We start from the raw sequence: 448,964 nt of genomic DNA on the forward strand, positions 1-448,964 counted from the left end.
GCCCGGCTGCTCTTCAATACGGATGCCCGGATCGTCGTCCTGGCCGAAGAGCCGGAAAGCGATTTCGCCCGCTTCATCGCCGACAAGGGCCTCGTTCTCGTTCGCGCGCCCTTTTCAAGGGATGCCATCGCGGATGCGACGCTCGTCTTCGCGGCAACGGGCGACCCGGCCGCCGACCGGGCCATCTCGACCGCCGCGCGCGACCTCGGCATCCCGGTCAATGCCGTCGACCAGCCCGATTATTGCGATTTCTTCACGCCGGCCCTCGTCAACCGCGCGCCCGTCGCCGTCGCGATCGGCACGGAAGGGGCGGGCCCCGTCCTCGCCCAGATGATCCGCGCGCAGGTCGACCAGATGCTTTCCCCGTCGCTCGGCCGGCTGGCCAGCCTTGCCAACGGCTACCGCGCGGCCGTCGACCGTGTGTTGCCGCGCGGCGTGACGCGCCGTGTCTTCTGGCGCCGGTTCTTCCAGGGCGCCGTCGCCGATGCCGTCAATAATGGCGATATCGAGCAGGCTCGCCGCGCCGCCAACGCGCTTTTGAACGCGCAGGGCAAGGCCGCGGGCCATGTCTGGCTCGTCGGCGCCGGCCCCGGCGCGGAAGACCTGCTGACGCTGCGCGCGCAGCGCGTCATGATGGAAGCCGACGTCATCGTCTTCGACGCGCTCGTGCCGCAGGCCATCGTCGACATGGGCCGCCGCGATGCAGAGCGCCTTTCGGTCGGCAAGCGCAAGGGTTGCCATTCCAAGTCGCAGGAAGAGATCAACGACCTGCTGGTCGGGCTCGGCAAGTCGGGAAAACGCGTCGTGCGCCTGAAATCCGGCGATCCGCTCGTCTATGGCCGCGCCGGCGAGGAAATGGCCGCGCTCCGCCAGGCTGGCGTCACCTACGAGATCGTGCCCGGCATCACGTCCGCCTTCGCCGCCGCCGCCGATTTCGAGCTGCCGCTGACGCTGCGCGGTGTCGCTTCCTCGCTCGTCTTCACCACCGGCCACGACCTCACCGGCGCCGTCCTGCCGGATTGGGCGCGGCTTGCGATCTCCGGCGCCACCGTCGCCGTCTATATGGGCCGCACCGTGGCCGCCTCCGTCGCCGCTCGGCTGATGGATGCGGGCCTGCCGGCCGAGACGACCGTCGCCGTCGTCGAAAATGCCAGCCGCCGCGAAAAGCGGCTACTGCACGGCACGCTCAAGGACCTGCCGGGCCTCGAATATCGCGACGAACTCGCCGGCCCGGTCATGGTGATCATCGGCGATGCCGTCGCTGGCGCCAATTTCGAACATTCCGCACCGCTTGCCGCGCGCGAGCTCGTGCGCAGCAAAGCAGCATTGGGAGCATGACATGGCCGACAAGGTTCTGACAGCCAACCGCCTTTCCGACGGTGTCTCCGTCTGGCTGGATGCCGCCGGCAACTGGAACGAGCGGCTCCAGGCTGCTTTCGTCGCCCGCCACAAGGAGGCCGTCGAGGCGTTGGAAGCGACGGGCAAGCAGGCCTATGCCGACAACAAGGTGGTTGACGTCAACGTCGTCGATATCGAAGAGGTCGATGGCGTATTGAGGCCGCTGCGCATGCGCGAGCGCATCCGCGCCGAAGGCCCCACCATCGCCTATGCCGCCGGTTATGCCGGCTTGATCGCGACGGCCGCGCCGGCCGCCTGAGGACCATTGCATGTACCGCTACGACGAATTCGATCACGCCTTTGTCTCCGGCCGCGTGGAACAGTTCCGCGATCAGGTCGGTCGCCGCCTGTCGGGCGAGCTGGCAGAGGATGCCTTCAAGCCGCTGCGCCTGATGAACGGCGTCTACCTGCAACTCCATGCCTATATGCTGCGCGTCGCCATTCCCTACGGCACGCTGAACGCGCGCCAGATGCGCATGCTGGCGTACATCGCCCGCAAATACGACCGTGGCTACGGCCATTTCACCACGCGCCAGAACATCCAGTACAACTGGCCGAAGCTCTCCGAGCTGCCGGATGCGCTGGCCGATCTCGCGACGGTCGAGATGCATGCGCTGCAGACCTCGGGCAACTGCATTCGCAACGTGACGGCGGATCATTTCGCCGGCGCTGCGGCCGATGAGGTCGCCGATCCCAGGCCCTATGCGGAAATCCTGCGCCAGTGGTCCTCCGTCCATCCGGAATTCTCCTTCCTGCCGCGCAAGTTCAAGATCGCCGTCACCGGTGCGGAGCGTGACCGCGCGGCCATCCAGGTGCACGATATCGGCCTGCACCTGAAGCGGGGCGAGAAGGGCGAGATCGGCTTTGCCGTCTATGTCGGCGGCGGGCAGGGCCGCACGCCGCTGATCGCCAAGAAGATCCGCGACTTCCTGCCGGAGGAAGATCTCCTGTCCTACACGACGGCGATCATGCGCGTGTACAACCTGCACGGCCGGCGCGACAACAAGTACAAGGCGCGCATCAAGATTCTCGTGCATGAAATGGGCGCGGAGGAGCTGTCGCGGCAGGTCGAGGCCGAGTTCGCAGAACTCAGGGACACCGAACTGAAACTGCCGGAAAAGGATGTCGCCGCCATCTCCGCCTATTTCGCGCCGCCGGAGCTTGCCCCCCGCGCCGAGGGCTGGGCCAACCTTGCGCAATGGAAGAAGGCCGACCCGGACTTCGCCCGCTGGGTGCAGCAGAACGTTGCGCCGCACAAGCATCCCGACTACGGCATGGTGACGATCTCGCTGAAGCCGATCGGCGGCATTCCCGGCGATGCGACCGACGGACAGATGGAGGCCGTCGCCGACATCGCGGAAGAATATGCCTTCGACGAAATCCGCGTCAGTCACGAGCAGAACCTGATCCTGCCGCATGTCGCGCTGGCCGATCTCGAACCCGTCTATCGCGGTCTCGTGGCCGCGGGGCTTGCGACCGCCAATGCCGGGCTCATCACTGATATCATCGCCTGTCCCGGGCTGGACTACTGCGCGCTGGCCAACGCCCGCTCGATCCCGGTCGCGCAGGAGATTTCCACGCGCTTCGGCTCGCCGGAGCGTCAGGCTGAGATCGGTGAGCTGAAGATTAAGATCTCCGGCTGCATCAATGCCTGCGGCCATCACCATGTCGGTCATATCGGTCTGCTCGGCGTCGAGAAGAAGGGCGAGGAACTCTACCAGATCACGCTCGGCGGCTCGGGTGACGAGCACACGTCGATCGGCGAGATCATCGGCCGCGGCTTCGAGCCGGAGAAGGTGACGGATGCCATCGAGGTCATCGTCGACACCTATCTCGGCCTTCGCCTCGATCCCTCGGAAACCTTCCTTGTCGCCTATCGTCGCGTCGGGCCGCAGCCTTTCAAGGACGCACTCTACGGCGACAAGACGGCAGCGGCGGCCTGAGGAGATGGTCATGACGAAAATCTGGAACGAATCCGGCTTCGTGGCCGACGATCCCTGGATCATCGAGACGGAAGAAACCAAGGCGGGCTCGAACGAGAAGGCGCTGCTCGGCCTCGGGGATTTTCTGGCGAAGGTTTCCGAGACGGACGAGACGGGCCTCGGCGTGGTGATCAATCCGGCTGATGACGTGCGCAAGCTGGAGGGGCATCTCGACCGGCTGGCACTGGTCGCCGTCGCTTTCCCGGCCTTCAGCGATGGCCGCGCTTTCAGCCATGCTTCCCTGCTGCGCTCGCGCCTCGGCTTTACGGGCGAGGTGAGGGCGGTCGGTGACGTTTTGATCGACCAGATTCCGCTGATGCTGCGCTGTGGCATCGACAGCTTCTCCGTCAGCAATGCGACCGCGCTGAAGCGCCTTGCCGAAAACCGCCTGCCGGGCATCGACAATCACTACCAGCCGACCGCGCGTCCCTCGCAGGATGTCGGCTCCTATAGCTGGCGCCGCCGGGCCTGATTTTTCAGGCCCGACCGGCGAAAGGCCGCAATCGTGGTGTAGTCTTGCGCCACATCAAGGACAGGCGCCGGCCGTTGCGCGAAAAGGAAGCTCGCGGCAAACTATTGCGCGGCCAATCGGCGCATTGGAACGGAATACCTTCCTTTGCCGGTCAAGATGTAATATCTGCCTATCGTCAAATTTATTCCGACGCAGCCAGGATCGATCCCGAAATGAACGCACCTGCCAAGACCGAAGATTTCGTTCCCGCCATTCCCGCCGGCGTTTTCGCCGAGACGGTGACGAGCGTGCAGCATTATACGGATCACCTGTTCCGCTTCCGCATGACGCGCCCGGAAAGCTTCCGCTTCCGCTCCGGCGAATTCGCGATGATCGGCCTGATGGTAGGCGAGAAGCCGGTTTACCGAGCCTATTCGATCGCAAGCCCCGCCTGGGACGAAGAACTGGAATTTTTCTCGATCAAGGTGCCGGACGGCCCGCTGACCTCGCATCTCCAGCAGATCAAGCCGGGCGATACCGTGCTGATGCGCAAGAAGCCGACCGGTACGCTCGTTCTCGACGCGCTGACGCCCGGCAAGCGGCTCTACATGTTCTCGACCGGCACCGGCATCGCGCCCTTCGCAAGCCTCATCCGCGATCCGGAAACCTACGAGAAGTTCGACGAAGTCATCCTGACGCACACCTGCCGCCAGGTCGCCGAGCTGAAATACGGCTTCGACCTCATCGAGGAAATCCGCAACCACGAATTCCTGGCGGAAGTCGTCGGCAACAAGCTGCGCCACTATGCGACGGTGACCCGCGAGGACTATCCGTTCCAGGGCCGCATCACCGACCTCATTTCCAGCGGCAAGATGTTCGCCGACCTCGGCGTGCCGCATTTCGATCCGGCGATCGACCGCGGCATGATCTGCGGCTCTGCCGCGATGCTAAAGGAAACCAAGGCCCTGCTGGAACAGGCGGGCCTTACCGAGGGCGCCAACAACAAGCCCGGCGAGTTCGTCATCGAGCGCGCCTTTGTCGACTGAGGCGTTCGGCATCAATGCGAAAGGGCGGCCCTCGGGTCGCCTTTTTTGTTTTCAGTTCGACAGGTAATCGAGCAGGTCCGTCATGGCGGCGGCAGCGGCCGCTCCGTCGGCGTTGCGGATCGCGCGTATGACCTTCACATGGAGGTCCACCGAACGGTCCATATGCCGGTTGTCGGCGCGGGCGAACCAGAGCCGGCGCGCATGGGTCTGCAAGGGGGCGAGGGCGGCCGTCAGGAAACGGTTGGGGCAGGCTTCCTCGATGATCTCGTCGAAGGCCTTGTCGGCGGCGAGGAACCCTTCCATGTCGGAGCGGATCGAACAGGCGGTCATCGTCTGCGCGCAGGCGACCAGCCGCTCCCTGTGCTCGTCTCCGGCATGGCGCGCGACGAGGTCTGCGGCGAGCGGTTCGAGCTGCCGACGCGTCGCCATGACCTCGGCATGATCTTCCGGCCGGATCGCCGAAATCTGCAGGCCGGCGCGCGGACGCACGGCGATCAGTCCCTGCCATTCCAGCTTCTGGATCGCCTCGCGCACCGGCGTGCGGCCGTGACCCGCTAGATCGATGAGCTGCTTTTCCGTGACGAGCGAACCCGGCTTCAGCCGGAGCGTCACGATCAATCCTTCGAGGGCGAGATAGGCGAGGTGAGCTTGCGACGCCGCGGTTTCCGTCATTCCAAGTGTCCAGCTGATATATCACATGGTGGCATGTCGCAAATCGGATGACAAGCTGGCTGGTATATCAGAGCGGTTGAGGGCGTCTTTCGTGGTGGGATTTGGCCGGAAAGGCAAAACGGTCTGGATATAGTGCGCAGAGACGTTCAAACGGGGTGATGGCGAGGGACACGTACCGACCGAAAACGGGAGCCATCGCGAAATGATGCACGTATAAGCTGCTGCCTCCGCTGTTTCTATGTGCTTCGTTCCGTTGGCATATTAGGTGTCGGCAAGGGTTTTGGCGGTCTTGCACAAATGCACCCGAATAAAGCCGCAAGCCCGCCCGTCGATAGGAGGATTGCGGTTGACGAATGCCATGGGCCTTGCCAGCATGCCCTTCGTTCGAACCGTCCAGTTGCATTTGTGGGGGCATACGTTGACTGCGGGTTCTATCATCGCGACGATTCTGATTGTTTTTGCCGGCCTGCTGGCCGTGCCGGCCGTCAGCCATACCAATGCGGGCACGACCTTTTCGCTGATGGCGTCTTCCATGGCCTTCGTCGCCATGGGGATAGCGCAGTTCATGGCCACGCGCCCGCCCTTCATCGAAAGGCTGTTCGGCGGCCTCGACCGCATCTACCAGTTCCATCGCAAGATCGGCATCGCGGTGCTCTGTCTTATCCTGGTGCACTACTTCGTGGCACCGGACTTCCAGGGGCTTTCCGTGACGAGCGGCCTCAACGTTCTCGCCAAGACCGCCGGTGAATGGGCCTTCTACGGCTTCGTCTTCCTGCTGGTCCTCAGCCTCGTGAAGGTGATCCCCAAGACGCGCTTCCAGATTCCCTATCAATACTGGCGCATCACGCATCGCTTCATCGGCCTGCTCTTCGTGCTCGTCGCCTTCCACCAGATGTTCATCAAGCGTCCCTATGACGGCACGGCGTTCCTCGCTACCTATCTCAACCTCTTCGCGTTGGTCGGCATCGTCAGCTACGCCTACACGCAACTGCTGCCCTGGCTGCGCACGCGAAAATACGAGGTGGCGAATGTCGAGCGTCACGATGGCGCGACGATCATCACGGGAAGGCCGAAGGGCCGCAAGCTTAAGGCGCTGCCGGGGCAGTTCGGTTTCTTCCGGGTCGACAAGTCCGGCCTGCGCGAGCCGCATCCCTTCACCATCGCCGGCATCGAGGATGACGGCACGGTCCGCTTCGCCATCAAGCCGCTCGGCGACTACACCAAGGCGCTACGTGAGGCGGTGGCGGTCGGCGACGGTTTGACGCTCGAAGGCGGCTACGGCCATTTCAATCACAAGCGCGGCGGCAAGAAGCAGATCTGGCTTGCCGGCGGCATCGGCGTCACGCCGTTCCTCGCGATGGCAAGCCGGCTGAAGGGCGACGAGGGGCAGGATATCCACATGGTCTACTGCGTGCGCGACGGGGCCGAGGCGATCGGCCTCGATACGTTCCGCGCGCAGGCGGAAAAGCTCGAGAACTTCAACTTCGTGCTGCACAACTCGGCGACGGACGGCCGCTTCGATGCGACGAAGCTGGTCTCCAGCACCAGCATGAACCCGGCGGAAGCCGACCTCTGGTTCTGCGGCCCGCCGCCCCTGCGGCTGGCCATAGAAAAGGGATTGAAGGAGCTCGGCAAGGCCCCGCGCCGCGTCGAGTTCGAGCGTTTCGAGTTTCGGTAGAGCATCCAGCAGCAGGACGAAGCGGTTTCGTCCTGAATTGTGTGAAAAGAGCGAATTTCCAGCCGGTGCGCCGGCCTCTTGGAGCGAAGGGAACAAGCCATGCGCGTGTTCAACACATCACTTATCCGACCGGGCACGCGGCTCGCGGCAGCGCTTGGCTTGGCGCTGGCGGTCTTCTGTCCCGCCGGGGCTTTCGCCATCGACCAGTTCGCGCCGGATGCCTACGGCACCTACAAGGCGGATGCGGAGAACGGCAAGGTCCTGTTCGGCGCTGCCGGCTGCGGCGCCTGCCATGGTTCCGGCGATAATACGGAACTGCTTTCGGGCGGCATGGAAATGCAGACGGCGATCGGCAAGTTCTTCGCGCCGAACATTTCCGCCCATCCGAACGGCATCGGCGGCTGGTCCAATGCGGACTTCCTGAACGCCGTGATGGTCGGCCTCAAGAAGGACGGCGACAATCTCTACCCGGTCATGCCCTACACCTCCTACGGCGGCATGAAGCCGGAGGACGTGCTCGACATCAAGGCCTACATCGAGACGCTGCCGCAGTCGGACGCCGCCTCGAAGGAGCACGAGATCGCTTTCCCCTTCAGCCGCCAGACGACGATCACGCTCTGGAAGCGCAGCCACTTCACCGTGCAGGCCTACCAGCCGCGTGAGGAAACGCAGATGGAGCGCGGCCGCTATCTCGTGGAAAATGTCGGCGGCTGCGGCGATTGCCACACGCCGCGCACCACGACCTACGGTCTCGATCTCGCCCGCGCCTATGAAGGCGAGAAGGGCCTGACCGGCGCGGTCGCCCCCGATATCACCAAGGCGCGCATGAGCGGCCTTGCCTCGCATGAAGTGTTCACCAAGGGCCTCATCGAAGAGGGCAAAAAACTCTCCGGCTCGCCCCTGTCGGATCCGGTCATGCGCCGTTTCGCACAGGGCCTTTCGGCACTGTCCGACGAGGACAAGCAGGCGATGTACGCCTTCCTTGCCGACCGCGAGGTAAAGGTGACGCCGGTCGCCTCAAGCGCCACGCCCGTCTGCAGCGAGGCGACGGCCGAAACCGCGCTGGGCGCGGGCGGTGGCAACGCCGAGTTCGCCTCGGCGGCGGATGCCTTCATCGGCAAATATTGCCGCAACTGCCACGGTCCGGGCGAAAGCTCGCAAGGGTCCTTCCCCTCGGGCGACCTTGCCTCGATCGCGGCCAATGCTGCCTTCGTGACGCCGGGCGATGCCTCCAAGTCGCTGCTCTACACCAGCGTTACAAGCGGGCGCATGCCGCTCGGCAAGCGCCCCAGCGACGAGGAAGTGCAGAGCCTTGCCAACTGGATCAATTCGCTGAGCCAATCCTCCATCCCGACCGCGGTCTCTGCGACGCAGACCCAGCGCGTTCGCCCGATGCTGAAATATCTCGACTTCGTGGAACTGGCGCTACGCGATATTTCCCAGGTCGACGAACACGACCAGCCGTTCATGCGCTACTTCAGCTATCGTGACCAGTACAACGGCATGATGAGCTGCGAAACGCATGAGACGTTCCTCAAGCGCATGACGGTGCTGGCCGGCGGCTTCAAGAAGCTGCTGAACTCGCTGTCCTATGGTCCCGAACTCGTCCTGCCCGAGGAAGTGGAAGGCTCGGATGGCCTGCTCGTGCGCGTCGATCTGCGTGATCTCGAATGGAGCCAGGAAGACTACGACTTCCTGATCAATGAATATTTCTACGGCGTCGATCCGACGAGCGATGCGCAACTGCATTCCCTCGCCAAGGCGACGCAGACGCAGCTTCCGATCATGCGCGTCGACTGGTTCATGAGCAACGGCGCCCGGCCGAAGGTCTACAACCGTCTCATGAAGCTGCCGACCAACATCATCGAGCTGGAAAAGCGCTTCGGAGTGAATGTCGACGAGAACATCGAGCGCCGCCGCATCGTTCGTGCAGGCTTCGCCGATGGCTCTTCGGGCGTTTCCGACCACAACCGCATGCTTGAGCGCCACGACATGCCCTTCGGCGGCTATTACTGGAAGTCCTACGACTTCGCCGGCGATGTCGGCCGCCAGTCGCTCAAGCGCTTCCCGGCAGGCCCTGACGGGGTTCGCCTGAAGGCCGGGCTCGAACCCTTCGAGCACGACGGCGGCGAAATGATCTTCTCGCTTCCGAACGGCATGCAGGGATACTACCTGTCGACGAACAAGGGCGACCAGCTCGATATCGGCCCGACGGCGATCGTCTCCTTCCGCAAGAGGCCGATCGGCAAGGGCGTGGAGATCATCAACGCACGGTCCTGCTTCGACTGCCATTTCGACGGCATCCTGTCCAAGCGTGACCAGCTTCGCGAGCACATCGAGACATCGACGCTGTTCTCGAAGGACCAGCAGGACGAACTGCTTGCCGTCTACGTGCCGCAGGAAGAGCTCAACGAGGTCTACAAGCGCGATACTGACCGTTTCGTCGCCGCGCTCGATCGCCTCGGCATCACCGAACCGACGGCCGGCGGCGGCAAGACCAGCCTGAAGGCTCCCGGCGGCGCCGAGATCTTCACCTATTTCGCCGACAAGTATGAGGACGAGTTGAATTTCGAGCAGCTCGCTGCCGAATTCGACATGACGCCGGAAGAGTTCGCGTCGGACATCCGCCGCCTCACCGACGTCAATGCGCTGCGCATCGGCATCGACTGGGTCGCGACGCTCGAATCGGGTGCCACGATCCCGCGCGTCGAGGTCGAGGAGCAGTTCGCCTTCATGCTGCAGCCGCTGCTGCAACTCGAGCCGCTGAAGCGCGGCGTCAACCCGGAGGCCGTTGCCACCAACAACACCGGCTACACCCAGCCGGCCGTCGACAACACCGCCGGTCAGCAACCCGAGCAGAAGCAGGAGCCGGTTTACGACAAGCCGACGCAGACCGATACGGCCTATGTCGTGCCGGCCTACAAGCAGGACGACAAGGCGCAGGCCGACAAGGTGAAGCTTGCCCTGCACGTGCCGTCGACGAGCGCGAAGGTTGGGGACTATCTGAGCTTCGAACTCAGCACGAACCACGCCTGCGAGCTTCAGGTCGTCTATGTGGAGGATACCGGCAATGTCGAGATCATCCCTGATGTGATGATCGGCAGCACGACGCTCAATCCCGGTGAACGCCGCCTCATCCCGCAGCCGGGCACGGGCAACCTGACCTTCGATTCGCCGTCGCCCGGCGAGACGATGATCGCCTTCTGCAAGATCGGCGGTCTCGGCGACCAGAAGCTGACGGCCGAGAAGGCCAAGCAGCTGGTAGCCGGCTCGAAGCAGCCGACGACCCGCGGTCTTGCCGTCAACCTCGCCAAGCAGGCGGAGGCGGACAATGGCGCGGCCGGTCTCCAGATGGTGACCTTCGAGATCAAGTGATAACAAGGGCAGGGGCCTTCGGGCCCCTGTCCATTGATTTGCAAGAAAATGGAGGGCTGGACCGACAATGCTGATGCGATCCTTTGATATTATCCCAAGCGCAAAACCGCTCGGCAGCCTTGCGGGGATCGCTCTCGCATCGACAATCTTCGTCCTGGCCGGGGCCGCACCAGCCACTGCTGCCTGCGATGCCTTCACCGGCGTCATCGAGGCGTTCAATGCGGGCGACGAGCAGAAGGCACGCTCCATCGCCGAAACCGCTGGCACGGCCAATTGCAGCGCCAACGAGCGCACGCTGGTCGGCCGCGTCGCCGCGCTCGCCACCTTCAACCGCATCGCGACCGCGGTCGGAAACGGCGAGAAGCTTTCCGATCACCAGCAGGATCTGGAAGCGCTTCAGAAACAATATGGCGGTCCCTGGCAGGTTTACGATGCGCTCGGCGATCTCGCCCGCGAGCGCAAGGACTACGAACAGGCGGCCCGCCTTTACCAGCTCGCGCTGGAGGACGGCTCGAACGAGACGCTGACGCCCGACTGGATGGCGCCGGACGAGCAGTACATCCTTCGGCTCGACAAGCTCGCCGGCGAAATGCGCCTTGCCTCGCCGCGCCCGGTACAGCTCTCCATGCGCGGCGGCTGCAAGGTCTCTTTCCGCGGCGTGTCGATCAAAAAGAAATCGACGCCGGTGCGCTACGTCTTCGGCACCGCGGATTTCACGCCGGAGGGCGTGACGGCGGCAAAGGACCTCTCCGAATGCCTCAAGTCCGTCAAACCCGTCTCGATCACGCTGATCGGTCATACGGACCCGGTCGGCTCGGCGGATGCGAACTACAAGCTGTCGCTGGCGCGCGCCGAAACGCTGAAAACCTATCTCGCCGGGGCCGGTTATGCCGGCACGATCGCCACCGTGGGCAAGGGCGAGGACGAGCCCTTCAAGCCGGACGATGCCAGCGCCTATGATACCGAGATGCTGAACCAGCTTCATCGCCGGGTGGAAGTGGACGTGAAATGATGAAGGCTCTACCCCGGCTTCTCGCGCTTTCCCTTGCCGTCGCGCTTCCCGGCCCGGCATTCGCGGCGCAGACCTATGCGCTCGTCGTCGGCGTCGATCAGTATCCGAACGATGTCAGCCTCGACGGGGCGGTGCGCGATGCCGAGGATGTCTATCGCTCGATGAGCGCGGCCGGGTTCAAGGTCGTGAAGTTCACCGATGCCGAGGCCCGCAAGGACGACATCCGCAAGGCCTGGACGGACATGGTGGCGACGGCGGCGGCGGGCGACACGATCATCTTCACCTATGCCGGCCACGGCGCGCAAATGCCGGAACTCATCGCCGGCGACGAAGCGGACGGGCTGGACGAATTCCTCCAGCTGCCGGGCTTCGACCGCAACCGCTACGAGGAAACCTCCGGCGAAATCATCGTCGACAACGAAATGAATGCCTGGTTCTCCGAGGCCGAAGGCAAGGGCGTGCATGTGCTTTTCGTTTCCGACAGCTGCTTTTCCGGCGGCATGAGCCGGTCCATCAAGGGCAAGAGCCGGCTGGCGCCGGCCGTGACGGTCAAGCTCGCGCCGCCCTCACAGGAGGCGATCGAGGGCGCGAATCTCAAGGAAATCAATTTCAAGCAGGTGACGGTTCTCGCCGCCTCGCTGGAGAGCCAGCCGACGCCGGAGGTCATCATCGACGGCGAGCCGCGCGGCGCGCTGAGCTGGAGCTTCGCCCGCGCCGTGGAAGGCAGCGCCGACCGCGACGGCAACGGGATCATCACTCGCATCGAGCTGGAAGACTATATCTTCTCGAATGTGAAGAACCGTTCCGAAGCCTTGCAGGTGCCGAACTTCATGCCGCAGGTGGCGCGCTCGGAGAGCGAGGTCGTGGTCACGCTGACGCGCGGCATCCCGGTCGCGACCGCAGACACCGGCACAGCCACGACGACGAGCGATGCAGGCGGCGCCGCCGGGACGGACAAGGTCATCAAGCCGGCGAGCGATCTCGGCTGGACCGGCAAGATCGCCCTTGAGATCGACGGAGACGCGCAGAAGCCCGCCAATACGGACGGCATAGGCACGCCGTTCCGCTGGGACGTGGCGAGCGGCGTGTTCTACACGCCGAACGGCGACGTCGCCGCCGAAAACGTCGGCCCGGACCGCATCCAGGCGGTGGTGGACAAGTTCGTGCTGCTCGATTTCCTGAAGGCGATGGCGAGCCAGAACCCCGGCTCGGTCTCGCTGACACCGGTGAAGGACATCTATGCGGCCGGCACGCGCCTGCGCTTCGATGCGCCGCCCGGCCGTTACCCCAACATGCTTGTCTTCAATCTCGCCAATACGGGCGAGGTGCAGTTCCTCGACATGCAGGCGGCCGGTACCGACAGCGCGCAGTTCAAGCTGACGGACGTCGAGGTGGTGAAGCCGTTCGGCGCCGACCATCTCATCACGATCTGGACCGCCGAACCGGTCGATGCCATCGGCGCGGTGCTTGCCGACCGCAACGTGACCGCCGCAACCCTGCTGCAGGCGCTGCAGACGCGCCTCGACGGCAAGGAGGCGAGCGTCGCCATTCAACCTCTTTACACGCGGGAAACGCTCTGATGATCCGTTATGCCGCCGCTCTCCTGTTTTCGCTCTCGCTATTTTCCGCCGCCGGCGCCGCGGATCGCGCGCTCCTGATCGGCATCGGCACCTATGCCTCGCTGCCGGAAAAGATGTTCCTCGAAGGCCCGAAGAACGACGTGCCGCTGATCGAGAAGCTCTTGAAGGAAAAGCAGGGTTATGCCGCCGATTCGATCCGCGTGCTGCTCGACAAGGATGCGACGCGCGCGGCGATCCTGGCGAGCATCGATGAATGGCTCATCGCCGGCACGCAGCCGGGCGACCGCGTCTACATCTATTTCTCCGGCCACGGTCTCCAGGTGAAGGACCAGAGCGGCGACGAGGAGGACGGGCTCGACGAGGCGCTCTCGACCTATGACATCGCCGCCGGCGATGGTGACTGGAACAATGTCATCCTCGACGACGAAATCGACGCCATGCTGGCGAAGCTGAAGGACCGCGACGTCTCCATCGTCATCGATGCCTGCCATTCCGGCACGATCTCGCGCTCCCTGTCGACGCAGGTCGGTGAGGCCATGGAGAGCGCGCGCTTCCTCCCGCGGCCCCATGCCAAGCCGGTTGAAGAGGTGAAGATGCGCGGCCTGCGCATCGACGTCGCCGTCGTGGACAAGCCCGATATCGTCAAGGAGAACGGCGTCGAGGCCTGGAGCGCGGCATCGTCATATCAAGTCGCTTGGGACGATACACGCCTGCCGCCGGAAGAGCGGCACGGCGTCTTCACGCTGTCCTATGTCAACGGCCACGAGATTTCCACCGCCGACAGCAACGGCAACGGCATCGTCTCCAATGCCGAACTGCTCGAATATGTGAAGAAGCAGTCGCAGACCTATTGCGCCGCGCAGAGCGCCTGCCAGGGCCTCGATCCGCAATTGGAGGTCAACTACGCGCTGCTCGGCGCCAGCGCCGTCACTCCGACCGCCGAGACGACCGGCCAGCAGACGCAGCAATACCAGCAGCCCCAGACGGGCGGCGATACCCAGCAGCAGACGCCCGACTATAACCAGCAGCAGGCCCAGAGCGCGGATTATGGCAAGGTCGAGCAGGTGAAGGTCGAAAACACCCAGCAGACCGCCTATGTCGCCGCCAATCCGGTGGATGCGGTGGGCGACATTCTCGGCAAGGCGCAGACCGGTGAGGTCACGGTGGCGCTGTCGTCGGACTACCTCAAGAGCGGCGAAAGCTTCCGCATCACGGTCACAAGCAAGACCGGCGGCCATCTCATCCTCTACGACGTCGACAAGGACGGCAAGGCGACGCAGATCTTCCCGAACGAGGCGGCCCAGAAGATCACGCCGCTGACCGCGGGCATGCCGCTCACCATTCCGGACGACTATTACGGCTTCGACTTCGAGGCGGAAGGCCCGAGCGAGAACGTGCTGGTCGCGATTGTCGTCGCCGACGACGTCGATCTCACCAAGATCGCGCCGAACGACTATGGCCTGAGCAAAGAGCTCGACGCCCGCACGACCATCGCCGATATCGCCGGCACCCTGAAGCAGACATGGACTCGGGACGCCGAAAACCGCAGCGTCAACTGGTCGCTCGGTCTGCTGAAATACACGGTCTATTGATGAAATCGGTCACGCCATTTCCGCAGGAATGCGGCGTGGCCGACCGCCCGTTGTAAAAGCTGTTTCGGGTGCATTTTCCGGGTTGACCCGACACTACCTCCTGCATATGTTCCGCGCACTTCCGCGGGGCGCCTTCTGTCCCGCTCGGGAGCGCGTAGCTCAGCCGGTAGAGCAACTGACTTTTAATCAGTAGGTCCAGGGTTCGAATCCCTGCGCGCTCACCACCTTCCTCCTGAAAAGACATTTCGCCGCGTTCTCCAAAAGGTGATTGGCACGAGTGGTTCGGCGCGGCTATCAGAGGTCGCAAACGAAGGTGCGGGCAGGGCCGCTTCGGGCTCTAGCCGCTTCCTTCGGACGTCGCGGAGTAGTTCCTTGTCGATTGCCGATATTTCCCTTCTGAGCGCGCTTCTGGCAGGGGCGTTGTCGTTCCTCTCGCCCTGCGTGCTGCCGCTCGTGCCGCCCTATCTCTGCTACATGGCGGGCATTTCGGTCGATCAGTTCCGCGGCAACGAGGCGGTGGCGGTGCGGCGCGACACACGCGGCGCGGTGCTGCTGGCGGCATTCTTCTTTACGCTCGGCTTTGCCACGGTCTTCGTCGCGCTCGGCGCCGGAGCCTCGACGATCGGCATGGTGCTGCGTCGGCATCTCGATATCCTCGCGCAGATCGGCGGCGTGATCATCATCCTGATGGGCCTGCATTTTCTCGGCCTGCTGCGCATCGGCCTCTTTGCCCGCGAGGCGCGCTTCCAGGGTGGCGGCAAGCCGGCGACCGCCTCCGGCGCCTATATCATGGGCCTTGCCTTCGCATTCGGCTGGACGCCCTGCATCGGTCCGGTGCTCGGGGCGATCCTCGGCATCGCGGCGGCGCGCGAGACGGTCGGCGATGGGGCGATCCTCCTCGCCATCTATTCGCTGGGCCTTGCCGTGCCGTTCTGGATCGCGGCGGGCTTTTCCGGGGCCTTCATGCGCTTCCTCGTGCGCTTCCGCCGCCATCTCGGCGCCGTCGAGAAGATCATGGGCGTGCTGCTGATCCTGACCGGCCTTGCCTTCATCTTCGGCTATATCAGCGCCGTCGCCATCTGGTTCCAGCAAACGTTTCCCATTCTCTCGCAAATCGGCTAGTCGGGTTCATCAGCCTCAGCAAGCGGGAGCAGGGCTCGGCCCATGGCGGATATCATCGGACTGGTCCTGCCGTTCTTCGGCATGATTCTCCTCGGCTACGTGGTCGCGAAGATCACGAAGCAGCCGGTCGAGGCGCTCGGCTGGCTCAACACGTTCATCATCTACATCGCCCTGCCGGCGCTGTTCTTCAAGCTGGTGGCCAAGACGCCGATCGAGCAATTGACGCGCGTCGATTTCATCGTCGCCAATATCAGCGCCACCTACCTGATTTTCGGGTTGATCTTCGCCATCGGTCTCTGGCTGCGCCGCGCGACGATCGGCGAGGCGACCATCCAGGGGCTTGCCGCGGCCTATGGCAATATCGGCTATATGGGCCCGGGGCTGGCGCTGCTTGCCTTCGGCGAACCGGCGGCAGTGCCCGTGGCGCTTGTCTTCTGCTTCGAGAACATGCTGCATTTCATGGTCGCGCCGGCCCTGATGGCTCTGGCGGGCGGCGAGAAGCGGCCGATGCTCCAGATCGTCGGCGGTATCGTGCACAAGATCGTCACGCATCCCTTCATCATCGCGACGGCCGCCGGTTTCGTTGCGGCCTTCGCCGGCTTCGAGCCGGCCGCGCCGCTGCAACGGCTGATCGACTACCTGGCGCAGGCCGCCGCGCCCTGCGCGCTCTTCGCCATGGGCGTCACGCTGGCGCTGCGGCCGCTGAAGCGCGTGCCGGTCGAGATCGGCTACATCGTGCCGGCAAAGCTGCTCCTGTTGCCCGTCACCATGTATCTGGTGCTCGGGCTTGCCGGCAATTTCGATCCGGTCTGGGTGTTCACGGCCGTGCTGCTCGCGGCCCTGCCGACGGCGACCAACGTCTTCGTCATCGGCCAGCAATATGGTGTCTGGCAGGAGCGCGCGTCCGCCACCATCCTCATCACGACGGTGCTATCAGTCGCGACGGTGACGATCCTGCTCTACCTGATCAAGTCAGGCCTGCTTGCGGGCGACCCTTTCCCGTAAACCATCGCGAAACGCCTTCAGCGAACCGAGCGGCTCGATGCCCTCGCGCATGACGATGCTGCGCAGCGGCCCGAGCGCCGACAGAAGATGCAGGCCGGCGGAACGCAGGAACTGCACGGGCAGGAAATCCGAAAGCAGCGAGCGGTTGAGCAGATCGACGCTGAGCGTGCGCGAACGGATGTCCGCCTGCCGCTTGCGGTCGAAACGCTCGCCGATGGAAGCGTAGGCCGACGGCTCGCTGTCCTGAAGAAGGTCTTTGAGCGCCATGATATCGCGCAGGCTGAGATTGAGGCCTTGCGCGCCGATCGGCGGGAAGGCGTGCGCGGCCTCGCCGACAAGTGCAAACCGCCCCTTGCCGAACCGCTCGGCCGTCATGCCGGAAAGCGGAAAGCTCTGCGCGCCGCCTTCGACGGTGACCTTGCCAAGCATGGACTGCATGCGCTCTTCCACCGCCTGGCCGAGGTCGGCGGCGGGGAGGTCGCGCAGCCGCGCGGCTTCCTTCGGCGGCAGGACCCAGACGAGGCTGGAGCGCCGGCCGGGCAGGGGAACCTGGGTGAAAGGACCGCTTTCCGTGTGGAACTCCGTCGAGACATTGCCGTGCGGCCGCTCGTGCGAGAAATTGAGCACGAGCGCTGTCTGCGGATAGGACCAGGCGCGCACGCCGATGCCGGCGCTTTCGCGGATCTTCGATTTCCGGCCATCGGCGCCGACCACGAAGGCGGCCATGACGCGCTCGCCGTCGTCCAGCACCAGTTCGACGCCGGTATCGAACGTGTTGGCGGCCGTCACGCCGTTTTCCAGCCGCACGATGCCGGCCTGCGCCGCAAGGCGGGCATCCAGCACGGCCAGGAAGGGGGCGTTCGGAATATTGTAGCCGAAGGCGTCGAGGCCGACCTCGCTGGAGCGGAAGGCGACGGGCGGCGCGCGCAGGAGCCGCGATGTCCCGTCGACGATCTGCATGGTCTCCAGCGCGGCGGCGTGGCGCGCGATCTCGTCCCACAGGCCGAGCGTCTTCAGGAAGGCGATGGACTGGTCCATCAGCGCCGTCGTGCGGCCGTCGCCGGCGCGCGCGGGCGGGGCGATCAGCACGACGCTGCGCCCCGATTCGGCAAACGCCAAGGCGGCAAGGCTGCCCGCAAGACCGGCGCCGACGACCGCGATATCGAATTGTCTCATGACCGATCTCCGAAGGGGCAAGCGTTTCCCACAGCTTTGCTGTGCTTCTACCGGTCAAGACTAGGGCCGCAAAGAGGCAATTTCCATGGGATGAATCGGCGCAGGCCGCCGAACCGGCCGATGGCCGGCCGATTTTCGCTGGCGATGCCGGTCAATCAATGCATATTACCGGCAGTGACCGCACAAGAGGGCGTGTTCGGCGGATCGCGGCCGAGGAAAAGCCCCAAGGGATGGACAGCGAACGGCAATGAAGTTCTTCAACTACAAACGCGTACCCTACGCGGAAATCCGTGCCTTTTCCGTCCATATCCTGACGGCATCCGGTTCGTTCCTCGCCTTCCTCGGTGTCGTGGCCGCAGCGGAGCACCGCTTCGTGGACATGTTCTGGTGGCTGGGCCTGGCGCTGCTCGTCGACGGCATAGACGGGCCGATCGCGCGAAAGGTGCGCGTGAAGGAAGTGCTGCCGAACTGGTCCGGCGACACGCTGGACAATGTCATCGACTACGTGACCTATGTGCTCCTGCCGGCCTTCGCGCTCTACCAGAGCGGCATGATCGGCGAGCCCTGGTCCTTCGTGGCGGCGGGCGCCATCGTGATGTCGAGCGCCATCTACTATGCCGACATGGGCATGAAGACGGACGAATACTTCTTCTCCGGCTTCCCGGTCGTCTGGAACATGGTGGTGTTCACCCTCTTCGTGATCAAGGCGAGCGAACTGACGGCATCGATCGTCGTCTTCGTTTCGGTCTTCCTCACCTTCATGCCGATCAACTTCCTCCACCCCGTGCGTGTCGAGCGCTTCAGGGCGGTCAATCTGGCCGTCTTCTTCCTGTGGGCAATCCTCGGAATCTACGCGCTTCTCCTGCATTTCGACACGCCGGCCTGGGTGGTCTGGGGCGTCGTGGCGACGGGGCTCTATCTCTATGTCATCGGCGCCGTGCTGCAGGCCTTCCCCGGTCTCGGCCGACGCTAGAGCAAAAGGGAGAATGACATGACCAAGGCGATCGTCGTCCGCAGTCTCGGCGGACCGGACGTGTTGAAGCTCGAGGATGTGCCGCTCGCCGCGCCGGGCCCCGGCGAAGTGCAGATCCGGCAGGCGGCCGTCGGCCTCAACTTCATCGACGTCTATTTCCGCACTGGGCTCTACAAAGCGGAGCCGCCGTTCATTCCGGGCAAGGAAGGGGCGGGCACCGTCACGGCGCTCGGAGAAGGCGTGACGGATTTTGCCATCGGCGACCGTGTCGCCTATGCCTCGGCGGATGGCGCCTATGCGGCCGAACGCAATGTCGCGACGAAACATCTGGTGAAGGTGCCGGACGGCATTTCGCTGGAAACCGCCGCGGCCATGATGCTGAAGGGCATGACGGCGCAGTACCTGCTGCTCCAGACCTATCAGGTGAAGCCCGGCAGCGTGATCCTGTTCCATGCGGCGGCCGGCGGCGTCGGCCTGATCGCCGGCCAGTGGGCGAAGGCGCTCGGCGCCACCGTGATCGGCACAGCGGGCTCGCAGGCGAAGATCGACCTGGCGCTGGCGCATGGCTACGACCACGTCATCGACTACGGCAAGGACGATTTCGTGGCCCACGTGCGCGAGCTCACCAACGGAGCGGGCGTCGATGTCGTCTATGATTCCGTCGGCAAGGACACGTTCCCCCAATCGCTGGACTGCCTGAAACCGCGCGGCCTGTTCGTCAGCTTCGGCAATTCGTCCGGCCCGGTCGACGCCTTCAACATGGGCCTGCTGTCGCAGAAAGGCTCGCTCTACGCGACACGGCCGACACTGTTTGCCTACATCGCCACGCGCACGGCGCTCGATGCATGTGCAAACTCGCTCTTTGATGTTGTGCAAGGCAACAAAGTGCGTATCAATATTAATCAGACTTATTCGTTGGCGGATGCTGGGCGCGCGCACACGGATCTGGAAGCAAGAAAAACGAGTGGAACGACATTGCTCATTCCCTGACACGACCCGAATGGGCGGCAAGGGCTGGGATTGCAGGAAAGAGGGGCAGATTTGTCAGCCGTTGGAGCGTCCGAGGGCAGGGGCAGTCCGTTGCTGGCTGTTCGCAGCCTGACAAAACTATTTGGCTCGTTTGCCGCCTGTAACGGCATCGACCTCGACATCCAGCCCGGCGAGATCCACGCCCTTCTGGGCGAAAACGGCGCAGGGAAATCCACCCTCGTTAAAATGCTCTTCGGCGTGCTGTCGCCGACCAGCGGCGAGATCCTGTGGAAGGGCGAGCCCGTCCGCATCCCGAGCCCCGGCGCCGCGCGGCGCCTCGGCATCGGTATGGTTTTCCAGCACTTTTCGCTGTTCGAGGCGCTGACGGTGGCGGAAAACATCGCCCTGTCGCTGAGCCCGGGCATTTCGCTTTCCAAGGTGGCCGAAGAGGCTTCGCGCCTCTCCCATCTCTACGGCCTGCCGCTCGATCCGAAGGCGCATGTCGCGGACCTTTCGGTCGGCGAGCGCCAGCGCATCGAGATCGTGCGCGCTCTCCTGCAAAACCCTGAACTCATCATTCTCGACGAACCGACCTCCGTGCTGACGCCGCAGGAGGCGGACCGCCTGTTCGAGACGCTCGCCAAGCTGAAATCCGAGGGCCGCTCCGTCCTTTACATCAGCCATCGGCTGGAAGAGGTGCAGCGCATCTGCGACCGCGCGACGGTGCTGCGCCACGGCAAGGTCACCGGCGCCTGCGATCCGCGCAAGGAAACGCCGGCCTCGCTCGCCCGCATGATGGTCGGCAGCGATGTCGCCTCGGTGAGCACGGCCGGCACCAACACCAAGGGCGAAGTGTTGCTGGAGGCGCGGCATCTCAGCGTGCCGGCGCGCACGCCCTTCGCCGTCGCGCTCAAGAATGTCTGTCTCAAGGTGCGGGGCGGCGAGGTCCTGGCCATCGCCGGTGTCGCGGGCAACGGCCAGGGCGAGCTTTTCGATGCGCTGTCCGGCGAATATCCGGTGTCCGACGCATCCGCCGTCTTCATTCGCGGCAAGGGCGCCGGCAATCTCGGCATCACCGCCCGGCGCCTGATGGGCGCGGGTTTCGTGCCGGAGGAGCGCCATGGCCATGCCGCCGTGCCGGGCCTGCCGCTTTCCGACAATCTCGTGCTGGCGCGCAACCAGTCGGACCGCAAGACCTTCCTGTCCGGCGGCGTGCTCGGCATCATCCGCCATGCCGTCGTGCGCATCGCGTCGCGTCGCATTTCCGAGACGATGGATGTGCGCAAGAGCGGCGAGGACCCGGCGGCGGGCTCCCTTTCGGGCGGCAACCTGCAGAAATACATCGTCGGGCGCGAGCTGGACCGCCAGCCGGCCGTGCTGATCGTCAACCAGCCGACCTGGGGCGTCGACGCCGGGGCGGCAAGCCGTATCCGGCAGGCGCTGGTGGACCTTGCAAAGGCGGGCTCGGCCGTGCTGGTCATCAGCCAGGATCTCGACGAGATCTTCGAGGTCGCGACGGAGATCGCCGTCATCAGCGAGGGCCGACTGTCCGATGCCTATCCCGCGCACGAATTGACGCGTGAAAAGATCGGTCTCCTGATGGGCGGCATGTACGGCAAGACGGAAGGCGAGGAGGCGGCCCATGCGCATTGAACTCGAAAAGCGCGCCAACCCCTCGACGCTCTATTCCATCCTGTCGCCCTTCCTGGCGCTGGGCCTGACGGTGATCGCCGGCGGCATCATGTTCGCCCTGCTAGGCAAGAGCCCCGTCGCCGCGCTCTACAGCTTCTTCATCGAGCCGCTGCTCGACGTCTGGTCGCTGCACGAGATCGCCATCAAGGCCGCGCCGCTGATCCTGATCGGCGTCGGCCTTTCCGTCTGCTACCGCTCCAACAACTGGAACATCGGCGCCGAGGGCCAGTTCATCGCGGGCGCCATCGCCGGCTCCATCGTGCCGGTCGTCTTCCATGAATGGCATTCGCCGCTCGTGCTGCCGCTGATGCTGATCTGCGGCATGATCGGCGGCGCGCTCTATGCCGCCGTTCCCGCCTTCCTCAAGGCGCATATGAACACCAACGAGATCCTGACGAGCCTGATGCTGGTCTATATCGCCCAGCTCTTCCTCGACTGGCTGGTGCGCGGTCCCTGGCGCAGCCCGGACGCCTACAATTTCCCGGTGACGCGCGACTTCGCGCCGGAAGCGATCCTGCCCGAGCTCATCGCCTCCGGCCGGGCCAATCTCGGCTTCGCCTTCGCCATCATCGCGGCCGTCGCCCTCTGGATCATGATGCGCTACACGCTGAAGGGCTTCGAGATCACCGTGCTCGGCCAGTCGGAACGGGCAGGGCGCTTTGCCGGCTTCTCCTCCAAGCGCATGATCTGGTTCTCCATGCTGCTGTCGGGCGCGCTGGCCGGGCTTGCCGGCATCTCCGAGGTCAGTGGCACCATCGGCAAGCTGCAGCCGATCATCTCGCCCGGCTACGGCTTCACCGCCATCATCGTCGCCTTCCTCGGCCGCCTCAATCCGCTCGGCATCATCGCCGCCGGCCTGTTCCTGGCGCTCACCTATGTCGGCGGCGAGGCGGTGCAGCTGACCCTGAGCGTTTCCGACAAGGTCACCCGCGTCTTCCAGGGCCTGCTGCTCTTCTTCGTGCTCTCCTGCGACACGCTCATCCAATACAAGATTAGGCTGGTCTTTTCCCGCCTCGGCCGCACCAGTGAAGGGGGAGCGCACTGATGGGTATCGTCGAAGCGATCCTCCTGACCGTCATCACCGCGGCCACACCGCTGGTTCTGGCGTCACTCGGCGAACTCGTCGCCGAACGCTCGGGCGTGCTGAACCTCGGCGTCGAGGGCATGATGGTGATGGGCGCCGTGCTTGCCTTCGCCGCCACGCAGGTGACGGGCTCGCCCTATGTCGGGATCCTCGCGGGCATCGCCTGCGGCGCGCTCTTCTCGCTGCTCTTCGGTTTCCTGACGCTGACGCTCGTCGCCAACCAGGTGGCGACCGGCCTTGCGCTCACCATTCTCGGCCTCGGCGTTTCCGGCCAGATCGGCGAACCCTATGTCGGCATGTCCGGCACCAAGCTGCAGCCGATTGCGATTCCGCTGCTTGCCGATATCCCGTTCCTGGGACCGCTGCTGTTCCGGCAGGACCTGATCTTCTACCTGTCGATCGCGCTGATCTTCGGCGTGAACTGGTTCCTGTTCAGGAGCCGCGCCGGCTTGAAACTGCGTGCGGTCGGCGACAGCCACGCCTCGGCCCATGCGCTCGGCGTCCACGTCATCCGCACGCGCTATCTTGCCGTGATGTTCGGCGGCGCCTGTGCCGGCCTTGCCGGCGCGCAGCTCTCGCTCGTCTATACGCCGCAATGGGTGGAGAACATGTCCGCCGGACGCGGCTGGATCGCGCTGGCGCTCGTCGTCTTCGCCTCCTGGCGGCCCTGGCGCCTGCTTGCCGGCGGCTACCTCTTCGGCGCTGTCTCGATCAGCCAGCTTCACGTCCAGCCGCTGAACCTCGGCATCCCCTCGCAGTTCCTGTCGGCGCTTCCCTATGCCGCCACGGTTGTCGTATTGGTGCTGATATCACGCAACCGACGCACCACGTTGATCAATACACCCGCCTCTCTGGGCAAGCCCTTTGTGCCAGACCGGTGAAAAGAACAAGAAAACGGGAAACAACCACTTCCAACCTACAGAGGATAAAATGAAGAAAATCATTCTCGCTCTCGCAACATCGGCCGCCGTGCTCGGCTTTGCCGCCGCAGCCAGCGCCCAGGATAAGACGAAGATCTGCTTCATCTATGTCGGCTCCAAGACAGATGGCGGCTGGACGCAGGCGCACGACATCGGCCGCCAGGCGCTGCAGAAGGAGTTCGGCGACAAGATCGAGACGCCGTTCCTCGAAAGCGTTCCGGAAGGCCCCGACGCCGAGCGCGCGATCGAGCGCATGGCCCGCTCCGGCTGCGCACTGGTCTTCACCACCTCGTTCGGCTTCATGGATGCCACCGTCAAGGTTGCCGAAAAGTTCCCGGACGTGAAGTTCGAGCACGCGACGGGCTTCAAGTCCGCCCCGAATGTCGCGACCTACAATTCGCGCTTCTATGAAGGCCGCTACATCCAGGGCCTGATCGCCGCCAAGATGTCCGAGAAGGGTGTCGCAGGCTACATCGCCTCGTTCCCGATCCCGGAAGTCGTCATGGGCATCAATGCCTTCGTGCACGGTGCGCAGTCGGTGAACCCGGACTTCAAGGTCAAGGTCATCTGGGCCAACACCTGGTTCGACCCCGGCAAGGAAGCCGACGCCGCCAAGGCGCTGATCGACCAGGGCGTCGACATCCTGACCCAGCACACGGACACGACCGCGCCGATGCAGGTCGCCGCCGAGCGTGGCATCAAGGCGTTCGGCCAGGCGTCCGACATGATCGCTGCCGGCCCGAACACCCAGCTCACCGCCATCGTCGACACCTGGGGCGCCTACTACATCAAGCGCACCAAGGCCGTGCTCGACGGCACCTGGAAGTCGGAGCAGGTCTGGGATGGCCTGAAGGACGGCATCCTGACCATGGCGCCCTACACCAACATGCCCGACGACGTGAAGAAGCTCGCCGAAGAGGCCGAAGCGAAGATCCGCTCCGGCGAACTGCACCCCTTCACCGGCCCGATCAAGAAGCAGGACGGTTCGGATTGGCTCGCCGAAGGTGCCGTCTCCGATGACGGCACGCTCCTCGGCATGAACTTCTACATCGCCGGCGTCGACGACCAGCTGCCGAAATAAGCGGCGAACGCATTCGACATGCGGGAAGGCGTCTCGAAAGGGACGCCTTTTTCGTCTGTGACAGGGATGCGACAGATCATCCTTTGCGGAATCGGCGGGGCATTCTATACCTGCCGGATGGTTCCGGGACAAAAGGGGTGGTCCGGAACGGAGGAGGGGAAGGTTCTTGCGCAAGGGTTTGCTTGAGACGGTCATCAGCGGGATGAACACGCGCACCAGCCATGCGCAGGTCGTCAACGCGCTGGGCCGGGCCATCATCGCGGGCGAATATCCCGTCGGCGCGACTTTGCCCGGCGATGCGGAGCTTGCCGCCCGCTTCAAGGTCTCCCGCACGGTACTGCGCGAGGCGATGAAGACGCTGGCCGCCAAGGGCCTCGTCGTGCCGCGCGCGCGCATCGGCACCCGCGTGACACCCAACACGCAATGGAACCTCTTCGACAGCGATATCCTCACCTGGTATTTCGCCGTCGGCATCAACGAGGATTTCCTGCTGCACCTTTCCGAAGTGCGGCTCGCGTTCGAACCGCACGCGGCAGCGCTCGCGGCCCGTCACGCCACGGAGGCCGATATCAGCCAGATGATGCGGCTTGCCGTCGCCATGGGCGATCTGGAGCATACGGCGGAATCGCTCGCGCTCGCCGATCTCAAGTTCCATCTTTCGGTGCTGGAAGCATCGCGCAACCCGTTCCTGCGTACCGTCGGCAGCCTGATCGAGGCAGCGCTCGTCGGCGCCTTCAAACTCAGCTCGCCCGCGGCCGATCGCGGCAAGATGGGCGACGTCGCGGCCACGCATATTCGCATCGTCGAGGAGATCGACAAGCGGGACGAGGATGGCGCGCGGCGCGCGATGGAGAATGTCATCAAGGTCGGCCGCGAGCGGGTGGTGCAGGCGCTGCGCGACGGAAAATAATCACCTCCCGTCGCGTGGACCGCTCAGTCGTCGTTGCTGGCGTTCAGCTCTTCCGGCCGCTTGCCTTCATCCGCTGCCCGGATGGCGACCTGGGCCGCTCCCATTGCCTGATAGAGATTGAACAGCGCCTCGCTTGCCCGCGCGGCCAGCCGAAACCATTCGGTATTGCCGGCAATGGCGGGATGATGCAGCAACTGGTCGTCGACAAGATCGAGCACGATGGAGGTCGTGTGCACCGCCTCGTGGAAGCCGAAGGAGCCCGAGGCGTAATGCGCGAGCAGGTCCGGCGGCGTCATGGCGCGCTCTTCGGCCAGGATGTCGAGCTGCTTCAGCCGTTCGTCCTCAAGTTCGATGTCTGTGCTTTCCAGCATGGTCGCCTCCGTTGCCTTGTCGCGTCAGAAGTAATCGATTCGTACACGCCGGTGGACCAAAAGAAGCGAACGATCCGGCTGGATGCGATAGGTCTCGACCACCCGCCGCCCGAAACTGTCGTGGAAGATATGCTCGAACGTGCTGCCGACCGGCGCCTTCGTGAGCTTCGTGCGCGGCTGGCCGCCATAGGTGATGCTGCCTGGGATGGGCTCGACGCCGACGCCGGTGCCTCCCGTCGTGCAGGAGGCAAGGAAAAGAGCGGCAAGCAGGGGCAGGGCGATACGCATCATGGCAAGCTCCTTCGCGCGCATCCTAGCAGATCGGGCGTCATAGGAAACGGGCGGCCGAAGCCGCCCGCTTGGTTGTGTCAGCCCTGCGGCGTAAGCGTTACCGACGTGCCGGTGGCCGCGAGATTGAGCCCGATCTGGCCGCTGACGCTGACCGTCTGCAGGTGGATCGATCCCGACGTGCCGCCGATGAGGATGTTGGTGCCGACACCGACACCCACCGTCGCTTCCGCTGTCGCGCCCTGGTAGAGGCCGCCGAGCGAACCCTGATGGTAACCGGCCGTCGGCGCGAAGACCGCCCAGACGATGCGGCCCTGCGTGGTGAAGCCTAGGTCGACGCCCATCTTGCGGATCACGCCGGAATAGGCGTCCTGCTCGCCATTGGTCGCGCTGAACACGCAGTCCACGTTCTTGGCCGAGCCGATCACGTAGCCGACGCCGCCGCCGACATCGCAGCTCAGCATGCCGATCTTGACGCCGTCGCGGGCGCCCCGGTCGACATAAACAGGCGTTTCATCGCGGATCACCATGTCTGCTGCGCCAGCCGTCGTCGCGAAAGCCTGCGCAAGGGTAAGCGCGAGGGCAGTTCCAAGCTTCTTGTTCATCTGTGCACTCCTTCTAACTGGCACGATAATGGCGAATCCGGTGCATTGGTTCCCGGCCGCCCGTCATCTCATGGCGAAGATCGTGGCGGAGTGTGGGCGCGCAAGCCGCCGCCCACAGCAAGAAAACCCGCGTTCACGCCTTTCCCGTCACACCTGGTTGATCGTCGGCAGATGCGAGATCACCTCGTCGCGGCTCCGCTCGGCGAGCGGGGCGATATGCGCGTTCCAGAATGATTCGGCGGCCGGACTGTCATGTTCCCACTTGCGGGTGGTCAGGTGATTGTCGTCGATCTTCGCAAGCCGCCCGCCGCCAAGGCGACGATATTCTGCAGCGAGTTTTGCGGTGCTTGTCTGTTCCATGGCCGGCTCCTCTTCATGAGAAAACCGAAAGCGGCGGGTGGCCCCATTGTTCCGGGCAACAAAAAAGGCCGGGGCGAAAACGCACCGACCTTCCTCATTCATCACCTGTTCACCCGTGCCAGTACATCCGTGGTCAAAAGCATCAGGCGATGACGGCAATTGCGAGCGGCAGACGCTTTCCAGCGCTCTCAAGCAATGCCGATGACGGTGATATAGGAGGCCATTGTGTCCAAAACAAGGGCTTGGCTTTAAAAGCTTTCTTCCGGTGTCGCGCCGCACGTTGACGGAATGGGCAAAACTGCTAAAAAGCCGCTTCGCTTGAAGGAGCGGCGAACGGGCGCAACCAGGCCGCGCGGCTTTTCCGAAACCGGGAAAAGATTGCTCCCTTGCCAGCGGAAGAGTGTCCGAGTGGTTTAAGGAACCGGTCTTGAAAACCGGCGTGCGGGAGACCGTACCGTGGGTTCGAATCCCACCTCTTCCGCCAATTTCGGCTTCCATCTCTTCCCTATCGTGTCCAAACGTCCTATTTTTCAGGCGTTGCGGTTGGACCGACGTTTCCATGCCTTTCCCATTATGCCCGCCGATACCCGCCAAAAAGGGGGTATGCGAGCGGGTATCGGGAAACGGGAAAGCGGGTATTTTGGAAAAGCGATGCTGACGGACGCTCAAATCAAGAAGGCCAAGCCAGCTGAGAAGGCGTATCGCCTTGTCGACGGCAACGGCCTGCACCTCTTCGTGACGCCTTCGGGAGGAAAATTGTGGCGCTACCGCTACAAAGTCGAGGGGGTAGAAAAGCTCCTCACGCTTGGTAAATACCCGCTCGTCAGCCTTCAGGATGCACGTGCAGCTCGTGACACCGCCAAGTCCCATCAGCGCGCCGGGAAAGATCCTGGCGTCGTCAAGAAAATCCAGAAACTGACCGGCGGCCGAAGCGGCAAGGCCACTTTCGAAGAACTCGCCCGCGAATGGCATGCCTTGCAAAAACCTCGCTGGGTTGAGCGCCACGCCGACGACGTTCTAAATTCTCTGGAGCGCGACGTCTTTCCTCACCTCGGCGACCTGATACCCGCCGAAATAACACCCGCTACCGTGCTCGGCGTCCTGCGAATGACCGAGAACCGGGAAGCAAAGGAGACCGCCCGCCGTCTCCGGCAGCGAATATCCGCTGTGTTCGTCTATGGCATCGCGTCGGGCCGCGCTGATCACGACCCTGCAGCCATCGTTACCAAGGCAATGGCGCCCTTGAAAAAGGGCAAGCAGCCCGCAGTGATCGATCTGGAAGGCGTACAGGGGATGCTAAGGCAGACCGAGGGCGTTCCCGCCTACGGAGTAACGAAGCTCGCCGTTCGCCTCCTGGCGCTTACTGCGGTGCGTCCTGGCACGCTGGCGACGACGCCCTGGTCGGAATTCAACGACTTGGATGAGAAGGAACCGATCTGGCGTGTACCTGCCGAACGGATGAAGGTGAAACTAGAGCACAAGAACGACGAGGCGCGCGACCATCTCGTGCCACTCTCGCGCCAGGCCGTCGAGGTTATTGCCGCAGTTCGGTCTATCACAGGAAAGGGGCCTTTCGTCTTCCCGAACGCCAGGCACGCGCACAAGCCGATGAGCGAGAACGCCATGGGTTATTTGCTGAACCGCGCCGGCTATCACTCCAAGCATGTGCCGCACGGCTTCCGGTCCAGCTTCTCGACGATCATGAACGAGCGGTTCCCCGCCGATCGCGCCATCATCGACTTCATGCTGGCCCATGTCCCGAAGGACAAGGTCGAAACCGCGTACAACCGAGCCCTCTATCTGCAGCGCCGAATTGCTTTGGCGCAGGAGTGGGCAGATCTCCTCATGAAGGAAGCCCCGCCAGCGGTGGACTTGCTGAAGGGGCCAGTGAAGATACTGAAGCGGAGGTAAACCTATTCGGGGTGGTGGATCGGCAAAGCGCTGATCCACCTCTGCACGTCCGACATTTTCCACCGAACGACGTTGCCGCCGAGGTTAAGCGGCCGCGGGAATTCGCCGGCATCCATCTTGCGATAGATGGTCGTCGAGCCGAGCGTGGTCACTTTCATGACGTCCCTCAGGCGGAGCAACGTTTCAATCGGCTCGCCCGCCGGCGCCGGTGAGGCTTCGGGCGAAACGCTCATCGGCCGTTCTCCCCTGCCATGAGTTTGTATGCCGGCGCGTACACGCGGACGTCCTCGATCTCGTCGTCTTCGAGGTCGAAGTCATCATCCATGGCGTCGAGAAGGTCGATTGCGTCGTGGATCCACCGCTCCAGTTCGGAACGGCGGAAGTTTTCGATGGCGAGGCTTCTCATTCCGCCGCCCTCTTCATGAACCCCGGCCGGTCCAGAGGCTCGGCCAGAACCGCCAGCATTGCGACTTGGCCGGAGACGATCTTGGCGAGGGCATAGGCGCGGTCGAGTTCGTGGTTGCGTACCTCGCCGGTGCCGAAATCCATCTCGGCCATATGAAAGACCATGCATTCGGTCAGGTGGTGCAGATCGTGCAGCGCATAAAAGAGATCGGAGAGTGACAGCTTTTCCTCGTCGACCGTCACAGAAAGAGAGGGGAACAGGTTGGAGCTCATAGGCTTGTCCTCCGCTTGTACTCGGCATCGAGCCACCCGAGCGCTGCCTTCATCATTGCGGGAATGCGCGGCGTGTCGCCGGCCTCGTAGTCCTCGATGGCGAGCTTCAGCGCGTCGATGGCCTCGCACAGGTCGACCGCCGGCCGATCCCATTTTTCGATCTTCTCGATGAGCGGCCAATAGGTGACGGGAAATTCTGTGTCGGTGCCGCGCTCTTCCGCCTCCCTTTGATTGGCGAGCTGTGTGAACATCTCCGCCCGATAGCGGTAGATGGTCGCGGTGAGGGAAAGTTCGGTCATGCCGATGCCCTCCCATCCAGATAGGCCAACGCGGCACGAAGGGCGCCCTCAGCGACCATGTCGTGGATAGCATCCTCGTCGAACGCAAGACGGATTGCTTCACGGACGCCGGCAACGCTGGTGACTGTCGGTGCCGCCTCGATCAGCAAGTCTTTTTCCTTGCCGTAGACCGCATCAATGAGGGCGTTCTCCTCGGCGAGGCTCACGTCTTCGCCGATTTCCAGATCGTTAAGCGCGACGACTGCTTTCCGATAGGCGGTGATCGCCACCAGAAGCGGGTCCTCAGCCGGCGCCATGGCCGGAGCCAGATCGATGAAGGAGGCGACGAACTCCACTGCTTGCTCAAAGCTGAGATCGCCGGAAGCCTTCCGCGCGGCGAGGTATCGCGCCTTGAGCAAGATCGTGTTGATTGAGGTTGCCGGGTGGCTGGCAATCTCGAAGTATCCGTCGTTTCCCTTCTGCGACAGCGCGTCCCCGCCGGCATTCTTGAACGCCACGGTGTCGTCGTCGTGCTTGCATAGAAGCGCCGAGAATCGCGCTTCGATTTCGATATGCTCGTTGATGAGCTTGGTCAGGCTTTCCAGCTCGGCCGGGTTGTCCATCGGAAGAACCGGGAGCGTCGGGTCAAAGACAAAGGGTTTCATCGAGCGCCCTCCAAATCCAAGACGGTGACGCTGAGCTGCGCGGACGCTGCGACAAACCGGGGAAGGTCTTCAGAATATTCCGCGGCGCGCTGGATCAGCAGCCACGCGCGGTCCTCTGCGTCTTCCGCGGTGCGCGGCCTTGCATCCTTGGCAACCTGTTCGACCATGGCGATGCAATCGTTGAAATGGTCGAGTAGGCCGTCGCCGATCTGGCCGGCGGCATTGTAGCCGTAGGTTTTGCCGGCAAATCGCTCCTGGTTGAGGAGCCCGAGGGCAACTTCGCTGACGGTGACAAACATCGCCATCAGCGCGCGCAGTTCCTTCATGGAGAGTTTCTGTACTTCCTCCACGCTGAGCCGGTGCCGGATCTCGGGCCGATCGGTCCCCATGATCAGCGTTGAAATTTCGGGCACAGTTGTGCTATTGGACTGCTTGTCCATTTTTGACATCCTATGTGTCGATGTGGATCTCAGCAGCGGCGGGGATCGGTCGCCAAACTTCTTCCCCGCCTGCTGCTCACTCTCCGGCCGGTGCCGGCATTTCCTTTTCCAGTCCGACCTTTATAAGCTGGCGGATCGCTTCCGACCGGCTCCCGATGCGTTTGCCGAAACGGTACGCCTCGATTCGCTGGAGCAAACTCGCCTCCATGACCATCGGGACGCGTTCCTCTTTCGGTTCCTTCTCCATGCTGCGCTCCGTAAATCGTTAAATGATTAAGTTGCGCAAGAAAACGTTAACCTCTGTGTGATATCCCGTCAATCGTTTTCTTGCGCAACTTAATCAGAGGTGTATAACTCTCCCATGGCCAGACCCAAAAAGACCGAGGGCGAATTGAAAGATCAGCGTGTTCCGCTGGTCATGTCGCCGTCCGAACTTCAAGAACTCGATGATTGGATGCACGAGAACCGCATCCGCTCTCGCGGCGAAGCGATACGGCGACTTTGTCAGATGGGCATGGCGTTTGATCGGAACTACGAACAGATAGATCAGGCTCTGAACGAAGTTGGCGAGCTCATCGGGAAATATCTCGATATTGTGCACGACGAGAAGGCCACTGCCGAGATGCTCGAAGAGTTCGTAAGCGGTGCGATCTACCCGTTCTATGAGGCGCACAGAAGGTTTGCAGCCGCTGCCGTTCCTGCGGAACTTTACAAGGGCGGGCCAAACGTTAGCGCGGCGCGCGAGAAGGTTCTTGCCTGGGTTGAGGGCTCCCAACGAATTCACGACGATCTCCTCGCAAAATTCGAGGAGATTGATGCCGAGGCGGACGACTGACGCATCAGGCCTCCTCCTCTCGTGTGCTTGCGTATGCGGGGGCGTTGACTAGCGTTGATGCGGCGTCGGTAAATGGCACGTCGACGTCCTGCGCAGCCGCGACGAACGAGGAGTGCGGCCAAGAGTTTGGCCATGGTGGTCAGTACGTTCATAACGGCTCCGGTTGCGGATTTAGTACATTATGTACGCACACCAAGTTTTGCGAGTCAAGTACGTTTTGTACGATGTGGGGCCGAAAAAATATTTCCACATTCGGCCGAGAATCGATTCGACTCACCGCGCATGTTCTGCTTTCAATAGGAACGAAAGGAGAACGAAATGGGCTTGGCGGTTCCTGCGGCGACAGCGCCGTTTACACTTCACTTGCGGTGCGACAACTGCATGCGGGAGAGCACGAGAGACATTCGCTTGCCGGTGGGCGAGGGCATTCCTCGCGATGCCGACGAGCTAATCGAGAGCGCCTTTCTCGGCGATCTGAAGTTCAATTGCCGGCCGTGTGGCGGCGTTATCGCGCAGCTCGTCGGCATCGAAGGAGGATACAGCTGTGGCTATTGAGCAAGACGTCCTGGAATTCATCATTGTGCCGCCGTACGAGCGCCGGGCGGCGATATTTGCGTCCAAGGAGAGGATGGAGGCCTATTTGGGCAACCGGTTCCCTGGCTACAGCTTCAAGATCGCGCGGCTTGGCCCGGTCGGCGATGATGAGGATTTTTGCATTCTGCCGGTAATGAACTTCATCGACGGGGAGGGCGTGTCGAGGATGTGCAATGAACCGAAGCCCTGGCTGATTGCGGAGATTGGCGTGACGTGCAGGGAGTTTGATGCCTGCGGCAGGCGTTCATTCGCGGCCTGACGCCCACTAGAAAGTCCGCCGGAAGGGGCGGGCTAATGAAGGGAGCTAAAGAACCATGCCAGAGCGAGAATCCGCTCAGCGCTTGATGTGAAGTGTCGGAGTGCTGCAGTAGTGATCGAACTGCGAGGCAACGCAATTGCAGACGCTTCTCATCTGACGGAGCATTTTTCGGACGTCCGCGTGTGTGTACCTGCGACCGATGTTTGCCGCAGTATCCCGCCCGTGGGCAATTTGATTTCGATGGTCAACGACCTCATTGATCCGGGAGATGTGCTGCAGGTCGCGCACGAGACGGCGGCGTATATTGAAGACTGCAGCTATAGTCTGCAGGTGGCTATATCGGAAATGCGAACCATCATCGGGGATGTTGGTGTCCAACGCTATCTCTGCAGGTGTCTTCGCGGACGCTTTTGCGAACAGCTTTTGCCTCGCTCCCCAGACCCCTTTGGACCCCACATCGCGCACGGATCGAAGTTCAGGGTCTAGGTAGAGTGATAGCAGCGTCGGCGTGAGGTCACTTACCCGATATCTTCGAGAGTTAACGGCATCAATTGCGAGCCGTACAGAACTTCGGACTGTAAACTCATAAATTGAGTACGCCTCCACAAACATATGACCTTTGGCTGTTGCCCCAACCTGTCCTTTGAACGGTTTTGTTTCCGAAAAATACGCGTCCGCTACTTCGAACCTTGCAGAAACCTCAGAGATTAGCGACTGGAACATACGGCAGACCCAAAAAACGATCCCTGCAGAACTCAATACGCTCCCTTACTGCAGACCTGGTGTTTGTAGCTCCAGTTGTTGCCTTGCGAAGCTCAGGCGATGCCATCCAAACTTCGGTTTGGATGTTGTTAATTGTTCCAGCCTGACGCATTGCAAGCGCCGCCCCCACAGCCACCCCTTCAAAAAGGTTCAGAGGTGTTGTCCCCTTTCTCCCTGGCCGCAATATTCCGCCCGGGAAAACTGTAGCGAGCGCGCTGAATACACTCATGAACTCAGACTTGCGTGACAGCAGGTGGGGGCCGGTAAAATTCTCGCTGGCGTCCCGCATGTACCCGTCGAGGAAATCTTCAACGCTATGATCGAATTTCTGATATCGATCTAGGAATGCGAAGAACCTCAGGACACATTCTTCGCGCGTTCCATCCATATCCTGCTTTGCTGTTAGCCTCACTGCGGTGTGGCATTCTGCGGTAGCCGCCAATTCCTCCAGCATACTGGCAAATGGACCATGGAAAACGCTATCTCGTATTTCCTGTTTTGTTAGTACAATCCCGCCCGTGTTCAATCGCTCAAACAAGTCAATTCGAAGAATTTTGTCGCTTTTGTCGTTAAGGACAACAACCTTAAGAGGGCGTGTTCGGAGGTGTTGCTGCAGGTGAGGGGGGAAATCATCAAAGGTGAGATCGTTGAAATGCGATAATTTCTCCAGCCCCGTAAGGACCAGCTTCTGGCCGACCTTCAGTTTGGAGCGCAGCTGCTCTGACCCAGCAAACTTCGCGACAGCGCTTAGGCGTTGAACACCGTCCACCACTTCCCAAGTATTGTCGGTATTTGTCGCCATAAAGAGGTTAGGAATAGGAATGCCTAATGCGAGAGACTCGATCAATTGAGAGCATCTTACTGGGTCCCATCGAAAATGACGCTGATATACGGGAGCAACTGATATTTGCTCATCACCCAACATTCGAAGCAACTCTTGCAGCTGAATATCGAATGTGTCGAAATCAACCGATCGGCGCTGCTCACTTAGCTGTAGGGCCAGCTTCTCAGTGCTAATTTGTGCCATTTACCCTCCTTGCCGCCTTTATACGGCGCTCAATCTGGTTCGCTGACGCTAAGGCCGCCCCCTTACGCATCGCCGTCCGGCCGAAGATGAATCTCAATCAATTCCCGTGCCGCATCGAACACGCCAGTGTCGTCATCGCCTTGGCCTTCCTCAAGCATTAGCAACGCATGCTCGTAGATTTCCCGCTCGCCTTGTTCGTCTAGGATGCCCATACGTCGAAGGCGGAAGACAAGGGCAGCTGCTATTGCAGATGTGGCGAGCCCTACAGCTCCGGCGGAGAGGATGGCGGGATCGCGGGGCGGTATGGGTTTGCTCATCTCTGGAACCCCGGCATCTCGTTCATAACCCGCCGCACAAGGCCGATAACCTGCACCGTCACGCCGTCGTCGGCTTCGTGCTCCCGCTGGATGACGATCGGCTTATGCTTCGGATTGGTAGACCGCGGATGGAATTCCGTCCGATCGGAGTAAAGCTCCAACTGCTTCACGGACCATTCGCGGAAATGCCCACTGTCGCGCGTGCGCTCGACGACCACAACCATGCCGGATTTCAGTTCGACCAGGTGCTCCACGTCATCGTAGGCGAGGCAGACGAGCCGATCGCCCTCAAGGATCGGACGCGGCTTCAAGTCGTTCATGCTATCGCCCGAGCAGTCGAAGAGAAGTTGTCGAGCGTTCGGGAAAAGATCGTCGCGAGGTAGGGCCACCTCGATCCGTTCGGACTGGTCGAATTCATCTATTTCGCGGAACGTGCCCGCTTCCACCCTTCCAGCGACGAGGCCGGCCGTCATGCCGACGCGCGATAATGATACTTCACTTAAAGCGCTATCGGTCATCGTCGCCTCGCCGTCGTTGAACAATATCCAGCCGGCGGAGACCCCAAACAGCTCGCCGTACTTTTCGGCGGCCTTCCTGGAAATCGGCCGGTTGCCGTTCTCATGACTAATAAGCGTGTTCCTGTTTATGTCTCGCGGGAAAGCACGAGCGGCTTCGCTCGGGCTGCTGAAGCCGGCCTTGGCTCGGGCTTCCTGAAGGCGATATCGCGGTTCGTTTTTCATTCGTACATCCTGCCCCAATTTCGTCGTACAAGGCGCACGATTGACGCTTGCATTTCGTTCGTACGATATGTACGATTACAAAATGATTAACGCCCCAAAGACGATTGCTGAACTTATCGGCGAATGGCCGACCGTCCGCGAATTCGCGTCAGACATCGAATGTGGCCTTGAGGCCGCATTCCAAATGAAGAAACGAAACCGCATCGCTCCGCATCACTGGGCGCGTGTGATTTCCGCTGCCGAGGCGCGCCGGATCGCTGGTGTCAACTACGGGTGTTGATTGCCACTGAGAACTGACCCGGCATAGCCCGATATTTCCATTGAGAATTGACCCATGTTTCAACCGTCCCTCGCGAGTTTTCAGCGGGGGCTGTGGAGTGATCGACATGGCGTTACTGAGCGTGATCCGGCGCTGGCATCTTCGAGAGCATCTATCGATCCGAGAGATATGTCGCCGGACTGGCCTTTCGCGGAACACGGTCCGCAAATACCTGCGCCTTGATGGCGGGGAGCCGAAGTTTAAGGTGCCGGAGCGACCGAGCAAGCTCGATCCGTTTGCAGATCGGCTGTCGGCATGGATGAAGACGGAATCGAAGAAGGGCCGCAAGCAGAAGCGGACGATCAAGCAACTGCATGCCGATCTGGTCGGCCTCGGTTATGAGGGCTCTTATAATCGGGTTGCAGCCTTTGCCCGAGAGTGGAAGGCGGACAGGCAGAGGGAACTTCAGACCACAGGACGCGGCACGTTCGTGCCTCTGGCCTTCGAACCGGGCGAAGCGTTCCAATTCGATTGGTCGGAGGACTGGGCCATCATCGGCAATGAGCGCACCAAGCTGCAGGTCGCGCATACGAAGCTGAGCTACAGCCGCGCCTTCATCGTGAGAGCCTATCTCCTCCAGACGCACGAGATGCTGTTCGATGCCCACAACCATGCCTTCCGCGTCTTTGGCGGCATTCCTGGCCGTGGCATCTACGACAATATGCGCACGGCGATCGACAAGGTTGGTCGCGGGAAGGATCGCGACGTCAACGTGCGCTTCATGGCGATGGCCAGTCACTATGTGTTCGAACCCGAGTTCTGCAATCCGGCGTCCGGTTGGGAGAAAGGACAGGTCGAGAAGAACGTTCAGGATGCCCGTCATCGTCTCTGGCAGCCCACGCCGCGCTTTCCGTCGCTGGAAGCGTTGAACGTCTGGCTGGAGCAGCGCTGCAAGGAATTGTGGGCGAATACCCCGCACGGACAGATGCGCGGCACCATCGCCGACATCTGGGCTGAGGAGGCTTTGGCATTGATGCCTGTCTCCCGGCCGTTCGATGGCTTCGTCGAGTATACCAAGCGCGTCACGCCGACCTGCCTCGTTCATCTGGAGCGCAATCGCTACAGCGTTCCTGCCTCCTTCGCCAATCGGCCGGTGAGCCTGCGGGTCTATCCGGATCGTGTCGTTGTCGCCGCGGAGGGCCAGATCGTCTGCGAGCATCGCCGGGTCATCGATCGCTCTCATGACCGACCGGGACAGACCATCTACGACTGGCGGCATTATCTGGCGGTGGTGCAACGCAAGCCGGGCGCTCTTCGCAATGGTGCACCCTTTGCCGAACTGCCCGATGCGTTCCGAGCCTTGCAGCAGTACCTCCTGAAGAAGCCGGGTGGTGACCGCGAGATGGTCGATATCCTGGCCCTTGTTCTCCAGCACGACGAACAGGCCGTGCTATCGGCGGTCGACATGGCGCTGAAGTCCGGCGTCCCCACGAAGACGCACGTGCTGAACCTGCTGCATCGCCTCGTCGACGGCAAATCCTTCACACCACCGACCATCGACGCGCCTCAGGCCCTGACGCTCACCAACGAGCCGAAGGCCAATGTCGAACGCTACGATGCGCTCAGAAAGACGGAGGCTCGCCATGCGTCATAATCCAGCAAGTGGCGCTGTCGTCATCATGTTGCGGCAACTGAAGATGCACGGCATGGCCCAGGCCGTCGGCGAACTCACCGAACAGGGATCGCCAGCGTTTGAGGCCGCCATCCCGATCCTGTCGCAGCTTCTCAAGGCCGAGACGGCGGAACGCGAAGTTCGATCGACCGCCTACCAGCTCAAGACGGCACGCTTTCCAGCCTATCGTGACCTGAACGGCTTCGACTTCGCCAGCAGCGAGGTCAACGAGGCGCTGGTGCGTCAGCTTCATCGCTGCGACTTCCTCGGCGACGCCAACAACATCGTCCTCGTCGGCGGTCCCGGCACGGGCAAGACGCATATCGCCACAGCGATCGGTGTCCAGGCTATCGAGCATCATCACAAGCGGGTTCGGTTCTTCTCGACCGTGGAGCTGGTCAACGCGCTCGAGCAAGAAAAGGCACAAGGGCGTTCCGGCCAGATCGCCAACCGCCTGGCACACTCCGATCTCGTCATCCTCGACGAACTCGGTTACCTGCCGTTCAGCGCTTCAGGCGGGGCGCTGCTCTTCCATCTGTTAAGCAAGCTCTACGAGCACACGAGCGTCATCATCACGACCAACCTGAGCTTCAGCGAATGGGCCAGCGTCTTCGGCGATGCCAAGATGACCACCGCGCTGCTCGACCGCTTGACCCACCATTGCCACATCCTCGAAACCGGAAACGACAGCTTCCGCTTCAAGAATAGTTCGGCTCATGAGCCCAAAATGACGAAGGAGAAAAGGAAGAGCTTGACCGCAACCATCGACCCGAACGACATCTAATAAACGGGTCAATTCTCGGTGGAAATGCCGGGTCAGTTCTCAGTGGCAATCAACAGTTGAAACTCTCGACATAGCCGTTTTGCATTGGCCTTCCCGGCGCGATGTAATGCCACTCGACCTTGTGATCCTTCGACCAGGCCAGGATGGCATTCGAGGTCAGTTCGGTCCCGTTGTCTGAAACAATCATGCCGGGCTTGCCTCGTCGCTCGATAAGCGTCGTCAGTTCCCTCGCGACACGGCGACCTGATATCGATGTGTCCGGGATCGCCGCCAGGCATTCGCGCGTAACATCGTCGACCACATTGAGGATGCGGAAGCGCCTGCCGCAGGCGAATTGATCGTGGACGAAATCCAGTGACCAGCGGGCATTCGCCTTTGCTTCGACGAGGATCGGCGTACGCGTGCCAACAGCACGACGCCTGGCTTTGCGCTTGCGCACGGAAAGACCTTCCTCGCGATAGAGCCGGTAGATGCGGTTGACACCGGAGGCCTCTCCGTCTCGCCGAAGCAGAATAAACAGCCGTCGGTAGCCGAACCGTCGTCGCTCATTGGCCAGATCGCGCAGCTTCGTTCGCAATTCGACCTCAGTCGGTCGAGAGGATTGATAGCGGATCGTCTTTCGGTCGGCGGATATGATCTGGCAGGCCCGCCGTTCCGAAAGGCCCATGATGGCCTTCAGGTGCGCGACAGCGTCGCGCTTGGCGGCAGGCCCTACCATTTTTTTGAAAGAAGCTCGCGGAGTGCGGCTGTATCCAGCATTTGTTCGGCGAGCAACTTCTTCAGCTTGGCATTCTCGTCTTCAAGCGCCTTCAAACGTTTGGCCTCCGACACCTCCATGCCGCCGTATTTGGCTTTCCAGTTGTAAAAGGTCGCCTCGGAAATCCCGTGCTTGCGGCAAAGATCAGCGGCCTTAACGCCCGCCTCCTGCTCCTTCAGCACCCCAATAATCTGCTCTTCCGTAAATCGCTGCTTCTTCATAAGTCCGTCCTCGATGGGCCGAACTCTAATCCAATCTGGAGGAAATTCTCAGGGGCAGGTCATCACCCACCAGGGCAAGGTCGAACTGCTGCTGGAACTCTTCGGCCGCGCGACGCTCGCGTCGTTCGATCCAGACGACCTGGCGCCTGGGGATAAATTCCCAAAAGCGAGTTAGGGTGTTGAATATATTCCTGCGACTTGCTACATTCCGAAAATCACGCGAATGGCTGCCGCCGGACCTCTCGAAGGGAATACTCGCCGGGCCAATGCTGGAAATCGCGTCCAGCGGAGTGCGAAGCTTTACCCAAAATCAGGCAAGCCAGACATCCAGAGCGATCAGGCACGCCACGGCGACATTCACAGAGACGTAAGACGCCAAGTCTTCGTATATGCGCTGACGGTGGTTCATTATCATGTCCTTCCTGCCTGTGAACTCGCAGGATGGCGCGTCGTTCCGTCTGGTAGAGCTTGGATTTGCGTTTTGCAGAGCCTACCAGCCAATCACGAAGGCAGCCACCAGGAAGGCCACAGTGGCCAATCCGGTGATGAGAAGCACGAGGATTTCCTCCCCAGCGGGATAGAGCCATCGGCTGAGACGATCGGCATATGAGCGGCGCTGAGACTCGTTCGACATGGGAGGACGGTAGGGCAGGCCGAGCGCGGAGCGCAACGCCTCGTGGTCCTTTGGGTTAAGAACCACAACTGTGTGTCCCGGTTCGGGACTCTGCTCATCCAGAAGACGTAGTGCGTCGCATCAATTCATTGATCGGTCGACAAACGTTCTGCGACTGTTCGCTTCATTTTAGCAAGTGAATTTAGCCGGGTAATCATGCCAAGGGGCTATTCGGAGCGATTGATCGCGTTGGATGTCGGTGCGACGTTCGTCTCGCCCGGTGTCCAAAATATGAAATACACGGCGGCAATCAGCAGGGCGATGCCCAGGATCGTGACTACGAACCGGCTCATACCTGCCTTAGCTTTCTCATCAGTGTCCTTCATTTCGGGGGCAACCACCAATAGCAGGGAATGTTCCTCAAGCCGGTTCAAAGCCACTGCCACGCGGCCCACAAGATGCAGTATACGGCGACACCGATAACGAGACACATCACGAAGTCCCGAGCCATGACGAGCACCCCCGCGCCCTGACAGGGAAACTAGGATGCGCGAGATTAGGGAAGAAGTCGAGCCAGAGACCGAGCAGCAAAGAGATCGGGACGGCGGAAAGCCATTCGTGATAGCCAGGGGGATGTCCTAGGCGTTACTTGCCGACTTATGCCGCAGCCGAGCCCGGGCGGCTACCTGCGGGATCGGAACCGGTCCTCCGTCGCGTTGAGGCAATTCGTATGAGCAGCTTAATTCGCGTTGCCGGCGGCTATGGACGACCGTATCCCTGCCCAGCTATCGGCCCCGGGCGGCATTCCCCTTTGTGGTCAAGCACACCCACCATGAAGCGCCGAAGAATCCCGCAGGACTGCTCTGCCAAAGGACCGGCTAACGGTGTCATCCGGGATGTAACGTATCCAGCCTTGTGAAGCATCTGATTGAGGATGCGATTACTCGCCGGGTTAAAGTCTACGTTGCAGATCATGGAAGACATTGCGTCATCCTTTCGATAGAGCGGGCCTGGCCCGCCTTTCAGGGAGAAGGGTCGGGACGGTCGCCAGTTGCTTGCTTGGCATCGACGGCGAGAGCTCGGTAGATTTCGTCGTACGAAACCTGAAGACGTTGACGCGCCATCGAAGAATCGGAGAGACGTGGTATCTCTAGATGGGTGGCCACACGCTTGTACGCAGGAAAGCTCAACCCAGCTATGAGTTCTTCATCGACGATAAGTCGATAGGTCCCAGCCTCCAGCGGTTCGATTAGCGGCTCAAGGTGGAACGGACGCGTAAAACTGATTTCGGTCTCTGTAGTCCTCATGACAAGTCCGTTCCAAGATTGAGGGGCGTGCGCCGCAGCTCCGTTGTCTGCCGTCGGCGGCGCCCTGTAGGCTGCGCTTCGAAATCGCGCTGCTGTTTTTCGGCCTGTCAGGCGGAGGCCTACCAAAGCCAGCCGTCCATGAGAATGTAGACGATCATAAGTAGGCTTGCGCCAACAACGAACTGCGAAGCTGTGGTAGTAATGAAATATCGATTTTGACGAATAGCAAAGTCGGAAGACATATCGTCCTCCTCTCGTTTGGGGCCAGGGTAGCAAGCCCTCAAACAGCAGCGCCCGTAATGATGGCTGCTGGAATAACCACCTTGCGCGCTTACCGAGACGTTAGCAAGGAATCAATTAAGGTCATTTGGAGCCCGCTCCAGCCTGTCGTCCGGTGGCCGGTTTTCGGCAACCGTGTGTAGTCGCCGATGTAAGGTCCTCCATCTCACGATCCGTAGGCGCCCTTATTGGGATGGCGCGGCGCTTCTGAATTTACCGGTGTTTGCCCCTCTCTGAGGTCCGGCTTGCCAGCGGTGCCAGACACACGTTCGGCGTCGCCGCTTCCCTTGGTCGGCGTCGGTTGTCTATGTTCCCTAGCCGAGGGATGTGTCCCGTCAGAGATGCTGCCGGGGTGAGGGTCCTCAACGATAGGCGTTGGCGTTACGAGTTTGTGGTTTTCGGTCTTGGCCATGACTGCTCTCCTTTTGGGAAGAATGCAGGCATGTCCTTGCCAGTTCCGTAGGGGAACATATCCAAGCATTCCCTAGGCCTTCACGACGTGACGAGAGGACATCGTCAATGGGTCATCTCAACGGGGAATGCCTCCTTAAGAGAGTTGGCTACGGTGCAGATCCGCCATGCTTCTTCGATGATGGGACTTGGATCGTCACCGTCCCGCATTTGCACACGAACTGACAACACGGCTCCAGTGGCGACCAAGGGCGCTCCATCAAGTTCGATCGTGACGGAGACGGCAAGCTCATCGATGTCGCGGCCGAGCTCGTGGGACACATATCGAAGGTCGTTGCAGTAGCATCCGCCGATAGCCAATGCGAGTAACTGCGCACCATTAAATCCGATGCCTGCGCCGCCTGCTTTGCCACATGGCCGATCAACGACAACCGTGTGGCTTCCGGCCCAACCGATGGCGGCCTGGGTCCCGGCAATGTTCCGCAGCTCCACTGTTGATGCAACCACTCGAGCCTCCCAGGGTTTTGTCTGCGGAACAAACTGCGACACATAGTGGGAAGAGTCGATAGCTATGCCGTCACCCCCTCCCACCCATCGCCCTCCTACGCAAGGCGACGATCAATAGGAAATCGACATGATCGGTATGAACCTTCGTTGCCCCATCAACCGTATCGCCGGAACAGTCGACGCTCAAGCCGTCCAGGCCGACGGCAGAGCGCTGGTCCGCATCAATGATCATTGGCTTGAGGTCGAGAACTTGCGTGGTGCCTAAGCGCTATAGGCCAGAGCACCAGGCGCTCTACAAGCATCCAGCTTGGCAGTCGCTCCGCAAGAGGGGCTTCCTTCGCGATAACTACACCTGCCAATGGCATGGCTGTAGCAAGTTGCTGATAGGGAAGGGCAAGGAGCCGAACGCTCCTGTTGCTCATCACAAGCAGGACCACAAGGGCGACCTTTCGCTCTTCCTCGATCCTGAGAACATTATGGCTGTCTGCAACGAATGCCACGACGGCCCCGTCCAGCGGCACACCAATCGCGGCTATGTGCAGGGGCACGATGAGAACGGGCGGCCGCTCGATCCTGATCATCCCTGGAACCGGAGCACACCATGAACGAAGAGCTTGAACTGGCGCTGACCTACTGGCGGACCATGGCCCCTCAGCCGAAGGCACTCGTCTATGTGGCTGCCATCAAGGCCAAGCTGAAGGGCGAAGAGACCGACGCCATCGTCGTCGACCACGAGCTTGCCAACGCTATCAGCCGCGGAGCTTCTGTCGCTCGCGCCAAGGGCATCATGGCAGATGTCATTAAAGCCGATAAGCCGATCGAACGTGATGAGAAGGGCGATGACGCGCCGAAGGGCAGGCGAGGCCGGAAGGTGAAAAGCGCTGCGGCGTGAAACACGATGTTTCACAGGGGGCACCCCCTCGAAGTTTAAAGAGGGGTCGATTCCTCCGCATCCGCGTCCCCCCTTCATTTGCACTCAGATCAGCATCGAAAGGGGGGTAGGGTGGTCAAGGTAGTTCAACCCGCCTATGGCCGGGTCTTCGCATCCGACGAGGCAGCCGCGGAGCTTGCAAAAGTGCTCTGGAAAGAGACGGTCGCGGCGCTCAAGGAATGCGACGCGGTGACAGCCCCGAACCTCGCGCGCGCCGATCGCTATGTCCGAGCGAAAGTCGAGTTCGAAACCATTCATCCGATCGCATTCGAGCAAGGCCCTGTCCTGAAAGGGGAGGAAGGCGGCGAGTATTTCAACTACCGCTGGGCTGCCTGCGAAAAGCTGAACGAGCGGATGCTGAAATTGGAAAAGGCGATGTTCGGTGAAGCAGCAGTCAAAGCGAGCACGAAAAAGCCCGCCGCCGGCTCCACTGCCGCCGACGAGTTCCTTGGACCAAACCACGGCCTACGCCAGTAAGGTCGTCAAGGGCGAGATCATCGCCGGCCGGTTCGTCCGCGCCGCATGCAAGCGCCACCTCGACGACCTGAAGAACGGTCACAAGCGCGGGCTCCGCTTCGACGTCGACCAGGCCGGCAGAGCGCTCCGGTTCTTCCCGGCCATGTTCACGGTCACGGCCGGCGAGAAGGTCGGTCAGCCGTTCCATCTGCTGGACTGGATGACGTTCGTCGTCGGGTCGCTCTTCGGATGGCGCGATGCGTCCGGCACGCGCCGCTTTCGGCACGCGTGGATCGAGACAGGGAAGGGGCAAGCCAAATCCCCGCTCATGGGCGCGATCGGCCTCTACATGATTGGCTTTTGCGGTGTGAAGCGCGCGGAGGCTTACGCCATCGCCAACGACCTCGATCAGGCGAAGGTGCTGTTTTCCGACGCTGTGGCGCTGTGTCGGGCACCGATTCCTGGCAAGGACGGGGCGAACCTGCTTACGGAAAAAAGAGTTCTGATCCGGGGCACGTCCGACAACGCGTGGAAGATAGAATTTCCGGCCTCGGAATCCAAATTTCTCCCGATGGCCTCCAGTGACACGATTTCAGGCCCGAAGCCGATCGCGGTCTTCGGTGACGAGATCCACGAGATGAAGACTGATAAGGCCATCCAGTTGTGGAAGGCCGCTATCGACAAGATGCCAGGCGACCCGTTGATGGTACTCGGCACCAACACACCGGCAGTTGACCAAGCCGTCGCAACGGACCTTTCGCAGTTCTACCAGCGGGTGGCGGAGGGCGTGATCAAAGACGACAGCGCCTTCTCGTATATCGCGCGTGTCGATGAGGCGGACGATCCGTTCAATGATGAAACGTGCTGGGTGAAAGCTCTCCCGGCGCTGGGGATCACCTATCCCATCGACAATGTCAGGCGCCGTGTAGAGACGGCCAAACACATTGCATCGGAAAGGCTGGCAACAGAACGCCTCTATTTCGGAAAGCCGGTCGGTTCATCCGGCTTCTGGCTGCCTGATGAGCAGGCTTGGCGGGCTTGCTTGGGGCCGGTGGATGAGAAGGATTACCGCAAAATTCCGTGTTTTCTTGCACTGGATTTGTCGCAGAAAAACGATTTGACCGCTCTTTCGGCTTGCTGGCGGGCGGACGACGACACGCTCACCGCCAAGACTTGGTATTGGACGACAAGGAAGGGATTGGCGCGGCGCGAGGCAGAGGACCGCATTCCCTACACGGCTTACGAGGCCGAGGATTACCTGACGATCTGCGAAAGCGAGACGATCGATTACACCTTTATCGCGGGGCAGGTCGCGAAGCTCAAGGCCGAGCACATGGTCGACAGCCTGACCGTCGATCCGGCCTACGTCTCATCCTTCATCACTGCATGCGATGACATTTCGCTTCCTGTTTGGCGGTACATGGGGCCGAAGGAGAAACCGGGCTCCGGCCTGAAGATCGTCACCCACGCACAGGGCACCAAGATTGCCTTCGAGGATCGGCAGCTCTGCATGCCGCATTCGATCAGCCGCATGACGGACAAGATCCTGAAGGGCGAAATCCTGGTCGACGACAACAAGCTCACGGATGTCTGCGCTTCGAACGTGGTTCTGAAGGCCGACGGGATTGGAAATCAGATGTTCGACAAAAGCCGCTCCCGCGGACGCATCGACGGCATGGTGTCGAAGGCTATGGCTGTCGGCGCGTCGAAGTCCGACAAGAAAACCAAGGGCAGCTACATGTCGCGCGGGGTGCGCGTCGCATGAAGTGGCCTTCTCTCTTCCGGAAAAAGGATCGGGACCTTAACGGCAACCGGTTCTATCAGGAGTATGTCATCGAGCGCGAAATCATCGCGACCGAAAAGCACCTGAAGGTGACGGCCGCGCTGGCTGCTGGCCTCCGCATCGCCGAGGGTGTCGCGGCGATGCCGATCATCACTGGCCTGAAGTCGTACGACGACATGGGGCGGATGATCCGAATGCCGGTGGTCGAGGGCGAGTTGGCGGAACGGCTCGGGCACAAGCCCAACGACTACATGACGCCGATCGAATTCGTAGAGTGCCTGACGCTGCATGCCGTCTTCGACGGTGTCGGCCGCGCCTATATCGATCGCGGCTACCGGGGTCGCATCAAGCGCCTGATCCCGATCGTTGACGGACAGGTTCGTGCGGTCCGAGACCCCGAGACGGCGAAGGTGACCTATAGCGGCACCATTCCCGGCATCGGCTCGGTCGACGGCCTGACTCGCGAAGACTTCATCGAGATTTCAAATCCACGCTGGGACGATCTCGAAGGTTTGGACATCACCTCCGAGATCAAGAAGGTTCTCGGGCTTTCGATGGCGCTTGAAGAACGCCAGGTCGATGACAGCAAGCAGAAGATGGTTCGCGGGTATATCACCAGCGAGCAGGTACTTGGTGACGAGGCGGCGGCAGCGGTTGAAGCGGCGCTGAAGGACAGGCTTCCCGGCACGCCAATATTTGACAGCGGCGCCAACTATAAGAGCATCGTGCCGACACAAGCCGAAATGGAGCTTCTGTCCACCCGCAAATTCATTATCGAGGAAGTGGCGCGGGCCTACGGCATTCATCCCATTTTCCTTGCACATGACGCCGCGGGTCAGTCGCTCACCCGTATCGCCGACGCGATGGACTATCACGTCACGGTCACGCTTCAGCCGTGGGCGCGGCGCTGGGAGCAGGGCATCGCGTTTTCAATGCTCAAGTCGGACCAGTTCGTGAACCTCGACGAGACGCAATTCTATCGTGGCGACCTCAAGACCGTTGGTGAATACGCCGCCAAGGCGCTCGGCAACAACACAGCCTGGGAAACCCAGAACGACATTCGCGTGCGGATGGGTAAAAACCCGCTCAAGGGCGGCGACGAACTACCGAAACGAAGCGAGGCAAGAAATGGACCTGGAAACCAAGTTCTCCCGGCTTGAGGAGCAGTCGGTCAAGGAGGACGGCACGTTCTCCGGCTATGCCTCGAAATTCCATCTGGTCGACCTGGGCGGTGACATCACGTTGCCCGGTGCGTTCAAGAAGAGCCTGGCGACTCGTCGGCCCAAGATGCTGTGGGGCCACGACCCAGACCAGCCCATCGGCGTTTGGTCGGTCGTCGAAGAAGATAGCGTCGGCCTGCGCGTCGAGGGCAAGCTCCTCCTCAAGACGGCGAGAGGGCTTGAAGTCCATGAAATGATGCGGGCCGAAGTCGTCGACAGCCTGTCGATCGGCTACCTGACGCGCAAGTCGGAAACGCGTGGCGGAAATCGCGAGCTGATCGAGGTTGATCTCTTCGAAATCTCGGTGGTGACTTTCCCCATGCTGGAAGCCGCCACGATCGATGCGGTGAAGAGCATCAATGACGTAATTCAGGCGACGAAGACGTCCGGCGACTTCGCGCCCCTCAAACGTGCGGTGGAAGGTGCCTTGCGTGACGCAGGCTTCCCGGCATGGCTGGCCAAGGCCCAGGCGGCTCTTGCGCCGCAAGCTCTAGGCGATGGACAGCGCGACGCGTCCGCCTCGGAGATCGCAAAGCTGATCAAGGAAAAGCTCAGCTTCTAAACCTTCCATCGACCACAGGAGTTTATGATGGACCTTGAAATCAAGGCCGCGCTGGATGCTGCGGCAAAGGAAATCGGCGACAAGCTCAAGGAAGTCACCAACGAGCAGAAGTCGCTTTCGGAAAAGCTGGCGGAGCTTCAGACGAAGCAGGCGTCGGGTAATGACATCACCGACATCAGGGGCCGCGTCGAGGACAGCCGCAAGGAGCTCACGGAGCTCGGTGAGACGGTTACCGACCTGACCAAGAAGCTCAACGCACGCCGTGACGACACGAAGTCGATCGGCCGCGTCATCGCGGAGACGAAGGACTTCGCCGCCAGGATTCGTGGCCGCGAAACCGTCGAGATCAAGGACATTACGTCCGCCTCGTTCGGCACGGTCACCCTCCCGGCCGGCGTCCGTCGTCAGAACCGCGGTATAATCGAACCGGTCAACCAGGCGCTGTTCCTGCGCGACGTCATTCCGACGCTCGCAACGACCGCCGCCGTCCTCGAATACCTCCAGGAAACCGGCTACACCAACAACGCAGCGACGGTCGCCGCTGGCGCCCTCAAGCCGCAGTCCGACATCACCTTCGCCGCCAAGACGGCGCCGATGGTCAAGATGGCGCACTGGTTCCGTGTGAACGAGGAAATCCTCGATGACGTTGACGGTATGGAGGGCTACATCAACCAGCGCGGCATCTACGGCCTCCAGCTCAAGGAGGAAGGCGAGGTCATCAATGGCGACGGCACAGCAAACCATGTCGACGGCCTGATTGCCAACTCCACCGTCTACAATCCGGCCATCGTTCCCGGCATCACGCCCGCGAACGCCATGGACGATATCCGCGTTGCCATCGCGCAGGTATCGGAAGCCGATCTCGTGGCAACCGCCGTCGTCATGAACCATCTTGACGCCGCGGCGCTCGACCTCGCGAAGGATGCCGATGGCCGCTACCTGCATCCCGCCTTCGCCGGCAATACGGCCTGGGGCCTGCCCGTGGTCCGCACCAAGGGTGTCGCACAGGGCAAGTTCCTTGTCGGCGGTTTCGTCGGCAACACAATCCTCTGGCAGCGCAAGGGCATCGAGATCCGCCGCTCCACCGAGGACCGCGATAACTTCATCGCGAACAAGGTGACGATCCTCATCGAGGAGCGCATCCAGCTCGAAACCCTCCGTCCGGAAGGCATCGTCTACGGCGACCTTACCGAGCCGACCCCGTAAGCACCCAGCGAGGGCAAGATGAAGATTGAGCAATCCGGCGAGCCGGTAGGCGAAGTCCTATCGCTTGCCCTCGCCAAACAGCATTGCCGCGTCCGTCATTCCGATGACGACACGATATTGCAGCATTACCTTGAAGCCGCGGTCGATTGGGTGGAGCGCGCCTGCCAGACGGTTTTTCTGGAGACGGAATTCACCGCGAAGGGCCGCACCTTCGACCTGATTTTCAAGGGGTATCCGAACGCCGATATCCAGTCCGTCACCTATCTGGACCCCGTCGGCGTGGCCGGAACGGTGACGGATTACGAGATCCGCGACGGTGCGCTCTACATCGAAAACGCGCCCGAGATTTCGGAAGCAACGGTCGTATTCAAGGCCGGCCTCGGCGCCGGCAACATCCCGCCCAAGTTGGCGCAGGCGTGCTTGATGCTCGTCGCCAGCTTCTATCTCCACCGCGCTGACGTCACCGCCGACATGACCGGTAGCGTTCCGATGGGCGTAAAGGCCATGGTTGCCATGCACAGGAGCTTCGCATTCGCATGATGGACGCGGGAAAGATGGATTACCTCGTCGCGTTCGAGCAACCCATGAAGGTTGACGACGGACATGGCGGCAAAGAGCAAGGGTGGGGGAACCCGGTGACGGCCGATGCTTCCTTCCGCTTCCTGCGCGGCGGCGAGACAGTGCAGGCCTCGCGGCTTGCCGGCAAGCAGCCAGTCGTCGTCACGGTGTATGACAATTCACAGACGCGGGCCGTCAAGACGTCCTGGCGGATGCGCGACCAGCGCAGCGGTGAAATCTACAACGTCCGCTCCGGGCCTGTGCCGACCGATGATAGGCAGTATCTGGAATTCACCGTCGAAGGCGGGGTTGCGGTATGAGCGTTTCCGTCTCGTTTCAGGATCTTGTGCTCGCCCGTCTCAAGGCCGCGCCCGCTGTCACAGCCATCGTCGACGACCGTATCGTCGATGGGAATGATGATGGACTCGATTTTCCGAACATCACCTTCGGCGCATCGGATTTTACGCCTGGCGATGCGGACTGCATCCGCGGCCGGGAAGAAACCTTGCAGATCGATTGCTGGACGCGCGAAGGCGGAAAGAAGTGGCCGTGCCGCAAACTGGTAGATGCTGTGAAGGGGGCTCTTCATGACGCCGAGGCGGAACTCGGCTCCGGCGCCCTTGTCTTGATGCGTGTTGGTCTCGTCCGCGTCTTCAGCGATCCGGACAATGTTACCACTCACGGCGTCGTGCAGGTTACCGGTGTCATCGAGGAGTAGGGCAGATGGCAAGAGTGAAATTTATCGAAGATTTCGACTACAAGCCAACCGCTCAAGTAACTGTCGCATATCTGGCTGGCTGGAGCGGTACGGTTAAACACGACTGCGCCGAAAAGGCCGTCGCGGCGGATAAAGCTGTATTTCTCGACGGCAAGTCGAAGAGAGATGTCACGGTTGATCGTCAGGCCTCCGACGCGTCGCGTAATCAGCTTCTTGCGCATAGCGGGCGGGCAACGTGACAGCCAACATCAAAGGGCTGAAACAGCTTCAGAGAAAGCTTGATCGCCTTCCTTCCATCGTCAAGGAACGCATCCGTGAAGCCTTGGAGGATGGAGCGAATGAAATCGTCAACATGGCGAAGTCTCTCGTTCCTTCGGACACCAGCGCATTGCGCGACAGCATCGGATGGACATACGGGCAGGCCCCGAAAGGGGCAATGACCCTCGGGAAAGTCCAGGCCATCGGCGGCGATCTGACAATCACGATCTACGCCGGCAATAGCGAAGCCTTCTACGCCCGCTGGGTCGAGTTTGGCACGGCGGCGCATACGGCCGGCGGGAGGTTCGAAGGCGCCACCATCCCGGCCATTCCCGCGAGCCCATACTTCTACGTCAGCTTCCGAGCCTTGCGCCGCAGGGTGAAGAGCCGCGTCACCCGATCGATCAACAAGGCCGCGAAAGACGTTGCGGCCGGTCGATAAGTCAAACCCGTGCGGCTCGCCGCTCTTCACCGCCATAAAGGAGTAAGACCATGGCACCTCCCGTAACCGCGCGCTTTGGAAAGTTCCGAGTTCTCCTCGGCAACAGCGCCGATCCTATCGTCTATGCTGCACCTTGCGGCTTCACGTCCAAGTCTCTGACGCTCGGCAAATCGCTTTCAGAGGTGTCCATTCCGGACTGTGACGATCCCGACAAGCCGATCACGATCGGCCGCGACGTCGAAAGCACGACCGCATCGATTTCGGGTGACGGCGTGCTGGCTGCTTCCGCTGTTCCCACCTGGATCGCCGCCTACAAGAGCACCGAATCCGTGCCGGTGAAGGTGGAGATCGAGTTTTCGACTGGCACCGTGACGTTCACTGGCCGCATGCATGTCGAAACCCTCGAACTCGGCGCCGAGCAGGGTGGCCGCGTCACCATCTCGGTCTCGCTCCAGTCCGACGGCGAGCTCGTCGACACGAATACCTTCACGCCATGAGTCGCGACGCCTCGATCACGCTCACCTGGGCGGACGGCGACTTCAAGTTTCGCCTCGGATGGGGCGAGCTTGAGGAGCTTCAGGAAAAGACGGACGCTGGCCCGCAGGTGGTTTTGCAGCGTCTCTATGCCGGCACATGGCGCGTCGAGGACATCTCGAATACGATCCGCCTTGCGCTGATCGGTGGAGGCATGTCCCCGGAAGAAGCGGTGAAGAAGGTTCGGTTCTATGTCGAGCAGCGGCCACCGGCTGAGAGCGTGCCGATCGCCCTCGCTGTCCTGTCTGCCGGGCTGATCGGCGCACCGGATGAAAAGCTGGGGGAGCTAGAAGCGCCAAGTCGGAAGCGCGGGAAGTCGAGCTCCCGAACGGCAAAATCCGATTTGGCGCCATCTACGGGACTGGTGCAGCGATAGGCTTCTCTCCCCAGCAAGTGCGCGCGATGTCAATGTGGCAGTACGCGGCGGCGGTCGAGGGCTACATCAAGGCCACCACGCCAGAAGACGGCAAAATGTCGTCGTCAGAAGTCGATGAAGTCTGGCGGTGGATGCAGGATATGGACGGCACCCGTTAGTAGTCGGATGCAGTAATTTGGCAGTCAGCCTTTTCGGCATCGTCCGGCTGCAACACATAGGTCTTTCCATAATCCGAAGCTCTTGCGGCGATGTTCTGAGCAACTACGTTCTCGGTCGTGACCGCCTTCATCTCCTTGTTAAGGAATGCGCAAGTAGCACGAACGAAGGCCAATTCCTTATCCAGGTTGTTTGTGAACTTCACCACGATTTCCAAGGAGCCGTTCGAAAGCTTGCGGAAGTTGTCGACGTTCATTTCCACATCAGCCGCACTTGCCTGCGTGGCCGCCAGAACGGCCAGCCCGAACGTCGCATACTTCATCGTCAATCTCCTCCCGAATCTAAAGCAACGGTGAACCGTTCATGGCCGCAACTGATCTCGAACGCCTTGTGGTGCAGCTCTCGGCTGACATTAAGAAGTATGAGAACGCGCTCAGCCGCGCAATGGGGCAAACCAACAAGCAGGCGAGGCAGATCGAGGCGCGCTTCGCGAAGATGAACAAAAACATCACCACCGGCTTCTCGGCTCTAAGTCAGAAGATGGTAGGAGCATTCGCTGTCGCCGGTGGGATCAAAGGGCTTCAGACGCTCTTGGACAGTGCAACGCGCATCGACAACGCGCTGAAGGTCGCAGGCCTTTCGGGCGCCGAGTTGGAGAAGGTATACGATCGGCTCCGCGACAGTGCTGTCAAGAACGCCGCGCCTTTGGAGACGATGGTCGAACTGTATGGCCGTCTTAAGCTTGTGCAGGGCGAGCTGAATGTTTCGGGAGCGCAGCTAGAGGGGTTCGTGGACCGGATCGGTGTCGCGCTCCGGATCAATGGTAAGTCAGCGGCCGAGACGAGTGGCGCGCTAACGCAACTCTCCCAGGCACTCGGCGCCGGAACGGTTCGTGCAGAGGAGTTTTCGAGCATCCTTGAGGGCGCTCTGCCGATCGCGCAGGCCGCCGCCGCGGGGTTGAAGGAGGCGGGCGGATCAGTCGCCAAGCTTAGACAGCTCGTAGTTGACGGGAAAGTCTCGTCTGAAGCGTTCTTTCGAGCATTTGAAGCTGGCTCCGTCATCCTTGAAGACAAAGTTGCCGGCGCGACCCTCACAACGTCACAGGCGCTTGAGAACGTCCATACCGCTCTCATCAATGCAATGCGCGACTTTGCCAAAGGCAGTCTTGCCGCAAAAGATTTGGGGGACGCCTTTCAAATCATGGCCGACCGTATAAACGCGGCGGATTTTCAGGCTTTCGGGGAGGAAGTTCGCACGGCGATCAAATGGATCAGCCAACTAAAGAACGCCCTCAGTTTCACGGAGAACCTGGGCGCAAACTTCGGCGCCGCCACGGGTCTTGATCAGTTCGGTGTCTGGCTCTCCGAGAAGACGGGACTGGATATTGCAACTGATCGCGCGAAGGAGCGGAAGGGCTATTGGGAGAAGCTTGCCGAGGAGGACATCAAGGCCCGCAATGAGGCGTATGCCGAAGTCTTCAAAGACCCGACGAAATACGGCCCGCAGTTGCCCAAGACTGCGAACTTCCAGGTTCCGTTCGATCCGCTCACAGGCCTGCCGTCCGCTCTGAAGTCTCCCGTCAAACAGGTGTCCATTGAGGAGTATGCCGCCGCATCTTCAGGCAAGAAGGGCAGGAAGGGGTCAAAGCGCGCCGATGACTACGCGCGCGAGACCGAACAAATCCGTGAGCGTACCGCAGCTCTAAACGCAGAGACCGCTGCGCAGGCCGGCATCAATCCTCTGATCGACGACTATGGCTTCGCGATCGAGAAAGCCCGCGCCAAACAGGAACTGCTCACGGCGGCGCAGAATGCCGGCAAAGAGGTTACCCCAGAGCTGGCAAAGGAGATTGAGACCCTGGCAGGCGCTTATGCCACCGCGACGGTCGCCTCGGAGCAGCTTGCCGAGAAGCAGGACGAAATCCGCGAGCGCGCGGATGAGGCCTTGGCGACCGCGAAAGACGTCGTGTCCGGCATGGTCGACGGCTTCATGGAGGGCGAGAAGGCAGCCGACATCTTCGCCAATTCGCTCAAGAAAATCGGCAGGGCGCTCGTCGACGACGTGCTTTCCAACGTCTTCAAGATCCAGAAGGCCGGCAGCGGTGGCGGCCTCTTTGGTGGCGGCGGTGGGTTTTTTAGCTCACTGCTCGGCATGTTCTCGCCGCAGTGGCAACTGGCCTCCAGCGGAGGCATCGGCCTCTACGACAAGGGCGGCTACACCGGCGGCGGCGGAAAATACGAGCCGGCCGGCGTTGTCCACAAGGGCGAGTATGTCTTTGATCAGGAAGCAGTGCGCAGGGCTGGCGGCCCGGCCGCTCTCGACGCCGTTCGCCGCGCTCTCAAGGGGTACGCGAACGGCGGCTATGTCGGCGCAAGCATTCCGGCAAAGCTCCCCTCGGCATCGCCGGGCATCTCGATCGACGCGCGCACGACCTTCCAGGCCAGCGGCAACGCGCAAACGGACGGCGAGATGATGCGGGCGCTTGCTCGTAGAGACGCGGAGCTTCCGGGCCTTATCATCAAGACGGTTCGCGAAGCTCAGAAGCGGCGGGGCCTGTAGCCATGGCAATCACATTTCCGCGCGAGCTGCCAGCCGTCGACTTTGTGACGGCGGATATGATCTTGCGCATGGGCGTGACAGCCTCACCGGCCGGCGGCGGTCTCATCAACTACACGGACGTAATCCCGCCAGCATGGGAGGTCACGTTGACGACGCGACCGCTGCTCATGTCGCAATATGCCGAGGTGGAGGCCTGGTGGCTTTCGCTTCGCGGCGGCTTGCGGCGGGTGCTCTTCCGGCATCCGCTGGTGTGCTACCCGACAGCGCACGGCCAGAACAAGGCGCCGGCCGAAGATGCCGGCAATCTCGTCAGCGTGGCCAGCGGAAACATTCTTTCCGTCGATAACGTGGCGGCAGGTCTCGTTCTAGGCCCGGGTGACCGCCTAGGATTGGAACGGGCTGGACGTTACCACCTCGGCCGCGTGACGGAGGTTGCCGGCGCCGGAACTTCGCGCACGATCACGATTGAGCCTCCGCCCTTCGCGACGGTCTCGCAGGCCGGCGCCGTCGTGCGCTTCGCCCAGCCGGCGCTTGTCATGCGCCCCGTGCCGGACAGCTTCCAGGCGCCGCGCAGCGGGCGGTTCTACACGGTCTCTTTCAAGTTGGTGGAAAGCGCATAGGTCAGGGATTAGTTAGATGGCGATCCACTTTCTGCTTGCTCTATCAGAGCAAGCGCCACCTGCATGGCCTCCCCAATGGACTGTCTCCTTTCAGGGGTCATGTTCCGAACTGGAAGCGAAAAGGATACTGGAAAGCTTTCAACGGCTAACCGCACCAATAACACGTCCAGATCGTCGGAAACCTGATGCATACTGAGCGCCAGTCCGTTGGCTTGAACTAAGGTGCCAGGCCCGCCTTCACGGGTCGAAGGTTCACCCAAACATTGCGCGACCCAAACCAGAAACTCTTGAGGTGACGTTACAGGGATCGTCACTGACGACTTGTTGCCGGCTACAGTCTTCCCAGAAATCGTGAACTGCTTCTTCTCGGCGTCATAGTCGCCTTCGAACGGTAATGCGAACTTCATCTTTCCCCTCCTAGAGCGCGCCGCTCAGGGGAGCACGCAATCAACTCAGAGTCGAGTCATCCAATGCTCTCTAACGACGTGAAGGCTCTCTATGACGAGGGCCGCATCCGTACCCGGCAGATGCTCCGTTTCGACTTCGGCACGGGCGCCTATGGTTTCATCGCCGACAATGACGAGCTGACCTATGCCGGCCTCGTTTACAAGCCGTTCGGCTTGATTGAGGTTTCCGACCTCGGCGGAGGGACAGGCACCACGGCGGACGGCAATTTCACGCTGCGCCTTGCCGAAAGCCGCGACGATGGCCTGACGCCAGCCGTGTTGACCCAGATCGAGGCGGAGGACTACCGCGACCGGCCGGTGCGCGTGATGGATGCCCATTTCCATCCGGATACCGGCGCGCTTCTTCAGGTCGAGACGGTTGCCCGCGGCTATCTCGACACCATCTCGCACCACTTTGCCGAAGACGGCGGCGCATACATCGAGGCGCAGTGCGAAGGTCGCCAGCTCGACTACAGCCGCAAGAACGGCCGTTTCCGCAGCTCGGCCGATCAGCGCCGCCGCGACGAGGGCGACAAGTTCTTCGAGCATGCCGGCATGGCTGGGCGCGTCGCCATGATCTGGGGGCGCGCAGGGCCGAATGGCGCGCAATCCGCTCCCTATCGGGGCGACTGGAACGGCGCGGTGGCGCGCGGCTTCCTCGGACTATTCAGGTAGGCATTCATGAGACATCCGGACTGGATTAAGCGCCTCAACACTGTTGTGGCGAAGCACCAGGCGTTGCCTGCGCAATATGGCGTGTCGGACTGCTATCTGATCCCCGACGACGCGGTCGAGGCCGTGACGGGCAAGCAGATGTATCCGGGCGCCCGTCGCTACAAGACGCCGGCTGGCGCTGCCAAGCAGCTTCGCAAGCGCGGGTTTGAAACCGTGCGCGACGCCTTCGCTGCGAGATTTCCCGAGGTCGAAGGCGGGCCGCTGCGAGCACAGCGCGGCGACATCGGCGTCTATGACAACAAGGGCGAAATCTCCGGCGGCGTCTTCACGGCGCTGGGCTTCATGGTCCGTGGGCAGGAGGAAATCATCTTCCTCCCGCCGACCGCCGCTCTCGCAGCCTTCAGGGTGGAATAATGCCTTTTCTTGTTCCGCTTGTTGGCGCCATCACGACCGCGGTCGCCAGCATAGGCATCGTCGGCCAGCTCGCGCTTGGTCTCGGCCTGCAATTCGTTGCCGCGAAGATCGAGAAGAGCCGCGCGAAGAAGGCGCAGCAGCAGGCGGGCGGCGTCCAGTTTGAGCGCCAATACGGTGAGAATGTGCCGCGGCAGGTGGCTTGCGGGCGTATCGGCATCGCCGGGCACGACTGCTACGTCAACACCTATGGCAACGCGAACAACGTCCTACAGCAGGTCTATGCTTTCTCGGACTTCCCTTGCGACGGTCTCGCTAAGGTCTGGGCCGACGGCAAGGAGCTGAACATCGTCGATTTCGGCGGCGGCTACTACAAGGTGGTTGGCGGCGACTATGACGAAATCGTCGCCTTCCAGTGGTACGACGGAACGCAGACGGCGGCGAGCGGCCCGCTGATCGCCAACTCCAACCCGTCCGGGCGCTGGACCAGCGACCATGTCGGCACGGGCATCTGCTACCTCATCGTGTTCCTGACCTATCAGAAGGACAGGCTCAACCAGCCACCGGAGTTCTTCTTCGAGCTTCGCGGCGCTCGCCTCTATGACCCGCGCAAGGATTCGACGGCCGGTGGTGTTGGCGCGCACCGCTGGGGCAACTACGCCACCTACGAATTCACCGAGAACCCCGTCGTGATGGAGTACAATTATCGCCGGGGCTTCGCGGTCAACGGCGACCTGTTTCTCGGCATGGGTATGCCGGCCTCCGATCTCCCGGTCGATCGCTATGCCATCGCGGCGAACATCTGCGACGAGACCACCTCGGACGGCCCGCGCTATCGCTGCTCGGTGATTTTCAACGCCGACGTCGAGCATGGCGACAACATCGATGCCGTCATGCAGGCTTGCGGCGGCATCGTCGTTGATGGCGTCGATGGCTCCTGGCCTCTCATCGGAACGGACCAGCCGATCGTCGAGACGATCACCGATGACGACCTGATCAGCACCGAGCCGGTACGCTACCAGCGCTACCGCTCCATGGCCGATCTTGTGAACTCGGTGCAGGGCACTTATCCGGAGCCTGCAAACATGTGGTCTCCGGTCGGCTACGATGCGCAGAGCAGCGCGTCTCAGGTCGCGCTTGACCGCCGCACCCGCGACTTCAAGCTCGACTTCCAGACCGTGCCTTACAAGCCGCAAGCCAACCAGCTTGCCGCCATCTATTACAAGGAGAACCGCTTCGAGGGCACCGCAGAGATCGTGGTTCGTCCGCGCTTTCAAACGGTGAGGGCCGGCGACTGGATTCGCTGGAACTCTGAACTCTATGGCGATCGGACGTGGATGGTTTCCAGCCGGGCCATCAAGGCGCTTTCGAGCGACGGGCCTCGCAACGTCGTCCTGTCGCTGGTGGAGCGCGGCGGGTCGATTTATGACCCGGTGGGCGTCCTGCCGCCGACTGTCCCATTTCCGCCGGGGGAACCCATTTATGTCAACGCGCTTCCGGACTTCGCGATCATCCCGACGATTGCTGTCGGCGCGGACGGTCGGAGCTATCCCGCGTTCCGTCTATCCTGGTCCGCAAGCGTCGATCCGACCGTTGCGTCCGTCGAATTCCAGTGGCGGATCAAGACCGAGCCGACGAACATCTTCCGGCGCATCGTGCCGGCCGACGCCCTAATTGCATTCATTCAAGAGGGTATCCTCAGCCTGACGGAATATGAATTCCGCTACCAGCTTCTTGTTGAGGGCCGCGTTCCGCCGCCGGCCTCGGCATGGATCAGTCGGACGTCGCTCGATGGCGGGCACGCGGACCTTGCCGTGGAACTGGACCGGCTTGGGCAGAGTGCGCTAGACCGTTTCGAAGAGATTCAGGCCGAGATGGACGATTTCTTCCGTCCGCGTCTGGTGGAGCTGACGGAGGCGTTTTCGCTTCAGGGGGCGCTCGGCGAGACGCGGCGGCAGGAACTGCTTGCCTCAATCGGCCAGTCCTTTGCGGAGATCGTGCAGGAGGCCCGTGTACGGGCGAGCGAGGACGCTGCCCTTGCGCAGTTTTACACCTCGCTCTCGGCGCAGGTCGGGAACAATCTTGCCCGCCTTATTACCGAAGAAACGGCGCGGGCTACCGGTGACAGCGCGCTTGCCAACAGCCTGGGCATCCTCTCGGCGGACGTCGGCGCAAACCTCGCTCGGCTCATCACGGAAGAGACTGCCCGTGCGAACGGCGACAGTGCGCTTGCCAGCAGCGTCAGTGACCTATCGGGGCAAGTCGGCACCAACCTTGCCCGCCTGATCACGGAGGAGACGGCGCGCGCCAACGGTGACAGCGCTCTGACGACAAGCGTTTCGGACCTGACGTCGCAAGTCGGGACGAACCTCGCTCGGCTCGTTACGGAGGAGACCACGCGCGCGAATGCGGACAGCGCTCTTTCGTCCTCGGTTACCGGCGTGTCCGCCGACCTTAACGGGCGTTTCGCGCAGGGTCTCATGACCTTGCAGGCGGCCGCCAGTCAGGCTGGGGTTGATGCTCGCTTTGCGATCATGCTGCGCGCGGGCACGGGTGCGACGTTCAAGGAGAGCGGGCTCTATCTGGAGCTTTACACCGAAGGCGGCGTCCAGAAGAGCCGGGTGGCGATTATCGCCGATCAGTTCATTGTTTCCGATGGAATGACTTCCGCCAAGCCGCTCGCGTTCGTCGGCGGCATACTGAAGCTGATCAATGCACAGATCGAGCAGGCGCAGATTGAAAATCTGATCGTCGGCACGCACAACATCGCGCCGGAAGCGGCGACGGCTATGGCGGCGGGGGATGGCTATAGCGTCACCTTCGGCAGCTCTTTCACGACGATCGCTGCAGTTGATCTCGTTCATGGTGCCGGCAATCCGAAGGTCACAATTGATTGGGCAGTTTTAACGCCCGGCGTGGCGGTGGAATATAGGGTTGTCAACGCCAGCACTGGGTACGTGATGTTCACCTACAGCTTCCCGGCAACAGCGAACAACTGGTGTTGCCTTGCCCAAGACGTATCAGACAAGTCGGCGCTCCTTTCGAGCCTGTACTATCTGCAAGCAAGATCATTTTCGGCCGGTAGCTTTACGCATCCGTTCGCGATCATCCGAGCAATCGCGCTCAAGCGCTGAACTCATCCCAACATCATCGCAGGATTGAACAATGACCCTCGCCTATACCACGGGGACCATCACTCTCACGAACGGGTCCAAGGCCGTGACCGGCATCGGCACGGGCTGGCAGACCGCCCTTATCGCCGGGGGCGTCATCTACCCCGACGCCTCGGGCAATGCCCTGCCGATCAAGACGGTCAACAGCAATACCAGCATCACGGTGGACGTCGCCTGGAAGGGTGCCACGGGTACCTACAGCTATGCCATCGTCCGCGATACCGCCTATCTGCAACAGCTCTCGGTCAATGCGCAGGCGCTGGCGACCTATATTTCCCGGCTGGACAGCGCATCCCTCGGCGCGCTCGCGGCGCTTGCCGGCACGCTCGGGGCGGGAAAGGTGCCGCGCGGCCTCAGCGGCACGACCATGGAGTGGTTCACGGTCAGCGACTTCATGAAAACGGTGCTCGATGACGCCGATTTCGCCGCCGCGCTCGCTACGCTCGGCGCGGACAGCGCCGCAAATCTCATCAAGGGGATAATCCCGGACGCGCGCTTGCCGACGCGCCTGATTAACTCCACCAGGGTTCTGGATGCCGTACCGGGTGGTTGGGATACGGCGACAGAGCCGGGTTGGTATACCGGCCGCGCCGGGACGGAGAACGCCCCTGGCGGCCAATCCTACATGGGGCAGGTCATGCGCCATAACTCGGCGGGGTTTATCCGGCAGGAGCTATGGGATTCCACCGGAACGCTTGCCTTCTACAGGTTCCAGATCAACAGCGTTTGGCAGGCTTGGCGGCCGACGCTTTGGCGGAGGACGGCTGTTGGTACGGTTTCGCAGGACGAGAGCAGTGCCGCCATTGTCCAGCGCGGCAGCAACGCCAATGGCGAATTCGTCAGGTTCGCGGACGGGACGCAAATTTGCTGGAAGACCATCAACAACCTCGGCCCGATCAATCAGGCATCGGGGACGCTCTTTATCTCGGGCGCCTATTCCGTCGGGGTTACTGCCGCCTCGTTCGTCGGCACGCCTGTCCATAATTTCAACGCGGCCGGTAATGGCTTTTCGGCGCTGATCTACCAGGGGGGCGCGACGAGTTTCTATCTCGCCAGACCGAACTCTTCGCCCGCTACAGACTACGGGGTGGCTGTCGTTTCAACAGGGAGGTGGTTCTAATGATCATCAATCTTTCTCCGTCCTTCGGGGCAGCGCCAATTGCCGTCACCAAGGTGGGCGACCTCCTGGAGATCAACGGGGCGTCTTTCGATTTCTCATCTTTGCCGGAAGGTGCAGAGCTGGAGGAGGCCACGGTTGAGGCTATTCCGGGGGGCTACTTCACCGGCCCTGTCCGGCGCGTCAACGGCGATCTCTCCCTCACGATGATCCTTCCTTACGCCTCGGAAAATCCATCGCCGGCTGTGGCTTTCCCGTCGCCGATCGTCGACCCTCCGGATGGTGTGATTGTGCTGCCGGAGGACGCGCCGCCGCCGGAAGAAGAGTTTATTGAACCACCACATGGGGAGGAGAACGACGATGTGGACGCCTGATCCCGCAACGATCATCACGGCCGAGCACAAGGCCACTGCCGCGCGCGCCGAGCTGGAGCGCGCCATTGACACCGAGCGAGATCGTCGCATTGACGCCGGGTTCGTCTTCGTCGGCACGCACTTCCAGTCCCGGCCGGGCGACCGCGAAAATATTGCCGGCGCTTCGACGGCCGCGCTTGCGGCGATCTCGGCCGGCGCGGCTGAAGGCGACCTGCGCTGGCATGGCGGCGATACCGATTTTTGCTGGATCGCCGAGGACAACGGCCTCGTGCCGATGGATGCGCAGACGATGTTCAACTTCGGTCAGGCGGCCATGGCACACAAGCAGGCGATGATTTTCGCGGCCCGGGCCCTCAAGGATCGCGAGACGATCCCCGACGACATCACGGCCGATATCTATTGGCCGTAGCTCGACCTCAAACGGGCGGCGGAAGAATGACCCATAGCGCGACGATTGCCGCCCCGACGACATAACCGACAATCTGCCATCTGCTGACTTCGCGCATGTGAAGTTCTCCGTCCCCAGCCCATCGCCATACAACGTCTGGTGGGCCTTCGCTATGGCGCGAAAGCCACAGGCGCTTCGCATCTTAGAAAAAAGGAAATTACCATGACAACGATCTTGGTTATCCAAGAGCGCTTGATTGCGCTCGGCTATAAACCCGGGACGGCCGACGGCATCGACGGGCCGAAGACGCGGGAGGCGGTGAAAGCCTTCCAGCGTGACAAAGGCGTGACAGCGGATGGCAAGGTCGGCCCGGTGACCCACACCTTGCTGTTCGAGACAGAGACGCGGTCGGCCGCCGCTTCAACGTCTGCTGCCGCTGTTATTGAAAAGCAGGCGAAGGCGACACGGAAGATCGTCGAGATCATCGTGCATTGCACGGCCACCCCGGAACGGCGGGACTATTCGCTCGAGACAATCCGCAAGTGGCACCTCGAACGCGGCTGGAACGATATCGGTTATCACTATGTCGTTCATCCCGACGGCGTGATCGAGGCGGGACGGCCGGAGGCTAAGGTCGGCTCTCACGTCGCCGGCCACAACTCCGGTACTCTCGGCATCGTCTATGTCGGCGGCGTGGCCGCAGACGGGAAGACGCCCAAGGACACGCGCACGGCGGCGCAGAAGGCAGCGCTGCTGGATCTCGCTAAGGCGCTGATCGCCAAATATCCAGCCATCAAAAAGGTGACCGGCCACAACCAGTATGCCGCCAAGGCCTGCCCGTCGTTTGACGTGCGCAGGGACCCGCTCGGCGCTCTCGTCTAACCCCATCAGAAGGAAAACCAGCCATGAAATCCGTCGCACTCATCGTCGCGGCATGGGTCGCGCTGTCCGCTTGCCAGACTACCAAGCTTGACGACGCGGTCAGCAAGAGCCTGCCGAAGGCCTGCGCCGCGCTCGATACCGCTTACGTCGCCTTCACGGCCGCTGCTGCGGCCGACGCCGTGGGCGAGCGCACCGTCGGCAAGGTTGAAGCCGCCTATGCCGGCGTCGCCATCGTCTGCGAAGACCGGGCCAGCGCGACGGCGACCGATGCGCTCGTGCGCGTGATCGCCGCCTCGGCCGTCGTCGCCGCGGCGCTCAAGCAGGCCTCCTGATCCCCTCAACTCACGAAAGGACACGACCATGAACAAGGTATCGAAAGCAATCGCGGCTGCTGCTGGCGGCGCCATCGGCGGCGGCGTCTCGGGCGCCGTCTTCCTGCCCGAGGGCTCGCCCTGGTACGCCTACGTGCTGATGGCAGCCATCACGACGGCGCTGCCGACCCTGCTGACCTATTTCGCACCCAAGAACGCTGCCTGACAGGGACGAGGAGCGGATGACCGAGGAGAGAACCATGGGCATCACCCGTGCGAGAACGATGGAATGGAACTTGAATACGGTCATCCAGCTCGTCACGCTGATCGGCATGTGTGTCGGCGGCGTCACGATTTGGGTCGACAAGAGCCGGGACATCGAGGAGCTTCAGAATTGGCGCGGTGGGCACGAACAGTACCACAAGGAGCGCCTAGCCGAAGTGAAGGCCGGGGAGGGCAGGGCGGAGGAGCGTTTTCGCTCTATCGAAAGCGAGGTCCGCAAGATCGACCAGCTCAGCTACCGCGTGACGGTGGTGGAGCAATCGACAACGACCACCGCGACTGCGATCAAAGAGCTGCAGAGCCTCGTCAGCCAGCAGGCGGGTGACATCAAGGTTGTGCGCGAGATCCTCCAACGCATCGAGGCCGGGCAACGGGAAGGGATTGATCGGCGCTAGAATGAGAACGCCCGCGGCGAGGCATTTGACCCCGCCAGAAAAGCCACGTCTCGACTTTCAAGTAGAGGCTCAAGTGCAAGCGCCATCTTTTCGAGCCGCTTAGCGACTTCACTGGAATCGGCGGGCGTTCGAGTTTCGAGGCGCATGGTAACCTGCATCGTCGTCACTAGTTTTTTTCGACGCCGGTTCCAGCGTCACCGAGTAATGCACGCGCGCGGCCAGTCGTGTTCAGGGCGATGTTTTGCACGTATGAGAGGCCCGCGCAAAGCAGGCCTTTCAAGTCGACGTAGAAAAAAAGAAGAAGCCTAGTTGTGGACGTACAGGTAATACCTGCCGTTTTCATACCTCGGTGGAGCGTACTGAGCGCCGACACACGCCCCTGTGTCGTTGTACCTCACGCGAACTTCGGTGGATTGATTGGCGCCGAGAGTGAAATTCGAGTGGCCGTTTGCGCCATCGTTATACCAAACAGTGCATCCGACTGCGTAACTGAACGGCCCATACTTGGTAAAGCCTTCGCATCCGCGCACATTCGTGTAGCAATTCGTGGTTAGTGCGTCTATCTTGCCGCCTTTTTCTACCTGCTGCGGCTCCTTATCATCCAAAAGAGGAGATATCTGCTTGTCTTCCTGCGCGTAGGCAGCGCTCGCGACCAGGAGAGAAGCCGAGAATGTCAATGCAAGCAATTTCATCATGACGTTCCCCTATTTTTGCGGTCAATTTGAAAGAATGCTCAAAGGAATTTCACTGATCTAATTCTGTTTCGCCAATCTCCCGCGCCAGTGAAGCAATTGTCGAGATCGCAAGCAATTCTGTCGTTGCGAATGATCATGCATATTCGTCCATAGGACGGATTCTCACAAAGAGAAACCGGTCCTCCATTTATAAAAACTCTGATTGATTTAGCATCTATTTCGGTCGGCAAAACGGGAGTGTCTTGCGTCACTTTAACGCGAACGCCGCCTTGTCCAACGAGTGTTACAGAACGCTCCTGCGCGGAAGCCGCTACAAGATGTTGTCCCAGAAATATTACTGCCAGTAATCCAGTGCGCAAAATGAGCTTGACGCTCATCCCCGAAGAAGCATGTGTCATTGCTTCACCCTCTCACATGAGCGAGTATAGGCAACCAGATATCTTCGCTTGAGTCAACATTACGTAGAGCTAATGCGAAAAAATTCCCGCACGGCTTGTGCCTTCAATCGACTTGTTGGCTGTTCGGATCTGAACGTGACCTGCCCATGTGATCTCGTGATGGTGCCGTCGTCGCGGTGACCGTATCTCGTTTCGGTATGCGGAAGCTTCGGCTTCTTTGGCATGTCGTCACCTCAAGCCAGAATATCGTGATACACAACCGGCACAATAGCGGGGGGCGGCTCGCTGTGGAGGCCGCCATCAACCCTCGCGGGCGTCGTCTCTTCGCAGAGCGGTTTTCGGCAGTCAATCTCGGCCGGGTAGACCGGAAAAATACTTCCGCGCGACGTCCTCGATGACGGCACGGTGGATGATCGGATCGTATGATCCATCGGGGTAGTTTTCGAGCAGGTACTTGGCAAACGATTTGCGTGCTTCAGGGCGTCGATCGAACCAAAGCTCCGAAGTTATTTCCTCGAAGACCCTCTGCATTTCTGCGAGTTCTTCGGGCTGATAGACACCGCGTCCGACCCCAAATGATGTCATTTCTGTCGCCCCCGTCATTGCTGAGCGGATTGTAGGCAGTTTGAGCAGCGCCGCAAGGAACAATGGCGGGAGGTATCCATTCCCAACCGCGCCGAGACGGTGCTGATTAACCTGAATCGTTTGGGTTAACCGACGCTAGCAGTGGTCTGTTGGCGGTCACTGACCGTATATGCAGGTCGGAGGACACGGTCATGCAATATGAAAATGGAATGCAGATCATCTATGACGTCCTGAAGAAGGGCGTCTTCGTCGAGTTTCGCGGCAAGTCCGAATACCTGGCCGGGCCGTTTGCAAACCAGCGAAGTGCGGTCGCTGCCGCGGAAGCTTATTGTCGGGAACGAGGTTGGAGTTCAAACCCGGAACGAACCTGACGTTTCATTGTGCTCCTTAGAATATTCTGGAGCCTTCGCGTCGCGCTCCAATCGCAGTGCTCGTAGCCTGTTCGTCTTCGCTTCTCGGGCTTTCCGCGCCTCTTCACCTAGCTGGCGAGCGACACGCGCGCTCTCGTCGAAATTACCCCAAAGCGAACCCGTCGGTGCTCGCTTTCGCTCTTTTTCCATCGGATCGAACTCCTGACATCCCGCGCCTGGCACGCTGCCTCACTCCTTTCTCCAGATAGGGCGCGAATATATTGGGCCAAGAAAGAAAAAAGCCCCGCGCGGGGCGGGGCTAGTCGCTGTCAAAAAGTGGCGCCTACGAAACGACCGACGAAGGAATTTGTTCCGCACGGCCCGGTCCATCTTCGTACCGAGGAAGACAGAGCCGGCGCGTCAGACCGGCAAGGCCGCGTATTTCGCTCTGATTTCGGCCGGCCAATAAGGGTAGTGCCGTTCGCACCACCACTGCGTCGTCGCAGCCCTGCCGGACGTATATCCGAGGCCACCCCATTTGGCGCAGCCAGGATGCTCGCAAAGGTGCTCTGTAACGCCGGCTGCGGTCGGCTGCTTGCTGTTGATCTCATCGGACATGAATTTGGTCTACGCCGAGTCGGTTATCAGCGCCAGCCGCGCGGGCTGAGGTGAGCGAGCCAGCGGATTTCGTTTTCGACACTCGCCGGCCGTGGCCCCGAGCGAGCCAATCATCGTACCAATCGTGGACAGCCTTCGCGTCCCCTCTAGCTTCGGCGCGAGCAAACGTCGATTTGCAGGCGGCCACTTATTGGGCTCAAATAGTAGCACATACCTGGCTGCCCGACGACCGGCTTCGGCTTGCATCGGCCCCCCGCCCGAACCTGAGATTTATTGCACTCCTTGCAAACGCCAACGGCGGCATTTCGTGCTATTTTCAACGCAGCGACCGTAGGCGCGTCCAGTCGTTTCCGTGTTGCGCGCGCAAATCTCGAAAGGGCGGCTTGTGATGCTGCGCCCCAATTTCCGTCGATAGCACCGCGATAACAGCCCGCTCTTCGCAACTCCTTCTGAAGGGCGACGGCCACCTTCTCTTCTTCAATCTCATTTTCAGCGGACTCTTCAACAACGGTCGAGGTGACGGGCGAAAACGCATCGTCTGGCAAGGCGCTGCTCGACAGATAGAACTCCTCCTCAAGTGAGCTCAGCAACTGAGGAGATTGGCGGCTATCTGTCGCTAACCTCACCTGCTTTATTACTCTCTTGAAACTGGTGCCGATTTCCAATCCCGGGGCGCCTAAATGATCGATGAGAGCGCGGGTGAACGGCGAGTTTTGTCCATCTCCGTCCGATGCGACTTGGCCGGGAGATGCCGCGAACGCCACCATTGTCCCCGCGCTCGAGGCAGCGATTGGCGCCAAGCCACGCGAGGATACGCTCCTGAATGTTCCGTCGGTGTTTCTATTCAGGGCTTCGGCGAGTGGATTGTTTCGACAAGCATCGAGGAAAACCAATGTAGTCTTCGCCCGGCTTTCAATCGCACTTATGATGCTGGCAAGAGGCACAGTTTCTGCAGGGATATCGAGTTCTGAGCCCAGCGTGGCGTCAACACCCAGCAGGTAGTTTTCACCTTTGAACTGCATTCCGTGGCCTGCAAAATAGAAGAGCGCTGTATCGGTTCTGCCAAGTTCCTTTGCAAAACGACTGAGTTCTTCTGCCAACTTTCTGCGGTCCGCGTTCAGAACCAGCTTCGCATCGAAGCCGTTCTGCTGCAAAAATGAAGCAAAGTCTGTCGCATCCTTTGACGCGTTGGGCAACTGTCCTACTTTGGAATAGTCGCTGCTACCCACCACAAGCGCTAACCTACGCGCATTCGCGGGTGCGGGCGCGAAACTTACACAAAGAGCAACTACAAAACTCAAAGCGACGAGGAAGATCTTCATGCAGACCCCACTTTAGGCAAGCCTCACAATGAGACAGAACGTACATGAAGCGTGTAAAATTCGGAACAAGCGTTATGCTGATCGCTATCAACTCTTGCAGAAAGCTCCGAACTTCGACCCGCGATCCGGTGTGTCTAGCGCGATGGACCCATCCCATTTCTCTGGGCGCACATGAAACCCGGCAGTATAATTGACGCTTGGTGAAGCGTCCGCACATCGTCGCTACAACTCAGGCCGGATCGTCGGCCGGGTCAGGATCTTCCCGGTAGCAAAGCTCTTGCTGATCGGCAATATTTCTGACCGCGGCGAAAGCAACTGCCGGCGGCCAACCCGCCTGAATTATCTCGTCGATGAGCGTGCGGACCGGCCCCTCGATGACGAATTCGCAGTCGATCTGCATATCGGCGTCGCCGAGAGGCTTTCGAGGAGAGGGTATGCGCTGTGTCATGTGATCCTCCATTGCTTTGGAGGATAGGGCGGCGCATCGAACCCGACAAGGCCCGCGGGAGCTACGGAGCCAGTCTGTCACTTATGTCTATCTGTGGCACCCATCGACCGCGTGAGCGCATCCGCAACAGTTTTACGTCGACCATAAGGCCGGCTACGTGAGCGCGCCGGATTGCCCAATTGAGGATCCGCATAGCTTCGGCCATGTGCTCAATGGCTTCGGCCTGTTCTTCGTCTCTCGAATAATAGTTGTTCGCTTCCATCGGCCCACCTTTCGAGCCACACGGGTAGTCCGTTCGCGTCGAGTGGCCCTATCTTGCGCGCGACGGATTCTGGTCTCTCGCCGCTCCTGGCAAGTCCTTCATCATACCAGTCTTCGACCGCCTTTGCGGCTTCCCAAGCCTCCACGCACCTTCCCGAGTGCGGCATAGGCCGCTGAAACTTTCCCCACGCCGAGCAATTTCCGCTCCACAGGAACATGCCGCGCTTAAGACTGGTTCGATCTCGCGACACCCGACCGATGCAAAGCCCGTCGTGGTAGGCTGACCAGTCTTCCTTCTCTTCGCCCGGCCAAGTCAGGACCCAGTGGTATTTGCGGCGCCATGTGGGTTTGGCATCGTGATTCACTCCCGATCCGTCTGTGGCCGCCAACCTCGGACGAAGCCGCGACTGTAAGCCCGGCCGGCTAGCTCAAGCTGCCAACGCAGGTAGGCGCAATCGGCAAGCAGTGTGGCGATAGCGGCGCGGGCGTTACCATCGTGCCAAGCCAATGCGTCATCAATCTCGTTTCGGTCATCAACTTGTTTGTCGAGCGGGCGCACGTCGTCGTTCTCCTGTGTCTATGCCATAGCAAGGCATCATATCTTCGGGATCAGATTAGCGGCCGCATCGCCGGTGTGTTCTCAATATGTTCTGGTGGCGGAAAGAGTCAACCGCTATCCAGACGCCTATGCTTTTCCCTTTGGCCTACTTTGTTTCCCCAGCGCCTTGCGCCCACGTTTCGCTGAGCCCTCTTTGGCCGGCTTCGTCAGGCGCCATTGAAGTTCAGCAACTAATCGCTGCTCTTCCTCTTCATCCACTTTGTCCCAAAAGTCTGTGTCGTCGTTCCACGTTTTGAGAACGTTCAGCATTTGCGGAGAAGTCTCGATGTCACGAAGTATCAGGACCCAGCCGCCCGGATTAAGAAAATAGCGACGGAGTACGGAGTGAAAAACAGGTGGACGGTGAAGCGGGGAGCATAAGGTGTCTCCAACATTGGGACATGCGCCCATGACCTCAAAGGGTTGATCCCACCAGAACTCCAACTCGGCATCTTTGCCTAAAATGTATGCTCGAATGCGCGTCACTGGCTACGTGCCCCTGATGCTTATAGGGAGATTGCCATGCAATGATCGTCGGGCGCGAAATGAGGGCGGATATAAGTCAAAACTCACTCAAGCGATGTGTCGTTTTGGTGGCTCGGAGTCTGTTGGCTTCAGGCGCGCCCGTTCCCTCCTTCTCTACGCGCTCGACTTCGTTGAGGAGAATCCGAACTAATTTTCCGTCCAGCCTAAAATGCGCCAGTAGCCCAGCCTTGATGAGATTTCGCACGTGTTGCTCGGAGCAGTGCCAGCGTTTCGCGAGGGTCGTGGGGGAAAAGACTGGTGGCGCTTCAACACTGGTAGCTTCCAGGTCTTCTGTGGGCGCAACGAATGGCTGTTGATGGACGTCGATCTGAATTGAGCCATCCGAGCGTAGGTACACAGAAACGCCTTTTTCGATGGCAATATCCGAGGCTGCGCGAACTTCATCTGCCGACCATTTGCCGACCATCTGTGCCATGATTATCCTCCAAAATCGGCAGGCCCCCCCGCCCGGGTTTCGCTTCTTGGAACGTTATGCCACCAATTAGGAAACGCTCACATGAAAATACGATATTGACCAGACCTCTCCTCATTACGCAGGTCCAAGTCGCCGCCATCTGCAGAGGCGCAGCAAAGGCAGGTTTCGTCGCAGAACTTACCATCGGGGAAGTTACCGTGCGTTTGATGCCGGAGGCCATGGTGAATTCAGAACGGCCGTGGGAGCCCAAGGTAAACAAGGGGCGAGGCTATCTTTGACTTAGTATCGGCACGGGGAATGTACCCTGAGTAAAAAAGTTAGCCGTGCGTTCTACTCCGCAGCGTCTATTGGCGGCATCTGCGCAAAATTGCGCACATCCCGCGACCGGCTTAGTTTTCAGCCGGTTGCTCTTCCTGTTGGTCGCCCTCGGTGAGGAGATACCCTTGCCCGATCAACCAGTCTCGGGCGATCACCGCAAGCGCTTCCTCGCGCGTGATGTCCTGTTCCAAGGCAAAGCGGTCTAGGGCTTCTTCGACCTCCGGCGTCAGTTCCATCATTCCATCTCCCGAAACGATCATAACGGAAGCCGCTCGGCAGGACGTGCGGAACGCTTTGCGGCTCCCGGCCTGCATCGCAGCAAGCATTTTGAGATATGGCGCTGTTTGCGCGGGAGGCAATTGAGCGTCCCGCGCAATTACACCGGAAGAAGGCGGGTATTTAAGCGGGTATTTTTATTGACGAGGTATAAAATAGTTCTCTGAAATCAAACATTAACCGCGAATAGATTTACGGTCACCTCTTCCGCCATTGCGTTCTTATCGTGCTCGAAGGTTCGCATAGTGGCACCGGGGCGAGGAGTAGCCGTTACACGGTGCCGGTCCTGAAACTCAAGGCAGATTTCAGTCTGGTCGCAAGCTGCTTGTGACGCCGTTCGCCGATGTGAGCTATTGCGATCGCAACCGGGATCGGAATGAGGATGGCGGCCGTGGCGCCATACCAGGCGCTATCGGGCCAGAGCCTGAACAGCGCCTCCTGAATCGGGTGGTGAACCAGATAAAGCGAGAAGCTGAAGTCGGCGACGTAGCGGATGAACGACCTGAGCTGCCTGCGATCCGCCGTAAAAGCCGTCGACTGCGTGAAAGCGCATATTCCAGCGAACGCGACGGCGACCCAAATATAGGCCGGCAGATTGTACTCGGCTTCCGGTTCGATCGATTTTCGCAGGAGATACAAGCCGATGGCGACCATCGCGATCGCGGTTGCCGGCGGGATTCTGACTCTGGACACCAAGTAGTAGGCGACGAAACCCAAGAGCCACATATACGATATCTGGTTGCCCGGCCGGATCTCGAACGCGATGCCGAGATAGATGTACGGCACCCACGAGACGAGGATGGCGCCGAGGATCAGGACAGCCGACTGTTGCCTCAGGCCGAAGAACAGAAACCCCGCAAAAAGGTAGATATGGAATTCGACCGCGAGGGACCAGAGATGCGAGGCGGTCTGCATGCTCGGCACGCAGGCGATTTCACACCATGTAGTGCCAAACGCGTTCAGCATCAGCACGTGTTGCAGCCAGTTGGCGAACGTGAATGGATCCTCAAGTCTTCCGGCTTTCTGAAGTCCCCAGCCGATAATTCCGATGAGCAGCATCGCTGGGAAAAATGAGCTGTAGATTCGTGCGAACCTGTCGATCAGGAACGATGCGACGCCTTTGTCCTGCGAGCGGTCCAGAACGAAGGCGATCAGGAATCCGGATAGAACGAAGAAGCCGATAACCGCGAGGTTCTGGATATACGGAAACGCCGGCGGCTGAAGGAACAGTGCCACGCCGAAAAACGAAGTGGCATGCCCGATCAGCACGGCAAATGCGGCAAGGCTGCGCAGAAGATCGAGTATTAGTGACGTGTCGTTGTGTTCCGGATTGAGGTCTAGTGCCATTCTCACGATATCCGCTTGCCCAGTCTGTCCCGCTATATGACGAGCGTGCGACGAGCAACCGATTTTCATGCCTTTGAACGTTCAACATGCGTCATTCCCGCCGTTCCGCATTCCATGCGTCGGCGCGTCAGATCGAGGTCGTTCCCGATGGTCCCGTGATGCTAGCGAGCGCTATCCGTCACCTGGGGCTGGATCGTGGATCCGTCGTCCGGTTGGGCGGGGGGCGGCTCGGCTTCTATGAGAAGCACGCTGACGATGAGGGCGGCGAGGGTGCCGAGGAGGATGACGAAGAGAAGGCCTGATTTGTCCATGGTTCGAATTCTAGGGCGCAATGCGATGGATTCGAGGCAAGGACGGGCTTCGATGCGCAATCGACGCCGTAGGGAGGCAGCGCGAACCGCGCAGTGTTGTCTCGCTTCGTGCCACCTTGCGGCGATCGGCGCGCGAGCGGCTACAACTTTTCCCGACTTGTTGCTGACGCATTGTCGTCTTAAGGTTTTTGCGCAACCGAAAGCAATGTTGCCGGCTGGATGCGAAAAAAAGGGGAGGACGCAATGGACGTGCTTCGAGACCCCACGCATATCGGCATGTTTGAGCCCCAGGACCTTACGGTTCTGAAAGGCGTGTTCACGCGATTGACGGCATCGAACGATCTCGGCCTCGACGAGGCGCGGGCCCGTTCGCTCGCCCGCTCGATCATTACGCTCTATCGACACGGCGTGCGTGATCCCAACCAGCTTTTCGACGTTCTGCAAGTAGAGGCGTCCTGACGCCGAAGAGATGGTAGAAACAAGCGCTCGCCGCGTATTCGGCGGGCGCCTTTAACCATGTGGAAACCATAAATCATTGATCCTTGCCCTCGGGCTCCCATTCATTCGCAATTTTGCCATCTTATTGGCATGATTAACGTACTGTTATTTACTGAGTGACATTGACGGCTAACTTGCAGGGGCAAGGCAGTTGGCTGGCGCATCGTCGGGGACAATAGCGGCGTGGGACATAAAAACTTCGAGAAGAACGCGAGCCGGCTCGGCAAGGGCCTTCGGCTCATCGCAATTCCTCTGGTCTGCGCAGGCCTTGCCGCCTGTGCGACGACGACGCCCGCCCCCAAGAAAAAGGTCCGCAGCAAGGAGTTCTTCTCCGAATCCGAATATGGCGTGAAGGCAAGCCCGCGCGTCGTGGAGGAGGGGCAGGCGGTGCCGAAGGGTGGCGGGCGCTACCAGCTCGGCAAGGCCTATCAGGTCCGCGGCAAGTGGTATAAGCCGAAGGAAGAGCCGGGCTACAGCAGGACGGGCCTCGCATCCTGGTACGGTTCGGCCTTCCATGGCCGCAAGACGGCGAACGGCGAGGTCTACGACAAATACCACCTGTCTGCCGCACATCCCACATTCCCGCTGCCGAGCTATGCGCGGGTCACCAACATGGAAAACGGCACCTCCGTCGTGGTGCGCGTCAACGATCGCGGCCCGTTCCATGAGGGCCGCGTGATCGACGTTTCGTCCAAGACCGCCGATCTGCTCGACATGAAGCGCACCGGCACGGCCAAGGTACGCGTGCAATATGTCGGTAAGGCGCCGCTCGAGGGCAACGACATGCCCTATCTCATGGCGTCCTACGTGACCAAGGGCTCGCGCGTTCCGGCGGTCGATCCGGGCGGCCAGATCGCGACGGGCGTCATGGTCGCTTCGGCAGACAACAGCACCTTGCCGGGCGTCGGCGCAGGCGAGGGCACCTTGACCGTTCCCGCCGAAAGCACGATGACGGCGCTTGCCAAGACAACCCCGGCAAGCGAAGCGTTCCAGGCGATGGAACAGTTTGCCCTGCTGCCCGAAATCGGCCCGCTGCCGATCGAACGGCCGAACTTCGTTCCGCAGCTTTCCGCCGACCCGAGCTATGCGGCAGCCTATGCCGACGAGCGCGTGCGTGATGCAGCCGGCGCCTTCGACGCTATCCTGACGATCGACGGCACGCTGACGCGGCTTTCCGCGCTCGCCGACAACGCGGGCTGATGAACGGGCTTTACGGCCGCATGCCCAAAGCCGTTTGCGCAATGCGCGCGGCTGTGGGAGGGTGATGCATCCGGAGTCGCCATGCATCGCCGCCTATTCGCCTGCCTCGTCCTTTTCCTGTGTTTTTTCACCGCCGCGCATGGCCAGTCGGCGGCGCCGCAGGCCGGTTTCGACGTCAAGGCGAAGCAGGTCTACCTGATCGAGGCGGAAACCGGCACGGTGCTGTTCGCCCGGGCGGAAGACGACGCTGTTCCCGCTGCCTCGCTTGCCAAGCTGATGACCGTGGCGACGGTGCTCAAGGCGATCGCCGGTGGGGAAACGACGCTCGAAACGCAATACCCCGTCACGGAACATGCCTGGCGGACCGGCGGCGCGCCCTCGCGCACCTCCACCATGTTTGCCGCGCTGAAATCGAGCGTGCGCGTCGAAGACCTGATCCGCGGCATCACGGTGCAGTTCGCCAACGACGCCTGCATCATCCTCGCCGAAGGCATTGCCGGGTCGGAGACCGCCTTTGCCGAGCGCATGACGGCGGAGGCGAGGGCGCTGGGCCTGCAAAAATCCACCTTCGCCAATGCCACCGGCTTGCCGAACCCGGCCAACAAGGTGACGATGCGCGAGATGGTGACGCTCGCCCGACACCTCCAGACAACGTATCCGGGCTCCATGCGCTACTATCTCGAACCCGAATTCGAGTGGAACAAGATAAAGCAGCGCAACCGCAATCCGTTGCTGGCGCTCAATATCGGCGTGACGGGCTTCGTCACCGGCTTTTCGGAGGAGGGCGGCTATTCCATCGTCGCGGCGGTGAACCGGGATGGCAAGGACCTGCTGCTCGCCATGGGCGGCATGGAGAGCGAGAAGGCGCGCATCGAGGAATCCCGGCGTATCATCGAATGGGCGCTTTCCTCCTTCGAGCGGCGCACGCTCTTCAAGGAGGGCGAGACGATTGCCGATGCCAGCGTCTATGGCGGCGATCGCTCCGTCGTGCCGCTGGTCGCGGGCGAGCAGGTGGATGTGTTCCTGCCGAAGGACAATTCGCAGCGGCTCGTCGCCCGCGTCGTCTATACTTGGCCGGTGCGCGCGCCGGTGGAGCCGGGAAAGACCGTCGGCACGCTGAAGATCTGGAACGACAAGCAGCTTCTGCGCGAGGTGCCGGTCAAGACGGCCGGGACGGTGAATGTCGGCACGCTGCGCGCCCGCGCGCTCGATGCGCTGATCGAACTCTTCTTCTTCTGGATTTGACGGGGTGGGGCGGGCTGAAAAGCGTTTCGTCTGCCGGAAACATGGGTTAGTAGTGGTCCGACTCGGCTCCGGCCCATCGGATTTTGTCAAAGGGCGACCCTGGCGCCCACTGGAACGGAAGTAGGATTTGTCTGCCGCACCCGGTTTGTTTGTCACGTTCGAAGGCGGCGAAGGCGCTGGAAAGTCGACACAGATCCGGCTTCTGGCAAACGCATTGCGTGAGCGTGGCCTGACCGTGCTGATGACGCGCGAACCGGGCGGCTCCAAGGGTGCGGAGGCGGTGCGCCACGTTCTTCTCTCCGGCGCGGCCGAGCCTTACGGCATCCGCATGGAGGCGATCCTCTTCGCCGCCGCGCGCAGCGACCATGTCGAAGAGGTCATCCGCCCGGCGCTGTCCGCCGGCACGGTCGTGCTGTGCGACCGTTTCATGGATTCTTCCCGCGTCTATCAGGGCATCACCGGCAATCTGGAACAGCCCTTCGTCGAGGCGCTGGAGCGCGTGGCGATCAACGGCGTCGTGCCCGACTGTACCGTCATCTTCGACCTTCCCGCCGCCGTCGGCCTCGAGCGCGCCCGCAAGCGTGCCGCCGGGCCGGACGAACAGCCCGACCGCTTCGAGAAGGAAGAGCTGGAAACGCACGAGAAGCGCCGCGAGGCCTTCCTCGATATCGCCGAGCGCGAGCCGCTGCGCTGCCGGGTGATCGACGCCACTAGGACGCAGGAGCAGATCGCCGCCGAGGTGCTCGCCATCATCGAACCGCTGCTGCCGATCAACGCCCACGGCCAGCCGGATCCGGAGCCCGTATCGTGAGCGAGGAGCGTCCCGGCATTCTCGACGGCGCCGTGCACCCGGCCGAGCAGACGAAGCTCTACGGTCATGCCGAGGCGGAGCAATTTCTGGCGCGCTCCTACCGCTCCGGCAAGGGCCATCACGCTATCCTGATCGAGGGGCCGGAAGGCATCGGCAAGGCGACGCTTGCCTTCCACTTTGCCAATCACGTTCTGCACCACCCGGAGCCGGCGCAGGCGCCGGAGACGATCGCCGATCCGTCGCCCGCGTCGCCCATCACCCGTCAGCTCGCCGCCGGCGCCTCCCACAATCTGCTGCATCTGACACGGCCGGTGGACGAGAAGACCGGCAAGGTGAAATCGGCCATCACGGTGGACGAGGTGCGCAAGGCCGGGAAATTCCTCGCCCAGACCTCCGGCACGGGCAACTGGCGCATCGTCATCATCGATCCGGCGGACGACCTCAACCGCAATGCCGCCAATGCCATCCTGAAGATCCTCGAAGAGCCGCCGAAGCGCTCGCTCTTCCTGGTGCTGACCCATGCACCGGGAAAACTCTTGCCGACCATCCGCTCACGCTGCCTGCCGCTCGCGCTCTCGCCGCTGTCGGAAAGCGACCTTGCCAGCGCCCTCGACAGCCTCGGCGCCGCGCCGTCGGGCGCGCGGGCAGGGGAGGTTCTCTCCGCCGCCCATGGCAGCGTCTCCGAGGCGCTGAAGCTCACGAACTACGGCGGCTTCGATATCGTCGAAGCCTTCCGAGCCATCGTCGACGCTCCGGCCGAACCGCCACGGCGCGACGTGCACAAGCTCGCCGACGTGCTTTCCGCCAGGGACAGCGACACCGTCTTCTCGTTCTTCTGCCAGCACGCCACCGATTTCGTCACCGCCGCCGCCCGCGCCGCCGCCCTTTCCGGCGACATCGCCCGCGCCGACCGCCTCGCGCACCTTTCCTCGCAGCTCGGTGAGCGCATCGCCATCGCCCAGGGCTACAACCTCGACCGCAAGCAGACGATCATCACCATGCTCGACGACCTCCGGGCGTCGCGCTAGATCAAAGCGGAAACTTGCTGTTCCCCTCTGCGCCCGCATGGTCTAATACCTTGCGGCATTGCACAACCGAAGACAGATACGCTCCCATGACCGATACGAACCGCTTCTACATCACGACCGCCATTTCCTATCCGAACGGCAAGCCGCATATCGGCCACGCCTACGAGCTGATCGCGACGGATGCCATGGCGCGTTACCAGCGGCTCGACGGGCGCGATGTGTTCTTTCTGACCGGCACGGACGAGCATGGCCAGAAGATGCAGCAGACGGCGCGCAAGGAAGGCATCGAGCCGCGCGATCTCGCTGAGAGAAATTCTGCCGAATTCAAGCAGATGGCCGTTCTTCTTAATGCATCGAACGATGATTTCATCCGCACGACCGAGGAGCGCCACTACGAGGCCTGCGCCGAGATCTGGCGCCGCATGGAAGCCAATGGCGATATCTACAAGGGCGGCTATGCCGGTTGGTATTCCGTGCGTGACGAAGCCTACTATCAGGAAGGCGAGACGGAGAAACGCGACGACGGCGTGCGCTACGGCCCGCAGGGCACGCCCGTCGAATGGGTGGAGGAGGAGAGCTATTTCTTCCGCCTCTCCGCCTATCAGGACAGGCTGCTGAAGCACTACGAGGACAACCCGGACTTCATCGGCCCCGCCGAGCGCCGCAACGAGGTGATCTCCTTCGTCAAATCCGGCCTCAAGGACCTCTCGGTCTCGCGCACGACATTCGACTGGGGCATTCCGGTTCCGGGCGACCCGGCGCATGTCATGTATGTCTGGGTCGACGCGCTGACCAACTATATCACCGCGACCGGCTACCTCACCGATCCCGAGGGTCCGCGCGCCAAATACTGGCCGGCGAACATCCACATCATCGGCAAGGACATCATCCGCTTCCACGCCGTCTACTGGCCGGCCTTCCTGATGTCGGCCGGCCTGCCGCTACCGGGCCGCGTCTTCGCCCACGGCTTCCTGCTCAACAAGGGCGAGAAGATGTCGAAATCGCTCGGCAACGTGGTCGATCCGGTCAACCTGGTGAACCATTTCGGCCTCGATCCGATCCGCTACTTCTTCCTGCGCGAAGTCTCTTTCGGCCAGGACGGCAGCTATAGCGAGGAGGGGATCGCGACGCGCATCAACTCGGACCTTGCCAACGGCATCGGCAACCTCGCCAGCCGCTCGCTGTCGATGATCATCAAGAACTGCGACGGCAAGGTGCCGGAATGCGGCGACCTCTCGGAGGCCGACCGCGCCATGCTCGCCTCCGTCGATGCGCTGCATGCCATCACCCGCGAGGACATGGGCAGGCAGCAGATCCACAAGGCGCTGGCCGCGATCATCGCCGTCGTCTCGGAAGCCGACCGCTATTTTGCCGGCGAGGCACCCTGGGCGCTCAAGAAGACCGATCCCATCCGCATGGGCACCGTGCTCTATGTGACGGCGGAGGTCGTGCGCCAGATCGCGATTCTCCTGCAGCCCTTCATGCCGGAATCCGGCCGCAAGCTGCTGAACCTCGTCGCGGCCCCTGTCGACAAGCGCGATTTCGCGGCGCTCGGCGAAGCCGGCCGTCTCGTCAGCGGCACGCCGCTGGAAGCGCCGTCCCCGGTCTTCCCGCGCTATGTCGCACCCGAGGCGTGACGCCGAGATGCTGATCGACACCCACTGCCATCTGGATTTTCCGGATTTCGAAGCGGAGCGCGACGATATCGTCGCGCGGGCGCACGCGGCCGGCGTGAAGCAGATGATCACCATCTCGACCCGGGTACGAAAGTTCCCGGCCATCCTGGCGATCGCCGAGAAATATCCGTCGGTCTTCTGCTCGGTCGGCACGCATCCGCACAATGCCGACGAGGAGCTGGACATTCCGGTTTCCGAACTCGTCGAACTGTCGAAGCATGCGCGCGTGGTGGCGATCGGCGAGGCGGGTCTCGACTACTTCTACGACAACGCGCCGCGCGACGCGCAGGCCATCGGCCTTCGCAACCATATCGCGGCGGCGCGCGAGACGGGCCTGCCGCTCGTCATCCACAGCCGTTCGGCGGACGAGGACATGGCGGCGATCCTGACCGAGGAGATGGGGAAGGGGGCGTTCCCCTTCCTGCTGCACTGCTTCTCCTCCGGTGCGGACCTCGCCCGTGTCGGCGTCGAACTCGGCGGCTATGTCTCCTTTTCCGGCATCCTGACCTTCCCGAAGTCGGAAGAGCTGCGCACGATCGCGAAAACCGTGCCGCTGGAGCGCATGCTGGTTGAGACCGACGCGCCCTACCTCGCGCCGAAGCCGTTCCGCGGAAAGCGCAACGAGCCCGCCTATACGGCGCATACGGCGGCCGTCCTGGCCGAAACCATGGGCGTCAGTACGGACGAGATCGCCCGCATCACCACCGAAAACGCTTTCCGCATCTTCTCCAAGATGCCGCGGGTGTAGCCGTGGCCTATACGCGGCGCTTCACCATTCTCGGCTGCGGCTCGTCTCCGGGCGTGCCGCGCATCACAGGCGACTGGGGGGCCTGCGATCCCGCCAACCCGAAGAACCGTCGCACCCGCGCCGCCTTCCTCGTCGAGCAGTTCGGCCCGCAGGGCGTGACGACCGTCGTCATCGACACCGGCCCCGATTTCCGCATGCAGATGATCACCGCCGGCGTCGAGGCCATCGATGCGGTGCTCTACAGCCATCCCCACGCCGACCATATCCACGGCATCGACGACATAAGGGGCTTCGTGCAGCAGAACCACGCGCGGGTGCCGATCTGGGCCGATGCGGCGACGATGGAGCGCATCCGCGAAGGCTTCGGCTATTGCCTGAGGACGCCCGCCGGCAGCATGTATCCGCCGATCGTGACGGAGAACCTGATCGAGCCGATGGACGCGCCCGTGAAGATCGAAGGGCGAGGGGGCCCGATCACCTTCCAGCCCCTCCTCCAGATCCACGGCTCCATCCATTCGCTCGGCTTTCGCATCGGAAATGTCGCCTATTGCAGCGACATCAGCGATTTCCCCGACGAGACCATGCCGCGGCTTGCCGGTCTCGACATGCTGGTGATCGACGCGCTGCAATACCGCTATCATTCGAGCCACCTGTCGCTGAGCCAGGCGCTGGACTGGATCGAGCGGCTGAAGCCGGCGCGCGCCATTCTCACCCATATGCACGTGCCGCTCGATTACGACACCGTGCAGAAGGAAACGCCCGACCATGTGGAGCCGGCCTATGACGGTCTTAGCTTCGAGGTCGCGCTTGCCGATGATCAGGTGAAATAAGGCGCCAGGTTCGTGCGGATGCGGTCCAGAACCGTTTCGCCGGAAAGATCGGGCGTAAACGTCTTTCCGGTAATCTGTTCAAAGGCTTGGATGTAAACCTTCGAGGTCTGCTCGACGAGCCCGCGCGGGATTTCCGGGATCGGATCCTTGTAGGGATCGCAACGCTCCGTGACCCAGGCACGCACGAAATCCTTGTCGAAGCTGGCCGGCCGGCCGCCCTTGGCAAAGCTCTCTTCGTAGCTGTCGGTGATCCAGTAGCGGCTCGAATCCGGCGTATGGATTTCGTCGGCGAGCACGATGCGGCCGTCCTTGTCCGTGCCGAACTCGTACTTGGTGTCGACGAGGATGAGGCCGCGCTCGGCCGCACGAGCCTGTCCGCGGGCAAAGAGCGCCAGCGCATAGCGCGAGACCGTTTCCCATTGCTCCGGCGTCAGCAGGCCCTGGCTGAGGATTTCGTCGCCGGAGAGCGGCTCGTCGTGGCCGCCGTCGAAGGCCTTGCTGGTGGGCGTGATGATCGGTTCGGGAAGCTTCTCGTTGTCCTTGAGACCATCCGGCAGCGTGATGCCGTACATCTGGCGTTCGCCCTTGCGGTACTTCGTCAGGATCGAAGTGCTGGTCGTGCCGGCGAGATAGCCGCGCACGACGATCTCGACCGGCAGGATGTCGAGGCGCGTGCCGATGACGACGTTCGGATCCGGATAGGCCAGCACATGGTTCGGGCAGATGTCGGCGGTTTCCTCGAACCAGTAGCGCGCCGTCTGCGTCAGTACCTGGCCCTTGAAGGGAATCGCCGTCAGGATGACGTCGAAGGCGCTGAGGCGGTCCGTCGCGATGATGATGCGGCTGCCGTCCGGCAGGTCGTAGTTCTCGCGGACCTTGCCGTTGTAGCGGTTCGGCAGTTCCGGGATATGGGCGTCGGAGAGAATGCGCAAATCGCTCATGGAGGAGGCTTTCGCTGTTGGTTCCGTCTGCCGTTTCGCTTAAGACTGCCGATGGTTCCGGGTCAAGGCGGAAACCGGATTTCCAGAGGCTTTCAGGGCTTTTGGTGTGTTATATAGTTCCATAATCTATCTTATGTGATTTAGGTATCACAAGGGGGTGGCTTCCCTTTCGACCGTCACCGCGCCAATATCCCTCAGCTCTCGAATCTCCCGATTCCGTCTCGTTATCGCCAGTTCCCTAAGCCGTGATGCCGAATGCCTGACACGCCTGTGCTCGAAACCGACCGTCTCATCCTGCGTGGCGCCCGGCTCGATGATCTCGATGCCGTGACGGCGCTATGGGCGCTGCCTGAAATGGTGCGCTACCTTGGTGGCGTGCCGCAGTCGCGCGAGCAGTCCTGGGTGCGGCTTCTGCGCCATATCGGTATGTGGGATGTCATGAAGTTCGGGTTCTGGACTGTCACCGAGAAAATCTCCGGCCAGTTCATCGGGCAAGCCGGATTCCACGAGATGCGACGCGCCCTCACACCCAGCATCGAAAATACAATGGAAACCGGCTGGGGTTTGCATCCGGATTTTCAAGGTCGCGGCTATGCCAGCGAGGCGCTACGGGCGATGTTGTCCTGGGCGGTGGAAAACCATCCGGACAAGAAGGACACCTGCATCATCAAACCGGAGAACGCGGCGTCTATACGTCTTGCCGAGCGGCACGGATTCCGGGAGTTCGCGCGCTCGCCCTATCTGGAGGGCGAGGTCATTATCTTTCACAGGCAGTAGTGGCGTACCCCTGCCCTTTATAAGTCTGTAGCGATAGCTTAGCTAGGCGCGACATCATATTGTTTTTAAATAGCAAAATAAATACGCATTGGTAATTTCAGCTTCATGAAATACGCCGCGACCCTGTGCCCCCTGGTGTGTTATTCTGTCGCCTTCGGAAAAGGAGTGTGCGCCATGAAATCGCCTGCCGCCGTTTTCCTTTGCGTCTGCTTGTCCCTGATCCCGTTTGCCGCGCGGGCCGAAGAGCCGGTCGATACTGCGCAAGGCATCATCCAGAGTCAGATCGAAGCCTTCCTAAACGACGATGCGAAGACCGCCTATTCCTTCGCCTCTCCCACCATTCGTGGAAAATTCCAGAGCGAGTCTGCCTTCTTCGACATGGTCAAGAAGGGCTATGCGCCGGTCTACCGGCCGGGCAATTTCGCCTTCGGACGCTCCAAGGTCGAGGGGGACATGGTGGTGCAGGAGGTGCTGATCTCCGGGCCTGATGGCAAGGACTGGACGGCGCTCTACCAGCTCGTTAAGCAGCCGGACGGCAGCTACAAGATCAACGGCGTGCACATGGTGCGCGCCGCGCCGGGACCGGAAATCTGAGCCGGCCCGTCAGAGGGGCGCCAGATCGCCCCTCGCCCATTCCTCCTGTGTCTCGGCCATGAAGTCGGCGAAGCGGCCTTCCTCGATCGCCTTGCGGATGCCGGCCATCAGGTCCTGGTAATAGGCGAGATTGTTCCAGGTCAGCAGCATGCCGCCGAGGGATTCGTTGGCGCGGATGAGATGGTGCAGGTAGGCGCGCGAATAATCGCGCGCGGCCGGGCAGTTCGATTCCTCGTCCAGCGGGCGCATGTCTTCCGCGTGGCGGGCGTTGCGCAGGTTGATGCGGCCGCGGCGGGTGAAGGCAAGGCCATGGCGGCCCGAGCGGGTCGGCATCACGCAGTCGAACATGTCGATGCCGCGTGCGACGGATTTCAGCATGTCATCGGGCGTGCCGACACCCATCAGGTAGCGCGGCTTTTCCGAGGGCATATGGGCGATGGTCGTGTCGATCATGTCGAGCATGACCTCCTGCGGCTCGCCCACCGCAAGGCCGCCGATGGCGTAGCCCTTGAGGTTGAGGCCGGCGAGCGCCTGCGCGGATCGCTCGCGCAGATGCGGGATATCGCCGCCCTGCACGATGCCGAACATCGCCTTGCCCGGCTGGTCGCCGAAGGCCACCTTGCAGCGCTCGGCCCAGCGCAGCGACATTTCCATGGCACGCTCGATTTCCTTTGGCGATGCCGGCAGCGCCACACATTCGTCGAGCTGCATCTGGATGTCGCTGTCGAGCAGGCCCTGGATCTCGATCGAGCGTTCCGGCGACATGTGGTGCAGCGCGCCGTCGACGTGGCTCTTGAAGGTGACACCCTGCTCGTCGAGCTTGCGCAGGCCGGAGAGCGACATGACCTGGAAGCCGCCGCTGTCGGTGAGGATCGGGTGCGGCCAGCGGATCAGCTCGTGCAGGCCGCCGAGGCGCGCGACACGCTCCGGGCCGGGACGCAGCATCAGGTGGTAGGTGTTGCCGAGGATGATGTCGGCGCCGAGTTCGCGCACCTGGTCGAGATACATCGCCTTGACCGTGCCCACCGTGCCGACGGGCATGAAGGCCGGCGTACGGATCGTGCCGCGCGGCATGGAGACCTCGCCGCGCCGTGCCTTGCCATCGGTGGCGATGAGTTTGAACTGGAAGGTTTCGGTCATCGGTCGTCCCGGAAAAGCAGGCTGGAGTCGCCGTAGGAATAGAAGCGGTAGCCGGTCGCGATGGCATGGGCATAGGCGCCGCGCATCGTCTCCAGCCCTGAGAAGGCCGAGACGAGCATGAACAGCGTCGACTTCGGCAGGTGGAAATTGGTCATCAGCATGTCGGCCGTGCGGAAGCGGTAGCCGGGCGTGATGAAGATACCCGTCGCGCCGGACCACGGCTTGATCGTCCCGTCTTCTGCGGCCGCGCTTTCCAGCAGCCGCAGCGAGGTCGTGCCGACCGAGATGATGCGCCCGCCCCTCGCCCGCACGGCATTGAGCGCGGCGGCCGTCTCCTGCGAGACGTAACCGATCTCCTCGTGCATGACGTGGTCCGTCGTGTCGTCCGCCTTGACCGGCAGGAATGTGCCGGCGCCGACATGCAGCGTCACGAAATGCCGCTCGACGCCGAGCGCATCGAGCTTTTCAAAGAGTGCGTCGGTGAAATGCAGGCCGGCCGTCGGGGCCGCGACGGCGCCCTCCTCGCGGGCATAGATCGTCTGGTAGTCACGCCGGTCGGCCTCGTCGTCCTCACGCTTGGAGGCGATGTAGGGCGGCAGCGGAATATGGCCGACGGTGGCGATGGCGCGGTCGAGTTCCGGCCCGGAGGCGTTAAAGTGCAGGGTGACCTCGCCGCCCTCGCCCTTCTCCTCAATGATCGCCGACAGACTGTCGCCAAAGGCGATGCGATCGCCGAGCTTGATCCGTTTTCCCGGCTTGGCGAAAGCCTTCCAGCGGTCGCCGGCAATGCGCATATGCAGCGTCGCGGAAACCTTCTGGCCGCCGGCGCCTTCGCGGTGGCGAATGCCCTCCAGCTGGGCGGGAATGACGCGCGTATCGTTGAAGACCAGCGCATCGCCCGCGCGCAGCAGCGACGGTAGATCGCCGACGGCGCGGTCCTCGTAGGGCTTATCGGCGCCCGGCTGCACGACGAGCAGCTTCGCCGCCTCGCGCGGCGTCACCGGGCGCAACGCGATGTTTTCTTCCGGCAGATCGAAATCGAAAAGGTCGACACGCATGGCTGACCTCAGAGGAAGCGGATCATGAGGGCGCCGGCAACGAGCAGCAGGGCGCCGCCAATGCGGCCGACGGAGATTTCACGAACCGCCATGCCGAGGAAGCCGATGCGATCGAGCAGGATGCCGGCAAGAAGCTGGCCGGAGACGGCAAAGGCCATGACGGCGGCAGCCCCGATGCGCGGCGTCAGGAAGATGGCGGTCGTGACATAGACCGTGCCCAGCGCGCCGCCGGCGATGTAGAGCCAGAGGTCGGGGCCGCGCCAGTCGGGCGAGCGGCCCTCGAACGAAGCGGTGGCAACGACGACGAGCGCCAGGATGATCGCACCCGACAGGAAAGAGACGCAGGCGGCAGCCACCGGCATGCTGAGCCCGCGGCCGAGCAGCGCATTGATCGGAGCCTGAATTGCGATGCACGCGCCGGCCGCAATGCCGAGCAGCGCCCAGAGGAAAGCAGCCATATCGACGTCTCTTGAAAAAGGGCAAAGAAAAACCGCGCCCGCCGGGGCGAGCGCGGTCGAAATCGAGGGTTTTCTATCAGGCCGCTACGTCTGCGGCAACCTTCATCGAGACGATGGTGTCGGGATCGCGCACCGGCTCGCCGCGCTTGATCTTGTCGATGTTTTCCATGCCTTCGATGACCTGGCCCCAGACGGAATACTGCTTGTTGAGCCAGGGGGAATCCGTGAAGCAGATGAAGAACTGCGAATTGGCGGAATTCGGCATCTGGCTGCGGGCCATGGAACACGTGCCGCGCACATGGCTCATGTTGGAGAATTCGGCCTTCAGGTCCGGCTTTTCGGAGCCGCCCATGCCGGCGCGGGCCGGGTTGAAGTCCTTGCCGCCGGTCTTGCCGTACTGCACGTCGCCGGTCTGGGCCATGAAGTCTTCGATCACGCGATGGAAGACGACGCCGTCATAGGCGCCTTCGCGCGTCAGTTCCTTGATGCGCGCTACGTGCCCGGGCGCAAGATCCGGAAGAAGCTGGATGACCACCTTCCCCTTCGTGGTCTCCATGATGATGGTGTTTTCCGGATCCTTGATCTCGGCCATGGTCTTTCTCCTTCTAAAGCCTGCCCCGCAAATGGGTCGCGATTGCGCGATTGCAACAGGCGGAAAATCAAAATATGAGGCTTACTTGCCGACGGTGACCTTGACCATGCGGTCCGGATCGGTGACCGAGCCGTTGTTGGCGTCGTCGCCGCGCTTGATCTTGTCGACATTCTCCATGCCGGAGACGACCTTGCCGACGACCGTGTACTGGCCGTTCAGGAAGTCGCCCGGGGCGAACATGATGAAGAACTGCGAATTGGCGGAATTCGGGTCCTGCGCGCGCGCCATGCCGACCGTACCGCGCTCGAAGGGCACGTCGGAGAATTCGGCCGGAAGGTCCGGCTGGCTGGAGCCGCCCGTGCCGGCAGCCTGCGCCTGATAGCCGTCCGCCATGTCGCCATACTGCACGTCGCCGGTCTGGGCCATGAAGCCCTCGATCACGCGGTGGAAGGCGACATTGTCATATTCGCCGGCGGCGGCGAGCGCCTTGATGCGTTCGGCGTGCTTGGGCGCCTTGTCGTTCAGCTCGATGACGACAGGGCCGTCCTTCAGCTGGATCGTGATGAAATCGGCGGCCTGGGCCATGGCGGTGCCCGCGAGGAACAGGGCGCCTGCGAAGGCGAGACGGAGGATGTTCATGATAGCTCCCTTGAGGGGTTCAGGATGATTGCGCTCAGCCCTTCTTGCGGGCCTTGAGGGCCGTAAAGACGGGCGCCGGAACGAAGGCACTGACATCGCCGCCCATCGCCGCGATCTGGCGGACCAATGTGGCGGTAATGGGCCGAGAGAGGGCGCCCGCCGGCAGGAAGACGGTCTGCACGTCCTCCGCCATCTGGCGGTTCATGCCGGCCATCTGCATTTCGTAGTCCATATCCGTGCCGTCGCGCAGGCCCCGGATGAGGAGCTTGGCCTTGTGGGCACGGGCGGCATCGACGACCAGGTTGGAGAAGGAGACGACGCTGACATCCCCTGCCCGCTCCGGCAGCACTTCGGCGATCGAAAGACGGATGAGCTCGGCGCGTTCCTCGAAGGAAAAGAGCGGTGTCTTGCCGGGGTGGATGCCGATGGCGACGATGACCTTGGGCGCCACGTTCAGCGCCTGGACCAGCACGTCGATATGGCCGTTGGTAATCGGATCGAAAGAGCCAGGGTAGAAGGCGACTGTCATCGGCGGGGTCCCGTTTGCCGCCTTTTGTCACGGACCGTGCCGTTTCGCAAGGGTGCGGCCCGTCGCATCCCGAACTGTCCCCTGTGAAGAACATGAACTGTGCGTGAATGGGCCGTTCAAGACGATTTCAGGCAAGCCATGTCTAAATGGCGGCATAGGGGTCGGGAACAAAGGTCGCAGTCGCGCATTCTCCTGACCGAACACAGTGGAACCAGTAATGCGTTTCCTTAGGCTTGAAGGAACACAAAAATGGCACTCGCTCTACTCTGCATGACCATGTTCATCGCGCTCACCGCTGCAACGATCCATGCTTTGCGCGAAGAGGATCGGCCGGCTACGCCCCGGGTCGCCGCACGCGGCAAGTGGCTGCGTTGATCGGGTAAAGTAGGATGGCCGCACTCACGATCCTATTCACAGTCTTCATCAGCGCCGTGTTCACCTTCGACTTTGCGCGCACGATCCTGGAACTCAAACGGGACCGCGCGGAACTGAAGGCGGCAAGACTGAAAACAGAAGCAGGCGGCTTCGGCGTCTAAGAACGCCTCCCTGCAACGCCATGCGCCGTAAGGCGCAAAGGATGATGCAGCACGTATGCCGCCGTCAAAGCGGGCAGCCTTCCCTCCGGGTTGCCCGCGTCAAATGAAAAGCCGGACGGTCGTTCCCTGCCCGTCCGGCTTTTCCATGTCTAGAATGGCCCGAGGCGTTTATTCCTCGGTAGGCGTCGCTTCCGCGGCGTCGATATCGTCCTCGATCATCTCCGCATCGTCCTCGCCTTCCGGCTCGCTGATGCGCTCGACCGAAACCACCTTCTCATCCTTGGCAGTGGAGAAGATCGTCACGCCCTTGGTCGCGCGGCTGGCGATGCGGATGCCGTCCACCGGCACGCGGATCAACTGGCCGCCGTCGGAGACGAGCATGAGCTGGTCCTTGTCCTCAACCGGGAATGCGGCGACCACTTCGCCGATCTCGTTCGTCTTGGACGTGTCGGTAGCGCGGATGCCCTTGCCGCCGCGGCCCGAGGTGCGGAAGTCGTAGGAGGACGACCGCTTGCCGAAGCCCTTCTGCGAAACCGTCAGCACGAACTGCTCGCGCGCCTTGAGCTCCTGGTAGCGCTCTTCCGTGAGGTCGCCGATCTCGCCTACCTCTTCGCCGACCAGCGCGATATCCTCCTCGTCGACGCCGCTGGCGCGGCGCTCGGCGGCGGAACGCTTAAGGTAGGCCGCGCGCTCCCATGGCTCGGCATCGACATGGCTGACGATGGTCATCGAGATGATGCGGTCGCCCTTGCCGAGCGAGATGCCGCGCACGCCGACCGAATTGCGGCCGGCAAAGACGCGAACGTCATCGACCGAGAAGCGGATGCACTGGCCGAGCGCGGTCGTCAGCAGCACGTCGTCGCTCTCCGTGCAGGTCTCGACGTTGAGGATCTCATCGCCGTCTTCCTCCAGCTTCATCGCGATCTTGCCGTTGCGGTTGACCTGGACGAAGTCGGACAGCTTGTTGCGGCGAACCGTGCCGCGGGTCGTCGAGAACATGACGTCGAGGTTTTCCCACGTCGTCTCGTCCTCGGGCAGCGGCATGATCGTCGTTATGCGCTCGCCGGGTTCCAGCGGCAGCATGTTGATGAGCGCCTTGCCCTTCGACTGCGGCGTGCCGATCGGCAGGCGCCAGACCTTCTCCTTGTAGACGATGCCGCGCGAGGAGAAGAACAGGACCGGCGTATGCGTGTTGGCGACGAAGAGGCGGGTCGCAAAATCCTCGTCCTTCATGGCCATGCCGGAGCGGCCCTTGCCGCCGCGGCGCTGCGCGCGGTAGGTGGCGAGCGGCACGCGCTTGACGTAGCCGGCATGCGACACGGTCACCACCATGTCTTCGCGGGCGATCAGGTCCTCGTCGTCCATGTCGGGACCGCCCTCGGCGATCTCGGTGCGGCGCGGCGTGCCGAATTCGTCCCTGATGGCGGCGAGTTCGTCCTTGACGATCGTCATGATGCGCAGGCGCGAGGAGAGGATGTCGAGATAGTCCTTGATCTCCTCACCGATCTTGTTGAGTTCCTCGTCGATCTCGTCACGGCCGAGCGCGGTAAGGCGCGCCAGACGCAGCTCGAGGATGGCGCGGGCCTGCTCCTCGGAGAGATTGTAGGTGAGGTCCTCGTTGATGCGATGGCGCGGATCGTCGATGAGACGGATCAGCACATCGACGTCCTTGGCCGGCCAGCGGCGCTCCATCAACTGCTCGCGCGCCGTCTGCGGATCGGGCGCGCGGCGGATGAGGCTGATTACCTCGTCGATATTGGCAACCGCGATGGCAAGGCCCACCAGGACATGGGCGCGGTCGCGCGCCTTGCGCAGCAGGTATTTCGTGCGGCGGCTGACGACCTCTTCGCGGAAGGCGACGAAGGCGCGAAGCATGTCGAGCAGCGTCATCTGCTCCGGCTTGCCGCCGTTCAGCGCCACCATGTTGCAGCCGAAGGAGGTCTGCAGCGGCGTGTAGCGGTAGAGCTGGTTGAGGATGACCTCGGCATTGGCATCGCGCTTCAGCTCGATGACGACGCGGTAGCCGTCGCGGTCGGATTCGTCGCGAAGGTCGGAAATGCCCTCGATGCGCTTGTCGCGCACGAGTTCCGCCATCTTCTCGATCATCGACGCCTTGTTCACCTGGAAGGGAATCTCGGTGACGATGATCTGCTCGCGGTCCCCGCGCATCGGCTCGATCGTGGCGCGGCCACGCATGACGACGGAGCCTCGGCCGGTCTCGTAGGCCTGACGGATGCCGGCGCGGCCGAGGATCAGCGCGCCGGTCGGGAAGTCAGGCCCCGGAATGTGCTGCATCAGGTCGAGCAGATCGATCGCCGGATTGTCGATCAGCGCGATACAGCCGTTGATGACTTCGGAAAGGTTGTGCGGCGGAATGTTGGTCGCCATGCCGACCGCGATGCCGCCCGCCCCGTTGACCAGGAGGTTCGGGAACTTGGCCGGGACGACGACGGGCTCGCTCATCGTGCCGTCGTAGTTGTCACGGAAGTTGACCGTTTCCTTGTCGAGGTCGTCGAGCAGGGAATGGGCGGCCTTTTCTAGGCGGCATTCCGTGTAGCGCTGGGCCGCCGGCGGATCGCCGTCGACGGAGCCGAAGTTGCCCTGGCCGTCGATCAGCGGCAGGCGGAGCGACCAGTCCTGCGCCATGCGCGCCAGCGCGTCGTAGATCGCGCTGTCGCCGTGCGGATGGTATTTACCCATCACATCACCGGTGACGCGGGCCGACTTCACGTATTTCTTGTTCCAGTCGACCCCCATCTCGCTCATCGAGTAGAGGATGCGCCGGTGCACGGGCTTGAGGCCGTCGCGCACATCGGGCAGCGCGCGGGACACGATCACGCTCATGGCGTAATCGAGATAGGACCGCTGCATTTCCTCGATGATGGAGATCGGCTCAATGCCGGGAGGGTTCTTGCCGCCGGGTGTCGATTGTTCTGTCAATTTCGGTCACGATCGTTGTTCAGAATCAGATGCAATTTTATAGCCTACCGATGCTCCAAGCGCCAATTTCGCCAGGGGTTTTGAACAGGCTTTTCCTGTAAATCCGCCAATTTGCGCATTTTCATGGTCTTGCCGGCAGGACTTTGTCACCGCCCTTCCCTTGCGGCTCGCCCTCGCCTAACAATGCGGGCACAAGGCCATCGCAAACGGCCGCGCAACGGCGAGGGGAAACGCCTTCCATGCTGAACATCGATCTCGTGGTCAATGCGATCACGACCCTGCTCGTGACCATCGACCCGCCCGGCCTCGCCCCGATCTTCCTGGGGCTCACCGTGGGCATGACACGCCCGCAGCGCAAGCAGGTGGCGCTGCGCGGCTGCATCATCGCCTTCTGCATCCTCGCCGTCTTCGCGGTGACGGGTTCCGGCGTCCTCTCGCTGCTCGGCATCTCCATCGGCGCCTTCCGCATTGCCGGCGGCCTGCTCCTGTTCTGGATCGCCTTCGAGATGATCTTCGAGCGCCGCAACGAGCGCAAGGAGAAGACCAGCGAGGTGGCGATCACCCGCGACCACATCCACAACATCGCCGTCTTCCCGCTCGCCCTGCCGCTGATCGCCGGCCCCGGCGCGATCTCCGCGACGATCCTCACCTCCGGCTCCTTCCCTTCCGCGCTCGAACGCGGCGTCCTCATCGGCGTCCTGGCGCTCTGCATCGGCATCCTGTTCCTGTCGCTGGTCATCGCCGAGCGCATCGACCGTTTCCTCGGCAATACCGGCCGTGCCATCCTCACGCGCCTGCTCGGCGTCATCCTCGCGGCGCTGGCGGTGCAGTTCGTGGTCGACGGCGTGAAATCCGCCTTCGCTCTCTGAGCGGGCGGAGAATGGTCGCGCACGCCGGTTGCTAGTGCCGCCGTGCTTTCCATTCGCGTGCCAGAATGGCGTAGATATATTCGTCGCCCCAGGTGCCGTTGAAGCGGTCGTTTTCGACCAGATGAGCCTCGCGCCGCAAGCCGAGGCGTTCGACGACCCCGACCGAACCCTTGTTCCCGGTATCCAGCCGCGCGAAGATGCGATGAAAGCCGAAGGCGGAGAAGCCCAGGTCGATCATCGCGGCAACGGCTTCCGTCGCATAGCCCTGGCCGGCATGGACGGGGTTGAAGATATAGCCGACTTCGCCCTGCAGCGCGTCCTTGCTCTCCAGTTTCAGCAGCACCTCGCCGAGCAGCATGTCATCGCCCTTGCGCGTGACGGCCAGCTTGAACACATCGCCATCCTGTTCGAACTCAGCGTTCAGCAGCCTCGCGAACCGCTCTTCCAGCGCCGTTGCCTCCGGCGGGTCGGCATAGAGGTAACGATAGACGTCCTGCCGGGAATGGTAGGAAGCGAAGGCGGAAAAGTCGCCGGGGGCAAATTTCCGAAGCACGAGCCGTTCGGTCGTGATGGGCAAGTCTGGAAAAGCGATCATGCCGGCTGATCTAGGTGGCCATGGCAACGCATGCAAGGGAACGGCCTGTCGCCACCGCGGAACATGTTCAAGGGTTGTCGGCGAACCATTTGACGATGGCCGGCATGTTCTCCTCGAAGCCGCCGGGCAGGAAAACGTTGAGCAGACCGACCCGCGCGTCCGAGCGGTTCTCGAAGTCGTGCAGCACGGTCGCCGGAATGCGCACGAAGCTGCCGGCAGGGGCCTCCAGCCATTCCTCGCCAGCAAGGATACTGGCGGTGCCCGCAATCACATAGAAGAGTTCGACATTCGCCGCGTGGGAATGGGCGCCGGGCCCGGTCGTATGCGGCTCCAGCCACCATTCGGAAACGCTGTAGGCGTCAGCGGTTTCCCCGTGATCCGCCTTGAAGACCGCGTGCATGCGCCCGAGCGGATAGGCCCGCCCTTCGCCAGGCCGCAGGAAAAGCACGTCCGCAGCCGTCTTCTCGTCCCTCATGACACGCCCTCCTCCGGCGCTGCCCGTCATGAGCACCAAAGAAAAAGACCGGCGCGCGGGCCGGTCTTTCTTTCGTATCCTCAGAACGGGATGTCGTCGTCCATGTCGCGCGACAGCGAGCCGCCCGAGCGGCTTGCACCGCCGCTGCTGCCGCTGCCCGAGGACGGACGCGAGCCGTAATCGTCGTAGCTCGGCGCACCGCCGCCGAAATCGCTGCCGCCACGGCGATCGCCGCCGCCTTCACCACGGCCGTCCAGCATGGTCAGCGTCGAGCCGAAGCCCTGCAGCACGACTTCCGTCGAATAGCGGTCGTTGCCGGTCTGGTCCTGCCATTTGCGGGTCTGTAGTGCGCCCTCGATATAGAGCTTGGCGCCCTTCTTCACATATTGCTCGACGACCTTGCACAGGCCCTCGTTGAAGACGACGACATTGTGCCATTCCGTCTTCTCGCGGCGCTCGCCGCTGTTGCGGTCGCGCCAGGTCTCGGAGGTAGCGATGCGCAGGTTGGCGATCGGCCGACCGTCCTGCGTGCGCCGGATTTCCGGGTCCGCCCCGACATTGCCGATCAAGATCACCTTGTTGACGCTTCCAGCCATACCCTTGCTTCCCGTTGTCGCGCGGGCGACGGTGCCCGACATCATTTCACTATACGAATGCGGCATCTTATAAGCTGCCGTTGTCAGGCGCCGCCCCGCGCAAGTGGTAATCCACAGATCAATTGCAAATTTTGTTCTTTTTTTGTTCTAATAATTCCCTACACTCTTGTCAACCGAATCGGAAACGGGCACGGAATCCTCTGACGACGCATGGACAGGCTCGAACCTGTTCCTACATAGGGGGGCCAACCCTATTTAGGATGCGCAACGACTTCTGACGCTGGATATCATGAGCGAACTCAAGACTATTTCCATTCGCGGCGCACGCGAGCACAATCTCAAGGGCATCGACCTCGACCTGCCCCGCAACAAGCTGATCGTGATGACCGGGCTTTCGGGCTCCGGCAAATCGTCGCTTGCCTTCGACACCATCTATGCCGAGGGCCAGCGTCGCTATGTCGAAAGCCTTTCGGCCTATGCGCGCCAGTTCCTCGAAATGATGCAAAAGCCTGACGTCGACCAGATCGACGGCCTGTCGCCCGCCATTTCGATCGAGCAGAAGACGACCTCGAAGAACCCGCGCTCGACCGTCGGCACGGTCACCGAGATCTACGACTACATGCGCCTGCTCTTCGCCCGCGTCGGCGTTCCCTATTCGCCGGCAACCGGCCTGCCGATCGAGAGCCAGACGGTCAGCCAGATGGTCGACCGGGTGCTGGAATTCGGCGAAGGCACGCGCCTTTACATTCTCGCGCCGATCGTGCGCGGCCGCAAGGGCGAGTACCGCAAGGAACTCGCCGAGCTGATGAAGAAGGGCTTCCAGCGCGTCAAGGTCGACGGCCAATTCTACGAGATCGCCGACGTGCCGGCGCTCGACAAGAAGTACAAGCACGATATCGACGTAGTGGTCGACCGCGTCGTCGTGCGCGCCGATCTCGCCTCGCGTCTGGCGGACAGTCTTGAAACCTGCCTCAAGCTCGCCGAGGGCCTGGCGATCGCGGAATTCGCCGACAAGCCGCTCCCGCCGGAGGAAACCGCGGCCGGCGGCTCGGCCAACAAATCGCTGAACGAGACGCACGAGCGCGTGCTGTTTTCCGAAAAGTTCGCCTGCCCGGTCTCCGGCTTCACCATCCCGGAAATCGAGCCGCGGCTCTTCTCGTTCAACAATCCCTTCGGCGCCTGCCCGACCTGCGACGGCCTCGGCAGCCAGCAGAAGATCGACCCGGACCTGATCGTGCCCGAAAGCGAGCGCACGCTGCGCGACGGCGCCATTGCGCCCTGGGCGAAATCTTCCTCGCCCTACTACAACCAGACGCTAGAAGCCCTCGGCGCCGCCTACGGCTTCAAGCTCTCCAGCCGCTGGTCGGAGCTGTCCGAGGAGGCACAAGGCGCCATCCTGCACGGTACGAAGGAAAAGATCGAATTCAACTATAAGGACGGCGCCCGCTCCTACAAGACGGTCAAGACCTTCGAGGGCATCGTGCCGAACCTGGAGCGCCGCTGGAAGGAGACCGACAGCGCCTGGTCGCGCGAGGAGATCGAGCGCTACATGTCGGCCGCCCCCTGCCCGGCCTGCGACGGCTATCGCCTGAAGCCCGAAGCGCTGGCGGTGAAGATCAACAAGCTGCATATCGGCGAGGTCACGCAGATGTCGATCCGCGTGGCGCGCGACTGGTTCGACGTCCTGCCGGAAAAGCTCAACACCAAGCAGAACGAGATCGCCGTCCGCATCCTCAAGGAGATTCGCGAGCGCCTGCGCTTTCTCAACGATGTCGGCCTGGAATATCTCTCGCTCTCGCGCAATTCCGGCACGCTGTCGGGCGGCGAGAGCCAGCGCATCCGCCTCGCCTCGCAGATCGGTTCCGGCCTGACGGGTGTGCTCTACGTGCTGGACGAGCCCTCCATCGGCCTGCACCAGCGCGACAATGCGCGCCTGCTCGACACGCTGCGGCACCTGCGCGACATCGGCAACACGGTGATCGTCGTCGAGCATGACGAGGACGCGATCCTGACGGCGGACTACGTGGTCGATATCGGCCCGGCCGCCGGCATCCATGGCGGCGAGGTCATCGCGCAGGGCACGCCCGGCGAAGTCATCGCCAATCCGGCATCGCTTACCGGCAAGTACCTGTCCGGCGAGCTTTCCGTCGCCATTCCCGGCGAGCGCCGCAAGCCGAAGAAGAAAAAGGAAATCAAGGTCGTCGGGGCGAAAGCTAACAATCTGAAGAATGTCACCGCCTCCATACCGCTCGGCGTCTTCACAGCGGTGACGGGCGTTTCCGGCGGCGGCAAGTCGACCTTCCTGATCGAGACGCTCTACAAGTCCGCCGCCCGCCGCATCATGGGCGCACGCGAAATCCCGGCCGAGCACGAGCGCATCGACGGTTTCGAATATATCGACAAGGTCATCGACATCGACCAGTCGCCGATCGGCCGCACGCCGCGCTCCAACCCGGCGACCTATACCGGCGCCTTCACGCCGATCCGCGACTGGTTCGCGGGCCTGCCGGAGGCGAAGGCGCGCGGCTACCAGCCGGGCCGCTTCTCCTTCAACGTCAAGGGCGGACGCTGCGAGGCCTGCCAGGGCGACGGCGTCATCAAGATCGAGATGCACTTCCTGCCCGATGTCTACGTCACCTGCGACGTCTGCCACGGCAAGCGCTACAACCGCGAAACGCTCGACGTCACCTTCAAGGGCAAGTCGATCGCCGACGTGCTGGACATGACCGTCGAGGAAGGCGTCGAGTTCTTCGCCGCCGTTCCCGCCGTGCGCGACAAGCTGGTGACGCTGAACCAGGTGGGCCTCGGTTATATCAAGGTCGGCCAGCAGGCCAACACCCTGTCGGGCGGCGAGGCGCAGCGCGTCAAGCTCGCCAAGGAGCTGTCGAAGCGCTCGACCGGCCGCACGCTCTACATCCTCGACGAGCCGACGACGGGCCTGCATTTCCACGACGTCGCAAAGCTGCTGGAAGTGCTGCACGAGCTGGTCAACCAGGGCAATTCGGTCGTCGTCATCGAGCACAATCTGGAGGTCATCAAGACCGCCGACTGGATCATCGACTTCGGCCCCGAGGGCGGCGACGGCGGCGGCGAGGTGATCGCGGAAGGCACGCCGGAAGATGTGGTGAAGGTGGAACGCTCCTATACCGGCCATTTCCTGAAGGAGCTGCTGGAGCGCCGGCCAATGAAGCGGGCGGCGGCGGAGTAGCCGATGATCCTGATCGGCCAGTACGATTCGTCCTATGTGCGCCGCGTGGCCATCGCCATGCGGCTTTACGATCTGCCGTTCGAGCACCGGCCCTGGTCGGTGTTCAGCGAGGGCGACAAGGTGCAGGCGCTCAACCCGTTGATGCGCGTGCCGACGCTGGTGCTCGACGATGGCGACTTGGTGGCCGACAGCGCTTCCATCCTCGATTACGTCGATGGCCTCGTCCCGGCGGAAATGCGCCTGTTGCCGCAGGCCGAGCCGGAGCGCCGCCAGGTCTTGAGGATCATGGCGTTTGCGACCGGTTTGGCGGACAAGGGCGTCAGCCTGTTCTACGAGCAGCACCTGCACGAAACACCTTCCGCCTATTTCGTCGAGCGCTGTCGTGCGCAGATCCTGGCCGTGCTTGCCGCGCTGGAAGCGGAACGCGCCACGCGCCCGGGACCGTACTGGTTCGGCCGCATCACCCATGCGGATATCGCTGTCACCTGCGCCTGGCGCCATGTGGGCGAGGCCCATCCGGGCCTCATCGATCCGGCCGCCTTCCCGGCCCTCGCCGCGCATGCAGCCGGCATGGAAGACCTGCCGGTGTTTCAGGAGATTGCACAACCGTTCATCGCGCCGGCTTGAGGCGCCGCCATCTGTCTGTCGAGGAGAATTGACATGAGCACATCCGGCACCATCAGAACCGGCATCGGCGGCTGGACCTTCGATCCGTGGGAAGGCACTTTCTACCCGGAAAAACTGCCGAAGAAGCGGCAGTTAGAATTCGCCAGCCGGGAACTGACGGCCATCGAGGTGAACGGCACCTACTACGGCTCTCAGAAGCCGGAGACCTTCGCCAAATGGGCCTCCGAAGTGCCCGACGGCTTCATCTTCTCCCTGAAGGCGAGCCGCTTCACGACGAACCGCAAGGTGCTCGCCGATGGCGGCGAGTCGGTCGAAAAATTCCTGACGCAGGGCCTTACCGAACTCGGCGACCATCTCGGCCCGATCCTCTGGCAGTTCCCGCCGACGAAGAAGTTCGAGCCGGAGGATTTCGAGGGATTCCTGAAACTCCTGCCGGAGAAGCTGGACGGCCTCGCGCTGAAACATGTGCTCGAGGTGCGCAACGATACGTTCCTTGTGCCGGAATTCGCCGCGCTCGCCCGCAAGCACAAGGCCGCCATCGTCTATGCGCAGCATGAGGACTATCCGGAGATCGCCGACGTGACGGCGGATTTCGTCTATGCGCGCCTGCAGAAGGGCTCGGACGACATCAAGACCTGCTATCCGGAAAAGGCGCTCGACGAATGGGCGGCACGGCTCAAGGACTGGGCCGCCGGCGGCGAGCCGTCCGACCTGCCGAAGATCGACCCCGACACCAAGCCGGCAAAGAAGGCCCGCGACGTCTTCGCCTTCTTCATCACCTCCGGCAAGGTGAACGCGCCGAACGGCGCGCGTGAACTGCAAAAACGGGTGGGCTGAAGCTTAGCCGCCTGTACGGCCGGTCGGCAGGTGGAGACCGGCCATAGCGAAATTCGAGTCTTCTCGACCGCACCGATGACGCCTCATGCCGTCGGCCAAGGCGGAATAGCGCCCGGCAGGTCTTCCGCCGTCAGCCCCTCGCCCGCAATGCGCCCGGCCTGGCCATGACGCCAGACGGCGCTGGCGGCGGCCTCGAAGGCGGGCAGGCCCTGCGTCAGATGGGCGCCGACAATGCCGGCCAGGACATCGCCGGAGCCCGCCGTCGCCAGCCATGGCGGCGCGTTCTCGTTGACCAGCACCCGGCCGTCCGGCGCGGCGATGACCGTATCGGCGCCCTTGAGGATCATGACGGCGTTGCTGCGTGCGGCGGCCTTCTGCGCCCGCTCGATCTTCGAGAGGGTCTTGTCGCCGGCAAGGTCGGGAAACAGCCGGGCGAATTCGCCATCGTGAGGCGTCAGCACCAGCCGGGGCCCTCCTTCCGCGAAAAGCTCGAAGAGCGCGCTCGGATCGTCCCGGAAGGCACTGATGCCGTCGGCATCGAGCACGAGGCGGCGGCCGCCTTCGGCAAGGCGCCGGACATAACCCCTCGCCTTGTCCGCACCCCCGAATCCGGGACCGAGAACGAAGGTCTTCAGGCGCTCATCCTCCAGGAGGGATTTGAGATCGTCGTCGTCATCGAGCGGTTTGAGCATGATCCCGGTCAGGTGTGCCGCATTGGCGGAAAGCGCATCGCCCGGCGACAGGATGGTGACGAGGCCGGCGCCCGCGCGAAGACCGGCCATGGCGGAGAGCCGCGCCGCGCCGGTGGCGGTCGCCGGGCCGGAAAAGACGGCGAGATGGCCCCGCACATATTTGTGCGTCGCGCCCGTCTGCGCCGGCGACGCAAGACGCCAGATGGCCGGCATGTTCACCCGCATATGGCCGGCATGACCGGCAAGAATCCGCCCGGGAATGCCAATATCGAAAACTTCCATCTCGCCGGCAAGCGTTCGTCCCGGCAGGAGAAGGTGGCCGGGCTTGCGGCACATAAAGGTGACGGTCGCTTCCGCCTCGAAGGCCGCACCCCTCACCTGTCCCGTGCGTCCATCGACGCCGGACGGCAGATCCACCGCCAGCACCGGCAGGGCATTCCGGCGGACAGCCTCGATGAGCCGGATGACGTCGGCCGGAAGGTCGCGCGCCAAACCTGCGCCGAACAGCGCATCGACCACGACATCGCCCGGCTGGGGTTCATAGTCCGCGAGCGGCGCGACCGTGCCGGTAAAATGAAGGAAGGCCGCTGCGGCATCGCCCTTCAGCGTGGCAATATCTCCAAGGACGTGGACCGCTATGACCGCTCCCGCCGCCCGCAGGGCGCGCGCGGCGACAAAACCGTCGCCGCCATTGTTGCCGGGGCCGCAGAGCACGGCGAACCGCAGGGCACCAGGAAAGCGGCGCAGCGCCGCGGCGGCGACCGCCTGCCCCGCCCGCTCCATCAGCCCGTAGCTCGACAGGCCGGATGCCGCGGCCATGCGGTCGATGCGGCCCATCTCCGCGGGCGTTATGATCAGCGTGTCGATTTCCTTGTGCATGGCCCACCATGCCTGCAAAGGCACGACCGAGACAAGCGCGATCTCCGCCTTTGCCGAAAGCCCTTTAAATAGGCATTTGCATATTCAATATGCTCAAATTTGCGCCTTTTCGCGCGAAGCCTGCCCGCCTTCGCGCCATGCCGTGTCTACCGAGACGGAAAGAGACAATTTTTAGGCAGATTTCCCTTCCCCTTTTTCCCGGAAAGCCGCAGTATCGCCGCCGTGAGGACGAGCGGGATCGTAGCGGAAACGGATTTCATTCCATCTGGCACGCATCCTGCTTCAAGTTGGCATGCTACATGCATTCAAGTGAGCAGCGGGCGCAAACCTCGCGCAAACGGGAGAAGCGGAGAGACATTTTCTCATGAAGAAGATCGAAGCGATCATCAAGCCTTTCAAACTCGATGAGGTGAAGGAGGCTCTTCAGGAAGTCGGCCTGCAGGGTATCACCGTCACCGAGGCGAAGGGCTTTGGACGCCAGAAGGGGCACACGGAGCTTTACCGTGGCGCCGAATACGTTGTCGACTTTCTGCCCAAGGTGAAGGTCGAGGTCGTGCTGGCGGACGAGAATGCGGAGGCCGTCATCGAGGCGATCCGCAACGCGGCCCAGACCGGCCGCATCGGCGATGGCAAGATCTTCGTCTCCAACGTCGAGGAAGTCATCCGCATCCGCACCGGTGAAACCGGCGTCGACGCCATCTAATCCGCCCGGCCGTCCGGCCGCGGCTTCCACTCGTCATCACACACAGGAACCATACTAATGACGACTGCCAATGAAATCCTCAAGCAGATCAAGGAAAACGACGTAAAGTTCGTCGATCTGCGCTTCACCGACCCGAAGGGCAAGATGCACCACGTCACGATGGACGTCGGCTGCGTCGATGAGGACATGTTCGCCGACGGCGTGATGTTCGACGGTTCCTCGATCGGCGGCTGGAAGGCCATCAACGAGTCCGACATGGTGCTGATGCCCGACCCGGCGACGGTTCACATGGACCCGTTCTTCGCGCAGTCCACCATGGTCGTCATGTGCGACATCCTCGATCCGGTCTCGGGCGAATCCTACAACCGCGACCCGCGCGGCACGGCCAAGAAGGCCGAAGCCTACCTCAAGGCCTCGGGCATCGGCGACACCGTCTATGCCGGCCCGGAACCCGAATTCTTCGTCTTCGACGACGTCAAGTACAAGGCCGACCCGTACAATACCGGCTTCAAGCTGGACAGCTCCGAACTGCCGTCCAACGACGACACCGACTACGAGACGGGCAACCTCGGCCATCGCCCGCGCGTCAAGGGCGGCTACTTCCCGGTCCCGCCGGTCGACAGCTGCCAGGACATGCGCTCCGAAATGCTGACGGTACTCACGGAAATGGGCGTCACCGTCGAAAAGCAGCACCACGAAGTGGCGGCCGCCCAGCATGAGCTCGGCGTCAAGTTCGACACGCTCGTGCGCAGCGCCGACAAGGTGCAGATCTACAAATACGTCGTACACCAGGTCGCCAATGCCTATGGCAAGACGGCAACCTTCATGCCGAAGCCGATCTTCGGCGACAACGGCTCGGGCATGCACGTCCACCTGTCGATCTGGAAGGATTCCAAGCCGCAGTTCGCAGGCGACGAATATGCCGGCCTTTCGGAAAGCTGCCTCTACTTCATCGGCGGCATCATCAAGCACGCCAAGTCGATCAACGCCTTCACCAACCCGACGACGAACTCCTACAAGCGTCTCGTCCCCGGTTATGAAGCGCCGGTCCTGCTGGCCTACTCGGCCCGCAACCGCTCGGCATCGTGCCGCATTCCGTTCGGCACCGGTCCGAAGTCCAAGCGCGTCGAAATCCGCTTCCCCGATCCGCTCGGCAACCCCTATCTCGGCTTCGCCGCCATGCTGATGGCCGGCCTCGATGGCATCAAGAACAAGATCCATCCCGGCAAGGCCATGGACAAGGATCTCTACGATCTGCCGCCGAAGGAGCTCAAGAAGATCCCGACCGTCTGCGGCTCGCTGCGCGAAGCGCTGGAAAGCCTCGACAAGGACCGCAAGTACCTGACCGCCGGCGGCGTGTTCGACGACGACCAGATCGACTCCTACATCGAACTGAAGATGGCGGAAGTCATGCGTTTCGAAATGACCCCGCACCCGGTCGAGTTCGACATGTACTACTCGGCCTGATCGGCCGGTTTCCTCCCGTCTCCGGACGGGAGGTTGCCCACATGGAAAACCCGGCCAGTGGCCGGGTTTTTTGTTATGGAATAAATAAACCTCCACCTACGGTGGAGGACTGGACTGGTTCTACATTGTCGTTGAGAGACCTCCGCGCTTGGACCGCTAGATTGGCCGAGACATAGAACGGAGGTTTTATGGACGAACGATCGCAATCACACGCGACGTGGGACTGCAAATATCATGTGGTCTTCGCGAGTAAGTACCGAACGAAGCGCCTTTACGGGGACGTAAGGCGTGAGTTGGGTGATCTGCTGCATAATCTTGCTCGACAAAAGGGATGCGAGATCAGGGAAGGGCACTTGATGCCCGACCATGTGCACATGCTGATATCGATCCCGCCGAAATACTCGGTGTCTTCGATTGTCGGCTTTTTGAAAGGCAAGACGGCCCTTTACGTGGCCAACAAATATGCCCGCAAGCGGCGCTACAAGGGCTATCACTTTTGGGCGCGTGGGTACTTCGTCTCTACGGCTGGCTATGATGAGCAGGTCGTCAGACGTTATATCCGTAATCAGGAAAAGGCCGACAAAGCTTCCGACTTTGCCGACCTCTTTAACCGTAGCTACTAACACATAGCAAAACCGCTTCTAGCGGTTCAAGCGCAGCGTTTCAAACCTCCACCTCTGGTGGAGGTCATGACTTGTCTGAAACGTGCAGCGCCGATCTTGCGATGGGCCTATTGCTGCAGCCTCTGCTTGAGCAGGTTCAGGTATTCCTCGTTGGAATCGTCGGTATTTTCGCCGGAAGCCGCGCCGCCCGCCGGCTTGCAGGACGGCTTGTAGTCGAGCGCCATGCCCGCCTTTACGCAGACGCCCACCTGCCAGCCCGGCGGCAGCGCCGTCAGGTCGACCGTCTTCCATTTCGGATGACCCGTCGTCTTCAGCTTGTCGAGGCCGCCAATGATGAGGTTCGAGAAATCCGCCACCGTCTTGCAGCTGTCGCGATGATAGGCGTTGCGCTTGGTGTCGTAGTCGTAGGTCATCATCACGGCCTTGACCGCGACGAGGTCGACCGGCTGGTCCTGGAAGGAATAGGTGCCGGCCTCGATGCGCGAGGGCGTGTAGGTGGCGAGCAGCGGCGCCTCGGTGATCGGCACGAGATGGAACTTCGCCTTGTCGATCGTATTGCCTGTGAAGAGCGATGCGGGCGCGCCGGCCACGTAGAAGAAGGCGTCGATCTCGCCGGAGAGCAGCTTGGGCAGCGCCTCGTCCGGGTTGATGTCCATACGCGCGCCGGCCCTCACCTGCAGGATGTCCATGATGAGCGTCGCGGTCAGGAACGTGCCGCTGTCCTTCTTGCCGACGGCGACCTTCTTGCCGGTAAGGTCCTTCATGCTGGCGATGTCCTTGCGCGCCAGGACATGGATTTCCTCGTTGTAGAGCGGGAACATGATGCGCACGCCCTTAACCGCCTTCTGCACCTCGGGGTCGTTCGCCTCGAACGTCTTCAGATATTCCAGCACGTCGCTCTGCACGATGCCGAACTGGGTGTTGCGCCGGTTGCGCACGCCGACGAAGTTTTCAAGCGATCCGGCACTTTCGACGACGTTCAGCTTCAGGCCGCATTCGGCGCCGAGCGATGCGATATCGCGGCCGATCTTGATATAGGTGCCCTGCGGGCCGCCGGTCATGATGTTGCGCTCGAATTCCTGCGCCGATGCGCCGCCCACCGAAAGCGCAAGGCCGAGCGCGGCCGCCAGAACAGATCGCTTCATCCAAGATCTCCTTCCCAAAGCAGACGGCCAAGCCGCCGCAGAACTAGCAGTCGCTGTCGAGCCCGCGCATCAGGTTGCGCAGCGTCAGGACCGGCACGCGCTTGAACACGCCGCCAAGCGCGTTGGTGACGCATTCTCCAGAGACCAGCGTGCGCTCGAGCTGGTCGCGTTGGCTGCTGGTCAGGCGGTCGAGGCCGGGCGTGCCCTGCATCGCGTCGGCCACCAGCGCAGCGTTGCGCGGGTTGCGGCCGTCCGCCGGCTTGGCGTTGTCGCGCGCGGGCTTCTGCGCGCTGTCCTCCGGCCCGTTCGGCTGCGCGGACCGGGCGGCGATCTCCAGCGCGCTGATCCGGGCGGTAAGCGCGCCGTTGCGTGCATTGAGCGTGGCGATCTCCCGGTCCTTGCGGGCGATCTCCGCACGCAGCGCCGGCAGGTCCTGCGTGCGGATTTTCTCTTCGGCGCGCTGGGCTTCCTCAAGCTGCGCGCGCAGCGTATCGGCTTCCGCTTCCAGCCGCTCCGTTTCGGTGCTTTGCGCCGCAACCTGCTGGCTGCGCGCCTGGTCCAGCGCCTTTTCCAGCCGCGCGATCTGGTCGCCTCGGACGGAAAGCTGGCGTTCGCGGTCGAGCACCGTTTCCTCGGCCCGCTTCTTCAGCGCTTCGGCATCGGCGACGCGCTGTGCGGCAAGTTCCAGGTCGTTCTTCAGCCCCGGTACGATCTCCTGCGTCAGCTTGGCATTTTCTGCGGCCGTCGCCGCGGCATCCGTAGTGCCGGCATCGTCGCTGTTGCGCAGGGTCTCGACCTGACGCTTGAGGCTTCCGTTTTCCTCGGCCAGGGCCTGCGCCTTCTGCGTGCTTTCCTCGACCTGTGCGACGCGGGCATCGAGTTCCCGGGTGAGATCGGCGATACGCTGGTCGCGCTGTTCGATTTCGTTGGTGGGAACCGCGCCGTCCATCATGCGGAAGGCGCCGTAGCCGCCGGCAGCGCCGAGCGCCAGGCTCACCACGGAGGCAAAAAGCACGCCGCCGAGCCCCGAGCCGCTGCTCGCCGCCGGTCCGTTGCTGCTCCTGCCCCACTGATTGTTCATGCCATCCGATCCGTCCGAGACGTTGTTCTTCGAGGTACGCCGAAACGGCGGGAGGTGCAAGCGCCGCACGTCTCTGCCTGTAAAACGTGCGAGGCATCGGAACTATTGATGTTTCAGCGAAATTACCCAAATATAAGAGGAAAGGTAGGTACGCCATGAAGATGCGTGACGCAAAATTTGCCATCGGCGATGTGGTCCGCCACCGGGTTTTCCCGTTCCGTGGCGTGGTCTTCGACGTCGATCCGGAATTCGCCAACACCGAAGAATGGTGGAACGCCATTCCGGCCGAAATCCGGCCCTCGAAGGATCAGCCCTTCTACCATCTCTTCGCGGAGAACGACGATTCGGAATATGTCGCCTATGTCTCCGAGCAGAATCTTGTCGCCGATGACAGCGGCATGCCGATCCGTCACCCGCAGGTCCGCGCGCTGATGGATGTGGACCAGGGCCATTATCGCTGGAAGGAACAGAGCGGTATCTTCCACTAGGGCACACTGCGCTCTAGCCGCTCCGACCACCCCCCAAATGCAAAAAACCCGGCCGATGGCCGGGTTTTTCGTATCGGATGAAGGTCCCGATTACTGGCTCTTGGCCGCCTTCTGGGCGTCTTCGAGCTTCTTGCGAGCTTCCTCGGCCTTCTTCTGCATTTCTTCCTGCAGCAGGCGCTGGCGCTCTTCGAGCTGCGACTGTTCGATCGGCTCGCCGTCGAAGACACCGGTGAAGCCCTCGAGCGAGATCTTGATCGGGTTCGGGGCGCGCTGGAAGTTGATCGAAGTGAAGACCACCTCGCCGCCCTTCTTGAGGCTTGCGATCATCTGGTCGGTCAAGAGCATTTCCGCGACGCACTTGTCGGGCATGCAGATCGCGTAGTCGATCCGCTGGCCCTTGCCGCCGTCGATCTGCATCTGGACGCCGGCCGGGATGAGGCGTGCGCTCGGAACCGAGATCTGCATGATTTTGCGGTTGGTCTTGCCGGTGACGGTGATGAGGCCGACGGCCGTGATGAGCTGGCCGCTGTTTGCCGTCAGCAGGTTCTGCACGATGCAGACATCGTTGTCTTCCTGCTTGGTGCAGACCTTGAACCAGCCCTTCGGCGGCGCGGCCTGCTGCTGCTGTGCCAGCGATGCGGACGGCGCAGCCGCCATGGCAACGGAAGCAGCAAAGGCGGAAAGCACGGTCCGCTTGATGAGTTTGGATGTGAAGATCATAACGAGTTCGGTCTCCTGAAAATCCGGTGCCGGAGCGACGACGCCCCTCCTGGGCCCCTCTAGGGCGTTTTGGTCAGCCGTGCGCTCTCCTGTCGGCGAAATGAGGCATTTGCATGACCCGCTTCGGCGTAACCTGTTACAATGGGCCGCGCCGGATATCCAGCCTTTCCTTGCGAAAATCCCGCATGCCTTCTATTTCCCGCCCCGTCACGCTACCGTCCCGTTCCGGGCGGCTATAATGAACGAGAATCATCCGGACCTGACGAGGAGAGACCCTTGCGCGCCTTCCCGATGGCTGTTGCCGTCTCAATGCTTTGCCTTGCCGCCACGCCCGGCTTTGCCGCGCCCGTGCACGGGATCGCGATGCACGGTGAACCGGCCCTGCCGCCGGATTACAAGCATTTCAGCTACGTCAATCCGGATGTGAAGAAGGGCGGGCGCATCGCCTATGGCGTCGTCGGCACCTTCGACAACCTCAATCCCTTCATCCTCAAGAGCATGCGCACGACCGCACGTGGTGTCTGGGATCCGGAATTCGGCAACCTCGTCTACGAATCACTGCTGCAGCGCTCGCGCGACGAAGCCTTCACCATGTACGGCCTGCTCGCCGAAACGGTGGAATGGGACGACGACCGCACCTTCGTGCAGTTCAACCTCAATCCGAAGGCGCGCTGGTCGGACGGCGAGCCCGTGACGCCCGAAGACGTCATCTTTACCTTCCAGCTTCTGCGCGACAAGGGCCGCACGCCCTTCAACCGGCGCCTCGAAAGCGTGGCCAAGCTGGAGAAGGTCGGCGAACGCGGCGTGCGCTTCACCTTCAACGATAAGGCCGACCGCGAAATCCCGCTGCTTCTCGCCCTCTCGCCGATCCTGCCAAAGCATGCGATCGACGTCGAAACCTTCGAGCGCACGTCCCTCGCCGCTCCCCTGGGCTCCGGCCCCTACAGGGTGACGCAGGTGAAGCCCGGCGAGAAGGTCGTTTTCGTCCGCAACCCGGACTATTGGGCCAAGGACCTGCCGTCGAAGATCGGCTTCGACAATTACGACGAAATCTCCGTCGAGTATTTCCTGCAGGACAACACGCTGTTCGAGGCCTTCAAGAAGGGCGAGATCGACCTCTACCAAGAGGGCAATCCGACGAAATGGGCGCGCGGCTACGATTTCCCGGCCGCCGTGTCCGGCGCCGTCGTCAAGGACGCGGCCAAGCCGAAGACGCCTTCCGGCATGCTCGGCTTCGTCTTCAACACGCGCCGCCCGGTCTTCCAGAACAGGGAATTGCGCAAGGCATTGACGCTGGCCTTCGATTTCGAATGGGTGAACCGCAGCCTTTTCGAAAACGCCTACAAGCGCACGGAGAGCTACTGGCAGAATTCCGAGCTCAGCTCGATGGGCGTGCCGGCCGACGCGCGTGAGCGCGAGATCGTCGGCACGGCCATTTCCCGCATAGAACCGGACATCCTCGCCGGCACGCACCTGTTGCCCAAGACGGACGGCTCCGGCCGCGACCGCAAGGTGCTGCGCGAGGCGATGGATTATTTCGAGAAGGCCGGATACGCCATTAAGGGTGGTCGCATGGTCGATGCCAGCGGAAAGCCGCTGACCTTCGAGATCATGACGCAGAATGCCGACCAGGAGAAACTGGCGCTCGCCTACCAGCGATTCCTCAAGGCGCTGGGCGTCAGCGCCGGCATCCGCACGGTCGATGATTCGCAGTACCAGAGCCGCAGCCAGACCTTCGACTATGATGTGATCATCAGGGCGTTTCCCTCGTCGCTCTCGCCGGGTGTCGATCAGATAAGCTATTGGAGCTCGATCACCCGCGACCGGCAGGGCAGCTCGAACTTCGCGGGGCTCGCCGATCCCGATGTCGACCGCATCCTCGAGGCCATGCTGAACGCACGCACGGCGGAGGATTTCCGCTCGGCCGTGCGCCTGCACGACAGGATGCTGCTTTCGGGCTACTATGTCGTTCCGCTCTACCATCTCGGCGAGCAATGGGTCGCCCATTCGAAACGCATCGCCCGGCCGGAAACGGTTCCGCTCTACGGCTTTCAGTTCCCGACATGGTGGGACGAGCGGGCACAGTAAAGAGGCTATCCCCAGAATTGGGGTTACCTCCAGGTAACCTGTTGAAAGCGGCGGCGGGCGCGACTATCTCGGCGGTAAGTTTGAACCGGAATTTTCCGGCGTCTCGAAAGGATAACCGGATGGAAGCCATTACGATCGATGTCGTCTCCGACGTCGTCTGCCCCTGGTGCTACCTCGGCAAGAAGCGGCTCGACAAAGCCATCGAGAGCGTGAAGGACGAACTGGCCGTCGCGGTGACCTTCCGCCCCTATCAGCTCAATCCCGACATGCCGCCGGAAGGCGTCGATCACAAGAAGCACCTCGCCGAAAAACTCGGCGGGGCCGATGCCGTCGAGCGCGCACACGACATGCTGGCCGGTCTCGGCCACGAAGCCGGCATCGATTTCGATTTCCCGGCGGTGAAGATCAGCCCGAACACGCTCGACGCCCACCGCCTGCTGCGCTGGGCGATGATCGAGGGCTCCGAGGTGCAGGGCCGTGTCGCGCTCGCGCTTTTCAAGGCCTATTTCGAGGAGGGCCGCAATGTCGGCGACCGCGCCGTGCTGCTTGACGTCGCCGAAGCCGCCGGCATGGACCGCGCCGTCGTGACAGCCCTCTTCTCGGCCGGCGCGGATGTCGATTCGGTCAAGGAGGAGATCGACATGGCCCGCGACATGGGCGTCACCGGCGTTCCCTGCTTCATCATCGACAACAAATATGCCGTGATGGGCGCCCAATCGGTGGACGTCCTGACCGATGCCTTCCGCGAGATCGCCGCGATGAAGGCGCAGGAACGCGTCGGCAAGAACTGAGAGGCGGCAGCCGGATGAGGGGCAATCCTGACCTCAGCCCCCCTGCTTCGCTAGCCCTGCAAGCTGCGTCATCACCTGTGCCGCGCCCGTCAGGCGCTTTTCCGGCGTCGGGTAGTCGCGCGCAAGGAAGAGGCTCTGGTCGGGCCTGATTTTCGCCAGCGTGCCCTGCTTGGCGATGTAGCCGACCAGTGCCGCCGGATTCGGGAATTCCTTGTTGCGGAACTGCACGACGACGCCCTTCGGCCCGGCATCGAGTTTTTCGACATTCGCCACGCGGCAGAGCGACTTGATGTACACGATCTTCAAGAGGTGCTGCACCTCGATCGGCAACGGGCCGAAGCGGTCGATCAGTTCAGCGCCGAAGGCGTCGATGTCGCCGAGCTCCGTGATTTCCCCGAGGCGGCGGTAGAGGCCGAGGCGCAGGTGCAGGTCCGGCACGTACTCGTCGGGGATCATGACCGGCGTGCCGACGGAAATCTGCGGCGACCAGCCGCTGTCGGCGACTTCCTCATCGCCCTTGATCTCGGCGACGGCCTCTTCGAGCATCTGCTGGTAGAGCTCGAAGCCGACCTCCTTGATATGGCCGGACTGTTCCTCGCCGAGCAGGTTGCCGGCGCCGCGGATGTCGAGATCGTGGCTCGCAAGCTGGAAGCCGGCGCCGAGCGTATCGAGCGATTGCAGCACCTTGAGGCGGCGTTCGGCCATGCCCGTCAGCGTGCGGTTGACCGGCAGCGTCAGCAGCGCGAAGGCGCGCACCTTCGAGCGTCCGACGCGGCCGCGAAGCTGGTAGAGCTGCGCAAGGCCGAACATGTCGGCGCGGTGGATGATCATCGTGTTTGCCGTCGGCACGTCGAGGCCCGATTCGACGATGGTCGTCGACAGCAGCACATCGTACCGGCCTTCGTAGAAGGCGTTCATGATGTCCTCGAGCTCCGTCGCCGGCATCTGGCCATGCGCGACGGCGACCTTCAGCTCGGGCACGTCCTGCCGCAGGAAATCGTGGATTTCCGAGAGGTCGCTGAGGCGCGGGCAGACGTAAAAACTCTGGCCGCCGCGATAATGCTCGCGCATCAGCGTTTCGCGGATGACGAGCGGATCGAACGGCGAGATGAAGGTGCGCACCGCCATGCGGTCGACCGGCGGCGTGGTGATGAGCGAGAGCTCGCGCACGCCCGTCATGGCGAGCTGCAGGGTGCGGGGGATCGGCGTCGCCGAGAGCGTCAGCACATGCACGTCGCTCTTCAGTTCCTTCAGCCGCTCCTTGTGTTTCACGCCGAAATGCTGCTCCTCGTCGATGATAAGCAGGCCGAGATTGGCGAACTTGATCGATGAGCCGAGCAGCGCATGGGTGCCGACGACGATGTCCGTCTTGCCCTCGGACAATTCCTTCTTCGTCAGCGCCAGTTCCTTCGAGCCGACAAGGCGGGAGGCCTGTTGCAGGCGGATCGGCAGGCCGCGGAAACGATCGGAGAAGGTCTTGAAGTGCTGGCGGGACAGGAGCGTCGTCGGCACGACGACGGCGACCTGCACGCCGTTCATCGCGGCGATGAAGGCGGCGCGCAGCGCCACTTCCGTCTTGCCGAAGCCGACGTCGCCGCAGACGAGCCGGTCCATCGGCCGGCCGGCGCCGAGATCCTCGCGCACCGCATCAATGGCGTTCGCCTGGTCGTCCGTCTCGTCATAGGGGAAGCGGGCGGCGAATTCGTCATAGATGCCGTCGGGCGCCGACAGCACCGGCGCGTGGCGCACGAGGCGCGCGGCGGCGATCTGGATGAGGCCATTCGCCATGTCGAGCAGGCGCTTCTTGAGCTTGGCCTTGCGCGCCTGCCAGGCGACGCCGCCAAGCTTGTCGAGCAGCGCATCGGTGCCCTCGCCGCCGTAGCGCGAGAGCAGGTCGATGTTCTCGACCGGCAGGAAGAGTTTCGCTTCGTCCGCATAGACGAGCTCGAGGCAGGCATGCGGCGCCCCCGCCGCCTCGATGGTGCGAAGGCCGACGAAACGGCCGATGCCGTGCTCGGCATGCACGACGATAGAGCCCTCGTCGAGGCCGGCGACCTCGGTGATGAAGTCCGCGCCGCGCTTGCGCCGCTTGGCGCGCCGCACCATGCGGTCGCCCAGGATGTCCTGTTCGCCGATGACGACGATATCGCCGGCCTCGAAACCGCTTTCGAGGCTGAGCACCGCAGAACCCGCCTCGCCCGGCTTCAGCTTGCGCAGATCGGAGAATTTCCCGACCGGCACGATATTGCCGAGGCCGTGTTCGGAAAGCACCTGCAACAGGCGGTCCAGAGAGCCCTCCGACCATCCCGTCACCAGGACCTTCGCGCCGGCGGCCCGCTTGTCGGCAATGTGCTTGACCGTCTGGTCGAAGACGTTGACGCGGCTGCCGTCGGCATCCTCGCTGCCCGCCGGTCGCGCCCAGCGCATGCCCGGCCGCGCCGCGACGGTTTCGACATGCCGCGCCTCGCCTTCATGCTCGTTGAAGGGCGAAAGGCGGATGGCGTTGCGTTCGTCGAGTTCGCGCGCGAAACGCTCGGCATCGAGATAAAGCTGGCCGGGCGGCACGGGCTTGTAGGGCGTGGCCTGCGCCACCTGCCCCTTGCCGGGCGTCGCGGACGCCGTACGGGCGTCGTAATAGTCGCGCACGAGCCGCGAGCGCTCGACGGCCGCCTCCCGCACCGTATGGTCCGTGACGATGCGGAAGCCCTGCAGGTAGTCGAACGCCGTTTCCAGCCCGTCGTAGAACAGCGGCAGCCAATGTTCCATGCCGGCATAGCGCCGGCCCTCGGAGACTGCCTGATAGAGCGCGTCGTCCCGCGTCGCCGCGCCGAAGGAGGCGAGATAGTGCTTGCGGAAATGCGAGATCGTCTCCGGCGTCAGCGTCACCTCGCTCATCGGGTTGAGGTCGAGGGAACGCGCCTGGCCGGTCGTGCGCTGGCTCGCGGGGTCGAAGGAACGGATGCTTTCCAGCGTGTCGCCGAAGAAATCGAGGCGTACCGGCTCGAGGCTGCCGGGCACGAAGACGTCGAGAATGCCGCCGCGCACCGCATATTCGCCGACTTCGCGCACGGTCGCCACACGGTCGAAGCCGTTGCGCTCCAGCCGCGCGGCGACATCGTCCATGCGGATCTGATTGCCGGGCCTTGCCGAGAAGGCGAAGCTTTCGATGATGTCACGCGGCGCCGTCTTCTGCAGCATGGCATTGACGGTGACGAGCACGATGGCCGGATGCGGCTTCTTCTGGTGGGCGATCAGCGCCGAAAGCGCGGAAAGCCGGCGTGCGGACACTTCCGCGCTCGGCGAGACGCGGTCGTAGGGCAGGCAGTCCCAGCCGGGCAGGGTCAGCACCGGAATGTCGGGCGCGACGAAGCCGAGCATCTGTTCGAGGTCGGAAATGCGCTGGCCGTCCGACAGCACGTAGGCGACGGGGCCGGAAGCGCGGGCAAGGTCGGCAAGGATCAGCGGCTCGACGCCCGAGGGCACCGCGCCGATCGTCATCGGCCGCCCGGCGGCCGCGACGCGTTCAGGGGAAAATCCGGGAATCATGCGCTGATGTCTTTGAAGAGGGGCGAAAAATCGGGGCGGTAGGCGGCGATGCGCGGAAAGAGGCCGTCCTTGAATTCGCCCGGCACCGGCTTTTCGCCGGTCACCCATTTGACGAGGTCGTTGTCCTCCTCGGCCATGATGCGTTCCAGCTCGTCGAGCTCCCTTTCGGAGAGCGTCGCGATCTCGGCATCGGCGAAGCCGCCGAGCACCAGGTCCATCTCGCGGATGCCCCTGTGCCAACAGCGGAAAAGGATGCGCTTGCGGCGCGCGTCGATCCCGGCGCTCGAGCGTGTCGTTCCCGTCATGATCGTTCTCGCTTTCCAACCCGCAATGCAATTTTCCGTAGGCAATTCCGGACGGAAAACCGCCCGCACTTTTCCTAGAATTGCTTTCGTCGCGCTTCTATAGACCGGCAAAAGCCGCTTGTCAGCCTTGCCAAAGCGTCCTTCTCCGGCGATTTTGGCCGCCATGCGTCCCGCCCTTCTCGATCCGCTCTTCGCTCCCCTCTCCTCGCTTCCGGGCATCGGCCCGAAGCTGGGAGATCTGTTCGCGCGCCTGCTCGGCCAGGAGAGCATCGAGGACTGCCGCGTCATCGACCTCGTCTTCCATTTCCCGCACTCGATCGTCGACCGGCGCAACCAGCCGGGCATCGCCCATGCGCCGCAGGGCGTCATCGTCACGATCACCGGGCGCGTTGACCGCCACCAGCCGCCGCCGCCCGGAAAGTCGAGCCAGCCCTACCGGGTGTTCCTGCACGACGAGACGGGGGAACTGGCGCTCACTTTCTTCCGGGTCAAGGGCAACTGGCTGGAAAAGGCGCTGCCGATCGACGAGACGATCGTGGTCAGCGGCAAGGTCGACTGGTTCAACGGCCGCCCCTCCATGGTGCATCCCGACTACATGGTCCGGCTCGGCGAGGCGGAAAACCTGCCACTGGTCGAGCCCGTGCATGGCCTCACCGCAGGCCTCACCGCCCGCGTGTTGCGCAAGGCGGTAGAGGCGGCCATCGCCCGCGTGCCCCACCTGCCGGAATGGATCGAGCAGACGCTGTTGCAGCGCCAAAGCTTTCCCTCCGCCTTCGACGCCATCCACCGACTGCACGACCCGCGCGACGAGACGGACCTCGATCCGCAGGCTCCCGCCCGCCGGCGGCTTGCCTATGACGAATTCCTCGCCGGGCAGATCTCGCTCGCCCTCGTTCGCCAGCGCCTGCGCAAGGTCGCCGGCCGCCCGGTGAAAGCAACGGGCGCCCTCAGCCGTCCGGTCATAGATGCCCTGCCCTTTTCGCTCACCAACAGCCAGCGGGCCGCGATCGCCGAGGTGCTGAAGGACATGGCCGGCGAGCAGCGCATGCTGCGGCTGCTGCAAGGCGATGTCGGCGCCGGCAAGACGGCGGTCGCGCTGATGGCGATGCTCGCGGCCGTCGAATCCGGCGGGCAGGCCGTGCTCATGGCGCCGACGGAAATCCTCGCCCGCCAGCATTTCGCCACGCTCTCGCGCATGGCGGCGCCTTCGGGCGTCACCATCGACGTGCTCACCGGCCGCACGAAGGGTCGCGAGCGCGACGCGATCCTCGAACGCATCGCTTCCGGTAAGACGCAGATCGTCATCGGCACGCATGCGCTCTTCCAGGACAACGTCGCCTACAGGGACCTCGTGCTTGCCGTCGTGGACGAGCAGCACCGCTTCGGCGTGCACCAGCGCCTGCGCCTGACCGCCAAGGGCATCTCGCCGCACATGCTTGTGATGACGGCGACGCCCATACCGCGCACCCTCGTGCTCGCCGCCTTCGGCGACATGGACGTGTCGAAGCTCATGGAGAAACCCGCCGGCCGCAAGCCGATCCAGACGGTCGTGGTGTCGCAGGAGCGTGTCGGGGATATCGTCGATCGCCTGCGCGCCGCGCTCGCCGAGGGCAAGAAGGCCTATTGGATCTGCCCGCTGGTCGAGGAGACGGAGGAAAGCGAACTGATGTCCGTCGAGGAACGGCATGCGACGCTCGCCGGTATTTTCGGAGATGCCGCCGGCCTCGTGCACGGCCGCATGAGCGGACCGGAGAAGGACGCCGCCATGCTGGCCTTCAAGAATGGCGAGACGCGGCTTCTGGTGGCGACGACCGTGGTGGAGGTCGGCGTCGACGTGCCGGACGCCTCCATCATGGTGATCGAGCACGCCGAGCGCTTCGGCCTCGCCCAGCTTCACCAGTTGCGCGGCCGTGTCGGGCGCGGCGAAGAGGCGTCGAGCTGCATCCTGCTCTACAAGGGACCGCTCAGCGAAAACGGCCGGGCCAGGCTCTCCATCCTGCGCGAGACGGAGGACGGCTTCCGCATCGCCGAGGAAGACCTGAAGCTGCGCGGCGAAGGCGAGCTTCTCGGCACGCGGCAATCCGGCACGCCCGGCTTCGTCGTGGCGAGCCTCGAAGCCCATGGCGACCTGCTGGAGATCGCCCGCAGGGATGCGGCCTATGTGCTGGAGCGTGATCCCGACCTGACGGGAGAACGCGGCGAGGCGATCCGCACCCTGCTTTACCTCCACCGCCGCGACGAGGCGATCCGCTTCCTGCGCGCCGGCTGAACAAGCGAGCACGCCCCACAAAATCGTGATTTCGCCGGGAGCGCGCGTGAAGGCATACTTCCCATCGCACCAGCGAAGAAGGAGAAATGCCATGAAGACAGTTCTCGTAGTCGCAGCAATGCTCGGCCTCTCGGCATCCGCAGCCTTTGCGGATTGCGCCTGGCACAACCAGACGTCGGCGGAAGCCAAAGTCGACAAGACCATCACGACCGCGAGCGTGACCACCACCGAAAAACAATCCCGCCTCTCGGCGGAGGCCGATCGGATCGTTCTGGACGAGCAGCAGGACGCTGACGTCAAGGAATAGGTCGTTCCGGGCCGCCCCGCTTATAGAGTTTGTCAGGGAAAAGTGGGAACCGGTTTTCCCGAAAAGACAAACGAAAACAAAAGAATTTAGAGCATGTCTGGTTCAACCTGAACCTGATATGCTCCAGGGGCGGCTCGCCCTACCCTTTCTTCTTGGTCTTTGCCTTGGCCTTGCGCTGCTCGTCGCTCTCGACGAGTTGCAGCGACTTTTCCGGCGGCGTGACGAGGCCGACGGAAATGATCAGCTTGGCGGCATCTTCCGCACTCATGTCGAGCGGCACGATTTTTTCCCGCGGTACGTAGACGAGGAAGCCGGCCGTCGGAAACGGCGTCGGCGGCAGGAAGCAGGCGACCATGTCCTTGCCCATCGCCTTGAATTTCGTCGCGATCTCGCCGCGCGCATCCGTCGCCACGAAGACGATCGCCCAGAGGCCGGCGCTCGGATATTCGATCATCGCCGCCTTGTTGAAGGAATTGCCCTTGTCCTTCAGCACCGTCTCGAAGATCTGCTTCAGGCTGCGGTGCACCGTGCGCACCAGCGGCGTGCGGTTGAACAGCGAATCGCCGAACTCCACGACGGTACGCCCGATCAGGTTCTTTCCGAGGAATCCGACAAGCGTGATCAGCACGAGCGCGATGAGCAGCCCGAAACCGGGGATCGCAAATTGCAGGTAGTTTTCAGGGTTGTAGGAGGCCGGGATATAAGGCTTCACCCAGCTGTCGGCCCAGCGGATAAACGTCCAGGTCAGCCATATGGTGATGGCGATCGGCGCGCAGATGACGAGCCCGGTCAGGAAATTGTTGCGCAGCCGCATGGCCAGCGACTGTCTCGGAACAAGGTCGGTCATCTAAGGTCCAGTGCAGGGCGAGCGTGGGAGTCTGCTCAGCCGTAGAAACCCGGATGATAGGAAACGGTTCCCCCGCCGTAAACCGGTGAAAATGCCATACGCATGAAATACTCCGGCGGCACGCCGTCGAGCGTCAGCTTCGGGTCCGGCGCGAATCCGAAACGGCTGTAATAGGCGGGATCGCCGAGCAGCACGCAGCCCGTCGCACCGAGCGCCTTCAACCGGTCCAGCCCCTCGCGCACTAGCCTGCCGCCTATTCCCGCGCCCTGCCGGGACGGGGCGACCGCGATCGGGCCGAGGCCATACCAGCCCCGGCTGCCGTCGGAGACGGAAACGGGCGAAAAGGCGACGTGGCCGACGACAGCGCCTTCCACTTCTGCGACCAGCGAAAGCGTCAGCGCTCCGGCCGCGCGCAGCCGGTCGATGATCACATGTTCCGTCCCGTCGGCATGCGGTGCGCTTTCGAATGCCGTCTGCGTCAGTACGCGGATGGCGTCGATATCCGCCGCGCGCTCCGGGCGGATGATCATTCGACCGTCACGGACTTGGCAAGGTTGCGCGGCTGGTCGACATCCGTGCCCATGAAGACCGCCGTATGGTAGGCGAGCAACTGGATCGGCAGCGAGTAGATCATCGGCGCGATGATCTCGTCGACATTGGGCAGCACGATCGTCGCCATCGTGGGGAGCTTGGAGGCGGCCGCCCCCTTCTCGTCGGTGATGAAGATGATCCGGCCGCCGCGCGCAGCCACTTCCTGCATGTTCGACACGGTCTTCTCGAAGAATCGGTCATGCGGCGCGATCACGATGACCGGCATGTTCTCGTCGATAAGCGCGATGGGGCCGTGCTTCAGCTCGCCGGCGGCATAGCCCTCGGCGTGGATATAGGAGATTTCCTTGAGCTTCAGCGCGCCTTCCATGGCCAGCGGATAGCTGGTGCCGCGGCCGAGATAGAGCACGTCCTTGCACTTGGACAGGTCGCGCGAAAGCTGCTCGATCGCCGGCTGGATGGTGTTCAGCACGCTTGCCATGATGCGCGGCATCTCGGCGAGATGGCGCACCAGTTCCTTCTCTTCCGCCGTGCCGAGCGTGCCGCGCGCCCGGCCCGCGCCGATGGCGAGCGCCGCCAGCACGGAAAGCTGGCAGGTGAAGGTCTTGGTGGAGGCGACGCCGATTTCCGGGCCGGCAAGGATCGGGAAGACCGCGTCGGATTCGCGGGCAATGCTCGATTCTTTCGCATTGACCACCGCGCCGATCTTCAGGCCCTGCTCCTTGCAATAGCGCAGCGAGGCGAGTGTGTCGGCGGTCTCGCCGGACTGCGAAATGAAGAGCGCGGCCGAGGCCGGGTTGAGCGGGATTTCGCGGTAGCGGAATTCGGAGGCGACGTCGATCTCGACCGGCAGTCGGGCATAGCGCTCGAACCAGTATTTGCCGACCAGACCTGCGAGATAGGCTGTGCCGCAGGCCGTAATGGCAAGGCTCGGTACCTTGGCGAAGTCGATGTCCGCGGCGACCGGACGGACCGTATGCGCGAGGAAATCGACATAGTGACTGAGCGCATGGGAGATCGCCTCCGGCTGCTCATGGATTTCCTTCTCCATGAAATGCCGGTGGTTGCCCTTGTCGATGAGATAGGCGGCCGCCGAGGAAATCTGCTTCGCGCGCTCGACGCGCTTGCCGTCGAGGTCGAAGATATGCGCACCATCGCGGCCGATCACCGCCCAATCGCCGTCGACGAGATAGCTGATCTCGTTGGTGAAGGGCGCGAGCGCGATGGCGTCGGAGCCGAGGAACATCTCGCCGCGGCCGTGGCCGATGGCGAGCGGCGGGCCGCTGCGGGCGGCCATGATGGTCGACGGATCGTCCTCGAAGATCACGGCCAGCGCATATGCGCCGGTGACGCGGCGCAGCATGGCTTGCATCGCCTCGCGCCGGCCGAGACCTTCGCGGCGGTATTTCGCGACGAGCTGCGCGACGACTTCCGTGTCGGTCTGCGTCGTGAAGGTCGCACCGGCCGCGGACAATTCGTCCTTCAGCTCGGAAAAATTCTCGATGATGCCGTTGTGGACGACGGCGACACCCTCGACGAAATGCGGATGGGCATTGCCTTCCGTCGGCGCGCCGTGTGTCGCCCAGCGCGTGTGGGCAATGCCGATGGTGCCGGCGAGCGGCTCCTCGGAAAGGCGCTTCTCCAGGTTGAACAGCTTGCCTTCGGCGCGGCGGCGCGCCAGCCTGCCGTCGACGATGGTGGCGACCCCGGCAGAATCGTAGCCCCGATATTCAAGGCGCTTCAGGGCATCGACAAGGCGACCCGCAACAGGCTGGTTTCCAACGATACCGACAATTCCACACATGGTCTGCTCCGCTTTTGCGAGATGCTTCGATTGCGCTCTTTCGTAGAGCTTTTTTACCGTGGTGCAACACGCCCGCACTCACTTTCGATTGCAAGCGTTAATCTGGGCGCGCCCACTGGAGGAGATTATTCGGCCGCCTTTTTCTTCGCGTCCTTGATCGCCTGGTTGCGCGCGCGAATCTGCGCGGCGCGGCCCTCCTTGTTTTCCTGCCGGGCGCGGCCGAAGGCGACCGCGTCATCCGGCACATCGGCCGTGATGACGCTGCCGGAGGCGACATAGGCGCCGCTGCCGATGGAGACGGGCGCAACGAGGGCCGTGTTGGAGCCAATGAAGGCATCGGCGCCAATGCGCGTCACATGCTTGTTTATGCCGTCGTAATTGCAGGTGATGGTGCCGGCACCGACATTGGTATGCGCGCCGATGAAGGCGTCGCCGATGTAGCTGAGATGGTTGACCTTGGCGCCCGCGCCGATCTCCGCCTTCTTCACCTCGGTGAAATTGCCCACCTTGGAACCCGCGCCGAGATTGGCGCCCGGCCGCAGGCGCGCATAGGGGCCGACCTCGGCGTCCGCCGAGACATGCGCGCCTTCGATATGCGAGAAGGAATGGATCAGCGCGCCGCTCTCGACGGTCACGCCGGGGCCGAACACGACATTCGGCTCGATCGTCACGTCGCGTCCGATTTTCGTGTCATGGGAAAGGAAGACGGTTTCCGGCGCGATCATCGAGACGCCGTCGATCATCATCTCGTGCCGGCGGCGCTGCTGCCAGAGCCGTTCGATGACGGCGAGCTCGGCGCGCGTGTTGCAGCCGGTCAGCTCCTCCTCGGGCGCTTCCACCGCGATCGCCCGGCCGCCGGCGGCGCGCACGACCTCGACGATGTCGGTGAGATAATATTCGCCCTTGGCGTTCTCGTTGCCGATCCGGTCGATGAGGTCGAGCGCCTTGCGGCCATCGATGGCCATCAGGCCGCCGTTGCAATAGGTGATGGCCCGCTCGGCCTCGCTGGCGTCCTTGTGCTCGCGGATCGCCAGCAGTTCGCCATTCTCCACGAGCAAACGCCCGTAGCCGGTCGGGTCGGCCGTCCGGAAGCCAATGACGACGACGTCTGCGCCACGGGCAAGACCGTCGCGCGCGGCGATCAGCGGCGCCTCGGTGATGAGCGGCGTATCGCCGAAGACGACGAGCACGTCGTCATATCCCTTGGCGATGGCATCGCGCGCGGCGAGCACGGCATGCGCCGTGCCGAGCCGCTCGGTCTGGATATGGACGGTGCTGCTGACCGCCGCGCTCCTCGCTGCGGCCTCGACCTTCTCTGCGTCGCGGCCGAGCACCAGCGCGATATCGGAAATGCCGGCCTTGGCGAGCGCATCCACCACATGGGCGATCATCGGCCGACCGGCGACGGGGTGCAGCACCTTCGACTGCGACGACTTCATCCGCGTGCTCTCGCCGGCCGCCAGGATTACGGCAAGGCAGGTGCGTTTCGTCCGGTCTGCGGTCATGGGAATTCCTCGTTCATCCGTATGCGTCGCCGTTCCTTAGCAAAAAGCCACGCAGGGAGACAAAGGGATTTCTCGGGTCTCAGCTGGTGCTGTTGCGCAGGCGGCTTTCGGTGAGCAGGCCGCTCTCGTCGAGGATCGGATAGGCGACGGAGACGAGATGCGCGTTGACGCGCTTCAGGTCGCGCAGCATGTCGAGATGCAGCGAGCTGGTCTGGAGGCTGTCGAGACGGCCGTCGCGCAGCCGCTCCAGGTGCCGCTCGGAGGATTGCTTCTCCATGCGCCGCACATCCACCTTCACCTCCATGAGCTGACGGGCAAGGCCGGCATCGCGCGTGACGAAGATCGTCTGGGCGATGCGCAGGTTCTCGATGGTCAGGTTGAAGAGATTGTCGAGTTCCTTGTAGCCGTCGTCGGAGAATTTGAGGCCGTTGACGATCTTCTTGCGCACCTGCTCCTGCAAGCCCTTCTCGATGATGTCGCCAACATGTTCGAGATTGATCGCGTAATCGATGATGATGATCGAACGGGCCGCGCATTCGCCGCTGACGCCCTGCCGGCCGAGGCGGGAAAGGTAGATCTTCACCTCCTGCTGCAACGCATCCACCTGCCGCTCCAGTTCGCCGATGTCCTTCAACGGCGTCAGGTTGTTGTCGTTGAAGGCGCGCATGGTGCGGATCAGCATCGCTTCGATGAGATCGCCGACGCGCAGCACTTCGCGCGTTGCGCCCGAAAGCGCCACGACCGGGCTCGAAAGCGCGGTGTCGTCGAGATATTTCGGACCCGTCTCCTCCTTCTTATCCTCTGGAACGAGCTTTTCCATGAGGCGCGACAGCGGCCCGGAAAGCGGCCAGAGCACGAGCGCGACCACCAGGTTGAAGACGAGGTGCACGTCGACCGGAAGCTTCGCGGCAGGAACCGGCAGCAGGGCGAGGAGATCGGCGACCTGCCCCGCGAAGGGCAGGACGGCGAGACACCCGACCCCGCGCACCAGGAGATTGCCGAGCGTCACGCGCCGCGCGGAGGCGGCCGCCTTGAGCGTCGCGATGACGGGCGGCACGGCCCCGCCGAGATTGGCGCCCAGCACGAGGATGACCGTGAGCGCCGGCGACAGGATGCCCATCGCCGAGAGCGACAGGATGAGCACGACGACGGCAAGGCTCGAGGAGGAGACGATGGCAAGCACGGTCGAGAAGGCGAGTGCCGCCGGCCACGCCCCATCGAGCAGCTGAAGGAAGGCGGCCAGCGCCGGCGATTGGCGCATCGGCTCCGTCGCAAGGCTTAGCAGATGCAGCGACAGCAGCATGAGGCCGATGCCGACGAGCGCGGAGCCGAGCCCCTGCCGGGCGGTGGAGCTGGAGGATTTGTAGAGGACGACCCCGACGAGGATGATCAGCGGCGAAATCGATTCGATGCCGGTCGCGACCAGCCAGGCGGTGACGGCCGTGCCGACATTGGCGCCGAGCAGCACGATCTGCGCCATGCGCGCCCGCACGAGGTTCTTTTCCACGAAGGAAGCGATCATCAATGCCGTCGCGGTGGAGCTTTGCAGGGCCACGGTGGCGACGAAACCGGCGAAGAAGGAGCGGAAGGGCCCGCGTGTGCCGAGCGCCAGTCCGGACCGCAGCTTGACGCCGAACGCCCGCGTCATGCCGTCCTTCACCTGCGCAAGGCCGAACAGCAGCAGCGCGACCGCGCCGAAAAGGTTGATCATGACGATCGTGGATTCCACGTCTGCTGTCCTCCCTGCCTGCCGATCGCGAACGGACTCAACCCGGCGATCGCGCATCCGATCACGAATTTTCAAATTATGACAGTGCAATTCAGCCGGAATATGCCAATAATTTCAAAAAAATTTCATTCGCCGGCAAAGGAAATCGGCGAATTCAGGTCGATTTGCGGCAGGGTCGATTTTCCCGCGCATTGCGCGCATGTTGCGCACTTCAATTCGCGCGAACTTTCGGTTAAGAGACGACGTCCGGCCATGCGGCCGCATATATGAGGAAATTTAGACGATGCTCGACGCCCTGAGACGCGCTTCCCAGACCTGGGTGGCAAAAGCCCTGCTGATCGTACTGGTCGGTTCCTTCGCGGTCTGGGGTGTTTCGAGCTCTCTCGTCACAGGCACGTCGAACGCCGTCGTCACCGTGGGCGACGTCAAGGTTTCACCGACGGACTTCCGCCTCGCCTACGAGCGCCAGGTCGCCACCATGTCGCAGCGCTTCGGCACGCGGCTAACGGCCGAGCAGGCGCGCGCCTTCGGCATCGAGAACCAGGTCTTCGCCGAACTCGTCGCCGGCGCCGCGCTCGACCAGCTTTCGCGCGACATGAATCTCGGCCTCTCGGAAGGCCGCCTCGCCCAGTTGATTGCCGACGACCCGGCCTTCCGCGGCGTCAACGGCCAGTTCGACCGCACCGCCTTCTCGGCCGTGCTGCGCAATGCGGGCCTGCGCGAAAACGACTATATCAACAACCGCAGCCAGGTGGCCATCCGCACGCAGGTCGTGGAAGCCGTCTCGGACGGGTACAAGGCCCCGGATGTGCTGACTAGTGCGCTGCGCCAGTACCGCAGCGAAGCGCGCACCATCGATTTCCTGTTGCTGTCCAACGCCAATATCGATCCCGTCAAGGCGCCGGGCGACAACGTGCTCGCCCCCTGGTTCGAGCAGAACAAGGCTAAATACCGCGCACCGGAATACCGCAAGTTCGTCTATGTCTCGCTCGAGCCGAAGGACATCATGGACACCGCCGCCATCACCGACGAGGCGCTCAAGGCCGATTACGAGAAGAACAAGGAAAAGTACCGCACGCCGGCAACGCGCACCATCGAGCAGCTGACCTTCAAGGATCGCGCCGCCGCGGACGCAGCGGCTGCCAAGCTCGCCTCGGGCACCACGTTCGATGCCATCGTCGCCGAGGAAGGCAAGACCTCGACGGACGTCCTGCTCGGCGACTTCACGCAGGCGAACGTGCCGGACCAGAAGCTGGCTGAACCCGCCTTCGCGGTTGCCGCCAACGGCGGCACGACGCCGGTCATCGACGGCACTTTTGGCCCGATCATCCTGCGCGTGACGAACATCCGCCCGGAAACCCTCAAGACCTTCGACGAGGTGAAGGAAGAGCTGCGCAACGAGCTTGCGCTCTCCGAGGCGGCCGACGGCATCCTCGCCGTCCATGACCGCATCGAGGACAGCCGCGCCGAGGGCCTCACCCTTGCCGAGGCGGCCGCGAAGAACAACCTGAAGGCCGTGACGGTCGATGCCGCCGATGCCCAGGGCAACGACCAGAAGGGCGAGGAGATCAACGGCCTGCCGGAAGAGGCCGCCCTTCTCGGCGAGGTCTTCAAGACGGAAGTCGGCATGGAAACCCAGCCGCTCAATGTCGGCCGCGAAGGCTATGCCTGGTTCGAAGTGCTCGACGTGATTCCCGATCGCGACCGCACGCTGGACGAGGTGCGCGAGCGCGTCGTCGCCGACTGGACGGCCGAACAGCAGCGCCAGACGCTCGCCAAGAAGGCGGAAGAGCTGGCCGAGCGCGTGCGCAAGGGCGGCGACCTCGCCGCGATCGCCACCGAACTCGGCATGGTCGTCGAAAACAAGACGGGTGTTCATCGCGGTGCACAGGATCCGGTCCTCGGCCCGGCGGCCGTCGCCGCTGCCTTTGGAGGCGCCGTCGGCCACGTCGCCAACACGCCCGGCGTCGATGGCGAAGGCCAGATCCTTCTCAAGGTGACCGAAGTGAACGCGGACACGGCCACCGATGCCCTTTCCAACGAAGACCAGCAGATCGCGGCCGTCGCGCGCGCCAGCGGCGACGATATCCTCGACCAGATGGTCAACTCGCTGCAGACGGCCTACGGCGTCTCGATCAACCGCACGCTCGCCGAGCAGAGCATCGCGCGATAAGGGAGGAAGGAACCGCATGTCCGACCTGAAATCCTATATCGCCAAGGTCGCCGCCGGCAACGCGCTCGACCGCGAGGAGGCCCGCGGCGCCTTCGAGATCATCATGTCGGGCGCGGCCACGCCCTCGCAGATCGGCGGCTTCCTGATGGCTCTGCGCGTGCGTGGCGAAACCGTGGACGAGATCTACGGCGCCGTCGGCTCCATGCGCGCCCGCATGCTGCCGGTCGCCGTGCCGACTGACGCCATCGACATCGTCGGCACCGGCGGCGACGGCGCGGGCACCTACAATATCTCGACGCTCGCGGCGATCATCGTGGCGGGCGCCGGCGTCCCCGTCGCCAAGCACGGCAACCGGGCGCTCAGCTCCAAGTCGGGCACCGCGGACGCCCTCTCCTGCCTCGGCGTCAAGCTCGACATCGGCCCGGCGGAGATCGCCCGCTGCGTACACGATGCCGGCCTCGGCTTCATGTTCGCCCAGCTCCACCATCCCGCGATGAAGCATGTCGGCCCCTCGCGCGTCGAACTCGGCACGCGCACGATCTTCAACCTGCTCGGCCCTCTTTCCAATCCCGGCGGCGTCAAGCGCCAGCTTCTCGGTGTCTTCGCGCCGCAATGGCTGGTGCCGATCGCCGAAGTGATGCGCGATCTCGGCTCGGAAAGCATCTGGGTCGTGCATGGCGAGGGCCTTGACGAGATCACCACGACGGGCACCACGCAGGTCGCGGCGCTGGAGGACGGCAAGATCCGCACCTTCGAACTGACGCCCGCCGATTTCGGCCTGCCGCAAGTCGCGCTCGACGACCTTCGCGGCGGCGACGGCGCGCACAATGCCGCCGCCCTCCTCTCCGTTCTCGGCGGTGCGCACATGCCCTATCGCGACATCTCGCTTGCCAACGCCGCCGCCTCGCTGGTCGTTGCCGGCAAGGCGCAGACGCTTGGCGAGGGCATGAAGCTTGCGACCGAAGCGCTCGAAAGCGGCCGCGCCCGCACCGTGCTGGAACGCCTTGTCTCGGTTTCCAACGAAGCTTCGGCGGAGTAGGATTGGCCATGACCGATATCTTGAAGAAGATCGAAGCCTACAAGTTGGACGAGATCGCCGCCGCGAAGGCGCGCGTCGCGCCCGCAGAGCTTCGCGCCCGCATCCGCGACCAGGAGCCGCCGCGCGGCTTCTTCGCGAGCCTCAAGGGCAGGAAGGCCGAAGGCCGCTTCGGCCTGATCGCCGAGATCAAGAAGGCAAGCCCTTCCAAGGGCCTCATCCGCCCGGATTTCGACCCGCCGGCGCTCGCGAAGGCCTATGAGGCGGGCGGTGCCGCCTGTCTTTCTGTGCTGACCGACACGCCGAGCTTTCAAGGCGCCCCGGAATTCCTGACCGCCGCGCGTGAAGCCTGCGCGCTGCCCGCGCTGCGCAAGGACTTCATGTTCGACAGCTACCAGGTGCTGGAAGCCCGCGCCTGGGGGGCGGACTGCATCCTCCTCATCATGGCTTCGCTCAGCGACGATGCGGCGAAGATGCTGGAAGACGCCGCCTTCTCGCTCGGCATGGACGTCCTGATCGAGGTCCATGACGAAGAGGAGATGGAACGCGCACTGAAGCTGAAATCCAAGCTCGTCGGCGTCAATAACCGGAACCTGCGCACCTTCGAGGTCGATCTCGCCGTTTCGGAGACGCTGGCCCGCATGGTGCCGGACGACCGGCTGCTCGTCGGCGAAAGCGGCATCTTCACCCATGCCGACTGCGAACGCCTCGGCAAGGTCGGCATTTCCACCTTCCTCGTCGGCGAAGGCCTGATGCGCAAGGACGACGTAGCGGCCGCGACGCATGAACTCCTGACCGGCAAGGCCGGCATGCTGGCAGCGGAATGATGACGGGCGACGATCGCACGCTCACCCATATCGATGCGTCGGGCGAAGCCAACATGGTGGATGTCGGCGACAAGGCGGAAACGGTCCGTATCGCCGTCGCCGAAGGCTCCATCCGTATGGCGCCGGCAACGCTCGACCTGATCCTCAAGGGCGATGCCAAGAAGGGCGACGTGATCGGCACGGCGCGTCTTGCCGGCATCATGGCCGCCAAGCAGACGTCCAGCCTCATCCCGCTCTGCCACCCGCTGATGCTGACCAAGGTGTCGGTGGAAATCCGCGAAGACCGCGCCCTGCCCGGTCTCAGGGTCGAGGCCATGGCGAAGCTGACCGGGCGTACCGGCGTCGAGATGGAGGCGCTGACCGCCGTCAGCGTCGCCTGCCTCACAATCTACGACATGGCCAAGGCGGCCGACCGCGAGATGGAAATCGGCGGCGTGCGGCTGCGCGAAAAATCCGGCGGCCGCTCCGGCGATTACAAGCGGGAAGACACCTGATGTCGCTTCTGCCCGTTGCCGACGCCCTCGAACGCCTTCTGACGGCCGCAAAGCCGATGCAACGGACGGAGAGGGTTCCCCTGCACCAGGCAGAGGGCCGCGTGCTGGCGGAAGATATCGCCGCCCGCCTCACCCAGCCGCCCTTCGACAATTCCGCCATGGACGGCTACGCCGTCCGCCACGCGGACATCGCCGAACTGGGTTCAGTCCTCAGCGTTGTCGGCACTTCGGCCGCCGGCCATGCCTTCGAGGGAACCGCCGGCCCCGGCGAGGCCGTGCGCATCTTCACCGGCGCCCCGCTCCCCGGCTTTGCTGATACGGTGCTTCTGCAGGAGGATGCGGAGGTGCTGGAGGGCGGCCGCATCCGCACAACCTATCTCACGCCGAAGGGCCGCCATATCCGCCCGCGCGGCCAGGATTTTACCGAAGGCGAGGTGGTGCTGAAGGCCGGCGCCGTGCTCGATCCCGGCCGCCTGACGGTCGCCGCCGCGATGAACCACCCCGAACTCACGGTCTACGCCCGCCCGCGCGTCGCACTGCTGGCGACCGGCGACGAGCTCGTCACGCCCGGAACACCGCCCGGCGCAAGCCAGATCATCGCGTCCAATACCTACGGCGTCGGCGCCCTCGCCCGCGCGGCCGGCGCCGAAATCGTCGACCTCGGCATCGTCGCCGACGACAAGCAGGCGATCCTCGAAGCGGTGCGTGGCGCGCTAGCGCGCGATATCGACGTGCTCGTCACGCTTGGCGGCGCCTCGGTCGGCGATTTCGATCTCGTGCAGCCCGTGCTCGGCGAAGCCGGCATGGAACTCGATTTCTGGCGCATCGCCATGCGCCCCGGCAAGCCGCTGATGGTCGGACGCCTCCGCGCCGTCCAGGTCGTCGGCCTGCCCGGCAATCCGGTTTCCAGCCTCGTCTGCGCTCTGCTCTTCCTCGAACCGCTCGTCCGCCGCCTTGCCCACCTGCCGCCGGCAAGCCGCCTGCGCCAAGCGGTGGCCGCCGTGCCGCTCAAGGAAAACGACCACCGGCAAGACTATATCCGTGCAAGCATCGCCCGCGCGAACGGCGAGCTTGTCGTCAAGCCCTTCGACAAGCAGGATTCGTCGATGATGAAAATCTTCGCCGCATCGGAAGGCCTGCTGGTCCGCCTGCCGCATGCCCCGGCCGCGCCCGCAGGCGCGGCTTGTGAAGTCCTTCTGCTGCGCGATCCCACCGCCTGAACAGTATTATTGTTCCCTCGGCCTCTTGCGGAACACATATGGAACAGATAGTGTCTGTTCTGGATTTGTTTCACGATTCTCGCTGGAGAGGCCATGCTGACGCGCAAACAACAGGAACTGCTCCTGTTCATTCATGAGCGTATGAAGGAATCCGGCATTCCGCCGTCCTTCGACGAGATGAAGGACGCCCTGGACCTTGCCTCCAAGTCCGGCATCCATCGCCTCATCACGGCGCTGGAGGAACGCGGTTTCATCCGGCGCCTGCCCAACAGGGCGCGCGCATTGGAGGTCATCAAGCTGCCGGACGCCTATTCCCCGAGCCTGCAGCCCCGTCGCGGCTTTTCCCCCTCCGTCATCGAAGGCAGCCGTGGCAAGCAGCCCGCGCCCGCCGCCCCGCCTCAGCGCACGCCACAGGAAATGTCCTCGTCGGTCTCCGTGCCGGTCATGGGCCGCATCGCCGCCGGCGTGCCGATTTCCGCCATCCAGAACAACACGCACGAGATCACCGTCCCCGCCGAGATGATCGGTAGCGGCGACCACTATGCGCTCGAGGTCAAGGGCGATTCGATGATCGAGGCCGGCATTCTCGACGGCGACACGGTTATCATCCGCAATGCGAGCACCGCCAATCCGGGCGAGATCATCGTCGCGCTCGTCGACGACGAGGAAGCCACGCTGAAGCGCTTCCGCCGCAAGGGCGCCTCCATCGCGCTGGAAGCCGCCAACCCCGCCTACGAGACCCGGATCTTCGGGCCGGATCGCGTCAAGATCCAGGGCAAGCTCGTCGGGCTCATCCGCCGCTACCATTGATCGCCGGTTCGGCTTCGAACTGCCCGATGCGCCAGTCATAGGTGCGATGGCGCGACCAGGGCCGGTCGAGCGTTTCGACGGCCGGCAGGAAGGTTGCTTGCGATAGGGAAGCGTTTGCCATTCCGTCCGCGGGCATGATTTCCAGAGCGCCCGTCCGGCGCAGATGCCGGGCCGTCACCAGCCGGGCGCCCGAGCGGCACGTATCGATGCGCAGCGGAAACGGTACGACGACGAGGTCTGCGGCGTCGCAGGCCGTGCCGAGAAAGGCGCTGTCTTCCAGCGCCACGACGCGCCAGCCGCTCGGCGAGATGGCGGCGCAGAACGCCTTTGCCTCGCACACGAAGCCGCCGCGCTTCCCCGCAGTCTCGAAGGCTGCGGACAGGGCATCCTTAGCCTTCTGCCGATCAGCCTTGCGGCGGGGGCGTTTGCGCTCTCCTACGGCCGGCATTTCTTCCGTCGCCTCCTCCAGCGTCAGCCCTGCCGTCTTGCGCATGTCCGGTTTCACGAGATCGCCGAGCCGCAGGGCGCGGCGCCATTGGTCATAGATGAAATCCGGCGGCCGCGTGCGGTTCGTCGCAACCCTGTCGCCGCGCAGGACGGCGACGAGGCGGCCGTCCTCGGAGACCAGAACTTCCGGCCCAGCCCGGCCGCCCGGCCAGAAGGCGACGCCGAGCCCGAAGAGAACGAGCACCGTCCCGGCATGGCGCAGCCGCGTACGCAGCAGGCAGACCAGCCCGCCGCCGACGCCGATGAGGACGAATGCGAGCGGCGAAATGCGGCCGGTCACGATCTCGCCCTTCCACCCGGCGACCCACGTCGACAGGGCGATCATCCATTCGATGCCCTTGCCCATGATCTCAAAGGGGATGGCGTCGAGACCGAAGGGCATCAGCAGCACGGCGATCAGGCCGAACGGCATGACGATGACGCTGATGACGGGCATGGCGAGCAGGTTGCCTGCAAGCCCATAGGCGGGAATGCGGTGGAAGTGGCCGATGGAATAGATCAGCGTCGCAAAGCCGCCGATCAGCGAGGAGAGCAAAAGCCCGCCGAAGAACCGGCCCGCCGCGCCGCCGAAGAGCTGGAACGGCCCGCCCCGGCTCTCCGTCCGCACCGGCCGCTCCCGCCAGGCGGCATAGCCCGCGACAAGGCCGAGTGTTGCCGCATAGGACATCTGGAAGCCGGGATTGGTGACGGCCGACGGCGTCAGCAGCAGGATGAGGATAGCCGAAAGCGCCACGTTGCGCAGGCTGATGGCCGAGCGGCCGAAGAGCACGGCGATCAGCATGACGCAGATCATGATCCACGAGCGCACGGCCGAAATCGCCCCGCCCGAGACGAGGATATAGAGCGTCACCATGACGAGCGCGCCCGCGGCGGCGATCTTCTTCGACGGATACCGCTCGGCAAAGCCGGGGATCAGCGCCATCGCCATGCGCGCGCCGACGAGGAAGGTGCCAGCCGCGAGCACCATGTTGAGCCCCGAAATGGCGAGCACATGGGCAAGCCCTGCCTGCCTCAGCGCCTCCACCGTCTCCGCGCCGATCGCCCGCTGTTCCGCCGTCACCAGCGCGGCGGCGATCGCCCCGGCATCGCCACCGATACGGCCGCGAATATGCTCGGTAAGATTGTTTCGCCAGGTAGCGATCGTTTCGCGAATCCGCCCATCGAGCCCGGTATCCACGGAAGCGACGGTGCTCGGTGCACCGTAGAAATAGCCGATGGCGCCATTGCCGGCAAAATAGGCGTCGAAGGTGAAGTCGTTGAGGCCGGAAAGTGCCGGCCCGGAGGGCGGGCCGAGCCGGGCGCGGCCGCTGATGCCGTCGCCGATGGCGATCGGCGCATGCCGGCTGCGCGCAAGGAGCGTCACGATCCGCGGCGCACGCTTCAGGACCGGATCGCGCGTCGTCTCGAGTGCGATGCGATAGCGGATCGCCCCGCGCTCGTCGCTCTCGCGCGACAGGACGCGGCCGCTGATCTCGCTCGTCACCGGCGCATCTAGGATGACCGTGTCCAGCCTCGCACTTTCGAAAGCGGCGAGCAGCATGCCGACGGGAACGAGGAAGGCAGCAGCGGCGGTAAGCGCCGTCCAGTCCTCCCGATGCCGCAATCGCAGGGCCGGCCAGAGCGTCGCGCAGGCAAGCAGCGCGAGAGCAAGGAGCGACGGGTCGGATACGCCGGCGAACCAGAGGGCTGCGCCGATGCCGAGAAAAACGGGAACGAGGAGGAAGAAATGGCCATGCGCGCGCTCGGCAGCGAAGGCCGTCGCGATGGGCCATTCCGATACCGCCAGCCGAACGCGGCCCGCCGTCTGGAGAACTGCGGCAACGGACATCCTCCGGCTTGGTGTCTCGCGCAGCGGCGCCGGCAAGACGCCGTCGTCGGCCACCGCCCGGAAGGCATAGGCCTCGGGCACGTCCCTCCGCTCCCCGACATCCACCTTGGCCATGGCCCGGCCCCGCTTTCCCCATTCCATCATGCAATCGAACGGAGAAATCTGCAATCGGCAGTAGGCTCCAAAATTGCTAAGCCTGCCAGAAGGGATGCGCCCTCCATGATTTGAGGGACACTCTCAAAGGTTGCTTGCAAGTTCACGGAAACGGTAGATATTGCGTTGCCGGAACGTCCATTTCCGCACTGCACAATTTGCCTTTGGTATTGCTTGGCAGGGCATCGCAAATGGGTTAGCAAAACGAGCATGTTCACGGCCCGGCACAACTTCGTGCCGCCATTCGAAACAACGGAGGATCGTTATGACAGGAAACAGCGCGGATGTATCGTTCGGTGGCAAGACAGTCGAACTGCCGACGCGGTCTGGGACGATCGGCCCCGATGTGATCGACATCGGCACCCTCTACAAGAACACCGGTGCCTTCACCTACGACCCCGGCTTCACCTCCACCGCGTCGTGCGAATCGAAGATCACCTATATCGACGGCGACGAAGGCGTGTTGCTGCACCGCGGCTACCCCATCGAGCAGCTTGCCGAACACGGCGATTTCCTCGAAGTCTGCTACCTTCTGTTGTACGGCGAACTGCCGACCAAGACCCAGAAGGACGATTTCGACTATCGCGTCACGCACCACACCATGGTGCACGAGCAGATGTCGAAGTTCTTCACCGGCTTCCGTCGCGACGCCCACCCGATGGCCGTCATGTGCGGCGTCGTCGGCGCGCTCTCGGCCTTCTACCACGACTCGACCGACATCACCGATCCGCACCAGCGCATGGTCGCCTCGCTGCGCATGATCGCCAAGATGCCGACGATCGCCGCCATGGCCTACAAGTACCATATCGGCCAGCCCTTCGTTTACCCGAAGAACGACCTCGACTATGCGTCGAACTTCCTGCGCATGTGTTTTGCCGTTCCCTGTGAGGAATACACGGCGAACCCGGTGCTCTCGCGCGCCATGGACCGCATCTTCATCCTGCATGCCGACCATGAGCAGAACGCCTCGACCTCGACGGTCCGCCTCGCCGGCTCCTCGGGTGCCAACCCGTTCGCCTGCATCGCGGCCGGCATTGCCTGCCTCTGGGGCCCGGCCCATGGCGGCGCGAACGAAGCGGCCCTCAACATGCTCGCCGAAATCGGCTCGGTCGAGCGCATTCCGGAATATGTCGCCAAGGCCAAGGACAAGAACGATCCCTTCCGCCTGATGGGCTTCGGCCACCGCGTCTACAAGAACTACGATCCGCGCGCCCGCATCATGCAGAAGACGACGCACGAGGTTCTCGGCGAACTCGGCATCAAGGACGATCCGATGCTGGAAGTCGCCATGGAGCTCGAGCGCATCGCGCTGACGGACGAGTATTTCATCGAGAAGAAGCTCTATCCGAACATCGACTTCTACTCCGGCATCACGCTGAAGGCGCTGGGCTTCCCCACCACCATGTTCACCGTGCTCTTCGCGCTCGCCCGCACGGTCGGCTGGATCGCCCAGTGGAACGAGATGATCGAAGATCCGGAACAGCGCATCGGCCGTCCGCGCCAGCTCTATATCGGCGCACCGAAGCGCGATTACACGCCCGTCTCCAAGCGTTGATTCCAGCGCACCGAACAGAAGAAAGCCCGGTCAGTTTCGACCGGGCTTTTTCTTTGCGAGAAGATCGAGGACGACCATCGCCCCGGTCTCGCCCGGTGGCCGCTCGGTCTGCATGCGTGCGTTGACGAGGTCGTAGCCTTCCAGCATGGCGCGGCGGTGCGCGGTGTCCACCGAATGGCGCTCGAACCAGCGCGTGAGCGTCCCGGGCCGCACCTGCTCGTTGAGATATTCCGGCACCACGGCATAGTCGGCGATGAGGTTCGGGATCGCCGCCGTCCAGACCTTTATCTTCTTCACGAAGAAATTGGCGATCCAGTCGAAGCGGTAGGTCGAGACAACAGGCACGCGCGCCAGCGCAAGCTCCAGGATGACCGTGCCGGAAGCGGCGATCGCCGCATCGGCCTCGGCAAAGGCCTGCCACTTCGCCTCTGGGGTAACCGTGATATCGGGCTTTACCGGCCAATCCGCCGTCAGTTGCCGCACCAGCGCCTCCTGCCGCGGCACGGTGGGCAGGGCGAAGCGCATGCCGGGATGGCGCGCGGACAGTTCTTTCACCGTCTCGCCGAACACCGGCAGCAGCCGGTTGATCTCCGTGCTGCGCGAGCCGGGAAGCAGCAGGCAGAGGCGCTCGCTGGCATCGCGGTCCACGCGCGTGAGCCGGGCGGCGCGGATCCGCTGGATATCGGGATCGCCAATCAGCCTATGACCGACATAGGTGGTCGCGGGTCCTCCGAGACGCTCCATCGTTGCCGGCTCGAATGGCAGCAGCGCGAGAACATGATCGACATAGGCGCGCATGCGCGGCGCGCGCTCTTCTTTCCACGCCCAGACGCTGGGGCAGACATAGTTGACCACCGGCAGGTCCGGCAACGCCTTGCGCACCCGCCTTGCGACCCGGTGGGTGAAATCGGGGCTGTCGATGATCAGAAGCACGTCCGGACGCGCGGCGATCAGCGCATCCGCCGTCTGGCGGATCCGGCGAAGCAGCGACGGCAGGCGCTTCAGCACCTGGGAAATGCCCATGATGGAGAGTTCGGAGAAATCGAACAGGGATGTCAGCCCCTGCTTTTCCAGCGCCTCCCCGCCGACGCCGACGAGTTCGACATTGCCGGGATAGGCCGCACGCAACGCCGCGATGAGGTCACCACCGAGAAGGTCGCCGGAGACTTCGCCGGCAATGACGCCGATCCTGATCGTCCCGTCCGTCATTGTACGATCTCCGTTCTTTCCGGCACGATCCCCGTCACGAAAAGGCCGTGCGCATCCGCCTCGGCGACGAGCGCCCCGCGCTCCAGCACCAGCGAGCGACCGGCCTCGACGGCGATACCGGCAAGCCCGGCGGCCTCTGCCCGCCGCAGGGTTTCGAGGCCGATCGCCGGCAGGTCGGCCCGCAGATCCTGCCCGGGCTTGCAGAGCTTGACCAGCACGCCCCTGCGGCGCTGCGAGATGCGGCCGGCGGCGCGAAGCGCGGCGACACGCTCCAGCATCCCGTCGGTCCCTTCCGCGCCTTCGAGCGCCACCACGCGCCCGCCGACGGCGACAGCGCCCTGCCCCACGTCCAGCCGGCCGAGCGCCAGCGCGGCCGCGGAAGCAGCGGCAATATCGGCCTCAGCCGCCGTATCCGGCGTGACCACGCCGAGCGGCCCCTCGGTGCCGAGAAGGTCCGGCACGATTTCGTGTGCGCCGACGATGCGCACGCCCTCGGCCTCGATGAGCCGTATGACCATTTTCAGCACGGCGTCGTCACCGCCGCGAAGCAGCGTGCGCACGACCGCGGGGACGGCGAGCAGCGCCTTGAAGGGCGCATGGATGTCGCGCCATTCCGGCCGGCGGCGCACCCAGCCGGAAAGAACCGCGCGGCCGATGCCGTGCCGGCGGAAGGCGGCGCCGATGCCGGCATAATTTCCGATGGAGATGATCTCGTGGTCGAAGCCGGACCAGTCTTCGCCGGATTCGTTGCTGAGCGCGAGAATATAGGGGCTTTCGCCGCGTGCCCGGGCGGCATCGGCAACATAGCGCGGCAGCATGCCGCCGCCGGCGATGATGGCCAGCCGGTCGCGCAATTCGGGCCGGCTTTCCGCCATGGCGGTCAGCCCTTGCCCCGGTTGGGGGACGAGAGCGCCCGGTCGCTTTCGGCGGCGATGAAATCGAGGATCTGCATGACGGGAACGCTGTGCGCATAGTCCGCACGGATCGCCGCCGCATTGTTCCTGACCGAGCCCTCGCCCTCGAAGATCTGCTTGAAGGCGCGGCGGACCTCGTGGATCGCCGGCTTGTCCATGCCGGCGCGCGCCATGCCGACGACGTTGAGACCGCCGAGGATGCCGGGATTGCCGTTCAGCATGCCGTAGGGGATGACGTCGTAGGAAACCGCCGAGAGACCGCCGATGAAGGCCTGGCGGCCGATGCGGGTGAACTGGTGCACGGCCGAGCCGCCGCCGAGGATGACGCGGTCCTCGACCTTCACATGGCCGGCCAGCATGACATTGTTCGACATGACGATATGGTTGCCGAGGATGCAGTCATGCGCGACATGGGAATTGGCAAGGAAGAGGTTGTTGTCGCCGACGATGGTCTTGCCGCCGCCCTCGGTCGTGCCGGTGTTGACCGTCACGCCCTCGCGGAAGGTGCAGTTCTCGCCGACCGTCAGCGTCGTCTCGGCGCCGTCATGATGCAGGCTCTGCGGGTCGCCGCCGATGACGGCGTTGGCGAAGATGCGCGTGCCACGCCCGATGACGGTGCGGCCGGTGACCACCACATGCGTCAGAAGTTCCACGCCATCGTGGAGAACGACCTTGGGCCCGACATGGCAGAAGGGACCAACGACGACGTTCTCACCGATGACCGCGCCGTCCTCGATGACGGAAAGCGGGTGGATCTTCGCACTGGCGGCAATCATCTTCAGGCATCTTCCTTTTTCACGATCATCGCGCCGATATCAGCTTCGGCGGCAAGTTGCCCATCAACTTTTGCGTCGCAGTGAAACTTCCAGATATTGCCGCGCTGCTTCTGCTTCGTGACATGGAATTCCACCCGGTCGCCCGGCACGACGGGCTTGCGGAAGCGGGCATTGTCGATCGTCATGAAATAGACGAGGTTCGAGCCCGTGCCGGCCTTGCGCGCGCAGATCGCGCCCGCCGTCTGCGCCATGCCCTCGACGAGCAGGACGCCCGGCATGATCGGATGATCGGGGAAATGGCCCATGAAGTGCGGCTCGTTCACCGTCACGTTCTTGATGCCGATCGCCGATTGGTCCCCATCGATCTCGATGATCTTGTCGACCATCAGGAAAGGATAGCGGTGGGGAAGAAGCGTGAGGATTTCACGCAGGTCGGCTACACCAAGCGTCGCCTTGGTCTCTTCACTCATCATTGCCCCCTTTCTTCTGGGTTCGAGTACCGGAACGCATGACGATCTCCGCCATGTCGCGCAAGAAATCACGCATCGGCCGCGCGGGAATGCCGCCGTATTTTTCACCGGCCGGGATGTCCGACACCACGCCGCTCATCGCCGCGATCTGGACGCCGTCGCCGATGGTGATGTGGCCGTTGATGCCGGAAGCGCCGCCGATCATCACGCCGTCGCCGATCCGCGTGCTGCCGGCGATGCCGACGCCGCTGACGATGCCGCAATGGCGGCCGATCCGCACGTTGTGGCCGACCTGGACCTGGTTGTCGATCTTGGTCCCCTCGCCGATCACCGTGTCGTCCATCGTGCCGCGGTCGATCGTCGTGTTGGCGCCGATCTCGACATGGTCCTGGATGATGACACGGCCGATCTGCACGATCTTGATCATGCCCGGCTTGGGGCCCGGCGCATAACCGAAGCCGTCCTGGCCGATCCGCGCGCCGGGATGGATGATGACATTGTTGCCGATCAGCGCGTACTGCACCGTCGCCCCTGCCGAGATCGTGCAATCGCGGCCGATCCGCACATCCGCGCCGATGACGGCGCCGGGGCCGATATGGCTGCCCTCGCCGATCTCAGCGCCCTTGCCGATCACTGCCATGGGTTCCACCGTCACGCCCGGTTCCAGGCGCGCCTCGGGATCGACATAGGCGCCCGGCGCAATGGCGGACGTCGAAGTCATCACGTCGGGGCTCATGGCGGAGGAATGCAGCAAGGCACCGGCCTGGGCGAAGGCGGTATGCGGGCGCTTGGAAAGGAGTACGGAAATGTGCGCCGGCACGAGGGAGGCTAGCGACGGGTCGCAGAGGATCGCGGTGGCCGCGCTGGTGTCCAGCTCGGCGCGCATTTTTCGCGACAGGATGTAACAGAGATCGCCTTCCTTCGCCCGGTTGACGGGCGAAACGCTGCGCACGATGCGATCGGCATGCGCAGCATCGGCAAGTTCCGCCCCAAGCGCTACAGCCAGGTCACCCAGACGAATCCCGTCATGGGGCGGAAAAAACCAGTTATGCTCCATGGCACGGCTCCAGAACGTCTATGTTCTCGCAGTTCTGGACGAAATGCCTCAGAACTGGGTTGCGATGCCGAACTTGAAGCGCTGGACCTCGTCGAACGATTCCTTCTTGAAGGGAACCGCATAGTCGAACCGCAGCGGGCCGAACGGCGACGCCCAGATGATGCTGGCGCCGACGGAGGCGCGCAGGCTCATGTCCGTACCGACGACCTTGTCCGCGGCAACAACATTCACATCGTTGCCGTACAGTGTGCCGGCATCGACGAAGACGGCGCCACGGAAGCCCGAGTCGCGCGGCAGGATCGGCAGCGGGAACGACGCTTCGGCAGAAGCCGTGAAGTAGGTCGTGCCGCCGAGCGAGTCGCCCGTCGAGGTCGCGCGCGGACCGATGCCGCCGGACTCGAAGCCGCGGATTTCGGAAGCCTTCAGCGTGAACTGGTCGTAGACCTTCGTGTCGTCGCCCGTGCCCCACATATGGCCGCCGGCGACGGCGATCGAGCCGATCACGTCGGCATCTTCCATCAGCATATGGAAGTAACGCGCCTTGCCCGAGACCTTGTAGTAGTCGGAATCACCGCCGAGACCGGCAAATTCATGCGTGATCTGCGCGAAGATGCCTTCACGCGGCAGCTGGCGGTCGTCCAGCGTGTCGTAGGTCAGGCTCTGCGAAACGGCAGACCGGGTCCACGGACCGTCGGTGACGACGTGCTGGTAGGGCGATGCAAGCTGGCTGAGGTCGCTCGACGTGTAGTCAAGCTTCGCATAGCTGTAGCGGAACGTGGTCGACAGCTCTTCCGTGATCGGCGCCGTCACGCGCAGCGTGAAGCCCTTCGTATTGACGCTGTAGAAGTCTTCGCTCTCGTCTTCGTCGCTGAATATGTCGAAGCCGGCTGCCAGACGGTAGCCGAGGAAATACGGCTCCGTGAACGACAGGCTGTAATTGCGCGATTCGCCGCCACGGCCCGCGGAGACACGGATGTACTGGCCGCGGCCGAGGAAGTTCTTCTCCTCGATGGAGGCTTCGAGTTTGAAGCCGCCGCTGTTGCCGGTTTCATAGCCTGCGCCGATACCGAACGAACCGGTCGACTGATCCTGGACGTCGACGACCAGCACAACGCGGTCGGGCTGGCTGCCCGGCGCGGTCGTGATGTTGACCGACGAGAAGAAGCCAAGGGCTTCGAGGCGGCGCTTCGCACGCGCGATGACTTCCTGGTTGAAGGCGTCGCCTTCACCGATATCGAACTCGCGGCGGATGACGAAGTCGCGCGTGCGGGTGTTGCCGCGGATTTCGATACGTTCGACATAGGCGCGCTCGCCCTGGTCGACGAGATAGTCTACGGCGATCGTGCCATTGCCGAGGTCGCGGTTGCCGCGCGGCGTCACGCGGGCGAACGGGTAGCCCTTCGCGGCGACGCGCTGCGAAATCTCCGACATCGTCTCCTGGACGTCCTTCGCGCGGTAGACCTTGCCCGGACGGGATTCGATCAAGCCCTGCAGCTCTTCGGCATCGACGCCTTCGACAGTCGATTCCACGTTGACGTTGCCGAAGTCGTAGCGCTGACCTTCCTCCACCGTGAAGGTGACGACATATTCGTTCGAGGCTTCGTCAAGCACGGCTTCCGAGGAAATGACGCGGAAGTCGGCATAGCCGGAGTTGAAGTAGAACTGGCGCAGCGCCTCTTCGTCGGCGCGCAGCTTCTCTTCGCTATAGACATCCTTGCGGGTCAGGAACGAGAGGAAGTTCGACTTCTTGGTCATGATGACCGAACGCAGGCGGCTGTTGCTGTAAGCCTCGTTGCCGACGAAGTTGATCTGCGAAATCTTCGTGCGGTCGCCTTCGTCCACGACGAAGGCAAGGTTCACGCGGCCGTTGCCGAGCGGATAGGTCTGCGTGGTGACGGTGGCGTCGCTGCGGCCGATCGCGGCATAGGCATCGCGGATCGCCTGCTTGTCGGCCTCGATCGTCGTTTCGCTGTACGGGCCGAGCGAGCGCGAACGCAGCACGTTCTGCAGCTTGTCGTCCTTGATCTTGCGGTTGCCGTTGATGACGACTTCGTTGATCAGCTGGTTTTCATTGACGACGACGACGAGCGTGCCGCCGGAAACCGAGATCTTGACGTCCGAGAAGTAGCCAGTCGCATAAAGACGGCGCACGGACTCGTCGATGTCGGCATTGGAGAAGTTCTTGCCAGGCGCGATGGAGATATTGGCCTTGACCGTATCGGCGCTGACGCGATCGGCGCCGCGCACCTGGATGCTACGGATCACCGCAGCCTCGGCGCCCGTGGCGGAGACAAGCGTGGCAACCGAGCCGCCCGTGACAACCATACTCGCCGACAATGCAACGGCAGACACGGCGTTCAAAAAGTTTGAACCAGCTTTCATCTTCACTACTTACCTTCGTTTTATCGCCCGGCAGGCATGCCCGATTCCGAACACGTTTGCCGTTTTAACCGCTTTTGCCATCTAAGCAAGGTCACGTGTTAATTTCTGTTTACTTCAATTCAAACCGTGGCCTGAAGGCCACTACATGCTTTTCATTACGGTAAACAAACCCTTAGCGTGATTGCCTTCTGGTCTGCGGCTCCCCTTATCGAATTCTCGCCGGCTTTGCCGGCCTCTCAGCCGAGAAGCATGGATATGTCGTTCCAGGTCGCGAAGACCATCAGCATGAGCACCAGCGCCATGCCGATGCGAAATGCGATCTCCTGCGCCCCGGGGCCGACAGGCCTGCCTCGGATAGCCTCCACCGCATAGAACATCAAGTGGCCGCCATCAAGTACCGGAACCGGCATCAGGTTCAAAAGTCCAATGGAAACAGAGAGCACGGCGGCAAGCTGCAGCAATGCGGCAACACCTAGCGTCGCCATCTGGCCGGAAGCCTGAGCCACACGGATCGGTCCGCCGAGCTGATCGGCCTTCATCCGGCCCGTCACGAGGTTCGAAAGATAGTCGAACGTGCCCGTCACGATGTGCCAGCTCTGCAGCGCGCCCTGCCCCACGGCTTCCAGCGGTCCGTATTCGACCACACGGAAATTGCCGGTCTCCTGGTTGGTGACGATGCCGATCAGGCCGAGTTCGATCTTGTTGCCGAACTGGTCGGTGATCTCGGTGCGCTTGGGCACCATGGGAAGGTCGAGATCCGCACCGTCGCGGCGCACCGTCACGGTGATCGTCAGCTCCGGGCGCACGCTGACATAGCGGCGAACGTCGTCGAAGGTGGCGACCGGATTGCCGTCGAGGGCGACGAGGAGGTCGCCGGGGCGCACGCCCGCCGCTTCCGCCGCGCTGTCGGGGCGCACTTCCGCAACAATCGGATCGGCGACCTGCCGGCCGTAGATGGAGAACATCACGGCGAAGATGGCGATCGCGAGGATGAAGTTGGCGATGGGGCCGGCAGCGACGGTCACCGCCCTTTTCCACAGGGCCGCGCCGAGGAAGGTGCGCTTGCGCACCTCTTCCGGCAGGCTAGCGACGGAGTCATAGTCCGGAATGGAGGCCGGATCGTCGTCGCCGAGGAATTTCACATAGCCGCCGAGCGGAATGGCAGACAGCTTCCAGCGCGTTCCGTGCCGGTCGGTGAAGCCGAGCAGCTCCGGGCCGAATCCCACCGAAAAGGCCGTGATGCCGATGCCCGACCAGCGGCCGGCAAGGTAGTGGCCCATCTCGTGCACGAAGACGATCAGCGTCAGCACGAGCAGGAAAGGAACGATATAGCCCGTCAAGAAACCGACGGAGCCTGCCAGCATATCCATTCTTTACAATCCCCAGTCTTTCGGGATCACGGGCCGAAAAGGAACACGCCCGCAGGCGAATTCGCGGTACCCGATACGATCGCGTCGCCAAGCGCAATGAGGAACGCGGCGAAGCAGGCGAAAACAAGGCCGTCGACGCGATCCATGACGCCGCCGTGTCCCGGAATGAGGCGGCTCGAATCCTTGACGCCGAAACGGCGCTTGATGAAGGATTCGAAGAGATCGCCGATCTGGCTGAACACCGAGAGCACCAGCGCGATCAGCGGCACCCAGAGGCCGTTCAGCGAAAAGAACGCCATGTGCACCAGCGTGCCGGCGATGACGGCGGCGATCGTGCCGCCGATCGCGCCCGACCAGGTCTTGCCGGGCGAGATGGGCGGCGCCAGCTTCGGTCCGCCGATGGCGCGTCCGACGAAATAGGCAAGGATGTCCGTCGCCCAGACGACGGCGAAGATGAAGAGCATGGCGGCGAAACCATGGGCCGTGTCGCCGCGGATGGCGGCCAGCGAGATCACCGTAAGCCCGGAATAGACGATGCCGCCCGCAAGCCAGCCGCTCCCCTTCATCGCCAGCGCATAGACAATGCCGGCGGCGGTAGCGGCGAGGAGAACGGGCAGCGCGAGGTCGTCGAAGCCGAAGAGAACCAGCGCGGCGATGAGCGAGACCGACAGCCAGCCGAAGGCATTGCCGCGGAAATCCGTTTCGGGAAGCCGCGTAATCGTCGACCATTCGTAATAGACGAGCAAGGCGATGGCGGCGGCAAGCGCGCGGAAGGCGAGCCCGCCGAACCACGTCGCGGCAAGCACGACGACGGCCAGGACGATGCCGGACACGATGCGCAGGCGCAGTTCACTCTGCATCATGAACCCACCGCCAGCGTGGCCGCAGGCTGCAGACCGCCGAACCGGCGTTCGCGCATGGCATAGCGCGAAAGCGCGGACAGGAAGGTTTCGCGGGAAAAATCCGGCCAGAAATCGGGAATGAACATCAGTTCCGCATAGGCTGCCTGCCAGAGCAGGAAATTGGAGAGCCGTTCCTCGCCGCTGGTGCGGATGATGAGGTCGGGATCGGGAATGCCTGACGTATCCAGGCTGGCGCCGATGCGCTCCGGCGTGATGTCACCCGCATCGAGCCGGCCGGCGGCGACGTCGGCGGCCAGCGCGCGCATGGCGCGGGCGATCTCGTCGCGAGAGCCGTAGTTGAAGGCGATCACCAGCGTGATGCCGGTGTTCGCGCGCGTCGTGTCCTCGGCCTCCAGCAGCAGCGGCAGAATGTCACCGGAAAGGTTCTCCCGGTCGCCGATGACGCGGATGCGCACGTTCTGCTTGTGCAGCACGGCAAGGTCGCGCCGGATGAAGGTCTTCAGGAGACCCATCAGGTCCGACACTTCGCTCTCCGGCCGGTTCCAGTTTTCCGAAGAGAAGGCGAAGAGCGTGAGATAGGAGACGCCGCATTCGCCGGCGGTCCGCACCGCCTCGCGCACGGCCTCGACACCCTTGCGGTGCCCCATGGCGCGCGGCAGGCCGCGGGCGTTCGCCCAGCGTCCGTTGCCATCCATGATGATGGCGACGTGTGCCGGTACGGTGCTGGGCGAAAGCTGGTTCATGGGCAATCCGGAAAAGAGAAAGGAATGCAGGCGGCCGGAGCCTTAAACCTGCATGATTTCCTTTTCCTTGTCGGCAAGCAAGCGATCGACGTCCAAAATCGTCTCGTCGGTCATCTTCTGCACCCTTTCCGACTGGCTACGGGAGAGATCCTGCCCGATATCGCCATCCTTTTCGGCTTTCTTGAGGTCGTCCATGCCGTCGCGGCGGACGTGGCGGATCGCCACCTTCGCCTTCTCGGCATAGTCGTGGGCGACCTTGACGAGCGACTTGCGGCGCTCCTCGTTGAGCTCGGGCAGCGGAATGCGCAGGTTCTGGCCGTCGATGATCGGGTTGAGGCCGAGGTTCGATTCGCGGATGCCGCGCTCGACCGCGCCGACCATGCCCTTGTCCCAGACGGAGACCGACAGCATGCGGGGCTCGGGAACGGAAATGTTGGCGACCTGGTTCAGCGGCACGCGCGAACCGTAGGCTTCGACCTGCACCGGATCGAGCACGTTGGCCGAGGCGCGGCCGGTGCGCAGCGACGCGATGTCGTTCTTGAACGCGTTGATCGCGCCGTCCATGCGGCGCTTCAGTTCCTTCAGGTCAATACCTTCACTCATCGGAATACTCCCGTTTTCAGTCGTGGCCGCACGCAAGGCGCGTGCACGCCTCCAGAATCAGTTGTCGGTTACGATGGTACCGCGTCCGCCGCCGGTCAATATTTCGGCAAATCCGCCCTTTTCATGGATGGAGAAGACGATGATCGGGATGTGGTTTTCACGCGCCAGCGCGACGGCGGCGACGTCCATGACGGCAAGGCCCTTTTCGAGCACTGCGCTGTGCGTCAGGCGGTCGAACCGGGTGGCGGCCGGGTCTTTCTTCGGGTCGGCGGAATAGATGCCGTCGACCTGCGTACCCTTGAAGATCGCCTCCGCGCCCATTTCGGCGGCGCGTAGCGCTGCGGCCGAGTCGGTCGTGAAGAACGGGTTGCCCGTGCCGCCGGCGAAGATCACCACGCGGCCGAGCGACAGGTGATAGAGCGTCGCGCGCTGGGAAAAGCTTTCGCAGATCTCCGGCATGGCGATGGCCGAGAGGACGACGGTGTCGATGTCGAGCTTGCGTAGCGAGGTGGCGAGCGCCAGCGCGTTGATCACGGTCGCCAGCATGCCCATGTGGTCACCGGTCACCCGGTCGCCGCCCTTCGAGGCCACGGCGACGCCGCGGAAGATGTTGCCGCCGCCGACGACGACGCCGACCTCGACGCCGAGCGCGCGGGCTTCCGCGATGTCGGATGCGATGCGATCGGCGACGGCGACGTCGATGCCGAAGCCTTGCGATCCCATCAGCGCCTCGCCCGAGGCTTTCAGCAGAACACGTTTGTAGATTGGCTTGGCCGTCATGGTCGCTCCTGAACTTGCGCGCCTGCTCGCCCGATCCCGCAGCCGGGCAGAACCGGTAGCGGTCCTGCGAAGGGCAGCCCTCGCCGCAGATGAGATTTCGGGGCAGGCATTTCGGCAAGCCGGATACACGAAGGGCGCCGCGTTGTCACGCGGCGCCCTCACCTTTTCCCAATGGGGCCGTCTATTTCCCAAGAAGAATGGGAAAATCAGCCCTTGGCGACGGCTGCGACTTCGGCGGCGAAGTCGGTTTCTTCCTTTTCGACGCCTTCGCCGAGCAGGAGACGGGCCATGCCGACGACTTCGATCGGTGCGCCGACGGTCTTTTCAGCTTCCTTGACGGCAGCGCCGACCGTGAGGTCGGGGTTCATGACGAAGGCCTGCGACAGCAGGGCGACTTCCTCGAAGAACTTGCGCATGCGGCCTTCGACCATCTTCTCGATGATGGCTTCCGGCTTGCCGGAGGCGCGGGACTGCTCGATGAAGACATTGCGTTCGCGCTCTGCGACGGCGGCGTCGACTTCTTCGGCGCGGATGGCGAGCGGCGCGGTCGCGGCGACGTGCATGGCGACCTGGCGGCCGATCGTGTTCAGGGCTTCCTTGTCGCCGGTCGACTTGAGCGCGACGAGAACGCCGAGCTTGCCGAGGCGGTCAGCGGCAGCGTTGTGGATGTAGGTCGCCACGACGCCGTCTTCGACCGACAGCAGCACCGAGCGGCGCAGGTTCATGTTCTCGCCGATGGTGGCGACGGCGTCCTTGATCGTCTCGGTGACCGACTTGCCGGTCGCCGGATAGGTGGCCGCGCCAACGGCTTCGACGGTGCCGTCGGTGGTGAGCGCTACGTCTGCAACGCCGCGGACGATCGTCTGGAAGGCCTCGTTGCGGGCAACGAAGTCGGTTTCGGAGTTGACTTCGACGACGACAGCCTTGGTGCCGGCGCTGGCGACGCCGATCAGGCCTTCGGCTGCGGTGCGGCCCGACTTCTTGTCGGCCTTGGCGATGCCCTTGGCGCGCAGCCAGTCGATTGCCGCTTCGATGTCGCCGTTGTTTTCAGCCAGCGCCTTCTTGCAGTCCATCATGCCTGCGCCGGACTTTTCGCGCAGTTCCTTCACCAGTGCAGCGGTGATTTCAGCCATTGTGAGCCTCTTGTCGGTTCTTGTTGCGTGCCGCCGGAAAACCTCGGCGAACTCAAGGTTTTGGGAACGAATGTACCCGGAAATATGACAGGGTGATGAAAACCACCTCCGACCTGTCCGATCCGTCGGATCGTCAAAGACAAGGTCGTAAAACAAGCCGAGGCCAGGGATCGTCTCTCTGGCCTCGGTTGAACAGGAAAGCAGGAACGAAGGTTTCGTTCCGACCTTGGCCTTACGCTTCGGCTTCGAGAGCCGGCTCGACCGGAACTTCAGCCGACGCGCCGAGGTCACGGCCCGAGGCGCCCTGCTGGCGCGCGATGCCGTCGATGGCGGCGCGGGCGATCAGGTCGCAGTAGAGGGCGATGGCGCGCGAGGCGTCGTCGTTGCCGGGGATCGGGAAGTCGATCGGGTCCGGATCGCAGTTCGAGTCGATCACGGCGACGACCGGGATGCCAAGGCGCTTGGCTTCTTCGATCGCGATCGATTCCTTGTTGGTGTCGATGATGAACATCAGGTCCGGCGTGCCGCCCATGTCGCGGATACCGCCGAGGGCCTTGTCGAGCTTGGCGCGTTCGCGCTCGAGGTTCAGGCGTTCCTTCTTGGAGTAGCCCGAGCCTTCCGAAGCCAGGATCTCGTCGAGCTTGCGCAGGCGCTGGATCGAGTTGGAGATCGTCTTCCAGTTCGTCAGCATGCCGCCGAGCCAGCGGGCATTGACGTAGTACTGGGCCGAACGCTTGGCAGCGTCAGCGATGATGTCGGATGCCTGGCGCTTCGTGCCGACGAAGAGAACGCGGCCGCCGCCGGCGACCGTGTCGCTGACGACCTGAAGGGCGCGCGACAGCATCGGAACGGTCTGTGCCAGGTCGATGATGTGAACGTTGTTGCGGTCGCCGAAGATGTAGGGCTTCATCTTCGGGTTCCAGCGGTGGGTCTGGTGGCCGAAGTGAATGCCGGCTTCGAGGAGCTGGCGCATAGAGAAATCGGGCAATGCCATGCCTAGTTATCCTTTTCCGGTTGAACCTCCGCAAGGCAAACAGCATCCCGTCAGGAATGCCACCGGGCGGAACGGTCCGGATTTCTCCCGGACAATCCCATGCCTCACGTGTGGAATGGCTGCCCCTTAACCGCAGTTTCCCGGCAAATCAAGGGCAGCGGGATAAAAAACACGATCGAGCCGCGCTTACTTGCAGTCCTGCGCCTTGAACATCTCCAGCTTGGCGAGCTTGCCGCTCAGCACGAACTCGCCGTAGTCCATGGTGAGGTCGCGCGTGATGCCGTTTTCGTAGAGCTTGAAGGACATGCGGTAGACGGGCAGCGCGTCGCCCTCGCTCGTGTCGTTGTAATAGGCGATGGAGACAGGCCAGACGGCCTCGCTCGAGAAGCCGCCCGCCTTGTCGGCATCCGGGTCGCCTGCCTTCGGCGTTTCCTTCTTGCCGACGACGGCGGTCGTCATCAGCGTCTTGTCGCCCGAATCCGAGCCGTCGAAGATGCGCGATTCGAAGAAGCGCTCGCCCTTCTTGGCACGCGCGATAACCTCCAGCATGTGCTCGGTCGGGAAACGGCTTGCGGCAAGATCCACCTGCTTGGCATCGGGCGCGGTGAGGTCGACGCTGACGCCTTCCTTCTCCTCGCGCGCCGAGCCGCGCACTTCCTTGTCCAGCTTCTCGTCGGTGAAGGAGCGGGTGAGGAAGCGGAAGCTGCCGCTCTTCAGGTCCTCGTAGGTCGTCGTCTGCTGGTCGGTGAGGCGCGTCTCCTCGCCGGTGTTGATCTGCGTGACGAAGCGAAAGCTTACCGTATAGCCGTCGCAGGGGCTGCCGTTGAACTCGTAGACCATGCGGCCGTACATGCCGACGATGCCCGAGCGCTCGGTCGCATCCTTGAGCTGGAGGTCATAGACGGCGCGGTGCGGCGCAAGCCCGGTCGCCGGCGTGGCAAAGGCGCTTGTCGTGCCGCTGCCGGCGAAGCATGCCCCGGCCGCAAGAGCCGTGACAATGGCTGAACGAAACATCCGTTTCCTCCTGTTGAAGTCGGTCGCGATGTTATATGAACTCTTTCGGCAAAAGCGAGGCAATAACCACGCGATGCAACATTCATTTCGATATCGCGACGGCACGCCGCAGCGATACGTAAAACAGGCCAGCAACGGAGACTGCAATGTCCGCTGAAATCGAAAAACGCGTCAAGGAACTGGGCTACGACATTCCCGTGGCGGCGGCGCCCGCCGCCAATTACGTGCCCTTCGTCATCAGCGGCAACGTGCTTCACATCTCCGGCCAGCTGCCGATGCAGGACGGCAAGCTCGCCTTTACTGGCCATCTCGGCCGGAACGTCGATGTCGCCGGCGGCCAGAAGGCGGCGGAACTGTGCGCGCTCGGCCTGCTCGCCCAGGCCAAGGCCGCGCTCGGCGATCTCTCGCGCATCAGGCGCGTCATCAAGATCAACGGCTTCGTCGCCTCCACGCCCGATTTCGTCGAGCAGCACCTCGTCATCAACGGCGCGTCCAACTTCCTCGTCGGTGCGCTGGGCGAGGCCGGAAAGCATGCCCGCGCGGCCGTCGGCATGGCCTCGCTCCCGCTGAACGCCGCCGTCGAGATCGACGCCATCATGGAAATCGCCTGATGCACAAGTTCAACTGGCTGACCGAGAGGCCGATCGCCCATCGCGGCTATCACGACCTCAACCGGAACGTCTGGGAAAACACGCTCTCCGCCTTTGCCCGCGCGGTCGATGCGGGCTTTGCCATCGAATGCGACCTGCAATATGCCGCCGATGCCATCCCCGTCGTCTTCCATGACGACGACCTGAAGCGGCTCTGCGGCATCGAAGGGGACGTCCGCCAGCGCACCGCCGCCGAACTCGGGCTGCTGACCATCGGCGGCACGGCCGACAAGGTGCCGACGCTGCGCCAGCTCCTCGATCTGGTGAAGGGCCGCGTGCCGCTCGTGCTGGAGCTGAAGGGCCGCAAGGGTGACGACGACGGCTTCGCCATGGCCGTGCTCGACGCCATCGAGGACTATGACGGCCCCGTCGCGCTGATGAGCTTCGACCAGTGGCTGCTGAAGGACCTCAAGGAGATCGGCACCAGCCGCCCCGTCGGCCTGACGGCGGACGGCCCCCGCCCGGAGAATTTCGCCGTGCACGAGCAGGCGATGCAGCTCGGCCTCGACTTCATCTCCTATTATTACGGCCACCTGCCGAACGCCTTCGTCAGCCGGCAGCGCGACCTCGGCCGGCAGGTCATCACCTGGACCGTGCGCGACGACGAGGCACGCACGATCACGGCCAACAATGCGGACCAGATGACCTTCGAGGGTTTCGATCCGCGCGAAGCCCTGACGGCCTGACGTGGCGGAACCGGTGCGGATCCGCGTCGAAACGAGCTTCGCCGACATTGCGGCGGAGGACTGGGGGCGCCTTGCCGGTGCCTCCAGGGCCGATGCGCAGACACCCTACAATCCCTTCGTCAGCCATGCCTTCCTCTCCTCGCTGGAGGAATCGGGCTGCGCCGTGGCCGAGACCGGCTGGCTCGGCCAGCATCTCCTGCTGGAAGGCGACGACGGCGCGGTGCGCGGCGCCCTGCCCGTCTATCTCAAGAGCCACAGCCAGGGCGAATATGTCTTCGACCATGGCTGGGCCGATGCCTTCGAGCGGGCGGGCGGGCAATATTATCCCAAGCTGCAGGCCTCCATCCCCTTCACCCCCGCGACCGGCCCGCGCCTCCTCCATCGCGCCGATCAGCCCGTCGTCGAGACGCAGGCCGCGCTTGCCGAAGGCCTGAAGGAGCTGACCCGGCGGCATGGCGCGTCCTCGGCGCATGCGACCTTCGTGCCGGAAGCCGAGATGCCGGTCTTTGAGGCGGCGGGTTATCTGCACCGCACCGACCAGCAGTTCCACTTCATCAACGAGGGCTACGGCTCGCACGACGACTTTCTCGCAACGCTCGCCTCCCGCAAGCGCAAGGCCTTGAAGAAGGAGCGCCGGTCCGCGCTGGAGCACGGCATCGAAATCGACTGGCTGACGGGAAAGGACCTCACCGAAACGGTCTGGGACCAGTTCTTTGCCTTCTACATGGACACCGGCAGCCGCAAATGGGGCCGGCCCTATCTCAACCGGCGCTTCTACAGCCTGATCGGCGAGCGCATGGCGGAGGACATCCTGCTCGTCATGGCGAAACGCGACGGTCGCTACATTGCCGGCGCGATCAACTTCATCGGCGGCGACACGCTCTTTGGCCGCCACTGGGGCTGCATAGAGGACCACCCCTTCCTGCATTTCGAGGTCTGCTACCACCAGGCCATCGATTTCGCGATCGCCAAGGGACTGGCGCGCGTGGAGGCCGGCGCGCAGGGCGAGCACAAGCTGGCGCGCGGCTACCTGCCCGTCACCACCCATTCCGCCCACTACATCGCCCATGCGGGCCTGCGCCGCGCCGTGGCCGATTATCTCGAACGCGAGCGCCGCGACGTCGAGATGATGGGCGACTATCTTGCCGACCACAGCCCCTTCCGCCGCAATGCGGACCATGAGACAGACTAAGCATCATTGGGAGACGAGCATGACCGCCTATGACACAAACAACATCTTCGCGAAGATCCTGCGCGGCGAGATCCCCTCGCACCGCGTCTACGAGGACGAGCACACCGTCGCCTTCATGGATGTGATGCCGCAGGCGAACGGCCACACGCTCGTCATACCCAAGGCCCCCTCGCGCAACATCCTCGATGCCGATCCGCAAACCCTCGCCCGCCTGCTGCCGGTCGTGCAGAAGGTGGCGGTCGCGGCCAAGGAAGCCTTCGAGGCCGACGGCGTCACGGTCATCCAGTTCAACGAGCCGGCCGCCGGCCAGACCGTCTACCACCTGCATTTCCACGTCATCCCGCGCATCGAGGGCCTGCCGCTGAAGCCGCATTCCGGCACGATGGAAGACCAGGGCGTGCTGGCGGCAAATGCCGAGAAGCTCAGGAAGGCATTGGCCCAATGAGCGCCTTTACCCGCCGCACGCTCCTGCTCGGGCTCGCGGGCATCGCCCTCGCCGCCGCGCTGCCGGCTTTCCCCGTCTTCGCGGCGGAGCGCCCGGAAGCGATCGTCGAGACGATCTACGCCGCCTACGACAACAACGGCAACGGCCCGCAGGACGTGCCCTACCTCCCGGAGATCGCCGAGCAGCTTTCCGGCGAGAACCATCCCGGCTTCGATTTCTTCATCGACGCACAGGACTTCGACAAGGTCTCCGCCACCGTCTCGCTCGTTTCGGAGAACGACAAAGGTGCCCTCGTGCGTGCCGAGGTGACGAATTTCGGCGAGAAGAAGACGGTCGAGATCGATTTCGTGAAGACCGGCGGGGACTGGAAGATCGCCAATGTGCGCTATCCCGTCGCCAACGGCTTCGACCTGCGCCAGAGCCTCGGCCTTTCGCCGCTCTGATCAGGTTCCCGTCAGCGCCAGTCCCGCGGCCAGGAATGCGATGGCCGCGGCAATGCCGAGGATTTGCCGGAAGCGCCCGCCAAGGAAGAAACACAGCGCGCCGAACACCACTGCGCCCAGCCGCAGCCAGAGCGGCGAGGTTTCGAGCGTGCCCGTCGGGAAGAAGATCATCTTGGCGATCACCGCGGCCACCAGCGCCGTCGCGACCGCCCTCACCCAGTTGAGGATTTCGGACCGCTCGTCGATCCGGTTGCCGGCGAGCACACCCGCCCAGCGCCAGAGATCGGTCGCCAGCCAGCCGGCGATGGCGATGTAGATATAGGGCCAGAGACCGTCGAAACTCATCGGCTGCCCTCCTTGCGGCGCAGCATGCGTTCACCCCACCAGGCCAGCGTGCCGCCCAGGACGCCGGCAAGCAGGATGTCGTATTCCGGCGCGATCACGGCAAAGAGCCAGCCGAGCGCAAGGCCGATTCCGAGCGCCCAGTAGATCACGCGATGGCGCGCGGAAATCCAGATCGAGGTGAGGAAGTAGACCGGCGTCAGGAAGAACAGGCAGCCGGAGACGATCGGCGGGAACTCGGAGACCGCACCGTAGACAAGGCCGACCAGCAGGATGTTGGTCAGGGTCAGCGTCATGCCGAAGCCGGCGAAGAAGGCGACGCGCCCGTTGCGCGGCACGTCCCGCACCCGCTCCATGGCGAAGACCCAGGCGGTGATGGCGACGAAATGGGAGACAAGCAACAGCAGCCAGGTCGGCGTGCGGCCAGTGCGGATTTCCGGCACCAGCGCCGCGACCATCGGCATCATGCGCACGGAAGAGAGCGTCACGGCGATGAAGGCCGTCGCGACATGCGCGCCCGACAGCATCGAGCCGACAAGGATCACCTTGGCCGGCAGCGCCCAGACCATGCCGGTCATGAACATCACCTGGTCGACCGGCACCCCCGCCTCCGCCGTGAAGGCGGCAAAGCCCACGAAGGACAGCATCAGGATGATCGCCGGCAGGCTGAAAAGGCCGCACATGCCTTGAAGAAACCAATGCGTCTGGGAATGGGGGTCTGGCGCGGCGGTCATGAACGTCTCTTGCAGCGAGGAGCCCCCCTCATCCGGCCCTTCGGGCCACCTTCTCCCCGAGGGGAGACGGGAGGAAGGAGATGCGCCCTCTCGTTTTTCTCCTTCTCCCCTCGGGGAGAAGGTGCCGGCAGGCGGATGAGGGGGTATCGACAAGGCAAGGCCGAGCAGTTTCCCGCCCGGCCCCTGTCATCTGCAAAACCGTTATTTCTTGCGCGGCACCTTCGGAACCGTGCCGGACTTGCGCGTCGGCTCGTCCTTCGGCTCCTCGGTCTTGGCTTCCGCCGCCTTCTTCGACGACTTGGCCTTTGCCGGCGCTGCCTCGGCGGCGACGGTTTCCTTGGCCTTGCGCGGCTTTGCCTGCTTGGCGGGGCGTTCGGCGATCTCGGCCTTCGGCTTGATCGGCGCGGTTTCCGGCACGGCGTCGAGGATCAGGCCCTTCGAGCCGTCTTCCTTCGGGCCGACGGAGACGCGCACGACGCCGCCCTTCTTGAGCTTGCCGAAGAGGATTTCGTCGGCGAGCTTCTTCTTGATGTTCTCCTGGATGACCCGCGCCAGAGGACGGGCACCCATCTTCTCGTCGTAGCCCTTCTCCGCCAGCCAGGCGATTGCGTCCTGCTGAAGGTCGAAGGTGACGTTGCGCTCGGCAAGCTGGGTTTCGAGCTGCATGACGAACTTCTGCACGACCTGATGGATGACCGGCGTCGGCAGCGAGCCGAACGGGATAATCGCATCGAGACGGTTGCGGAATTCCGGCGTGAACAGGCGGTTGATCGCCTCCATGTCCTCGCCCTCGCGCTTGGACGAGCCGAAGCCGATGGCGGCCTTGGCCATGTCGGACGCGCCCGCATTGGTCGTCATGATCAGGATGACGTTGCGGAAGTCGATCTTCTTGCCGTTATGGTCGGTCAGCGAGCCGTGGTCCATGACCTGCAACAGGATGTTGTAGAGGTCCGGATGGGCCTTCTCGATTTCGTCGAGCAGCAGCACGCAATGCGGATGCTGGTCGACACCGTCGGTCAGCAGGCCGCCCTGGTCGAAGCCGACATAGCCGGGAGGTGCACCGAGCAGACGCGAGACCGTGTGCCGCTCCATGTATTCCGACATGTCGAAGCGCAGCAGTTCTACGCCGAGGGAGCTCGCAAGCTGCTTGGCGACTTCCGTCTTGCCGACGCCAGTCGGGCCGGAGAACAGGTAGCTGCCGATCGGCTTGTTCGGTTCGCGCAGGCCCGCCCGGGCAAGCTTGATCGCCGATGCCAGGGCTTCGATCGCGAGGTCCTGGCCGTAGACGACCGAGCGCAGTTCCTTCTCAAGGTTGGAAAGCACCTGCTCGTCGTCCTTGGAAACCGTCTTCGGCGGAATGCGGGCCATGGTGGCGACCGTCGCCTCGATCTCCTTCTCGGTGATCAGCTTGCGGCGCTTGCCGGCCGGCAGCAGCATCTGGGCCGCACCGGTCTCGTCGATCACGTCGATCGCCTTGTCCGGCAGCTTGCGGTCGTTGATGTAGCGCGCCGACAGTTCGACGGCCGACTTGATCGCCTCGTTGGAGTACCGCAGCTTGTGGTATTCCTCGAAATAGGGCTTCAGGCCCTTCATGATCTCGATCGTGTCGTCGATGGTCGGCTCGTTCACGTCGATCTTCTGGAAGCGGCGCACGAGTGCCCGGTCCTTCTCGAAGAACTGGCGGTATTCCTTGTAGGTCGTCGAGCCAATGCAGCGGATCGCGCCGGAGGAAAGCGCCGGCTTCAAGAGGTTCGATGCATCCATCGCGCCGCCGGAGGTGGCGCCGGCGCCGATGACCGTGTGGATCTCGTCGATGAACAGCACGGCGCCCGGATAATCTTCCAGCTCCTTGACGACCTGCTTCAGGCGTTCCTCGAAATCGCCGCGATAGCGCGTGCCGGCAAGCAGCGTGCCCATGTCGAGCGAGAAGATCGTGGCATCGGCCAGCGCTTCCGGCACCTTGCCTTCGACGATGCGCTTGGCAAGGCCTTCGGCAATGGCCGTCTTGCCGACGCCCGGATCGCCCACATAGAGCGGATTGTTCTTGGAACGGCGGCAGAGGACCTGGATCGTCCGGTTCACTTCGGCATGACGGCCGATGAGCGGGTCGATCTTGCCGCCCCTCGCCTTCTCGTTGAGATTGACGCAATAGGCGGTCAGGGCGTCCTGCTTCTTGGCCGCCTCTTCCTGTTCGTTGCCGTTGCGGGCCTGCTTCGGTTCGTTCTCGCCGTCCTCGGCGCCGCGCACCTTGCGCTCCTCGGTGGAGCCGGGACGCTTGCCGATGCCGTGCGAGATGAAGTTGACCGCGTCGTAGCGCGTCATCTCCTGCTCCTGCAGGAAATAGGCGGCATGGCTCTCGCGCTCGGCGAAGATCGCCACGAGCACGTTGGCCCCGGTCACTTCCTCGCGGCCGGACGACTGGACATGGATCACCGCACGCTGGATGACGCGCTGGAAGCCGGAGGTCGGCTTGGAATCTTCCTCGTATCCCGTCACCAGGTTGGCAAGGTCGTGATCGACATAGTCGGTGACGGTCTTGCGCAGCACGTCGAGATTGACGTTGCAGGCGCCCATCACGGCGGCCGCATCGCCGTCGTCGATCAGGGCGAGCAGGAGGTGCTCGAGCGTCGCATATTCGTGGTGGCGCTCGTTCGCGTAGGTCAGTGCCTGATGGAGGGCCTTTTCAAGGCTTGCAGAAAATGTTGGCACGTTCGTTCCTCATTTCTTTTCCATGACACATTGCAGCGGGTGCTGGTGCTGGCGGGAGAAATCCATCACCTGTGTCACTTTGGTTTCGGCAACCTCGTAGGTGAACACGCCACACTCGCCTACGCCATGATTGTGCACATGCAGCATGATCCGCGTGGCCGCTTCACGGTCCTTCTGGAAGAAACGTTCCAGAATGTGAATCACGAACTCCATGGGAGTATAATCGTCATTGAGAAGCAGGACGCGATAGAGGCTCGGCTTCTTGGTCTTGGGCTTCGTGCGGGTAATGACGGAGGTGCTGCGACCGGGAGTGTCGCCGCCCTCGTCACCGTCCTGCATCCGGACCCGTCTCACATCCATGCGTGCTCATTCCCTTGATTACAGTCATTTGCCTTGGCGCATTTCGCCGGGGCTGCCTTCTGGAACTGTTATCTAATGTCTCGGCCCACGATTGTAAGACCCTCGCTTCGCACTGCAATCATAATCGCGGGCCATCCGAAGGAAATAGCGAAATTTGCCGCCGCTACGTCAGCCTCGCGCAATCCCCGAAACGCGCAAAGGCCGGCTGCGGTTGCCCGCATCCGGCCTGTAAACGTTATGCGCGCAGGCTGATCGGGAAGGATCAGGCCGCGACGGCAGCCTTGGCGGCAGAGGTGGCCTTGGCGACCGGTGCTTCGTAGGGCTTGTAGGCGCCCTTGGCGAGGTCGGCATACATTTCCGTAAGCTTCGTGGCTTCGGCGACGAAGCCTTCGTAGGAGGACTTCACGAATGCCGTCTGCAGCTCGAGGGCAGCTTCGACGCTCTTGACGCTCGAGAGCTTTTCGAAGTGGGCAAGACCGTTTTCGAAGGACTTCTTCGAGTAGTCGGTCGTCTCGCTGGCGATTGCCTGCCAGCCCTGGGCGGCCGTCGTGTAGCTCTTGACGAGCGTGTCCACGGCTTCCTTGCCCTTCTTGTTTGCTTCATCGAAATTGAACATCGAAGTCTCCTTTGGATCCCGGGGATATGGCAGGAAACTATATGCAACGCACAAAAAAGTCAATGCGAATGCTGCAATGCAATATTTCGCAGGCAAAGCAAGGCCTTGCGAGATAGGTATGATCATTGACGCTGACAAACCGCAATCTGTCGCAAAACAATAATAGAAAGGCCCGGCGCCAAGGGCTGCCGGGCCTTATAGTCCTGCAGGACGCGACAGATCAGAGATCGATGTCGAGGATCGCCATGGAGAAATTGTAGGACAGCTCGCCGTCCTCGTCGTCGCGGAAGATCACGCCCAGGAACTCGTCTGCGAGATAGACTTCCGCCGATTCATCCTTGCGCGGGCGGGCCTTGATGACGATCTCCTTGTTGAGATTGCGCTTGAAGTAGGCCTCGAGCTTCCTGATTTCTTCCGGCTTCACGATATGTCTCCGTAACGGTTGGGTTGGCGCGCTTCTCGCACCTGCTCCGGGGTGTGTAAACCCTCGAATTCCACGAGAAAGCGACTTTTCCCTGTTAAGGGCGGACCGATATCGAGTTCAGGCCGGCATTCGCCGAATGGCGATCCGTCCTAGAGATCGTAGTCGAAGGCGGCCAGCAGCTGGTCCATGGCGCGCGACGGCTCGTTGCAGCCGGCCTCGCCAACGACCCTCGCCGGCACGCCGGCGACCGTCGATTTCGGCGGCACGGGCTTCAGCACCACCGAGCCTGCCGCGATGCGCGAGCAATGGCCGATATGGATGTTGCCGAGGATTTTCGCGCCGGCGCCGATCATCACGCCGTCGCCGATCTTCGGATGGCGGTCGCCGCCCTCCTTGCCGGTGCCGCCGAGCGTGACGTTGTGGAGGATCGACACATTGTCGCCGATGACCGCCGTCTCGCCGACGACCAGGCCCGTCGCATGGTCGAGGAAGAAACCCTTGCCGATATGCGCGGCCGGGTTGATGTCGGTCTGGAAGACACTGGAGGACCGGCTCTGCACGTAGAGCGACAGGTCGCGCCGGCCCTTGCCGTGCAGCCAGTGCGCCAGGCGATGGGTCTGGATGGCGTGAAAACCCTTGAAGTAGAGCACGGCATCGAGGAACCGCAGGCATGCCGGGTCGCGGTCGTAGACGGCCTGGATGTCGACGCGCAGGATGCTCCCCCATTCCGGCCAGTCCTCCAGCATCTCGTCGAAGATCTGGTGCAGCAGGTTTGCCTGCAGGTCCGGATGGTCGAGGCGCTCGCAGACACGATGGATCACGCTTTCCTCCAGCGAGCGGTGGTTCAGCACCGTCGAATAGAGGAAGGCTGCCAGCAGCGGCTCGACCTGCGCGGCAACGCGCGCTTCCTCGCGCAGGCTGTCCCAGATCGGATCCATGGCCTTGAGCTTGTCGTCGGCCCGCAGTTCGTTCGTCGCGACCATCGCCGCACTCCTTGGTATCGTACTCGTCAGAATATAGAGCAAAGCCCGGCCGAACGAAATGGCTGGGCGACTATTGTCGTAAACGCCGCATCAGCGGCCGCCGATCTGCGCATAGAATTCCAGCACGGCGCGCTTGAACACCTTGTCGCCGACCGCCAGCATATGGTCGCGGCCGGGAATGTCGAGGGCGCGGGCGTCGGGCATGAGGTCGGCGAGCGGCTGCGGCGCGCCGGCGATATCGTCCTTCGTGCCGACGCCGATCAGCGCGGGCACGTCGATGCGCGCCATGTCCGCTTCGGTCAGGAGATCGCGCGAGGTCATGATGCAGGCGGCAAGCGCCTGCCGGTCGGATTTCGTCTGGTCGGCGAAGGCGCGGAACATGCGGCCGCGCTCGTGGCTCACCACGTCCAGCGAAGGCGCCAGCAGCGCGTCGGCGATCGGATCCCAGTCGCCGACACCCTCGACCATGCCGATGCCGAGGCCGCCGAAGACGACCGAGCGCACACGGTGCGGATGGGCGAGCGCCATGAAGGCCGTGATGCGCGCGCCCATGGAATAGCCGAAGACATGCGCCTCGGGAATGGCGAGGTGATCGAGCAGCGCCGCCGCGTCGCCCGCCATCAGCGGCGGAGTGTAGAGCGCCGGATCGTGCGGCTTGGCGCTGGCGCCATGGCCTCGGTTGTCCAGCGCGATGACCCGGTAGCCGGCGTCGCCCAGCGTCTTCAGCCAACCGGGAAACACCCAGTTGACACTGGCGCTGGAGGCAAAGCCGTGGATCAGCAGCACCGGATCCCCGGACGGCTCGCCCTCGTCGAAGAAGGCAAGCTCCAGGCCGTCATGGGTAAAGCGGGAAAAGGGTGGGTTGTCGAGGTTCATCGCGGGCGTCTTTCGTTTTCCTGCCTTGCACATAATGCCGTTCGGCCATCGAGAAAACCTGAGGCGGCCGAAATCTCGCAAGGCGCGACGGTTTTGCATCTACACATTTCAGGCGAACGCGACTATGGTCCGCGCCAGAAAAGACGGTATTGCGACGGAGCATGACATGGCTGGGCACAGCATTCCCCATTTCCAGAACGACGGCGGCCATCGCACGATCGAGATCGGCGTGAAGGAATTCATGTGCGTCGGCGCGTCCGTGCCCTACGACCATCCGCACGTCTTCCTCGACATGGGCGACGACAACGAGAAGGTCTGCCCCTACTGCTCGACCCTCTTTCGCTTCAACCCGGCCCTGAAGGCCACCCAGACCGATCCGGTCGGCTGCACCTTCACCAACCAGGTCGCGGCGTAACGGCCGAAAGGCCGGTATCCTCATGTCGTCCGTAAGATCCACGACCATCGTCGGCGCCGGCATTGCCGGCCTGACGGCGGCGCTGGCGCTCGCCCGCAAGGGCATCGCCTCGCACATCCTGGAACAGGCGCCCGCCCTCGAAGAGGTCGGCGCTGGCCTGCAGCTTTCCCCAAACGCCTCGCGCATCCTCGCCGAACTCGGCCTTCTCGATGCGCTCAGCGCCCGGTGGACGGAGCCGGACCATATTCTCCTGGCTTCGGGACTATCGCTGGCGCCCCTCGCCTCCGTTCCCGCCGGCCAGGCCGCCCGCAGTCGGTGGGGTGCTCCCTACGGCGTGCTGCACCGCGCCTCGCTGCAAGCCGTGCTTCTCGATGCCGTTCGCGCAGAACCGCTGTGCACACTCACGATGGGCGAGCGAATCGAAAGCGCCGACGCGGCCCGTGCTGCCGCTCCTGCGGACGTCCTGATCGCCGCCGATGGTGTCTGGTCGCGGCTCAGGCAGGCGGTGCCCGGCGCCCTGCCCGCGCGCTACTCCGGCAATGTCGCCTGGCGTTTCCTCGTGCCCTATGCCGCCGCGCCGCGCTTCCTCGATCCGCGTGCCGTCACCGCCTTTCTGGGACCGCGCGCCCATCTCGTCGCCTATCCGCTCGCGGAAACGCAGGCCTTCAACATCGTCGCGATCCATGCCCAGCCGAAGGCGCCGCCCGAGGGCTGGCTGCGCAAGGGCGACATCGCGGCCCGCGAAAGCCTGGTCGCCGCCTTTGCCGGGTGGAACACGGAAATCCGCCGCCTCCTCTCGGAGGCGCGCGAACCGCTGATCTGGCCGCTTTTCGGCTGCCCGGATGGCGCATGGACGGATGGAAAGACCGTGCTGATCGGCGACGCCGCCCACGCCATGACGCCCTTCGCCGCACAGGGTGCGGCGATGGCCATCGAGGACGCAGCGCTGCTCGCAAGAGTACTTGGACAGGCATCTGATACCGGAGAGGCCCTGCGGGACTTCGAGAAGACGCGCCGTGCGCGCGTCGCCCGCGTGCGCAGCCGAGGCGCGTTCAACCGCTTCGCCTATCACGCCCGCGGCCCGGTCGCGCTCGCCCGCAATCTCGTGCTGTCCATGCGAAAGCCGGAGAGCCTTGCCGCCGATTTCGACTGGCTCTACGGCTACCGCACGCCGGATTGAGGATGCCTTCCGTCATCCCTCTGCCGGGACCTTCTCCCCGCGAGCGGCAGGGCAATCGCATATGAAGTGAACTATTGCGGCTTGTCCCCTTCTCCCCGGCGGGGAGAAGGTGCCGGCAGGCGGATGAGGGGGATGCCGAAGGCAAAAGGACAACGTTTCCCGCCGCATCACCCCCTTGCATGTTCATTTTGCATTGATTGCTTGATGATCGATGCGCACTCCGGCGGATGGCCATCCGCCGGAGTGCGGACGGTCGGGACCGCGACCCCCTTGGCTTGAACCGGGGATGAGCTTGGTCCGGCCGTCCTTCGCGTTTGTCCTGAACAGATGATGGGGAGCAAGTCCCGCATGCAAGGCAAGGTATCGTCAAAACCAAACGCGGCACCAGTTTATGTCGGTGTCGATGTCTGTAAAGAGTGGCTCGACATTCATTTGCATCCGCTGGGCCGCGACCTCAGGCTCGCCAATGGCAAGGCCGGGCTGCAAGCGCTGAAGCGGCTACTGCGCGGGCTGCAGCCGGCCTCTATCGTGATGGAGGCGACGGGCAAGTTTCACCGACTGGCCCATCGCAGTCTGCATGAGAGCGGCTTTCCGGTCGCTATCGTCGATCCGTATCGCGCCCGCATGTTCGCCAGAGCCTGCGGCCACTTGGCCAAGACCGATCGGCTGGATGCCCGCTTTCTCGCCATTCTCTCGCAAATGCAGCAGCCAGCGCCCACCGCGCCTCCCGACAAGCTTCTGGAAACACTTGGCGAACTGATCAATGCGCGCTGCGCGGCCGCAGCCGATCTGGCGGCGCACAAGAACCGCCTGAAAGCGACGGATAGTGCTTTCCTGCGCCAGCAGCTCGGCAAGCTGGTCATAGCCTTGCAGCGGCATATCGAAAGCTTGGACAAGGAGATCGCCCAGCGCATCGCCGAGGATCCCGAGCTTTGCCGCAGGGTGGAAATCCTGACCTCCGTTCCCGGCGTCGGCGCCGTCACGGCTCATTGCCTGGTCATCGGCCTGAGCGAGTTGGGGCACTGCAATGCCAAGCAGGCGGCCATGCTGGCCGGCTTGGCGCCGATCGCCAACGACAGTGGCGCGCGCCAGGGGCAGCGCTCGATCAGTGGCGGCCGCAAGACGCCGCGCAACGCCCTCTACATGGCGGCGCTGTCGGCCTGCCGCTACAATCCGGATATGAAAACCTTCGCCACACGGCTGAAGGACAACGGAAAGCAGGCCAAGGTCGTTCTCACCGCCGTCATGCGAAAACTCGTCGTCCTCGCCAACACGCTTCTTACCCAAAATCGATGCTGGACGCCAAATCCACCTTGACCTTCAACACAGATGCTCATCCGACCCTTCGGGCCACCTTCTCCCCGCCGGGGAGAAGGGAAAACCGCAAAGCCCTGTCATAGGCGATAGCCCTGCCGCGAGCGGGGAACAGTTACCTTCTTCTTCCTTCTCCCCGTTTGCGGGGAGAAGGTGGCCGGCAGGCCGGATGAGGGGCAACGGCGCCCCTTAAACCGCCCGCGCCGCGGCAAGGCCGCGTTCGATGTCGGCCTTGATGTCCTTGACATCCTCGAGCCCGATCTGGAGGCGCAGCACCGGCCCCTCTTCCGGTCCCTTCGCGACGCGGCGGTCGGAGAGGTTCACATGCACCGCGAGGCACTCGAAACCGCCCCAGGAATAGCCGAGGCCGAAAATGCCGAGCGCATCGAGGAAAGCATGCGCCTTCGCCTTGTGGCGCTCCGGCGAGCCGCCGTCGAGCACGATGGAGAAGATGCCGCTCGCGCCCTTGAAGTCGCGCTTCCAAAGCTCATGCCCCGGAAAGCTCGGCAGCGCCGGATGCAGCACGCGGGATACGTCGTCGACACCCTCCAGCCAGCGCGCCAGCGCCAGCGCGCTCTCCTGGTGACGCTCCAGGCGCACGCCCATGGTACGAAGGCCGCGCAGCACCTGATAGGCGTCATCGGGCGAAGCGCAGGTGCCGAGCGTGATCTGCGTGTCGTGCAGCTGCTCCCAATGGGTCGCATTGGCCGACACGGTTCCGAACAGCACGTCCGAATGGCCGGCCGGGTATTTCGTCGCCGCATGGATGGAGATATCGACGCCGAAATCGAGCGGGCGGAAATAGAGCGGTGTCGCCCAGGTATTGTCCATGGACACGACCGCGCCGTGCTTGTGCGCGGCGGCGGCGATGGCCGGGATGTCCTGCATCTCGAACGTATTGGAACCCGGTGCCTCCGTGTGCACGAGCTTCGTGTTCGGCCGGATCAGCGCCTCGATGCCCGCGCCGATCGTCGGATCGTAGTATTCGACCGTCACGCCGAGGCGCTTCAGCATCGTGTCGCAGAAATGGCGTGTCGGGTGATAGACCGAATCCACGATGAGCGCATGGTCGCCGGCCGAAAGGAAAGCGAGGAACGGCACGGTGACGGCGGCAAGCCCCGAGGGCACGAGGATAGTGCCGGCCGAGCCCTCCAGCTCGTCGATCGCCGCGCAAAGCGCGTCGGTCGTGGGCGTTCCGCGCGTGCCGTAGGTGTATTTCTGCGCGCGGTTCTCCATCGTCGCCGCATTCGGGAAGAGCACCGTCGAGGCGTGCACGACCGGCGGATTGACGAAACCGTGATAGTCCGCCGGGTCGTTTCCGGCATGGGCCAGGCGGGTGTTCACGCCGGCGCCGGCGAGGATTTCGTCTCTGTTTTTCATGGGGTTCAATCCGGAGAATGCGAGGAGTTTGGAAGGGCCGACTTTTCGCCAGCGGGCCGTCGAGGTCAACCCCATATGACAGGATGAAACGGCGCCCAAAGCGCTTCCGGTGCGCGCGACGCGGATTTTCTGAGCGATTTATTGCACAAATCCCCGATCATTCGCCCAAATTTCGAACAAATGCCGACAAATTTAGGTTACCGACCGGAAAATGGCGCCCCTCCCTTGACCCTGCGGAAATTTGAGAATGAGATAAGCAACCTCGCGCCGGGAGGGTGGCGAGTTCCATGGGCGCGCCCGAAAGGGTGCGGGGCCTGCGGACAAAACAAAGACAACAGAAAAAGGTTGTGAAAAAATGGCAAAAAAAATCGTGACGGCGCTCGTCGGTGCCGCCGTACTGGGGCTTGGCGCAACGGCAGCACAGGCGGACACGCTCTCTGACGTGAAGGCCAAGGGCTTCGTGCAGTGCGGCGTGAACGGCTCGAACCTCGCCGGTTTCGGCGCGCAGGATTCGACGGGCAACTGGGCCGGTCTCGACGTCGATCTCTGCAAGGCCGTGGCGGCAGCCGTCTTCGGCGACGCCACCAAGGTGAAGTACACGCCGCTCTCGGCCAAGGATCGTTTCCCGGCCCTGCAGTCCGGCGAAATCGATATTCTTGCCCGCAACACCACCTGGAGCGTCAGCCGCGATTCGCAGCTCGGCTTCGATTTCCGCGCCGTGAACTACTATGACGGCCAGGGTTTCATGGTGAAGAAGGAACTCGGCGTGAAGTCCGCGCTGGAGCTCAGCGGCGCTTCGGTCTGCGTCCAGTCCGGCACGACGACCGAACTCAACCTCGCCGACTACTTCCGCTCGAACAACATGGACTTCAAGCCGGTCGTCTTCGAAGCGCAGGATGAAGCGGACGCCGCCTACAATGCCGGCCGTTGCGATGCCTACACGACCGACGCCTCGGGCCTCTACTCGATCCGCCTGAAGATGGCCAACCCGGACGACCACATGGTTCTGCCGGAAATCATCTCCAAGGAGCCGCTCGGCCCGGCCGTTCGCCAGAACGATTCCAAGTGGTTCGACATCGTGACCTGGTCGCACTACGCGATGGTGGCCGCCGAGGAATTCGGCATCACCACGGCGAATGTCGAGGAAATGAAGAAGTCCGCCAACCCGGACATCAAGCGCTTCCTCGGCGAAGAAGCTGACTCGACCATCGGCGCCGATCTCGGCCTGCCGAAGGACTGGGCCGTGCAGATCATCAAGGCGGTCGGCAACTATGGCGAATCCTTCGAGCGCAATGTCGGCGAAGGCTCGCCGCTCAAGATCGCTCGCGGCCTGAACGGCCTGTGGACGAAGGGCGGCCTGCAGTACGCACCGCCGGTCCGCTAAGCGGTCGCTTGACGCCATTGCGGGAGGGCAAGTCGTTGCCCTCCCCTTTAAACCAACGTCCGGAAAACAGGACGAGAACAACGTCAGGGGAAATGCATGGCACTTGCGGATGCCCGAACAGGGTCCGGCGAACCGCCGAAGGTATCGCTACTCTACAATCCAGCGCTGAGAAGCGTCGTTTATCAGGTCGTGACGATCGTCGTGATCGTCGGCGCCGTGTGGTATGCGTGGAACAACGTCGTCCAGAACCTCGCCCGCGCCAACATGTCGGCCGGCTTCGGTTTCCTGAATAGCCGCGCCGGTTTCGACCTCGCGCAGACGCTGATCGCCTATTCCAGCGACTCGACCTATTTCCGGGCGCTGCAGGTCGGCCTCATCAACACGCTGGTCGTTGCAGCCGCCGGTATCGTCACCGCGACGATCGTCGGCCTTCTGGTCGGCGTCGGGCGCCTGTCGCATAACTGGCTGATCGCGCGGCTGTGCACGGTCTATGTGGAAATCTTCCGCAATATCCCGCCGCTGCTGGTCATCTTCTTCTGGTATCTCGGCGTCCTTGCCCTGCTGCCGTCGATCCGCACCATCTTCCAGCACCTGAAGGACGATCCCGACGCAATCTTTTTCATCTCCAACCGCGGCATCTACATGCCCGCGCCAGTGTTCGGCGAAGGCTTCGGCACGGTGCTGGCTGCCTTCGCGATCGGCATCGTCGCCGCGATCGCCTTCACGATCTGGGGCAATGCCCGTCAGCGCGCCACCGGCAAGCGGCCGCCCGTGCTCTGGGGCAATCTCGGCCTGATCGTGCTGTTCCCGCTCATCGTCTTCGTCCTGATGGGCAGCCCGCTCACCTTCGACTATGCGGTCCCGGGCTCCTTCAACATGAAGGGCGGCATGGTGATCGGGCCGGAATTCCTCGCGCTCTACCTCGCGCTGTCGCTCTACACGGCCTCGTTCATCGCCGAGATCGTGCGCGCCGGCATCCGCGGCGTCTCCAAGGGCCAGTCGGAAGCCGCCTTCGCCCTTGGCCTGCGGCCGGGCCACACCACCCGCCTCGTCGTGCTGCCGCAGGCGCTGCGCATCATCATTCCGCCGCTCACCTCGCAATATCTCAACCTCATCAAGAACTCCTCGCTCGCGGTGGCCGTCGGTTATGCCGATCTCGTCGCGGTCGGCGGCACGATTCTCAACCAGTCCGGCAAGTCGATCGAGATCATCTCGATCTGGATGCTGATCTATGTCTCGATCAGCCTCATCACCTCATTGCTCATGAACTGGTTCAACGCCAAGATGGCCCTGGTGGAGCGCTGAGATGACCGAGAGCACTACTTACGTTCGCGATCGGTTCCTCGAAGCCGAAAAGCCGCCGGCCTCCGAGAAGTCGGCCATCGCCTGGATCCGCAACAATCTCTTCGCCTCGTGGAAGGACAGCATCCTGTCCATCCTCGCCATCACGGCGATCCTCTACTATGTGCCGAAAGCCCTCAACTGGCTGTTCGTCTCGGCCGTGTGGACGGGTGAGAATCGCACCGCCTGCCTGACCGTCGATCAGGGCGGCGCGCTTCCGTCCGGCTGGAACGGCGCCTGCTGGGCCTATGTGAACGACCGCTTCGTGCAGTTCATGTTCGGCTCCTATCCGCGTGACGAGCTGTGGCGGCCGCTGCTGGTCGTCGCCATGTTCGTGGCGCTGCTCGTCCCCTTCCTGATGCCGAAGGTGCCGCGCAAGGGCCTCAACGCCCTATTGCTGCTGGCCGTCTTCCCCGTCGTTTCCTTCTTCCTGCTGCTGGGCGGCACGTTCGGCCTCAGGCATGTGGAGACGTCGCTCTGGGGCGGCCTGATGGTGACGCTCATCCTCTCCTTCGTCGGCATCGTCGTCTCGCTGCCGGCCGGCATCCTCCTGGCGCTCGGGCGGCGCTCGCAGATGCCGATCATGAAGACGGCCTGCATCGTCTTCATTGAGCTGATTCGCGGCGTGCCGCTGATCACCGTGCTTTTCATGGCGAGCGTGCTGCTGCCGCTCTTCCTGGAACCGGGCAACAACATCGACAAGTTCCTGCGCGCGCTCATCGGCGTGTCGATCTTCGCATCGGCCTATATGGCGGAGGTTATTCGCGGCGGTCTTCAAGCCATTCCGAAAGGACAATATGAAGCGGCCGATGCACTTGGTCTAAACTACTTCCACAAAATGACCTTCGTCGTGCTCCCGCAGGCCATCAAGCTCGTGATTCCCGGCATCGTGAACACCTTCATCGGGATGTTCAAGGATACCTCGCTGGTCACGATCATCTCGATGTACGACCTGCTCGGCATCGTGAAGGCGAGTTTTGGGGATTCGGGCTGGATCACGCCTGTCACGCCGTTGACCGGCCTGATCTTCGCCGGCTTCGTGTTCTGGATTTTCTGCTTCGGCATGTCGCGCTATTCGGCCTTCGTGGAACGCCGGCTCGACACGAGCCACAAAAGATAACTGAGAGGAAACAACAATGGCCAACCAAGCCCAGGCACAACAGATGGCAGTCTCCGCGACGGACGTCGCCGTCGAGATCGCCAACATGAACAAGTGGTACGGCGAGTTCCACGTTCTGCGCGACATCAATCTCAAGGTGATGAAGGGCGAGCGCATCGTCATTGCCGGCCCTTCGGGCTCCGGCAAGTCGACGATGATCCGCTGCATCAACCGCCTCGAAGAGCACCAGAAGGGATCGATCGTCGTCGACGGCATCGAGCTGACCAACGACCTCAAGAAGATTGACGAAGTGCGCCGCGAAGTCGGCATGGTGTTCCAGCACTTCAACCTCTTCCCTCACCTGACGATCCTGGAGAACTGCACGCTCGCCCCGATCTGGGTGCGCAAGATGCCGAAGAAGGACGCCGAGGAAGTGGCGATGCACTACCTCAAGCGCGTCAAGATCCCCGAGCAGGCCCACAAATATCCCGGCCAGCTCTCCGGCGGCCAGCAGCAGCGCGTGGCGATCGCCCGTTCGCTCTGCATGAAGCCGAAGATCATGCTGTTCGACGAACCGACCTCGGCGCTCGACCCGGAAATGGTCAAGGAAGTGCTCGACACCATGGTCTCGCTCGCCGAGGAAGGCATGACCATGCTGTGCGTCACGCACGAAATGGGCTTTGCCCGCCAGGTCGCCAACCGCGTCATCTTCATGGACCAGGGCCAGATCGTCGAACAGAACTCGCCGGCCGAGTTCTTCGACAATCCCCAGCACGAGCGCACCCGGCTCTTCCTCAGCCAGATCCTGCACTAGGCGGATCGGCAGTCGGAATAAGGAAAGGCGGGCTTACGGGCCCGCCTTTTTCATTTCGCCCGCAACTCTGCCCGCAGCTTCAGCGGGCTTGCGCCGAAATGGTTGCGAAAAGCGCGGGAGAAGGCCGACAGGCTGTCGAAGCCGCTGCGCAGCGCCACGTCCTGAATGGAGAGCGACGTATCGCGCACCATCCGTTGCGCGGCCGTCAGCCGCAGCCGCAGGTAATACCTGCCTGGCCCGATGCCGAGGCCCGCCGTGAACAGGGTTTCCAGCTTGCGCGTGGAGAATCCGAGACGCCGCGCAAGGGCCGCGATGGTCAGCGGCCGGTCGATCGTGCGTTCCATAAGGCGGATGGCGGCGGCAAGGTCCGGCTGGTGCTCGCCGAGCCGCCCCAGCGAGACGAGCGGCTGTGCATCGGTCGCCGCGTGGACTTCGTCATAGACGAAGACGCTCGCCACATCGAGCGCGACGGCCGAGCCGAATTGCTCGCGCACCAGATGCAGCATCATGTCGAAGGTCGGCGAGGCGCCGCCGGAGGTCCACAGCGGCCCGTCGGTGACGAAACGGTCGGCCCGCACATTGAGGGCGGGAAACGCGGCGGCAAAATCCTCCAGTTCCTCCCAGTGCGCCGTCGCGTCCCGCCCGTCCAGAAGGCCGGAGCGGGCAAGCAGCCAGCAGCCCGATTCGATGCCGGCGACGACGCCGAACCGGCGCGACACCTTCTTGAGCCGGGCGACGAAGGAACGGTCGGCATGGCGGTCCTGGTTGAAGCCGGCGATGAGGAGCAGCGCGTCGCCGCTCGTCACGTCGGCAAAGGCCCCGTCCACGCGGATCTCCACGCCACAGGTCAGCGTGACGGGCTTGCCCTGCGGCGACAGGATCTGCCAGCGGAAAACCGGCTCCGGCACGACGCGGTTGGCCGCGCGCATGGGATCGAGCGCCGAGGCGAGCGACATGATCGACGACTCGGGCAGAAGGACGATCGTGACGTCGAGCGGCCCCTGCCGCGGCGGTTTCTTGCTCATGTGGAAATTGTCAAAAAAGATGCGCTTTCTGTCAATCGGTAAAAACCCGTTCGGGCATGATCGGCCTCACAGGAGATCTGGAGATGCAGCCGGATCATGGTGAGAACCCCTGTACCCCGAACACCCTGATCCGAGACTTACCGGAACGGGTTGGCGAGCCGAAAGGCGGACCAACCCGTTTTTTTTGGCATTTTTCAAATGAAATCAGGGGCCGTGGAACACGGACGGCTTTTTCGCGTTATCGCTTCGAACAGCCAGAAAGGTCTATCCATGTTGAAGCTCAGGACGTGCCTTGCCGCAGGCACTCTCTCCGTCGCCCTTGCCCTCACCTCGATCGTTCCCGCCCAGGCGATCACCTTCGCCCGCGTGCCGGTGCCAGAGGCGTCCTCTGTCGAAAAGGTCCAGTATCGCTATGATCGCCGCGAACGCCGGGCCGAGCGCCGGTGGCATGGACACCGCGGCTACCGGGACCGCCGGCCGGGCTATCGCCGCCATTCGGATGGCTGGTGGTATCCGCTGGCAGCCTTCGGTCTCGGCGCGGCAATCGGCGGCGCTCTCAGCAACGACCGCCAGGCCGGCGGCTCGCACGTAAACTGGTGCTCGAACCGCTACCGTTCCTACCGGGCCTACGACAACACGTTCCAGCCCAACTACGGGCCCCGCAAGGCTTGCATATCGCCCTATTCGCGATAAGCCGCATCACCACCGACGGGGCCCTTGAGGCCCCGTCATTCCTTTGATCCGCAACCCATCCAGCAATGTCCGGAAGCCGTCGACGGCACGCCTGGATGTCTCCTCGGGCTTTTCCGATTTCGCGATCCACAAAGCGGCATGGCTGCTCGCGCCATTGATCAGCCGCGCGGCCGCCTCCGTATCGATCTCGGCCATCACGCCATCCGCCTTGAGCTGCTCGATGCTGCGGCTGAGCGCGGCGATGCAGCCATTGTTGGTCGGCCATTGCGACACGTCGCCGAGCACGGCCGGCCCGTCGCGGAACATGATTCGCTGGATTTCCGGCTCCAGCGCCATCTCGATATAGGCGACGCATTCGGCGACAAACCCTTCCCACCGGTTCGCCGCCGCGGCTGAAATCCGGTTTAGCCGGGTCGTCATCTCGGCGTCGATCTCCTGGATGACCGCCTGCAGAAGCCCCTTCTTGTCACCGAAATGATGATAGAGCGCGCCGCGCGTCAGCCCCGCGCCCGCCGTGAAATCGTCCATCGACGCTTCGGCATAGCCCACCGTGCCGAAGGCGGCTCGTCCCGCGGCAATCAGCTTGGCGCGGGTTTCGGCGATCATTTCCTCGCGCGGCTTGCGCATGGCTTCTCCTTTTCACATACGCCGCGTATTTTATTTGACATACGTTCCGTATGCAACTATTTCTCCAACATACGCCACGTATGTAAGTGGTGGAACCGCCCGTTTACAGGAGCAGGCCATGTCCAATCCGTACAAAGAGATTTTCAGCGTACCGGGAACGCGCGGTTTTTCCGCCGCCGGTTTTCTTGCCCGCCTTCCCATCGCCATGGCGCCGATCGGCATTGTCGCCATGCTGTCGCAGACCCACGGCGAATACTGGCTTGCCGGCGCCGTATCTGCCACCTTCGCGCTCACCAACGCCCTCATCGCGCCGCAGGTCTCCCGCTTCGTCGACCGCTTCGGCCAGGCTGCGGTGCTGACGCCCGCGACCATCGTTTCCGTCATCGCCTTTCTCGCGCTGATCGCCAGCGCCAACCAGCGTTGGCCGGTCTGGACGCTGTTCGCTTCCGCCTTCCTCGCCGCCGCCATGCCCAGCATGCCCGCCATGCTGCGCGCCCGCTGGACAGATATCTTTCGCGATCGGCCGGAACTGAACACCGCCTTCGCCTTCGAATCGGCTGCGGACGAGCTGGTCTACATCGCCGGCGCCTCGCTCTCGGTCGGCCTTGCCGTGGCGCTCTTCCCCGAGGCCGGCATGCTGATCAGCACCGCCTTCCTGGCGGTCGGCACGCTCGCCTTCGTGCTGCAGCGGTCAACCGAACCCGCGATCCGCCACGTCGCCGGCAGCGCCCCGCAGAAATCGGCGATCCGCCTGCGTCCCGTGCAGATCATCACGCTCGCTCTCGTCTTCGTCGGCTCGACCTTCGCGACGGCCGAGGTCAGCGCCGTGGCGATCACCAAGGAACTCGGCCAGCCCAGCGCAGCGAGCCTCGTCATCGGCGTCTATGCTGTCGGCTCCTTCGCCGTCGGCCTCATCCTCGGCGCGCTGAACCCGAAGATGGCGCTCCAGAAGCAATTGATGATCGCCGTCTCCGTGCTGGCGCTCACCGCACTGCCGCTGCCCTTCGCCGGCACGGTGCCGCTGCTGGCCGTCGCCGTCTTCGCCAGCGGCATCGCCATCTCGCCGACCTTCATCACCGCCTTCGGCCTCGTCGAGCGCCGCGTGCCGGAAAGCATGCTGACGGAAGGCGTCACCTGGGTCACCACCGGCATCGGCATCGGCATGGCCCTCGGCGCCTTCGCTGCCGGCTGGGTGGTCGACAACTTCGGGGCGCAGAACGGCTTCTGGGTCTCCGTCGTGGCCGGCATCGCCACCGTCCTCACCATCACCCTCGGCCAGCGCACGCTAGCGGGCGAGGATTGCGACGACGGTGGCGTCTGCCCACTGCCGCAAGCCGCAGAATGACAAAAGCCCGGCGCGAGCCGGGCTTTTCGTATTCCGTTGATTGATATGCCGAAAATGTCCTCAGACGAGGCGGCTCTGTTCCAGCGCCGCTTCCACGAAGCTCGCGAAGAGTGGGTGCGGATCGAGCGGCCGGCTCTTCAGTTCCGGGTGGTACTGCACGCCGATGAACCACGGATGATCGGGATATTCGACCGTCTCCGGCAGCACGCCGTCCGGCGACATGCCGGAGAAGACGAGGCCGCAGCTCTCCAGCTTCTGCTTGTAATCGACATTCACCTCGTAGCGGTGACGGTGGCGCTCGGAAATCTCGGTCGAGCCGTAGATGTCGGCGATCTTCGTGCCGCCCTTCAGCGCAGCGCGATAGGCGCCGAGGCGCATCGTGCCGCCGAGATCGCCGGAAGCGGAACGCTTCTCCAGCTCGTTGCCCTTCACCCATTCCGTCATCAGGCCGACGACCGGCTCGGCTGTCTTGCCGAATTCGGTGGACGAGGCCTTCTCGATGCCAGCGAGGTTGCGGGCGGCTTCCACCACCGCCATCTGCATGCCGAAGCAGATGCCGAAATAGGGCACCTTGCGCTCGCGCGCAAAGCGCGCCGCATTGATCTTGCCTTCCGAGCCGCGCTCGCCGAAACCGCCAGGAACGAGAATGCCGTGCACCTTTTCGAGATAAGGCGCCGGGTCTTCCTTCTCGAAGACCTCCGATTCGATCCACTCCAGCTTGACCTTGACGTGGTTGGCAATGCCGCCGTGGTAGAGCGCCTCGATCAGCGATTTGTAGGCGTCCTTGAGACCGGTATACTTGCCGACGATGGCGATCGTCACCTCGCCTTCCGGCGTCTTGATGCGGTCGGAAACGGTCTGCCAGGCTTCGAGGCGCGGCTTGGGCGCCGGCTCGATGCCGAAGGCGGCGAGCACTTCGTCGTCGAGGCCTTCCTTGTGGTAGGCGAGTGGCACGTCGTAGATCGACGCCACGTCGAGCGCCTGGATTACCGCGGTCGGGCGTACGTTGCAGAACAGCGACAGCTTCTTGCGCTCGGCCTCCGGGATTTCGCGGTCGGCGCGCACCAGCAGGATGTCCGGGTGGATGCCCATCGCCTGCAACTCCTTGACGGAGTGCTGCGTCGGCTTGGTCTTGAGCTCGCCGGCGGCCGGGATATAAGGCATCAGCGTCAGGTGGACATAGACGGCCGTGCCGCGCGGCAGGTCGTTGCCGAGCTGGCGGATCGCCTCCATGAAGGGCATGGCTTCGATGTCGCCCACCGTGCCGCCGATCTCGCACAGCACGAAGTCGTAGTCGTCGTTGCCTTCGGTGACGAAGTTCTTGATCTCGTTGGTGACGTGCGGAATGACCTGCACGGTCGCGCCGAGATAGTCGCCGCGGCGTTCCTTGTCGATGATGTTCTTGTAGATGCGGCCGGTGGTGATGTTGTCGGTCTTGGTGGCCGAGCGACCGGTGAAGCGCTCGTAGTGACCGAGGTCGAGGTCGGTTTCCGCGCCGTCGTCGGTGACGAACACCTCGCCGTGCTGCGTCGGGCTCATCGTGCCCGGATCGACATTGAGGTAGGGGTCCAGCTTCCTGAGGCGCACGCGGTAGCCGCGGGCCTGAAGGAGAGCTCCGAGTGCAGCGGCCGCGATGCCTTTTCCGAGGGAAGAAACCACGCCGCCTGTGATGAATACATATCGCGCCATGGGAGTCACCGGATACCTTTTCAAAATCGATTGCGCCACCGAAAAATCACCTTGGGCGTGATTTCGGAAGTCGCAATCGGCGTTTTACACAGAAGAAGGCCGGTTGGTTTGAGCCAACCGGCCGGTTCGTTTTTGGTTCTTGCGGCTTACTGGCCGCTCGGGACGCCGGAGTTCTGCTCCGTGCCGGTCGCGCCGCCCGTCGTCCCGGTGCCCGTCGTCGTGGACGTGTTGCCGGTGCCGGTTGCAGCGCCGCCTTCGGTCGGAACGGCATCCGTGCCGGTCGTCGCGGGCGTCTGGTTGGTCGTGTTGTTCTGCGTGCCCTGGTTCTGCTGGCCGCCATTGGTCTGTTCGCCGCCGCCGAGCGCGTCGAGGACGCCGCCCGTGCCGGTCGTGCCCGGAATGCGGTCGAGAATGTCGGTCGGCTGCGTCTCGTAGCGGGCGTAGATGCCCATGCCGAGCGCCAGGACGAAGAACAGCGTGGCGAGGATCGCCGTCGTGCGCGTCAGGGCGTTGGCCGTGCCGCGCGCCGACATGAAGCCGGAGCCGCCGCCGATGCCGAGGCCGCCGCCTTCCGAGCGCTGGATCAGCACGACGCCGATCAGCGCGACGACGACCATGAGATAGATGACGAGCAAGATGGTCTGCATGTTTTCCAAGATCCCGGCCAGGCGGCCCAATTTTCAGGTTTGCGGCTCAATATACCAAGCCGTGCGCCATTCCAAGCCCTTACCCGTCAATCGGCCCGCCCTTTTGCGCAAAGGCGAGCCGTTCGGTCTCAGGCGGTCAGCGCTTCGTATGCGCGGTAGATGGCAAGGAAATCGTCCGATTTCAAGCTCGCCCCGCCGATCAGCGCGCCGTCGACATTGGCGACGCCCATCAGTTCCTGTGCATTGCCGGGCTTGACCGAGCCGCCGTAGAGGATGCGCATCTTCGCGCCCTCGCCGGCAAGGCGGGCTGTCAGCTCGGCGCGCATGAAGGCGTGGGCTTCCTCCACGTCCGCCGCCGTCGGCGTCAGCCCGGTGCCGATCGCCCAGACCGGCTCGTAGGCGATCACGGTGTTCTCGGCCGTCGCGCCGTCCGGCACGGAGCCGGCGAGCTGGGTCTTCAGCACGTCGAGCGTCTTGCCGGCCTTGCGCTCGTCGCCGGTCTCGCCGATGCACACGATCGCGACGAGGTCGTTCTGATGCGCGATCTCGGCCTTGGCGCGCACGAGCGCGTCGCTTTCCGCATGGTCCGTGCGGCGCTCGGAATGGCCGACGATGACATGGGTGCCGAAGCAGTCGGCGATCATCTCGGCGGAGACGTCGCCGGTATGGGCGCCGGACGCATTTTCATGGCAGTCCTGCGCGCCGATCTGGAGCGGGCTGTCGTCGCAGAGCGCGGTTGCCACGTAGAGCAGCGTCGCCGGCGGGCAGATCAGCGTCTCGACCTTTTCGGAGAGCGGTCCCTTCACCCCCTCGGCCATCGCCTTGATCTGGTCGAGCGATGCGCGCGTGCCGTTCATCTTCCAGTTTCCGGCAACGAGCGGTGTAACGTCCGGGGTCATGAGGCCTCTCCATCCACGAATATCGGTCGGCATGGGGCGTAGCAAATCGGCGCCGCCAAGAAAACAGGAAAAGCGGCGCTCCCCGCCCTCGCTACCGGGCAAACAGCCAGTTGAGCGTCTCGCGCCAGTCGGTCATGCGCACGGGCGTGCCGTGCCCGCCGGTCTGGAACAGCACGAAACGCGTCGGCACACCCGCCTTGCGCAGCCTGCGGAAAACGGCGATCTGGTCGTTGGCGGCATAGACGCTGTCGCTGTCGCCATGGGTGAAGAACACCGGCAGTTTCGCCTTGAAGGCCGGCGTCTTCGCATAGTCGCCATCCGCCGCCCCGCCCATCAGCACCATGCCCGAAAGGCTCTTCACGGCGGTCGCATCGCGCACCACGCGCGCGCAGATGAAGCTGCCCATCGAGGCGCAGGCGAGGATGACCGGCGCCTTCGGGGAAAGCGCCTTGGCGGTGAGGATGAGGCCGGAAACGCGCGCCGCGCCGGCATCGTCGAAGGAGGGCACGCTCGGCGCGTAGTAGACGCCGCCGTTCTGCACGGCGAGGTTCTTCAGCCGGTTGAAATTGCCCCCGAAGCTCCAGTCGTTGCTGCCGAGCCGCCGGTCGCCGCCGCGGCCGTGGATGAAGATGACGGTGAAGGCGGCCCCCTCGCCCTTGCCGGTCATGGCGACGTCGATTGGGCCGGCGGGCGTGTCGATCGTCACGTTCGCCTGGGCCCTCTTCACCGCCGTCGAGACATAGGCGGACTTCACCCGCCGCTCCGGCACCTGGTCGCGCCCGTTGATGTCGCGCAACTCCTGGTAATCGACCACGCGCAGCGCCTCGCCGTCGCTGGTCTCGACCACCTGGCCGTAGCCGAACAGCTCATCCTTCCAGGGCTTCAGCGTCAGCGCCGCGGCGTCCTGCGCGGCAAGGCCGGCGAAGATCGCGGCGAAAACCAGCCGGTAAAAGCAATGAACTGTGGACTGAGGCATGAACTGGCGCTCCCTTGCGGTGGCGATACTTGCCATCCGCCCGCGCGCAACGCAATCCTCCGCCATCGGTATCGCGCGTCCCGGCATCGCGAAAACCCACGGAATCTGGCAGAGTCGCCAGTGATTCGCCCCAGTGATTAGACGACGACCTATTTGTGCCATGCTCCCGATCCCGACGGATCGGCGGGAAGAACCGGCAAACGGAACAAACTCTGAACGGCCCATGCAAGACGACAACAACGACCTTTTCGCCAATATGCCTTCCGAACCCGTCCGGCAAACCGCCGCGCCGGAGGAAAAGCCCGTGACGGCCGCCCCCGCCCGCGAGGCGCGCCCTGCCCCGCCGAGCGAAGGCACCGGCGGCTACGACGCCTCGGCGATCCGCGTTCTGGAGGGCCTGGAGCCGGTGCGCATGCGTCCGGGCATGTATATCGGCGGCACGGACGAAAAGGCGCTGCACCACCTCTTCGCCGAAGTCATCGACAACTCGATGGACGAGGCGGTGGCCGGCCACGCCAATTTCATCGAGGTAAGCCTCGACGCGGACGGCTTCCTGACCGTCACCGACAACGGCCGCGGCATCCCGGTGGAAAACCACCCGCAGATGCCGGGAAAATCGACGCTCGAAGTCATCCTCACCGTGCTGCACGCCGGCGGCAAGTTCGACGGCAAGGCCTACGAGACCTCCGGCGGCCTGCACGGCGTCGGCGTCTCGGTCGTCAACGCCCTCTCCGACCATCTCGAAGTCGAGGTCGCGCGCAACAAGAAGCTTTATCGCCAGCGCTTTTCGCGCGGCAAGCCGGTCGGCGGCCTCGAAGAGCTCGGCGACGTGCACAACCGCCGCGGCACGAAGGTGCGCTTCCATCCCGATCCGGAAATCTTCGGCGCGCATGCTCGATTCGATCCGGCCCGCGTCTTCCGCATGGCCCGCTCCAAGGCCTATCTGTTCGGCGGCGTGGAAATCCGCTGGAACTGCGATCCGTCCTTGCTGCCCGAGGGATCGGAGACGCCGGAAAAGGCCGTCTTCCACTTCCCCGGCGGCCTGAAGGACTACCTGCAGGCCACCCTCGGCAAGGACTATACCGTCACCCGCGAGATCTTCGCCGGCAAGAGCGAGAAGGCCGGCGGCCACGGTTCGCTGGAATGGGCCGTCACCTGGTACGGCGGCGATTCGCTGATCCATTCCTATTGCAACACCATCCCGACGGCCGATGGCGGCACGCATGAGGCGGGCCTGCGCATCGCCCTCACCAAGGGCCTCAAGAACTATGCCGAGCTGACGCAGAACAAGCGCGCCGCGGCCATCACCACCGACGACGTGATGATCTCGGCCGTCGGCATGCTCTCCGTCTTCATCCGCGAGCCGGAATTCGTCGGCCAGACGAAGGACAAGCTCGCCTCCGTCGAGGCCCAGCGCATCGTCGAGAACGCCCTGCGCGATCCCTTCGACCACTACCTTGCCGACAATCCCGGCGAGGCGGCCAAGCTGCTGGAATGGGTGATAGAGCGCGCGGAAGAGCGCCTGCGCCGCCGCAAGGAGAAGGAAGTCAGCCGCAAGACGGCCGTGCGCAAGCTTCGGCTTCCCGGCAAGCTTGCCGACTGCTCGCAGAACTCCGCCGAGGGCGCCGAACTCTTCATCGTCGAGGGCGATTCGGCCGGCGGCTCGGCCAAGCAGGCGCGCAACCGCGCCAACCAGGCGATCCTGCCGCTGCGCGGAAAGATCCTCAACGTCGCCAGCGCCGGCCGCGAGAAGCTCGGCGCCAACCAGCAGATTTCCGATCTCGTGCAGGCGCTCGGCTGCGGCACACGCGCGAAATACCGCGAGGAGGATCTTCGTTACGAGCGCGTCGTCGTGATGACCGATGCGGACGTCGACGGCGCGCATATCGCCTCGCTGCTCATCACCTTCTTCTATCAGGAGATGCCGGACCTCATCCGCGGCGGCCATCTCTATCTCGCCGTGCCGCCGCTCTACCGCATCAGCCAGGGCGGCAAGACGCTCTATGCGCGCGACGACCAGCACCGCGAGGAGCTGATGCGCACGGAGTTTTCCGGCCGCGGCAAGGTCGAGATCGGCCGCTTCAAGGGTCTCGGCGAGATGCTGCCGGCGCAGCTCAAGGAAACGACGATGGATCCCACCAAGCGCACGCTGCTCAAGGTAGCGATCGACGACGTCGATTTCGAGGGCACCCGCACGGCCGTCGACGACCTGATGGGGACCAAGCCGGAAGCCCGCTTCCGCTTCATCCAGGAGCGCGCCGTCTTCGCCGACAACCTCGACATCTGAGGGATCATACGCCTTATTTTCGCGGCATTGCCGGCCTCTAAACGGGGCCATTCGAAGCGGAAGGGACGGCCATGAAAGCTGCGCTCATCGTCATGACGATCATGGGCTGCGACGACAGCGCGACCCAGTGCCATTACATCGACACAGCCAACCAGAGCTGGCAAACTGTGGCGCTCTGCGACGCGCAGGCCGAGACCTATATCAACCGTCACCAGAACAAGAACTATCCCGTCATCGTTGCCGTCTGCGAAAGCTCCGGCGACCGCATGACGGCCGAGGTGACGGAACCCGATCCGGAAAAGACCCCGGCCGACACCACGGCTCAGGCAGGCGTTCCGGTCCCGGTCGAAACGCCGGAGGAAAAGCGGGGCCTTGCCGCCCGCACGCTGAGCTTCGTCAAGAAAGCGATCCCCGACGCCGCCTCCCTCAAGGCCGCCGTCACCACGCCGGTGCGTTATGCCGAGGACGGCTATTCCTGGGTCGTGAAGCGCTTCGCAAACTAGGGCTGGGCCTGGTTGGGAACAGCTTCAAACCACCCCCGACGTCATCCTCGGGCTTGACCCGAGGATCCATGCTTCACGCCCGACCATGACGAGGAAAAGTCCTGTCAGGCCGCTTCCCGCGAGGCGATGAGCGCATAGCTGCGCGCCGTCTGGCGCTGCTCGGCGATGGCAAGCCGCTCGACCAGTTCCAGCATGGACTGGCAGGACGCGTTGCCGGTCTGCCGCGCGCGGGAGAGCAGGCGCTCGGAAACCGAGAGCAGGTCGTCCCCGCTCTTCGCCTCGCGCCGCCAGAGCATCGTCGCCTCGGCGAAGAGCGCGCTGATATCGCGACCGAGGCCGGCCGTCTCATAAAGCGCTCTCACTGCCGCCTCGCGGCCGTCGGACAGGATGGAGCGGACGCGCGTCGTCGCCTGCCCCGAAAGATTGGTGATGGCGGCGGCGAAGAACTCGACGCGGCCGGTGCAGAGCGCATGCATGAGGAAGACCGGCGTCAGCCGTCCGGTGAGCCGCAGATGCTCGACCAGCGCCGGCATCTCCGCGGCCGTCACCTCTCCCACCATGCCGATCGTCGCGACATCGCAGGCTTCGCGCGTGATGCGTTCGACGCGGCCGGAGCCGACGGCCGCCTGGATGAGCCCGAAGCCCGCCAGCGCCGTACCGATCTTCTCGACGAGCGCATGGCGCGCATCGCTCGGCAGGTCGTCGCGGTCGAGCAGCAGCGCACGGATTTCCGCGTCGTGGCCGAGCCGGTCGGCAATGCGCGTCAGGCTGCGGCGGGAGATTGCGGCGCCCTCGTTTTCGAGCAGGACGAGCACGTCGGCCACATCGCCGATTTCCGCGAGCGCCGCCGAAACGGGCCGCGAGACGAAGGCGCGATGCGCGATCAGCATGCGCGTCACGTCACTGCCCTTGGCGGCAATATCCACGAGGTCGGCATCGGTCAGCAGCGACGAACGCAGGAGGATGTGAGCGGCGATTTCCGGCTGGTCCTCGGCAAGCGGCAGGATGACGGCGCGCGGCGCATCCTCGCAATCGGCCAACGCCTCGGCCAGCGCCAGCCGCACCTTCGGGGCCGGATCGTCGAGCAGGAAGATCATCGCCATTTCGGCCGCATGCCGGTCCTCGGCCGCGATCCGCGACCGGGCGTAAGCCCGCGCCAGAACGCTGGCGGCCTTCGCCCTGTCGGCGGCCCGCGCGGTCTCGACCCAACGGAGAAATGCATGAACGATCAATGGACGCCCCAAACGCCTGAAAACGCTACTGGCATCAGGCTAGCGCCAAAGTGTTTAAGATTGGTTCACCATGTCCGTTAACCCGCTGGTGATTACGCTTTCGGGCGCATCATGGCGAAGACATCCGCCCCGCCATCGCTGTAGTCCATATAGCCCATCCGCCCGAGCGGGCGGGCGACCGCCATGTCGAGCAGTCCGTCGCGGATGATCTCCGGGCTGATATGGATGCCGACGACCTGGCCGAACACCACCCAGTTGCCCGATTCGCGCCCGTCGACATCGACCGGCCGCAGGATCTGCGTCATCCGGCATTCCAGCGCGGCATAGGCTTCGCCCACATAGGGCGCATCGACGAGACGGCCGGTGACTGCCGTCAGCTTGGCGATGTCGAACTCGTCGACCCCATGCGGCACGGCGACCGAGCTTGCATTCATCTGAGACGCCAGATGCCGGCTCGCCAGCGAGCAGGTGAAGACGCCGGTTTCCTCGATGTTCGTCACACTGTCCTTGTGCCCGCTCGAGGAGAACATTACGAGCTTTGGCCTGTCGCTGACCGCGTTGAAGAACGAGTAGGGCGATAGGTTCCGCCGCCCGTCCGCCGCTTTCGTACCGATCCACCCGATCGGACGCGGCGCGACGATCGCCTTGAACGGATCGTGCTTCAGGCCGTGGGCATTCGCGCCCGTCTCGTAGAACAGCGCGTCAGGCGTCATCGCCCACCCATGTGACGATTTCGGAAAGCTCCGGGCGCGGCCGTTCGGTCGGCGGCACGGTGGGCGTTCCGATATGGATGAAGCCGGCGACTTTCTCGCCTTCGCCGACGCCGAGGATCGCATAGGCGCGCTGGTCGAAGGCGTACCATTCGGTCAGCCAGTTCGAGGCAAAGCCATGCGCGTTCGCCGCCATGACGAGGTTGAGGCAGACGGCGCCGGCGGACATCACCTGCTCCCATTCCGGGATCTTGAAATGCGGCGCGGCGCGGCTGACGACGGCGACCACCACCGGCGCGCGGGTAAGTCGCGTGTTCTCCACCTTAACCATCTCGTCGGAAAGGTCCGGCTTGTCGGCCATCGCGATCTTCGCCAGTGCTTCGCTGATGCGCCGGCGCTCCTCGCCGCGATAGACGATGAAGCGCCAAGGGGCGAGCTTGCCGTGATCGGGCACGCGCGAGGCGAGCGTCAGCATCTCCTCCACCTCCTCCTTCGAGGGGCCGGGCTCGCCCATCTGGAAGGCAGGGATCGACCGGCGGGTCGAAAGATAATCGATCAGCTTGATTTCGGTTTTCATCGGGAGGGAGTTCCAATACCTTGGCCGCGGACGCGGCCTTGAAAATGCCATTAGCCGGGTCTTCAAGTGGAGCCTTACAGTCAGGAAGTCAACCATTCCATGCGCATGCGTATTCGCCCCGCCATTGCCGCAAGCCTCGCCGCGGCGAGCCTTGCCTTGTCGTTCGCACCGGCCGGCGCGCAGGATACCGTTGAGAGCTTTTCGCAGGCCACCACGCCGCTGAAGGGCGGCAAGATCACCTCCTTCAACCCCATCATCACCGGCGAGGCGACGCCGACCAACCTGCGCGACGTCACCTGCGAGGCGCTGCTGACCAAGGACGGCCAGCCGATGCAGCACGGCCTGACCTGGCGCGTCTTCTCGCCCATCCCCGGCGCCGACGGCAAGCTGCCGCTGCTCGCCACCTCCGAGGGCGGCTCGGCGGCCTTCCAGCTCGTGCCCGGCGAATATTTCGTCAATGTCGCCTTCGGCCGGGCCGGCGCCACAAAGAAGCTCGTGGTGCCCGGCGAAGGCACTGTCGACAAGCAGGTAATGGTGCTCGATGCCGGCGGCATCATGCTGAACGCCGTGTCGGGCTCCGACGTGCGCATCCCGCCGAAGGAGCTGAGCTTTTCCGTCTATGCCGCGGAAGTGCGCGAGGACGGCGAGCGCAACCTCGTCATGGACAAGGTGAAGCCGAATTCCGTCGTGCGCCTCAATGCCGGCACCTACCATGTCGTGTCCGACTACGGCACGGTCAACGCCGTCATCCGCGCCGACATCCAGGTCGAGGCCGGCAAGCTGACGCGCGCGACGATCCAGCACCGCGCCGCCAAGCTGACGCTCAAGCTCGTCTCCGAGCCCGGCGGCGAGGCGATCGCCGATACCGCCTGGTCGATCCTCACCTCCTCGGGCGATACGGTCTCCGAAAGCGTCGGCGCCTTCCCCACGCTGGTTCTGGCGGAAGGCAGCTACATCGCCATCGCCCGCAACAAGAACAAGATCTACCAGCGCGACTTCCAGGTGAAGGCCGGCGTCAATACCGATGTCGAGGTGCTGCTCGACGAGAAGGCGAACGAGCAGAAGGCCGCCGCCGAGGACGTCGTCGACTAGCCCGCCCTGCGAAGAAACGGCTTGCGCCCCGGCGCCATGGCGAAGACGGCCTCGTAGAGGCGCGCCGTGATGTTCTTGCGGTCGCCCGCATCCAGCGCCGCCCAGGGGATGACGCCGCCGATGCGCGCCGCGATGGTCGAGCCGGACAGCCGGCGGAACTCGCGGATCAGCAGCGACAGCCGCAGCGTCAGCGAGACCTTGCTGGCAAGGTGGAAGAGCCGCCCGTTCTGCCCCTCGAAATAGACCGGGATGACGCTCGCCTGCGCCGCCTGGATGAGCTTTGCCGGAAACATCTTCCACGGCAGGTCCTCCGCCCGGCCGAAGACCTTCTTCGCCGTCGCCACGCCGCCCGCCGGAAACACGATCACCGTCGTGCCCTCCTTCAAGAGCCGCACCGCCTCGGCCCGCGTCCTCATGTTGAGTGCCAGCGCCTCCTTCGTCTCCTCGAAGGAAACCGGCAGCGCATAGGGCCGCATTTCCGGCACTTTCAGCAGGTCGTTATGGATCAGCACCTTGAACGGCCGGCCGAGCTGCTCGGCGAGCGCCAGCACCGCGATGCCGTCGCCGATGCCGAACGGATGGTTGGCGACGATGACGACCGGGCCTTCCGGCAGGTCCGGCGGCGGCCAGGCGCCCTCGACGCGAAGGCGCACGTCGATGAGGTCGAGCATGTCGCCGAAGACCCGCGCGCTGGTTCCGACGATGGAGGTGCGCCAGGTGGCGTAGAGCCGCGCGTAGCGGTCACGCCCGGCAAGGCCTTCCATGGAGCGGATGAACCATCGTTTGAGGCGCGGGTCGTTCTCGTTGGCGTAGGACAGTTCCCTGAACCGCACGGCAGTCCCCAAAATAAAGATCCCGCACTGGCTAGCACGGGATCATTACAGTTTTCAGACAGTCGCGACGGCCGTCAGGCCTTGCCGAGCTTGCGCTTCAAATCCGGCGGCATGGCTTCGAGCGACAGCGTCTCGATCGCCTCGTCCAGCGACATCGCCGTCTGGTTCTGCGAACCGAGGCGGCGGATGTTGACGGAGCGTTCCTCCGCCTCGCGCTTGCCGCAGACGATGATGACCGGCACCTTGGTCACCGAATGCTCGCGGACCTTGTAGTTGATCTTCTCGTTGCGCACGTCGACCTCGACGGTCATGCCGGCCTCGCGCAGCTTGTCGGCCACCTCGCGGGCATAGTCGTCCGCCTCGGAGGTGATGGTCGCCACGACCACCTGCATCGGCGCGATCCACAGCGGCATGTGGCCGGCGAAGTTCTCGATGAGAATGCCGAGGAAACGCTCCATCGAGCCGCAGATGGCGCGGTGGATCATCACCGGCTGGCGCTTTTCCGAGGCCTGGTCGATGTAGAAGGCGCCGAACCGCTCCGGCAGGTTGAAGTCGACCTGCGTCGTGCCGCATTGCCATTCGCGGCCGATGGCGTCCTTCAGCGTGTATTCGAACTTCGGCCCGTAGAACGCGCCCTCGCCCGGCAGGATGCCCGTCTTGATGTTGTTCGACTGCTGCTGGATCGTGTTCAGCACCTCCGTCATCACGCCCTCGGCGCGATCCCAGAGATCGTCCGAGCCGACGCGCTTGTCCGGCCGGGTGGAGAGCTTGATGGTGATCTCCTCGAAGCCGAAATCCTTGTAGACCGAGAGGATGAGGTCGTTGATGCGCAGGCATTCCGCCGCCATCTGCTCGTCGGTGCAGAAGACATGCGCATCGTCCTGCGTGAAGCCGCGCACGCGCATCAGGCCGTGCAGCGCGCCCGAGGGTTCGTAGCGATGCACGTTGCCGAATTCCGCAAGGCGGACAGGCAGTTCGCGATAGGACTTCAAGCCATGCTTGAAGATCTGCACATGGCCCGGGCAGTTCATCGGCTTCAGCGCGAAGACGCGCTCGTCGTCGGTCTCGTCGCCGGCGACGGTCACCTTGAACATATTGTCGCGATACCAGCCCCAGTGGCCGGAGGTCTCCCAGAGCGACTTGTCGAGCACCTGCGGCGCGTTCACCTCCTCATAGGTGCCCGCGAGACGCCGACGCATATAGGCGACGAGCGTCTGGAACATGCGCCAGCCCTTGCCGTGCCAGAAGACGACGCCCGGCCCTTCCTCCTGGAAATGGAAGAGGTCCATCTCGCGCCCGAGCCGGCGATGGTCGCGCTTCTCGGCCTCGGCGAGGATGTTGAGATAGGTGTCGAGCTCCTCCTGCGTGCGCCAGGCGGTGCCGTAGATGCGCGTCAGCATGGGATTGTTCGAATCGCCGCGCCAATAGGCGCCGGCGACCTTCATCAGCTTGAAGGCCGTGCCGATCTGGCCGGTCGCGGCCATGTGCGGCCCGCGACACAGGTCGAACCAGTCGCCCTGGTAGTAGATCTTGAGGTCCTGCCCCGCCGGGATCGCATCGACCAGTTCGACCTTGTAGGCCTCGCCCTTGGCGGAGAACACCTCCTTCGCCTTGTCGCGCGACCAGATTTCCTTGGTGAACGGCTTGTTGCGCTGGATGATCTCCTTCATGCGCTTTTCGATGACAGGCAGATCGTCGGGCGTGAAGGGCTCGTCCTTGGCGAAGTCGTAGTAGAAGCCGTTGTCGATGACCGGGCCGATGGTGACCTGCGTGCCGGGCCAAAGCTCCTGCACGGCCTCGGCCATCACATGGGCGGCGTCGTGGCGGATCAGTTCCAGCGCGCGCTCATCCTCGCGGGTGACGATCTCGATCCGCCCGTTGGAAACGGGATCGGAGAGATCGCGCAGCTCGCCGTCGAGCGCAATCGCGATCGCCTTCTTGGCCAGCGACTTGGAAATCGCCTCGGCCACATCACGCCCCGTCGAGCCCGCGGGATATTCGCGGACGGAGCCATCGGGAAAAGTCAGGGAAACAGGTGCAGACATAAGGAATCTCCTATCCAGTCCCGCCAACGAATGCGGGTGGTATGCGAGGGTAAAGGCCGGATGCGCCGGCGCGTAGCGCGTGCGGTATACGGGGAAATCGGGGGGATTGGAAGGGAGAGAATCGTTAGCAAATGCTATGCGGACTTTCTATTGTTGCCAGCATTAAGTATGCATGTCGGGAAATCGCAACGTGCGAGATTCAGGCAGCGAAAAGCACACCTTGTGTTAACTCGTTTTTTTGAGATTTCCATGATCAGAGAAATAAAAATCCAAGATTGGAAAAGCTATAAATTAGCATCCATTCCATTTGATCAATTAACGGTGCTAATTGGTACAAATGCTAGTGGAAAATCCAATGCTCTCGATGCATTAGAGTTCTTATCCCGTGTTTCGGCTGCAGCAGATATCAACTCGGCAATTGTAGGCGATTCTAATACTGTAAACATACGCGGCGGACTGGAATGGGCAACTTTTGAACAAGGAAAAACATTTAAAATAACCGTAATTGCCAGTGGCGAAGATGAAAAGACTGATTACGAGTATAGCATTTCCATTGCAGTAGAAGGAAATAGTGCTGAACTTGAAAGTGAAGAACTTGTAAGAATAAAATATCAGGGACAATCCGAAAGAAGATTAAGGCTTTTTTGGACAGATGACCCAGATATTGGCGCACCCGGAATTATGGCGCGATTATATAATACGAAATCTGGCACGAAGCGCCCCATGCGCAGAAACCTGTCAATTTTATCTCAATTGGAAATCTATGAACTTAGAGAAGAAATAGATGTTGGAGTTAAGCACGTTATATCAAGTATACGTTCAATTTTTATTTTAGATCCAAACCCAGCATCCATGAGAACTTACTCCAGGCCATCGGAGAAACTTTTCAGAGACGGATCAAATATTGCTGGTGTGCTATCTGCTCTACCGAAAGATAGAAAAGAAAAAGTAGAAGCAACCATTTCTAAGTACGCAGCAAAGATACCTGAAAAAGATATAACGCGTGTTTGGGCAGAGACAGTGGACAGACATCACGTAGACGCGATGTTATACTGCACAGAAAGGTGGAACGAAAAATCTGCTTTGGAGATGGACGCCAGGGGAATGTCTGACGGCACTTTGCGATTTATCTCCGTTATTGTTGCACTTCTCACGCAACCGGAGGGATCTCTTATTGTCGTGGAGGAGATTGACAACGGTTTGCATCCATCGCGTGCGGTCGATCTTCTATCTGCCATCCGCGAAATCGGAACTGAACGCAAGATTGACCTTCTTATTACGACTCACAACGTTGCGCTGCTTGATGCTCTTCCGCCAGGTGTCCTGCGATCGGTAGCAGTTGCAACTCGCAACATTACGACTGGCGCCAGCGAGATAACTATTTTGAATGATCTTCCTCACCTTGCACGTTTGGTTGCTGACGGAAGCCTTGGTCAGCTAGCCGCACAGGGAAAGATTGAAAGCTTTATTAAGGAACAGGACGAAAATGCCTGAGCTCGTCGGCGTGGTAGATACGGGTGTTCTTTGTTGCTGGCTGGAGGTCCCGGGAAAGGAAACGGCCGGTTCTGGTGATCAAAGATGGGACAATGCGCGCGCGAACCGTCAGATAGACGAGGTCATAAACCGTTCTGGAACGCTAATACTTCCACTTTCAGTAGTGATTGAAACTGCAAATCATATATCACAAGCATGTCACTCTCGGCGATCAAAAGCGGAGCAGCTTTTTAATCGTGTAGTAGCATCTCTCAACGGGACGCACCCGTGGAAGCAATTCCTAGAGCCAGATAGGCTCTGGAACAAAGAATGGTATAATAGAGCTCAAGCCCAATGGCCAGATTATGCTGATCGGCGCATAGGACTAGCTGATTACTCCATTGCAGACATATCCAAGTACTTTTTCGAGCTAGGGTCAGAAGTAATTACATTAACCGCGGACCAAGCGCTAGCTGCAGAAGTGGGACACCTAACACACCCGCCAGTGTTGCGCAGACGCCAGCGCTTATAGATTTTTCGCCCAAATTTCCCCGCCCCCAAAACCTCCCGTATCCTGAACCTCCTCCCGCCGCTGGACGGATCGCGTAACGTGTCGATGCGGGCGGGAGGAGGCGCTTTCGTTTTCTGCCGTAACGTGCGGCAGGGGCGAGAGAGGCGAGGAGCGCTGCGGGGGCGAACGTCTCCGTCGTGACAGGCTTCCCCCTTCCCCGAGGTCTGCGGGGTCGGTTTGGGTCCGCCATGCAAGCGTTGCCGGCGCATGACCCCGAAAAGTGCGAAGCGGTTTTCGGACAAGGCTCGTGCAGCGAAGCAGCTCCCCGCCTGAAGGAGACCGGACCGCCTCCGAAGAACGCCTGGGCCGCGCGAAAGCGAAGCCACCACATACATCAAAGAGAGGCAACGCTTTCGCGCGGTTCTCCGGACAGTTTCCCTAATCCCGCCGGATCCCCGCAGGCGGATTTGGCGCGCCCGCGCGAAGGCGGACGGGCGCAGAAAGGAGAGCGTGATGGAAGATCAGAGGCTTCCCGAGGACAAGAAACTGCAAAGGGAGGCGCGGCGGCTCCAGCCGTTCTTTCGCGAGGCGGCCACGTTTGCCGGCCTGCACCTCGCCTGCCGCCTGCCGAAATGCCGGCGGGCGAAACGCTGCACCGGCTGCTGGCCGGCCGAGGAGATCGCCACCACCCATTACAAGAAGTTTCCGCCCTGCGTGATGAGCAACGAAACCCAGAGCGAACTCAACCACGCGACGATGGTGCTCGGCGAGCGCCAGCGCCAGGAATACCTCGCCGCCGGCTACACCCAGGAGGACTTCGACCGATGGGAGGCCGAGGAGGAAGCGGAGATCGAAGCGGAGGAGCAGGCCGAAGCGCTCGCCCTCAGCCGAGCATCGCGCAAAGGCCGTTGACGGTGTTGGCGTTGCGCAGCGTGCCGATGCCGAGCTTCTTCGTCGTCAGGTGCGACAGCAGCTTCGTCTCGCTCGGCTTGCGGGAAAAATCGACCCACAGGTCGCCGTCGACCAGCGCGAGGCGGATGTCCGGCGCGGCGATGGCTTCGAGCCTTGCCAGCGCATCCGGCCCGAGCGGCCGGCGCATGACGCGAATGCCGACATCCGGGCCGTTGCCGTCGGGAAACGGATTTTTGGCGGCAAGGCGGCGGAAGGCATCTTCGGTGCGCAGGACGATATCGACATGTTTTCCGAACCGCGTGCGGAAAGCCGCTTCCAGCCGCGCCTCGATATCGGCGGGCGGCGCCGCGTCGCCGTCGAAGACCAGGTTGCCGGTCGCGACCAGCGTGCGGGTGTTGCGAAAGCCGAGCTCTTCCGCCATCGCCCTCAGATCCGCCATCACCAGCCTTTTGCCGGGGCCGAGCACGATCGAGTGGAGCAGGCCGACATATGTCGTCATTGCCAGTAGGCCCTCGCCTCGGGCGGCAGGCGCGCCAGTCCGCGCTCGAAGGCGTCGGGGTCGACATGGCGGCGCAGCGCGGCGGCGACATCGGCGATGGACGATGCGGGAGAGACGTTGTGATCGCCCCGGAAGGCCAGCACCTCGCGGGTCAGCGCCGCGCGGTCGGCAAATGGCTGGACGGGCGCGCCCGCATCCCAGTTGGACACGAAGATGGCGCGCAGCACCGGCGGCAGCAGGTCCGCGAAGGCAAGCGCCTCGGCGATATGAAGGCGGCGGCGGAACACGGTCAGCACCGCCTCCACCATCGTATAGGCCTGGTTGGTCGTCTGCAGCATGGCAATGTCGCGTGCGTCGATGAGGAAGGCGTCGAAATCGCGGGAGGCCTGGCGGTAGGACATGGGCACGGTCACGGCATCACCCCTTCGCGGCCCTGGAGACGCGCCACAGCCGCCACGGCGCCCACCATCGGAACCGGCTGTCCAGCACCTCCGGCACGGGATCGAAGCCATGCGTGCCGCCCGGCCCGCAGCGCGCGACGCGGAACAGCGCCATGAATCCCCCCCGCCAAAGCCCATGCCGCGCCACCGCCTCGTAGCCATATTCCGAGCAAGTCGGCAGGTGCCGGCAGGAGTTGCCGATGAAGCCGGAGAGCGTCAGCTGGTAGAGGCGGATGAACCCCATGCCGAACAGCCGCCCCGGCGTCTTGCGGAACGGGCCGTTCCAGTTGCGCCCCTTGTAGGCGCGGCGCGGGGCGGCGTGGCGGCAGTCGGGGGCGTCACACATCGGAAGGCCCCGCCCTCGAAGGGAAGGCTTGCCGCGCCATACCCCCCTCTGCCCCGCCGGGCATCTCCCCCACAAGGAGGGAGCTATCCCCTATGGCGGAGCGTTGCGGTTTTCCCCTTCTCCCCAGCGGGGAGAAGGTGGCCCGAAGGGTCGGATGAGGGGGCACGCGGCCGCAAACATCACCCCTTGCCTTCGGCACCCCCTCATCCGCCTGCCGGCACCTTCTCCCCGGCGGGGAGAAGGGAACCAGCGGCGATGGATTCACTCCATATGCAATTGCCCTGTCCCTGTGGGGGAGATGCCCGGCGGGGCAGAGGGGGGTGGCCGCTCCGGCAAACACCACCCTCACCCTGCCTTTTCCAGGCGCTTCGCCTCGATCTGGCCGATGGCGTCCACCACCGCGTCGAAGGTCAGCATGGTGGAGGCGTGGCGGGCCTTGTAGTCCTTGACGGGTTTCAGGAAGCGCATGTCCTCGAAGCGGCCCGTCGGCCCCTCGCCGTCGGCCTTCAGCATGGCGAGCATGTCCTCGCGCGCCTGCCGGATTTCGCCGACACTCGCGCCGACGATGTGGCGCGCCATGACCGAGGACGACGCCTGGCCGAGCGCGCAGGCCTTCACCTCGTGCGCGAAATCGCTGACGCGGTCGCCGTCGAGCTTGAGATACACCTTCACCCGCGAGCCGCAGAGCTTGGAATGGGCGCCCGCCTCGCCGTCCGCATCCGCCAGCGTGCCGATGCGCGGGATGTTGCCGGCGAACTCGAGGATACGGCTGTTATAGATATCGTCCATCATGGTTCCGTTTTCCGCGTATTTTGCGGAATCTTCAATGATCCGAGGAGATTATTCCGGCATCGTCGGTAAAAAAGCATGCCGTGTCGCCTTCCGCCTCTTTCGCAGTCGTCGGTCGATACTATATGATAACTCGTATTGGGGTGAGGGTTTTACAATATGTGAACGCTCACCTGTTGTTTGGGAAACCGTGCCGGACGGTCAGCGCACTGTTAAGCGAAGACCCGAAAGCCCCGGAGCCCGCCAACGGAACCCAAGCCTGCAGGGTTAGGCGAATGGCCAGTGGCGAGTCCGATAAACACGTCAGGTAACCTGCAGAAAGGTCAATGGGTCCATGGACGCCATAGTCACCAATTTTCCGCGCATCGACGACCAGTCGGACCGCCCCTCCCAGAAGGAGGCGGAAGAGGCCGTTCGCGTGCTGTTGCGCTGGGCGGGCGATGATCCGCAGCGCGAAGGCCTGCTCGATACCCCTGCCCGCGTCGCCAAGTCCTATCGCGAACTGTTCTCCGGCTACGACCTTGCCGCCGAGGACGTTCTCGGCCGCACCTTCGAGGAGGTCGCCGGCTATGACGACATGGTGCTGGTGAAGGACATCCCGTTCTTCTCGCATTGCGAGCACCACATGGTGCCGATCATCGGCAAGGCGCATGTCGCATACCTGCCGAACGGCCGGGTGCTGGGCCTTTCCAAGATCGCCCGCGTGGTGGAAATCTTCGGCCGCCGCCTGCAAACGCAGGAGACGATGACCGCGCAGATCGCCCGCTCGATCGACGAGACCCTGAACCCGCGCGGCGTCGCCGTGATGATCGAGGCCGAGCATATGTGCATGGCCATGCGCGGCATCCAGAAACAGGGCTCGACAACGCTCACCACCACCTTTACCGGTGCCTTCAAGACCGAGCCGACCGAACAGGTCCGGTTCATGACGATGATCCGGAGCTAGGCGAAAGCCGGCTCCCGCAAGAGAGCCGAGCGCCATGCCGATCACCTTCCAAGCCCCCTCCAAGGACAAGGCCGAACTCGAAACGGGCGCGGCCTTCACCCCACGCTTCGACGAGAACGGCCTCGTCACCGCCGTCGTGACCGATGTGAAGGACGGCGAGCTGCTGATGGTCGCCCACATGAACGCGCAATCGCTGGCGCTGACCATCGAGACCGGCATCGCCCACTACTGGAGCCGCTCGCGCAAGGCGCTGTGGAAGAAGGGCGAGACCTCCGGCAACCTGCAGACCGTCGTCGAGCTTCGCACGGATTGCGACCAGGACGCCGTATGGCTGAAGGTCTCGGTCGCCGGCCACGACGCGACCTGCCACACCGGCCGCCGCTCCTGCTTCTACCGCACCGTTTCCAACGGTCCCGATGGCGCGGTGCTGGCGATCACCGGCGGCGAGCCGCAATTCGATCCAGCGGCGATCTACAGCAAAAATTAAGCATCCCGGCAATTTGCGTCCCATTTCGGCACGGATTCACCGTTTGGCAACCGGTCGGGACGCCTAATGCCTTGCATGGCGGCCTGTATCCCCGCCATGCGGATCAGGACATGGAACCCCATCGCTCGCATGCGTCTCAGCCGGTTTCCCACGCCACCTCCAGCGAGGCGACGATCCTGCGGGCAAGCGCCCTCCTCCAGCGTCGACCGGCGGAGAATGCGCCTTCCGGGCGAATTCTCGCCGCGCAAGTTCCCCGCGTCACACACTGCGACTATCCTTTCATCTATCGTGTTGCCGAGGGTCCAGAGGTGGCGGAACCGTTTGCCTCACCGCGAATTCCTCTTGGAAATGGAGGTTCGGAATGCTGAACTGGAGTTTCAATCGTAGTCTCGTAACGGCGGATGCATCGGATCCTGGCGGACCTTCCATGAACGACATGTCCCATATTCCCGCGCCGGCCACGCCGCGCAAATCCAAGATCGCACTGGCGCTCGGCGGCGGTGCCGCCCGAGGCTGGGCCCATATCGGCGTTCTCAGGGCGCTGGACGAGGAAGGCATCGAGATCGGCATGATCGCGGGCACCTCGATCGGCGCGCTGGTCGGCGGCTGTTATCTTGCCGGCAAGCTGGACGAACTGGAGACCTTCGCCCGTTCGCTCACCATGCGCCGCATCGCCAGCCTGCTCGACTTCACCATCCGCGGCTCCGGCCTCTTCGGCGGCATGCGGCTGACCAAGCGCATGCAGGAGCATCTGGAAAACCTCTCCATCGAGGATCTCGACCGCCCGTTCGTCGCGGTGGCGACGGAGGTCAACAGCGGCCACGAGGTGTGGATCACAAGCGGCACGCTGATCACCGCGCTGCGCGCTTCCTATGCCCTGCCGGGCATCTTCGAGCCGATCAAGTGCAACAACCGCACGCTGGTCGACGGCGCGCTGGTGAACCCGGTCCCCGTTTCGGTCTGCCGGGCCCATGAGGAGCCGCTGGTGGTCGCCGTCAACCTCAACTACGACCTCTACGGCCGCTCCGCCGTGATCAAGCTCAATGCCGGCCCGCAGAAGATCGAGGAGCCCCGGCAGGAAGACGGCGCCGCGCGCCTCGGCCTCACCAGCGTGATGGTGCAGTCCTTCAACATCATCCAGGACCGCATTTCGCGGGCGCGCCTTGCCGGCGATCCGCCGGACCTCTCGCTGCATCCCAAGCTGTCGGATATCGGGCTCTCGGAATTCCATCGCGCGGGCGAATCGATCGACCGCGGCTACCTTGAAGCCAAGGCGCGCATTGCCGAGATCAAGCGCATGCAGGAGATGGTGATGGCGCGCTGAATGGCGGGCATCCTCATGACAAGGCGGCGGGCGGGACGATGAAGATCGTTCCGCCCGAAACCGTTCAGGTTGCCAGGATTAGCTGGAGATATAGGCCTTGATCGCGTCGGCTTCGTGCTGGATGGCACGGATGTGGGATTTCACCACGTCGCCGATCGAGACGATGCCGACGAGGCGCCCGTCCTTTTCCACCGGGATATGGCGGGCACGCAGCTTGCTCATCATTTCCATGAGTTCGTTGACGCCCTGGTCTTCTTCGCAGCGATAGACGTTGCCCCACATGATGGAGGAAATGGGCTTGTCCAGGCATTCGGCCCCGTTGCGGGCCACGGCGGCCACGATGTCGCGCTCGGTCACAATGCCCGCGATGCGGTCGTTGCGATCGACGATGACAATGGCGCCGATATGGTTTTCATGAAGATAGACGGCAGCCTGTTTTACGGTGAGCTGCGGACCGCCGGTCACGACGTTGCGGCCTTTTTCGTCCAGTATCGTCTTTACATACATGCGTACCTCCCGTGTGCATCATGACGCTGAGAGGCGGGACATCCGCGCAGGGATGCCCTGCCAGTACATGGGCAACATCCGCTTTCCTCCTTGAGGATGCCGCCTGTTCCGGTGTGCATGTGCGAACCGGAACACGCTTATGGTGCGCCACGAAGGAGGCGATTGCAAGACCGCTAATGGACTATCGTTAATCGCGGCGGCTTTCGGCGCTTGCGACGTCGAAGAGCGGGAAAAAGAGGAAACCGAAAAGGAAACCGCCGATATGCGCTTCCCAGGCGATCGCGCCGCCGGAGACCGAACCGAAGATCTGGCCGAAGCCGATGAGGAAGTTGGTGAGGAACCAGATGCCCGAAAACACCAGCACGGACCGGTTGGAAAGTGCCTCGGGAATGGTTAGCCGCCGGTTGAGATGGGCGAACTGCCGGCTGATGCGCCCGCTCGGCGAGAACACGAAGCGGGCCGCCGCGCCCATCAGGCCGGAAACGACGCCGGAAGCGCCGACGACGAGGATCATCTCGCCCCAGTGCAGTGCTGTGTGAAAGGCCACGGCCGCGGCGGCGCAAAGACACCAGAACAGGAAGAAGCGGAGAAGGCCGATGCGGCGCACGACGGGCGCGCCGAAAGCGACCATCCAGAAAGCGTTGAACACCAGATGCTCCCAGCCGCCATGCAGCAGCGAATAGGTGACCGGGCTCCAGAGCCAGCCGTAATCCTGTTCTGCGAAGGGAATGATGTAGCGCCCCGGTATGAACCCGAAGTGCAGCAGCACGAACTCGTCGGTCGGAACCGACAGGAGATAGGTGCGCACGATATGGATGAGGGTCAGCAGGCCGAGCACGAAGACAAGGCTTCCCGGCAGGTTGAAGGCCGGTTCCCGCTTGCGGACCTCGGGCCCGCCCCCTTCAACGCCAATGCCGTCGTTACGCATACCGAACCACCAAACTCTTCAAAAACAGAATCGCGCTTATACAGACAAAAGAAAGGCCGTGCAGCTTTCGCCGACGGCCAGTGCCCCCAATCCCCGGGGCTGAAATCGATGTGCAGTAAACCATTCCCTCGTGAAGGGATGCCCGGATGTTCCCCCAAGCCGGCCAGACGCGCAATCGAAACCAATCGTTAACCTTAATATCGCGCTGGCATGAAACTCGCTCCACCTATCAAGAATGCCCCGTGCGCCGTGCCTTTCGTGCCGCAACGGAACAGAAACGATTGGAAGACGAGCATGCAGACGAAAGCCGCGACGGCTCTTTACGATTATTGGACACGCCAGCGCGGCGAGCGCACCGTGCCGTTGCGAAGCACCATAGAGCCCGCAGACATCGCACCGATCCTCCCCGATATTTTCATTCTGGAAAGCGGGCGGATGCATGCATCGCGCTTTCGCCTCGCCGGCACGCGCTTTTGCGCGCAGTTCGGGCGGGAGTTGAAGGGCATGGATTTCGACGCGCTTTTTGCACCCGACCAGCGCAGCCGCGTTGCGCGGATCGCCGAGAACGTCATGACGCAGGCCGCGCCGGCGATCCTCGATATCCAACTCGTCGATGGCACGCTGGATACGACCGACGCGGAAATCGTGCTGCTGCCGCTGGCGACCAAGGGCAAGGCCGCCGATCGCATCATCGGCGCCTTCGCTCCCCTGCCCGGCCAGCGCCAGCCGCTGTCGGCCTTCCGTTATGCCACGCTGAGCGGGCTGTCGGTCGTCGATCCCGAACGCCCCCAGGAGCCGGCCGGCAACCGGCCGTCGATCGCCATGCCCACCTCCGTCATGGCCGTGCGGCCGGCGGGCTTCGGCCAGACGGTAAGCCGGGTCATGCACCTTCGCATCTTCGAGGGCGGACGGAAGATAGGCAATGCGCGCGAGGGTTAGATCGAAAGGACAACTCGAAAACCGGAACCGCAATCAAATTCGCTATAGGGTTGCAGAAATAGCCGATTGCGACGATGTTTTCCTTTGCGGCAAACCTTCTGTTAACCCCGAAAGGTTAAGGGTTGGAAAGAGATAAGATCATCAGGCACGCGCGTTCATGTATTCTTTCCAGCAAGCATCGCCCGCCGCCAGGAAACCGCAAGCCGACCAACGCAGCTTCCAGCGCGTCTCGGTGAACCTGTCGGGCCGGCTGATGCTCGCCAGCCACGACGAATACGACTGCACCGTGCTCGACATGTCGCCGGGCGACGCAAGCTTCACCTGCGAAGCCCGCCCGCGCATGGGCGAACGCATCATCGCCTATGTCAACCATCTCGGCCGCATCGAAGGCACCGTGGCCCTGCTCAACGAGCGCGGTTTCGTGATCGTGCTGAACGCGACGGACCGCAAGCGCGAAAAACTCGCCGCCCAGCTCACCTGGATCGCCAACAAGCATGAGCTCGGCCTGCCCGAGGATCGCCGCCACGACCGCCTCACCCCGCGCAACACACGCACGGAACTGATGCTCGACGACGGACGGCGCTATCCCTGCCGCATCATCGACCTCTCGCTTTCCGGCGCCGCCGTCGACATCGACGTTCGCCCGGCGCTCGGCACGCCCGTCCAGCTCGGCAACATGAAGGGCCGGGTCGTTCGCCATTTCCAGGAAGGCGTCGCCATCGAGTTTTCCTCCGTGCAGCCGAAGGAAGCCCTCACCGCGTTCCTGTAGCGTTTCGGGACATCCCGAATTCGTCATATCTTAAAAAGGGCCCTGCGGGGCCCTTTGCTGTTTCATGCCGGCGCAGGCCCGCTGCAAAAAAGATTCAAAAAAATCGACGATGCCAAAGGCGAACTTTCCGCTATCCGCAATGCCGGCAGCGTAACGGCCGCACCTGAAGGATGTCCGGACCCGCGTGTTTGCGCGCAGAACGGGGCGTCCGGGACAGCAAAAAACGTGATTCCGTGCAAGCGAGAATCTTGGAAAGCCTTTTAGAAACAAAGCCATCGGGCGAAATTCCGAGGCCGTTCGGGCGCCGGAATTCATTAGAATTTTAATCAAATTCGATTCAAGTACAGATAAAATCAAGTTCGAATTTTATTCTTATTTTGTACTTATGTGATCTTGATTTGAACTAAGTTATACTTCGGCTTTTCGCGTAAGCTCAAAACATGCGTGTCATTGTGACCCCATCAAACGGGGACGACACAATGACAAAAAAGATCAAGACAGGGACGTTTGCCTTCCTCTTCTCTCTGGTGGCGGCACAGGCCGCCCTGGCTCTGCCGGCCAACATTCCGCTGGCGGGCGCCACCAACCAGCCCATCGGCCACTATGAATTCTGCAAGCAGTTCAGCGACGAATGCCGCCCGACCGGCAAGGACGCCGGCCCGCTCAAGCTGACGCAGGAAAACTGGAAGACGATCCTCAACGTCAACTATGCGGCCAACACCGAATACGTGCCGATGACCGACATGGAAATCTACGGCGTTGAGGAGCAGTGGACCTATCCGGAAGCGGCGGCCGACTGCGAGGACTACGTGCTCGTCAAGCGCAAGCGCCTGATCGAAGCCGGCATTGCGCCCTCCAACCTGCTGATCACCGTCGTCCTCCAGCCGAACGGCGAAGGCCATGCCGTGCTGACCGTCCGCACCGACCGCGGCGACTTCGTGCTCGACAACATGCGCAACAAGGTCCTGCTCTGGTCGGAGACCGAATACCGCTTCCTGAAGCGCCAGTCGTCGGCCAATGCCGGCAAGTGGGTGAAGCTGCAAGACGGTCGCGCCGAGGCTGTCGGTAGCGTCAAGTAATCCCGGACAGATCCAGGACCACATTGCCCGGCGCCAAAGCCGGGCGCGAGAAAGGGCCCGGTCAGTCCCCCAATCCCCGTCCCCGACCATGGCCCTGCGGCCGGTTCTCCTGTCCCGGAACCGGCCGCTTTCTTTTGAGCCCTCTCGCCGGCGCCGATTTCAACCAAAAATTAACCCTGTTCAAAGACCCTCCTGCAAAACGTCCCGCATGGACGCATCGAGGAATCGCGAGGGGAAGATGGCTGCGGCAACGACCGGCAACGACGAGCATGCCCCGCTCCTCTCCAACCGTTTCCTGACGCGCCTGACGGTCGGCGTTGCAGTGCTCGCGAGCCTGACCGTCGCCATCAGCGTCGGCGGCCGCCTGCTCGGCGAACGCATCGCGCTTGCCGGCCACACGGAGAATACGGAGCCGGTGGACATCATCATCGGCCAGGACCAGATCCGCCTTCCCGCCAACACGATCCGCTTCGACGACCAGCGCGCGACGGGCCGCGCCGAGCGCATGGACCTCTATCTCACCTGGCCGGAAATGAACGGCTATTCGAACGCCGAACGGGCCCGCTTCAACGATGCGACCCGGCCGGAAGGATTGATTTTCCTCAATCTTTCGCAAAGCACCATGTCGAAGGACATGTCCGGCCGGCTGGAGCCGATCTACAGCCATCTCTTCGACGACCGCCCCGAACCCGGCCCGGCGGGCCTCACCCTGCAGCGCCTGAAGGCGAATTCGGGCTATGGCGAGGAAGTCTTCTTCACCGGCATCCTGCCCGACGGCGCGGATTATGCCGTGCGCTGCATGATGCCGGCGGACGACGCGCAATCGACCAGCGCGGATTGCCAGCGCGATATCCACATCGGCCGCGACCTCTCCGTTCTTTATCGTTTTTCGAGCAGACTTTTGCCGCAGTGGCAGGCCATGGAGGCGCGCGTGCGCGACTATCTCGGCCGGTCCCTGGTCGAAAACGGCCGCGTCGTCTCCGCCATCCGCAACCGATAAAACCGCACCGATCTCAGAAACCAATGATTCATCATAAACCGATTGGTAACGCTGTGACGCTACTGTGCCCCGAAACGGTCGCTCCGGCAGGTCTCGCCTGAACGACATGTGCAATCCGAGAATGAAGAGTAACGTAGTGTCCCGTTCCGTATTTCGCGATTTCCTTCCCCGTTCCCGCCAGGCAGTTGCCAATGCGGCGAAAGGTCTGGTGATGATCGGGATGGTCGCCACTGTCGCCTTCGCGACGCCGGCGGCCGCCGCTCCGAAATATGCTGGCATCGTCATCGATGCGAAAACCGGCAAGGTGCTCTATAGCGAGGATGCCGACGAACTGCGCTATCCGGCGTCGCTCACCAAGATGATGACGCTGTACCTCACCTTCGAGGCGCTCGAGGCCGGCAAGATCCGCCTCAATACCAAGGTGCCCTTCTCGAAGAACGCCGCCAGCGAGCCCCCGACCAAGCTCGGCGTCGGCACGGGCAGGTCCATCACCGTGGAACAGGCGATCCTCGGCCTCATCACGCGTTCGGCCAACGATGCCTCCACGGCGCTTGCCGAATTCCTCGGCGGCTCGGAAGAGCGTTTCGCCCGCATCATGACGCAGAAGGCGCGTGCGCTCGGCATGACGCGCACCGTCTACCGCAACGCCAACGGCCTTCCCAACACCGCGCAGGTAACGACCGCGCGTGACCAGGCCCGCCTCGGCATCGCGCTGCGCCAGCACTTCCCGCAATACTACGACTATTTCTCGACTAGCAGCTTCCGTTTCGGCAAGCAGGTCATCCGTGGCCACAACCGCCTGCTCGGCACCGTGCGCGGCGTCGACGGCATCAAGACGGGCTATACCCGCGCATCGGGCTACAACCTCGTGACCTCGGCGATTGCCGATGGCCGCAGCGTCGTCGGCGTCGTCATGGGCGGCCGTTCGGGCGGCTCTCGCGACCAGCAGATGCGCAAGCTCATCGCCGCCTACATGCCGAAGGCCTCGCGCCGCGGCGGTGGCGACCTGATCGCCGAGACCAAGGACGCCCCGACGCTGACCGCCGAAGTCGCTACGCAGGCCGTGACCGCTTCGGTCCGCGGCGGCGGCCTGGATCTGCCGGAAAACGGCCCGGTCCCGACCTACCGCTACAATGAAAGCCGCATCGAGACCGCCTATGCCGCAACGTCTGCCACGGCCTCGGAAGTGGTCGGCAAGCGGGCGCTGGCCGCAACGCTGAAGATCCAGCGCGAAGCCGCCGTTCCGCCGGAAGAGCTGACGGAACAGGGCGACACCGGCGGCGTCGACGAATTGACCACCTCGGCCGTCTCCGAAACCGCGCTCTCCGGCTGGGTGATCCAGATCGGCGCGACGCCGGACCGCGACCAGGCCCAGAAGCTGCTCTCGAAGGCACAGGACCAGGGCGGCAAGGCCCTCTCCAGCGCAAAGCCCTTCACCGTGGCCGTCAACAGCGGCAGCGAACAGCTCTACCGTGCCCGCTTCGGCGGCTTCGACAACCAGGATCGCGCGGCAACCGCCTGCAAGGTGCTGAAGCGCAAGGGCTTCGCCTGCTGGGCCAGCCAACAGTAACGACGATATCGATTCCCGCCGGTCCCCGGCGGAACCTTGGACTACCGCCTTGCACCCGCAACGGCCACCGGTGAGGTATTGCGTACCGGAGGCCGCGGGAGAAGGCCGGCAAGCCCCTCAAAGGCTCTGCCATCCTCGATTGGGTAATGCGTACGAGGCAGATCATGGCGATGAACGAGAACCTGTTCGATGTCCCCCAGGCGCGCGATGAAAAGCGCAAATCGCTGAAGGGAACGCTCCATCCGCTGCACGAGGCGGCCATGCGGATCGCGGATATCGGGCTTGGCCGTTCACGCAACAGGACGAAGGATCTCGTCGGCGCGCTGCTCGCCCATGGCGCCCGCGCCTGGCGCTCCGGCCAGCCCGCCGCCGGGATCCATCTCCACGTCGGCGTCAGCGAGCGCCGCCACCCGGTACGGCTACGCCTGCGCTGATCAAAGAAGCCCGAGTTCGGCGAGTTCTCGGCGCAGTTCCAGCGGCAGGTCCGCGGCGCCCTCGCCCATGTTCTTGAGGTCGCGCGGCGCGTCCTCGTCCGGCAGGTAGCGCCAGCCCTGGAAGGCGCGGCGCGGCTGGAGCTCGGTTTCGACGACTTCCGGCCCGAGCACCAGCTCGCAGCGCGAGATGCCGTCGGCATCCGTGAAGGTCTTGATGCCGAGCAATTGCTGGCGGGCCTGCACCTGCCCCTTGATGACCCAATAGAGTGAACCGCCGTCGAGCAGGTCCTGGTCGCGCTTGGGAACCATGCGGGTGATGTGGCTGGAATGCGGTTCCATGCCCGCCGCCATCGCGATCAGCGCGCGTTCGGACACCCATTCGCGCAGATCCTCGATCGAGTCCGCGCCGACACAGAGTTTGATGAGATGCAGGGCCATGCTTCTTTCAACGCCCTTGCGGCGGCCGGGTCAAGGGGCCGCCGTGTCGCACTCCACAAGGAACGGAAAAGCCCTCAGCACTCCACCACGTTGACGGCAAGGCCGCCGGTGGAGGTTTCCTTGTACTTCTCGTTCATGTCGACGCCCGTCTGGCGCATCGTCTCGATGCAGGCGTCGAGCGGCACGAAATGCACGCCGTCACCCTTGAGCGCGAGCGAGGCGGCCGTCACCGCCTTCACCGCACCGAGCGCGTTGCGCTCGATGCAGGGCACCTGCACGAGGCCGGCAATGGGATCGCAGGTCATGCCGAGATGGTGTTCCAGCGCGATTTCCGCGGCGTTTTCCACCTGTTCCGGCGTGCCGCCCATCACTGCCGCAAGACCGGCGGCGGCCATGGCGGAGGCGGAGCCCACCTCCCCCTGACAGCCGACCTCGGCGCCCGAGATCGAGGCATTGTGCTTGATGATACCGCCGACCGCGGCGGCCGTCAGCAGGTAGTCGCGAATGCCGTCCTGATCGGCATCCTCGTGGAAATGCAGGTAGTAGCGGATCGTGGCGGGCACGACACCGGCCGCGCCGTTGGTCGGCGAGGTGACGACGCGCCCGCCCGCCGCATTCTCTTCGTTGACGGCCATGGCGTAGACGGAGAGCCAGTCGTTGGCCAGCAGCGGGTTCGCCTTGTTGGAGCGCCACTCCTCCTGCAGCTTGTCATGGATGGAGCGGGCGCGGCGGCGGACCTTCAGCCCGCCGGGCATGATGCCCTCGTTCTTCAGGCCGCGGTCGATGCAGCTCTTCATCGCCGTCCAGATGCGGTCGAGGCCAGCATCCAGCTCCTCGCGCGACATGGTCGCTTCCTCGTTGGCGCGCTTCATCTGGGCGATCGTCATGCCCGAGCGTTCGGCCATTTCGAGCATCTGCTTTGCGGAAGCGAAGGGGAACGGCACCTTCTTGTCGCTCGCGCGCGCCTTGCTGGCCCGCATCTGCTCGAGTTCCGTATCGGTGACGACGAAGCCGCCGCCGACGGAATAGTAGATGCGCTTGAGGAGCAGGCGGTCGTCGCGGTCATAGGCGGAGAAGGTCATGCCGTTGGCATGGCCGGGCAGCGGGTTCTTCTTGTCGAAGATCAGGTCGGTCTTCGGCTGGAAGGCATAGCCGGGATGACCGGGCGGCGTGATTCGGCCGGTGCGCTCGACCTCGGCGACGATCTCGTCCATCCGGTCCGGATCGACCGAATCCGGCCGCTCACCCATCAGGCCGAGAATGACCGCGCGGTCGGAACCGTGGCCGACGCCGGTATAGGCGAGCGAGCCGTGCAGGCTCATGCGGATCGTCGCCACCTGCGCGCCGGACGGGCGCGGCCAGTCGGAGGAGAGAATCAGGTCCAGAAAGCGGTTCGCCGCCGACATCGGCCCCATCGTGTGGGAGCTCGACGGCCCGATACCAATCTTGAAAACATCGAAAACCGAAAGAAACATTGACCGGACTTCTCCCTTGCCTCGGCGGGCGCCTTGACCCTCGAAGCTACGTTATCACGCCGCGCGCCCATGGCGATCTCCCGACATCGGGTTTTACCAGCGCGACATGCGGCCCCCTCAAAGCCATTAAAACAAAAACAGCGCGCCTGGGAGGGACGCGCTGTTCATGTAGGAACGAATATGCGGTGTTTTCAGATGCCGCCGAAGAGATAGGCGATGACCAGAACGGCGCCAAAACCGATGACTGCACGGACGGTAACGCCCCAGCAGGATTTCTGAACAGTGCTTTCCATGATTTCCCCGATGGAAGAGATCGTTGCAGCAGCCGTTTTCAGCGCTGCATGGCGCTCTGTTTAATGAAGAATTTATGAAACCGCAATCGCGAAAAGTGGCGAAACCAAGGCGTCCCCATCATAGGAGCCACGCGCCCAGCGCATGACCCGTCGCAAAACCAGACAGTTGCGGGAACAATGGCGCGTCGTCCACCCGCCGCCTTTCCGCCCCAGGTGTAAACGGCGCGGGAGAGCGCAACGCGCACCGCTTGCAAAATGCGCAATCCATGGCAAAACGCTTGCCATGAACACCCCGGACCTTGTCGCCCTTGCCGTCTTCATCACCCTGTGGATCGGGTATTCCTGGATCACGGACCGGGCAAGGCTGTTCGATCGCGTCAGCCTCACGCGGGCCATGAGTTCGCAGCGCGCCGTCTGGATCCGCAATGCGATGCACCGGGACCTGCGCATGATCGACACGCAGATCATGGCGGGCCTGCAGAACGGAACCGCCTTCTTCGCCTCCACCTCGCTGCTGGCGCTCGGCAGTTGCTTCGCGCTGCTCGGGGCGACGGAGCAGGTCTTCGCGATCTTCAACGACCTGCCCGACGTCTTCCGCGGCAGCCGCGCCGGCTTCGAGCTGAAGGTCGGCGGCCTTGCCATCATCTTCGGCTACGCCTTCTTCAAGTTCGGCTGGTCCTACCGGCTCTTCAACTATTGCACGATCCTGCTCGGCGCGATGCCGATGAGCGGCGACATCCACAAGGACCCCGCCGGCGCGGACCTTGCCGCCGACAAGGTCATCCGCATGAACATCCTGGCCGCCAAGCACTTCAACAAGGGCCTGCGCGCCATCTTCCTGTCGATCGGCTATCTCGGCTGGTTCGTCAGCCCCTATCTGTTCATCCTGACGACAGCGGGCATCATGATCGTGCTCGTCCGCCGGCAGTTCTATTCAGAAGCCCGCCTCGCGGTGCTCGAAAACCTCGACTGACTTCCCGCTCCCGGCCACCTTTCGGCCATCCGCCCGGCGCAAGCTTGGCGTGACATTCTCCCATGGACCAAAGCAATGCGGCGACCCCGAACCATGACGACGACGGTGATTGAGGGCAATGTGGCAGGAGAGAACGCGCAAACGCGCCGTTTGCCGCGCATTCCGCTGATCGATCAGGCCCGCGGCGTCGCGCTGATCGCCATGGCGATCTATCACTTCACCTGGGACCTCGGCTTCTTCGGCTATATCGAGCCCGAGACTGCGACGACCGGCGGCTGGCGCATCTTCGCGCGGCTGATCGCCGGCAGCTTCCTGTTCCTCGTCGGCTTCAGCCTCGTGCTCGGCCACCGGCAGGGCTTTCGCCCACGGCCGTTCCTCATCCGCTTCGGCAAGATCGCGCTGGCCGCGGCCGTCATCACGCTGGCCACCTGGTTCGCCTTTCCGCAGACCTTCATCTTCTTCGGCATTCTCCACGCCATCGCGGCGGCGAGCCTCGTCGGCCTTCTCTTCGTGCGCCTGCCCGTGGCGATCACGCTTCTTGCCGCGGCGGCGGCGGTCGCCGCCCCGCTCTATTTGCGCCACCCGTTCTTCGACCATCCCACGCTCTGGTGGCTCGGCCTCTCCGTCGATGTGCCGCGCTCGAACGACTACGTACCGCTGCTTCCCTGGATAGCGCCCGTTCTGCTCGGCATCGCGCTTGCCCGCCTCTTCGTCGCAAGCGCCCTTCCCGAGCGGCTCGCGGGCTTCGGCAATGCGACGAAAAGCCGGTGGAAAAGCCTGCTGGAGCAGGCGGGCCGCCACAGTCTCGCCATCTACCTTATTCATCAGCCGGTGCTGATCGCGTTGGTCTACGGCTTTTCCCTTGTGGTGCCGGCCCCCGCGGCGGATCCCGCCATAAGCTACACCAAGAGCTGCATGCGCGCCTGCCAGAACGAGCAGAGCGGCGGCTTCTGCGAAAGCTTCTGCGGCTGCACGCTGAACAAGCTGATGGAACAGAACCTTTTCGCCGACCTCAACCGTGGCGCGATCGATGTCACCACGGACGAGCGGATCGCAACGATCTCGTCGCAATGCACGGCAGACGCCGAAACGGGGATCGCCCCCAAGGAGTAGGATCATGAACGCCTATCGCATGAAGCCACTCGCCTTTCCCTGGCCGCCGCTGATCTACGGCGCGGCCATCGCGGCGGCTTTCCTGCTCCAGGCGTATTTTCCGCTGGCGGTGACCGACACGAATATCTGGATCGCCCGCGCGGCGGGCGGCCTGCTGATCCTCTCGGCAATCGTTCTGGATGTCTGGGCGATGCGCACGCTGCTCGACTGCCACACGACGATCCTGCCGAACCGCTGCTCCACCCATCTGGTGACGTCGGGGCCCTACCGCTTTACGCGCAACCCGATCTATCTCGGCTACACGCTGACGACCGCCGGCATCGGCCTTGCCATGCTCAATCCCTGGTGCATCGTGACGGCCATGATCGCGGCCGCCATCACCAGCATCATCGCGATCAAGCGCGAGGAACTGCACCTGCTCTCGCGCTTCGGCGTGGATTTCGAGCGCTATTGCAACGGCACGGCGCGGTGGATTTAAGGATCAGGTGCCGACGCCGATTTCGGCCAGGCGCGTGAGGCAGGCTTCCTCGACATTGTCGAGCTCGGCAAGCGTCTCCTCGATGTCGCGCCGCTTCTGGCGCAGCTCGTCGCGCTTTTCGCTGACCTTGCCCATCAAAAGCTCGAGCTGGCCGATCTCGCCCGGCGGGTCCTTGTAGACCTTGATGATGTCGCGGATCTCGGCGATCGTGAAGCCGATGCGCCGGCCGCGCAGGATTTCCTGGATCAGGCGGCGGTCGGCGGGGCGGAAAAGACGCGTACGGCCGCGACGCTCGGGATTGATGAGCCCCTCGTCCTCATAGAAGCGCAGGGTACGGGTCGAAACTCCGAATTCGCGCGTAAGCTCCGTTATGGTATAAAACTTGTCCACGCCTGCTCCGATCTTCTCTGAGCGGGCATTTTATTGACTTTTACGTATAAGTCAATTTTTCGCTCAACGGATCGAGAACCACCACGTCGCAAGGCCGAGAAACGCCGAGAAACCGACGATATCGGTGACCGCCGTCACGAAGACGCTGGAGGAGACGGCCGGGTCGGCGCCTGCCCTGTCCAGCAGCATCGGGATCATGATTCCGGCAAGAGCCGCGGCGCACATGTTGATCAGCATGGCAGCCGCGATGACGCCGCCGATATTGACGTCGTGGAACCAGAGGCCGGCGACGGCGCCGATCATCACCCCGAAGGCGACGCCGTGCAGGAGGCCGACGCCCGCTTCGCGCCGCACGACGCGCCAGGCATTGTGGATGTCGAGGTCGCGCGTCGCCAGCGCGCGTACCGTCACCGTCATGGTCTGCGATCCGGCGTTGCCGCCCATGCCGGCGACGATCGGCATCAGCACTGCGAGCGCCACGATGTCCTCGATCGTCGCTTCGAAGACGGAGATGACCGAGGCCGCGATGAAGGCCGTCAGCAGGTTGACGAGCAGCCAGGGCGCGCGCGAACGGACCGTCTCGATAGTGGTGTCGGACAATTCCTCGTCACCCACGCCGCCGAGGCGCATCAGGTCCTCCTCGGCCTCTTCCTGAATGACGTCGACCACGTCGTCGATGGTGAGCACGCCGACGAGGCGACCGTTCTCATCGACGACGGCGGCCGAGAGAAGATCGTACTGCTCGAAGAGCTGCGCGGCCTCTTCCTGGTCCATCTCGGCGGGGATCGGGTGGTTCGTCTCGCGCATGATCGCTTCGATCTTCGTGCCGCGCGGCATGCGCAGCAGACGGTCGAGATCGATGGCGCCGAGCAGGCGGAAGGTCGGGTCGATGACAAAGATCTGCGAAAAGCTCTCCGGCAGGTCGGCGTCCTCGCGCAGGTAGTCGATCGTCTGGCCCACCGTCCAGAACGGCGGCACGGCGACGAACTCGGTCTGCATGCGCCGGCCGGCCGTGCTTTCCGGATAGTCGAGCGAGCGGCGCAGGCGGATCCGTTCGGTGAACGGCAGCTTGGAGAGGATCTCCTCCTGGTCCTCCTGGTCGAGGTCCTCCAGGATGTAGACCGCATCGTCCGAATCCATCTCGCCAAGGGCCGCGGCGATCTGCTCGTTCGGCAGGTGCTCGACGATATCGAGGCGGATCGCCTCGTCGACCTCGGTCAGCGCGGCAAGGTCGAAGTCCGCGCCGAGCAGCGAGACGAGCTGGCGGCGCTGTTCCGGCTGGATCGCCTCCAGCAGGTCGCCCATTTCCGATTCGTGCAGCCGCGCCACATGGCGGCGCAGGAACAGGAGGTCGCGGTCGGCGATGGCCGCGCCGACATACATGAGGAAGTCCGAGCGGATCGAACCGTCCTCGGCATAGATGTCGTCACCCTCGAAGGTACTGTGCTCCGGCTGTCCCTCACGGATACGGTCGTCGTCGCCGGTGTCTTCCATCGGGCCGCTCCTTGTATCGGGATCGTCCGGCCCGGCACTGCGCCGGAGCAGAGACGACAGGGATTGCTTGCAGGGTTCGACGCGACGCCCGGCCTGCCGGATGCCTCGCTTTCCCTCGTGCTAAAGCAAAGCGCGCGGCCGGTCCATCGCCGAAAGCGGCAAAATCCGGCTCGACGTAAAAATTTCGCAACCTGTTGCAATTTCATGTGAAATCGCGCGATTCGCAGCGTCCGGGCATTGCCGGCATTTTCTCCCCGCCGCAAACGGGCTAGGAAGGGCGATCTGTCGACGCCCGGAGCAACCATGGCGATCCTGCCCATCCTTCGCTACCCCGATCCGCGCCTGCGCCTGCCCTGCAAGCCTATCGAGACGTTCGACGAGCGCCTTGCGACGCTCGCCGGCGACCTTGCCGTCACGATGCGCGCCGCGCCCGGCATCGGCATCACCGCCGCCCATGTCGGCGTCCTCGAACGGCTGACGGTGATCGAACTCGATGGGCCGGCCTCGCAGCGCATCTATGTGAACCCGGAAATCACATGGTTTTCGCCCGAGCAGCAGCGCCACACGGAAGGCAGCGTCTCCATGCCCGGCGTGACCGACGAGATCGAGCGCCCTGCCCGCATCCGCCTTGCCTATCGGGACCCCTCCGGCGGACGGCATGAGGAAGAAGCCGACGGCCTGCTTGCCGTCTGCCTCCAGCACGAAATCGACCAGCTCGACGGCATCTTCTGGATCGACCGCCTCTCGCGGCTGAAGCGCGACCGAATCGTCAGGAAATTCCGAAAGATGGGCGAATAGGCCGCAGACAAGGGAACAGCGCGAGGGTTCCAACGTTCTGGCTCTATCCAATCTCGCAAGAAGGAGAGAGCCGATGATCGCAGCAACCGACATTCGCGAACATATGGAAGTCATGGCCGCCGACGGCCGTCACGTCGGCACCGTCGACCACATGGAAGGCGAAAGCCGCATCAAGCTCACCCGGAGCGATTCCGAAGACGGCCAGCACCATCTCATTCCGCTCGACTGGGTCGATCATGTCGATGCCCATGTGCATCTGAACAAGAATGCCGACGACGTGCAGCGCGAATGGTCGACCATCAACTGACGGGCGCGCTACCGCCCGAAAGTCATGACCTCCACCAGAGGTGGAGGTTTGAAACGCTGCGCTTGAACCGCTAGAAGCGGTTTTGCTATGTGTTAGTAGCTACGGTTAAAGAGGTCGGCAAAGTCGGAAGCTTTGTCGGCCTTTTCCTGATTACGGATATAACGTCTGACGACCTGCTCATCATAGCCAGCCGTAGAGACGAAGTACCCACGCGCCCAAAAGTGATAGCCCTTGTAGCGCCGCTTGCGGGCATATTTGTTGGCCACGTAAAGGGCCGTCTTGCCTTTCAAAAAGCCGACAATCGAAGACACCGAGTATTTCGGCGGGATCGATATCAGCATGTGCACATGGTCGGGCATCAAGTGCCCTTCCCTGATCTCGCATCCCTTTTGTCGAGCAAGATTATGCAGCAGATCACCCAACTCACGCCTTACGTCCCCGTAAAGGCGCTTCGTTCGGTACTTACTCGCGAAGACCACATGATATTTGCAGTCCCACGTCGCGTGTGATTGCGATCGTTCGTCCATAAAACCTCCGTTCTATGTCTCGGCCAATCTAGCGGTCCAAGCGCGGAGGTCTCTCAACGACAATGTAGAACCAGTCCAGTCCTCCACCGTAGGTGGAGGTTTATTTATTCCATAATCACGAGACCCGCTTTTCAGCGGGTCTTTTTTCGATTCGACAGGCTTTCGAGAACGAGGACGAGCGCCGCGCCCATCGCATAGGCCACGATATCCCACCAGTCCGGCGTCGCGCCGAAGACGATCCTGAGCAGCCGGTTCGATATCTGCACGTCGATCCTGGTCAGGACATATTGCGTCAGTTCCACCGCCGCGCCGCATGCGAAGGCGATGGCCGCGGCCGTGACGGGTTTCGCCCTGACGAAGGTGCGGATGACGTAATAGACCCAGGCGACGGCAAGCACGTCGCCGAAGAAGCTGCGGACCCAGCCGAGGTTGCGGCCGAAGGTGGCCAGCAGGACCAGAACCACGAACAAGAGAGCAGCCCGTCCGAAGGACGCGGGATCGAACCTGAACGTCATGGCCGGGAGCTAATCCTTTGCGTGAAAAAGAAAAACCCGGCACTAGGCCGGGTTCTTGGTGCGGTCGAGAAGACTCGAACTTCCACGGGTTGCCCCACAGCGACCTCAACGCTGCGCGTCTACCAATTCCGCCACGACCGCATCGTGGTAGATGTCATCCTTGCGGCGACGGAGGTGCATGTAGCAAAAGCATTTGGGGCGCACAAGGCCGGCGGAGAAGAAAAATGACGGAAAGCGGAACAATTTCAACAGGACCGTCGCAAAGCCCTGGAAACCCCTGAAATCCTTGCATGATCGCCCCTATATCTGGCACAAGAAACCCCAAAAGGACGGCCATCATGCAGCGTCAGGACATTTCGACATCCCTTCTTGCGTCTCCCGGTTCGCCGCCGGTGCGCTGGCGTATCGCACACGATCCCGTTCCCTATGACGTGGCCGTCGAAACCATGGAAAACGAGGCCGCAGCCATCGCGAATGGCGAGGCGGACGAACTCGTCTGGCTGGTGGAACATCCCCCGCTCTACACGGCCGGCACCAGCGCGGACGCGGCCGACCTCGTCGCGCCAGACCGCTTCCCGGTGTTTTCCACAGGCCGCGGCGGCGAATACACCTATCATGGTCCGGGCCAGCGCGTGGTCTATGTCATGCTCGACCTGAAACGCCGCCGGCAGGACGTGCGCGCCTTCGTGGCGGCGCTCGAAGCGGTGGTGATCGACGCACTCGACGCCATGAACGTGCGCGGCGAGCGGCGCGAGGATCGCGTCGGCGTGTGGGTGCGCCGGCCCGAGCGCCCGCCGCTGCCCGACGGCTCACCCGCCGAGGACAAGATCGCCGCGATCGGCATCCGCCTGCGCCGCTGGGTGAGCTTTCACGGCTTCTCGCTCAATGTCGATCCGGACCTCGAGCATTTCTCCGGCATCGTGCCCTGCGGCATCCGCGGCTATGGCGTCACCAGCCTCGTCGATCTCGGGCTGCCCGTCATGATGAGCGATGCGGACATCCGCATCCGCGATTCGTTCGAGCGGGTGTTCGGCCCGACCATTTCCGAGGCGGACTGTCAGCCGAAGAGCCTGTCGCAGGCATAGATGATCGCGAAAGCGTGCAGCGCGACGGCGGCGTAAAGGCCGAAGCCGGCGAGCAGCCGCTGCGGCGCCGTCATCGGATCGAGCGCCCGTCGCGGCTTCACGCCACCGGCGCCGAGAAGGCTCAGCACGGTGAAGACGGCAAGCCCGGCCATGAGCAGCCGGACCGGCAACCCGATGCGCCACCCCACCCACAGGATCGCCAGCGTCACGAGGAAACTCGCGGCCAGAAGGCCGAACCGCGTCGAAAACACCTGGCGCAGCACTTGGCCGCCGTCGAACCGGTGCATGGGCAGGAGGTTGAGGAGGTTGAAGGCGCCGACGATCAGCAGGAAGACGAGCAGCATGGCGCCGGTCGCGGGACCTGAAGCGTCATTGAGGGCAATGAGCGGCGGCACGAGAAAGGCCGACATGCCCGCCCCCATCAGGGCACAGACGGCGACCTCGAAATGCGAATTGTAGGGTCGCCCGCCGACGGCGATGCCGCCGAGCAGCGGCACGAAGATCATGCGCACCCGCTGATGGCCGAAGGCGCGGTATGCGGCCATGTGGCCGAACTCGTGCAGCACGATCGCGACGGTCAGCAGGCTGGAAAGCAGCAATCCCTGCGGGTTCAGCCCGAAGAACGGCCAGAGCAGCAGCGTGGACAGCACGGCAAGCCCCGCCTGCATCAGCGGATGTTCCAGAACGCCGCGCACCTCGCCCTTTCCCGTCGCAAGCCAGAGGTCCAGCGCCTTCATCTCCCGCCGAAGCTGGATGTAGCGGAAAAGCAGGAAGGCAACGCCGCGGTAGCGGTCGGTCTGCTCGACGGTGAGCGCCGTGCCGCCCGGCACGGCCCGCAGGAAGCGCCGCTCAACGTAATTCCGCCAGAAGGACGCATCGAGTGCGCTGTCCTCGACCACCCGCGTTTCGCAGGCGATGCCCTCGGTGTCCGATGCCTCGCTCACGCAAAGCGTGCGCGTGATCGGATCGCCCCGGCGGTCGGGATAGGAAAAGGTCTGCCGGACATGGTCGAGGGAAAGCCGCTCGCTGGAGAGCACCGACGGGTGCCAGTCGGCGTTCGCGCCAAGCGGGCTGACCAGCGCTGCGATGCGGCCTGGGGGTGCATGAAAGGCGCGCGTGACTTGGAGCGTGCGGCGCCCGACCGGCGCGGCGATCAGCAGCCAGATCAGGCCCAGATTGATCGCCAGAAGCAGGATGACCGAAACCGATGTCGACATGCCGTCCTCCCCGGCCATCATGGCAGGTGAGAAGCAAGGCTAACGGCAATCTCCTAACAAATGTTAAGAATCGGCCACACGCGCACCGTGACCATTCTCTGATGTCACTCGAAGGCGATGTCGGCCTCGACCTTTCGGCTCTTGTGCTCGCGCCAGATGATGAAGAGGCCCGAGGCGACGATGATCGCGATGCCGAGCCATTTCGACGGCGTCGGGAAATCGCCGAAGATCGCATAGCCGAGCACGGTCGCCGAGATGATCTCGAAATACTGGAAGGGCGCCAGCAGCGAGAGCGGCGCCATGCGGAAGGCGCGCACGACCAGCATGTGGGCATAGCCGGAAAGCGCGCCCAGGATGACGAGGAGCACCAGCGTGAAGACCGAGGTCGGCAGCGACGGCGCGAAATCGGCGATCCCGGCGGTGTCTCCAATGAACAGGGCCGCGCCCATGAAGATCGTGCCGCCGAAGCCGGCGATCGTCTGCATGGTGAGCGGCGAATCGGCGTCGCCGATGGCGCGGTTCATGAAAAGGTAGATCGAATAGAGGAAGGCGCAGGCGACCGGCAGCAGCGCCGTCCAGCCGAACAGGATGAAGCTCGGCTGGATGACGATCAGCGCGCCGCCGAAGCCGACGACGATGGCAAGCCAGCGCCGCCAGCCGACCTTGTCGCCGAGGAAGGCCGCCGACATGGCGGTCAGGATGAAGGGCTCGACGAAATAGATCGCGAAGACGTCGGCGAGCGGCATGTATTTCACGGCCGCGAAGAACAGGAGGCTCGCCGCGCCGTGGATGGCGCCGCGCAGCAGGTTCAGCCACGGTTGCTTCGGGCGCAGTGTCGCGGCGCCGGCCGCGGTGAAGATCAGCGGGATCGTGCAGACGACCTGGAAGAAGAAGCGGTAGAACGTCACCTGCCCCGGCGACATGTCGGCGAAGGTCGCCATGTATTTGGCGATCGCATCCATGCAGGGCAGCATCAGCATGGCGACGGCCATCAGTGCCACGCCCTGCATGGTGTTTCCGCCGGATTGGTCGGTGGTGCTGGCTTTCATGGTCATGGCGCGACTCCCTCGTCCCCCCTGCATAGTCGTTTTGCATCCGCGGGCAATGCCGGAAATCCTGCCGTGGCGCGCGGCGGCGCAAAGCGGCGCATTTGAGGTAGAAGGTGTTCCCCGATTGCCTGTAAACTTGCGGAAAGGACAATGGAGGCCGTGATGACCTTTCCCGGCGAGAGCAACGCCATCCCCTTCCCTTCGGGCCGCGCCGACGGCGACACGCTCGGCGGCCGCCTCTGGCGGGCGCGCGATGCGCTCGGCCTCTCCCTCGAAGATCTCGCCTCCCGCATCGGCCTGCCCGAGCAGACGGTGAGCGGCTGGGAACGCGACCATGCCGAGCCGGACACCAAGGCGCTGTTCATGCTGGCCGGCGTGCTCTCCGTCTCGCCCTCCTGGCTGATCGCCGGCATCGGCGAGGCCCCGGCGGAGCCTGCCAGCGACGAGCACCTGCATCCGCTGCTGCGCCAGCTCCGGGAAGTCCACCAGCTTCACGACCAGACAGGCAAGGCAATCGCCGCGCTCGAAGCCGAGGTCGCCAGATTGATCAAAAAAGATCAAGGCTGACTTTTACCCGTTTTTCGCACTTGAGAGCCCGGGCCGGCTCTGCAATGGTCCGCCCGAAAGAGAATCCGCATAGGGAGACGAACATGGACGTACGCGCCGCCGTTGCCGTTCAGGCCGGCAAACCGCTTGAGATCATGACCGTACAGCTCGACGGCCCGAAGGCCGGCGAGGTGCTGGTCGAGGTGAAGGCGACGGGCATCTGCCACACGGACGAGTTCACCCTGTCGGGCGCCGACCCGGAGGGCATCTTCCCGGCTATCCTCGGCCATGAGGGCGCCGGCATCGTCGTCGATGTCGGCCCGGGCGTCACGTCGCTGAAGAAGGGCGACCACGTCATTCCGCTCTACACGCCCGAATGCCGCGAATGTTATTCCTGCCTGTCGCGCAAGACGAACCTGTGCACCGCCATCCGCGCCACCCAGGGCCAGGGCCTGATGCCGGACGGCACAAGCCGCTTCTCGATCGGCAAGGACAAGATCTTCCACTATATGGGCTGCTCGACCTTCGCCAACTACACGGTGCTGCCCGAGATCGCGCTCGCCAAGGTCAACCCGGACGCGCCCTTCGACAAGATTTGCTACATCGGCTGCGGCGTGACGACGGGCATCGGCGCCGTCATCAACACGGCGAAGGTCGAGGTCGGCTCGACGGCAATCGTCTTCGGCCTCGGCGGCATCGGCCTCAACGTGCTGCAGGGCCTGCGGCTTGCCGGCGCCGACATGATCATCGGCGTCGACATCAACAACGACCGCAAGGCCTGGGGCGAGAAGTTCGGCATGACGCACTTCGTCAACCCGAAGGAGGTCGGCGACGACATCGTGCCCTACCTCGTCAACATGACGAAGCGCAATGGCGATACGATCGGCGGGGCGGACTACACGTTCGACTGCACGGGCAACACCAAGGTGATGCGCCAGGCGCTCGAATCCTCGCACCGCGGCTGGGGCAAGTCGGTCATCATCGGCGTTGCCGGCGCGGGCCAGGAGATCTCGACGCGCCCGTTCCAGCTGGTCACCGGCCGCAACTGGATGGGCACGGCCTTCGGCGGCGCGCGCGGGCGCACGGACGTGCCAAAAATCGTCGACTGGTACATGGAGGGCAAGATCCAGATCGACCCGATGATCACCCACACCATGCCGCTCGAAGACATCAACAAGGGCTTCGACCTGATGCATGAAGGCAAGTCGATCCGCAGCGTGGTGATTTATTGATACCCGCCACGGCCTATGACGTCGACGTGCGGAGGCTGGATGGCTTCTCCGCCGTCGAACTCTACACGCTGCTGCGGCTGCGCGTGGACGTCTTCGTCGTCGAGCAGGCCTGCGCCTATCCGGAACTGGACGGCAAGGACGAGGACGCGTTCCATCTCCGGCTGCTGATCGGCGGCGAGACGGCGGGCTATGCGCGGCTATGGCGGCCGGAAGACGGGCCGCCACGCATCGGCCGCGTGCTCGTTTCGCCTGCCCATCGCGGCAAACGGCTCGGGGAGGCCGTCATGCAGGAGGCGATCAGGGCCTGCGCGGCGCACTTCCCCGGCACGCCGATCGCGCTTTCCGCACAAAGCCACCTGGAACGCTTCTACCGGTCGCTTGGCTTTTCGCCGACGTCGGAGGAATATGTCGAAGACGGGATACCGCATATCGACATGATCCGACCATATCCAACCCAGGGGTAGCCATGAGCATCGCAAGCCGGCAGGGAATGGAAGTGAAACGCATGATTGCCGCGACGATCGTCTCGGCTGTCGCGCTGGCGCCCACCTTCGCGCTTGCCGGGCCGGAGGGCACCTATGCCATGACGGGCACCAATCCCGGCGACAAGAGCCCCTACGAGGGCGTGATCGAGGTGAAGAAGACCGGCGAGACCTATGCCGTCACCTGGCGCTTCGGCGCGGACGAGACCAAGGGCATCGGCACGCTCGCCGGGGGTTCGGGCAGGACGCTTGCGGTCAGCTACGATGCCGGCGAGAGCCACGGCATCGCGCTCTTTGAACTCCAGGGCGACGGATCCTGGTCCGGCGTCTGGTCGAGCATGGGCGGCGAGACGCTCGGAACGGAAATCTGGCGCCCGCAAGGCGGCGCCACCACGACGCGCGGCGGCGCGGCGGGCTCGACGCCCGCAAGCGCCTCGACCCCGGACGGCAAGGGCGCCGCACGCCGATAGCCGGAAGAGAGCAGACGCATGACCGACACCCTGCCGACCATCTTCGTCGATGCGGATGCCTGCCCGGTGAAGCCGGAAATCCTGAAGGTCGCCGAACGCCACGGCCTGCCGGTCACCTTCGTCGCCAATTCGGGCCTGCGCCCGTCGCGCGATCCCATGATCCGGAACGTCATCGTCTCGGGCGCCTTCGATGCGGCGGACAACTGGATCGTCGAGAACGTAAAGGAAGGCGACATCGTCATTACGGCCGATGTTCCGCTTGCCGGCCGCACCGTCGCCAAGGGCGCCCATGTCACCGGCCCGACCGGGCGGCTCTTCGACCAGACGAATATCGGCATGGCCAGCGCCATGCGCGATCTCGGCGCGCACCTGCGCGAGACCGGCGAGAGCAAGGGCTACAACGCCGCCTTTTCGCCGCGCGACCGTTCCGCCTTCCTCGAAACGCTCGACCGCCTCTGCCGCCGGGCAAGGAATGCGCGGGCAGGCTCATGACGGGAAAGCCGGGACCCCGGACCTACGGCCGCCATGTGCCGTTCTATGCCGGCATCGGCGCAGCGGCGGCGGTGCTCGCCGTCACGCTCTGGCTGGAGCCGGCTTTCGCCGTCGATATCGCGGCCGTCGTCTTCTTTCTCTGCTACCTGCTGCTGACGTCCCTGCGCCTGCCGCACCTCACGGCCACCTATCTCGAACATTATGCGACGGATACCGACGAGCCGATGGCGATCATCTTCGCCGTCACCTTCGCCGCCGTCGCAATTTCGACGGGCTCGCTCTTCATCGTGCTGAACCGGCCCGCCGCAACGGTTCCCGAGTTCGCACTCGCCTTCGCCTCGGTCGCGCTCGGGTGGCTCACCATCCACACGATGGCTGCCCTGCACTACGCCCATCTCTACTGGCGGCCCGGCAGCACGGCCGGCAGCCGGGACATCGGCAAGAGCCTCGATTTTCCCGGCGACGCACCGCCCGGCGTCTATGATTTCCTTTATTTCGCCTTCGTGATCGGCATGACGGCACAGACATCGGACGTGGCGATCACCTCCACGGCAATGCGCAAGGTCAACCTGCTGCACGCCGTCGTTTCCTTCTTCTTCAACACGGTGCTGGTCGCCGCCGCCGTCAATGCGGCGGTGTCGCTCGCCTCCTGAGAACAATCGGGGTCTTCCATGAAAGTGCTTTCCCAGAATACGGCCTTCGACGGCATGCAGGGCGTGTTTTCCCACGATTCGGAGGCCTGCAAATGCGAGATGACCTTCGCCGTCTTCGTGCCGCCGCAGGCGACCCGCGAGCCGCGGCCGGTGCTCTGGTATCTCTCCGGCCTCACCTGCACCCATGCCAACGTGATGGAAAAGGGCGAATATCGCCGCATGGCCGCCGAACTCGGCCTCATCGTGGTTTGCCCTGACGTAAGCCCGCGCGGCAACGACGTACCGGACGAGCTCACCAACTGGCAGATGGGCAAGGGCGCCGGCTTCTATCTCGATGCCACGGAAGAGCCCTGGGCCGAGAACTTCCAGATGTACTCCTATGTCACGGAAGAGCTTCCCAATTTCCTCCGCCAACACTTCCGCATGGACATGGACCGGCAGGGCATTTTCGGCCATTCCATGGGCGGCCACGGCGCCATGACGATCGCGCTCAAGCATCCTGACCGCTTCAAAAGCTGCTCGGCCTTCGCCCCCATCGTCGAGCCGTCGACGGCCGACTGGTCCGCGCCTGCCTTCGAAAAATACCTTGGCGCCGACAAGGCGAAATGGCGCGAATACGATGCCTGCGCGCTGGTGGCCGACGGTGCCCGCTTCCCTGAATTCCTGATCGACCAGGGCAAGGCCGACGGCTTCCTCGAAAACGGCCTGCGGCCCTGGCTCTTCGAGGAGGCGATCAAGGACACGGACATCAAGCTGACGTTGCGCATGCACGAGCGCTACGACCATTCCTACTACTTCATCTCCACCTTCATGGACGATCACCTGAAGTGGCATGCCGAACGCCTCGGCTGACGACCAAGATATGGCGGGGGTGCATGGCTGACATGCCGCTCCCGCCCTTGCCTTCGATACGCGGATCGGCAATATTCCGCCCGGTAGACGGCTACCGCCGGAGAAAGCTCCGGTCACGATTGCGGGGACGGCCTCGCTCCTTTGAAACGGAGTAGGCACAATGTCCTGGATTCTTCTCACCCTTGCAGGTCTCTTTGAAATCGGCTGGGCCATCGGTCTGAAATATACCGACGGTTTCACCAAGCCGCTTCCGACCGCCCTCACCGCCGGTTCGATGGTCATCAGCATCGTGCTGCTCGGCCTTGCCGTGAAGACGCTGCCGATCGGCACGGCCTATGCGATCTGGACCGGTATCGGCACGGTGGGCACGGTGATGCTCGGCATCTTCCTTTTCGCCGAGCCGGTGACGGCGCTGCGCATGGGCTGCATCGCCTTCATCGTCACCGGCATCCTCGGCCTGAAATTCGTCGCCTGAACTACGCCCGGCGATTGTCGAAGGCGAAAGCCCCCGGCCCTGCGAAAACGAGGTAGAGGAAGACGAACGAGAAGAGAATCGCGGCATCGCCGCGATTGTTGACCGGGAAGAAGCTCTGCGGCGCATGCGCCATGAAATAGGCAACCGCCATGAAGCCGCAGAGCACGAAGGCCACCGGCCGCGTGAACAGCCCCACCAATACCAGAAAACCGCCCACCACCTCCAGCGCACCCGCGACGCCGATCAGGTTCATGAGGTTGCCGAACGGCTGCTCTGCCGGCGGAAAATCGAAAAATTTCTGCGTGCCGTGCTCGATGAAGAGCAGCGCCGTCATGATGCGCAGCGCCGCCAGCGCCTGCGGTCGATAGGCGGACAACCGGTCGAACATGCCTGCACTCCCCTCGGTTTCACTCGAAGGGGAGTGTAGCACGCTCGCGACGCAAGTCAGCGCGGGATGTCGGCCAGCACGGCGGCGGCGATGTCCAGTTCCTCGCGCCGCAGTTCGCGGCGGCGGAAGGCTTCCTCGTCGGTGCCCCAGTGCTCGATCTGCCAGTCCTCGTCCACATGGGCGAGCGACCAGGCTTTGTCGGCATCGATCACGCCCTCGGCGAGCGCCAGGCCGAGCAGCGCCGAACCGGTGAGCGTCGTCACCGTGTGGACGCAGGCGAGCGCCAGCGGATCGCGATAGGCGGCGAGCGCAGCGGAGAATGCTTCGATGGCAAGCGCCGGCTGCTCCTGGTGCATGACGCCCTCGACAAGGATGAAGCGCGCGCCCTTGGCATCGGCCGCCCAGCGGATGACCGGATCCCAGCCTTCGCGCTGACGCGCGACGAGGCCATCCGGCGAATCCGCGCGGTAGCAGAGCATGTCGGTGCCGGCAAAACGCACGATTTCCTCGAACACCGCGTCGAGATTGTCGGCGACGCCGTCCACGGCGGTGTTGACGAGACGCGTCACCGGCATTTTCGCGGGATCGATCTCCTCGCCCTGCCTGTCCCACTCGGCCTTGAGCCGGTCGGCGATAGGCTGCGCCGGCACGGCGAGCAGCTTCTTGCCGGGCGTGCGCACGGGGCGGCCGTCGAGCAGGATGCGGAACCCTTCGTCCGTCCTGTCGGTCGAGACCTCCTTGTAGAACCGCTTCGGCAGCGGACGCTTCATCTGGATCTGCGCGCGGCGCACTGGATCGGGATCGCTCATCGCTTCGGAAAGGTCGCTCAGGATATCACGCATCGGAAATCTCCAGCCAGTCGAGAAGGTCGGCAGGCGTGCGCAGGATGTGATCCGCGCCGGCCTCGACCAGTTCGGGCACCGAGGCATAGCCCCAGGAAACGCCGATCGCCTTAGCGCCGGCTGCCTTCGCCATCTGCATATCGTAAATCGCATCGCCGATGACAACCGTCCGGGCCGACTCAATTCCAGCTTCGTCGCAGCATTCCGTCACCATGGCCGGGTGCGGCTTGGACGGGCAGTCATCCGCCGTGCGCGAGACGAAGAAGGTCTTGTCGAAACCGTGCGCGGTGCGGATAAGGTCGAGGCCGCGGCGGGATTTGCCGGTGACCGCGCCGAGGATCAGGTCGTCCTCCCGCTCGAGTCGCGCCATCATGGCGTCGATGCCGGGGAAAAGCGGCTCCTGGAAGCCCGGTTCCGTGCGCACGCCGCTATAGGTCGCCTTGTAATGCGCGGTCATCGCCAGCGCCTCGTCGTCGACATGCGGCTTGCCCTGCATGCGGGCGATCGCGATGTCGAGGGTCAGGCCGATGATCGCCTTGGTCTCGGAAAGGTCCGGCCGCGCAAAACCGAAATCGACGAAAGTACGCGCCATGACTTCATGGATCAGCTTCGCGCTGTCGACCAGCGTGCCGTCGCAATCGAACAGGACCAGCCGCATCAGTCTTCCTCGTCCCCCGCGGTCTGGTCGAAGCCGAACAGGTTCCATGTCTGCACCATATGCGGTGGCAGCGGCGCGGTCACGCGCAGACGCCCGCCATTGGGATGCGGAATATCGATGCGGCGGGCGTGAAGATGCAGCTTGTTCTGCACGCCGCCCGGGAACGACCAGTTGCTGTCGGCCTCGAAATATTTGGGATCGCCGAGGATCGGGTGGCCGATATGGGCGGCGTGGACGCGAAGCTGGTGCGTGCGGCCGGTATAGGGCTCCATCTCCAGCCAGGCGTAGGTCTGCGCGGCCTGCTCGATGATCCGGTAGAAGGAAACCGCGTGATCGGCGCCATCCTCGCCATGCTTGGCGATGCGCATGCGGTCGCCGTCGGGCGTCTGTTCCTTGACGAGCCAGGTCGAGATCTTGTCCTCGCGCTTCTTCGGCACGCCCATCACCAGCGACCAGTAGGTCTTCTTGGTGTCGCGCTCGCGGAAGGCGGCGGTCAGCTTCTGCGCCGCGCCGCGCGTGCGGGCGATGACGAGCACGCCGGACGTGTCACGGTCGAGGCGATGCACGAGGCGCGGCTTCTCGCCCTTCTGGCTCGTCCAGGCTTCCAGCATCTGGTCGATATGACGGGTGACGCCCGAGCCGCCTTGCACCGCGATGCCGGCCGGCTTGTTGAGCACGATGACCTTGTCGTCCTCGTGCAGCAGCATGCGCGAGAGCAATTCGCCATCAGGGGAATGCTTGAGGTCGCGGCCGGCGATGGGACCGGTCTTGACGGTCTTCTCGTCTATATCCATCGGCGGAATGCGGATCGTCTGGCCGGGCTGGACGCGCGTATCGCTCTTGGCGCGGCCGCCATCGACGCGGACCTGCCCGGAGCGCAGCAATTTCTGGAGCGGGCCGAAGCCGAGGCCCGGATAATGGACCTTGAACCACCGGTCGAGGCGCATGCCCGCCTCGTCGTTGTCCACCTGCCTGTGTTCGATGCCTGCCATGTCAGCCTTCTTTCGTTGCGCCGTGCTTTAGCGCAAGAACAGCCGAAGGGGAACAGGCGATAGCGCGACGCCAAGGAATGCCCTTGGCTGCAAAATGCTTAAAACGCGCGGAAGGTCAGCGTGGTCAGCGAGCGCACGATGCCGGGGATGGACGCGACGTGGTCGTTGATGAACTTGCCGATATCCTCTTCGCTCTCGACATAGATCTTCAGGAGCAGGTCGTACTCGCCACTGGTGGAGTACAGCTCCGAAATGAGTTCCGTAGCGTAAAGCGCATCGGCAACCTCGTAGGTCTTGCCCGGAGCGCATTGCAATTGCACGAAAATCGGCTTCATCGGTCCTCCCGCGCCATCGGCGGCATGCTGCAGCTTGTGCCTCGGCCGCACGATTCCGGCGGCGATCTCCGCCTCTTATGGCGGAATTCGCCTATTGAAGGCAAGGCCGGCCGAAAATCGCACAGTCCGTTAAAATTCGATGAAATTGCAACCATCGCGTTTTACGTCCGCGAAAGGCGCAACTGTTAAATTCCGTAAACCAACCAACCCGTTGAAGCGCCATGACCCAGATCGTGACAGTCTCGCCCGCCACCGCCGCCTATGCCTCGCAGGGCATGAGGATGCAGACCCGCACCGGCACGCTCTTCGAGCAGCGTATCCACCATTGGAGCGAAGACGCCAAGATCAAGGGCGATGCCCGCACGCTCGCCGTTCTCAACGTCATCCAGCCGCCGGCCCTCGCGCTTGCCCTTCTCACCGCGCCCGGCGGCATGCCGCAGGTGACCGTGGCCGAGGCGCAGCGTCTTTACGACGAGAGCGGCTTGCCGCTGCCCGCCGAAGCCACCTGATCTCCCCCGAAAGAAGCAGCCGTCCTCCAACCTTGCCCCCGTTTCGGGGGCTTTCTTTTGCCGTCTTCCCGCAACGACAAATATTTGTTCGGCAGCGACGCCGGCTCTTGCCAAAACACGGGCAAGGCCGTTATCTGGAGCCGACCTCGCTGGGAGAAACCGGCCGGCCCGAAGGGGTATGGCCGGTGCCGAAGGAGCAACCGCCCCGGAAACTCTCAGGCAAAAGGACCAGCAAGGTGCCGTCGGAACTCTGGAGAGAAGCGTGAGAACGCTCGCCGAAGGGATAACAATCTCAGGCGAAGGGACAGAGGGGGCTCAGGAGAACGGCGCAATTGCGCCTGGATTGTGAGCCGGCGCCCGGAGGAACCCGTGGGCGCCCAAGGACTGGAGGGCGCCTTTTGGACGGATCGTCTGAACTCAAGAAAACACCGCTTCACGCGCTGAACCTGTCGCTCGGCGCCCGCATGGTGCCGTTCGCCGGCTATGAAATGCCGGTGCAATACACGGCCGGCGTGATGAAGGAACATCTGCACACCCGCGCGGCCGCCGGCCTGTTCGACGTGTCCCATATGGGCCAGGTCACCGTGCGCGCCCGCTCCGGCGACAATGCCGACGCGGCGCGGGCGCTGGAAACGCTGGTGCCGGTGGATGTCGTCGGCCTCGGCGAAGGCCGCCAGCGCTATGCGCTCTTCACCAACGACGAGGGCGGCATTCTCGACGACCTGATGATCGCCAATCGCGGCGACCATTTCTACGTCGTCGTCAACGCCGCCTGCAAGGACGCGGATTTCGCCCATATGCAGGCGAAGATCGGCGATGCCTGCGAACTGACGCTGCACGACGACCGCGCGCTGATCGCCCTGCAGGGCCCGCACGCGGAAGCCGTGCTGGCCGAACTCTGGGCCGACGTCTCCTCCATGCGCTTCATGGACGTGCGCGCCTGCGACCTGCACGATGCCGACTGCATCGTCTCGCGCTCGGGCTATACCGGCGAGGACGGCTTCGAAATCTCCATTCCGGCCGATCTTGCCGAAACCGTCTGTCGCCGCCTGCTCGACCATCCCGACGTGCTGCCGATCGGCCTCGGTGCGCGCGATTCTCTGCGCCTTGAAGCCGGCCTCTGCCTCTACGGCAACGACATCGACACCGGCACGACGCCGGTCGAGGCCGGGCTCGAATGGGCGATCCAGAAGGTGCGCCGCAGGGGCGGCGAACGCGCCGGCGGCTTCCCGGGCGCCGGCATCATCCTCGACCAGCTCGAAAACGGCGCGGACCGCCGCCGTGTCGGCCTCAGACCGGAAGGCCGCGCGCCGGTGCGCGGCGGTGCGGTGCTCGCCACCGATCCCGAGGGCGAGGACGTCGTGGGAACCGTCACCTCCGGCGGCTTCGGCCCGAACGCCGACAGCCCCGTCGCCATGGGTTACGTGTCCAAGTCCTCTGCAACGCCTGGCACGCAGCTCTATGCCGGCGTGCGCGGAAAATTCCTGCCGGTCACCGTATCGGCCATGCCCTTCGTCAAGAACACCTTCAAACGCTGACCCCATGATCCGTTGCGCCCCCCTCATCCGCCTGCCGTCGTGTCCCTTCTCCCCGCTGGGGAGAAGGGACACGACGGCAGCGGTTTGCTTCCCTTCTCCTCGTCGGGGAGAAGGTGGCCCGAAGGGCCGGATGAGGGGCGCGCCCGGAAATCTTTCCAGAGAGAGGAACAAACATGCTGAAATTTACCGAAGAACACGAGTGGCTGAAGATCGAAGGCGGCGTTGCGACCGTCGGCATCACGGCGCATGCGGCCGAACAGCTGGGCGATCTCGTCTTCGTCGAACTGCCCGAGGTCGGCGCCTCCTTCTCGAAGGGCGGCGATGCGGCGACGGTCGAATCCGTGAAGGCCGCCTCCGACGTCTATTGTCCGCTCGACGGCGAGATCGTCGAAGTCAACGAGGCCATCACGGCCGATCCCTCCCTCGTCAACAGCGACCCGCAGGGCGCCGGCTGGTTCTTCAAGCTGAAGCTCGCCAACCCGGCCGATGCGGACGCGCTGATGGACGAAGCCGCCTACAAGGAGCTTGTCGGCTGATGTCTCTGCCCAAGGATTTCGCCTTTACCGACTACCAGCCCTACGACTTCGCCAACCGTCGCCATATCGGCCCCTCGCCGAAGGAGATGGAGGCGATGCTGAAGGTGATTGGCTATCCGAGCCTCGACGCGCTGATCGACGACACCGTGCCGCAATCGATCCGCCAGGAGAAGCCGCTCGAATGGGGTGCGCCGATGACCGAGCGCGAAGCGCTCGACAAGCTGCGCGAGACCGCCAACCGCAACAGGAAGCTCGTCTCGCTGATCGGCCAGGGTTACTACGGTACAATCACGCCGCCGGTCATCCAGCGCAACATCCTGGAGAACCCGGCCTGGTACACGGCCTATACGCCCTACCAGCCGGAAATCAGCCAGGGGCGCCTGGAAGCGCTCATCAACTACCAGACCATGGTCTGCGACCTGACCGGCCTCGACGTGGCGAATGCCTCGCTGCTCGACGAAGCGACCGCCGCCGCCGAGGCGATGGCCATGGCCCAGCGCGTGGCGAAATCCAAGGCGAACGCCTTCTTCGTCGACGAGAACTGCCATCCGCAGACGATCGCGCTGCTCAAGACCCGATCCGAGCCGCTCGGCTGGCAGATCGTCGTCGGCGATCCCTTCATCGATCTCGACCCGGTCGACGTCTTCGGCGCGATCTTCCAGTATCCCGGCACCTACGGTCATGTGCGCGATTTCACCGGCCTCATCGCCCGCCTGCACCAGACCGGCGCCATCGCCGTCATGGCGGCCGATCCGCTGGCGCTCGCCCTGCTGAAATCGCCCGGCGAGATGGACGCGGACATCGCCATCGGCTGCACCCAGCGCTTCGGCGTGCCGGTCGGCTATGGCGGGCCGCATGCGGCCTATATGGCGGTCAAGGACGCCTACAAGCGCTCCATGCCCGGCCGCCTCGTCGGCGTCTCCATCGATGCGCGCGGCAACCGCGCCTATCGCCTGTCGCTGCAGACGCGCGAGCAGCACATCCGCCGCGAAAAGGCGACGTCGAACATCTGCACCGCGCAGGTGCTGCTCGCCGTCATGGCTTCGATGTATGCGGTCTTCCACGGGCCGCAGGGCCTGAAGGCGATTGCACAGAGCGTGCACCAGAAGACCGTGCGCCTCGCCGAGGGCCTCGAAAAGCTCGGCTACACGGTCGAGCCCGACGTGTTCTTCGACACGATCACCGTCCATGTCGGCAAGCTGCAGGGTATCATCCTGAAGACGGCCGTCGCGGAAGAGGTGAACCTGCGCAAGATCGGCGACGACCGCATCGGCATCAGCCTCGACGAGCGTTCGCGCCCTGTCACGCTGCAAGCCGTCTGGCGCGCCTTCGGCGGCGATTTCGACGTGGCGCAGTTCGAACCTGCCTACCGCCTGCCGGAAGACCTGCTGCGCACCAGCGAATACCTGACGCATCCGATCTTCCACATGAACCGCGCGGAAAGCGAGATGGTGCGCTACATCCGCCGCCTTTCCGACCGCGACCTCGCGCTCGACCGGGCGATGATCCCGCTCGGCTCCTGCACGATGAAGCTGAATGCGACAGCGGAAATGCTGCCGATCACCTGGCCGGAATTCGCGGAGATCCATCCCTTCGTGCCGGCCGACCAGGCGCAGGGTTACCGCCATCTCATCGAGGACCTGTCGCAGAAGCTCTGCGACATCACCGGCTACGACGCGCTCTCCATGCAGCCCAATTCCGGCGCACAGGGTGAATATGCCGGCCTCCTGACAATCCGCGCCTATCATCTCGCCAACGGCAACGACCATCGCGACGTCTGCCTCATTCCGACCTCCGCGCACGGCACCAATCCGGCCTCCGCCCAGATGGTCGGCATGAAGGTCGTCGTCGTGAAGGTGTCGGACAACGGCGACATCGATATGGAAGATTTCCGTGCAAAAGCAGAGCAATACGCGGAAAACCTCTCCTGCTGCATGATCACCTATCCCTCCACGCACGGCGTCTTCGAGGAGAACGTGCGCGAGGTCTGCGAGATCGTGCACAAGCATGGCGGCCAGGTCTACATGGACGGCGCCAACATGAACGCCATGGTGGGCCTTGCCCGCCCCGGCGACATCGGCGGCGACGTCTCGCACCTCAACCTGCACAAGACCTTCTGCATCCCGCACGGCGGCGGCGGCCCCGGCATGGGCCCGATCGGCGTCAAGGCGCACCTCGCCCCGTTCCTTCCCGGCCACCCGGACATTCCGGGCCTCGGCGGCACGGGCGCGGTGTCGGCGACGCCCTTCGGTTCGGCCTCCATCCTGCCGATCTCCTGGAGCTACTGCCTGATGATGGGCGGCGAAGGCCTGACGCAGGCGACGAAGGTGGCGATCCTCAACGCCAACTACATCGCCGCCCGCCTCAAGGGGGCCTATGACGTGCTCTACAAGTCCGCCAAGGGCCGCGTGGCGCATGAATGCATCATCGACACGCGTCCGCTGGCGGCAAGCGCCGGTGTCACGGTCGACGACGTCGCCAAGCGCCTGATCGACTGCGGCTTCCACGCGCCGACCATGAGCTGGCCGGTCGCCGGCACGCTAATGATCGAGCCGACCGAATCGGAGACCAAGGCCGAGATCGACCGCTTCTGCGATGCGATGCTGGCGATCCGCGAAGAGGCGCGCGCCATCGAGGAGGGCAAGATGGACCGGGAGAACAACCCGCTCAAGAACGCCCCGCACACGGTGGAAGACCTCGTCGGTGAATGGGATCGCCCCTATTCGCGCGAACAGGCCTGCTACCCGCCGGGCGCCTTCCGCGTCGACAAGTACTGGTCTCCGGTCAACCGGGTGGACAATGTCTACGGCGACCGCAACCTGGTCTGCTCCTGCCCGCCGCTCGAGGACTACGCGGAAGCCGCCGAGTGATACGGACGGCATGAATTTTCGCCCCGGCCGATCCTATCGGCCGGGGCTTTTCATTTTCGGGCAGGGAGGCAGGATCAGGGTGCGATGGCGACGTCCACCCAGAAACGGGTGAACCCTTCGGCGAAATCGCGGTAGCCGCTCAGCGTCGAGGGCTTGACGGCATAGGCATTGGCGCCGTTCTCGTAGGCGCGGTTCACATCCGCCGTACTGGAGGACGAGGACAGCATGATCACCGGCGTCACCGCCGTGCGCGCGCGCCCGCGCAAGCGCTTCAGCAACTCCATGCCGCTGATGCCGGGCATGTTGATGTCGAGCAGGATATAGTCGAAGGCTTCGGCATCGAGACGGTCGGAGGCAAGCTGGGCGTCGGCGACATGCGTGATTTCGATGGGACTGCCGGCATCGCTGAAGGCGCGCATGACGAAGCGTACATCCACGGGATCGTCGTCGACCACGATCAGCTTTCTAGGCGAGCCCGCCACGACCGTCCCCCCTTGATTTCATGGGTTGCGGAAACGTCACGACAAAGCGTGCGCCCGGACCATAGCTCGTGTCAAGCGCTATCACCCCGTTGTGGCTCTCCACGATGCGGCGCGCCAGCGCAAGGCCGACGCCGGTGCCCTGATAGACCGTTTCATCACGGTGAAGCCGTTGGAAAACCTCGAAAATCCGGCCGACATGCTGCGGATCGATACCGATACCGTCGTCCTCCACGATGAAATCGATGCCCTGCGGCCCCTGCCGGGAATAGATGCGGACGGCCGGCGCCTCGCTCGGCCGGCGGTATTTCAGGGCATTGCCGATCAGGTTCTGCACCAGGCGCTTCAGCAGCTCGGGATCGCCCATGACCTCCGGCAGCGGCTGGACATCCACCGTCCCGCCGCATTCCTGCACATGGCTTTCCAGAAGTGCCAGCGCATCGCGCACCACGCCGGACAGCGCCACCGGTTTCGGCGAATTTATGCGGTAGGCGATCTGCGAGAATTCCAGGAGGCTGTCGATGATGCGGCGCATGCGCGCCGCGCTCTTGCGCACATGGTCGGCATAGTGCGGCAGCTCGGAGAATTCGCCGCGATGCAGGTCTTCCGAGATCATCTCGGCGAACATGGACAGATGGCGCAGCGGCGCCTTCAGATCGTGCGAGACCGTCGCGGTGAACTGGTCGAGCGCCTCGTTCTTGCGGCGCAACTCGTTCGTCTGCGCCTCCACCTGCTGCTGCTGGCGCTTGGCCTCGGTGATATCGCGCCCGACGCTGACGATCTCGCTGAGGCCGTCTTCGTCGAAGATCGCGACCGCCGTCCACAACATCCACATCGGCTGGCCGTCATGGTCCATGCAGATTTCGAGCGTCTGCACGGGCTTTTCACGCGAATAGGCCGAGATATCCATCAGCGGCGCCGTCTGCTCCGGTGCGCAGGCGACCTCGGGCAGATGACGGCCGATCAGCTCATCGGTGGTGGAGCCGACATGGGCGGCATATTTGTCGTTTGCGAAGCGAACGGTCAGGTTCCGGTCGAAGCGCAGGATCATGTCCGGCAGGATCTGCAGCAGCGAGAGATATTCGCGGCGCTTTTCCTCCAGCGCCGCCTCGGTGCGCTTGAGCTCGGAGACATCGACACGCAGCGCGACGATGTCTCCGGTCTCGGCGACATGGCTCTCCCCGCGGATCCACCTGTCCTTGCCGAACTCGAAGACGCTTCCGCCGCTCCCGGTATTCCTGTGGCTTTCAAGCCGCTCGCGCACCATCGCCTCGGCTTCCGGCGTGCCCTCCTCGATGCCGGGGAACATTCCGACGCGGATATTGGCCCGGGCGATGCTTTCCAGCGTCGCACCCACACGCACTGCATCGCGAGCCTCCCCGCACCGCTCCTTGTAGGAGCGGTTGAACATGATCAGGCGCTCTTCCTCGTCGAAGATCGCAAACCCCTCGTTCATCGTGTCGAGCGCCGCCGCGATGCGCTGGCCGAGCAGGATCTGTTCGCCATGGCTGCCGCCGCTGAGGAGGCTGCGCAGGAGAAGCGCATAGCGCGCGCCGCTCGCATCGTCCGGGACGGCAATGACATGCGCCGTCGCCTCGAAGAGCGTGCCGTTGTCGTGGCGGAAGGAAAAGGCGTGGGCGTTCTCCCGCCCTTCCAAAGCGTGGCGGGCAAGAAGGGCCGCTGGATTGGCGCCTTCGATGACGGCGCAAGCGCCGGGCTTGCGACCATCGCGGTTCCAGCCGAAAGTCCGCGCCGCAGCCTCGTTATGGGAAACGACGGAGGCTTCGCCATCGAGGATGAGGACGGGAAACGGCAGGTTCTCGTAAAGTGCGGCGGCAAAGCCGGTCATCGCTCGCGCCCCTCCTGGCGATCACGCGGGCGCGAAAGGGTCGCGCCGCATGCCGGAGACTAGGCAAAACCGATTGCGAAGGAAAGCCGCGAGGATTTGCAGTCCTCGCATGCCTGTTTTCAGGCGCGCACTGTCGGCTGGCCAGCGGCGGCAAGGGCCGCAAGGTCCGCCGGCTTCAGTTCGACCGATTCGCCGCAGCCGCAGGCGGACGTCTGGTTCGGATTGTGGAAGGTGAAGCCGGAGCGCAGCGTCGTCACCTCGAAATCCATCTGGGTGCCGAGAAGGTAGAGCACGGCTTCCGGCGCGATCCACACGCGGGCGCCGCCATGTTCGATCAGGTCGTCCTTGGCATTGGGTTCGGTCACGAGATCGACGGAGTATTCCATCCCCGCGCAGCCGCCCTTCTTGATGCCGACACGGATGCCCTTGGCATCGCCGCCGGCATTGTCGACGATCGCCTTGACGCGGCTTGCCGCTGCATCGGTAAGTGTCATGACTGCAAAGGCCATGGGCCGTATCTCCTTCGACCTAACGGGTTCAAGGCCCGATGGTTTCCGAATCTGAATCTAGTGTCCCCGACGGGACGGATCAATACCAGCCGACGGCGACCTGCGCCTCTTCCGACATGCGGTCCGGCGTCCACGGCGGGTCGAAGGTCATGCTGACCTCGACGCCGGACACGCCTTCCACGGCGCTTACGGCATTTTCCACCCAGCCCGGCATCTCGCCGGCCACCGGGCAGCCGGGCGCCGTCAGCGTCATGTCGATCTTGACCATGCGGTCGTCTTCGATGTCGATCTTGTAGATCAGGCCGAGCTCGAAGATGTCGGCCGGGATTTCCGGGTCGTAGACCGTCTTCAGCGCGGAAATGATGTCGTCGCTGAGGCGCGCCAACTCGTCTTCCGGGATCGCCGAATGAACGATGCCGTCGCGGACGTCGATCTTGTCTTCCGTTGCGTCGAGGGACATGGGCCTACTCCTCAGGCGAAGAACTTGCGGGCATGGTCGAGCGCGTCGGCGAGTGCATCCACCTCGGCGCGTGTATTGTACATGCCGAACGATGCCCGGCATGTGGAGGTGACGCCGAAGCGTTTCAAGAGCGGCTGGGCACAATGGGTGCCGGCGCGCACCGCCACCCCTGCCCGGTCGATGACCATCGAGACGTCATGGGCGTGGATGCCTTCCAGCTCGAACGAGAAGATCGAGCCCTTGCCCGGCGCCGTGCCGAAGATGCGCAGCGAATTGATCGCCGACAGCCGTTCATAGGCGTAGTCACGCAGGTCTGCCTCATGGGTGGAGATCGCCGCGCGGCCGATCTTTTCCATATAGTCGAGCGCGTGGCCGAGGCCGATCGCCTGCACGATCGGCGGCGTGCCGGCCTCGAAGCGGTGCGGCGGATCGTTGTAGGTGACGATGTCTTCCGTCACGTCGACGATCATCTCGCCGCCGCCCTGGAACGGCCGCATCTCCTTCAGCCGGTCCATCTTTCCGTACAGCACGCCGATGCCGGAAGGGCCATAGAGCTTGTGGCCGGTCATCACGTACCAGTCGCAATCGATGTCGCGCACGTCGACCGGCATGTGCACGGCGCCCTGCGAGCCGTCGATGAGCACCGGAATGCCGCGCTCGCGGGCGATGCGGCAGATTTCCTTGACCGGGACGATGGTGCCGAGCGCATTCGACATATGCGTGATGGCGATGAGCTTCGTGCGCTCCGTCAGGCACTTCACGAAGTCCTCGACATGGAAGGCGCCCGCCTCGTCCACCGGCGCCCAGACAAGCTTGGCGCCCTGCCGTTCGCGGATGAAATGCCACGGCACGATGTTGGAGTGGTGCTCCATGATGGAGAGGACGATCTCGTCGCCCTCGCCGATCTTTGGCATGCCGTAGCCATAGGCCACCGTGTTGATCGCCTCGGTCGAGGATTTCGTGAAGATGATCTCATCGACCGAAGAAGCGTTCAGGAAGCGGCGCACCTTTTCGCGCGCCGCCTCATAGGCGTCCGTGGCGGCATTGGAGAGGAAATGAAGGCCGCGATGCACGTTTGCATATTCGTTGGAATAGGCATGCGCGATCGCGTCGATCACGGCCTGCGGCTTTTGCGCCGAAGCCCCGTTATCGAGATAGACCAGCGGCTTGCCGTAGACCGTCTTCGACAGGATCGGGAAATCCTTGCGGATCGCCTCGACGTCATAGGCCGTTGCGGGTGTCGGCAGCGCGTGTTCCATCTCGTTCGTCCCTTGTCAGACGCTTGTCAGGCGTGCTTTTCCAGCCAGGCGGCGATGACGCCTTCCAGCGCCTCGACCAGCGGCTCGTCGTCCAGTTCCTCGACGATCTCGGCGACGAAGGCGTTGACCAGCATGGCGCGCGCCTTGTTTTCCGGGATGCCGCGGGCCATCAGGTAAAAGAGCTGCGTGTGGTCGATGTCGATCACGGTCGCGCCGTGGCCGCACTGCACGTCGTCGGCGAAGATCTCCAGCTCGGGCTTGGCCGAGAAATCAGCCTCGTCCGAAAGCAGCAGCGTGTTGCACGACATCTTGGCGTCGGTTTTCTGCGCATCCGGCGCCACGCGGATCTGGCCTTGGAAGACGCCGCGGGCGCGATCGAAGATCACGTTGCGGATGACTTCGCTCGATGTCGTGTTCGGCACGTTGTGGCCGACCGTGAAGGTCACGTCGTTGTGCGTCTCGCCGCCGAGCAGGTTTATGCCGCGCAGGATCAGGTCCGATCCCTCGCCCGCCACCACGACGTGGATTTCCTGCCGCACGAGCTTGCCGCCGGCATTGATCAGGTAGAGGCGCAGTTTCGCGTCCGTGCCGAGCGTGATGCGGATCTGGCCGAGATGCGTATCCGCGCCGCCCTGCGCCTGGAAGATGATCCAGGTGATTTCGGCGCCGTCGGCCAGCGTGATGTCGCTGACCGTGGTGACGAAGGCCGCATTGTCGCCCGCCGCGAGGTGACGCTCGATGATCGTCCCCTTGACGCCGGCGCCGATGGTCGCCGGGAAGCGCGTATGCGTCTGGCCGGCATTCTGGATCGTCTGGATTTCGAGCGGCGCTTCGAGCTCGGTGCCGTCGGGCAGGTCGAGCACGAAGCCGTCGCGCACGAAGGCGCCGTTGATGCGGCCGATCGCATCGTCGCCGTCGCGGGCGGCAAGGCCCTCGGCGGCGGTGCCGTCCGCCAGCGCGGCGGCGAAGGTGCCGACCCTCACGCCCTCGGCGCTCGCGCGGGCATCGGCAAGGCCGTTGACGACCGAGAGCACGGCCGAACCTTCGACCAGCGGGGCAACCTTGGCGGCGGAGGCCGCCGGATCGAAGGTCGGCACGGCGCGCAGCAGCGCCTTGAGGTCCGTATAGTGCCAGGCCTCGACGCGGCGCGTCGGAAGGCCGGCTTCCTTGAAGTCGCTGATCAGCGTGTCGCGGGCGGCGAGCACCGCGCCGTCGCCCGGCAGCTCGCCGATCGCGTGGTCATAGGCTTCGCAAAGCGCGGTCTCTGCGACCGAAAGCTTCATGCCTGTCTGCATGTTCATGAGATCACTCCTTCACGGGTGCCGTCAGGCAGCGGCACCGATGATGTCGGCATAGCCGTTTGCTTCCAGCTCGTGTGCCAGCGTCTTGTCGCCGGACTTGATGACCTGGCCCTTGTAGAGAACGTGGACCGTATCCGGCACGATATAGTCGAGCAGGCGCTGGTAGTGGGTGATGACGACGACGGCGCGGTCGGGCGAACGCAGCGCGTTGACGCCGTCGGCGACGATCTTCAGGGCGTCGATGTCGAGGCCGGAATCCGTCTCGTCGAGGATGCAGAGCTTCGGCTCGAGCAGCGACATCTGGAGGATTTCCGCGCGCTTCTTCTCACCGCCGGAAAAGCCGACGTTCAGCGGACGGCGCAGCATTTCCGGCGCGATCTTGAGTTCGGCGGCGGCGTCCTTGACGCGGCGCATGAAGTCCGGCGTCGTCAGCTCGGCTTCGCCGCGCGCCTTGCGCTGCTCGTTCATCGCGACCTTGAGGAACTGCATGGTGGCGACGCCGGGGATTTCGACCGGGTACTGGAAGGCGAGGAAGATGCCCTTGGCGGCGCGCTCGGACGGGTCGAGCTCGAGAATGCTCTCGCCGTTGTAGAGGATGTCGCCCTCGGTGACTTCGTAGTCCTCGCGGCCGGAAAGGATGTAGGACAGCGTCGACTTGCCGGAGCCGTTCGGGCCCATGATGGCGGCGACTTCGCCGGCCTTCACGGAGAGGTTCAGGCCACGGATGATCTCGGTGCCGTCTTCGGCGATGCGAGCGTGCAGATTCTTGATTTCAAGCATTGCTGGTCTCTCAGTCTTTTTTCGGTCTTCCGAAGAGGAAGCGATTCAATTGTTTCGTACTGGCTTCGCCGGTCACGGTCAGCACCACCCCCAAGAACAAACCGCTCCCCAAGCCTATCTGCTTTGCGAGTGGCCAATTCATAAGCAGGCCCGCTATTCCTACGACGACACCGATCATCGAAACGAAGATGGAAAACACAAGCGCCTTCAGTCCCGAAGTCATTTCCGCGCCTTCAGCCGGCGGTCGGCTTTCAAGCATGATGTTTAGGTCCTGCGTTCAGAGCGCTCGAAGCTCCCGTTCGTTTCAGAAGCCGAGGAAGAAATGGACCACCGGAAGCATCATGGCGGAGAACCCGCCGAGGCAGAGCCCTATCGCCGTGCGTATGGCCACGTTCCGAACGTTGGGCGCATACGCTGCCAGTCCACCGCAAACCACGGCGTAGTACGTCAGATTGACCGGATCCATGTCGTCTCTCCCGATGAGAACCGCACCGCTATTATAACGGATCACGCGTGAACTTCATCGAAAGGCCTTGTCCGGCCCCCCGGCGGCCAACCGCCGGGGCATTCCAATCGGTCAGCCGACCGAACCTTCCAGCGAGATGCCGATCAGCTTCTGCGCCTCGACGGCGAACTCCATCGGCAGTTCCTGGATGACTTCCTTGACGAAGCCGTTGACGATCAGCGCGATCGCCGCCTCGGTCGGGATGCCGCGCTGCAGGCAGTAGAAGAGCTGGTCTTCGGAGATCTTCGAGGTGGTCGCCTCGTGCTCGAACTGCGCGGTCGCGTTCTTCGCCTCGATATAGGGCACGGTATGCGCCCCGCACTTGTCGCCGATCAGCAGCGAGTCGCACTGGGTGAAGTTGCGCGCGTTTTCCGCCTTGCGGTGGGCCGAAACCTGCCCGCGATAGGTGTTGTTGGAAAAGCCCGCGGAAATGCCCTTCGAGACGATGCGGCTCGACGTGTTCTTGCCGAGATGGATCATCTTCGTGCCACTGTCGATCTGCTGGTGGCCGTTCGACACCGCGATCGAGTAGAACTCGCCGCGCGAACCATCGCCGCGCAGGATGCAGGACGGGTACTTCCAGGTGATCGCCGAACCGGTCTCGACCTGCGTCCAGGAGATCTTGGAATTCTTGCCCCGGCAATCGCCGCGCTTCGTCACGAAGTTGTAGATGCCGCCCTTGCCTTCCTTATCGCCCGGATACCAGTTCTGGACGGTGGAATACTTGATCTCGGCATCATCGAGCGCGACCAGCTCGACGACGGCAGCGTGGAGCTGGTTCTCGTCGCGCTGCGGCGCGGTGCAGCCTTCGAGGTAGGAGACGTAGGCGCCTTCCTCGGCGATGATCAGCGTGCGCTCGAACTGGCCCGTGTTCTTCTCGTTGATGCGGAAGTAGGTCGACAGCTCCATCGGGCAGCGGACGCCCTTCGGCACGTAGACGAAGGAACCGTCGGTGAAGACCGCGCAGTTGAGCGTGGAATAGAAGTTGTCGGTCGTCGGAACGACGGAGCCGAGATACTTCTTGACCAGTTCGGGATGCTCGCGGATGGCCTCGGAGATCGACATGAAGATCACGCCGGCCTTCTTCAGCTCTTCCTTGAAGGTCGTGACGACCGAGACCGAATCGAACACGGCGTCGACCGCGATCTTCGAGGTCTGCACGCCGGCGAGGATTTCCTGCTCGCGCAGCGGGATACCCAGCTTTTCGTAGGTCTTCAGCAGCTCCGGATCGACCTCGTCCAGCGACTTCGGGCCGCTCTGGTTCTTCGGCGCAGCATAATAATAGAGGTCGTTGAAGTCGATCTTCGGATAGTCGACGCGCGCCCAGGTCGGCTCTTCCATGGTGAGCCAGCGGCGGTATGCCTCAAGGCGCCATTCGAGCATCCATTCCGGTTCGTCCTTCTTGGCCGAGATGAAACGGATGATATCCTCGGACAGGCCCTTCGGCGCCTTGTCCATCTCGATGGTGGTCTCGAAGCCGTATTTGTACTGGTCGACGTCAATCTGACGGACCTGATCGATCGTTTCCTGCACCGCAGGCATATCGTTCTCCAATCTCGCCGGATCCAAGGTCCGGCAGCTTGTTAACGTGTGGCGGGTCTACCGCCGGTTATGTAAGCGCCAAAGGGGACTTTTCCCACCTTTTGGCAAGCGAAAACTCGCGTTTCCGCAAGATTCCGCTCAGGCCGCGTTTCCCGTCATGCGCCGCCGCGAGACGACGCGGGCAAAAGCGGCCAGAAAGCGCTCCACATCCGCCCCCGTCGAACCCGGCCCTAGCGAGACGCGAAGTCCGCCGAGCGCCGCATCGAAGCCCATCGCCGTCAGCACATGGCTCTGCCCGACCTTGCCGGACGAGCAGGCCGAGCCCGCCGAAAGCGCGATGCCTTCGAGATCGAAGGCGATCTGCCCGGTTTCAGACTTGAGATCGGGCAGGCTGAAGAAAGAAGTGTTGGCTATGCGCTCGACCTGCGCGCCGTGGATCACGACGTCGTTGGTCACCGCGCGCATGCCCGCCTCCAGCGCATCGCGCAGCGCACCAATCCGGGCATTGCGCTCCGCGATATCGGCGGCGGCGAAGCGGGCGGCAGCGGCGAAGCCGGCAAGCGCCGCGGGATTCTCCGTCCCCGAGCGATGTCCCTTTTCCTGCCCGCCGCCCCGGATGAGCGGCACCGGCATCAGCACCTCGCCCTTCGAGACGAGCGCACCGGCGCCTTTTGGGCCACCGAGCTTATGGGACGAAATGATCAGGAAATCCGCCCCGAGCGCTTCGAGCTCGATCGGCATGCGGCCGGCGGCCTGGACCGCGTCCACGACGAAAAGTCCGCCGTGGCGGTGAACGATGGCCGCGACAGCTGCGGCCGGCTGCACGATGCCCGTCTCGTTGTTGGCCAGCATCACGGCGACCATCGGCAGGCCCCTGGCCTTGTCATGGCCTTGAAGAAGCGTCTCCAGCGCATCGAGATCGACGATACCGGCCGGCGTGACCGGAATGCTCGTCACGTCCTCGCGCGCGAACCGCCCGCCTTCGCGGATCGCCGGATGCTCGATCTCGCAAACGTAGAGATGGCCGATGGCAAGCGGCGTGCGGCCCATGCGGTAATCGGGCGTCAGGACGAGATTGGCGGCCTCGGTGGCGCCGCTCGTGAAGATCACATGCGACGGCGCGGTATCGACCAGCGCGGCGACGTCGCGGCGCGCGGCTTCCACCAGCATGCGCAGCGCCCGGCCCTCGCCGTGGACGGAAGACGGATTGCCGACCATGTCGAGCGCCGCGACAAAGGCCTCGCGCGCCGCCGGCAGCACGGGCGCCGTCGCGTTCCAATCCAGATATGTGCGCTCCGTCTTCGTCATTCGTTGTCCCTGCCCGCGCGGCCAAGTTCAATGCGGCGTGCATTTTTCTTGAAATTTCGGTCGGGCTTGCCTTATGACACCAAGCTCACGGCGCCCGATGCGCCCAAACAGTTTCGAATAGTTCTAAACTAGGTTCTAGAAAAGCTGAGTGCTTTCGTCAAGACTTGAATTGACAAGAATCCGTGTCCGAACGCGAACTTGCCGGAGTAAGAATGCCCGAAATCATCTTCAACGGACCTGCCGGTCGCCTTGAGGGCCGTTACCAGCCGTCCAAGCAGAAGAACGCCCCGATCGCCATCGTGCTGCATCCGCATCCGCAGTTCGGCGGCACGATGAACAACCAGATCGTCTACCAGCTCTTCTACATGTTCCAGAAGCGCGGTTTCACGACGCTGCGCTTCAATTTCCGCGGCATCGGCCGCAGCCAGGGCGAATTCGACCATGGCGCGGGCGAGCTGTCGGACGCGGCATCCGCGCTCGACTGGGTGCAGAGCCTGCACCCTGATTCCAAGAGCTGCTGGGTCGCCGGCTATTCCTTCGGCGCCTGGATCGGCATGCAGCTCCTGATGCGCCGGCCGGAAATCGAAGGCTTCATGTCGATCGCGCCGCAGCCGAACACCTATGACTTCTCGTTCCTCGCCCCCTGCCCGTCGTCCGGCCTCATCATCAACGGCGAAGCCGACAAGGTCGCGCCGGAAAAGGACGTCAATGGGCTCGTGGAAAAGCTGAAGACGCAGAAGGGGATTCTGATCACGCACCGCACGGTGCCGGGCGCCAACCACTTCTTCAACGGCCAGACCGAAACGCTGATGGCCGAATGCGAGGACTATCTCGATCGCCGCCTTGCCGGCGAACTGACGCCGGAACCGGCCGCCAAGCGTATCCGCTGAGCGGCAGAAACCCGAAACGAAAAAAGCCCGATGGTCCGCCATCGGGCTTTTTCTTTGCCGTCAGTTTGTCCGTCTAACGACTTCAAGCACCTGCGCCGGCGGCTCGGCCTCGCGCACGCAGTCGCGGCCGGCATTCTTGGCGGCATAGAGCGCATCGTCGGCGCGGCGCATGGCAAAACGCAGCGGTTCCGTCTCGCCGACTTCCGCCACGCCGAAGCTGGACGTGACGCGCACGGCCGGCGGCAGGCCGGGAATGGGCGAGACGGAGCGGGTGGCGCGCAGGGCATGGGCAAAGAGCAGGGCGGCCTGCTTGCCGGTATTCGGCAGGAACAGCATGAACTCCTCCCCGCCGATGCGGGCGGCAAGCGCGCCCCTCGGCGCGGCAGCCTGGAGCATTTCCCCGAAGGCGCGAATGGCGGCGTCGCCACCCTGGTGGCCGTGGGTGTCGTTGACGGACTTGAAGTGATCGAGATCGCACAGCACGATGCTGTGCGGCCCCTGCCCGGCCATAAGCGCATCGACGCGATTGTCGAAGCCGCGGCGGTTGAGCAGGCCGGACAGCGGGTCGACCTCCGCATTGACCTTCTCGTCCGCGACGATCTCCAGCACCAATACACAGAGCAGCATCAGGCCGACGGTGACGATCAGCACCGCGCTCATGCTCTGCGACAGCAAGGCGAACTGGCTGGAAATATAGTCCTTTGCCGTGGTGCCCGAACCGGCGAGAACGGCGGCGAAGGCCTTTACGACGAAATGCGCGCTGGTCAACGCCAGCAGCACGACGAGCGCCCGGTCGACGAAGGTTTTCACGCGGGCCCGCCAGGCCGCCCAGGCGCTCATGCCGAGCGCGACCGCGAAAGGCATCTGGTAGGGCAGTGCATGTTGCAGCGTGCCGCGGGGCAAATCGTAGATGAGATAATCGAGCACGACGAAGGCGACGAAGACGGCCGCCAGCGACGCGCGATTGGACTTCAGACCGTAGAGATGGCCGATGCCGATACGCAGCATGAACATGCCGCCCAGCACGGAGGCAAAAGCCAGGATCGCCCAGGGCTTGGGCGGAGGAACATAGGCGACGAGAAGCTCGAAGACGGTCGACAGGGAGGCCACGGCAAAACAGCCGGCAAACCACCGGGCGGCGACGCGATTGCGGCTGCGGGCGGAAACCGCCAGGAAAAACATGCAGAAACACTGCGCGATGAGGAAGTTCACCGTCAGCAGGAAACCTGCGCCACTCATCAGCCACCCTACGCAAGATACAAACCGTATCCGTGCAAAAGCGCCCCGGAACGATCGAGAGCAATGCTAAGGAGCAGCCGCGAAGAAAGCGTTAACCGGGAGTAGCTGCTTTCTGCAATAGGCCGCCGGTGACGGGCGCCCTGACGCCGGTCGTTCCCGGAAAGGTCAGCGGCAGGCCGCGCAGGGAGCGCACGGCGAGATAGGCCCAGGCCTCCGCCTCCATGCTGTCGCCGTTCAACTCGACCGCCTCGGCAGAAACGATTTCCGCGCCCTCCACCTCCGCGAGCGCCGAAAGGTCGTCCATGACGACCCGGTTCAGCCGCCCGCCGCCGCAGACGACATAGAGCTTCGGTCGCTCCGGCAGGTGGCGGGCGGAGCGAAGGATGGCGGCGGCGGTGACGTGCGCCAGCGTGCGCGCGCCGTCCTCCAGGCTCGCATCGCTTTCTTCCGGCGGACGGAAATCGTTCCGGTCGAGCGAGCGGCGCACCGGATCGGTGAAGAAGGCGTGTCCGAGGTAACGCTCGGCAAGATCAGGATCGACCCGGCCTTCCGAGGCGATCATGCCGCCCTGGTCGTAGGGAATGCCGGCATGGGCCTCCACCCACTGGTCGATCAGCGTGTTGCCCGGCCCGCTGTCATAGGCGACGATTTCGCCACCGCTGCCGATGAAGGTGAGATTGGAAATGCCGCCGATATTGACGAAGACCACGGCCTTGCCCGTGGAATTGGACAGGCCGGCGGCCAGCGCGGCATGATAGGCGGGAATAAGCGGCGCCCCCTGCCCGCCATGCGCCATGTCGTTCGCCCGCATATCGTAGACGACGTCGATGCCCGTCTCGCGCGCCAGCAGCGCGCCATCGCCGAGCTGCACCGTCAGGCCGGCATTCGGCCGGTGCAGCACCGTCTGGCCGTGAAAGCCAATAACATCGATATCCGCCGCCGTCAGGCCGTTTTCGGCAAGGAACGCGCGCACGGCCTCGGCATGGCGAAGGGTCAGCGCCCGCTCGATATCGGCAAGATCGCCCGGCCGCGCGGCGCGCTCCTCGATCGCCTTGGCCGTCTCCAGCGCGCCCTGCAGGCGGCGGCGGAAGGCGGCGTCGTAGGCGCGGCCCGTCGAAGGCCCGCGTTCGACCACGCTCTCGCCGTCCGTGCGCACCAGTGCGACGTCGATGCCGTCGAGGCTCGTGCCGCTCATCAGGCCGATCGCTGTCCATACCGTCATCGCCGACTCCAGAATCAACAAAAAGGTGATTATTCAACATAAAGGTGGTAAACGCCCCACCGAAACAATCCCACCAGAGAAACAGGCCATGTCCGAATTCAAATCCGATTTCCTTCGCACGCTGAAAGAGCGCGGCTTCATCCACCAGATCTCCGATGAAACCGGCCTCGACGACCTCCTGGCCAAGGAAACCGTGACGGCCTATATCGGCTTCGACCCGACGGCACCGAGCCTGCATGCGGGCGGTCTCATCCAGATCATGATGCTGCACTGGTTCCAGCAGACCGGCCACCGGCCGATCTCGCTGATGGGCGGCGGCACCGGCATGGTCGGCGACCCCTCCTTCAAGGACGAGGCGCGCCAGCTCCTGACGCCGGAAACGCTGAACGCCAACATCGCCGGCATCAAGAAGGTCTTCTCCAATTACCTGACCTACGGCGACGGCGCGAAGGACGCGCTGATGATCAACAATGCCGACTGGCTGCTCGGCATCAATTACCTCGAATTCCTGCGCGACGTCGGCCGGCATTTCTCGGTCAACCGTATGCTCGCCTTCGACAGCGTGAAGACGCGGCTCGACCGGGAGCACTCCCTGTCCTTCCTCGAATTCAACTACATGATCCTCCAGGCTTACGACTTCGTCGAACTGTCGAAGCGCTATGGCTGCCGTCTCCAGATGGGCGGCTCGGACCAGTGGGGCAACATCATCAACGGCATCGACCTCGGCCACCGCATGGGCACACAGCAGCTCTACGCGCTGACCTCGCCGCTGCTGACCACCGCCTCGGGCGCCAAGATGGGCAAGTCGCTCTCCGGCGCCGTGTGGCTGAACCCGGAAATGCTCTCGGCCTATGATTTCTGGCAGTACTGGCGCAACACGGAAGATGCCGACGTCTCGCGCTTCCTGAAGCTCTACACGACGCTGCCGATGGACGAGATCGCCCGCCTTTCCGCGCTCGGCGGTGCCGAGATCAACGAGGTGAAGAAGATCCTCGCGACGGAAGTGACGGCGATGCTGCACGGCCGCGAGGCGGCCGATCAGGCCGCCGAGACCGCCCGCAAGACCTTCGAGGAAGGTGCGATCGCTGAGAACCTGCCGTCGGTCGATGTCGCCGCGAGCGAGCTGGAAGCCGGCATCGGCCTCCTTACGCTCGTCGTCAAGGCCGGCCTCGCCACCTCCAACGGCGAAGCCCGCCGGCATGTGCAGGGCGGCGCGGTGCGCATCAACGACGCCGCGGTCTCGGACGAACGCCGCCTGATAAGCACGGCCGACATCTCCGCGGACGGCGTGATCAAGCTGTCGCTCGGCAAGAAGAAGCACATCCTCGTGCGCCCCGCCTGAGGAAGGCTGGCCGGATGAGCCGGGAAGCGGCGCTTTTCCGCCTCGCCTCGGCCGCGAGGGCATTTCTGGAACCGGCCTGGGTTCGCTGGCGACAAGCGAGCGGCGAACCCATTCCGGCAATCGCATCGCACCATACCTGTGGAAGAAGCAGTCTGTTCCTGCGTGACGCGCTCCGCCTGGAGGGCCATTCGGCGGAATGGGTCAATGGAATCCCGCGTTTCGCCGAGGCAGGCAAGGAGATCGGTCCGTTCGGCTTCTTCAGCGGCACGCGCTGGGAAAGCCATGCCTGGGTGATGAGCGGCAACCTCATCCTGGACATCACCGCCGACCAGTTCGGCGCCGATCCGGTCATCGTCACGTCCGTTTCCGACGCGCGTTATCGCGTCGGGAGCGGTGACACGGCCACTCCGCGGGCCATTCAGGCCCGGTGTGAAGCTGTCGAAACCCTGTGGCCTGACTGGCTGTCTCACCGGAAGACGCTGCATAGTCGGCAAGGCATCTGAGCCGGCGCGGCATTGCGTCGTCTCACTGGAACTCGAAGATGTTGCGGAAGACGCCGGGGGCGATGATCGAGAGCGGGTTGATGGTAAGCTTCGGCTTGTCGAAGGCGCCGGAGAGCTTGAAGGTGATGCCGATCAGGCCGCGGTCGTTGCCGTTGCCGAGGATGATGCCGATCAGCGGCAATTCCGCGAAGAGGCGGTTGAGGCCGTAGGCCGGCATGAAGGTGCCGGTCATCTCGGTCTGGCCGTTGGCATCGCGCACGGTGCCCTGGAACGTCGCCCCGACCGATTCGCCGCGCACCACACCATTGGCAAGTCTGAGCGCCCCGCCGCCCGCGCGCACCTGCGCGAAGGCGCGCGAGAACTTGACGGCGCTGACGTCGATTTCCCGGCGCACCGCATCGTTCAGGCTGCGGCCGCTTTCGCCAGTCGGCGTGGAGACGAGGGAGCGCAGCCGCTCTTCTCCGACCAGCGCGAAGTTGCGGATGTCGACGGAGCCGAGCCAGCCTCTGTTTGTCGTCTCGCGCAGGCGGACATTAAGGAGGCCGCCCCGCATGTGGCGGTAGATGTCCGCAAAACGCGCGACCGCGCCGGCATCACCGCCTGTCAGCTCGATGATATCGGTGTCGCCGCTCTTGGCCATCTGCGCGATCAGCGGCGCGCCGCCCGCCGTCACGGCGGAGAGATCGAGCGCCGCGATGCGCGTACCGGTCGTCGTGTAGCGGAAATTCACGTTCGAAAGGCTTTCGCCATTGAAACCGACCGCCCGTTTCAACCTGGCTTCGACGGTGGCGCCCTGCTTGTCTGCGCCGCCGCCGTCGCCCGTCGTGTTCTTCAGCCGCGCCAGCACGGCGCGCACATCCGCCACCTCGCCATCGGCGACCACCGCGTAACCGCCCTTGTTGCGGTCCACCTTCAGCCGGAAGCGATCGTCGGCCGAAAGCCGGACCGTCGAGAAGTTCGCCGATTGCAGCGAGGCACCGGTGAAGACGAGGTCGCCCGCCGCGCTGAAGCCGTCTCCGGCGAAGCGGAAATCGGAGACCTTCGTCTTGCCCTCCCTGGTCTCCGCGATCAGCGTGACCTTGCCGCCGATGCCCGCGCCCTTGGTCCAGCCGATCCACGGAATGGAGACGGCAGCGCCGCTGACATCCACCTCGACGCTGCGCGGCCCGTCGCCTTCCTGCTCCATGCGAAAGCCGATCTCGCCCTCCAGCACGTTCTCGAGGCCCGGCAGCAGCTTGGCACGCTCCTTGTTGTTCAGCGTACCCGACAGCACCGTCTTGCGCTTGAGGTCGGATGTCTTGCTGACCGGCTCGATCAATTCCAGATCCAGCGTCACGCCGTCGATGTCGGCCCTCGCGTCGAGATCGGCCATTTGCGGATCGATCGCCAGGAGGCCGCGAAGTCCCGTCACGTTGCGCCCGGCAATCGGCTTGCGCACGTCCACGTCATCGAGCGTCAGCGCGGCGGTCCACTGCGGGGGCGGCGGATTGTGGGCGGAGATCACCCCGAAATGCGCCTTCACCTTGGCCTTCACGTCACCGGTGAAGTCCTCGGGCGAAAAACCCGTCGCCGGCAGCGCGCGGATCGGGCGGTAGGTGACGAGTTCGGCGATGGCGTCCGCATTGCCCGCGACGTCGATGTCCATGTCCGCCATCAGCGGTTTGGTGTAATTGTCAGGCAGGACGAAGGTGCCGCCGGTCAGCGCCACGGACCGGCCGGACGGGAAATAGGCCGTGCCGCCGGTAATGCCGATTTCCGTGCGCGGACCGCGCAGGCGGAACGTTCCGGACGTGTCGCGCAGCGGCGGGATTTCACCCGCGACATTCATGCGCGCGCCCTCGATGTCGAAATCGATCTTCAACTCGTTCGCGTCGAGATGCATCGGCACGCCGGGCTCGCGCTCCCGCCCCTCGGCGAGGTAGAACTCGATGCGGCCATTGGTGACGGTGCCGCCAAAAATGTTCTTGATGACCCAGCTACGCGCCGTCTTGGCCATCCAGAAGGGCCAGAACTGCTTGACCGCCACCGATTGCAGCTCGCTGGCGATCATCACGAAGCTCACCTCCGGCTCCCGCTCGCCGAAGCGCATGGCGAGCGATCCGGCTACGTTGCCCTTCTCGCTCGATACCGCCATTTCCCCGAATTGCAGGCTCTTCGTTTGCGGCAGGTAGAAGCCGCTCACCTTGGCGTCGAAGCGGATCGGCGCCTCGGTCGAATCGATCGGCCGGCTGATGGCGTTGCTGAAGACGAGGTCGATGGCAAAACCCTTTTCGGCTCTGTCCGAGACCCGGTCGAGGTCTATGAGCCCGCCGGTGAAGGGGAAATGCGACTGGCCGACGCTGGCGCCCGCCGAGGCGAGCTCGATGGAGCCCTTGTCGAAATTGTAGGTCGCCTTCACCGAGGACGGGCGAAGCTCCGCGGCAATGCCGTCGCCATAGACCGCGCCGGCGGCGAGCTTCACGTCGAGGGCGAGTTCCGGCTTTTGCCCGTCCATTTCCCGCCTTGCCCCGATCGCGACGTCCGCCGTCGTGTCGAGCCCGGCATGCACCACGCCTTCGGCCGTGTGGCTCAGCAGGAAGTCGCCGAGCGCGATGTTGCGGATCGCCCCGTCCATGGTGCGCACGGAGCCGTCGCCGGTCCTTGCCGTCAGGTCGATCTCGCCCTCCTTGCCGTCGAGCGTGAAGGTGCCGCCGATCGACATGGTGCCCTCACCGTCCCGCGAGAACTGCAGGCTGGCGATGGACAGCACGACGGAACGGCCATTGGCCCCCTGGAACGTCGCGCCGAGATCGGAAATGCTGACCGTCTGCATGCCGTTGGCATCGATCAGGCGGTCGATGCCGTCGAGCCGCTCGAAGGTGGTTTCGAGATAGTCCGGAACGTCGGAAATGCGCAAGGCGGCAAGATCGAGCGGCTTGCTCTTCGGCAGCAGCGCCGCGTTGAACATGACGCCGTCCACGTCGAGCCGCGAGACGGCGATATGGCCGGAGGCGAGCGCCCACGGATCGAGCACGATGCCGACGGATTGCGTTGTCGCCAGTTCCTTGCCCGATTCGACCTCGATGATGCGGGCATCTTCCGCCTTGAGCGCGAAGCCGCTGAGACCGGCAAGGCGCAGGACCGTATGGTCGACCGACGCGCGATAGCGCGGCCCGAGCGCCTGGTTGAGTGCGGTGACCGCGCGCGCATTGAGCGTGCTGTCGAAAAGCCCGGTTTCGACGAGGCCGATGATGACGGCGCCGAGAAACAGGACGAGCGCGACGGCGGCGGCGGCGATGCGGCAGAGGATGCCCACGCGGCTCGCCTCGACGGCATGAAGCACGATGGGTTCGTGCGCCTGCGCGGACGGCAATTCGTGCAGCGGAACGATGTCCTGCTTGCGGAACACGACTTTCTCGCCGCGGATATCTCCCATCTCGCGCTGGTTTCCTCTTCACCTGCCGCCGCGTCACGTTACGGAATCGCGACACCTCGTCCGATCGCCGCTGGACGATTCTGCTGGTCACTATATATGCGGGAAGCCGTGTCCCTGACTCAAAAAGCCGGCCAAAGAAAGGAAATCCCATGGCAGAACTGGCCCCGGGCGTCGAAGCTCCGGATTTCACCCTTCCGCGCGATGGCGGCGGCAGCATTTCGCTCTCCGAATTCCGCGGCCGGCCCGTCGTGCTCTTCTTCTACCCGAAGGACGACACCGAGGGCTGCACGACGGAAGCGAAGGATTTCACGGCGGCAAGGCCGGCCTTCGACTCGGCCGGCGTCGCGCTCATCGGCCTTTCGCCCGACCCGGTGAAGAAGCACGACAAGTTCGTCAAGAAACACGACCTCGGCGTGCCGCTCGCCTCGGACGAGAGCCTCGAGACGCTGGAAGCCTATGGCGTGTGGAAGGAAAAGAGCATGTACGGCCGCACCTATATGGGCGTCGAGCGCACCACCGTGCTCGTCGATGCCGCCGGAAAAATCGCCGAGGTCTGGCCGAAGGTGAAGGTCAAGGGCCATGTCGAGGCCGTGCTCGAAGCCGCGAAGAAGCTTTAAAAATATACGACAAGGCGCTGGAATGATTGACCTTCCCCATATCGAAAGCCTGCGCGGCGGAACGACGGCCGCCATCATGGCCGCCGATCTCGACCTGAAGACCACGCTGGCGCAGGAGACCGCCCGCCGCTGGTTCGCCCGCACGCTTTCGATGCGCTCGCCGCGCGATCCGGCCCTGCCGAGCCGTCCCGGCCGGCCGGAGAAGCCGGAGCTCATTCCGCCCAAGCACATGGAGAAGCGCTCGCTGCACACGCAGAAGGGCCGCGTGGCGCTCCTCCACGCGCTCGCCCATATCGAACTCAACGCCGTCGATCTCGCGCTCGACATCGTCGCCCGCTTCACGACGGAGCGCGTGCCGCATTCCTTTTTCGACGGCTGGATGCAGGTAGCCTTCGAGGAGGCGAAACATTTCCGCCTCATCCGGGACCGCCTGCGCGATCTCGGCGCGGACTACGGCGACCTGCCGGCGCATGACGGCCTGTGGCAGGCGGCGCACGACACGCGCAACGACCTGACCGCGCGCCTTGCCGTGGTGCCGCTCATCCTGGAAGCGCGCGGCCTCGACGTGACGCCCACCCTGCAGGCCAAGATGCGCGAGACCGGCGATGACGCGAGCGCCGACATCCTCGACATCATCTACAACGACGAGAAGGGACACGTCGCCGTGGGCGCAAAGTGGTTCCGCTTCCTCTGCGCCCGCGAGAAGAAGGACCCGTCCGCCACCTTCAAGGAACTGGTGCGCACCAATTTCCGAGGTCCCCTGAAGCCGCCGTTCAACGATGTCGCCCGCGCCGAGGCTGGCCTCACGCCCTCCTTCTACCGCTCACTCGTTTCCGTCAGCCAGAGCTGATATTTGCGCCGCACAACCCCGGCGCGAAAGGCTTTATTAACCCTAACGAGGTGTAATTCTCCCAAGCTGAGACAGCAGAATCGGTCGGGGAGTAAACGGGTGGCGGAGCGTCCTGAAAACCGCATCTTCGGAAAGCGCGCGCAGCGGCATGTCGTGATCCTGGCAAGCGGCGACAAGATCCGTCACATGACCATCCGCCCCTGGATGGCCGCCGTCAGCTTCTGCTTTGCCGGCATGTTCACCATCGGCTACCTTGCCGCCACCTCCTATCTCGTCCTGCGCGACGACCTGATCGGCGCCACCATGGCGCGCCAGGCCCGCATGCAGCATGACTACGAGGACCGCATCTCCGCGCTGCGCGCGCAGGTCGATCGCGTCACCAGCCGCCAGCTCCTCGACCAGCAGGTCGTGGAGGAGAAGGTCGAGAAGCTGATGCAGCAGCAGCTTGCGCTTTCCCAGCGCCACGGCAAGCTCGACGCCCTTCTCACCCGCGCCGAAGGCGGCGGCGTCGAGGCAACGGATACCGTGCCCCTGCCGGACGAAAAGCCTGTCACCGATGGACGCCGCGCGGACGCCGCCGGCGCCATAAACGCCATCATGGGCATGACAGGCAGCGCGCCGCAGAAGACGAAGCAGCTCGCCTATGCGGCGCCGGGCGAATCGGTCGCCGACCGTGCCGACCGGCTGTTCTCCAAGGTCACGCTGTCGCTGAAGGACCTGGAACACGAGCAGATCGGCCGGATCCAGTCGCTGACGGCCGGCGCCTCGGAAACGGCGGATGCCATCCAGACCATTTTGCGCCGCAGTGGGTTCGACGTCACCGAGCAGGCGTCCGCCGAGGGCGATTCGGATACGGCGATCGGCGGCCCCTTCGTGGAGCCCGCCGCCTTCACCGATCCCTTCGAGAATTCGATCAACGACCTCGATATCGCACTGGAACGTCTCGACACGGCGCGCCGCACCGCGCGCAAGCTGCCGTTCGGCAATCCCCTGCCCGGCAGCAGCATCACCAGCCGTTTCGGCAACCGTACCGATCCCTTCCTCGGCCGTCTCGCGCTGCACGCAGGCATAGATTTCCGCGCCAGCACCGGCACGCAGATCCGCTCCACCGGCGCGGGCACGGTCATCGTCGCCGGCCGCACCGGCGGCTACGGCAACATGGTCGAGATCGACCACGGCGACGGCCTGACGACGCGCTTCGCCCATCTTTCCAGCGTGTCGGTCAAGGTCGGCGACCATGTCGAGGCCAACGATCCGGTCGGCCTTTCCGGCACGACGGGCCGCTCGACAGGCCCCCATCTTCACTACGAAGTACGCCGCAACGGCAAGGCCATCGACCCGATGCGCTTCCTCACGGCGGGCATGAAGTTGACGACCTACATGGATTGACGTAACGCAAGGCCGGGCGCCTTCGTATGACAAATTTGTCCGCTACAAAGTTCAAATCACTTGCGGATTCACCAAATTCACTGATTTCCTTGACTTTCCGGCACTTTCGGCATATTTGCGCTCCATCCTCGCGGCCATGTGGCTGCTGAACCCCTAGCGTTCGCAAGAACCGGAACGGAAACTGTTTTCCCTTTGACCACTTTTGCTGATCTTGGCCTGAGCCCGAAAGTCCTGTCCGCAGTCACCGACTCGGGTTACACCATCCCGACCCCGATCCAGGCTGGCGCCATTCCCCCGGCGCTCTCGCGGCGCGACATCCTGGGCATCGCCCAGACGGGCACCGGCAAGACCGCCTCCTTCGTGCTGCCGATGCTGACGCTGCTCGAAAAGGGCCGCGCCCGGGCCCGCATGCCCCGCACGCTCATCCTCGAGCCGACGCGCGAACTCGCCGCGCAGGTCGCCGAGAACTTCGAGAAATACGGCAAGAACCATAAGCTGAACGTCGCGCTGCTCATCGGCGGCGTCTCCTTCGACGAGCAGGACCGCAAGCTGGAGCGCGGCGCCGACGTGCTGATCTGCACACCCGGCCGCCTGCTCGACCATTGCGAGCGCGGCAAGCTGCTGATGACGGGCGTCGAGATCCTCGTCATCGACGAAGCCGATCGCATGCTCGACATGGGCTTCATCCCGGATATCGAGCGCATCGCCAAGCTCATCCCCTTTACCCGCCAGACGCTGTTCTTCTCGGCCACCATGCCGCCGGAAATCCAGAAGCTGGCCGACCGCTTCCTGCAGAACCCCGAGCGGATCGAGGTGGCGCCGCCCTCCTCCACCGCCAAGACGGTGACGCAGCGCTTCGTCGCCACCCACGGCAAGGACTACGAGAAGCGCGCGACGCTGCGCGACCTCATCCGCGCGCAGGACGACCTGAAGAACGCGATCATCTTCTGCAACCGCAAGGTCGACGTCGCCGACCTCTTCCGTTCGCTCGACCGCCACGGCTTCTCCGTCGGCGCGCTGCATGGCGACATGGACCAGCGGGCCCGCACGACCATGCTGGCCAACTTCAAGGAAAACAAGCTGACGCTTCTGGTGGCTTCCGACGTCGCGGCCCGCGGCCTCGACATCCCGGACGTCAGCCACGTCTTCAACTTCGACGTCCCGATCCATGCCGAGGACTATGTCCACCGCATCGGCCGCACCGGCCGTGCCGGCCGCTCGGGCGCAGCCTTCACCCTTGTATCCAAGCGCGACGGAAAGTTCGTCGACGCCATCGAAAAGCTGATCGACCAGAAGGTCGAATGGCTGAGCGGCGGCATCGAGGACCTGCCGCAGCAGGCCGAGAGCGAGGAGCGTGAACGCCCCCGCGGCGGCCGTGATCGCGGTGGTCGTGACCGCGACCGTGATCGTTCGCGCGGCCGTGGAAAGAGTGAAACCCGCGTAGCGGAAACCCGCATCGAGACCAGCGAGACCGAAGAGAAGGTGGACGTCGTGAAAGCTGAACGCAAGGCGGAAGGGCGGCCGCAGACTCCCGCTCGCAATCCGCGGGCCGCAAACCATGCCGCTCCGCGTCCGGCCAATGACGACAGCCGCGATCGCCGCAATCGCTATCGCCGCGACGAGGACGATGGTCCGACGCCGCTCGGCTTCGGCGAAGACGTTCCGGCCTTCATGCTGATCGCCGGCAAGGCCTGATCCCTATCCATGCCCATTCCCGGCATCGACGTGCCAGGCCTCGGTTGCGGCCTGGCGCTTTTGCGTGAGGGCAGGCTTCTGCTCTACCGGCGCCTGCGCGCGCCGGAAGCCGGAACGTGGAACATCGTCGGCGGCAAGATCGATCACATGGAACGCGCGATCGACAGCGCCCGCCGCGAGGCGGAAGAGGAAACCGGGCTTTCCATCGGCGCCGTCGATCTCCTGTGCATTTCCGAGCAGATCATCGCGGAGGAGCGCCAGCACTGGCTCTCGCTCATCTATGTGAGCGAGGATTTATCCGGCGAACCGCGCGTCATGGAGCCGGAGAAGCTGCCGGAATTCGGCTGGTTCCCGCTCGACGCCCTGCCGACGCCGCTATCGCGCTTCGCGGCCGATGCCGTGAAGGCGCTCAAGACGCGTCACCTGGCGCGCAGCGCCGCCTCGTAGGCCCGCCGCACCCAGATGCCCATCTCGTCCGGATCGTCGAAAGCTTCGTCGGGGATCGACCAATAGGGCATCTTCACCGGCTTGCCCTGCTTTCCCTCATAGAACCACTGCCGGCAGCCGGCAGCCGCGAAGTCGGGCGCGCTCTCGTCGTCGGCCTTCAGCAGGATCTCGCCAAACACTTCCAGCGCCAGGATGCGGCCCTGGTGGTAGATGCCCTTGCCGCCGAACATGCGCTTGATCGTCACCGGCCCCAGCGCCTGGAACATTTCCTCGATCGTATCGCGATCCATGTCTACCCTTTCAGAATGCCGCCCGCGGCGACGACCGCCTCCGGCGTATCGACATCGATATGCGCCGCCTGGCCGATCTCCACGTCGACCACATCGAGCCCCGCGCTCTCGACAATATGCCGCGCGCCGACATCGCCTTCTAGATGAAGAATGGCGGCGAAGGTCGACCGGGGCAGCACGACGGGGTTGCCGCGCTTGCCGCCCGAAACCGCCCGCACGATGGCATGTCCGCCGGCAGCAGCAAAGGCATCAAGCAGCATGCGCACATCCGCGCCGGTGACATGCGGCATGTCCGCCAGCATCACCACGACGCCGTCGCAGCCCGGCCCAAGCATGGAAACGCCTGCCCGCAGGGACGTCGACATGCCCTGCGCGTGATCCGGGTTGCGCACGATATCGATCGCGAGCCCGGCAAGCTCCGCCTCGATCTCCTCCGCCCGGTGCCCCGTCACGACCAGAACCCGTGACGGCTTGGCCGCAAGCGCCGCCTCCACGGAGCGGCGGACGAGCGCTTCGCCGTCGAAGGCGGCGAGCAGCTTGTGGCTGCCCTTCATGCGGCTGGCGCGGCCGGCGGCGAGCACCAAAGCCGCGACGGACAAGGGCCGCTCCGGCGCGCGCAGGTCGCGCGGCTGCGGCCGGCTCGGGATTTCCGCAAGAAGCCCGCCAACGCCCATGCCCGTTATCTCCTGCGATCCCGGCGTCTCGCCGGCGAAAATGCGGGCAAGAACCCAGTCAAAGCCGTTTTCCTTCGGGCTGCGCGCGCAGCCAGGCGCACCGAGCACCGGCACCGTCCCGACGCGCGCCAGCACCAGAAGGTTTCCCGGATCGACGGGCATGCCGACATGCTCGACAATACCGCCCGCGGCGCGGATGGCAGCGGGAATCACATCGTTCGCATCGGTGACGGCCGACGCGCCGAAGACGACGACAAGGTCGTTTTCCCGCACGGCCCGGCGGATGGCATCCGCAACCTCAGCCGTGCGGTGCGGCACCCGTATCTCGTCCGTCAACCGGCTGCCGGACGGGTGCAGGCGCTGTTCGAAAAGCCGCCGGGTCTTGTCCATGACGGAAACCTTGAGCGTCGGCAATTGCGAGGCGACGAGGCCGACGCGGTGCGCCGCAAACGGCTTGACCTCCAGCGCCCGGCCCGCCGCCAGCACCGCCGCCGCCGCGCGCGCCAGCCTTTCGGGCACAGCGAGCGGAATGATCTTGATCGTCGCCACCATGTCGCCGGCCGAAACGCCGGCATGATCCGGCAGGGTGGCGATGGTGATGGACGAGTCGATGCGATTGAACCGGTCGATGGCCGCACGGTCCGCGATGAAGAGACCGTTCGCCTTGGCATGAAGGTTGATGCGGCCGGTGGCGGGCGGCGTGAAGGCGAGATGGTCGGGCTCGATGGCCGCCGCGATCAGCGCAGCGGCCTCGTCCTCACCGATATCGCCCTCCTCAAGACGCACCGCGATCACGGTCGCTACGCCGGCAGCGGCGAGCGCCGTGCGGTCCTCGACAGTCACCACATGCCCCTTGTGCAGCGAAAGCCCCTCCGCCCGCACGCCATGCGCCAGCCGCGTGCCGACTGCCTCGGCGACCGGAATTTCCCCGAAGATCATGATGCCGCCCCGCGCAGCGGCCGGCGGCGCAGATGCTCGATGATGTCGGCCAGGACCGCGACGGCGATCTCCGCCGGGCTTGCGGCGCCGATATCGAGGCCGATGGGCGCCGATATGCTTGCGATCTCCGCTTCGCCATGCCCCATTTCCTTCAGGCGCTCGACGCGCTTGGCATGGGTCTTCCGGCTGCCGAGCGCACCGACATAGAAACAGCCAGCGGACAATGCCTGCGACAGGGGAAAATCGTCGATCTTCGGATCGTGCGTCACCGCCACGAGCGCCGTATAGGGATCGAGCGGACGCGTTTTCAAACCGTCCTCCGGCCACTCCGCCACGAGATCGATACCGGCGAATCGTTCTTCCGTGGCAAACGCCGTGCGCGGATCGATGATGCAGACGTCAAAACCGGCGACCATGGCCATTCGCGCCAGCGCCTGGCTGATATGTACCGCGCCGATGACGACGATGCGCGCCGGTGGCAGGTGAACGTTCAGGAAGAATTTCCGGTCTTCCACCTCCACCACGCCGGATTTCCCCGAGCGGAAAGCATTCGCGATACTCTCGCCCAACGGCCCGGCAACGGGATCGCCCTCGCAGATCACCCGGTCGCGCCCGTCGCCGAGGTCCGTCAGGTGGATGACGGCGCGGCGCGCGGCGCGTTCCCTGTTCAGTTTTCGCAGCAGATAAGGATCCATCAGCCCACCCGTTCCACATAGACGCGGATGCGCCCGCCGCAGGAAAGCCCGACGCGCCAGGCGGTTTCATCGGCAACGCCGAACTCCAGCATGCGCGGCTCGCCGTCGCCTATCACTTCCATCGCCTCGCTGATCACCGCGCCCTCGACGCAGCCGCCGGAGACGGAGCCATGGAAATTGCCCTTGCCGTCGATGACCAGATGGCTGCCGACCGGGCGCGGCGCTGAACCCCAGGTCTCCACCACCGTGGCGAGCGCCACCATGCGTCCGTCGTCCATCCAGCGTTCCGCGGTCGCCAGAGGGTCCAGCATATCGGTCGCGTCCATTCTTCTCCTCCTATGCAGCCGGCAGGAAACGACGGGGATCGCCGGCGCCACGCCGTGCCTCGCCGGACAGCGCCGCCACCAGATCCGCCATGGCCTCCAGATTGTGCACCGGGCGCAGCTCGTCCACATGCGGCAGCATGGCCCGCACGCCGCGCGCCCGCGCCTCGAAGCCCTCGAAGCGCAGCAGCGGATTGAGCCAGACAAGCCGCCGGCAGGAACGGTGCAGCCGGTCCATCTCCTTTTCGAGCAGGTCGATGCCCTCGCGCTCCAGCCCGTCGGTGATCAAAAGCACGACGGCACCTTGCCCCAGCACGCGGCGCGACCAGAGCCGGTTGAACACCTGCAGCGTCTCGCCGATGCGCGTGCCGCCGGACCAGTCGCTGACCGTCTGGCTGCAAGCCTCGACGGCGAGATCGGGATCGCGGTGGCGCATCTGGCGCGTGACGTTGCTGAGCCGCGTGCCGAACAGGAAGGCATGGGTGCGGCGCCGCTGCTCGCCGAGCGCATGCAGGAAATGCAGGAAGATGCGCGTGTACTGGCTCATCGAGCCGGAAATGTCGGCCAGCACGACGAGCGGCGGCGCGACCCACTTCGGTTCGCGGTGCCGCGGCAGGATCAGCGCACCGCCGGTGCGCATGGCGTGGCGCATGGTGGCGCGGGCATCGATCGTCACCGGCCGGTTGCTGCGGCGAAAGCGGCGCGTGCGCACCTCGTCCAGCGGCAGCACGAGATTGGCGATCGCCCGCTTGGCCTCGGCAAGCTCAACCGCGCTCATCTGGGCGAAATCGGTCTTGCGCAGCATCTCGCTGCCGGAGGCGGTGAAGCGGGAGTCGATCTCGATATCCGGCTCGTCGCGCGGCGGACGCCGGTCCTCGCGTCCGCCGAACAGCGCGTCGGAGACACGGGTTTCCCCCGCCTTGCGCTTCTCCCGTTCCTCATGCCGCGTCACGACCGGCGACATCAGGGCGATCATTTTTCCGACGAGATCGCGCGAGCGCCAGAACAGCCGGAAGGCCTCGTCGAAAACGGCACCGTCCTCGTGGCGCTTGACCAGCGTCGCATGCAGCGCGGTATAGAATTCCTCCCTGTCGACGATGCCGATCGCCTGCACCGCCTCGATGGCATCCGTCACCGACGCTGGCCCAAGCCGCAGGCCCGCCTTGCGCAGCACGCGGGCGAAGAACACGATATTGTCGGCCAGCCGTCCATCCATGGCGGCGCCCGTCCCGTCGCTGCCCGCCGCGTTCATCATCATCACCCCGCCGCCAGACCGGTTTTCACCTCGTCGAGCAGTTTGCGGCCCTCCGCGCCCTCGATGCGGGCGATGTCGTCCTGGTATTTGAGCAGGGTGCCGAGCGTGTCCGACACCGTTTCGGGGTCGAGCGCCACCCGGTCGAGCTCGGTGAGCGCCGTCGCCCAGTCGATGGTTTCGGCAACGCCGGGGTTCTTGAAGAGGTCGAGCGTGCGCAGCTTCTGCACGTAGGCGACGATCTGCTGCGAGAGCAGCGCGTTGCAGCCCGGCACCTTGCGGCGGATGATCTCCAGCTCCTGCGCGGCCGCCGGATAGTCCACCCAATGGTAGAGACAGCGCCGCTTCAGCGCGTCGTGCACCTCACGGGTCCGGTTCGTGGTGATGATGACGATGGGCGGCTCGGCGGCGCGGATCGTGCCGAGCTCCGGCACGCTCACCTGGAAATCGGAAAGCACTTCCAGGAGGAAGGCCTCGAAGGCCTCGTCGGTGCGGTCGAGTTCGTCGATCAGGAAGACCGGCGCGCGCCCGTCCGGCGAGGACAGCGCCTGCAGCACCGGCCGGCGGATCAGGTAGCGCTCGGAGAAGATATCGGCTTCGATGCGGCCACGATCCGTGGTGCCGGCGGCTTCGGCAAGGCGGATCTCCAGCATCTGCGCCGGATAGTTCCACTCGTAGACCGCCGAGGAAATATCGAGGCCCTCGTAGCACTGAAGGCGGATCAGCGGCCGGTCAAGCGCCGATGCCAACACCTTGGCGATCTCCGTCTTGCCGACGCCGGCCTCGCCCTCCAGGAAGAGCGGCCGCTTCATGCGCAGCGACAGGAAAAGCACGGTCGCCAGCGCGCGCCCAGCGAGATAATTGCCCGCCGAGAGCATATCGACGGTTTCGTCGATCGATTGCGGAATGTGTCCAAGTTTATAGGGCACGCAACTCCTCCAGTCCGGAGGATGAACTTATAGCGTGCGGTAGCCCCGGTCCATATAGAGAAGCGCCGGTTTGTGCTCGCCGAAGGAAACGCCCAGCACTTCGCCGATCAGCACCATATGCGTCGCCATGACCTTGAACTCGACGAGGCGGCAATCGAAGGCGGCGAGCGCATCCTTCAGAACCGGCGCGCCGGTCACCAGCTCCTGCCAGTTGCCCATGGCGAAACGCTCTTCCGAGGTCAGCGCCGGGTTGCGGCCGGAAAACGCATTGGCAAGGTCGATCTGGTCGGCGGCGAGCGTGTTGAGCGCGAAGCGGCCGCTCTTCTCGAAGACCGCATTTTTCGGGTTGGAGGCGTTGACGCAGGCCAGCACCATGGCGGGATTGTCCGACACCGAGCAGGCGGCGGTGATCGTGACGCCGCGCTTCTCGCCCTCATGTACCGTCGTCACGATCTGCACATGCCCGGCATAGCGGCTCATGGCATCACGATAGAGCGACGCGTCCACCAACAATCTGTCCAACACGACGTTCTCCTTTGACACAGGAGATACATGGCGAAAGTGAAGAAAAATGTAACCCCCGAAGTCGAATTTTCCTGTCTTGCCAGAGACAAACGGCGTTTTGTGAAGATATTTCTCTTTGACGCCCCAGGCGCGATCCTTACAAAGGGCGTGATCGCAATCCATGGATTGAGAATGAGAACCGCCTTCCTTGCCAGCCTGCTCGCCGCTTCAGCGCTCGCCGCCTCGCCCGCAGCCGCCGCCGGCCTCACCTTTGCGGTCGTCGCACCGAAGGAAGGACCGCTTGCGATTCTCGGCCAGCAGGTGCGCGACGGCGCGCGTTTCGCGGCCGAAGCGAACGGCGACAAGGTGATGGAGATCGCGGAGGCCTGCGACGATACCGATGGCGAGCGCATCGCCACTGACATCCTCGCCGCGGATGCCGTCGCGGCCGTCGGCTTCCTGTGCACGGAAGGGCTTGCGGCCGCGCTGCCGGCGCTCGCCGAGGCCAAGGTGCCGGCGATCACGCTGTCCGTGCGTTCCGGCATCCTCATGGAGGATGCGCTGAAGAAGCGCTGGCCGCTCTTCCGCCTCGCGCCCGGCCCGAAGGCTGAAGCCGACAAGGCGGTCGAGATCATCACCCGCGACTGGAAGTCCGAGCCCTTCGCCCTCATCGACGACGGCACCATCCACGCCCGCGAGCTCGTCGAAACGGTCCGGCTGCGGCTGGAAGAGGTCGGCATGAAGGCTGCCTTCGTCGACACGTTCCGCCCGGCGCAGGAACAGCAGCTCACGCTCGTGCGGCGCCTTGCCAAGACCGGCGTGACGCATGTCTTCGTCGGCGGCGACCGGACGGATGTCGCGGTGATCGCCCGCGATGCGAAAGCAGAGAAGACGCCGCTCGCCCTTCTCGGCGGCGAGGCCCTGCTCGGCGCCGATCCGCTCGTGCCGATGACGGAGGGCGTGGAGGCCATTGCCTTGCCCGACTACGGCACGCTGCCCGAGGGCCGGCCGCTCGCGGCGTCGATGCTGGAAAAGGATATCGTCGCGGAAGGCTATGTCCTGCCGGCCCATGCCGCCGTGACGGCGCTCGCGACGGCGGCGGCGGCAGGCGGCGACCTCATGGAAAAGCTTGCCGCCGGCAGCTTTGCGACGGCAGTCGGCACCGTGGCGTTCGGCGCGGATCATGAGATGCGTGAAAATCCCTATGACCTGCTCGTCTGGCGCGCGGGCGCCTTCGTGCCGGCCGAAACTGCCCCGGAAAGCGAATAGATGAAGCCCGGTCCGAGGAACCTCATTACCGATGTCGCCGGCCTCACGGTCGGCAACGCGACGGACCATCGCCTGCGCTCCGGCGTCACAGTCGTTCTGTGCGAGGAGCCGGCGACGGCGGCCGTGCAGGTGCTCGGCGGCGCGCCGGGCACGCGGGAGACGGACCTGCTGGAGCCGCACAACACGGTGCAGACCGTCGATGCGCTGGTTCTGTCCGGCGGCTCGGCCTTCGGCCTCGATGCGGCCTCCGGCGTGCAGGCGGGCCTGCGCGAGGCGGGGCGCGGCTTTGCCGTCGGCCCCTTTCGCGTGCCGATCGTGCCCGCCGCCATCCTCTTCGACCTGATGAATGGCGGCGACAAGGACTGGGGCCGCTACCCGCCCTATCGCGAACTCGGCTACGCCGCGCTGGCCGATGCGGGCACGGATTTCGAAACCGGCAGCACCGGAGCCGGCACCGGAGCGCTGACGGCCACATTCAAGGGCGGCCTCGGCTCGGCCTCCAGCATTCTCGATTGCGGCTTCACGGTCGGCGCCCTTGTCGCGGTCAATGCGCTCGGCTCCGCAACGGTCGGTGACAGCAGGCATTTCTGGGCCGCGTCTTTCGAGGAAGGTAGCGAGTTCGGCGGGCTCGGCCTGCCCGCGCCCTTCCCGGCCGACGCCCGGACGCCGCGCACGAAAATGTCACGCCGCCCCACCGGCACGGAAAACACCACGATCGCCGTCATCGCCACCGATGCGGCGCTCACCAAGGCAGAGGCCAAGCGCCTCGCCATCGCCGCCCATGACGGCTTCGCCCGCGCGCTCTGGCCGGCGCATACGCCGCTCGACGGCGACCTCGTCTTCGCGCTCGCGACCGGGAAAAGCGGACGCTCGCCCGCGCCGGAAGATTTCATCGAGCTTTGTGCGGCGGCGGCTTCCACCATGGCCCGCGCCATCGCCCGCGGCGTGCATGATGCGAGGTCCCTGACCGGAGACGTCATGCCGAGCTGGGCAGGGCGGTAATTCGCCCGTTGTTCCGCCCTGCCGGGAATGATATGGCCACGCCAAAATTCTTGCCAGGAGCCTGACATGACCCTCCCCATCCGGATCGCGCCGTCCATTCTTGCGGCCGACTATGCGAAACTCGGCCAGGAAGTGCGCGACGTCGTCGCGGCCGGCGCGGACTGGATCCATCTCGACATCATGGACGGTCATTTCGTGCCGAACATCTCCTTCGGGCCAGACGTCATCAAGGCGCTACGCCCGCATACCGATGCCTTCTTCGACTGCCACCTGATGATCGCGCCGGCCGATCCCTATCTCGAAGCCTTTGCCAAGGCCGGCTGCGACAGCATCACCGTGCATGCCGAGGCAGGCCCGCATCTCGACCGTTCGCTGCAGGCCATCAAGGCGCTCGGCAAGCGCGCCGGCGTGTCGATCAATCCGGCAACCTCGGAAAGCGTGCTCGAATATCTCCTCGACAAGATCGACCTCATCCTCGTCATGACGGTAAACCCCGGCTTCGGCGGCCAGAAGTTCATTCCGGCGATGGAGGAGAAGATCCGCCGCGTGCGCGCCCTCGTCGGCGACCGGCCGATCGATATCCAGGTGGACGGCGGCATCACCGTCGATACGATCGCCCTCCCCGCTGCGGCCGGCGCCAACGCCTTCGTCGCGGGGTCGGCCATCTTCGGCGGCGGCCATGTTGACGCCTATCGCAAAACCATCGACACTCTGCGCAGCAATGCGGAGGGAGCGCGGGCGTGAGCATCTTGCGAAGAGCGGCAATCGCCCTTGCGGCGTCCCTGCTATCAACGGCAGGCGCATCGGCGGGCGATTTCTCGACCTTCCAGTCCCTCGGATTCTCGCCCGACGGCAAGATCTACGCTTTCGAGGAATTCGGCATCCAGGACGGCTCGGGCTTCCCCTATTCCAACGTCTATTTCATCGACACGCAGAAGGACGCCTATCTCGCCGGCACACCGATCCGCGTGCGCATAGACAGCGAAGAGGCTGACATCGCCAAGGCGCGGGCGGATAGCCGCTACAAGGCGAAGGCGCTGATCGATCAGCACAAGGTGCTCTCCAATACCGGCGTGCTCGCCGCCTTCAACCCGATGGGCGAAGGGAACGTGGACCCCAGGCGCATCGAATATGTTCCGCATGCGATCGAGCCGGTGCCGGGCGGCAGCTACGCGCTGACGCTCGACGAAATCGCGCTGGACCTGCCGGACATGTGCCGGGACATCGCCCCGGACGGCGGCAAGGGTTTTCGCCTGAAGCTCGTCAGGCGCGACGGCCAAGCAACCGACAAGGTGCTGCACGAGGACACGCGCGTGCCGGAAAGCCGCAACTGCCCGATCTCCTATCAGATTTCGGGCGCCGTCGCCTTCCATCCGTCCGGCGCCGATCCTGTTCATGTCGCGCTCGTGCTGGTGCGTAGCTTCGGCTTCGAGGGTGCCGACGGTCGCTGGATCGCCGTGCCCTTCCGGCCTTGAACAGGGCCATCGCAGCAGCGCAAGGCAACGGGGCCTTTCGTGACGGGCCCGCACCGATCGTCCCGCACCTGCCGCTCCTCCTTGGCGGCGCGGCCGCCTGGGGCCTGCTCATGGCGGCCTGCGCCTTCTTCTCGCTCGTGATGCAGGGCCGCTGGCAATCCTTCCATCTGGAAAAGATCCTCGTCATCTATTTTGCCGGCGGGTTTCTCGCCTGGCTCTGCGTTCTGCCGATCGCGCGCCTGCTCTCGCGCCGCCGCAGCGCCGAGGCGCGCTTTGCCGCCCATTTCGCGCTGTTGAGCCTCGGCACGGTCGCCATGACGGCCTTCGTCTTCGCCATGGACTACCGGCTGTTCTATGCGCAGTGGCACCAGCCGTTCGGCACGCGTACCTGGTTCCTGCAGTTCCTCTTCACCTCGGCCGGCGCCACCTACCAGTTCCTCGTCATGGGCCTCGGGCTCTACCTGCCGGTCGGCCTGCCGGTGCTTGCCGGGGCCAGCCTGTGGCTGTCGCGGCCCATGATGCGTTGAGCTTGCCGGCCATCTTTGCTAAAGCGGCGGCAATTCCCACCTCCCAGAGAAAGTCTAGAGCCGATGATCCCTCGCTATTCCCGACCGGACATGGTCGCGATCTGGTCGCCTGAAACGAAGTTCCGCATCTGGTTCGAGATCGAGGCGCATGCCTGCGACGCGCTGGCGGATCTCGGCGTCATCCCGAAATCGGCCGCCGAGACGATCTGGGAAAAGGGCGGCAAGGCCGAGTTCGACGTCGCCCGCATCGACGAGATCGAAGCCGTCACCAAGCACGACGTCATCGCCTTCCTGACGCATCTTGCCGAATTCGTCGGCCCGGACAGCCGCTTCGTGCACCAGGGCATGACCTCGTCGGACGTGCTCGACACGACCTTCAACATCCAGCTCGTGCGCGCCGCCGATATTCTCCTCGCCGGCATGGACCGCGTGCTGGCTGCGCTCAAGGCCCGCGCCTTCGAGCATAAGGACACCATCCGCATCGGCCGCAGCCACGGCATCCATGCCGAGCCGACGACGATGGGCCTGACGCTCGCCCGCTTCTACGCCGAGATGGACCGGGGCCGCGCCCGCCTCGTGGCCGCCCGCGCGGAAATCGCCACCGGTGCGATCTCCGGCGCCGTCGGCACCTTCGCCAATATCGACCCGCGCGTGGAAGAGCATGTCTGCGCCAAGCTCGGCCTCGTACCCGAGCCCGTCTCCACGCAGGTCATCCCGCGCGACCGCCATGCGATGTTCTTCGCGACCCTCGGCGTCATCGCCTCGTCCATCGAGAACGTCGCGATCGAAATCCGCCATATGCAGCGCACGGAAGTCCTGGAAGCGGAAGAGTTCTTCTCGCCCGGCCAGAAGGGCTCCTCCGCCATGCCGCACAAGCGCAACCCGGTGCTGACGGAGAACCTGACCGGCCTTGCCCGCCTCGTGCGCATGGCCGTCACGCCCGCCATGGAGAACGTGGCGCTCTGGCACGAGCGCGACATTTCCCATTCCAGCGTCGAGCGCGGCATCGGCCCGGACACGACGATCACCCTCGACTTCGCACTGAACCGCCTTGCCGGCGTCATCGAGAAGCTGGTGATCTATCCGGAGAACATGCTGAAGAATATGAACAAGTTCCGCGGACTTGTTCACTCGCAGCGCGTCCTGCTTGCTCTTACGCAAGCCGGCGTGTCGCGCGAGGATGCCTACCGCCTCGTGCAGCGCAATGCCATGAAGGTCTGGGAACAGGGCAAGGACTTCCTGGAAGAGCTGCTGGCGGACGGCGAAGTGCGCGCTGCCCTTTCCGAAGAGCAGATCCGCGAAAAGTTCGACCTCGGCTATCACACCAAGCACGTCGATACGATCTTCCGCCGCGTCTTCGGCACCGTCTGACGCAAGACCGGAAATCAAAGGCGGCGATGGCGCCAATGGCGCCATCGCTCCCCTCTGGCGGGCGGTCTTGCACTCTCCTCCTGGCGCGGCACCGCCCGCGGAACTTGGCTATCGCGCTTCGTCGACGACGATCTTGCGATAGAGATGCCAGGTGGCATGGCCGAGGATCGGCATGATCACGGCAAGGCCGACGAAGATCGGGATCGTGCCGACGATGAGCAGGGCCGCGACGATGAGGCCCCAGCAGGCGATCGGCACCGGATTGACCAGCGTGGCGCGCAACGACGTTTCGATGGCGGCAACGGCCCCGACATCCCGGTCGAGCATCATCGGAAAGGCGATGACGGTCGTCGCCAGCACGACGAGGGCGAAGCAGAAGCCGATGGCATTGCCCGCCAGCATCAGCAGGAGCCCTTCCTCCGAACCGAAGACCGAAGCGAGGAAAAGCGCCATCGACTGCGGCGGTTCCGGTCCGAAGAGGCTGGTGTAGAGCATCTGCGCGAAGACGAGCCATGCCACGAACAGCACCATCAGCATGGCGCCGACGGCGAGGATTGAGGGCAGTGCGGGCGAGTGGCGCACTTCCAGCGCGTGACGCCAGGACGTATCCATGCCGCGCTCGCGCCGGCGGCTGATTTCATAGAGGCCGAGCGCGAAGAACGGGCCCAGCAGCGCGAAACCCGCAATCAGCGGAAAGATCAGCGGCAGCATGTTGGCGCCGGAACTCCAAGTGACGAGCACCGCCCCGCAGATCGGATAGATCAGGCTCAGGAAGACGTAATGGGACGGTTTCGCACGAAAATCGTCGAAGCCGCGCGCGAGCGCATCCCAGACATCGGACATCCCGATCCGTCGGATCGCCGGATGGGCCACCATGTCATTGGGGCCTGCCATTACATGAAACGTCGCCATGATGCTTCCTCCTTGCCGGCTTGGAACCGTCACGGCAGCGCGTGGAGGGCAATCGTCCGCCACCACGGCAGCCCGCGATAGGCATTGAGACGCCGAAGCATACACCCGACGGGGCGATTTGTCCCGCCCTCTTGACTTCAGCACTTCGTGAACGCACATGCCGCCGCATGAAAGCGTCAGAAGCAGAAATCCTCATCGTACCCGGCTACACCAATTCCGGCCCGGACCATTGGCAGAGCCGCTGGCAATCCAAGCTCGCCTCGGCCCGCCGCGTGGAACAGGCGGAATGGGCCAAGCCCGTACGGGAAGACTGGGTGCAGCGCGTGATCGAGGAGGTGGCGGCGGCAAGCAAGCCGGTCGTGCTCGTCGCCCATTCGCTCGGCGTGACGGCGGCCATCCACGCCGTCCCGCATCTCGGCAAAAAGGTCGTCGGCGCCTTCCTCGTCGCCCCGCCCGATGTCGCCAACCCGGAGATTCGCCCGAAGCACTTCATGACCTTCGGTCCCTATCCGCGCGATCCGCTGCCCTTCCCGTCCATCGTTGTCGCCAGCCGCAACGATCCGTTCGGGACCTACGAGCATGCGGACGACGTTGCCGCCGCCTGGGGATCGCTGATGCTCGATGCCGGCGAGGCCGGGCATATCAACGCCGAATCCGGCCATGGCCCCTGGCCCGAGGGAACGATGGTGTTCGCCCAGTTCCTCGGCAAGCTCAAGGCGCCCGCCTGAACATCCGGATTTCGTCATTAAGAGGAATTTCATAGAAATCCTGCACGCTACGGCTGTTGAGTTCATTGCAGGCGCCGCGTTTCATGGCCAAACCACCCGGTTCGACCTCCATTGCCGTGCGAGAAGCGGGCCGCGAACCGTTCTATCGCCGCCTTTTCGCGCGCTCCGGCTTCGGCTTCGCCGCGCTTGACGCTGATGGGCGCATCGTCGATGCCAATGCCGTCTTTCTGAAATCGTTCGGCGTTTCCTCGCTTTCGCAACTCCCCTCCTTCGAGGCCTGTGTCTCTACCAAGGATCGCCCCGTCCTCGCCGTCGCCTTGCGCGCGCGCCTGTCGGAGCAGGCTCCCTGGGAAATCCGCTTCCAGCGGCCGGACGGCGTTGAATTCTGGGTTCTCGCCTCGTTCATCGAGCCGCCGGCCCTGCCGGACGAGCGCGGCACCCCCGCTTTGATCGTACAAGCGATCGATATCGACGAGCGCAAGCGCAACACGCTGGAACTGGCGGAGCGGGAAAGCCGCTGGAACCATGCGCTGGAATCCGCCGGCCAGGGTGTCTGGGACCACGACTTCGCGCATGGCGACCTCTTTTACTCCCGTCAGTGGCGCACCATCCGCGGCCTGCAGCCGGACGACCCGATCGAGGCTTCGCTCGACGCGTGGATCCAGACGGTGCATCCGGACGACCGCAGCCATGTGCTTGCCCAGATCGCGCGGCAGGAAAGCGGCGAAGCGCCGTTCAGCGTCTTCAGCTATCGCGAACGGCACAGGGACGGACACTGGGTCTGGATCGAAAGCCGCGGCGCGGTCGTGGAATATGGGCCCGACGGCAAGCCAAGCCGCATCGCCGGCACGGATACCGACATCACCGAGCGCAAGGAGGCGGAGGAACGCCTCGCGCAGATGTCCCGCCGGCTGGAACTGGCGCTCGACGTCTCGCAAATCGGCGTCTTCGACGTCAACCTGCGCACCAGCGACGTGCGTTGGGACGACCGCATGGTGGAAATGTACGGCCTCACCGAGGAACCGGACAGCACGACATGGGAGCGGGCGCTGCATCCGGAAGACAGGCGGAAGGCCGCGGCGAAGGTCAGCGACGGCATCTTCCGTAGCCGGGACTTCGCCAACGAGTTCCGCATCATTCGCGGCGACGGCGAGATCCGCCACATCCGCGGCCGCGCTGCTCCCTATGTCGATACGACAGGCATTCCCCATCTCGTCGGCGCGAACTGGGACGTGACCGACGACGTGCAATTGCAGGAAGAACTGAAGCACGCCAGGGACCTTGCCGAAGCGCGCAACGACGAGCTGGAGGCAGCAAGGGCGCGCATCGAATACACCGCCCTGCACGACCACCTGACCGGCCTGCCGAACCGCCGCTATCTCGACGCGACGATCGAGGAGGCGGCGCAAACGGCGCAGCAGGCCGGCAGCCGCCTCGCCGTGCTGCATATTGATCTCGACCGCTTCAAGGAGATCAACGACACGCTGGGCCACCTTGCCGGCGACCAGATGCTGGTGCATGCCGCACGCATCCTCGGCGAGCTCAAGGGACCGTCCGATTTCGTCGCCCGCATCGGCGGCGACGAGTTCGTCTTCCTTTCCACCGGGGCCGGCGGCCGCAACCTCTCGGCCCTTGCCGAGGCGATCGTGACGGCGATGCGCAAGCCGGTCACCTTCAACGGCCATATCTGCCGCTTCGGCGCGAGCGTCGGGATCGCCAGCCAGTCGGGCGCGGCGATCGATGCCAAGCAGCTTCTCGTCAATGCCGACCTTGCGCTCTACCGCGCCAAGAACCGCGGCCGCAGCCGGCATGAATTCTTCACCAGCGACTTCCAGGCGCAGATCATCGTCAACAAGCAGACCGCCGACGACATTCTTTCCGGCATCGAGCAGCGCCGCTTCCTGCCCTGGTATCAGCCGCAGTTCTGCGCCCGCAGCCTCGACATGGTCGGCGTCGAGACGCTGGCGCGCTGCGATCATCCGACACGCGGCATCCTGACGCCGGATACCTTTCTCAAGATCGCCGAGGACCTCGATTGCGTGGCGATGATCGACCGGATCGTGCTGGAACGCTCGCTTGCCGACTTTGCCGGATGGCAAAAGTCCGGGCTTGGCATCGGCAAGATCTCGGCCAACATCTCCTCCAAGCGCCTGCACGATCCGGAACTCGCCCATTCGCTGCGCACGCTGGGCATCGCCCCCGGATCGCTCTCCTTCGAGCTGCTGGAATCGATATTCCTCGACGATTGCGACCGCACGGTCCTGGAAAACCTCGCCGAAATGCGCAAGCTCGGCATCGACATCGAAATCGACGATTTCGGCACTGGCCATGCCTCGATCGTCAGTCTGATGAAGCTCAGCCCGCGCCGGCTGAAGATCGACCGGCAATTGGTCAAACCCGTCAGCCGCTCGCCGGGGCAGCGCAAGCTGGTCGGCACCATCGTGGAGATCGGCCGTTCGCTGAACATCGAGGTGGTCGCCGAAGGTGTCGAGACCCCCGCCCATGTCGCCATCATGCGCGACCTCGGCTGCGACATCCTCCAGGGCTATGCACTCGCCCGCCCGATGCCGGCCGCCGCGATACCTGGTTTCATCGAGCGCCAGGAATGGCGTGCGCATGGCGGCACGGCGCGCGACCTGCAGAACGACATTCGCCGCGCCATCAGCCGCTAGGCGCGAAAAAGCCGCCCGGCAGGACCGGACGGCTCTCGAATGTACATTGTTCGGCGTTGGTCAGTTGGCTTCGAGCTGCGAAATGGCGACCGCCAGAAGCTCGATCATCTGCACGCGGATTTCGTCCTCGGTGCGGGCAACGCCGGCAGCGTCGAAATCCGTCTTGACCTTGCGCACGACGTCCTCATGGCCGACTTCCTCGAAATCGGCGGCGACGACGTCCTTGGCATATGCTTCCGCATCCGCGCCGGTCTTGCCGAGCAGGCCGGCAGCCCAAAGGCCGACCAGCTTGTTGCGGCGTGCCTCGGCCTTGAAGCGCAGCTCCTCGTCCAGCGCGAACTTGGCCTCGAAAGCCTTTTCCCGATCCTGCATGCTGCTCATGTATGGCTCCCGTAGATTCTCTTTCCCATTGGGGTTCAAAGCCCATAAATCAAAACAAGGGCAAAAGTGCAATGCGAACTTTTGTGAGCGGCAGCCTCGTGCCGGAAAGGCCGGAAATCGGGGGATCGGCAGAGACGCCGATTGTTAAACTGCGGCATTTCGTTTATGGGAGCCGGAAACGAACGACACCTGCGCGACCCAAGCGCGCCAACAAAGAGAAAAACCCATGAACCGTCGCCGCCGTATCTACGAAGGCAAGGCCAAGATTCTCTATGAGGGTCCCGAGCCGGGCACGCTGATCCAGTTCTTCAAGGACGATGCCACCGCCTTCAACAAGAAGAAACACGATGTCATCGACGGGAAAGGTGTGCTCAACAACCGGATTTCCGAATACATCTTCACGCAGCTCAACAAGATGGGCATCCCGACCCATTTCATCCGCCGCCTCAACATGCGCGAGCAGCTGATCAAGGAAGTCGAGATCATCCCGCTCGAAGTGGTCGTGCGCAACGTCGCCGCCGGCTCGCTTTCCAAGCGCCTCGGCATCGAGGAAGGCACCGTGCTGCCGCGCTCGATCATCGAATTCTATTTCAAGGCCGATGCGCTGGAAGACCCGATGGTCTCCGAAGAGCACATCACGGCCTTCGGCTGGGCAAGCCCGCAGGAACTCGACGACATCATGGCGCTCGCCATTCGCGTCAACGACTTCCTCTCCGGCCTCTTCCTCGGCGTCGGCATCCAGCTCGTCGATTTCAAGATCGAATGCGGCCGCCTCTACGAAGGCGACATGATGCGCATCATCATCGCCGACGAGATCTCGCCCGATAGCTGCCGCCTCTGGGACATCGCCACCCAGGAAAAGATGGACAAGGACCGCTTCCGCCGCGACATGGGCGGCCTCGTGGAAGCCTACCAGGAAGTGGCCCGCCGCCTCGGCATCATCAACGAGAACGAGCCCGTGCGCGGCACCGGCCCGGTTCTGGTGAAGTAACACGCTCCCCAAGGATGGAACGCAAAGACATGATCAAGGCACGCGTAACGGTTACGCTCAAGAACGGTGTTCTCGACCCGCAGGGCAAGGCCATCGAAGGCGCCCTCGGCAGCCTCGGCTTCGACGGCGTCGGCCAGGTCCGCCAGGGCAAGGTCTTCGACCTCGAAGTTCAGACCGCCGACCGCGCCAAGGCCGAAGCCGACCTCAAGGCCATGTGCGAGAAGCTGCTGGCCAACACGGTAATCGAGAATTATACTATCGCCCTCGCCTGATGGTTGAGGGAGATGAACAATGGCAGAAGTGACGAACGAACTGCTCTATGAAGTGCTGAGAAGCATCCACGCCAGAATGGATAAGCTGGACACGGGGCTTTCCGATCTTCGTAGCGAGATGATCACGATGCGCGGAGCGATCGTGACGGTTCAGCAGGACGTTCATCACATCTATTCGCGCCTGGACCGCGTGGACCAGCGTCTCGACCGTATCGAAAACCGCCTCGAACTGCGTGAACTCGCCGAGGCCCAGGCAAGGTTTGAACCACACCCATGAAGTCCGCCGTCGTCCAGCTTCCAGGCCTCAACCGCGACCGCGACATGATCGCGGCGCTGACCAAGATTTCCGGCCAGGCGCCGGTCACCGTCTGGCAGACGGAAACGGATTTGCCGGATGTCGATCTGATCGTCATTCCCGGCGGCTTCTCCTACGGCGATTACCTGCGCTGCGGCGCCATCGCCGCCCGCATGCCGGTCATGCAGGCGATCAAGGCGAAGGCCGAGGCCGGCGTGAAGGTGCTGGGCGTATGCAACGGCTTCCAGATCCTGCTCGAAGCAGGCCTGCTGCCGGGCGCGCTGATGCGCAATGCCTCGCTGAAATTCGTTTGCCGCGAAGTGAAGCTCGAAGTGGCGAATGCCGAAACGGACTTCACCCGCGCCTACGACAAGGGCCAGATCATCCGCTGCCCGGTCGCCCATCATGACGGCAATTTCTTCGCCGATACCGAGACGCTGGCGTCGATTGAAGGCAACGGCCAGGTCGTGTTCCGCTATGCCGAAGGAACCAACCCGAACGGCTCGATCAACGACATTGCCGGCGTGATCAACACCCGAGGCAACGTACTCGGCCTGATGCCGCACCCGGAAAACCTCATTGAGGCCGCCCATGGCGGTTCGGACGGTCGAGGTCTGTTCGCCTCTGTGCTCGACGTAATCGCTGCTTAACCCGGCCTTGTTATCAAGGGCGCATGTCCGCCATCGAAAGGCTTTCCATGCGCCCTCTTTTCTCCGCCAAGCTCCTTCTGCCGCTGGCTGCCGCTGCGGCTCTTGCCGGGTGCCAGACGAAGACGCCCGCACCGAAGGCCAACAACGGCGCCCTGCCCACCATGGAACGCATCGCGCTCGGCGCGAACAGTTGCTGGTTCAAGTCGGGCGACGCGGCCTTCAAGGCCTATCGCCTCGCACCGGAACTGAACTCCTTCTCCGGCAGGCCGCGCATCCTCGTCGTGCACCGCAATTCGCCGGAATCGCGCCCGCTGCTCGTCGTGCAGGCGGAAGGCAGCCCGGCCAGGCTCGACGCATTCGGCCCGATGATGAGCGAACCGGTCGGTGCGCGCATTACGACCGACGTCAAGCGCTGGGCCGCAGGCGGCAAGGGCTGCTAGGACGCTTCAGGCGTTCATGTCCCAATAGAACGATTTTCCGGCTTCCCGCCGCGCTTCGTCGCGGCTGATGCCGATATCCTGAAGCTGCTCTTCCGTAAGGTCCAGCAGGCAATAGCGAGTCCGCCGCTTGACATACCAGGCGCGGCAGGCGCGCCAACCGCGCTGAAAACTCGTCTTCAGGCTTGAGGAGCCTTTCGACGCGACGGGTGGGAATATTGTATCAATTGCCATGATCTCTTCTCCTGAAATGTCACTGGGAGCGTGACAATCGGTGCATTCAGGGAATAATTGACTCTCAAAACGGTGCAATATAAGAATTGCCACCATGACAAATTGGCTTCCAAATCTACAGGCCTCCGATGGCCCGCTTTATGTCCGCATTGCCGACCAGATCGAGCAGGCGATCAATACGGGGGCGCTTGCCGCCGGCAGCAAGCTGCCGCCGCAACGCAACCTCGCCTACGATGTCGGGGTGACGATCGGCACGATCAGCCGTGCCTATACGATGGTGCGCGAACGCGGCCTCGTCAGCGGCGAGGTCGGCCGTGGCACCTATGTGCTGGGGTCGCCTCCGGAGGGCGAGCACACCGCCTCCATCGATCCCGTCAGCGCCCGGCTGGTCGGCACGCGCGCCGCCCATGCCCCGCCCGGCAAACTGCGCTTCGACACGACGGCCGCGACCGATGTCGGCCAGTCGATGGCCATCACCGATATCCTCTCCGCGCTCTGCCGCGAGCAGCCGAACGAGATCGCCAGCTACACCCGCAACTTCCCGCCGCAATGGCTGGAAGCCGGCCGCCGCTGGCTGGGACGGGGCGATTGGCACCCTGCCCTCGAAAGCATCGTGCCGACGCTCGGTGCCCATGCAGCCGTTATCGCAGCTGTCTCGGTGATCACGTCGCCCGGCGACCGTATCGTCTTCGAGCATGTCACCTATTCGCAGGTCAGCCGCGGCACCACGCTCATCGGCCGCCAGACGATGCTCGTCGAATCGGATGCCGACGGCGTCATCCCCGAGGATTTCGAGCGGGTCTGCGTGCAGCAGCATCCCAAGCTCGCCTTCCTGATGACATCGGGCCAGAACCCGACGCTCTCCATCATGCCGGAAGAGCGGCGCCGGGCGATTGCCGCTATCGCCAGGCGGCACAATGTCTTCCTGATCGAGGACAATCTCTACGGCCGCACGATGGAGACGGGCATTCCGCTGCTCGCCGAAATCGCACCCGACCGCACCTTCCTCGTCGGGGGCCTGTCGAAGAGCGTCGCGGCCGGCGTGCGCGGCGGCTGGATCGCCTGCCCGCCGCACCTTGCCCAGCGCGTGCGCATCGCCCACAAGATGGTCAGCGGCGGCCTGCCCTATCTGCTGGCGGAAGTCGGCGCACGGCTCGTCCTGTCAGGCACCGCGGATGCGATCCGCGCCAAGGTTTCCGAGGAAGTGAGCGCGCGCGAGGCTCATGCACGGAAAATCTTCGCCGGGCTCGATTTCAATTCGCATCCGCGCGTGCCCTTCCTCTGGCTGAAGCTGCCCGATCCCTGGCTTTCCGGCACGTTCCGCCAAGCCGCATTCGCGGAGGATATCCTCATCGACGACGAGGACGAGTTCAAGGCCGGTCGTTCGGAAAAGACCTTTCACCGGGTGCGCATCGGCCTCTCCTCGCCGGAGAGCCGCGATGAGGTGGTGAGCGGACTGACGCGGCTGCGCCGCCTGCTGGAGCACGGCCCGACGGGCTATGACAGCCCGGCCTGAAAGCCCCGTTCTGCTGTGGCTGGCGGTCATTTTCCTGTCGCGCTGCAGGGCAGCATAGGCTAAAGAGACGGCAATCCTGCCCTCCACGACAAGACGAGCGACGATGACCATTTCGAACACCCGCCCGATCACCCCGGAGCTGATTGCCGCCCACGGGCTGAAGCCGGATGAATACGACCGCATCCTCTCGCTGATCGGCCGCGAGCCGACCTTCACCGAACTTGGCATCTTCTCGGCCATGTGGAACGAGCACTGCTCGTACAAGTCCTCCAAGCGCTGGCTGCGCACGCTGCCGACCAAGGGACCGCGCGTCATCCAGGGCCCGGGCGAAAATGCCGGCGTGGTCGACATCGACGACGGCGACTGCGTCGTCTTCAAGATGGAGAGCCACAACCACCCGTCCTATATCGAGCCCTACCAGGGCGCGGCGACGGGCGTCGGCGGCATCCTGCGTGACGTCTTCACCATGGGCGCCCGCCCGGTCGCGGCGATGAACGCGCTGCGCTTCGGCGCGCCCGACCATCCGAAGACCCGCCACCTCGTCTCGGGCGTCGTCGCCGGCGTCGGCGGCTACGGCAACTCCTTCGGCGTGCCGACCGTCGGCGGCGAAGTCGAGTTCGACGAGCGCTACAACGGCAACATCCTCGTCAACGCTTTTGCGGCCGGCCTTGCCAAGTCCAACGCGATCTTCCTGTCCGAAGCCAAGGGCGTCGGCCTGCCGGTCGTCTATCTTGGCGCCAAGACGGGCCGTGACGGCGTCGGCGGCGCGACCATGGCCTCGGCAGAATTCGACGAATCCATCGAGGAGAAGCGTCCGACCGTGCAGGTCGGCGACCCCTTCACCGAAAAGTGCCTGCTGGAGGCCTGCCTCGAACTGATGCAGACCGGCGCCGTCATCGCCATCCAGGACATGGGTGCCGCCGGCCTCACCTGCTCGGCCGTCGAGATGGGCGCCAAGGGCGACCTCGGCATCGAGCTGAACCTCGATCTGGTTCCGGTTCGCGAAGAGCAGATGACCGCCTACGAGATGATGCTGTCGGAAAGCCAGGAGCGCATGCTCATGGTTCTTGAGCCCGCCAAGGAAGAGGTCGCCAAGGCGATCTTCGTCAAGTGGGGCCTCGACTTCGCGATCGTCGGCTACACGACGGACGACCTGCGCTTCCGCATTCTGCACCAGGGCGAGGAAGTCGCGAACCTGCCGATCAAGCAGCTCGGCGACGAAGCACCGGAATACGACCGCCCCTGGCGCGAGCCCGGCAAGCCCGCGCCGCTGCCGGCGAACCTCGTGGCCGAACCGGCCAATTATGGCGAGGCCGTGCTGAAGCTCGTCGGTTCGCCGAACCAGTCGAGCCGCCGCTGGGTCTACGAGCAGTACGACACGCTCATCCAGGGCAATTCGCTGCAGATCCCCGGCGGCGATGCCGGCGTCGTGCGCGTCGAGGGCCATGCCACCAAGGCGCTCGCCTTCTCCTCGGACGTCACGCCGCGCTATGTCGAGGCTGATCCGTTCGAGGGCGGCAAGCAGGCCGTCGCCGAATGCTGGCGCAACATCACCGCAACTGGCGCCGAGCCGCTCGCCTCCACCGACAACCTGAACTTCGGCAACCCGGAAAAGCCGGAGATCATGGGCCAGTTCGTCAAGGCGATCCAGGGTATCGGCGAAGCCTGCCGCGCGCTCGACTTCCCGATCGTCTCCGGCAACGTCTCGCTCTACAACGAGACCAACGGCATCGCCATCCTGCCGACCCCGACCATCGCCGGCGTCGGCCTCCTGCCCGACTGGTCCACCATGGCGAAGATCGGCGGCGCGAAGGACGGCGACCACCTCCTTCTCATCGGCGTCGACGGCAGCCATCTCGGCCAGTCCGTCTACCTGCGCGACGTCGTCGGCAAGATCGATGGCCCGGCACCGGAGGTCGATCTCCATGCCGAACGCCGCAACGGCGATTTCGTCCGCTCGGCCATCCGCAACGGCCAGGTCACGGCCTGCCACGACATTTCCTCGGGCGGCCTCGTCGTCGCGCTTGCCGAAATGGCGATGGCATCCGGCAAGGGTGCCCGGATCGACCTCTCCGAGGCGAACGGACCGGCCCATGCGCTGCTCTTCGGCGAAGACCAGGCCCGCTACGTGATCGCCGTTCCGGCGGATCTCGCGAACTTCATCTCCGCCAATGCGGAAGGCGCGGGCATCCCGTTCCGCCGCCTCGGCACGGTCGGCGGTGACGCCTTGGCCGTGGATGGCCTGCTGTCGCTGCCGATTGAGCAATTGCGCAGCACCCATGAATCGTGGTTCCCTGACTTCATGGATGGCAACGGCAACGCCGCTGCCGCCGCGGAATAACGATAAGGGAGCAGTTCAATGGCTATGGCACCAGGCGATATCGAAGACCTGATCAAGTCCGGCATTCCCGGAGCGAAGGTGGTCATCCGCGATCTTGCCGGTGACGGCGACCACTATGCGGCCGAGGTCGTCGCGGAAGCCTTCCGCGGCAAGACCCGCGTGCAGCAGCACCAGATGGTCTATGACGCGCTGAAGGGCAATATGGGCGGCGTGCTGCACGCGCTCGCCCTCCAGACCTCCATCCCGGATTGATTCGGGATGGCCGGCCTCCTCGATGAACTCGTCTCCGGCGTGGTCGACGCAGCCCTCAAGGAGGTGCTGAAGAAGACCGGCGTGCGCAAGACCACAAGGCGCACGCGCCGCAAGACCACGACGCGCAAGAAGGCGTCCGGTGGCATCCTTGGCGATATTATCGAGGCCGCGCTGAAGCCGGCAAGGAAGACGGCCAAGCGCCCGCGCAAGCAGGTGAGCCGCCGGCGCACCGCGGCAAACCGCAGCCGCCAGCGCAGCCGCTGAGGGCGGCGAACGCGCAACACCTCCGAAATCGTAAGGCACCCCCTTGCATTTTTTCCGGAGACCTTCTGGCATTTGTCACCCGAGGTTGTTATCTAGGGCGAACTGTTCATCGCATCGGCCCTTGAAGCCGATTTGCTAGGGAATACTGCAATGAGTGGCATCCACGATTTCATCGAAAACGAAGTGAAGACCAACGACGTCGTCCTCTTCCTGAAGGGCACGCCGGAATTCCCGCAGTGTGGGTTCTCCGGTCAGGTCGTGCAGATCCTCGACTATGTGGGTGTGGACTACAAGGGCATCAACGTGCTCGCCGACGCCGACATCCGCCAGGGCATCAAGGACTATTCCAACTGGCCGACCATCCCGCAGCTTTATGTGAAGGGTGAATTCATCGGCGGTTGCGACATCGTGCGCGAGATGTTCCAGTCCGGCGAGTTGCAGTCCCACCTTCAGGGGCTCGGTATTTCGATCAAGGGCGCTGCCTGACGCTTCACGGTCTTCCGGCCGGCAAGCTTTTTCAAAGGCGCCGCATAACAGCGGCGCCTTATCTCTTTCATGGATTTAATTGATATGTCTGGACTTTCCCCCGAATCGGCCCAGCGCCTCAAAGGCATGGGCAAGATAGAATTCATTGCGCTCATGGCGCTCCTGATGGCGCTCAACGCGCTCGCCATCGACATCATGCTGCCCGGCCTCCAGGAGATCGGCGCGAGCCTCGGCGTCGAGAACGAGAACCACCGGCAATATGTCATCTCGGCCTATCTGATCGGCTTTGCCTTCGCGCAGTTGCTCTACGGCCCGGTCTCCGACCGGTTCGGCCGGCGCATTCCCATGTTTGTCGGGCTCGGCATCTACATCGTGTCGTCGCTGGCCGCGATTCTCGTGCCGAGCTTCGCCGCCCTGCTGGCGGTGCGCTTCATCCAGGGCATCGGCTCGGCCGCCATGCGCGTCATCACCGTCTCGATCGTCCGCGACATTTTCGGCGGGCGTGCGATGGCGGAAGTCATGTCGCTGATCATGATGGTGTTCATGGTCGTGCCCGTCATGGCGCCGGGCACCGGGCAGGTCGTCATGCTGTTCGGCGACTGGCACCTGATCTTCGTCTTCATGGCGGTCATGGCGGCCGCCATCTGGGCCTGGATGTATTTCCGCCTGCCCGAGACGCTGCATCCCGACGACGTGCGCCCCTTCACGGTGCGCTCGGTCCTCGCCGGCTTCCGCATCGTCCTGACGGACCGCGTGGCGCTCTGCTACACGCTGGCGAGCACCTTCATCTTCGGGGCGCTCTTCGGCTTCATCAACTCGGCGCAGCAAATCTATGTCGGCATCTACGGGCTTGGCGTCTGGTTCCCGGTCGCCTTCGCAGGCGTCGCCGCCTTCATGGCGCTGTCGTCCTTCGTCAATGCCCGGCTCGTCGGCCAGTTCGGCATGCGGCGGCTGTCGCATGGCGCGCTGCTCGGCTTCATGGCCGTCAACGCCCTGTGGCTGGTGTTGACGCTCGCCTGGCCCGGCCACGTGCCGTTCGCGATCTTCATCGTGCTGTTCGCGCTGTCGATGTTCCAGTTCGGCTGGATCGGCTCGAACTTCAATTCGCTCGCCATGGAACCGCTCGGCCACGTCGCCGGCACGGCCTCCTCGGTGCTCGGCTTCATGGGCACCGCAGGCGGCACGGTGATCGGCGCCATCATCGGCCAGTCGTTCGACGGCACGGCGCTGCCGCTCGTCATGGGCTTCTTCATCCTGTCGGTCATCGGCCTCGTCTTCGTGCTGATCGCCGAACACGGAAAGCTCTTCCAGCCGCACAACAAAGCCGTCTGAGAACAGCAGGACGACAAACGCAAAAGGCCCGGTTGCCATTGGTAACCGGGCCTTTTTCCATGATTGGAAGATCGGCCTCAGTCGACGAAGACGTCGCGACGAAGCATTTCCCAGCTCTCCCTGTCCGGCGCCAGCAGCAGGCCACCTTCGACATGGTGCGGCATGTAGCGCGAACCGTCGAAGCGGGCGGCATAGGCACCGGCTTCCTCGGCGATCAGCGTGCCGGCCAGGTGATCCCAGGGCATCAGCTTGTTGTACATGAGATAGTGCAGGTTGCCGCCGGCAAAGGTGCGGTATTCGTGCGCGGCGCAACGGTAGTTGGAAACGAAGGCCACCTTGGCGAGGTTGCCCAGAATGCGGGCACGGCGCTCGCGGTCGAGGAAGCTCGTGGAGGCCATGCCGGTCATGTCCTCGAGCGCGGCCGCGCCGCGCGTCTTCAGCCTGACAGCCGGGCGGTGATCGCCGGTCTGCCAGGCACCGCCGCCCTTTTCCGCCATCACGAAATCGTCGCCCATCGGATCGTAGATGATGCCGCCGACCGTTTCGCCGCCGGAGACGATCGCCGCCATGACGCCGAAGAGCGGCACGCCGGCCGCGAAATTGAAGGTGCCGTCGATGGGATCGACGACGATGGCAAGCTCGGCATCGGCAAGTTTCGGCAGGAGCGCCGGATCGGCCGCGACCGATTCCTCGCCGACGAACAGCACACCCGGAAACTGCGCCTTCACCTCACGGCTGATGAAGCGTTCCGCCGCTTCGTCGGCCGCCGTCACAAGGTCGTTGGCATCCGCCTTGGTGCGGATGTCGCCCTTGGCAAGCGCGCGAAAGCGCGGGCGGATTTCGGCCTCCGCCGCCTGTGCAAGCACGAGCGCGAGGGCATTGATGTCAATCGTCGTCATGGGGCCTTACCGTTTCGAGGGAGGAGAAATCGAAAAGCTTGGTATCGAGAAGATGGGACGGGTTGGTATGGCCGAGGGCGCGCAGCATGGCGTCCTTGCGGCCCGGCATGCGCGTCTCGATATCGGCCAGCATCGCCTTCATCGCGTTGCGCTGCAGCCCGTCCTGCGAGCCGCAGAGATCGCAGGGAATAATCGGGAACTTCATGGCGACGGCGAATTTCGCAAGATCGTCCTCCGCCGCATAGGCGAGCGGGCGCAGAAGCATGAGGTCGCCCTCGTCGTTCAGGAGCTTCGGCGGCATGGCGGCAAGCCGCCCGCCGTGGAAGAAGTTCATGAAGAAGGTTTCGAGAATGTCCTCCCGGTGATGGCCCAGCACCAGCGCGTCGCAGCCCTCCTCCCGGGCAATGCGATAGAGATTGCCGCGCCGAAGCCGCGAGCACAGCGAGCAATAGGTCGCCCCCGACGGCACCTTCTCCTTCACGATGGAATAGGTGTCGCGATATTCGATGCGGTGTTTGATGCCGATGGATTTCAGGTAATCCGGCAGGATGTGCTTGGGAAAGTTCGGCTGGCCCTGATCAAGGTTGCAGGCGATGAGCTCCACCGGCAGCAGGCCGCGCCATTGAAGGTCCATCAGCAGCGCCAGCAGGCCGTAGCTGTCCTTGCCGCCGGAGAGGCCGACGAGCCAGCGTTTCTGGCCCTTCAGCATGGAAAAGTCGTCCATCGCCTGGCGCACCTGCCGCAGCAGGCGCTTGCGCAGCTTGTTGAACGAGACGCTGGAAGGCGCATCCGCAAAGAGCGGATGGCGACCGTCGTCCTGCGTGTCGTCATCGGTCTCGGTGAAGGCAAGGGTCATGCGCCTGCAATGCCCCGAACCGCCGGCACAATCAAGCCCCGAAGACCGACCATCCCGTGCGCGCCGCCAGCATTTCCAGCGCCAGCGAGCCGATGAGCGAATTGCCGTTCTCGTTGAGGCCCGGCGACCAGACGGCGACCGACGCCTTGCCCGGCGCGACGGCGAGGATGCCGCCGCCGACGCCGCTCTTGCCCGGCAAGCCGACGCGATAGGCAAAATCGCCCGAACCGTCATAATGGCCGCAGGTCAGCATCAGCGCGTTGATGCGCCGCGCCCGCATATGGGAGACGACGCGGTGGCCGGTCAGCGGATTGGTGCCGCTATTGGCGAGGAACAGCCCGGCGCGCGCAAGCTGCCGGCAGCTCATCGCCAGCGCGCATTGATGAAAGTAGACGCCGAGCACCAGTTCGGCGGCATGATCGAGCTTGCCGAAGGAGCGCAGGAAATTGGCGAGCGCAAAATTGCGAAAGCCCGTCGCCTGCTCCGAACGCGCCACGGCCTGGTCGACGATGATGTCGTCCTCGTCCGCCAGATAACGCAGGAAGCGCACGATCTCGCCGATCGCCTCCTTCGGCGTGTGGCCGGCGAGCACGAGGTCCGTGATGGCGATGGCACCGGCATTGATGAAGGGATTGCGCGGGATGCCGCCCTCATATTCGAGCTGAACGATGGAGTTGAAGGCCGAGCCGGACGGTTCGCGCCCGACACGCTTCCAGATACTCTCGCCATGCTTGCCGAGCGCCAGCGTGAGGGTGAACACCTTGGAAATGCTCTGGATGGAGAAGGCTTCCTCCGCATCGCCCGCCAGATGGGTCTCGCCATCGACCGTGACGACGGCCATGCCGAATTTCTGCGGGTCCACATGGGCAAGCTGCGGAATATAGTCGGCCACCTTGCCCTCGCCGCGCCGCGGCGACAGGCTCGCATGGATTTCCTCGACGATGGCCTGCAAGTCCGTCATTGCGGGTACCCCAAAAGAAAAAGCCGCCAATCTCTTGGCGGCTTTTCCAAATTGCGCAAGGCGTCTTCGCGAATTAACGCGAGTAGAATTCGACGACCAGGTGCGGTTCCATGACGACCGCGTACGGAACGTCGGAGAGAACCGGAACGCGAACGAAGGTCGCGGTCATCTTGTTGTGGTCGGCTTCGATGTAGTCCGGAACGTCGCGCTCAGCGAGGCCGACGGATTCGAGAACCGTGACGAGCTGCTTGGACTTTTCCTTGACTTCGATGACATCGCCCGGCTTGCAGCGGTAGGAACCGATGTTGACGCGGACGCCGTTGACCTTGACGTGGCCGTGGTTGACGAACTGACGGGCAGCGAAGACCGTCGGAACGAACTTGGCGCGGTAGACGATCGCGTCGAGGCGCGATTCGAGCAGGCCGATCAGGTTTTCCGGGGTGTCGCCCTTGCGGCGTTCGGCTTCGGCGAAGATCGCGCGGAACTGCTTCTCGCGGATGTCGCCGTAGTAGCCCTTCAGCTTCTGCTTGGCGCGCAGCTGCACACCGAAGTCCGAAAGCTTGGACTTGCGGCGCTGGCCGTGCTGGCCCGGGCCGTATTCGCGGCGGTTGACCGGGGACTTCGGACGGCCCCAGATGTTTTCGCCCATGCGGCGGTCGATTTTGTACTTGGATGCAGCGCGCTTGCTCATCGCATTTCCTCTAGGTCTTGTTATGGCCCGCCCGTTGCCGGGCCGGCTGAAGGAAACACGCCCTCCTCTGAACCGTTTCGGGTTCCGACAGGCTTCTCACGATCGCGACCGGAGAATCCACGGGACATGTCAAATGAAACACCGGACATTGCTGCCCGGCGCTGGCGGGGTCATTAGGCGGGTTTCAGGAAGATGTCAACGCGCAAAGCCCGGAAAAACCGACTATTCCGCCGCGTCGCGGTGGGAATCGGTCAGGTCCGGCCCGTTGGCGTCCCCCGGCAGCGTCTCGCAGCCGAGATCCGGGAAGGCGACGATGCGGTGGCCGGCAAGGTCGCTGTGCACCACCACCAGCCCCTGCTCCTCGAAATAGCCGAGCAGCCGGCGCGCGCGGCGGGCAGAATGCGTGCCGTAGGCCCGCGCGATCCGCGCGTCCGAGGGGCAGGCAAGGCCGCGCACCGCCGCCTGCGCGACGAGCAGGAAGACGCCCTGCAGGTCCTCGGTGACGCTGCGGGAAAGGTCGAGCGCCCTCGCCCAGATCTCCGTCGCCGCCGTCTCGGCATCGACGCCGGAGCGCGCGACGGCCATCTTGCGGCGGAAGGCCGACAGGGACAACGGCGCGCCGGGCACGCGGCGGATGCGGCAGCGCACGAGGAAATCCTGGAACAGTTCCGCATCGGCCCGGAAGGCCGCCTCGGGATTGGCGAGGATTTCGGCGAGCGCCTGGTCGAGCAGGCCTTCACGCTCCTCGGCGGAGATTTCCGGCGCGGGCGCCCTCGCCTCGGCCTGCACCGGCTCCGGCCGGGCGCGGGAGAGCTCGGCGAGGATATCCGTCGTCGGGCGCGGCGCGGGCGGCGCGCGGCGCACGAGTGGCCGGGTGAATTCCTCCGGATCGGGCGTGAAGATCAGGTCTTCCACATCCTGCGGCGCGTCCGGCAGCGGCATCAGCTTGGGGCTGGTGGAGCGGGCGGAGGTCTCCACTGCGCCGATCGTCACCGGCAGCGGGCGGCGCGACAGCGCGGGCCCAAGCGCCACGAAGGAGCCGCGCGGCAGATCGCGGAACATTTCCGCCTGCCGCCGGTCGAGGCCGAGCAGATCGGCGGCGCGCGCCATGTCGATGTCGAGGAAGGTGCGGCCCATCAGGAAGTTGGAAGCTTCGGCGGCGACGTTCTTGGCGAGCTTGGCAAGACGCTGCGTGGCGATGACGCCGGCAAGTCCGCGCTTTCGGCCACGGCACATCAGGTTCGTCATCGCACCGAGCGACAGCTTGCGCGCCTCTTCCGAGACCTCGCCGCTGACGGCGGGCGCAAAAAGCTGCGCCTCGTCGACGACGACGAGCACCGGATACCAATAATCGCGATCCGCATCGAACATGGCATTAAGGAAGATGCCGGCCGCCCGCATCTGCTCGTCGGCCTCAAGACCTTCCAGCGAGAGCACGCAGGAGACGCGGTGCTGGCGGATACGGGTGGCGATGCCGACGAGTTCGGCCTCCGTGCGCTCGCCGTCGACCACCACATGGCCGAACCGGTCGGACAGCGTGACGAAATCGCCCTCGGGGTCGATGATGACCTGCTGGACCCATTGCGCGGACTGTTCGAGCAGGCGGCGCAACAGATGCGACTTGCCCGAACCCGAATTGCCCTGCACGAGCAGGCGCGTCGCCAGCAGTTCCTCGATATCGAGCCTGGCCGGTGCGCCGCCCTGCACCGTTCCCATGTCGATGCCGACCTTCATCCCGTTCCTCGTTCCTGAAAAATCCGATTCGCCCGGCCGCTGCCGGGCAACCGGCAAGCCCTAACACGAAATCCCCGCCCGTCACGCCCGGCTTTTGAAAAACCCACAAGGAAAGCCGCGTCACACGACGCGCAGCCCAAAGCCCTGCATGAGCCGGCAGGTGGCGAAATCCGGTTGGCCGGAGGTGAAGATGGCGATGTCCTCGCCGGGGGCGATTGTCTCCAGCGGGGGCACGAGGCGGCGGGCCTGGCGGGCGATAGCCTCGGCGGGGTCGAGCCAGTCGACGGGCCAGGGGGCGAGCTTGCGGAAGAGGTTCGCCATGAAGGGATAATGCGTGCAGGCGAGCACGACGATATCGGTCTTGCGGCCCATCTCGTCGGTGAAGCAAGGGATGATTTCGGCGCGCACGGCCTCGTCAGAGAGGGTCTCGCCGCGGATATAGGCCTCGGCCATGCGGGCGAGGTTTTCCGAGCCGACAAGGCGCACGTCGCACTGGCTGGCGAAGGACTGGATGAGATCGCGCGTGTAGGCGCGCTTGACCGTGCCGGGCGTCGCCAGCACCGAGACCTGGCCGGAGCGCGTGCGCTCGGCGGCGGGCTTGATGGCCGGCACGGTGCCGACGAAGGGCATGTGCGGAAAGGCGGCGCGAAGGTCGCTGCCGACCAATGTGAAGGCCGTGTTGCAGGCGATGACGCAGACTTCCGGGTCATGCTCGTTCAGCAACTTCGCGAAGAGATCGATGATATGCGCCTTCAGCGCCGGCTCTTCCCAGCCGCCATAGGGAAAGCCGGCATCGTCGGCCACATAGGTGAAATGCCGCTCCGGCATCAGCACGCGGGCCTCGCGCAGCACGGTGAGGCCGCCGATGCCGCTGTCAAACATGAGGACGGGCTTTGCGCTACTCGATATCACGGGGCACCTTGGGCCGGCGGTTGCGGGTGCGGTTCGGGTTGGTCGCCCCCCGGGGCGATTCCCGCGTGAAGCGATCGAGGCAGGAGACGATGCCGCGCAGCACCTGGATCTCCGTGCCGGTGAAGGAGGGACGCGTCAGGATCGCGCGCAGGTTCTCCACCAGTTTTGGCTTTTTTTCGGCAGGGCGGAAATAGCCGCGCGCATCCAGCGTCTCCTCCACATGGTCGAAGAGGCCTTGCAATTCCTCCTTCTTCGCCGGACGCTGGGGAAGCGCGTCGAACGGCGTGGTCTTCTCCGAGGCAAGGCCGCTCTTCATCCATTCGTAGCTCATCAGGAGAACGGCCTGGGCGAGGTTGAGCGACGCGAAGGCAGGGTTGACCGGGAAGGTCACCAGTTCGTCGGCCAGCGCGATCTCCTCGTTGGTAAGGCCCGTGCGCTCGCGGCCGAAGAGGATGCCGGTCTTCTGCTCGGCCCGGAAGCGGGTGCGCAGGTCATTGGCCGCCACGACCGGCGAGCGCACTTCCTTGTAGCCGTAGCGGTCGCGCGCCGTCGTCGCATAGACGAATTCGAGATCGGCGATGGCCCCCTCCAGCGAGGGATAGACCTTCGCCGCCTCGATGACGTGATCGGCCTTGCTGGCGGCGGAGATCGCCTTCTCGCTCGGCCAGCCGTCGCGCGGATTGACGAGGCGCAATTCCGCCAGGCCGAAATTCGCCATGGCGCGCGCCACCATACCGATATTCTCGCCGAGTTGCGGATGAACGAGGATGATCGCCGGTCCTTCGGCGATCAGCGTGCGTTCGCTGTTCGTGCCTGCCATGCCCATAGGTCCCTAGAAAGATGGGGTCTCACTGGCACAATCGGCCGGAAATGAAAAGTGCGGGGCCTGCTATTGTGCATTGCCGGCATTGTCGCCGGCCGCATCCTTGGCGTTGCTTTCCGCCAGTTCGACCATTTCCTGCTTCAGCGAAGCGCCCTCGGCGAAGTCCGGGCGCTCAGCGAGCCTTCCTGAAACGGAATTGGGGCGAAACTTATTCCGCCGCCGCGCGAAAATAAACTGCCTCAGCCTATGGTCGGCTTTGCCTTCCCGGTCATGGGTGCTATAGGGCCAAGCGGTTCTTTCAAGTCCACGATCCGGGGCGTCCAGCCCCTACAAGCACGAGGCTCCCCATGGCAAAGATCAAGGTCGCCAACCCCGTCGTCGAACTCGACGGCGACGAGATGACGCGCATCATCTGGCAGTTCATCAAGGACAAGCTGATCCATCCCTACCTGGATGTGGACCTTGAATATTACGACCTCGGCATGGAGAATCGCGACGCCACCAACGACCAGGTGACGATCGACGCGGCCAACGCCATCAAGAAGCACGGCGTCGGCGTCAAGTGCGCCACCATCACGCCGGACGAGGCCCGCGTCGAGGAATTCAAGCTGAAGAAGATGTGGAAGTCGCCGAACGGCACGATCCGCAACATCCTCGGCGGCGTCATCTTCCGCGAGCCGATCATCTGCAAGAACGTGCCGCGCCTCGTTCCCGGCTGGACCAAGCCGATCATCGTCGGCCGCCACGCCTTCGGCGACCAGTACCGCGCCACCGACTTCAAGTTCCCCGGCAAGGGCAAGCTGACGATGAAGTTCGTCGGCGAGGACGGCAAGGAAAACGAATACGACGTCTTCGACGCGCCGTCGGCCGGCGTCGCCATGGGCATGTACAATCTCGATGATTCGATCACCGAATTCGCCCGCGCGTCGTTCAACTACGGCCTGCAGCGCAAGGTGCCGGTCTATCTCTCCACCAAGAACACCATCCTCAAGGTCTATGACGGCCGCTTCAAGGACATCTTCCAGCAGGTGTACGACGCCGAATTCGCCGACAAGTTCAAGGAAGCCAAGCTCTGGTACGAACACCGCCTGATCGACGACATGGTCGCCTCGGCGCTGAAGTGGTCCGGCGGCTATGTCTGGGCCTGCAAGAACTATGACGGCGACGTGCAGTCCGACATCGTGGCGCAGGGCTTCGGCTCGCTCGGCCTGATGACCTCGGTGCTGATGACGCCGGACGGCAAGACGGTGGAAGCGGAAGCCGCGCACGGCACGGTGACGCGCCACTACCGCCAGCACCAGAAGGGCGAGGAAACCTCGACCAACTCCATCGCCTCGATCTTCGCCTGGACCCGTGGCCTTGCCCACCGCGCCAAGCTGGACGGCAATGCGGAGCTGGCGAAGTTCTCCGAGACGCTGGAACGCGTTTGCGTCGACACGGTCGAATCCGGCTTCATGACCAAGGACCTCGCGCTCCTCATCGGTCCCGACCAGCCGTGGCTCTCCACCACCGGCTTCCTCGACAAGATCGACGAGAACCTCAAGAAGGCCATGGCCGCCTGAGCCAGAAATAAACACCGCGAAAAGCCCGGCCCTGCGCCGGGCTTTTTGTTTGCGCCGCTTGCGGCCCCTTGCAGCCATGACGCTGCGCCTTATCTTCCTTCCCGCCTGCAGAGGAGGACAGCATGGCCGAGGATCTCGTTTTCTACGCCAATCCCATGTCACGGGCGCGCATTGCGCGCTGGATGCTGGAGGAGGTCGGCGCCCCATACCGCACGGAATGGCTGACCTTCGACGGCTCGATGAAATCGCCGGAATTCCTTGCGATCAACCCGATGGGCAAGGTGCCCACGATCCGCCACGGCGAGACGATCGTCACGGAAGCCGCCGCGATCTGCGCCTATCTGGCCGACGCATTCCCGCAAGCCGGCCTCGCGCCGCCGACCGACAGGCGCGGCGATTATTACCGCTGGCTGTTCTTCGCGGCCGGGCCGCTGGAAATGGCCGTCTCGATCAAGGCCTTCGGCCTCAACGTTCCCAAGGAACGCGAGCGCAGCATCGGCTGCGGCAGCTACGGCGCGGTGATGGACGCCCTGTCCTTCGCCGTGACGCGCCATCCCTACATCACCGGCGACACATTCACCGCCGCCGACGTCTATGTCGGCGCCCATATAAGCTGGGGGCTGCAATTCGGCACGCTGGAACCGCGGGCGGAATTCACCGCCTACTGGGACCGCCTCAAGGACCGGCCCGCCAGCAAACGGGCGACGGCCATAGACGACGAGGAAATGCACCGCCAGCTTGCGGCGGCGAAGGATTAGGACGGGTTTTCACCCGCCCTTTCCATTGGTCACGCCACCGGCTGGAGCGGCAGGCAGACTTCCGTCACGAGCTCGTTCGGCGGCACGTCGCGCGGATTGTTGAGATAGGCCTCGAACATCACCTCGTCGCGGATCGAGCGGCCGGAGGCCGGCAGCCATGTTCCGTAGAGCCAGCGATAGGCCGCGCCCATATTGGCGTAAGGCCCCGTGTGGCGCAGCACGGCATGGTCGCGCCCGCCAGCGTGCGCCGCACCAGCGGCGCCTCGGCGGGCACGTCCCCGTCCGCGGTGACGCAGGCGAAGGAACGGAGCTTTTCCTCCGGCACCAGATCGGGATCGTCGAGAAAGACGCCGATCATGCGCATGTCCGGGCGGAAGATGTTGCGGGAGAAGAGCGCGCCGTAAAGCGCCTCGAAGGCCTTGCCGATGCCCATATAGGACCCGGAATGGGGGATGGCGAGCAGCGCCTGCTCGGGCAGGGCGCGGATGGTGACGTCGAACATGTCGGGAGTTTCCTTGTCGTGCGCGGTTTCGAAGGCGCGGTGGGAGCCCTCCTTGCGATAGCGCGCCGGCGGCATGCCGTAGAAGGCGGCGAAGGTGCGCGTGAAGGATTGCAGGTTGGGATAGCCCCATCGCACGGCGATGTCCCGGACGGAGGTCTCGCTGCGCACCAGATCGCCCGCCGCGCGGTGCAGCCGCAGCCGGCGCACGGTCGTCGCCAGCGTCTCGTTGTGCACGGCCCGGTAGACACGATGCCAGTGATGGGCGGAAAGGCAGGCGATCTCCGAGAGCCGGTCGAGATCGAGTTCCTCGTCCAGATGTTCGTAGATATAGGCCGAGACACGCAGCAGGCGCTTCTCGTAGGCGGCCCAGATCCCGTTCTCGCTCATGCCGTTTTCCTCCCGTCGGAACGCATTCAACCAAGCATGGAGCGATTTCACAAATCCTGCGCTTCTGTGCCGTCCTGCAATTTTCGCATAGCCTTGCCTTGTGTCATTGCAAAAACGGGCGACTCGGCGCCAGATGCCCTCGCCGGCCCGCATTTCCCCCATTCCCCGGCCTTTCGAGGCTCCCATGACCGATACATTGATGCCGAAGCTCGCCAGCGTTTTCGCGGAGGGCTATGGCGCGGCGCGGTTGCGGACCGATGCGCTTGCCGGGCTGACGGTGGCCATCGTCGCGCTGCCGCTCTCCATGGCGATCGCCATCGCCTCGGGCGTCACGCCGGACCGCGGCCTCTACACCGCCATCATCGGCGGCTTCCTCGTTTCCGCGCTCGGCGGCAGCCGCTTCCAGGTGGGCGGTCCGGCAGGCGCCTTCATCGTGCTCGTCTCCGCGACGGTCGCGCGCCACGGCGTCGAGGGCCTGCTGCTGGCGACGTTCCTCTCCGGCATCATGCTGGCGCTCGCAGGCTACCTGCGCCTTGGCAAATACATAAAGTTCATTCCCTATCCGGTGACGGTCGGCTTCACCGCCGGCATCGCCGTCATCATCTTCGCCAGCCAGCTCGGCGAGCTGTTCGGCCTGAAACTGGACGGGCGCGAGCCGGGGCCGATCCTCGAAAAGCTCGCCGCCCTATGGGCCGCCCGGCCGACCTTTAGCCCGGCCTCCGTCGGCGTCGCCGGGCTCACCATCGCGGTCATCCTGCTGCTTCGCCGCTTCCGCCCCTCCTGGCCCAACCTCCTCATCGCCGTAGCCGTCGCCTCGGTCGCAGCCGCCCTCCTCTCGCTTCCCGCCGATACGATCGGCACCCGCTTCGGCGGCATTCCGCGCGGCCTGCCCGTGCCGGCGCTTCCCTCCTTCTCGCCCGACCTCATCGTCGCCGTATTGCCGGATGCGATCGCCTTCGCCCTGCTCGGCGCGATCGAATCGCTGCTTTCGGCGGTGGTCGCCGACGGCATGACCGGACGGCGGCATCGCTCCAGCATGGAACTGGTGGCGCAGGGCTTCGCCAATGTCGGCTCCGCGCTTTTCGGCGGCATCTGCGTGACGGGCACGATCGCCCGCACCGCCACGAATGTCCGCTCCGGCGCCACCAGCCCGGTCTCCGGCATGCTGCATGCCCTCTTCCTGCTGCTCTTCATGCTCGTCGCCGCACCGCTGGCAAGCTACATCCCGCTTGCCGCCCTTGCCGGCGTGCTGGCCGTCGTCTCCTTCAACATGGTGGAGCACCCGGCGATCGCCGCCCTCTTCCGCTCCTCGCGGGGCGATGCCGCGGTGCTGGCCATCACCTTCCTGCTCGTCGTCTTCCGCGACCTGACGGAGGGCATCGTCGTCGGCTTCCTGCTGGGCGCCGTACTGTTCATCGACCGCATGGGCAAGGCGGTGGATATCCGCGAGGAAACGGTGCCGCGCCTCGTTCGCGCCATCGAGGAAGCCGGCGAAGACAGCGGCCTTCCGGAACGGCCGGTGGTGGCGGACGACCCGGACACGGTGATCTACCGCATCAGCGGCGTCTTCTTCTTCGGTGCCGCGGCGAGCGTCGGCTCGGTCCTCGACCGCATCGCCGACCAGCGGCGCAACTTCGTGCTCGACTGCACCGACGTGCCGCTCCTCGATTCGACCGCCGCGAGCGTCATCGAAGGGCTGGTGCGCAAGGCCGAACGCGCAGGCGTGCGCGTCTTCATCGCGGGGCTGAAACCCGACATGCGGCGACTGCTGGAAGCCCATGAGCTCCATGCGCCGCGCCTCACCTTCACGCCGACGGTCGAGGCCGCGCTGGGCGTGATCGCAGGTGTCAGCCGGTGATGGCGACGCCGGTGGCGAGCGTGGCCGGCGCACGCATGCGCTCGGCAAGGCCGGCAAGGGCCGTTGCCGGCGTCGCCCGCATCACGCGGTTGCGGCCGGCTTCCTTGGCGGCATAGAGCGCGCCGTCGGCGGCCGAATGCAGGCGGTCGAAATCCGAGCCGAACGTGGCCACGTCGGCAAGGCCGATGCTCACCGAAACGCCGATTTCGCGGTCCTCGAAGACGACGGACATGGCGGCGACCTCGTGCCGCAGCGCTTCGGCAAAGGCTTCCGCCCGGCCGATGGCGTACCGTGGCGCAAACAGCGCGAACTCCTCGCCGCCGAAGCGGCTGAACAGCATGCCCTCTTCCAGCCGATGGGAAAGGCCGGCGGAAAAATGCTTCAGCACTGCATCGCCGGCGGCATGGCCATAGGTGTCGTTGATCGCCTTGAACCGGTCGAGGTCGAAGATCATCAGCGTGCCCTCGGCCCTGCCGGCAAGCCGCGCCTGCATATCGTCGAGGAAGGAGCCGCGATTGGCGATGCCGGTGAGCGCGTCGGTGCGCGAAGCCTGGCGGTAGAGCGCCTCGCCGCGCTCCTTGATGAGCACCAGCATGGCCACGGCAGCAAGGATCGTATGGGCGAAGAGTTCCAGCGAGAAGACGGCGAACCAGGCAGAATAGGCCGTTCCGCTTCCGAGCGCGGCCGGCGAAAGGAACGCCATGGGAATGCGCAGGGAATAGATGACGCCGTGCGAGAGGAAGAAGACGGCGGACATGCTGCGCGTCGGCAGGGTCTCGCCGCTGCGCCCGCGCCAGATGTCGACGCCCATCCAGAGCGAATAGGTGGTGATGATCGCCGAGGAAAGGATGATGCGGTTGTTCACGTCGCCGGAAATCTGCGGCACGAAGAGATAGCCGAGGCACCAGAGGGCCGGGCCGGCCAGGACGACCAGCGGATAGACGGGCCGGCGGTCGAACACCCGGAAGCCGCTCCACATCAGGGCATAGGCCAAGGCGGCAAGCGCATTGCCGAACCCGACCGTCAGCATGGGAAACCCGGCGGGGCGCAGCGCGAACAGCAGCGTGCAGAGCGAGCCCACCCACATGGAAAGGCACCAGTAGCCCGCCGCCGCGTGGCGCCGGTCGGTAAGCCAGACCTGAAGCATGAAAATCCCGACGACCATGGTCGACAGGAAGGTACAGATCATCAAGGTTGATATGCTGATGATGTCTTCAAGCAAAATACGCACTCCGCACGCGGGCGATGCTAGGCAAAAAGCTTGAAGACTTCGCAAACGAAACGGCGGGCCTCAAGCCCGCCGCGTCATCGATATCGATCGTGAAAGGCGCCGATCAGCCGGCGATTGCCGCGGCAACCGCCTCGATGGCCTCGCCCGCCTTGCCGCCATCGGGACCGCCGGCCTGCGCCATGTCGGGACGGCCGCCGCCGCCCTTGCCACCGAGCGCTTCGGAAGCGCGGCGCACCAGATCGACCGCGCTGAAGCGGCCGGTCAGGTCGTCCGTGACGGCGACGACGGCGCTCGCCTTGCCGTCGGCCGAGACGCCGACGAAGGTGACCACGCCGGAACCGAGGCTCTTCTTGCCTTCGTCCGCAAGGCTCTTGAGGTCCTTCGGCTCGACGCCGGTGACGGCCTTGCCGAGATACTTGATGCCGGCCACCTCGCGCACGCCGTCATCGCCGCCGGCAGAACCGCCGGACAGCGCCAGCTTCTTCTTGGCTTCCGTCAGTTCGCGTTCCAGCTTGCGCCGCTCGTCCACCAGCGCCTCGACGCGGGCGAGCACCTCGCCCGGCTGGGCCTTGAGCGTATTGGCGAGCGCCTTCACGCGCTCATCCTGCTCGGCGAGATAGGCGCGGGCCGCCTCGCCGGTGAGCGCTTCGAGACGGCGCACGCCGGAGCCGACGGCGCTATCGGAGAGGATGCGCACGAGGCCGATCTCACCCGTCGCGGAAACATGCGTGCCGCCGCAGAGTTCGACCGAATAGGCCCGGTTGGCCTTGGCGCCGCGAACGCCCGTGCCCATGGAAACCACCCGGACCTCGTCGCCGTACTTCTCGCCGAAGAGCGCCATGGCGCCTTCCGCGATCGCGTCGTCCACCGTCATGAGGCGGGTGGTAACGGGCGCGTTCTGCACGATGATCTCGTTCGCCATATCCTCGATGACTCGCAATTCCTCGGCCGACATCGGCTTGGGATGCGACACGTCGAAACGCAGGCGCTCGGGCGCGACCAGCGAGCCCTTCTGGGCGACGTGAGTGCCGAGCACCTCGCGCAGCGCCTCGTGCAGCAGGTGCGTGGCGGAATGGTTGGCGCGAAGGCGCGAACGGCGGGCGTGGTCGACGGTCAGGGCGACCGCATCGCCGACCTTCAGCGTGCCCTCGGCGACGGTCGCGACATGCACGAAGAGGCCTTCGCCCTTCTTCTGCGTGTCCGAGACGTCGAGCCTGGCATTGTCGGCGGAAATCGTGCCGGTATCGCCCATCTGGCCGCCGGATTCGCCGTAGAACGGCGTCTGGTTGATGACGATCTGCACGACCTCGCCGGCGGAAGCGGTCTCCACCGCCTTGCCGTCGCGAACGATCGCCTGGACGACGCCTTCGGCCGTCTCGGTATCGTAGCCGAGGAATTCGCTCGCGCCGAACTTCTCCTTCAGCTCGAACCAGATCGTTTCCGTCGCCTTGTCGCCCGAGCCGGCCCAGTGCGAGCGGGCCTCGGCCTTCTGGCGCTCCATGGCGTCCGTGAAGCCGGAAAGATCGACACCGATCTCGCGGGCGCGCAGCGCGTCCTGCGTCAGGTCGAGCGGGAAGCCGTAGGTGTCGTAGAGCTTGAAGGCGGTCTCGCCGTCCAGCATGTCGCCCTTGTGAAGCGTGGACGTCGCGTCGGAGAGCAGGTTCAGGCCGCGTTCCAGCGTGGTGCGGAAACGGGTTTCCTCCAGCTTCAGCGTCTCGGAGATCAGCGCTTCGGCGCGCTGCAGCTCCGGATAGGCGCGGCCCATCTCTCCAACGAGCGTCGGCAGCAGCTTCCACATCAGCGGATCCTTGGCGCCGAGCAGCTGCGCATGGCGCATGGCGCGGCGCATGATGCGGCGCAGCACATAGCCGCGGCCGTCCTTCGCCGGCAGCACGCCGTCGGCGATCAGGAAGGCGGAGGAGCGCAGGTGATCGGCGATGACGCGGTGGCTGGCGCGGGCTTCGCCCTCGGCCGGAACGCCGGTCGCCTCGACGGAGGCGTCGATCAGCGCGCGGAAGAGGTCGATATCGTAATTGTCATGCTTGCCCTGCAGCAGCGCCGCGATGCGCTCGAGGCCCATGCCGGTGTCGATCGACGGACGCGGCAGGTCGACGCGTTCTTCCTTCGTGATCTGCTCGAACTGCATGAAGACGAGGTTCCAGATCTCGATGAAACGGTCGCCGTCCTCTTCCGGCGAGCCGGGCGGGCCGCCCCAGATATGGTCGCCGTGGTCGTAGAAGATTTCCGAACAGGGACCGCAGGGGCCGGTATCGCCCATCGCCCAGAAATTGTCGCTGGTCGGAATGCGGATGATGCGGTCGTCGGAAAAGCCGGCGATCTTCTTCCACAGGTCGAAGGCCTGGTCGTCCGTATGGTAGACGGTGACGAGCAGGCGGTTCTTGTCGATGCCGAATTCCTTGGTGATCAGGTTCCAGGCAAGCTCGATCGCGCGCTCCTTGAAATAGTCGCCGAAGGAGAAGTTGCCGAGCATCTCGAAGAAGGTGTGGTGGCGCGCGGTATAGCCGACATTGTCGAGGTCGTTGTGCTTGCCGCCGGCGCGCACGCATTTCTGCGAGGAAACGGCCCTGGAATAGGGGCGCGATTCGAGGCCGGTGAAGACGTTCTTGAACTGCACCATGCCGGCATTGGTGAACATCAGCGTCGGATCGTTGCGCGGCACGAGCGGACTGGACGGCACGACCTCGTGGCCTTCTCCGCGGAAATAGTCGAGGAAAGTCGACCGGATCTCATTCACGCCGCTCATATCGCGTCCTTCATCTTACCACTGTCTGCCCCGGCGACCGGCGCATCATCCACCCAATTTGACGTACGGCAAAGGCGAAACCGCCCCGCCGGCCGGAGTGCCCGCCCGGAGGCTCTTCTGGCCGTCCATTCGCGAATTCCGTCGAATTTGCACGCGCCTGCCGCCGCTTTGCGAAAAGAGCAGAAACCGTGGGCGCGCGCGAGAACCCAAGGCTTTTATCGCTCGCCTCGGCACCTGTCCAGACGTCAAAAAAACCGGCCTCTCACGAAGAAGAGGCCGGTTTTCGCGTTTCATCATTTCGCGCAGCGCGTGACCGTAAACCGATTCACGCTTTCACGCGGGGACGCCTTCGGCGATCAGGGTTCGCCGTCGTCGCCGTCGTTCGGGTCCGGGCCGCCGTTTTCCAGGAAGCGGTCGGCGATGAGGCCGGCATTCTGGCGCAGCGAGGTCTCGATCTCGCGGGCAAGATCTGGATTGTCGCGCAGGAACGTCTTGGCGTTTTCGCGGCCCTGGCCGAGGCGCTGGCTGTTGTAGGAGAACCAGGCGCCCGACTTCTCAACGATGCCGGCCTTGACGCCGAGGTCGATGAGCTCGCCCGTCTTGGAGACGCCCTCGCCGTACATGATGTCGAACTCGACCTGCTTGAAGGGCGGCGCCATCTTGTTCTTGACGACCTTGACGCGGGTCTGGTTGCCGATGACCTCGTCACGCTCCTTGACCGCGCCGATGCGGCGGATGTCGAGGCGGACGGAGGCATAGAACTTCAGCGCGTTGCCGCCGGTCGTCACTTCCGGCGAACCGTAGACGACGCCGATCTTCATGCGGATCTGGTTGATGAAGATGACCATCGTGTTGGACTTGGAGATCGAGGCCGTCAGCTTGCGCAGCGCCTGGCTCATCAGGCGGGCCTGGAGGCCCGGCAGGCTTTCGCCCATCTCGCCCTCGATTTCGGCGCGCGGCGTGAGCGCGGCGACCGAATCGACGACGAGCACGTCGATGGCGCCGGAGCGCACCAGCGTGTCGGTGATCTCGAGCGCCTGCTCGCCGGTGTCCGGCTGGGAGATCAGCAGGTTTTCGAGATCGACGCCGAGCTTGCGGGCATAGACCGGGTCGAGCGCGTGTTCGGCGTCGACGAAGGCGCAGATGCCGCCCTTCTTCTGGGATTCGGCGATCGTCTGCAGCGCCAGCGTCGTCTTGCCCGAGCTTTCCGGACCGTAGATCTCGATGATGCGGCCCTTCGGCAGGCCGCCGATGCCGAGCGCGACGTCGAGGCTGAGAGAGCCCGTCGAAACCGTCTCGGTCTCGATGACGCTGTCCTTGCCGCCGAGCTTCATGATGGAGCCCTTGCCGAACGAGCGCTCGATCTGCGAGAGAGCCGCTTCGAGTGCCTTGCTTTTATCCACTGCTTTATCCTCTACGAGCCGCAAAGTGTTCTGTGCCATTTGGTCCACCTTTAGGTTATTGAAGCAAGACAGGCAACGAAGCCGTCGATGAAAGCTATGTACACATTTTGTTCTCGTTTTGCAATATCCATTCATCCACTTGAATATTTTTGCAAATCGATGGCGTGTTCTACTTTCGTTTCAGGTGGATAAGCGCCACGGGACAATCGAGGAAAACCCCTCGCCGGGCCGCACGACAGCGGCCGAATCGGCGAAGGGCGTGAAGGAAGACGATGACGGACAGGACGATACTGGTGATGGGCGGCGCCCATGTGGACAGGCGCGGACGCATCGCCGGCGAGACCGCGCCGGGGGCGAGCAATCCCGGCGCATGGTTCGTGGAGGCCGGCGGCGGCGCGTTCAACGCCGCGCGCAACCTTGCAAGGCTCGGCCACCGGGTGCGGCTCGTCTCGCCGCGCGGCGGCGATGCGGACGGCGACATCGTCGCGGCGGCGGCGGAAGCGGCGGGCGTCGAGGACACGCCCTTCATCTTCCTCGACCGCGCGACGCCGAGCTATACGGCGATCATCGAGCGCGACGGCAATCTCGTGATCGCGCTGGCCGACATGGAGCTCTACCGGCTGTTCTCGCCGCGCCGCCTGCAGCAACGGGCGATGCGCGAGGCGATGGCGGCGGCCGGCCTCATCCTGACCGATGCGAACCTGCCGGCCGAAACACTTGCCGCGATGAGCAATGCGGCGAAGGGCGCCGGCGTACCGCTTGCCGGCATCGCCATCTCGCCGGCAAAGGTCGGGCGCTTCCGTGAAAGCCTGTCCGCCCTCGCCTTCCTGTTCATGAACGAGGCGGAGGCGCGCACGCTGACGGGCGAAGCGCCGGAGAACGCGGCCGACTGGCCGGCGGCGTTGCGCGCGGCGGGCCTTTCCGCCGGCGTGGTGACGCGCGGCGGAAAGGGCGTCGTCGCCTTCGACGCCCGGCGCACAGCCCAGGTCACGCCGCCGCAAATTCCCGCGCTCGGCGACGTCACCGGTGCGGGGGATTCGCTGGCTTCCGGCTTTCTCAGCGCCTGGACGGGCGGCGCGGATATCGGCGAGGCGCTGCGCCACGGCGTGGCCGCCGCGGCCATCACCGTGCGCTCGCCGCTCGCCGCGGCCGAAGAAATGTCGCAGGTGGCGCTTGCCGATGCACTTTCTCTTGTGCCGCGGGCCGAATGGATGGCATGAGACTTTTTTGCGCGAAATTCCGCGCAAGCACCTGCCCTAGAATCCGCCCAGGAATCCGCAAGGACACAGCATGACCAGACCCGCCTCCCTCCTCCTGCCGATGAAATTTTCGGCCGAAGTCGCCGCCGCCAAGGCGCGCGGTGCACCGATCGTCGCGCTCGAATCGACGATCATCACGCATGGCATGCCCTATCCGGGCAATCTCGACATGGCCCGCAGCGTCGAGCGCATCATCCGTGAGGAAGGCGCCGTGCCGGCAACCATCGCCGTCATCAGCGGCGTGCTGCATATCGGCCTGGAGGACGGCGAACTCGAAGCGCTCGCCAGGACCGAGGGCGCGATGAAGGTCTCGCGCGCCGATCTCGCCTTCGCCATCGCCGAGCGCCGCACCGGCGCGACCACCGTGGCGGCGACGATGATCGGTGCGGCGCGCGCCGGCATCAGGGTCTTCGCCACCGGCGGCATCGGCGGCGTGCATCGCAAGGCGGAGGAGACCTTCGACATCTCCGCCGACCTCGACGAACTGGCGCGCACCGGCGTCATCGTCGTGTGCGCCGGCGCCAAGGCGATCCTCGACATTCCGAAGACGCTGGAAGTGCTGGAAACCCGCGGCGTGCCGGTCGTGACCTACGACAGCCCGGCCTTCCCGGCCTTCTGGTCGCGCGATTCGGGCCTGAAGAGCCCGCTGACGCTGAACAGCCCGGCGGCGATCGCGAATTTCCAGAAGGTGCGCGACCAGCTCGGCATCGACGGCGGCATGCTGATCGCCAATCCCGTGCCGGAAGCCGACGAGATTCCGCGCGAGGAGATGGAGATCTATATCGCCCGCGCCCTCGACAATGCCGAACGCGACGAGATCGCCGGCAAGGCCGTCACGCCTTACCTGCTCGACAACCTCTTCCGCCTGACGGACGGCCGCAGCCTGAAGACGAACATCGCGCTGGTGGAAAACAACGCGCGGCTTGCGGCGGAGATCGCCGTGGCGCTGGTGGACTGATTGTTGGAGAATGACGTGGCCGGCCCAACCGGCCACTTCTCGATAGCCTCGCAAACCTTTCTTTCCGTCATGCCGGCCTTGAGCCGGCATCCAGTGCGCTCACGTCTGTGAGCGCGAGAAACTCCCTGACTACATAGTATGAGCCCTTCACCGCGCGGACGCGCGGTGGCTGGATGCCGGATCAAGTCCGGCATGACGGGAGGGTGCGGATGAAGCCAGACTAGTGGCCGTTTCGGACGGCGTGCTACCGCTCGCTCAGGCGTCCAGCATTTCCCGCACCGCCTCGGCAAGCTGCTTCAGCGAGAACGGTTTCGGCAGGAAGCCGAACTTGGCGTCGGCGGGAAGGTTGCGGGCGAAGGCGTCCTCGGCATAGCCCGAGACGAAGATGAACTTCATGTCCGGGTAGTTCTTCCTGAGCTCGCGCAACAGCGAGGGGCCGTCCATTTCCGGCATCACGACGTCGGAAACCACGATGTCGACGGCGCCGTTCAGTTCTTCCATGATGTCGAGCGCCTCGACACCGGAGCCCGCCTCGTGCACCGTATAGCCGCGCGTCTCCAGCATGCGCTTGCCGCCGCGCCGCACCGCCTCCTCGTCCTCGACGAGAAGCACGACGGCGGAGCCGCCGGTGAGGTCGCGCGGCTCCTTTTCCGGTACCTGCGCGAGAGCGGCGCGCTGCTGTTCGCCCGCCTGCGGCGCAGCCACGGCATCCAGCGGCACGGCCTCTTCGATGTGGCGCGGCATGAGGATGCGGAAGGTCGTGCCCTTGCCGACTTCCGAATCGAGATAGATGTAGCCGCCGGACTGCTTGACGATGCCGTAGACCATGGACAGGCCGAGGCCGGTGCCCTTGCCGACTTCCTTGGTGGTGAAGAAAGGCTCGAAGATTTTGTCGATGATTTCGGGCGGAATGCCGGTGCCCTGGTCGGCGACCTCGACTTCCACATAGTCTCCCGGCGGAAGATCGCGCAGGTTGCGCGCCGCGGCTTCCTCGGCCGGCACATTGCGGGTGCGAAAGGTGATCGTGCCGCCTTCCGGCATGGCATCGCGCGCGTTGACCGCAAGGTTGATCATCACCTGCTCGAACTGGCCGAGGTCGGTCTTCACCGACCATAGGTCGCGGCCGTATTCGACGTCGATCTTGACGTTGGTGCCCGTCATGCGGTCGACGAGCATGCGCAGGTCTCCGATGACGTCGGTGAGGTTGAGGACCGTCGGGCGCATCGTCTGCTTGCGCGAGAAGGCGAGGAGCTGGCGCACCAGCACGGCGGCGCGGTTTGCGTTGCGCTTGATCTCCATGAGATCGGCAAAGCTCGCATCGGCCGGCCGCGCGGACAGGAGGAGATGGTCGGAGGACAGCAGGATCGCCGTCAGCACGTTGTTGAAATCGTGCGCGATGCCGCCGGCGAGCGTGCCGACCGCATTCATCTTCTGCGTCTGCGCCATCTGCGTCTCGAGCGCCTTCTGCTCGGTGATCTCGACGGCGTAGACGATGGCGGCCTCTTCCGGCGCTTCGTCGCTCTGGTCGATGACGGCGTTCACGTAGAAACGGAAATGGCGGCCGTCATCGCCCGGATGCAGCGAATCGAGCGGCGGGATATCGCCCTGCCGGTCCTTGGCCGCATCGAGCGCCGATTGCAGGCGCAGGCGATCCGTGTCGTGCACGATGGTTTCGAGCTTGGCGCCGCGGTCGATATCGTCGCGCGAGACCACGCCGGAGAACAGCTTCAGGAACGGCGCGTTGGTGCGCAGGATGCGCCCGTCGCCGTCGACCGAGGCGATCGCCATCGGCGTGTTGTTGAAGAAGCGCGTGAAGCGCATGGAGGCGATGGAGGCGGACTGGTCGCTCTCCCCGCCCTCCTCGCGCGCCAATACGATGGTGCGGCTTTCCCCCGGCGCGCCGTCCCGCATCGAGGAGACGCGGTGCACGATGCGCACCGGCAGGCTCTGGCCGTTGGTCTTGCGAAGGTCGAGATCCAGCGTCTCGGTGCGCTTGAGGCCGGGCTCGGCCTGGACGGACTGGATGAGCGCGAGCCCCTCGCCCGCCACCACGTCGGCGATGGAGAGCGAACCCGGCTGGAATTTCGTCAGGTCGATGCCGAGCCATTCGGCGAGCGTGGCGTTGAGATAGACGATCTCGCCCTTGCGGCCGGCAGAGAAGAACCCGGCCGGCGCGTGGTCGAGATAGTCGATCGCGTTCTGCAACTCCTTGAAGAAGCGCTCCTGGTCGTCGCGCTCGGAGGTGATGTCGGAAATCTGCCAGATGTAGAGCGGCTGCTTCGCCTTCTCGCGGCTCGGCAGCACGCGCGCCTTGAGGCGATACCAATGGGCGCCGGAGCCGCTGGCGGCGGAAGCGTCGAGCGTCTTCTGGACGCGGAACTCTTCTGCGCCCTCCTTGCCCTCGTGCAGGCCGTTCGTCAGGCGGTAGACCGCCTCGGTGGCGTCGCGGTTGCGCGACAGCAGCGTTTCGAGCGTCTGCACCTCTGCATCGCCCTTTGCCCCGGTGAGCGCGCCGTAGGCGGCGTTGGCATAGACGATGCGGCCCTTGCGGTCGGTGATGACAGTGCCGTCGGGGTGTGAATCGAGGAAGGCGCGGGAAAGCTCGTCCGAGCCCGCAGCCTGCGGCATGATCTCGATGAAGCCGATCAGCGCCGAGACGACGAAGAAGATGCCGGCCATGGCGAGAACGCCGAGAACGCCGAGCACGAGCTCGTTGTCGAGCTGGTTCTTGAAGACGATGAAGGCGCCGGCAGAGGCCGCCAGCACCAGCGCGAGCAACACGACGCGAAGCGCCACCGCCGGCCGCACGCCACGGTCCACGATCGGCAGATTGTCCTCGCCCGGCCGCTTCATCGTCGTCATCAATCCTTTTGTCTGCACCAGCCCGGCCTTGCGCTTCGCCCGGACCCGATGGCAGAATCATGTTTATCCGCCCGAGGGAAGCGCAAAAAGCCGCCCAAGGGAAGCAAAGCCGCGAATTCACAGGGAATATTACCGGCCGAACCATCGCATTTTTCGCGCGCTGCCATAGTTAGGCAACGATCCTGACGGCAATCGACGCTGGACAACCGGCGCCAAGCGCTTGTACGAGCCCGCAAAAAGCCGTCAAATGCTGCCAACCTGACGATACGGCAAACTGCCGACAAGGAGTGAACCCGCCATGTTCCAGGAGATCCTCGCAGAGAACGGCACGAAGTTCGTCATCGCCGCGGTGGTGGTGCTGCTCGGGCTTCTCTGCCTTGCGCTGGTGCTCTGGATCGTAAGGGGGCGTCCCTCCTCGCCCTTCATCCGGGGCGGGCGCAACCGCACGCCGCGCCTTGCCGTGCTCGATGCCGCCGCCATCGATACGCGCCGCCGGCTGGTGCTGCTGCGCCGTGACGACGTCGAACACCTCGTCATGATCGGCGGTCCCACCGACATCGTCATCGAAACCCGCATCATCACGGCTCCGGCCGAAAGCGCCCAGCCCGTCGAAGCGGCTGTCCGAAAAATCGAGCACGCGGAACCGGCCCCCGTGCTGCAGGAAACGCCGGCAAAGATTGCCGAAACGCCCCTCGTCGCCCGGTCGGCCGCAACGGCGACGGCTACTGCTGCCGAACGCCGCCCGGCCGCCATTCCCGAAGGCGTCTCCGCCATGAGCAAGGTCCTCTATGCCGGCGACGACGCAGCCGCGGCCCGCGCCGCCGCGCCCGTCCGCGCGGTCGCCCAGCCCGTCACGGCGACCCAGCAGGTGCAGGCCGCGATACAGCAGGGCACATCCGAACGGCGGGTCGAGGACATGCTGGAACAGAACCGCCAGCGCGTCCTCTCCCCGCAGACGGCCGCAACGACGACGGCGCAGGCGACCGCCGGGCAGATCGCGCAGCGCCCGGCAGCGAGCGTGACGATCGCCAAGCCGGCGGCCAATGTCGCCGACAATGCGGCGCTGGTCAGCGAATTCGAGAAGATCCTCGAGGCCGAAATGGCCAGCAACGCCGCTGCGGCGGCAGGCCAGGTGCGCACGAGCGCCCAGCCGACCGCCAACCCCACGCAGACCGCCGCGATGGCCGTCCAGGGACAGCCGGCCGGCAAGAGCCGTGAGGAAACGGAAGCCGAAATGGCCCGCCTGCTCGGCGAAATCGCCGCCAACCGCAAGGCATAGCGCCAGCCGTCAGTCCAATTGACGAAAAAACCCCTGGAAGCAGGCTTCCAGGGGTTTTGAAGTTGTCGGATCGTTTCGGTACCGCACGAAAGCCGCCGGCACCGGACGTGTCCGGTGTTCGATTGCGTCAACCCGTCCCAGGGGCCTCCTCAGACCCGCGGGAAGTGCTTACTCGTCGCGATACACCTTCTCCCGACGCTCATGGCGCTCCTGCGCCTCGATCGACAGCGTGGCGATCGGACGGGCGTCGAGACGCTTGAGACCGATCGGTTCGCCGGTTTCCTCGCAATAGCCGTAGGTGCCTTCGTCGAGGCGCTGAAGCGCCGCATCGATCTTGGAGATCAACTTGCGCTGGCGGTCGCGAGCGCGAAGTTCGATGGCACGGTCGGTTTCCGAGGATGCCCGGTCCGCGAGGTCCGGGTGATTGGCGCTTTCCTCCGCCAAATGATCGAGGGTTTCGCGCGCTTCGCGCAGGATATCGTTTTTCCAGGCGTTCAGCTTCGCTCGAAAGTAAGCCCGCTGGTTTACACTCATGAATTCCTCGTCCTCATTGAGGACGAAATTGCTAAGATCGATCTTCTCACTCAACGCGATTCTCCTGAAGAACATCTCAAGGCGCGCTGTATATCCCCACGGGTAACGCGATTCAAGTCTGCCGGGACTTACCCACGGTTTTCGCGCACGCCTTTATTTTGATCATTGCCAGTCTAATATTTCATCAAGATTACAACGAGATGGCAAAAGCCACCCGGCGACATCGTCCAGACCGCCGTTTCCCGCCGACCGGAACGCTGCTCCACAAACGGGTCCTGCCCCCAATATAGGCACAGGGCTCTGACGCTATAACGGATGATGGCGCGTTTTTGTTTTGCGGGCCTGACCATTGGATTCGGATTTATTTTAGCAACGCGTACTTTTCTTCCCGTTGGCTCGAAGACACCCTCGCCTATGGCGCGGCATCCGACGCGATCGCGAACATGCCTATTCGCAAAACCGGTTGATCTTTCCGGCAAGGAAAGACATGAAGTCGAAAGCGGCGCCGATCTCCGGCGGCAGGCGGATGGAGGACAGACTTGGCATCTCTCGGCACGCCGGCTTTCCGGCTCTACATCCTTCGCCACGCCCGCGCCGCCTGGGCCCAGCCCGGCCAGTCGGATTTCGACCGCACGCTCGACGACGACGGCTTTGCCGAAGCCGAGGTGATCGCCGAGGAAGCGGCCGACCAAGGCTACAAGCCGGACCTCATCATCTCCTCCACCGCCATGCGCTGCCGCCAGACGGCCGAGCCCTTCCACCGCACGGTCAGCGAGGAACTGTCGATCGACTACGTCGATTCGCTCTATTCCGGCACGGTCGAGACCTATGCCGAACTCGCCTTCGCCGACCGGCAGGAGACGTCCGTGATGGTCGTCGGCCACAATCCGATGGTCGAGGAGTTCTTCCACCGCCTCGTCGGCAAGGAGATCGCCGAGACGGCGGCCCCGTTCGGCTATCCGACCGCGGGGCTCGCCATTCTGGACTTCGACAGGCGCCCGACGGACGGGGACTATCGCGGGGCCTGCCTTGCGGGCTTCATGTCGCCGCGCCCGGCGCGCTGAACAAAACGGCGGCGCCTCTTTTTCCGCCGGATTTCGGTTCCTATATCGCCTTCGATGCTGGAAAGAGACCTTGCCGCCTAGCCTGACCACTTTCACGGACGAAGCCCTGCTCGCGCTCGACGCGCTGACCGGCCGCGCCGCCAATCTCGTCAACCCGTCGATCCGCCTCGGCGTGACGGGCCTGTCGCGCGCCGGCAAGACGGTCTTCATCTCCTCGCTGGTGCACAACCTCCTGAACGGCGGTCGCCTGCCGCTGTTCGAGGCGGGCCGCTCCGGCCGCGTCTCGAAAATCCGGCTGGAGCCGCAGCCCGACGATGCCGTGCCGCGCTTCCAGTACGAGGATCACATTCGCGCGCTCGTCGCCGACCGCCTCTGGCCGGATTCGACGCGCGCCATCTCGCAGCTTCGCATCACGCTCGACTATGAGAGCGCTTCCGGCTGGGGCCGCTTGTTCTCGCCCGGCAAGCTTTCCATCGACATCGTCGACTATCCCGGCGAGTGGCTGCTCGACCTGCCGCTGCTGGCGCAGGATTTCCGCGCCTTCAGCGAAAACACCGTGGCGCTCGCGCAGACCGGCATCCGCGCCGACCTTGCCCGCGACTGGCTGGCGCTTTCCAACACCGTCGACCCGGCGGCGGGCGCGCAGGAAGCGACGGCCCGGTCCCTCGCCGAGGCGTTCACCGCCTATCTCAAGGCCTGCAAATCCGACGAGCGCTCGCTCTCCACCCTGCCGCCCGGCCGCTTCCTGATGCCCGGCGATCTGGAAGGCTCGCCCGCCCTGACCTTCGCGCCCCTCCCGAACCTGCCGAAGGGCGCGCCGGCCAAGGGCTCGCTGCATGCGATGATGGAGCGGCGCTACGAGGCCTACAAGACGCATGTCGTGCGCCCGTTCTTCCGCGAACACTTCGCCCGGCTCGACCGGCAGATCGTGCTCATCGACGCGCTACAGGCAATCAACCGCGGCGCGGAGGCCGTGCACGATCTCGAACGCGCGCTTGGCGACGTACTCGACTGTTTTCGCGCGGGCACGAACAGCTTCCTCTCCTCCTTCGTGACGCGGCGCATCGACCGCATCGTGATCGCCGCAACCAAGGCCGATCACCTGCACCATGAAAGCCATCCGCGGCTGGAGGCCATCACCCGCCGGCTCGTCGACCGCGCCATCGAGCGCATCGGCATGAGCGGCGCGGGCATCGAGGTCATGGCGCTCGCCTCCGTGCGCGCCACCCGCGAGGCGAGCGTCAAGCATGACGGCGAGGACCTGCCGGTCATCGTCGGCGTGCCGATGGCGGGCGAGAGGATCAACGGCGAGATTTTCGACGGCGAGAAGAAAACCGCCATATTTCCCGGCGACTTACCGAAGAATCCGGATTCTCTTTTCGAAGCGCTTGAATCGGTCCCTGAAGGCGAATCGCCCCACCTCCTCAATTTCGTGCGCTTCCGCCCGCCGCATATCGAGGAAACCGGCGGCGGCCTGAAACTGTCCGTGCCGCATATAAGGCTCGACCGCGCGCTGCAATATCTCATCGGAGACCGGCTCGCATGACCGACCGTCCGCGCAGGCCCGCCGCCTTTTCGCTCCCCGCCGACGCCGCGACGAAACGGCCCGAGCACGACAGACCCCGCGCCCCCGCCGCCTTCGACGATGCCGTGACGCTGACGCCGGACGCGGACGATCCCTTCATCGCGACGACGGTCGACCTGCCGGAACTCGTCCCGCCGGTCGCGACGCCGCGCCCGCGCCGCATCACGCTCGGCCGCATAGCCATCGGCGCGCTCGGCCTTCTCCTCTCGCTCGCCGTCGGCCTGTGGGTCGATGCGCTGATCCGCGACCTCTTCAGCCGCAACGACTGGCTCGGCTATCTCGCCATGGCGGCCGCCGCCATCGCCGTGCTCGCCCTTCTCGGCGTCGTGCTGCGCGAGCTGGTCGGCCTGCGGCGCCTCGCCGCCGTGCAGGACCTGAAGCAGGACGTCATGGCGGCCGCCGCTTCCCCGACGCCCTCGGTCGGCCGTGCCATCGTCGCCCGCCTCGTCCACCTCGTCGCCGCCCGCCCGCAGACGGCGCGCGGGCGCAGCCGGCTTGCCGAAACCGAGGGCGAGATCATCGACGCCGCCCATCTCATCGACCTTGCCGAACGCGAACTGATGGCGCCGCTCGACCGCGAGGCCCGCGCCCTGATCCTCGGCGCGGCCAAGCGCGTCTCCATCGTCACCGCCGTCAGCCCGCGCGCGCTGGTCGATCTTGGCTACGTCATCTATGAAAGCAGCCGGCTGGTGCGCGGCATGGCCGAGCTTTACGGCGGCCGCCCGGGCAAGATCGGCATGCTGCGACTGATGCGGGACGTCATCGCCCACCTTGCCGTCACCGGCTCCATCGCCATGGGCGACAGCCTCGTGCAGCAGGTGCTCGGCCATGGGCTGGCATCGAAGCTGTCGGCCAGGCTCGGCGAAGGCGTCATCAACGGGCTGATGACGGCGCGGATCGGCATCGCCGCCATGGACCTCTGCCGTCCCATGCCCTTCCGCGCGCTGAAACGCCCCGGCATCGGCGATTTCATCGCCGACCTGACGCCGGGAACCGCCGCCGGCCGGCGCGAGGAGGCGTGACCGGACTGCAACACCCCGGTTTTCCGGGGATGCGATCCCATCAAATGACAAGAGGCAAGGCGGCGGGAAACCGTCCATTAACCATTTTCGCGCAAACCTGATCGCACCAAAGCAGGCCAGAAGGCCGACGCCCATCAAGGATCGTTCATGTACCCGCGCACCTCTTTGATCGCCCGCGCCTCCGCAGCGGCCATCCTCGCAGCCACCACCTTCGCCCTTCCGGCCGCGGCCGGTTCGCGCGACAAGGCCTTCTTCGACCAGGTCGCCGGCAGCTGGCAGGGCAAGGGCGAGATCGTCGCCGGCAAGTACAAGGGCACCAAGTTCAACTGCGACCTGACGGGCGATTCCGGCCCGGCCAAGGATGCCGGCATCAAGCTCGACGGCTTCTGCCGCGTCGGCGTCTTCAAGCAGCCGATGTCGGCGCTGATCACCCGGGCGGGCGGCACCTACAAGGGCAAGTTCCTCGACGGCGCGGCCGGCAAGGGCCTCGACATCACCTCCGGCCAGGTCGCCGGCAACAAGGTCGTCGTCGGCATCAACCGCCAGAAGCTGAACGGCGCGATGATCGCGCGCCTGGAAAGCGACAACAAGATGAACATCACCATCTCGGTCAAGGTCGAGAACAAGATGGTGCCGGTCATCGGCCTGTCGCTCGACCGCAACCTCGACGACATCGCCGTCGGCTCGATCAAGTGAGCATGAAGGTCAAGTAGCCTTCCACCAGTCCGGGCCGGCGCTCGCCGGCTCGATCCCCGCGACATCCGCATCCCTCAGCCATACCTCGACCGTACGTCCCTCGACGTCCATGTCGGGCGCGACATCGGCAAGCGGCATCAGCACGAAGCCGCGTCCCGTCATGCGCGGATGCGGCAGCTCCAGCCGGCCGCCGGATTGCGCAACGCCCTCGAAGGTCAGGACGTCTATATCGATGGTGCGCGGTCCCCAGCGCTCCTTGCGCTCGCGCTTCATGTCGCGCTCGATACCAAGGCAGGTGTCGAGCAGCGCCTCCGGCTCAAGCACCGTCTCGACCAGCGCGCAGGCATTGAAGAACCACTCCTGATCCGTCTTGCCCCAAGGCGGCGTGCGGTAAAGCCGCGACACGGCGACGACGCGGCAATCGTCCCGCGCGTCGAGCGCCCGCAGGGCGTCCGCCATGGACCGCACCGGATCGCCGATATTGCCGCCGAGGCCGAGCGTGGCCCGGCGAAACGCGTCAGACGGCATGGTCGACCGTCACCTGCACGTAGTCGAGCACACCGGGCACCGGCGCATTCGGCTTCCTCACGGTAATGCAGGCGCGAAAAATCTGCGGGAAGCGTGCGCAGAGCACAGTGGCGATCTCCTGCGCCAGCGCCTCGATGAGGTAGCGGCGCTGGCCTGTGACGATCTTCTCGATCTCCTGGAAGGCGACGCCGTAGTCGACGGTCGATTCGATGGAATCGTCGGAGAGCGGGCGCAGCGGCCGCACGTCCAGCTCCGCATCGACGAAGAAGCGCTGTCCCAAAAACTCCTCCGCGTCGTGCAGGCCGTGGCGGGCGAAGAAGGCGCAGTTCTTGAGCGTGATCGTGTAGGTGGTGGTCATGATCTAATCCTGTCTGGCCGGCTGCCCGGCGCGCGTCTCGCGTGCCTTCACCGTGCGCCCCGCGGCGAGCATAGCATCCGCGATGGCAAGCGCATCCCTGTTGATTGCGACATCGTGCACCCTGAAGACCGCCGCGCCGGCAACGCGCAGCAGCGCCGTCGTCGCGGCCGTCCCGGCATCCCGCTCCGCCGCCTCGCGGCCGGTGACGGCCCCGACGAAGCGCTTGCGCGACGTGCCTGCGAGAATGGGCAGTTCGAAACCGTAAAGCTCGCCGAAACGCGCCATCAGTTCGAGGTTTTCGTCCGTATCCTTGGCAAAGCCGAAGCCGGGATCGAGCACCATGGCCTCGCGCGCGACACCCGCCTCGCGGGCGATTTCCAGCGAGCGGCCGAGGAAGAGATACTGATCCGCCACCACATCGGGCATTTTCTCGCGGTCGCGGCCCGTATGCATGATGCAGAGCCCTGCCCCGGTCTGCGCCGCGACGCGGGCGATGTCCGGCTCGCGCTGCAGGCCGTGCACGTCGTTGACGATATGGGCGCCGGCAGCGACGGCGAGCCGTGCGGTCTCGGCGCGGTAGGTATCGACGGAGATGATGGCATCCGTGCTGCCTGCAAGCGCCTCGATGACCGGAAGGATACGGTCCTGCTCCTCCATCGCGGTCACCGGCGCCGCGCCGGGCCGCGTCGATTCCCCGCCGATGTCGATGATTTCTGCCCCCTGTTCCAGACAGAGGATCGCCTGCGCGACGGCCGCATCGGCGCTGTCGAACTGGCCACCGTCGGAAAAAGAATCGGGCGTGACGTTGACGATCGCCATCAAAATGCCGCGCGGACCGAGCTCCAGATGCCGGCCATGGGCGAGCGCCCAGCGGAAGGGTTCGAACGGCGAGAACATGGCGGTTTCCTTCCGCGGTTAACCAGCGCGCCCGAAAGGGTGTTGCGCTGGTCGAGCCTATGCCCCAAGCTTAAGACAAGTTCAACCGGCTCGCTCGGCCGGCACTGCATCGGGGCAACCCGATTGCGAAAGGAATACGGATCTACATGAAGACCATCGCTCGCCTGATGGCCCTTGCCGCCCTCACAGCCCTTGTGTTCCAGCCGGTCCGCGCCGAGACGATCACCACGAAGACCTTCGCCTATTTTTCCGTCGGCGGGCGCACGGCGGCCGAACTCGACGCGGAACTCTCCAAGCGCGGGCCGGTGATGAAGCGCAGCGGCTCGCGCCATCCCGGCGCTACACGGATCAAATGGGGCGGCTCGGTCACCTATGTGCGCCGCGGCAGCCGTTGCGCGGTCGGCGAGGCGAAGGTGACGCTCTCGACCCAGATCATCCTGCCGCGCTGGAAGAACCGCAAGCGCGCGACGCCCTCCCTCGCCCTCATCTGGGATACGCTGTCGAGCGACATCAAGCGCCATGAGGAGCGTCATGCCGAAATCGCGCGCAACCATGCCCGCGGCCTGGAGCGCACGCTCAATCGCCTGCGCCCGGAAGCCGACTGCGAGCGCATGCAGGCAAGGGTCGATCGGGTGACGGCCGATGCGGTCTCCAAGCACGACGCCGACCAGGCGCGGTTCGACCGCGTCGAATCCAAGAACTTCGACGACCGCATGATGCGCCTGCTTGTTCACCGCTTGAAGAACAAGGCCGAGTAAAGGCCGCCCGGCAGGGCATGTATTTCCAAAAGATGCTTCAGTGCAAACGGAACGGCTCAAGCGCCGGACAATGCTGCATGTGCAAAATCAGTGGTGAATTCTAGCCATAGCGCAAATGCGCAAATCACCGTATCTTCAATTCAACAGTGAACGGGAAGATGGTTTCCTTCCCGAAGTTGCATGAAACGGTTCGTAACAGGTTCTCCTGGCGCGTCCCAATAGAAGCAGCAGGTGTTTCCTCCCTCTCCTGTCTGCGATGCGCCCTCCTGGCCTCGCTCGTCCTCATCGACAGGCGAGGCTCTTTTTTGATCATCTATTCTTTCGAAGCGGCCGCGCCTTCGATCTTCTTCTTCAGGCGGGAAGAGGAGGTCGTATATTCGAGCGTCGTGCGCCCGCCGGGAAACGAAATGCGCCGCACCGCCTGCGTCATCAGCGCCGCCTCGTGGAAGCCGGACAGGATCAGCCGCAGCTTGCCCGGATAGTGGCAGGCATCGCCGATGGCGAAGATGCCGGGCTGCGACGTCTCGAAACGTTCGGGATCGACGATGAAGGCATCCTTGCTGCGCTCCAGCAGCCAGCCGGGCGCCGGGCCGGCCTCCAGCGAGGCCTCGCCTGCCCCCGGCAGGAAGGTTCCAAGCCCTGTCGCGACGACCACGACGCTGGCGCCGATCGCCGTGCCGTCACTAAGATCGACCCGAAAGCGCCCGTCCGGCTGCTGCGCAAAACCGGTGACGGTCGTCCCGAAGCGGAAGGCCGGGGAAAAGGGTGCGATCTGCTCGAGCAGCCGGCCGGTCAGTTCCAGCCCGTCGATTTTGGGGAAACCCGGTACGTCGTAGATCGGCTTGTCGGGATAGAGCACGGCGCATTGGCCGCCCGCACGGTCGAGACTGTCGATCAGCGTGCATTTCAGCCCGTAGAGCCCGAGCTGGAAAACGGAGAACAGCGCGACCGGGCCAGCGCCGACCAGAACCACATCGGTATCGGCGCCGGCGTCCATCGCGCTATCCTGTTCCGTTTCGATGTCAGGCCTGGCGTTCCGGCACGTGGACCACGAGCCCGTCGAGCGCATCCGACATCTTGATCTGACAGGAGAGGCGCGAGGTGGGGCGGACGTCGTAGGCGAAGTCCAGCATGTCCTCTTCCATCGCTTCCGGCGGGCCGACCGTGGCGCTCCAGGCGTCATCGACATAGACATGACAGGTCGCGCAGGCGCAGGCGCCGCCGCACTCCGCCTCGATGCCGGGCACGGAGTTGCGCACGGCATTTTCCATGACCGTGGAGCCGTTGGCGACATCCAGTTCGTGGCGGGTGCCGTCGAAGGCGACGATGGTGAGTTTGCTCATGATGGCTTCCGGATTCTAGAGCATTTCCAGCCGAAGCGACTTCGCTTCGGCGTCGATAATGCGGTAAACACAACAATCTAGAGCATTTCCAGTGAGCGGAGTTCACTGGAAATGCTCTAGGGCTGCCCGCAGCGGGCGAATGACTGGCCGGCGGAGGATGGTGGGAGCCGCCGGTTTTCCGGCGGTTGTTTCCAACAAAACCCCTCCCCAGTCAACATCGCGCGCCGGCCGGGGCCTTGCAGGCCCCGGCGCGCCATCGGCTTTTCCCGCCGCGCCAGTTCCAGAGCGGCCGGGATGCGACGATCAGCGGCAGAGCTTCAGGATGAAGTTTTCCGCTTCGACCACCGCCGCGGTGACGGCGGCAAGCGCGGCGGCATCGGCCGGATCGTCCTCGAGCGCGCCGGCGGCCTTGCTGACGGCATCGGCGCCGACCGACTGGGCAGAGCCCTTCAGACGGTGTGCGACGGCGGCGCGGGCGGCGCCCTGCGAGCCGGCCAGTTCCTTCATGCTCTCGCGGGCCTGGCGCGCGAACATCTGCAGCACTTCCAGTTCAAGCGCCTTGTCGCCCATCGTCTGGCGGCCAAGGTGTACCATATCGATCGGCCGTTCCTTTGAGGGACACATGCCGCCCGCATTGTCGGGGGCCTCGAATGCGATGTTGAGCGCTGCCATTTGCCAATATCCTTATATACGCTGCGTACGCTGTTTCGTTGTGATGCACGCAGATGCCGGTCTGGGATTATGCTTCGCGCCCTCGTTCGCCGGGAACTCGGGGGGCCATCATTCTGCGGGACCGGCGCGCCTATCCGATTAAAAGGAGGCGCAAAGTGGGCATGAATCGCAAACTATGGTTAACGGCTGAAAAATAGCCTTTTTCTCAAGTTTTCCATTGCGATACAGAATCGCGCGAAATTAACTTCCTGTTAAGTTTCGGGCGAAGGGAGATGGCAATCAATTGTGTGATACAGGCTAATGTGTCACTACGATACGACCGGATAGTCCCGGTGGATAAGCCGTTGGCGGAGATACACCCTTTCGCCTTTTCGGTTTATCGAGCGAATTTGGAATGAACGGGGGTCCGGACGCTGTTTGCCATGAGGGTATGCAGCAAGACCGGCCACCAACCGGACGGTTCGAATGCGCCTGAGCAGCGGCAGAGCGTATGAAGCCCGATCCCGGACATGGTAACGAGGCGTAACCGCATGGCGACGAACAAGTCCACCGAGTCGATCGACGAAAAGGCCTTCCAGGCCCTCGAGGAGGCACTCAAGATCGACTTTGACGATCTGGTGCCCGAGACGCCTTCCACGAAGGACGCTTCCGAGGCTCGCTTGTCCGAACCGGCAGGCCGTGCTGCGAACAAGACGCAGGAAATGCCGGCCAACCAGCCGCTCTCCGGCGAGACCGCACGCACCCTCAACCCGGAACCCGCGCCCAAGACCCCCAGCTTCACCCCCGCGAACGACGGCTCGCGCAAGACGCCGGCCGCGATCCTCAAGTCGCTGGACATGCGCTCATCCCGCGGCCCGATCCGCATGGCGATCCTCGCCTCCGTTCTCTGGATAATCGGCGGCCTCGGCGTCGCGAACCTTCTCTACGCCCCGCAGATCTGGCAGATCCGGTCGATCTCCGCCCTCGTCGCCCTGCCCGGCGCCATCGGCATGCTCGTCGCGATCGTCATGCCGATCATGCTGTTCTTCGCCTTCGCCATCATGATCGCGCGCGCCCATGAACTGCGCAGCGCCGCCCGCTCGATGGCCGAGGTCGCCCTGCGCCTTTCCGAGCCGGAAACCGTCGCGACCGACCGCATCATGACCGTCGGCCAGGCTGTGCGCCGCGAAGTCTCGGCCATGAACGAAGGCATCGAGCGCACGATCGCCCGCGCGACCGAACTCGAAACCCTCGTGCATTCGGAAGTCAACGCGCTCGAACGCTCCTATTCCGACAATGAGATGCGTGTGCGCACGCTCGTGCAGGAGCTCGGCTCCGAGCGCGAGGCGATCGTCAGCCATGCCGAGCGCATCCGCTCCTCCATTTCCGGCGCGCACGAGCAGCTCAAGGACGAGCTGGTCAGCGCCGGCGACAGCATCACCGCGCGCATCGCGACCTCGGGCGAGGCCTTCGCCTCCATGCTCGACACCCGCGCCGCCATGCTGATGGAAAAGTCCGACAGCGCGACGCAGACCATCGGCGCCATGCTTTCGGCCCGCACGGATAGCCTGCTGTCGACGCTCAGCTCCTCGGGCGTCGCGCTCGCCAACGAGTTCGACAGCCGCCTCGACCAGCTGACGCAGAGCCTCGATTCGCGCGGCCGCGACCTGCTGCAGCAGTTCGAGACGCGCGCCTCCTCGCTCGATACCAACACCGAGAAGCTGAACGCGGCGCTGAACGAGCGCGCCAAGCAGCTCAACGAGACGCTGATCGCCCGCACCCGCGAGATCAGCGAGAGCCTGTCGATCGGCCAGCAGGCCGTGACCGGCGGCCTCGACCGCGTTCTGGAATCGATGAACGCCGCGCTCGACGAAAAGGGCGCGCAGTTCCGCCAGAGCCTGAAGAATGCCGCCGACGACACCGTCATGGACCTCGACCTGCGTTCCGGCTTCTTCGACGAGCGCATGCAGGCGACCGTCGGCCAGATCGCCAGCGCCTTCGACCAGCGTGTGGAAGAGTTCGCCCAGGCCTTCGACCAGCGCGCCGGCTCGCTCGACTCCAAGCTGATGGAAAGCCTCGCCCGCATCAACGAGACGGTCGCCAGCGGCCATGACGCTCTCGACGGCATCCTCACCACCAGCATCGACCGCCTCGGCAACACGCTCACCGACCAGACCTTCGCGCTGGCCACGACCCTCGGCACCAGCCAGGAAGTGTTCGAAAGCGCCGTTTCCGGCCAGGCGGAGGCCATCACCAAGGCCGTCACCGGCGCGCATGAACGCGTCGGCGCCGCGCTCTCGGAAAAGTCCGCAGCGCTGCTCGGCGGCCTCGCCGACGTGCAGAACCGCATCGAAACCGGCTTCGGCGCCCGCGCCGATGCACTGGCCGAGAGCGTTTCGGGCAGCGAGCGCCGCCTGACGGAAGCGCTCGATTCGCGCGGAACGTCGATCGCCACCGACATCCAGGCCGCCCAGGAACGCATGGAGGAAGCGCTCGGCGCCCGCGCGAGCGCGCTGGTGGAGAGCATTTCCAGCAGCGAGCGCCGCCTGACCCAGGCGCTCGATTCGCGCGGCACGGCCATCGCCACCGACATCCAGGCCGCCCAGGAACGCATGGAAGATGCGCTCGGCGCCCGCGCCGACGAGATCACCTCCACTATCGCGGCAAGCCACAACCGCCTCGACACCGCGCTCACCGAGCGCACCGCCGCCCTCTCCGCCATGCTGAACGAGACGGGCAGCCAGCTCGAAGGTTCCGTCGGCTCGGCGGCAAGCCGCGTCGAGAGCGCGCTGACGGGCGCCGCCCGCCAGATCGACGAGGTCATCACCGGCCGCACGGCGAACCTCGCCTCGGTACTGTCGAACAGCGCCGGCTCCATGCAGGCAGCCATCGATTCCGCCGCGACCCGCGTCGAAAGCGTGCTGACCGAAGGCAGCCAGCAGCTCGGCGGCGTTCTGCACGGCCAGGCCGCCGAATTCGCCGACGCCTTCTCCGGCCGCGCCGCCGGGATCGCCGAGGCGCTTTCGGGCCGCGCGTCCGAGCTTGCCGGCTCGCTCGTCTCCACCCACGAGCAGATCCGCACCACGCTCGACGACCGCATCAACGCCATCAACCTCGCCATTTCCGAGGGCCGCAACCAGCTCGCCGAAACGCTCAACGATCAGGCCACCTCCATCGGCACCTCGATCGCCACCAGCGCCGGCATGCTGGAAATGACGCTGGAGCAGCACGAGGAGAACCTGCGCCGCACCATCGACGGCAGCGCCGCCCTGCTCGACCACCGCGTGCGCGAGAGCGCCGGCGCCGTGGCCGAACGCCTCGGCGAGACCACGTCCAAGATCGCCGAGGCCGCCGATGCCTTCGGCGCCCGCATGGAGCAGACGGTCGACAGCGTCGCCACCCGCTTCGACACGACCGGCAGCAGGCTGGAGGAAAACCTCGGCAGGCTGGAGGCCCGCATCGAGCACAGCGTCGAGAATGTCTCCGGCATCGTCGACACCGCCGCTGCCCGCATTTCCGACACGCTGTCCGAGCGCCTTGTCGATCTCGACCGCGTGGGCAACGACGTGTCGATGCGCGTCTCCGACGCCCTCTCCCGCCCGATCGCCGAAGTCGACCGCATCGGCGACGAGACGACCGCCCGCATCGCCGCCGCCCTCGCCGGCCGTGTCGGGGACATCGAACGCGTCAGCGCCACGGCCGCTGACCGCATCGAAGGCGCGCTTTCCGGCCGCCTCGGCGATATCGAGCGTGTCAGCGCCGATGTGGCCGATCGCATCGAGGGCGCGCTCTCCGGCCGCCTCGGCGACATCGAGCGCGTGACCGGCGAGGCTGCCGAGCGCATCGACGGAACGCTGGCCGACCGCGCCAGCCAGATCGAGCGCGTCGCCGGTGAAGCCGCCGCCCGCATCGACGGTGCCCTTGCCGACCGCACGGGCCAGATCATCCGCGCCACCGGCGACGCCGCCGAACGCATCGACGGTACGCTTGCCGACCGTGCAAGCGAGATCATCCGTGCCACCGGCGAAGCGGCAGACCGCATCGACGGTACGCTCGCCGACCGCGCCAGCCAGATCGAGCGCGTCGCCGGTGAAGCCGCCGCCCGCATCGACGGCGCCCTTGCCGAACGTGCCAGCCAGATCGCCCGCGTCACCGGCGAAGCGGCGGAACGCATCGATGGAACGCTCGCCAGCCGCACCGGCGACATCGAGCGCATTTCGGGCGAAGCGGCCGACCGCATTGCCGCGACCATCGACGAGAAGACCGACCGCATCGAGGAACGCCTCGGCACGATGGACAAGGCCCTCACCATCGGTCTCGACAGCGTCAACCGCACCATCGACGGCAAGGCTGCCGGCCTTGCCCAGACGCTGCGCGAAGCTGTGACGCAGGCGACCCAGGACATGGACGCCGAAGCGATCCGCTCGGTCCAGTCGCTCGCCAAGACCGGCGAGCAGTTTGCCAATCTCGGTCATTCGCTGCGCGGCGCGGTCTCCCGCGCGGCGCAGGAGATGGGCGCGGAAGCCCAGCGCGCCACCGAGACCATCGCCAAGACCGGCGAGGAATTCGCCGAGAACCTGTCCGCCCGCAACGAAGCCTTCGCCCGCGCCGTCGAGGAAACGACCTCGTCCGCCGTCGCCCGTTTCGAAGAGACGGAAGGCCGGCTTGCAAGCCAGGCGCAGTCGCTGCGCTCCGGCCTCGGCGATGTCGAGAAGGCGCTGGAAGCCCGTGGCGCTTCGATCCGCTCGGCGCTCGACGACCGCACGCGTGAACTCAACTCCATGCTGGCAAGCCGCACGGAAGAGCTCTCGCGCCTGATCAACGAGGAGGCCCGCCCGGTCATCGACGATTATGCCGCCGTCGGCCGCGAGGCTGCCGAGCGCATCACCGGCGTCGCCCGCGAAAGCGCCGAACGCCTGCGCAACGAGAATGCGGCGCTGATCAACGCCATCTCCGCCCGCACGGCCGACACGCTCGCCGCCATCTCCAGCCGCACGGAAGAAGCGGCCGGCACGATGCGCGAGATCGAGAGCGGCCTGCAGGCGAATGTGGAAAGCCTGATTGCCCGCCTTTCGGAAAGCAACGGGGCGATCGCCGGCATCGTCGATGCGGCGAGCCAGACGCTCGGCGACATCGACGGCCGCCTGACGACGACCGCAGAGCGCTTCTCCACCTCCGCCGAGCGCGCTTCCGACATGGTCGCGACCACCTCGCGGCTCCTTGAAGGCAAGGTCGATCGCCTCTCCGACATTTCCGCCGGTACGCTCGCGCAGATCGGCGGCATCGTCGGGCGCTTCGAGGACCACTCGAAGATCCTGTCGCAGGCCTCCGACCTCTTGGCCGCCGCCCAGTCGAACCTCGTCTCGACGCTGGAAGAGCGTCAGGACGCGCTGCGCTCGCTCTCCATCGGCCTCGTCCAGCGTTCGGAAGAGATCGAGAAGACGATGCAGTCGCTCGAAGGCATGGTGGAAGGCGCCTTCTCCCGCGCCGAGGAGCGCTCGAACCTGATCGCCGGCAATCTTCGCGGCGGCATCCAGTCGTCGTTCGCCGAAGTCGGCCGCATCCTCGGCGATACCGAGAAGCGCGCCGAGGCCGCCGCCAACACGCTGCGCGATTCGCTGGTCAAGGCCGGCGAGGAAGCCGGTCAGTCCGTCGAGGGCGCCTTCACGCGCGCCGAGGAACGGACCAAGGAAGTGGCGGACCGCCTGCGCGGCAGCGTCGGCGCCTCGCTCTCCGACGTCGATCGCCTCCTCAGCGAATCCGGCAAGAAATCCGAAGCCGCCACCACCGTCATGCGCGAAGCGATGCGCGAGGCGGTCGAGGAGGCCATCGGCAAGTTCTCCGGCGCGACCGAGGAAATCCGCCGCGCGGCCTCCGAGATTCGAAAGGAACTCGACCAGACCCGCGGCGAACTGAAGCGCAGCGCCTTCGACCTGCCGGAAGAAGCCAAGGAAAACGCCGCCCAGATGCGCCGCGCCGTCAGCGAGCAGATCAAGGCCCTGCAGGACCTTTCCGACATCATCGGCAAGTCCTCCTCGGCACTGGAAATCTCGCGCCCGGCGGTTCAGGCGACGCAGGTGCAGGCCGCCCAGGTGGCCCAGCCGGTGCAGCAGGCCCGCGTCGAACCCCGTCGCGAGGAACCGGCGCAGCTTCGCGGCAGCCTCGGCCTCGAGCGCGCGGCCGCCGCTACAGTGCCGCAGCGGGCGCAGCCCGTTCCGGCCGAAGGCGCCGACGCCAAGGCGGCCGGCGAAGGCGGCTGGATGCGCGATCTGCTGCGCGGCGCCGTCTCGCGGGAAGAGGCGCAGTTCGCCCAGCCCCGCGGCGAAGGCCAGGCAGCCCGCCCGGCCGACAACCGCAACCCGCGCCATGTCGTCGAATCGCTGAACTCGCTTTCGGTCGACATCGCCCGCGCCATCGATCACGATGCCTCGGTCGACCTGTGGCGCCGCTACCAGCGCGGCGAGCGCGACGTCTTCACGCGCCGCCTCTACACGCTGAAGGGCCAGCAGACCTTCGACGAGATCAAGCGCAAGTACGAACGCGAGCCGGAATTCCGCACGGCGGTCGACCGCTACATCTCGGACTTCGAGAAACTGCTCGCCGACGTCGCCCGCAACGACCGCGACAAGGTGATGACGCAGACCTATCTGACGTCGGACACCGGCAAGGTCTACACCATGCTTGCCCACGCCGCCGGCCGCTTCAACTGAGCGGACCGCAATGGAACACGAAACGGCCGCCCATGAGGCGGCCGTTTTGCTTTTTAAGCTTTGTCTTTCACTTGCCCGCCCTTCCTTGGTGGCTCAACCGGCGCATGGCCTCATCACCCACTTTTGAACCGCGGAAGCCTTAAAATCCCGGCCCGCACCCTCTATATCCCTTTCGACGCGCCACGAGGCGCAAGGGAAGAGAGACAAGATGATTCTGATACAGGGATTTGGCCGTGTGCTGGCAGTGCTGGCGGTGGCCGTGATGGTGATGATGACGGTGGTGGATGTGGCGGAGGCCCGCCGCGCCGGCGGCGGTTTCGGCAGCCGCGGCAGCCGGACCTTCTCGACGCCCTCGACCACGCGCACCGCGCCGACCGATGCCCAGCCGATCGACCGCACGATGACGCGCCAGCAGTCCGCGCAGCCCTCTGCCGGCCGCAACGCCACCGCCAACAATACCCGTCCCGGCTTCTTCAACGGCTTCGGCGGCAGGCTTCTCGGCGGCCTGATGCTCGGCGGCCTCGTCGGCATGCTGCTCGGCTACGGACTTGGCGGCGGCATCGGCTTCCTCGGCCTGATCCTGCAGGTCCTGCTGATCGCCGGCCTCTTCCTGTTCCTGCGCCGCATGTTCGCCCAAAGGAACGCGCCCGCCTATGCCGGAGCCGCCTCCCAGCGCAACGCTTACCAGGACCGCGGTTCGGACTTCGAAATCCCGCGCATCGGCGGCGGCAGCCGTCAGGCGGCAGCGCAGCCGAAGGGCGGCGACGAGATCGGCGTCAAGCAGGCCGACCTCGAACAGTTCGAAAGCATGCTGAAGGAATTGCAGGCGGCCTATGCCGCGGAAGATTTCCGCACGCTGCGCCAGATCACCACGCCGGAGGCCATGTCCTATCTCGCCGAGGAGATCGGCGACAACGCCACGCAGGGCCTGAAGAACGAGGTGCGCGACATCCACCTCGTCCAGGGCGACGTCGCGGAAGCCTGGCGCGAGGGCGCCGACGAATATGCCACCGTCGCCATGCGCTACGAGAGCATCGATGTGATGCGCGACCGCTCGACCGGCAAGCTGGTCTCCGGCGATCCGGACAACCTCACGGAAGCCGTCGAGATCTGGACCTTCGTGCGCCGCAACGGCAGCGACTGGAAGGTTTCGGCCATCCAGGGCGTCGAAGCCGCCTGATACGACAAGGCCGTGCGCAGCGATCTGCGCACGGCCCTTTATTTGTCGATGCATCGCGCGATCAGATCGACTTCAGCGTCCAGCCGACGATATCGGCGGTGACCGCGGCGAAGGCCGCATCCAGCCCCTTCACGAAGGCCGTGCTGCCCGAACCGCCGACCGGCACCGCCGCGCGGAAAACCTTCTGCGCCCTGACGGTGCCGTTGCGATCGTTGAGCAGCTTTGCCGAAATCTCCACCACGGCCGTCGCCCCGCCCGAGGTCTGCACCTCGAAGGAGCGGATATCGGTGACGATCTGGTAGTCGATCGCCAGCCCTTGGCCCGGCATGCCGACGCCGCCGAGGCGGCCGGTGTTCTCGAAGGCCTGCACGAGCTTGGCCTGCACCATCTTGCTCAGGCTGTCGCTCCACTGCGACTGGGCAAGATACTGGATTTCGGAGGGCGACGGACGGATGACGATCTGCTCGCTGTCGAGCGCCTTCAGAGCGGACGGCTGCTGCACGAGAATCTGGCGGCTCCTGGCCGAAGGCCCTTCGACGGCACTCGCCGTGGCGGAAAGGCTGAACGTATCGTTCTTGGCCGGGCCGCTGCCGCAGGCGGCAAGCGTTGCCGCCAGAACGGCGATGAGAGCAGCGCGCGCCGCAGTCCCGTTCCGCAACAACTCCATACCCGATACCGTCATTTCATCCTCGAACCGTGACGAATCCTGTGTAGCAGCGGCACAGCACGCTGTCACGGTTGAGCGGACGGACAAATTCGCGTCCGGGCGCTGCCGACCGGCCGTTGTGGGGATAGGGCCACACTTTGCGGCCCGAGTCAGCGCCGCGTGCGCCCGTCATACTGCTTCACGGTGTCGCCGCCGAAGAGCAGGCGCTGCGGATTGCGCTCGAAACCGGAAATCGCCGTATCGAGATTCTGGATCGTACGGCGGGTGTCGAGCACCAGGGCCTCGACGTCGCGCAGGCCCGAACCCGAGAAGCGCTGGAGCCCGTCGGCAATCGGCCCGATGCGGCCGTTCAGCGTGTCCGCCGCCTGCTTGATCGACTGCAGGGTCGCCTTGGCTTCGGCAAAGAGCGATTCGGAATCGCCCTCCCCGAGGAAGCCGTCCAGCTTGGCGAGCACGCCGTCGACGCGCGTGGAGGCGGCGTTCAGCTTGTTGCTCATCTGCTGCACGTCGGTGATGATCTGGTCGATATCCTCTTCCCGCGCGCCGATGCGGTTGGCGACGCCGGTGACGGAGGCGATGGCCTTGCGGGCGTCGGCGGTGGCGACGGAGATGTTGTCGATCGCGCCGCCGATCTTCTGCGTATCGACCGCGGCCATCAGGCTGTCGACCTTGTCGAGCGTTGCCGTGGCCTGCTTGCCGAACGTATCGAAGGTCTCGGCCGTCTTGCGGAAGGTCTCGACGGTCTCCTTCACGCCGCCCGAAGCGTCCGCGATGTCCTTGCTGACCTTGTCGACATTGCTGACGAAGTCCTCGACCTTCTTCGGATCGACCGCCTTGATGAGCGAATCGACCGAAGCGAGCGTCGAATCGAGCCGGCCGGAAAGGTTCTTGAACGTGTCCGAAAGCCCGCCGACGCTTTGCAGGAACTCGTCGATGTTCTCGCCGTTGCGGGCGAGCGAATCGGAGAATCGCTCCGCATTGCGGATGGTGGTGGTGAGCGGCCCGCGTGCATCCGCGACGAAGCCCTGGACGTCGGTGATCGCCGCGTCGGCGCGCTTGAGGATCTTGTCGGCGGTCGACAGGATGTTCGTCACGCTCGACTGTTCGGCCTCCAGGATGGCGGCGGTCTCGTTGTCGAAGGCCTGGCGCAGGATGTTGGGATCGTCGGCATTACCGCCGCCGAGCTCGATATAGGCAGCGCCCGTCAGGCCCTGCACTTCGAGGACGGCAGTGGTGGACTGCTTGACCGGCGCGCTGGTCGAGACCTCGGTCATGGCGACGGAAAAGCGCGGATCGTCCGCATCGATGGCCAGGCTGCGCACGGAGCCGACCGGAATGCCGTTGAACCGCACGGGCGAGCCGACGGAAAGGCCGTTCGCCGAGCCGGGAATGCGAATGGCGAGCTGCGCCATCTCGCCGCCGCGGCCATATTGCGACATCCAGTAGACGAAGACGAAGGCGGCGGCCATGACCAGCACGGTGAAGAAACCGACGAGGGCGTAGTTGGCTTTCGTTTCCATGCTTTCGGGTTCCGTACTCGCAGTTCCATCCGCCGGGACGATCCGTCCCGGATGTTTATGCCTCTCGCACGATCGACCGCGCACGCTTGCCCTGGAAATAGGACTGCACCCACGGATCGTCAAAGGCCAGCATGTCCTCGATCGTGCCTTCGACCAGAACCTTCTTCTGCCCGAGCACGGCGATGCGGTCGCATACCGAAAACAGGCTGTCGAGGTCGTGAGTCACCATATACACGGTGAGGCCGAGGGTGTCGCGCAGTTTGGCGATGAGCTCGTCGAATTCCGCCGCGCCGATCGGGTCGAGGCCGGAGGTCGGCTCGTCGAGGAAGACCAGCGCCGGATCGAGCGCCAGCGCGCGGGCCAGCGCCGCGCGCTTGATCATGCCGCCGGAAAGCTCCGAGGGAAACTTGTTGGCCGCCTCCGGGGCAAGGCCGACCAGCTCGATCTTCAGCCGCGCCAGCTCGTCCATCATCGCCTGCGGCAGGTCGAGATATTCGCGCATCGGCACCTGGATGTTTTCCTTGACCGTCAGCGCCGAAAACAGCGCGCCGTGCTGGAACAACACGCCGAGCTTCATGTCGAGCGCCAGGCGCTCCGCCTCGCTGGCCTTGTCGAAATCGGTGCCGAAGATGCGGATATTGCCCGAGCGGCGCGGCAGGAGGCGCAGCACCGTGCGCATCAGCACGGACTTGCCGGTGCCGGACGCGCCGACGAAGCCGAGGATCTCGCCGCGATAGATATCGAGGTTGAGTTTGTCGAGCACGATGTTGCTGCCGAAGCCGACGGTCAGGTCCTTGACCGAAAGGACCACGTCGTCCTGTTGTGCCGAAACCGAAGCCATATGCATCCCTAGAAGTCGATTGCGGCGTAGAACATGGCGAAGAGGCCATCGACGAGGATGACGACGAAGATCGCCTTCACCACGGCGGCGGTGACGTGGCGGCCGAGCGATTCGGCGCTGCCGCCGACCTTGAGCCCTTCCACCGAGGCGACGATGCCGATGATCAGCGCCATGAACGGCGCCTTGATCATGCCCGAGACCACCGTCGACAGGTCGATGGCCTCCTTGAGGCGCGAGAGGAAGGTTTCGAAGGTGATGCCGGAATAGGACCAGGCGACGAAGGCCGCGCCGCCGAGCGCGGCGAAATTGGCGATGATCGTCAAAAGCGGCAGCGCGACCGTCAGCGCCACGAGGCGCGGAAAGACCAGCACGCCGACGGGGCTGAGGCCCATGACCTTCAGCGCGTCGATCTCCTCGCGCATCTTCATCGAGCCGATCTCGGCGGTGATGGCGCTGCCCGAGCGGCCGGCGATCATGATGGCGGTCAGCAGCACGCCGACCTCGCGCAATTGCAGGATGCCGACAAGGTCGACGACGAAGACCTCCGCGCCGAAATAGCGAAGCTGGAAAGCGCCCTGCTGGGCGATGATCGCGCCGATGAGGAAGGACATCAAAAGGATGATCGGCACCGCGCGAACGCCCATATGGTCGATCTGGTGCACGATCGCCGCCGGCGAGCCACCGCTCTTGCGTCCGAGCTTCAACTGCGCGCCGCGCACGGCCGAGCCGAGGATGAACATGGCCGCGACCGCATCGTCCCAGACATCGACCATGATGCGGCCGACCGGCGCGAAGATGCGTTCGAAGAGCGTTTGGCGCGCCCCCTTCTCGTCGCGCGGTTCGGCGAGCTTTTCCGGCAGCGCGGTGATGAGATCGGCATAGTGCGCGCCGCCCCCGTCCCGCACGCTCACCTCGGCGCCGCCGGCCTGCCGCTCGGTGATCGCCCGGCGCAGCAGCCAGGCGCCGGCCGTATCCATCTCGGCGACGCCGCTGAGGTCGATCTCCAGCGCACCACCCTGCCCGCCCGCGATCTCGGCAAGCCGCCGGCTCGCGCCCACCGCCGTCGTGTTCACCCATTGACCGGAAAGACGCCAGATCTCCCCGCCCTTGCCGGGCAGGCTTTCGGTCTCGATCTCGGCTGTGGCGTTGGTAGCGGTGGTCAAGTCTCTTGCATCTTCCCGTGCTTGGGACAACATGCGCCTGTCTTATCGGCTCGCCGGCCATCTGTCACCGAACGAACGGCCAAAAGCCTCATCCGCCTTGAATTTTTCAATCCCGTCAGGATCGATCCCATGCTCCGCACCCTCCTTGCCGCCGCCGAAAGCTTCCCGATCGCCGGGGCCTTCACCATTTCGCGCGGCGCGAAGACGACGGCGGAGGTGGTGACCTGCACCATAGGCGCTTCCGGCCTGTCCGGCCGCGGCGAATGCGTGCCCTATGCGCGCTACGGCGAATCGGTCCCCGGCGTGCTCGCCGCCATCGAGGCGATGCGCGGCGCGATCGAGGATGGCATCGGCCGGGAGGACCTTGCCCGCCGGATGCCGGCCGGCGCCGCCCGCAACGCCATCGACTGCGCGCTCTGGGACCTCGAGGCGAAACTGTCCGGCGTGCCCACCTGGCAGGTCATCGACCGCACCGCCCCGCAAAAGCTCGTCACCGCCTACACGCTCTCGCTCGGCGAGCCGGACGCCATGCAGCGCCAGGCGGCCGAACATGCCTGGCGGCCTCTGCTGAAGGTCAAGGTGGGCACGGCGGACGATGCCGCCCGCATCCGCGCCGTGCGCGCCGGCGCACCCGAAAGCGCCATCATCCTCGACGCCAACGAGGGCTGGACGCCGGAAAATCTCGCTCATCACTTTTCGCTCTGCGCCGAGGCGCGCATCGCCCTCATCGAGCAGCCGCTTCCTGCGAATAACGATTCGGCGCTGCGCGATATCGCGCGTCCCGTCCCCGTCTGCGCCGACGAGAGCGTGCACCGCACGCAGGACGTCGCCGGCCTCGCCGACCGCTACGACGCGATCAACATCAAGCTCGACAAGGCCGGCGGGCTGACGGAAGCGCTGGCGCTGCGCGAGGCGGCGCGCGGACACGGCCTGAAGATCATGGTCGGCTGTATGGTCGGCACCTCGCTCGGCATGGCGCCGGCCGTGCTCCTGGCGCAGGGCGCCGACTTCGTCGATCTCGACGGCCCGCTGCTGCTTGCCCGCGACCGGGAGCCGGGCCTTCACTACGAAGGCTCCAGCGTCTACCCGCCCGAAGCCACGCTCTGGGGCTGAGTGCCGGCGCGCGGCGCGACCAGCCGCCCGGCGACGATACAGACCAGCCCCGTCGCGGCGACGAGCGACATCAGGTGGAAGCCCTGGACACCATACCAGCTATAGGTATAGCCGGAGACGAAGGTGGCGAGTGCCGTGAAGATGCCGGTGTAGAAGAAGTAGAGCCCCTGCGCCGCGGCCTCCTGCTCCTCCGCGACGCGCTCCACGAGGCGGCTCTGCACGCTGATATGGACGATGGCGAAGGTGAAGGCGTGCAGGCATTGCAGCACGAAGTAGCCGGCAAACCCCATCTCCATCGGAAACAGGATCCAACGGCCCACCGCCACCGTGCCGCCGAAGATCATCATGGACCAGAGATTGAAGCGGCGTCGGAGCTGGACGGCGAAGATGAACAGGATGACCTCGGCAAGAACGCCGGCGCTCCAGAGAAGACCGACATCCGTGCCGGTGAAACCCAGCTTCTGCCAGTGGATCGCCGAAAAGGCATAGTACATGGCATGGCTGGCGCTGATGAGGGAAGCGCCGACCAGCATGAACTGCACGTCCCGTTGCCGCAGCGTGCTCGTGCCGGAAACGCTGGCGATCGCGGTGATCGGCGAAGGCCGGCGCGGCTTGCCGATCTTCGGCGCGATGAACGCGCCGAGCACCGTCAGCACGAAGGCCACCGCCATGGCCGGCAGCACCATCGCCCCGCCATAGAACCCGGCCAGCCAGCCGCCGGTCATCGTCGAGAGGATGAAGGCGAGCGATCCCCACAGCCGCATCCTGCCGTAATCGAAATTCCAGCGGCGCACGCCAGACAGCGCGATCGCCTCGGTAATCGGCACATAGGGCGAATAGACCGCCCCTTGCAGCGTATAGAGCAGAAGGACCGGCCAGAAGGAGCCGGTGGCGAACAGCGCCAGCGCCGTCGCGAGCGACAGCGTGCCCGACCAGAGCAGCACGATCGACCGTTCGCCGATCCGGTCGGCGATCAGCCCAGCGACCGGCGCCGAGAAGACGCGCACGAACATCGGAACCGCGAGGACGATACCGATCTGGAAATCGCTCATCGAAAGCGTTTCCAGCCAGACCGGGAAGAACGGCAGCGCGATGCCGTTGACCATCATCGGCGCGCAGAAGACGAGAGCGATGCGCGCGGCGAAAAACGGCGGCGCGCCGGCGGTCACGGAAGGGGCGGTCATGGCGGGGAACCTGCGTTGGAACGCCCTCCGCTCTAGCATGCGGACTTACGTACGCCAATGCGCTATTTCTGCCGGTGCCGCGACGCCGGATGGCAGGGCTCAGGCGGCTTCCGCCCCGGCCGGTGCCCTCGTCTCGATGGCCGGCATCTGGCGCGAGACGGGCAGGACCTCCGCCGGGACCGAGGCGAGCTTCTGCCAGGTGATCAGCTCCATCTCGCCGTCGTGATGCTCGGCGATCGCCGTGCAGCTTTCCACCCAGTCGCCGCTGTTGATATAGCGAATCCCGTCGATCTCGGTGATGACGGCGTGGTGGATATGGCCGCAGATGACGCCGTCGGCATCGTTGCGCCGCGCCTCCTCGGCGACCACGCGCTGAAATTCGCCGATGAAGTTGACGGCCGACTTCACCTGCTGCTTGGCCCAGGCGGAGAACGACCAGTACGGCAGGCCGAGCTTGCGGCGGATGGCGGCGAAGACCACGTTGATGGCGATGGCCGCGTCATAGGCCCAGTCGCCGAGATAGGCGACGACGCGGGCGTGGCGCACGACGACGTCGAATTCGTCGCCGTGCAGCACGAGATAGCGCTTGCCGTCCGCCGCCTCGTGGATGATGCGCTCGGCCACCTCGACGCCGCCGAAATGGGTGCCGGGGAAATCGCGCAGGAACTCGTCGTGGTTGCCGGGAATGTAGATGATGCGCGTGCCCTTGCGCGCCTTGCGCAAGAGCTTCTGCGTCACGTCGTTGAAGGCCTGCGGCCAGTACCAGTTGCGCTTGAGCCGCCAGCCGTCGACGATGTCGCCGACGAGCACGATCGTCTCGGCTTCATGATGCCGCAGGAAGTCGATGAGGAAATCCGCCTTGGCCGCCTTCGATCCCAGATGCACATCCGAGATGAACAGCGTGCGAAAGTAACGGACATCGGGGTCGGCGGGGGTTACGGTCATGCGTTTGTCTCCGGGTGGCCGGCCGCCGCACTCCGCACCGGAACGGGCGACTTTGGTTCCGTTGAAAACCAGAGTCCTGTTTCAAACTGATGACACACCTATGCATTTTTGATCCGCAAATAGGCATTGCACAGGTCGCTGATTGAGGCTTTATGGGAGGTTCCGAAAAACTTCACGTCGCGGCGGTTTCGTACAACGAAGGGCCGAAACGAAAACAGCACATGACAGGGAGCACCATGAGCACGGGTGATAAATCGAGGACGCAGGACGGCCCCGCAAGCGGAGACATCGACCAGCAGGCCCTCTTCTTCCACCGCCACCCCCGCCCCGGCAAGCTCGAGATCAACCCCACCAAGCCGCTCGGCAACCAGCGCGACCTGGCGCTCGCCTATTCGCCCGGCGTCGCCGCCCCCTGTCTGGCCATCCGCGACGACCCGGCGACCGCCGCCGACTATACGGCGCGCGCCAACCTCGTCGCGGTCGTCTCCAACGGCACGGCCGTGCTCGGCCTCGGCAATATCGGGCCGCTCGCCTCCAAGCCCGTCATGGAAGGCAAGGCCGTCCTCTTCAAGAAATTCGCCGGCATTGACGTTTTCGACATCGAAATCGACGCCCCGACGGTCGGCCAGATGGTCGATGTCGTCTCCGCGCTGGAGCCGACCTTCGGCGGCATCAACCTGGAAGACATCAAGGCCCCCGAATGCTTCGAGGTGGAGCGCCAGCTGCGTGAGAAGATGGATATCCCCGTCTTCCACGACGACCAGCACGGCACGGCAATCATCGTCGCGGCTGCGGTGCTGAACGGGCTGGAGCTTGCCGGCAAGGCGCTGGGTGAGGCGAAGATCGTCGCCTCGGGCGCCGGCGCCGCCGCCCTCGCCTGCCTCAACCAGCTCGTCTCGCTCGGCGCCAGGGTCGAGAACATCTGGGTGCACGACATCGAAGGCCTCGTCTACAAGGGCCGCGAGGCGCTGATGGACCAGTGGAAGGCCGTCTACGCGCAGGAGACGGACAAGCGCCAGCTTTCCGAGACGATCGACGGCGCGGACGTCTTCCTCGGCCTTTCGGCCGCCGGCGTGCTGAAGCCGGAGCTTCTCGCCCGCATGGCGGAAAAGCCGCTGATCATGGCGCTCGCCAACCCGACGCCGGAAATCATGCCCGAGGAGGCGCGCGCCGCCCGCCCGGACGCGATGATCTGCACCGGCCGCTCGGATTTCCCCAACCAGGTCAACAACGTCCTCTGCTTCCCCTACATCTTCCGCGGCGCACTCGATTGCGGCGCGCGCACGATCAATGAGGAGATGAAGATGGCGGCGGTGCGCGCCATCGCTTCGCTCGCCCGCGAGGAGGTCTCGGACGTCGCGGCGCGCGCCTATTCCGGCGATACGCCGAGCTTCGGCCCGAACTACCTGATCCCCTCGCCCTTCGACCAGCGCCTCATCCTGCGCATCGCGCCGGCCGTGGCGCGCGCGGCGGCGGAAACCGGCGTCGCCTCGCGGCCGATCACCGATTTCGACGCCTATCTCGACCAGCTCAACCGCTTCGTCTGGCGCTCCGGTTTCATCATGAAGCCGATCTTCGCGGCCGCAAAGAAGGCGGAGAGGAAGCGCGTGATCTTCGCCGAGGGCGAGGACGAACGCGTGCTGCGCGCCGCCCAGGTGCTGCTGGAGGAGGACATCGCCAAGCCGATCCTTATCGGCCGCCCGCAGATCATCGAGGCGCGCCTCAAGCGCTACGGCCTGCGCGTGCGCCCGGATGTCGATTTCGAGGTTGTGAACCCCGACGACGATCCGCGCTACCGTGACTATGTCGACGACTATTTCCGCATCGTCGGCCGCAAGGGCGTGATCCTCGAAGCCGCGCGCACCATCGTTCGCACCAACCAGACGGTCATCGGCGCGCTTGCCGTCAAGCGCGGCGAGGCCGACGCGCTGATCTGCGGCGTGGAAGGCCGCTATTCCCGGCACCTGCGCGATGTCAGCCAGATCATCGGCAAGAAGCCCGGTGTGCTGGACTTCTCGGGCCTCAGCCTGCTGATCTCGCAGCGCGGCGCGACCTTCCTCACCGACACCTACGTCACCATCGACCCGACGGCCGAGGAAGTGGCGGAGATGACCGTGATGGCGGCGGCGGAAATCCGCCGCTTCGGCATCACCCCGCGCGCCGCCCTCGTCTCCCATTCGAATTTCGGCTCGCGCGATTCGGACAGCAGCTTCAAGATGCGCAAGGCGATGGAGATGGTGCGCGAAATGGACCCGACCCTGGAGGCGGACGGCGAGATGCACGGCGATTCGGCGATTTCGGAGGTCCTGCGCCAGCGCGTCATGCCCGATTCGACCCTGACAGGCGAAGCCAACCTGCTGGTCTTCCCGAACCTCGATGCCGCCAACATCACGCTCGGCGTGGTCAAGACGATGACGGACAGCCTGCATGTCGGCCCGATCCTGCTCGGCGCCGCCATGCCCGCCCACATCCTGTCGCCCTCGGCCACCTCGCGCGGCGTGGTCAACATGGCCGCGCTCGCCGTCGTGGAAGCCTCCTACCCGGCCTGAACGGGCAATCCTGCTTTACGAGACGGCTGCCCTTCGGCGGCCGTTTTCGTTTGCGGCACGGCTCGCGCCGCATCCTGCGCCTCCCACCAGTCGCCGAGCGCGTCGATCAGCGGAACGACCGACAGGCCGGCGGGCGTAAGGTCGTATTCCACCCGCAGCGGATACCCCTCGAAGACGGTGCGCTGGACGATGCCGGCCCTTTCCAGCTTGCGCAGCTCCAGGGCCAGAATGCGATGCGAGACCGTCGGGTTGTCTCGCCGCAGATCGCTGAACCGCTTCGTGCCGTCCTTCAGATAGTAGATCAGCAGTGTCGGCCAGCGGCCGCCGATCACCTGCATCGCCTCTTCGATCGGGCAGCGGGAAACGAGATCCTTCATGGCGGGCTCCGGCGTGGTGACAAAAATGTGCGTAATTTACATGGGGAGAGGCAAGGCTTAGGTCCAGTGTCGCTGCGCAGCGTGGTCAACAGAAATCACGGAGAAGAACATTGGAACCGATCCTCATCTACGGCTTCCCGGCCGGAAGCTCCATGGGCCTCGTCGCCGCGCTGGAGTGGCTGGGCAAGCCCTATCGCCTCTGCCGCGTCGACATGCTGGGCGAAATGCGCGAACCCGCCTATGCCCGCCTCAACGCCCGGCACGAGACGCCAGCGCTCGTCACCGACGACGGCCGGATCATCACCGAAACCATGGCAATCGGCCACTGGTTCGCCGCCCGCGATACCGAACGGCGCATCAGCTTCGATCCCACCTCACCCGGGGCCGATCGCATGGTCCAGCTCATGGCCTATCTCAACACCGGCTTCACCGGCGCCTTCAGCCCGCTCTGGTCGGCGCTCGAAATGGAGACGCCGAATCCGGTGCTGCAGGACAACCTGCGGCGCTGGGGCCGCGAGGCCGTCATCGAGCGGCATGACAAGCTGGAGGCGATGCTCGGCGAGACGCCCTATCTCGCCGGCGACCGCCCGACGCTGGCGGACGGCGTCCTCATCGGCGTCGCCCGCTGGCTTGACTACCATGAGGTCGCGCCGGCGGATCGCTGGCCGCGCATAGAGGCGATCCGCCGCCGGCTCGAAGCCGACCCCGCCGTGCGCTTCGCCACGGCGTTGGAAAGCGGAGAGACGCCGGGGGGTTCCGGCGCCTTCAAGGGCCATGTGCCGCTTGCCGAGGTCATCGAGCGCTTCGGCAGGGCATGATCGCGGAAGGCCGGGTCTTCCCGGCCTTTCTACCCCGCCCCAAGCACCAGCCGCCGGGTGATGCCGATCGCCTCCAGGAACGGCTCGTCATGGCTGACGACGAGCAGCGCGCCGTCATAGGCGCGCAAGCCCGCCTCCACCGCCTCGATGGAATCGATGTCAAGGTGGTTCGTCGGCTCGTCGAGGATGAGAAGCGGCGGCGGCGTGGCAGCTCCCAGCACTGCCGCAAGGCCGGCGCGCAGCAACTGCCCGCCGCTGAGGCTGCCGACGGTCTGCAGCGCGGCGTCCGCTCGGAACATGAAACGCGCCAGCGCCGCGCGGCAGGCATTCTCGTCCGCGCCCGGATTGATCCGCCGGAAATTGTCGCGGATCGACAGGGCGGGATCGAGCAGGCTCACCCGCTGGTCGAGCATGGCGACGTCGGTAAAGAGCCGCACGCTTCCCTGCCAGGGCTGCAATTGGCCGGTGGCGAGCGCCAGCAGCGTCGTCTTGCCGGAGCCGTTCGACCCCGTCACCGCCACCCGTTCCGGTCCCGTCATCGCGAAGGAAAGGTCGCGGATGACGGGGTTTCCGGGCAGATACCCCGCCGTCACGCCCTCCATGCGAAGCACCATCCTCGAAGCGGGAAGATGCGTCGGCGGCACCGTGACGGTGAGCGGCTGGAGGATTTCGATGCGCTCGCGCGCCGCCGTCATCGCCTCGGCCGCCTGGGCCTGGCGGCTTTCGGCGAGCCGGGCATTGGCGCCGCCCGTCAGCTCGCTGCGCTCCTTCATCGCGCCGAGCATGATGCGTGGCAGGTCGCCCCGCGCCTTCTTGCGCCGCCCGGCGCTGTCCTTGCGCGCCTTGCGCTCGGCGATCGTCTGCATGGTGCGCGCCACCTCTGCGGCATGCTTTTCGGCATCGGCGAGGTCACGGTGCGCGGCGGAAAGCTCCAGCGCCTTGCGGGCGCGATAGGCGCTCCAGTTCCCGCCGTAGCGCGTCGCGCCAAGCGTCGTCAACTCGACGATGGCGTCCATGGTTTCGAGCAGCTCGCGGTCGTGGCTGACGACGACCGCGCCGGCCCGCCAGCCGGCGAGCATGTCGATGACCGCCCGCCGTCCGTCCCGGTCGAGATTGTTCGTCGGCTCGTCCAGCAGCAGAAAATCCGGCTCGCGGAAGATCAGCGCCGCGAGCGCGGCCCGCGTGCGCTGGCCGCCGGAGAGCGCCGAAAGCGGCGTGTCCGGCTCCGCCTCAAGCCCGACGCGGGCGAGCGCGGCGGCAAGCCGCGCCTCCAGCGTCCAGTCGGCATCGGCAAGATCGTCGGCGTCCGCCTCGCCGCGCGCGGCACGGCCGAGAAGCGCAAGCGCCTCGACGATGCCGAACAGGCTGGCGACGGTCTCCTCTGGTCCGACTTGCACGCTCTGGCGCAGGAAGCCGAGCGTCCCGTCGACGGTTACGGTGCCCGCCTGCGGCGTCAGATCGCCGGTGACGAGCCTGAGCAGCGTCGTCTTGCCGACGCCGTTGCGTCCGACAAGCCCGGCGCGCTCGGAGCCGAAGCTCAGGTCGAGATTGGAAAGGAGCGTGTGCCCGTCAGGCGTGGACCAGGTGATTTTGGAAAAGGTGATGGAATGCGGCATGGATACGGATTTCCCCGATGACAAAACGAAGTCGATTTGTGGTCGGGTTGAAATCCATTGCGCACCATCCGGTCTGCATTGACGATGGCCGTTATCTAGGCCCGAACGGTGGCCGTTGCAAGGCAAGCGAGGGCCGGCACGTTAATCACAAATGCGGGAGCACGTTGCGCTTGCATCCATGCGGCCTATGATAGGGCCTTCGAGACCGGCCTTGGGCCGACAGTTCTAGATTTTCAGGGATCGACGGATTTGAAGAGACGCGCCCGTCTTCTGTTCGCCATTGCAGCCACTCTGCCGCTCCTTCTCACCGGTGGAACGGCGGCGGCGAATATGTGCGCGCGCATCCAGATCGAGCTGGCGAACATGCCGAAAGTCGTGGTGGATACGGCGAGCGCCCGCAAATATGCCGGCGCCATCGCACGCCAGAACATCCAGTTGCGCAAGGCGAAGAGCGACCAGCGCCGCCTCGGCTGCTCCAGCGGCAGCATCATCGTCGTCGGCGGTGCCAATGCCGAGGCCTGCGCGACGCTCTCCTCCGTCGTCGGCAAGATGGAGCGCAACCTCCAGATCCTCGACAAGAAACGGCGTGAGTTTGCCGGCGGCGTGTCTTCCCAGGGCCGGCGCAACGTCCTTCTCGCGGCGCTCGAGACCAACGGCTGCAACGACCAGCCGCAGGTCATGCCCGTCGCCGCGACCGAAACCCTGCGCACGCTGGACGAGACGCGCACCCTGCCGCTCGGCACGGCGCCGGATGGCAGCGACAGGCTGCAATTGCGCTCGCTCGGCGGCAATTCGGGCCATGGCAACCTGCGCACCGTCTGCGTTCGCACCTGCGACGGCGGCTTCTTCCCGATATCCTCGGGCGCCACGCCGCTCGATTTTCGCCGGGACCAGAAGGTCTGCGCAATGATGTGCCCGCAAACCGAGACCGAACTGTTCTACCAGTCGATGACCCACGGTCAGGAGACGGAGCAGATGACCTCCACGGTCACCGGCCGGCCCTATTACGAACTGACGAACGCCTTCTCCTATCGCACGCGCGAGCGTTCCAAGCAGGACGCCTGCGGCTGCGACCTCTCCGCCTACTATCAGGAGATGATCAAGCGCGAGAAGGCCGCCAGGGGCGAAAGCACCGAGACGGCCAGCACCGGCGAGACCGACGCGGAAGAGGACGGCTCCGTCACCACCATCCGTACACTGCCGAAGAAGGAGGAGATCGAGGTCAGGGCGCCCGCCAAGATCGAGGAACGCCTCTACGACCCCACCAAGAGCAAGGTGCGCACGGTCGGCCCGCTCTTCCTGCCGGAAAACTCGTCCGCCATCGATCTCGGCCGCCCGGCGGATGCCGGCGTCAACTGACGCCCGCCCCGTCCTCCGGCCAGCGCTCCTCGAACACCAGATCTTCCAGCGGCAGGCGCTGCCGCCAGCCCTTCAGCGCCAGTTCCGGCTCACGATAAAGCTGATCGACGAAGCCGACGCACAGCCATGCGACGATCTCGACATGCTGCGGAATGCCGAGGATCTGCCGGATATCGCTGTCATGGAAGATGCTGACCCAGCCGACGCCAACCCCTTCCGCGCGTGCCGCTAGCCAGAGGTTCTGCACCGCGCAGACCGTGGAATAGACGTCCATGCGCGGATTGTGCGTGCGGCCCAGCACAACGTCGCCGCCACGCGTCGGATCGCAGGTCACGCAGATCGACAGCGGCGCCTTCAGGATGCCCTCGAGCTTCAGCGCCCGATACTGTGCCTGCCGCTCGCCCTCGAACATGCCGGCCGCCTCGGCATTGGCCTTCAGAAAGGCCGCATGCACCGCGCGGCGGGTCTCTTCGCCGCGCACCAGCAGGAAATTCCACGGCTGCATGAATCCCACCGACGGCGCGCTGTGCGCGGCATTGAGCAGGCGGCCGACGAGATCGTCCGGCAGAGGCTCGGGCAGGAACTGGTCGCGCACGTCGCGGCGCGTTTCGATGGCGCGGTAGACGGCCTGCCTCTCCTCGTGCGGAAAGGCGCCCGCCCGGACCAGATGGTCCAAGGGTTCGGTTCGCATCGTCATCTCCCCAACAATGCGTACAACCTGCCGCCGTCCGCGCGGGTTCGGTCTATCTCGCCAGGCCGGTCTTCTGACTTCGGGTCGCGCGGCAAGCACCTGCCTTCCCGGTTGAACAACCAGTGGCAAAAGCCTGAATCGATTCAAGCTTTTAAAGGCGCAAGCCATCCCCGTCACAGCGTTGGGCACGTTCCGGACCTGGGGCTTTCCCGCACCGGATTCCCGATTCTCCCGCAAGGCGGGCACCTGACGAGGAGGATATGCTCACGGCTTCCCGATGCGATCAAGCCCGGAAGCGTCTACGCCGCGCGAATGCTGCCAGGTTGCAAAAACTCCGCGCTGGCGACGTCGCCGGCATGGACCGCGCGGTTGCGCCCGCCGTTCTTGGCCGAATAGAGCGCGGCATCCGCCTTCACCATGACATCGTGCACCGATTTGCCATGGTCGGGGAACTGCGCGATGCCGGCGCTGCCGCCGATCACGAGAAGCTGCCCGTCATAGGCGATCGGCACCTGCGTATCGAGCACGAGGCTGTTCGCCAGTTCCAGAAGGCCCTCGCGTTCATGCGCACCCTTGAGCAGGATGCAGAACTCGTCGCCGCCGAGCCGCGCCACGCAGCCGCGCGGGCCGACGCGGTCGGAGAAGCGCCGGGCCACCGCCAGGAGCACGGCATCGCCCGCCGCATGGCCATGGCGGTCATTGACCGCCTTGAACCTGTCGAGGTCGAGCGCGAGGATCGCGAAGGGCGCATTGTCGCCCCTGCTTATGGCGCGCGAGACCTCTTCGTCGAAGCCGCTGCGATTCTTCAGTCCGGTCAAAGGATCGTGCCGCGCGAGAAACGCGTTCTTTCCCTCGCTGCGCTGAAGGGCCTTCACCAGCGTTGAGAAGCGCATGGTGACGAACAGCATGACCCCGGCAAAGACCAGTACGAACATGGCGATCTGCGGCAGCGCCGATTGCCAGACGAAGGAACCCGGCATGTTCGGCCGCCAGGACGCGACCATGGGATTGTAGGCATCGCCGCCGACCGGCGTCATCACGAGGCCCGGCTCCTCGGTCACGATCGGCGTGAAGCCGAGGCCGTGCACGCCGAGCCGTCGCTCCGAATTCGCCAGCATCTTCTGCGAGACCGGCTTGACGGTGATGAGGAGCGTCGGCTCCCGCCGGTTCGCGGGAATGTAAAGCGTCTTCGGGATGACGGCCTGCACCACGACGATGCTCATCACCCGGTCGATCAGCCGCATGCCGGAGACGTGGATTTCGGGAAGCGCCGGCGTCAGGAGGTCGGGATCCTCCTTGGCACCCGCGACCTGCCAGCCGCCGCGATCGGGCGACAGCGCCTCGTAATAGGCGCGCTCGGCCTTGCGGGTTAGGTCGCTCACCCAATGCAGCTTTTCGCGCGCCTTGCGGTCGGAGACCTTTTCGCCGCGATGCACGCCAAGAATTTTCTCGCCGTCGAGCGAGGTGAAGATCATCCAGGAGAAACCGAAATCGGACCACATCCAGTCGCGCAACTGGTCGCGCACGAAGGAATCGCCCGGCATGCCCTCGGCCAGTTCGTTGAAGCTCCTGTCCCAGAAGGAAAGCTGGCTCTGGTATTGCACCACCTGGTCGATCTGGTGGCTGAATTCGTTGCGCACCAGCGTGCGCTCCGTCTCGACGACGAAACTGTCGGCCCGCTCGATCGCATGGTCGAGCACGAGGTAGTTGGCGGCGCCGAAAAGCAGGACGATCATCAGCGCCGCTGCGCGGATCGCCATGCCAAATCCGCGTCGCCGCGTCGCGCGGCCCTCTTGCGCCATGCCCGTCATCGTTCCCTGCCTGTCCCCGGCCCGTTCAGCGGGCTTTGTTGAAGGGAAGCTAGCGCAGAGACGGCAAAATTCGCTTAAACAGGCTGGTGAGCGAATGCTTAATCAGGGGGCGCCGGCTCACGCGGGCGCATAGCGAACGAAGGCGAATTCGGAGCCGTCCGGCGACCAATTCGGCACGTTCATCGTGCCCTGCCCGCCGAAAAGCTCGAAGAGAACACGCGCATTGCCGCCATCCATGTCCATCAGCCGCAGCCGGACGGAGAGATCGCGCGGATGGTCGAAAACGTCACCGTCATAGGACAGCACCAGCAGATGCTTGCCATCCGGCGAAGGGTGCGGAAACCAGTCGCCGTAGGGGCTGTCGGTGATGCGCGTCGGCTCACTGCCGTCCGGCCGCACGCGCCGTCCGCCGAATAATCCGGCCCGTCGTTGCGTCCCTCGCCGAAGGTCAGCCGCCGCTCCTCGCCGCCTTCGACCGGGATCGTGTAGATGTCGAAGAGATCGTTCCGGATGCCGCAATAGGCAAGCGTCGTCCCGTCCGGCGACCAGCCGTGCCAATACGAGGGCAGGTTCGGCGTCACCAGCCGCGGCACGCCGCCCCCGGCCGGCAGCACATAGATCGCCGACTTGCCGAATTCCACCTTGTCGCTGATCGCAAGCCACGCCCCGTCAGGCGAAAGCCCGTGGTCGTTGTTGCAGCGCGTGGCGAGCCCCGTATCGATCCGAACCGGCTCCCCGCCGTCGAGCGGCAGGCGATAGAGCAACCCATCGCCGTTGATGATCAGAAAGCGCCCGTCCCGCGAAAAATTCGGCGCCTCCACCAGCCGCTCCGTCTGCCAGACGACGCGTGTTCGACCGGTGGCGATGTTGTGGATTTCGACGGAACTGCGCATGATCTAGCTCCCTGCGTCCCCCGCCGAAAGCTTCCTGCAGATGGATTGCATAAGCGCGACCTGGCGCTGCTCGCGCCAGGTGGAAACGAAGCCCCAGACAAGCAGCAGCAGGATGCACAGGAAGGCGACGCCGAGGACGGTCTGGCTTCCCGTAACGAGACCATAGACGCCGAAAAGAGCAGGCGTCGCGAAATAGGCGACCTGTGCGGAAACCTGCCTTCCGGCTGAAAGGTCGCTGAGCGACCACAGCCGGATCAGCCGGACTTCCTCGTCCGTGAAGACCGGGTCCCTGCGCTCCTCCACCGGCCCCTCCACGCCATCACCCCCGGTCACGATAGCGGTTGGTGATGGGATAGCGCCGGTCGCGGCCAAAGTTCTTCTTGGTGATCTTCACGCCCGGCGCCGACTGGCGGCGCTTGTATTCGGCGATGTAGAGCAGGTGCTCGACCCGGTGCACCGTCGCTTCATCATGGCCGCGCGCGACGATCTCTTCCGTTCCCATCTCCCGTTCGACGAGGCATTCCAGGATTTCGTCGAGCACCGGATAGGGCGGCAGCGAATCCTGGTCGGTCTGGTTGGGGCGAAGTTCCGCGGACGGCGCCTTGTCGATGATGTTCTGCGGAATCACCTCGCCCGTCGGCCCAAGCGCGCCCGGCGGCACATGCGCGTTGCGCCAGCGCGAGATCGCATAGACCTGCATCTTGTAGAGGTCCTTGATCGGGTTGAAGCCGCCGTTCATGTCGCCGTAGAGCGTGGCATAGCCGACCGACATCTCCGACTTGTTGCCGGTGGTGACGACCATCGAGCCGAACTTGTTGGAGACCGCCATGAGGATCGTGCCGCGGGCGCGGCTCTGCAGGTTCTCTTCCGTGATGCCCTCTTCCGTGCCCTCGAAAAGCTCGGAGAGCGAGGAGAGGAAGCCGGTCACCGGCGCCTCGATCGGCACGATGTCGTAGCGGCAGCCGAGCGCCTTGGCGCAGTCGGCGGCGTCCTTCAGCGAATCCTTCGACGTGTAGCGGTAGGGCAGCATGATGCAGCGAACTCGCTCCTCGCCCAAGGCATCCACGGCAATGGCCGCGCAGATCGCCGAATCGATGCCGCCGGAGAGTCCGAGCACCACGTTCTTGAAGCCGTTCTTGTTGACATAGTCGCGGAAGCCGAGAAGGCAGGCGCGGTAGTCCGCCTCCTCCTTTTCCGGAATGCGCGACATCGGCCCGCCGTCACAGGCCCAGCCTTCGCCATGCTTCTTCCAGGTGGTGAGCGCGACCGTCTCCTCGAACTGGCTCATCTGGAAGGCGAGCGCCTTGTCCGCGTTGAAGGCGAAGCTCGCGCCGTCGAAGACCAGTTCGTCCTGGCCGCCGAGCTGATTGGCATAGAGCAGCGGCAGGCCGGTCTCGATGACCTGCTTCAGCACGACCTGGTGGCGGATATCGACCTTGCCGCGATAGTAGGGCGAGCCGTTCGGCGACAGCAGGATCTCCGCGCCGCTCTCGGCCAGCGTCTCGCACACGCCGAGTTCGCCCCAGATATCCTCGCAGATCGGAATGCCGAGCCGCACGCCGCGGAAATTGACCGGGCCGGGCATCGCCCCCTGGTCGAAGACGCGCTTTTCGTCGAACTCGCCGTAATTCGGCAGGTCCACCTTGTCACGCACCGCGATCACCTTGCCGCCGTCGAGCACGGCGACGGCGTTGTAGCGGCCGGTCTCGTCCTGCCGCGGAAAGCCGATGATGACGCCCGGGCCGCCATCGGCCGTGTCGGCGGCAAGATCGTCGACCGCCCGCCGGCAGGCCTTGAGGAAGGCGGGCTTCAGCACGAGATCCTCGGGCGGATAGCCGGAGATGAAGAGTTCCGTCAGAAGCAGGAGGTCTGCGCCCTGCCGGGCGGCATCCTCGCGGGCGGCGCGCGCCTTGGCAAGGTTGCCGTTCACGTCGCCGACGGTCGGGTTCAATTGCGCGACGGCAATGCGCAGCGTCGTCTTTTCGGTCTGGGAAGTCATGTCTGCGGGACCCGTTTCCTCATGGTGTCCGATCCTGCGGCCGCGCACGCTGCCCGCACTCTCGAACGGTCGCTACACCCTTTAGAGCATGGCAGGCGCTTTGGGAATGGAACCGCGCGGCAATTGCCTCCGCTCTTGCCGCAAACCCTCGTTTCCCAGGGGGTTCGCGGCATCATTGCCGCAAGCAACAGAGGGAACCAAAGCACCGGCAGAACGTTGCAGAAACCGTTCATCTCCTGTTCAAGATGACGTCCGTATGACAGATACACGAAAGTTTTATGAAGTTTGGAGACGGCCTTGGCCCTGTTTACTCCTGCCGCCGTGGCGATGGATGCCACCGAAGGACTTGCCGTCGAGGCAGGCTTTGCCGCGCGCCACGCCAAGGCGCTCGCCGTCCTGCGTTCGCTCGCCGTTTCCGGCCTTCTGGCGCTTGCCACCGTCGTCGCCATCGAATGGATCACGCGCGGCTCGCTCGCCCAGACCTGGCTCTACTTCACCAATCTCGAGCAGCCCGGCTGGACCACAACGGGCGTGTTCTTCCTGCTTTACCTCGCCATCGACGCGCTGATCGGCCGGCAGCACAAGGCCGTGCTGTTCGTCTCGCCGCTCGTGGTGCTGATGGGCGTCATCTCGCAGCAGAAGCAGGTCTTCCTCACCGACCCGCTCTACCCGACGGACCTGCTCTTCGGCCGCCAGATCATCGAACTGATGCCGGTGCTCGTGCAGGACCGGCCGTGGACGGCCGCCGCGCTCGCGCTCGCCGTCGTCGGCGGCGTCGTGGGCCTTGTCAGCCTCTGGATCTTTGCCTGGCGCCGTTTCCGTCCGCTGACGAAGAAGGAGCGCCTGACGCGCCTTGCCATCGCGCTGCCGCTCCTGGCCGGCTTCGTCTCGATCATGGACTACAACGAGTTCTCCTGGGTCCGCGACCGGCTGAAGATCTTCCCGATCATGTGGGACCAGGCGGAGAACTATCGCCACAACGGCTTCGTCATGGCCTTTGCCATCAACCTGCCGATGGCGAACGTGCAGGCGCCCTCCGGCTACATGGTCGACGCCATCGACAAGATTCCGTCCAAGCCCCTGCCCGCCGGCACGACGCACCGCTCCAAGCCTGATGTCATCGTCGTCATGAGCGAATCGCTGTGGGACCCGACGCGGATCAAGAGCGTAAAACTCTCGCCCGATCCGATGCCGGTCATCCGCGAAAGCCAGAGCGGCAACGTCTTCTCGCCGGAATTCGGCGGCCTTACCGCGAATGTCGAATTCGAGGCGCTGACGGGCTTTTCCAACGCCTTCCTGCCGACGGGCAGCATTCCCTACCAGCAGTATGTGCGCAAGCCGATCCCCTCGCTTGCCACGTTCTTCCGGGCGGAAGGCTATACAGCGCGCGCCATCCATCCCTTCTCCGGCTGGTTCTGGAACCGCAGCAGCGTCTACAAGGCCTTCGGCTTCCAGACCTTCAAGGATGTCGACAAGATGCCGCCGCTCGCAAAGCGTGGCAACTTCACCTCGGACGAGGCGCTGACCAAGGAAATCATCCGCCAGGCGGATGCGCAGGAAGACCCGTTCTTCTTCTTCACCGTCACCCTGCAGGGTCACGGCCCCTATGACGACGGCCGCTATACGAAGACCGACGTTTCCGTCGACGGCAAGCTCGACGCCCGCGACAACCGCATGCTCGCCAGCTACGCCCAGGGCGTGAAGGAAGCCGACAAGAGCCTGAAGATGCTGATGGATTGGGCCAAAGAGCGCGACCGCGAGACGATCATCGTCGTCTTCGGCGACCACCTGCCGCCGCTCAACACGGTCTACAAGAATTCCGGCTACATGAAGGGCATCACCGCCGCGCGCAAGGGCACGCCCGAGCAGATGAAGAACGAACACGAGACCCCGCTCGTCATCTGGTCGAACAAGACCGGCGTCGAGAAGGAGGTCGGCACGATCAGCCCGGCGTTCCTGTCCTACTACATCCTCAAGGAGGCAGGCTTCGAGCACCCCTACTACACCGGCTTCCTCGGTGCGGTGCACGACAAGCTGCGCGTCATCGACCGCTACATGCTGATCGACGCCAAGGGCAAGGCGACCGCCGACTGGGCGCGCAAGAAGACCATCGACCCGCTGGTGCGCGACTTCCGCTTCCTGCAGCACGACATCATGTTCGGCAAGCAGTACGGCCTGGAACGCTTCTTCGACTCCCACGCGGAACTGATGTCGGCAGGCTACTGATTCCCGCCTGAACCACGCTTGGACCGGGCTCCGTTTCTCATGACGGAGCCCGTCGCCCTGCGCACTGTCGTGCCATCCCCCTACCATTTCGAGGCGACCCGCTGCGCCGGAGGCGTGACAACCCCGCACAACCATGGCTAGGCGAACCGTTGATAAAATCAATCTATAGGAGAAATTAAGACTCTCGGCGCACGATAAACGTGCATCCACATTCCGGATGCGGGCAAGCCTTGCCGGTCAGAAGGAGGAGATGCCATGCACGTCCTTACCCGCCTGTCGAAAGATCGCGCCGGCACGTCGGCGCTGGAATTCGCCATCGTGGCGCCGCTGTTCTTCCTCGCCCTCTTCACGCTGATCGCCTACGGCATCTATCTCTCCGTCACCCATTCGGTGCAGCAGATCGCCGCCGATGCGGCGCGCACGGCCGTTGCCGGGCTCAATCCCGACGAGCGCGTCACGCTGGTCAACCGCTACCTCGATGCCTCCCGTCTCGACTATTCCTTCATCAACCGTGCCAAGATGCAGGTGATCGTCACCGACGATCCCGGCAATCCCGAACAGTTCACGGTGACGATCTCCTACGATTCCAGCGACCTGCCGATCTGGAAGCTCTTCACCTTCGCCCTGCCGCAGGAGAAGATCGAACGTTACGCCACCGTGCGCGTGGGAGGGCTGTGACATGAAGCGCGTGCGCCTCGTCACCGACCGGCACGGCAATATCGGCACGCTCGCCGCCCTCACCCTGCCCCTGATGGTCTTCTCGCTCGCGCTCGGCGTCGACTATGGCTACCTGACGGTGCAGCAGCGCGAATTGCAGGCATCGGCGGACCTTGCCGCCATCGCCGCCGCCTCCAGCGTGGTGGAAGCGGAAAAGGCGGCCGCGACCTATTTCGCGCTGAACAAGCTTCCCGTGACCGTCACCGGCAAGGACGGCGTGGCGATACCGGCCATCACGCCCATTCATCTCAAGGCGACCGTCGCCACCGCAAGCGTCGAGCGTGGCCGCTATGTCGCCGATCCGGAACTCGCGCCGGAAGACCGCTTCAAGCCGGCGGGCGCGGATGCGGACGCTGCGCGTGTAAAGCTCTCGCGCCGCGCCGATCTCTTCCTCGCCTCGATGATCCTGCCGGAACCGCCGCTGCTTTCCGCCACAGGTTCGGCCTCCCGCACGAAGCTCGCCGCCTTTTCCATCGGCACGCGCCTTGCGAGCCTCAACGAGGGTGTCCTCAACGCGCTGCTCGGGAAATTGCTCGGCACCAGCCTTTCGCTCAAGGTGATGGACTACCAGGCGCTCGTCGATGCCGACATCTCGGTCCAGCCGTTCCTCAAGGCGGTCGCCACCAACCTGAACCTGACCGCCGCGACCTATGAGGACGTGCTGAATGCCGGCATCACCATGCCGCAGCTTCTTGCCTCCATGCAGGCCGTGGAGGGCCTGTCAGGCCCCGTCCGGTCGGCACTGCACGCCATCGAGCAGGCAACGGCGGGCAGCAAGGTCAAGCTGCCGCTTGCGCGCATCCTCAACATCGATCCCAAGAAAGGTGTCGCGGTGAACGCCGGCAGCGACTGGCAGATGTCGGCAAACGTGATGCAGATGGTGGCCACCGCCGCAAGCCTTGCCAACGGCAGCAAGCAGGTGGCGCTCGATACCGGTCTCAACATCCCCGGCCTTGCCACGGTGACGGTCAATCTCGCCATCGGCGAACCGCCGGTCGAAACGCCGTCGCATCGGCTCGGCGCGCCCGGCAGCGCGGTGCGCAGCGCCCAGACGCGGCTTTCCGTGGAGATCGGCATCAATGGCCTGGCCGCCCTTGCGGGCCTGCGCATCAAGCTGCCGCTCTATGTGGAGATCGCGGCGTCCGAGGCGAAGCTCGCCGATATCCGCTGCCTCGGCGCCACGCCGTCCAATGCCAATGTCGCGGTGGATGCGGTACCTGGCATTGCCGAGCTCGCCATCGGCAAGGTCGATCCCTCCGTCCTCTCCGACTTTTCCGAGGATCCGCGCGTGCAGAAGGCCCGCATCGTCGATTCCGCCCTCATCCACATCGATGCCTTCGCCCATGGCGAGGTGAAGAACCTTGACAAGACCCGCCTCACCTATACGCCGACGGAGATCGCCGCCAAGACGATCAAGACGGTCTCGACCCGCGATACGCTGACCTCCGCCATCAAGACCCTGCTGGGCGATCTCGATGTCGAGATCAACCTTCTCGGCCTGCCCATCGGCACGGAACTCGTCGCCAAGGCGCTCGCCTCGACGCTGACGACCGTGACGCCGGCCATCGACGAACTGCTCTACAATCTGCTGCTGGTCGTCGGCGTCAGGATCGGCGAGGCGGACGTGCGGGTGACGGGCGTCGTCTGCCAGCGGCCGGCCCTCGTCCAGTAGCCGATCACCTGTTCTCGGCGAACTGCGGCGCGCCGTCGTCGATCTCGTAGTAGTCGCCCTTGTCGGCGCAATAGATATGCATGCCGATCTTCAGCCCGGTCGGCTGGTCGAAGGTGCCGGCCATGATCGACGTATAGTCGGTATTGTCGCCCTTCCAGAACAGCGCGGAGCCGCAGGTGCGGCAGAAGCCGCGGCCAGCCGCATCGCTCGCCCGATACCAGGTGACGTTCTCCCCGCCCTCGACGGTCAGCCCCTCGTCGCGCACATTGGTCGCGGCGTAGAAATGTCCGGTCTGCCGGCGGCACTGGCTGCAATGACAGGCGATGACCTCGCGCAACGGCCCAACGGTGCGGAAACGCACGGCGCCGCAAAGGCAATGCCCGGTATGTTCTTCGCTCATATATCCCCCCAAAACAAAACCGGGCCAGCTTTGCCAGCCGGCCCGGTCCTGTCAAATTCACATTCCTGAATGCATGCATCAGTCCCGCTAATTTACGGAACCGAAGCGTGAACGAAAGGCGATCAGCCGTTCACCACCATGCGCTTCTCGTCGCGGCCGCCCTTCATGCGCTCGGCAAGAAGGAAGGCGAGCTCGAGCGCCTGGTCGGCGTTGAGGCGCGGATCGCAATGCGTGTGGTAGCGGTCGGCGAGATCGTCGCCCGACAGCGCCCGCGCGCCGCCCGTGCATTCCGTCACGTCGTTGCCGGTCATCTCGATATGGATGCCGCCCGGATGCGTGCCTTCGGCGCGGTGGATCTGGAAGAAGCTCTCGACTTCCGACAGGATCCGCTCGAAGGGGCGGGTCTTGTAGTTGTTGAGCGTGATCGTGTTGCCGTGCATCGGATCGCAGGACCAGACGACCTTCTTGCCTTCCCGCTCGACGGCGCGGATGAGGCGCGGCAGGTTTTCCGCCACCTTGTCGTGGCCGAAACGGCAAATCAGCGTCAGGCGGCCGGCCTCGTTCTGCGGGTTCAGGAGGTCGATCAGCTCCAAGAGGCCGTCGCCGGTCAGCGACGGACCGCACTTGAGACCGATCGGGTTCTTGATGCCGCGGCAATATTCGATATGCGCATGGTCGGGCTGGCGCGTGCGGTCGCCGATCCAGATCATGTGGCCCGAGGTCGCGTACCAGTCGCCCGAGGTCGAATCGACGCGGGTCAGCGCCTGCTCGTAGCCGAGCAGCAGCGCCTCATGGCTGGTGAAGAAATCCGTCTCGCGCAGGTTCGGATGGTTTTCCGCCGTGATGCCGATGGCCTTCATGAAGTCCATGGTCTCGGAAATGCGGTCGGCGAGCTTGCGGTAGCGCTCGGCCTGCGGCGAATCCTTGACGAAGCCGAGCATCCACTGGTTGACGTTCTCGAGGTTGGCATAGCCGCCCATCGCGAAGGCGCGCAGCAGGTTCAGCGTCGCAGCCGACTGGCGGTAGGCCATGATCTGGCGCTCCGGATTCGGCACGCGGGCTTCTTCCGTGAATTCGATGCCGTTGATGATGTCGCCGCGGTAGGAGGGCAGCGTCACGTCGCCCTGCTTCTCGATGCCCGAGGAACGGGGCTTGGCGAACTGGCCGGCGATGCGGCCGACCTTCACGACCGGCTGCTGGGCGCCGAAGGTCAGCACCACGGCCATCTGGAGGAAGGCGCGGAAGAAGTCGCGGATCGTATCGGCGCCGTGTTCGGCGAAGCTTTCGGCGCAGTCGCCGCCCTGCAGCAGGAAGCCCTTGCCTTCGGCCACGTTCGCCAGCGCGCTCTTGAGGCGTCGTGCCTCGCCGGCGAAGACGAGCGGCGGAAACTTCGCGAGGCGCTCTTCGGTCGCCGCCAGTGCGGCGAGATCCGGATAATCCGGAACCTGCTGAATGGCCTTCTGCCGCCAGCTGCTCGGGGTCCAATTCTGTGCCATGATACTCACCTGTCCTGAAACGCCCGCCGAACAGCGAACGCCCCTCCGTTTTGAAGATGCGGGCTTATAAACCGTTAGATGGTTCTTGCATAGCCGAACTTCCAGCCAAGACTGCCCCGTTTGCGTCATGCGCCGGCATGAGGAAAACCGGCGTCAGACGCGCTGGCCGTTCCGCACGCGGTAGCTCGGCTGGTACATGGTCACCAGCTCTTCCGAGGCTGTCGGATGCACCGCCATGGTGCGGTCGAAATCGTCCTTGGTGACGCCGGCCTTCAGCGAAATGCCGAGGAGCTGCGCCATCTCGCCGGCCTCATGGCCGAGGATATGCGCGCCCACCACCTTCCGGTCAGCCGCGTTGACGACGAGCTTCATGATCGTCTTCTCCTGCCGCCCCGAAAGCGTCGCCTTCATCGGGCGGAACTCGGCGCGGTAGATTTCGAGGTCGTCGAACTTTTTCGCCGCCTCCTCCTCGCTGAGGCCCACCGTGCCGATCTCCGGCTGCGAGAAGACGGCGGTGGCGATGAGGTCATGGTCCGGCGAGACCGGATTGCCGCGGAACTCCGTCTCGATGAAGCACATCGCCTCGTGGATGGCGACCGGCGTGAGCTGCACGCGGTCCGTTACGTCGCCGAGCGCGAAAATGCCCGGCACGTTGGTGCGCGAATAGTCGTCGACGAGGATCGCACCCCGCTCGTTCATCTTGACGCCTGCCGTCTCCAGCCCGAGGCTGCCGGTGTTCGGCACGCGGCCGAGCGCCAGCATGACCTGGTCGACGGTGAGCGTCTCTCCCGCCTTGGTCGTCACCTTCCGGCGCCCGTTCTCGGCTTCAGCGACGCTGGTGATGATGTCCTCGCAGATGACGCGGATGCCCTTGGCGATCATCGCGGCCTGCACGCCCTGGCGCATGTCCTGGTCGAAGCGCGACAGGATCTGCTTGCCGCGATAGATCAGCGTCGTCTCGACGCCGAGGCCGTGGAAGATGTTGGCGAACTCGACGGCGATGTAGCCGCCGCCCGAGATCAGGATGGATTTCGGCATCTCCGGCAGGTCGAACGCCTCGTTCGAGGTGATGCAGAGATCGTGACCGGGAAGATCGACATGCGGCGTCGGGTGGCCACCGACGGCGATCAGGATGCGCTCGGCCGTCACCAGCTCGTCGGTCGCGGTCAGCCGGAGCGTGTTCGGCCCGACGAGCACGGCGCGCGTGGCAAGGATCGATGCGCCGGAATTTTCCAGCCCCTTACGGTAGAGGCCTTCGAGGCGCGTGATCTCCTTCTCCTTGGCGGCGACGAGCGCCTGCCAGTCGAAGCGCGTTTCGCCGACCTGCCAGCCGAAGCCCGCCGCGTCCTCGAAATGCTCGTGGAACTGCGAGGCGTAGACGTAGAGCTTCTTCGGCACGCAGCCGCGGATCACGCAGGTGCCACCGAACCGGAACTCTTCCGCGATAGCCACCTTCTTGCCCATGCTGGCGGCAAGACGAGCGCTGCGCACGCCGCCGGAGCCCCCGCCGATGACGAAGAGGTCATAGTCGAATGTCGTCATGTCGTGATCTCCTGCGGGCAAGGCTGGCCGGGCGGCCGTCTGACGGTAACCCGCCGGCGAATCCGTCGGCAGGCCCGACACATATAGGAACAGCGCGGCAAAAAGGAAAAGGCCGGGATGCCACCTTGGCTAGGCTTGCCCGCGGGATGGCGCGCCTGCCGCCGGCGATAGCAGGGCTACAATTGAAAAAGGCGGCCATTGGCCGCCTTTTCGTTCATCGTTACTGCTGCGGCTGCGTCGCGCCGCCATCGGCGGCGGGAGTGCCGATCATCGCGTCGAGCTTCTTGCCGCTTTCCGCGCGCAGGTCGCGGTCGACGCCGGTGGCCCAGATTTCGGCGGCCTTCATGACTTCGCGCGTGGCGATCGGGCCGTCCGCCAGCAGCTTCTTGCCGACGGCGGAGTTGTAGAACTCGGCGATGGCCTTGAGCTCGTCCTGCGTGAAGGTCTTGGCGTAGATGGTCGCCGCTTCCTTCTCGAGGTCGGCGCGACGCGGCGCGAGCGCAAGCGCCTGCTCGTCGACGACCGTGTTGATTTCGGCCTCGTGGTTCGGGGACGCCTGTACCAGCGTCGCCTTCACGCGGGCGGCAAGGCCCGGCAGGATGTCGTCGAAACGGCTCGTCGCGCCGATGGCGTCGATGGCGCCGCGGGCGGTCTTGATCTGCTCGTCCGTGACGTCCTGTGCCTTGGCGGCACCGGCAAGGCCTGCCGAAACGATAAGGGTCACCGCGAGGGTCCGGCCGAAACCAGCAAATTTGATCATGTCGGTCTGTGCTCCTGTCTATTCTTTCGCCGTCAGCGTGCGCGCACCAGCGGGTCCCGCGATGATGGCAAGCGACGCCATATTGATGAAGAGGCCGTGTTCGACGACACCCGGTATATCATTGAGGTTGCTTGCGAGCGCATCTGCATCAGGAATGCGGCCAAAAGATGCGTCGAGAATGTAGTGTCCGCCATCCGTGGTGAAGGTGCCGTCGCCGGAAGTGCGCAGCGCGATGCCGCCGGAAAGGCCGAGGCGCGAGGCCGCCTTCTCGATGGCGATGCGGGTCGAGACGAGGCCGAACGGATTGACCTCGATCGGCAGCTTGAAGGCGCCCAGGGTCTCGACAACCTTGGTCTCGTCGGCAATGACGATCATGCGGGCGGAGGCGCTGGCGACAATCTTTTCGCGCAGCAGCGCGCCGCCGCCGCCCTTGATCAGCCGCAGCCGGCCGTCCACCTCGTCGGCGCCGTCGATGGTGAGGTCGAGCTCCGGCAGTTCGTCGAGCGACTTCAGCGGCACGCCGAGTTCGACGCAGAGCCGCGCCGTGCGCTCGGAGGTCGGCACGCCCTCGACGCGCAGGCCCTCGGCCACCTTTTCCGCCAGCAGCCGTACGAATTCCTCGGCGGTCGACCCGGTGCCGATTCCCAGCCGCATACCGTCTTCCACATGGGCGAGCGCGGCCTCGGCGGCCTTGATCTTCATTTCCCGGGCGTCCATGCCCCCAAGCTCCTTGAAAGAGTGCGAACCGGCGCAGGCGGCCGGATTTCCGGTGAGACACTTACACGCCCTGAATGGCAAACGAAAGCCAAAATCGCCGTATCCCCGCGACGCGAAAGCCGATTGCAAATGCCGGCGGCATCGCATACCGGAGAAGTCTCCTCCCTCCTCTCCCCGCAAGGTTTGCCCATGTCCGCTTCTCTCGTTGTCTTCGATCTCGACGGTACACTCATCGATACGGCGCACGATCTCGTGGCGAGCCTCAACCACACGATCGGCCTGGAAGGCCTGGAACCGGTCGGCTACGGCGACCTTACCTATCTCGTCGGCCATGGCGGCCAGGTCATGATCAAGCGCGCCTTCGCGCTGCGCGGCCGCGACATTTCCGACAGCGATCTCCAGCGCATGCTCGGCGCGTTCGTCGAGCATTATTCCGACGGCATGCCGGGCGTCTCGGCGCCCTTCCCGGGCCTTGCCGACGCCATGGACCGGCTGTCCGGCGCCGGGTACCGGCTCGCCGTCTGCACCAACAAGCTGGAGGGCCTTGCCCGCCGCCTCATCGATGGCCTCGGCTTCACGGACCGCTTTTCCGCCATCACCGGCGGCGACACCTTTGCCGTGCGCAAGCCGGATGCCGAACACCTCTTCGGCACGGTCCGCCTTGCCGAGGCCGACCCCAGGCGCACGGTGATGGTCGGCGACAGCCTCAACGACATGCTCGTCGCCCGCAATGCCGGCGTGCCCTCGATCGGCGTGCCCTTCGGCTATTCGGACGTACCGGTCGCCGAGCTTGAACCGAGCCACGTCATCACCCATTTCGACGAACTGACCCCCGATCTGGTGGAGCGCCTGCTCGCCCGCTGAACGACAAGGAGCGCACTTTGGACTGGATGGAAACGCTGCTCGACATCCGGTCCGGTTGGACGCCGGTCCATGAGGGCGAATCCGGCGACCGTATCTTGCGCAGCGATGACGGGCGCCGCTATGCCAAGCTGGCTCAGGGCGCGCGCGCCGGCGAACTGGCCGGCGAGCGGGAGCGTCTGGTCTGGCTCGCCGGCAAGGGCATCGCCTGCCCCGAGCCGGTCGCATGGCACGAGAACGGAAACGGCGCCTGCCTGATCATGAGCGCCATCCCCGGCGTTCCGGCCGTGACCCTTTCCGGCCCGGATCTCATGAAGGCCTGGCGCTCGATGAGCGAACACCTTGCCGCCGTGCATGCGCTTCCCGCCGACGACTGCCCTTTCGGCAAACACCTCTCCACGATGTTCGCGCGGGCCGCAGACGTCGTGGCGCGCGGTGCGGTGAACCGGGATTTCCTGCCGGACGAAGACAAGGCCATGCCGGGGCGGGATTTGCTGAATCGCGTGGAAGCGGAATTGCCGCTACGGCTGGCGCAGGAGGCAGCCAGCCTCGTCGTCTGCCATGGCGATCCGTGCCTGCCGAATTTCATGGTCGATCCCGCAACGCTGCGCTGCACGGGCCTGATCGATCTCGGCCGCGTCGGCGTGGCGGATCGCTATTCCGATCTCGCGCTGATGCTCGCCAATGCCGGGGAAAGCTGGTCGAACGAGGAAGAGGCGAAGGAAGCCTTCGACATCCTCTTTTCCACGTTGGAAATCGAGGCGCCCGATCGGGAGCGCCTCGCCTTCTATCTCAGGCTGGATCCGCTGACCTGGGGCTGAGCGGTCAGCCCTGTACCTGCCGCGCCGTGCGCGTCGCGGTGAACGCCTTGCGCATGTAGTCGTCACGCGCGTAGACGTCGTCGAAATATTCGACCTTGCCGTCCTTGTTCGGCCATGCGGTGAAGTAGGCAACGTAGATCGGGATGTCCGCCTTGACGCTCAGCGCCTTGTTGCGGCCGCCCGCGATCTCCTTGCCGACGTCTTCTTCCGTTACGCCCAGCACCGCCGCCGCCATCTTGCGCGGCTCGGCAAGACGCACGCAGCCGTGGCTCAGTGCCCGCATGTCCTTCTTGAAGAAGCTCTTGGAGGGCGTGTCGTGCATGTAGATGGCATGGCTGTTCGGGAAGAGGATCTTCAACTCACCCAGCGCATTGTCGCCGCTCGGGGGCTGGCGCACGGAAACGCCGGCCGTCGAACCGTACCAGTTGACCGAAGACGACGGCACGGCGCGCCCGCCGACAGCCACCTCGTATCCCATGCGGTCGAGATAGGACGGGTCGTTCCTGAGCTTCGGCAGCATCTCGTTGATGATGATCGACTGCGGCACGCCCCAGTATGGATTGACCTCGACGGTCTGCACGCGGTCCTGGAAGAAATAGGTCTGGTTCGACTTCGAACCGACGACCGTGCGCATCGAGAGCTTTTCGGCGCCGTCCTCGTAATAATAGACCTGGAAAGCCGGCTGGTTGATGAAGACGTGACGCGCGCCGAGATCGACCGGCAGCCACCGCGCCTGCTCCAGCGCCACCTCGACCTTGGCGATCTTGTCGGCGACGGAATCGCCGCCCACCAGCTTGCGGATCGAGGCCTTGCCGACGACGCCGTCCGGCTTCAGGCCGTTTTCCTTCTGGAAGGCTTCGACGAGGGCGACCAGCTCCGGCGTGTAGTCCGGTGTGCCCTGATAGGTCGCGATCGTCACCGAATGGTCGGTCTTCAACGCGTCGGAACCGTGCTTGACGATGCCCTTGACGATATTGGCAAGCTCGGGATTGCTCTGGCCGGGCTTCAGCAGCGTACCGTCGGGGATCACCACCCGGTCCTCGCTTCCGGTCTCCGCCTTGAGCCTGGCAAGCTCGGCCTTCAGCGCCTGGAAGTCGCCGCTGGCCGGCGAGCGGCTTTCCAGATAGGCCTTGACGTTGCCGCTGAGCGCGACGTTCTTCAGCGCCGCGACGAGGTTGACGTCCTTGCGCTTGAAGTCGTGATAGCCGGAAATCCGGTTGGGATCGATGCGACCGCGCACGGCGTCCTGCACATAGGTCGCGACGGCCGAGGAGAGCGCGATCTCGAAGGTCGCAAGCTCGCTGTAGCGTTGGTTGATGTCGATGCCGTCGAAGTGGTCGGACGGTATCTTCACCGCATAGTCCCAGGGATCGAGGCCGACGGTCGCGGCATCGGCCAGCACCGCGATCGCGGTCTTCGCCTTCTCGCTGATGCCGGTGCCGTCGATCCAGACGAACTTCTTCTGCCCGCCATAGAACGTCTCGACCGCCTTGGCAGCGTCCGGGGTGGCGCGCACGTTCACGGTCGAAAAGGCGGCGCGGATACCGGCATCGCCGGCCGGCGCGACGTCGGCGGAAATCGAACTGGTCACGACCGGATCGGCCAGCTTGTCGACGGCGACGCGCTTCAGGGCGTCGGCCTTGTAGGCGTAGTAGCGCGGGCCGGTGACGCGCGGCAGCGGCTTTGCCGCCTGCTTCGTCTCCGCGCCCGGCATCGAAAAGCCGTTGTCGACGCCCGGAAGCTCCTCGCGCTTCGGTTCCTTCTTCTTGCCGCCGCGGATGAAATCCATCAGCGTGATGGCATTGGCGGGCGCGGCATGGAGCGTGATCGTGGCGCAGGAAACAGCCAGCGCGGCGGCCAGCACGGCAGTCTTTGTCAGCTTCATATATATTCCATTCCCCGTATGAACCGCACATCGCGGTCTCTGGCGGCGCCCGAACCAGCAGGCCGGTAAGTTATAGGAAAGGATGGTGAATGAAAAGGAAACGCCCCTCCCCGCCAACCCTCCGCAACCGCACGAAACCGTTATGTCGGAGCCTGGCAGGCATGACGGATGAAGCCGCGTAAAAATTTGAATCGACGCGGATTTTTTGCTTTCCGCCAGGTTTCCGATCGGCGCCGCGAAAAAAATGCAGAAAAAATGAGCCGGGGGTTGTGATGGAAAAGGCACAACCGCAAAGGCGCCCCTGCCGGCCATGCGCCGACGGCTCCGACGCCTAATCGATTTTAACCGAAAGTCTCGTCTCCGGCGGGCATTCCGCGCTTGCAACCGGGTCGCAGATGGGCCAGAGATTTGCGCGATTTCGCGCCAGCGCGGGCCTCCCCAAAACGCCCGCGCTCGCCCGGCCTGCCGCGCCCCATGCGGCGGCATCGCCGGCGGCAGGACGAAGGCATGGGCTTTAAAGCGGGAAGCACAATGACATCGACGCGCACGGAAACGGATACATTCGGCCCCATCGAAGTGGACAACAGCCGCTATTGGGGCGCGCAGGCCCAGCGCTCGCTCGGCAACTTCAAGATCGGCTGGGAAAAGCAGCCGCTGTCGGTCGTGCGCGCGCTCGGCATCGTCAAGCAGGCCGCCGCCCGCGCCAACATGGAACTCGGCCGCCTCGACGCCGACCTTGCCAAGGCCATCACGGACGCCGCGCAGGAAGTCATCGACGGCAAGCTGAACGACCACTTCCCGCTCGTCGTCTGGCAGACCGGCTCGGGCACCCAGTCGAACATGAACGCCAACGAGGTGATCTCCAACCGGGCGATCGAAATGCTCGGCGGCGTCATGGGCTCCAAGAAGCCGGTGCACCCGAACGACCATGTCAACATGAGCCAGTCGTCGAACGACACCTATCCGACGGCCATGCACATCGCCTGCGCCGAGCGCATCGTGCACGACCTGCTGCCGGCGCTGAAGCACCTGCACGCCGCGCTCGAAGCCAAGGTCAAGGCCTTCGAACACATCATCAAGATCGGCCGCACGCACACGCAGGACGCCACCCCGCTGACCCTCGGCCAGGAATTCTCCGGCTATGCCGCGCAGGTCGCCTCCTCGATCAAGCGCATCGAGCTGACCCTGCCCGGCCTGTGCGAGCTCGCCCAGGGCGGCACCGCCGTCGGCACCGGCCTCAACGCCCCCGTCGGCTTTGCCGAAAAGGTCGCCGACCACATCGCCGCCATCACCGGCATCGCCTTCAAGACCGCGCCGAACAAGTTCGAGGCGCTCGCCGCGCACGATTCGATGGTCTTCTCGCACGGCGCGATCAATGCCGCCGCCGCCGCCCTCTTCAAGATCGCCAACGACATCCGCTTCCTCGGCTCCGGCCCGCGCTCCGGCCTCGGCGAACTGGCCCTGCCGGAAAACGAGCCCGGCTCGTCCATCATGCCCGGCAAGGTGAACCCGACCCAGTGCGAAGCCCTCACCCAGGTCTGCGCCCAGGTCTTCGGCAACCATGCCTCGCTGACCTTCGCCGGCAGCCAGGGCCATTTCGAACTGAACGTCTTCAACCCGCTGATGGCCTACAACTTCCTGCAGTCCGTCCAGCTCCTGTCCGACGCCGCGATCTCCTTCACCGACAATTGCGTCGTGGGCATCGAGGCGCGCGAGGACAACATCAAGGCGGCGCTCGACCGCTCGCTGATGCTCGTCACGGCGCTCGCCCCGAAGATCGGCTACGACAACGCCGCCAAGATCGCCAAGACCGCGCACAAGAACGGCACGACGCTCCGCGAGGAAGCCGTCGGCGGCGGCTACGTCACCAATGAGGAATTCGACGAGGTTGTGCGCCCCGAAAAAATGATTATGCCGGGTTGAGACAGGCTTTTTGAATATTCAACCGTCGGGGCCGCAGATCATTGGATTTGCGGCCTTTTTTCTTTCCGCTTTCCCTTACGGAACACACAACCGTTAATCATTCCCAAATCTTTTGCGCACTATTTTACGGGATGGGAGCCAACACGGAAAATCAGGAGCAGCCGATATGAACACGGCAGTTGCGCAAAAGGTCCAGGTGCCGGATATCGCGGCCCAGGTGACCTATGCGATGCGCATAATGGGTGTCTCTCCCATCCCGCGGAACTATGAGCTGTTCTACGAGGCCTATATCGGCTCGAACCCCAAGCTGACGCGTGAACTGGCGGCCCTCGGCAGCAAGGCCTCGCAGGAAGAGCTCGACGAGATCGGCGAACAGTATTTCGGCCATCACCACGGCGCGACCTCGATCGACGGCGTGCATTCGAAGATCGTCGGGGAGCTTGAAGGCCTGCTGCGCCTTCTCAAGCAGGAGCAGACCTCGCTCGAAAGCTACAACCGGCTGCTCGACGAGACCTTCGTGCGCATCACCAGCAAGAACGCCACCAGCGTCGACATCATCAAGAGCGTCATCGGCGTGCTGACGGAAGCGACCGGCGACAGCATCTCCCAGGGCAAGGAGATGGTGGAGAACGTCACGCAGAAGTCGCGCGAGATGGAGAACGTGCGCAAGGAGCTCGACGAGTACAAGCGCATCGCCAACACCGATTCGCTGACGCAGCTTTCCAACCGCCGCGCCTTCGACGACAAGCTCTCGGCCATCTACAATTCGACGATGTCGCACAACGTCACCGCGCTGATCCTGGCCGATATCGACCATTTCAAGAAGATCAACGACACCTACGGTCATCCGGTCGGCGACAAGATCCTCGCCTCCGTCGGCAGCCTGATCCGCGCCAATGTGCGCAAGGACATCCTGGTCGCCCGCACCGGCGGCGAGGAGTTCGCGATGATCGTGGAAGGCAATACCGAGGAAGAGGCGATGGCGATCGCCGAGCGCATCCGCATTGCGCTGGAGCACACGCCGTTCAAGAATTCCAAGACCGGCGTCAACTACGGCCCGATCACCATCTCGCTCGGCTTCTGCATGGCCTCCTGGGCGGAAGGCCCCGGCGAACTCTATTCCAAGGCCGACATCGCCCTTTATTGCGCCAAGAACGGCGGCCGCAACCGCACCATGGCCTTCGAGGACGGCATGAAGAAGGATTTCGCCAAGAGCTGGCTGATCTACCGGAAATAGGCAGACCGAATCGTCCCGAAAACGGCGCCCTTGCGGCGCCGTTTTGCGTTTCGGTAACGAAATTTACGCCCCTGCCAAATCCGGCGGAACCGTGACCGGCTTCAAGCGTTTTCGTGGCAAAGGAGGAGCATGCCATGCAAACCGGATTTCTTGAAATGACGATGATCGCCGTCCTGATGCTGAGCAGCCTCGTCTGGATTCAGCCCTTCTGACGGCCTGTTCCCGCCGGAACATCGCGGCCGGCGGCCCTGTCCTAGAAAGTCCCCATCAGAACACGACGCCGGGTATGAACGCACCGGCCCTTCAGACAGGGACAGGACACATGAACAAGCTCGCCATCGCCCTCCTCGCAGGCCTTCTTTCCACCGCAGGCACCGCCTTCGCCGCAGACAATGCCGTCGATCCGATCGAGGTCGCATCGCTTTCCTCTTCCGCGCAGAAGACCGGCTGGCTGCAGGTGCTCTCCGGCGGCAAGCCGGTGAAATCGGAAAAGAAGATCGCCGCCGTCTCCCGCGCACCCATCGCCCGCGAACTCGTCGCCTTTGGTGAGAACATCGCGCCCGGCACGATCATCGTCGACAATTCCGAGCGCCGCCTCTACCACGTTCTCGGCTCCGGCCTCGCCATGAAATACGCCGTCAGCGTCGGCCGCGAAGGCTTCATCTGGACCGGCTCGGAAAAGGTGACGCGCAAGACCGAATGGCCGACCTGGACGCCGCCGGAAGACATGCGCGCCCGCGAGGCGAAGAAAGGCAAGATCCTGCCGGTCTCGATGAAGGGCGGCCTGGACAATCCTCTCGGCTCGCGCGCCATCTATCTCGGCTCGACCATCTACCGCATCCACGGCACCAACCAGCCGTCCTCGCTCGGCAAGGCGCAATCCTCCGGCTGCATCCGCATGGCGAACGAGGACGTCGAACACCTCTATGCGCAGGTGACGACGGGCGCGACGGTCATCGTTCGCGACTGAACGGACGACCACTTCAGCGGCAGGCCGAAGCGCCTGCCGCCTTTGCGATGGCGATCAGTTCGGGGCGGTATTCGAAATGCATGGTGTCGTAGTGATACCAGCGCCCGCCCCAGACATATCCGTGCCGCTCGAATATCTCGACAATCTCCAGCGGATATTTGTTGGCATAGTTCGGCACCTTGCCGGGCTTGCCGCCGGACCAGATCCAGTAATCCGCGTACTTCGTGTTGAGGTCGAAGGCGGCGCCGAAACTGTGCACCGACATGTTCCTGGCGCCCGAAACCTTGCGCCAGTTGAACGTGCCGGCGGACGGGGCGAGATAGCGTTTCAGCGCCGGCCTTGCCGCAAGCTCGTCCCGCACCTTTTCCAATGCCGCCGCCGCGCCCTGCCGCTTCGTCACGCGCAAGGTCGTGCCGAACCATTTTACCGGCACGAGATCGGCTTCCACGGCCTTCGCCGACGCCCCGTAAAGCCGCATCATCAGCGCATCGCTGCGGATACGGCCGGGATCGGCATCGACCGCCGGCTTCAGGTCGCAGGCACCGAGCGGATAGGTCTGCTGGAGGCTGTCCTCGATATCGCCGCCGGCAAGCGCGGCCTGGTGGTCCTTGGCCTTGCCGTCGTCGATCTCGATCGGCGGCCCGCCGTCGCTGAAGACGAGCGCATTGCCCTCAACGCCGGAGAGGCTTTCGGGATAGGCCTCCACCAGGAGCCTGAGGCGGGCCGTAAGGTCAGGGTCGGCCGCGCCGGCCGCAGGCATGCCCGCCACCAGCGCGATTGCAGCGGCAAGTCCGCGCCTAGTCCACGGAGATATTGATATAATCGCCTCCCGCGCCGCGCCAGATTTCCACGTAGACGCGCACGTCGCCGTTGAGCAGCTTGCGGGCCGCGCTGCCCTCGACCCGGCCGTTGCGGATCATGCGCTCGGCAAGGTCGCGGTTGCGGGCGGAGGCGAAGAAACCGTCGACATCGTCGCCGGGCTGGCGAACGCCGAAGCGGTGCACGTTGGCACGGTCCTGCCGGATGACCTGCCAGGGCTGGGTCAGGCGCTCGTTGCTGGAATTGTAGAGATCATCCTGGCCGATATAGGCATTGTAGCTTTCCAGCAGCTCGTCGGCCCGCGCCGTGGTCGAAGCCAAAAGTACCGCCGCGCAAGCTGCCGCAAAAATTCCTGTCCGCATTTCCTACTCCAAAATCCGGCCGAAGCCGTTCACAATCAATGACAAGACGGGTCGGGGCGGCAGGATATTCGCAGCCCTCACCACATCGTCTTGACGGCCCTGCCCGGCCATTCCCGGTCATAGGCTGCGCCATCGAAACCCGCCTTGGCCGAAGCGAGCATCTGACCCACCGTCGGCAGCAGGGACGTATCGCGGAATTTCTCCGGGTTCCAGAGGTCGGCGCGCAATACGGCCCGGGCGCATTGCGAATAGACCTCCTCGATGGTGATCACGACGACTGAACGCGGATGCTTGCCGTCCATGACGAAGCGCTGCGTGATCGCTTCGTCGATGCGCACGACGGCGCGGCCGTTGAGGCGCATGGTCGTGTTGGAGCCGGGAATGAGGAACATCAACGCCACGCGCGGGTCACGCACGATGTTGGAGAGCGAATCGATGCGGTTGTTGCCGCGCCAGTCCGGCAGCATCAGCGTGCGTTCGTCCTCGATGTGGATGACGGCGCCCGCATCGCCGCGCGGCGAGCAGTCGAGCCCTTCCGGCCCGACGGTGGCGAGCGCCATGAAGGGCGAGGCCTCGATCATCGCGCGATATTCGGGCAGCAGGTGGTTCGTCACCTTGACGAGCGAGGCTTCGCCCGGCGCGCCGTAAAGCGCGTTCAACTGGTCGACCGAGGTCACGATGGCCATGCTTTCCTCCTGTGCTCTGCTCCTCGCGGCGCATCGCACCCTTGCATGACATGGCCGTGACGAAAAGCCGTCAGGCGGCGATGCGCCGCCCGTCCTGCGCGAAGAAATCCACGATGCGGTCGATCACCGGCTCGGCCGAGACGATGCGGCGGTGGCCGAGGCCGTTCGCCCATTCGAGCGTGACGTTCGGCCCGGATGCGGCATAGCGCCGGGCATGCATTGCCGGCACCTCCTTGTCGTCCTCCGCATGGATGACGAGCATCGGCGTTTCCAGCCGCCCTGCCCCGTTCGCCGCATCGAAGGCCGAGAGTGGCGCTCCGGCGATGCGCTCGACATGGCCTTCCAGCGCATCCTGCGCCCTGGCGCCAAGTTTCAGGAAGCGCCCGAGATCCTTGAACAGCCAGGTCATCTCGCTCGGCGAGCCGATGGTGACGAGCCGGCGCGGCCGGTGGGCGGGAACGGAGGGAACGAGCCCGCTCGCCGCGCAGGCCAGCGAAGCCCCGCCGAAGGAATGGCCGCAGAAATAGTCGAAGCCGCCGAACCGCTGCCAGGCCGCGTCGATCGCCCGCACCGCCATTGGCAGGGTCAGCGTGCGCCCGCGCGAGGAACCGTGGCCCGGCAGGTCGAGCGCCACCACCTCGTGCCCGGCGGCGACGAGCCCTTCCGTCAGCGCCGAAAGATAGGCCGCGCGCGAGCCCCAGCCGTGCACGACGAGCACGCGGCCGGCAAAGGCCTCGCAGGGACGCGCGGCGAAGCGGTGCGCGACCGCCGTGCCGCCGGCAAAGCGCAGCTCAACATGCTCCGCCTGCTGCATCCACGCCTGGGAGCGCGCGAACAGCTCCTTCTCCTTCGCCGTGCGCGGCCGGCGGCCGGGCGTCGTCGCGAAGAGGCGGAAGGCGGCGCGGCCGGCCGCATCGGGAGAAACCTTGGCGACGCCGGAAAGCGCCAGACGGATGACCTTCAAGCCAAAGGATGCCATAGTGGGATTCCGTAAAAAATGTTCAATGCTGAACAATAAAGTACAACGATGAACAAAAATCAAGCCTTCCCTTGGGATCACCCGCGCTTTCGCAGCTGGATCGGCGTGGCGCGTGCCTGCCAGCTCATGCAGCAGGCGATGACCCGGGCGATTTCGGAGCTCGACATCAAGACGCCGCATCTCGACATCCTGATCAATCTCTACCGCTTCGACGGCATTTCCCAGCAGGAGCTGGCGCGTAAGCTGCTGGTCGGCCGCTCGAACATGAGCATGCTGCTGCCGCAGCTCGAAAAGCGCGGCCTGATCGAACGCAGGCCCGATGCGAAGGACAAGCGCATATTGCGCCTTTCGCTGACCGGGGCCGGCCGCGACCTCACGATGCAGGCCATGGCCATCCAGACCGGCCTCATCGAACGCATCATGTCGCAGACCCCGGCCGACCGCTGCCTTCAGGTGGCCGAGGCGATGGAGGACATCATCCACATCCTCCAGACGATGGATATGGGCGAGCCGGAAGAGGCCTAGGACCGATCGACATTCAGTTCAGGCCGAGCCGAAAATGGTGCTTTTGCGCGACCCGGAGCGCAGCGTACTTTCGGTACGTGAGCACCGGAAGCGCGGAAAAGTGCCGTTTGCAGGCCGGCATGGGCTGAATGTCGATCGGTCCTAAACCGTCGCCACGTCGTCCGCGCGTGTCGATTTGAGCGACAGGAATTCCCACAGCGCGACGCCGAACAGCACCGCGGCGGCGGCCATGAAGAGCTGGTAGGGTTCGACGAACGGGACGAGGACCGAAAGCGAAAGCAGCGCCGCAATGCCGACGAGATGCGACAGCGGCGAGCGGCCGCGGATCGCCGCCTTGAACCAGATGTTGCCGAGAAGGAAGACGACCGGCCCGCCGATGATGGCGCTCGCCGTCTTGAAATCGACCGGGCCGTGCGGATGGGCGAGCGCGAACTCTTCAGCCACCGCCGACAGGATGATGCCGGCGACGATCGGGATATGGGCATAGGTGAAGGCCGTCCGCGCGATGCGGCCCGGCGTTGCCGAATGCTCGATCTCGTGCGCCGCCTCGCCGTGGCCGAAGCGGAAATAGATCCACCACATGGTGGCGGTCGACAGGAAAGCGGCGGCGAGCAGGATGATGGTGAAGCCGTCGAGCAGTTCCATGCCGGCGACCGTGCGGCCGGTGACGAGGATCGTCTCGCCGAGGCAGATGATGACGAAGAGCGCGCAGCGCTCCGCCATGTGCTCGCCGGAAACCGGCCAGTCGCCGACCGTCGAGCGGCCGAGGCCCGGCACGGCGAAGCCGAGCGCCGGCGACACATATTCGATGCCGAGCGCGACGAGCCAGAGCGCCAGCCGCGCCTCCTGCCCGACGAAGGCGCCCGCCAGCCAGAACACGGCGGAAAACACCGTCCAGATCGTGATGCGCGTGAAGTTCCGGCTGTTTTCCGGCCAGTCGCGCCGCATCACATAGGCGGTGAAGGCGGAGCGGCCGATCTGCATGGCGACGAAGGTGAGCGCGAAGAGCAGGCCGCCGGCACCGAAGGCCGTCGGAATGGCGATCGACAGCATCAGCCCGAGGAACATCAGCACGAAGAGCAGCACGCGCACCGGCGCCTTGTCCGGATCGAGCCAGTTCGTCACCCAGGTCGTGTCGATCCACACCCACCAGATGGCTAGCGTCAGCATGGCCGCTTCCAGCAGCCCGAGCGCCGAGTAGTGCGCAGCCAGTGAATGGGAGAGCTGGATGATCGTCAGGACGAAGATGAGGTCGAAGAACAGTTCCGCGAAGGCGACCTTGCCCTCCTGCGCGGTGCCGCGCGCGCGAAGGCACGCGGAATGGGCGAAACGCTGGTCGTCGGCCTCTGTCATTGTCCCGTCCTCAGCCGGCCTGTTCCTCTGCATGGCGCTGCCGCTCCTCCTCCGCCGCCGCGCGTTCGCGCGCGGTGCGCGCCGCGACGATATCGGCCGGCTGCGCATTGCCGCGGATCAGCTGGCGGCCGGCATAGATGCCGCCGACGGTTTCGAGCGCAAGGCGCTCCTTGTCGGTGTCGCGGAACTCCTCCACCACCTCGGCGGCAAGTTCCTCGTCCTCGCCAAGCGCCTTCAGCGTCTCCCGGCTGAAGATCATCGCGGATTCGAAGGTTTCGCGGATCTGGAAATCGACGCCCGCATGCACGAGGTCGATGGCATGGCCGCGATCATAGGCACGCGCCAGGATCGGCACCAGCGGAAACTCATCGCGCACCACCTCAGCGATCTTCACGGCCGCTTCCTTGTCGTCGAGGCAGATGAGGATCGCCTTGGCCGTCGCCGCGCCCGCGGCATGCAGGATGTCGATGCGCGAACCGTCGCCGTAATAGACCTTGAAGCCGAACTCGGAGGCGTCGCGCACGAATTCCGCGTCCTTGTCGATCAGCGAGAGCGTGTAGCCGCGCGCCAGCAGCGGCTGGCTGACGATCTGGCCGAAGCGACCGAAGCCGATCATCAGCACCGTGCCCTCGACATTCTCCGGCAGCGTCAGGCCCTCGGTGGAGGGCTGCTGCTTCGGCACGATGCGGTCGTGCAGGATCACCATCAGCGGCGTCAGGATCATCGAGATGATGATCGTCGCCGTGAGGATGGCGTTCTCCTCGCCGTCAAGGATCCCGGCGGCGACGGCGGCGGCATAGAGCACGAAGGCGAATTCGCCGCCCTGCGCCATCAGCACGGCGCGCTCCAGGCTCTCGCTGTGGCAGGTGCCGACAAGGCGCGCGACGACATAGATCAGCAGCGTCTTGGCGATCATGTAGCCGATGACGCTCGCCACGACGAGCTGCCAGTTGGCGGCGATCACCGCAAGGTCGATCGCCATGCCGACGCCGAGGAAAAACAGGCCGAGCAGGATGCCGCGGAACGGCTCGATATCCGCCTCGAGCTGGTGGCGGAAGGAGGATTCGGAAAGCAGCACGCCGGCAAGGAACGCGCCCATCGCCATCGAGAGGCCGGAAAGCTGCATGGCAAGCGCCGAGCCCAGCACCACGAGCAGCGCCGCCGCCGTCATCACCTCGCGCGCGCCGGAGGCGGCGAGCACCCGGAAGAGCGGATTGAGCAGGTAGCGCCCGGCCAGAACCAACGCCACGATGGCGCCGATGGCGATGCCGACCGCAAGCCAGCGGTCAGACGCATCCGCCGCCGCCGCGCCCGTGCCGAGCAGCGCGACGATGGCGAGCAGCGGCACGATGGCCAGATCCTCGAACAGCAGGATGGCGATGATGCGCTGGCCCTTCAGCGTCGACATCGTGCCGCGCTCCTGCAGCATCTGCATGACGATGGCAGTGGAGGTCAGCACGAAGCCGGTGCCGGCGACGAAGGAGGGAACGAGCGGAAAGCCGAAGGAAAGCCCGATGCCCGTCAGCGCCGCCATGGCGCCAAGCACCTGGAACGCGCCCAGCCCGAAAATATCCTTGCGCATGCCCCAGAGCTTGGAGGGCTGCATTTCGAGGCCGATGATGAAGAGAAACATCACGACGCCGAGTTCGGCGACATGGATGATTGCCTGCGGATCGGCAAAGAAGCCGAAGCCGAACGGACCGATGGCGAGGCCCGCGGCGAGATAGCCGAGCACCGAGCCGAGCCCGATCTTCTTGAACACCGGCACGGCCGCGACCCCCGCCGCCAGGAGCACGACAACCTGGGTGAGATCGTTAGCGTTCGCTTCTGCTGCCAAAGGCCATCTCCGGTCTTCGCTGGGTGGACGCAACCTTCGGCAGGCAGTCCAGGATTATCGCGGCTTCTCGGATATATCGCGGCTCATGCCCTTCTCCGCAAGCTCCCGCTCATAATCGGCGAAGAGCCCGGCGCCCTTTTCCCCGAGTTCCCTCAGATAGGACCATGTATAGATGCCGGTATCGTGAAAATCGTCGAAGCCGATGCGCACCGCATAGTTGCCCGTCGGCGTCATGGAGATAATCGCGACATTGCGCTTGCCCGGCACGGTCACCTTCTGCCCCGGTCCGTGGCCCTGCACCTCGGCGGAGGGGGAGAGCACGCGCAGAAGCTCGGCGGAAAGGTCGAAGCTCATGCCGTCGTTGAAGGCGACGACGAGACGCTGGCGGTCTTTCGAGACGCGCAGCTCGGTCGGCCAGAGATCGCTCATGCCATTGCCTTTCCCATTCGATTTCGTGAAGGACTATGCCGCAGACCGGGGATGTGCAAGGCTGAAAATGCTGTCATAACTGCCGCATCGGCTTGACGCCGCGCCCCGGGCGCACGACATGTCGGTGATGGAGGATGTGTTTTGAATTCATATGCAGGACCCTTTGGCGGCGCCGACGCGCTTTCGCAGTCCGACGCGCCGATGATCGACCCCTTCGGCCGCGCGATCACCTATCTGCGCGTGTCGGTCACGGACCGCTGCGATTTCCGCTGCACCTATTGCATGGCGGAAAACATGACCTTCCTGCCGAAGAAGGATCTCCTTACGCTCGAAGAGCTGAACCGGCTCTGTTCCATCTTCATCGCCAAGGGCGTGCGCAAGCTGCGCCTGACCGGCGGTGAACCGCTCGTGCGCAAGAACATCATGCATCTGGTGCGCGAACTCGGCCGAAAGGTGCACGACGGCCGCCTCGACGAACTGACCCTGACCACCAACGGCTCGCAACTCGCCAAACATGCCGCCGAGCTTGCCGATTGCGGCGTGCGCCGCATCAACGTCTCGCTCGATACGCTCGACGCGCAGAAGTTCAAGACGATCACCCGCTGGGGCGAGCTTTCCAAGGTGATGGAGGGCATCGACGCCGCACAGGAAGCGGGCCTCAGGATCAAGATCAACGCGGTGGCGCTGAAGGACTTCAACGACCGCGAAATCCCCGACCTGATGCGCTGGGCGCATGGTCGCGGCATGGACCTCACCCTGATCGAGACCATGCCGATGGGCGAGATCGAGGAGGACCGCACCGACCGCTACATGCCGCTGTCGGAAATGCGCGACCGGCTGGCCGAGGACTTCACCCTCACCGAGAACGCCTACCGCACCGGCGGTCCGGCGCGCTACGTCACCGTCGAGGAAACCGGTGGCCGGCTCGGCTTCATCACGCCCATGACGCACAATTTCTGCGAAAGCTGCAACCGCGTGCGCCTCACCTGCACCGGCACGCTCTATATGTGCCTCGGCCAGAACGACGCGGCGGACCTGCGCCTGCCGCTGCGCGCCTCCGAAGACGACGCCCTGCTCTCCCAGGCGATCGACGAGGCCATCGGCCGCAAGCCGAAGGGCCACGACTTCATCATCGACCGCCGCAACCGCCCGGCCGTCGCCCGCCACATGAGCGTCACCGGCGGCTGATCCCGTCGAAAGCGAGGTTCCGGTGAAGCTTTTCCTCTCCGTCCTCCTCTGCGCCGCTCTGCCCTCCATGGCGCTCGCCGCGGAGCGCCCTAAAGGCCTCGCCGCCGCCGAAGCCGTCGCCAAGGCGGCCCTCGGCGCGAATTGCGACATGAACGGCATGGAAGAAGTGCCGATGGCCGGTCCGGACGCGGAAGGCTTCGGCCATGCCGTCTACCGCTTCTCCTACAAGCCCGACTACGACCCGGACGGCGATGCGGTCGAGGCGGAACTCTACCAGCTCTTCTGCGGCTCCGGCGCCTACAACATCCGCAACGCCTTCGTGCTGAAGACCAGCGACGACGAAACGCCCCAGCTCATCGCCTTCGCCATGCCCGATCTCGATTACGGCTACACGGATGACGAGCGCAACAGGCTGAAGGCCAAGCCGAAGGTGCGCGGCTTCCGCGCCACCGCCCTGCTGGTCAATGCCGCCTTCGACGAAAAGACCCGCACCATCAGCAGCCACACCGCTTGGCGCGGCATCGGCGACGCCTGGGATGCCGGTCAATGGACTTTCCGCAACGGCGATTTCACGCTCATCCGCTTCGAGGTCGATCCGACCTATGGCGATCAGGACCCGTCAGCGCCGGAAAGCTACGTGGTGTACGAGGCAGGCAAGTAGGGAGGCGGCGCACTCCACCGCCCACAATTTCCGCCACCCTCTCCTCCACCCGCGATTTCCGCCCCCTCTCCTTCGCTCGCAATTTCCGCCACCCTCTCTTCCGTCATGCCGGCCTTGAGCCGGCATCCAGCAACCGCGCGTCTGCGCGGCGAGGGACTCACTCTTCGCGGTTGGCGATGAAGGGTCTCCCGCGCCGCAGACGCGGCGCGGCTGGATGCCGGCTCAAGGCCGGCATGACGGAAGAGAGGTTGCGGACTTTTGTCCCTTGTCTATCGGAGAGGAAGGCAGTCTGCAAAAAATAGACGGCCGGGCTTTCGCCCGGCCGCGTTCGTTTCGCGCAACCCCTCACGCCGCGTAGGTCTGGCCATAGCCCCCATCGGGCCGGGCGTCGAGGTCGCGTGTCTTGAAGTGGTCGATCTTCTCGTTGAGGTTCTGCACGCGGCGGCGCAGGCCGTGGATTTCGGCGGTGTTCTCCTCCACCATCGCTGCGTTCTGCTGCGTGATGAGCTCGACCTGGCTCACCGCTTGGTTCACCTCGTTGATGCCTTCGTACTGGGCCGCGGCGGCGGCCTCGATCTTGCCGACCAGCGTGTGGATCGACGAGATGTGCTCGTTGATGACGCTCAGCGCCTCGCCGGTCTCGGTGACGAGCGCCACACCGTTCCTGACCTGCGCCGAGCTTTCCGAGATCAGGCCCTTGATCTCGCGGGCGGCCCCGGCGCAACGCTGGGCAAGCTCGCGCACTTCCTGCGCGACCACCGCAAAGCCGCGTCCCGCCTCCCCGGCGCGCGCTGCCTCGACGCCGGCGTTAAGCGCCAGAAGGTTCGTCTGGAAGGCGATCTCGTCGATGACGCCGATGATCGTGCTGATCTTCTCCGAGGAGCGGTTGATCTCGCCCATGGCATCGACCGCCTTTGCCACCACCTCGCCGGAGCGCCGGGCGTAGCTGTGTGTCTCATCGACGGAGACGGCGGTCTTCTGCGCGCTTTCGGCCGTCGAGCGGACGATTTCGGTGAGCTGGCGCAGCGCGCGCGAGCTTTCCTCCAGCGCGGCCGCCTGCTGCTCCGTGCGGCGGGCGAGGTCGTCGGCGGAGGCGGCAAGGTTGCCGGTGCCGCCGTTGATCTCCATCGTCGTCGCGCGCACGTCCGAAAGGGTCGCGCGCAACGCCTCTACCGCATTGTTGTAGGTGCGGGCCATGGCGACATATTCGGCTGCCAGCGCCTCCGTCATGCTCTCCTCCAGATTGCCGGCGGCAAGCTGGCCGAGCACGTCGGAGAGCGCGGTCAGCGCCTCGGTCTGCTCCGCCTCGATGCGGGCGCGCTCGCTTGCGCGACGGGCCTGTTCCTCGGCCGTCAGCTGGCGCTGGGCTTCCGCCTCCTGCTCCAGCCGGACGTTTTCGCGTGCCGCATCGCGGAACACGGCGACCGAGCGAACCATGTCGCCGATCTCGTCGCCGCGGTTGCGGCCGTCGATGCTGATGTCGAGATCGCCGCTGGCGAGCCGCGACATGGCTTCGGTGACGCGCTTCAGCGGGCCGCGCAGCGTCTCGACCAGCATCAGGCCACCGATGATGGCGAGCAGCGTGCCGGCAACCATCGCGATGATCGAGACGTTGGCCGAGCGCTGGCTGTCCTTCTTGCCGGCTTCCTGGGCGCTGGAAACGAACTGTTCAAGCGTCTGGCTGGCATCGGCGACCGAGGCGGAAGCCGCGATGCGCGCCGCCTGCCACTTCTCACCGACGGAAATGAGATCCTGCGTACCCTGCTCGATCTTGGCCAGCGACGGGGCAAGTTTCTGCGAAAGGTCGCGCAGCGCCGCATTCTTCGCGCCGAGCTTGGCGAGCTCGCCAGCGCTTGCGGAAACGGCCTTCACATCGGCGAGCACGAGATCGCGGCTCGTCTGGTCGAGCTTGCGGTGCAGCTCGCTGATATGCAGACGCGTTTCGTCGATGCCCTTGAACGTGTCGCCCATCAGCGTGATCAGCGTCTTCAAGAGCGCGATCTCCGCATCCATGCCGACGAAGCGCTTGGCGGCCGTGTCGGAGTTCTTGCCGGCCTCCTTGAGGAAGTCGGCGTCGAATTTCGTCAGCTTGCTCAGCACCGGCGCGAACTTCGTTTTCTTGGTCTCGGCATCGTCGCCGCTGGCCAGGATTTCCTTCACCGCGGCGATTTCCGTCTCGAACGGCTTGATCTGCGCCAGCGCTTTCGAGGAAGCGATCGCCTTGGATTCGTCGAGTTGCTTCAGGAGCTGCGGCAGGTAGGTCTGAGCCGCCTTCACCTTGTCCTCCGCCTTCATCGCCAGCGCGACGGGCTTGCGGAACTTGCCGATGCGCTCGGCAAGGCCCTGATAGGCGGCGGCGTCGAAGAGCAGCGCCTTGGCGAAGGCTTCCTTCTCGCCCGATTCGCTGCGGATGACGCCAATCTGCTTTTCGGCGAATTCGCCGTCCTTGGCCATCGCCGCCAGCGCGCCTTCAAGGTCGGCGGTGACGGCATTGCGTTCCTGATCGATGGACCAAAGCGTCTCGGTCTGGCCACGCATGGTCGCCGCGAGCGCGACGACCGAGGCGATCTTGGCCTTTTCCGCCGCGTCGGGCAGCAGGGCGTCGAGGTCCTGGATACCGGCCTCCTGCTCGTCGATCCGCGCGCCCAGCGCATCACGCGTCTCCTGCCCGGGCCGATCCACGAAGTCCTGCAATCCCGTGCGCAGGTTCTGGAAGTGCGAGAGGCTGTTGATCGTCTCGCGCGTGACCGTCATGTGGCCGTTCAGCGTGCTCGCGGTGAAATAGCCGACAAGGCCGATGCCCGCGATGAGCGCGACGAGAGGGATGACGAACAGCAGCACCTTTGTGACGATGCGGCGCTGCTGGAGCAGGCGGTCGATGAAGGACATGGGTTCCCCGACGTATTTTTGACGACCAAGATCCCCGCGGGTGTCTCAAAGCCGAAGCGGCCGCTCATGCTCGCCTTGCGAGCGCGGCCGTTTTTTGCTGTCGGGGCTTCGGCCGATCTTCCATCAGGCGGCGCGCCCTCACCCGTCGCATCATGCGATCGTTCAATGGGATGACGTAACGATAGGTTGGGAAACTTAATGAAACCCTTCGGGGAAGCGGCAGCAATTCAGGCTGTTGCGCCGGAAAAATCATACCATTGCGCCCGAAATCGCGCCATTTGCCCACGCTTTCGGCACCCACCCCGATTGTTCCAGGCGAACCGGTGATGGCAAGCCGCCCCTATTGGTCCTATGAGGGAGGAAGACAGGTTGGAATCACCCGCATGAACTCGTTCGGAAATGCCAGGGGCGCGCTCTTCATGGTCATCGCCATGGCGGCCTTCACCTGCAACGATGCCCTCGTCAAATCCGTCACCCATGCCATGAACACCGGGCAGATCCTGTTCGTGCGCGGCCTGATGACGAGCATCCTCGTCCTTGTCATCGCCAAGTGGATGGGCGCGCTCGGCTCCTGGCGGGTCATCCTGCAGCCCGCCGTCGCGCTGCGGCTTTCGGCCGAGATCCTCGCCTCGCTCGCCTATGTTTCCGCCCTCGGCGCCATGCCGCTCGCCAACACCTCCGCCATCCTGCAATCCCTGCCGCTCGCCGTGACGCTGGGCGCCGCGCTCTTCCTCGGCGAAAAGGTCGGCTGGCGGCGCTGGCTCGCCATCACCGCCGGCTTCGTCGGCGTGCTCATCGTCATCCGCCCGGGGCCGGACGGCTTTTCGCTCGCCGCGATCTACGTCATCGCCTCGGTCGTCGGCGCGGCGGCGCGCGATCTCGCCACGCGGAAAATCAGGAGCGACGTTCCCTCCCTCTTCATCAGCGCCGTCACGGCGATCGCCATCACCGTCGTCGGCGGCGCGCTCGTCGTGCCGATGGGCGGCTGGCAGCCGATGCCGCTCGACGTGCTGGGCCGGCTGGCCGGCGCAAGCGTGCTGCTGCTGGTCGGCTACCAGACGATCGTCAACGCCATGCGCTTCGGCGAGATTTCCTTCATCGCGCCCTTTCGCTATACAAGCCTCATCTGGGCCATCGCCATCGGCTTCCTGTTCTTCGGCGAATTGCCCGATTTCTGGATGACGGTCGGCATCGCGATCATCGTCGCCTCAGGCCTCTACACCTTCTACCGTGAGAACCGCCGCAGCGCGAAAGCCGTCGCGCAAGGATCCAAGCCGGAATCCCCGTGACATCGTAAGCGCTTGCCGTCACAGGCAGCACCGACTAGACCCTTTACCGACGAGTTTGTCGGGAGAGCGAGATGGCACTGACGGAGGCGATACCGGGCGTGATCCTGGCCGGCGGCCTGTCCTCGCGCATGGGGCAGGACAAGGCGCGCATCCGGCTCGGCGGCGCATCCCTCATCGACCGCGCCGCGCGGCGCCTGCGCCCGCAGGTCTCTGCGCTCGCCGTCAATGCCAACGGTCCCGTCCTCTTCGAGCCCGGCGAGGAACTGCCTGTCTTCGCCGACCTCGACGCCACGAGGTCCGGCCCGCTCGGCGGCGTGCTTGCCGCCCTCGATCACACGAAGCGCGGCCACCCCGACGCGAGCCACGTCGCCACCGTGCCGACTGACAGCCCCTTCTTCCCGGGCGATCTCGTCGCGCGGCTGTCGCGCGCCGTCGATATGCCCGAGCGCATCGTGGCCGCCCGTTCGCCGAGCGGCCCGCACCCCGTCTTCGCGCTCTGGCCCGTTGCGCTCATGGACGACCTTGCCGAATGGCTTGCCAGCGGCGGGGCGCTGCGCGTGCGCAGCTATCTGGAGCGCCACCAGGCGCGGGAGGTCGCCTTCCCCATGGTCGAAACGCCGCGCGGCGATTTCGACCCCTTCTTCAACATCAACACGCCGGACGATCTCGACGCGGCGGAAAACTGGCTTTGGGTGCTCGAACGATGACGCGACCGAAAATCTTCGGCATTGCCGGCTGGAAGAATTCCGGCAAGACCGGCCTTGCCGTCCGCCTCGTTGCGGAACTCGTGACGCGCGGCTACCGCGTCTCGACCATCAAGCACGCCCACCACGATTTCGACATCGACAAGGTCGGCGCCGACAGCTACCGCCACCGGCAGGCGGGTGCCCATGAGGTCACCATCGTCTCCGGTACGCGCTATGCCATCATGCACGAGCTGCGCGGCGCACCAGAACCCTCCTTCGAGGAAATCCTCGCCCGCCTCGCCCCCTGCGACCTCGTGCTGATCGAGGGCTACAAGCGCGAGCCGATCCCGAAGATCGAGGCGCGCCGGCTGGAGGCGGCCAACCGCACGCCGCTTGCGCCTGAGGACCCGCACATCGCCGCCATCGCCGCCGATCATGCGGTGCCGGACACGGCCCTGCCCGTCTTCGACCTCGACGACACCGCGGCCATCGCCGATTTCGTCGTCGCGATCACCGGCCTGACGAAACCCGCCTGACGGCCATCGACAAAACACGCAAGGCCGCGGGATTTCTCCCGCGGCCTTGCGCATTCATGCCCGTGCGATCAGTTCGCGCTGGCGACCGGGCGGATCAGCGTCGTCACGCGGCGAATGGTGACGCGGCGGTTCTGCTGTTCTGCGGTCTCGGTGCGAACCTTCAGGAAGCGTTCGCCATAGCCCTGCGTCTGCAGGTTTTCCGGCGGAATGCCGTAGACCTCGGTGAGCAGGCTTGCGACCGAATCGGCGCGCTGGTCGGACAGGACGAGGTTCGACTTGTCCGAGCCGACGGCATCCGTGTGGCCTTCGATCAGGAAGGTCTCGCCCGGATCCTTGTCCAGCACCTTCTGCATCGCATCGGCGACCTTGCGCAGGGTACGGGCCTGCGACATCGGCACTTCCGCGCTTCCGGTCGCGAAGGTCACGGTGTCGAGGTCGATGCGGCGCACCTTGTCACGCAGGCGGGCGGAGTGCTTCACCTCGTTGATCGTGTAGACGCGCTCGACACGCTCGACCGGCGGCTCGGCGAGGAAGTCGTAGTAGTCGCGGTCCGGATCGCTAGACGTGTCGATGATGTAATCGCGCACCGGGATGCGCAGGCGCATCGGCGGCAGCTCGTAGCCGACGTCAACGAAATCGGGACGCGGCGAATCGTCTTCCCGTTCCGGCGCATAGACGAGGATGTATTCCCGCCCGTCACGGCCCACTCGCGAGCGCTGGATGATATCGCCGTAGCGGTTGTAGATCGTCACGATCTGGACGCCGCCCGGACGCGTGATGGTCTCGCGAACGCGGCCGCGGGCGAGGTTGTCGTAATAGACCTCTTCCGAATCCCGGCGCAGGCGCGGACGGTCGTCGCCGCGCACGACGAGCTGGTTGCCGACCTCGAGGACGGTGCGGTTGTCGATCTGCTCGACCACGTTCACCTGGGTGACGCTGTTGTCGATCGTCGTGTTGTTGTTGTTGACGGTGTTATTGACCGTATTGTTGTTGACGATCGTATTGTTCACGATGGTGTTATTGACGATATTGGTCGTCTGCGGCACCTCGAAGACCGGAGCGGCATCGAGACGCTCGCCATCTTCCTTGATCGCGGCCTCGATCTTCTGCGGCACGGCCTCGCGCACCTCTTCGGAGATCGCGGCCTGCGCCGAAACGTCCGTTTCCGGCAGCGGAGCGGTCTCTTCCTCGGCGCGCAGTTCCTCGCGCTTCTTGCGGCGTTCTTCGCGGCTCGTCTGGCCGCCCGCATTGTCGGCATCCTTGTCGCTGTCGAGCACCGCGGCGCCGTTCTCGACCGGCAGCACGACCGTTTCGTCGGTCTGGCCCGGATCTTCGGCGATTTCCTGCTTCTGCTCCTCCGTCAGCGTGTCGACCACTTCCGGCACCGGCTCGGTTACCGGCGTCTCGCCGGTTTCAGCGGTCGAAGGCTGCTGTTCCGTGCCGGTTTCCGTCGCGGGCTGGTCCGTCCCGGTCTCGGCCGTGGAAGGCTGCTGCTCGGTGCCGCCCTCGGTCGTCGCCGGCTGTTCCGTGCCCGTCTCCGCGGTGGAAGGCTGCTCCGTACCGGTCTCGGCCGGGGTTTCCTCGCCGGCTACCGCCGGCTGCTCGCCCTCGGCAGGCTGTTCGGCCTGCTGTTCCTCGGCCGGCTGCTGCGGCTGTTCTTCGGTCTGCTGCTGCTGCTGTTCTTCGGCAGCCTTCTGCTCTTCTGCGGCCTTTTGCTCGTCCGCCTGACGCTGGGCGTCCTCGGCCGCCTTCTGTTCTTCGGCGGCGCGCTGGGCTTCCTCTTCGGCAGCCTTCTGCTGCTCTTCAGCAGCCTGCTGCTCTTCCGCGGCCTTCTGTTCCTCGGCCTGGCGCTGGGCGTCCTCGGCGGCCTTCTGCTCTTCCGCGGCGCGCTGGGCTTCTTCCTCGGCAGCCTTCTGCTGCTCTTCCGCCGCGCGCTGGGCCTCCTCTTCGGCGGCCTTCTGCTGCTCTTCGGCGGCGCGCTGGGCTTCCTCTTCGGCAGCCTTCTGCTGTTCCTCGGCCTGGCGCTGCTGCTCCTCGGCGGCGCGCTGGGATTCTTCTTCCGCCGCGCGCTGCTGTTCCTGCTGCTGTTGCAGGAGCAGTTCTTCTTCGCTCGGCTGGCCCTGGTCCGAGCTCTCCTGCGCAACCTCGAAAGGCTTCATCAGGGCATCGGCGAGCGCCGGCGTCGCGATCAGCGAGGCCGAAAGCACCGGGAGTGCCACGGTTGCAAAAAGTTTTGAGCGGAAAGTCATCGTTCTGTCCTCACGGTGTCCCGTCTGTTGCATCGAGAGCTGCCTGCCGGCTCTTGCGGCCGGTCGGCAAAACATTCGTCTTCGTTTGAAGGCCTAGCCAGATGCGCCTGAACACCGGCTGAACAACCTTCTGTTGACCGACGAGATAGGTCACGCCCCCGGCATAGCCAGAGGCGAACGGGAAATTGTCGGGGAAACGGGGCGGAATGACGGCGGAATACCAGTTGATTTTTTGGCGGAAACCGGTCGATTATCCGGCCCAAGCGGGCAGCCCTGCCCGCTTCCCATCAAGGCCCGGACAAGAAGAAAAACCGGTGAGCCTTCAACTGAGAGGACCAACATGCGGATTTCCAAACGTTTCACGCTCGCAGCTTCGGCTGCGGTGATCGCCCTCTTCGCCTCGTCTGCTGCGATGGCGGACGGCGAGAAGATCGTGATCGGCACGGAAGGCGCCTACCCGCCCTTCAACAATCTCGAATCGGACGGCACGCTGACCGGCTTCGACGTCGACATCGCCAAGGCGCTCTGCGAGGAGATGAAGGCCGAGTGCACCTTCGTCACGCAGGACTGGGACGGCATCATTCCCGGCCTGATCGCCAAGAAGTTCGATGCGATCGTCGCGTCCATGTCCATCACCGCCGAGCGCAAGCAGCAGGTCGACTTCTCCAAGAAGTACTACAACACGCCGCCGGCCATCATCGTGCCGAAGGATTCCGAGATCAAGGAAGCCACCCCGGAAGCGCTTGCCGGCAAGTCGCTCGGCGCGCAGGGCTCCACGACCCATTCCAACTATGCCGAAGCGCATATGAAGGACGCCGACATCAAGATGTATCCGACGGCTGACGAGTACAAGCTCGACATCGCCAACGGCCGCATCGACGCCGCCATCGACGACGTGGTGGTGCTGTCCGAATGGCTGAAGACGGAAGCCGGCGCCTGCTGCAAGCTGCTCGGCACGCTGCCGATCGACCCGGTCATCAACGGCGAAGGCGCCGGCATTGCCGTGCGCAAGGGCGAAACCGCGCTGGCCGACAAGTTCACCGCGGCGATCGCGGCGATCCGCGAGAGCGGCAAGTACCAGGAAATCAACGCCAAGTACTTCCCCTTCGACGTCTACGGCGACTGATAGACGACCGATCGGCGTCATGCGGGTTTTTTCTGACCCCATCACCAGAATGCACGGGCGGGAGGGCTTGCTCTCCCGCTCCTTTTGTTTGAGAACTTGAGCATAACAAAATGAAAGGCGCAGGCAGCGCCTGAACAAGAAGCGCAAAGCGCACGGGGGTTTTATTGGCATGAGCGGGTTCTTCTCCGCCATCGTCGAGGCGGTATCCGCATTTCTGGGGATCATCGATCCCCTCTGCGGGCCGGTCGGCATCTTCAACCTTTTCGCGGGCAAGACGCTCCTGGCATGCGGCGACGCGGGCTGGGGCGACGAGATCGCCTTCGGCTTCCTCGTAACGGGAAGCCTTGCCGTCGCGACGCTGCCCGTCGGCCTCGTCATGGGCTTCTTCATCGCGCTCGCCAAGCAATCGGAAGAGCGCTCCCTGCGGCTTTCGGCCAATATCTACACCACGCTCTTCCGCGGCCTGCCGGAGCTGCTGACGCTCTTCATCATCTATTATGGCCTGCAGATCCTCGTGCAGAATGCCGCAACCGCCATCGGCTATGAAGGCACGGTGGAGATCAACGCCTTCTTCGCCGGCATGATCGCGCTCGGCATCGTCTTCTCAGCCTATTGCTCGGAAGTGCTGCTGTCGGCCTTCAAGGCCATTCCGCGCGGCCAGTATGAAGCGGGCTACGCGCTCGGCCTGCACAAGGGGCGCACGATGCAGCGCATCATCCTGCCGCAGCTCATCCGCGTCGCCCTTCCCGGCCTCGGAAACCTCTGGATGGCGCTGCTCAAGGACACCGCCCTCGTCTCCGTCATCGGCCTGCCGGATATCCTGCGCCAGACGAGCGTGGCGGCCCGCGTCACCAAGGAAGCCTTCGAGTTCTACGCCATCGCCTGCCTGCTCTTCCTCATCCTCGCCTTCCTGTCCTCGCTGGTCTTCTCCAGCATCGAGACCTGGGCCAAGCGTTCGGAGGCCGCGCGATGAGCTTCGTCACCACCCTCATCCCGCCGCAGGACCCGCCGCCGGCCCCCGCAAAGGCCTTCACCGCCAGCCGCTTCTTCGGCAACATCTTCATGGGCGTCTGGCTCGCGCTGACCGTCGGTATCTTCCTGATGATCGTCGGCGGCTGGGATCCAGAGAAGTTCACCAAATACGGCCCGAGCTATCTCTCCGGCCTCGGCGTGACCCTCCTGCTCGTCGGGCTCTCCGTCGTGCTCGGCGGCCTCATCTCGCTGCCGCTCGCCTTCGCGCGCATGTCGAAGAACCCGGTCTTCTCGTGGATCGCCTACGGCTACGTCTACTTCTTCCGCGGCACACCGCTGCTGACGCAGCTCTTCCTCGTCTATTACGGCCTCGGCAGCTTTTCCGCCGAACTCAAGGCCTGGGGCCTGTGGTGGTTCTTCCGCGACGCCTGGAACTGCGCGCTCCTCACCTTCACGCTCAACACCGCCGCCTACCAGGCCGAGATCCTGCGTGGGGCTATCGAGAGCGTGCCACGCGGCCAGCACGAGGGCGCCGCCGCCCTCGGCCTGCCGAAGAAGATCGCCTTCTTCAAGATCATCCTGCCGCAGGCGCTGATCGTGGCACTGCGCCCCTACGGCAACGAGATCATCCTGATGATCAAGGGCTCGGCCATTGTCGCCATCGTCACGGTGCTCGACCTGATGGGCGAGACCCGCCGCGCCTTCTCGCGCACCTTCGACTATCAGGCCTATCTCTGGGCCGCGCTGATCTATCTCCTCATCGTGGAGCTGCTGCGCAACCTCTGGGCCTGGCTGGAAGCGCGCCTGACACGCCACCTGAAGCGATAGCAAGAAGTTGGCAGCACTCGATCAGATGAGCTGCCAGCATCCTGTTTTGAAAGAAATATTTTCGCCGCCGCTTGCGAATTAAGCTTCCATTAACCTTGCGGGCGCTCAATCATAGGGACCATCATTCATCACGCGATGAGGTCCCCATGACGAACGACATGGCAATGCAGCTCAAGGGCTACGGCATGACGACGGCCCAGATCCTCTACCGCATGCCGGATCACCCGCAACTCCTGCAGACCTATATCTGGCAGCACTACGACCTTGCCCCTGACTTCCCGGAGATGAAGGGTTTCCTGAAATTCTGGCAGGAAAAGCTGGATGGCCCGCTCCACTCGGTCCGCTACGTCCACCGCCGCCTGATCTCGGCGACGGAATGGCGGGCGCTGAAGGGCGAGTTCATCCTCAACTGACAGGCCCAGCCGTCAGACGTGCACGGATCCGTGCGCAAGCTCGGTATCCGACATGTCGACCTTGAGCGAAAAATACGCGATGGCGGCGTAGAAGAGCACCACGAGGCCGATCACCACGAGGCCGGGCACTGGCCCGAGCGCCGCATTGGCCACCACATGCTCCAGCGCGAGCGTCATGTCCCTGCCCGCCGTCGCCGGCCGCTGCAAGGTCGAGGACGAGATCTTAAGCGCCCAGGCCAAGAGCAGGATGAGGTAGAGCCAGCAGTAGTTGCGCCGCAGCCGCCGACAGGCCGCATCCCGGTAGCTGATCAGGAATTCGGGCTTGCGCAGGCTCTTGGCGATCGGCGCCGCCCAGTCCTGGTCGAGCTGGCCGCGCGGATTGAGGATTTCGGCGAAATAGAACCGCTCGAGCTGGCGCACCCGCGCGCGGTAGACGTCGAAGAAGCGGTAGCGCCGCGCCTCGATGATCAGCAGCAGCGTCACCAGCAGCATGGCGAAGAGCAGCACGCCGTGATGCGAGGTCGGCGTCGAGAGCGAGACCGACAGCAGCGCCGCCACGACGGTGATCGCCCAGTTCGAGGTGCGGTCGATCCTGTCGCGCCAGCCGGCCATGCGCGAGAGCTCGCCGCGATAGTAATGCACCATCGTGTTGATCGTTTCCATCGGCGTCGCAGGCAGGCCGGGGCTGCCGGTTCGTCTGGCGTCGTTGGACAGCGACAGGGGGGACATATCGGCGGGCATGTCGTTCCTCCAATTGTCTTTTTGGTCTTGAAGGAGATCATGCGCCTCTTTCGGCAATTGATAAATGCCTATCTGCACGCAAGCCCCGCATTGCCAAAGCAACGCCCGGACCTTAAGAGACCGCCATGAAGAAGATCGATGAAGATGCGCTCGCGGAAGCCTATAACCGCGCCCTTTCGCTGGAGAAGTCCGGCGAGTTCGATGCCGCCGCCAGGGCCTATGCCGACGTGTTGGCGCTCGACCCGGAGGACCATGGCGGCGCGGCCGTGCGCCTTGCCTCGATGGGCCGCGGCGACACACCGGAAAAGGCTCCCGACGCCTATGTCGCCACCCTCTTCGACCAGCATGCCGAGGTCTTCGACAGTGTGCTCGTCGACCAGCTCGGCTATTGCGTGCCGCTGCTCGTGCGCCAGCGTTTTCAAGCTCTTGATATGGGACCGTTCAAGCGTGTGCTCGATCTCGGCTGCGGCACGGGCCTGACGGGCGGCGCGCTGCGCGACATGGCCGAGGACATCACCGGCGTCGATCTGTCGGAGAACATGGTCGAGATCGCCCACGAGAAGGATCTCTACGAAACGCTCTACGTCGCCGAAGCCGTCGATTTCCTCGACGACAACGAGGACGAGCCCTTCGACCTCATCACCGCGACGGACGTGCTGCCCTATCTCGGCGCGCTCGAACCGCTCTTCTTCGGCGCCGCCGACAATCTCGTGCCCGGCGGCCACTTCATCTTCTCCTCCGAGACGCTGCCGGTGGAAACCTTTGCCGGCCGTCCCTTCATGGTCGGCCCGCACCAGCGCTTCGCCCACGCCGCCGACTATGTGCGCCAGCGCCTCGACGAGACCGGCTTCGACCTCGTCGAGATCACCGACATCACCGTGCGCATGGAAGAAGGCGAGCCGATCGCCGGCCATCTCGTGCTCGCGAAACACCGCGGCTGAAGAGAAACACTTTCGCCCAAAACAATCATCCGCTACACCACTGCCAGCAATTGCAGGAGGTTACGGCATGGCAAAGGTTGCGTTCATCGGTCTCGGCGTCATGGGCTATCCCATGGCAGGCCATCTCAAGGTCAAGGGCGGCCATGAGGTCGCGGTCTACAACCGCACCTTCGCCAAGGCGGAAAAATGGGCCGCCGAGTTCGGCGGCACGGCGTTCCGCACCCCGGCGGAAGCCGCCGGGGACGCCGATTTCGTCTTCACCTGCGTCGGCAATGACGACGACCTGCGCTCCGTCACGGTGGCGGAGGACGGCGTGCTCGACGGCATGAAGCCGGGCACGATCCTCATCGACAACACCACCGCCTCCGCCGAGGTCGCCCGCGAGCTCGACGCCGCCGCGAGGGCCAAGGGCTGCCATTTCATCGACGCGCCCGTCTCGGGCGGCCAGGCCGGCGCGGAAAACGGCGTGCTCACCGTCATGTGCGGCGGCGAGCCCGATGTCTTCGAAAAGGCGAAGCCCGTCATCGACGCCTATTCCCGCATGGTCGGCCTGATGGGCCCCGCCGGCAGCGGCCAGCTCAGCAAGATGGTCAACCAGATCTGCGTTGCCGGCGTCGTGCAGGGTCTCGCCGAGGCCATCCATTTCGGCAAGCAGGCCGGCCTCGACATGGAAGCGGTCATCGAGGTCATATCCAAGGGCGCGGCCGGCTCCTGGCAGATGGACAACCGTCACAAGACGATGATCGCCGGAAAATACGATTTCGGCTTTGCCATCGACTGGATGCGCAAGGATCTCGACATCATCCTCTCGGAAGCCCGCCGCAACGGCGCAAAACTCCCGGTCACCGCGCTCATCGACCAGTTCTACGGCGACGTGCAGGAAATGGGCGGCAACCGCTGGGACACGTCCTCGCTGCTCGCGCGCCTCGAACGGAAATAGCATGCCGTTCCACCGCGCCGCCTTGGCCCTCGCCGCACTCGCCGCCGCCGCCTCTCCGGCCTGCGCCGACGATGCGGACCGTCAGGCTCTCGCAACGGCGCTGCATCGCAAGATCGCGCAATGCTGGACCGTCCCGGCGAACCTGCCGGCCCATGTAACCGCCATCAAGGTGAGGTTTTCGCTGACGCAGGCCGGCGAGCTCGACGGTTCGCCGGTAATCGAAGGCCCGGTCGGCGGCGATCCCGCGACAAAGGCCTTCGCCGCCGGCGCCATCCGCGCCGTGGTGCGCTGCGCCCCGTTCACGGACCTCGCGCGGCTCGCGCCCTATGATGCCTGGAAGAATGTCGTGGCCAATTTCAAGCGGCCGGAAGAATAAGGCGGCGCCCTATTCCTCGCCGCTCTTCTGGTTGTCCACCACCATGTAGTCGAGCGGCAGTTCCGTTGTGTATTTGATCTGCTCCATCGCGAAGGCCGAGGATACGTCGCGGATCTCGATGCGGGCGATCATGCGCTTGTAGAAGGCGTCATAGGCGGCGATGTCGGGCACGACGACGCGCAGCAGGTAGTCCACCTCGCCGCTCATGCGGTAGAATTCGACGACCTCCGGAAACTCGACGATCACCTCGGAAAACCGCTTCAGCCATTCCGTGGAATGGGCGTTGGTGCGGATTGAGACGAAGACCGTCACCTTGGTGTTGATCTTGACCGGATCGAGCAGCGCGACGCGCTTGCGGATCACGCCGTCCTCTTCCATCTTCTGGATGCGCCGCCAGCACGGCGTGGTCGAGAGCCCTACCTTCTTGGCAAGGTCCGCCACGGCGAGTGTGGAATCTTCCTGCAAGAGGCGCAGGATTTTGCGGTCCAGACGATCCATCGATTTTCCTCACGAAATTTAATTCCCTCATATAGCCATATCCGGGCAAATTGAAAGAATTGCATTTCATTGCGTAAGGGTTTTCACCCGGTTTCGCAACTTCGGCACCACCTCGTCCTCGAACCAGGGATTGCGCTTCAGCCAGGCCGTGTTGCGCCAGCTCGGATGCGGCAACGGCAGCACGGCCGGCCCTTCGTTGCGGCCGAGATGCCGGCGCCAATCGCGCACCGTCTCCGTCATGCTTGAAGCTCTGGCCTTACCGAGATGCCAGGCCTGCGCATATTGGCCGATCGCCAGCACCAGCTCGATCTGCGGCATGGCGGCAATCACGCGTCCGCGCCAGAGCGGCGCGCATTCCCGTCGCGGCGGCAGGTCGCTGCCGTGGGCGTCGTAGCCCGGAAAACAGAAGCCCATCGGCACGATGGCGAATTTCGCGGGGTCGTAAAAATCCTCCCGCGTCACATCAAGCCAGGTGCGCAGCCGGTCGCCCGACGCGTCGTTGAACGGCAGCCCGCTTTCATGCACCCGCAGCCCCGGCGCCTGTCCGGCGATGAGGATGCGCGCCGTATCCGAGAGGACGGCGACAGGCCGGGGCTCGTGCGGCAGGAAATCCCCTTCCCGCGCCGGCCTGTCGCGACAGAGCCGACAGGCCGCGATCGCCGCGCGAAGCGCCGCAATGTCGCCGGGAGATTTGCCGTCGTCCATCACGCCGTCCGTCAATTCAGCCCCAGGGTTTCCAGAATGCCGCCGACAATGCCAGGTTCCGCCTCGTGGGCGACTTCCTGCGGCCGGCCGTTGATCCGGCGCCACTGCTGCGGCATGTCGAATTCGGCGCCCCACAGTCCCTTGCGTTCCGCCTTGGCGAACTGTTCCTCATCCTCGTAGCCGCCATAGGCGACGGCAAGGCCCTCGCGCACCATGCGCTCGCCGAGATCGCCGGCCGCGGTTTCGCAGCGCGCCAGCCAGCGGTCGTATTTGTCCTTGCCCTGCGTCCGGCAGGTGACCGGCCCCGCCCTCAAAAGTTCGGCGAGCCGCGAGCGCGCGCCGACGCCGCAGCGCCACTCCAGCCCGTCCCGCTTGCAGACCTGCATCATTTCCGGCGTGTCGATGCCGACAAGGCGGATGCGGTGCCCCTCCAGCGTCAGCGTGTCGCCATCGGCGGCCCGCGCGGTACCGGTGACCGTCTCCGTGCTCTCGCCGCCGACGCGGGCGACGACCAGCGCCGTCAGCGCCAGGATCGCCACCGCCATGCCGACATCGCGCGCCCGTCTGGAAAAACCCATGGAACCCCGTTCCTTGAAGCTGATTCTTTATGTCCAGTCCTATGCCGGACCCTAGCGGAATTCACGCTACGGGAAATATCGGAATGGTTCGCAAATGGTTTATGCGCGGCAGCATCTTCTTAAGGATTGGCCCCTAGAATTCGACGCTGTCCGCAACAGTTGCAACCGTGATGAGTACCGGCGTCAGTACCTCGACCGACAAGATCATCGTCGACAAGTCGCGCAGCCTTCGCAACAAGGCTGTCACGCGAACCGTCCGCGCGACCCGCGAACGGCTGCAGACGGCGACCGGCACCTCGCCGGGCTTCGAGCGCGAGATGATGCAGCTCCATGTCGAGTCGGTGGCGCAGGGCGCCCTCGCCGTGCCCCTGGTCATCATGCTGATCGCGGCGGGCGGCATCTACCTCACGCAGGAGATCGGTCTCGTCGCCTGGGCGGTCCTGGCGCTCAGCGTGCACGCGCTCGGCATGCTCGTCGCGCGCCGCGCGCGCAGCCAGGACATCACCGGCGAAAACGTGCGCCGCTGGCAGCGCCGGTTCCTCCTCGCGCAGGCGCTGATGGGCGTCGCCTGGGCAGCCTTCGCGCTGCAAGGCTGCGGCCGCTGCTCCGGCGTCACCTTCGAATTCTACAAGGGCTCCTCGCTACTCGTCGCGCTCGCCGTGACCGCCATGAGCACGCTGATGCTGCGACATGCCATCGTTTGGGCCTTCGCGCCGACCGTCGCCGCGCTGGCCGTATCGGCGCTGCTGCGCCCGGACCCCGCGACCGTCGGCATGACGGCGATCATCTCAGCCGCCCTCGCCTTCCTCGTCTTCATGACCCATCGCCTGCGCCACACCAGCGCGCAGCTCCTCTCCTCCCAGTCGGAGAAGGACGACCTGATCGCCGAGCTGGAAGTGGCCAAGTCCATGTCGGACGAGGCCCGCCGCCGGGCGGAAGAGGCGAACCTTGCCAAATCCCGCTTCCTCGCCTCCATGTCGCACGAGCTGCGCACGCCGCTGAACGCCATCCTCGGCTTTTCCGAGGTCATGTCGACGGAAGTGCTCGGCCCGCTCAACAACCCGGTCTACAAGGAATACACGTCGGACATCCACCGCTCCGGCCAGCACCTCCTCAACCTCATCAACGAAATCCTCGACCTGTCGCGCATCGAGGCCGGCAAATACGATCTGTCGGAGGATTCGGTGCACCTCGTCGATATCGCCGAGGATTGCATCGGCATGGTGCAGCTTCGCGCGCGGGCCAAGAACATCGCCATTTCCGAACAGGTCGAAAGCGGCATGCCGGCCGTCTGGGCGGATGAGAAGGCGCTGCGTCAGGTCATCCTGAACCTGCTCTCCAACGCCGTGAAATTCACGCCCCAGGGCGGCGAGATCGTCGTCAAGGCCGGCTGGACGGCCGGCGGCGGCCAGTACGTCTCCATCAAGGACAACGGCCCCGGCATTCCGGAAGACGAGATCCCCGTCGTGCTCTCCGCCTTCGGCCAGGGCTCCATCGCCATCAAGAGCGCCGAGCAGGGCACCGGCCTCGGCCTGCCGATCGTCCAGGCCATCCTCGCCAAGCACAATGGCGAATTCATCCTGAAATCGAAGCTGCGCGAAGGCACGGAAGTCATCGCCATCCTGCCGGCCAAGCGCGTGCTCCAGAGCCTGCCCGCCGTCACGGAAACGCAGGCCGTCGCCCCCCGCCGCAAGAGCTTCGCCTGATCCCGCTCAGATGAACTTGGAAATCACCACATAGCCGGCATAGCCGGCATTGGCGATGATCAGGCAGAAGACGGCGAAAGAGCCGAGGTCCTTCGAATGCTTGCCCATCTCGGAGATTTCCGGCGACACCCGGTCGACGATCTCCTCGATCGCCGTGTTGAGCGCCTCGAAGGCGACCATCAGCAGGAACAGGATCGCCATCGCCACATACTGGAAGAACGAGGCGCCGACGATGGTGAAGATCACCATGGCGACGCCGAAGGCGATCAGTTCGTGCCGGAAGGCCGATTCGCCCAGCAGCCGGCGCGCACCGCCGGCCGAATAGGTCGCCGCGGCGATCAGGTGGCTGAAGCCCGTCTTTTTCTCGATTGGTGCCTGACCCATTCCAACATCCTGCTCTCGTCGCGCCCATGGAGCATGCCCGTGCGACGGGAATGCTCCAGGGCTCTCAATTCATGCCATTTAGGCTTTTTGCCGGCCGCGCCGTCAGGTTCTGTTGCTGACACCCGCCTGCGCGAAGGTCGCCATGCCGGAATGGCAGGCCGCCGCCGCCTTGACGATGCCGGCGGCAAGCGCCGCGCCGGTGCCTTCGCCAAGCCGCATGCCGAGCGCGAGCAGCGGCGTCTTGCCGAGTTTCTCGATCGACTTCAGGTGCCCCGGCTCGGCCGAGACGTGGCCGATCAGGCAATGGTCGAGCGCGGAGGGGTTGGCGGCGCGCAGGATCGCACCCGCCGCCGTCGCCACGTAGCCGTCGATGATGACGGGGATCTTCTGCATGCGGGCGGCGAGGATCGCGCCGGCCATCGCCGCGATCTCACGCCCGCCGAGGCGGCGCAGCACTTCGAGCGGATCGGAAAGATGGTCGCGGTTGAGCTCGACGGCTTTCTGGACGGCGGCGATCTTGCGCTGCAGCACCTCGCCCTCAGAACCCGTGCCCGGACCGACCCATTCCTCCGCCGTGCCGCCGTAGAGCGCAAGGTTGATCGCGGCGGCGATGGTCGTATTGCCGATGCCCATCTCGCCGATGCACAGGAGGTCCGTACCACCGGCGACGGCTTCCATGCCGAAGGCCATGGTGGCCGCGCAGTCGCGCTCGCTGAGCGCCGGCTCTTGCGTGATGTCGGCGGTCGGATAGTCGAGCGCGAGGTCGAAGACCTTGAGGCCAAGGTCGTGCGTCACGCAGATCTGGTTGATCGCCGCGCCGCCGGCCGCAAAATTCTCCACCATCTGCGCGGTAACGGAGGACGGAAAGGGCGTGACGCCCTGTTTGGTGACGCCGTGGTTGCCGGCGAAGATCGCCACCAGCGGGCGCGTCACGGCCGGCGGACGGCCGGTCCAGGCGGCGAGCCAGAAGGCGATTTCCTCGAGCCGGCCGAGCGCGCCCGGCGGCTTGGTGAGCTGCGAATCCCGCTCGCGCGCCGCCACCAGCGCGGCCGAATCGGGGCCCGGCAGGTTGCGCAGCAATTCACGAAAATCATCGAACGGCAGGCCGCTGGCACTCATCTTGGGCAATTCCTTGCTTGGGGCTTTCAAAGGCGGGTGTTTGGTGTCTTCTGAAGCAAAGGGGTTTACGCAGTTCCGGACGCAAAACCGCTGCGCACTTTTGCTGGAACTGCTCTAATAGAGGCAGGGCGCGAATCCGACAACCGCATTTGCGGCGGCTTGCGTCGCCCTTTCGTCACAGGGCAATCGCAACGCATGCAATCGTTTCGTCTTCGGAAAGAATCACAGTGACGGCAATCCAGGACTTCATCGACGACACGGCACGCTCGGTCGCTTTCCTCTCGCGCGTGCCGGTGCCGCAGCGCCACTTCGCGGACTATGACGGGCGCCTGTCGCGCGCCGTGCGGGCCTTTCCACTGGCCGGCGTGCTGATCGTGCTGCCCGCCGCGGCGCTCGCCGCCCTCCTGTCGGCCGTCCACGCGCCGCCCCTGCTCCTCGCCTTCGCCGCGCTCGCCCTGCAGGTGCTCGTCACCGGCGCCCTGCACGAGGACGGGCTTTCCGACAGCGCCGACGGCATCGGCGGCGGTCGGGACCGCGACAGCGCGCTTGCCATCATGAAGGACAGCCGCGTCGGCTCCTACGGCGTCGTCGCGCTCGTGCTCTCCTTCGGCCTGCGCGCCGCGGCCATCGCCGCGCTCGCCGCCGTCCTCACGCCCTCCGGCCTCGGCATGGCGCTGCTCGGCGTCGCCGCCGCCAGCCGCACCGCCATGGTCTGGCACTGGTCGCTGCTGCCGCCCGCCCGGCGCGACGGCGTCGCCGCCTCGGTCGGCGAACCGGAGAGCCGCGCCACCCTTTTCGCACTGGCGAGCGGCATGCTGATCGCCGCGCTGCTGCTCCTGCCGCATGCCACGCTTCCCGCCATCCTCCTTGCGCTCGCCGCCGCCGTCCTCGCCGTGCTCGTCTTCAACCGCATGGCCCTCGGCAAGATCGGCGGGCATACCGGCGATACGATCGGCGCGACGCAGCAGCTCGCGGAAATGTCAGTGCTCTTCGCCCTTGCCTTGGCGCTCTGAGCCGCCGATATAAGGAAGACAACACCCGGAGACGCGATGGAATCGCCCTGCATTCTCGTCTGTTCGATCGACATGGTGACCGGCTACTGTTTCGGCTGCGGCCGCACGCGCGACGAGATCGGCGCCTGGACGCTCTATAGTTCGGAGGAGCGCCGCGCCATCATGGCCGCGCTTCCGGCGCGGCTCGAAACCGTCGAGCGCAAGCCGCGGCGCGAGACCCGCCGCACGCGCATGGCGCGGGAGCGCGGCGAGACATGAGGCTCTATATCCTGCTCGGCATCCTTGCCATCGGTCTTGCGGCGCTGATCCTCAACCACGACAGCGGCCGCACGATGGGCATGGACAACAACGATTTCGGCCGTCTCGTCACCCTCTCGGCGATCGCCACGATGATGGCGGCGGGCGTTCTGGCCGGCCGGCGGCAGATCGGCGACAGCCTTCGCCAGGCCGGCATCTGGCTCGTGATCATTCTTATCCTCGTCACCGGCTATCTCTACCGCTTCGACCTGCAACAGGTCGGCAGCCGCCTGACCGCCGGCCTCATTCCCGGCCGCGCCGTCATCACGACAGGCGTCGGCGGCGAGCAGATCCTCGTCATCCACAAGGGTATTTCCGGCCATTACGAGACCGAGGTGACGATCGACGGCACGCCGCTGCGCATGCTGGTCGATACCGGCGCCAGCTCCGTCGTGCTCTCCTACGACGACGCCATGCGGCTCGGCATCAACCCCGACAATCTCGTCTACTCGATCGACGTCTCCACCGCCAACGGCCGGGCGCGCGCCGCCCCCGTCACGCTGCGCGAGGTCGCCATCGGTCCCATCCTGCGCGGCACGATCCGCGGCATGGTCACCGAACAGGGCCGCCTCGACCAGAGCCTTCTCGGCATGAGCTTCCTTGAAACCCTCGGCTCCATCGAGATCACGCGCGACGAGCTGCGGCTGAAGGACTGAGCCCCACGCCCTTTCGGGTTGGGTCGCGACGACGCGCGTACGACACGGAAAAGGAGACGGCATGAGCCCGAAGCCCACCGGCCACGTTCTTGGCAACGACCTCATCCTCACGCGCACGTTCCGCGCGCCCATAGACGATGTCTGGATGAGCGTGACGAAATCCGATCGCACCGCGCTCTGGTTCGGCCGTTGGGAGGGGGACGCCGGACCGGGCAAGACCGTGCGGCTGCAACTCACCCATGAGAAGGACCAGCCGTGGTCCAATGTGACGATCGAGGAATGCGAAGCGCCGCGCCGGCTGGTCGTCTCGATGAAGGACGATTACGGCGACTGGCGCCTCGAGCTGACATTGACGCAGGCCGGCGACACGACCGAGCTGCGCTTCGTGCAGCGCCTGAGCGACCGGCAGCTTGCGGGCGATGTCGGGCCAGGCTGGGAATATTACCTCGACATGCTGGTCGCGACACGCGAAGGCAAGGCATTGCCGTCATTCGCGGACTACTACCCGTCGCAGAAGGCGTATTACCTGGACGGCGCTTGACCGCCGGGATGTGTCGCGGCGAGCTGCGCCTGAAAGGCTGATGTTCCGCGGCAAAGGAGAACGGGGCGGACGATGCCCACCCCGTTCCATCGGCCTGCCCTAGATCCGCTGCCCCACATCGATGCGGTTGCCGTCCGGATCCTCGAACACGAACGCCCTGAGGCCGTAGTCCTTGTCCTGAAGACGCTTGATGATCCTCACGCCGTAGCGCTGGCAGGTCGTGTACAACCCGTTTGCATCGTCCACCATCAGATGGGCGACGTTGAAGTTCGCAGCCTCGTGCGCGGGCTGGAGCGTGAGATGCAACTCCCCCTCGTCGCGCTTCAGGATCATGAAGCCGACGGGATTTCCATTCTCGAAAACTTTCGAAAAACCGAAGACGCGCGTGTAGAAGTCGTGGGCCTTGGCCATGTCCTTGACCGGCAGCATGGCCGCAATTCGTCCGAATCGGACACCGTGATCGGCGATGACGTTCATCGCAGAACCTCCGTTTGCGACGGTGCAGCACAGCGCCGGGCGGTGCCGGCCGAAAGTGTGCCCGTCGTTGTTCAGGTCAGCAGGACGGTGCCTACGCGGATGAACCTAGCGCGGTTGCGGTCGCAAGGAAACAGGCCGCGTCAGTTCTTCAGCTTGTATCCCGTCTTGAAGATCCAGGCCGTGATCGACAGGCATACCAGAAGGAAGCCCAGCACCGTCACGAGGCTGACGACGGGGTTCACGTCGGCGATCTCGTAAAAACTCCAGCGGAAGCCGGAGACGAGGTAGAGAACGGGGTTGAAGTGGCTGACCGTCTGCCAGAAGGGCGGCAGCATGTCGATGGAATAGAAGCTGCCGCCGAGGAAGACGAGCGGCGGCACGATGAGCATCGGGAACAGGTTGAGCTGCTCGAAATCTTTTGCCCAGATGCCGATCATGAAGCCGAACAGGCTGAAGCTGACGGCCGTCAGCACGAAGAACAGCACCATCATGAAGGGGTGCTTGATCGATATGTCGACGAAGAGCGAGGCGGTGATGAGGATGATCGTGCCGACGATCAGTCCCTTGGTCGCCGCCGCGCCGACATAGCCGATGACGATCTCGATCATCGAGATCGGCGAGGACAAAATCTCGTAGATCGTGCCGGTGAATTTCGGGAAATAGATGCCGAAGGAGCCGTTGCCGATGCACTGGTTGAGCAGCGTCAGCATGATGAGGCCGGGCGCGATGAAGGCGCCGTAGGGCACGCCCTGCACTTCCTGCATGCGCGAGCCGATGGCCGCGCCGAAGACGATGAAGTAGAGCGAGGTGGTGATGACGGGCGAAACGATGCTCTGGAGCAGCGTGCGGCGCGTGCGCGCCATTTCGAACGCATAGATGGACTTGATCGCCTCGAAGTTCATTTGCTTGTCCCCACCAGCTCCACGAAAATGTCTTCCAGCGAACTTTGCTCGGTGGAGATGTCCTTGACCCGAAGCCCGGCCTGCGACAGCGCCGAGAGCAGCGAGGAAATGCCGGTGCGCTCGCCCGACGCGTTGAACTCGTAGGTAAGCCGTGTGCCCGCCTCCCCCAGCGTCAGCCCGAAGGGCGACAGCGTGTCCGGGATGTTGCCGATGGGCTCGGCGAGCTCGACGGTCATCTCCTTGCGGCCGAGCTTGGCCATCAGTGCCTTCTTCTCTTCCACCAGCAGGATCTGCCCGTTGTTGATGACGCCGATGCGGTCGGCGATTTCCTCCGCCTCCTCGATGTAGTGCGTCGTCAGGATGATGGTGACGCCGGCGGCGCGCAGGCGCTCGACGAGCTGCCACATGTCCTTGCGCAGCGAGACGTCGACGCCCGCCGTCGGCTCGTCGAGAAACAGCACCTTCGGCTCGTAGGACAGCGCCTTGGCGATCAGCACGCGCCGCCGCATGCCGCCTGAGAGGTGGCGCAGCACCGTGTCCTTCTTGTCGTAGAGCGAAAGGTCCTTGAGGATGCGCTCGATCAGCGCCGGGTCGGGCCTGCAGCCGTGCAGGCCGCGCGAGAAGGCCACCGTGTTCCAGACGGTCTCGAAGGCGTCGAGCGTCAGTTCCTGCGGCACGAGGCCGATGATGGAGCGGGTCTGGCGGAAATCGCGCAGGATGTCGTGGCCGCCGACCGTCACCGTACCGCCGCTCGGCGTGACGATGCCGCAGATGATCGAGATCATCGTTGTCTTGCCGGCCCCGTTCGGCCCGAGCAGCGCGAGGATCTCGCCCTCCTCGATGTCGAGATCGACGCCCTTCAGCGCCTCGAACCCGGATGCGTAGCTCTTGGTGAGATTGCGAATGGAAACGATGGGCGCCATGGGACGGTCCGAAGTGAGGGAAATTCATGCGGAAGGACACCCTATATGGCGTGTCCATTGTCAATTTTCACCCGCGCAGGAGAAAAAATTCGCGCGGTGCGATCAGGCGCTGAAAACCCGCCGGTTGTCATCAAACCGTGACCAACGTCGAGCATGGTCTGCGCGAGGCCGACGGGAACTGTTTGCACCCCGCTCCTTCCCACTGCCCTCGGCAGCGGCCTTGCTCCCGGACCCTGAGGGAGCCTTCGGCGGCCCCATCCGCCCGCTTCCCCCGCGGAAGCCCGCATGCATCCTCGCCGGAGGCCCGGCGCGGGTGACGGAATGTGACGTTCCAGGCAGCCGCCCCCGGGCAGGCTTCCACCCCTTTTCGACCGGCGCCCCGCCGGTCTTTTTTATGGAATAAATAAACCTCCACCTACGGTGGAGGACTGGACTGGTTCTACATTGTCGTTGAGAGACCTCCGCGCTTGGACCGCTAGATTGGCCGAGACATAGAACGGAGGTTTTATGGACGAACGATCGCAATCACACGCGACGTGGGACTGCAAATATCATGTGGTCTTCGCGAGTAAGTACCGAACGAAGCGCCTTTACGGGGACGTAAGGCGTGAGTTGGGTGATCTGCTGCATAATCTTGCTCGACAAAAGGGATGCGAGATCAGGGAAGGGCACTTGATGCCCGACCATGTGCACATGCTGATATCGATCCCGCCGAAATACTCGGTGTCTTCGATTGTCGGCTTTTTGAAAGGCAAGACGGCCCTTTACGTGGCCAACAAATATGCCCGCAAGCGGCGCTACAAGGGCTATCACTTTTGGGCGCGTGGGTACTTCGTCTCTACGGCTGGCTATGATGAGCAGGTCGTCAGACGTTATATCCGTAATCAGGAAAAGGCCGACAAAGCTTCCGACTTTGCCGACCTCTTTAACCGTAGCTACTAACACATAGCAAAACCGCTTCTAGCGGTTCAAGCGCAGCGTTTCAAACCTCCACCTCTGGTGGAGGTCATGACTTTGTCCGCGGCAAACATGTCGCCTCACCCGGCCGACGCGTTGGTGAACACCGCGAGCTGGTCGGCGAAGGCGCGCTTGTAGGCGGGCCGCGCCTCGCCGCGGGCGATATAGGCGGCGATATTCGGAAACTCCTCCAGCAGGCCGGAGCGCTCCAGCCGGCGCAATACCGTCACCATCATCAGGTCGCCGGCGCTGAACGCCCCGTCCAGCCAATCGGCATCGCCGAGACGGCGGGAGAGTTCGTCGAGCCGGGTGCGCACGCGCTGGTCGAGGAGCGGCTGCCGCTCGGCATACCAGGGCTTGTCGCGCTCCACCAGAAAGGCCATCGAGTGCTCGACGATCGGCGGCTCCACCGTGCTCAGCGCGGCGAACATCCACATGATCGCGCGCGCTCTTGCATCTGCATCGTCGGGCAGCAGGCCCGCATGACGCTCGGCGATATGCAGCACGATCGCCCCGGATTCGAACAGGGCGAGATCGCCGTCCTCATAGGTCGGGATCTGCCCGAAAGGATGAAGCGAGAGATGCGCGGGCTTCTTCAGCGCCGCGAAGGAGACGAGGCGAACCTCGTAGGGCTGGCCGACCTCCTCGAGCGCCCAGCGCACGCGCATGTCCCGCGCCAGTCCCCTGCCGCGGTCGGGAGAGCTTTCGAATGCGGTAATCGTCACGGTCATCGTGGCCTCCATCGCTTGTCGCCTGGAAGACGATCCGCCGCGCGCGTTTCCGACATCCGGTCCGAAACAATTTGCGCGGGGCTACGATCCTACAGGCTGCAATGCCGGTAGCCGGACTTTCGCACGCGCAGGTCGAAGTGGAAATGGTCCTTGTGGTAGCGGTCGCTGCCGGGGCCGAGCACGGTGGAGAAATACTTGCAGCTGTCACCGCGCACCGCCTTGAGCAGGCCCTTCTCGCGGAAGGAGAAGAAGCCCTTCTTCTCGATGGCGATGGCCTTGCCGCTCTTCAGCACGATCTTGCCGACGTCGATCGCATTGCCCTTGGCATGCTCGGACATGGCGGCGCCCTTGCGCGAGTTCATGGTGCGGCAGGAATAGGAGGACATCTGGTGGATCGCCGATACGCCGGAGAGGTAGCGCATCCGGCTGGAGGGCACGAGCTCCTGCCTGACCCAGCGCGCGAAGGCTTCCGTGATCTGGCAGTTCACCTGCGCCGCCGGCTTGATCTGGATGCCGCCGGAAAGGCCGGAGAGCTCGACGGGCCAGGCGATACCGCAGGAGCGGCCCCGCGAGATGCGCGGCACGTCGCGGAACTTGACGCCGAGCTTTTGCAGCCGCTGCCGGCAGGCCTTCTCCGAGGCCGGCATGCCGCCCATCGTCTCGGGCGTCTGCATCGGGTTGCTGAGACGCGGCAGGAAGGCCACCTGCTCGCCCTCCGCCTGCCGGCCGCGGGTCGCCGCCTCGTCCGGCACGCGCAGGTAACCGTCGCTTTCCGCCGGAGTGCCGAGTTCCATGCCCGCCTCGGACATCGGGATCGCGTCCGGCTGGCCGACCTGCTGGGGCGTATCGGTGCCGATGCCGTCGACCACGACCTGCGTGGCGTTGCCCTCGGCGATCTCGCCCGCCTGCGCTTCCGCCAAGCCCTCGACGCGCCCGACGCCGAGCCCCTCGTCCATGTTCACGCCGCCTTCCGGCACGGTGAGCACGCCGGAGGAGGCCTGTACGGGCTGGTCGATGCCCATGGCCTCGTCGCTGTCGATCATCGGCAGGCGCTTCTTCTCGTTTACTGGCGCCGCCATCGCCGCATCGACCTCGCCGACCCGGCCGATCGGCTCGTCGACCGAATAGGTGGTGAGGTCGCCGCCGGTATCGCCCCCGGCATCACCCATGTCGGCGACCGGCCGGATGGCGCTGACGCCGGCGCTGTCGACGTCGTCGGGTGGGGTCAGGCCGCCCGAACAGGCGGCAAGCATGGCCGGGACCAGAAGCAGCCCGAGCGGCCGGCGCAGACGAGATACGAACGCAATACCCATTGTCACTTCCGCCTGATGCCCGTCTCCGCCACATGCGGAGTCCCGGTTACGCACAGTCTTGTCCGGCGATGGTGCAGGCCGCTTTTGTCCGCAATCGGACCGGCGGGGAATAAATCCGGACCGCAGGCCGAGGCGCCTGCTTTTCCAGACGATTTTGTCGCAACAGGGTAAACGAAGCGTTCCCAACGGCCCCGCCCCAAAAAGGAAAAGCCCCGGCGCTGGCGGCACCGGGGCAAGGCATTCCGGAGATCGTCTTTTGGGTTATGCCGCGCGGCGCCGGTGTTCCGCCGCTCCGGCTGCCGTCAGCCGGAAGTTCCCGAGCAGCATCTTCAACTGCTCGCTTTCCCGGGTCAGCGTCTGGCCGGCGGCGTTGGTCTCCTCCACCATGGCGGCGTTCTGCTGGGTCATCTGGTCCATCTGGTTGACCGCCGTGTTCACCTCGGCAAGGCCGGTCGCCTGCTCGCGCGACGAGGTGGCGATCGACGTCACCTGCTCGTTCACCTTATTGACCAACGTCTCGATCTCGGTCAGCGCGTCGCCTGTCGAACGCACCAGCGCGACGCCGGTGCCGACTTCGGCGGCCGAATTGCTGATCAGGCCCTTGATTTCCTTGGCCGCATTGGCCGAACGCTGGGCTAGTTCGCGCACTTCCTGCGCGACGACGGCGAAACCGCGCCCCGCCTCGCCCGCCCGCGCCGCCTCGACGCCGGCATTGAGCGCCAGAAGGTTGGTCTGGAAGGCGATCTCGTCGATGACGCCGATGATCTGGCCGATGCGGCTGGAGGCGTCCTCGATGCGGCTCATCGCGGCGACGGCATCGCGCACGATCGTACCGGAGCGGTTGGTCGATTGCTTCGTCTCGGCCACCATCCGGCTCGCCTCGGCGGCGCGTTCGGAAGCGTTGCGCACCGTCGCGGTGATCTCGTCGAGCGCCGCTGCGGTTTCCTCCAGCGAGGCCGCCTGCTGTTCCGTGCGGTGCGAGAGGTTGTTGGCCGCCTCCGCAATGCCGGAGGCGCTGCCGTGCACGACGTCGGTGGAGCGGGAAATCGCGTTGATGACGCTGGACAGCGCATCGACCGCGCGGTTGAAGTCCTCGCGCAGCTTGGCATATTCCGGCGCGATCGCGTCGATCGATACCGTCAGGTCGCCACCCGCAAGCCGCTCCAGCGCCTGGCCGACGGTGTGCATCGCGTCCGTCTGGCTCTGGCTGACGGCGCGCTGGCGGCGTTCGCCTTCCGAGCGCTCGGCATCGAGCCGCTCCTGCTGCTCTCCCTCGCGGATGCGCAGTTCCGCACGCTCGGCGACCGACTGGCGCAGGACCGAGACCACCTTGGCCATCTCGCCGATCTCGTCCTTGCGATCGGTTTCCGGCACGTCGCTCGAAACGTCTTCCTCAGATATCGCCTGCATCGCCGCCTTGAGGCGCAGCACCGGTGAGGTCACGCTCTTCACGATGGCATAGGCGGCAAGGACGATGGCAAGGCCGCCGGCGGCCAGGATGATCGCCATGCCGATGGCATTGCTGCGGAACAGGGCCGCAAGATCGTCCGCATATACGCCGGTGCCGACGATCCAGCCCCAGGGCGCAAAGCCGGCGACATGCGAATATTTCAGCACCGGCTCCTCGAAGCCCGGCTTCGGCCAGTAGTAGTCGACGAAGTCCTGCCCGGTCGGGCTCGCCTTCACGGCCTTCACGAATTCGGTGAAGATGTGCTTTCCGGTCGGATCGGCCATGCCGGACTGGTCGGTGCCGTCGAGCGCCGGCTTGATCGGGTGCATCACGATCACGGCGTTCATGTCGTTGATCCAGAAATAGCCGCTGTCCTCGTAGCGCAGCGCCCGCACCGCGTCCTTCGCCCGCGTCTGCGCCTCCTCGCGCGTCAGCGTGCCGGCGGTCTCCAGATCGTGGTAGTGCTTGAAGAGCGTCAGCATGCTCTGGTCCATGGCGGCAAGCTTGGACTTGCGCTCGGCGACCATCGCGTCCTGATAGTGATAGAGGCTGTAGACGAGCGCCGCGGCGAAGATGGTCAGGGCCAGCCCGACAAGCAGCGACAGGCGCGTGGATATTCTGAAATTCTTCACCAGGCTCTCCTCGACCTTGCGGAACGCAATGCTCCTGCGATCGAAGGTCCCGGAAACCCCTTAAAATCATCTAAAATTGCAGCTATCATTTCTTAGAGACTGAACATACTCGAAAATGCCGCCGGCCTTCCCTCTTTCTCCACCGCCCGCATTCGGCTAGACCGGAAAGAACGATGGAGAGGACCCGCATGACCGAGACGACGATGCCGAACGGCCAGCTCACCCTTCGCACGCTGGCCATGCCGGGCGATGCCAATGCCGCAGGCGACATTTTCGGCGGCTGGGTCATGGCGCAGATGGACCTGGCTTCCGGCATCCGCGCCGCCGAACGCGCGCGCGGCCGCGTCGTCACCGCGGCGGTCAAGGAAATGGCCTTCCAGCTGCCGGTCAAGATCGGCGACACGCTCAGCATCTACACCGATATCGCCCGCGTCGGCCGCACCTCGATCACCCTCATCGTGGAGGCCTGGGCGCAGCGCTACCTGACGACGACCCTCGAAAAGGTCACGGCCGCCACCTTCGTCATGGTGGCGCTCGACCAGCACGGCCATCCGACCCCCGTCCCGGTCGAATAATCCGGCGGGAGGCGTCGCATGGAACACACCGCGCCCGATCCCGCCCTCTTCAGCCATGTGCGCGTCGTCATCGGCATGGTGGTCAGCCTCAGCGTGGCGCGCATCCTGACGGGCATCGCCCTCTTCATCCAGCATCCCGGCAAACTGAAGGCCTATCCGGTCCACCTCGCCTGGGCCGCCTTCCTGCTGCTCTTCCTGCTGCATTTCTGGTGGTGGGAATTCCGCCTGCAGGCGCTGACGACGATCGGATTTGGCGTCTACCTCTTCCTCATCTGTTATTGCTGCCTGTTCTTCCTGCTCGCCGTCTTCCTGTTTCCGACGACGCTGGACGACTATGCCGGCTACGAGGACTATTTCTATTCCCGCAGGCGATGGTTCTTCGGCGCCTTCGCCCTCGTCTTCGCCGTCGACCTGCTCGATACGGCGCTGAAGGGAGAGGCCTATTTCGGCTCGTTCGGCTACGAATATCCGGTCCGCAACGTGGCGTTCATCGTGCTCTGCCTCGTCGCGGCGTGGACGGCGAGCCGCCGCTTCCACACCGCCTTCGTCGGCTTCGGCATCCTCTACCAGCTAAGCTGGATTTTCCGGGCCTTCGACGTCCTCGAATAGCGCTCAGCCCTTGAAGACGAAGGCCGCGCCCGCCGCGATCAGCAGGAAGCCGATGGCGTGGTTCCAGGTGAGGCTTTCCTTCAGCCAGAACACGGAGAAGCCGGCGAACACCAGGAGCGTTATGACCTCCTGGATGGTCTTCAACTGCGCGGCGGAATAGACCTCGTGGCCGATGCGGTTTGCCGGCACCGCCAGGCAATATTCGAAGAACGCGATACCCCAGCTCGCCAGCACCGCGACGAAGAGCGGCGCGGACTTGAATTTGAGGTGCCCGTACCAGGCGAAGGTCATGAAGACATTGGAGAGGCAGAGCAGCACGATCGGCCAGACGGCCGCGGGGGTGAGGCTGAAGGGCATCGGCATATCCTGAAAGGAGGGTAGATCCGCCGTCGGCATAGAGCGATTCCGGCAGGAATGCGACGCGGTTTTGCGCCGGAAACGGCTTCCGAAGGAAAAGATCGGGTGTTTTCGCAAGCGGGCGGACCGCGAAGCAGGGAGCAACCAGCAGCCTTCGACGTTGCGGCCGCGGGCTCATGGATTCTCGCGATCCCCCGTTAAGACAATCTTATGCCCACCGCCACACCATCGCCCGAAACCGCGAAAAAAATGCGGAAATGCCTCAGGCCGGGAACAAGAATGACCGATGCGACGCGGCTGATGCCGGCGGATGAACCGACAAGACGCCAGATTCTGTCCGCGCAGGCGCTTTCCGTGCTGGATGGTATCGTGCTGTCGCTCGCCGCCAACAGCTTCCTCGCCGCCACCACGGCCGCCGTTCTGTGGCTCGACGGCCCGGATATCGGCATCTTTCTCTGGCTCGCCGCCGTTCTCGCCATCAACATTGCCCGCTACATCGGCGTGCGGATCGTCCGGCGTCTCAACTGTGCGGTCGAGCGTCCCAGGCGCGCGCTCGGCGTTCTGTCGCTCGGCGCGCTCGGCGGGGGGCTTGCCTGGTGTCTGGCGCCTTTCCTGGGTTCGGCGCACGGCGCGAACGGCCTCAATCCCTATCTCATCTTCATCATCGGCGGCATTTGCGCGGGCGCCCTGATGCAGAGCACCGCCTATGCGCGCACCGCCCTCCTCTTCGCCGGCCCGCCGCTCGCCGCCGCCTTCGTCTCGCTGCTGTTCAGCGGCACGACGGAAGCCTTCGTCATCGCCGCCGATGCGCTGTTGCTCGCCGTCATGATGCTGCGCGCCAGCCAGCTTAGCGAAGCCAGCTTCATCCGCAGCCAGATCGACCGGCTGAAGGCGGTGGCGCTCGCCGCATCGCTTTCCGACGCCAATGCGGAGATCCGCCAGTCCTACCATCAGCTCGCCTCGCTGGCGAACCGCGACCCGCTGACCGGTCTCGGCAACCGCGCCCTCTTCAACCAGCGCCTGCGCGACCTGCTCGCCGTTGATCCGCCGGCCGATACGCTCGCCCTCATCGCCATCGACCTCGACCGCTTCAAGGCGATCAACGATACGATGGGCCATGGCGCGGGCGATGCCGTGCTCACCGAGATCGCCAGCCGCCTCGCCGGCCTCACCGGCCCGACCGACACGGTCGTGCGCCTCGGCGGCGACGAGTTCGCCGTCATCGTCGAGGGGGAAAAGGCAGGCGCGCGCGGGCGGGAGATCGGCGAAGGCATCGTGCTGCTGGCGGGCGATCCCATCCTCATTGCCGACCGTCCCGTCACCGTCGGCGCCAGTGCCGGTCTCGCGCTCTACCCGCAGCACGGCGAGACGGCCGATGCGCTCTTCGCCAGCGCCGACATCGCGCTCTACGCCGCCAAGGAGGGCGGACGCCGCCGCCTCGGGCTGTTCAACCCGGAACTGAAGGCCCGCATCGAGCGCCAGCGCCTCATCGAGGCGACGCTGGCGGAGGCCATCGAGCACCGCCAGCTCCAGGTGGTCTTCCAGCCGCAGGTGGAGCTTGCGACGGGGCGCGTGACGGGCTTCGAGGCCCTGCTGCGCTGGGCGCATCCCGAACTCGGCGCCGTCAGCCCGCCGGACATCGTGCGCGCCGCCCACGCGCTGCACATCTCGACGGCGCTGACCGGCTATGTCGCCACCCGCGCCGCCGAACTGCTGCGCACGCTCCCGCGCCTCGGCCTTCCGGAGGCCGCCGTCGCCGTGAACGTCTCGCCGCGCGAATTCTCCGGCGACACGCTCTCCCGCCTCTTGACGGACATCGCCCGCGAGCATGAGATCTCACCGGCCCTGATGGAGATCGAGATCACCGAGGAGGCGATGCTCGACACGCAGGCCGCCGGCGCCGAGCTGGCGCGGCTGGAAGCCGCCGGCTTCCGCCTCGCCGTCGACGATTTCGGCATGGGGCATTCCTCCCTCGCCTATCTCGCCAGCCTGCATATCGACCGGCTCAAGATCGACCGCAGCTTCGTCACCGGCATCGCAAAAAGCCGCGAGAACCAGGCGCTCATCGCCGCCCTGGTCGGCATCGGCCATGCGCTGTCCATCGACATCGTCGTGGAAGGCGTGGAGGAGGAAGAGGAAGCCGAGGTGCTGCGCATGCTCGGCTGCCGTCACGCCCAGGGCTATCATTTCGCCCGCCCCATGCCGGCGGCGGAAATCCCGCGCTGGCTCGACCAGCATGCGAGGCGCATCGCAGAGGCCGCCGCCCGCAAGCGATAGGCGGCAAACCCGCACAGACGCGGTTCATCCCCACGCTTCGACGAGAAAGCGGCGCGGATCCTCCGCCGGCTCGCCGGCCCTGCGCCAGGCATCGAGGATCGCCGCATAGTCCCGGGCCGCGCCATGCAGCGCAAGGTCGTCGAGCCTGTCCGCCCGGTAGACGAGGAACGGCGGCTGCCACGGCAGGCCGCAACGGTGCGCGGTCGCCTCCAGCGGGCGCAGCAGCTCGGCCATGGTGAACTTGTTGGCGCCGTCGCGGCCGTAGGCCTCCGGCACGTTGCCCGCCGTCGCAGCCACCAGCAGCGGCTTGCCTTCCAGCAGGCGACCCTCGGTCTCGTAGGCGAGGTAGTACATCCGGGTCAGCACCGCATCCTGCCAGGCCTTCAGCAGCGGCGGCGTCGAATACCACTGGACCGGGAACTGCAGCACGATGCGATCGGCCGAAAGCAGCCGGGCCACCTCCCGGTCGGCATCGATCACGCCGTCCGGATAGAGCGCCTGCAGGTCGGCGACCTCGACATACGGCAGGCGGGCGGCGGCCGCGGCCAGCGCCACATTGGCGCGGGAACGGCTGAGATCGGGATGAAAGAGAAGGATCAGGGTCTTGCTCATGGCGTCGTCTCCTTGTTGACGCCCGGAGAATGCCGCGACTAAGAAAATCATTCCAATGGATGATTTGTATATGATATTATCCATTTCATGAATTTAAGATCGATCGACCTCAACCTGCTCGTCGTGCTGGATGCCCTGCTGGACGAAGCCCATGTCTCGCGCGCCGCCGCCCGGCTGAACCTTTCCCAGCCCGCCACATCCAGCGCGCTCGACCGCTGCCGCCACCTCTTCGGCGATCCGCTGCTGGAGCGCGGCAAGGGCGGTATGCGCCTGACGCCGAAGGCCGAGGCGCTGCGCGATCCGCTGACGACCCTGCTCGCCGATATCGCCGCCGTCGTCGATGCGCCGGAAGAACCGCTTTCGCACATCCGCCGCACCGTCCGCATCACCACCGCCGACCACCCCGGCATCCTGATCGCCGGCCCGCTCCACCGCGCGCTCGCCCGCTCCGCCCCCGGCATCGACCTCGTCATCCAGCCCTGGCACGGCGCGCCGGCGGCGCTCGATTCCCTTGCCCGCGGCGCCAGCGACATCGCCCTCTCCGTCTTCCCGAGCATCGACGAGGCCGCCTTCCACTGCGAAACCCTGCTGAACGAGCACTATGTCGTAGCCATGCGCAAGGACCATCCCGCCGCCGCCGGCTTCGAGCTGGATCGCTGGATCGCGTTCCCGCACATCCTCGTCTCCGGCCGCGGCGACACGCGCAGCCCCCTCGACGACAAGCTCGCCGCCCTCGGGAAATCCCGCCGCGTCGGCATCGTCGTGCCGAGCTTCCTGATGGTCCCGCCGCTGCTCGAAGACGGCGACCTCATCGCCATGATGCCGGCCCACACCCTGCCGCCGGACGCCGCCGGGCGCTTCCACGTCGTTGCGCCGCCCCTCCCCGTGACCGGCTTTCCCCTTCACCTCGCCTGGCACCGCCGACGCGACAAGGACCGCGCGGTGCAGCATGTGGCGGGCGAGCTTCGCAAAGTATTCTCCGGCCTCTAGCCGATCTTGTTCACCAGTTGCGCGGTCGCCAGCAGCATCACCAGGTCGCGGATCATCGGCCGCAGGTGGCGGTCGAAATCGATCGGCGTATCGACCGGCGGCAGCTCGAAGAAGTCCTTTTTGGCCGGCACCAGCAGGTAGCATTGCCGCCCGCTCAGCGCGATGCGCACCACGTCGTCGCGCCATTCGGTGGCGAGATAGTCGAGCGCCCTGGCGAGCGTGCCCTGTACGAGAGGCGTCGCGGCCTCCGGCCGAGTGGTGCGGAATTCGTGCGAGGCGTCAACTTCCGGATTGCCGCTGCTGACGAGCGCCAGGCTGGAGCCGCCGAAGAGGTCGCGCATGAAGCGCTGCACGGCGTTCGGCTTGCGCGCCGCCAGCAGGAGGCCGGGAAATTCCTGCACGCGCTCGAAATGGAAGACGACCCCCTTGAACGTGGTCTGGCGGCTCTTGCCGCTGCCGGTGCTGAGCTCGGTTTCCGACAGCGTGAAGGCGAGCCCCTCGTGCCGGCCGGCGATCATGTCGCCGTGCTCGCCGCGGTCCCGCGCCACGAAGTCCTTGCCCGGCAGGCCCGCCATGAAACGCGGCGTCGCGCCGTGCGCATACTGCACCTCCTCCACGAAGCCGAAGACGAGCGGCAGCATGCGGTCGCGCAGCGTCTGCTGGAAGTTCTTGGATGGGGCGACGGCATATTTCCAGACAAAGCCGCCGCCCACGAACAGCAGGCCGAGCACGATGCCGACAACGTTCGACTCGATATCCGACCACGCCATGTACGCGACGAAGGCCGCGAACAGCAGATAGCCGCCGAAGATCAGCAGGACGCGCAGATAGAGTTCCCGCGTCACCCGCGGCCGCGCGCCGTTATAGGCCGCCACCGCCGCGCGCAGGTTCTCCAGCGCGCCCTCCTTCGGCATCAGTGCCGCTTCGTCCACCGTGCTCATGACCGCCCCTCCGTGCTGGCAGGATAACGGCCGGGGACGGCGGCAAATTCGTTTCCCTTTTGTACTCATCACCCCTTTTCTTTCCGGGTGACTCTCTCCATATTCCCCGCATGGCCAGATCACCGAAAAAACCCTCGCCCTCGAACCCCGGTTTCGAGGAAGCCCCGCAATCGCCCTTCACCGGGACGCCCTTCGAGTGGAACGAGAAGGATAAGCGAGTCCCGGCGGAAAAGAGCGAGCCGCTCTCCGGCAGCGTCTCCGACTGGGTGAAGCAGCTCGAGGCCGAGGCGGAGGCAGCGGGCGTCGAAAGCCGCCGCGAGGTCGCCTCCAAGGCGGGCAAGCACCGCAAGTCGGTGGAGAACGCCGCGCGCCGCCACACGGAGCAGGTGACCGTCTCCAAAACCTCCCGCGGCGTTTCCATCGGCGGCTCGTCCGATCCGAAGACCCGCGCCGCCGCCGGCCTCAACCCGGTCTCCGGCATGGACACCTCGCTGGAGGACGCCGTCTCGCTCGGCGCCGGCACGGCGGTCACCGCGACGGTGGAAGCGCTCTCGGCGCTCATCGAGTCCGGCAATCCGCTGTTCAAGGACGGCAAGCTGTGGACGCCGCACCGCCCCGCCCGGCCGGAAAAGTCGGAGGGCGGCATCCCCATCCGCATGATCAGCGAGTACCAGCCCGCCGGCGACCAGCCCACCGCCATCAAGGACCTCGTCGACGGCCTCTCCTCCGGCGAGCGCAGCCAGGTCCTGCTCGGCGTCACCGGCTCGGGCAAGACCTTCACCATGGCCAAGGTGATCGAGGAGACGCAGCGCCCCGCCGTCATCCTCGCGCCGAACAAGACGCTGGCCGCGCAGCTCTATTCGGAATTCAAGAACTTCTTCCCGGAGAACGCGGTCGAATATTTCGTCTCCTACTACGATTATTACCAGCCGGAAGCCTATGTGCCGCGCTCCGATACGTTCATCGAGAAGGAGAGCTCGATCAACGAGCAGATCGATCGCATGCGCCACTCCGCGACGCGCTCGCTGCTGGAGCGCGACGACTGCATCATCGTCGCCTCGGTGTCCTGCATCTACGGTATCGGCTCGGTCGAGACCTATACGGCGATGACCTTCCAGATGGAGGTCGGCGAACGGCTTGACCAGCGCCAGCTTCTCGCCGACCTCGTCGCCCAGCAGTACAAGCGCCGCGAGATGGATTTCCAGCGCGGCAGTTTTCGCGTGCGCGGCGACACCATTGAGATCTTCCCGGCCCACCTTGAGGATGCCGCCTGGCGCATAAGCATGTTCGGCGACGAGATCGACGCGATCACCGAGTTCGACCCGCTGACCGGCCAGAAGACCGGCGACCTGAAGTCGGTCAAGATCTACGCCAACAGCCACTACGTCACCCCGCGCCCGACGCTGAACGGTGCCATCAAGGCCATCCGCGAGGAACTGAAGCTGCGCCTCGCGGAGCTGGAGAAGGCCGGCCGCCTGCTGGAGGCGCAGCGCCTGGAGCAGCGCACGCGCTACGACCTGGAAATGCTGGAAGCCACCGGCTCCTGTGCCGGCATCGAGAACTATTCGCGCTACCTGACCGGCCGCCGCCCCGGCGAGCCGCCGCCGACCCTCTTCGAATATGTGCCGGACAATGCGCTGATCTTCATCGACGAAAGCCATGTCACGGTGCCGCAGATCGGCGCCATGTACCGCGGCGACTTCCGCCGCAAGGCGACGCTGGCCGAATACGGCTTCCGCCTGCCCTCCTGCATGGACAACCGCCCCTTGCGCTTCGAGGAATGGGACGCCATGCGCCCGGACACGATCGCCGTCTCGGCGACGCCCGGCGGCTGGGAGCTGGAGCAGTCCGGCGGCGTCTTCGCCGAGCAGGTCATCCGCCCGACCGGCCTGATCGACCCGCCCGTCGAGGTGCGCCCGGCCAAGAGCCAGGTGGACGACGTGCTGGGCGAGATCCGCGAGACCGCGGCCGCCGGCTATCGCACGCTCGTCACCGTGCTGACCAAGCGCATGGCGGAAGACCTCACCGAATACCTGCACGAACAGGGGGTTCGCGTGCGGTACATGCACTCGGACATCGACACGCTGGAGCGCATCGAGATCATCCGCGATCTTCGCCTCGGCGCCTTCGACGTGCTGGTCGGCATCAACCTGCTGCGCGAGGGCCTCGACATTCCCGAATGCGGCTTCGTCGCCATCCTCGACGCCGACAAGGAAGGCTTTTTGCGCTCGGAGACGTCGCTGGTGCAGACCATCGGCCGCGCGGCGCGCAACGTCGACGGCAAGGTCATCCTCTATGCCGACCAGATCACCGGCTCCATGCAGCGCGCGATGGACGAGACGACACGCCGCCGCGAGAAGCAGGTGGCCTACAACGAGGCGAACGGCATCACCCCGGAATCGGTGAAGGCAAAAATCTCCGACATCCTCGACAGCGTCTACGAGCGCGACCACGTCCGCGCCGACATTTCCGGCGTTTCGGGCAAGGGTTTCGCGGATGGCGGCAACCTCGTCGGCAACAACCTGCAGGCCCATCTCAACGCGCTGGAAAAAGCCATGCGCGACGCCGCCGCCGACCTCGACTTCGAAAAGGCCGCCCGCATCCGCGACGAGATCAAGCGCCTCAAGGCCGCCGAACTCGCCGTCATGGACGACCCGATGGCGCGGGAGGAGGCGAGATCACAGGAAGGTGGCAAAAGCGGAAAGTCCGGCGCCTCCGGCACCCCGTCAGGAAAGTCGCGCCCGACTTCTCCTCCGTCATCCTCGGGCTTGACCCGAGGATCCACAGCGGCAAACGCCGACGCCCCTTCAAAATCCCTCTTCCAGAAACCCGAACTGGACGAGATGGGCCGCGACGTCGCGACCCCGGCCGGAAAATCCCTCTTCCGCAAGAACACCCTCGACGAAATGACCGTCGGCCGCACCGAAAAACCCGTCACCGGAGACCTCCCCCAACGCCCCGACGAAACCCTCTCCACCAAGAAACGCCCCGCCCCCCTGCTGGAAGGCCAGCCGGAGCACGCGGCCGGCCCGGACGATGCCAAGCCTGTCCGTCGGGGGAAGATCGGCGTGGGGAGCTATGAGGACCCTGCGGAGACGAAGCGCAAGGGGCGGACGAAGGGGAAGACGGGGCGGCCGGGGCGGTGATCGTTGCTTGGCCGCGGTGTGAAATAATTCACATCATAAATCTCTCTACTCGTAAAAGGTGTTGCCAGGAGAGTTCTGTCTTCCTATCATAAAGAGAAACATTGAATTATGCGCAATTTAAAATAGAGAAACGAATGAAGCCCCTTCTTGATTGGATAGATTTTGGCAAGATCTCTGCTGAACGCGATGATTTGCTTAGTGAGTATTTTTATGACGCAGGAGTACTAAGCAGTGTGATAAAATCAAATACAAGTTTCTTAATCCTCGGCAGAAAGGGGGCCGGGAAAACAGCCGTTTTTCGCTATTTTTCTGAAAATACAAGTAGATTTATTTCAGATAATAACTCCCTTGCTATTTCCCTTTCCCTACAGGATTATAGCTGGTCGGCTCATGAAGCCTTAGCGAATCCGACAAAAGCCACCTCATTAGCATTCCTACAATCTTGGAAATTTGTAATATATGTCCAAGCTATAACTGCCATTAAGAAGAAATACGAGCAGAATAAAGAAAGACCCCCAAAATCAATTACTTCGTGCGCGCGCTTAGTCGAAAAAATATATCAGAATCCGTACCCAACCATCGGCCAAGTTATTGGAAATAAAATACTTTCTTTGTCGAAACTGAGACTACCCGGTGGAGGGGTAAATCTTGAGGATGGCGACTTAGATGAAATCTCTATCGAAGCCGGTGAATTAGAGTTTTCCGACTTGTCGGGCGACAACAGCCTAATTGCAAATTTATCCAGAAATATTGAAACAATTACATTGATTTTTGAAAGCAGCATTAAAAATACCCCAAATCTACCAACTGTTTTTGTCTGCTTTGATCGAGTAGATGAAGCATGGGACGAAGAATCAATAGATTCATCCAAACGACTAATTGCAGGACTTGTTTCTGCGTCAGAGAGCATTACATCACGCTTAGGCGGAAAAATAAGACCAATCGTTTTCTTGCGAGAGGATATATTTGAGGAACTCTCTCTTAACGATAAGAATAAGCTGAAAGCAGACTGCGGTCGCCTTCTAGCCTGGCAAAGAGACTCTCTGTTCCGCGTCATACTAGAGAGGGTCCAATACTTCGCGAAGAGTAATGGTATTGTACCAGCAGTATCCGACATAGATTCCTTGTTTGACAAGGACAAAATGCGACAAGGAATGGCACCGTCTGATTATATTCTAAGAAGAACCATGATGAGACCAAGAGATCTCATTCGCATACTCCAGACGGTTACAGAGGATATGGCAGGCAGAAGAGATGATCCGTTTGGCGGAGATCCAGTTAGCACAGAAAAGCTTGAGTGCTCTTCAATATATAATGCTGAAGCAACCTATTCGGAGTGGCTCCGTGGTGAGATTGTCGATGAATGGCGTGCACAGAGACCGGATATAACCAATTATTTGAATGCTATTCAGAACGTTGGGTCGACTATTGTTACTAGGGAAAGCCTAACCAACTCATTGAGCAATCTCGGTATTAAGCTAACCGAGGCTCAAGTAACTGAGGTCATAAGGTTCTTGTTTGAGAACTCCCTTATCGGATTAAAGGTAGGTAAATCACAGCAATGGCGTTTCAAGTGTTTTCAACCGATGCAGGGCTTTATCGAAGCAGATGAATATAAGGTACACGATGGACTTGTCCGCGCCTTGAATTTGCGAGAGCCGCGTAACGCTAATCAGGACCCTTCGTAAGAAGGATTCCTGTAAGCTGACCAGCGTGTTGTGGGCATTATCGGACAAACGGCCCGCCGGATATGTCTGAACGGCATATGCTTCTTTCGAGCGCAGAGTTGCACTCCTTCTCTGGGCGAGCCGCGAGTACGAGTCGCCGCCGACGCATAAGAGTTTATGCCCCTAGAGACACGATACTTGGCAGCACTCCTACTCCGCCGCCTCGCCCTTCACGTCCAGGCTGGCGGGTTCCAGGGCGGCGGCCAGTTCGTAGGAATAGCCTTCCAGCATGGCATAGGCCTGCTCGATGGCCTGGATCTGCCCTTCCGCGTTGCGGATCGCCTCGGCGATCGATTGCGAGCGGGCGCGCAGCATGGAGCCGAGGAAGTCCGTGCCGGTCTTGCGGCCGAGCCGGTCGATATGCTGGCGCACGCGGTTGCGGTGGCGTTCCAGCTCGAGGATGTGGAAGCGGCTCTTGACGATGTCGTCGGAGAGCTTGCGGCGCATCGCCGCGAGCGGGTCGAAGCTGCCGGGCTCGCGTTCGTCGAGGATGACGTCGTTGACCAGCGGTTCCAAGAGGATCAGGCCCTTGAGGTCGCGCGGGTCGGCAAGCTGCGGGTCGAAGCCGGTGTCGTCGAAGACTTTCCGGCGCACGGGATCGCGCAGGAGGTCGTAGCAGGCCTGCAGGCGCGCGAACTGCTCCGCATCGCCGCCCGAATCGGGATGCATGCCCTTGGCGGCCTTGCGGTAGGCGGTCTTCACCGCATTGTCGTCGGCATCGCGCTCTATTCCGAGCATGGCATAGGGATCGATCACGCGGCCACCTGTAGCGTTTTCCTGCATTGCGTCGTCTGTTCTAGAGCATTTCCGCTTTTCTCCGAATCGCGAAAACACGCCATCTGTTTCTTTCCACGCAATTCCCGATGCAGAACCGCTGCGCACGCTTGCTGGAATTGCCCTGGCAAACTCTCCGACCCCGAGGGGACGAAATTGTGGTGGCGGCGCGGCGATGCACAGAAAGCGCTATTCCGCCGCCGCCTGCAGGCGGGCGGACAGCACCGCCGCGAAGGCTGCCGCGATGACCTCCGGCCCCGCCCCCGGCTTCGTCGCATCCGTCGACAGGATCTGCCGGTAGCGCCGCACGCCCGGAAAACCCTGGAACAGCCCGACCATATGCCGCGTCACATGCGCCACCCGTCCGCCGCGCGCGATCACCTCGGCCGCATAGGCCATCATGGCGTCCCGCACCGCCTCCCAGTAGTCGACCGGGAGCTCCTGCGGATGGGAGAGAACGCCAGCCGGACGGCCTTGCGCCGAAAGCGGATGCGCGAAGAGGGCATCCACGCCCGTCAGCACGCCGCTGTCCTGATAGGCGGCCCGCCCGAGCATGACGCCATCCAGCCCCTCCATCTCACTGACCGCCTGGTTCAACGTGTGAAGCCCGCCGTTGAGGCCGATGAAAAGATTTGGATTTTCCGCCTTCAGCCGGCGCACGAGGCCATAGTCGAGCGGCGGGATATCGCGGTTCTCCTTCGGCGACAGGCCCTGCAGCCAGGCCTTGCGCGCATGCACCCAGACGGCATCCGTGCCGGCGGCCGCAACCCGCGAGACGAGGTCGCGCAGCGCCACTTCGGGATCCTGGTCGTCGACGCCGATGCGGCACTTGACGGTGACGGGGATGGACACCGCCGCCTTCATCGCCGCCACGCAGTCCGCGACGAGGTCGGGCTCGCGCATCAGGCAGGCGCCGAACGTGCCGGACTGCACCCGGTCCGAGGGGCAGCCGACATTGAGGTTGATCTCGGCATAGCCGAACCCCTCGCCGATCCGCGCCGCCTCCGCCAGCTTTTCCGGGCTGTTGCCGCCGAGCTGGAGCGCCACGGGCTGCTCCACGGCGTCGAAGCCGAGCAGCCGGTCGCGGTTGCCGCGCAGGATCGCGTCGGCGACGATCATCTCGGTATAGAGCAGCGCGTTCTTCGTGAGCTGCCGCGCGAACACGCGGTACGCCCGGTCGCTCCAGTCGATCATCGGTGCGGTGGCGAAGATCCTCGCCCCCGTCTCCACGGCCCGCTGGTAGAATGTGCCTGCTTTCGTCATGGCCGGGCTCATACTCCAAACGCGGCGGAAAAACCACCCTCGGCTCTTTCCCCGCCGCCGCATGCCGGTGCTAAAGTGCTTCCCGAGGAATCAGAACCGCCGGAGGATACCATGCCGCTCTACGCCCTCGACGACCGGGTCCCGACGCTTCCGGCGGACGACCGCTACTGGGTGGCGCCGGATGCCAATGTCATCGGCAAGGTCATCCTCGGCGAGGATGTCGGCATCTGGTTCGGCGCGACGCTGCGCGGCGACAACGAGCCGATCATCGTCGGCGCCCGTTCCAACATCCAGGAAGGCGTTGTCGTGCACACGGATCCCGGCAAGCCGGTCATCATCGGCGAAGGCTGCACGATCGGCCACGGCGCGATCATCCATGGCTGCACGATCGGCAACAATTCGCTCGTCGGCATGGGCGCGACGGTGCTGAACGGCGCCGTCATCGGCAACAACTGCCTGATCGGCGCCAATGCGCTGGTCACGGAAGGCAAGGTCTATCCGGACAATTCGCTGATCGTCGGCTCGCCGGCAAAGGCCGTGCGCACGCTGGATGCCGAGGCCGTCGAGGGGCTGAAGCGTTCCGCCGAAAGCTATGTGCGCAACTGGCAGCGCTTCCGCAGGGGCCTCAGGCCGATCGCCTGAGCGTCAGGCGCAGCCCGCGCAGGTGCCGCGGATCTCGATGGTCGTCTTGCCGGTCTTGAAGTTGCGGTCCTTCGCAAAGCCCTTCAGCCGGTCCTCGATCATGTGATCGTGAAATTCGACGACGTCGCCGCAGGTCTCGCAGATCATGAAGGCCGTCAGGCCATGCGCGTGGCAGCCCTCGTCCGGATGGGCGCAGGCGACGAAGGCGTTCATGCTTTCGAGGCGATGCACGAGGCCGAATTCCAGCAGCTTGTCCAGCGCCCGGTAGACCTGGAGCGGCGCACGGAACCCGCTGTCGCGCAGCTTGTCGAGGATCGAATAGGCGCTGAGCGGGCCATCGGAATGCGACAGCACGTCGAAAACCAGCCCCTGGTTGCGCGTCAATGGCTGCGTCGTCATGCGCGGCCTCCCTCATTTGCTACTCCGCCCGTCCTCGGCCTCGTCAGCAGGCTTAGAATGAACAGGCCAAGCGCTGCAACCACGATGGAGGGACCGGAGGGCGTGTCGAATTTCAAGGAACCGAAGAGCCCGCCGACGACGGCGAGCGCCCCGATGACGGAAGCGAGCACCGCCATGATCTCCGGGCTGGTGGAAAAGCGCCGCGCGGTCGCGGCGGGGATGATCAGCAGCGAGGTGATCAGCAGGATGCCGACGATCTTCATGGCGATGGCGATGACGAGCGCCATCAGCAGCATGAAGGCCAGCCGCGCCTTTTCCGGCTGCATGCCCTCGGCCTCGGCGAGCTCCGGGTTGACCGTCGAGGCGATCAGCGGCCGCCACATCCAGACGATGGCGAAGAGGACGAGAATGCCGCCGCCCCAGACGAGGTCCACGTCGGCGCGCGTCACCGCGAGGATATCGCCGAACAGGAAGCCGACGAGGTCGATGCGCACCCAGGTCATGAAGGACACCATGACGAGGCCGATGGCCAGCGTCGCGTGGGAGAGAATGCCGAGCAGCGCGTCGGTGGAAAGCGTGCCGCGCTTTTGCAGCAGCAGCAGCAGCAGCGACACCGTCGCCGCGACGATGAAGACGCTCAGCAACAGGTTGAAATCCAGGAGCAGCGACAGCGCGACGCCGAGCAGCGCCGAATGGGCCATCGTATCGCCGAAATACGCCATGCGCCGCCACACGACGAAACAGCCGAGCGGCCCGGCCGTGACGGCAAGCCCTACCCCGGCGACGAGCGCGCGCATGAAGAAGTCGTCAAGCATCGCGGCGCTCCTCGCTGCGGGCGCTGGGCGCCGGGCCATGGTCGTGGCCGCAGCCGCAGTTCGGCCCATGCGTGTGCACGATGCGCATCGGCCCCGCCCGTCCGCCGCTCGGCAGGATTTCCACGTGATGGCCGTCGTCCGGCCGGCAATCGTCGGTGATCGAGCCGTCGGCATGCTGCACGCGCCCATCAGGCAGGTGCGTGTGGTCGTGCTTGTGATTGTAGAAGGCCAGCGTTTGGCCGGCGCGCGCGCCAAAAAGCTTGAGATATTCCGGGCTCTGGCTGACGGTTTCCGGCGTGCCGCGGCAACAGACATGGCCGTTGAGGCAGATGACGGTGTCCGTTTCGGCCATCACGACATGCAGGTCGTGCGAGATCAGCAGAATGCCGCAGCCGGTTGTGTTGCGGATCGTCTTGATGAGGTCGTAAAGCGCGATCTCGCCGGAAAAGTCGACGCCCTGCACCGGCTCGTCGAGCACGAGAAGATCGGGCTTGCGGGCGATGGCGCGGGCGAGCAGCGCCCGCTGGAACTCGCCGCCCGAAAGGTGCTGCACTTCCGCGCGGGCGAGATGCCGGATGCCGGTCGCCTCCAGCGCCGCGTCGATCTCGGCGCCCTTCAGCGAGGAGGTGAGCATCATCAGCCGGTCGACGGTGAGCGGCATGGTCCAGTCGACGGCGAGCTTCTGCGGCACGTAGCCGACTTTCAGGCCCGCCTTGCGCTCCACCCTGCCCTCGTCCGCCCTGAGCACGCCGATCGCCGTCTTGGCGGTCGTCGACTTGCCCGAGCCGTTGGGGCCGATCAGCGTGACGATCTCGCCCGGCGCGATGGAGAACTCCACGCCGCGCACGAGCCAGCGGCCCTGGCGGCGCACGCCGACACCCGAAAGCGAGACGAGCGGATGGTCGGTCCTGATATTGGTTTGCAGCATCGATTTTTTCCGAAGGCCTGTTGTCACCTGCTATGGCACACGTTATAGCATAACACAATTGATGTAATAACATTACATTCACTTTCAAGCCGGAGATCCCCATGCAGAATGCCGTTCGCGCCCTCCTCCTTTCCACCGCGCTTCTTGCCGCCGGCACCGTCGCCGCGCGGGCCGAAGCGCCGAGCGTGGTCGTCTCGATCAAGCCGATCCACTCGCTCGTTTCCGCGATCATGCAGGGCGTCGGCGAGCCGGGCCTAATCGTCGAGGGCGCCGCCTCGCCGCATACCTATTCGCTGAAACCCTCCAACGCGGCGGCGCTGCAGGATGCGGACGTCGTCTTCTGGGTCGGCCACGGCCTGGAAGCCTTCCTCGAAAAGCCTCTGGAGGCGCTGGGCGGCAAGGCGACCGTCGTCGAGCTGGAGGATGCGCCCGGCCTCGAAAAACTGCCGTTCCGCGAAGGCGGTCCCTTCGAGGCGCATGACCACGGAGAAGAGGAAGGGCACGACCACGCGCATGAGGGCCATTCGCACGACGAGGCCGGCCACGATCATGCCAAGGAGGCGGAGGAAGGCCATGCCCATGGCGAGGAAGCCGGCCATGAGGGGCACGAACATGGCGAATTCGACATGCATCTGTGGCTGAGCCCGGACAATGCCCGCGCCATCGCCGCGGAGACCGCAAAGGTGCTCGCCGAGAAGGACCCGGCCAATGCCGAGGCCTACAACAGAAACCTCGCGGCGCTGAACGACAAGATCGCCGCACTCGACAAGGAGATCGGCGAGACCGTCGCGCCGGTGAAGGACAAGCCCTTCATCGTCTTCCACGACGCCTACCAGTATTTCGAGCATCACTACGGCGTTCACACCGCCGGCTCCATCACCGTCAGCCCGGAAACGCTGCCCGGCGCCGAGCGCCTGACGCAGATCCGCGACAAGGTGAAGACGCTGGGCGCGACCTGCGTCTTCGCCGAGCCGCAGTTCGAGCCCAAACTGGTGAACGTGGTGATCGAAGGCACGCAGGCCAAATCCGGCACGCTCGACCCGGAAGCCGCGACCCTGGAGCCCGGCCCGGACCTCTATTTCACGCTGATGAAGGGCATCGCGACGTCGCTGCGTGATTGCCTTGGTCAGGGTAGCTGAACGACGGCGAGGCCGAACCAGCGAAGAGGCGGGGTCACCCCGCCTTTTTCAGCCAATCGAATGTAATAGTATAACATTAATAGGCAAAACCCATGGACAACCGCCTCCCCGTCACCGTGCTGTCCGGCTTCCTCGGCGCCGGCAAGACAACGCTTCTCAACCACGCGCTGAACAACCGCAACGGCCTGCGCGTCGCCGTCATCGTCAACGACATGAGCGAGGTCAACATCGACGCCGCCCTCATTCGCGAGGGCGGGGCTGACCTGTCGCGCACGGGCGAGCAGCTCATCGAGATGACCAATGGCTGCATCTGTTGCACGCTGCGCGACGATCTTCTCAACGAGGTGCGCCGCCTCGCGCAGATGAACCGCTTCGACTACCTGCTGATCGAATCGAGCGGCATTTCCGAGCCGCTGCCCGTCGCCACGACCTTCGATTTCCGCGACGAGAGCGGCTGGAGCCTGTCGGATGTCGCCCGCCTCGACACGATGGTGACGGTGGTCGACGCCGCCAATCTCCTCAAAGACTACGGCTCGCAGGATTTCCTGGCCCAGCGCGGCGAGACGGCCGGCGAAGGCGACACGCGCACGCTGGTGGAGCTGCTGGTCGAGCAGATCGAGTTCGCCGACGTGATCGTGCTCAACAAGGCGGGCGCCGCAAGTCCCGGGGACCTCCTCGCCGCCCGCCAGATCGTCGGTGGGCTGAATGCGTCGGCCCGCGTCATCGAGACGGATTTCGGCCGCGTCGAGCTTGCCGACATCCTCGGCACCGGCCGTTTCGACTTCGACAGGGCGAGCGAGCATCCGCTCTGGTTCAAGGAACTGCACGGCTTCAGGGACCACGTGCCGGAAACCGAGGAATACGGCATCCGCTCCTTCGTCTACCGCGCGAGAAGACCGTTCCACCCCGCCCGCTTCAAGGCCTTCCTCGACGAGAGCTGGCCGGGCGTCATACGGGCCAAGGGCTTCTTCTGGCTCGCCACCCGGCCGCACCATGTCGGCGAGATGAGCCAGGCGGGCGCGCTGGTCAGAAGCGGCCGGCTCGGTCTCTGGTGGGCCTCCGTGCCCCGCCAGCACTGGCCGCAGGATGAGGCGGCGCGCGACGCCATCGCCCGCCTGTCCGATCCCGTCTGGGGCGACCGGCGGCAGGAGCTCGTCTTCATTGGCGCGGACCCGATGGATGAAGACGATATCCGGCGCCGGCTCGACGCCTGCCTTGTCGATGCGCAGACGTTCGAGCCGGCACGCTGGGCGAGCCTGCCGGACCCATTTCCTGTCTGGGTCCGGCAGGCAGGCTGAAATGCTAGTCGAGTTCGGCGGAGCTGGTCCAGAGATTGATGTCGGCCTCCTTGGCATAGACATCGATCTCGGCCAGCTCCTCCACCGTGAAGTCCGGCTTCTCCAGCGCCTTCACGCAATCGACGATCTGCGCGGAGCGGCTGGCGCCGATCAGCGCCGAGGTGATGCGCCCGCCGCGCAGCACCCAGGCGAGCGCCATCTGCGCCAGCGTCTGGCCGCGCCGCTCGGCGATCGCGTTCAGCTTGCGGATGTTGTCGATGATCTCGGGGCGTATGAAGTCCTTCTTGAGAAAGTGGTTCAGCGCCGCGCGGCTATCGCCCGGAATGCCGCCGAGATATTTGGTCGTCAGCATGCCCTGCGCCAGCGGCGAGAAGACGATGGAGCCGATGCCGAGGTCTTCGAGCGTATCGACGAGGCCGTCCTCCTCGATCCAGCGGTTGAGCATGGAATAGCTCGGCTGGTGGATGAGGCAGGGCGTGCCGAGCTCCTTGAGGATCGCCGCGGCCTCGCGGGTGCGCTGCGAATTGTAGGAGGAGATGCCGACATAGAGCGCACGGCCGGAGCGCACGATATGGTCGAGCGCGCCGCAGGTCTCCTCCAGCGGCGTCTCTGGATCGAAGCGGTGGGAATAGAAGATGTCGACATAGTCGAGGCCCATGCGCTTCAGGCTCTGGTCGCAGGAGGCGATGAGATACTTGCGGCTGCCCCATTCGCCGTATGGACCCGGCCACATGTCGTAGCCCGCCTTGGAGGAGATGATCAGCTCGTCACGCAAGTGCTTGAAGTCAGTGCGCAGGATCTCGCCGAAGGCGGTTTCCGCGGTGCCCGCCGGCGGGCCGTAATTGTTGGCAAGGTCGAAATGGGTGATGCCGAGGTCGAAGGCCGTGCGGCACATGTCGACCTTGCGGTCATGCGGCGTGTCGTCGCCGAAATTGTGCCAGAGCCCGAGCGAGATCGCCGGCAGCTTCAGGCCGGAGCGTCCCACGCGGTTGTAGGTCATCGTGTCGTAACGGCTATCCGCCGGCTGCCAGGCCATGGTCGCGTTCCTTTGTCTGAATCGGGAGGTGTTTCGTACCGCCGCCGGATGCTGGCCGGCAAGGGAATTCAGTCTCTTGCCGGTCGTTGCGCACGCTTATCGCAGCAGCGCCCGCGCCTCCTCGATGCCCAGCGCCTTCGGCTGGGTGCAGGTGGTGACGATGTCGATCGCCCTGCCCTCCTCGGCCGAGTGCAGGATCGCCGTCAGCACGTCGATCGTGTGCAGCGAGCGGTCGAGCGAGCAACGATGGTCGCGGCCGGTCGTCACCGCCTCCATCATGTCGGTAAGGCCGATACCGCGGTAGTTGGCCTGCTTGCCCCAGTCGAACTGGTAGTTCTGCGCCGTCAGCGGATGATCCCACATCTCCACTTCCTTCGGCTCCTTGTCCTCGCCGGCGACCTCCACCGTGCCGCCGAAGAAGTTCGGGTCCGGCACGAAGACGGCGCCGTCGGTGCCGTAGAGTTCCATGTTCTGGTGGCGGTGCGCAAAGACGTCCCAGCTCGCCATCAGCGCCACCTGCGCGCCGCTGACGAATTCGAGGATGGCATGGATGTTGGTGGCGACGGCGACCGGCACCGTCTCGCCGAGACGCGGGCCGTTGGCGATCACCCGCTCCTCCCGCGCCCGGTTGGCGAGCGCCACGACGCGCTTCACCGGACCGACGAGATTGACGAGGTTGTTGACGTAATACGGCCCCATGTCGAGGATCGGCCCGCCGCCCGGCGCGAAGAAGAAGTCCGGGTTCGGGTGCCAGCTCTCCATGCCCGGCCCCAGCACATGCGCCGTGCCCGACATGATCTTGCCCAGCCGGCCGCTGTCAATGAGATGGCGGACAAATTGGTGCGCGCCGCCGAGATAGGTATCGGGCGCCGAGCCCACCTTCAGGCCCTTGGCATCCGCGATGCGGCGCAGGTCCTCGCCCTGTTCGAGCGAGAGCACGAAGGGCTTTTCCGAATAGACGTGCTTTCCGGCCTCCAGCGCCTGCCTGGACACCGGGTAATGCGCCTCCGGAATGGTGAGGTTCACGACGACGTCCACCGCAGGATTGGCGAGCAGCGCCCCGATCTCCTGCGCCGGCACGCCGAACTCCTCCGACCGCGCATTCGACGCGGCGGGGTTGATGTCGGCGCAGGCGACGAGCTTCAGGTTCCTGAAGGTCGGGATCAGCGTGAAATAGGCGCCCGAAATGTTGCCGCAGCCGATAATGCCGACTCCGTATTCCTTGCTCATGGGGTGCGTCCTCAAAATGCCTTGACGGTGGCGATCGAGCGGGTGGCAAGCCGGGTGATGTCCTTCGGATTGTCGTGCTCGACGATGAAATGCCGGACGGGCGATCCGGCGAGCGCCTTGGCGAGATCTGTCCAGGGAACCGTGCCGTGGCCGACATCCGCCCAGCCGTCCTCGTCGGCATTCTCGCCCGTCGGCGCGATGTCCTTGACGTGCACGGCGGTGATGCGGTCGCCGTATTTCTGGATCCAGGCGAAGGGATCGGCCCCGCCGCGGATGATCCAGGCGATATCGGCCTCCCAGGCAAGGTCCGGGCCGCCGGCGAAGAGATGGTCCTGCGGCACCGTGCCGTCGGGCAGCGTGAAGAACTCGAAATCGTGGTTATGCCAGCCGAAGGTGAGGCCCGCCGCGCGGATCGGCTCGCCGGCCTTCTGCAGGCGCTCGCCGAGGGCGTGCCAGCCGGCGGCGTCCATGGGACGGTCCTCCGGCAGGAGATAGGGGCAATAGACCGCCTCGATGCCGAGCGTTCGGCAGATCTCCAGCACGCGGTCGGGCTCGGCTTCCAGCATGTCGAGGCCGAAATGAGCGGTCGGCATGGTGAGGCCGTTGCCGTCGAGGTCGGCCTTCACCTGCTGGATGGCCGCATCGTCGAGCGAGCCGTAGAGCGCGCTGTAGCCCTCGACCTCCCTGTAGCCGGCATCGGCGAGGATGCGGAACACTTCGGCGAAGGGCTGGAAGTTGCGGGCGCTGTAGAGCTGGAAGCTGACGTTCTGCATGGATGTCTCCTCGTGCTATCGGGTCGCCGCCTGGCAGGAATGAAGGTCGAGCCAGCGGAATTCGGGAACCGCGTCGGGCGCGGCCGGGGTGAAGACGACGGTCCGGCGCTCGCCGGCCGTCAGGTCGAAGGCATTGTCGGACCAGCGGCCCGCGACATCCGCTTCGAGCATGACATGCAGGGCAAGGCCGTTGGCGGCGGCCGTGACGGCGACGGTGCCATCGTCGCGCGGCGCGGCCTCCAGCGTCACGCCTGAGGGTTCGAGGTCGAGCGCCTTGTAGTTGACCGCGACGTGATGCCCCTCGCCCCGCATGCCGTTGGAGGCCTCGAAGGACCAGAAGAGCAGAATGTCCTCGGGCAGGTCGGCGGAAAAGACGGAGAACAGCATCTCCGCCTTGTCCGGCCCGCACATGCCCTCCGCGCTGCGGTACGGCCGGCGCTCGCCAGAGAGCGAGACGAGCCAGGTATCGAGCGTCACCGTAACGGCTTCCGCCGTGTCGTTGACGACGGAAAAACCGATGGTCTCGCCGTCCTTCGAGGGGATGGCGGCGACGGCGACGGGCTGGAAGAAGCGGCGCACCATGTAATGCATGGCCTTCCAGCTGCCGCCGTAATCGAGGCTCGACCAGGAGGCGACGGGCCAAGTGTCGTTGAGCTGCCAGTAGAGCGTGCCCATGCAATGGGGCTTCAGCGAACGCCAGTATTCGACGGCCGTGCGGATGGCGAGGCCCTGCTGGATCTGGCTCAAGTAGACGAAGCTCGCAAAATCCTTCGGGAAGCGGAAATAGCGGAACATGGTGCCGGCAATGCGCTCGTTGCCGCCTGCATTCTTCTGGTGGCTCTCCATGACAGGAGAGGCGATGTTCATGTCCTTGCGCGCGGCGAAGGTCTCCATGACGGGCATGGACGTGTAGGACTGGAAACCGAATTCCGAGCAGAAGCGCGGGCGCACGCTGCGGTAGTCGTCGAAGGACTTGTTCTCGTGCCAGACGGACCAGTAGTGCATGTCGCCGGACCCGTCGGCATGCCAGGCATCGCCGAAATCGAGATAGCCGGAGGCCGGGCTGGACGGCCACCAGATGGCGCCGGGCGCGGCCTTCCGCATCGCCACCTCGATGGTGCGGTTGAGGCGGTCGTACGAGACGAGGTAGCGGTCGCGGTTCGCGCGGCTTTCGTCGAACCAGGTCAGCGCGCCGACCAGCTCGTTGTCGCCGCACCAGAGCACGATGGAGGGATGGGAGGCGAGACGCTTGACCTGGTATTCCACCTCGGCGGCGACATTGTCGAGGAAATCGACGGTCGAGGGGTACAGGTTGCAGGCGAACATGAAGTCCTGCCAGACCATCAGGCCGAGCTCGTCGCAGAGATCGTAGAACCAGTCCGGCTCATAGAAGCCGCCGCCCCACACGCGGATCATGTTCATGTTGGCGTCGGCGGCCGATTGCAAGAGGTCGCGCACGCCGGCGGGGTTGATGCGCGAGGGCAGCGCGTCGGCGGGAATCCAGTTGGCGCCGCGGCAGAAGATTTCCCGGCCGTTGACCTTCAGCGCGAACCGGCTGCCCGCTTCGTCCTTGTCGGTGACGAGCTCGACCTGCCGGAGGCCGATGCGGCGCACCACCGTCTCCGTGGGCGTTTCGACACGCACGGCGTAGATCGCCTGCTCGCCATGGCCCGCCGGCCACCAGAGCGCGGGCCTTTCGATACGGAACATGTGCGTGAGCTGGGTTTCGCCGGCCTGAACGCCGATATCGAGCCGCACCCGTTCCTCGCCCAGCGCGAAATGCACCGGCAGGATGCCCGGCTGCCCGGCATGGAGGGTGGCGGTGATGTAGAGATCGACCGCGCCGTCGGCATGGTGGAACTGCCGGGTCGTGACATGCTCGATGCGGGCGACCTCCAGCTTGCGCAGGACGATCTCGCCGTAGATGCCGAGCGGCGCGATGGCGATGTTCCAGTCCCAGCCGAAATGGCACTGCGGCTTCCTCAGCATGTTGCCGTTCGGGATGGGCGAATTGCCGGTGGACCAGGGGATGAAGAAGGGTTGCTCGGCCTGCCGTGCGGCGCCGGCCGCGACGCTGGAATGGATCAGCACCTTCAGCGTGTTCTCGCCCGCCTTCAGCGCATCGGTGACATCGGGCCGGTAGCGGCGGAAGCAATTGTCGGTGTCCTCGACCAGCACGCCGTTCACATAGACGGAGGCGACCGTGTCGATGCTTCCGATATCGAGATACCAGCCGCCTTCCAGCATCTCAGGCGTGACATCGAAGGTGCGCTCGATCGCCCAGTCCTTCCGGGCAACCCATTGCACGTCACGCTCGTTGCGGCCGGCATAGGGATCGGCAATGAGGCCGGCGGCAAGCAAGGCGCTGTGCACGTCGCCCGGCACGCGCATCGGCGCGGTGTGGGCGGCGTCGGTGCTGGCGAGAGTCCAGGTGCCGGAAAGGTCGATGGCGGTGGTGGCGGATGTCTGGGTCATGGCAGTGTCTCTGAACTTGTGTGGGGGCGATTGCCCCTCACCCTAGCCCTCTCCCCGCAAGCGGGGAGAGGGAATGGCAACGTCTCGGCAGATTTCCTTCTCCCCGCCTGCGGGGAGAAGGTGGCCGGCAGGCCGGATGAGGGGCCGGACCCTCTAGATCCGCTCCTCCGTGCCCGCATCGAACAGCGAGGCCAGTCCCATGTCGAAGGCGAGCTTCACCGCCGTGCTGGGGGCAAAGCGCCGCGCGCCGCCGACGCGGACGGACATGGTGTGGCCGGCATGGTTCAGCCAGAGCAGGTTGTCCGCGCCCATCGGCTCCTCGATATCGACCGTCGCCTGATGGGTCTCGGCCGCAAAAGCCTCCTCGTTGACCTTCACATGTTCCGGCCGCACCCCGAGCACGACCTTGCGGCCCGGCCGGAGCGTTTCGCCGGCCGCATAGCCATCGAGCGAAAAATCCACGCCGTTCGTCGTGAAGACCGGCTTGCCGCCCCGCTCCGCGATCTCGCCGCGCAAAAAATTCATCGAAGGCGAACCGATGAAGCCGGCGACGAAGAGGTTGCGCGGCGCGTTGTAGATCGTGTTCGGATCGGCAAGCTGCTGGATGACGCCGCTCTTCATGATGGCGATGCGGTCGGCCAGCGTCAGCGCCTCGATCTGGTCATGGGTGACGTAAATCATCGTGTTCTTCAGCGACTGGTGCAGCCGCTTGATCTCCACGCGCAATTCCGAGCGCAGCTTGGCATCGAGGTTCGACAGCGGCTCGTCGAAGAGGAAGACGTCGACGTCGCGCACCAGCGCCCGGCCGATCGCCACGCGCTGGCGTTGGCCGCCGGAGAGTTCGGCGGGCTTGCGCTTCAGGAGCGGGCCGATCTGCAGGATCTCGGCCGCGCGCGCGATGCGCTTCTCGATCTCCGGCTTCGCCATGCCGGCGACCTTGAGGCCGAAGGAGAGGTTCTTCTCCACCGTCATCTGCGGATAGAGCGCATAGGACTGGAACACCATGCCGATGCCGCGGTCCTTCGGCTCCTCCCAGGTGACGTTCCTGTCCTTGATGAATATCTGCCCGCCGGTCGGCTCCAAAAGGCCGGCGATGCAGTTGAGCAGGGTCGACTTGCCGCAGCCGGACGAGCCGAGCAGCACGAGGAATTCGCCGTCGCCGATATCGAGATTGAGGTTTTCCAGCACGGTGACCGCGCCGAAGCTCAAGGAGAGATCCCTGATGGATACGGAATTCTGCATGGCTTATCCCTTGACTGCGCCGGCGGCGATGCCGCGGACGAAGAGGCGTCCCGACACGAAATAGACGATGAGCGGGACCGCGCCGGTGAGCAAAGTCGCGGCCATGTTGACGTTGTACTCCTTCACCCCCTGGACGGAGTTGACGATGTTGTTGAGCTGCACGGTCATCGGGTAATATTCCGGCCGCGTGAACACGACGCCGAAGAGGAAGTCGTTCCAGATGCCGGTGGTCTGAAGGATCATCGCCACGACGAAGATCGGCAGCGACATGGGCAGCATGATCCGGAAATAGATCTGCCAGAACCCCGCCCCGTCGATGCGCGCCGCCTTGAACAACTCCTCCGGCAGCGACGAGAAGTAGTTGCGGAAGAGCAGCGTCAGGATCGGCATGCCGAAGATGGTGTGCACGATGACAAGGCCGGTGAGCGTGCCGTAGATGCCCATTTCCCGGAGCACGATGACGATCGGATAGAGCATCACCTGATAGGGAATGAAGGCGCCGACGATGAGGATGGTGAAGAACACATCCGCGCCCTTGAACTTCCAGTTGGCGAGCGCATAGCCGTTCACCGAGGCGACGAGGATGGAAATCAGCGTCGAGGGGATGGTGATGCGCACGGAATTCCAGAAACCGCGCGAAAGGCCGTCGCAGTTGAGGCCGGTGCAGGCGCTCGCCCACGCCTTGGCCCAGGGCTCGAAGGTGATCTCCAGCGGCGGCGAGAAGATGTTGCCGAGGCGGATTTCCGGCATGCCCTTCATCGACGTGACGACCATCACGTAGAGCGGCAGCAGGTAATAGAGCGCCGCCACCAGCAGCGTGCCGTAGAGCATGATGTTGCGGCCGGAAAGCGTGCGGCGGGGTTTTGCACCCCAGGGCTCGGCGCCGGGCTTGAGGGAAACGGTGTCAGCCACGCTTGCGTCCTCCGAATTCGAGATAGGCCCAGGGGACGATGATGATGGCGACCGTGACGAGCATCATGGTGGAGGCGGCAAAGCCCTGACCGAGGTTCTGCGCCTGGAACATGTAGTCGTAGACGTATTTCGCCGGCACTTCGGAGGCGATGCCCGGCCCGCCGCTCGTCTGCGCCACCACGAGGTCGTAGACCTTGACGATGCCGCTCGCGATGATGACCAGCGTGGTGATGAAGACAGGCCGCATCATCGGGATGACGATGAAGAGATAGGTCTTCCACATCGGGATGCCGTCGACGCGCGCCGCCTTCCAGATGTCTTCGTCGATGCCGCGAAGGCCGGCAAGCAGCAGGCACATGACGAGGCCCGTCCCCTGCCAGAGGCCGGCGATCAGCACACCGTAGATGACGATCTGCGAATTATAGAGCGGATCGAAGGTGAAGCTCGCCCAGCCGAGCGCGCGCACGACGGACTGCACGCCGAATTCGGGGTTCAGTATCCATTGCCAGACAAGGCCGGTGACAATGAAGGACAGCGCGAAGGGATAGAGAAAGATCGTGCGAAAGGTGTTCTCGAAGCGGATCTTCTGGTCCATCAAAGCAGCCAGCAGGAAGCCGATGACGAGGCTGAAGACGAGCGTGAAGAGGCCGTAGATCGCCAGATTCTGGATCGACACGATCCAGCGCGGCGCATCCCACAGGCGCTCGTACTGGTCGAAGCCGACGAATTTCGCCCGCGGCAGCAGCTTCGAGTTGGTGAACGAATAGACCACCGTCCAGACCGTGCCGCCGAGAAAGATGACGACGGCGGTGAGCATCATGGGAATGGAGGCAATCTTGGAACTGAGATTGCGCAGCAGCCTGCTGGGGCGACCGGTGTGTACCTGGCCCGTCATGAGTCACTCCTCCTTGGTCCTGACCAGGGGTGAACGGCCGGCGGCAGCGCCGCCGGCCGGCATCACGCGCGCCTGATCACTCCGCCGAAGCGATGATGTCGGCAAAACGCTTCTGCGCGTCTTCCGGGGTCATGGACGGATTGGCGAAGAATTCGGAGAACAGGTCCTCCTTCTGCTTCTGGCTGTCGGCCGAAAGCAGCTGGTCGGTCCAGTCGATCACATTGCCATTGGCGAGGATGTCGAGCCCCTTCTTCATGCAATCGTTGGCGGCGCCGAGATCGACGTCGCCGCGCACCGGCAACGAGCCCTTCTTGAGGTTGAAGGCGACCTGCGCGCCGGGGCTGACCAGCGTGGAGGCGAGCACTTCCTGCGCCTTCGACTTCTCCTCGTCCTGAAGGACCGGGAAATAGAAGGCGTCGCCCCCGGTAGCGATGACGTCGGTCATGCCGAGGCCCGGCAGGCAGGTGTAATCCTTGCCGGCGACCTTGCCGGCGAGCGCGAACTCGCCCTGCGCCCAGTCGCCCATGATCTGGCCGCCGGCCTTGCCGGTGATGACCATGTTGGTGGCCTGGTTCCAGTCCTGAACGTTGGTGCCCTTCGACATGCGGCGGGCGTCGTCGGCCGCCTTGAAGACCTTGGCGATCTCGGGACCGGCGGCGAGTTCCGCGTCCTTGTCCTTGAACACCTTGTAGAACGTATCCTTGCCGCCGATGGCGAGCAGCAGCACGTCGAACGCACCGGCCGCCTGCCACGCCTGCCCGCCGACCGCCAGCGGTACGATGCCGGCCTTTTCGAGCGCCGGCGCAGCCGCGACGAACTCGTCCCAGGTCTTCGGCACCGCGACGCCAGCCTTCTCGAAGGCGCCATTGGACAGCCAGAGCCACTGCCAGGAATGGATATTGACCGGCGCGCAATAGATCTTGCCGTCGATGGTGCAGCTGTCGAGCAGGCTCGCCGGCTTGATGATCTCCTTCCAGTTCTCCCTGGTCGCGACATCCGTCAGGTCGCGCATAAGGCCGGCCTCGACCAGTTCCTCGGCCTGACGGCCGTGGTTGAACTGCGTGGCGGCCATCGGGTCGCCGCCGGTGATGCGGCTGACCATGATCGGCCGCGCCGTGCCGCCAGCGCCGGCGATGGCGCCGTCGATCCACTTGTTGCCCGTCGCATCGAATGCCTTCGCCAGTTCGGCGACCGCCGCTGCCTCCCCGCCGGACGTCCACCAATGGGTCACTTCCAGATCGGTCGCATTGGCTGCGGCGAACGGCAGGACCACGGTCGCTGCCAGAACAGCAGCCGAAACACGAATCTTCATGAGTCTCCTCCCTCACTGAAACGTTGCAGTAAAAATGTAGACCAACAGATTTCATCGCGCAACATCCCTTCGTCGGATTTTCTCGCGGCAGGACCGGGCAACGACAGGTAAAGCGCCACGGTAAGCCTCCGTTCGAATTAAATATAATTAATCAATATGTTGCGTTTTCATGCCCGCGCATGAGGAGTTTCAGGCGGTTCTTTCGTTGAGCGAATAAATTATAGTTTCGCAGCGACTAGGCGGCCATGGCGCTAATGCGGGCGAAAATTTCATCTCGACAAGCAAACTGTATCGTTACAGATTAAGGTCGATCCGGCGCGGGAGTGGCGGCGTGGCTCAAAAAATGTATAACCGGCTGCTAATACGGAAGGACGGGCAGGCAGGCATGGACAGGAAGATGAGCGAGGGCCAGGCCGGCGCGCCGCCGCCCTCCGGCGAGCGGCCGACGTTGAAGACGATCGCCTTCATGACCGGCCTCGGCATCACCACGGTCTCGCGGGCGCTGAAGGATGCGCCCGATATCGGCAGCGAGACGAAGGAGCGCGTGCGCCTCGTCGCCCGCCAGATCGGCTACCAGCCGAACCGCGCCGGCGTGCGCCTGAGAACCGGCAAGACGAACGTCATCAGCCTCATCCTCAGCCTGGAAGAGGAGATTATGGGCCTGACGAGCCCGATGGTCGTCGGCATTTCGGAAGTGCTCGCCGCCACGCAATACCATCTCGTGGTGACGCCCTACCGCACGCAGGGCAACGCCCTCGATCCGGTGCGCTACGTGCTGGAGACGGGCGCGGCCGACGGCGTGATCATCTCGCGCACCGAGCCGAAGGATGCGCGCGTCGCGCTGATGATCGAGCGCAACTTCCCCTTCGTCACGCACGGCCGCACGGAGATGGGCCTTGCCCATCCCTATCACGACTTCGACAATGAACGTTTCGCCTATGAGGCGGTGCGCAAGCTTGTCGAGATGGGCCGCAAGCGGCTGGTGCTGCTCCAGCCGCCGCCCTACCTCACCTTCTACCTGCACATGCGCGCCGGCTTCGAGCGGGGCATCCGCGATTTCGGCGCGACGGCCCTGCCCTTCGGCACGGTCGACCTCGACAGCGGCCTCGTCGAGATCCGCAAGGCGGCCGAGGCGATGTTCGACACGCCCGATGCGCCCGACGGCATCGTCTCTGGCAGCGGTTCGGGCGCGGTAGCGCTGATCGCCGCGCTGGAAGCCAAGGGCCGCAGGCTCGGGCGCGATATCGACATGGTCTCCAAGGAACCGCACATGTTCCTGCAATGGCTGCGACCCGAGGTCGTGACCATGCGCGAGGACATCCGCCTCGCCGGCCGAGAACTGGCTAAAGCGGTGCTCGCCCGCATCGAGGGCCGCCCGCCCGAAGAGTTGCAGACGCTGAGCTATCCGATCCCGACGGACGAGGCCTGACGCCTCCCCGCCCTTTCCCATCTCATTGCTGCGTAGCTATTTGTGGCTGTTGCAGACGGCCTCTTTTTACGGCATCGCAAGGCCGTCGCCTGAATCGAAAACGGGCGAGAGAGGCGAACGAGAGGCGGGGCATGAGCGACGAAAGACAAAGACTGAACTATGTGCTCTTCCTCGTCGCCGGGGCAGGCCTCGTGAATGTCGCAAGGGCGATGACGCTCTCGTTCCTTGCCATCAAGCTGCAGCAATCCTTCGGTCTCGGGCCTGCCATGATCGGCATGCTGCTCGGCATCGGTCCGCTTGTCGGGGCGATCGCTGCCCCGTTCGCCGGCTCGCTGTCGGACAAGGTGGGGCGCAAGACCGTGCTGACGCTGACGCTTCTCTCCATGGCGCTCGCCATGGTCGGGATGGGCGTCGCCGAGACGGTTCTCGCCTTCTGCCTCGCCCAGATCGTCGCGGCCGTCACCATCGCCATCAACGAGCCGATTTCCCGCGCCCTGATGAGCGACGTATGCCCGGAACCGCTGCGCCTCAAATATTTCTCCTGGCGCTACACCGCGATCAATTTCGGCTTTGCCGTCGGCCCGCTGATCGGGATCGCGGCAGGCGCCGCCTCCACGACGCTTTTCATCATCGCCGGCATCGTCTATGCGCTGTTCGCGCTTGCCCTGCACCTGCTGAAGGTTCCTCTTCATCGCAGCGCGGCCGAGCCGGCCTCCGCGCCCGGCCTGTCGGTGCTTGAGAGCATCAGGACTGCGATCCGCGACCCCCGTCTCGCCTTCTTCGTCGGCGGCGGCACCTTGCTGATTGCGGTATACGGCCAATGGTCGGCCACCCTCGCCCCCTACCTTTCCGGCAGCATCGCCGGCGGCGTGGAGATTTTCGCCTATATGGTCTCCATCAACGGCGCTGTCGTCCTGATCGGAAACCCGTTCGCCCGCCGTTTCATCGAGCGCGCGGGCGCGCTCAATGCGCTGGTGATCGGCTGCCTGCTGTTCCTTGCCGGCGAGCTCGGTTTCCTCGTTTCCAGCGGCTTGTGGGGCCTGGCGATCTCGATGGTCGTTTTCACCATTGGAGAAATCCTGGTCGTTCCCTCCGAATACATGCTGGTCGACGGCATCTCGAACGACCGCAACAGGGGCAGTTATTTCGGCGCCCATTCGTTCTCGACGGTCGGCAATTTCGTCGGCCCGACCCTGGGCGGCCTTATGCTGGGCGCTTTCGGCGGCCCCGGCATGTTCCTTCTTTTCGCCGGCTTCGCGGTGATCAGCGCGATCCTCTTTGCGGTGGGCACAAGAATGCCGCCGCCCAGGGCCTCGGTCGAGCTTGCACCGGCAGCAGCATCCGAAGGCGCGACCGGCCCTCACCTCCGGGGCCTCTACGCCTGATCCCGCGCAGACTTCCAATCAAGCAAAAGGCCCGGTCTTGCGACCGGGCCTTTTGACTTCAAACGTTCACCCAAACTTACCCATTCAGCCCCGAACCCCACGGGCCATGATGGCTGTCGGCGCCGTCCACGCGGTCGAAGCCGTGCGCGCCGAAGAAGTCGCGCTGGGCCTGGATGACGTTCGCCGTGCCGCGGCCGCGGCGGTAGCTGTCGAAATAGCCGAGCGCCGAGGCGAGCGCCGGGACCGGCAGGCCATGCAGCGCGGCGGCCGAGACGACGCGGCGCAGAGCCCCGTCGGTCTCCTTCACCATCGAGGCGAAGGCCGGAGTGACGATCAGGTTCGCGGCATCCGGCGCCTCGGTGAAGGCGCTGGTGATCTCGTCGAGGAACTGCGAGCGGATGATGCAGCCGGCGCGCCAGATTTTTGCGATGACGGGCATCGGCAGGTTCCAGCCATATTCCTTCGAAGCGGCCGACATCACCGCGAAACCCTGCGCATAGGCGCCGATCTTGCCGGCGAGCAGCGCGCTTTCGAGATCCTTGAGGAAGGCCGCCTTGTCCGGCACCTGCAGCGCCGGCACATCCGGCAGGCCGAGGATTTTTTCGGCCGCTTCACGCTCGGTCTTGAAGGAGGAGATCGACCGGGCGGCGACGGCGGCCTCGATGCCGGTCGCCGGCACGCCCATGTTCTGCGCCTCGATGGCGGACCACTTGCCGGTGCCCTTCTGGCCGGCCTTGTCGAGGATCATGTCGACGATCGGGCTGCCGCTGATCGGGTCCTTCGCGGCAAGCACCTTCTCGGTGATCTCGATGAGATAGGATTCAAGCCGCCCCTTGTTCCATTCGCCAAAGACGGCGCTGATCTCCGATGCGCTCATCTTCAGGCCGTCGCGCAGGATGCCGTAGATCTCGGCGATCATCTGCATGTCGGCATATTCGATGCCGTTGTGGATGGTCTTGACGAAGTGGCCGGCACCGTTCTCGCCGAGCCAGGCGACGCACGGCTCGTCCTTGTATTTGGCGGCGATCGAGGTCAGCACCTTCTCCACGCGCTTCCACGAATCCTCCGTGCCGCCGACCATGATGGAGGGGCCATGGCGCGCGCCCTCCTCGCCGCCGGAAACGCCCATGCCGATGAAGGTGAGGCCCGAATCCTTCAGCGCGTCGAAGCGGCGCATCGTGTCTCGGAAGTTCGCGTTGCCGGCGTCGATCATGATGTCGTTCTTTTCCAGATACGGACGCAGCAGCTCCATCTGCTGGTCCACCGCCGCGCCGGCCTGGATCATGATGATGATCGGCCGCGGCGGGCGGATGGCGGCGACGAAGTCCTCGATCGTGTCGCAGGGCACGATCTGGCCCTTCAGGTCGCCGGCCTCCTCATAGAATTCCTTCGTGCGCGCTACCGTCCGGTTGAACACTGCGATCCTGTTACCCTTCTCGGCAATGTTGAGCGCAAGGTTCGACCCCATCACGCCAAGACCGATCAGCCCGATTTCCGCCTGTGCCACGATAGTACCTCCGTAGGATGGCGCGGCGAGGGATTCTTGCCGGACCGTGCCGAAAGCGCCGCGCGAAAGAAGAGTGGGGAGCTTGGGCTCCAACCGTGGTGTTTTGGCATTCAAATCGATTTACGACAAGGAATTGTTTGTTCGAGCAGTGTTTTTAGAACCAGTCGAAATCAGCGTCCCGGCCTGTCGTCCCCGTCGTCGAGCACGCGCCAGGCGGCGCCCTCGACATCGTCGTACTGGCCGCTTTTCAGCGACCAGAGGAAGGCACCGAGGCCGAGCGCGCCGAGGAAAAGCGCGATGGGGATGAGGAAGATCAGCGTGTTCATGCGGCTTGCACCAGGGGTTTGAGCGGCCGGGCCTCGTCCGCCGCGCGCATCGCGAAGGCGGGTATGCTTCCGCGCAGGCGCAGCGAGTTCACCACCACGATGATCGAGGATGTGGACATGGCGATGGCGGCGATCAGCGGCGTTGCGTGGCCGAGGATCGCTATCGGCACGGCGATGACATTGTAGCCGATGGCGAGCGCGAAATTCTGCCGGATGAGCCGGCCGGCGCGCCGCGCCGTCTCGACGGCGAAGGGCACAGCCTCGAGGCTTTCGTGCAGGAAGACGAAGTCCGCCGCTTGCCGGCCGACATCGGCGGCGGTCGCGGGTGCCATCGAGACATGGGCGGCAGCGAGCGCGGGCGCGTCGTTGATGCCGTCGCCGACCATCAGCACGCGATGGCCGCCGGCGGCGCGCTCGGTGACCGATTCCGTCTTTTCGCGCGGCGAGAGGGCGGCGCGCCAGCGGGCGATGCCGAGCAGACCGGCGATGCGGGAGACCGCAGGCGCGCGATCGCCGGAGAGGATGGCCATCTCGATGCCGTCCCGCTTCAGGGCGCTCACCGTCTCGGCGGCCCCGGCGCGCAGCGCATCCTCGAAGCGGAAGACTTCCAGCACCGCGCCGTCACGCGACAGCACGACCTCCGACAGCCCATGCTCCTCCTCGCCCGCCGCGGCCTTGCCGCAGGCGAAAGCGCGGTTGCCGAGGCGAAGCAGGCCTTGCGGCGTCGCGGCCTCGAGCCCGCCGCCGGCAACCTCGGTCACCGCGTCGATGACGGGCGCGGGGCCGGCATTGGCGCCGGCAAGCGCCATCGAGAGCGGATGGCGCGAATGCACGGCGAGCGCGACCGCCAGCGCAAGATTGGCCCGGCTGACCTTGCCCCGGTCGACGAGACGCGGCCTGCCGAGCGTCAGCGTCCCGGTCTTGTCGAAGATGGCGGTATCGATCTCGGCAAGGCGTTCCATGCCGGACCCGTCCTTCACCATGACGCCGCCGGCAAAGAGGCGGCCGGCCGCGACGACCTGTACGACCGGCACGGCAAGGCCAAGCGCGCAAGGGCAGGTGATGATCAGCACGGCGATGGCGACGAGCATGGCATGCTTCCAGTCGCCGTCATAAAAGCCCCAGCCGAGGAAGGAGGCGAGCGCCAGGAGATGCACGGCCGGCGAATAGACCTGCGCCGCCCGGTCGGCGATGCGGCGATAGCGCGCCCTTCCCCCTTCGGCGGCTTCCATGAGGCCGATGACTTCCGACAGGAAGGAGTTGCGCGCCGTGGCGACGGCTTCTACGGTCAGCGAACCGGTGAGGTTCATGGCCCCGGCCTCCAGCCGGGTGCCCGGCGCGGCGGCGAGCGGATCGCTCTCGCCGTTGACGATCGAGCGGTCGATATCGCTGACGCCGGCGATGACCCGGCAATCGACGGGGATGCGCTCGCCGGCCGCGACGGAAAGATGCTCGCCGACGGCGATCTCCTCGACAGGGCGATAGTCGCGCGAACCATCCGGCCTGACGACCATGGCGCCGCGCGGCGAGAGGCGCGCAAGGCCGGTGATCGCGGAGCGGGCGCGGTCGCGCATGACATGGTCGAGCGTGCGGCCGATGAGCAGGAAGAACAGGAGGCTGACCGTCGCATCGAACCAGGCGTGCTCGGCGCTGTGCAGGGTCTCCCAGAGCGAGACGGCATAGGACAGCGTGATGGCGAGCGCGATGGGCACGTCCATGTTGGTGCGGCCGTGGCGGACGGCGTTCCAGGCGGACTGGTAGAAGAAGCGGCCGGCATAGATCAGCGTCGGGCCGGCGATGAAGGCGGAAATCCAGTGGAAGAGGTCGCGCGTCGCCGCCTCGGCTCCCGACCAGACGGAGACCGACAGAAGCATGATGTTCGTTGCCGCGAAGCCCGAAACGGCCACGGCGCGGATGAGCTGGTTGCGCAGGCGGTCGTCGCCTTCGGCGGCGAGCGAGAAGAGATGCGCGTCGTAGCCGGTCGCGCGGATGGCAGCCGCAAGCGCCTGCGGATCCGTCGGCCGGCCGTCGACCTCCTCTTTCCAGACCACGGAGACGCGGCGCGTGGAGAGGTTGACACGGGCGCGCGCCACTTCCGGCAGCCTGTTCAGCGCGCCCTCGACGGTGGTGATGCAGGTGCCGCAATGGACGCCGGGCACGCTGAGATCGCTCTGGCGCAGCCCCTCGCCGACCGAACGGCTCGCCAGCATCAGCTCTTCGGAGGACGGCAGCGCGCGCAGCGCCTCGGCGGCGCCCTCCGTTCCCGGTGCGCAGCAGCTCATTTCACGCCTCCCGCGACCACAGTGCGGAGCGTCTGGTGGAAGACCTTCGCACCGTCGCGTGTCGTGCCGATATCGACGATCCACTGGCCGGCCGGCACGTCGCGCTCGGCAGCGAAAAGCCCCTGCCCGGCCGGGACCAGAATCACGGTGAAATCCTTGCGTTCGTCCACCGGGCTCTTGAAGACGGCCAGGACGTCGTCGGCAAGAAGCGGCGCGCCCTTGGCATCGACGATGCGATAGGCGATGCGGCTATCTTCGATCGTGAGATTTCCTTCGATGCCGCTGGCCGCCAGCTCCTTGGCCAGCGCCACCTTGCCATTGAACTGCTGGCTGGCGACATAGGTGTTCTGCACCACGAGGCCGCTCCAGCTATGCGAGGCGTTCCAGGCCATGATGAGGTTGACGGTGATGATCGTTCCGAAGAACAGCACCATGACGGCCATCATGTGCCAGCCGGTGAAGACGAAACCCTGCTGCTTGCGTTCTGCGGCCATCACCTTGCTCCCGGCGTGTTGAAATTGGCGGAATAGACGTCGCGCTCGTGGCCCTGCCGGTCCTCGGCGATAATCTGGAAACCTTCGGCCGCTTCCGCAATCCGGCTCTTCGGCAGGGTCACGAAAACGCGCAGCGCCGTCACCTTGTCCGGATCGACCGGCACGTCGACGCTGCGCCCGCCCACGTCGTCATGGCCGGATATCTTCATGGTCGCGCCCGGCATGCCCTCGATCGAGACGGTGATGACGCGCGGCTCGGGGATCATGTTGAGCAGCTTCACGCCGTAGCCGTTGCGGATCGAGCCGTCCGATTCGACGACGAATTGCGGATTGCGGTCGTGGATCACGTTGAGGTCCAGCCGGTCGCGCGACAGCAGCGCAAAGAGCAGCGCGAAGCCCGCCAGCGACCAGATGCCGAAGTAGAGCATCGTGCGCGGGCGGAAGATGATGCGCCAGTTGAAATGCCTGACCTTGTCGTCGAACCGGCCGTTCCCGTCGCGTACCCGTTTCGGATCGACGGCAGCCGTGCCGCCGGCCGTCGCCAGCGCCATGTTGGCCGAATAGTCCGACAGGGTGGCATAGGCGATGAGGCCGCGCTCCTTGCCGATCTTGTCCATGACGTTGTCGCAGGCGTCGATGCACAGCGCGCAGGTGATGCATTCCATCTGCTGGCCGTCGCGGATGTCGATGCCCATGGGACAGACGACGACGCAGGCGTTGCAATCCACGCAGTCGCCGACGCTCTCGCCGGCGGCGATCGCCTTCTTGGCATGGCGGGTGCGCGGCTCGCCCCGCCAGTCGTTGTAGGTGACGACGAGCGAGCTTTCGTCGAGCATCGCCGCCTGGATGCGCGGCCAGGGGCACATATAGGTGCAGACCTGCTCGCGCATCAGCCCGCCGAAAATATAGGTCGTGGCCGTCAGGATCGCGACGGTGATGTAGGCGACGGGCGGAGCCCGCAGCGTGGCGAAATTGACGAGCAGTGTCGGCGCATCGGCAAAGTAGAAGATCCACGCGCCGCCCGTCGCCACCGCGATCACCAGCCAGATCGCGTGCTTGCTGACGCGCTTCCAGACCTTGGCGAGCGTCCACGGCCCGGTGTCGAGCTTGATGCGCGCGTTGCGATCGCCCTCGATCGCCCGTTCCACGACGAGGAAGAGATCGACCCACACCGTCTGCGGACAGGCATAGCCGCACCAGGCACGCCCGACCGCCGAGGTGACGAGGAAGAGCCCGAAGCCCGCCATGACGAGCAGACCCGCCACGAAGAAGAATTCCTGCGGCCATATCTCGATGAAGAAGAAGTAGAAGCGGCGGCCGGCAAGATCGACCAGCACCGCCTGGTCCGGCGCGTGCGGGCCGCGGTCCCACCTGATCCACGGTGTCAGATAGTAGATGCCGAGCGTGATCAGCATCACCAGCCACTTGAACTGCCGGAAACGGCCTTCCGCCCGCTTCGGGAAGATCTTCTTGCGCTTCTCGTAGAGCGGCTTGCGCACCTTCGCCGAGTTGACGGGCTCCGCCTCGTGGCGCTCGACGGAACTGTAGATGGTGGTGGAATTCTGTTGCATTGGGATCGGCCGCACCTGTCGTTGTGCCGGCACAATGACGCCAACAAGAGCGGCCATCGTTGATCTACGTCAAGTTTTCGGCATGGAAGGGCGTGGCGGGTTGCCGCATCGTATGCACGCGCACCGCCGGTCCATAACCATCAAGCGCCGAATGTTCACTTTTCGTTCGACATTCGCCCAGCCTTTCCTTTATCCTTGGAACTCAAGAGGAGAAAGAGATGACCACCCTGCCCGCCCGCATCATCCATCGGTCCATCCAGCGCGACTGGCGCGCCGTCTATGCCTTTGCCTGCAAGCCCGAGAACATGCCCCGCTGGGCCTCGGGCCTCGCATCGGGCCTGACGCGCGACGGCGAGGACTGGATCGCCGATGGCGGGCCGGTCGGAAACGTACGCGTGCGCTTTTTGCCGCCAAACGATTTCGGCGTCATCGACCACACGGTGACATTGCCCGACGGCACCAGGGTGGAAAACGCGCTGCGCGTCGTGCCGAATGGCGATGGCGCCGAAGTGATGTTCACGCTGCTGCGGCAGCCGGATATGGACGACGCAGCCTTCGAGCAGGATGCCGCCCATGTGGCGCGCGACCTCGATGCGCTGGCAAGGCTTATGGAAGAAGAGGAGACACGCCGATGAGCGGCAAGGGTGCGGATCGCAAGATCGACTATATCGAGTTCAACGTCGCGGACATCGCGAAAAGCAAGGCCTTCTACGGCGGCGCCTTCGGCTGGACCTTCACCGACTACGGGCCGCAATATTGCGAATTCCAGGACGGCCGCCTCACCGGCGGCTTCACGACGACGGCGCCGGTGAAAGCAAACGGCGGCCCGCTCGTCATCCTCTTCGCGGACGATCTGGAAGACGCGCTGGCGCGCGTAGAGAAGGCGGGCGGGACGATCGTCAAGCCGATCTTCGACTTCCCCGGCGGCCGGCGTTTCCAGTTCACCGACCCCGACGGCTACGAGCTTGCGGTCTGGTCCGACCGGTAAAAGCCTTCCGTAACGTCAATATAAAGGCTCGGGTGACTTTTATCGAAGGAATTCAGGCTTTTTCAATCAGACGCTTCTACGCAGAGCCCACGGTTGAAACGGACGTGGGCTCGCTCGATGTACAAGATCCTCGGCAAGACTTTGCTGGTCGCGGTGCTCTCGGTGCTCGCCTCGCTGGCGATCAGCTTCGCCTTCGTACCGATGCTGGGCGGCAAGGTGGCGGGCGCCGGTCTCGTCATGACGATCGCCTGCCCCATCGCCATCTCGATTCCGGCCTCGTTCCTGCACTTCTGGCAGGCGGAAAGGCTGCGCCTGGCCAATACCGCGCTGGCCGAAGCAAGGGACGAGCTTGCCGCCGCCTATGCCCGCCTGCAGCATCAGGCGCGGCGCGACGCGCTTACCGGCGTGCTCAACCGGGCCGCGTTCATGACCGAACTCGAGGCGCATAGCCGCACGGGCGCGCACGGCGCCCTACTGTTTCTCGATGTGGATCATTTCAAGTCGGTCAACGACCGGTTCGGCCATGCGGCGGGCGACGAGGCGCTGAGCATCATCGGCGCACTGCTGTCAGGTCTCTCCGGGGAACGCGACCTCGTCGGGCGGCTGGGCGGCGAGGAGTTCGCGGTCTTCCTGCACGAAGCCTCGGTCACGCGCATGCTCGACCACTCCCAGACGATCCGCGAGGCGGTGGAAGCCATCGACCTCAGCACGCCGGCGGGCATCCGCATCGCGCTCGGCATCAGCATCGGCGCCTTCCACTGCGCCCCGCGCTTCGACCCCGCCGAGGCGCTCGCCGCCTCCGACCGCAACCTCTATCGCGCGAAATCATCCGGCAGGAACACGGTCGTCGCCTGAAGGCCGCGTTTGCCGTCCATATGAAAAAAAGGCCGCGGAAACCGCGGCCTTTCGTTCGTCCGATAAGGCAAGACTTTACTCGCCGCCACCAAGCGAATGCACGAAGACGGCGAGCTGCTTGACGGCGGGATCGCCGAGGCGGGGCAGCCATGCGGGCATGACGCCGTGCTTGGGCGAGCGGACCTGCGCGGCGACGGCGGCTTCCCCCTCGCCCTTCAGCCAGATCGCGTCGGCAAGGTTCGGTGCGCCCATCTCGCGCATGCCCTTGGCGTCCTCGCCATGGCAGGCCGCGCAATTGTCGGCGAAGATCTGCTTGCCGGGCTCGACCAGTGCGGCATCCGAGGGCGTCGCCGTCAGGCTGACGACATAGGCCGCGACCTGCTTGATCTCTTCCGGCTGGAGCATATCGGCATAGGCAGGCATCTCCGAGGTGCGGGTCTCGTCGTCGCCTGGATGGCGGATGCCGTGGGCGATGGTCTGGTAGATGTCGTCCACCGTGCCGCCCCAGACCCAGTCGTCGTCGTTGAGGTTCGGGAAGCCGACGAAGCCGGCCGCGCCCGAGCCGTGGCACTGAGCACAGTTGACCTTGAAGGCCGAGGCGCCGCCGGCGATCGCGAATTGCGAGAGCTGAGGATCGGCCATGATCTCCTGGAGCGACGACTTGGCGATCTGGTCGACGAACCCGGACTGGGCCTGCTTGGCGCTGGCGAGCTCGGCGGCGACATTGGCGCGGCTCGACCAGCCGAGCGTGCCCTTCGTCGCATCCGAGATCAGCGGCCAGGCCGGGAAGAAGATCGTATAGCCGATCGCCCAGAGGATCGTGGCGTAGAACGTCCAGACCCACCAGCGCGGCATCGGGTTGTTCAGTTCGCGGATGCCGTCCCATTCGTGGCCGGTGGTTTCGACGCCCGAGATTTCATCGATGTGTTTCTCGGCCATGATCAGTCCTCCTTGAGAGGGATTTCAGCGGCCCGTTCGGCGGCCTTGCGGGCGCCGGGGCGCAGGGTGAAGAGAACGACGGCCAGGAAGAACAGCGTCATGGCGAGCAGGCCCCAGCTGTCGGCGAAGTGGCGCATGGCGGTATAGGTTTCCATGGGTCCCTCCTCAGCGGTAACCGGCGGCATCGTCATAGGTGGAGAAATCCACCAGCGTGCCGAGCATTTGCAGATAGGCGACGAGCGCATCCATTTCGGTGAACCTGGCCGGATCGCCGTCGAAATCGCCGAACTTGGCCTTCGGGTAGCGGGCCTCGACGCCTGACGTATCGGCGTTCGGATCAGCCTGCGCCTTCATGTCGGCCTCGGCATTTTCCACCATCTCGTCCGTATAGGGCACGCCGACGGCGCGATTGGCCGACAGGTGCATCGAGACGTTCTTCACCGCCAGCGGTGTTTCCTTGAGGAAAGCGTAGCTCGGCATCACCGATTCCGGCACGACCGAGCGCGGCTCGATCAGGTGCTGGACATGCCACTCGTTGGAATAGCGGTCGCCGACGCGGGCAAGGTCCGGTCCGGTGCGCTTGGAGCCCCACTGGAACGGATGGTCGTACATCGATTCCGCCGCCAGCGAATAATGCCCGTAGCGCTCCACCTCGTCGCGGAACGGCCGGATCATCTGGCTGTGACAGACATAGCAGCCTTCGCGTACGTAGATGTCGCGGCCCGCAAGCTCCAGCGGCGAGTAGGGCCGCATGCCCTCCACCTTCTCGATGGTGTTTTCCAGGTAGAACAACGGGGCGATCTCGACGATGCCGCCGATGGAGACGACGAGCAGCGAGCCGACGAGGAGAAGCGTCGCGTTGCGTTCGAGGATGGCGTGTTTATCAAGAATGGACATCGTGTCCCCTCCTATTCGGCCGGCTGGAGCGCGGGCGCGGCGCCCGGGATCGGGGCCTCGTCACGCTGGTAGCCGAGGATTGTCATGGTCACGTTGTAGGCCATGATGAGCGCCCCCAGGAGGAACAGCCCGCCGCCGACGGCGCGCAGCACGTAATAGGGGAACATGGCGGCGATCGTTTCGGCGAAGGAATAGACCAGGAAGCCCTGCTCGTCGTATTCGCGCCACATCAGGCCCTGCTGGATGCCGGCGACCCACATGACGGCGGCGTAGACGACGATGCCGAGCGTGGCGAGCCAGAAGTGCCAGTTGACCATGCGGATCGAGTAGAGCCGCTCGCGGTTCCACAGCTTCGGAACGAGGAAATAGACCGCGCCGAAGGTGATGAGCCCGTTCCAGCCGAGCGCGCCGGAATGTACGTGGCCGATCGTCCAGTCCGTGTAGTGGCTGAGCGAGTTGACCGACTTGATCGACATCATCGGACCTTCGAAGGTCGCCATGCCGTAGAAGGCGATGGCCATGACCATCATGCGCACGATCGGGTCGGTGCGGATCTTGTCCCAGGCGCCCTGGAGCGTCATCAGGCCATTGATCATGCCGCCCCACGAGGGCATCCAGAGCATGACCGAGAAGACCATGCCGAGCGTCTGCGCCCAGTCCGGCAGCGCCGTATAGTGCAGATGGTGCGGGCCGGCCCAGATATACATGAAGATCAGCGCCCAGAAGTGGATGATCGACAGGCGGTAGGAATAGACCGGACGGTTCACCTGCTTGGGGACGAAATAGTACATCATGCCGAGGAAGCCGGCCGTCAGGAAGAAGCCCACGGCATTGTGGCCGTACCACCACTGCGTCAGCGCATCCTGCACGCCGGCGAAGGCCGAGTAGCTCTTCACGCCGAGGAACGAGGCCGGCACCGCAAGGTTGTTGACGATGTGCAGCATGGCGATGGTGACGATGAAGCCAAGGTAGAACCAGTTCGCCACATAGATGTGCGGTTCCTTGCGCGTCATGATCGTGCCGAGGAAGGCGATCAGGTAGGCGACCCAGACGATCGTCAGCCAGATGTCGACATACCATTCCGGCTCGGCATATTCCCTGCCCTGCGTGATACCGAGCAGATAGCCGGTGGCGGCCATGACGATGAAGAGCTGGTAGCCCCAGAACACGAACCAGCCGAGATTGCCGCCGAAGAGACGGGCCCGCGAGGTGCGCTGCACGACATAGAAGGACGTGGCGATCAGCGCATTGCCGCCGAAAGCGAAGATCACGGCCGAGGTGTGCAGCGGGCGCGTGCGCCCGAAGTTCAGCCAGGGCTCGATGTTGAGGTCGGGAAAGGCGAGCTGCGCCGCCACGAAGACGCCGACCAGGAAGCCGACGACGCCCCAGAACACGGTGGCGATGACACCGTACTTGATGACCTCGTCGAAATAGCCGCCCGCGTCCGCCGGGGACGGAGCGGGCATGGCGGGCGCAAACGAGATGCGCCGCACCATGACGAGCGTGCCGGCCAGCAGCACGAAGAAGAGGACCCACATATGGGCCTCGAAGAGCCTGTCCTCGGCAAATGCCGCGCCGAGCAGGGCGATGAACGCCCCCACGGCCAGGACGATCGTTTCCGTTACATATTTCACGTTGGCATCCCCCAACTCGTCAACCACTCGCGGCGACCGGTTCCCGCACGGAATCGGCCATTGCGCTCGAATGAGCCTTCGCAGATGCGCCCGTCGGCATCCTTGACATGGATCAAGGCGAGCGACGGAAGCGGACGGCATCAAGGGACAGGTTGACGCAGCCGCGCGTCGAAGCACCCGCGGCTCTTCCCAAACGAGGAAGCAAGACATGACGGATTACACAGGCATCGCCCGGCTGCTTTCGGATCGCCCGACGGACGCCGTTTCACTCGACTGGCTGAAAAAGGCCCATGACGCCCAGTTGACGCTGTGCACGGCACTGGAAGAGATCGCCGACAGCCTGCCGGCGAACATCAACCGGCAGAAATGCATCTACGCGGCGAAATCCCTGATACCGCTGATAAACGGCATCCATCGCTATGAGGAGGAAGCGTTGTTTCCCATGCTGGCGACCGGCAGCGCCGGCAGGCAGGAAATGACCGACACCATCGCGCGGCTGAAGTTCGAGCATGTCGAGGACGAATGCTTCGCCGAAGAGCTCACCGACACGCTGACGCGGCTCGGCAGCGGCGACGAGACCGTGAACGCTGAAGCCGCGGGCTACATGCTCCGCGGCTTCTTTGAATCGATCCGGCGTCATATCGCCTTCGAGCAGCAATTCATGCTGCGCGGGGCGAAGCTCGCCTCGTAGGCTCAGGCGGCCATGGGATCGGCCGATTCCAGGAGTTCCTGAAGCACGAGGATGGCGCCGAGCACGCTGCCGGCGGCCGACATGCAGGGCGTCATGCGGCAGCGTGTGATGGCATTGCCGCGGCGTGAGGAAATGTAGTCGTATTCGACCACCTCCCCCGCAAAGCAACGGTCCAGATGCCGCTTCACGCGACTTTCGAACCGCTGCACACCGATGAATTCGACGACATGGCGCCCCACGAGGTCGATCGGCTTCTCGCTGAAGCGCTCGGCGTTCAGCGAGTTGGAATAGAGGTAGCGGTAATCCGTCGTGATGACCGCGACCCGATCCGGCAGGCTGTCGAGGATCGCCTCGTTGAGCAGTCCGTCCTCGACGACCCGCGGCGCGCTCAGGGGACGTGCATTTTCCGACGGCCTGAGCTCGAATGGGCGAGCCGCCTCCTCCGTCCCGAAGTAGCGATTCAGCAGAAACTTGAGATTATGCGCCTGCCGGAGCACGCAGGCCTTGTCTTCCGCCTCTTCCCGGAGAAGATCCACCACGAATTGGAACTGGGCGCGGAGTTCGGAGACGTCGCTCGCCTCCTTGTGCAACACGGCCGTCAGGGCCGGTTCGATTTCCCTGTCCAGCATGGAAATGAGTCTTTCATTTCCCGTTTTCACCGCATGCTGAAGTTGTGAATACTTAAACCAGAACAACTCTACAAGAGCTTTCAATTCATGCTCCCTGAATTGCTGAAATCTACAGCAATTACGTCACCACATTATTTAATAGGTTCACAAACGAGCTAGATTTTGACTGTTTCCTCCACCCAATTCGCCGTCCAAAGCGCATACATTAGCAAAATGGTAACAGCGCGCAGGGAGATGTCAAACCCATAATGGGACAAAAATCTGATAATTTCGGAAACTGAACGTATTCAGATTAAAAGCGCAAAGAAAGAAATAGTAAGCGCTCAAGTAATGAGGCTGTGCTTGATGTTCCAGCGGTCGTGATACCAGAGCCACTGGCCGGGATATTCCCGAACCCACTGCTCGACCTTGTCGTTGAGCATCTGCGCCGTCGCCTCGACGTCGACCGAGCCGTTCGCCCGGCGGGGAATGTCCATCGCCGGCTCCAGCTCCAGACGGTAGCGGTTATCGGGAAGGCGTACGCAGCGCGCCGGGTAGACCTCGCAGTTGAACTGGCGCACGAGCTTGGCGAGCAGCGGGTTGGTCTGCACGTCGCGGCCGAAGAATGTCGTGTGCAGGCCCTTGGTGAACTTCTGGTCGACGAGGATGCCGACCGGCCCGCCGCCCTCCAGCTTGCGGGCGAGCGTGAAGGAGGAGCCGGCATGGGAGGGCACGAGCTCGCCCATGCGCGCGCGGCGGAACTCGAACACCTTGTCGGCGACGTAGGGATTGTTCGGCGGGCGGAACAGCACCGTTACATCCAGCCCGAAGGCGGCACCGGCGACCGGCAGAAGCTCGAAATTTCCGGTATGGGCGGTGAAGACGATGAAGGGCCGCGGATTGTCGCGCAGGTCCAGGAAGAGCGGGATGCCCGAGACTTCGACGCGGCCGGGCGTCGTCTTCTCCGGGTCGAAATCGAACAACCGGTCGAGGAAGACATATTCGGCGGCAAGCCGGCCCATATTGCCCCAGGCATCGAGCGCGATCGCCTCGATCTCCGCTGCGGACTTTTCGGGATAGGCATTGCGCAGGTTGGTGAGCGTCAGCTTGTGGCGGCGCGTCTTCGGGCCGACCCAGCGCGCGACGCGATCGGCGAAATTGATCGCACCGTCCGCCGGCAGGAGCTTCAGGAGGTTGAGCAGGCCGAAGGCGAATTGCGCCACCAGCCATTGCTTGAAGTTCCTGAGCGCCAGGACCAGGCGTGTGACGATCATCTTCACCGGATCAATCCAGCTTCAGGACGATCTTGCCGAAGATCTGGCGCGATTCCATGCGCTCCAGCGCCGTCGCGATGCCGTCGAAATTGATTTCCGTGTCGATGACCGGATGCACGATGCCGCGCGCCATCTTCTGCATGGCATCCGCCATGTTCTCCATGCGGCAGCCGAAGGAGCCCAGCAGCTTGAGCTGCTGCTGGAACAGCATCATCAGGTTCATGTCGGTGGAGACGCCCGAGGTGGAGCCGCAGGTGACGAGGCGACCGCCGCGCTTGAGGCACAGCATGGAGCCCGCCCAGGTGTCCTTGCCGACATGTTCGAAGACCACGTCGACGCCCCTCTTCTTCGTCAGCTTGCGCACGACGCCCTCGAAGCGATCCTCGCGGTAGTTGATGACGTGATCGGCGCCCAGCGCCTTGGCCTTCTCGATCTTGTCGTTCGAGCCGACGGTGGTGATGACGGTGCAGCCTATTTTCTTGGCGAGCTGGATCGCCGCCGTGCCGATGCCGGAGCCGCCGGCATGGACGAGGATCGTCTCGCCGGGCTCGAGCTTGGCGTTGTCGAAGAGCATGTGCTCCACCGTGCCGAAGGTGACGGGCGCAAGCGCCGCGCCGACCGCATCGACGCCGGGCGGTGCGGGCACCAGCAGGCGCGCGGGAAGGTTCACCTTCTCCTGCGCGAAGCCGTCGAGATGGAAGCCGTATACGCCGCCGACATGTTCGCACAGATTGTCGCGCTTCTCGCGGCAGGGCTTGCAGAGGCCGCAGGTGCGCGCGCCGTAGATCGAGACGAGCTGACCGGGCAGGACGTTGGAAACGCCCGGGCCGAGCGTTTCGACGACGCCGGCGGCCTCCGCGCCGATGACCAGCGGCATCTTGCGTTTGGCGAACGCCATGCCGCGCCAGCCCCAGACGTCGATATGGTTGAGGGCGACGGCCTTGACGCGCAGCGTCACCTCGCCGGGACCGGGCGCTTCCGGCTCCGGGATATCGGTGATTTCGAGCTTGCGATCGTCGAGGAGCTGGAGAGCGCGCATTGTGTTCTTCCGTATAAAGGGTCTGGCCGCCCGCTTAGGCGGGTTCGGCCGTCATGACAAGGCTGGCGTTCTGGCCGCCGAAACCGAAGGAATTCGACAGGACGGCGCTAACCTGCTTGTCGCGCTTCACGCCCGGCACGACGTCGAGCACGATGGCCGGGTCGGGGTTCTGGTAGTTGATGGTCGGCGGCAGGGTGCCGGTCAGCATGGTCTGGATCGAGAACACCGCCTCGACCGCGCCGGCCGCCGTCAGCGTGTGGCCGATCATCGACTTGTTGGAGGAGACCGGAATGCCCGCCAGCTTGTCGCCGAAGACGGTCGACATGGAGAGATATTCCATCTTGTCGTTTTCCGGCGTCGAGGTGCCATGGGCGTTGATATAGCCGATGCCGCTCTCGTCGATGCCCGCATCTTCCAGCGCCGCGCGGATCGTCGCGATGGCGGGGCCGCCGTCCGGCGAGGAGCGCGTGCGGTGGAAATGGTCGGCCTTCTCACCGCAGCCCTTGAGGATGCCGAGAACCTTGGCGCCGCGGGCGATGGCCGATTCCAGCGATTCCAGCACCAGCGTCGCCGCGCCTTCGGCGATGACGAAACCGTCGCGGTCCTTGCTGAACGGCTTGGAGGCCTTGGTCGGCGGGTCGTTCTGCGTGGAAAGCGCCGAGAGCAGCGCGAAGCGGATCAGCGCTTCTGCCGTCACCGATCCGTCGGTGCCGACGGTGAGCGCCCGGTCGGTGCGGCCCTGGCGGATCGCCTCGACGCCGAGCTGGATAGCCGTCGCGCCGGAAGCGCAGGCGGTCGACAGCGTCACCGGCAGGCCGCGCGTGCCGTAGCGGTCGGAAAGGCGTTCGGAGATCGAGCCGAAGGCCCAGGCCTCGTGCAGGCCGGCATCCGGCTTTTCGCGCAGCACGGCGAGGAAGCGGTCATAGGCATCGCCCGGGCGCTGCGAGACAGGCGCACGATCCGCAAGCGCGAAACGGTCGCGCCAGTCCGGCTCGATCGGCGGGGCGGCAAGGAAGAGCGGGCCGCCGAATTCGCCGGAAAGGCCGGCCTGCGCCAACGCCTCGTCCGTCGTCTCGCGGGCATAGGCATAGGAACGCTCGACCGGGTTCTCGACGGGCACTTCAATGAAATCGACCGTGCCGGAAATGCGGGTGTTGAGCCCATCCACCGGGAAACGGGTGATGCCGTGGATGCCGGACACGCCGCCGGTCAGCGCGGTCCAGTTGTCCTTGAGACCCTGCCCCAGCGAGGTGACGACGCCCATGCCGGTAACGGCGACGATGGGGCGACCGAGGTGATCCCTGTAAGCGGCTTTCGTCATGGCCGGTCCCTCACTTCTCTGCGGAAAGGATTGCGACGCCCTCGCCGCGCGAATGGCCGACCGTCGTGACGACGGCGGTCGCGGCGGGCGCGTCCATGGCCGCTTCTGCGGCCGTATCGAACGGGGCGACTTTCACACCAGCACCGAGCGTCAGCGCGGCGAGCGCGAGGCCGAGCGGGAACTGCGCCTCGAGCGACTGGCCGATGACGGCGCTGTAGCCGCGCACCGGGCTGCCGGAAAAGCGCTTGCCAAGCCAGTCCCTCTCGCGCTTCGTCACGTCATGAGCGCCGGATGCACCAGAGAAGACGACCGTTTGCGCGCCGTCTTCCGCGCCTTCGGACAGGCGCTCAAGACGTGCTTCCAGCCGCCCTTCGTCGCGCGAGCCACGGTCGCCGCCGATGGCATCGATGGTCGCGTAGATGCGCGCTCCGCGGGCTTCCGCATGATCGCGGGATTCGAGGATGAGGAAAGCGGCCGCCGAACCGGTGATGATGCCGCCGCCTGCGTTTTCGTCCCTCGACCAGAGCGGCGTCCAGCCGCCCGTCGCATGGGCGCCGATGGCTTCATAAAGCAGGATGACGTCCTGCCGCTCGGCGACGAGCGCGCTGCCGACCAGCGTGTGCGTCGACTGGCCGGCGCGGATGCGGTGGAAGGCGGTTTCGACGGCGCTGATGCCGGCCGCTTCCTCGCCCATGAAGGTACGCGAGGAGCCGGTGACCTTGTGCACGATGGAGATGTTGCCGGCGAGCAGGTTGGAAAGCTGGGCGAGGAAGAGCGTCGGACGCAGTTCCGTCGTCAGCTTCTCGTTGAGCAGGCGTTCACGGTCGTTGCGCTTCAGGCCCTCGTCGACGATCAGCGAATCCACGGCGATATCGCGCTCGCCGCCGCCGGCCGCCACGATCATGTCCATCGTGCCGCAGGCATCCGCATCGTCCTTGAAACCGGCATCATCGAGCGCCAGGCCCGCCGCGAAGACGCCGAGGCGCTGCCAGTTCTCCATCTGGCGCTGGTCGCCGCGCTTGGCGATCTGCTGGTTCCAGTCGATTTCCGGCATCGGATGGACCGGATAGGGCGCGAAACGCGCGGTCTCGATCTTCAGCTCCGGCGCCTTTGCGGCGCCGAGGATTTCCACATGGGCTTCGGCCCCGACACCGTGACAGGTGACGATGCCGACGCCGGTGATCACCACATCGTTGTTCGCCTTCGCCATGCTCACTTCCCTTCAGCGGACGCCGCCAGCGCCTCGAACAAACCCACCTCGCCCGCGCGCTTGCGCACGATATCGGCGAGCGGCACTTCGGCAAACGGCATGGTGCGCAATTTGAGCTGCGCGTCGCACACCTTCTTGCCGGACGACGAAATCTTCGCCTTCGTCACGGCGTAGCCCGAACCGTCATGCTCCAGCACGGCCTCGATGTCGAGCACCGCGTCGGGCTCGACGAAGGTGCGCATCTTGGCCCCGTCGACGCTCATCAGGAAGGGCATGGCGGCAAATTCGCTCGCCGCCAGCACCAGGAAGCCGGAGGCCTGCGCCATGGTTTCGATGAGGAGCACCCCCGGAACCAGCGGCATGCCGGGAAAATGGCCCTCGAAGACCGGACTTTTCGACGGCACGACGGAACGCGCCTTAAGCACGCGGCGCGCGCCGTCGACGGCTTCCACCCGGTCGATCATCTGGAAATATTCTAGCAGCATCGGATATGCCTCCGGCAGGTTCCGGAAAATCGAAAGGCCTGCCGAGGACGGCAGGCCGATAGCCACATGCACCGGGATCGTCCGGGACAGTGCCGCCCGGAGGCGGCAGGGCGCCGTCGTCTCAGGCCTTGGCAGCCCGCAGTTCGTCGATCTTCGCGCAGAGGTTCTTCAGGACGAAATACTCTTCCGTCGCGACCTTGCCCTCGTTGACGTCCTGCGTCCACTTTTCCAGCGGGATCTTGATGCCGAATTCCTTGTCGATCGCAAAGACGATGTCGAGGAAGTCCAGGCTGTCGATGCCGAGATCGTCGATCGTGTGGCTGTCCGGCGTGATCGTCTCGCGATCGATTTCGCTGGTTTCAGCAATGATGTCGGCAACCTTGTCGAATGTAGCAGTCACGCCCATACCTCATGAATCTATAGTTGGGGCGATCCTATATGGAAATCCGATGCAATTGCCAATGGGGTTGATGAGGGCCCTCGCATGATCCGCGCAGCTGTGTTGCGCAAACGACATGGCTGCAACCGACGATCAGACCGCCATGGAATGCCGCCCGCGGCCGCTCGAAAGGTGCGCGTCGAAGACGGCGGCGACGGTGCGCGCGAAGGGCGAGCCCGCCGCCGTCAGCAGGAACCTTTCGCCCTCGATGCGGCAGAGGTCGTCCCGATCGGACGCCGCAAAGCCGCAGGCCTCCGCCCTTATCGTGGCGGCGAAAGCCGGATGACGCGCAGCAAGATCGGCGAACGAGAAACCGAAATCGCACATGATCCTTTCGATCACCCACGCGCGGGCCCGGTCCTCGGCAGTCAGCGCATAGCCGCGCACCACGGCAAGGCCGCCCTCTTCCACCCTACGCAGATATTCGCCGGTCGCCGGCATGTTCTGGAAATAGCCCTGCGGCAACTGGCCGATGGCCGAAGCGCCGAGACCGACCAGGGCATCGGCCTGATCGTCGGTATAGCCCTGGAAGTTGCGGCGCAGCGTTCCGCCACGCGCCGCGGCGGCGAGCCGGTCGGACGGCAGGGCGAAATGGTCGATGCCGATCGCCTCGTAGCCCGCGGCCACCAGCATCTCCGCCGCCATGCGCATCTGCGCGAAACGCGCGACGACGCCCGGCAGCGCCGCCTCGTCGATCATGGTCTGATGCTTCTTCATCCACGGCACATGGGCATAGCCGAAGAGCGCGATGCGATCGGGATTAAGCGAAATGACGGCGCGAACGGTCTGCGCCAGCGTTTCCATGGTCTGGTGCGGCAGCCCATAGAGGATGTCGCAGTTGACCGACCGCACGCCCCGCGCCCGCGCCGCCTCGACCACGCCGCGCGTCTGCTCGAAGGTCTGGATGCGGTTGATCGCGTTCTGGACCGCCGGATCGAAATCCTGGATGCCGAGGCTGGCCCGCGTCATGCCGATGGCGGCCAGCGCATCATGGCGCGCCTCGTCGAGATCGTTCGGGTCCATCTCCACGGAAATCTCGGCGTCCGGCGCAAAAGTGAAACTCCGGTCGAGGCCCTTCTTCAGCGCGATCATGTCGTCCGGCCGCAGCAATGTCGGCGATCCGCCGCCGAAATGCAGCGCCGTCACCGGCACGTCCCGCGAGACACGCTTGCCGACAGCCGAAATTTCGGCGTGAAGGCCCTTGAGATACGCTTCGACCGGCTCGTAGCGCAGCGTCTGCTTGGTATGACAGGCGCAGAACCAGCAGAGACGGTCGCAATAGGGAATGTGCGCATAGAGCGACAGGCGATTCTCCCGCCCGAGCAGGCCGAGCCATTGCGCATAGGCCTCCGCGCCGACGCTCTCGCTGAAATGCGGGGCGGTCGGGTAGCTCGTATAGCGCGGTACCGGCGATGAAAGGCGTTCGACGAGGGCGTCCTGCATGGGTCTCTCCTTGCTCGGAAGAGAAATAACCTCGAAACGATCCCCGCCATTTGATTTTGATCAAGTGAAAGCCCGAAGGAGTGCGCTACGATTTGACAATAGTCAGGAAGCGCTATTTTGCCGCGAGGCGGCACGCTTTATGTTCAAGCCTGCGTGCGATAGCACGGCATTGTTGCGCCGTCGGTACGGGGCGAAGGGGAAAGCCGATATGGAAGTTCGCCGCCAAGATATCCATAATTCCGACATTCCGCTTGTCTGCCGGGCCTGCGAGGCCCGCCATGGCGGCGTATGCGGCGCACTGACCGCCGAACAGCTGACCGAGCTTAACAAGCACTCCTCGCGCCACCGGCTGGATAGCGGCGCCGAGGTGATCGGCCAGGGCGAGACGGTGGTGAACTATTCCAACATCATGCGCGGCGTGGTGAAGCTGACGAAGGTGATGGCGGACGGCCGCCAGCAGATCGTCGGCCTGCAGTTCGCACCCGATTTCCTCGGCCGCCCGTTCCTCGAAGAAAGCGCGATAACCGCGGAAGCGGCGACCGAAAGCGAAGTCTGCAACTTCCCGCGCAACGTGCTCGACCGCCTCGTCAAGCGCACGCCGGAACTCGGGCTCACGCTGCATCGTCAGGCGCTGAAGGAGCTGGACGAAGCGCGCGACTGGATGCTGACGCTCGGCCGCAAGACGGCGCAGGAGAAGGTGGCGAGCTTCCTCTACCTCATCGCCACCCATATCGACCCGGAAAGCGTCGACATGTCGACCTTCGACCTGCCGCTTTCGCGTGCCGACATCGCCGATTTCCTCGGGCTGACGATCGAGACCGTCAGCCGCCAGTTCACCAAGCTGCGCAAGGAAAACGTCATCCGCATCGAGAACAACCGGCACGTCACGGTTCCCGACATGGACCGGCTGATGCGTTACGCCGGCAACGACTGACCTTCTACCGCGTGATGACGATGCGCGTGTTGGAAAGGCCGTTGCGGTTCGCCAGCTGGAAGAACGTCGCCGCATTGGACGGGTGAAGGCGAACGCAGCCGTGCGAGGCGGGGCGGCCGAGACGCTTGGTCTCGTAGGTCGCGTGCACGGCATAGCCGCCCTTGAAGAAGATCGCGAAGGGCATCGGCGCGTTGTTGTACTTGCGCGAACGGTGGTTGCGCGACGCCCATTTCGCCGACCAGCTCCCCGTCGGCGTGCCGTAGCCCCTGCGGCCAGTCGACACCGACCAGCGATGTTTTACCACGCCGTTCTGAGTAACGATCATGGTTTGCGAAGAAAGGCTGACCCTCGCCACGAGATTGGCGGAAAGAGCCGCCTGCGTCTGGAACAATACAAGAAGCAATGCGACAGCCGTCGCAAACAAGGTGCGCATGATTACCCCTCTATTCGATCGTGCATGGCTTGAACGCCACGTCTCACGGCGAGACAGAGTATAGACGTTTCAGCCTTCCGCAATATTGACGGGGGTGGCGAAAAGAAAACGAAGTTAAGCTGTAAAATTTTAGTTACCGGGCAGCGCGGCGATCAAAGCAAAGCGGACAGCAATGCTGCGAGCAGGACCGAAGCGGCAAGAGCAGCGCAAGCGAGGGAGAAGATGCGAAGCGACAGGTCTATGTCGGCAAGCGTCGCGACGGTGCGGCCGCTGGCATTCATCATCGGCTCGTCGACGCGCGCGCCACCATAGATGCGCGGGCCGGCAAGGCCGATGCCGAGCGCGCCGGCCATCGCCGCTTCCGGCCAGCCGGAATTGGGCGAACGGTGCAGGCCCGCATCGCGCAGGGCCGTACCGATGGAAAGGCGCGCCGCCGCCCTGCCCTTCGCGGCGCATGCGCCGGCGGCGATGAAGAGGATGGAGAGACGGGCGGCCGGCCAGTTGGCGAGATCGTCGAGACGGGCGGAGGCCCAGCCGAAATCAAGATACTTCGTGTTCTTGTGGCCGATCATCGAATCGGCCGTGTTCAGCATCTTGTAGGCGAAGAGGCCCGGCAGGCCGAACAGGGCGTACCAGAAGGCCGGCGCGACCACCCCGTCGGAAAAGTTTTCCGCAAGGCTCTCGATGCCGGCGCGGCAGACCGCCGGCTCGTCCAGCGTCGCCGGGTCGCGGCCGACGATCATCGACACCGCCCGCCGCCCGCCGTCGAGGCCGCCCTGCCTGAGGCCGGCCGAGACGGCACGCACATGGTCGTGCAGGCTTTTCTGGGCAAGGAAGACGGCGACGATGGCGACTTCGATGAGCGCGCCAACGATCCCGAGCGGCGCGAAAAGCCGGTGCAGGACGAAGCCGAGGAAAATGCTGGCGGCCAGCAGCACGGCGATGCCTGCGGCACCGTTGAAGCGCTTGGTATCGGCCGAAAGGCGCTTGTCGTTGAAGAGCCTGTCCATCAGGCCGATCGCCCTGCCGAACAGCACGACCGGATGCGGCACGCGCCGCCAGAGCCGATCCGGATCGCCGACGAGGCGGTCGAGCACAAGCGCGAGGAACAGGATGAAAAGCGTCTCGGTCATCGTTCAGCCCACCACGTCGGCAAGCGCCTCGGCAAGCCTTGCATCCGCCGCCCGATCCGGCGCGAGACCGAAGCGCAGCCAGCCTGGATTATAGTCGAAAGGACGCACGAGGATATGGCGGCGGCAAAGGCCTTCGTGAATGGCCGCTGCGTCAGGGCTCTCCACCAGCGAGAACAGCCCGGTGCCGCCGACGACCGTAAGCCCCACGTCGCGAAGCGCCGCATCGAGCGCCGCCTTGCGCTCCGCGATGGCAAGACGAATGCCCGAGGTATCGGACGCCATGAGTTTCGCCGCGATCGTCAAGGCGGGACCGGAGACGGCCCAGGGGCCGAGGCCATCCTCGATGTGCTCCAGAACCGCCGTCTCGCCGATCACGAAACCGAGCCGCAGGCCGGCGAGGCCGAAGAACTTGCCGAAGGAGCGGAAGACGAGGAGCCCCGGCATGCCATCGCCCGCCAGCGGCGCGATGCAATTCTGCGGCTGCATGTCGCCAAAGGCCTCGTCGACGACGAGAAGACCATCCTGCGCGGACACGCGGGCGTGGAGAGCGAGCAATTCATTCGGGGCGAAGAGCCGTCCGTCCGGGTTGTTCGGATTGACCACGACGACGAGGCCATGCGCCGCGGTCACCTCGTCAAGGTGGGAGATTTGATCCACCGCCACGCCGGCATTGCCGAGCACCCGGGCATATTCGCCATAGGTGGGAACGAGCACGGCGGCGCGGCGGCCGGCGGCCACGAGACGCGGCAGGAGCTGGATGACGGACTGCGTGCCCGGAACGGGAAGCGGCAAGGCGTTCGTCGTGCCGTAGTAGCGGGCGGCGGCGGCTCGGGCGGCATCCTGGCGGTGGCGGTCCGGCAGGCGGTGCCAGGCCGCGACATCCACGTCGGGAACGGCGACGGGATTGGGGTTGATGCCGGTGGAAAGGTCCAGCCAGTCCTCCGGCCGGCCGCCGAAGCGCGCGGCAGCGGCGGCAATGCCGCCGCCATGGACGATGCGCGGCGCGCTCATGCCGCCTCCGGCGCAAGATCGATGAGGTGCATGTAGGAGCCGCTGACATTGCCGCGGCGAAGGCCGGCTTCGCCGAGATCCTCGCCCATCGCATCGGTGACGGCGAAGAGGCGGTCAGCCTCCCCCTCGTGCACGACCGTCGAATAGTGGAATTCGTGCGCGGTCATCGGCGCGGCGAAGCCGGAGCCCGAAAGCGGCGTGACGCAGCGGTAGCCGAGATGGCGGCGGCGCTCGGCAAAACTGGTGACGAGCGGCAGGAGGCCAAGCATGCCGTAGCGCGAGCCATCCGCCGCGATCAGCGCTTCCCCCAGAGTCATGTAGCCCCCGCATTCGCCATAGATGCGCCCCCCGCGGCGCGCCGCCTCCGCGATGCCTAAGCGGAATCGGCCGGCATTGGCAAGGGTCGCGGCGTGCAGCTCTGGGTATCCGCCCGGCAGGTAGATGGCATCGGCATCGGCGGCAGGCGCCTCGTCGGCCAGCGGCGAGAAGAAGGACAGGTTCGCCCCTGCCCCGCGCCAGCCCATCAGCAGGTGCTCGTAGGTGAAGGCGAAGGCCTGGTCCTGCGCGATCGCGATGCGCTGGCCAAGCGGCGGCAGGCTTGGGGCGGGCGAAGCCGGTGGCTGCTCGCCGCGGGTCGCCGCTACCGAGACGAGACGGTCGAGGTTGCAGCAAAGTGTCACGACCTCCGCCGCATGGGCGATGAAGGATTCGAGCCGTCCGTGCTCGCCGGCCTGCACGAGGCCGAGATGGCGCTCCGGCAGGGCGAGCGCCGGATCGCTCCCCAGAACGCCGAAAATCTCGATGCCGCTCGCCTCCAGCGCGCCGCGCAGCATCGCCTCATGCCTGGCGCTGCCGACCTTGTTCAGGATGGCGCCGGCCACGCGGACATCGCCGCGAAAGTCCGTATAGCCCTTCACCAGCGCGGCGACGGACTGGGACATGCGGCTGCAATCGACGACGAGCACGACCGGCAGGCCGAGCGTCGCCGCAAGGTCGGCCGGCGCGCCGGTGCCGTCGGCGGCGCCGTCGAAGAGGCCCATCATGGCCTCGACCAGCAGAAAATCCCCCTCGCCGCCCTGGATGGCGGCATTCGCGCGGATGAGGTCCGGGCGCATCGCCCAGGGATCGTAGTTGAGGCAGGGCTTGCGGCTGGCGGCGGCGTGGAAGGCCGGGTCGATATAGTCCGGCCCCGCCTTGCCCGAGACGAGCCGCACGCCGGCATCGGCGAGCGCCCGCGCGAGGCCGAGCGTCACCGTCGTCTTGCCCGAGCCCGACGCGGGCGCGGCGATGAGCAATCCGCTCATGCCGGATCCTTCATTTCACGCGCGCCGAACGGATCGGGCGCGAGCTTGCGGCCCTCGGTCAGCGCGCCGAGCCAATCGAGCGAGGCGCGCAACCGCACGACCTCGCCGACGACGACGATGGCCGGCGGCTCGATGCCGGCAGCCTCGACATCCGCCTCGGCGCGGGCGAGCGTCGTTTCCAGCACCTGCTGCTCTGCGGTGGCCGCATTGCAGACGAACGCGACCGGCTCGTCCGGCGAACGGCCGCCGGCGATGAGGTTGGCGGCGATCTGGCCGATATGCTTCATCGCCATGTACATGACGATGACGGGCGAACCCTTGGCGATGCCCTCCCAGTTGATGCGGTCGGGCACGAGGCCGGAGGAATCGTGGCCGGTCAGGAAGGTGACGGCGTGGTTGACCTCACGGTGCGTCACCGGGATGCCGGCATAGGCGAGCCCACCGATGCCGGCCGTGATGCCCGGCACGATGCGGAAGGGAATGCCGTGCTCGATCAGCGTCAGCGCCTCCTCGCCGCCGCGCCCGAAGACGAAGGGATCGCCCCCCTTCAGGCGGAGCACCCGGTGGCCGGCATGCGCCAGCTCGACCAGCCGCAGTGAAATGTCCCGCTGCTTGCTCGAGGGTTTCCCGCCGCGCTTCCCGGCAAATTCCAGCGCGGCGCCGGGCCGGGCCAGCGACAGGCATTCGGCATTGACCAGCGCGTCATGCACGATGACATCGGCCTGCTGCAGCGCGTGGGCGGCGTGCAGCGTCAGGAGCCCCGGATCGCCCGGCCCCGCGCCGACGAGCCAGACACTGCCTTTTTCCATCGGCGGAAGATTGGAGAACAGGGCGTGCATCAGGCGTGCTCCCGGCATGAATCAGACTGCGAAGAGGCGGAATCACCTCCGGAGGAAACGGTTGCAAGCACTTGAAACGATTCGGCGAGCGCCGCCGTGGCATGGGCGGATTTCGTCTTCTCGACGACAAGCCGCCCGCCCGCACCCGCCTGCACCAGCGCCGCCGCTTCGGCAACGCCGTGGCAACCCGTATGGGCGAAGACGAGGTCGGAAGGATTGGCCAGGCGTGGCGTCTCGGCTTCGAGCCGGGCGGCCGGAAAGGTCACCAGCGGCACGGAGAAATGCCGCGCGACGGCCCGCATGGCCGGCTCCTCGGCGCGCACGTCCAGCGTCGCGACGAAGGCGACGTCCTGTGGGTGCACGAGGATGGATGTAGCGAGCGCGATAAGTTCGGCGGGGGGCGTGCCGCGTTCGCAGCCAAGGCCAAGGACGAGCGCTCGTCGTCCGGAATCAGATGATGGGGCCTCGGCGCGCATGAGCGGTCTCTCGCAAAATTCCACGCGAAAGAGCCCGGCCTTGCCGTTTCCGACAGTTCCGGATGAAGCCCCTCTGGGTCAGCCGCACCGGACACCGCTCGGCCCGCCTGGGGCACCGTCGCGATCTTCTTAGTAGCGGAGGGCGCAAGGCCGGTCAAACCGGATTGCGGCATGCACCGTGCCGGATGCGGCAAGCCCTATTGCGGGCTGAGATTGGCAAGCACGATCTCGCGCCAGATACGCGTCGGCGACACCCAGGCTTCCTGCGCATTGTAGTTGCCGGAGAAGACGACGCAGGCGACATCCGCCTCCGGCATCAGCCAGAGCCGCTGACCGCCATTGCCGAAACCGGCCATCCACGGCCGCGTCCTGCCCAAAGCCGGCGCCTCGCCCAGGAACCAGAAACAGCCATAGCCGAGGCCGTCTTCCGTCGAGACGGCAGGCGCGAGCGACCGTGTGATCCACGCCTGCGACACGATCCGCCGCCCGCCCGCAAGGCCGCCTTCCAGTACCAGACGGCCGATCCGCAGCAGATCGCGCGGGGTCAGGCGAAGCCCGGAGGCGGGCGAAGCGACGCCGTCCGCGCCGCTCATCCACTCGAAATGCGCGATGCCGAGCGGTTCGAACAGCGCCTCGCGGGCGAAATCCTCGATGCGCCGGCCGCTGCCGCGCTCGATGATCGCGCCCACCAGCGCCGTCGCGCCGCCGGAATAGACCCATCGCGTGCCGGGCGCGTGCACGACCGGCTGCTCCAGCACGAAGCGATAGCGATCCGGCGCATTTTCCATCGCGATCTCGCTGTTCAGCGGATCGGCATAGGAGCGGTACTCGTCCCAATCGAGGCCGAGCGTCATGGTCAGCGCATGGGCGATCGTCAGGCCCGCCCGCGCCGGATCCGCCGCAAGGTCGGGATATTCGGGAAACTGCGCCAGAAGAGGCGCTTCGGGCGGCGGAACGAGGCCGCGGTCGAGCGCGATGCCGTAGAGCAGGCTGACCACGCTCTTCGTCACCGAGCGCAGGTCGTGCAGCGTGCCGGTATCGAAGGACACCGTGCCGAGCGGCATGCCCCAGCTCTCGTCCGGCGCCGTACGGTAGTGCTCCAGCACCAGCCTGCCGCCGCGGCTGACCAGCACCGAATGGACATCGCGCAAAAGGCCGGCCTCTATGCCGGCAAGGAGCTTTCGCTCCAGCCCCGGATCGAAACCCGCATCCGTCGCCGCCACGGTCTCCCATTCGCCGCCCGTTGTCGCCATCCTGCCCTCTCCCTTGCCGCGATATCCTATAAGCCGGTGATGTGCTTGTTTGATCCGTGTTGCGCATCCGGCGCAAGAGCCTCACGAGGCGTGGCGGGCTTTGCTTTTGCCGCGCAGTCTGACAGAAGGGCGCCAGTCCCCTTTCTCGCTCCCCCGAGTCCCGCCTTGGCCGATATCGCCCTTCACATCCTGTTCTTCCTGTTCCTGGCCGCCTTTATCGCCGGCTTCATCGATTCCATTGCGGGCGGCGGCGGCATGATCACCATTCCGGCGATGCTGATCGCCGGCATTCCGCCGCTGGAAACGCTCGGCACCAACAAGCTGCAATCGCTGTTCGGCTCGGGTTCGGCCACGCTCGCCTATGCCCGCGCCGGCCATGTGCGGCTCGCCGAGCAATTGCCGATGGCCGCGCTTTCGGCACTCGGCGGCGTCTTCGGTGCCCTGCTGGCGACCGTGGTGCCCGGCGATGTGCTGAAAGCGATCCTGCCCTTCCTGCTGGTGGCGATCGCCATCTATTTCGGGCTGAAGCCGAATGTCGGCGACGTCGACAAACACCGCCGCATGAGCGTCTTCCTCTTCACCGTCACCATCGTGCCGGCCATCGGCTTCTATGACGGCGTGTTCGGCCCCGGCACCGGCTCGTTCTTCATGCTGGCCTTCATAACGCTCGCCGGCTTCGGTGTGCTGAAGGCGACAGCGCACACCAAGCTCCTGAACTTCGGCTCCAATGCCGGCTCGTTCATCGTCTTCCTCCTCTACGGCGTCGTGCTGTGGAAGGTCGGCCTTGTCATGGGCGCGGGCCAGTTCCTCGGCGCGCAGGCCGGATCGCGCGTTGCCATGAAGGTCGGCGCGAAGGTCATCAAGCCGCTCCTCGTCGTCACCTCGATCGCCCTTGCCATCCGCCTGATGGCCGATCCGAGCCATCCCTTGCGGGTCTGGCTCGGCTGGTAAAACTCAGTATTCCACGCCTTGCTGGGCCTTGATGCCCGAGCGGAACGGGTGCTTCAGGAGCTCCATCTCCGTCGCGAGGTCGGCGATCTCGATCAGCTCTTCCTTGGCGTTGCGCCCCGTCAGCACGACATGGGTCATGTGCGGCTTTTCGGTCTTGAGGAAGTCGATCACCTCGTTGACGTCGATATAGTCGTAGCGCAGCGCGATGTTGATCTCGTCGAGCAGCACCATGGAGTTGCGCTCGTCGCGGATGAGTTCCTTCGCCTTTTCCCAGGCCTTCTCGGCCATCGCCACGTCGCGGGCGCGGTCCTGCGTTTCCCAGGTGAAGCCTTCGCCCAGGGTGTAGAACTGGCAGAGATCGGCAAAATGCGCCTCGATGAGGTCGCGCTCGCCCGTCACCATGGCGCCCTTGATGAACTGCACGACGGCACAGGGCTTCTTGTGCGCGATATGGCGGAAGATCATGCCGAAGCCGGCGGTCGACTTGCCCTTGCCCTTGCCGGTATGGACGATGACAAGGCCCTTCTCGTCCGTCTTCGTCGCCATGATTTTCTCGCGCGCCTGCTTCTTCTTGGCCATCTTCTCCGAATGGCGGGCGAGCTCGGCTTCGCTCATGCCGGCGGTTTCGTCGTGGTTGTCGCTCATGTCTCTTCCCTTCGATGCTGATTGCCTGTCATGAGGCCCTGCGCCTGCCGAGCATGTCCAGCTCGAAACGTGCGGAATTGGAGCGGGGCGTCCAAAGGCCGCGGTCGATCGCCTCGCCGAAGCGCGCCGCCATTTCGGCGAGCGCCGCCGGGTTCTTCTCCATGAGGAAGGCGCGCACGCGCTCGTCCAGCACATAGGCCTGGTAGGCGGCTTCGAAATGATGGTCCTTCACCGCGCCGGTCGTGGCGGCGAAGGCGAACATGAAATCGACCGTCGCGGCGATCTCGAAGGCGCCCTTGTAGCCATGGCGCATGACGCCGTCGATCCATTTCGGATTGACCACCCGGGCGCGCACGACGCGGCCGATCTCGTCCTCCAGCGTGCGCACGACCGGCTTTTCCGGCCGCGACAGGTCGTTGTGGTAGACGGTGGGCTGCCGGCCGGAAAGGTGTTCCGCCGCCGCCGCCATGCCGCCCTCGAACTGGTAATATTCGTCGCTGTCGAGCAGGTCGTGCTCGCGGCTGTCCTGGTTCTGGATGACCGCCTGAAGGCTCCTCATGCGCGCCTCCAGGCGCTCGCGCATCGGCACGGCGTCACTTGTCCCGTCATAAGCATGCGCGCCCCAGGCGAGCCAGGCCTCGGCGAGGTCGCCGCGCTCGCTCCACAGGCCCTCGTCCATCATGGTCTGGAGGCCGGCGCCGTAGCCGCCGGTTTTCGCACCGAAGACGCGGAAGCCCGCCTGCCTCGCCGCCTCCACATCGGATGCCCCCTTTGCCGCCAGAGCCGCCGCCTCCGCCCGCATGCGCGCGGCGATGGGGTTGTCGGCATCGTCCTCGTCCAGTGCCCCGACGGCGCGCACCGCGCGGTCGAAGAGGGCGATCTGCTCCGGGAAGGCATCGCGGAAGAAGCCGGAAATGCGCAGCGTCACATCGACACGGGGATGGCGAAGCACGGCCGGCGGAATGATCTCGAAGCCGGTAACGCGGCGCGAGGCCATGTCCCAGGTCGGCTTGACGCCGATCAGCGCCATGGCCTGCGCGATGTCGTCGCCGCCGGTGCGCATGTTGGAGGTGCCCCAGGCGGTGATGCCGAAGGAGGTCGGCCATTCGCCGTGATCCTGCGCATAGCGCATGACGATGAGCTCGGCGGATTTTTTCCCGAGTTCCCAGGCGGCCGGCGTCGGCACGGCGCGGCTGTCGACGGAGTAGAAATTGCGCCCCGTCGGCAGCACGTCCGGCCGACCGCGCGTCGGCGCGCCGGAGGGG

General features: G+C 64.2%; 451 protein-coding genes, 3 tRNA genes, 3 pseudogenes and 2 riboswitches (2 of these 459 running past the window's edge). Of the genes and pseudogenes, 223 read left to right on the top strand and 234 right to left on the bottom strand.

Annotation, left to right across the window (positions count from 1 at the left end; genetic code table 11):
* The 5 genes from cysG to Q9316_RS08480 form a co-directional block, all read left to right on the top strand.
* Positions 1–1,338: the 3' portion of a siroheme synthase CysG gene (cysG, locus tag Q9316_RS08460; protein WP_306034739.1), read on the top strand. Its footprint begins 102 nt before the window's first position; only the last 1,338 of its 1,440 coding nucleotides appear in the window; the start codon falls outside the window, past its left edge; it ends in the stop codon at positions 1,336–1,338.
* A 1-nt stretch (position 1,339) separates the two neighbouring features.
* Positions 1,340–1,657 carry a DUF2849 domain-containing protein gene (locus Q9316_RS08465; protein WP_306034740.1) on the top strand — a complete coding sequence of 106 codons (318 nt, stop codon included), beginning with the start codon at positions 1,340–1,342 and terminating at the stop codon, positions 1,655–1,657.
* A gap of 10 nt (positions 1,658–1,667) precedes the next feature.
* A complete protein-coding gene (locus Q9316_RS08470) occupies positions 1,668–3,341 on the top strand; it encodes a nitrite/sulfite reductase (RefSeq protein WP_306034741.1) in 1,674 nt (557 codons plus the stop codon).
* Between the two features lie 10 nt (positions 3,342–3,351).
* A complete protein-coding gene (locus Q9316_RS08475; protein ID WP_306034742.1) occupies positions 3,352–3,852 on the top strand; it encodes a DUF934 domain-containing protein in 501 nt (166 codons plus the stop codon).
* A gap of 212 nt (positions 3,853–4,064) precedes the next feature.
* A complete protein-coding gene (locus Q9316_RS08480; RefSeq protein ID WP_306034743.1) occupies positions 4,065–4,877 on the top strand; it encodes a ferredoxin--NADP reductase in 813 nt (270 codons plus the stop codon).
* Positions 4,878–4,928: 51 nt separating this feature from the next.
* Here the strand turns inward: Q9316_RS08480 and Q9316_RS08485 are convergent, their stop codons facing one another.
* The gene (locus Q9316_RS08485; protein ID WP_306034744.1) at positions 4,929–5,549 is read right to left on the bottom strand and encodes a GntR family transcriptional regulator; all 621 of its coding nucleotides are present in this window, start codon (positions 5,547–5,549) and stop codon (positions 4,929–4,931) included.
* Between the two features lie 418 nt (positions 5,550–5,967).
* Between Q9316_RS08485 and Q9316_RS08490 the strand changes: the two genes are divergently transcribed.
* From Q9316_RS08490 to Q9316_RS08525, 8 genes are all read left to right on the top strand, one after another.
* Positions 5,968–7,227 carry a ferredoxin reductase family protein gene (locus Q9316_RS08490; RefSeq protein WP_306034745.1) on the top strand — a complete coding sequence of 420 codons (1,260 nt, stop codon included), beginning with the start codon at positions 5,968–5,970 and terminating at the stop codon, positions 7,225–7,227.
* A gap of 99 nt (positions 7,228–7,326) precedes the next feature.
* Positions 7,327–10,602, top strand: a complete 3,276-nt coding sequence (locus Q9316_RS08495) for a c-type cytochrome (RefSeq protein ID WP_306034746.1) — start codon at positions 7,327–7,329, stop codon at positions 10,600–10,602.
* Positions 10,603–10,675: 73 nt separating this feature from the next.
* The gene (locus Q9316_RS08500; RefSeq protein WP_306034747.1) at positions 10,676–11,614 is read left to right on the top strand and encodes an OmpA family protein; all 939 of its coding nucleotides are present in this window, start codon (positions 10,676–10,678) and stop codon (positions 11,612–11,614) included.
* On the top strand, positions 11,611–13,194 hold the full coding sequence (locus Q9316_RS08505) for a caspase family protein (protein WP_306034748.1): 1,584 nt from the start codon (positions 11,611–11,613) through the stop codon (positions 13,192–13,194). The genes Q9316_RS08500 and Q9316_RS08505 overlap by 4 nt, the downstream gene beginning before the upstream one ends.
* Complete coding sequence (locus tag Q9316_RS08510; protein WP_306034749.1) at positions 13,194–14,786, top strand: caspase family protein; 1,593 nt, start codon at positions 13,194–13,196, stop codon at positions 14,784–14,786. Before Q9316_RS08505 ends, Q9316_RS08510 begins: the two co-directional genes overlap by 1 nt.
* Positions 14,787–14,934: 148 nt before the next feature.
* Positions 14,935–15,010: transfer RNA gene (locus Q9316_RS08515), tRNA-Lys, on the top strand.
* Between the two features lie 148 nt (positions 15,011–15,158).
* Positions 15,159–15,908: a cytochrome c biogenesis CcdA family protein gene (locus tag Q9316_RS08520; protein ID WP_306034750.1), complete on the top strand. Its 750-nt coding sequence runs from the start codon at positions 15,159–15,161 to the stop codon at positions 15,906–15,908.
* Positions 15,909–15,950: 42 nt separating this feature from the next.
* A complete protein-coding gene (locus tag Q9316_RS08525; RefSeq protein ID WP_306034751.1) occupies positions 15,951–16,913 on the top strand; it encodes an AEC family transporter in 963 nt (320 codons plus the stop codon).
* Here Q9316_RS08525 and Q9316_RS08530 read toward each other — a convergent pair.
* Complete coding sequence (locus Q9316_RS08530) at positions 16,881–18,089, bottom strand: UbiH/UbiF family hydroxylase (RefSeq protein ID WP_306034752.1); 1,209 nt, start codon at positions 18,087–18,089, stop codon at positions 16,881–16,883. The genes Q9316_RS08525 and Q9316_RS08530 overlap by 33 nt on opposite strands.
* Positions 18,090–18,336: 247 nt before the next feature.
* On the opposite strand from Q9316_RS08530, the gene pcsA reads away from it, so the two are divergent.
* From pcsA to Q9316_RS08565, 7 genes are all read left to right on the top strand, one after another.
* On the top strand, positions 18,337–19,062 hold the full coding sequence (gene pcsA / locus Q9316_RS08535) for a phosphatidylcholine synthase (RefSeq protein ID WP_306034753.1): 726 nt from the start codon (positions 18,337–18,339) through the stop codon (positions 19,060–19,062).
* 18 nt (positions 19,063–19,080) lie between these two features.
* Positions 19,081–20,052, top strand: a complete 972-nt coding sequence (locus tag Q9316_RS08540; RefSeq protein WP_306034754.1) for a quinone oxidoreductase family protein — start codon at positions 19,081–19,083, stop codon at positions 20,050–20,052.
* A gap of 90 nt (positions 20,053–20,142) precedes the next feature.
* Positions 20,143–21,684 carry an ABC transporter ATP-binding protein gene (locus tag Q9316_RS08545; protein ID WP_306034755.1) on the top strand — a complete coding sequence of 514 codons (1,542 nt, stop codon included), beginning with the start codon at positions 20,143–20,145 and terminating at the stop codon, positions 21,682–21,684.
* Positions 21,674–22,768, top strand: coding sequence for an ABC transporter permease (locus tag Q9316_RS08550; protein ID WP_306034756.1), 1,095 nt, complete (start codon positions 21,674–21,676; stop codon positions 22,766–22,768). Before Q9316_RS08545 ends, Q9316_RS08550 begins: the two co-directional genes overlap by 11 nt.
* A complete protein-coding gene (locus tag Q9316_RS08555; RefSeq protein ID WP_306034757.1) occupies positions 22,768–23,688 on the top strand; it encodes an ABC transporter permease in 921 nt (306 codons plus the stop codon). The genes Q9316_RS08550 and Q9316_RS08555 overlap by 1 nt, the downstream gene beginning before the upstream one ends.
* A gap of 49 nt (positions 23,689–23,737) precedes the next feature.
* Positions 23,738–24,808, top strand: a complete 1,071-nt coding sequence (locus tag Q9316_RS08560) for a BMP family ABC transporter substrate-binding protein (protein ID WP_306034758.1) — start codon at positions 23,738–23,740, stop codon at positions 24,806–24,808.
* A 202-nt stretch (positions 24,809–25,010) separates the two neighbouring features.
* Complete coding sequence (locus tag Q9316_RS08565) at positions 25,011–25,718, top strand: FadR/GntR family transcriptional regulator (protein ID WP_306035250.1); 708 nt, start codon at positions 25,011–25,013, stop codon at positions 25,716–25,718.
* Positions 25,719–25,741: 23 nt separating this feature from the next.
* Here Q9316_RS08565 and Q9316_RS08570 read toward each other — a convergent pair whose 3' ends face one another.
* The 4 genes from Q9316_RS08570 to Q9316_RS08585 all read right to left on the bottom strand — a co-directional run bounded on the left by Q9316_RS08570 (position 25,742) and on the right by Q9316_RS08585 (position 27,342).
* A complete protein-coding gene (locus Q9316_RS08570) occupies positions 25,742–26,089 on the bottom strand; it encodes a hypothetical protein (protein ID WP_306034759.1) in 348 nt (115 codons plus the stop codon).
* A gap of 24 nt (positions 26,090–26,113) precedes the next feature.
* On the bottom strand, positions 26,114–26,377 hold the full coding sequence (locus tag Q9316_RS08575; RefSeq protein ID WP_306035251.1) for a hypothetical protein: 264 nt from the start codon (positions 26,375–26,377) through the stop codon (positions 26,114–26,116).
* An 80-nt stretch (positions 26,378–26,457) separates the two neighbouring features.
* The gene (locus Q9316_RS08580) at positions 26,458–26,982 is read right to left on the bottom strand and encodes a DUF992 domain-containing protein (RefSeq protein WP_306034760.1); all 525 of its coding nucleotides are present in this window, start codon (positions 26,980–26,982) and stop codon (positions 26,458–26,460) included.
* A gap of 147 nt (positions 26,983–27,129) precedes the next feature.
* The gene (locus Q9316_RS08585; RefSeq protein WP_306034761.1) at positions 27,130–27,342 is read right to left on the bottom strand and encodes a hypothetical protein; all 213 of its coding nucleotides are present in this window, start codon (positions 27,340–27,342) and stop codon (positions 27,130–27,132) included.
* Positions 27,343–27,736: 394 nt separating this feature from the next.
* Here Q9316_RS08585 and Q9316_RS08590 point away from each other — a divergent pair.
* Positions 27,737–27,826: transfer RNA gene (locus Q9316_RS08590), tRNA-Ser, on the top strand.
* Positions 27,799–29,253: a tyrosine-type recombinase/integrase gene (locus Q9316_RS08595; protein ID WP_306034762.1), complete on the top strand. Its 1,455-nt coding sequence runs from the start codon at positions 27,799–27,801 to the stop codon at positions 29,251–29,253. The genes Q9316_RS08590 and Q9316_RS08595 overlap by 28 nt, the downstream gene beginning before the upstream one ends.
* A gap of 2 nt (positions 29,254–29,255) precedes the next feature.
* On the opposite strand, the gene Q9316_RS08600 is transcribed toward Q9316_RS08595, so the two are convergent.
* The 7 genes from Q9316_RS08600 to Q9316_RS08630 form a co-directional block, all read right to left on the bottom strand.
* A complete protein-coding gene (locus Q9316_RS08600) occupies positions 29,256–29,486 on the bottom strand; it encodes a helix-turn-helix transcriptional regulator (protein WP_306034763.1) in 231 nt (76 codons plus the stop codon).
* Positions 29,483–29,659 (bottom strand): hypothetical protein, encoded by a 177-nt coding sequence (locus Q9316_RS08605; protein ID WP_306034764.1) that lies wholly within the window; start codon positions 29,657–29,659, stop codon positions 29,483–29,485. The genes Q9316_RS08600 and Q9316_RS08605 overlap by 4 nt, the downstream gene beginning before the upstream one ends.
* Entirely contained in the window at positions 29,656–29,931 is a 276-nt protein-coding gene (locus tag Q9316_RS08610) for a hypothetical protein (protein WP_306034765.1), read from the bottom strand. Before Q9316_RS08610 ends, Q9316_RS08605 begins: the two co-directional genes overlap by 4 nt.
* Positions 29,928–30,230, bottom strand: a complete 303-nt coding sequence (locus Q9316_RS08615; RefSeq protein ID WP_306034766.1) for a hypothetical protein — start codon at positions 30,228–30,230, stop codon at positions 29,928–29,930. Before Q9316_RS08615 ends, Q9316_RS08610 begins: the two co-directional genes overlap by 4 nt.
* The gene (locus tag Q9316_RS08620; protein ID WP_306035391.1) at positions 30,227–30,874 is read right to left on the bottom strand and encodes a hypothetical protein; all 648 of its coding nucleotides are present in this window, start codon (positions 30,872–30,874) and stop codon (positions 30,227–30,229) included. The genes Q9316_RS08615 and Q9316_RS08620 overlap by 4 nt, the downstream gene beginning before the upstream one ends.
* Positions 30,871–31,314: a hypothetical protein gene (locus Q9316_RS08625; protein ID WP_306034767.1), complete on the bottom strand. Its 444-nt coding sequence runs from the start codon at positions 31,312–31,314 to the stop codon at positions 30,871–30,873. The genes Q9316_RS08620 and Q9316_RS08625 overlap by 4 nt, the downstream gene beginning before the upstream one ends.
* Before the next feature lie 76 nt (positions 31,315–31,390).
* Positions 31,391–31,561 (bottom strand): hypothetical protein, encoded by a 171-nt coding sequence (locus Q9316_RS08630; protein ID WP_306034768.1) that lies wholly within the window; start codon positions 31,559–31,561, stop codon positions 31,391–31,393.
* 114 nt (positions 31,562–31,675) lie between these two features.
* On the opposite strand from Q9316_RS08630, the gene Q9316_RS08635 reads away from it, so the two are divergent.
* From Q9316_RS08635 to Q9316_RS08645, 3 genes are all read left to right on the top strand, one after another.
* Positions 31,676–32,149 (top strand): hypothetical protein, encoded by a 474-nt coding sequence (locus Q9316_RS08635; RefSeq protein WP_306034769.1) that lies wholly within the window; start codon positions 31,676–31,678, stop codon positions 32,147–32,149.
* A gap of 381 nt (positions 32,150–32,530) precedes the next feature.
* Positions 32,531–32,704 carry a hypothetical protein gene (locus Q9316_RS08640; RefSeq protein WP_306034770.1) on the top strand — a complete coding sequence of 58 codons (174 nt, stop codon included), beginning with the start codon at positions 32,531–32,533 and terminating at the stop codon, positions 32,702–32,704.
* Complete coding sequence (locus Q9316_RS08645; protein WP_306034771.1) at positions 32,694–33,002, top strand: hypothetical protein; 309 nt, start codon at positions 32,694–32,696, stop codon at positions 33,000–33,002. Before Q9316_RS08640 ends, Q9316_RS08645 begins: the two co-directional genes overlap by 11 nt.
* Before the next feature lie 75 nt (positions 33,003–33,077).
* Here the strand turns inward: Q9316_RS08645 and Q9316_RS25660 are convergent, their stop codons facing one another.
* From Q9316_RS25660 to Q9316_RS08660, 4 genes are all read right to left on the bottom strand, one after another.
* Positions 33,078–33,725, bottom strand: coding sequence for an MAE_28990/MAE_18760 family HEPN-like nuclease (locus tag Q9316_RS25660; protein WP_371877974.1), 648 nt, complete (start codon positions 33,723–33,725; stop codon positions 33,078–33,080).
* Positions 33,703–34,791, bottom strand: a complete 1,089-nt coding sequence (locus tag Q9316_RS08650) for a DUF262 domain-containing protein (protein ID WP_306034772.1) — start codon at positions 34,789–34,791, stop codon at positions 33,703–33,705. Before Q9316_RS08650 ends, Q9316_RS25660 begins: the two co-directional genes overlap by 23 nt.
* A gap of 62 nt (positions 34,792–34,853) precedes the next feature.
* On the bottom strand, positions 34,854–35,108 hold the full coding sequence (locus tag Q9316_RS08655; RefSeq protein ID WP_306034773.1) for a hypothetical protein: 255 nt from the start codon (positions 35,106–35,108) through the stop codon (positions 34,854–34,856).
* Positions 35,105–35,848 carry a LexA family protein gene (locus Q9316_RS08660; RefSeq protein ID WP_306034774.1) on the bottom strand — a complete coding sequence of 248 codons (744 nt, stop codon included), beginning with the start codon at positions 35,846–35,848 and terminating at the stop codon, positions 35,105–35,107. Before Q9316_RS08660 ends, Q9316_RS08655 begins: the two co-directional genes overlap by 4 nt.
* A 40-nt stretch (positions 35,849–35,888) precedes the next feature.
* On the opposite strand from Q9316_RS08660, the gene Q9316_RS08665 reads away from it, so the two are divergent.
* The 3 genes from Q9316_RS08665 (at position 35,889) to istB (ending at position 38,563) form a co-directional block, all read left to right on the top strand.
* A complete protein-coding gene (locus Q9316_RS08665; protein WP_306034775.1) occupies positions 35,889–36,128 on the top strand; it encodes a hypothetical protein in 240 nt (79 codons plus the stop codon).
* Between the two features lie 106 nt (positions 36,129–36,234).
* Positions 36,235–37,761, top strand: coding sequence for an IS21 family transposase (istA, locus tag Q9316_RS08670; protein ID WP_306035252.1), 1,527 nt, complete (start codon positions 36,235–36,237; stop codon positions 37,759–37,761).
* The gene (gene istB / locus Q9316_RS08675; RefSeq protein ID WP_306031938.1) at positions 37,751–38,563 is read left to right on the top strand and encodes an IS21-like element helper ATPase IstB; all 813 of its coding nucleotides are present in this window, start codon (positions 37,751–37,753) and stop codon (positions 38,561–38,563) included. The genes istA and istB overlap by 11 nt, the downstream gene beginning before the upstream one ends.
* 55 nt (positions 38,564–38,618) lie before the next feature.
* On the opposite strand, the pseudogene Q9316_RS08680 reads toward istB, so the two are convergent.
* The 4 genes and pseudogenes from Q9316_RS08680 to Q9316_RS08700 all read right to left on the bottom strand — a co-directional run.
* Positions 38,619–39,541, bottom strand: a pseudogene (locus tag Q9316_RS08680) (IS3 family transposase); the annotation flags it as partial.
* Between the two features lie 490 nt (positions 39,542–40,031).
* The gene (locus Q9316_RS08685) at positions 40,032–40,241 is read right to left on the bottom strand and encodes a hypothetical protein (RefSeq protein WP_306034776.1); all 210 of its coding nucleotides are present in this window, start codon (positions 40,239–40,241) and stop codon (positions 40,032–40,034) included.
* A 140-nt stretch (positions 40,242–40,381) separates the two neighbouring features.
* Positions 40,382–40,540, bottom strand: coding sequence for a hypothetical protein (locus Q9316_RS08690; RefSeq protein ID WP_306034777.1), 159 nt, complete (start codon positions 40,538–40,540; stop codon positions 40,382–40,384).
* A gap of 1,716 nt (positions 40,541–42,256) precedes the next feature.
* Positions 42,257–42,658, bottom strand: a complete 402-nt coding sequence (locus tag Q9316_RS08700; protein WP_306034779.1) for an OsmC family protein — start codon at positions 42,656–42,658, stop codon at positions 42,257–42,259.
* A 127-nt stretch (positions 42,659–42,785) separates the two neighbouring features.
* On the opposite strand from Q9316_RS08700, the gene Q9316_RS08705 reads away from it, so the two are divergent.
* From Q9316_RS08705 to Q9316_RS08775, 15 genes are all read left to right on the top strand, one after another.
* Positions 42,786–42,923 carry a hypothetical protein gene (locus tag Q9316_RS08705; protein WP_306034780.1) on the top strand — a complete coding sequence of 46 codons (138 nt, stop codon included), beginning with the start codon at positions 42,786–42,788 and terminating at the stop codon, positions 42,921–42,923.
* A gap of 112 nt (positions 42,924–43,035) precedes the next feature.
* Positions 43,036–43,263, top strand: coding sequence for a hypothetical protein (locus Q9316_RS08710; protein ID WP_306034781.1), 228 nt, complete (start codon positions 43,036–43,038; stop codon positions 43,261–43,263).
* Positions 43,260–43,550 (top strand): hypothetical protein, encoded by a 291-nt coding sequence (locus Q9316_RS08715; protein WP_306034782.1) that lies wholly within the window; start codon positions 43,260–43,262, stop codon positions 43,548–43,550. Before Q9316_RS08710 ends, Q9316_RS08715 begins: the two co-directional genes overlap by 4 nt.
* Positions 43,551–43,661: 111 nt before the next feature.
* Positions 43,662–44,066 carry a hypothetical protein gene (locus tag Q9316_RS08720; protein WP_306034783.1) on the top strand — a complete coding sequence of 135 codons (405 nt, stop codon included), beginning with the start codon at positions 43,662–43,664 and terminating at the stop codon, positions 44,064–44,066.
* Complete coding sequence (locus tag Q9316_RS08725) at positions 44,038–45,810, top strand: terminase large subunit (protein ID WP_306034785.1); 1,773 nt, start codon at positions 44,038–44,040, stop codon at positions 45,808–45,810. The genes Q9316_RS08720 and Q9316_RS08725 overlap by 29 nt, the downstream gene beginning before the upstream one ends.
* Complete coding sequence (locus Q9316_RS08730) at positions 45,807–46,988, top strand: phage portal protein (RefSeq protein ID WP_306034786.1); 1,182 nt, start codon at positions 45,807–45,809, stop codon at positions 46,986–46,988. Before Q9316_RS08725 ends, Q9316_RS08730 begins: the two co-directional genes overlap by 4 nt.
* The gene (locus Q9316_RS08735) at positions 46,957–47,610 is read left to right on the top strand and encodes an HK97 family phage prohead protease (RefSeq protein WP_306034787.1); all 654 of its coding nucleotides are present in this window, start codon (positions 46,957–46,959) and stop codon (positions 47,608–47,610) included. Before Q9316_RS08730 ends, Q9316_RS08735 begins: the two co-directional genes overlap by 32 nt.
* 24 nt (positions 47,611–47,634) lie before the next feature.
* Positions 47,635–48,816 (top strand): phage major capsid protein, encoded by a 1,182-nt coding sequence (locus tag Q9316_RS08740; protein WP_306034788.1) that lies wholly within the window; start codon positions 47,635–47,637, stop codon positions 48,814–48,816.
* An 18-nt stretch (positions 48,817–48,834) separates the two neighbouring features.
* Positions 48,835–49,356: a head-tail connector protein gene (locus Q9316_RS08745; protein ID WP_306034789.1), complete on the top strand. Its 522-nt coding sequence runs from the start codon at positions 48,835–48,837 to the stop codon at positions 49,354–49,356.
* Positions 49,353–49,694, top strand: a complete 342-nt coding sequence (locus Q9316_RS08750; RefSeq protein ID WP_306034790.1) for a head-tail adaptor protein — start codon at positions 49,353–49,355, stop codon at positions 49,692–49,694. The genes Q9316_RS08745 and Q9316_RS08750 overlap by 4 nt, the downstream gene beginning before the upstream one ends.
* Positions 49,691–50,092, top strand: a complete 402-nt coding sequence (locus Q9316_RS08755) for a DUF3168 domain-containing protein (RefSeq protein ID WP_306034791.1) — start codon at positions 49,691–49,693, stop codon at positions 50,090–50,092. The genes Q9316_RS08750 and Q9316_RS08755 overlap by 4 nt, the downstream gene beginning before the upstream one ends.
* Before the next feature lie 5 nt (positions 50,093–50,097).
* The gene (locus Q9316_RS08760) at positions 50,098–50,331 is read left to right on the top strand and encodes a hypothetical protein (RefSeq protein ID WP_306034792.1); all 234 of its coding nucleotides are present in this window, start codon (positions 50,098–50,100) and stop codon (positions 50,329–50,331) included.
* Positions 50,328–50,792, top strand: coding sequence for an HK97-gp10 family putative phage morphogenesis protein (locus Q9316_RS08765; protein WP_306034793.1), 465 nt, complete (start codon positions 50,328–50,330; stop codon positions 50,790–50,792). The genes Q9316_RS08760 and Q9316_RS08765 overlap by 4 nt, the downstream gene beginning before the upstream one ends.
* Positions 50,793–50,842: 50 nt before the next feature.
* Positions 50,843–51,289 carry a phage tail tube protein gene (locus tag Q9316_RS08770; RefSeq protein WP_306034794.1) on the top strand — a complete coding sequence of 149 codons (447 nt, stop codon included), beginning with the start codon at positions 50,843–50,845 and terminating at the stop codon, positions 51,287–51,289.
* Positions 51,286–51,702: a gene transfer agent family protein gene (locus Q9316_RS08775; protein WP_306034795.1), complete on the top strand. Its 417-nt coding sequence runs from the start codon at positions 51,286–51,288 to the stop codon at positions 51,700–51,702. The genes Q9316_RS08770 and Q9316_RS08775 overlap by 4 nt, the downstream gene beginning before the upstream one ends.
* Before the next feature lie 154 nt (positions 51,703–51,856).
* On the opposite strand, the gene Q9316_RS08780 is transcribed toward Q9316_RS08775, so the two are convergent.
* Positions 51,857–52,180 carry a hypothetical protein gene (locus Q9316_RS08780; RefSeq protein ID WP_306034796.1) on the bottom strand — a complete coding sequence of 108 codons (324 nt, stop codon included), beginning with the start codon at positions 52,178–52,180 and terminating at the stop codon, positions 51,857–51,859.
* A gap of 41 nt (positions 52,181–52,221) precedes the next feature.
* Between Q9316_RS08780 and Q9316_RS08785 the strand changes: the two genes are divergently transcribed.
* Both Q9316_RS08785 and Q9316_RS08790 read left to right on the top strand, forming a co-directional pair.
* Positions 52,222–54,417 (top strand): tape measure protein, encoded by a 2,196-nt coding sequence (locus tag Q9316_RS08785; protein ID WP_306034797.1) that lies wholly within the window; start codon positions 52,222–52,224, stop codon positions 54,415–54,417.
* 2 nt (positions 54,418–54,419) lie between these two features.
* The gene (locus tag Q9316_RS08790) at positions 54,420–55,037 is read left to right on the top strand and encodes a hypothetical protein (protein WP_306034798.1); all 618 of its coding nucleotides are present in this window, start codon (positions 54,420–54,422) and stop codon (positions 55,035–55,037) included.
* 8 nt (positions 55,038–55,045) lie between these two features.
* Here the strand turns inward: Q9316_RS08790 and Q9316_RS08795 are convergent, their stop codons facing one another.
* A complete protein-coding gene (locus tag Q9316_RS08795) occupies positions 55,046–55,444 on the bottom strand; it encodes a hypothetical protein (protein WP_306034799.1) in 399 nt (132 codons plus the stop codon).
* A gap of 63 nt (positions 55,445–55,507) precedes the next feature.
* Between Q9316_RS08795 and Q9316_RS08800 the strand changes: the two genes are divergently transcribed.
* From Q9316_RS08800 to Q9316_RS08845, 10 genes are all read left to right on the top strand, one after another.
* Positions 55,508–56,158: a DUF2163 domain-containing protein gene (locus Q9316_RS08800; protein ID WP_306034800.1), complete on the top strand. Its 651-nt coding sequence runs from the start codon at positions 55,508–55,510 to the stop codon at positions 56,156–56,158.
* 6 nt (positions 56,159–56,164) lie between these two features.
* The gene (locus tag Q9316_RS08805) at positions 56,165–56,572 is read left to right on the top strand and encodes a DUF6950 family protein (protein WP_306034802.1); all 408 of its coding nucleotides are present in this window, start codon (positions 56,165–56,167) and stop codon (positions 56,570–56,572) included.
* The gene (locus tag Q9316_RS08810) at positions 56,572–59,703 is read left to right on the top strand and encodes a phage tail tip fiber protein (RefSeq protein ID WP_306034803.1); all 3,132 of its coding nucleotides are present in this window, start codon (positions 56,572–56,574) and stop codon (positions 59,701–59,703) included. The genes Q9316_RS08805 and Q9316_RS08810 overlap by 1 nt, the downstream gene beginning before the upstream one ends.
* 31 nt (positions 59,704–59,734) lie before the next feature.
* Complete coding sequence (locus Q9316_RS08815; protein ID WP_306034804.1) at positions 59,735–60,862, top strand: pyocin knob domain-containing protein; 1,128 nt, start codon at positions 59,735–59,737, stop codon at positions 60,860–60,862.
* Positions 60,862–61,233 (top strand): hypothetical protein, encoded by a 372-nt coding sequence (locus Q9316_RS08820; protein ID WP_306034805.1) that lies wholly within the window; start codon positions 60,862–60,864, stop codon positions 61,231–61,233. The genes Q9316_RS08815 and Q9316_RS08820 overlap by 1 nt, the downstream gene beginning before the upstream one ends.
* Positions 61,220–61,642: a DUF4376 domain-containing protein gene (locus Q9316_RS08825; protein ID WP_306034806.1), complete on the top strand. Its 423-nt coding sequence runs from the start codon at positions 61,220–61,222 to the stop codon at positions 61,640–61,642. Before Q9316_RS08820 ends, Q9316_RS08825 begins: the two co-directional genes overlap by 14 nt.
* Positions 61,643–61,843: 201 nt before the next feature.
* The gene (locus tag Q9316_RS08830; protein WP_306034807.1) at positions 61,844–62,503 is read left to right on the top strand and encodes a peptidoglycan recognition protein family protein; all 660 of its coding nucleotides are present in this window, start codon (positions 61,844–61,846) and stop codon (positions 62,501–62,503) included.
* 23 nt (positions 62,504–62,526) lie between these two features.
* Positions 62,527–62,835 (top strand): cell wall anchor protein, encoded by a 309-nt coding sequence (locus tag Q9316_RS08835; protein WP_306034808.1) that lies wholly within the window; start codon positions 62,527–62,529, stop codon positions 62,833–62,835.
* Positions 62,836–62,863: 28 nt separating this feature from the next.
* A complete protein-coding gene (locus tag Q9316_RS08840; protein ID WP_306034809.1) occupies positions 62,864–63,040 on the top strand; it encodes a hypothetical protein in 177 nt (58 codons plus the stop codon).
* A 34-nt stretch (positions 63,041–63,074) separates the two neighbouring features.
* Complete coding sequence (locus Q9316_RS08845; RefSeq protein ID WP_306034810.1) at positions 63,075–63,491, top strand: hypothetical protein; 417 nt, start codon at positions 63,075–63,077, stop codon at positions 63,489–63,491.
* 305 nt (positions 63,492–63,796) lie between these two features.
* Here Q9316_RS08845 and Q9316_RS08850 read toward each other — a convergent pair whose 3' ends face one another.
* Entirely contained in the window at positions 63,797–64,186 is a 390-nt protein-coding gene (locus tag Q9316_RS08850) for a hypothetical protein (RefSeq protein ID WP_306034811.1), read from the bottom strand.
* A 743-nt stretch (positions 64,187–64,929) separates the two neighbouring features.
* A complete protein-coding gene (locus tag Q9316_RS08855) occupies positions 64,930–65,232 on the bottom strand; it encodes a hypothetical protein (RefSeq protein ID WP_306034812.1) in 303 nt (100 codons plus the stop codon).
* Positions 65,233–65,360: 128 nt separating this feature from the next.
* Between Q9316_RS08855 and Q9316_RS08860 the strand changes: the two genes are divergently transcribed.
* Positions 65,361–65,540, top strand: coding sequence for a hypothetical protein (locus Q9316_RS08860; protein ID WP_306034813.1), 180 nt, complete (start codon positions 65,361–65,363; stop codon positions 65,538–65,540).
* Positions 65,541–66,283: 743 nt separating this feature from the next.
* Here the strand turns inward: Q9316_RS08860 and Q9316_RS08865 are convergent.
* The 7 genes from Q9316_RS08865 to Q9316_RS08895 form a co-directional block, all read right to left on the bottom strand.
* Entirely contained in the window at positions 66,284–67,459 is a 1,176-nt protein-coding gene (locus tag Q9316_RS08865) for a caspase family protein (RefSeq protein WP_306034814.1), read from the bottom strand.
* A 229-nt stretch (positions 67,460–67,688) separates the two neighbouring features.
* On the bottom strand, positions 67,689–67,907 hold the full coding sequence (locus tag Q9316_RS08870) for a hypothetical protein (protein ID WP_306034815.1): 219 nt from the start codon (positions 67,905–67,907) through the stop codon (positions 67,689–67,691).
* 946 nt (positions 67,908–68,853) lie between these two features.
* Positions 68,854–69,252: a hypothetical protein gene (locus Q9316_RS08875; protein WP_306034816.1), complete on the bottom strand. Its 399-nt coding sequence runs from the start codon at positions 69,250–69,252 to the stop codon at positions 68,854–68,856.
* 76 nt (positions 69,253–69,328) lie between these two features.
* Positions 69,329–69,727 (bottom strand): hypothetical protein, encoded by a 399-nt coding sequence (locus Q9316_RS08880; protein ID WP_306034817.1) that lies wholly within the window; start codon positions 69,725–69,727, stop codon positions 69,329–69,331.
* A 389-nt stretch (positions 69,728–70,116) separates the two neighbouring features.
* Entirely contained in the window at positions 70,117–70,284 is a 168-nt protein-coding gene (locus Q9316_RS08885) for a hypothetical protein (protein WP_306034818.1), read from the bottom strand.
* A gap of 307 nt (positions 70,285–70,591) precedes the next feature.
* Positions 70,592–71,668: an acyltransferase family protein gene (locus tag Q9316_RS08890; protein WP_306034819.1), complete on the bottom strand. Its 1,077-nt coding sequence runs from the start codon at positions 71,666–71,668 to the stop codon at positions 70,592–70,594.
* Between the two features lie 161 nt (positions 71,669–71,829).
* On the bottom strand, positions 71,830–71,979 hold the full coding sequence (locus Q9316_RS08895) for an exopeptide (protein WP_306034820.1): 150 nt from the start codon (positions 71,977–71,979) through the stop codon (positions 71,830–71,832).
* A 243-nt stretch (positions 71,980–72,222) separates the two neighbouring features.
* On the opposite strand from Q9316_RS08895, the gene Q9316_RS08900 reads away from it, so the two are divergent.
* The 8 genes from Q9316_RS08900 to Q9316_RS08935 all read left to right on the top strand — a co-directional run bounded on the left by Q9316_RS08900 (position 72,223) and on the right by Q9316_RS08935 (position 80,015).
* Entirely contained in the window at positions 72,223–72,438 is a 216-nt protein-coding gene (locus Q9316_RS08900; RefSeq protein WP_306034821.1) for a hypothetical protein, read from the top strand.
* A gap of 222 nt (positions 72,439–72,660) precedes the next feature.
* Positions 72,661–73,677 (top strand): septal ring lytic transglycosylase RlpA family protein, encoded by a 1,017-nt coding sequence (locus tag Q9316_RS08905; RefSeq protein WP_306034822.1) that lies wholly within the window; start codon positions 72,661–72,663, stop codon positions 73,675–73,677.
* Between the two features lie 81 nt (positions 73,678–73,758).
* Positions 73,759–74,922, top strand: coding sequence for a D-alanyl-D-alanine carboxypeptidase family protein (locus Q9316_RS08910; protein WP_306034823.1), 1,164 nt, complete (start codon positions 73,759–73,761; stop codon positions 74,920–74,922).
* A 127-nt stretch (positions 74,923–75,049) separates the two neighbouring features.
* Positions 75,050–75,733 carry a dTMP kinase gene (gene tmk / locus Q9316_RS08915; protein ID WP_306034824.1) on the top strand — a complete coding sequence of 228 codons (684 nt, stop codon included), beginning with the start codon at positions 75,050–75,052 and terminating at the stop codon, positions 75,731–75,733.
* Positions 75,730–76,761 carry a DNA polymerase III subunit delta' gene (locus Q9316_RS08920; RefSeq protein ID WP_306034825.1) on the top strand — a complete coding sequence of 344 codons (1,032 nt, stop codon included), beginning with the start codon at positions 75,730–75,732 and terminating at the stop codon, positions 76,759–76,761. Before tmk ends, Q9316_RS08920 begins: the two co-directional genes overlap by 4 nt.
* Before the next feature lie 86 nt (positions 76,762–76,847).
* Positions 76,848–78,398 carry a methionine--tRNA ligase gene (metG, locus tag Q9316_RS08925; protein WP_306034826.1) on the top strand — a complete coding sequence of 517 codons (1,551 nt, stop codon included), beginning with the start codon at positions 76,848–76,850 and terminating at the stop codon, positions 78,396–78,398.
* Between the two features lie 7 nt (positions 78,399–78,405).
* Positions 78,406–79,185 (top strand): TatD family hydrolase, encoded by a 780-nt coding sequence (locus Q9316_RS08930; protein WP_306034827.1) that lies wholly within the window; start codon positions 78,406–78,408, stop codon positions 79,183–79,185.
* 2 nt (positions 79,186–79,187) lie between these two features.
* A complete protein-coding gene (locus Q9316_RS08935; RefSeq protein ID WP_306034828.1) occupies positions 79,188–80,015 on the top strand; it encodes an MBL fold metallo-hydrolase in 828 nt (275 codons plus the stop codon).
* On the opposite strand, the gene Q9316_RS08940 is transcribed toward Q9316_RS08935, so the two are convergent.
* The gene (locus Q9316_RS08940) at positions 80,003–80,947 is read right to left on the bottom strand and encodes a phosphoribosylaminoimidazolesuccinocarboxamide synthase (protein ID WP_306035253.1); all 945 of its coding nucleotides are present in this window, start codon (positions 80,945–80,947) and stop codon (positions 80,003–80,005) included. The two genes, Q9316_RS08935 and Q9316_RS08940, sit on opposite strands and share 13 nt — an antisense overlap.
* 264 nt (positions 80,948–81,211) lie before the next feature.
* On the opposite strand from Q9316_RS08940, the gene Q9316_RS08945 reads away from it, so the two are divergent.
* On the top strand, positions 81,212–81,733 hold the full coding sequence (locus Q9316_RS08945) for a GNAT family N-acetyltransferase (protein ID WP_306034829.1): 522 nt from the start codon (positions 81,212–81,214) through the stop codon (positions 81,731–81,733).
* 174 nt (positions 81,734–81,907) lie between these two features.
* A complete protein-coding gene (locus tag Q9316_RS08950) occupies positions 81,908–82,327 on the top strand; it encodes a DUF4864 domain-containing protein (protein WP_306034830.1) in 420 nt (139 codons plus the stop codon).
* Between the two features lie 9 nt (positions 82,328–82,336).
* On the opposite strand, the gene tgt is transcribed toward Q9316_RS08950, so the two are convergent.
* The 6 genes from tgt to coaD form a co-directional block, all read right to left on the bottom strand.
* Positions 82,337–83,467 (bottom strand): tRNA guanosine(34) transglycosylase Tgt, encoded by a 1,131-nt coding sequence (gene tgt, locus Q9316_RS08955; RefSeq protein ID WP_306034831.1) that lies wholly within the window; start codon positions 83,465–83,467, stop codon positions 82,337–82,339.
* Positions 83,464–84,525 (bottom strand): tRNA preQ1(34) S-adenosylmethionine ribosyltransferase-isomerase QueA, encoded by a 1,062-nt coding sequence (gene queA, locus Q9316_RS08960; protein ID WP_306034832.1) that lies wholly within the window; start codon positions 84,523–84,525, stop codon positions 83,464–83,466. The genes tgt and queA overlap by 4 nt, the downstream gene beginning before the upstream one ends.
* 8 nt (positions 84,526–84,533) lie before the next feature.
* Positions 84,534–84,983, bottom strand: a complete 450-nt coding sequence (locus Q9316_RS08965; RefSeq protein WP_306034833.1) for a DMT family transporter — start codon at positions 84,981–84,983, stop codon at positions 84,534–84,536.
* A gap of 76 nt (positions 84,984–85,059) precedes the next feature.
* Positions 85,060–85,575: a peptidylprolyl isomerase gene (locus Q9316_RS08970; protein WP_306034835.1), complete on the bottom strand. Its 516-nt coding sequence runs from the start codon at positions 85,573–85,575 to the stop codon at positions 85,060–85,062.
* Between the two features lie 81 nt (positions 85,576–85,656).
* Complete coding sequence (locus Q9316_RS08975; protein WP_306034836.1) at positions 85,657–86,214, bottom strand: peptidylprolyl isomerase; 558 nt, start codon at positions 86,212–86,214, stop codon at positions 85,657–85,659.
* Between the two features lie 34 nt (positions 86,215–86,248).
* Positions 86,249–86,743, bottom strand: coding sequence for a pantetheine-phosphate adenylyltransferase (gene coaD, locus Q9316_RS08980; protein ID WP_306034837.1), 495 nt, complete (start codon positions 86,741–86,743; stop codon positions 86,249–86,251).
* A gap of 249 nt (positions 86,744–86,992) precedes the next feature.
* Here coaD and Q9316_RS08985 point away from each other — a divergent pair, with 249 nt between their 5' ends.
* Together Q9316_RS08985 and Q9316_RS08990 are read left to right on the top strand one after the other, a co-directional pair.
* On the top strand, positions 86,993–87,118 hold the full coding sequence (locus Q9316_RS08985; protein WP_306034838.1) for a hypothetical protein: 126 nt from the start codon (positions 86,993–86,995) through the stop codon (positions 87,116–87,118).
* Positions 87,119–87,132: 14 nt separating this feature from the next.
* Complete coding sequence (locus Q9316_RS08990; RefSeq protein ID WP_306034839.1) at positions 87,133–87,279, top strand: hypothetical protein; 147 nt, start codon at positions 87,133–87,135, stop codon at positions 87,277–87,279.
* Positions 87,280–87,447: 168 nt separating this feature from the next.
* Here the strand turns inward: Q9316_RS08990 and gyrA are convergent, their stop codons facing one another.
* Entirely contained in the window at positions 87,448–90,219 is a 2,772-nt protein-coding gene (gyrA, locus tag Q9316_RS08995; protein WP_306034840.1) for a DNA gyrase subunit A, read from the bottom strand.
* A 239-nt stretch (positions 90,220–90,458) separates the two neighbouring features.
* Between gyrA and Q9316_RS09000 the strand changes: the two genes are divergently transcribed.
* Positions 90,459–91,088: a MarC family protein gene (locus tag Q9316_RS09000; RefSeq protein WP_306034841.1), complete on the top strand. Its 630-nt coding sequence runs from the start codon at positions 90,459–90,461 to the stop codon at positions 91,086–91,088.
* A 31-nt stretch (positions 91,089–91,119) separates the two neighbouring features.
* On the opposite strand, the gene Q9316_RS09005 is transcribed toward Q9316_RS09000, so the two are convergent.
* From Q9316_RS09005 to Q9316_RS09015, 3 genes are all read right to left on the bottom strand, one after another.
* Positions 91,120–91,683 carry a GNAT family N-acetyltransferase gene (locus tag Q9316_RS09005; protein ID WP_306034842.1) on the bottom strand — a complete coding sequence of 188 codons (564 nt, stop codon included), beginning with the start codon at positions 91,681–91,683 and terminating at the stop codon, positions 91,120–91,122.
* Between the two features lie 67 nt (positions 91,684–91,750).
* Positions 91,751–92,158: a cupin domain-containing protein gene (locus Q9316_RS09010; protein WP_306034843.1), complete on the bottom strand. Its 408-nt coding sequence runs from the start codon at positions 92,156–92,158 to the stop codon at positions 91,751–91,753.
* Positions 92,159–92,238: 80 nt separating this feature from the next.
* The gene (locus tag Q9316_RS09015; RefSeq protein ID WP_306034844.1) at positions 92,239–92,754 is read right to left on the bottom strand and encodes a single-stranded DNA-binding protein; all 516 of its coding nucleotides are present in this window, start codon (positions 92,752–92,754) and stop codon (positions 92,239–92,241) included.
* Between the two features lie 289 nt (positions 92,755–93,043).
* On the opposite strand from Q9316_RS09015, the gene uvrA reads away from it, so the two are divergent.
* The 3 genes from uvrA to Q9316_RS09030 are packed head-to-tail and all read left to right on the top strand — an operon-like array spanning position 93,044 to position 97,426.
* Positions 93,044–95,962 carry an excinuclease ABC subunit UvrA gene (gene uvrA / locus Q9316_RS09020; protein WP_306034845.1) on the top strand — a complete coding sequence of 973 codons (2,919 nt, stop codon included), beginning with the start codon at positions 93,044–93,046 and terminating at the stop codon, positions 95,960–95,962.
* Between the two features lie 3 nt (positions 95,963–95,965).
* On the top strand, positions 95,966–96,589 hold the full coding sequence (locus tag Q9316_RS09025) for a glutathione S-transferase family protein (RefSeq protein WP_306034846.1): 624 nt from the start codon (positions 95,966–95,968) through the stop codon (positions 96,587–96,589).
* A gap of 33 nt (positions 96,590–96,622) precedes the next feature.
* Complete coding sequence (locus Q9316_RS09030) at positions 96,623–97,426, top strand: DUF72 domain-containing protein (protein ID WP_306034847.1); 804 nt, start codon at positions 96,623–96,625, stop codon at positions 97,424–97,426.
* A gap of 83 nt (positions 97,427–97,509) precedes the next feature.
* Here Q9316_RS09030 and Q9316_RS09035 read toward each other — a convergent pair whose 3' ends face one another.
* Positions 97,510–98,997, bottom strand: coding sequence for an NAD(P)H-hydrate dehydratase (locus Q9316_RS09035; RefSeq protein ID WP_306034848.1), 1,488 nt, complete (start codon positions 98,995–98,997; stop codon positions 97,510–97,512).
* A gap of 364 nt (positions 98,998–99,361) precedes the next feature.
* Here Q9316_RS09035 and Q9316_RS09040 point away from each other — a divergent pair, with 364 nt between their 5' ends.
* The 3 genes from Q9316_RS09040 to tnpA (Q9316_RS09050) all read left to right on the top strand — a co-directional run bounded on the left by Q9316_RS09040 (position 99,362) and on the right by tnpA (Q9316_RS09050) (position 101,790).
* On the top strand, positions 99,362–99,700 hold the full coding sequence (locus Q9316_RS09040) for a P-II family nitrogen regulator (protein ID WP_003515720.1): 339 nt from the start codon (positions 99,362–99,364) through the stop codon (positions 99,698–99,700).
* A gap of 57 nt (positions 99,701–99,757) precedes the next feature.
* The gene (glnA, locus tag Q9316_RS09045) at positions 99,758–101,167 is read left to right on the top strand and encodes a type I glutamate--ammonia ligase (protein ID WP_306034850.1); all 1,410 of its coding nucleotides are present in this window, start codon (positions 99,758–99,760) and stop codon (positions 101,165–101,167) included.
* A gap of 188 nt (positions 101,168–101,355) precedes the next feature.
* Positions 101,356–101,790, top strand: coding sequence for an IS200/IS605 family transposase (gene tnpA / locus Q9316_RS09050; RefSeq protein ID WP_306031944.1), 435 nt, complete (start codon positions 101,356–101,358; stop codon positions 101,788–101,790).
* Between the two features lie 107 nt (positions 101,791–101,897).
* Here the strand turns inward: tnpA (Q9316_RS09050) and Q9316_RS09055 are convergent, their stop codons facing one another.
* Both Q9316_RS09055 and Q9316_RS09060 read right to left on the bottom strand, forming a co-directional pair.
* Entirely contained in the window at positions 101,898–102,935 is a 1,038-nt protein-coding gene (locus tag Q9316_RS09055) for a TAXI family TRAP transporter solute-binding subunit (protein WP_306034851.1), read from the bottom strand.
* Positions 102,936–102,978: 43 nt separating this feature from the next.
* A complete protein-coding gene (locus Q9316_RS09060) occupies positions 102,979–104,016 on the bottom strand; it encodes a hypothetical protein (RefSeq protein WP_306034852.1) in 1,038 nt (345 codons plus the stop codon).
* A gap of 155 nt (positions 104,017–104,171) precedes the next feature.
* Between Q9316_RS09060 and hspQ the strand changes: the two genes are divergently transcribed.
* Positions 104,172–104,504 carry a heat shock protein HspQ gene (gene hspQ / locus Q9316_RS09065; RefSeq protein ID WP_306034853.1) on the top strand — a complete coding sequence of 111 codons (333 nt, stop codon included), beginning with the start codon at positions 104,172–104,174 and terminating at the stop codon, positions 104,502–104,504.
* A 90-nt stretch (positions 104,505–104,594) separates the two neighbouring features.
* Here hspQ and Q9316_RS09070 read toward each other — a convergent pair whose 3' ends face one another.
* Positions 104,595–105,224: an invasion associated locus B family protein gene (locus Q9316_RS09070; RefSeq protein WP_306034854.1), complete on the bottom strand. Its 630-nt coding sequence runs from the start codon at positions 105,222–105,224 to the stop codon at positions 104,595–104,597.
* A 291-nt stretch (positions 105,225–105,515) separates the two neighbouring features.
* Between Q9316_RS09070 and Q9316_RS09075 the strand changes: the two genes are divergently transcribed.
* Both Q9316_RS09075 and Q9316_RS09080 read left to right on the top strand, forming a co-directional pair.
* On the top strand, positions 105,516–107,312 hold the full coding sequence (locus tag Q9316_RS09075) for an extracellular solute-binding protein (RefSeq protein WP_306035254.1): 1,797 nt from the start codon (positions 105,516–105,518) through the stop codon (positions 107,310–107,312).
* 119 nt (positions 107,313–107,431) lie between these two features.
* The gene (locus Q9316_RS09080) at positions 107,432–108,103 is read left to right on the top strand and encodes a DsbA family oxidoreductase (protein ID WP_306034855.1); all 672 of its coding nucleotides are present in this window, start codon (positions 107,432–107,434) and stop codon (positions 108,101–108,103) included.
* Between the two features lie 33 nt (positions 108,104–108,136).
* Here the strand turns inward: Q9316_RS09080 and mfd are convergent, their stop codons facing one another.
* Positions 108,137–111,649, bottom strand: coding sequence for a transcription-repair coupling factor (gene mfd, locus Q9316_RS09085; RefSeq protein ID WP_306034856.1), 3,513 nt, complete (start codon positions 111,647–111,649; stop codon positions 108,137–108,139).
* On the bottom strand, positions 111,646–111,954 hold the full coding sequence (locus tag Q9316_RS09090; protein WP_306035255.1) for an FAD assembly factor SdhE: 309 nt from the start codon (positions 111,952–111,954) through the stop codon (positions 111,646–111,648). The genes mfd and Q9316_RS09090 overlap by 4 nt, the downstream gene beginning before the upstream one ends.
* 163 nt (positions 111,955–112,117) lie before the next feature.
* Between Q9316_RS09090 and recG the strand changes: the two genes are divergently transcribed.
* Positions 112,118–114,223: an ATP-dependent DNA helicase RecG gene (gene recG / locus Q9316_RS09095; RefSeq protein WP_306034857.1), complete on the top strand. Its 2,106-nt coding sequence runs from the start codon at positions 112,118–112,120 to the stop codon at positions 114,221–114,223.
* A 91-nt stretch (positions 114,224–114,314) separates the two neighbouring features.
* The gene (locus Q9316_RS09100) at positions 114,315–114,530 is read left to right on the top strand and encodes a hypothetical protein (RefSeq protein ID WP_306034858.1); all 216 of its coding nucleotides are present in this window, start codon (positions 114,315–114,317) and stop codon (positions 114,528–114,530) included.
* Positions 114,531–114,669: 139 nt separating this feature from the next.
* On the opposite strand, the gene Q9316_RS09105 is transcribed toward Q9316_RS09100, so the two are convergent.
* From Q9316_RS09105 to Q9316_RS09125, 5 genes are all read right to left on the bottom strand, one after another.
* Complete coding sequence (locus tag Q9316_RS09105) at positions 114,670–115,377, bottom strand: DUF502 domain-containing protein (protein ID WP_306034859.1); 708 nt, start codon at positions 115,375–115,377, stop codon at positions 114,670–114,672.
* Between the two features lie 35 nt (positions 115,378–115,412).
* Positions 115,413–115,907, bottom strand: coding sequence for a GNAT family N-acetyltransferase (locus Q9316_RS09110; protein WP_306034860.1), 495 nt, complete (start codon positions 115,905–115,907; stop codon positions 115,413–115,415).
* Entirely contained in the window at positions 115,904–117,730 is a 1,827-nt protein-coding gene (gene glmS, locus Q9316_RS09115) for a glutamine--fructose-6-phosphate transaminase (isomerizing) (RefSeq protein WP_306034861.1), read from the bottom strand. The genes Q9316_RS09110 and glmS overlap by 4 nt, the downstream gene beginning before the upstream one ends.
* Before the next feature lie 125 nt (positions 117,731–117,855).
* Complete coding sequence (gene glmU, locus Q9316_RS09120) at positions 117,856–119,235, bottom strand: bifunctional UDP-N-acetylglucosamine diphosphorylase/glucosamine-1-phosphate N-acetyltransferase GlmU (protein ID WP_306034862.1); 1,380 nt, start codon at positions 119,233–119,235, stop codon at positions 117,856–117,858.
* A 79-nt stretch (positions 119,236–119,314) separates the two neighbouring features.
* A complete protein-coding gene (locus Q9316_RS09125; protein WP_306034863.1) occupies positions 119,315–120,964 on the bottom strand; it encodes a Na/Pi cotransporter family protein in 1,650 nt (549 codons plus the stop codon).
* 283 nt (positions 120,965–121,247) lie between these two features.
* On the opposite strand from Q9316_RS09125, the gene Q9316_RS09130 reads away from it, so the two are divergent.
* The 6 genes from Q9316_RS09130 to lexA all read left to right on the top strand — a co-directional run bounded on the left by Q9316_RS09130 (position 121,248) and on the right by lexA (position 127,524).
* Complete coding sequence (locus Q9316_RS09130; protein WP_306034864.1) at positions 121,248–123,137, top strand: peptidylprolyl isomerase; 1,890 nt, start codon at positions 121,248–121,250, stop codon at positions 123,135–123,137.
* 16 nt (positions 123,138–123,153) lie between these two features.
* Positions 123,154–124,176, top strand: coding sequence for an anthranilate phosphoribosyltransferase (trpD, locus tag Q9316_RS09135; protein ID WP_306034865.1), 1,023 nt, complete (start codon positions 123,154–123,156; stop codon positions 124,174–124,176).
* An 8-nt stretch (positions 124,177–124,184) separates the two neighbouring features.
* Positions 124,185–125,000, top strand: coding sequence for an indole-3-glycerol phosphate synthase TrpC (gene trpC, locus Q9316_RS09140; RefSeq protein WP_306034866.1), 816 nt, complete (start codon positions 124,185–124,187; stop codon positions 124,998–125,000).
* Positions 125,000–125,494, top strand: coding sequence for a cyclic pyranopterin monophosphate synthase MoaC (moaC, locus tag Q9316_RS09145; RefSeq protein ID WP_306035256.1), 495 nt, complete (start codon positions 125,000–125,002; stop codon positions 125,492–125,494). The genes trpC and moaC overlap by 1 nt, the downstream gene beginning before the upstream one ends.
* A complete protein-coding gene (locus Q9316_RS09150) occupies positions 125,494–126,714 on the top strand; it encodes a molybdopterin molybdotransferase MoeA (RefSeq protein WP_306034867.1) in 1,221 nt (406 codons plus the stop codon). Before moaC ends, Q9316_RS09150 begins: the two co-directional genes overlap by 1 nt.
* Before the next feature lie 93 nt (positions 126,715–126,807).
* A complete protein-coding gene (gene lexA / locus Q9316_RS09155; protein ID WP_306034868.1) occupies positions 126,808–127,524 on the top strand; it encodes a transcriptional repressor LexA in 717 nt (238 codons plus the stop codon).
* Here lexA and Q9316_RS09160 read toward each other — a convergent pair.
* Entirely contained in the window at positions 127,505–129,973 is a 2,469-nt protein-coding gene (locus tag Q9316_RS09160) for a ComEC/Rec2 family competence protein (protein ID WP_306034869.1), read from the bottom strand. The two genes, lexA and Q9316_RS09160, sit on opposite strands and share 20 nt — an antisense overlap.
* A 304-nt stretch (positions 129,974–130,277) precedes the next feature.
* On the opposite strand from Q9316_RS09160, the gene gltA reads away from it, so the two are divergent.
* On the top strand, positions 130,278–131,567 hold the full coding sequence (gene gltA / locus Q9316_RS09165) for a citrate synthase (RefSeq protein ID WP_306034870.1): 1,290 nt from the start codon (positions 130,278–130,280) through the stop codon (positions 131,565–131,567).
* Between the two features lie 30 nt (positions 131,568–131,597).
* Here the strand turns inward: gltA and lpxB are convergent, their stop codons facing one another.
* The 6 genes from lpxB to bamA are packed head-to-tail and all read right to left on the bottom strand — an operon-like array spanning position 131,598 to position 138,318.
* Positions 131,598–132,776: a lipid-A-disaccharide synthase gene (gene lpxB / locus Q9316_RS09170; RefSeq protein ID WP_306034871.1), complete on the bottom strand. Its 1,179-nt coding sequence runs from the start codon at positions 132,774–132,776 to the stop codon at positions 131,598–131,600.
* Positions 132,773–133,651 (bottom strand): LpxI family protein, encoded by an 879-nt coding sequence (locus tag Q9316_RS09175; protein WP_306034872.1) that lies wholly within the window; start codon positions 133,649–133,651, stop codon positions 132,773–132,775. Before Q9316_RS09175 ends, lpxB begins: the two co-directional genes overlap by 4 nt.
* Before the next feature lie 5 nt (positions 133,652–133,656).
* On the bottom strand, positions 133,657–134,472 hold the full coding sequence (gene lpxA / locus Q9316_RS09180; protein ID WP_306035257.1) for an acyl-ACP--UDP-N-acetylglucosamine O-acyltransferase: 816 nt from the start codon (positions 134,470–134,472) through the stop codon (positions 133,657–133,659).
* Entirely contained in the window at positions 134,469–134,936 is a 468-nt protein-coding gene (fabZ, locus tag Q9316_RS09185) for a 3-hydroxyacyl-ACP dehydratase FabZ (protein ID WP_306034873.1), read from the bottom strand. Before fabZ ends, lpxA begins: the two co-directional genes overlap by 4 nt.
* A complete protein-coding gene (gene lpxD / locus Q9316_RS09190) occupies positions 134,929–135,993 on the bottom strand; it encodes a UDP-3-O-(3-hydroxymyristoyl)glucosamine N-acyltransferase (RefSeq protein ID WP_306034874.1) in 1,065 nt (354 codons plus the stop codon). Before lpxD ends, fabZ begins: the two co-directional genes overlap by 8 nt.
* Before the next feature lie 48 nt (positions 135,994–136,041).
* Positions 136,042–138,318, bottom strand: coding sequence for an outer membrane protein assembly factor BamA (bamA, locus tag Q9316_RS09195; protein WP_306034875.1), 2,277 nt, complete (start codon positions 138,316–138,318; stop codon positions 136,042–136,044).
* On the opposite strand from bamA, the gene Q9316_RS09200 reads away from it, so the two are divergent.
* On the top strand, positions 138,290–138,460 hold the full coding sequence (locus Q9316_RS09200) for a hypothetical protein (protein ID WP_306035392.1): 171 nt from the start codon (positions 138,290–138,292) through the stop codon (positions 138,458–138,460). The genes bamA and Q9316_RS09200 overlap by 29 nt on opposite strands.
* 151 nt (positions 138,461–138,611) lie before the next feature.
* Here the strand turns inward: Q9316_RS09200 and rseP are convergent, their stop codons facing one another.
* From rseP to Q9316_RS09240, 8 genes are all read right to left on the bottom strand, one after another.
* Positions 138,612–139,739 carry an RIP metalloprotease RseP gene (gene rseP, locus Q9316_RS09205; protein ID WP_371877996.1) on the bottom strand — a complete coding sequence of 376 codons (1,128 nt, stop codon included), beginning with the start codon at positions 139,737–139,739 and terminating at the stop codon, positions 138,612–138,614.
* A gap of 32 nt (positions 139,740–139,771) precedes the next feature.
* Complete coding sequence (locus Q9316_RS09210; protein ID WP_306035258.1) at positions 139,772–140,605, bottom strand: phosphatidate cytidylyltransferase; 834 nt, start codon at positions 140,603–140,605, stop codon at positions 139,772–139,774.
* The gene (locus Q9316_RS09215) at positions 140,605–141,351 is read right to left on the bottom strand and encodes an isoprenyl transferase (RefSeq protein ID WP_306034877.1); all 747 of its coding nucleotides are present in this window, start codon (positions 141,349–141,351) and stop codon (positions 140,605–140,607) included. The genes Q9316_RS09210 and Q9316_RS09215 overlap by 1 nt, the downstream gene beginning before the upstream one ends.
* A 42-nt stretch (positions 141,352–141,393) precedes the next feature.
* The gene (gene frr, locus Q9316_RS09220) at positions 141,394–141,954 is read right to left on the bottom strand and encodes a ribosome recycling factor (RefSeq protein ID WP_184141793.1); all 561 of its coding nucleotides are present in this window, start codon (positions 141,952–141,954) and stop codon (positions 141,394–141,396) included.
* A gap of 57 nt (positions 141,955–142,011) precedes the next feature.
* Positions 142,012–142,734 (bottom strand): UMP kinase, encoded by a 723-nt coding sequence (gene pyrH / locus Q9316_RS09225; protein WP_306034878.1) that lies wholly within the window; start codon positions 142,732–142,734, stop codon positions 142,012–142,014.
* Between the two features lie 206 nt (positions 142,735–142,940).
* Complete coding sequence (gene tsf, locus Q9316_RS09230) at positions 142,941–143,867, bottom strand: translation elongation factor Ts (RefSeq protein WP_306034879.1); 927 nt, start codon at positions 143,865–143,867, stop codon at positions 142,941–142,943.
* A gap of 232 nt (positions 143,868–144,099) precedes the next feature.
* The gene (rpsB, locus tag Q9316_RS09235) at positions 144,100–144,861 is read right to left on the bottom strand and encodes a 30S ribosomal protein S2 (protein ID WP_306034880.1); all 762 of its coding nucleotides are present in this window, start codon (positions 144,859–144,861) and stop codon (positions 144,100–144,102) included.
* A 186-nt stretch (positions 144,862–145,047) separates the two neighbouring features.
* The gene (locus Q9316_RS09240; RefSeq protein WP_306034881.1) at positions 145,048–145,875 is read right to left on the bottom strand and encodes a cell envelope integrity EipB family protein; all 828 of its coding nucleotides are present in this window, start codon (positions 145,873–145,875) and stop codon (positions 145,048–145,050) included.
* Between the two features lie 146 nt (positions 145,876–146,021).
* Between Q9316_RS09240 and Q9316_RS09245 the strand changes: the two genes are divergently transcribed.
* Genes Q9316_RS09245 through Q9316_RS09265 form a run of 5 tightly spaced genes read left to right on the top strand, consistent with a single transcriptional unit; the run spans position 146,022 to position 149,291 of the window.
* Positions 146,022–146,486, top strand: a complete 465-nt coding sequence (locus Q9316_RS09245) for a RidA family protein (RefSeq protein ID WP_306034882.1) — start codon at positions 146,022–146,024, stop codon at positions 146,484–146,486.
* Entirely contained in the window at positions 146,486–147,211 is a 726-nt protein-coding gene (locus Q9316_RS09250; protein ID WP_306034883.1) for a glycerophosphodiester phosphodiesterase, read from the top strand. The genes Q9316_RS09245 and Q9316_RS09250 overlap by 1 nt, the downstream gene beginning before the upstream one ends.
* Position 147,212: 1 nt before the next feature.
* Positions 147,213–148,403, top strand: a complete 1,191-nt coding sequence (locus Q9316_RS09255; RefSeq protein WP_306034884.1) for a GNAT family N-acetyltransferase — start codon at positions 147,213–147,215, stop codon at positions 148,401–148,403.
* Between the two features lie 19 nt (positions 148,404–148,422).
* Complete coding sequence (locus tag Q9316_RS09260; RefSeq protein ID WP_306034885.1) at positions 148,423–148,848, top strand: HIT family protein; 426 nt, start codon at positions 148,423–148,425, stop codon at positions 148,846–148,848.
* Complete coding sequence (locus Q9316_RS09265; RefSeq protein WP_306034886.1) at positions 148,845–149,291, top strand: DUF3828 domain-containing protein; 447 nt, start codon at positions 148,845–148,847, stop codon at positions 149,289–149,291. The genes Q9316_RS09260 and Q9316_RS09265 overlap by 4 nt, the downstream gene beginning before the upstream one ends.
* Here Q9316_RS09265 and Q9316_RS09270 read toward each other — a convergent pair whose 3' ends face one another.
* The 8 genes from Q9316_RS09270 to Q9316_RS09305 all read right to left on the bottom strand — a co-directional run bounded on the left by Q9316_RS09270 (position 149,292) and on the right by Q9316_RS09305 (position 156,335).
* The gene (locus Q9316_RS09270; protein ID WP_306034887.1) at positions 149,292–149,636 is read right to left on the bottom strand and encodes an AzlD domain-containing protein; all 345 of its coding nucleotides are present in this window, start codon (positions 149,634–149,636) and stop codon (positions 149,292–149,294) included.
* The gene (locus Q9316_RS09275) at positions 149,633–150,367 is read right to left on the bottom strand and encodes an AzlC family ABC transporter permease (protein WP_306034888.1); all 735 of its coding nucleotides are present in this window, start codon (positions 150,365–150,367) and stop codon (positions 149,633–149,635) included. Before Q9316_RS09275 ends, Q9316_RS09270 begins: the two co-directional genes overlap by 4 nt.
* A gap of 201 nt (positions 150,368–150,568) precedes the next feature.
* Complete coding sequence (gene clpA / locus Q9316_RS09280) at positions 150,569–153,076, bottom strand: ATP-dependent Clp protease ATP-binding subunit ClpA (protein ID WP_306034889.1); 2,508 nt, start codon at positions 153,074–153,076, stop codon at positions 150,569–150,571.
* A gap of 9 nt (positions 153,077–153,085) precedes the next feature.
* Positions 153,086–153,436, bottom strand: coding sequence for an ATP-dependent Clp protease adapter ClpS (gene clpS, locus Q9316_RS09285; RefSeq protein ID WP_306034890.1), 351 nt, complete (start codon positions 153,434–153,436; stop codon positions 153,086–153,088).
* A gap of 262 nt (positions 153,437–153,698) precedes the next feature.
* A complete protein-coding gene (locus Q9316_RS09290) occupies positions 153,699–154,052 on the bottom strand; it encodes a phasin family protein (protein WP_306034891.1) in 354 nt (117 codons plus the stop codon).
* A 220-nt stretch (positions 154,053–154,272) separates the two neighbouring features.
* Positions 154,273–154,476 (bottom strand): DUF3126 family protein, encoded by a 204-nt coding sequence (locus Q9316_RS09295; protein WP_184141832.1) that lies wholly within the window; start codon positions 154,474–154,476, stop codon positions 154,273–154,275.
* A gap of 149 nt (positions 154,477–154,625) precedes the next feature.
* Positions 154,626–155,459, bottom strand: a complete 834-nt coding sequence (cysE, locus tag Q9316_RS09300) for a serine O-acetyltransferase (protein WP_306034892.1) — start codon at positions 155,457–155,459, stop codon at positions 154,626–154,628.
* Between the two features lie 90 nt (positions 155,460–155,549).
* Positions 155,550–156,335 carry an alpha/beta fold hydrolase gene (locus Q9316_RS09305; protein WP_306034893.1) on the bottom strand — a complete coding sequence of 262 codons (786 nt, stop codon included), beginning with the start codon at positions 156,333–156,335 and terminating at the stop codon, positions 155,550–155,552.
* Positions 156,336–156,501: 166 nt separating this feature from the next.
* Here Q9316_RS09305 and Q9316_RS09310 point away from each other — a divergent pair, with 166 nt between their 5' ends.
* The 3 genes from Q9316_RS09310 to Q9316_RS09320 all read left to right on the top strand — a co-directional run bounded on the left by Q9316_RS09310 (position 156,502) and on the right by Q9316_RS09320 (position 159,247).
* Positions 156,502–156,750, top strand: coding sequence for a zinc-finger domain-containing protein (locus tag Q9316_RS09310; protein WP_306034894.1), 249 nt, complete (start codon positions 156,502–156,504; stop codon positions 156,748–156,750).
* A gap of 22 nt (positions 156,751–156,772) precedes the next feature.
* On the top strand, positions 156,773–157,930 hold the full coding sequence (locus Q9316_RS09315; protein ID WP_306034895.1) for an FAD-dependent monooxygenase: 1,158 nt from the start codon (positions 156,773–156,775) through the stop codon (positions 157,928–157,930).
* A gap of 348 nt (positions 157,931–158,278) precedes the next feature.
* The gene (locus tag Q9316_RS09320) at positions 158,279–159,247 is read left to right on the top strand and encodes an IS110 family transposase (RefSeq protein ID WP_306034026.1); all 969 of its coding nucleotides are present in this window, start codon (positions 158,279–158,281) and stop codon (positions 159,245–159,247) included.
* Positions 159,248–159,433: 186 nt separating this feature from the next.
* Here the strand turns inward: Q9316_RS09320 and Q9316_RS09325 are convergent, their stop codons facing one another.
* Entirely contained in the window at positions 159,434–160,624 is a 1,191-nt protein-coding gene (locus tag Q9316_RS09325; protein WP_306034896.1) for a cystathionine beta-lyase, read from the bottom strand.
* A 355-nt stretch (positions 160,625–160,979) separates the two neighbouring features.
* Between Q9316_RS09325 and Q9316_RS09330 the strand changes: the two genes are divergently transcribed.
* The 4 genes from Q9316_RS09330 (at position 160,980) to Q9316_RS09345 (ending at position 165,262) form a co-directional block, all read left to right on the top strand.
* On the top strand, positions 160,980–162,008 hold the full coding sequence (locus Q9316_RS09330; RefSeq protein ID WP_306034897.1) for an amino acid ABC transporter substrate-binding protein: 1,029 nt from the start codon (positions 160,980–160,982) through the stop codon (positions 162,006–162,008).
* Between the two features lie 96 nt (positions 162,009–162,104).
* Positions 162,105–163,313 carry an amino acid ABC transporter permease gene (locus tag Q9316_RS09335; RefSeq protein ID WP_306034898.1) on the top strand — a complete coding sequence of 403 codons (1,209 nt, stop codon included), beginning with the start codon at positions 162,105–162,107 and terminating at the stop codon, positions 163,311–163,313.
* A 1-nt stretch (position 163,314) separates the two neighbouring features.
* A complete protein-coding gene (locus tag Q9316_RS09340; protein ID WP_306034899.1) occupies positions 163,315–164,469 on the top strand; it encodes an amino acid ABC transporter permease in 1,155 nt (384 codons plus the stop codon).
* Between the two features lie 16 nt (positions 164,470–164,485).
* Positions 164,486–165,262, top strand: coding sequence for an amino acid ABC transporter ATP-binding protein (locus Q9316_RS09345; RefSeq protein WP_306034900.1), 777 nt, complete (start codon positions 164,486–164,488; stop codon positions 165,260–165,262).
* 50 nt (positions 165,263–165,312) lie between these two features.
* Here Q9316_RS09345 and Q9316_RS09350 read toward each other — a convergent pair whose 3' ends face one another.
* A complete protein-coding gene (locus tag Q9316_RS09350; protein WP_306034901.1) occupies positions 165,313–166,287 on the bottom strand; it encodes a GlxA family transcriptional regulator in 975 nt (324 codons plus the stop codon).
* Between the two features lie 270 nt (positions 166,288–166,557).
* Between Q9316_RS09350 and Q9316_RS09355 the strand changes: the two genes are divergently transcribed.
* Entirely contained in the window at positions 166,558–166,980 is a 423-nt protein-coding gene (locus tag Q9316_RS09355; protein ID WP_306034902.1) for a BA14K family protein, read from the top strand.
* Positions 166,981–166,986: 6 nt separating this feature from the next.
* Here the strand turns inward: Q9316_RS09355 and Q9316_RS09360 are convergent, their stop codons facing one another.
* Positions 166,987–167,607 carry a TetR/AcrR family transcriptional regulator gene (locus tag Q9316_RS09360; RefSeq protein ID WP_306034903.1) on the bottom strand — a complete coding sequence of 207 codons (621 nt, stop codon included), beginning with the start codon at positions 167,605–167,607 and terminating at the stop codon, positions 166,987–166,989.
* A 118-nt stretch (positions 167,608–167,725) separates the two neighbouring features.
* Between Q9316_RS09360 and Q9316_RS09365 the strand changes: the two genes are divergently transcribed.
* Entirely contained in the window at positions 167,726–168,952 is a 1,227-nt protein-coding gene (locus Q9316_RS09365) for an MFS transporter (RefSeq protein ID WP_306034904.1), read from the top strand.
* A 60-nt stretch (positions 168,953–169,012) separates the two neighbouring features.
* Here the strand turns inward: Q9316_RS09365 and Q9316_RS09370 are convergent, their stop codons facing one another.
* From Q9316_RS09370 to Q9316_RS09385, 4 genes are all read right to left on the bottom strand, one after another.
* On the bottom strand, positions 169,013–170,641 hold the full coding sequence (locus Q9316_RS09370; RefSeq protein WP_306034905.1) for a CTP synthase: 1,629 nt from the start codon (positions 170,639–170,641) through the stop codon (positions 169,013–169,015).
* Between the two features lie 146 nt (positions 170,642–170,787).
* The gene (secG, locus tag Q9316_RS09375; RefSeq protein WP_306034906.1) at positions 170,788–171,288 is read right to left on the bottom strand and encodes a preprotein translocase subunit SecG; all 501 of its coding nucleotides are present in this window, start codon (positions 171,286–171,288) and stop codon (positions 170,788–170,790) included.
* A 128-nt stretch (positions 171,289–171,416) separates the two neighbouring features.
* Positions 171,417–172,187, bottom strand: coding sequence for a triose-phosphate isomerase (tpiA, locus tag Q9316_RS09380; RefSeq protein ID WP_306034907.1), 771 nt, complete (start codon positions 172,185–172,187; stop codon positions 171,417–171,419).
* A 91-nt stretch (positions 172,188–172,278) separates the two neighbouring features.
* Entirely contained in the window at positions 172,279–173,163 is an 885-nt protein-coding gene (locus Q9316_RS09385) for an alpha/beta hydrolase (protein WP_306034908.1), read from the bottom strand.
* Here Q9316_RS09385 and Q9316_RS09390 point away from each other — a divergent pair.
* From Q9316_RS09390 to Q9316_RS09400, 3 genes are all read left to right on the top strand, one after another.
* Positions 173,162–173,287, top strand: coding sequence for a hypothetical protein (locus tag Q9316_RS09390; protein ID WP_306034909.1), 126 nt, complete (start codon positions 173,162–173,164; stop codon positions 173,285–173,287). The two genes, Q9316_RS09385 and Q9316_RS09390, sit on opposite strands and share 2 nt — an antisense overlap.
* A 99-nt stretch (positions 173,288–173,386) precedes the next feature.
* Complete coding sequence (gene parE / locus Q9316_RS09395; protein ID WP_306034910.1) at positions 173,387–175,450, top strand: DNA topoisomerase IV subunit B; 2,064 nt, start codon at positions 173,387–173,389, stop codon at positions 175,448–175,450.
* Between the two features lie 71 nt (positions 175,451–175,521).
* Positions 175,522–175,953, top strand: a complete 432-nt coding sequence (locus tag Q9316_RS09400; protein WP_306034911.1) for a hypothetical protein — start codon at positions 175,522–175,524, stop codon at positions 175,951–175,953.
* A 104-nt stretch (positions 175,954–176,057) separates the two neighbouring features.
* Here Q9316_RS09400 and Q9316_RS09405 read toward each other — a convergent pair whose 3' ends face one another.
* The 3 genes from Q9316_RS09405 to Q9316_RS09415 form a co-directional block, all read right to left on the bottom strand.
* The gene (locus tag Q9316_RS09405) at positions 176,058–177,185 is read right to left on the bottom strand and encodes a DUF2336 domain-containing protein (RefSeq protein WP_306034912.1); all 1,128 of its coding nucleotides are present in this window, start codon (positions 177,183–177,185) and stop codon (positions 176,058–176,060) included.
* 92 nt (positions 177,186–177,277) lie between these two features.
* Positions 177,278–177,883, bottom strand: a complete 606-nt coding sequence (locus tag Q9316_RS09410; RefSeq protein WP_306035259.1) for a flavin reductase family protein — start codon at positions 177,881–177,883, stop codon at positions 177,278–177,280.
* A gap of 4 nt (positions 177,884–177,887) precedes the next feature.
* Positions 177,888–178,472: a nitroreductase family protein gene (locus tag Q9316_RS09415; protein WP_306034913.1), complete on the bottom strand. Its 585-nt coding sequence runs from the start codon at positions 178,470–178,472 to the stop codon at positions 177,888–177,890.
* 105 nt (positions 178,473–178,577) lie between these two features.
* Between Q9316_RS09415 and Q9316_RS09420 the strand changes: the two genes are divergently transcribed.
* A complete protein-coding gene (locus tag Q9316_RS09420) occupies positions 178,578–179,564 on the top strand; it encodes a hypothetical protein (RefSeq protein ID WP_371877997.1) in 987 nt (328 codons plus the stop codon).
* Here Q9316_RS09420 and Q9316_RS09425 read toward each other — a convergent pair.
* Both Q9316_RS09425 and thrS read right to left on the bottom strand, forming a co-directional pair.
* Entirely contained in the window at positions 179,561–180,397 is an 837-nt protein-coding gene (locus Q9316_RS09425; RefSeq protein ID WP_306034915.1) for a lysophospholipid acyltransferase family protein, read from the bottom strand. The genes Q9316_RS09420 and Q9316_RS09425 overlap by 4 nt on opposite strands.
* 74 nt (positions 180,398–180,471) lie before the next feature.
* Positions 180,472–182,442 carry a threonine--tRNA ligase gene (thrS, locus tag Q9316_RS09430; protein WP_306034916.1) on the bottom strand — a complete coding sequence of 657 codons (1,971 nt, stop codon included), beginning with the start codon at positions 182,440–182,442 and terminating at the stop codon, positions 180,472–180,474.
* 249 nt (positions 182,443–182,691) lie between these two features.
* On the opposite strand from thrS, the gene Q9316_RS09435 reads away from it, so the two are divergent.
* Positions 182,692–183,936 carry an AAA family ATPase gene (locus Q9316_RS09435; protein WP_306034917.1) on the top strand — a complete coding sequence of 415 codons (1,245 nt, stop codon included), beginning with the start codon at positions 182,692–182,694 and terminating at the stop codon, positions 183,934–183,936.
* Positions 183,937–184,939: 1,003 nt separating this feature from the next.
* Positions 184,940–185,338: a hypothetical protein gene (locus Q9316_RS09440; RefSeq protein ID WP_306034918.1), complete on the top strand. Its 399-nt coding sequence runs from the start codon at positions 184,940–184,942 to the stop codon at positions 185,336–185,338.
* On the opposite strand, the gene Q9316_RS09445 is transcribed toward Q9316_RS09440, so the two are convergent.
* The 4 genes from Q9316_RS09445 to Q9316_RS09460 all read right to left on the bottom strand — a co-directional run bounded on the left by Q9316_RS09445 (position 185,310) and on the right by Q9316_RS09460 (position 187,415).
* Complete coding sequence (locus Q9316_RS09445; protein ID WP_306034919.1) at positions 185,310–185,837, bottom strand: DUF1697 domain-containing protein; 528 nt, start codon at positions 185,835–185,837, stop codon at positions 185,310–185,312. The genes Q9316_RS09440 and Q9316_RS09445 overlap by 29 nt on opposite strands.
* On the bottom strand, positions 185,834–186,238 hold the full coding sequence (locus Q9316_RS09450; protein WP_306035260.1) for a DUF2267 domain-containing protein: 405 nt from the start codon (positions 186,236–186,238) through the stop codon (positions 185,834–185,836). The genes Q9316_RS09445 and Q9316_RS09450 overlap by 4 nt, the downstream gene beginning before the upstream one ends.
* A gap of 16 nt (positions 186,239–186,254) precedes the next feature.
* On the bottom strand, positions 186,255–186,623 hold the full coding sequence (gene yidD, locus Q9316_RS09455) for a membrane protein insertion efficiency factor YidD (RefSeq protein WP_306034920.1): 369 nt from the start codon (positions 186,621–186,623) through the stop codon (positions 186,255–186,257).
* Positions 186,624–186,968: 345 nt separating this feature from the next.
* The gene (locus Q9316_RS09460; protein WP_306034921.1) at positions 186,969–187,415 is read right to left on the bottom strand and encodes an iron-sulfur cluster assembly scaffold protein; all 447 of its coding nucleotides are present in this window, start codon (positions 187,413–187,415) and stop codon (positions 186,969–186,971) included.
* Positions 187,416–187,746: 331 nt separating this feature from the next.
* On the opposite strand from Q9316_RS09460, the gene folE reads away from it, so the two are divergent.
* The 3 genes from folE to Q9316_RS09475 all read left to right on the top strand — a co-directional run bounded on the left by folE (position 187,747) and on the right by Q9316_RS09475 (position 190,169).
* On the top strand, positions 187,747–188,358 hold the full coding sequence (folE, locus tag Q9316_RS09465) for a GTP cyclohydrolase I FolE (protein ID WP_306034922.1): 612 nt from the start codon (positions 187,747–187,749) through the stop codon (positions 188,356–188,358).
* 34 nt (positions 188,359–188,392) lie between these two features.
* Entirely contained in the window at positions 188,393–188,845 is a 453-nt protein-coding gene (gene hisI, locus Q9316_RS09470) for a phosphoribosyl-AMP cyclohydrolase (RefSeq protein ID WP_306034923.1), read from the top strand.
* Positions 188,846–189,206: 361 nt separating this feature from the next.
* The gene (locus tag Q9316_RS09475) at positions 189,207–190,169 is read left to right on the top strand and encodes a patatin-like phospholipase family protein (RefSeq protein WP_306034924.1); all 963 of its coding nucleotides are present in this window, start codon (positions 189,207–189,209) and stop codon (positions 190,167–190,169) included.
* Positions 190,170–190,247: 78 nt separating this feature from the next.
* Here Q9316_RS09475 and Q9316_RS09480 read toward each other — a convergent pair whose 3' ends face one another.
* Positions 190,248–190,676 carry a CBS domain-containing protein gene (locus tag Q9316_RS09480; protein ID WP_306034925.1) on the bottom strand — a complete coding sequence of 143 codons (429 nt, stop codon included), beginning with the start codon at positions 190,674–190,676 and terminating at the stop codon, positions 190,248–190,250.
* A 187-nt stretch (positions 190,677–190,863) separates the two neighbouring features.
* The gene (locus Q9316_RS09485; RefSeq protein WP_306034926.1) at positions 190,864–191,604 is read right to left on the bottom strand and encodes a rhomboid family intramembrane serine protease; all 741 of its coding nucleotides are present in this window, start codon (positions 191,602–191,604) and stop codon (positions 190,864–190,866) included.
* Between the two features lie 294 nt (positions 191,605–191,898).
* On the opposite strand from Q9316_RS09485, the gene Q9316_RS09490 reads away from it, so the two are divergent.
* The 6 genes from Q9316_RS09490 (at position 191,899) to Q9316_RS09515 (ending at position 197,395) form a co-directional block, all read left to right on the top strand.
* Complete coding sequence (locus tag Q9316_RS09490) at positions 191,899–192,543, top strand: PAS domain-containing protein (protein WP_306034927.1); 645 nt, start codon at positions 191,899–191,901, stop codon at positions 192,541–192,543.
* A gap of 157 nt (positions 192,544–192,700) precedes the next feature.
* Complete coding sequence (locus Q9316_RS09495; RefSeq protein WP_306034928.1) at positions 192,701–193,312, top strand: PilZ domain-containing protein; 612 nt, start codon at positions 192,701–192,703, stop codon at positions 193,310–193,312.
* Between the two features lie 479 nt (positions 193,313–193,791).
* Positions 193,792–194,391 (top strand): transglutaminase-like cysteine peptidase, encoded by a 600-nt coding sequence (locus tag Q9316_RS09500; RefSeq protein WP_306034929.1) that lies wholly within the window; start codon positions 193,792–193,794, stop codon positions 194,389–194,391.
* Between the two features lie 238 nt (positions 194,392–194,629).
* Positions 194,630–195,391, top strand: coding sequence for a hypothetical protein (locus tag Q9316_RS09505; protein ID WP_306034930.1), 762 nt, complete (start codon positions 194,630–194,632; stop codon positions 195,389–195,391).
* Positions 195,392–195,512: 121 nt separating this feature from the next.
* A complete protein-coding gene (locus tag Q9316_RS09510; protein ID WP_371877977.1) occupies positions 195,513–196,961 on the top strand; it encodes an SPOR domain-containing protein in 1,449 nt (482 codons plus the stop codon).
* Positions 196,962–197,125: 164 nt separating this feature from the next.
* Positions 197,126–197,395 carry a hypothetical protein gene (locus Q9316_RS09515; protein ID WP_306035261.1) on the top strand — a complete coding sequence of 90 codons (270 nt, stop codon included), beginning with the start codon at positions 197,126–197,128 and terminating at the stop codon, positions 197,393–197,395.
* Here the strand turns inward: Q9316_RS09515 and Q9316_RS09520 are convergent, their stop codons facing one another.
* On the bottom strand, positions 197,396–197,833 hold the full coding sequence (locus Q9316_RS09520; RefSeq protein ID WP_306034932.1) for a DUF1489 family protein: 438 nt from the start codon (positions 197,831–197,833) through the stop codon (positions 197,396–197,398).
* Between the two features lie 74 nt (positions 197,834–197,907).
* Positions 197,908–199,308, bottom strand: a complete 1,401-nt coding sequence (locus Q9316_RS09525; RefSeq protein ID WP_306034933.1) for an L-serine ammonia-lyase — start codon at positions 199,306–199,308, stop codon at positions 197,908–197,910.
* A gap of 576 nt (positions 199,309–199,884) precedes the next feature.
* Here Q9316_RS09525 and Q9316_RS09530 point away from each other — a divergent pair.
* The 3 genes from Q9316_RS09530 to Q9316_RS09540 all read left to right on the top strand — a co-directional run bounded on the left by Q9316_RS09530 (position 199,885) and on the right by Q9316_RS09540 (position 202,165).
* A complete protein-coding gene (locus tag Q9316_RS09530) occupies positions 199,885–200,574 on the top strand; it encodes a DUF599 domain-containing protein (protein ID WP_306034934.1) in 690 nt (229 codons plus the stop codon).
* Between the two features lie 93 nt (positions 200,575–200,667).
* Positions 200,668–201,687 carry a DUF1624 domain-containing protein gene (locus tag Q9316_RS09535; protein WP_306034935.1) on the top strand — a complete coding sequence of 340 codons (1,020 nt, stop codon included), beginning with the start codon at positions 200,668–200,670 and terminating at the stop codon, positions 201,685–201,687.
* A 4-nt stretch (positions 201,688–201,691) separates the two neighbouring features.
* Complete coding sequence (locus tag Q9316_RS09540) at positions 201,692–202,165, top strand: methyltransferase family protein (protein ID WP_306034936.1); 474 nt, start codon at positions 201,692–201,694, stop codon at positions 202,163–202,165.
* A 3-nt stretch (positions 202,166–202,168) separates the two neighbouring features.
* Here Q9316_RS09540 and Q9316_RS09545 read toward each other — a convergent pair whose 3' ends face one another.
* Both Q9316_RS09545 and mgtE read right to left on the bottom strand, forming a co-directional pair.
* Positions 202,169–202,555 (bottom strand): MerR family transcriptional regulator, encoded by a 387-nt coding sequence (locus tag Q9316_RS09545; protein WP_306034937.1) that lies wholly within the window; start codon positions 202,553–202,555, stop codon positions 202,169–202,171.
* Positions 202,556–202,618: 63 nt separating this feature from the next.
* Positions 202,619–204,049, bottom strand: a complete 1,431-nt coding sequence (gene mgtE / locus Q9316_RS09550) for a magnesium transporter (RefSeq protein ID WP_306034938.1) — start codon at positions 204,047–204,049, stop codon at positions 202,619–202,621.
* A gap of 303 nt (positions 204,050–204,352) precedes the next feature.
* Here mgtE and Q9316_RS09555 point away from each other — a divergent pair, with 303 nt between their 5' ends.
* Both Q9316_RS09555 and Q9316_RS09560 read left to right on the top strand, forming a co-directional pair.
* Positions 204,353–204,847: a peptide deformylase gene (locus tag Q9316_RS09555; RefSeq protein ID WP_306034939.1), complete on the top strand. Its 495-nt coding sequence runs from the start codon at positions 204,353–204,355 to the stop codon at positions 204,845–204,847.
* Between the two features lie 73 nt (positions 204,848–204,920).
* The gene (locus Q9316_RS09560) at positions 204,921–205,154 is read left to right on the top strand and encodes a DUF2171 domain-containing protein (RefSeq protein WP_306034940.1); all 234 of its coding nucleotides are present in this window, start codon (positions 204,921–204,923) and stop codon (positions 205,152–205,154) included.
* 92 nt (positions 205,155–205,246) lie between these two features.
* On the opposite strand, the gene tnpA (Q9316_RS09565) is transcribed toward Q9316_RS09560, so the two are convergent.
* From tnpA (Q9316_RS09565) to Q9316_RS09575, 3 genes are all read right to left on the bottom strand, one after another.
* Complete coding sequence (tnpA, locus tag Q9316_RS09565) at positions 205,247–205,681, bottom strand: IS200/IS605 family transposase (protein ID WP_306031944.1); 435 nt, start codon at positions 205,679–205,681, stop codon at positions 205,247–205,249.
* Between the two features lie 131 nt (positions 205,682–205,812).
* The gene (locus tag Q9316_RS09570; RefSeq protein WP_306034941.1) at positions 205,813–206,196 is read right to left on the bottom strand and encodes a ribosomal maturation YjgA family protein; all 384 of its coding nucleotides are present in this window, start codon (positions 206,194–206,196) and stop codon (positions 205,813–205,815) included.
* Positions 206,197–206,252: 56 nt separating this feature from the next.
* Positions 206,253–206,337: transfer RNA gene (locus tag Q9316_RS09575), tRNA-Leu, on the bottom strand.
* Positions 206,338–206,534: 197 nt separating this feature from the next.
* On the opposite strand from Q9316_RS09575, the gene lipB reads away from it, so the two are divergent.
* Positions 206,535–207,281, top strand: coding sequence for a lipoyl(octanoyl) transferase LipB (lipB, locus tag Q9316_RS09580; protein ID WP_306034942.1), 747 nt, complete (start codon positions 206,535–206,537; stop codon positions 207,279–207,281).
* Here the strand turns inward: lipB and Q9316_RS09585 are convergent.
* Complete coding sequence (locus tag Q9316_RS09585) at positions 207,254–208,498, bottom strand: hypothetical protein (RefSeq protein WP_306034943.1); 1,245 nt, start codon at positions 208,496–208,498, stop codon at positions 207,254–207,256. The two genes, lipB and Q9316_RS09585, sit on opposite strands and share 28 nt — an antisense overlap.
* Positions 208,499–208,602: 104 nt before the next feature.
* Positions 208,603–209,553 carry a DMT family transporter gene (locus tag Q9316_RS09590; protein ID WP_306034944.1) on the bottom strand — a complete coding sequence of 317 codons (951 nt, stop codon included), beginning with the start codon at positions 209,551–209,553 and terminating at the stop codon, positions 208,603–208,605.
* Positions 209,554–209,709: 156 nt separating this feature from the next.
* Between Q9316_RS09590 and Q9316_RS09595 the strand changes: the two genes are divergently transcribed.
* From Q9316_RS09595 to Q9316_RS09630, 8 genes are all read left to right on the top strand, one after another.
* The gene (locus tag Q9316_RS09595) at positions 209,710–210,114 is read left to right on the top strand and encodes a helix-turn-helix domain-containing protein (RefSeq protein ID WP_306034945.1); all 405 of its coding nucleotides are present in this window, start codon (positions 209,710–209,712) and stop codon (positions 210,112–210,114) included.
* An 83-nt stretch (positions 210,115–210,197) separates the two neighbouring features.
* Positions 210,198–211,325: an S-(hydroxymethyl)glutathione dehydrogenase/class III alcohol dehydrogenase gene (locus tag Q9316_RS09600; protein WP_306034946.1), complete on the top strand. Its 1,128-nt coding sequence runs from the start codon at positions 210,198–210,200 to the stop codon at positions 211,323–211,325.
* Positions 211,325–211,789 carry a GNAT family N-acetyltransferase gene (locus Q9316_RS09605; RefSeq protein ID WP_306035262.1) on the top strand — a complete coding sequence of 155 codons (465 nt, stop codon included), beginning with the start codon at positions 211,325–211,327 and terminating at the stop codon, positions 211,787–211,789. Before Q9316_RS09600 ends, Q9316_RS09605 begins: the two co-directional genes overlap by 1 nt.
* A gap of 2 nt (positions 211,790–211,791) precedes the next feature.
* Complete coding sequence (locus Q9316_RS09610; RefSeq protein ID WP_306034947.1) at positions 211,792–212,277, top strand: hypothetical protein; 486 nt, start codon at positions 211,792–211,794, stop codon at positions 212,275–212,277.
* An 18-nt stretch (positions 212,278–212,295) separates the two neighbouring features.
* Positions 212,296–212,769 (top strand): YaiI/YqxD family protein, encoded by a 474-nt coding sequence (locus tag Q9316_RS09615; protein WP_306034948.1) that lies wholly within the window; start codon positions 212,296–212,298, stop codon positions 212,767–212,769.
* Positions 212,766–213,422: a DUF1345 domain-containing protein gene (locus tag Q9316_RS09620; protein ID WP_306034949.1), complete on the top strand. Its 657-nt coding sequence runs from the start codon at positions 212,766–212,768 to the stop codon at positions 213,420–213,422. The genes Q9316_RS09615 and Q9316_RS09620 overlap by 4 nt, the downstream gene beginning before the upstream one ends.
* A gap of 18 nt (positions 213,423–213,440) precedes the next feature.
* On the top strand, positions 213,441–214,274 hold the full coding sequence (gene fghA, locus Q9316_RS09625; RefSeq protein WP_306034950.1) for an S-formylglutathione hydrolase: 834 nt from the start codon (positions 213,441–213,443) through the stop codon (positions 214,272–214,274).
* A 160-nt stretch (positions 214,275–214,434) separates the two neighbouring features.
* Positions 214,435–214,749, top strand: a complete 315-nt coding sequence (locus Q9316_RS09630) for a DMT family transporter (protein ID WP_306034951.1) — start codon at positions 214,435–214,437, stop codon at positions 214,747–214,749.
* Position 214,750: 1 nt separating this feature from the next.
* Here Q9316_RS09630 and Q9316_RS09635 read toward each other — a convergent pair whose 3' ends face one another.
* From Q9316_RS09635 to Q9316_RS09655, 5 genes are all read right to left on the bottom strand, one after another.
* Positions 214,751–215,137: a DoxX family protein gene (locus Q9316_RS09635; RefSeq protein WP_306034952.1), complete on the bottom strand. Its 387-nt coding sequence runs from the start codon at positions 215,135–215,137 to the stop codon at positions 214,751–214,753.
* 56 nt (positions 215,138–215,193) lie between these two features.
* A complete protein-coding gene (locus tag Q9316_RS09640; protein WP_306034953.1) occupies positions 215,194–215,979 on the bottom strand; it encodes an ATP12 family chaperone protein in 786 nt (261 codons plus the stop codon).
* Positions 215,972–216,637: an HAD-IA family hydrolase gene (locus Q9316_RS09645; protein ID WP_306034954.1), complete on the bottom strand. Its 666-nt coding sequence runs from the start codon at positions 216,635–216,637 to the stop codon at positions 215,972–215,974. The genes Q9316_RS09640 and Q9316_RS09645 overlap by 8 nt, the downstream gene beginning before the upstream one ends.
* Positions 216,637–217,629: an RluA family pseudouridine synthase gene (locus tag Q9316_RS09650; RefSeq protein WP_306034955.1), complete on the bottom strand. Its 993-nt coding sequence runs from the start codon at positions 217,627–217,629 to the stop codon at positions 216,637–216,639. Before Q9316_RS09650 ends, Q9316_RS09645 begins: the two co-directional genes overlap by 1 nt.
* Before the next feature lie 98 nt (positions 217,630–217,727).
* Entirely contained in the window at positions 217,728–217,964 is a 237-nt protein-coding gene (locus Q9316_RS09655) for an Lrp/AsnC ligand binding domain-containing protein (protein ID WP_306034956.1), read from the bottom strand.
* 221 nt (positions 217,965–218,185) lie between these two features.
* Between Q9316_RS09655 and Q9316_RS09660 the strand changes: the two genes are divergently transcribed.
* The 4 genes from Q9316_RS09660 to gcvP all read left to right on the top strand — a co-directional run bounded on the left by Q9316_RS09660 (position 218,186) and on the right by gcvP (position 223,417).
* Entirely contained in the window at positions 218,186–218,473 is a 288-nt protein-coding gene (locus Q9316_RS09660) for a hypothetical protein (protein WP_306034957.1), read from the top strand.
* Between the two features lie 140 nt (positions 218,474–218,613).
* Positions 218,614–218,714: riboswitch (glycine riboswitch) on the top strand.
* 157 nt (positions 218,715–218,871) lie between these two features.
* Positions 218,872–220,011: a glycine cleavage system aminomethyltransferase GcvT gene (gene gcvT, locus Q9316_RS09665; protein WP_306034958.1), complete on the top strand. Its 1,140-nt coding sequence runs from the start codon at positions 218,872–218,874 to the stop codon at positions 220,009–220,011.
* 173 nt (positions 220,012–220,184) lie between these two features.
* Complete coding sequence (gene gcvH / locus Q9316_RS09670; RefSeq protein ID WP_306034959.1) at positions 220,185–220,547, top strand: glycine cleavage system protein GcvH; 363 nt, start codon at positions 220,185–220,187, stop codon at positions 220,545–220,547.
* Positions 220,547–223,417 (top strand): aminomethyl-transferring glycine dehydrogenase, encoded by a 2,871-nt coding sequence (gcvP, locus tag Q9316_RS09675; RefSeq protein ID WP_306034960.1) that lies wholly within the window; start codon positions 220,547–220,549, stop codon positions 223,415–223,417. The genes gcvH and gcvP overlap by 1 nt, the downstream gene beginning before the upstream one ends.
* Before the next feature lie 74 nt (positions 223,418–223,491).
* On the opposite strand, the gene Q9316_RS09680 is transcribed toward gcvP, so the two are convergent.
* From Q9316_RS09680 to Q9316_RS09730, 11 genes are all read right to left on the bottom strand, one after another.
* Entirely contained in the window at positions 223,492–223,899 is a 408-nt protein-coding gene (locus Q9316_RS09680) for a response regulator (protein WP_306034961.1), read from the bottom strand.
* Positions 223,883–225,745, bottom strand: a complete 1,863-nt coding sequence (locus tag Q9316_RS09685) for a PAS domain S-box protein (protein WP_306034962.1) — start codon at positions 225,743–225,745, stop codon at positions 223,883–223,885. Before Q9316_RS09685 ends, Q9316_RS09680 begins: the two co-directional genes overlap by 17 nt.
* A 119-nt stretch (positions 225,746–225,864) precedes the next feature.
* Positions 225,865–226,254: a Fe-S cluster assembly scaffold SufA gene (gene sufA / locus Q9316_RS09690; protein ID WP_306034963.1), complete on the bottom strand. Its 390-nt coding sequence runs from the start codon at positions 226,252–226,254 to the stop codon at positions 225,865–225,867.
* 79 nt (positions 226,255–226,333) lie between these two features.
* The gene (locus Q9316_RS09695) at positions 226,334–226,714 is read right to left on the bottom strand and encodes an SUF system Fe-S cluster assembly protein (protein ID WP_306034964.1); all 381 of its coding nucleotides are present in this window, start codon (positions 226,712–226,714) and stop codon (positions 226,334–226,336) included.
* Positions 226,715–226,725: 11 nt separating this feature from the next.
* Positions 226,726–227,973: a cysteine desulfurase gene (locus tag Q9316_RS09700; protein ID WP_306034965.1), complete on the bottom strand. Its 1,248-nt coding sequence runs from the start codon at positions 227,971–227,973 to the stop codon at positions 226,726–226,728.
* Between the two features lie 26 nt (positions 227,974–227,999).
* Positions 228,000–229,274, bottom strand: coding sequence for a Fe-S cluster assembly protein SufD (gene sufD / locus Q9316_RS09705; protein ID WP_306034966.1), 1,275 nt, complete (start codon positions 229,272–229,274; stop codon positions 228,000–228,002).
* 24 nt (positions 229,275–229,298) lie between these two features.
* Positions 229,299–230,054 (bottom strand): Fe-S cluster assembly ATPase SufC, encoded by a 756-nt coding sequence (sufC, locus tag Q9316_RS09710; protein WP_064330102.1) that lies wholly within the window; start codon positions 230,052–230,054, stop codon positions 229,299–229,301.
* Positions 230,055–230,064: 10 nt separating this feature from the next.
* The gene (locus tag Q9316_RS09715; protein ID WP_306034967.1) at positions 230,065–230,313 is read right to left on the bottom strand and encodes a hypothetical protein; all 249 of its coding nucleotides are present in this window, start codon (positions 230,311–230,313) and stop codon (positions 230,065–230,067) included.
* 45 nt (positions 230,314–230,358) lie between these two features.
* Positions 230,359–230,520, bottom strand: coding sequence for a hypothetical protein (locus Q9316_RS09720; RefSeq protein ID WP_306034968.1), 162 nt, complete (start codon positions 230,518–230,520; stop codon positions 230,359–230,361).
* Positions 230,521–230,631: 111 nt separating this feature from the next.
* Positions 230,632–232,101 carry a Fe-S cluster assembly protein SufB gene (sufB, locus tag Q9316_RS09725; RefSeq protein ID WP_306034969.1) on the bottom strand — a complete coding sequence of 490 codons (1,470 nt, stop codon included), beginning with the start codon at positions 232,099–232,101 and terminating at the stop codon, positions 230,632–230,634.
* 138 nt (positions 232,102–232,239) lie between these two features.
* Positions 232,240–233,409: a cysteine desulfurase family protein gene (locus Q9316_RS09730; RefSeq protein ID WP_306034970.1), complete on the bottom strand. Its 1,170-nt coding sequence runs from the start codon at positions 233,407–233,409 to the stop codon at positions 232,240–232,242.
* A 212-nt stretch (positions 233,410–233,621) separates the two neighbouring features.
* Between Q9316_RS09730 and Q9316_RS09735 the strand changes: the two genes are divergently transcribed.
* Complete coding sequence (locus Q9316_RS09735; protein WP_306034971.1) at positions 233,622–234,299, top strand: alpha/beta hydrolase; 678 nt, start codon at positions 233,622–233,624, stop codon at positions 234,297–234,299.
* 60 nt (positions 234,300–234,359) lie between these two features.
* Here Q9316_RS09735 and Q9316_RS09740 read toward each other — a convergent pair whose 3' ends face one another.
* On the bottom strand, positions 234,360–235,538 hold the full coding sequence (locus Q9316_RS09740) for a GGDEF domain-containing protein (RefSeq protein WP_306034972.1): 1,179 nt from the start codon (positions 235,536–235,538) through the stop codon (positions 234,360–234,362).
* Positions 235,539–235,629: 91 nt separating this feature from the next.
* The gene (locus Q9316_RS09745) at positions 235,630–236,760 is read right to left on the bottom strand and encodes an anhydro-N-acetylmuramic acid kinase (protein ID WP_306034973.1); all 1,131 of its coding nucleotides are present in this window, start codon (positions 236,758–236,760) and stop codon (positions 235,630–235,632) included.
* A gap of 88 nt (positions 236,761–236,848) precedes the next feature.
* Between Q9316_RS09745 and tyrS the strand changes: the two genes are divergently transcribed.
* Complete coding sequence (tyrS, locus tag Q9316_RS09750) at positions 236,849–238,102, top strand: tyrosine--tRNA ligase (RefSeq protein WP_306034974.1); 1,254 nt, start codon at positions 236,849–236,851, stop codon at positions 238,100–238,102.
* A 14-nt stretch (positions 238,103–238,116) separates the two neighbouring features.
* A complete protein-coding gene (locus tag Q9316_RS09755) occupies positions 238,117–238,605 on the top strand; it encodes a hypothetical protein (protein WP_306034975.1) in 489 nt (162 codons plus the stop codon).
* Between the two features lie 22 nt (positions 238,606–238,627).
* On the opposite strand, the gene Q9316_RS09760 is transcribed toward Q9316_RS09755, so the two are convergent.
* Positions 238,628–242,020 (bottom strand): YhdP family protein, encoded by a 3,393-nt coding sequence (locus Q9316_RS09760; RefSeq protein ID WP_306034976.1) that lies wholly within the window; start codon positions 242,018–242,020, stop codon positions 238,628–238,630.
* A gap of 149 nt (positions 242,021–242,169) precedes the next feature.
* Here Q9316_RS09760 and Q9316_RS09765 point away from each other — a divergent pair, with 149 nt between their 5' ends.
* The 5 genes from Q9316_RS09765 (at position 242,170) to Q9316_RS09785 (ending at position 247,018) form a co-directional block, all read left to right on the top strand.
* Positions 242,170–242,637, top strand: a complete 468-nt coding sequence (locus Q9316_RS09765) for a peroxiredoxin (protein WP_306034977.1) — start codon at positions 242,170–242,172, stop codon at positions 242,635–242,637.
* 22 nt (positions 242,638–242,659) lie between these two features.
* Positions 242,660–243,487: a ferritin-like domain-containing protein gene (locus Q9316_RS09770; RefSeq protein ID WP_306034978.1), complete on the top strand. Its 828-nt coding sequence runs from the start codon at positions 242,660–242,662 to the stop codon at positions 243,485–243,487.
* Between the two features lie 99 nt (positions 243,488–243,586).
* Entirely contained in the window at positions 243,587–244,876 is a 1,290-nt protein-coding gene (locus tag Q9316_RS09775) for a M23 family metallopeptidase (RefSeq protein ID WP_306034979.1), read from the top strand.
* 192 nt (positions 244,877–245,068) lie between these two features.
* The gene (locus tag Q9316_RS09780) at positions 245,069–246,571 is read left to right on the top strand and encodes a DEAD/DEAH box helicase (protein WP_306034980.1); all 1,503 of its coding nucleotides are present in this window, start codon (positions 245,069–245,071) and stop codon (positions 246,569–246,571) included.
* Between the two features lie 9 nt (positions 246,572–246,580).
* Positions 246,581–247,018: an NUDIX domain-containing protein gene (locus tag Q9316_RS09785; RefSeq protein WP_306034981.1), complete on the top strand. Its 438-nt coding sequence runs from the start codon at positions 246,581–246,583 to the stop codon at positions 247,016–247,018.
* On the opposite strand, the gene Q9316_RS09790 is transcribed toward Q9316_RS09785, so the two are convergent.
* The 7 genes from Q9316_RS09790 to Q9316_RS09820 form a co-directional block, all read right to left on the bottom strand.
* On the bottom strand, positions 246,991–247,308 hold the full coding sequence (locus Q9316_RS09790; protein WP_306034982.1) for a TfoX/Sxy family protein: 318 nt from the start codon (positions 247,306–247,308) through the stop codon (positions 246,991–246,993). The genes Q9316_RS09785 and Q9316_RS09790 overlap by 28 nt on opposite strands.
* 2 nt (positions 247,309–247,310) lie before the next feature.
* A complete protein-coding gene (locus Q9316_RS09795) occupies positions 247,311–248,921 on the bottom strand; it encodes a molybdopterin-binding/glycosyltransferase family 2 protein (protein WP_306034983.1) in 1,611 nt (536 codons plus the stop codon).
* Complete coding sequence (locus tag Q9316_RS09800) at positions 248,918–249,616, bottom strand: XdhC family protein (RefSeq protein WP_306034984.1); 699 nt, start codon at positions 249,614–249,616, stop codon at positions 248,918–248,920. The genes Q9316_RS09795 and Q9316_RS09800 overlap by 4 nt, the downstream gene beginning before the upstream one ends.
* Positions 249,616–249,942, bottom strand: coding sequence for an XdhC family protein (locus Q9316_RS09805; protein WP_306034985.1), 327 nt, complete (start codon positions 249,940–249,942; stop codon positions 249,616–249,618). The genes Q9316_RS09800 and Q9316_RS09805 overlap by 1 nt, the downstream gene beginning before the upstream one ends.
* A gap of 10 nt (positions 249,943–249,952) precedes the next feature.
* Positions 249,953–251,197 carry a vWA domain-containing protein gene (locus Q9316_RS09810; protein ID WP_306034986.1) on the bottom strand — a complete coding sequence of 415 codons (1,245 nt, stop codon included), beginning with the start codon at positions 251,195–251,197 and terminating at the stop codon, positions 249,953–249,955.
* A complete protein-coding gene (locus Q9316_RS09815; protein WP_306035263.1) occupies positions 251,197–252,069 on the bottom strand; it encodes an AAA family ATPase in 873 nt (290 codons plus the stop codon). Before Q9316_RS09815 ends, Q9316_RS09810 begins: the two co-directional genes overlap by 1 nt.
* A 78-nt stretch (positions 252,070–252,147) precedes the next feature.
* A complete protein-coding gene (locus tag Q9316_RS09820) occupies positions 252,148–252,600 on the bottom strand; it encodes a flavin reductase family protein (protein ID WP_371877999.1) in 453 nt (150 codons plus the stop codon).
* A gap of 216 nt (positions 252,601–252,816) precedes the next feature.
* On the opposite strand from Q9316_RS09820, the gene Q9316_RS09825 reads away from it, so the two are divergent.
* The 6 genes from Q9316_RS09825 to purB all read left to right on the top strand — a co-directional run bounded on the left by Q9316_RS09825 (position 252,817) and on the right by purB (position 258,268).
* On the top strand, positions 252,817–253,893 hold the full coding sequence (locus tag Q9316_RS09825) for an ABC transporter substrate-binding protein (protein ID WP_306034988.1): 1,077 nt from the start codon (positions 252,817–252,819) through the stop codon (positions 253,891–253,893).
* Positions 253,894–254,895: a P1 family peptidase gene (locus Q9316_RS09830; RefSeq protein ID WP_306034989.1), complete on the top strand. Its 1,002-nt coding sequence runs from the start codon at positions 253,894–253,896 to the stop codon at positions 254,893–254,895.
* A gap of 66 nt (positions 254,896–254,961) precedes the next feature.
* Positions 254,962–255,639, top strand: a complete 678-nt coding sequence (gene rpe, locus Q9316_RS09835) for a ribulose-phosphate 3-epimerase (protein ID WP_306034990.1) — start codon at positions 254,962–254,964, stop codon at positions 255,637–255,639.
* The gene (locus tag Q9316_RS09840; protein WP_306034991.1) at positions 255,636–256,370 is read left to right on the top strand and encodes a DUF2259 domain-containing protein; all 735 of its coding nucleotides are present in this window, start codon (positions 255,636–255,638) and stop codon (positions 256,368–256,370) included. Before rpe ends, Q9316_RS09840 begins: the two co-directional genes overlap by 4 nt.
* Complete coding sequence (locus Q9316_RS09845) at positions 256,367–256,897, top strand: hypothetical protein (RefSeq protein WP_306034992.1); 531 nt, start codon at positions 256,367–256,369, stop codon at positions 256,895–256,897. Before Q9316_RS09840 ends, Q9316_RS09845 begins: the two co-directional genes overlap by 4 nt.
* A 63-nt stretch (positions 256,898–256,960) precedes the next feature.
* Complete coding sequence (gene purB, locus Q9316_RS09850) at positions 256,961–258,268, top strand: adenylosuccinate lyase (RefSeq protein WP_306034993.1); 1,308 nt, start codon at positions 256,961–256,963, stop codon at positions 258,266–258,268.
* Positions 258,269–258,376: 108 nt separating this feature from the next.
* Here the strand turns inward: purB and Q9316_RS09855 are convergent, their stop codons facing one another.
* Complete coding sequence (locus tag Q9316_RS09855) at positions 258,377–259,180, bottom strand: DUF2189 domain-containing protein (protein WP_306034994.1); 804 nt, start codon at positions 259,178–259,180, stop codon at positions 258,377–258,379.
* A 167-nt stretch (positions 259,181–259,347) separates the two neighbouring features.
* Between Q9316_RS09855 and Q9316_RS09860 the strand changes: the two genes are divergently transcribed.
* Both Q9316_RS09860 and Q9316_RS09865 read left to right on the top strand, forming a co-directional pair.
* Positions 259,348–259,908 (top strand): RBBP9/YdeN family alpha/beta hydrolase, encoded by a 561-nt coding sequence (locus Q9316_RS09860; RefSeq protein ID WP_306034995.1) that lies wholly within the window; start codon positions 259,348–259,350, stop codon positions 259,906–259,908.
* Positions 259,909–259,991: 83 nt separating this feature from the next.
* Complete coding sequence (locus tag Q9316_RS09865) at positions 259,992–262,580, top strand: sensor domain-containing protein (protein ID WP_306034996.1); 2,589 nt, start codon at positions 259,992–259,994, stop codon at positions 262,578–262,580.
* A gap of 60 nt (positions 262,581–262,640) precedes the next feature.
* Here Q9316_RS09865 and Q9316_RS09870 read toward each other — a convergent pair whose 3' ends face one another.
* The gene (locus tag Q9316_RS09870; protein ID WP_306034997.1) at positions 262,641–262,961 is read right to left on the bottom strand and encodes a DUF1476 domain-containing protein; all 321 of its coding nucleotides are present in this window, start codon (positions 262,959–262,961) and stop codon (positions 262,641–262,643) included.
* Positions 262,962–263,187: 226 nt separating this feature from the next.
* Between Q9316_RS09870 and purC the strand changes: the two genes are divergently transcribed.
* From purC to Q9316_RS09895, 5 genes are read left to right on the top strand one after another with little or no spacing between them, the layout of a single operon-like run.
* Positions 263,188–263,952: a phosphoribosylaminoimidazolesuccinocarboxamide synthase gene (gene purC, locus Q9316_RS09875; protein WP_064330132.1), complete on the top strand. Its 765-nt coding sequence runs from the start codon at positions 263,188–263,190 to the stop codon at positions 263,950–263,952.
* Between the two features lie 29 nt (positions 263,953–263,981).
* Positions 263,982–264,224 carry a phosphoribosylformylglycinamidine synthase subunit PurS gene (gene purS / locus Q9316_RS09880; protein WP_226918873.1) on the top strand — a complete coding sequence of 81 codons (243 nt, stop codon included), beginning with the start codon at positions 263,982–263,984 and terminating at the stop codon, positions 264,222–264,224.
* Positions 264,225–264,243: 19 nt separating this feature from the next.
* Positions 264,244–264,501 carry a hypothetical protein gene (locus Q9316_RS09885; RefSeq protein WP_306034998.1) on the top strand — a complete coding sequence of 86 codons (258 nt, stop codon included), beginning with the start codon at positions 264,244–264,246 and terminating at the stop codon, positions 264,499–264,501.
* A complete protein-coding gene (gene purQ, locus Q9316_RS09890; protein ID WP_306034999.1) occupies positions 264,498–265,169 on the top strand; it encodes a phosphoribosylformylglycinamidine synthase subunit PurQ in 672 nt (223 codons plus the stop codon). Before Q9316_RS09885 ends, purQ begins: the two co-directional genes overlap by 4 nt.
* Positions 265,170–265,216: 47 nt before the next feature.
* Entirely contained in the window at positions 265,217–265,609 is a 393-nt protein-coding gene (locus tag Q9316_RS09895; RefSeq protein WP_306035000.1) for a hypothetical protein, read from the top strand.
* A gap of 6 nt (positions 265,610–265,615) precedes the next feature.
* Here the strand turns inward: Q9316_RS09895 and Q9316_RS09900 are convergent, their stop codons facing one another.
* Complete coding sequence (locus Q9316_RS09900; RefSeq protein WP_306035001.1) at positions 265,616–265,840, bottom strand: DUF1127 domain-containing protein; 225 nt, start codon at positions 265,838–265,840, stop codon at positions 265,616–265,618.
* Positions 265,841–265,934: 94 nt separating this feature from the next.
* Here Q9316_RS09900 and Q9316_RS09905 point away from each other — a divergent pair, with 94 nt between their 5' ends.
* The 6 genes from Q9316_RS09905 (at position 265,935) to Q9316_RS09930 (ending at position 272,031) form a co-directional block, all read left to right on the top strand.
* Positions 265,935–267,356, top strand: a complete 1,422-nt coding sequence (locus Q9316_RS09905) for an aminotransferase-like domain-containing protein (RefSeq protein ID WP_306035002.1) — start codon at positions 265,935–265,937, stop codon at positions 267,354–267,356.
* A gap of 103 nt (positions 267,357–267,459) precedes the next feature.
* The gene (purL, locus tag Q9316_RS09910; protein ID WP_306035003.1) at positions 267,460–269,697 is read left to right on the top strand and encodes a phosphoribosylformylglycinamidine synthase subunit PurL; all 2,238 of its coding nucleotides are present in this window, start codon (positions 267,460–267,462) and stop codon (positions 269,695–269,697) included.
* Positions 269,698–269,715: 18 nt separating this feature from the next.
* A complete protein-coding gene (locus tag Q9316_RS09915) occupies positions 269,716–269,949 on the top strand; it encodes a BolA family transcriptional regulator (protein ID WP_306035004.1) in 234 nt (77 codons plus the stop codon).
* Between the two features lie 6 nt (positions 269,950–269,955).
* Positions 269,956–270,213, top strand: coding sequence for a hypothetical protein (locus Q9316_RS09920; RefSeq protein WP_306035005.1), 258 nt, complete (start codon positions 269,956–269,958; stop codon positions 270,211–270,213).
* 150 nt (positions 270,214–270,363) lie between these two features.
* Complete coding sequence (gene grxD, locus Q9316_RS09925) at positions 270,364–270,699, top strand: Grx4 family monothiol glutaredoxin (protein ID WP_306035006.1); 336 nt, start codon at positions 270,364–270,366, stop codon at positions 270,697–270,699.
* Between the two features lie 126 nt (positions 270,700–270,825).
* The gene (locus Q9316_RS09930) at positions 270,826–272,031 is read left to right on the top strand and encodes a multidrug effflux MFS transporter (protein ID WP_306035264.1); all 1,206 of its coding nucleotides are present in this window, start codon (positions 270,826–270,828) and stop codon (positions 272,029–272,031) included.
* A 77-nt stretch (positions 272,032–272,108) separates the two neighbouring features.
* Here Q9316_RS09930 and Q9316_RS09935 read toward each other — a convergent pair whose 3' ends face one another.
* The 7 genes from Q9316_RS09935 to Q9316_RS09965 form a co-directional block, all read right to left on the bottom strand.
* Positions 272,109–272,930, bottom strand: a complete 822-nt coding sequence (locus tag Q9316_RS09935; protein ID WP_306035007.1) for an inositol monophosphatase family protein — start codon at positions 272,928–272,930, stop codon at positions 272,109–272,111.
* Complete coding sequence (ttcA, locus tag Q9316_RS09940; protein ID WP_306035008.1) at positions 272,917–273,786, bottom strand: tRNA 2-thiocytidine(32) synthetase TtcA; 870 nt, start codon at positions 273,784–273,786, stop codon at positions 272,917–272,919. The genes Q9316_RS09935 and ttcA overlap by 14 nt, the downstream gene beginning before the upstream one ends.
* A gap of 31 nt (positions 273,787–273,817) precedes the next feature.
* Entirely contained in the window at positions 273,818–274,747 is a 930-nt protein-coding gene (locus Q9316_RS09945; RefSeq protein ID WP_306035009.1) for a glutaminase, read from the bottom strand.
* Positions 274,748–274,820: 73 nt separating this feature from the next.
* On the bottom strand, positions 274,821–275,438 hold the full coding sequence (rpsD, locus tag Q9316_RS09950) for a 30S ribosomal protein S4 (RefSeq protein WP_119258341.1): 618 nt from the start codon (positions 275,436–275,438) through the stop codon (positions 274,821–274,823).
* 222 nt (positions 275,439–275,660) lie between these two features.
* The gene (locus Q9316_RS09955; RefSeq protein WP_306035010.1) at positions 275,661–277,172 is read right to left on the bottom strand and encodes an ATP-binding protein; all 1,512 of its coding nucleotides are present in this window, start codon (positions 277,170–277,172) and stop codon (positions 275,661–275,663) included.
* Between the two features lie 120 nt (positions 277,173–277,292).
* On the bottom strand, positions 277,293–278,054 hold the full coding sequence (gene murI / locus Q9316_RS09960) for a glutamate racemase (protein ID WP_306035011.1): 762 nt from the start codon (positions 278,052–278,054) through the stop codon (positions 277,293–277,295).
* Between the two features lie 16 nt (positions 278,055–278,070).
* Positions 278,071–278,904 carry an RNA methyltransferase gene (locus Q9316_RS09965; protein WP_306035012.1) on the bottom strand — a complete coding sequence of 278 codons (834 nt, stop codon included), beginning with the start codon at positions 278,902–278,904 and terminating at the stop codon, positions 278,071–278,073.
* A 350-nt stretch (positions 278,905–279,254) separates the two neighbouring features.
* On the opposite strand from Q9316_RS09965, the gene Q9316_RS09970 reads away from it, so the two are divergent.
* Both Q9316_RS09970 and Q9316_RS09975 read left to right on the top strand, forming a co-directional pair.
* Positions 279,255–280,469, top strand: coding sequence for an NADP-dependent isocitrate dehydrogenase (locus Q9316_RS09970; protein ID WP_306035013.1), 1,215 nt, complete (start codon positions 279,255–279,257; stop codon positions 280,467–280,469).
* A gap of 122 nt (positions 280,470–280,591) precedes the next feature.
* Positions 280,592–281,227: a glutathione S-transferase family protein gene (locus Q9316_RS09975; RefSeq protein WP_306035014.1), complete on the top strand. Its 636-nt coding sequence runs from the start codon at positions 280,592–280,594 to the stop codon at positions 281,225–281,227.
* 29 nt (positions 281,228–281,256) lie between these two features.
* Here the strand turns inward: Q9316_RS09975 and Q9316_RS09980 are convergent.
* Positions 281,257–282,302: pseudogene (locus Q9316_RS09980) on the bottom strand (AraC family transcriptional regulator).
* Here Q9316_RS09980 and Q9316_RS09985 point away from each other — a divergent pair.
* On the top strand, positions 282,301–283,974 hold the full coding sequence (locus tag Q9316_RS09985) for a SulP family inorganic anion transporter (RefSeq protein WP_306035016.1): 1,674 nt from the start codon (positions 282,301–282,303) through the stop codon (positions 283,972–283,974). The pseudogene Q9316_RS09980 and the gene Q9316_RS09985 sit on opposite strands and share 2 nt — an antisense overlap.
* Here the strand turns inward: Q9316_RS09985 and Q9316_RS09990 are convergent.
* The 3 genes from Q9316_RS09990 to recA form a co-directional block, all read right to left on the bottom strand.
* Entirely contained in the window at positions 283,964–285,163 is a 1,200-nt protein-coding gene (locus Q9316_RS09990) for a GGDEF domain-containing protein (protein WP_306035265.1), read from the bottom strand. The genes Q9316_RS09985 and Q9316_RS09990 overlap by 11 nt on opposite strands.
* Positions 285,164–285,308: 145 nt before the next feature.
* On the bottom strand, positions 285,309–287,969 hold the full coding sequence (gene alaS, locus Q9316_RS09995; RefSeq protein ID WP_306035017.1) for an alanine--tRNA ligase: 2,661 nt from the start codon (positions 287,967–287,969) through the stop codon (positions 285,309–285,311).
* A gap of 356 nt (positions 287,970–288,325) precedes the next feature.
* Positions 288,326–289,411 (bottom strand): recombinase RecA, encoded by a 1,086-nt coding sequence (recA, locus tag Q9316_RS10000; protein ID WP_306035018.1) that lies wholly within the window; start codon positions 289,409–289,411, stop codon positions 288,326–288,328.
* 233 nt (positions 289,412–289,644) lie between these two features.
* On the opposite strand from recA, the gene Q9316_RS10005 reads away from it, so the two are divergent.
* Positions 289,645–290,592 (top strand): carbohydrate kinase family protein, encoded by a 948-nt coding sequence (locus Q9316_RS10005; protein WP_306035019.1) that lies wholly within the window; start codon positions 289,645–289,647, stop codon positions 290,590–290,592.
* Between the two features lie 70 nt (positions 290,593–290,662).
* Positions 290,663–291,589 carry a pseudouridine-5'-phosphate glycosidase gene (locus tag Q9316_RS10010; protein ID WP_306035020.1) on the top strand — a complete coding sequence of 309 codons (927 nt, stop codon included), beginning with the start codon at positions 290,663–290,665 and terminating at the stop codon, positions 291,587–291,589.
* 255 nt (positions 291,590–291,844) lie between these two features.
* Here Q9316_RS10010 and cckA read toward each other — a convergent pair whose 3' ends face one another.
* Positions 291,845–294,451 (bottom strand): cell cycle histidine kinase CckA, encoded by a 2,607-nt coding sequence (cckA, locus tag Q9316_RS10015; protein ID WP_306035021.1) that lies wholly within the window; start codon positions 294,449–294,451, stop codon positions 291,845–291,847.
* A 298-nt stretch (positions 294,452–294,749) separates the two neighbouring features.
* On the opposite strand from cckA, the gene Q9316_RS10020 reads away from it, so the two are divergent.
* The gene (locus Q9316_RS10020; RefSeq protein ID WP_306035022.1) at positions 294,750–295,730 is read left to right on the top strand and encodes a flagellar biosynthetic protein FliO; all 981 of its coding nucleotides are present in this window, start codon (positions 294,750–294,752) and stop codon (positions 295,728–295,730) included.
* Between the two features lie 168 nt (positions 295,731–295,898).
* Here the strand turns inward: Q9316_RS10020 and dksA are convergent, their stop codons facing one another.
* On the bottom strand, positions 295,899–296,318 hold the full coding sequence (dksA, locus tag Q9316_RS10025) for an RNA polymerase-binding protein DksA (protein WP_306035023.1): 420 nt from the start codon (positions 296,316–296,318) through the stop codon (positions 295,899–295,901).
* A gap of 485 nt (positions 296,319–296,803) precedes the next feature.
* Between dksA and Q9316_RS10030 the strand changes: the two genes are divergently transcribed.
* The 4 genes from Q9316_RS10030 (at position 296,804) to Q9316_RS10045 (ending at position 300,631) form a co-directional block, all read left to right on the top strand.
* Complete coding sequence (locus Q9316_RS10030) at positions 296,804–297,328, top strand: SixA phosphatase family protein (RefSeq protein WP_306035024.1); 525 nt, start codon at positions 296,804–296,806, stop codon at positions 297,326–297,328.
* A gap of 70 nt (positions 297,329–297,398) precedes the next feature.
* Positions 297,399–298,874, top strand: coding sequence for a YcjX family protein (locus tag Q9316_RS10035; RefSeq protein WP_306035025.1), 1,476 nt, complete (start codon positions 297,399–297,401; stop codon positions 298,872–298,874).
* The gene (locus Q9316_RS10040) at positions 298,871–299,935 is read left to right on the top strand and encodes a YcjF family protein (RefSeq protein WP_306035026.1); all 1,065 of its coding nucleotides are present in this window, start codon (positions 298,871–298,873) and stop codon (positions 299,933–299,935) included. The genes Q9316_RS10035 and Q9316_RS10040 overlap by 4 nt, the downstream gene beginning before the upstream one ends.
* A gap of 147 nt (positions 299,936–300,082) precedes the next feature.
* The gene (locus Q9316_RS10045; protein WP_306035027.1) at positions 300,083–300,631 is read left to right on the top strand and encodes a hypothetical protein; all 549 of its coding nucleotides are present in this window, start codon (positions 300,083–300,085) and stop codon (positions 300,629–300,631) included.
* A 9-nt stretch (positions 300,632–300,640) separates the two neighbouring features.
* On the opposite strand, the gene folK is transcribed toward Q9316_RS10045, so the two are convergent.
* From folK to folP, 3 genes are read right to left on the bottom strand one after another with little or no spacing between them, the layout of a single operon-like run.
* A complete protein-coding gene (gene folK, locus Q9316_RS10050; RefSeq protein ID WP_306035028.1) occupies positions 300,641–301,159 on the bottom strand; it encodes a 2-amino-4-hydroxy-6-hydroxymethyldihydropteridine diphosphokinase in 519 nt (172 codons plus the stop codon).
* Positions 301,149–301,517, bottom strand: coding sequence for a dihydroneopterin aldolase (gene folB / locus Q9316_RS10055; RefSeq protein WP_306035029.1), 369 nt, complete (start codon positions 301,515–301,517; stop codon positions 301,149–301,151). The genes folK and folB overlap by 11 nt, the downstream gene beginning before the upstream one ends.
* A 3-nt stretch (positions 301,518–301,520) precedes the next feature.
* Entirely contained in the window at positions 301,521–302,414 is an 894-nt protein-coding gene (folP, locus tag Q9316_RS10060; protein ID WP_306035030.1) for a dihydropteroate synthase, read from the bottom strand.
* Between the two features lie 146 nt (positions 302,415–302,560).
* On the opposite strand from folP, the gene Q9316_RS10065 reads away from it, so the two are divergent.
* Positions 302,561–303,172 carry a DUF922 domain-containing Zn-dependent protease gene (locus tag Q9316_RS10065; RefSeq protein WP_371877980.1) on the top strand — a complete coding sequence of 204 codons (612 nt, stop codon included), beginning with the start codon at positions 302,561–302,563 and terminating at the stop codon, positions 303,170–303,172.
* 313 nt (positions 303,173–303,485) lie between these two features.
* On the opposite strand, the gene Q9316_RS10070 is transcribed toward Q9316_RS10065, so the two are convergent.
* The 3 genes from Q9316_RS10070 to Q9316_RS10080 form a co-directional block, all read right to left on the bottom strand.
* The gene (locus Q9316_RS10070; protein WP_306035031.1) at positions 303,486–304,169 is read right to left on the bottom strand and encodes an NAD(P)/FAD-dependent oxidoreductase; all 684 of its coding nucleotides are present in this window, start codon (positions 304,167–304,169) and stop codon (positions 303,486–303,488) included.
* A 25-nt stretch (positions 304,170–304,194) separates the two neighbouring features.
* Positions 304,195–304,515, bottom strand: coding sequence for a 2Fe-2S iron-sulfur cluster-binding protein (locus Q9316_RS10075; RefSeq protein ID WP_160856616.1), 321 nt, complete (start codon positions 304,513–304,515; stop codon positions 304,195–304,197).
* A 303-nt stretch (positions 304,516–304,818) separates the two neighbouring features.
* On the bottom strand, positions 304,819–305,187 hold the full coding sequence (locus Q9316_RS10080; protein ID WP_306035032.1) for an Hpt domain-containing protein: 369 nt from the start codon (positions 305,185–305,187) through the stop codon (positions 304,819–304,821).
* 530 nt (positions 305,188–305,717) lie between these two features.
* Between Q9316_RS10080 and Q9316_RS10085 the strand changes: the two genes are divergently transcribed.
* On the top strand, positions 305,718–311,876 hold the full coding sequence (locus Q9316_RS10085) for a kinesin (protein WP_306035033.1): 6,159 nt from the start codon (positions 305,718–305,720) through the stop codon (positions 311,874–311,876).
* 208 nt (positions 311,877–312,084) lie between these two features.
* Positions 312,085–313,056, top strand: coding sequence for a Tim44 domain-containing protein (locus Q9316_RS10090; RefSeq protein WP_306035034.1), 972 nt, complete (start codon positions 312,085–312,087; stop codon positions 313,054–313,056).
* A 61-nt stretch (positions 313,057–313,117) separates the two neighbouring features.
* Here Q9316_RS10090 and Q9316_RS10095 read toward each other — a convergent pair whose 3' ends face one another.
* From Q9316_RS10095 to Q9316_RS10110, 4 genes are all read right to left on the bottom strand, one after another.
* Positions 313,118–313,738 (bottom strand): ABC-type transport auxiliary lipoprotein family protein, encoded by a 621-nt coding sequence (locus Q9316_RS10095; protein WP_371877981.1) that lies wholly within the window; start codon positions 313,736–313,738, stop codon positions 313,118–313,120.
* 134 nt (positions 313,739–313,872) lie between these two features.
* Positions 313,873–315,243 (bottom strand): MlaD family protein, encoded by a 1,371-nt coding sequence (locus Q9316_RS10100; protein WP_306035035.1) that lies wholly within the window; start codon positions 315,241–315,243, stop codon positions 313,873–313,875.
* Between the two features lie 55 nt (positions 315,244–315,298).
* Positions 315,299–316,084, bottom strand: a complete 786-nt coding sequence (locus Q9316_RS10105) for an ABC transporter ATP-binding protein (RefSeq protein WP_306035036.1) — start codon at positions 316,082–316,084, stop codon at positions 315,299–315,301.
* An 8-nt stretch (positions 316,085–316,092) separates the two neighbouring features.
* Positions 316,093–317,247: an ABC transporter permease gene (locus Q9316_RS10110; protein WP_371877982.1), complete on the bottom strand. Its 1,155-nt coding sequence runs from the start codon at positions 317,245–317,247 to the stop codon at positions 316,093–316,095.
* 129 nt (positions 317,248–317,376) lie between these two features.
* On the opposite strand from Q9316_RS10110, the gene dgcA reads away from it, so the two are divergent.
* Positions 317,377–318,360, top strand: a complete 984-nt coding sequence (gene dgcA, locus Q9316_RS10115) for an N-acetyl-D-Glu racemase DgcA (RefSeq protein ID WP_306035037.1) — start codon at positions 317,377–317,379, stop codon at positions 318,358–318,360.
* On the opposite strand, the gene Q9316_RS10120 is transcribed toward dgcA, so the two are convergent.
* Positions 318,330–319,544 carry an MFS transporter gene (locus tag Q9316_RS10120; protein WP_306035038.1) on the bottom strand — a complete coding sequence of 405 codons (1,215 nt, stop codon included), beginning with the start codon at positions 319,542–319,544 and terminating at the stop codon, positions 318,330–318,332. The genes dgcA and Q9316_RS10120 overlap by 31 nt on opposite strands.
* Before the next feature lie 99 nt (positions 319,545–319,643).
* Positions 319,644–320,489, bottom strand: a complete 846-nt coding sequence (locus Q9316_RS10125; protein ID WP_306035039.1) for a UDP-2,3-diacylglucosamine diphosphatase — start codon at positions 320,487–320,489, stop codon at positions 319,644–319,646.
* A 236-nt stretch (positions 320,490–320,725) separates the two neighbouring features.
* Between Q9316_RS10125 and Q9316_RS10130 the strand changes: the two genes are divergently transcribed.
* Positions 320,726–323,038 carry an NADP-dependent malic enzyme gene (locus Q9316_RS10130; protein ID WP_306035040.1) on the top strand — a complete coding sequence of 771 codons (2,313 nt, stop codon included), beginning with the start codon at positions 320,726–320,728 and terminating at the stop codon, positions 323,036–323,038.
* Here the strand turns inward: Q9316_RS10130 and Q9316_RS10135 are convergent.
* Positions 323,026–323,415, bottom strand: a complete 390-nt coding sequence (locus Q9316_RS10135) for a winged helix-turn-helix transcriptional regulator (RefSeq protein ID WP_306035041.1) — start codon at positions 323,413–323,415, stop codon at positions 323,026–323,028. The genes Q9316_RS10130 and Q9316_RS10135 overlap by 13 nt on opposite strands.
* 110 nt (positions 323,416–323,525) lie before the next feature.
* Between Q9316_RS10135 and Q9316_RS10140 the strand changes: the two genes are divergently transcribed.
* Entirely contained in the window at positions 323,526–324,233 is a 708-nt protein-coding gene (locus Q9316_RS10140) for a glutathione S-transferase family protein (RefSeq protein ID WP_306035042.1), read from the top strand.
* A gap of 29 nt (positions 324,234–324,262) precedes the next feature.
* Here Q9316_RS10140 and Q9316_RS10145 read toward each other — a convergent pair whose 3' ends face one another.
* Positions 324,263–325,849: an ABC-F family ATP-binding cassette domain-containing protein gene (locus tag Q9316_RS10145; protein WP_306035043.1), complete on the bottom strand. Its 1,587-nt coding sequence runs from the start codon at positions 325,847–325,849 to the stop codon at positions 324,263–324,265.
* A 249-nt stretch (positions 325,850–326,098) separates the two neighbouring features.
* Here Q9316_RS10145 and Q9316_RS10150 point away from each other — a divergent pair, with 249 nt between their 5' ends.
* The gene (locus Q9316_RS10150) at positions 326,099–327,208 is read left to right on the top strand and encodes a DUF2865 domain-containing protein (RefSeq protein WP_306035044.1); all 1,110 of its coding nucleotides are present in this window, start codon (positions 326,099–326,101) and stop codon (positions 327,206–327,208) included.
* On the opposite strand, the gene bluB is transcribed toward Q9316_RS10150, so the two are convergent.
* From bluB to Q9316_RS10175, 5 genes and pseudogenes are all read right to left on the bottom strand, one after another.
* On the bottom strand, positions 327,201–327,899 hold the full coding sequence (bluB, locus tag Q9316_RS10155) for a 5,6-dimethylbenzimidazole synthase (protein WP_306035045.1): 699 nt from the start codon (positions 327,897–327,899) through the stop codon (positions 327,201–327,203). The two genes, Q9316_RS10150 and bluB, sit on opposite strands and share 8 nt — an antisense overlap.
* A 46-nt stretch (positions 327,900–327,945) precedes the next feature.
* A riboswitch (cobalamin riboswitch) is annotated at positions 327,946–328,164 on the bottom strand.
* Between the two features lie 34 nt (positions 328,165–328,198).
* Positions 328,199–329,659: a diguanylate cyclase domain-containing protein gene (locus tag Q9316_RS10160; protein WP_306035046.1), complete on the bottom strand. Its 1,461-nt coding sequence runs from the start codon at positions 329,657–329,659 to the stop codon at positions 328,199–328,201.
* A gap of 168 nt (positions 329,660–329,827) precedes the next feature.
* Positions 329,828–330,603 (bottom strand): annotated as a pseudogene (locus Q9316_RS10165) (TolB family protein).
* Between the two features lie 3 nt (positions 330,604–330,606).
* The gene (locus Q9316_RS10170) at positions 330,607–330,906 is read right to left on the bottom strand and encodes a hypothetical protein (protein WP_306035047.1); all 300 of its coding nucleotides are present in this window, start codon (positions 330,904–330,906) and stop codon (positions 330,607–330,609) included.
* 16 nt (positions 330,907–330,922) lie between these two features.
* On the bottom strand, positions 330,923–332,602 hold the full coding sequence (locus tag Q9316_RS10175) for an NAD+ synthase (protein WP_306035048.1): 1,680 nt from the start codon (positions 332,600–332,602) through the stop codon (positions 330,923–330,925).
* A 327-nt stretch (positions 332,603–332,929) separates the two neighbouring features.
* Here Q9316_RS10175 and Q9316_RS10180 point away from each other — a divergent pair, with 327 nt between their 5' ends.
* The 3 genes from Q9316_RS10180 (at position 332,930) to Q9316_RS10190 (ending at position 337,217) form a co-directional block, all read left to right on the top strand.
* Positions 332,930–334,828, top strand: coding sequence for an LTA synthase family protein (locus tag Q9316_RS10180; RefSeq protein ID WP_306035269.1), 1,899 nt, complete (start codon positions 332,930–332,932; stop codon positions 334,826–334,828).
* A gap of 255 nt (positions 334,829–335,083) precedes the next feature.
* Positions 335,084–335,506 carry a TadE/TadG family type IV pilus assembly protein gene (locus Q9316_RS10185; protein ID WP_306035049.1) on the top strand — a complete coding sequence of 141 codons (423 nt, stop codon included), beginning with the start codon at positions 335,084–335,086 and terminating at the stop codon, positions 335,504–335,506.
* Between the two features lies 1 nt (position 335,507).
* The gene (locus Q9316_RS10190) at positions 335,508–337,217 is read left to right on the top strand and encodes a pilus assembly protein TadG-related protein (protein WP_306035050.1); all 1,710 of its coding nucleotides are present in this window, start codon (positions 335,508–335,510) and stop codon (positions 337,215–337,217) included.
* A 4-nt stretch (positions 337,218–337,221) separates the two neighbouring features.
* On the opposite strand, the gene Q9316_RS10195 is transcribed toward Q9316_RS10190, so the two are convergent.
* The 5 genes from Q9316_RS10195 to rpiA form a co-directional block, all read right to left on the bottom strand.
* On the bottom strand, positions 337,222–337,617 hold the full coding sequence (locus tag Q9316_RS10195; protein WP_306035051.1) for a GFA family protein: 396 nt from the start codon (positions 337,615–337,617) through the stop codon (positions 337,222–337,224).
* A 122-nt stretch (positions 337,618–337,739) separates the two neighbouring features.
* Positions 337,740–339,113 carry a class II 3-deoxy-7-phosphoheptulonate synthase gene (locus Q9316_RS10200; RefSeq protein ID WP_226918817.1) on the bottom strand — a complete coding sequence of 458 codons (1,374 nt, stop codon included), beginning with the start codon at positions 339,111–339,113 and terminating at the stop codon, positions 337,740–337,742.
* A 153-nt stretch (positions 339,114–339,266) separates the two neighbouring features.
* On the bottom strand, positions 339,267–340,655 hold the full coding sequence (gene gor, locus Q9316_RS10205; protein ID WP_306035052.1) for a glutathione-disulfide reductase: 1,389 nt from the start codon (positions 340,653–340,655) through the stop codon (positions 339,267–339,269).
* A gap of 220 nt (positions 340,656–340,875) precedes the next feature.
* Positions 340,876–341,415, bottom strand: a complete 540-nt coding sequence (locus tag Q9316_RS10210) for a DUF2059 domain-containing protein (RefSeq protein WP_306035053.1) — start codon at positions 341,413–341,415, stop codon at positions 340,876–340,878.
* 18 nt (positions 341,416–341,433) lie between these two features.
* The gene (gene rpiA, locus Q9316_RS10215; RefSeq protein ID WP_306035054.1) at positions 341,434–342,132 is read right to left on the bottom strand and encodes a ribose-5-phosphate isomerase RpiA; all 699 of its coding nucleotides are present in this window, start codon (positions 342,130–342,132) and stop codon (positions 341,434–341,436) included.
* A 189-nt stretch (positions 342,133–342,321) separates the two neighbouring features.
* Between rpiA and Q9316_RS10220 the strand changes: the two genes are divergently transcribed.
* Both Q9316_RS10220 and Q9316_RS10225 read left to right on the top strand, forming a co-directional pair.
* Positions 342,322–342,996 (top strand): HAD family hydrolase, encoded by a 675-nt coding sequence (locus Q9316_RS10220; protein ID WP_306035055.1) that lies wholly within the window; start codon positions 342,322–342,324, stop codon positions 342,994–342,996.
* A gap of 26 nt (positions 342,997–343,022) precedes the next feature.
* Complete coding sequence (locus Q9316_RS10225) at positions 343,023–343,814, top strand: APH(3'') family aminoglycoside O-phosphotransferase (RefSeq protein ID WP_306035270.1); 792 nt, start codon at positions 343,023–343,025, stop codon at positions 343,812–343,814.
* Between the two features lie 4 nt (positions 343,815–343,818).
* Here Q9316_RS10225 and Q9316_RS10230 read toward each other — a convergent pair whose 3' ends face one another.
* Positions 343,819–345,699, bottom strand: coding sequence for a L,D-transpeptidase family protein (locus tag Q9316_RS10230; RefSeq protein ID WP_306035056.1), 1,881 nt, complete (start codon positions 345,697–345,699; stop codon positions 343,819–343,821).
* Positions 345,700–346,173: 474 nt separating this feature from the next.
* On the opposite strand from Q9316_RS10230, the gene fumC reads away from it, so the two are divergent.
* The 3 genes from fumC to Q9316_RS10245 all read left to right on the top strand — a co-directional run bounded on the left by fumC (position 346,174) and on the right by Q9316_RS10245 (position 349,829).
* Positions 346,174–347,622, top strand: a complete 1,449-nt coding sequence (fumC, locus tag Q9316_RS10235; protein ID WP_371877983.1) for a class II fumarate hydratase — start codon at positions 346,174–346,176, stop codon at positions 347,620–347,622.
* 166 nt (positions 347,623–347,788) lie between these two features.
* Entirely contained in the window at positions 347,789–348,859 is a 1,071-nt protein-coding gene (locus tag Q9316_RS10240) for a GGDEF domain-containing protein (protein WP_306035058.1), read from the top strand.
* Positions 348,860–349,181: 322 nt separating this feature from the next.
* Positions 349,182–349,829, top strand: a complete 648-nt coding sequence (locus Q9316_RS10245) for a L,D-transpeptidase (protein WP_306035059.1) — start codon at positions 349,182–349,184, stop codon at positions 349,827–349,829.
* Between the two features lie 13 nt (positions 349,830–349,842).
* Here the strand turns inward: Q9316_RS10245 and Q9316_RS10250 are convergent, their stop codons facing one another.
* The 4 genes from Q9316_RS10250 to Q9316_RS10265 all read right to left on the bottom strand — a co-directional run bounded on the left by Q9316_RS10250 (position 349,843) and on the right by Q9316_RS10265 (position 352,675).
* A complete protein-coding gene (locus Q9316_RS10250) occupies positions 349,843–350,589 on the bottom strand; it encodes a M15 family metallopeptidase (protein ID WP_306035060.1) in 747 nt (248 codons plus the stop codon).
* A 37-nt stretch (positions 350,590–350,626) separates the two neighbouring features.
* Positions 350,627–350,968, bottom strand: coding sequence for a hypothetical protein (locus Q9316_RS10255; RefSeq protein WP_306035061.1), 342 nt, complete (start codon positions 350,966–350,968; stop codon positions 350,627–350,629).
* A 119-nt stretch (positions 350,969–351,087) separates the two neighbouring features.
* A complete protein-coding gene (locus Q9316_RS10260) occupies positions 351,088–351,696 on the bottom strand; it encodes a pyridoxamine 5'-phosphate oxidase family protein (protein ID WP_306035062.1) in 609 nt (202 codons plus the stop codon).
* Between the two features lie 70 nt (positions 351,697–351,766).
* Entirely contained in the window at positions 351,767–352,675 is a 909-nt protein-coding gene (locus Q9316_RS10265; protein WP_306035063.1) for an alpha/beta hydrolase, read from the bottom strand.
* Between the two features lie 48 nt (positions 352,676–352,723).
* Here Q9316_RS10265 and Q9316_RS10270 point away from each other — a divergent pair, with 48 nt between their 5' ends.
* Positions 352,724–353,200, top strand: a complete 477-nt coding sequence (locus Q9316_RS10270) for a MarR family winged helix-turn-helix transcriptional regulator (RefSeq protein ID WP_306035064.1) — start codon at positions 352,724–352,726, stop codon at positions 353,198–353,200.
* Positions 353,201–353,341: 141 nt separating this feature from the next.
* On the opposite strand, the gene Q9316_RS10275 is transcribed toward Q9316_RS10270, so the two are convergent.
* Genes Q9316_RS10275 through Q9316_RS10285 form a run of 3 tightly spaced genes read right to left on the bottom strand, consistent with a single transcriptional unit; the run spans position 353,342 to position 356,819 of the window.
* Positions 353,342–354,553 carry a low temperature requirement protein A gene (locus Q9316_RS10275; RefSeq protein WP_306035065.1) on the bottom strand — a complete coding sequence of 404 codons (1,212 nt, stop codon included), beginning with the start codon at positions 354,551–354,553 and terminating at the stop codon, positions 353,342–353,344.
* 10 nt (positions 354,554–354,563) lie between these two features.
* Positions 354,564–356,390, bottom strand: coding sequence for a monovalent cation:proton antiporter-2 (CPA2) family protein (locus Q9316_RS10280; RefSeq protein ID WP_306035066.1), 1,827 nt, complete (start codon positions 356,388–356,390; stop codon positions 354,564–354,566).
* A 54-nt stretch (positions 356,391–356,444) separates the two neighbouring features.
* Entirely contained in the window at positions 356,445–356,819 is a 375-nt protein-coding gene (locus tag Q9316_RS10285) for a DUF971 domain-containing protein (RefSeq protein WP_306035067.1), read from the bottom strand.
* A 201-nt stretch (positions 356,820–357,020) separates the two neighbouring features.
* On the opposite strand from Q9316_RS10285, the gene moaA reads away from it, so the two are divergent.
* Together moaA and Q9316_RS10295 are read left to right on the top strand one after the other, a co-directional pair.
* Positions 357,021–358,007 (top strand): GTP 3',8-cyclase MoaA, encoded by a 987-nt coding sequence (gene moaA, locus Q9316_RS10290; protein WP_306035271.1) that lies wholly within the window; start codon positions 357,021–357,023, stop codon positions 358,005–358,007.
* A 22-nt stretch (positions 358,008–358,029) separates the two neighbouring features.
* A complete protein-coding gene (locus tag Q9316_RS10295) occupies positions 358,030–358,668 on the top strand; it encodes a DUF1176 domain-containing protein (protein WP_306035068.1) in 639 nt (212 codons plus the stop codon).
* 345 nt (positions 358,669–359,013) lie between these two features.
* Here the strand turns inward: Q9316_RS10295 and Q9316_RS10300 are convergent, their stop codons facing one another.
* On the bottom strand, positions 359,014–361,557 hold the full coding sequence (locus Q9316_RS10300; RefSeq protein ID WP_306035069.1) for a methyl-accepting chemotaxis protein: 2,544 nt from the start codon (positions 361,555–361,557) through the stop codon (positions 359,014–359,016).
* Between the two features lie 383 nt (positions 361,558–361,940).
* Between Q9316_RS10300 and Q9316_RS10305 the strand changes: the two genes are divergently transcribed.
* From Q9316_RS10305 to mobB, 3 genes are all read left to right on the top strand, one after another.
* Positions 361,941–362,846, top strand: a complete 906-nt coding sequence (locus Q9316_RS10305; RefSeq protein WP_306035070.1) for a DMT family transporter — start codon at positions 361,941–361,943, stop codon at positions 362,844–362,846.
* 71 nt (positions 362,847–362,917) lie between these two features.
* Positions 362,918–363,553 (top strand): molybdenum cofactor guanylyltransferase MobA, encoded by a 636-nt coding sequence (mobA, locus tag Q9316_RS10310; RefSeq protein WP_306035071.1) that lies wholly within the window; start codon positions 362,918–362,920, stop codon positions 363,551–363,553.
* A complete protein-coding gene (gene mobB, locus Q9316_RS10315; RefSeq protein ID WP_306035072.1) occupies positions 363,550–364,068 on the top strand; it encodes a molybdopterin-guanine dinucleotide biosynthesis protein B in 519 nt (172 codons plus the stop codon). The genes mobA and mobB overlap by 4 nt, the downstream gene beginning before the upstream one ends.
* A gap of 68 nt (positions 364,069–364,136) precedes the next feature.
* Here the strand turns inward: mobB and Q9316_RS10320 are convergent, their stop codons facing one another.
* Entirely contained in the window at positions 364,137–366,317 is a 2,181-nt protein-coding gene (locus Q9316_RS10320) for an OmpA family protein (RefSeq protein ID WP_306035073.1), read from the bottom strand.
* Positions 366,318–366,657: 340 nt separating this feature from the next.
* On the opposite strand from Q9316_RS10320, the gene Q9316_RS10325 reads away from it, so the two are divergent.
* From Q9316_RS10325 to Q9316_RS10340, 4 genes are all read left to right on the top strand, one after another.
* Positions 366,658–367,443, top strand: a complete 786-nt coding sequence (locus Q9316_RS10325; protein ID WP_306035074.1) for an ABC transporter substrate-binding protein — start codon at positions 366,658–366,660, stop codon at positions 367,441–367,443.
* 169 nt (positions 367,444–367,612) lie between these two features.
* Positions 367,613–368,416: an ABC transporter permease gene (locus Q9316_RS10330; protein WP_306035075.1), complete on the top strand. Its 804-nt coding sequence runs from the start codon at positions 367,613–367,615 to the stop codon at positions 368,414–368,416.
* Positions 368,413–369,243 carry an ABC transporter permease gene (locus Q9316_RS10335; protein WP_306035076.1) on the top strand — a complete coding sequence of 277 codons (831 nt, stop codon included), beginning with the start codon at positions 368,413–368,415 and terminating at the stop codon, positions 369,241–369,243. The genes Q9316_RS10330 and Q9316_RS10335 overlap by 4 nt, the downstream gene beginning before the upstream one ends.
* A gap of 146 nt (positions 369,244–369,389) precedes the next feature.
* Positions 369,390–369,656, top strand: a complete 267-nt coding sequence (locus Q9316_RS10340; protein WP_306035077.1) for an usg protein — start codon at positions 369,390–369,392, stop codon at positions 369,654–369,656.
* A gap of 12 nt (positions 369,657–369,668) precedes the next feature.
* Here Q9316_RS10340 and Q9316_RS10345 read toward each other — a convergent pair whose 3' ends face one another.
* Positions 369,669–370,397 (bottom strand): DUF2270 domain-containing protein, encoded by a 729-nt coding sequence (locus Q9316_RS10345; RefSeq protein ID WP_306035078.1) that lies wholly within the window; start codon positions 370,395–370,397, stop codon positions 369,669–369,671.
* Positions 370,398–370,522: 125 nt separating this feature from the next.
* On the opposite strand from Q9316_RS10345, the gene Q9316_RS10350 reads away from it, so the two are divergent.
* The 3 genes from Q9316_RS10350 to Q9316_RS10360 all read left to right on the top strand — a co-directional run bounded on the left by Q9316_RS10350 (position 370,523) and on the right by Q9316_RS10360 (position 372,654).
* Positions 370,523–371,338, top strand: coding sequence for a class I SAM-dependent DNA methyltransferase (locus Q9316_RS10350; protein WP_306035079.1), 816 nt, complete (start codon positions 370,523–370,525; stop codon positions 371,336–371,338).
* 67 nt (positions 371,339–371,405) lie between these two features.
* The gene (locus tag Q9316_RS10355) at positions 371,406–372,278 is read left to right on the top strand and encodes an NAD(P)-dependent oxidoreductase (protein WP_306035080.1); all 873 of its coding nucleotides are present in this window, start codon (positions 371,406–371,408) and stop codon (positions 372,276–372,278) included.
* A gap of 1 nt (position 372,279) precedes the next feature.
* Complete coding sequence (locus tag Q9316_RS10360; protein ID WP_306035081.1) at positions 372,280–372,654, top strand: hypothetical protein; 375 nt, start codon at positions 372,280–372,282, stop codon at positions 372,652–372,654.
* A gap of 9 nt (positions 372,655–372,663) precedes the next feature.
* Here the strand turns inward: Q9316_RS10360 and Q9316_RS10365 are convergent, their stop codons facing one another.
* The 3 genes from Q9316_RS10365 to Q9316_RS10375 form a co-directional block, all read right to left on the bottom strand.
* Complete coding sequence (locus Q9316_RS10365) at positions 372,664–373,152, bottom strand: Lrp/AsnC family transcriptional regulator (protein WP_064329937.1); 489 nt, start codon at positions 373,150–373,152, stop codon at positions 372,664–372,666.
* A gap of 66 nt (positions 373,153–373,218) precedes the next feature.
* A complete protein-coding gene (locus Q9316_RS10370) occupies positions 373,219–373,857 on the bottom strand; it encodes a uracil-DNA glycosylase family protein (protein ID WP_306035082.1) in 639 nt (212 codons plus the stop codon).
* An 11-nt stretch (positions 373,858–373,868) separates the two neighbouring features.
* Positions 373,869–374,435 carry a thermonuclease family protein gene (locus Q9316_RS10375; protein ID WP_306035083.1) on the bottom strand — a complete coding sequence of 189 codons (567 nt, stop codon included), beginning with the start codon at positions 374,433–374,435 and terminating at the stop codon, positions 373,869–373,871.
* A gap of 170 nt (positions 374,436–374,605) precedes the next feature.
* On the opposite strand from Q9316_RS10375, the gene Q9316_RS10380 reads away from it, so the two are divergent.
* Positions 374,606–376,141, top strand: a complete 1,536-nt coding sequence (locus Q9316_RS10380) for a sensor histidine kinase (protein WP_306035084.1) — start codon at positions 374,606–374,608, stop codon at positions 376,139–376,141.
* Positions 376,142–376,147: 6 nt separating this feature from the next.
* Here Q9316_RS10380 and Q9316_RS10385 read toward each other — a convergent pair whose 3' ends face one another.
* Positions 376,148–376,525 (bottom strand): diacylglycerol kinase, encoded by a 378-nt coding sequence (locus Q9316_RS10385; RefSeq protein ID WP_306035085.1) that lies wholly within the window; start codon positions 376,523–376,525, stop codon positions 376,148–376,150.
* 102 nt (positions 376,526–376,627) lie between these two features.
* Positions 376,628–377,644, bottom strand: coding sequence for a nicotinate-nucleotide--dimethylbenzimidazole phosphoribosyltransferase (gene cobT, locus Q9316_RS10390; protein WP_306035086.1), 1,017 nt, complete (start codon positions 377,642–377,644; stop codon positions 376,628–376,630).
* Positions 377,645–377,871: 227 nt separating this feature from the next.
* Here cobT and Q9316_RS10395 point away from each other — a divergent pair, with 227 nt between their 5' ends.
* The 4 genes from Q9316_RS10395 to Q9316_RS10410 all read left to right on the top strand — a co-directional run bounded on the left by Q9316_RS10395 (position 377,872) and on the right by Q9316_RS10410 (position 380,151).
* A complete protein-coding gene (locus Q9316_RS10395) occupies positions 377,872–378,657 on the top strand; it encodes an adenosylcobinamide-GDP ribazoletransferase (RefSeq protein WP_306035087.1) in 786 nt (261 codons plus the stop codon).
* Positions 378,658–378,693: 36 nt separating this feature from the next.
* Positions 378,694–378,915, top strand: coding sequence for a DUF1289 domain-containing protein (locus tag Q9316_RS10400; RefSeq protein ID WP_306035088.1), 222 nt, complete (start codon positions 378,694–378,696; stop codon positions 378,913–378,915).
* Complete coding sequence (locus Q9316_RS10405) at positions 378,912–379,610, top strand: retropepsin-like aspartic protease family protein (protein WP_306035089.1); 699 nt, start codon at positions 378,912–378,914, stop codon at positions 379,608–379,610. Before Q9316_RS10400 ends, Q9316_RS10405 begins: the two co-directional genes overlap by 4 nt.
* Positions 379,611–379,671: 61 nt before the next feature.
* Entirely contained in the window at positions 379,672–380,151 is a 480-nt protein-coding gene (locus Q9316_RS10410; RefSeq protein WP_306035090.1) for an SRPBCC family protein, read from the top strand.
* 99 nt (positions 380,152–380,250) lie between these two features.
* Here Q9316_RS10410 and Q9316_RS10415 read toward each other — a convergent pair whose 3' ends face one another.
* The 3 genes from Q9316_RS10415 to Q9316_RS10425 form a co-directional block, all read right to left on the bottom strand.
* Positions 380,251–380,628, bottom strand: coding sequence for a VOC family protein (locus Q9316_RS10415; protein WP_306035091.1), 378 nt, complete (start codon positions 380,626–380,628; stop codon positions 380,251–380,253).
* Between the two features lie 140 nt (positions 380,629–380,768).
* A complete protein-coding gene (locus tag Q9316_RS10420; RefSeq protein WP_306035092.1) occupies positions 380,769–381,530 on the bottom strand; it encodes an ABC transporter permease in 762 nt (253 codons plus the stop codon).
* Positions 381,527–382,453 (bottom strand): ABC transporter ATP-binding protein, encoded by a 927-nt coding sequence (locus Q9316_RS10425; protein ID WP_306035093.1) that lies wholly within the window; start codon positions 382,451–382,453, stop codon positions 381,527–381,529. The genes Q9316_RS10420 and Q9316_RS10425 overlap by 4 nt, the downstream gene beginning before the upstream one ends.
* Before the next feature lie 507 nt (positions 382,454–382,960).
* Here Q9316_RS10425 and tnpA (Q9316_RS10430) point away from each other — a divergent pair.
* Positions 382,961–383,395, top strand: a complete 435-nt coding sequence (gene tnpA / locus Q9316_RS10430) for an IS200/IS605 family transposase (protein ID WP_306031944.1) — start codon at positions 382,961–382,963, stop codon at positions 383,393–383,395.
* A 95-nt stretch (positions 383,396–383,490) separates the two neighbouring features.
* On the opposite strand, the gene Q9316_RS10435 is transcribed toward tnpA (Q9316_RS10430), so the two are convergent.
* From Q9316_RS10435 to Q9316_RS10445, 3 genes are all read right to left on the bottom strand, one after another.
* Positions 383,491–384,141: a glutathione S-transferase family protein gene (locus tag Q9316_RS10435; protein ID WP_306035094.1), complete on the bottom strand. Its 651-nt coding sequence runs from the start codon at positions 384,139–384,141 to the stop codon at positions 383,491–383,493.
* 89 nt (positions 384,142–384,230) lie between these two features.
* Complete coding sequence (locus Q9316_RS10440) at positions 384,231–385,454, bottom strand: extensin-like domain-containing protein (protein ID WP_443096510.1); 1,224 nt, start codon at positions 385,452–385,454, stop codon at positions 384,231–384,233.
* A 261-nt stretch (positions 385,455–385,715) separates the two neighbouring features.
* Positions 385,716–387,536 (bottom strand): methyl-accepting chemotaxis protein, encoded by a 1,821-nt coding sequence (locus tag Q9316_RS10445; RefSeq protein ID WP_306035095.1) that lies wholly within the window; start codon positions 387,534–387,536, stop codon positions 385,716–385,718.
* A gap of 188 nt (positions 387,537–387,724) precedes the next feature.
* Here Q9316_RS10445 and Q9316_RS10450 point away from each other — a divergent pair, with 188 nt between their 5' ends.
* Positions 387,725–388,111: an acyl-CoA thioesterase gene (locus Q9316_RS10450; RefSeq protein ID WP_306035096.1), complete on the top strand. Its 387-nt coding sequence runs from the start codon at positions 387,725–387,727 to the stop codon at positions 388,109–388,111.
* An 18-nt stretch (positions 388,112–388,129) separates the two neighbouring features.
* On the top strand, positions 388,130–388,720 hold the full coding sequence (locus tag Q9316_RS10455) for a hypothetical protein (protein ID WP_306035097.1): 591 nt from the start codon (positions 388,130–388,132) through the stop codon (positions 388,718–388,720).
* A gap of 3 nt (positions 388,721–388,723) precedes the next feature.
* On the opposite strand, the gene Q9316_RS10460 is transcribed toward Q9316_RS10455, so the two are convergent.
* The gene (locus tag Q9316_RS10460; protein ID WP_226918762.1) at positions 388,724–389,077 is read right to left on the bottom strand and encodes a DMT family protein; all 354 of its coding nucleotides are present in this window, start codon (positions 389,075–389,077) and stop codon (positions 388,724–388,726) included.
* Positions 389,078–389,356: 279 nt separating this feature from the next.
* On the opposite strand from Q9316_RS10460, the gene Q9316_RS10465 reads away from it, so the two are divergent.
* Positions 389,357–391,354 (top strand): putative bifunctional diguanylate cyclase/phosphodiesterase, encoded by a 1,998-nt coding sequence (locus tag Q9316_RS10465; RefSeq protein ID WP_306035098.1) that lies wholly within the window; start codon positions 389,357–389,359, stop codon positions 391,352–391,354.
* Between the two features lie 24 nt (positions 391,355–391,378).
* On the opposite strand, the gene Q9316_RS10470 is transcribed toward Q9316_RS10465, so the two are convergent.
* Positions 391,379–391,966 (bottom strand): NAD(P)H-dependent oxidoreductase, encoded by a 588-nt coding sequence (locus Q9316_RS10470; protein WP_306035099.1) that lies wholly within the window; start codon positions 391,964–391,966, stop codon positions 391,379–391,381.
* An 87-nt stretch (positions 391,967–392,053) separates the two neighbouring features.
* On the opposite strand from Q9316_RS10470, the gene Q9316_RS10475 reads away from it, so the two are divergent.
* Positions 392,054–392,956, top strand: a complete 903-nt coding sequence (locus Q9316_RS10475) for a LysR family transcriptional regulator (protein WP_306035100.1) — start codon at positions 392,054–392,056, stop codon at positions 392,954–392,956.
* On the opposite strand, the gene Q9316_RS10480 is transcribed toward Q9316_RS10475, so the two are convergent.
* Positions 392,953–393,897 (bottom strand): DUF3137 domain-containing protein, encoded by a 945-nt coding sequence (locus tag Q9316_RS10480; protein ID WP_306035101.1) that lies wholly within the window; start codon positions 393,895–393,897, stop codon positions 392,953–392,955. The genes Q9316_RS10475 and Q9316_RS10480 overlap by 4 nt on opposite strands.
* Before the next feature lie 110 nt (positions 393,898–394,007).
* On the opposite strand from Q9316_RS10480, the gene uvrB reads away from it, so the two are divergent.
* Together uvrB and Q9316_RS10490 are read left to right on the top strand one after the other, a co-directional pair.
* Complete coding sequence (gene uvrB / locus Q9316_RS10485; protein ID WP_306035102.1) at positions 394,008–397,043, top strand: excinuclease ABC subunit UvrB; 3,036 nt, start codon at positions 394,008–394,010, stop codon at positions 397,041–397,043.
* 134 nt (positions 397,044–397,177) lie between these two features.
* Entirely contained in the window at positions 397,178–398,731 is a 1,554-nt protein-coding gene (locus tag Q9316_RS10490) for a P-loop ATPase, Sll1717 family (protein WP_306035103.1), read from the top strand.
* Between the two features lie 189 nt (positions 398,732–398,920).
* Here the strand turns inward: Q9316_RS10490 and Q9316_RS10495 are convergent, their stop codons facing one another.
* Positions 398,921–399,553: a J domain-containing protein gene (locus tag Q9316_RS10495; RefSeq protein WP_306035104.1), complete on the bottom strand. Its 633-nt coding sequence runs from the start codon at positions 399,551–399,553 to the stop codon at positions 398,921–398,923.
* Between the two features lie 180 nt (positions 399,554–399,733).
* Positions 399,734–400,807: a tRNA dihydrouridine(20/20a) synthase DusA gene (gene dusA / locus Q9316_RS10500; protein WP_306035105.1), complete on the bottom strand. Its 1,074-nt coding sequence runs from the start codon at positions 400,805–400,807 to the stop codon at positions 399,734–399,736.
* A 111-nt stretch (positions 400,808–400,918) separates the two neighbouring features.
* Here dusA and Q9316_RS10505 point away from each other — a divergent pair, with 111 nt between their 5' ends.
* Entirely contained in the window at positions 400,919–401,449 is a 531-nt protein-coding gene (locus Q9316_RS10505) for a gamma carbonic anhydrase family protein (protein WP_306035106.1), read from the top strand.
* 3 nt (positions 401,450–401,452) lie between these two features.
* On the opposite strand, the gene Q9316_RS10510 is transcribed toward Q9316_RS10505, so the two are convergent.
* From Q9316_RS10510 to Q9316_RS10520, 3 genes are read right to left on the bottom strand one after another with little or no spacing between them, the layout of a single operon-like run.
* Positions 401,453–401,848, bottom strand: coding sequence for a Fur family transcriptional regulator (locus Q9316_RS10510; protein ID WP_306035107.1), 396 nt, complete (start codon positions 401,846–401,848; stop codon positions 401,453–401,455).
* Positions 401,845–402,663, bottom strand: a complete 819-nt coding sequence (gene znuB / locus Q9316_RS10515) for a zinc ABC transporter permease subunit ZnuB (RefSeq protein WP_306035108.1) — start codon at positions 402,661–402,663, stop codon at positions 401,845–401,847. The genes Q9316_RS10510 and znuB overlap by 4 nt, the downstream gene beginning before the upstream one ends.
* Positions 402,656–403,591 carry an ATP-binding cassette domain-containing protein gene (locus Q9316_RS10520; protein WP_306035109.1) on the bottom strand — a complete coding sequence of 312 codons (936 nt, stop codon included), beginning with the start codon at positions 403,589–403,591 and terminating at the stop codon, positions 402,656–402,658. Before Q9316_RS10520 ends, znuB begins: the two co-directional genes overlap by 8 nt.
* A 101-nt stretch (positions 403,592–403,692) precedes the next feature.
* Here Q9316_RS10520 and znuA point away from each other — a divergent pair, with 101 nt between their 5' ends.
* Positions 403,693–404,730: a zinc ABC transporter substrate-binding protein ZnuA gene (gene znuA, locus Q9316_RS10525; RefSeq protein WP_306035110.1), complete on the top strand. Its 1,038-nt coding sequence runs from the start codon at positions 403,693–403,695 to the stop codon at positions 404,728–404,730.
* A gap of 92 nt (positions 404,731–404,822) precedes the next feature.
* A complete protein-coding gene (gene zigA / locus Q9316_RS10530) occupies positions 404,823–406,028 on the top strand; it encodes a zinc metallochaperone GTPase ZigA (RefSeq protein ID WP_306035111.1) in 1,206 nt (401 codons plus the stop codon).
* A gap of 4 nt (positions 406,029–406,032) precedes the next feature.
* Here the strand turns inward: zigA and mgrA are convergent, their stop codons facing one another.
* The 8 genes from mgrA to Q9316_RS10570 form a co-directional block, all read right to left on the bottom strand.
* Entirely contained in the window at positions 406,033–407,064 is a 1,032-nt protein-coding gene (gene mgrA / locus Q9316_RS10535) for an L-glyceraldehyde 3-phosphate reductase (protein ID WP_306035112.1), read from the bottom strand.
* A gap of 96 nt (positions 407,065–407,160) precedes the next feature.
* Positions 407,161–408,294 (bottom strand): Gfo/Idh/MocA family protein, encoded by a 1,134-nt coding sequence (locus tag Q9316_RS10540; RefSeq protein ID WP_306035113.1) that lies wholly within the window; start codon positions 408,292–408,294, stop codon positions 407,161–407,163.
* A gap of 11 nt (positions 408,295–408,305) precedes the next feature.
* Positions 408,306–409,067 (bottom strand): sugar phosphate isomerase/epimerase family protein, encoded by a 762-nt coding sequence (locus tag Q9316_RS10545; protein WP_306035114.1) that lies wholly within the window; start codon positions 409,065–409,067, stop codon positions 408,306–408,308.
* Positions 409,068–409,082: 15 nt separating this feature from the next.
* Positions 409,083–411,542: a beta-mannosidase gene (locus Q9316_RS10550; protein ID WP_306035115.1), complete on the bottom strand. Its 2,460-nt coding sequence runs from the start codon at positions 411,540–411,542 to the stop codon at positions 409,083–409,085.
* A gap of 153 nt (positions 411,543–411,695) precedes the next feature.
* Entirely contained in the window at positions 411,696–412,784 is a 1,089-nt protein-coding gene (locus tag Q9316_RS10555) for an ABC transporter ATP-binding protein (RefSeq protein WP_306035116.1), read from the bottom strand.
* Positions 412,785–412,787: 3 nt separating this feature from the next.
* Positions 412,788–413,696, bottom strand: coding sequence for a carbohydrate ABC transporter permease (locus tag Q9316_RS10560; RefSeq protein WP_306035117.1), 909 nt, complete (start codon positions 413,694–413,696; stop codon positions 412,788–412,790).
* Complete coding sequence (locus Q9316_RS10565; RefSeq protein WP_306035118.1) at positions 413,689–414,591, bottom strand: carbohydrate ABC transporter permease; 903 nt, start codon at positions 414,589–414,591, stop codon at positions 413,689–413,691. Before Q9316_RS10565 ends, Q9316_RS10560 begins: the two co-directional genes overlap by 8 nt.
* Positions 414,592–414,667: 76 nt before the next feature.
* Positions 414,668–415,903 (bottom strand): ABC transporter substrate-binding protein, encoded by a 1,236-nt coding sequence (locus tag Q9316_RS10570; RefSeq protein WP_306035119.1) that lies wholly within the window; start codon positions 415,901–415,903, stop codon positions 414,668–414,670.
* Positions 415,904–416,288: 385 nt separating this feature from the next.
* Between Q9316_RS10570 and Q9316_RS10575 the strand changes: the two genes are divergently transcribed.
* Positions 416,289–417,332, top strand: coding sequence for a LacI family transcriptional regulator (locus Q9316_RS10575; protein WP_306035120.1), 1,044 nt, complete (start codon positions 416,289–416,291; stop codon positions 417,330–417,332).
* Between the two features lie 131 nt (positions 417,333–417,463).
* The gene (locus tag Q9316_RS10580) at positions 417,464–418,717 is read left to right on the top strand and encodes an MFS transporter (protein ID WP_306035121.1); all 1,254 of its coding nucleotides are present in this window, start codon (positions 417,464–417,466) and stop codon (positions 418,715–418,717) included.
* Between the two features lie 76 nt (positions 418,718–418,793).
* Here Q9316_RS10580 and gndA read toward each other — a convergent pair whose 3' ends face one another.
* The 5 genes from gndA to ccoG all read right to left on the bottom strand — a co-directional run bounded on the left by gndA (position 418,794) and on the right by ccoG (position 424,897).
* Positions 418,794–420,224: an NADP-dependent phosphogluconate dehydrogenase gene (gndA, locus tag Q9316_RS10585; protein WP_306035122.1), complete on the bottom strand. Its 1,431-nt coding sequence runs from the start codon at positions 420,222–420,224 to the stop codon at positions 418,794–418,796.
* Between the two features lie 170 nt (positions 420,225–420,394).
* Positions 420,395–420,550, bottom strand: a complete 156-nt coding sequence (ccoS, locus tag Q9316_RS10590) for a cbb3-type cytochrome oxidase assembly protein CcoS (protein ID WP_244759221.1) — start codon at positions 420,548–420,550, stop codon at positions 420,395–420,397.
* Positions 420,547–422,832, bottom strand: coding sequence for a cation-translocating P-type ATPase (locus Q9316_RS10595; RefSeq protein WP_306035123.1), 2,286 nt, complete (start codon positions 422,830–422,832; stop codon positions 420,547–420,549). The genes ccoS and Q9316_RS10595 overlap by 4 nt, the downstream gene beginning before the upstream one ends.
* Positions 422,829–423,326: a FixH family protein gene (locus tag Q9316_RS10600; protein ID WP_306035124.1), complete on the bottom strand. Its 498-nt coding sequence runs from the start codon at positions 423,324–423,326 to the stop codon at positions 422,829–422,831. The genes Q9316_RS10595 and Q9316_RS10600 overlap by 4 nt, the downstream gene beginning before the upstream one ends.
* Positions 423,326–424,897, bottom strand: coding sequence for a cytochrome c oxidase accessory protein CcoG (gene ccoG, locus Q9316_RS10605; RefSeq protein WP_306035125.1), 1,572 nt, complete (start codon positions 424,895–424,897; stop codon positions 423,326–423,328). Before ccoG ends, Q9316_RS10600 begins: the two co-directional genes overlap by 1 nt.
* A gap of 218 nt (positions 424,898–425,115) precedes the next feature.
* On the opposite strand from ccoG, the gene Q9316_RS10610 reads away from it, so the two are divergent.
* The 3 genes from Q9316_RS10610 (at position 425,116) to Q9316_RS10620 (ending at position 426,740) form a co-directional block, all read left to right on the top strand.
* On the top strand, positions 425,116–425,532 hold the full coding sequence (locus Q9316_RS10610) for an SRPBCC family protein (protein WP_306035126.1): 417 nt from the start codon (positions 425,116–425,118) through the stop codon (positions 425,530–425,532).
* A complete protein-coding gene (locus tag Q9316_RS10615; RefSeq protein ID WP_306035127.1) occupies positions 425,529–425,885 on the top strand; it encodes a VOC family protein in 357 nt (118 codons plus the stop codon). Before Q9316_RS10610 ends, Q9316_RS10615 begins: the two co-directional genes overlap by 4 nt.
* Positions 425,886–426,002: 117 nt before the next feature.
* Positions 426,003–426,740 carry a GGDEF domain-containing protein gene (locus tag Q9316_RS10620; RefSeq protein ID WP_306035128.1) on the top strand — a complete coding sequence of 246 codons (738 nt, stop codon included), beginning with the start codon at positions 426,003–426,005 and terminating at the stop codon, positions 426,738–426,740.
* A 75-nt stretch (positions 426,741–426,815) separates the two neighbouring features.
* On the opposite strand, the gene ccoP is transcribed toward Q9316_RS10620, so the two are convergent.
* From ccoP to ccoN, 4 genes are read right to left on the bottom strand one after another with little or no spacing between them, the layout of a single operon-like run.
* A complete protein-coding gene (ccoP, locus tag Q9316_RS10625) occupies positions 426,816–427,679 on the bottom strand; it encodes a cytochrome-c oxidase, cbb3-type subunit III (RefSeq protein ID WP_306035129.1) in 864 nt (287 codons plus the stop codon).
* 2 nt (positions 427,680–427,681) lie between these two features.
* The gene (locus Q9316_RS10630) at positions 427,682–427,834 is read right to left on the bottom strand and encodes a cbb3-type cytochrome c oxidase subunit 3 (protein WP_160784500.1); all 153 of its coding nucleotides are present in this window, start codon (positions 427,832–427,834) and stop codon (positions 427,682–427,684) included.
* A 10-nt stretch (positions 427,835–427,844) separates the two neighbouring features.
* Positions 427,845–428,576: a cytochrome-c oxidase, cbb3-type subunit II gene (gene ccoO, locus Q9316_RS10635; RefSeq protein WP_306035130.1), complete on the bottom strand. Its 732-nt coding sequence runs from the start codon at positions 428,574–428,576 to the stop codon at positions 427,845–427,847.
* An 11-nt stretch (positions 428,577–428,587) separates the two neighbouring features.
* Positions 428,588–430,210, bottom strand: a complete 1,623-nt coding sequence (gene ccoN / locus Q9316_RS10640) for a cytochrome-c oxidase, cbb3-type subunit I (RefSeq protein WP_306035131.1) — start codon at positions 430,208–430,210, stop codon at positions 428,588–428,590.
* A gap of 208 nt (positions 430,211–430,418) precedes the next feature.
* Here ccoN and Q9316_RS10645 point away from each other — a divergent pair, with 208 nt between their 5' ends.
* Positions 430,419–430,901, top strand: a complete 483-nt coding sequence (locus Q9316_RS10645) for a hemerythrin domain-containing protein (protein ID WP_306035132.1) — start codon at positions 430,419–430,421, stop codon at positions 430,899–430,901.
* A 2-nt stretch (positions 430,902–430,903) separates the two neighbouring features.
* On the opposite strand, the gene Q9316_RS10650 is transcribed toward Q9316_RS10645, so the two are convergent.
* The 8 genes from Q9316_RS10650 to hemN form a co-directional block, all read right to left on the bottom strand.
* Complete coding sequence (locus Q9316_RS10650) at positions 430,904–431,530, bottom strand: PAS domain-containing protein (protein WP_306035133.1); 627 nt, start codon at positions 431,528–431,530, stop codon at positions 430,904–430,906.
* Between the two features lie 323 nt (positions 431,531–431,853).
* A complete protein-coding gene (locus Q9316_RS10655) occupies positions 431,854–432,783 on the bottom strand; it encodes a lipid A biosynthesis lauroyl acyltransferase (protein WP_306035273.1) in 930 nt (309 codons plus the stop codon).
* A gap of 10 nt (positions 432,784–432,793) precedes the next feature.
* Positions 432,794–433,822, bottom strand: coding sequence for a zinc-binding dehydrogenase (locus tag Q9316_RS10660; protein ID WP_306035134.1), 1,029 nt, complete (start codon positions 433,820–433,822; stop codon positions 432,794–432,796).
* Positions 433,823–433,856: 34 nt separating this feature from the next.
* Positions 433,857–435,143 carry a beta-ketoacyl-ACP synthase gene (locus tag Q9316_RS10665; protein ID WP_306035136.1) on the bottom strand — a complete coding sequence of 429 codons (1,287 nt, stop codon included), beginning with the start codon at positions 435,141–435,143 and terminating at the stop codon, positions 433,857–433,859.
* A gap of 10 nt (positions 435,144–435,153) precedes the next feature.
* A complete protein-coding gene (locus tag Q9316_RS10670) occupies positions 435,154–436,353 on the bottom strand; it encodes a beta-ketoacyl-ACP synthase (RefSeq protein WP_306035137.1) in 1,200 nt (399 codons plus the stop codon).
* A gap of 2 nt (positions 436,354–436,355) precedes the next feature.
* On the bottom strand, positions 436,356–436,838 hold the full coding sequence (locus Q9316_RS10675) for a 3-hydroxyacyl-ACP dehydratase FabZ family protein (protein WP_306035138.1): 483 nt from the start codon (positions 436,836–436,838) through the stop codon (positions 436,356–436,358).
* A 121-nt stretch (positions 436,839–436,959) separates the two neighbouring features.
* Complete coding sequence (locus tag Q9316_RS10680) at positions 436,960–437,244, bottom strand: acyl carrier protein (RefSeq protein ID WP_150129872.1); 285 nt, start codon at positions 437,242–437,244, stop codon at positions 436,960–436,962.
* Between the two features lie 126 nt (positions 437,245–437,370).
* Positions 437,371–438,720, bottom strand: a complete 1,350-nt coding sequence (gene hemN, locus Q9316_RS10685; protein WP_306035139.1) for an oxygen-independent coproporphyrinogen III oxidase — start codon at positions 438,718–438,720, stop codon at positions 437,371–437,373.
* Between the two features lie 208 nt (positions 438,721–438,928).
* Here hemN and Q9316_RS10690 point away from each other — a divergent pair, with 208 nt between their 5' ends.
* Entirely contained in the window at positions 438,929–439,654 is a 726-nt protein-coding gene (locus Q9316_RS10690) for a Crp/Fnr family transcriptional regulator (RefSeq protein WP_306035140.1), read from the top strand.
* A gap of 4 nt (positions 439,655–439,658) precedes the next feature.
* On the opposite strand, the gene Q9316_RS10695 is transcribed toward Q9316_RS10690, so the two are convergent.
* The 7 genes from Q9316_RS10695 to Q9316_RS10725 form a co-directional block, all read right to left on the bottom strand.
* Positions 439,659–440,087 (bottom strand): L,D-transpeptidase, encoded by a 429-nt coding sequence (locus Q9316_RS10695; RefSeq protein WP_306035141.1) that lies wholly within the window; start codon positions 440,085–440,087, stop codon positions 439,659–439,661.
* A 152-nt stretch (positions 440,088–440,239) separates the two neighbouring features.
* The gene (gene cbiB / locus Q9316_RS10700) at positions 440,240–441,220 is read right to left on the bottom strand and encodes an adenosylcobinamide-phosphate synthase CbiB (protein WP_306035142.1); all 981 of its coding nucleotides are present in this window, start codon (positions 441,218–441,220) and stop codon (positions 440,240–440,242) included.
* Between the two features lie 3 nt (positions 441,221–441,223).
* Positions 441,224–442,231 carry a threonine-phosphate decarboxylase CobD gene (gene cobD / locus Q9316_RS10705; protein WP_306035143.1) on the bottom strand — a complete coding sequence of 336 codons (1,008 nt, stop codon included), beginning with the start codon at positions 442,229–442,231 and terminating at the stop codon, positions 441,224–441,226.
* Positions 442,228–443,535, bottom strand: a complete 1,308-nt coding sequence (locus tag Q9316_RS10710) for a cobyrinate a,c-diamide synthase (protein WP_306035144.1) — start codon at positions 443,533–443,535, stop codon at positions 442,228–442,230. Before Q9316_RS10710 ends, cobD begins: the two co-directional genes overlap by 4 nt.
* Positions 443,532–444,374: a uroporphyrinogen-III C-methyltransferase gene (gene cobA, locus Q9316_RS10715; protein ID WP_306035145.1), complete on the bottom strand. Its 843-nt coding sequence runs from the start codon at positions 444,372–444,374 to the stop codon at positions 443,532–443,534. The genes Q9316_RS10710 and cobA overlap by 4 nt, the downstream gene beginning before the upstream one ends.
* Positions 444,374–444,850: a cobalamin biosynthesis protein gene (locus Q9316_RS10720; protein ID WP_306035146.1), complete on the bottom strand. Its 477-nt coding sequence runs from the start codon at positions 444,848–444,850 to the stop codon at positions 444,374–444,376. The genes cobA and Q9316_RS10720 overlap by 1 nt, the downstream gene beginning before the upstream one ends.
* Before the next feature lie 197 nt (positions 444,851–445,047).
* On the bottom strand, positions 445,048–446,103 hold the full coding sequence (locus tag Q9316_RS10725; RefSeq protein WP_306035147.1) for a serine hydrolase domain-containing protein: 1,056 nt from the start codon (positions 446,101–446,103) through the stop codon (positions 445,048–445,050).
* 165 nt (positions 446,104–446,268) lie between these two features.
* Here Q9316_RS10725 and Q9316_RS10730 point away from each other — a divergent pair, with 165 nt between their 5' ends.
* Complete coding sequence (locus Q9316_RS10730) at positions 446,269–447,054, top strand: TSUP family transporter (RefSeq protein WP_306035148.1); 786 nt, start codon at positions 446,269–446,271, stop codon at positions 447,052–447,054.
* Positions 447,055–447,057: 3 nt separating this feature from the next.
* On the opposite strand, the gene cobO is transcribed toward Q9316_RS10730, so the two are convergent.
* Together cobO and cobN are read right to left on the bottom strand one after the other, a co-directional pair.
* Positions 447,058–447,699: a cob(I)yrinic acid a,c-diamide adenosyltransferase gene (gene cobO, locus Q9316_RS10735; RefSeq protein WP_306035149.1), complete on the bottom strand. Its 642-nt coding sequence runs from the start codon at positions 447,697–447,699 to the stop codon at positions 447,058–447,060.
* A gap of 28 nt (positions 447,700–447,727) precedes the next feature.
* Positions 447,728–448,964, bottom strand: partial view of a cobaltochelatase subunit CobN gene (gene cobN, locus Q9316_RS10740; protein ID WP_306035150.1) — the end only. The gene runs 2,840 nt beyond the window's last position; the window shows 1,237 of its 4,077 coding nt (coding positions 2,841–4,077); its start codon lies beyond the right edge, outside the window; its stop codon occupies positions 447,728–447,730.

Origin of the sequence: Shinella zoogloeoides, assembly GCF_030733845.1 — a bacterium.
Classification (GTDB): domain Bacteria; phylum Pseudomonadota; class Alphaproteobacteria; order Rhizobiales; family Rhizobiaceae; genus Shinella; species Shinella zoogloeoides_C.

Coding starts and splice junctions, on each gene's coding strand:
- Q9316_RS08465 (WP_306034740.1), top strand. CDS start 1,340: ATGGCCGACAAGGTTCTGACAGCCAACCGCCTTTCCGACGGTGTCTCC.
- Q9316_RS08470 (WP_306034741.1), top strand. CDS start 1,668: ATGTACCGCTACGACGAATTCGATCACGCCTTTGTCTCCGGCCGCGTG.
- Q9316_RS08475 (WP_306034742.1), top strand. CDS start 3,352: ATGACGAAAATCTGGAACGAATCCGGCTTCGTGGCCGACGATCCCTGG.
- Q9316_RS08480 (WP_306034743.1), top strand. CDS start 4,065: ATGAACGCACCTGCCAAGACCGAAGATTTCGTTCCCGCCATTCCCGCC.
- Q9316_RS08485 (WP_306034744.1), bottom strand. CDS start 5,549: ATGACGGAAACCGCGGCGTCGCAAGCTCACCTCGCCTATCTCGCCCTC.
- Q9316_RS08495 (WP_306034746.1), top strand. CDS start 7,327: ATGCGCGTGTTCAACACATCACTTATCCGACCGGGCACGCGGCTCGCG.
- Q9316_RS08500 (WP_306034747.1), top strand. CDS start 10,676: ATGCGATCCTTTGATATTATCCCAAGCGCAAAACCGCTCGGCAGCCTT.
- Q9316_RS08505 (WP_306034748.1), top strand. CDS start 11,611: ATGATGAAGGCTCTACCCCGGCTTCTCGCGCTTTCCCTTGCCGTCGCG.
- Q9316_RS08510 (WP_306034749.1), top strand. CDS start 13,194: ATGATCCGTTATGCCGCCGCTCTCCTGTTTTCGCTCTCGCTATTTTCC.
- Q9316_RS08525 (WP_306034751.1), top strand. CDS start 15,951: ATGGCGGATATCATCGGACTGGTCCTGCCGTTCTTCGGCATGATTCTC.
- Q9316_RS08530 (WP_306034752.1), bottom strand. CDS start 18,089: ATGAGACAATTCGATATCGCGGTCGTCGGCGCCGGTCTTGCGGGCAGC.
- pcsA (WP_306034753.1), top strand. CDS start 18,337: ATGAAGTTCTTCAACTACAAACGCGTACCCTACGCGGAAATCCGTGCC.
- Q9316_RS08540 (WP_306034754.1), top strand. CDS start 19,081: ATGACCAAGGCGATCGTCGTCCGCAGTCTCGGCGGACCGGACGTGTTG.
- Q9316_RS08550 (WP_306034756.1), top strand. CDS start 21,674: ATGCGCATTGAACTCGAAAAGCGCGCCAACCCCTCGACGCTCTATTCC.
- Q9316_RS08555 (WP_306034757.1), top strand. CDS start 22,768: ATGGGTATCGTCGAAGCGATCCTCCTGACCGTCATCACCGCGGCCACA.
- Q9316_RS08560 (WP_306034758.1), top strand. CDS start 23,738: ATGAAGAAAATCATTCTCGCTCTCGCAACATCGGCCGCCGTGCTCGGC.
- Q9316_RS08565 (WP_306035250.1), top strand. CDS start 25,011: ATGAACACGCGCACCAGCCATGCGCAGGTCGTCAACGCGCTGGGCCGG.
- Q9316_RS08570 (WP_306034759.1), bottom strand. CDS start 26,089: ATGCTGGAAAGCACAGACATCGAACTTGAGGACGAACGGCTGAAGCAG.
- Q9316_RS08575 (WP_306035251.1), bottom strand. CDS start 26,377: ATGCGTATCGCCCTGCCCCTGCTTGCCGCTCTTTTCCTTGCCTCCTGC.
- Q9316_RS08580 (WP_306034760.1), bottom strand. CDS start 26,982: ATGAACAAGAAGCTTGGAACTGCCCTCGCGCTTACCCTTGCGCAGGCT.
- Q9316_RS08585 (WP_306034761.1), bottom strand. CDS start 27,342: ATGGAACAGACAAGCACCGCAAAACTCGCTGCAGAATATCGTCGCCTT.
- Q9316_RS08600 (WP_306034763.1), bottom strand. CDS start 29,486: ATGAGCGTTTCGCCCGAAGCCTCACCGGCGCCGGCGGGCGAGCCGATT.
- Q9316_RS08605 (WP_306034764.1), bottom strand. CDS start 29,659: ATGAGAAGCCTCGCCATCGAAAACTTCCGCCGTTCCGAACTGGAGCGG.
- Q9316_RS08610 (WP_306034765.1), bottom strand. CDS start 29,931: ATGAGCTCCAACCTGTTCCCCTCTCTTTCTGTGACGGTCGACGAGGAA.
- Q9316_RS08615 (WP_306034766.1), bottom strand. CDS start 30,230: ATGACCGAACTTTCCCTCACCGCGACCATCTACCGCTATCGGGCGGAG.
- Q9316_RS08620 (WP_306035391.1), bottom strand. CDS start 30,874: ATGAAACCCTTTGTCTTTGACCCGACGCTCCCGGTTCTTCCGATGGAC.
- Q9316_RS08625 (WP_306034767.1), bottom strand. CDS start 31,314: ATGGACAAGCAGTCCAATAGCACAACTGTGCCCGAAATTTCAACGCTG.
- Q9316_RS08630 (WP_306034768.1), bottom strand. CDS start 31,561: ATGGAGAAGGAACCGAAAGAGGAACGCGTCCCGATGGTCATGGAGGCG.
- Q9316_RS08635 (WP_306034769.1), top strand. CDS start 31,676: ATGGCCAGACCCAAAAAGACCGAGGGCGAATTGAAAGATCAGCGTGTT.
- Q9316_RS08640 (WP_306034770.1), top strand. CDS start 32,531: ATGCGGGAGAGCACGAGAGACATTCGCTTGCCGGTGGGCGAGGGCATT.
- Q9316_RS25660 (WP_371877974.1), bottom strand. CDS start 33,725: ATGTTCCAGTCGCTAATCTCTGAGGTTTCTGCAAGGTTCGAAGTAGCG.
- Q9316_RS08650 (WP_306034772.1), bottom strand. CDS start 34,791: ATGGCACAAATTAGCACTGAGAAGCTGGCCCTACAGCTAAGTGAGCAG.
- Q9316_RS08655 (WP_306034773.1), bottom strand. CDS start 35,108: ATGAGCAAACCCATACCGCCCCGCGATCCCGCCATCCTCTCCGCCGGA.
- Q9316_RS08660 (WP_306034774.1), bottom strand. CDS start 35,848: ATGAAAAACGAACCGCGATATCGCCTTCAGGAAGCCCGAGCCAAGGCC.
- istA (WP_306035252.1), top strand. CDS start 36,235: ATGGCGTTACTGAGCGTGATCCGGCGCTGGCATCTTCGAGAGCATCTA.
- istB (WP_306031938.1), top strand. CDS start 37,751: ATGCGTCATAATCCAGCAAGTGGCGCTGTCGTCATCATGTTGCGGCAA.
- Q9316_RS08690 (WP_306034777.1), bottom strand. CDS start 40,540: ATGAAGGACACTGATGAGAAAGCTAAGGCAGGTATGAGCCGGTTCGTA.
- Q9316_RS08705 (WP_306034780.1), top strand. CDS start 42,786: ATGATCGGTATGAACCTTCGTTGCCCCATCAACCGTATCGCCGGAACA.
- Q9316_RS08715 (WP_306034782.1), top strand. CDS start 43,260: ATGAACGAAGAGCTTGAACTGGCGCTGACCTACTGGCGGACCATGGCC.
- Q9316_RS08730 (WP_306034786.1), top strand. CDS start 45,807: ATGAAGTGGCCTTCTCTCTTCCGGAAAAAGGATCGGGACCTTAACGGC.
- Q9316_RS08735 (WP_306034787.1), top strand. CDS start 46,957: ATGGACCTGGAAACCAAGTTCTCCCGGCTTGAGGAGCAGTCGGTCAAG.
- Q9316_RS08740 (WP_306034788.1), top strand. CDS start 47,635: ATGATGGACCTTGAAATCAAGGCCGCGCTGGATGCTGCGGCAAAGGAA.
- Q9316_RS08745 (WP_306034789.1), top strand. CDS start 48,835: ATGAAGATTGAGCAATCCGGCGAGCCGGTAGGCGAAGTCCTATCGCTT.
- Q9316_RS08750 (WP_306034790.1), top strand. CDS start 49,353: ATGATGGACGCGGGAAAGATGGATTACCTCGTCGCGTTCGAGCAACCC.
- Q9316_RS08755 (WP_306034791.1), top strand. CDS start 49,691: ATGAGCGTTTCCGTCTCGTTTCAGGATCTTGTGCTCGCCCGTCTCAAG.
- Q9316_RS08760 (WP_306034792.1), top strand. CDS start 50,098: ATGGCAAGAGTGAAATTTATCGAAGATTTCGACTACAAGCCAACCGCT.
- Q9316_RS08770 (WP_306034794.1), top strand. CDS start 50,843: ATGGCACCTCCCGTAACCGCGCGCTTTGGAAAGTTCCGAGTTCTCCTC.
- Q9316_RS08775 (WP_306034795.1), top strand. CDS start 51,286: ATGAGTCGCGACGCCTCGATCACGCTCACCTGGGCGGACGGCGACTTC.
- Q9316_RS08780 (WP_306034796.1), bottom strand. CDS start 52,180: ATGAAGTATGCGACGTTCGGGCTGGCCGTTCTGGCGGCCACGCAGGCA.
- Q9316_RS08785 (WP_306034797.1), top strand. CDS start 52,222: ATGGCCGCAACTGATCTCGAACGCCTTGTGGTGCAGCTCTCGGCTGAC.
- Q9316_RS08790 (WP_306034798.1), top strand. CDS start 54,420: ATGGCAATCACATTTCCGCGCGAGCTGCCAGCCGTCGACTTTGTGACG.
- Q9316_RS08795 (WP_306034799.1), bottom strand. CDS start 55,444: ATGAAGTTCGCATTACCGTTCGAAGGCGACTATGACGCCGAGAAGAAG.
- Q9316_RS08800 (WP_306034800.1), top strand. CDS start 55,508: ATGCTCTCTAACGACGTGAAGGCTCTCTATGACGAGGGCCGCATCCGT.
- Q9316_RS08805 (WP_306034802.1), top strand. CDS start 56,165: ATGAGACATCCGGACTGGATTAAGCGCCTCAACACTGTTGTGGCGAAG.
- Q9316_RS08810 (WP_306034803.1), top strand. CDS start 56,572: ATGCCTTTTCTTGTTCCGCTTGTTGGCGCCATCACGACCGCGGTCGCC.
- Q9316_RS08815 (WP_306034804.1), top strand. CDS start 59,735: ATGACCCTCGCCTATACCACGGGGACCATCACTCTCACGAACGGGTCC.
- Q9316_RS08820 (WP_306034805.1), top strand. CDS start 60,862: ATGATCATCAATCTTTCTCCGTCCTTCGGGGCAGCGCCAATTGCCGTC.
- Q9316_RS08825 (WP_306034806.1), top strand. CDS start 61,220: ATGTGGACGCCTGATCCCGCAACGATCATCACGGCCGAGCACAAGGCC.
- Q9316_RS08830 (WP_306034807.1), top strand. CDS start 61,844: ATGACAACGATCTTGGTTATCCAAGAGCGCTTGATTGCGCTCGGCTAT.
- Q9316_RS08835 (WP_306034808.1), top strand. CDS start 62,527: ATGAAATCCGTCGCACTCATCGTCGCGGCATGGGTCGCGCTGTCCGCT.
- Q9316_RS08840 (WP_306034809.1), top strand. CDS start 62,864: ATGAACAAGGTATCGAAAGCAATCGCGGCTGCTGCTGGCGGCGCCATC.
- Q9316_RS08845 (WP_306034810.1), top strand. CDS start 63,075: ATGGGCATCACCCGTGCGAGAACGATGGAATGGAACTTGAATACGGTC.
- Q9316_RS08850 (WP_306034811.1), bottom strand. CDS start 64,186: ATGATGAAATTGCTTGCATTGACATTCTCGGCTTCTCTCCTGGTCGCG.
- Q9316_RS08860 (WP_306034813.1), top strand. CDS start 65,361: ATGCAATATGAAAATGGAATGCAGATCATCTATGACGTCCTGAAGAAG.
- Q9316_RS08865 (WP_306034814.1), bottom strand. CDS start 67,459: ATGAAGATCTTCCTCGTCGCTTTGAGTTTTGTAGTTGCTCTTTGTGTA.
- Q9316_RS08870 (WP_306034815.1), bottom strand. CDS start 67,907: ATGACACAGCGCATACCCTCTCCTCGAAAGCCTCTCGGCGACGCCGAT.
- Q9316_RS08880 (WP_306034817.1), bottom strand. CDS start 69,727: ATGGCACAGATGGTCGGCAAATGGTCGGCAGATGAAGTTCGCGCAGCC.
- Q9316_RS08885 (WP_306034818.1), bottom strand. CDS start 70,284: ATGATGGAACTGACGCCGGAGGTCGAAGAAGCCCTAGACCGCTTTGCC.
- Q9316_RS08890 (WP_306034819.1), bottom strand. CDS start 71,668: ATGGCACTAGACCTCAATCCGGAACACAACGACACGTCACTAATACTC.
- Q9316_RS08895 (WP_306034820.1), bottom strand. CDS start 71,979: ATGGACAAATCAGGCCTTCTCTTCGTCATCCTCCTCGGCACCCTCGCC.
- Q9316_RS08900 (WP_306034821.1), top strand. CDS start 72,223: ATGGACGTGCTTCGAGACCCCACGCATATCGGCATGTTTGAGCCCCAG.
- Q9316_RS08910 (WP_306034823.1), top strand. CDS start 73,759: ATGCATCGCCGCCTATTCGCCTGCCTCGTCCTTTTCCTGTGTTTTTTC.
- metG (WP_306034826.1), top strand. CDS start 76,848: ATGACCGATACGAACCGCTTCTACATCACGACCGCCATTTCCTATCCG.
- Q9316_RS08930 (WP_306034827.1), top strand. CDS start 78,406: ATGCTGATCGACACCCACTGCCATCTGGATTTTCCGGATTTCGAAGCG.
- Q9316_RS08945 (WP_306034829.1), top strand. CDS start 81,212: ATGCCTGACACGCCTGTGCTCGAAACCGACCGTCTCATCCTGCGTGGC.
- Q9316_RS08950 (WP_306034830.1), top strand. CDS start 81,908: ATGAAATCGCCTGCCGCCGTTTTCCTTTGCGTCTGCTTGTCCCTGATC.
- tgt (WP_306034831.1), bottom strand. CDS start 83,467: ATGACCGAAACCTTCCAGTTCAAACTCATCGCCACCGATGGCAAGGCA.
- queA (WP_306034832.1), bottom strand. CDS start 84,525: ATGCGTGTCGACCTTTTCGATTTCGATCTGCCGGAAGAAAACATCGCG.
- Q9316_RS08965 (WP_306034833.1), bottom strand. CDS start 84,983: ATGGCTGCTTTCCTCTGGGCGCTGCTCGGCATTGCGGCCGGCGCGTGC.
- Q9316_RS08970 (WP_306034835.1), bottom strand. CDS start 85,575: ATGGCCGAGATCAAGGATCCGGAAAACACCATCATCATGGAGACCACG.
- Q9316_RS08975 (WP_306034836.1), bottom strand. CDS start 86,214: ATGAACATCCTCCGTCTCGCCTTCGCAGGCGCCCTGTTCCTCGCGGGC.
- coaD (WP_306034837.1), bottom strand. CDS start 86,743: ATGACAGTCGCCTTCTACCCTGGCTCTTTCGATCCGATTACCAACGGC.
- Q9316_RS08985 (WP_306034838.1), top strand. CDS start 86,993: ATGGCACTCGCTCTACTCTGCATGACCATGTTCATCGCGCTCACCGCT.
- Q9316_RS08990 (WP_306034839.1), top strand. CDS start 87,133: ATGGCCGCACTCACGATCCTATTCACAGTCTTCATCAGCGCCGTGTTC.
- Q9316_RS09000 (WP_306034841.1), top strand. CDS start 90,459: ATGCTGAACATCGATCTCGTGGTCAATGCGATCACGACCCTGCTCGTG.
- Q9316_RS09005 (WP_306034842.1), bottom strand. CDS start 91,683: ATGATCGCTTTTCCAGACTTGCCCATCACGACCGAACGGCTCGTGCTT.
- Q9316_RS09010 (WP_306034843.1), bottom strand. CDS start 92,158: ATGAGGGACGAGAAGACGGCTGCGGACGTGCTTTTCCTGCGGCCTGGC.
- Q9316_RS09015 (WP_306034844.1), bottom strand. CDS start 92,754: ATGGCTGGAAGCGTCAACAAGGTGATCTTGATCGGCAATGTCGGGGCG.
- uvrA (WP_306034845.1), top strand. CDS start 93,044: ATGAGCGAACTCAAGACTATTTCCATTCGCGGCGCACGCGAGCACAAT.
- Q9316_RS09025 (WP_306034846.1), top strand. CDS start 95,966: ATGATCCTGATCGGCCAGTACGATTCGTCCTATGTGCGCCGCGTGGCC.
- Q9316_RS09030 (WP_306034847.1), top strand. CDS start 96,623: ATGAGCACATCCGGCACCATCAGAACCGGCATCGGCGGCTGGACCTTC.
- Q9316_RS09035 (WP_306034848.1), bottom strand. CDS start 98,997: ATGCACAAGGAAATCGACACGCTGATCATAACGCCCGCGGAGATGGGC.
- Q9316_RS09040 (WP_003515720.1), top strand. CDS start 99,362: ATGAAGAAGATCGAAGCGATCATCAAGCCTTTCAAACTCGATGAGGTG.
- glnA (WP_306034850.1), top strand. CDS start 99,758: ATGACGACTGCCAATGAAATCCTCAAGCAGATCAAGGAAAACGACGTA.
- tnpA (WP_306031944.1), top strand. CDS start 101,356: ATGGACGAACGATCGCAATCACACGCGACGTGGGACTGCAAATATCAT.
- Q9316_RS09055 (WP_306034851.1), bottom strand. CDS start 102,935: ATGAAGCGATCTGTTCTGGCGGCCGCGCTCGGCCTTGCGCTTTCGGTG.
- Q9316_RS09060 (WP_306034852.1), bottom strand. CDS start 104,016: ATGAACAATCAGTGGGGCAGGAGCAGCAACGGACCGGCGGCGAGCAGC.
- hspQ (WP_306034853.1), top strand. CDS start 104,172: ATGAAGATGCGTGACGCAAAATTTGCCATCGGCGATGTGGTCCGCCAC.
- Q9316_RS09070 (WP_306034854.1), bottom strand. CDS start 105,224: ATGATCTTCACATCCAAACTCATCAAGCGGACCGTGCTTTCCGCCTTT.
- Q9316_RS09075 (WP_306035254.1), top strand. CDS start 105,516: ATGGCTGTTGCCGTCTCAATGCTTTGCCTTGCCGCCACGCCCGGCTTT.
- Q9316_RS09080 (WP_306034855.1), top strand. CDS start 107,432: ATGGAAGCCATTACGATCGATGTCGTCTCCGACGTCGTCTGCCCCTGG.
- mfd (WP_306034856.1), bottom strand. CDS start 111,649: ATGATTCCCGGATTTTCCCCTGAACGCGTCGCGGCCGCCGGGCGGCCG.
- Q9316_RS09090 (WP_306035255.1), bottom strand. CDS start 111,954: ATGACGGGAACGACACGCTCGAGCGCCGGGATCGACGCGCGCCGCAAG.
- recG (WP_306034857.1), top strand. CDS start 112,118: ATGCGTCCCGCCCTTCTCGATCCGCTCTTCGCTCCCCTCTCCTCGCTT.
- Q9316_RS09100 (WP_306034858.1), top strand. CDS start 114,315: ATGAAGACAGTTCTCGTAGTCGCAGCAATGCTCGGCCTCTCGGCATCC.
- Q9316_RS09105 (WP_306034859.1), bottom strand. CDS start 115,377: ATGACCGACCTTGTTCCGAGACAGTCGCTGGCCATGCGGCTGCGCAAC.
- Q9316_RS09110 (WP_306034860.1), bottom strand. CDS start 115,907: ATGATCATCCGCCCGGAGCGCGCGGCGGATATCGACGCCATCCGCGTA.
- glmS (WP_306034861.1), bottom strand. CDS start 117,730: ATGTGTGGAATTGTCGGTATCGTTGGAAACCAGCCTGTTGCGGGTCGC.
- glmU (WP_306034862.1), bottom strand. CDS start 119,235: ATGACCGCAGACCGGACGAAACGCACCTGCCTTGCCGTAATCCTGGCG.
- Q9316_RS09130 (WP_306034864.1), top strand. CDS start 121,248: ATGCTCGACGCCCTGAGACGCGCTTCCCAGACCTGGGTGGCAAAAGCC.
- trpD (WP_306034865.1), top strand. CDS start 123,154: ATGTCCGACCTGAAATCCTATATCGCCAAGGTCGCCGCCGGCAACGCG.
- trpC (WP_306034866.1), top strand. CDS start 124,185: ATGACCGATATCTTGAAGAAGATCGAAGCCTACAAGTTGGACGAGATC.
- moaC (WP_306035256.1), top strand. CDS start 125,000: ATGACGGGCGACGATCGCACGCTCACCCATATCGATGCGTCGGGCGAA.
- Q9316_RS09150 (WP_306034867.1), top strand. CDS start 125,494: ATGTCGCTTCTGCCCGTTGCCGACGCCCTCGAACGCCTTCTGACGGCC.
- lexA (WP_306034868.1), top strand. CDS start 126,808: ATGCTGACGCGCAAACAACAGGAACTGCTCCTGTTCATTCATGAGCGT.
- Q9316_RS09160 (WP_306034869.1), bottom strand. CDS start 129,973: ATGGCCAAGGTGGATGTCGGGGAGCGGAGGGACGTGCCCGAGGCCTAT.
- gltA (WP_306034870.1), top strand. CDS start 130,278: ATGACAGGAAACAGCGCGGATGTATCGTTCGGTGGCAAGACAGTCGAA.
- lpxB (WP_306034871.1), bottom strand. CDS start 132,776: ATGACGGACGGGACGATCAGGATCGGCGTCATTGCCGGCGAAGTCTCC.
- Q9316_RS09175 (WP_306034872.1), bottom strand. CDS start 133,651: ATGGCGGAAAGCCGGCCCGAATTGCGCGACCGGCTGGCCATCATCGCC.
- fabZ (WP_306034873.1), bottom strand. CDS start 134,936: ATGAGTGAAGAGACCAAGGCGACGCTTGGTGTAGCCGACCTGCGTGAA.
- lpxD (WP_306034874.1), bottom strand. CDS start 135,993: ATGGAGCATAACTGGTTTTTTCCGCCCCATGACGGGATTCGTCTGGGT.
- bamA (WP_306034875.1), bottom strand. CDS start 138,318: ATGGTTGTCACGGGCGGCTCGGTTGCCACGCTTGTCTCCGCCACGGGC.
- rseP (WP_371877996.1), bottom strand. CDS start 139,739: ATGCTGGCAGGCTCCGTCGGTTTCTTGACGGGCTATATCGTTCCTTTC.
- Q9316_RS09210 (WP_306035258.1), bottom strand. CDS start 140,605: ATGCAGAGTGAACTGCGCCTGCGCATCGTGTCCGGCATCGTCCTGGCC.
- Q9316_RS09215 (WP_306034877.1), bottom strand. CDS start 141,351: ATGAACCAGCTTTCGCCCAGCACCGTACCGGCACACGTCGCCATCATC.
- frr (WP_184141793.1), bottom strand. CDS start 141,954: ATGAGTGAAGGTATTGACCTGAAGGAACTGAAGCGCCGCATGGACGGC.
- pyrH (WP_306034878.1), bottom strand. CDS start 142,734: ATGACGGCCAAGCCAATCTACAAACGTGTTCTGCTGAAAGCCTCGGGC.
- tsf (WP_306034879.1), bottom strand. CDS start 143,867: ATGGCTGAAATCACCGCTGCACTGGTGAAGGAACTGCGCGAAAAGTCC.
- rpsB (WP_306034880.1), bottom strand. CDS start 144,861: ATGGCATTGCCCGATTTCTCTATGCGCCAGCTCCTCGAAGCCGGCATT.
- Q9316_RS09240 (WP_306034881.1), bottom strand. CDS start 145,875: ATGTTTCGTTCAGCCATTGTCACGGCTCTTGCGGCCGGGGCATGCTTC.
- Q9316_RS09245 (WP_306034882.1), top strand. CDS start 146,022: ATGTCCGCTGAAATCGAAAAACGCGTCAAGGAACTGGGCTACGACATT.
- Q9316_RS09250 (WP_306034883.1), top strand. CDS start 146,486: ATGCACAAGTTCAACTGGCTGACCGAGAGGCCGATCGCCCATCGCGGC.
- Q9316_RS09260 (WP_306034885.1), top strand. CDS start 148,423: ATGACCGCCTATGACACAAACAACATCTTCGCGAAGATCCTGCGCGGC.
- Q9316_RS09265 (WP_306034886.1), top strand. CDS start 148,845: ATGAGCGCCTTTACCCGCCGCACGCTCCTGCTCGGGCTCGCGGGCATC.
- Q9316_RS09270 (WP_306034887.1), bottom strand. CDS start 149,636: ATGAGTTTCGACGGTCTCTGGCCCTATATCTACATCGCCATCGCCGGC.
- Q9316_RS09275 (WP_306034888.1), bottom strand. CDS start 150,367: ATGACCGCCGCGCCAGACCCCCATTCCCAGACGCATTGGTTTCTTCAA.
- clpS (WP_306034890.1), bottom strand. CDS start 153,436: ATGGATGTGAGACGGGTCCGGATGCAGGACGGTGACGAGGGCGGCGAC.
- Q9316_RS09290 (WP_306034891.1), bottom strand. CDS start 154,052: ATGTTCAATTTCGATGAAGCAAACAAGAAGGGCAAGGAAGCCGTGGAC.
- cysE (WP_306034892.1), bottom strand. CDS start 155,459: ATGGTCGCGACGAACGAACTGCGGGCCGACGACAAGCTCAAGGCCATG.
- Q9316_RS09305 (WP_306034893.1), bottom strand. CDS start 156,335: ATGAACCTCGACAACCCACCCTTTTCCCGCTTTACCCATGACGGCCTG.
- Q9316_RS09310 (WP_306034894.1), top strand. CDS start 156,502: ATGGCTGGGCACAGCATTCCCCATTTCCAGAACGACGGCGGCCATCGC.
- Q9316_RS09315 (WP_306034895.1), top strand. CDS start 156,773: ATGTCGTCCGTAAGATCCACGACCATCGTCGGCGCCGGCATTGCCGGC.
- Q9316_RS09320 (WP_306034026.1), top strand. CDS start 158,279: ATGCAAGGCAAGGTATCGTCAAAACCAAACGCGGCACCAGTTTATGTC.
- Q9316_RS09325 (WP_306034896.1), bottom strand. CDS start 160,624: ATGAAAAACAGAGACGAAATCCTCGCCGGCGCCGGCGTGAACACCCGC.
- Q9316_RS09330 (WP_306034897.1), top strand. CDS start 160,980: ATGGCAAAAAAAATCGTGACGGCGCTCGTCGGTGCCGCCGTACTGGGG.
- Q9316_RS09335 (WP_306034898.1), top strand. CDS start 162,105: ATGGCACTTGCGGATGCCCGAACAGGGTCCGGCGAACCGCCGAAGGTA.
- Q9316_RS09340 (WP_306034899.1), top strand. CDS start 163,315: ATGACCGAGAGCACTACTTACGTTCGCGATCGGTTCCTCGAAGCCGAA.
- Q9316_RS09345 (WP_306034900.1), top strand. CDS start 164,486: ATGGCCAACCAAGCCCAGGCACAACAGATGGCAGTCTCCGCGACGGAC.
- Q9316_RS09350 (WP_306034901.1), bottom strand. CDS start 166,287: ATGAGCAAGAAACCGCCGCGGCAGGGGCCGCTCGACGTCACGATCGTC.
- Q9316_RS09355 (WP_306034902.1), top strand. CDS start 166,558: ATGTTGAAGCTCAGGACGTGCCTTGCCGCAGGCACTCTCTCCGTCGCC.
- Q9316_RS09360 (WP_306034903.1), bottom strand. CDS start 167,607: ATGCGCAAGCCGCGCGAGGAAATGATCGCCGAAACCCGCGCCAAGCTG.
- Q9316_RS09365 (WP_306034904.1), top strand. CDS start 167,726: ATGTCCAATCCGTACAAAGAGATTTTCAGCGTACCGGGAACGCGCGGT.
- Q9316_RS09370 (WP_306034905.1), bottom strand. CDS start 170,641: ATGGCGCGATATGTATTCATCACAGGCGGCGTGGTTTCTTCCCTCGGA.
- secG (WP_306034906.1), bottom strand. CDS start 171,288: ATGCAGACCATCTTGCTCGTCATCTATCTCATGGTCGTCGTCGCGCTG.
- tpiA (WP_306034907.1), bottom strand. CDS start 172,187: ATGACCCCGGACGTTACACCGCTCGTTGCCGGAAACTGGAAGATGAAC.
- Q9316_RS09390 (WP_306034909.1), top strand. CDS start 173,162: ATGAACTGGCGCTCCCTTGCGGTGGCGATACTTGCCATCCGCCCGCGC.
- Q9316_RS09385 (WP_306034908.1), bottom strand. CDS start 173,163: ATGCCTCAGTCCACAGTTCATTGCTTTTACCGGCTGGTTTTCGCCGCG.
- parE (WP_306034910.1), top strand. CDS start 173,387: ATGCAAGACGACAACAACGACCTTTTCGCCAATATGCCTTCCGAACCC.
- Q9316_RS09400 (WP_306034911.1), top strand. CDS start 175,522: ATGAAAGCTGCGCTCATCGTCATGACGATCATGGGCTGCGACGACAGC.
- Q9316_RS09415 (WP_306034913.1), bottom strand. CDS start 178,472: ATGAAAACCGAAATCAAGCTGATCGATTATCTTTCGACCCGCCGGTCG.
- Q9316_RS09420 (WP_371877997.1), top strand. CDS start 178,578: ATGCGTATTCGCCCCGCCATTGCCGCAAGCCTCGCCGCGGCGAGCCTT.
- thrS (WP_306034916.1), bottom strand. CDS start 182,442: ATGTCTGCACCTGTTTCCCTGACTTTTCCCGATGGCTCCGTCCGCGAA.
- Q9316_RS09435 (WP_306034917.1), top strand. CDS start 182,692: ATGATCAGAGAAATAAAAATCCAAGATTGGAAAAGCTATAAATTAGCA.
- Q9316_RS09440 (WP_306034918.1), top strand. CDS start 184,940: ATGGAAGATCAGAGGCTTCCCGAGGACAAGAAACTGCAAAGGGAGGCG.
- Q9316_RS09445 (WP_306034919.1), bottom strand. CDS start 185,837: ATGACGACATATGTCGGCCTGCTCCACTCGATCGTGCTCGGCCCCGGC.
- Q9316_RS09450 (WP_306035260.1), bottom strand. CDS start 186,238: ATGTCCTACCGCCAGGCCTCCCGCGATTTCGACGCCTTCCTCATCGAC.
- yidD (WP_306034920.1), bottom strand. CDS start 186,623: ATGTGTGACGCCCCCGACTGCCGCCACGCCGCCCCGCGCCGCGCCTAC.
- Q9316_RS09460 (WP_306034921.1), bottom strand. CDS start 187,415: ATGATGGACGATATCTATAACAGCCGTATCCTCGAGTTCGCCGGCAAC.
- folE (WP_306034922.1), top strand. CDS start 187,747: ATGGACGCCATAGTCACCAATTTTCCGCGCATCGACGACCAGTCGGAC.
- hisI (WP_306034923.1), top strand. CDS start 188,393: ATGCCGATCACCTTCCAAGCCCCCTCCAAGGACAAGGCCGAACTCGAA.
- Q9316_RS09475 (WP_306034924.1), top strand. CDS start 189,207: ATGCTGAACTGGAGTTTCAATCGTAGTCTCGTAACGGCGGATGCATCG.
- Q9316_RS09480 (WP_306034925.1), bottom strand. CDS start 190,676: ATGTATGTAAAGACGATACTGGACGAAAAAGGCCGCAACGTCGTGACC.
- Q9316_RS09485 (WP_306034926.1), bottom strand. CDS start 191,604: ATGCGTAACGACGGCATTGGCGTTGAAGGGGGCGGGCCCGAGGTCCGC.
- Q9316_RS09490 (WP_306034927.1), top strand. CDS start 191,899: ATGCAGACGAAAGCCGCGACGGCTCTTTACGATTATTGGACACGCCAG.
- Q9316_RS09495 (WP_306034928.1), top strand. CDS start 192,701: ATGTATTCTTTCCAGCAAGCATCGCCCGCCGCCAGGAAACCGCAAGCC.
- Q9316_RS09500 (WP_306034929.1), top strand. CDS start 193,792: ATGACAAAAAAGATCAAGACAGGGACGTTTGCCTTCCTCTTCTCTCTG.
- Q9316_RS09505 (WP_306034930.1), top strand. CDS start 194,630: ATGGCTGCGGCAACGACCGGCAACGACGAGCATGCCCCGCTCCTCTCC.
- Q9316_RS09510 (WP_371877977.1), top strand. CDS start 195,513: ATGAAGAGTAACGTAGTGTCCCGTTCCGTATTTCGCGATTTCCTTCCC.
- Q9316_RS09515 (WP_306035261.1), top strand. CDS start 197,126: ATGGCGATGAACGAGAACCTGTTCGATGTCCCCCAGGCGCGCGATGAA.
- Q9316_RS09520 (WP_306034932.1), bottom strand. CDS start 197,833: ATGGCCCTGCATCTCATCAAACTCTGTGTCGGCGCGGACTCGATCGAG.
- Q9316_RS09525 (WP_306034933.1), bottom strand. CDS start 199,308: ATGTTTCTTTCGGTTTTCGATGTTTTCAAGATTGGTATCGGGCCGTCG.
- Q9316_RS09530 (WP_306034934.1), top strand. CDS start 199,885: ATGAACACCCCGGACCTTGTCGCCCTTGCCGTCTTCATCACCCTGTGG.
- Q9316_RS09535 (WP_306034935.1), top strand. CDS start 200,668: ATGACGACGACGGTGATTGAGGGCAATGTGGCAGGAGAGAACGCGCAA.
- Q9316_RS09540 (WP_306034936.1), top strand. CDS start 201,692: ATGAACGCCTATCGCATGAAGCCACTCGCCTTTCCCTGGCCGCCGCTG.
- mgtE (WP_306034938.1), bottom strand. CDS start 204,049: ATGGAAGACACCGGCGACGACGACCGTATCCGTGAGGGACAGCCGGAG.
- Q9316_RS09555 (WP_306034939.1), top strand. CDS start 204,353: ATGGCGATCCTGCCCATCCTTCGCTACCCCGATCCGCGCCTGCGCCTG.
- Q9316_RS09560 (WP_306034940.1), top strand. CDS start 204,921: ATGATCGCAGCAACCGACATTCGCGAACATATGGAAGTCATGGCCGCC.
- tnpA (WP_306031944.1), bottom strand. CDS start 205,681: ATGGACGAACGATCGCAATCACACGCGACGTGGGACTGCAAATATCAT.
- Q9316_RS09570 (WP_306034941.1), bottom strand. CDS start 206,196: ATGACGTTCAGGTTCGATCCCGCGTCCTTCGGACGGGCTGCTCTCTTG.
- lipB (WP_306034942.1), top strand. CDS start 206,535: ATGCAGCGTCAGGACATTTCGACATCCCTTCTTGCGTCTCCCGGTTCG.
- Q9316_RS09585 (WP_306034943.1), bottom strand. CDS start 208,498: ATGTCGACATCGGTTTCGGTCATCCTGCTTCTGGCGATCAATCTGGGC.
- Q9316_RS09590 (WP_306034944.1), bottom strand. CDS start 209,553: ATGACCATGAAAGCCAGCACCACCGACCAATCCGGCGGAAACACCATG.
- Q9316_RS09595 (WP_306034945.1), top strand. CDS start 209,710: ATGACCTTTCCCGGCGAGAGCAACGCCATCCCCTTCCCTTCGGGCCGC.
- Q9316_RS09600 (WP_306034946.1), top strand. CDS start 210,198: ATGGACGTACGCGCCGCCGTTGCCGTTCAGGCCGGCAAACCGCTTGAG.
- Q9316_RS09610 (WP_306034947.1), top strand. CDS start 211,792: ATGAGCATCGCAAGCCGGCAGGGAATGGAAGTGAAACGCATGATTGCC.
- Q9316_RS09615 (WP_306034948.1), top strand. CDS start 212,296: ATGACCGACACCCTGCCGACCATCTTCGTCGATGCGGATGCCTGCCCG.
- Q9316_RS09620 (WP_306034949.1), top strand. CDS start 212,766: ATGACGGGAAAGCCGGGACCCCGGACCTACGGCCGCCATGTGCCGTTC.
- fghA (WP_306034950.1), top strand. CDS start 213,441: ATGAAAGTGCTTTCCCAGAATACGGCCTTCGACGGCATGCAGGGCGTG.
- Q9316_RS09630 (WP_306034951.1), top strand. CDS start 214,435: ATGTCCTGGATTCTTCTCACCCTTGCAGGTCTCTTTGAAATCGGCTGG.
- Q9316_RS09635 (WP_306034952.1), bottom strand. CDS start 215,137: ATGTTCGACCGGTTGTCCGCCTATCGACCGCAGGCGCTGGCGGCGCTG.
- Q9316_RS09640 (WP_306034953.1), bottom strand. CDS start 215,979: ATGCGTGATATCCTGAGCGACCTTTCCGAAGCGATGAGCGATCCCGAT.
- Q9316_RS09645 (WP_306034954.1), bottom strand. CDS start 216,637: ATGCGGCTGGTCCTGTTCGATTGCGACGGCACGCTGGTCGACAGCGCG.
- Q9316_RS09650 (WP_306034955.1), bottom strand. CDS start 217,629: ATGGCAGGCATCGAACACAGGCAGGTGGACAACGACGAGGCGGGCATG.
- Q9316_RS09655 (WP_306034956.1), bottom strand. CDS start 217,964: ATGAAGCCGATTTTCGTGCAATTGCAATGCGCTCCGGGCAAGACCTAC.
- Q9316_RS09660 (WP_306034957.1), top strand. CDS start 218,186: ATGACCCAGATCGTGACAGTCTCGCCCGCCACCGCCGCCTATGCCTCG.
- gcvH (WP_306034959.1), top strand. CDS start 220,185: ATGCTGAAATTTACCGAAGAACACGAGTGGCTGAAGATCGAAGGCGGC.
- gcvP (WP_306034960.1), top strand. CDS start 220,547: ATGTCTCTGCCCAAGGATTTCGCCTTTACCGACTACCAGCCCTACGAC.
- Q9316_RS09685 (WP_306034962.1), bottom strand. CDS start 225,745: ATGACCGGCTTTGCCGCCGCACTTTACGAGAACCTGCCGTTTCCCGTC.
- sufA (WP_306034963.1), bottom strand. CDS start 226,254: ATGGCCTTTGCAGTCATGACACTTACCGATGCAGCGGCAAGCCGCGTC.
- Q9316_RS09695 (WP_306034964.1), bottom strand. CDS start 226,714: ATGTCCCTCGACGCAACGGAAGACAAGATCGACGTCCGCGACGGCATC.
- Q9316_RS09700 (WP_306034965.1), bottom strand. CDS start 227,973: ATGGAACACGCGCTGCCGACACCCGCAACGGCCTATGACGTCGAGGCG.
- sufD (WP_306034966.1), bottom strand. CDS start 229,274: ATGAACATGCAGACAGGCATGAAGCTTTCGGTCGCAGAGACCGCGCTT.
- sufC (WP_064330102.1), bottom strand. CDS start 230,054: ATGCTTGAAATCAAGAATCTGCACGCTCGCATCGCCGAAGACGGCACC.
- Q9316_RS09715 (WP_306034967.1), bottom strand. CDS start 230,313: ATGCTTGAAAGCCGACCGCCGGCTGAAGGCGCGGAAATGACTTCGGGA.
- Q9316_RS09720 (WP_306034968.1), bottom strand. CDS start 230,520: ATGGATCCGGTCAATCTGACGTACTACGCCGTGGTTTGCGGTGGACTG.
- sufB (WP_306034969.1), bottom strand. CDS start 232,101: ATGCCTGCGGTGCAGGAAACGATCGATCAGGTCCGTCAGATTGACGTC.
- Q9316_RS09730 (WP_306034970.1), bottom strand. CDS start 233,409: ATGACGAAGACGGAGCGCACATATCTGGATTGGAACGCGACGGCGCCC.
- Q9316_RS09735 (WP_306034971.1), top strand. CDS start 233,622: ATGCCCGAAATCATCTTCAACGGACCTGCCGGTCGCCTTGAGGGCCGT.
- Q9316_RS09740 (WP_306034972.1), bottom strand. CDS start 235,538: ATGAGTGGCGCAGGTTTCCTGCTGACGGTGAACTTCCTCATCGCGCAG.
- Q9316_RS09745 (WP_306034973.1), bottom strand. CDS start 236,760: ATGACGGTATGGACAGCGATCGGCCTGATGAGCGGCACGAGCCTCGAC.
- tyrS (WP_306034974.1), top strand. CDS start 236,849: ATGTCCGAATTCAAATCCGATTTCCTTCGCACGCTGAAAGAGCGCGGC.
- Q9316_RS09755 (WP_306034975.1), top strand. CDS start 238,117: ATGAGCCGGGAAGCGGCGCTTTTCCGCCTCGCCTCGGCCGCGAGGGCA.
- Q9316_RS09760 (WP_306034976.1), bottom strand. CDS start 242,020: ATGGGAGATATCCGCGGCGAGAAAGTCGTGTTCCGCAAGCAGGACATC.
- Q9316_RS09765 (WP_306034977.1), top strand. CDS start 242,170: ATGGCAGAACTGGCCCCGGGCGTCGAAGCTCCGGATTTCACCCTTCCG.
- Q9316_RS09770 (WP_306034978.1), top strand. CDS start 242,660: ATGATTGACCTTCCCCATATCGAAAGCCTGCGCGGCGGAACGACGGCC.
- Q9316_RS09785 (WP_306034981.1), top strand. CDS start 246,581: ATGCCCATTCCCGGCATCGACGTGCCAGGCCTCGGTTGCGGCCTGGCG.
- Q9316_RS09790 (WP_306034982.1), bottom strand. CDS start 247,308: ATGGATCGCGATACGATCGAGGAAATGTTCCAGGCGCTGGGGCCGGTG.
- Q9316_RS09795 (WP_306034983.1), bottom strand. CDS start 248,921: ATGATCTTCGGGGAAATTCCGGTCGCCGAGGCAGTCGGCACGCGGCTG.
- Q9316_RS09800 (WP_306034984.1), bottom strand. CDS start 249,616: ATGGATCCTTATCTGCTGCGAAAACTGAACAGGGAACGCGCCGCGCGC.
- Q9316_RS09805 (WP_306034985.1), bottom strand. CDS start 249,942: ATGGACGCGACCGATATGCTGGACCCTCTGGCGACCGCGGAACGCTGG.
- Q9316_RS09810 (WP_306034986.1), bottom strand. CDS start 251,197: ATGATGATGAACGCGGCGGGCAGCGACGGGACGGGCGCCGCCATGGAT.
- Q9316_RS09815 (WP_306035263.1), bottom strand. CDS start 252,069: ATGCTCTCGGCGGGCAATTATCTCGCTGGGCGCGCGCTGGCGACCGTG.
- Q9316_RS09820 (WP_371877999.1), bottom strand. CDS start 252,600: ATGAGCCGCTATGCCGGGCATGTGCAGATCGTGACGACGGTACATGAG.
- Q9316_RS09825 (WP_306034988.1), top strand. CDS start 252,817: ATGAGAACCGCCTTCCTTGCCAGCCTGCTCGCCGCTTCAGCGCTCGCC.
- Q9316_RS09830 (WP_306034989.1), top strand. CDS start 253,894: ATGAAGCCCGGTCCGAGGAACCTCATTACCGATGTCGCCGGCCTCACG.
- rpe (WP_306034990.1), top strand. CDS start 254,962: ATGACCCTCCCCATCCGGATCGCGCCGTCCATTCTTGCGGCCGACTAT.
- purB (WP_306034993.1), top strand. CDS start 256,961: ATGATCCCTCGCTATTCCCGACCGGACATGGTCGCGATCTGGTCGCCT.
- Q9316_RS09855 (WP_306034994.1), bottom strand. CDS start 259,180: ATGGCGACGTTTCATGTAATGGCAGGCCCCAATGACATGGTGGCCCAT.
- Q9316_RS09860 (WP_306034995.1), top strand. CDS start 259,348: ATGAAAGCGTCAGAAGCAGAAATCCTCATCGTACCCGGCTACACCAAT.
- Q9316_RS09865 (WP_306034996.1), top strand. CDS start 259,992: ATGGCCAAACCACCCGGTTCGACCTCCATTGCCGTGCGAGAAGCGGGC.
- Q9316_RS09870 (WP_306034997.1), bottom strand. CDS start 262,961: ATGAGCAGCATGCAGGATCGGGAAAAGGCTTTCGAGGCCAAGTTCGCG.
- purC (WP_064330132.1), top strand. CDS start 263,188: ATGAACCGTCGCCGCCGTATCTACGAAGGCAAGGCCAAGATTCTCTAT.
- purS (WP_226918873.1), top strand. CDS start 263,982: ATGATCAAGGCACGCGTAACGGTTACGCTCAAGAACGGTGTTCTCGAC.
- Q9316_RS09885 (WP_306034998.1), top strand. CDS start 264,244: ATGGCAGAAGTGACGAACGAACTGCTCTATGAAGTGCTGAGAAGCATC.
- purQ (WP_306034999.1), top strand. CDS start 264,498: ATGAAGTCCGCCGTCGTCCAGCTTCCAGGCCTCAACCGCGACCGCGAC.
- Q9316_RS09895 (WP_306035000.1), top strand. CDS start 265,217: ATGCGCCCTCTTTTCTCCGCCAAGCTCCTTCTGCCGCTGGCTGCCGCT.
- Q9316_RS09900 (WP_306035001.1), bottom strand. CDS start 265,840: ATGGCAATTGATACAATATTCCCACCCGTCGCGTCGAAAGGCTCCTCA.
- Q9316_RS09905 (WP_306035002.1), top strand. CDS start 265,935: ATGACAAATTGGCTTCCAAATCTACAGGCCTCCGATGGCCCGCTTTAT.
- purL (WP_306035003.1), top strand. CDS start 267,460: ATGACCATTTCGAACACCCGCCCGATCACCCCGGAGCTGATTGCCGCC.
- Q9316_RS09915 (WP_306035004.1), top strand. CDS start 269,716: ATGGCTATGGCACCAGGCGATATCGAAGACCTGATCAAGTCCGGCATT.
- Q9316_RS09920 (WP_306035005.1), top strand. CDS start 269,956: ATGGCCGGCCTCCTCGATGAACTCGTCTCCGGCGTGGTCGACGCAGCC.
- grxD (WP_306035006.1), top strand. CDS start 270,364: ATGAGTGGCATCCACGATTTCATCGAAAACGAAGTGAAGACCAACGAC.
- Q9316_RS09930 (WP_306035264.1), top strand. CDS start 270,826: ATGGGCAAGATAGAATTCATTGCGCTCATGGCGCTCCTGATGGCGCTC.
- Q9316_RS09935 (WP_306035007.1), bottom strand. CDS start 272,930: ATGACGACGATTGACATCAATGCCCTCGCGCTCGTGCTTGCACAGGCG.
- ttcA (WP_306035008.1), bottom strand. CDS start 273,786: ATGACCCTTGCCTTCACCGAGACCGATGACGACACGCAGGACGACGGT.
- Q9316_RS09945 (WP_306035009.1), bottom strand. CDS start 274,747: ATGACGGACTTGCAGGCCATCGTCGAGGAAATCCATGCGAGCCTGTCG.
- rpsD (WP_119258341.1), bottom strand. CDS start 275,438: ATGAGCAAGCGCGCTGCATCCAAGTACAAAATCGACCGCCGCATGGGC.
- Q9316_RS09955 (WP_306035010.1), bottom strand. CDS start 277,172: ATGAAGGTCGGCATCGACATGGGAACGGTGCAGGGCGGCGCACCGGCC.
- murI (WP_306035011.1), bottom strand. CDS start 278,054: ATGTTTGACAGCGGCATCGGCGGCCTCACCGTGCTGCGCGAGGCCCGC.
- Q9316_RS09965 (WP_306035012.1), bottom strand. CDS start 278,904: ATGGCAGGCACGAACAGCGAACGCACGCTGATCGCCGAAGGACCGGCG.
- Q9316_RS09970 (WP_306035013.1), top strand. CDS start 279,255: ATGGCAAAGATCAAGGTCGCCAACCCCGTCGTCGAACTCGACGGCGAC.
- Q9316_RS09975 (WP_306035014.1), top strand. CDS start 280,592: ATGGCCGAGGATCTCGTTTTCTACGCCAATCCCATGTCACGGGCGCGC.
- Q9316_RS09985 (WP_306035016.1), top strand. CDS start 282,301: ATGACCGATACATTGATGCCGAAGCTCGCCAGCGTTTTCGCGGAGGGC.
- Q9316_RS09990 (WP_306035265.1), bottom strand. CDS start 285,163: ATGATCTGTACCTTCCTGTCGACCATGGTCGTCGGGATTTTCATGCTT.
- alaS (WP_306035017.1), bottom strand. CDS start 287,969: ATGAGCGGCGTGAATGAGATCCGGTCGACTTTCCTCGACTATTTCCGC.
- recA (WP_306035018.1), bottom strand. CDS start 289,411: ATGGCACAGAACACTTTGCGGCTCGTAGAGGATAAAGCAGTGGATAAA.
- Q9316_RS10005 (WP_306035019.1), top strand. CDS start 289,645: ATGACGGACAGGACGATACTGGTGATGGGCGGCGCCCATGTGGACAGG.
- Q9316_RS10010 (WP_306035020.1), top strand. CDS start 290,663: ATGACCAGACCCGCCTCCCTCCTCCTGCCGATGAAATTTTCGGCCGAA.
- cckA (WP_306035021.1), bottom strand. CDS start 294,451: ATGACGACGATGAAGCGGCCGGGCGAGGACAATCTGCCGATCGTGGAC.
- Q9316_RS10020 (WP_306035022.1), top strand. CDS start 294,750: ATGTTCCAGGAGATCCTCGCAGAGAACGGCACGAAGTTCGTCATCGCC.
- Q9316_RS10040 (WP_306035026.1), top strand. CDS start 298,871: ATGACCGACCGTCCGCGCAGGCCCGCCGCCTTTTCGCTCCCCGCCGAC.
- Q9316_RS10045 (WP_306035027.1), top strand. CDS start 300,083: ATGTACCCGCGCACCTCTTTGATCGCCCGCGCCTCCGCAGCGGCCATC.
- folK (WP_306035028.1), bottom strand. CDS start 301,159: ATGCCGTCTGACGCGTTTCGCCGGGCCACGCTCGGCCTCGGCGGCAAT.
- folB (WP_306035029.1), bottom strand. CDS start 301,517: ATGACCACCACCTACACGATCACGCTCAAGAACTGCGCCTTCTTCGCC.
- folP (WP_306035030.1), bottom strand. CDS start 302,414: ATGTTCTCGCCGTTCGAACCCTTCCGCTGGGCGCTCGCCCATGGCCGG.
- Q9316_RS10065 (WP_371877980.1), top strand. CDS start 302,561: ATGAAGACCATCGCTCGCCTGATGGCCCTTGCCGCCCTCACAGCCCTT.
- Q9316_RS10070 (WP_306035031.1), bottom strand. CDS start 304,169: ATGGACGCCGGCGCCGATACCGATGTGGTTCTGGTCGGCGCTGGCCCG.
- Q9316_RS10075 (WP_160856616.1), bottom strand. CDS start 304,515: ATGAGCAAACTCACCATCGTCGCCTTCGACGGCACCCGCCACGAACTG.
- Q9316_RS10080 (WP_306035032.1), bottom strand. CDS start 305,187: ATGGCAGCGCTCAACATCGCATTCGAGGCCCCCGACAATGCGGGCGGC.
- Q9316_RS10085 (WP_306035033.1), top strand. CDS start 305,718: ATGGCGACGAACAAGTCCACCGAGTCGATCGACGAAAAGGCCTTCCAG.
- Q9316_RS10090 (WP_306035034.1), top strand. CDS start 312,085: ATGATTCTGATACAGGGATTTGGCCGTGTGCTGGCAGTGCTGGCGGTG.
- Q9316_RS10095 (WP_371877981.1), bottom strand. CDS start 313,738: ATGACGGTATCGGGTATGGAGTTGTTGCGGAACGGGACTGCGGCGCGC.
- Q9316_RS10100 (WP_306035035.1), bottom strand. CDS start 315,243: ATGGAAACGAAAGCCAACTACGCCCTCGTCGGTTTCTTCACCGTGCTG.
- Q9316_RS10105 (WP_306035036.1), bottom strand. CDS start 316,084: ATGGCTTCGGTTTCGGCACAACAGGACGACGTGGTCCTTTCGGTCAAG.
- dgcA (WP_306035037.1), top strand. CDS start 317,377: ATGCTCCGCACCCTCCTTGCCGCCGCCGAAAGCTTCCCGATCGCCGGG.
- Q9316_RS10120 (WP_306035038.1), bottom strand. CDS start 319,544: ATGACCGCCCCTTCCGTGACCGCCGGCGCGCCGCCGTTTTTCGCCGCG.
- Q9316_RS10125 (WP_306035039.1), bottom strand. CDS start 320,489: ATGACCGTAACCCCCGCCGACCCCGATGTCCGTTACTTTCGCACGCTG.
- Q9316_RS10130 (WP_306035040.1), top strand. CDS start 320,726: ATGAGCACGGGTGATAAATCGAGGACGCAGGACGGCCCCGCAAGCGGA.
- Q9316_RS10135 (WP_306035041.1), bottom strand. CDS start 323,415: ATGAAGGATCTCGTTTCCCGCTGCCCGATCGAAGAGGCGATGCAGGTG.
- Q9316_RS10145 (WP_306035043.1), bottom strand. CDS start 325,849: ATGCCGCATTCCATCACCTTTTCCAAAATCACCTGGTCCACGCCTGAC.
- bluB (WP_306035045.1), bottom strand. CDS start 327,899: ATGCGAACCGAACCCTTGGACCATCTGGTCCGGGCGGGCGCCTTTCCG.
- Q9316_RS10160 (WP_306035046.1), bottom strand. CDS start 329,659: ATGGCGATCCGCGCAGCGGCGCTGATGATCGTCCTGCTTTTCGGCGCC.
- Q9316_RS10175 (WP_306035048.1), bottom strand. CDS start 332,602: ATGACTTCCCAGACCGAAAAGACGACGCTGCGCATTGCCGTCGCGCAA.
- Q9316_RS10180 (WP_306035269.1), top strand. CDS start 332,930: ATGGATGCCACCGAAGGACTTGCCGTCGAGGCAGGCTTTGCCGCGCGC.
- Q9316_RS10185 (WP_306035049.1), top strand. CDS start 335,084: ATGCACGTCCTTACCCGCCTGTCGAAAGATCGCGCCGGCACGTCGGCG.
- Q9316_RS10190 (WP_306035050.1), top strand. CDS start 335,508: ATGAAGCGCGTGCGCCTCGTCACCGACCGGCACGGCAATATCGGCACG.
- Q9316_RS10195 (WP_306035051.1), bottom strand. CDS start 337,617: ATGAGCGAAGAACATACCGGGCATTGCCTTTGCGGCGCCGTGCGTTTC.
- Q9316_RS10200 (WP_226918817.1), bottom strand. CDS start 339,113: ATGGCACAGAATTGGACCCCGAGCAGCTGGCGGCAGAAGGCCATTCAG.
- gor (WP_306035052.1), bottom strand. CDS start 340,655: ATGACGACATTCGACTATGACCTCTTCGTCATCGGCGGGGGCTCCGGC.
- Q9316_RS10210 (WP_306035053.1), bottom strand. CDS start 341,415: ATGATCAAATTTGCTGGTTTCGGCCGGACCCTCGCGGTGACCCTTATC.
- rpiA (WP_306035054.1), bottom strand. CDS start 342,132: ATGGACGCCCGGGAAATGAAGATCAAGGCCGCCGAGGCCGCGCTCGCC.
- Q9316_RS10220 (WP_306035055.1), top strand. CDS start 342,322: ATGTCCGCTTCTCTCGTTGTCTTCGATCTCGACGGTACACTCATCGAT.
- Q9316_RS10225 (WP_306035270.1), top strand. CDS start 343,023: ATGGAAACGCTGCTCGACATCCGGTCCGGTTGGACGCCGGTCCATGAG.
- Q9316_RS10230 (WP_306035056.1), bottom strand. CDS start 345,699: ATGAAGCTGACAAAGACTGCCGTGCTGGCCGCCGCGCTGGCTGTTTCC.
- fumC (WP_371877983.1), top strand. CDS start 346,174: ATGCGGCGGCATCGCCGGCGGCAGGACGAAGGCATGGGCTTTAAAGCG.
- Q9316_RS10240 (WP_306035058.1), top strand. CDS start 347,789: ATGAACACGGCAGTTGCGCAAAAGGTCCAGGTGCCGGATATCGCGGCC.
- Q9316_RS10245 (WP_306035059.1), top strand. CDS start 349,182: ATGAACAAGCTCGCCATCGCCCTCCTCGCAGGCCTTCTTTCCACCGCA.
- Q9316_RS10250 (WP_306035060.1), bottom strand. CDS start 350,589: ATGCCTGCGGCCGGCGCGGCCGACCCTGACCTTACGGCCCGCCTCAGG.
- Q9316_RS10260 (WP_306035062.1), bottom strand. CDS start 351,696: ATGGCCATCGTGACCTCGGTCGACCAGTTGAACGCGCTTTACGGCGCG.
- Q9316_RS10265 (WP_306035063.1), bottom strand. CDS start 352,675: ATGGCATCCTTTGGCTTGAAGGTCATCCGTCTGGCGCTTTCCGGCGTC.
- Q9316_RS10270 (WP_306035064.1), top strand. CDS start 352,724: ATGAACAAAAATCAAGCCTTCCCTTGGGATCACCCGCGCTTTCGCAGC.
- Q9316_RS10275 (WP_306035065.1), bottom strand. CDS start 354,553: ATGACAGAGGCCGACGACCAGCGTTTCGCCCATTCCGCGTGCCTTCGC.
- Q9316_RS10285 (WP_306035067.1), bottom strand. CDS start 356,819: ATGAGCGATCTCTGGCCGACCGAGCTGCGCGTCTCGAAAGACCGCCAG.
- moaA (WP_306035271.1), top strand. CDS start 357,021: ATGATCGACCCCTTCGGCCGCGCGATCACCTATCTGCGCGTGTCGGTC.
- Q9316_RS10300 (WP_306035069.1), bottom strand. CDS start 361,557: ATGTCCTTCATCGACCGCCTGCTCCAGCAGCGCCGCATCGTCACAAAG.
- Q9316_RS10305 (WP_306035070.1), top strand. CDS start 361,941: ATGAACTCGTTCGGAAATGCCAGGGGCGCGCTCTTCATGGTCATCGCC.
- mobA (WP_306035071.1), top strand. CDS start 362,918: ATGGCACTGACGGAGGCGATACCGGGCGTGATCCTGGCCGGCGGCCTG.
- mobB (WP_306035072.1), top strand. CDS start 363,550: ATGACGCGACCGAAAATCTTCGGCATTGCCGGCTGGAAGAATTCCGGC.
- Q9316_RS10320 (WP_306035073.1), bottom strand. CDS start 366,317: ATGACTTTCCGCTCAAAACTTTTTGCAACCGTGGCACTCCCGGTGCTT.
- Q9316_RS10325 (WP_306035074.1), top strand. CDS start 366,658: ATGCGGATTTCCAAACGTTTCACGCTCGCAGCTTCGGCTGCGGTGATC.
- Q9316_RS10330 (WP_306035075.1), top strand. CDS start 367,613: ATGAGCGGGTTCTTCTCCGCCATCGTCGAGGCGGTATCCGCATTTCTG.
- Q9316_RS10335 (WP_306035076.1), top strand. CDS start 368,413: ATGAGCTTCGTCACCACCCTCATCCCGCCGCAGGACCCGCCGCCGGCC.
- Q9316_RS10340 (WP_306035077.1), top strand. CDS start 369,390: ATGACGAACGACATGGCAATGCAGCTCAAGGGCTACGGCATGACGACG.
- Q9316_RS10345 (WP_306035078.1), bottom strand. CDS start 370,397: ATGCCCGCCGATATGTCCCCCCTGTCGCTGTCCAACGACGCCAGACGA.
- Q9316_RS10350 (WP_306035079.1), top strand. CDS start 370,523: ATGAAGAAGATCGATGAAGATGCGCTCGCGGAAGCCTATAACCGCGCC.
- Q9316_RS10355 (WP_306035080.1), top strand. CDS start 371,406: ATGGCAAAGGTTGCGTTCATCGGTCTCGGCGTCATGGGCTATCCCATG.
- Q9316_RS10360 (WP_306035081.1), top strand. CDS start 372,280: ATGCCGTTCCACCGCGCCGCCTTGGCCCTCGCCGCACTCGCCGCCGCC.
- Q9316_RS10365 (WP_064329937.1), bottom strand. CDS start 373,152: ATGGATCGTCTGGACCGCAAAATCCTGCGCCTCTTGCAGGAAGATTCC.
- Q9316_RS10370 (WP_306035082.1), bottom strand. CDS start 373,857: ATGGACGACGGCAAATCTCCCGGCGACATTGCGGCGCTTCGCGCGGCG.
- Q9316_RS10375 (WP_306035083.1), bottom strand. CDS start 374,435: ATGGGTTTTTCCAGACGGGCGCGCGATGTCGGCATGGCGGTGGCGATC.
- Q9316_RS10380 (WP_306035084.1), top strand. CDS start 374,606: ATGAGTACCGGCGTCAGTACCTCGACCGACAAGATCATCGTCGACAAG.
- Q9316_RS10385 (WP_306035085.1), bottom strand. CDS start 376,525: ATGGGTCAGGCACCAATCGAGAAAAAGACGGGCTTCAGCCACCTGATC.
- cobT (WP_306035086.1), bottom strand. CDS start 377,644: ATGAGTGCCAGCGGCCTGCCGTTCGATGATTTTCGTGAATTGCTGCGC.
- Q9316_RS10400 (WP_306035088.1), top strand. CDS start 378,694: ATGGAATCGCCCTGCATTCTCGTCTGTTCGATCGACATGGTGACCGGC.
- Q9316_RS10405 (WP_306035089.1), top strand. CDS start 378,912: ATGAGGCTCTATATCCTGCTCGGCATCCTTGCCATCGGTCTTGCGGCG.
- Q9316_RS10410 (WP_306035090.1), top strand. CDS start 379,672: ATGAGCCCGAAGCCCACCGGCCACGTTCTTGGCAACGACCTCATCCTC.
- Q9316_RS10415 (WP_306035091.1), bottom strand. CDS start 380,628: ATGAACGTCATCGCCGATCACGGTGTCCGATTCGGACGAATTGCGGCC.
- Q9316_RS10420 (WP_306035092.1), bottom strand. CDS start 381,530: ATGAACTTCGAGGCGATCAAGTCCATCTATGCGTTCGAAATGGCGCGC.
- Q9316_RS10425 (WP_306035093.1), bottom strand. CDS start 382,453: ATGGCGCCCATCGTTTCCATTCGCAATCTCACCAAGAGCTACGCATCC.
- tnpA (WP_306031944.1), top strand. CDS start 382,961: ATGGACGAACGATCGCAATCACACGCGACGTGGGACTGCAAATATCAT.
- Q9316_RS10435 (WP_306035094.1), bottom strand. CDS start 384,141: ATGACCGTGACGATTACCGCATTCGAAAGCTCTCCCGACCGCGGCAGG.
- Q9316_RS10440 (WP_443096510.1), bottom strand. CDS start 385,454: ATGGGTATTGCGTTCGTATCTCGTCTGCGCCGGCCGCTCGGGCTGCTT.
- Q9316_RS10450 (WP_306035096.1), top strand. CDS start 387,725: ATGACCGAGACGACGATGCCGAACGGCCAGCTCACCCTTCGCACGCTG.
- Q9316_RS10455 (WP_306035097.1), top strand. CDS start 388,130: ATGGAACACACCGCGCCCGATCCCGCCCTCTTCAGCCATGTGCGCGTC.
- Q9316_RS10460 (WP_226918762.1), bottom strand. CDS start 389,077: ATGCCCTTCAGCCTCACCCCCGCGGCCGTCTGGCCGATCGTGCTGCTC.
- Q9316_RS10465 (WP_306035098.1), top strand. CDS start 389,357: ATGACCGATGCGACGCGGCTGATGCCGGCGGATGAACCGACAAGACGC.
- Q9316_RS10470 (WP_306035099.1), bottom strand. CDS start 391,966: ATGAGCAAGACCCTGATCCTTCTCTTTCATCCCGATCTCAGCCGTTCC.
- Q9316_RS10475 (WP_306035100.1), top strand. CDS start 392,054: ATGAATTTAAGATCGATCGACCTCAACCTGCTCGTCGTGCTGGATGCC.
- Q9316_RS10480 (WP_306035101.1), bottom strand. CDS start 393,897: ATGAGCACGGTGGACGAAGCGGCACTGATGCCGAAGGAGGGCGCGCTG.
- uvrB (WP_306035102.1), top strand. CDS start 394,008: ATGGCCAGATCACCGAAAAAACCCTCGCCCTCGAACCCCGGTTTCGAG.
- Q9316_RS10490 (WP_306035103.1), top strand. CDS start 397,178: ATGAAGCCCCTTCTTGATTGGATAGATTTTGGCAAGATCTCTGCTGAA.
- Q9316_RS10495 (WP_306035104.1), bottom strand. CDS start 399,553: ATGCAGGAAAACGCTACAGGTGGCCGCGTGATCGATCCCTATGCCATG.
- dusA (WP_306035105.1), bottom strand. CDS start 400,807: ATGACGAAAGCAGGCACATTCTACCAGCGGGCCGTGGAGACGGGGGCG.
- Q9316_RS10505 (WP_306035106.1), top strand. CDS start 400,919: ATGCCGCTCTACGCCCTCGACGACCGGGTCCCGACGCTTCCGGCGGAC.
- Q9316_RS10510 (WP_306035107.1), bottom strand. CDS start 401,848: ATGACGACGCAGCCATTGACGCGCAACCAGGGGCTGGTTTTCGACGTG.
- znuB (WP_306035108.1), bottom strand. CDS start 402,663: ATGCTTGACGACTTCTTCATGCGCGCGCTCGTCGCCGGGGTAGGGCTT.
- Q9316_RS10520 (WP_306035109.1), bottom strand. CDS start 403,591: ATGCTGCAAACCAATATCAGGACCGACCATCCGCTCGTCTCGCTTTCG.
- znuA (WP_306035110.1), top strand. CDS start 403,693: ATGCAGAATGCCGTTCGCGCCCTCCTCCTTTCCACCGCGCTTCTTGCC.
- zigA (WP_306035111.1), top strand. CDS start 404,823: ATGGACAACCGCCTCCCCGTCACCGTGCTGTCCGGCTTCCTCGGCGCC.
- mgrA (WP_306035112.1), bottom strand. CDS start 407,064: ATGGCCTGGCAGCCGGCGGATAGCCGTTACGACACGATGACCTACAAC.
- Q9316_RS10540 (WP_306035113.1), bottom strand. CDS start 408,294: ATGAGCAAGGAATACGGAGTCGGCATTATCGGCTGCGGCAACATTTCG.
- Q9316_RS10545 (WP_306035114.1), bottom strand. CDS start 409,067: ATGCAGAACGTCAGCTTCCAGCTCTACAGCGCCCGCAACTTCCAGCCC.
- Q9316_RS10550 (WP_306035115.1), bottom strand. CDS start 411,542: ATGACCCAGACATCCGCCACCACCGCCATCGACCTTTCCGGCACCTGG.
- Q9316_RS10555 (WP_306035116.1), bottom strand. CDS start 412,784: ATGCAGAATTCCGTATCCATCAGGGATCTCTCCTTGAGCTTCGGCGCG.
- Q9316_RS10565 (WP_306035118.1), bottom strand. CDS start 414,591: ATGACGGGCCAGGTACACACCGGTCGCCCCAGCAGGCTGCTGCGCAAT.
- Q9316_RS10570 (WP_306035119.1), bottom strand. CDS start 415,903: ATGAAGATTCGTGTTTCGGCTGCTGTTCTGGCAGCGACCGTGGTCCTG.
- Q9316_RS10575 (WP_306035120.1), top strand. CDS start 416,289: ATGGACAGGAAGATGAGCGAGGGCCAGGCCGGCGCGCCGCCGCCCTCC.
- Q9316_RS10580 (WP_306035121.1), top strand. CDS start 417,464: ATGAGCGACGAAAGACAAAGACTGAACTATGTGCTCTTCCTCGTCGCC.
- ccoS (WP_244759221.1), bottom strand. CDS start 420,550: ATGAACACGCTGATCTTCCTCATCCCCATCGCGCTTTTCCTCGGCGCG.
- Q9316_RS10595 (WP_306035123.1), bottom strand. CDS start 422,832: ATGAGCTGCTGCGCACCGGGAACGGAGGGCGCCGCCGAGGCGCTGCGC.
- Q9316_RS10600 (WP_306035124.1), bottom strand. CDS start 423,326: ATGGCCGCAGAACGCAAGCAGCAGGGTTTCGTCTTCACCGGCTGGCAC.
- ccoG (WP_306035125.1), bottom strand. CDS start 424,897: ATGCAACAGAATTCCACCACCATCTACAGTTCCGTCGAGCGCCACGAG.
- Q9316_RS10610 (WP_306035126.1), top strand. CDS start 425,116: ATGACCACCCTGCCCGCCCGCATCATCCATCGGTCCATCCAGCGCGAC.
- Q9316_RS10615 (WP_306035127.1), top strand. CDS start 425,529: ATGAGCGGCAAGGGTGCGGATCGCAAGATCGACTATATCGAGTTCAAC.
- Q9316_RS10620 (WP_306035128.1), top strand. CDS start 426,003: ATGTACAAGATCCTCGGCAAGACTTTGCTGGTCGCGGTGCTCTCGGTG.
- ccoP (WP_306035129.1), bottom strand. CDS start 427,679: ATGGCCGAGAAACACATCGATGAAATCTCGGGCGTCGAAACCACCGGC.
- Q9316_RS10630 (WP_160784500.1), bottom strand. CDS start 427,834: ATGGAAACCTATACCGCCATGCGCCACTTCGCCGACAGCTGGGGCCTG.
- ccoO (WP_306035130.1), bottom strand. CDS start 428,576: ATGTCCATTCTTGATAAACACGCCATCCTCGAACGCAACGCGACGCTT.
- Q9316_RS10645 (WP_306035132.1), top strand. CDS start 430,419: ATGACGGATTACACAGGCATCGCCCGGCTGCTTTCGGATCGCCCGACG.
- Q9316_RS10650 (WP_306035133.1), bottom strand. CDS start 431,530: ATGCTGGACAGGGAAATCGAACCGGCCCTGACGGCCGTGTTGCACAAG.
- Q9316_RS10655 (WP_306035273.1), bottom strand. CDS start 432,783: ATGATCGTCACACGCCTGGTCCTGGCGCTCAGGAACTTCAAGCAATGG.
- Q9316_RS10660 (WP_306035134.1), bottom strand. CDS start 433,822: ATGCGCGCTCTCCAGCTCCTCGACGATCGCAAGCTCGAAATCACCGAT.
- Q9316_RS10665 (WP_306035136.1), bottom strand. CDS start 435,143: ATGACGAAAGCCGCTTACAGGGATCACCTCGGTCGCCCCATCGTCGCC.
- Q9316_RS10670 (WP_306035137.1), bottom strand. CDS start 436,353: ATGGCGAAGGCGAACAACGATGTGGTGATCACCGGCGTCGGCATCGTC.
- Q9316_RS10675 (WP_306035138.1), bottom strand. CDS start 436,838: ATGCTGCTAGAATATTTCCAGATGATCGACCGGGTGGAAGCCGTCGAC.
- Q9316_RS10680 (WP_150129872.1), bottom strand. CDS start 437,244: ATGGGCGTGACTGCTACATTCGACAAGGTTGCCGACATCATTGCTGAA.
- hemN (WP_306035139.1), bottom strand. CDS start 438,720: ATGCAGGACGCCCTCGTCGAACGCCTTTCATCGCCGGTACCGCGCTAT.
- Q9316_RS10690 (WP_306035140.1), top strand. CDS start 438,929: ATGGAAGTTCGCCGCCAAGATATCCATAATTCCGACATTCCGCTTGTC.
- Q9316_RS10695 (WP_306035141.1), bottom strand. CDS start 440,087: ATGCGCACCTTGTTTGCGACGGCTGTCGCATTGCTTCTTGTATTGTTC.
- cbiB (WP_306035142.1), bottom strand. CDS start 441,220: ATGACCGAGACGCTTTTCATCCTGTTCCTCGCGCTTGTGCTCGACCGC.
- cobD (WP_306035143.1), bottom strand. CDS start 442,231: ATGAGCGCGCCGCGCATCGTCCATGGCGGCGGCATTGCCGCCGCTGCC.
- Q9316_RS10710 (WP_306035144.1), bottom strand. CDS start 443,535: ATGAGCGGATTGCTCATCGCCGCGCCCGCGTCGGGCTCGGGCAAGACG.
- cobA (WP_306035145.1), bottom strand. CDS start 444,374: ATGCACGCCCTGTTCTCCAATCTTCCGCCGATGGAAAAAGGCAGTGTC.
- Q9316_RS10720 (WP_306035146.1), bottom strand. CDS start 444,850: ATGCGCGCCGAGGCCCCATCATCTGATTCCGGACGACGAGCGCTCGTC.
- Q9316_RS10725 (WP_306035147.1), bottom strand. CDS start 446,103: ATGGCGACAACGGGCGGCGAATGGGAGACCGTGGCGGCGACGGATGCG.
- cobO (WP_306035149.1), bottom strand. CDS start 447,699: ATGAGCGACAACCACGACGAAACCGCCGGCATGAGCGAAGCCGAGCTC.